Origin of the sequence: Phenylobacterium terrae, from assembly GCF_042681205.1 — a bacterium.
Taxonomy (GTDB): domain Bacteria; phylum Pseudomonadota; class Alphaproteobacteria; order Caulobacterales; family Caulobacteraceae; genus Phenylobacterium; species Phenylobacterium terrae.
Genome location: NZ_JBHUEY010000001.1, coordinates 2,475,526 through 2,828,645, shown reverse-complemented (window position 1 = coordinate 2,828,645; position 353,120 = coordinate 2,475,526). Strand labels below are relative to the sequence as shown.

The window sequence follows — 353,120 nt, the reverse complement described above, 5'->3', positions numbered from 1 at the left end:
CTCCGGCGCGAACTACCTCTACGGCATGATGGGGAACGACACCCTCGACGGCGGCGCCGGGCAGGACAACCTGCACGGCGGCCCGGGCGCCGACCGGTTCGTGTTCAGCAACGCGGCCCACTCCACCGCCGCCGCGCCGGACCGGATCCTGGACTTCAGCGCCGCGAGCGGCGACATCATCGACGTCTCGATGGTCGACGCCAACGTGGGCGTGGCCGGCGACCAGGCCTTCGCCTGGGTGACCAGCTTCACCAACACCGCCGGCCAGGTCCGCGCCGTCTACGACGCCGGCCAGAACCGCACCGTGCTGGAGTTCGACACCGACGGCGACGGACAAGGCGACGACATGGTCATCCACGTCGTCGGCCAGGTCACCTCGTCGGCCGGCTTCGTGCTCTAGCCGCCGATCGGGGCGGTCCGCCAGGGCCGCCCCGCCCCCGGGCTATTTCACCATCTCGACGTAGATGGAGATGTTCGACGCCGTGCTGTCGAAGTAGCGCGTGTCGCGCAGGATCGGGCACCGGCTCTGTCCATAGGCCGACCGGTAGATGTGGCGGAACCCCGCCTTGCGGCCGAACTCCACGATGCGCTGATAGGGCCAGAAGTTCACATGGCCGCCCAGCATGTGCCTGTGGACGTCGAGGCTGACGCGCCGGGTCACCTCGAGCATGGCCCGATCCCGCCCTTCGGCGCGCACCAGGGATTCAAGCTCCGTCCGCTCCACCGGCGTCGGCAGTTGCGCGCCTTCGGCGTTGACGGCGGCCATCGCGGCGGTGCCGCGCCACGCCGGTTCGAACAACGGGGACATCTGCGAGGCCGTCTCTACGAGGAAAGACGCGCTGACCGCTTCGGCCAGGCTGCTGAAGCCTGGCCTGATGGGGAAGGAATAGCGGGCCGCGTCGCAGCTGACGAAGCCCTCGTAATAGTACTCGAACTCCGGGCAGGTGATCCGAAGGACGCCGCCGGGCGCGAGCAGCCGGTAGGCCTCCGAGAAATAGTTCAGCGCGCCCTTGTCCTGCAGGTGTTCGATCGTGTGGCTGCTGAACACCGCGCCGGCGCGGCCGGACGGCGCGTCGATCGGCTCGCCGCTCTCCGCGTCCCAGGCGATGTGATACTGCGATTTGGAGTAGTGCTCGGACGGATAGTCGACGCCGGTCCAGGCCGGATGGCTGAACGAGCCGCAGCCCAGATTGTAGAAGCGCCGCTCGGCCAGCGCCTCGAAGCCGAACCGCTCGAGGTAGAGGTCGTAGATCGGCGTCGAGTAGAGCGTCCCGAGTGCGTTGAAGAACTCGCGGAAGCTCTGCGGCTCCAGGCGCGCGCCGACCAAGGCTTCGCGCATCCGCTTTTGGCTTTCCCGCTCCGCAAACTCCGGCGCGACGCCGGCGCCGATCATGGCGGCCTTCATGCGCGCGCCCGCCGCGGCGATATGGGGAACATTGATCTGCAGCGTCCCCTCGGCGGTCGACACGCGGTGACGGTCCGGGCTGGCCATCCGCATGTAGTCGGCCAGCGCCTGATGCTGCGGATCGGTCCACTGCGGCTCGGGAAGGGCGTAGTCGCCGCGGACGCTTCCCGCCGTGATGCGTTCCTGCACGTCCCCGAAATATGGCTGCTTGTTTTCAAGCACCCACAGCAGCTGCTGCTCGGCCTGTTCGGTCGCGTAGATTTCCGGAAGGTAGCGGTCGACCAGCCGCTTGCGGGTGGCCCGCGCGTCGGCCAGGGCCTGCGCGGCATGGGCCCTGAGCAGACCGCTTGCCGCCAAGGCAGGCCCCTCCTCCAAGGACGCGAGGTGTTGCGCGACCTCGTCGACGGACTTGTCGAGCAGGTAGGACCCGCGCGGAAAGACGTCGGGCTGGGCGCCCGGCAGGGGAAGGGGATCGGCCAGCCGCTCGGCCACGGCGGCGTGCGCCGCGGCGATGATCCTCTCTTCCGCCGCCACGGCCTCGACCCGAAGCACCCCTTCCGTCAGGGCGAGGGCGGTGATCTCCGGAAGAGCCCGGGCGAGCGCTTCGCGGATCGCTGAATCCAGCACGTTGCGCAGCTTCGCCTCGGCCGCCCGCTCGGGCGACGAACGTTCGATGTGGGCGCGGAGCTCGGCCGCCCAGAGCTCGGGATCCGGCCCCAGCACCCGCAACTTCTCCGGACGGGTGAGCACGTCGCGCGCGGCGCGTCTGGCGCGGGCGAGCAGCCGGGCATCTTCAGGCACGCTTGGGCTCCAAGGTTCGAACGAAGGGCACGGTTATCGTCCATCGGGGACGCGTCAATGCGGTATTGCGGCCGCCCCCGGCGACGCCAGAGCTTGGCGCGGGCGCCGATCGCTCAATCCGGATAGAACAGCGCCCGGAACTCGCGCGTGCGGGCGCGGATCAGCTCCCGCTCGCGCTCGCCGATGTGGCTGATGTTCTCACCGCGCGAGGGGTCCACGCCGGCGCCGGTGTATTCGGGCATGTTGTACGAGCGGAACTGTGGGTCGTACGGCCACGGCGGAGCCCCGACGGCCTCGGCCATCCTGGACAGCGTCGCCGCCGGATCGGCCGTGAAGTCCTCGTACCGGATGAAGGTGCAGTCCGCTCCCGACTCCGCCAGGTCCACGATGGCGTCGCAGAACTTGGCGTAATGCCCGAGCGCATGCTCGAGCTCGGGCGAGGGATAGCGCCGGTAGATCGAGGCCAGGTTTGTTTCCGGCCGCCGCACGATGCAGACGAACCGGGCGTGCGGGTGGAAGCGCCGGAGCTCGCGGTGATGGAGGACGTTTGCCGGCGTCTTCTCGCCGAGAACACGCCGCGACGCGAACTGCGCCGGCGTCAGCGAGCCGTAGACGAGCGCCATCACCTGGCGCCAGTCGCAGCCTTCGCGCACGGCCGCCAGGATCTGCTCCACATCCAGAAGGTCGCCGTGCAGCGCGAAGCGGGCCAGGTTCTTGTTCGGCTCGGCCGGGTTCGCCCCCGCCCCGTAGTAGGTCGACACCAGCATGCCCAGGAGCCACTTCACGTGGCTCATCGCGGCCGGCTGATCCGGGTCCTCCGGCAGCGTCGGCACGAAGTCGGCCCGCATCCCGTGTTGCTCGCCGATCCGGCGCGTCTCCGCGATCTGGTGGCGCATCGAGATCCAGCGCAGGAAGACCATCGTGTCGTTCAGCACGAAGACGTCCGGAGAGCTCGACAGGGCCGCGCCGACGATCGTCGTCCCGCTCCGCTCCGGACCGAGGATGAAGAAGTCGGGCGATCTCGCCTGAGTGCGGCCGCCGGGGCCCAGGTGCAGGTCCGCGGACTCGCCGGCCGACGCCGGCCGCGACGGCTTCAGGGCGAGCACGGGCCGCGACAGCACGTCGGACCGCCCCAGCAGCCGCTGCTTGAATGCGCGCCGGGCCGCGGCGTCGCCGGACGGTAGCGCCGCCCATTCGTCCTTGGCCTCGGCGACCAGGGCCTCGACGTTCGGCCGCACCCGCCCCGCCTGTTCGGCGATTCGGAAACGTTCGGGAGACGCCCGCCGGAAGTGCTCGATCAGTTCGCCGGGCCAGGCGCCGGGATCATCGCCCAGAGGCCCTTCGTCCACGGGCGCGGTGACGGGGATGTTCGCCACCAGCGCCTTCAGCTTTGCGGCAAGCTCGGCCGGGTCGAGGGCTGCGCCTTCGGTCCGGCCCCAATCGACCGCCTGGCGAAGGGACGGCTCGAGCGTGCCGGCGGCCTGCGCCGCGGCGAAGCGTTCGGGAGAGCTCGCTTTCAGGTAGGCCCTGAGCACGTCCGCCCAGTCGGCCGGATCGTCGCTGAAAACCGGGTTCGCCGACCCACGATCCTCGACTGAGCCGCTCATGTCGCCCTCATCCCCTTGCGGCAGCGACACGACGGCGCGCTTTTGCGCTGTGCCGCCGCGTTCCTCTACCTCCCGTCGTGTCGAGCCGCTAGCTTGCGATGACTCGCCACTCGGAGGGATGTCCACCATGCCGCCCGCACCGGCGGCGCTGCGACGGCGGCTCTGGCTCCTGACCCTCTGGGTTCAGGCCCGCTTCGCAACGCTGTTCTACATCCTGCGGACCTGCGGCTTGCGGCCCGGCCGCATCCATCGGGCGTGGCGGCGCACCCGTGAGATCCGGCCGCTGCTCGATCCGGGCTTCTACGACCTGGTGCGTCCCCGCCCGGGCGTGGTGTCGCCCTACTGGGACTATGTGCTGTCCGGCGAAGCGTTGCAGACGCCGCTGCGGCCCAGGTCGCTCGGCCACGACCCGCGGCGCGCGCCCGCCCAGGCCCGCGCATTGCTTGGGCTGTCGGCGGGCGCGACCGACTGCCGGTTCTCGGTGATCATCCCCACCCGCGACCGGGCCGCGCTGGTACCGGAAGCGATCGGCTCGGTGCTGCGCCAGACGGTCTCCGACGCCGAGGTGCTTGTCGTCGACGACGCCAGCCGCGACGGCACGGAAGCGGTGCTGCGGGACCGGTTCGCATCCGAGATCGAGACCGGCCGGCTTCGGCTGCTTCGCGGCGAGGGCCGGGGCCCCGCGGCGGCGCGCAACGTCGGTCTCGCCGCGGCCCGGGGCCTCTATGTCGCCTACCTGGACAGCGACAACGTCTGGGCGCCCGAGCATCTGGAGCTGCATGCGGCGGCCCTGGAGCGGGGGCTGGCCTCGTCCTCGCGCGCCGTCGGCCGCGCCCCGCTGACCGCCCAGGAGCTCAGCCGGGCCTGGCAGCTTCAGCGCGGCGTCCTGGACATGAACGGCTTCGCCCACGAGCGCGCCCTCGTCGACCGGCTCGGCGGCTTCGACGAGCGTCTCAACCGGCTGGAGGACTGGGATTTCATCCTCCGCATGACCCGCGCGAGCCCGGCGCAGATCATCGAACGCGAGACCTACCTCTATCGGATCCAGCCGGACAGCGTGAGCATCCGCAACCCGCTGGTCTCCAACCGCGACCGGGTGATGCGCAACCACGCCCTCGAGCGCGGGCTCATCGGGCTCGAGCCGCTGCGGGTGGTCCTCGGAAGCTGCGCCGCCGCCACGCCGGTGGGCCGGCGGCTGGCCGCCTTGCCGGCAGATGGGGCCGAGACGCCCGGCGGCCAGGTGGTGATCGCCGCCCCGGGAGACCTCGCCACGCTGGATCTCGGGCCCGCCGACTCGCTCGTCTACCTCGGCGCCGCGCCGCCCCCCGCGGTGCGCCACCTCGTCGCCGCCACGATCGCCGAGGCCGGCGAGCTGGACCTGCCGCGCCTGGCGCCGGGCGAGCTGGGCCTGTGGGGCGCCGAGCTCGCCGAGGCGAGGCGGGACCACCAGCCCGAGGCCGCGTCAGTCCATTGACCGTCCAGTTCGACCAGGTGCTGCGGGAGTACGAGATCTTCCAGCCGCCGCCGGAGGTTCGCCGCCGTGCGCTTTGGGCGAGGCGGCTGACCGCGCGCGCCGCCGCCGTCGCCTCGGTGGCCAGCAGCGCGCGCCGGTTGGCCTGGCCCTCCGCCCCCGGAGCGTGGCGGCCGGCCGTGGCGGGGGTGGAGGCCTGGGCCTTCACCCCCGTCGAGCGCGAGGTGCTGGCCCCGGTCGCCGAAGCCTCCGCCGGACGGATCGAGCTCATCGATGCGGCCGATCCGCTGGGCCTGTGGCCGCGCCGCGACTTCGCGCGGGCGCGCGTGCGCGCCGGCGCCGGGCTGCTGACGCGGCTTTTCGGCCCGCGCCGCCACGTGATCGCGGACTGGGGCGCGGAGACGCGGGATGCGATCAGCGCGCTGGCGGAGGTCGAACTCCATCGCCGCAGGCTGCGCCAGCGGCCCGCGGCGGTGATCGTCGCCAACCACTACTCGCCGCGCCAGGCGGCGCTGCTGACCGCCGCCCGCGACGCCGGCGTGCGCACCCTCTACGTCCAGCACGCCGCGGTCGGCGGCATCGAGGGCCCGCTGTCGACCGACGTCTCGCTGCTGCACGGCTGGGACGCGGTGCGGAAATATCTGGCGCAGGGCGAGCCGGCCGGCGAGGTGGTCGTCCTGGGGTCGGTGAAGGTCGAGGAGGCGCGGCGGTGCGCCCCCGGCGCATCGACCTCCGTCGGCCTTGCGCCCGGCCTCTTCAGCCAGCCGGAGGCGCTGGAGCGCCTCGCCCGAGCCCTTTGCGCGAGCGGCGGGCCGGGCGTGCTCGAGCTTCGCCCGCATCCGGCCGACCGGCGCGTGTCCGCCTGGCGCGCCGTCGCCGAGCGGATCGGGGCGCGCTACTGCGACAGCCGCTCGGTGCCGACCGCCGAGTTCCTCGCACGCCAGTCGCGCCTGTTCGGCGGCGATTCCAACATCATCCTGGAGTCCCTGGCCCTCGGCATCCCGGCCAGTCTCATCGACGAGGCGGCCGCCGGCCTGGACCAGTACGGAATGGTGCGCGCCGGCCTGGCCGTCCCGCCCGGGGGCGAACGCTCCTCGGCCGCCGCCGTCAGGCTGCGCCGGTACGTCCACCCGGCCCCGGCCGGCGGAGCCGCGGCGGTCGCCGCCGCCATCGCCCTGGACCCTCAGGCTCTGGACTCTGGGCGATTGCCGCTGCGGCGGCGCAGGGTCTGCGGCGATATCTCCGTCTGGGCGCCGTGGGATCGCGTTGGTCTCCCCCCGTCTCCGTTGCTAGAAGCACCACCGCAATCTGGAAGCACTCGGGAGCAGGCATGTCCCATCGACTGATCGCCCGTCTCGACATCAAGGGGCCCAATCTGATCAAGCCGGTCCAGCTCGAGGGCCTGCGGGTGATCGGGGACCCGGAACCGCGCCTGGCCCGCTATTACGCCGAGGGCGCCGACGAGTTCCTGTTCATCGACGCGGTGGCGAGCCTCTATGGCCGCAACAACCTCTCCAGCCTGCTCGAGTACTCGGTCCGCAACATCTTCGTGCCGGTCACCGCCGGCGGCGGCGTCCGCAGCGTCTCGGACGTGGAGCAGATGCTGCGGTCCGGGGCGGACAAGGTGGCGATCAACACCCAGGCGGTGCGGACCCCGGAGCTGATCTCCGATATCGCCCGCCGCTTCGGCTCGCAGTGCATGGTGCTGTCGGTGCAGGCCAAGCGTCGGGTAGGCGGCGGCCCGGGCTGGGAGTGCTACATCGACGGCGGCCGCGAGCACACCGGCCTGGACGTCGTGGACTGGGTCCGCCGGGGGGCCGACCTCGGGGCAGGAGAGATCCTGCTGACCTCGGTGGACCGAGAGGGCACGCGCAAGGGCTTCGACCTGGAGCTCGTCTCGGCCGTCAGCGAGGCGGTGAACGTGCCGGTGATCGCCTCCGGCGGCCTCGGCCGCTTCGAGCACGCCGGCGAAGCCGTGCGCGCCGGCGCCAGCGCCGTGGCCGTGGCGGACATGATCCACTACGACCGGGCGACCCTGAACGAGATCAAGGCGGCCAACCATCCCATGTTCAGCGTGCGAGCGGCGGCATGACCCGCGACGTTGTTGTCGTCGACTATGGGGTCGGCAACCTGCGCAGCGTGGCGCGGGCCCTGGAGGTCGTCGGCGCGAACGCGCGGGTCAGCAGCTGCCCGCGGGAGATCGCCGCCTCGGACCGGCTGGTGCTGCCCGGCGTCGGCGCCTTCCGCGCCTGCGCCGAGGCGCTGCGCGCCGCCGGCCTGTGGGACCCGGTCCGCGAGCGCCTCGGCGACGGCCGACCGGCGCTCGGCATCTGCGTCGGGCTTCAGATCCTGTTCGAGGCCTCGCATGAGTTCGGCCAGACCGAGGGCCTGGGGCTGCTGCCCGGCGCCGTCGAACACATCCCGGTGGAGCGGCCGGACGGCGGGCAGGTGCGCGCGCCCTTCATCGGCTGGAGCCCGATCGCGCCGGGCCGCGGCGGGTCCTGGGACGGCGCCATCCTGCGCAACCTCTCGCCGGGCGAAGAGCTCTACTTCGTCCACTCCTATGCGGTCCGGCCGACCGATCCGGCCATCGAGCTGGCGGTCACCGACTATGGCGCCGGTCCGGTCTGCGCGGCGGTGTTCAAGGACGCGCTCTGCGGCGTGCAGTTCCACCCCGAGCGGAGCGGCCCGGCCGGCCTGCGGATCCTGGATGCCTTTGTCTCGCTCTAGAGCTCCCGCCGGCCGCGGACGCGGTGCGGGCGCGCGGGCCCGGCGCGGTCGCGGCTAGGAGGCGCGGAGGGGGTGGCGAAGAGGATCTGCATCCTGGGGGCGGGCGGGCACGCCAAGGTGTGCTTCGACACCGCCGTGGCGGCCGGCTGGACGGTCGAGGCGGTCATTGCGCCGGCCGGCGACGGCGATCCGGCCGTGTTCGGCCCCTGCCTGTTCACCGGCGACGAGGCGGCCGCCCACCAGCGCTTCGACCGCGACATCCCCTGGCTGATCGGCCTCGGCGACCTGGCGATCCGTCGCCGCCTCGCCGCGCTGGCCGGCACGCTCGGCCGCGGCCTGGCGACGCTCACTCATCCCTCGGCGGTGGTCAGCGCCAGCGCCCGCCTCGGCGACGGGGTGCTGGTCGGGCCGCGGGCGGTCGTCAACGCCTCGGCCGAGGTCGCGGCGAATGCAATCCTCAACAGCGGCTGCATCGTCGAGCACGACGCCAAGGTCGGCGCGAACAGCCACATCGCGCCCGGCGCGGTGATCCTTGGCGGAGCCGAGGTCGGAGACGACGTGCTGATCGGCGGCGGCGCCGTGATCCTGCCCGGCGTCTCCGTCGGACACGGGGCCCTGGTCGCTGCGGGGGCCGTCGTGGCCAGGCCGCTCGATGCGGGCGCGCGGGTCGCCGGAGTCCCGGCGGCGCGGATTACCAGCCGGGGAGCGGGCCGATGAAGGCGGTGATGATCGTCAATGAGCCTGGCGAGTTTCACGAGCTGCTGCAGCTGGCCATGCTGCTGCGGAAAGAGCGTTCGGCCGCCTGCACCTTCGTGTTCATCCGCCCGGACTACGCCGCCGCCGAACGCCACGCCGAGGTCTGCCTCAGCCGCGGCTTCCCCTACATCCACGCGGACCCGGCGTTCTCGCTCGAACGCATCCCCTTCTCGCTCGGCCAGGCCGGCCTGGAGGACTATGTGCCCGCCTCCGTCGCCCATCCGGACTGGGTCCGGGAGGGCCGGGAGTGGGCCGAGCGCACGGCGCGCTCGCCGAAGCTCGCAAATCTGACGCGCCGCGGACTGACGGCCCGGGCGCTGGGCCAGCTCTCCCGGGCCTTCGCGGTCGCCAACCGGGTGCTCGCCCGCTGGCGCGACGAAGAAGAGCCCAGCTTCGTGCGCGACATGGCCTCCTTCCGGCTGCACCTGGCGCGGGTGCGCAGGCTGACCGCCTTCGCCTTCGGGATCCACGACTTCCTGAACCCTGACGTGGTGATCATGGGCCAGGACTTCGCCGGCTCCGAGAACAGCGTGTTCACCCGCGTGTCCAAGAGCTTCGGCGCGCAGATCGTCATCCTGCCGTTCGCGATGGGCACGACGAAGGAGATCAACGAGTCCCTCTACTATTCGCGCGCGCACCACCTGCGCGGCGACCCGCTCTCCCGGCTCGTGGCCCGCCGCTACCCCCAGTGGATCAACGCCTATCGTGGGCGGCTCCTGCTGCGCGCGCCTGCCGCCGAGGTGATCGCCTTCGAACTTTCGGGCGTGACCACCCCGCAGCCCTGGACCCCGCAGTCGGGCGAAGGAACCCTGCTGCTGCCCTCGCAGCAGGCGATGGACTACTACGCCCGGGCGGGCGTGCCCGCCGGCCAGCTGCGGCTGACCGGCTCGCTCAACGACAAGTACTGGTCCGATCCGCCGAGCGCGCGGCCGCTGAACGCCCAGGCCATCCGCAGCTTCGAGCGGCTGCTGGAGCGCAACGCCTTCCGCGGGGGCGTCGTCGCGGCGGTGCGGGGCATGCTGGGCCAGGCCCTGCTGGCCGAAGACGAGGAGGCCGACCAGGCCGAGCGCCTGCAGCGGCTGCGCTTCTTCCTCGGCGCCCGCTTCCGGCCCGAGGGCCTGAACGAGCGGCTATGGGCGATCGGACAGAGCCTGCAGGGCGGCGACCTGGCGCGCACGCTGTCGCCGGCGGTGGCCGAGCGGCTGGGCGCGTCCCCCTCGGGCGTGCGCCAGCGCAAGCTGGTGGTGGTGTCCTGGGTCACCAACCAGTTCGGGCGCAAGGGACCGGCCCTGGAGTACAAGGACTACGAGCAGCTCAGCCGCGCCTGGGCGGCCTCGCTTCAGCAGGCCTCGCAGGAGAGCGACGCCGAGGTGATCGTCTCGCTCCACCCGACGCTCGATCCGGCCGCCATGCACTATCTGGAGAGCGAGTTCGGGCTGGTGATCTGGCCCGGCCGGCTGATCGAGATCATGGCGCAGGCGGACCTGTTCGTGGCCTGCGTCTCCTCGACCCTGCTGTGGGCCTCGAACCTGTGCGTGCCCGCCATCAACTACGACGCCTACCACTACGGCTACCGCGAATTCGGCGAGGCCGGGTCGATCGTCTCGGTCGACAACTCGGCCGACTTCGACCGGGAACTGGGTCGGATGTTGTCGGACGACGAGTACAGGGCCTCCTGGCGATCGCGCGCGGAGGAACGGCGGGGCTACTGGGGCTGTTTCGACGGGCTCAGCGAGTCCCGGATCCTCGCAGCGCTGGACGAGGCCGTCGCCCGCCGTCGCTCGGCGTAGAGCGCGACCGCCTCGGCGATCTCGAAGTCCTCGGGCGTGTCGATGTCGAAGGCCCGCGCGGCCGGAAGCTCCAGCCCCAGCGCCCCCTCGGGCGCGAAGTCGCGCTCGGCGGCGAACCGCTGCGTCCAGACCGCATAACCGGCGCCGTTCGGTCGGACGAGCCGTGCGCCGGCCCCGGGCTGCGGCCAGGCGTCGGCGACAGGCGCGAGCTCCCCGGAAGCGGCCAGCGTCCTGATCCAGGCCAGCGGCTTGTCCACGGCGCTGACGAACAGGGCCGCCGGCGCCCGGCGTTCGACGAGCAGTTGGACGAGGGCGTCGATATCCTCCGCCGTCCTCAGCGGCGACGTGGGCTGAAGCAGCACGACGATGTCGAACGGGCGATCCATCGCCTCCAGGGCGTGGGCGACGACGTCGGCGCTGCCGGTGTCGTCCTGGGCCAGCGCGGACGGGCGGACGAAGGGAGCCTCGGCGCCAGCGGCCACGGCGGCCGAGATCGCCTCGGGGCAGTCGCTGCTGACCACCACGCGGTCCACGAACCGGCTGGCGGCGGCGGCGGCGGCCGTCCACTGGATCAGCGGACGCCCCGCGAAGGGCGCCACGTTCTTGCCCGGCATGCGCTTCGATCCCGCGCGCGCGGGGATCAGGGCGAGGACCGAGAACCCCGCGATCATCCGGCCAGTTGGGCCGGCCGCAGATCGCCCAGGATGAGCCCCGTCTCCGCCGCCGCCGGCTCTTCCTCCAGGCCCCACGGTTCGGGCTCCAGACCGGCCGGCTCGTGCAGCCAGCCGAGCCGGCTCGCCAGCTCCGCCTGCTCGCGGACGCGCCGCAGGTCGTCCGGTCGGCCGACATCGACCCACTCGGCCCGGCTCAGGAAGCTCGCGACCGTCTCGCGCTGCAGGATCAGCTCGGAAATCAGGTCGGTCATCAGCATCGGAACGCCGGGCGCGATGTACCGGCGGGCCGACTGCGAGACGACGTAGACGCCCGAGTTCACCAGGGTCCTGTGCACCGGCTTCTCGACGATCCCGCGGACGATCCCGTCCACCTGGGTGATCACCCCGAACGGCACTTCCATTTCATGGGCCCGGGCGCAGACCGTCAGGGCCGCATCGCGGGCCTTGTGGAAGGCCACCATGCGCGCGCAGTCGAGGGTCGTGAGCAGGTCGCCGTTCATCACCAGCACGTCGCCGGTCACGTGCGGCGGCAGCAGGCCCAGGGCCCCGCCGGTGCCGAGCGGCGCCTCTTCCTCGACGTAGTCGATGGAGCAGCCCCAGCGCGAGCCGTCGCCGAAGTGGTCCTGGATGATGTGACCGAGGTGATGGATCGCCAAGTAGAACTTGGTGAAGCCCTGCAGCACCAGCCTGCGGATGATGATCTCGAGCATCGGCGTGCCGGCGATGTCGAGCATCGGCTTGGGCACCAGATCGGTGAACGGCGCCAGCCGGCTGCCCTTGCCGCCGGCCATGATCAGCACCGGCGCCGGCATCTGGGAGGTGATGATCCGTTCCGGGGCCACATAGACGCCGAGGAGGCGGCGGCCTTCGTCCACGACGGGCACCTGGCGGAGGCTGCGCACCCGCATGGTCAGCAGCACCAGCTCGGGATCCCAGTCGGTCGGCGCGACCACCGGGTCCTCGTTCATCGCCAGCGAGATCGGGGCCGAGATATCCCCGCCCCGCAGCAGGAACCGGCGGATGTCGCCGTCGGTCACGACGCCTTGGAGGCGGCGGTCCTGGTCGACGACGAGCGCGATCTTGGGCTCCTGCCGGTCGATGATGTCCAGCGCGTCCCGGACAGATCCGTTGCGACCCATGGTCAGCCCGATCACGTCGCGCAGCATTCCTGGCCTCACCTGACGCCCTCCTCTGCCGTTGACAGCTCGAAGTCTGTAGCCCGCAACCGCTCGCCCGCGGCGACCGGCCGGACCAGCCGCCGCCCGAGGAGCGACAACAGCTCCCGGCCGGACACGCCGTCGGCGGGACGGCGCATGTCGACGGCGTCCAGGGCCAGCGCCTGCCCGGCGGGCAGATCGCGCAGCGCCACGGCCGAACGGCGGGCCACCGCGCGAACTTCCAGTTCCTGGGGCTGCACCTGCTTCTCGCCGCTGCCCAACGCCGCCTGGGCCTCGCGCAGCGCCAGCACATAGTCCTTGAAGCCGTCCGGCTCCAGCGAGGCCAGGTGGTCCGGCCCCGGCAGGCTGCGGTCCAGGGTGATATGCTTCTCGACGATGCAGGCCCCCAGGGCGACCGCGGCGGCGGCGGCGCCCACGCCCGAGGTGTGATCCGAGAATCCGACGGGAACGCCGAAGCGCTTCGCCAGCGCGGGAATCGATCGCACGTTCTGGGCCTCCGCAGCGGCGGGATAGGCGCTGACGCACTGCAGCAGCGCGAACTCCGTCGCCTTATCGCTCAGGAATGCGACGGTATCTGCAATCTCCTGCAGGTCCGCCATGCCGGTCGACACGATCAGCGGCAGGCCCGACGCCCTCGCCGCCGCCAGCAGCGGGAAGTTGTCGAGATCGCCCGATCCGAGCTTCAGCGCCGGCACGCCGAGCCGCACCAGGAATTCCAGGCTCGGCCGGTCGAACGGCGTCGACAGGAACACCATCCCCAGGGACTCGGCCAGCGACCTGAGCCGCGGATAGCAGCCGAGATCGAGCTCCAGCGCCCGCAGCATCGCCCGCTGGTCCTGGCCGCCCTGGCCGTTGCGCTCCTGATAGGGCGCCAGCGGCGCCTGCGCGTCGGCCAGCAGCTCGGCGCGGAAGGTCTGGAACTTCACCGCATCCGCGCCCGCCGCCGCGGCGGCGCGGATGCAGGCCTCGGCCAGCTCCGGATCGCCGTTGTGGTTCACCCCCACCTCGGCGATCACGAAGCACGGCTCCTGAGATCCGATCTCCCGGCCTGCGATCCGCATCGCGCCTACGCCGCCTGGAGGTTGGAGACCTTGCCCTGCCGCAGGCGCCAGCCGTCCGTGTCGTGCACCCAAAGGTGAGGCGAGCGGAAGCGGTCCGCCAGGTGCATGAAGTAGTCCCGGTCGAGCATCGGCTCTTCAAACATGCGGGAGGCGACGGGGAACTGCTCGCGAGGCAGGGAGAGGTATTCCATCAGCTCGCCCTCGAACCGATCCGGGTACTCGCCGTCGAACTTGTGCACCAGGGCGACGCCCTCCTCGCGGGTGATGTCCCGCGAGCGGATCTCCTGGGCGGCGTCATAGGTCGCGCGGCCGATCCCGAACTTCACATAGGTCGTGTAGTAGTGAAGGTCGTCGATCTTGTCGTCGATGCTGTTGTACTTGGAATAGGTGCCCTGGGTCCGCTCCGGCGCGGCCCGGAAGCCGGCGTTGTCGACGGCGTAGTAGTAGCATCCCTGGGGGTGCCACTTCAGGTAATAGCCGAGGTAGTGGACCTCCACGCCCCGCGTCTCCAGGCGCTGCGGATCGGCCGGCAGGTAGGCGTCGAGATCGCCGTCCGTGAGGCCGTACTCCGACTTCAGCTCGGTGATCGGAACCCCGCCGAGATAGACCTTCGACTGATCGTGGATCGAGAAGTAGCTCAGGTCGCGCGTCGCCTTGTCGGTGTCGGCGATCGGATTGCCGTACTCCGCCTCGTTCTCGCCGTAGATGACCAGCGGGATGTCGAACAGCAGCGCCATCTTCGGGGCCAGGTTCTTCTGGCCCAGCATGAAAGGCTGGAAGGGATGGAACAGGTTCTCGACCGACAGCCGGGTGAGCAGCCTGTGCACCCGCGGGTTGGCCGTCATGAGATAGTTGTCGAACCCGGCGTTCAACCAGGACTGGAAGTTCCTCCACCCCCAATCCGTGTAGATGTGCGGCGCCCAGGTCACGGTGAGCGGGTTCATGCCGTATTTGTATTTCAGCAGGTGGGCCGCGTAGACGCTGTCTTTGCCGCCCGAACCCGGAACGAGTACGTCGTAGCGCCCGTCCGACCGGCGGTGCTTGGCCAGCAGCTCGACCAGTTCGGCCTCGCGACTCGCCCAGTCGATCTTGCCGTGTTTGCGCTCGGCGAAGCGGCAGGCGTCGCAGATTCCGTCCGCGTCGAGGTGGATCGTGCGCTTCTTGCTGTCTTTGGTGTGCAAGAATTCAACAGCAGACGACGGCCGTTGATTGGAAATCACGCACGAACGACAGTATTCAACCGTCTCCGGCAGCCCGTACAAGACATCCGGATCGTTGAGATCTTCGCGGAAGCGCGAGAAGTCAATCTCTTTATTCCTCGGGTGCATTACATTTCCCGCCTGGACACAGCCTACAGCACAACCAAAGGTAAGAAGGGTTATCGGCGGGAGGACGCTGTGTCAAAGCCTCACGACCCAAGCCGGGCGGGCCTTTCGCCGCATCGCCGATCGGCACGTGCGGCGCCTGGCCCGGCTAGCCCCGATGCGATCAGGCCGCTATTCAGGGCCGCAGAGTTCATCGACAGCCGCTAGTTGCGGGACCCGAAATGACGTCCATCTCCCCCACAGCCGCTTACCGTTCCGTGCAGACTCCGGGGGGGCGCTGGTCGAGCGGCTCGCCGATCGGCCTGCGGCTGACCGAAGCGCTGCGCGACCTGCGCGTCGCCTGGTACCTGGCGGGCATGTCCCTGCGCCGGGAGTTCTTCGGCCTGTCGCTCGGGCGGATCTGGCTGGTGCTCGAACCGGCCCTGCAGGCGTGGACCTATTACATACTCCTCAAGTACATCTTCTCGTTGAGCGGCGCGAGCGTCAGCTTTGCGACGTTCTTCTCCGCCGTTACTTTCTGGCGATCGCACGCGTCCATGTGCGCATCGTCTGCAAATCTGATCGTGGAATCCACCCGATACGCCGGTTCGGACATCTCGCTGCGCGTGCCGTACCTGGAGTTCCTGTTCTCGGAGTTGATCTCGTTCGGCTTCCGGTTCGCCGTGCTTATCCTGTTCCTGCGCGTCTCCGGCTACCTGCTCGACGTCTCGCACGTCTACCTGCTCTTCATCGCGATGGTGCAGTTCGCCTTCTCGATGAGCCTTTCGGTCTGGATCTCGGTCCTGGGCGGCTTCTTCCGCGACACCGGCCGCTTCGTCGGTCACATCGTGTGGCTGTGGTGGTTCTTCTCGCCGGGCCTGTACACAATCGGCCAGGTCCCTGAGGACATCCGCTGGGTCTACGACCTCAATCCGTTCGCCTACATCATGCCGGCGATCGTCGATGCGGCGGTCAACGGCAAGGTGAGCCACTTCGGCCCGCTGGTGTGGCTGCTGCTCGGCTCGCTGGTCGCGATCATCCCCGGCGCCTGGCTCGCCGGCCGCACCAAGCACCACATCCTGTTTCGGGTTTAGAGATGCTGACGCTTCAGACCTCCGCCGCGCCGGAACCGGCCGACCTGCTGCCGCCGCCGTTCGCCAGCGGCGTGGCCGAAGACCCGCCCTCCGTCGAGGCCGCCCGCCAGGGCCGCAGCGGCGACTCCTCGGCCTGGCTCCGTGCCGTGGCCGATGCGGCCAAGCGGCTCGGCGCGAAGGGCGTCAGCTCGACCAGCGCGCTGACCGGGGCGCCGGACGTCCTCGGCGGCGGCAAGGGCCAGCTGGCGGGCGGACGGCTGCGGCTGTCGGCCGAACGCGGCGCCCGCGCCTACTGGGCGCTGCCCGCTCCGGCCGGTGAAGGCGGCGCCCTGGTGGTCGCCGGGGTGCTGCGCACGTCCAGCGTCGAGGACGAGAAGCTGCAGGTGCGCCTGGCCCACAAGGCCGGGTTCGAGGAAGAGGTGCTGCGGATCTCGCGCAGCTGGGTCGGCGTGGCGCGGCGGGCGCGGCTGTCGCTGACCGCGCCGCTGGCTTCGATGGCCTTCGCGATGGTGATCGAGGGGCGCAGGCTCGCCGTCTGGCTCGACGGGCGGCTCGTCTACCGCGGCCCGCGCAGCCGCGAGGATGTCCCGACCGCGGTCGTCGTGGACCTCCTGCCGGTCGCGGCGAACGCCGCCGACGTGCTCGTCGACGGCCTGTTCGTGGCCCGCAAGCCCGCCGACGGCGTGCTGTCCCTCTGGCCCGAGGACGACAAGCTGCTCATCGACATCGCGCGGCAGGCGGTCGCCAGCGGCGAGGTCGAACCGTTCACGACGGCGATGTCGCAGATCGATCCCTTCCCGGCGATCGAGGACCCGGAGCTGGCGCAGAGCCTGGCGCGGCTGCTGGTCCAGGCCGGCGTCGACGAGATCAGCTTCGACAAGTACATGGCCCTGTGCTCGAAGGCGGTGCAGGCGCGGGTGCAGACCCTGCGGGCGAACCGGCGCGGCGTCGCGCTCGTGAAGTTCGACGACGTCACCGTCTCGCTGCCCAAAAACCCCAGCGCCGCCTACACCCTCTCCGGCCTGTTCTCCGCCGAGGGCCGGGAGCGGTTCAACGCGCTCGAGCACGTCAGCTTCCAGTTGAACGCCGGCGACATCCTGGGGGTGGTGGGCCGCAACGGCTCGGGCAAGACCACCCTGCTGCGGACCATCATGGGGCTGTTCCCGATCAGCGCCGGCGCGGTGAACGTCAACGGCAAGCCGCTGCTGCTGCGCCCGGGCGCCGGCATGCGCGAGGACCTGTCCGGCCGCGACAACATCGTCATGGCCGCGCTGTTCATGGGCCAGTCCCTGCGCAAGGCGCGGTCCATCGTCGACGAGGTCGTCGACTTCGCCGAGCTCGAGGAGGCGATCGACCGGCCGTACCGCTACTACTCGGACGGCATGCGCGCGCGGCTGATCTTCTCGGTCGCCACCGCGATCACCACCGAAGTGCTGTTGCTGGACGAGCTGCTGTCGGCCGGCGACATCGCCTTCCAGGCCAAGGCCCAGACCCGGCTCAAGGAGTTCATCTCCCGCGCCCAGGCGGTGATCGTCGTCGAACACGGTCTGGCGTTCGTGCAGGCGAGCGCCACCAAGGTCCTGCTGCTCCACAAGGGCTGGCCGGTCTACTACGGCCCGCGCGACCGCGCGCTGGACCGCTATGTCCTGGACGTGATGTCCGAGCTGGAGCAGGTCGCGCCGGGCCGCACGCGTTGAGCCGCCTGCGCTCCCTCGGACTGCTGACCACCGGCCGTGCGGACTACTTCCTGGTCCGGCCGCTTGCGCGCGCCTGCGAGCAGGCGGGCCTGAAGGTCGTCGTCTACGTCTGCGGCGGCCATTTCGGCGGCCTGCGCGGCGACACGGCGGGGCTGGTCCTGTCCGACTTCGGCGCGGACGCGCGGATCGTGGCCAACAACCTGGAAGGCGACCGGCGCGACGCGCTGGCCAAATCCGCGGGCCTGTTGACCGTCAGCCTGGCCCAGGCGCTGGGGCACGAGCCGCCCGAGGCGATGCTGGTGCTCGGCGACCGCTTCGAGACCCTGGCCGCCAGCTACACCGCCGTGCAGATGGGCCTGGCGCTGGTCCACGTCCACGGCGGCGAAGTCAGCGCCGGCGCGCTGGACGACAGCCTGCGCCACGCGATCACCAAGCTCGCGCACATCCACCTGACGGCCGCCGAGCCGTTCGCCGAGCGCGTACGCCAGCTCGGCGAGGAGGACTGGCGTGTCCATGTGATCGGCGCGCCCGGGCTCGACGCCTTCGTCGGGCGCCCGCCGGCCGACCGCGCAGAGCTCGAGGCGGCGATCGATGCGCCGCTCGGCCCCTCCACGGCGCTCTGCACCATCCACTCCGAAACCGTCGGGGACTTCGACGGCGGGGCGGCGGTCGCGCAGGTGGCGCAGGCCCTGGCGGGATCCGGCCTGGACATCGTCGTCACCGCCCCCAATCAGGACGAGGGCCACCAGGCGATCCTGCAGGGGATCGAGCGCTGGGCGGCGGCCGATCCGAAGGTGCGCTTCCGCCCCTGGCTCGGCGACCGCTATCCGGACGTGCTGCGGCACGTGGGCGTGGTGATCGGCAACTCCTCCAGCGGGCTGATCGAGACGGCGGCGGTCCCGGTCCCCACGGTGAACCTCGGCCGACGCCAGGAAGGCCGCCTGCGGCCGGGCAACGTGATCGATGCTCCGTTCGAGGCCGCCGCGATCCGCGGCGCGATCGAGCACGCCCGCTCCGAGGCCTTCCGGGCCGACCTGGAGCGGTTCGAGAATCCCTACGGCGACGGCCGGGCCTGCGCCCGCGCCGCCGACATCCTGAGCCGGGCGGTGATAGACGACCGGCTCATGCGCAAGCGGTTCGTCGACCGTCCCTGACGGTCGGCGCCTCCAAGCCCACGAGAAACGACGAGGTCTGGGTTGAGCTTCTGGAACGGCAAGAAGGTCCTGGTGACGGGCGCAGGCGGCTTCATCGGCAGCCACCTGGCCGAACGGCTGGTGCAGGAAGGCGCCGAGGTGACGGCGTTCGTGCGCTACGGCTCCTCCGGCTCGCGCGGCTGGCTCGAGACCAGCCCGCACGGTCCGGCCATGCGCTTCCACCACGGCGACGTCAGCGACCGGGAGTCCGTCGCGGCGGCGATGAGCGGCCAGGACGCGGTGTTCCACCTCGCCGCGCTGATCGCCATCCCCTACTCCTACCAGGCCCCCCGCGACTACGTGCGGGTCAACGTCGAGGGCACGCTGAACATCCTGCAGGTCGCCCGCGAGATGGGCGGCGTGCCGGTGGTCTGCACATCGACCAGCGAGGTCTACGGCACCGCCCGCCGCGCGCCGATCGACGAGGAGCACCCGCTGCAGGGCCAGTCGCCCTACTCGGCCACCAAGATCGGCGCGGACAAGCTGGCCGAGGCCTTCGCGCTCAGCTTCGCCCAGCCTGTGGTCGTCTGCCGGCCGTTCAACACCTTCGGCCCGCGCCAGTCCGCGCGCGCGGTGATCCCGACGATCATCAGCCAGCTGCTCGCCGGCCCCGTCGTGCGGCTGGGCAGCCTCGATCCGCGCCGCGACCTCAACTACGTCGAGAACACCGTCGAGGGCTTCCTGGCCTGCGGCGCGAGCCCGGACGCCAAGGGCCAGCCCTTCAACTTCGGCTCCGGCCGCGAGGTGACCATCGGCGAACTGGTGGAGATCATCGCCAGGATCATGAAGGTCGAGCCGCAGGTGCAGGTCGAGGACCGCCGCGTGCGGCCGGCCGACTCCGAAGTCATGCGGCTGATCGCCAGCTCCGAGCGGGCCAAGGCCGCGTTCGGATGGACCCCGCGGATCAGCCTCGAGGAGGGCCTGGAGCGCACCATCGCCTGGATGGCCGCCAACCAGGACCGCTTCCGCCCCGCCGAGTACGCCGTATGATCGCTCAGCAGCGGATCCCGCTCTGCGTTCCGAACGTCGGGGAGGCCGAACGCGCCTACCTCAACCGCTGCATCGACGACAATTTCGTCTCGTCGGTCGGCCCGTTCGTGGGCGAGTTCGAGTCCCGCCTGGCCGAGGTCACCGGCGGCAGCGGGGCGGTGACGACCGGCTCGGGCACTCAGGCCCTGCGCCTGTCGCTGCACCTGGTCGGCGTGGGCCCCGGCGACCTGGTGGTCATGCCCGCCTTCACCTTCATCGCCACGGCGAACGCCGCCTGGCAGGCCGGCGCCGGACTGGCCCTGCTGGATGTCGAGCCGGAAGGCTGGACGCTGGATCCCGCCGAACTGGCCGCCTTCCTTGAAGAGGACTGCCGTCCGGGCCCCGCGGGCCCGGAGCACAAGGCCTCCGGCCGCCGCGTCGGCGCGGTCATCCCGGTCTACACCTTCGGGGTCGCGCCGCGGATGCGCGAGATCCAGGCGATCTGCCAGGCGCACGGGGTCCCGCTGGTCGCGGACGCGGCCGCAGCCCTCGGCACCTCGACCGAGCAGGGCGCCCTGGCCGAGCTGGCGGACCTGACCTGCCTGTCCTTCAACGGCAACAAGATCATCACCACCGGCTGCGGCGGCGCCCTGCTCGGCCGCCGCGCCGACCTCCTCCAGCGCGGCCGGCACCTGGCCTCCACCGCCCGCCTCGGGGCGGAGTACGACCACGACGAGCCGGCCTTCAACTACCGCATGTCGAACATGCAGGCCGGGATCGGCCTGGCCCAGCTCGACCGTCTGCCGGAGTTCGTCGCGCGCAAGCGCCAGGTCCGGGCCGCCTACGACGCCGCCGCCGCAGCCAGCGGGCGCGCGTCGGGCTTTCCGGAGCCCTCCTGGAGCCGGTCCAACGCCTGGTTCTCGGGCGTGGTGCTGAGCGGCGCCGACGGCCCGCAGGCCGCTCAGGCCGTCCTGCGGCGGCTGCAGGCGGCCGGCGTCGAGGCCCGCCCGTTCTGGAAGCCGCTGCATCTTCAGCGGCCGTACCTCGAGGCCCAGCGCCGCAGCCTCGCGAACACCGACGACCTGTGGGGCCGGCTGGTCACGCTGCCGTCGTCCACCGGTCTCACCGACGCCCAGCTCGGCGCCTGCGTCGAGGCCCTGTCGCGGACGCTTGCGGAGCTTTAGAGAACAACCTGTGCAGAAGGAGACGAGGGTGCTTGGGGCGCGCAGACCGGCTGGGTCGGAGTTGGTGCAACGGCTCGACACGTTGCTGGAAGTCAGCCGGGGCGTAGCAGAGGCGCCTCTCGAGGGCCTGCCGGCGACCGCGGCCGCCAACCAGATCTACACCGAGATCAATCAGCTGCGCGGCGAGCTTGTCGAACAGCTCCAAGCGCTCTCGAGCGCCCAGGCGCGCCAGGAGAGCCTGGAACGGGCCCTGGCGCTGATCGAGGGGCTGGCTGCGGAGACCGAGGACCCGGCGCTCCAGTCCCTGGAGGCGTTGCCGCCCCATGCCGCCCAACGCCAGCTCTACGACGAGCTCGTCGCCACGCGCGGCCAGCTTGCCCAACGATGGTCCGAGGGCCTGGGCGACATCCGCGAGGCGCTTCGGCGGGAGTCGGGCGACGTTCACGCGGTGCTGCGCGAAACCTTGGCCCTCAGAGGGCTGGTCGAAGGGCTGGGCGCCGGGCTGCGGGCGGCCGTCCCCGCGAGAGAGACCGGCGCCGAGATGCAGGCGATCCAGGGCCTCAGGGCGCGGGTCGACGAACTTGCCGGCGGGCTGGCGGGCGGCCCGGCGAGCGCCGTCCAGCGGGCGGCCCCGGCCGGCGTCGAGCGCCTGCACGGCGCGATGGAGCTGGACCGGCAGGCGCGCGCCCGCCCGGCCCGCTTCGCTGCGGCCGGCCAGCCCTCGCCGTTCGAGACCGGCTCCTGGCGGCGGATCAGCGGCCGCGACGCCGGCGGCTGGGGGAAGGCCTACCGGATCCGCGGGTTCTGCAGCGCGGGCGGGGTTCTCTACGCCAGCATCGTGTGTCCGTCGCGGCCGCACGACACGGGCGTGTGGGCGTGGCGCGACGAGTGCTGGACGCAGGTCATGCGCAACGTCGACCACCCGGAGGCCGAGAATGCGGAGGTGAACGCCCTGCTGGCCGTCGGGGACGAGGTGTACGCGGCCGTCTCCTCGGCGCGCGGCGGGCTCTGGCGTGTGGCGCCGGGCGAGCCCACGCCGTTGGCGCTCGGCATGGCGAACGGCGCCTACAGCCTGGCCGCCTACCGCGGCGGCGTCGCCATCGGCTCAGACCCGGCCGAAGTCTACCTCCACCGCGATGGCGAACTGACCCGGATCGCGGGCGGCGGGGAGATGGACAGCTGGCGCCCGGGCGAGATCGAGGGAACGGCCTACACGCTGCTGGCGCATGGGGACGACCTCTACGCCGGCATCGCCTTGCGCGACTACGGCCCGGCCTGCGCGACCGTCTGGCGCCTGCGCGACGGCCGGTGGAGCGTCGTCGGCGGCGAGGGCGTGGCCGGCAGCTGGACGCATCCGCACATCGCCTACGTCCTCGATCTCGCCGACTATCAGGGCAGCGTCGTCGCCAGCCTGACCCGCCCGCGCACCATGCCCATGGGCGCGGCTTCGGTGCTGGCCTTGCAGGACGACGAGTGGCGGCCGATCGCCCGCAACGGCGCTCCATGGGGCATGCACCGCAGCCACATCTTCAACCACATGGTGGAGTGGCGGGGCCGGCTCTATGTCGCCACCGGCAATCTGCGCGAGACGCTCTCCAGCGGCCCGGCGCCCCGCGCCGAGGCCGCCGTCTGGGAGTACGATCCCGAGACCGACGCCTGGCGCTGCGTCGGGGGCGGCGGCGAACACCCGGCCTGGTCGGCGACGGGGCTCCCGACGCTCGGCCCGCCGTCCGACCGGACCGGCGGGCTTTGGATCTACCGCATGCACGTCCACGAAGATCGGCTGGTCTGCGGCTTCGCGGGACACCCCGCGGCCGGCGAGGTGTGGATGTTTGATCCTCAGGCCGAGAAGGCCCCGGCCGGGAAGCGGCCCAGGCGCCGGCGCAAACAGGCGGACGCCAAGGCCCCGCCTCCGTAAGTCCCCTTAGGGGAACGACACGAAGTTTCCGCCGCGGGTTTCGCAGGTAGGTATCGCTGCAACGAACGCGGCCCCGACGGGGCCCCGCCTTTGGAGCGAGCCATGACCGCCTTCCACCCCGCCCTGATCCAGCTTGGCGTCCACCACCGGCCCGAGGGCCTGTCCGACCGCGTCGCCTACGGCTTCGTCAAGCTGCTCAGGTTCTGCGCCGACACCTTCTTCGCCAAGCGCTACGGCCACCGCGCGGTGGTGCTGGAGACGGTCGCGGCCGTGCCCGGGATGGTGGGCGCGACGCTCAACCACCTGAAGTGCCTGCGCCGGATGGAGGACGACAAGGGCTGGATCAAGACGCTGATGGACGAAGCCGAGAACGAGCGGATGCACCTGATGACCTTCATCGAGGTGGCCAAGCCGACCCTGTTCGAGCGGTTCGTGGTCGTCGCCGCCCAGTGGGTCTTCTACCTGTTCTTCTTCGCCCTTTACCTGGTCAGCTCGAAGACCGCCCACCGCGTCGTCGGCTACTTCGAGGAGGAGGCGGTGATCAGCTACACCCACTACCTCGCCGAGATCGACGAGGGCCGCTCGCCGAACGTCCCGGCGCCGGCGATCGCCAAGGCCTATTGGGACCTGCCCGACGACGCCACCTTGCGCGACGTGGTCCTGGTCGTCCGCGCCGACGAAGCCCACCACCGGGACGTCAATCACGGCTTCGCCAACGAGCTGGCTGGCCTGCCCACCGGCGAGGTGGCCCCCTGCCCGCCCCACGCCGAACTCCAGCCCAACTGGCGCAAGGCGGCGTAGGGCCGGCGCTCATCTCTCCCAGCCTGTACGGCGGCGGCCCTCGCGGTCGCCGCCGCTTTTCTTGGCGCTCAGGAGGCCGGCAGGGCGTAGGCGATCACCTCGTCCCCGACCGGGGTCTCCATGAAGTGGTGGCCCCCGGCCATGATGACCAGGTACTGCCGCCCGTTGTGCTCGTAGGTCATCGGCGTGGCCTGGCCGCCGGCCGGCAGGACGTCCGCCCAGAGCATCTTGCCGGTCCGAAGGTCGATGGCGCGGATCAGGTTGTCGGTGGAGGCGGCGATGAACACCACCCCGCTGGCGGTGACGACCGGGCCGCCGTTGTTCGGCGTGCCGATGGTGACGGGCAGCATCGAGGGGATGCCGAACGGGCCGTTGCGCCGGGCCTGGCCGAACGGGCGGTCCCAGATGGTGGCCCCGGTCCGCAGGTCGATGGCGCGGATCCCGCCGTAGGGCGGCTCCTTGCAGAGCAGCTTGGTGAAGGGCATCCGCCAGCCGGCGTTGACGTGCACGGCGAAGGGCGTGCCGGCCTGCGGGTCGCCCGAGCCCTCGGCGCCGCCGCCCAGGTCGCCGCCGCGGGCCTGGCCGCGCGGCGCCCAGCCCTTGCGGTTGGCTTCCTCGCGCGGGACCAGCCGGTTGTAGTTCGGCATGTCGTTGTAGTTGGCGACGATGACGCCGCGGGCCGGGTCGACGGCGATCCCGCCCCAGTCGCTGCCGCCGTTGTAGCCGGGATACTGGATCCAGCGCTTCTCGGTCGTCGGCGGCGTGTACATGCCGCGGTATTCGGCGAGCCGGAACTGGATGCGGCAGGCCATCTGGTCGATGAGGGACATGCCCCACATGTCGCGCTCGGTCAGGTCGGGTTTGGCCAGGGTGTGGTAGCGCGAGAAGGGCTGGGTCTTGGTCCGCTGCTGGGGCTCGACGCCGCCCTGCGGCACCGGCCGCTCCTCCACCGGGGTCAGCGGCTGCCCCGTCCGCCGGTCGAGGACGTAGATGTCGCCCTGCTTGCTCGGCAGGATGATCGCCGGGACCGGGCCGGCCGGGCCGGGGAAGTCGACGAGCGTGCCCTGCGAGCCCAGGTCGTAGTCCCAGACGTCCATGTGCACCGTCTGGAAGCGCCAGACGGGCTGGCCGGTGGCGACATCCAGGGCGACCAGCGAGGTGGCGTAGAAGTTCTCCTGAGGCGAGCGGTCGCTGCTCCAGTAGTCCACGGCCGAGTTGCCCATCGGCAGATAGACGTGGCCCAGGCTCTCGTCGCCGGAGGCGATGGTCCACATGTTGGGCGTGCCGCGGGTGTACATCTCGTTGGGCGCGGCGGGCGCCGTCGTACCGGGCCGACCGAGGTCCCAGGCCCAGCGCTGCTGCCCCGTCACCGCATCGAAGCCCTGGACCACGCCCGAAGGGGCGTCGTTCTTCTGCCCGTCCAGCACCTGGTGGCCGGTGACGATGACCCCGCGCACGATCACCGGCGGCGAGGTGATCGACACCATGCCGGGCTCCACCGGGCCCATGCCCAGCTTGATGTCCACCTGGCCGTTGCGGCCGAAACCGGCGCAGGGGACGCCGGTGCGCGCGTCGACGGCGATCAGCCGCCCGTCCAGCGTGCCCTCGATGATCCGCGTGGCGCAGGCGCCGGCCGGGTCCGCGCCGGGGGCGGCGTAGTAGACGACGCCCCGGCAGGCGGCGGTATAGGGGATCCAGTCGTCGGAGACCTTCGGGTCGAACCGCCACCGCTCGCGCCCGGTGGCCGGATCGAGGGCGATCAGGATGTTCTTGGCCGAGCAGAGGTAGAGAGTGTCGCCGACCTTCAGGGGCGTGGTCTCCGCCCCATACTTGTTCTTGGCCCGCTCGCTCGGCAGGTCGCGGGTGTGGGCCACCCAGACCCGCTCCAGCCGCCCGACGTTCTGCGGCGTGATCTGGGTGAGCGGCGAGAACCGCCGCGCGCTGTAGGTTCCGCCGTAGGCGGGCCAGTCGGCGCCCACGGGCATCAGCGAAGGCTCGGTCATGGCCAACTGCGGCGCCGGCAGCGGCCGCGGGTCGGGGCCGTCGTTCGACAGGGCGATCCCGATCCCGCCGGCGATGATCAGCGCCACCACCCCGACGAGGCCGCCGAGGGCGAACTGTCGGGCCGTGCGCGAGGCGCTCAGCGCCGGCACGACCGCCAGCACCAGCAGGAACAGGACGATCGGCCCGAACACCCGGGGAACGAGCGGCCAGAGCTGCAACCCGACCTCCCACAGAGCCCACAGGAGGGTCGCGACGAACACCAGGGTGTAGATGAGCGCGCCGAGCAGGCGGCCGCGGAACAGGAACCAGCCTGCGGCGCAGAGGCCCAACCCCGCCAGCAGGTAGTAGGGCGAGCCGCCGATGAAGGCGAGCCAGGCCCCGCCGATGGTCAGCACCAGGCCGATGAGCGCCAGCAGCACGCCGAGGATGCGCGCCGCCGACAGGCCCACGCGCCCTCTCGCACCTGCATGGTCGTGCGCCATCGCGGCCTCCCTCGCGAGTTTCGGGCTTTGCTATGAAAGGCGCCGTCGCGCGCGTCGGTTCCCCGACACAAGGCGCGGCGGAACCCTGTCGGCCGGAACCTGTTGTTGCGCTGAGCAGGGGAGCCGCCTTCGCCATGGCATCGCCGATCGACGCCACCGGACCCGTCGCCGCGGCCTGGACGCCCTATTGCGGCGCAGGGCCCTCGCCCGCCGAGCTGATCGCCCGCTGGAACCTCGACCCTGTGGTGATCGGCCTGCTGGCGCTGGGCGCTGCGGGGTATGCGGTCCATCGCCGCCGCGGCGGCGCCGGCCGCGACCTGCTCGTCGCCGGCGGCCTGGCCGCGCTGGCGGTGTCGTTCGTCAGCCCCCTGTGCGCCCTCAGTTCGGCGCTGTTCTCCGCGCGAGTCGCCCACCACGCGCTGCTGGTCGCGGTCGCCGCGCCGCTGCTGGTGTTCGGCCTGCCGAAGGCGGCGCGCCTGCCGCTCGGCCTGACCACCCTCGTCCACGTCTCGACCGTATGGCTGTGGCACGCGCCGGGCCCCTACGCCTGGGCGCTGTCGCACGATGCGGCCTACTGGCTGATGCAGGCGAGCCTGTTCGGCTCGGCCCTGGCCTTCTGGTCCTCGGTCCGCACGGCGCCGGCCATCGCCGCCGCCGGCGCGCTGGTCGCCACGATGATGCTCACCGGCCTCCTGGGCGCGCTGATCACCTTCGCGGGCCAGCCGCTCTATGCGCCGCACCTGGCGACCACCTACGCCTGGAGCCTGACGCCGCTGGCCGACCAGCAACTCGCCGGCCTGATCATGTGGGCGCCCATGGCGCTGGCCTACCTGATCGCCGCGCTGGTCCTGGTCGGCCGCAGCCTGGCCGACGCCGACACGGCGGCCGCCCGGGCATGATCGTCGACAAGCTTCGCCACTGGGCCCGTGGGCATACGCGAGAGGGCCGCTACTCGCCGGTCGGGGTGGCCTTCCACTGGCTGGTGGCCTCGCTGATCCTCTTTCAGCTGTGGTGGGGCTGGCGGACCAGCCGGCTGCCGGTCGGCTACGAGAAGCTGGAGGCCTACGAGGTCCACAGCCAGGTCGGCCTGGCGATCTTCGTCCTCACGCTGCTGCGGATGGTCTGGCGCGCGATGGTGCCCGGACCGATCAACGACGCGGACAAGCCCGGCTGGCAGAGCCGAGCCGCGCACCTGACCCACTATGCGCTGTACGTCGCCCTCATCGGCCTGCCGCTCAGCGGCTGGGCCATGCTGTCGGCCACCGCCGCCGAGCAGCCGCTGTCGGTGGCGGGCGTCGCGCCCTGGCCCCACCTGCCGTTCTCGGAGCTGTCGCCCGCCCAACGCTGGGCGATCGAGGCCTGGGCCGAGCAGATCCACTTCGGCTTCATCGTCTTCATCCTGGTGCTGCTGCCGCTGCACATCGGGGCCACGCTCAAGCACGAGATCGTCAACCGCGACGACGTGCTCAGCGGGATGCTGCCGGGGATACGCTGGCTGGAGCGGCAGCTGGCGCGGGCGCCGAAGCGTATTGCGCGAGCGCTTCGACCTCGTCGGGCGTCAGACGCCGGCTGATCGCCAGCATCACGTTCAAGGGGTCATTTCGCCGCTCGCTGCTTCGCCAGCGCCGCATCTGCTCGGCCAGGTAGGCGGGCGGCTGCCCGGCCAGCGGCGGGTTCGCCGGCCCGATCCCCTCGCCCGCGGCGCCGTGGCATGAGGCGCAGGCCGGCAGGCCCCGCGCCGGGTCGCCCTCGTGATAGAGCCGCGCCGCCCCGCCCTGGGGCTGCGCCGCCGGGACCAGCCGCGGCGGCAGGACGAGCGCGGCGTAGTAGTCGGACACCGCCCGCCGGTCGTCGGCGTCGAGCGCCTTGGCGATCGGCGCCATCACCTTGTCGGCCCGCCGCCCGTCCGCGTAGTCGATCAGCTGGCGCTGCAGGTAGCCGGCCGGCAGGCCCGCCAGCCTGGGCGTCGAGTGCCCATCCCCCTCCCCGCTCATGCCGTGACAGGTGAAGCATGCGCGGCTGGCGCCGGCGTCTCCGCCGCTCAGGGCGATCACCTCGCCGCTCGCCGTGAACGGATCGCGCCCGCGCTCCGGCGCGCAGGCGGCGACCAGCGCCAGGGCGAGGGCGGCCCAGGCCGGCGGCGCGGCGGGCGGTGTCGGCGGCGAAGGCATGGCGCGGTCGAGCTCGGATCCAGCGTCACGGGAACCGCCCGGGCCGGAATGGGTTGCACGCCAGAAGCTTTGCAAGGGGCCAGGGATGCCGATCCGTCGCGCCGCGGCCGCGGGCGCCATGCTCCTCGTCTGCGGCTGCGCCGACGTGGAAGTGCAACCGCAACCCATGGCGGGCGCCGACGCCGGCCGGGGCCGGCGCGTGATCGAACAGGTGGGCTGCGGGGCCTGTCACCTCATTCCCGGCGTGGCCTGGCCGCAGGGCAAGGTGGGCCCGACGCTGGACGGCTTCGCCGAGCAGGCGCTGATCGCCGGACGCTTTCCCAACCAGCCGGAGATCCTGGCCCGCTGGGTGCGCGACGCGCCGTCCCTTTCGCCGCAGACCGGCATGCCCGCCGTGCCCATGACCGAGCAGGAGGCCCGCGATGTCGCCGCCTACCTCTACACGCTCGACGCTCGCTGAGGCGCTGCGCGGCTGGCCGCCGCCGCCGCTGGACCCCGCCGGGCCGCATTCCGGGGTGGTGGCGACGCTCAGCTGGGTGCTTTTCGGCATGTTCCTGGCCGTGCTGCTGGTGGTCGCGGCCGCCCTTGTCATCGCGCTGTTCGGAAAGCCGGAATGGCGGGCGCGGGTGGCGCGCGAGCGGGTGATCTGGATCGGCGGGCTGGCCTTCCCGATCGTGGTCCTCACGGCGCTGCTCGTCTGGAGCCTGACCATGACCCGCGACCTGACCGCCCCGCCGGCGGCCGGCGAGATGCGGGTGCGGGTGACGGGCGAGATGTGGTGGTGGCGGGTGGCGTACCTGGACGGCGCCGGCCAGGCGGCGATCCTCGACGCCAACGAGCTGCACATCCCGGTCGGCCGGCCGGTGACCCTGGAGCTCGAGGCCGCCGACGTGATCCACAGCTTCTGGGTGCCCCGCCTGGCCGGCAAGCTCGACATGATCCCGGGCCGCCGCAACGTCATGCGCATCCAGGCCGATGCGCCCGGCGTCTACGCCGGCCAGTGCGCGGAATACTGCGGCGGGCCGCACGCCCTGATGGGCTTCGTGGTCGTGGCCCATGCGCCGGCCGACTTCGAGCGCTGGCGGGCCGAGCGCCTGGCCCCGCCGCCCCCGCCGCCCGACGCCTTCGCCGCCCGCGGGGCCGAGGTGTTCGCCGCCAACGGCTGCGGCGCCTGCCACCGGGTCCGCGGAACGACCGCCAACGGACTGGCCGGCCCCGACCTCTCCTACGTCGGAAGCCGACGCAGCCTGGGCGCCGGCATCCTGCCCAACAATCAGGGCACGCTGGCCGGCTGGATCGCCGACAGCCAGGCCATCAAGCCTGGCAACCGCATGCCGCCCTACAAGGTGCTGACCGGCGAAGACCTGCGCGCCGTGGCCGCCTGGCTCGGTAGCCGGAAATGAGCTCCGAAACCGGCTTCGACCCCAAGCTCTTCGACCGGTTCCCGACCAAGGAGCCGCGGCCCAAGGGCGAGCTCGAAGAGCTGGAGAGGGTCTGGTGCGCGCCCAGGGGCTGGGAGCTCTTCACCGTCGTCAACAACAACTACGTCGGCGTCTTCTACGTCGGCGCAGCCTTCCTGTTCTTCGTGCTGGCCGGCGTCCTTGCGCTGCTGATCCGGGCCCAGCTCGCCCTGCCGCTGAACGGCATCCTGCCGCAGGAGACCTACAACCAGGTCTTCACCATGCACGGCACGGTGATGATGTTCCTGTTCGCCGTGCCCGCCGTCGAGGCGCTCGGCGTCATGCTGCTGCCGCAGATGCTGGCGGCGCGCGACCTGCCCTTCCCGCGGCTCTCGGCCTACGCCTTCTGGGCCTACCTGGTCGGCGGCCTGTGCTTCTTCGCCTCGATCTTCTTCGGCCTGGCGCCCGACGGCGGGTGGTTCATGTACCCGCCGCTGACCAGCAAGACCTATTCGCCGGGCATCAACGCCGACTTCTGGCTGCTGGGCATCGGCTTCATCGAGATCAGCGCCATCGCCGGCGCCGTCGAGATCGTGGTCGGCGTCCTGAAGACCCGCGCGCCCGGGATGACGCTCGACAAGCTGCCGATCTTCGGCTGGGCCATGCTGGTGTTCGCCGCGATGATCATCATCGGCTTCCCGGCGGTGATCCTCGGCACCCTGCTGCTGGAGCTGGAGCGGGCGCTGAACTGGCCGTTCTTCGACGCCACCCGCGGCGGCGACCCGGTGCTGTGGCAGCACCTGTTCTGGTTCTTCGGCCACCCGGAGGTCTACATCATCTTCCTGCCGGCGGCGGGGCTGATGTCGATGATCGTGCCGGCCGTGGCCCAGACGCCGCTGGTCGGCTATCGGCTGGTGGTGCTGGCCCTGCTGGCCACCGGCTTCATCAGCTTCGGCGTCTGGTCGCACCACATGTTCGCGACCGGCATGCCGCCGATCTCGGTCAGCTTCTTCTCCGCAGCCAGCATGGCGGTCAGCGTGCCGGCCGGGGTGCAGGTCTTCTCGTGGATCGCCACCCTGGGCGCCGGCAAGGTGCGCTGGAGCACGCCTGCCCTGTTCGCCGTCGGCTCCATCATCACCTTCACCATGGGCGGGCTGACGGGCGTGATGGTCGCGCTGGTGCCCTTCGACTGGCAGGCGCACGACACCTACTTCATCGTCGCCCACCTGCATTACGTGCTGATCGGCGGGATGGTCTTCCCGCTGTTCGCGGCCTTCTACTACTGGACCCCGATGATGAGCCGGCGGCCGCTGTCCGAGCGGGTCGGCAAGTGGGTGTTCGGCCTGACCTTCGTCGGCATGCACGTGGCCTTCCTGCCCATGCACCTGACCGGCCTGATGGGCATGCCCCGCCGGGTCTACACCTACCTCCCGGGCCGCAACTGGGAGCTGACCAACCTGATCTCGACGGTCGGCGCCTTCATGATCGGGCTCGGCGTCCTGCTGTTCATCATCGACCTGATCCGCAATTTCCGCTTCGCGGCCGAGGACAACGCCGGAAACATCTACGGCGGCGGGACGCTCGAGTGGCTGCCGACCGGGCTCTACTCGACCCGCAGCATCCCGGTGGTCCGCAGCCGCTACCCCGTCTGGGACGATCCCAGGCTGTCGGAGGACGTGGCGGCCGGCCGCTATTTCCTGCCCGGGTCGGCGACCGGCGTGCGCGAGACCATCATCACCAGCCCGCTTAGGGCCGAGCCGCAGTACCTGCAGCGGATGCCCGGCCCGTCGGCCTGGCACGTGCTGGCGGCGGTGTTCACGGCGGGCTTCTTCCTGCTGCTGACGGTCCAGGCCTACTGGCCGGGCGTGGTCAGCGGCGTGCTCGCGGTCGCCTGCGTTCTGCGCTGGGTCTGGGAGACCGACCGCCCGATGCGCGACGAGATGGTGGACATCGGCGCCGGCATTCGCGTGCCCACCTACGTCACCGGCCCGATGAGCCATGGCTGGTGGGCGATGATGGTGCTGCTGGTGGTCGCCGGGATGATCTTCCTGATGGCCTGTTTCTCCTATGTCTTCCTGTGGAGCCGCCGGCCGGACCTGTGGATCGCCCCGCCCGAGCAGGTCTGGCTCGCGGTCGTGGTCGGCGGCTACGCGGCGACCGGACTCGTCGCCTGGCTGGGCGCCAGGACGGCGAGCCGGCCGGTCTCGGGCGTCTTCTGGGCGCCCGCCCTGATCGGCCTCGCCGCGCTCGCCCTCCTCGGGACCATCGCCGCCGACATCGGCAGCTGGTGGGCCGCGGGCCTGCGGCCCGACGCCACCGGCCAGGGGGCGACGGTGTTCGCCATCCTGAGCTGGCAAGGGGTGATGGCGGCGGTGGCGGCGCTGATGCCTGGCTACCTGATCGCCCGCGCCGTGGCTGGCCTGCTCTCGCCCCTGCGCACCAGTTCCGTCGACCTTTGCGCCCTCTACCTCGGCTACCTGGCCCTGCAGGGCGGAGTGGGCGCCCTGCTCGTCCGGCTGTTCCCGGGGAGCGGATGAGATGGGGCGCTGGCTGTTCCTGCTGGCCGGAATGATCGTCTGGCTGGTCCACTTCCTCGGCGTCTACGGCATCGCCAGCGTCGCGGACGTGGCGCTGAAGGACGCCGGCGCCCTGCCCGCGCTGTGGACCGTCGCCGGCTTCACCCTTGCCTGCACCGCCGCCGACGTGGGGGTCGTCGCGGCCGCCGTCCCTCGGCTGCGGCGGGCCGCCGACAGCCTGGACCGGTTCATCTACGGCGGCGCGGCCTTCAACGCCGGCCTCTCGCTGGTGGCGGTGATCTGGCAGGGCCTGCCCGTCATCGTGGGCGGCTGAGCCATGACCTCGCTGCTGCAAGGCGGGGACAGCCTGCCGGTCTCCCTGGGGATCTTCCTCGTCGCGGCGGTGATCGTGTGGTGGGCCGGGACCCGGCTCGCCGGCTACGCGGACCGGTTCGCCGAGGCCACCGGCCTCGGCGGCGCGCTGGTGGGCCTGCTGCTGCTCGGCGGGATCACCTCCCTGCCCGAGATCGCCACCTCGGCGACGGCTGCGATCGGCGGCGCCGGCTCGCTGGCGGCCAACAACCTGATCGGCGGCGTCGCCCTGCAGCTGATGGTCCTGGCCGTGGTGGACGCGCTGGTCGGGCGCGATGCGCTGACCTCCACCGTGCCGCGCCCGGACGTGCTGGCCTACGGGGCCATGAACATCGCCCTGCTGGTGCTGGTGGCCGCGTTCGCGGCGGCCGGCGACGTCGAGATCTTCGGCACGGGCGTGGGCGTCGGGAGCGTCGCCGTGGTCGTCGCCTACGGCTTCTGCCTCACGGCGGCGCGGAACATCGGGCGGGCGGCGACGTGGCGTCCCTCGGACGACGAACGGCCGGGCCACGACGAGGACGAGCCGGCCTTGGACGGGCACGAGGGGCGCGAGTCCGTGCCCCGGCTGCTGGCGCTGATCGGCGGCGTGGCGCTGGTCATCTCCGCGGGCGGCTACGCCCTGTCGCGCTCCGGCGAGCAGCTGGCCGAGCAGACCGGGCTCGGCGCCAGCTTCTTCGGGGCGGTGTTCCTGGGCGGGGCGACCTCGTTGCCGGAGCTCTCCAGCGCCATCGCCGCCGTCCGGCTGGGCCGGCCCCAGATGGCGGTCGGCGACGTGCTCGGCGGCAACATGTTCAACCTGTCGCTGCTGCTCCTCGTCGACGCCTTCTACCGCCGCGGGCCGGTGCTCGCCGAGCTCGGCGCCTTCTCGGTGGTCGCCGCCTGTCTCGGCGCCCTGCTCTGCGCGCTGCTGATCGTCGGCCTGGTCGAGCGGCGGGACAGGACGGTGATGCGGATCGGCTACGACAGCGCGGCGATGATCGGCGTCTACCTGTTGGGCCTGGCGGCGCTCTACCAGCTGCGGGACGCCTGACGCGGATCGCCAGGCCCCCGCCGATGGTTCATCAGGCGACTGTCCCCAGAAGGAGGGCGCGCGATGGCCAAGCGCCCAGACACCCGCAACAGCGACGCGGCGAGAGCCGAGGTCGAGAACTTCCGCATCCCGGAGAAGGAGGGCGTCCCGCCGCGGCCCGCCACCGAGCCGCCGGGCTCCGAATGGTCCGAGCGGGCCGCGAAGACGTCCACCGACCCGGGCTCCGGCGAACCGAGGTCCCACCAGACGCGCCGCCACGCCCGCGAGGCCGCCCCCTGCTCAGACCAGCCGCCGGTTCCAACCGCCGTAGCGTCCGACGATCCGGCCCCGCGGCGCGGCAAGGCCGATCAGGGCCAGGCCGCACACGAGGCTGGCGATCATCGCCGCGGCGCCGGCCCCGAAGACGAAGGGCGTCACCAGTAGGGCTGCGCCGAGAGGCGCGATCAGTAAGCGCGCCGGCCGGGCGACCTCGGCGCAGGCGATCGCCACCACCGTCAGCACCAGCGCACCGATCAGGTGGTCCGCGTCCGCCATGCCGCCCTCGGCGCCCAGGGTCAGCCGGGTGAACATCAGCCACACGCCGATCAGGGCGGCGAGCGCCAGGTTCCAGGGCAGGCTGACGCCGCCGCCCACCATGTCGGCCATCACCTGCCGCACGGGCCGCGAGAACTCGTCCGGCCGCGGCGGCTCGGCGCCCTCGTCGGTGTCGCCCACCAGCAGCACCCGCAGCAGGCTGTGGCCCGCCCGCCGGCGCCGCCGCAGGAACTGGATCGTCGCCAGCAGCTCGTCGAGGGAATAGGGGATCTGCACCAGCATGGCCGCGGCGGCGATCAGGCACAGGGTGCACCATGTGCCGATGACGATCGGCTGGATGACGATGAAGGTGATCGACACCACCCCGAGGGGGGCGATCATCAGCCCGAACAGCAGCACCAGCCAGGGCATGGTCCGCCAGCGGCGGCGGGTCCCGATCACCCCGGTGACGATCTCCAGCAGATAGGTCAGGGCGCCGACGCCGGCGTCCGGCACCGGCCAGGCCTCCGAGACGCTGGAGGTGATGATCTCCTCCGTCCCGTTCTGGGGATCGGGCCCGCCGGCGAAGAACGGCTCCCACACGCCTTCGATGTGGCCCAGCTGGTAGGCGGTCAGGTAGCGCGAGATGAGCAGGCCGACGACCGCCAGGGCGATGATCGGCAGGCGCTGGGTCCAGTCGGAGGGGTTGTAGCTCCAGCCGGGCGGGGTGGCGGGCCCTTCAAGCGCGGCGATCGGCGACGGGCCGGGCTCCGGCTTCAGGCAGACGGCGAAGGCGATGATCAGGCCGCCGACCAGGGTGTCGTTCAGGTAGGCAGCCGCCGAGGGGGTCCAGAACAGCAGCGGCGCGAACAGCACCCACAGACCGACCGCGGCGGCGCCCCACCGCGCGATCCAGAGCCCGCGCGCCAGCGCCAGGGCCGAGAGCGCCATCACCAGCAGGCCGCAGACCACCTCGCTGGCCGCCAGCCGGGCGTCCTCCAGCCCGACCAGCGGCGGCGAAGCCGCCAGCCAGGCGCCGAGGGCGATGTTGACGAACTGCGCCCACCGCCCCTCCTCGTGCTCGCGTCCGAACCGGGCCTCATGGCGGCTGCGCAGCGCCTCCGGATCGAGCGCCTCCTGCTTGGCCTCGGCCAGCCAGGGCGGCGGCGGGACCGCGTTGGCCTTGTACCAGCCCGCCGGATCGGCCTTCAGCGCCTCGACCAGCTTCGGCAAGGTGCTGCGCAGATCGTGCCTGGGGCGCCAGCCGAGCAGGGCCTCGGCCCGGCGGACGTCGAGGGCGTAGTGGTCGTCGGCCATCTCGACCATGAAAGGCCGCACGAAGGGCGCGCGCCCCTGGTCGATGGCGTCGGGGATGACCGGCTCGAGCTTCTCCTGGGCCCAGGCCCCGGCCTTGGCCAGCGGCTTGGCCACCTTCAGGGTCGCCCAGTTCTCCTCCCCGTGAATCAGCCGGCCCAGCTCGTCCTGCAGCTCGCCGTAGCCCATCGCGTCCGGCTCGCCGACCAGAATCACCGCCTCCGGCGGCAACTGGCCGCGGCGGTCGACCGTCCGGCGGAAGGCGTCGATCATGTCGGCCCGGTGCAGCATGGATTGGCCGACGCTCGGGTCGCCCGAATAGAGGTAGCTCTGGACGTCGCGCTCGTAGATGCGGGCGATCTGCTGGGAGAGGGTCGGGACGGCGGAGGTCTCGTCGTAGACGCCCGCCAGGTGCAGCAGCACGTACGGGATAGCCCCGTGCTCCTCGCGGATCACCGCCTCGGCCGCGGCCTTGGATTTCGGGTAGGCCCACTTCGGCGCGATCGGCTGGTCCTCGTCGATCCGCTCCCCGGGGCGGCAGGGCGCATGCACCAGGATGGTGCCGGAATAGACGAGCTGCTCGACCTCGAACCCCTGCAGGGCCCGGAGAAGACGGCGCGTGCCCTCGACGTTCAGCTTCTCGTAGAGGGGGTGCGCCTCGCCGGTGAAGTCGAAGTAGGCGGCCAGGTGCAGCACGCTGGCGATCCGGCCGCCGAACCGCTCGCGCACCTGGCCCAGCGCGGCCTCGACCGACTCGTCCGAGGTCATGTCGGCCTCGATCAGGGGAAAGTCGCCCCGGCCGCCCTTCAGGTCGAGGCCCACCACCCGGTAGGCGTCCGACAGGGCTTCGGCCAACGCCTGGCCGAGGTTGCCCGCCGCGCCCGTGATGAGCACGAGCGGTCGATCGCTGGCCATCGTCCCTCTCCGCGGCTTGTCGGAAAGCGCCCCGGCTTACGTCGGGTTCCAGACGGACCGGGCTGAGCGGCGGGGAACGCTGGGTGCGCTGCCGCGCTTTGGCCCCATGCCCAGGAGCAAGATGAACCCGCGGGTCTTCTGGGGCGCGACCGTGATCATCGCGCTGCTGCTCGGCGCCGCGGTCGTGGCGCCCGGCGCGTCGGACCGGATCTTCCAGGCCGCCCAGGCCTGGGTGATCGACAGCTTCGGCTGGTTCTACGTGGCCGTGGTGGCCGGCTTCCTGGTCGTGGTCGTCGCGCTTGCCTTCGGCTCCACCGGGCGGCTGAAGCTGGGGCCGGACGAGTCCGAGCCCGACTTCCCCTACCCGTCCTGGCTGGCGATGCTGTTCGCGGCCGGCATGGGCATCGGCCTGATGTACTTCGCCGTGGCCGAGCCGGTGCAGCACTACGCCGCCCCGCCGGAGGGCGAGCCGCGCACCTTCGCCGCCGCCCGCGAGGCGATGGTCATCACCTTCATCCACTGGGGCGTGCACGCCTGGGCCATCTATGCCGTGGTGGGGCTGAGCCTGGCCTTCTTCGCCCATCGCAAGGGCCTGCCCCTGACCCTGCGGTCCGGGCTCCACCCGCTGCTCGGCCGGCGCATCTACGGACCGATCGGCGATGCGGTCGACATCTTCGCCATCTGGGGCACCCTGTTCGGCATCGCCACCTCGCTGGGCTTCGGCGTCGCCCAGATGAACAGCGGCCTGGCCTACCTGCTGGGCATTCCCTCGAACCCGGTCGTCCAGGTGATCCTCATCGTGGTGGTGATGGGCGCGGCGACGATCTCGGTGCTCACCGGGCTGGACCGCGGCGTGCGGCGGCTGTCCGAGCTCAACCTGGTCATCGCCGTCTGCCTGATGCTGTTCGTCCTGGCGGTCGGCCCCGCCGGCTTCCTGTTCAAGGCGCTGGTGCAGAACTTCGGCCTCTACCTCGACCACTTCTTCATCCGGACCTTCAACCTCTACGCCTACGAGCCGCGCGGCTGGATGGCCAACTGGACGCTGTTCTACTGGGCCTGGTGGATCGCCTGGTCGCCGTTCGTGGGCATGTTCATCGCCCGCATCTCGCGCGGGCGGACGGTGCGGGAGTTCGTGATCGGCGTGCTGCTGGTCCCCACCGGCTTCACCTTCATCTGGATGACCGTGTTCGGGAACACCGCCATCGCCCTGGACATGGGCGCGGCCGCCGGCGCGATCTCGCAGGCCGTGACGGACGACCTGTCGACCGCCCTGTTCCACTTCTTCGAGCAGCTGCCCGGCTCGGCGATCACCTCGACCCTGGCGGTGCTGCTGGTCGCCGTGTTCTTCGTCACCTCCGCCGACTCCGGCTCGCTGGTCATCGACACCATCGCCTCGGGCGGGGCGGACGACACGCCGCGCTGGCAGCGGGTCTACTGGTGCACCCTGGAAGGCGCGGCGGCGGCCCTGCTGCTGCTGGCCGGCGGACTGGGCGCCCTGCAGGCCGCGACCCTGGTCGCCGCCCTGCCCTTCGCGGCGATCATGATCGCCCTGTGCTTCGGGCTGGTCCGGCAGATGAACGCCGACGTGGCCGGGGTGGCGATCGGGCCCGAGACGCCGCCGCTCCGCGCGCGTCTGAAGCAGATCCTCTCTCCCCCGCGCCGCAAGGAGATCGAGCGCCAGATCGCCGAGGAAGGCGTTCCGGCGCTGCGCTCCGTCTCGGAGGCGCTGGAGCGGGAGGGTCTGCCCGATCCCGCCATGAAGCTGTCGGCTGAGGAGGTGCGCCTGGAGGTCGGAGCCGATCCGGAGACCCGTTTCGTCTACCGGCTCACGGCCGAGCCGCGCCCGCTTCCGGCCTTCTCCAACCTGGAGGCGCCCGAAGGCCGCCGCACTCAGGAATGGCGGTTGATCGCCCGCACCGAGCCCCGCGGCCGCCGACGCGACCTGACCGGCCTCAGTCGCGACCAGCTGGTCAACGACGTGCTCGAACAGCTCGCCGAATGGCGGCGCTCCCCGCGGCCGGCCGCGCCCTAGCGCTCCGGCGGGGAACCGCCGCTGCAACCGGGACTTTGGGGGTGAATGCGCGCGCGCATCGACAGCCTGATCGACGCAATCTCCGGCGCCTTCTGGGCCCTGCCGGCGGCCCTGGTCGTCGCGCTGGCGGCGCTAGGCGCCTTCACCGTGCATCTGCAGCAGGTCGGCGCCTTGCCCGACTGGCTGCCGTCGGGGTGGGTCTACGGCGGCGGAGAGACCGGCGCCCGGGGCCTGCTCGGCGCCATCGCATCCTCCACCATCGGCGTCGCCGGGACGATCTTCTCGATCACCATCGCGGCCCTGACGCTGGCCTCCAGCCAGATGGGCCCCAGGCTTCTGCGCAACTTCGTGCGCGACCGCGGCAACCAGTTCACCCTCGGGGTCCTGCTTGGGACCTTCGTCTACGCCCTCGTGGTGCTGCGGTCCGTCCGCAGCGGGGAGGACGAGTTCGTGCCCTCGCTGGGCGTCACCGTCGGGCTTGGCCTCTCGGCCGTCTGCGTGGCGACGTTGATCTACTTCGTCCACCACGTCGCCTCGCGCATCAATGTCGAGACGGTGATCGACCTGGTCCACGACGATATCGAAGATGCGCTTCACCGGCTGGTCGAGCGGGCGCGGTCGAACGGCCAATCCGACGACTTCGACAGGTCGCGCGCCGCCGAGATCCTGGCGCCGTCTTCCGGCTACCTCCAACAGCTGGACACCGCGGCCCTGGCGGAATGGGCGGCCGAGCACCGCACGCGGATCCGGCTGCTCTACCGCATCGGCGACCACGTGATGCCAGGCGCCGTTGTGGCCCTGGCGGCGCCGCCCGTCGACGGCCTCGATGAGACCTTACGGCGGGCGACCGTGTTCAGCCGCACGGCCGCCGGACAGTCCGACCCCACCTTCGCCCTGCGCCAACTGGTGGAGGTCGCCCTCAGGGCGCTCTCGCCTGGGATCAACGACCCGCTGACGGCCGTGGCGGTGCTCGACCGCCTGGGCGCCTGCCTGGCGAGCCTGGCTGGCCGGCCGCTCCCGAACGGCGTGGTCTTGCACGAGGGCTGGCCCGCCCTGGTCACCCGGGCCCTCACCTACGACGAGCTGGTCGAGGCGATGTTCAGGATGATCCGGCAGAGCGCCGGCGGGGCGCCGGCGGTGCTGGTCCGGCTCGTGGAGATCCTGGCGGCTGTCGCAGAGGTCGAGCGCGACGAAGGTCGGCTGGAGTCCCTACGGCGGCAGGTGGACGCCGCCCTTGAGGAAGGCCGCCGCGGCCTCACCCACATGGGCGACCTGGCCGATCTCGAAGCCGCGGTTCGGAACTTCCTCGCCGCCGCGTCCCACCCCGAGCACCATCCGGACCGGCCGCTGCTCGCCAGGGCCGCCGGCTAGTCCCTCCGCTCGGGCCCGGACGACCGCTCCAGCGCCGCTCGCCGCCAGGGCCAGACGCCCTCGATTTCGGTCTCGAGGGAGAAGCTGAGGAAGGTCCGGATCAGGACGATGGCGGCCAGCAGGCCGACGCTCTGCGGGGTCAGCGGGGCGCCCACCGTGGCGATGATGTCGGCGCCCACCAGCAGTTCCAGGCCCAGCAGGATGCCGCGGCCGAGATTGGCGCGGTAGTTGCGGTAGGCCCGCGCCCGCCGCTCGGGCGCCAGGGCGTCCCGGGCGAAGGCGGCGGAGGCCAGGACTACGCCCAGCAGGATGACGCCGACGCCGGCGTACTCCAGGAGCCTGACCGCCAGTTCGAGCGCCCCATGCAAGCCGGTCCCCATCGCGCCTCGCCTCCTTCGTCAGCTCCGGAACGCGCCGCGGCCCGATGCGGCCTGAGAGGATCGTCAGCCTGGGAATCGCCGTCCGCGCGCGCGGCGCCCGCTCAGACCCAGTAGGGGTTCACGCCGTAGCGCATGTAGTGGGCGTAGATGGCGTCGCGGGAATCGCCGTCGTCCCAGCCGCTGAGTTCCTCGGCGTCGAAGCTGGGCGCATTCTCCAGCGCCTCGCGGTCGCAGGGGATGACGTAGCCGCGCTTGTCCACGTCGTAGCGCAGCAGGCTCCAGGGGATCGGGTGGTAGCGCTCGCCGATGCCCAGGAAGCCGCCGAAGCTCATGATCGCGTAGGCGACCTTGCCGCTCACCTTCTCGATCGCGACGTCCTCGACCTTGCCGATCTTCTCGCCGCCGGTGTTGTAGACGTCCGTGCCGTTCACCCGGTCGGCCGGGATCAACGGGTGCTCGGGCCTGCCGCGAGCGCCGCTCGAGCCGGTGGACGTGTCCTGGTGGACCATCGGTTCCTCCTCCTCCTCCTGACGCCAGCGCCGGTGAGGCGCAACGGCCTGTCGTGAGGCCAACTCGCGTTCGCCCACGTCGTTCCGCGCCGGCCGCGAAGGCGGAACCGGGCGCAGGCTGCCGGGTTGCCCGGCCGAGCCGCCATGCATCGAGGAGGTCGCGGTGCCGCCGCAGGGACGCAAGGGGCCGAGCCGCCGGGAGCTCGCCGCCGGCGCGCTGGCGCTGTCCGCCGCCGCCGCAGCGGCCGGGTGCGATCAGCGAGATCCGCCGAGCCCGGCGATCCCCGAGTTCAGGGCGGGATCCGGCGTCTGGGGCCAGGTCCGCCGGCAATTCGCCCTCAGCCGCGACCGGATCCACATGAGCGCGATGCTGATCGCCTCGCACCCGGCGCCGGTGCGCGAGGCGATCGAGCGGCACCGCCGCGCCCTGGACGCCGACCCGGCCGTCTACCTGGAGTCCAACAACACCCGGCTGACCCGTCAGACGCTGTCGGCCGCCGGCCGCTACATGGACGTGGCCCCGGAGCAGGTGGCGCTGACCGACTCCACCACCATGGGCGTGGGCCTGGTGTACGCCAGCCTGGCGCTGCGGGCGGGACAGGAGATCCTGACCACCGAGCACGACTACTTCGTCACCCACGAGTCGGTCCGCCTGGCCTGCCTGCGCACCGGCGCGACCCAGCGGCGAATCCCCCTTTTCGAGGATGTCCGCCAGGCCGCCGCGGGAGAGATCGCCGGCCGCCTGGTCGGAGCGGTGACGCCCGCGACGCGGGTCATCGGCCTGACCTGGGTGCACTCCAGCACCGGCCTGAAGCTGCCCCTGAAGGGGATCGCCGAGGCCATCGAGCCGCTGAACGCGCGGCGCGATCCCGAGGACCAGATCCTGATCGTCGTCGACGGGGTGCACGGGTTCGGGATCGAGGACGCCGGCCTCCCGGACCTCGGCTGCGACTTCCTGGCCGCGGGGTGCCACAAGTGGCTGTTCGGGCCGCGCGGCACCGGGATCGTCGCGGGCTCGCGGCGTGGCTACGAGGCGTTGATCCCCGGCATCCCCAGCTTCCTGGACGAAGGCGTGTGGGCCGCCTGGCTCGGCGAGAACGAGGCGCCGGAGCGGGTCGACGGGCGCACCCTGACCCCCGGCGGCTTCAAGGACTTCGAGCACCGCTGGGCGCTCGCCCAGGCGTTCGAGCTCCACCAGGCGATCGGCCGGCGGCGGGTGGCCGAACGGACCTGGGCGCTGGCCGGCCAGCTGAAGGAGGGCCTGGCCCGCATGCGCGGCGTGACGCTGGTGACGCCCAGGACGCCCGACCTGTCGGCGGGCATCGTCTCCTTCGACGTCGAAGGGATGGATCCGCAGGCGGCGGTGCGGGCGCTGCGCGAACGCGGCGTGGTCGCCTCGGTCGCGCCCTACGCCACCCGGCACGTGCGCCTGACGCCCAGCATCCGCAACACGCCGGCCGAGGTGGACGCCGCGCTCAAGGCGGTCGCCGGGATCGCGGCCTAGATGCGGCCCCGGCGCGTCAGGGGCGATGCTCGGCCGGGCGTTGCCCGAGGCCCCGCGGCTCCCGCCGGCCCGCGGCCTGGGCGAGCAGGTCGACGACCTCCTCGTCGCTGGTCTGGTCGAAGTCCCGGTACCAGAGGCCGACGGCGTAGAACGGTTCGGGGGTGGCCAGGCAGACCACCTGGTCGGCCTCGCTCTTCAGGCTGGCGACCACGTCCGCCGGCCCCACCGGCACGCCGAGCACGAGCCGGCCGACGCCGGCGCTCTCGAGCCCGCGGAGGGCGGCGCGGACCGTCCCCCCGGTGGCCACGCCGTCGTCGATCAGCAGCACCGTGCGCCCGCGCACCGGCAGGGCCTGGCGCCCGCCGAGATAGGCCTGCCGGCGCCGGTCGATCTCCTGCAGCTGCCTGCGGACCTCCTGGTCCACGTAGCCGGGCGGCGGCGAGACCATCTGCATCACCGACTGGGTCAGCACGACCTGCGGATCGGCGCCGTCGACCAGCGCGCCCAGGCCGAGTTCCGGATGGTGCGGCGCGCCGATCTTGCGGACGAACAGCAGGTCGAGCGGGGCGGCGAACTCCTCGGCGACCTCGAAGGCCACCGGCACGCCGCCGCGCGGCAGGGCGAGCACGATGGGGTCGTCGAACACCTCGTCGCGCAGGGCCTGGGCGAGCTTGCGCCCGGCGTCCCGCCGGTCAGCGAAGATCGGGTCGCGGTTGATCATGACGCCTCTCCTTGGGCGCAATGTCCTTGAGATGCCGGAGGAACCAGGCCTTGGCGTGGCCGATCACCTGATCGAGGGCGCCCGGCTCCTCGAAGAGGTGCGTGGCCTCCGGCACGATGACCAGCTCGACCTCGGCGGTCATCCGCGCCCGGGCGGCCCGGTTGAGGTCGATCACCGGCTCGTCCCAGCCGCCGACGATCAGCAGCGTCGGCGCCGCGACCCTGGGCAGAGCGTCCTGCGCCAGGTCCGGGCGGCCGCCGCGCGAGACCACCGCGGCGACCTCGCGCGGCCGCTCGGCGGCGGCGACCAGCGCCGCCCCCGCGCCGGTGCTGGCGCCGAAGTAGCCGACGGCCAGCCCGGCCGTCGCCGGGTTGTCCATCATCCAGTCGGTCGCCGCCTCCAGCCGCGAGGCCAGCAGCCGGATGTCGAACACATTGCCCCGGTCGCGCTCCTCCTCGGGCGTCAGCAGGTCGAGCAGCAGGGTCGCAAAGCCGGCTTCGCGCAGCTTCTCGGCGACATGGTTGTTGCGGGGACTGTTGCGGCCGCTGCCGCTGCCATGGGCGAAGACGACCACGCCTTTCGCGCCTTCCGGCACCCCGAGGAAGGCGGCGAGCGGCGGCAGGCCGACCCTCTGGATGGCGATCTCTTCCTGTCCTCTGTAGGCGGACGCGGCCATGGCGGGCCTCCAGTCGTCTCCGCCCCCGGCGCCTCGGCGCGCGCCCGGCCTGCAGGCCGCAGCGGCGCATCGCGGCCCAGGAGAGCGCCTGGACGGCGCGGCAGGCCGTCCCGCTGACCAGGGCCGCTCGTCTGGTGAACCCGTGAGGCGGCGCCCCGGTTCGCCGACGGAGCCGATATCCGGCCGGGGCCTCGGCGCGGAAGGCCTCCCGCCCCGCTGTTCACCTGGCGACCCCCCATCCGAGGACAGAGGATGGCCGACCTTTCGCAGGTGAGAGAGCTAGCTCCTGGTTCTAGGCCCCGGCCATCCTGGCGTGGGCGTCGCGGACCGCCGGCGGCGGCGCCCGCCGCGCGGCGCGCCCGAGGCCGCCCAGCATCAGTTCGGCGGCGGCGCGCCGGAGCGGTCTGGCCGACAGCCCCAGGGTCCGGCGGATATCCTCGGGAACGAGATCGATCGCCGCCGCGACGACCAGGGGCTGGAGCGCGCGGCCGGCGACGCCGAGCGGCGAGGTCCTGGCCACGATGTCCAGGAACTCGCCGATGATCGGGTGCGGCCTCAGGAGCGGGCGCATGCGCTCGAGCCAGGCCTCGACCTGCGCCGCCGAGCCCGGCGGGTCGGGCGCGCCGAACGCCCGGCCGAGCCGCGCGCCCTCGGCGAAATAGCGGTCCTTCTCTTCGATCGTCAGCCGCGCCACGTGGCGGTCGTAGGCGTTCAGGAAGCCCCAGCCGGCGGTCAGGTGCACCCAGGTCATCAGCTCCGGCTCCAGGGCGGCGAACGCCTGGCCCTCGGGCGTGACGCCTCGGACCCGCTCGTGCATCCGGGTGACCATGGCGATCCGCGCCTCGGCGGCCCGGGTGGGGCCGTAGGTGGTGATCAGCGTCGCCTCGCCGGTCCGCTGCATCCGCGCCAACGGGTCCGTCCGGAAGGTCGAGTGCTCCCACACGCCGGTGCGCACGCGCGGCTCGGCCAACTCCAGGATCACCGCGGCCACCCCGCCCACCGCCAGGGCGACGGGGTTGGCGTGCACCCGCCAGGCCATCGACTGCGGGCCGAAGAACCCCGGGTCCCCCTTGGGCGCCCGATAGTCGACCTTGCCGCCGCCCAGCGGCGAGCCGGGCAGCCGCTCCCAGGCCGCCTGGCCGATGTGCCCGAGCCTGCTCATCGGCCGAGCATCGCGCCCAACACGGCGGAAGGCTATTGTCGAACGGCGTTCAAATCCTGCCAAGTGGGGGGAAACACGTCGCCCCAGGCGACACGGGAGGGATGATGAACATCGCAGTGAAGCCGCAGGCCGCCGTCGAGGACGTCTCCGCCGTTCCTCTCGCCGAACTCAATCCGGGCCGCGCCAAACGCTTCCAGGACGACACCATCTGGCCGGTCTTCGAGCGCCTGCGCCGCGAGGATCCGGTCCACCTGACCGAGGAGAGCGAGTTCGGCCGCTACTGGTCCATCACCAGGTGGGAGGACATCCTGGCGGTGGACACCAACCACGAGGACTTCTCGTCGGCCGAGGGGATCACCCTCATCAACCAGGAAGCGCTCGAAGAGCAGCGGAAGGCGCTGGGCGATCGGCCGCAGCGCCGCGGCGCCGGCTTCATTACCATGGACGAGCCCGAGCACGGGCCGCAGCGCAAGGCCGTCAGCCCGACGATGGCCCCCGCCAACATCGCCAAGATGGCGCCGATCGTGCGCGAGCGTGCGGGGCAGATCCTCGATTCCCTGCCGATCGGCGAGCCGTTCGACTGGGTCGACAAGGTCTCGAAAGAGCTGACGGCGATGACGCTGGCCACCCTCTTCGATTTCCCGTTCGAGGACCGGCGCAAGCTGACCTACTGGTCCGACGTGGTCACCAATCAGCCGGGCCACGGGCCGGTGACCAGCTGGGAACAGAAGTTCAAGGACATGTACGAGTGCTTCGGCACCTTCCAGCAGCTGTGGAACGAGCGGCTGGACGCCGAGCCGGGCATCGACCTGATCTCGATGCTGGCGCACAACCCCTCCACCCGCGACATGCCGCTGGAGGAGTTCCAGGGCAACGTCATCCTGCTGATCGTCGGCGGCAACGACACCACCCGGAACACCATCTCCGGCAGCGTCTTCGAGCTGAACCGGAACCCCGCCGAGTACGACAAGCTGCGGGCCAACCCGGACCTGATCCCCTCGATGGTCTCCGAGACCATCCGCTACCAGACGCCGCTGGCGCACATGGCGCGCGTCGCCAAGCGCGACGTCGAGGTGGGCGGAAAGACCATCTCGGCGGGCGACCGGGTGGCCATGTGGTACATCTCGGGCAATCGCGACGAGACCCGCATCGAGCGGCCGAACGACTACATCATCGACCGCGCCCGCCCGCGTGAGCACCTGTCGTTCGGCTTCGGCGTCCACCGCTGCGTCGGGAACCGGGTGGCCGAAATGCAGCTGACCATCATCTGGGAAGAGATCCTGAAGCGCTTCCCGCGCATCGAGGTGGTGGGCCAGCCGACGCGGACCTTCTCGGCCTTCGTCCATGGCTTCGAGAGCCTGCCGGTCGTCATTCCGGCGCGGAACTAGCCGGGCCGTGCGCTGCGCGGGCCGCTATGCGGCGGCCTGCGCGGCCTCGACCTTGGCGACGATGGATTTGACGTCCCGCAAGGTGTCGTCCCACGCCTCGTCCACCTCGGCGGTCCATTCCGCGCCGAGCAGCTCGCGGAACACGGACCGCACCACGTCGAAGAAGGTGACGAACTGGGCCGGCGGCACGCCGAGGCCCTGGTGGTTGGTCATCTCGGCATAGATCATGTTGGCGCCGTAGGCTTTCGGCCCGGCCAGGTCGATCAGGGTGTCGATCACGTGGCCCAGCATCGCGCCCCGCGCGGCGCCCTGGCGGTCCAGCAGGAACATCCCCTCCAGCTCCGGACTGGCCGCGAACAGCCGCGCGTAGACCTGCGGCGTCGGATCGCCGTGCAGCTCTCCGACCCGCTCCAGGGACCAGACCACCAGACCACGATCAGCCATGTTCCGACGCCTCCGCGCGCTGTCCCAGGGATCTGGCCCGCTTCGAACGCTGTTCAGCAAGCCTCACGTGAACTCGTGCGCCGCCTCGGCCAGCAGCTGGTCGCCCGGCCCGTAGGCCAGCAGGCGCAGCTTGTGGACGCCCTGCTCCGCCCCGGCGGTCAGCCAGACCAGCTCCTGGGCGGCCCGCGACGGCAGCGCCTCGGTCAGGGCCGCTTCGACCGCGCAGAGCAGCGGCATCCCGGCGGTGCTGGCCACCGAGGCCTCGACGCGCTGCGGCCGGTGCGGCGACAGGCTTCGGACGAACCGCTGCGTCGCCGCGGCGATCTCCTTCAGGGGCGGGGATTGAGACATCGATCTTCTCCGTTGGGTTCGGGCCCCGGCCGGAGACGACATCAAAAAACCCCGTCTCCTGGCTGGAGCGGGGTTGAAGTCCTTTAGATCCTTCGGGTTGTCAGCCCGCGCGCGATCGCCCCCGTCCGGTATGGCCGGTGGTAATCATCATCATCGCAGCGGTGTCGCGCAGGCGGCGCATTCGACGAACGTCCCTGAGGGGCTGACCGGGCCTTTGTAATCCAACCGGGTCCGACCGCCAAGCTCGGCGCGGCGGCCTGTGCCCGACAAGTCGCGGCCGCGGCATCAACCTTTCATTAAAACGGCGCGCGGGTGACACGTCCGCGCCCTATCGCCTCCGCCCGTCTGCTGAACGCCACTGCCAAGGGGGACGGGCGAATGTCCAAGACGATGGTTAGCCGTGCGACGCGCCGCACGCGCATGAGACTGGGGCTGCTCGCCTGCGCCGCGGCCGGTCCGCTGCTGCTTGGCGCCGGAGCCGCGCACGCAGACGACGACGACGCCTCCACGGTCGCCGAGCTGGTGGTCACCGCCACGCCGATCCGGGACAGCATCGAGAAGTCGCTGGAGATCCAGCAGCAGTCCGACAACGTCGTGAACGTCATCGCCGCCGACACCATCGGCCGCTTCCCGGACGCCACCGCCGCCGGGGCGCTGGCCCGCCTGCCGGGCGTCGGCGTCCAGCGCGACCAGGGCCAGGAGCGCTACATCCAGATCCGCGGCGCGCCCACCCGCTGGACGACGGTGGCGCTGGACGGGATCAACGTGCTCGGCGCCGAGGACCGGATCTTCCGCTTCGACTCCGTGCCGGCCGCCCAGATCAGCGAGCTGATCCTGAACAAGACGCTGCTGCCCGACATGCCCGCCGAGGCCCTGGCCGGTCGCGTCAACATCCAGACCTATTCGCCGCTCGACAACCCGGGCTTCCACGTCTTCGGCGAGCTCGGCGGCGGGTTCGTCGACATGGGCGAGGGGCCGGTGAAGTCCTACGCCGGGCGCGTCTCCTGGTCGAACGGGACCTGGGGCGTCAGCCTGATCGGCTCGCACTACGAGTTCGAGCAGCACACGGACAACGACGAGCCGAGGTTCGACGACGTCGGCCTGGCTTCGATCCGCTTCACCAAGTACGTCATCGTCCGCGAGACCGAGTCATATTCGGCCAAGGTGGAATACTCGCCTTCCGACCAGCATTACCTCTCCCTGAGCCACCTGCACGCCGACTTCACCGACTTCGAGGAGAGAAACTGGTACCGGTTTCAGTACAACCAGGCGTTCTCGGGCACGAGAAACTTCGAGACGGCCGACCTGATCGGCGTGCCGACCGACGCCTCTTTCGCCAACGGGATCTACTCGAACGGCGTGAGCTTCACCGTGCTCCACGGGGAGCATGAGATCTCCGACTGGGAGGTCGACTGGAACCTCGCCTACACCACCACTGAGTTCAACAACTTCTACCCCTCAGTAACTCAGCAGACGTCGACGGCCCTCGGCCGCCCGACAGCGGAGAATGCGCTGCTCCTGCCGTCGATGCAGATCCGGGTCAACGCGATCAGCGGCGGGGTTCCGGTGCACACCCTCTACGACACCGTCAACGTCGGCGGCGTCCTGACCCGAGGCGCTCCGCGCACCTCCCTCAACCAGCTGAGCTTCACGGAGGAATTCGCCAGCGAATCCACCGCTCGGCTCGAGACCGAAGCCGTCACGGCCACCTTCGACGTGGACCGCGACTGGTTCAGCTTCGGGGCCGACGCGCGGTTCAGCGCCGGGTTCCAGATCGACGACCGCGCCCAGGAGAACGATCTCACCGCCCTCGTCCGTCCGGACGGTACGGTCGTCACCGCCAACCGGAGCGGGTTCAACCTGCGCAACGTCGCCGCGCAGCTCAACCTGCCCTGGAACGCCAACAGCTACGTGACCAGCGTTCCCTTCGATCAGAACGTCAATCGCGGCTTCACGGCGAACTACATCCACAACCCGGCGATGTCCCATCAACTGCTTGTATTGATGGACGCCGCGCGCGCCGCAAATGCGGCTGGGACGGGCAACTTCGCGGTCTACGACGTCGATCCCCGGTCCACCAACACGGTGGATGAGAAGGTCGCCGCCGCCTACGTGATGAACCGCTGGAAGTGGGACCGCCACACCCTCGTCGCCGGCGTTCGGGTCGAGCGCACGGAGATCGAGACCAAGGGCCTGGCGGCCGTGGGAGGCGCCCTCGTCCCGCTGACCTTCTCCAGCGAGGAGACCCACGTCTTCCCGAGCCTGCACTACAACTTCGATTACTCGGACGATCTGAAGTTCAGGGCCGCGCTGATCTCCGGCGCCGCCCGGCCCAGCCTTGAGGACATGCGCGCCACGGTCTCGATCAACGAGACCTCCGAAACCATCTCCGGCGGCAACCCCTTCCTGACCCCGGAGACGGCCTACGGCCTGGATCTGTCGGCCGAATGGTACTTCGCGCCGGCGTCGATCCTCGCGGTGAGCGCCTACCACCGCGAGGTCAAGGACGTGCTGTTCAGCGCCTCCAGCATCGTGGGCGACGACAGCTACGACTTCGACGGCGTGGACCGGAGCCACTACACCCTGTCCTCCACCTTCAACGGCGGCGACGGCCACATCTCCGGCGTCGAGTTCGTCTACACCCAGCCCTGGACCTTCCTGCCGGGCTGGCTCTCCGGTTTCGGTTTCCAGGGCAGCGTCGCCTTCACCAAGGGCGAGTTCGAAACGCCGACCGGGGAGACGGTCGAGTTCCCCGGCACTTCCGACCGCATCCTCGGAGCCACCCTCTTCTACGAGAAGTACGGCCTTTCCGCGCGGCTGAGCTACCAGTACCGGACGGACTGGCTCGACGAGGTCTTCCCGAGCGGAAGTTCGGCCAATTCGAACCTGTATTGGGACGAGACCACGCGCGTGGACCTCTCCGTCCGCTATCAGGTGACCGACGCGGTCTCGCTGTTCCTGGACGCCAACAACCTCACCGACGAACGCGGCGTCCGATACCAGGGACGCGAAGACCGGCCCTACGAGGTGGAAGGCTTCGGCCGCAAATACCTGGCCGGCCTGCGCTTCACCTTCTGATCCCCACCGGCCCGGGCCCCCTCTCCGGGCCGGCTCTCCCCGGCGCCCCTGCCCTGCGGCAGGGGCGCCGTTTCCTTTTCCGGGACGTGCACGGCGAGCCCGGTTGAGCGCCGGCCAGCTGCGCTATAGGTTCGGCCCATGGCTGAGAGCCACTGTACCACCTGCATCGGGTCCCCGCGCTTCTGACGCCAGGGACATCCTGCCGGGCGCACGCCGGCCGACGCCGCGCGCCTCGATCCTCAATCTACTAGGGCGACGCTTTACAGGCGTCGGCCCCGATGCGGTGACGATTGTGACGAACTATTTTGAGAGCCCCTTCAGGGGCATTCCCCTGGACCAGCAGGTCCGGCATCCGAACATCGTGGTCGGGCGATACAGCTATTATTCCGGCTACTACCACGGCCACAGCTTCGACGATTGCGCCCGGTTCCTGCTGCCTCACGAGGACGCGGACAGGCTGATCGTGGGGAGCTTCTGCTCGATCGGATCCGGCGCCGCCTTCATCATGGCGGGCAACCAGGGCCACCGGAACGAGTGGATCAGCACCTTCCCGTTCTTCCACTATCCCTACGAGCCGCGTTTCGAGAATGCGGCCGACGGCTACCTGGCGGCCGGGGACACGGTCATCGGGAACGACGTCTGGATCGGGTCCGAAGCCATCATCATGCCGGGCGTCCAGGTGGGCCACGGGGCGGTGATCGGGACGAGAGCGCTGGTGACCCGGAACGTCGAGCCGTACGAGATCGTCGGCGGCAATCCCGCGCGAGGGATACGCAAGCGGTTCGCGGCTGACGAGATCGCCATGCTCCTCGAGATGGCCTGGTGGGACTGGCCTGACCCGGATCTTCGCGCGGCGGTTCCGCTGATCACCAGCGGGGACGTCGAGGCCCTTTACCGCCACTGGCGCAGCGCCGCCTCCCGCTGACCGCGGCCGGGAAGCCCGCCCTCCGCGCGGGCTTCCTTTCGGCGGGCGTGCGGCCGCGCATCGCCGTCAGGCGACGCGGCGCCCCTTGACCCAGACGCCCCGCACCACCGGCATCCCGTCCACCGGCCGCACCCGCACGAGGTCGGCGCGCCGGCCGGGCGCGATGCGGCCGCGGTCGGTGAGGCCGGCGGCCCGCGCCGGCGCCTCGGTCACCAGGGCGACGGCCCGCGGAAGGCTCCAGCCGAAGGGCTCGGCGGTGATGCGGAAGGCGCACTCGATCAGGCTGCGCGGCACGTAGTCGGAGGCGAAGGCGTCGAGCAGCCCAAGCTCCGCCAGCTCGGCGGCGCGGACGTTGCCGGAGTAGGAGCCGCCGCGGATCAGGTTCGGTCCGCCCATCACGATGACCATGCCGCGCTCGCGCGCCTTCCTGGCCGCCTCGATCGTGACCGGGAATTCCGAGACGGTGGCGCCGAGGTCGGCGGCCTCCTCGACGTGCGCCTCGTCCTCGTCGTCGTGGCTGACCAGGGGGAGGCCGCGCTCCTTGGCCAGCGCGGCGACGTAGACCCGGTTGGGCGCGGCGTTGCGGGACTGGCGCGCGCGCGCCTCGGCGAGCCGCTGCTCGACGGCCAGGTCGGTCATGCCGTTGGCGCGCCAGTTGGCGGTGTGCTTCTCGACATTGCGGTACTGCCGCTGGCCGGGCGTGTGGTCCATCAGCGAGATCATCGCCGTCATCGGATGGTCGGCCAAGTGATCGAGCCGCTCGCGCAGGTGGTCCGAAGTGGTCTCGCAGCGCCAGTGGATGCGGTGGTCGCCCTTCAGCATGCCGGCGCGCCACGCCGTCAGCAGCCCGTCCACCAGCCGGCGCAGGCTTTCCTCGGCCCGGGCGGGACTGGCGTTGTAGGTCCCGACGCTCAGCGAGTCGTAGGTGGTGGTCACCCCCACCGACAGGCCGCAGCCGTCGTGGGTCACCGCCGCTGAGACCGGGTTCCAGTCGATGTTCGGCCGCGGGAAGTAGTGCTTCTCGAGGTTGTCGGTGTGCAGGTCGACGACGCCGGGCATCAGCACGTCGCCCTCGAGATCCTCGCCGACCGTGGAGGCGCCGGACGCCACCTCGGCGATCTCGCCGTCGCGCACCAGCAGCGAGCCGATGAACTCCTCCTCGCCCGCAACGATGCGCGCGTTCCGAAACGCTAGCTCCACGAGATCCCTCCTTGGGGTCAGTCGAATTTCGGTTCGTAGAAGTCGATCTCGACCTCGGCCATGGAGCGGCTCTCGCCGTACTCCAGCGGCCGGCCGAGGCCGTCGACGTTCAGGTAGCGGTGGACCAGCAGCGGCACGTGCTTGGGCACGTGCAGCAGCTCGCACTCGCGGGTGGTGGGCAGCCGCGCCGAGATGGCGGTGCGACGGCGGGTGTAGTCGGGGATGCCGGAATCGATCAGCGTCTGGGTGATCGTGCCGCGCTTCTTGTACATCTCGATGAAGGTCGGGAAGCGCTGGAAGCTGAAGACGTGCTGGCCGATTCCGGTGGGCTCGTCGTTCACGAACCGCATCCGCTCCAAGAAGATCACCGGCTCGCCGACCTTGATCTCCAGGGCCTGGGCCATCCGCGCGTCGGCGGGGCGGACCTCCAGCTTCAGGGTCTGGGTGCGCGGCTGGGCGCCGCGCTTGCGGACGTTCTCGGTGAACCTTGGCCGCTTGTTGAGCCGCACCGGCGTGGTCGCGCGGCGCACGTAGCTGCCCCGCCCCTGGGTGGACTCCACCATCCCCTTGTCCTGCAGGTCCAGCAGCGCCCGGCGGACCGTGTGGCGGTTGACCATGAACTGCCGCGAGAGCTCGTGCTCCGTCGGCAGCTTGTCGCCCGGAGACAATTCACGGGCCCGGATACGCTTCTCCAGGGATTGGGAAATCTCCCGCCACAGGGGCACGCCAACGGCCATTGCAGAGCCTCTTCAGTTATCGCAACGCTGTCTAGACAAGTTTTACTACTGTCACTGAAGTTTCATTCTTGTGTTCTTGCCGCCCAATGTGGCTTACACTACCAATCGCCTCAGACGAATACAACAGTCTGCTTGTTTGTCGGAGGTAATCGAATGAGCCTGGGAACGGTTGTCGGCGAGGCGCCTCCGGAGCGGCGCCGCTGGCTTTCAGTGCTCGCCAAGGCGCTGCCGCGCGAGCTGGTCGAGGCCTGGGAAGAGCTGAAGGACCGCCCCGCCTTCACCGCCCTGCGCAAGGCCGAGACGGGTCTGGTTCTGGTCCGCGGCCGCATGGGCGGCACAGGCAATCCATTCAACGTGGGCGAGATGACGGTGACCCGGGCGGCCGTGCGCCTGCCGGGCGGCGAGACCGGCGTCGGCTACGTCGGCGGCCGCGACAAGCGCCACGCCGAGCTGGCCGCGGCGGTGGACGCGATGATGCAGTCCCCCACCCTGCGCGAGCGCGCCCAGGCCATCGTCGAGCGGCTCGCCGCCCAGCAGCAGGCGCGCCGCGAGACCGCCGCCCGCAAGGCCGCCGCCACCCGCGTCGACTTCTTCACCATGGTCCGCATGCGGAGCCCCGACTGATGTCCGTGACCCTCGACCTCGCCAAGATCCACCCGGGGTTCCTGGACCCGGTGCGGGAGTCCCAGGCGGTGTTCCGCAAGGTGATGGACGCCGTCGCCCGCCCGGGCAGCGTCGCGGACCTGGCCTTCGCCGTCGACGGCCCGCCCGGCCTGGACTGCGCCGCCGCCGCCGTGGCCCTGACCCTGTTCGACTTCGAGACCCCGGTCTGGCTCGACCCGGCGCTGGCCTCCAGCGAGGCCGAGTCCTGGATCCGCTTCCACGCCGGCTGCCCGCTGACCGCTGAGACGGCCGAGGCCGACTTCGCCCTCGTCACGCGCGCCGAGGCCTGCCCGCCGCTCGCGGCCTTCAACCAGGGCGATGCGAAATACCCGGACCGCTCCACGACGGTGATCATCCAGGTCGCGGCCCTGGACGGCGGCGAGCCGGTGGCCCTCACCGGACCGGGGATCAAGACCGAGACCACGATCGCGCCCCGCGGCCTGCCCGACGGCTTCTGGGAGCAGATCCAGACCAACCACGCCCAGTTCCAGTTCGGCGTCGACGTCCTGCTCGTCGCCGGCCCCAAGCTTTTGGCCCTGCCGCGCAGCACGCGCGCCCAGATCAGGAAAGGCTGAACCCCATGGCCTACGTCTCCGTGAAAGGCGGCGAGAAGGCGATCACCAACGCCCATCGCTGGCTGGAAGAGGATCGCCGCGGCGATCGCACCATCCCCGAGCTCACCGTCGACCAGGTCCGCGAGCAGATGTCGCTCGCCGTCGACCGGGTGATGGCCGAGGGCTCCTGCTACGACCGCGACCTCGCGGGCCTGGCGATCAAGCAGGCGCGGGGCGACCTGCCGGAAGCGGTCTTCCTGCTGCGCGCCTACCGCACCACCCTGCCCCGCTTCGGCGCCTCGCTGCCGATCGAGACCGAGGACATGGCGGTCCGCCGCCGCGTCTCGGCCGCGTTCAAGGACATCCCGGGCGGCCAGGTGCTGGGCCCGACGTTCGACTACACCCACCGCCTGCTGGACTTCACCCTGGCGGCGAACGGCGAGACCCCGATCGCGCCGGCCCCCGAGGCCGAGCAGCCGCAGGAATACCCGATGCCGACCATCGCCTCGGTGTTCCGGCACGAGGACCTGCTCGAGCACGAGGAGCCGACCGAAGGCGCCGAGGAGCCCTTCGACCTGACCCGCGAGCCGATGAGCTTCCCTGCCGGCCGCGACCAGCGGCTGCAGGCCCTGGCCCGCGGCGACGAGGGCTTCCTGCTGAGCCTCGCCTACTCCTCCCAGCGCGGCTGGGGCTCCACCCACCCGCTGTGCGGCGAGATCCGCCTGGGCGAGGTGGCCGTCGAGTTCGTGCCCGAGGAGCTCGGCTTTCCGATCGAGATCGGCGAGATCACCGTCACCGAGTGCACCATGCTGTCGGGCTTCTCCGGCTCGGCCAGCCGCGCCCCGCAGTACACCCGCGGCTACGGCCTGACCTTCGGCCACTGCGAGCGCAAGGCGATGAGCGTGGCCATCGTCGACCGCGCCCTGCGCCACCGCGAGGTGGGCGAGCAGGCCGACGCCCCGGTGCAGGACGAGGAGTTCGTCCTCTACCACTCCGACAACGTCGAGGCCTCGGGCTTCGTCCAGCACCTGAAGCTGCCGCACTACGTCGACTTCCAGGCCGACCTGCAGCTCATCCGCCGCCTGCGCCAGGAGTTCTTCGACCGGCAGGCCGCCCTGAAGGAAGCCGCCGAATGACCGCCTCCAACGCGCCCGAGCGCTACTACAATTACGCCTACCTCGACGAGCAGACCAAGCGGATGATCCGCCGCTCGATCCTCAAGGCGCTGGCGATCCCCGGCTACCAGGTGCCGTTCGGCTCGCGGGAGATGCCCGTGCCCTACGGCTGGGGCACCGGCGGCATCCAGCTGACGGCGGCGATCGTCGGCCCGGACGATGTCTACAAGTGCATCGATCAGGGCGCCGACGACACCACCAATGCGGTCTCGATCCGCCGCTTCTTCGCCAAGGTGGCCGACGTCAAGACCACCGAGGACACCGGCGAGGCGACCATCATCCAGACCCGCCACCGGGTCCCGGAAAAGCCGCTGACGTCCAACCAGGTGCTGATCTACCAGGTGCCGCAGCCCGAGCCGCTGCGGGGCCTGGAGCCGCGCGAGACCGAGACCCGGGCCATGCACGCCTATGCGGAGTACGGCCTGCAGTACGTCTCGCTCTACGAGAGCGTCTCGCGCTACGGCCGGATCGCCAACACCGCCAGCTATCCGGTGATGGTGGAGGAGCGCTACCTGATGAGCCCCTCGCCGATCCCCAAGTTCGACAACCCCAAGCTCAACGACAGCGACGCGATCATGCTGTTCGGGGCGGGCCGGGAGAAGCGCATCTACGCGCTCCCGCCGCACACGACCGTCCGCAGCCTCGACTTCGAGGACTACCCCTTCGAGGTCCAGACCTGGGAGCAGAGCTGCGCCCTCTGCGGGTCCGAGGACAGCTACCTGGACGAAGTCATCCTCGATGACGCCGGCCAGAAGATGTTCGTCTGTTCCGACAGCCACCACTGCGCCGAGCGGCGCGAGGCGGGCCACGCCGGCCCCATGGCCGGCCACGCCCTCGACCAGTCCAAGGAGCCGGCCCAGTGAACGCCCCCGCCGGGAAATTCGACGTCGAGCCCCTGCTCCGCGTCAGCGACCTCACCAAGTGGTACGGCCACGTGCTCGGCTGCCGCGACGTCTCCTTTGAACTGCGTCCCGGCGAAGTGCTGGGCGTGGTCGGCGAGAGCGGCTCGGGCAAGACCACCCTGCTCAACTGCATCTCCGGCAAGCTGGAGCCCAGCTCGGGCGCGGTGGAGTTCGACACCTACCGCTTCGGCCTGAAGGACATCTACTCGCTGTCCGAGCCGGACCGGCGGCGGATGCAGCGCGAGGAATGGGGCTTCGTGCACCAGAACCCGCGCGACGGCCTGCGCATGCGCGTCTCCGGCGGCGCCAACGTCGCCGAGCCGCTGATGTACCTGGGCCAGCGTCACTACGGGAAGATGCGCCAGGCGACCATCGACTGGCTCGACCGGGTCGAGCTCGACACCCGGCGCATCGACGATAAGCCGCGCAACTTCTCCGGCGGCATGCAGCAGCGCATCCAGGTGGCCCGCAACCTGATCCACGGACCACGGCTGGTGTTCATGGACGAGCCCACCGGCGGCCTCGACGTCTCGGTGCAGGCCCGCCTGCTCGACCTGCTGCGCGAGCTGGTCCGCGACCTGAACCTGGCGGTGATCATCGTCACGCACGACATGGCCGTCGCCCGCCTGATGGCCGACCGGTTGATGGTCATGAAGGGCGGCCACGTTGTCGAGACCGGCCTCACCGACCAGGTGCTGGACGATCCCCAGCACCCCTACTCCCAGCTCCTCGTCTCCTCCGTCCTGCAGATCTGAGGCCAGTCATGTCCGCCCTTCCGCCGCCCTCGATCGTCGTCGAGGACCTGGCCAAGACCTTCGTGCTGCACAACGCCGACAGCGCGACCATTCCCGTGTTCGAGAACCTGCGCCTGGAGGTCCGCCCCGGCGAGTGCGTCGTGCTGGCCGGCGAGTCCGGCGTCGGCAAGTCCACCCTGATGCGCTCGATCTACGGCAACTACCTGCCGACCGGCGGCGGGGTGAAGGTGATGCACGACGGCGCCTACGTCGACATCACCTCGGCCGCCCCGCACGAGGTGCTTGAGGTGCGCCGCCGCACCCTCGGCTACGTCAGCCAGTTCCTGCGGGTGATCCCCCGCATCCCCACCCTCCAGCTGGTCATGGAGCCGCTGCTGGAGAACGGGGTCGAGGAGGAGGACGCCCGCGCGCGCGCCGTCGAGCTGCTCAAGGCCCTGCGCCTGCCGGAAGCCCACTGGGAGCTGCCGCCGGCGACCTTCTCCGGCGGCGAGCAGCAGCGGGTGAACATCGCCCGCAGCTTCATCCGCAAGTACCCGGTGCTGCTGCTCGACGAGCCCACCGCCTCGCTGGACGCCGAGAACCGGGCCATCGTGGTGGGCCTGATCAAGGCGGCGCTCGCCGAGGGCGCGGCGATGATCGGCATCTTCCACGACGAGGACGTGCGCGACGCCGTCGCCACCCGCCTCTTCCCGGTCTCGCAGTTCAAGGCGGCGGCCTGACCATGGTGCGCATCTTCTCGCAGGCCGTGGTGACGCCGGAAGGCCAGCACGCGGCCGAGGTCGTCGTGGAGGACGGCGTCATCGCGGCGGTGGAGGCGGCGCAGGCCCCCTCGTCCGGCGCCCTCGACTGGAGCGGCGAGGTCCTGATCCCGGGCCTCGTCGACATCCACACCGACAACTACGAGAAGCACTACCAGCCGCGCCCAGGCGCCCTGTGGGACGCCTACGGCGCGGCCCTGGCCCACGACGCCCAGTGCGCCTCGGCGGGCATCACCACGGTGTTCGATTCCCTCAGCCTGCACGGCTCCAAGGACGGGCTGAACCGCAAGGACGCCCTGCCGCCGATGATCGCGGGCATGGACGCCGCCTACGCCGACGGGGCGCTTCGGGCCGACCACCTGCTGCACCTGCGCTGCGAGGTGACCAACCCCGAGCTGCTCGCCCTGCTCGAGCCGCACGTGGACCATCCGCGCCTGAAGCTGCTGTCGGTCATGGACCACACGCCCGGCCAGCGGCAGACCGCCAACACCGAGCGGCTGCAGCAGCGGATGGTCGCCGCCGGCCGTTCGGAAGAGGAGATCGGCGAGATGCTGGCACGCCGCCACGCCGGCCGCGATCCCTCCGTCGCCCCGGACAACCGCCGCAAGGTCGTCGCCTTCGCCCGCGAGTACGGCCTGCCGCTGGCCGCCCACGACGACGCCAGCGTCGAGCATGTGGAGGAGGCCCGCGACGACGGCTGCGCCATCGCCGAGTTCCCGGTGACCCTGGAGGCCGCCCGCTGCGCCCGCAGTTTCGGCATGGCCATCTGCATGGGCGGGCCGAACTTCGTGCGCGGCGCGTCGCATTCGGGCAATCTGTCGGCCCGGGAGGCGGCTGAGGCCGATCTCCTCGACATCCTCGCCTCGGATTACGTGCCGCTTTCGATGCTCCGCTCCGCCTTCATGCTGATCGACCTGTTCGGCTGGGCGCCGGAGAAGGCGATCGCGACGGTGACCTCCGGGCCCGCCCGCGCCTGCGGCCTTGCCGACCGCGGCGAGATCGCGCCGGGCCAGCGCGCCGACCTCGTCCGCGTCTCGCGCCGCGGCGACGGCTGGCCCGTCCCGCTGGAAGTCTGGCGCGAAGGCCGGCGCGTCGCATGAGCCCCAGGTACGCGGTCTACTACGCTCCGCCGGCGGAGAGCGCCCTCTGGCGCAAGGCGTCCGCCTGGCTGGGCCGCGACGCCGACACCGGCGATGCGCTGGAACGGCCCGCCCTCCCCGGCCTGGACGGCCTCGACCTCGAGGCCCTGACCCAGGATCCGCGCGGGTACGGCTTCCACGCGACGCTGAAGGCGCCCTTCGAGCTCGCCGCGGACGCGACCGAGGACGAACTGCTCGCCTTCGCGGGCCGGTTCGCCGCGGACCGCCCCGCCTTCGAGGCCGAGATCGCCCCGGCCGCGCTCGGCGCCTTCCTGGCGTTCCGCCCCATGGGCGCCAGCCTGGCCCTCTCCGAACTCGCCGCCGATTGCGTGCGCGCCTTCGACCCCTTCCGCGCGCCGCTGTCCGAGTTCGACCTCGCCCGCCGCCGGCGCGCCCCGCTCACGCCTGAGCAGGACGCCCAGCTCGTCCAGTGGGGCTACCCCTACGTGTTCGGCGACTTCCGCTTCCACATGACCCTGTCCGGCTCCATCCGCGACGAGGCCGTCCGCGCCCGCGTGCTCGCCGCCCTCCAGGCCCACTTCGCCGAAGAGACCGGCCCCCACCGCTTCGCCGGGATCGCGATCTTCAAGCAGCCCGACCGCAACGCCCCGTTCACCATCCTCGAGCGGTTCGGTTTCAAGGCGAAGGTCGCCGCCTAGTCTCCTCTCCCCCGAGGCGAAGCCCGAGGGGAGAGGATCAAGGAGAGGGGTGGAGCGGCCTATCCGCATCGTGGGCGACGCCTCAAGGGCCAGCCGACATCGATGCCGCGCGACCTGTGCGACCATCTGGTGGGGCCGAAGCGCCGCTTCGCCCCTCACCTCAATCCTCTCCCCTCGCACTTCGTGTCGGGGGAGAGGAGGCTTTCTCAGCGCCTGATCGCCGCCACGAACGACGCGACCGCCTCGTCGAGCGTGCCGTCGTTGCGCACCTCGACCACGTCCTCGCCGGCCACCAGGAAGGCCTCGGCTCTGGCCAGGCGCAGCTCGATCTCCGCGGCGCTCTCGCGGCCGCGGGCGGCGAGGCGGGCGCGGACGACCTCGGGGTCCGCGACGATGGAGATCACCCGCACGCGCGAGAAGGTGCGCTGGGCGAGCGGCACGGCGGCTCTGGAGACGTTGACCACCACGCGCCGGCCGGCGGCCAGATCGTTCCGCAGGCCCGCGGGCACGCCGTAGCAGAGGCCGTGGGCCCGCCAGGAGAGGGCGTACTCGCCGGCCGCCTCCCTGGCCTCGAACTGGGCGACCGTGACGAACCGGTGGTCCTCGCCGCCGGCGTCCTCGGGCCTGGTGATCTCGCGCCTGGGGAAGACCACGCGGTCGTCGCCGGCCAGCGCCGCGCGGGCGCGGTCGATCAGGCTGTCCTTGCCGACACCAGAGGGGCCGACCACCAGAACCAGCAGGCCGAGCTCAGCTGTACTTTTCGACGAAGGCGTCGGCGTCGAGCCGGCGGAAGTCTTCGAGGGCGCCCTTGAGTCGATCATGCTCCCAGTCCCACCAGGCGATGGCCAAGATGCCGTCCTGCACGGCCTTCGGGAACCGCTCCCGGATCGGCCGCGCCGGGACGCCGCCCACGATGGTGAAGGGCGGCACGTCCTTGGACACCACCGCGCCGGCCCCGACAACCGCTCCCGTACCGATCGAGACGCCCGGCAGCACGGTCGCCCCGTGGCCGATCCAGACGTCGTGGCCGAGGCTCACCCGGTGCGAGCGGCGCCAGTCGAAGAACTCCAGGTCGTCCTCCTCGGCCATGTGGTAGGAGCGCGCCCGGTAGCTGAAGTGGTGCTGGGCCGCCTTCCAGGTCGGGTGGTTGCCCGGGTTCAGCCGCGCGTCGCGGGCGATCGAGCAGAACTTGCCGATCTCGGTGTAGGTCGCCGAGGCGTCGTTGACGATGTAGCTGAACGCGCCCATCGCCACTTCCGACAGGCTGGTCCGCGCGCCCACGCGCGTCCAGGGCCCCAGCACGCAGTCGTGCACCTGGGCCTCGGGATGGATGGCCGGATGCGAGGGGTCGACCTGGCCGAGGTCGTCCTGGATCGGGCGGTAGCGGTCGAAATAGACCTCGCCGGCGGCCAGCGGCCGGCTGGTGAGCTGCAGTCCCATCAGGCGGCGGCCACCACCTTGAGCGGCTCGGCCGATGCGGGCGGGCGCGGCGCGCGCACGCCGTAGATCCGGTCGACCACCTCGGCGGTCAGCTGGTCGGGCGCGCCGTCGAACACCACCTGGCCCTTCGCCATGGCGACCACGCGGGTGCAGTAGCGGCGGGCGATGTCCAGGCTGTGCAGGTTGACGATGACCGGGATGCCCCGCTCCTGGGCGGCGCGCTGCAGGGCCTCCATCACCACCTCGGCGTTGACCGGGTCGAGCGAGGCCACCGGCTCGTCGGCCAGCAGCATGTCCGGCTCCTGCATCATCGCCCGGGCGATGGCCACCCGCTGCTGCTGCCCCCCGGAGAGGGTGCTGGCCCGCTGCAGGGCGGCGGGGGCCATGTCGAGGGCGTCGAGCTCGAGGATGGCCCGGGCGCGGTCGGCGGCCGGGAACATCTTCAGAAGGCTGGGGCCCAGCGGCCGCTCGGCGACCACGCCCACCAGCACGTTGGTGATCACGTCCAGCCGCGGACAGAGGTTGAACTGCTGGAAGATCATCGCGCAGCGCCGGCGCCAGCGGCGCAGCTCGCGGCCCTTGAAGCGGGTGACGTCCTGGCCGTCCCACTTAACGCTGCCCTCGGTGGGGTCGGTCAACCGGTTGATCAGCCTAAGCAGGGTCGACTTGCCGGCGCCGGAGCGGCCGATGATCCCGACCACCTCGCCCCGATCGATCCTCAGCGAGACCCCGGCCACCGCCGCCGTCTCGCCGAATTGCTTCCGAAGCCCCTGCAGTTCCAGCATGCGCGTCCCCTTCCGGGTGGGTTTTCAGGACCCTATCGGCGGGCCATGACCGGCCCGTGACGCCGGGCGGGCCGGCGGAAGCGCCAGGCGCGCGATTTGTCGGCTTGGCCGTGCGGGCCCGGCCTGTGCGGATGTCATGGCCGCGTGGGCAAACGGATCGATGAGCCTGGCCTTGAGACTTCTGGTGATCGGCGCCGTCGCCCTCGACCGGCCGGTGCGGCTGGCCGGGCCGCTGAAGCCCGGCGCGCGGCTGGCGGCCGCCTCGCTGGGCGATGCGCTGGAGGGCCGGCTCGGCGGCGGCGGCGCGGCCGCGGCGGTCGCCCTGCGCGCCGCCGGATGCGAGGTCGCGCTGGTCTCGGTCATCGCCGGAGACGCCGACGGCGATCACGCCCTAGAGCTCGTCGCCCGGAGCGGCGCGGACCTGCGGCTCGTCGTCCGTCGGCCGGGCGAGAGCCGAACGACGCTCATCCTCATCGATCCCGACGGCGAGCGGACCATCATCGGCCTCGGCGCCCGGCCCGCCGCCCTGCCGCCGCTGCCGCCGCCCGACGCCGCCTTCGACGGCGTCCTCGTCCGCTCCCCCTACCCCGGCGCCGAGGCCTGGGCCGCCGCCGCCCGCGGCCCGGTCGTGGTCCACTGGCCGGCGCCCACCTACCCTGGCCCCGCCGACGTCGTGGTCGCCTCCGCCGACGATCTTGCGCCCGAGGTCCTCGCCGACCCTTGGCGCGCGGCCGCGGCCCAGGTCGGCGAGCGCCTCGAGTGGATGGTGGTGACCCGCGGCGGGGACGGCGCGATCGCGTTCGGCCGACAGCGCCACGTGCGGGCCCGCGCCCCGGCCGCCGAGGTCGTAGACTCCACCGGCGCCGGCGACGTCTTCGCCGCCGGCCTGCTGGCGGCGCTCGCCGGCGGCGCGCCCATCGAAAAGGCGCTGGCCACCGCCTGCACCTGGGGCGCGGCCACCGTGGCGCTGGACAGCTCCGCCCCCACCGACGCCCCGCCCGAAACCTTCCGCCTTTGACCTCCTACCTCCCCCGCGAAGCGGCGGGAGGGGGACCAGTCGCCGAGCGAACCGAAGAGCGACTGGTGGAGGGGGCGGGCCGCAGGCGCGGCGTTTTGAACTGCCGGCAGGTCGCGGTGGCGAGGCGGTGCAGGTGGCCCGCCCCCTCCACCCCCCGCTCTTCAGCCGGCGTTCGCCGGCCTCGGCGGGCGGTCCCCCTCCCGCCGCTTCGCGGGGGAGGTAGGGGCCCTAAGCCAGCTTCTTGCGCAGTTCGCGCGAGAGGGTGTCGAGGCCGGCGACGGCGAGCATGTAGAGGAGGATGATGAAGGCGGCCTGGTCGAAGGCGAAGATGCGGATCCGCTCCTCCAGCTCGAAACCGATGCCGCCGGCGCCGACGATGCCCAGCACCGCCGCATTGCGGAAGTTGCCCTCCAGGAAGAACAGGCTCTGGCTGGCCATCACCGGCGCGACCTGGGGCGCCAGGCCATAGCGCATCACCTTCAGGGGGCTCGCGCCGGCCGCCCGCACGCCCTCCACCGGCCGCCCGTCGACGTTCTCTATGGCCTCGGAGAACAGCTTGGCGAGGTTGGGGATGTCGGCCAGGGCCAGGGCGATCACGCCGCCGAACGGGCCCAGCCCGAAGGCCGAGACCAGGATCAGCGCCCAGACCAGGGCGGGCACGCCGCGGAACAGGTCCAGGCACCGGCGGAAGGCGAAGTGCAGGGCCGGCTGGGGGACCACCGTCTTGGCGCCGATCACGCCCAGCGGGATGGCCCCCAGCACCGCCAGCACCGTGCCGGCGAAGGCCATGGCGAAGGTCTCGGCGATCGAGCGCAGGATGCGCGGCAGCTGGCCCCCGTCGTCCGGCGGCACGGCCGTGCCGAGCAGCCGCCCGAGCTTGCCGAAGCCGGTGAACAGGGTCTGCGGCGTCAGCTGAAGGTCGATGGCCATCAGCGTCAGGGCGACCAGCCCGCCGGCCACCAGCGCCAGGCGGCCCGCACGGCTTCCCCAGGACGGCTGCATGGCCCGCGGCGCGGCGGCCATGGCGAGGCGATAGGCGTCGTCCTTCATTTCGCCCCCTCCAGGCCGATCAGCCGGTGACGGATCCACTCCGAGGCGACGTCGATCAGGAAGATCATCCCGACGATCAGCAGCAGGATCGCCAGATAGGTGTCGAACTCAGTGTAGGTGATCGCCCGCTGCAGCTCGAGGCCGATGCCGCCCGCGCCGACGATCCCCAGCGCCGCGGCCCCGGCGAGGTTCCCCTCCAGCCGGATCAGCGCATAGGAGGCGTAGGCCGGCAGCACCTGCGGCAGCACGCCGTAGCGGATCTTGCGCACCAGGCCTGCGCCGCTCGCCTCCAGGGCCTCCAGCGGACGGGGGTCGACCTCCTCGTTGATCTCCGAGAACAGCTTGCCGAGCGATCCCATGGTGGAGATCGCCAGGGTGATCACCCCGGCCAGCGGTCCGACCCCGAAGGCGGCCACCAGGATCAGCGCCATGATCAGGTCCGGCAGGGTGCGGATCGCCTCCAGCGTCCGGCGCACCGCGAAGCGGACCGGCGACAGCGGCATCAGGTTGCGCGCGCACAGGAAGCCGGCGAACAGCGCCATCAAGGCGCCGAGGGCGGTGGCCAGGATGGCCATCTCCACCGTCTGCCAGCCGGCCTTCAGCCACAGCGGCAGGTCGTAGAACCACCAGTAGAGGGAGCCGTCGGTCTGCCTGCCCTCGAACAGGACCTCGGCCTTCAGGTCCGGCGCCATCCTGTCCATGAAGTCGGCGATCCGCCCGAGGGGATCGCCCCCGACCTCGGACGTGAAGAACTCGCTGCGGTGGAAGGAGACCGCCAGCAGGGCGGAGAAGAGGCCAAGGCCCACCGCCGCCTCCAGCCGCTGGCGGCCCAGCGCCTTGCGGCGCGTCCGCTCGAACTGCGCGACGACCTCGGCTTCGGGGCGGCTCATTTCATCAGCGCCAGGGTGAGCGCCTGGGCCTCCGCCGGCTCGAAGGACTCAGGGTTGGCGCCCAGCTTCGGCGCCGCCCAGGCGAAGGCCTCCGGCGCCTCCAGGTGCAGGGCGACGTGGACGCCGACCAGTTGGAAGCGCAGCGGGTCCGGCATGTCGTTGCGGACGGCCAGCGCCTGGGCCGCCTGGGGCCTGGCCTTCCAGACCACCGCCAGGTCCGCGCACGGCTGGTCGCTGGGCGAGAGGCCGCGGCACTGCCGACGCCAGGCGCCCGCGTGCAGCACGGCGGCGTCGGCCCGGCCGGCGCGCAGGTCGGCCAGCGCCGCCTCCTCATCGGCGGCGATCGTCTCGGCGCCGAAGAAGCCCTCGCCGGCGCCGTGGTCGGCCAGCGCCTGTTTCGGCAGGTGGAGCGCGGCGGGGATCGCTCCGCCGAACACCACGCGCCGCCCCTTCAGGTCCGCCAGCACCCGGTAGGGCGCGCCCGCCTTCACCGCCACGAGCGACGGGATGCGGTTGAGCGCGCCCTTCTCGCGCACGGTCATGATCGCCCGCGCCTGGCCGGCGACGGCCGCGAACGCGGCCGGGTCGAGCGGCGCGATGTCAACCTCGCCGGCGGCCAGCGCCCGGGCGGCGGCGGCGGCGTCGGGATAGGGGCAGTGGCGCACCTCGCGGCCCAGCCGCGCCTGCAGGTGCTGCGCATAGGCCTGCTCGCCGGCCGGAGCCGAGGCGGTCGGCGCCGCGCACGGCCCTTCGGCGCCGATCACGCCGATGCGGAACGGGGTCTGGGGGTTGGGCCCGGCGGCCATCAGCAGCAGGGCGCCCACGGCGAGAGCGATACGCCTCATGGCCTGCGCCCCCGACGCTGGCTGAGATCCTGGTCGCGCAGCTTGATGATCTGCGCGTAGTGGGAGCGGTTCACGGCCGTGAAGGCCGAGCCGTCGGCCTGGCCGATCTGGCTCCACATCTCCGGATCGTCGTACGGCAGGGCGGCCATCGCGCCCCGCACGGTGTCGATGAACGCCTGCGGCCGGTCGGTGCGGGTGACGATCGCCGAGTTGGGGATCGGCCCCACGGTCCAGATGATGCGGAAGTCCTTCAGGTCCACCACCCCGCGCCGGGCCATGGTGTAGTGGGCGCCGGTGGTGAAGCCGTGCTCGGGCGTGCCGCCGCCGACGTTGATGATGGTGGCGTCGAACTGGCCGTTCTCCAGCGCCATCACCGCCTGGGTGTGGCCGCCGGCGAAGGTCGACTTTCCGAAGAAGGTGTCGGGGTCGATCCCCTGCTCGCGCAGCTGCGAGCGGGGGTAGAGGTAGCCGGAGGTGGAGTTGAAATCGACGTAGCCGAGGGACTTGCCCTTCAGGTCCTGGACGGTGCGGTAAGGGCTCTCCGCCTTCACCAGGATCGCCGAGTAGTAGCCCATGGCCCCTTCGGCGTCGCGGACGGTGAGGATCGGGGCCACCTTGTCCCCCACCTGGGCGTCGACGTTGGCGTAGCCGCCGCCGGCGATGTTGGCCATGTCCACCTGGCCGGTGGAAAGCGCCTGGATGGTCCCGTTGTAGTCGGAGCTCTCGTAGAGCTTCACCGGCAGGCCGGTGGCCGCCTCCAGGTGGCGCTTGTAGACGTCCCAGCGGCGGGCCATCTGCGGGTCGTCCTCGGAGCCGCGGACGGCCATCCGCACCTGCCCCATCTGCGCCCGCCAGTCCCCGCCGGCCGTGGCGCCTTCGCGCTCGCCGCCGCCGCAGGCCGTCACGAGCAGCGCGAGGCCCGCCCAGCCGAGGCTCTTGCCAGCCCCCATCCGACACCCTTTCCGCGGGGCCCTGCTACGCGGCCCGCTCGTTGGCGGCAGGTCTTGCAGCAGGCGTGTGTCGTGCGCGTGAAGCCCGCGTTGCGATCCGACGACGGGCCGAAAGGTTGTCCGCGGCGGCCCAGAGGCGGTACTCTGCGGCCGTCCAGAGGAGAGCCCGGATGCGCGCCAGCCACGCGGCTTCTTAAGTCCGCCGCCGCCCTAGCGGCCGCCGCCTGATCCTCGCGCGCCACCGCGCCGCGAGCGCTGAAACTCGTTCGGGACACACTGAGATGACCAAGCCTACAGAGGGCGCGCCGCCGCTGCGCGCCTGGACCCCGCACGCCGACCTCGACGGCGTGCTTCACCGCTGGCTCGTCGGCCTGCACGCCCTTCTCGGCGACAACCTCGTCGGGGCCTATCTGCACGGCTCCCTGGCGGTGGGAGACTTCGACCAGGCCAGCGACGTCGATTTCCTGGTCGTCCTGCGCGACGACATCCCCGCCACGGACATCGGCCCCGTCCACGAGTTGCATCGGGAGCTCTGCCGCCTGCCTGGGCCCTGGGCGCAGAACCTCGAGGGCTCGTACGCCCCCGCCTTCGCGCTTCGGCGGCTCACCACCGAGCCGCGGGATCCGCCGGGCGAGCCCAGGCCCGACGGCTTGCGCGAGCCGGGGATGTGGCGGCCCGGGCCCTACGCCTATCCCTTCTGGTTCGTCAGCGAAGACGAGGCCCCGGTCCGCCGGGAGTACGACAACTGCCAGATGGTCCGCTGGGTGCTGCGCGAGAAGGGCGTGCGCCTTACGGGCCCGCCGGCCGCGGAACTGGTGGACCCGGTGAGCGGCGAGGATCTGAGGCGCGAGGCCGCCCAGGTGCTGCTCGGCAACCTCGAGCGCCTGACGCCGGAGCTGTCGTGGTTCAGGAGCGCCTACGGCCAGGCGTCGGGCGTGCTGATCTGCGCCCGGGCCCTGGGAACGCTGGAGACCGGCGAGGTCCGCTCCAAGCGCTCGGCGGTCGCCTTCGCCCGGGCCAGGCTCGAGCCCCGCTGGGCCGACCTGGTCGCCGCCGCCTTCGCCGAGCGCGCCAGGAGCGCGGCCGGGCCGGAGGCCGACCGACGCCCCGACCCTCGCGCCGTCGCCGAGACCCTGGCCTTCGGGCGCTGGGCGGCGGAACGGGCGGCGCAGGTTCGATGAGCGACCCGGCCGCCCAACGGGGGCTTATGCGGCGCTCTCGGCGATCCGGGCGCAGGCGTGCAGCACCGCTTCGACGATCTGGGAGCGCTTCGCGGCCGAGATGCGCTCGGCCGGGCCGGAGACGGTGATCGCCGCCGGGGCGCCGGCGGCCGGAATGGCGGCGGCGATGCCGATGACGCCGGCCGAGGCGTCGCCCTCCGAGATCGCGTAGCCCTGGCGGCGGACCTGCGCGAGCTCGGCGAGCATCCCGTCCAGGTCCAGGTCGCGGGCCCAGGGCCACCGCAGGCGGGTGTTCTCCAGGCTGCGCGCAGGATCGTCGAGCTGGGCCAGCATGGCCTTGCCCGACGGGGTCAGCCAGGCCGGGGCCCGGCTTCCCGGGCGGGTGGTGAACCGGAGCGGCCGCGGCGACAGCAGCTTGTCGAGGTAGAGCACCTCCTCCCCGTCGAGCAGCGTGAGGCTGACGGTCTCGCCGGTGGCGCGGTGCAGCTCGCCCATCGCCGGCGCGGCCGCCCGGCGGGCCGGGTGGGCGTGGAGCACCCCCACGCCGAGCTCCCAGAGCTTCAGGGTGGGCATGTAGCGGCCGGTCTCCGCCTCCTGCGTCACGTAGCCGAGCTTGGAGAGGGTCCCGAGCAGCCGGTGGACGTTGCTCTTCTGCAGCTCCAGCCGCTGGGCGATGGCGCTCAGCCGCAGGGGCCCGTCGGCCCGGGCCAGCAGCTCCAGCACCGCCATTCCTTTTGCGACCGTGGTGTCCAAGCCTACTCCTCGTCCCGACTGGTCGGCCCCGGCGGCGCCCCGTTCGGGGGCGAGCGCAGATCCTGGGCCTTACCGAGCGACGGCCTCTCCTGGAAGATCGCCACGGTCCGATCGTTGGCCTCGGTCCGCGCCGGCCAGACGAACCCGCCAGGCCCCTCGATCGCCCGGGCCCCCGCCGGCAGCTTCGCGAAGGCGACCCAGCAGGCGTGGATGTAGTCTGCGACGGACTGGTCCTTATCCGTCGCGCGGCCGCCGATCCGGCGGTCGCGCCTCAGGGTGTCGAAGACGTAGGGGATCTCGGCCGCGTGCGCCGCCCCGTTCGGCTGTTCGGCCCGTCGCCAGTCGGGCACGTAATCGAAGAAGTACTGCCAGACGGGGGCGCCGCTCATGGCGTAGGTCGCCACGCGCTGGGTGCCCGACAGGCGCCCCTCGTCGCTGTTGGTGCCGATGATCATCGGCACGTCGATGGCCTCCCCGGCGGCGAACGCGTCCATGATCGACTGCGTCTTCACCCGGCCGTCGATGACCGTGCGCAGGCCCGCGCCGAGGCGCTCGACGCCGATCACCGCCTCGCCGGGCAGCGCCCGCAACTGCTCGACCGTGGCCTCGGCCCCCGGCAGGCCCAGCGCCGAGGCCAGCCGCGCGCCGAAGGCTTCGGCGGCGGCCAGAGGCGTCCCCGGCGTCGGCAGCGAGCCGGTCGACTGGACGATGGCCTTGTCGAACAGGCCCCTGGCCATCGGCGAGGTGAGCAGGTTGGCGGTGATCGTCGCGCCGGCCGACTCGCCGAAGACCGTGACGTTGCCCGGATCGCCGCCGAAGGCCGCGGCGTTGTCCTTCACCCAGCGCAGCGCCGCCATCGCGTCGAGCAGATGGTAGTTGGCCAGCCCCTCGCCGGCCGGCGTGGCCCGGGTGAGCGCGGGATGGGCGAAGCCGCCGAGCGCGCCCAGCCGATAGTTGATGGTGACCAGGATCACGCCGTCGCGGGCGAAGGCCGACCCGTCGTAGCTGGGGACCGAGCCGGATCCCATTGTCCCGCCGCCGCCGTAGATCCACACCATGACCGGCGCGCCGCGCGCCTCCGCAGGGGCCCAGACGTTGAGGTAGAGGCAATCTTCGGACGAGGCGCCGGAGACCCCGGCGCCGTTCGGCCGCCCGTCGGAGGGCGTCCGCTGCAGGCCGGGCGGCCCGAAGGCGGTCGCCGCCCGCTCGCCGGTCCAGCTCAGCGGCTGCGGCGCACGCCAGCGCAGCTCTCCCACCGGCGGCCTGGCGTAGGGCACGCCGAGGAAGCGGACGAGGCCGCCCTCACGCGCCCCGACCAGCACGCCGGATCGGGTCTCGACCTTCACCGGCCCGGAAACTCCGGCCGCGGGGGCCGTCAGATCGGCGTCGGTCATGTGGCGATCATCCCGGCGAGTTCGCCCGCATTCGGCATCGCCTCGAGCGTCCAGACCCGTTCGACCAGGGCGTCGGTGCGGGCCTTGCCGAGCGCCGGCGTCAGCAGTCCCCTCGCCTTCTCCTCGACCTCGGCCCTGGACATCGGGTGGGAGGGGAAGCCGGTCACGTAGGGCACAAAGGCCTCGCGCCGGCGCCCGCCCGCCTCGGTGACGATCACGCGCGCCGACTCGACCCGCTCCTGGCCGGGGCCGGCCTCCTGCTTGGGATCGTGGACCACGTCCACCCTGCCCATCAGCGCCCCCACCTGCGCATCGCCGTGCATCCGCTCCAGCGACTGGGCGGAGACGAAGTCCAGCCGCCGGTCGATCAGGATGATGGCGGTCAGGTAGCGCAGGTTGAGCGCCGGCATGGCCGCGTCGCGGAACGCCTGCCAGCGGCCCGGCATCTCGATCCGGACGCTCTCGATGCGCTCCCTGTCCAGCTCCGGCAGCAGCTGGAGCAGGCCCTCGACCGCCGGCTGGGTCGGCCCGCCGGTGGGGTATTTCTTGTAGGCCGTCAGCGGCAGCTCCCAGCGCGAGCCCAGCTCCTCGACTAGGTAGGCGCGGTTCAGGTCCCCGCCGGGGGCGGTGAACATGCCCTGGTTCATGAAGCCGCCCGGGTGGTCGAGGTTGTCGCGCACCCCGCGGAAGCCGTGCTCGACGAACAGCGCCGCCTGCAGCCCGGCCCGGGCGCCCATGCCGGCGAAGACGAACGACTTCTCCACGTGCTCGACGTCGAGCAGCCACTGCCAGGAACCGGACGCCTGCTGCGAGCAGTAGGTCAGGACGTCGCTGATGCGGTCCTCCGCCAGGCCCGTCAGCGAGGCTGCGCAGGCGGCCACGCCGAAGGTCGGCGCGATCCCGTGGTTGGCGAGCCCCGAGCGGTTGAGGTTGGCCCGCCCGAGCGCCTTGGGCAGCCGGCCGGCGATCTCGTAGCCGACGATGACGGCCTTCAGCACGGCCGCGCCGGGCAGGCGCCGCTGCTCGGCCAGGGCGATGGCGGCGCTGACGATGGCCGGCCCCGGCTGCACGAGAGCGGAGGGATTGAAGTCGTTGATCTCGGCCCCGTGGGCGGTCATCGCCGAGGCGAACACCGCATCGACGATCGCCGCCTTTTCGTGCGTCGCCAGGATGGTCGCCGCGCTTCTGCGGGCGTCGCCCGAGTGCGCCAGGGCGAACCGGCGGGCCAGGACCGACGGCTCCAGGTCCCGGCAGGCGACGGTCGCGGCCAGGGTGTCGAGGATGTGCCGGCGGCCGAGGTCGAGCGTCTCCTCGTCAATTTTCATCGACTGGGCGCCGGCGATGAACCGGCTGAGGGGACCCGTCACCGCAGGCGTCGGCGCGGCCGGCGACGGGCGGGCGCCCGTGGCGGGGCGGGCGGTGAGCGTCCCCTCGCTGTCAGTGGTCATGCCGGGTATCCGAGTGGAGGGCCCGAACGCCCGCGCCGCGACCGCCGGGGCGTTCTATTTATTGGAACGACGTATCGATATTCTTGAACAGGACGACACCTTCCGCAAGCCCGCCATCCCTCCTGACCGGGACTCAGCCGGAGAGATCCTCCAGCCCGAGGCCGGACTCCGAGACCCGGATGACGAGCTTGTCGATCCGCCGCTCGTCCATATCGACGACTTCGATCTGAACGCCGCCGACGGTCAGGGTCTCACCCTCCGCGGGGAAGCGGCCGAGACGGTCGAGGATCAGGCCTGCGATGGTGTGGTATCCGTGCCCATCGCCGAGGGAGACGCCGAGCACGTCGCTCAGCTCGACGAGATCGGCCCGGCCGTCGACCAGCCAGCTGCCGTCCTCCCGGCGGATGATCGCCTGCCCGGGCTCGTCGTGCGCCTCGTTGAAGTCGCCGGCGATCATCTCCAGCAGGTCGGTGGGCGTGATCACCCCCTCCAGGCCGCCGAACTCGTCGACCACGAAGGCCATGTGGGTGGCGGAGCCCTTGAGCTGCGCAAACGCGCCCAGCAGCGAGGTGGTCTCCGGGATGTAGAGCGGCTCCTGGATCAGCGCACGCAGGTCGAACGGCCGGTCCTCCAGCAGCATGTCGGCCACGTCGCGCTTGTGGACCACGCCGAGGGGGCTGTCGAAGTCCTGGCCGGAGACCACCACCATGCGCGAGTAGGGACAGCTTCGGATATCGTCGCGCAGCGTCTCCTCGGGATCCTCCAGAGAGACCCAGTAGACGTCGCGCCGCGGGGTCATCGCCACGCGGACAGGGCGGTCGCCCAGGCGCATCACCCCCTGGATCATCTCCTGCTCTTCCGGCTCGATCACGCCGGCGCCCGTGCCTTCCGCGAGGACCGTCTCCACCTCCTCCTGGGTGATGGCGCTGCCGTCGGCGTCCTTGATGCGCAGCAGCTTCAGCGCCAAGGCGGTGGATCCGGTCAGCAGGGTGACGAAGGGCGACATGGCGGCCGACAGCAGCTGCAGCGGGCGGGCCACCACCCTGGCGATCGCCTCGGGATGGATGAGCGCGATCCGCTTCGGCACCAGTTCGCCGACGATGAGGGAGAGGTAGGTCAGGACGACCACCACGACCCCGGTCGCGATCGCCTCGGAATAGGGGGCGAGCGCCGGAACGTTCTGCTCCAGGAGGCCGTCGAGCTCGCCGGCGATGGTGGCCTGGCCGAACGCGCCGGCCAGGATGCCGACCAGGGTGATCCCCACCTGGACGGCCGAGAGGAAGCGGTTGGGATCCTGCGCCAGGCTCAGGGCGGCGCGAGCCCCCCGGCTCCCCCGCTCCGCCTGCACCTGAAGCTTCACTTTTCGCGACGAGACGATCGCCAGCTCGGACATGGCGAACAGGCCGTTCAGGACCACCAGGAGGAGGACGACGGCCGAAGCGATGAGCAACATCTGTTGGAGGGTTCCAGGCGCGCCATTCATGCGAGGCGCCCCGCCAGCTTAGCGGAAGACGGGACGATGCACAGGCCGCAAGCTTCATCGTCCGCCCCGCAAGATCGCGGATTGACGTTCCGTCGCCCGCCTCCGATGATTTCGCCACATGAAATTGCGTTCCGTTATTTGGAACGTCTGAGGACGACGCATCGATGGCCGAAGGCGCCGAGAAGGGACCGGGACTGGGGCCGTGGGTCGTCTCCACGCCGGCCGCCCAGGGTCTCGACGCCCAGGCCCTGGCCGAGGCCGCCGAGGCGCTGGGACAGCGGGGCGAGCGCCAGGGGCTGGTGGTCGTGCGCGGCGGCGAGATCGCCTTCGAACGGTACTGGGCCAACCCCTGGCATCGGGCCGAGCCCGGCTGGCGCAACGTCTCCTTCTCCTCGGGCAAGTCGTGGGGCGCGACGATGGTCGGGCGCGCGATCACCGAAGGCCTGATCCAGCTGGACGACCTGGCCAGCCGCTATCATCCCGCCGAGGTCTCGGGTCTGCAGCCGGACGTGACCATCCGCCACCTGCTGACCATGACCAGCGGCGGCACGCTGATGGTCAAGCCCAGCACCCGGCGCCCGCGCCGGCTGGACGCCGCGCCGAAGCCTCCGGGTCCCGGGGACGAGTACGTGAGGCAGCCGGTCGGCGAGAAGGGCTCGCCCGAGGGCTACGGCGTCTCGCTCGCGGCCGGCTCGACCTTCTACTACGACGGCGCGGCGGCCGATCACCTGGCCGACGTGATCGCCGGCGCCAGCGGCGTCAGCAGTCACCGCTACATGATGGAGAGGGTGGTCGCAGCGCTCGGCTGCGAGACCTTCGGCTACCAGCCGGAGGGCGTCGACAAGGCCGGCAACGTGCGCATCGGCGGCTCGATCCTGATGTCCTGCCGCGATCTGGCCAGGCTCGGGCAGCTCTATCTGAACGGCGGCCGCTGGGCCGGACGCCAGCTCGTCGCCCGCGAGTTCATTGAGGAGGCGGTGAGCCCCTCCCCGCGCAACCCCAACTACGGCTTCCTCTGGTGGCTGAACACCAACGGCCGCGTGCCCCTGGCGCCCCAGGAGATGTTCTACGCCGCCGGCGCGCGCGGCCAGTTCTGCTTCGTGCTGCCCCGCCACGACATGGTGATCGCCACCATGGGCTTCGGGGAAGCACAATTGAGCGCCGAAGACGCCTGGCAGGCCCTGGCCAAGGTCCTGCCGCCCAGCGATCCCCTAGGAGGCCCCCATGCCTGAAGACTTCGCCGAAAGCGCCATCGTCCAGACGAGCTGCGGGAAGGTGCGGGGCTACGTGTTCCGCGGCGTCAGCATCTACAAGGGCATGCCCTATGGCGCGCCCACCGGCGGCGAGAACCGCTTCCTGCCGCCGAGGCCGCCGAAGCCGTGGACCGGCGTCCGGGAAGCCGTCGACTACGGCGAGACCGCCCCCCAGGCGCCGGGCGGCCTCTCCGTCGGCGGACCGCCGAACAAGCGCACGGAGATGGGCGAGGACTGCCTGGTCCTCAACGTCTGGACGCCGTCTCCGGACGCGGGCCGCCGGCCCGTGCTCGTCTGGCTGCACGGCGGCGGGTTCGAGGCGGGCTCGGGCTCCAACATGCTCTACGACGGCGCCAACCTGGCGCGTCGAGGCGACGTGGTGGCGGTGACGATCAACCACCGGCTGGGCGTCTTCGGCCACTGCGCCCTGGCCGACGCGATGGGCGATGAGTTCGCCGGCTCGGCCAACACCGGCTTCCTCGACATCGTCGCGGCGCTGGAATGGGTGCGCGACAACATCGAAGCGTTCGGCGGCGACCCGGGCAACGTGACCATCTACGGCCAGTCCGGCGGCGGGCGGAAGGTCAGCATCGCCATGGCCGCCAAGGCCGCCCGGGGGCTGTTCCACAAGGGCATCGTGCAGAGCGGCTCGCACATCCGCCTTTTGACCCGCGACCAGGCCAACGAGCTGACCGACCGGCTGCTCAAGGCGCTGGATATCCGTCGGGGCGACGTCGCGACGCTTCGGGCGCTGTCCTGGCAGGACATCCGGCGGGCCAACCGCGACGTGCAGGGCCAGACCAACCGCCGCTTCTCGCCGACCATCGACGAGACGGTGTTCGACGCCCACCCGTGGGACCCGGCCGCGCCGGCCATCAGCGCCGACATCCCGATGATGATCGGCACCTGCCGGACCGAACTCTCCAACCAGCTGGGCACCGCAGACGAGACCAACTTCAGCCTCACCGAGGCGCAGATGGCCGAGCGGCTGGCCCGCTTCGTGCCCGCCGAGGACGTGCCGGCGCTGGTCAAGACCTTCCGGGCCGAGAACCCGGCGGTCAGCCCGTCCGAGATCTTCTTCAAGATCACCACCGCGCGCGGCTACTGGCTGGACAGCCTCATCCAGACGGAAGCCAAGGCGAGGCAGGGCCGCGCCCCGGTCTGGTCCTACCGGCTGATGTGGAAGACGCCGGTGGAGGGCGGACGGCGGATCACGCCCCACTCCCTCGACCTGCCGTTTGTCCACGACAACGTCTCCAAGGCCCGGCACATGGTGGGCCCGCCGACGGCGGAGACCGAGGCCATGGCGAACGCCATGAGCGAAACCTGGCTGGCCTTCGCCCGGACCGGCGATCCCAACAACCCGGCCATTCCGGAGTGGGCGCCCTACGACCTGGAGCGGCGGCCGGTGATGCTGTTCGACACCCCCTGCGAGGTCCGGGACGACCCGCACCGGGCCGAGCGCATCGCCATCCAGGCCTACCCCACCCAGCAGATCGGCCGCGTGCTGCACCGCCAGACCCTGAACGCCGGCTAGGAGCGGTCCCCATGCCCGAGACCCTCGACACCCGTCCCGCCGACGCCGCCCCGGCGGCCCAAGCCGCGCCCGAAGCCCGCCCCTCGCCGAGCGGCAGCACCTGGCGCCACCGCGGCGCGCTGGCGGCCGCCTACAAGGCGCTCTACGTGGCGACCGGCCGCTTCACGGCGGGCCTCAGCGAGGCGCAGCTGAAGGCCGACATCTTCGAGGGCGCGCCGATGGGCAAGATCGTCGACGGCATGACCGCCCAGATCGACGACGCGGCCAAGACGGTGAGCGTCAGCTACGCCGACGACATGCCGCCCCGCATCGCCGCCTGGCGGCCGGTGCTGGGCGCGACCCAGTTGCCGATCGGGGCGACGGCCGAGGCGGTGAAGCACCTGCCCAACCTGCCGGCCGACGTCCGTCCGCCCTCCATGGACGACCTCGACTGGCCGAACGGCGACCGGAACGCGACCGCGCCCGGCTCGGCGCGGCTCGAGGCCGTCGTCGAGGCGGCCTTCGAGCCCGGAAAGTACGGCGGCGTCACCTGGGGCGTCGCGGTGCTCAAGGGCGGCAAGATCCTCAGCGAGCGCTATGGCCGCGGCTACGACATGCACACGCCGCAGCGGACGAACTCGGCGGCCAAGAGCGTCGCGGCGACGGTGGTCGGGGCGGCGGTGAAGCAGGGGCTGCTCGACATCCACGCCCGCCCGGTCCTGCCCGAGTGGAGCCGGCCGGGAGATCCGCGCGGCCAGATCACGCTCAACGACCTGCTGCACATGGCCAGCGGGCTCTACACCGAGGCGGCGGGCAATCCGCAGCAGGAGCTCTATTTCGGCGGCGCCGCGGCGGCCGAGCGCTCGGCGCTGAACATCATGGACTCGCCGCCCGGCGCGCGCTGGGTCTACTCCGGCTCGGACACCATCCTGGCGATCCGCGCCCTGCGCGCCGCGCTCGGCGACGACGCCCGGCACCTACGCTTCCCGTTCGAGGAGGTGCTCTGGAAGATCGGCATGACCCGCACCGTCCTGGAGGTGGACTGGAACGGCGACTTCCTGATGAGCGGCGACATGTGGTCGACCGTGCGCGACATGGCCAGATTCGCCCTTCTCTACGCGGGCGGCGGGGTCTGGAACGGCGAACGGATCCTGCCCGAAGACTGGCCGGCCTATGTGGCCACCCCCGCCCCGGCGCAGCCGAGCTATCCGGACGGCCGCGGCTATGGCGCGCAGTTCTGGCTGTTCGGCCCCGGCCAGGGCCTCCCCGAGGGCTGCTACACCGCCGCCGGCGCGCGCGGGCAGTATGCGATGATCGTCCCCGAACACGACCTGATCGTCGTCCGCCGCGGTTTCGACCTCGAGCCCGGCTTCAAGCTGGCGAAGTTCGTCGCCGACGTGATCGAAGCCGTGAAGGCGCCGTAGAGCCGCCAACGGCGCGGCTGGTGGGCCCGGCAGGACTCGAACCTGCAACCAGACCGTTATGAGCGGCCGGCTCTAACCATTGAGCTACAGGCCCGTAGCAGCGGCCCCGGTGCGGTAGCACGAAGGGCGCCGGGCGTGGAAGGCGGCTGAACGGCAGGCGCCGGGTGGTCGACAGCCTGCGTTCAGGTCAAGCTTGGCAGGTTAGGGCCCGTGTTCGCCCTCCCCTTGAAGGACCTGACCGCCATGAAGACCCTCGCCCGCGCCGGCGTTCTCGGCCTGGCCATGCTGACCGCCGGGGCCGCCGCCGCGCCCGCCGCCTTCGCCCAGGCGCCGCCGCCGGCCGCGGAGTCGATGTTCCGGGCCACCACCCTCAACCTGTCGGCCTACGGCGAGACCAAGATCGCGCCGGACATGGCCACCATCTCGCTGGGCGTGATGACCGAGGCGGCGACGGCCGCGGCGGCCATGCAGGCCAACGCGAACCAGATGAGCCGGGTGATCGCCGCGCTGAAGCGCGCGGGCCTCGAGGACCGGGACATCCAGACTTCGCAGCTCAACCTCTCGCCCCAGTACCGCTACGAGCAGAACCAGCCGCCCAAGCTGGTCGGTTACCAGGCCTCGAACCAGGTCACCATCACGGTGCGCGAGCTGAACCGGCTGGGCCAGGTGGTGGACGCGACCGTGGCCTCCGGCGCCAACCAGGTGCACGGGATCAGCTTCGGCCTCAACGATCCCACCGAAGCCGAGAACGCCGCCCGGCGCGCGGCCGTGAAGGCGCTGGAGGCCAAGGCCGCCCTCTACGCCGACGCCACCGGCCACCGCATCGTGCGGCTGGTGTCGCTGAGCGAGGCCGGCGGCTACGCCGTGCCCCCGCCCATGCCGATGCTGCAGATGGCCCGGGCCGAGGCCATGGACGCCTCGACCAAGATCGCGCCCGGCGAGCTGAAGGTGCGGATCGACGTCAGCGGCCTCTACGAGGTCGCCCGCTAGCCAAGCGCGATGCGCCGCGGCCCCCGCGCCGCGGCGCATCGGACCCGCTCGTCTTGCAAATAATTCGCAACAGCACCTTGCGCGTTGCGATATATCTGAATACATCGGTACTCACAGTTGATGGAGCGACCGATGGCCGACGCGAGCCTTGCACAGGCGGACCTGCCGCCCCCCTTCCCCCAGATGGACCCGGAGCTGTTCCGCCGGCGGTTCGGCCGGGCCTGGAGCTTCGAGGTGGTGGAGGCCTTCGATGTCGGCCCGCGCCTGCGGCGGGTGGTCTACACCGCGCCCGACCTCGACCAGTTCGAGCACAAGCCCGGCCAGGAGGTGATCCTGATGATCCCGGCCGACGGCGGGCACGAGCGGCGCCACTACACGATCCGCAGCCTGGACAAGGCCGCCGGGCGGCTGGCCATCGACTTCGTGCTGCACGGCGATGCGCCCGGCGCGCGCCACTGCCGCTCGGCCAGGGCGGGCGACCGGCTGACGGTGCTGGGCCCCCGCGGCCGGCACGTGCTGAAGGACGGCGCCGACTGGCGGCTGTTCATCGGCGACGAGACGGCCCAGCCGGCCATCTTCGCGATGCTGGAGACCCTGCTCGCCGGCGCCCGGGCCGACGTGTTCCTGGAGATCGAGAGCGACGCCGACCGCCAGCCGCTGGAGACCAGGGGCGAGGTCAACCTCGTCTGGCTGCCGCGCGATGCGCCGGCCGGACAGAGCCAGGTCCTGCTGCGCGCCGCCGAAGGTTTTGAGCTGCCGCCTGGCGAGGGCCACGCCTACACCCTCGGCGAGACGTCCATCATCCGCCGGGTGCGCCAGCACCTGATCGGCCGCGGCGTGGCCAAGGCGAACGTCCATTCGGAAGGCTACTGGCGCCCGGGCCGCATCGGCGGCCACGAGCACGTGGACGACTAGCGGCGCGCCTTACTTCGCGGGCGCGGCCGGCCCGCTCAGGCCCGCCTTACGGAAGGCGGACTGCAGCTTGTCGTCGACGACGATGCCGGGCGGCGTGTTCGGCCCTTCCATGACCGCGGCGTAGCCGTAAGGGGCGCCGTCGATCGGGCCCCAGGCCCACGCGACACGGCGGCCGGCCGTGAGCGAGGCGCAGCTGGCGGTCTCGACCTTGTCGGCCCGGGCGGCCCGGTCCAGCAGGTCGCCGGCCGTGCGCACCGCCCCGCCGGCGCAGTCCGGCAGCCTGCGGCCGCACACCGCGTGGGTCCCGAAGCGGTAGACCTGGCCGCCGCCCTGCTCGGCGATCAGCACGCAGGTGCCGGGATCGCCAACGGCCTGGTTGACCGCGGTGTCGAGCACGCGCTTGTCGACGCCTTCCGGCGCCTTCGGCCCGCAGCCGGCCAGGGCGAGAGAGATGAGAAGGGGAAGGGAGAGCCGCGCGATCACGCGGCCTTCTTCACCTCGTTGCCGTCGTCGAGCAAGACAACAGTCGGTGCGTAGTTGCGCGCTTCTTCGGACGGCATCTGGCAGTAGGTGACCACGATCACCTTGTCGCCCTTCTGGACCAGCCGGGCGGCCGCACCGTTGACGCCGATCACCTTGGAGCCGCGCGGCGCCTCGATGGCGTAGGTGGTGAACCGGGCGCCGGTGGTGATGTTGAGCACGTCCACCTGCTCGTGCGGGAAGATCCCCGCCTGGTCGAGCAGGTCCTTGTCGATGGCGATCGAGCCTTCGTAATCCAGGTCGGCCTGGGTCACGGTCGCGCGGTGCAACTTGGCCTTCATCATGGTCACCAGCATGGGCGCGAAACTTCCTCTAAGACGCTCATGGAGGTGGAGCCGACACACACGCACGCCCACCCGACAAAATAGGGACCGCGCATATAAGCGCGAAATAGCCTCGGTTCAATTGCCGCGATGCAGCAACCTTACCCTAGGTAAGCATGAGGCGCAGCTGTCGCAAGCGCCGTCCGGGCCGCCGTCGCGCCGGGCCCGCAACATTGGCGGGGGTCTTCCTGTTGTCCCAGCGACAAGGAAGGAGCCAGCCATGACCGAGCACTCGGGCGAAGCCATCACCATCATGAAAGTCGATCCCAGGCTCGACACGGGGGTGACGGTCTATTCCACGGCGCAGGGGCCGGATGGCCGGCTCGCCGACCGGCACTCGGCCTACCATGACAACATCTCCCCGCCGCTGACCTGGACCAACGTGCCGGACGTGGCCGCCTGGGCGGTCATCGTCGAGGATCCGGATGCGCCGCGCGAGCTGCCCTTCGTCCACTGGATGATCTGGAACATCCCCGGCGAGGCCCGCGGCCTGCCGGAGGGGATCGGCAACGCCCCCCTGCCCGTCACGCCGCAGAACGCCGTCCAGGGCCGTAACGACATGGGCGGCTACGGCTGGTTCGGGCCGCGGCCGCCGGCCGGCCACGGCGTGCACCGCTACTACTTCCAGGTCTTCGCCCTGGACGACCAGATCCCGATGGACGCCGACACCCCGCTCAATGAGCTGCTCAACGCGCTGAAGGGCCACACCATCGCCAAGGGCGAGCTGGTCGCGACCTACGAGGCGCCGACGCAGCAGTGATGGGTGACAGGTAGGGCCGGGCCGACCAGTCACCGAGGCGGGCCGGTGACTGTTGGCCGAAGGGCTACCTGTCACCTTTCTCTCAGATCGCCATGGCCTCGAAGGTCAGGCCGCGGTCGGTGCTGCGGGGCGGGCGGGCGCGGTTGTAGTTCCCGAACACCTGCACCTGGCCGAAGCCGCACCGCTCCAGGGCCATGGCGAACTCCTCGCGGCCCCAGAAGCGGCCCTTCATGACCTCCAGCTCGGACTCGATGAGCCGGCCCTCGCGCCAGCGCTCGTAACGCATGTGCGAAAGGCTGGTCTGCGCCAGGGGATCGGTCTCCACCAGCTGGTTCTCGAACCTGAGGAGGTCGCCGTTCGCCGCCGTCCAGGTGCGGATCGCATGGGCGTCGGTCCACATGGCCCCGAGCACGGGCAGGTCGATCATCAGCAGCCCGCCGGGCTCCAGGTGGTCCCGGAAGCGGCGCAGCACGTCGAGCGCCTCGCCGAACTCGAAGACGAAGGTGAAGGTCGAGACCGGGCAGATGACGGCGGCGAACCGCCGCTCATAGGCGAAGTCCTGGAAGCGGGCCTTGCGGACCGGGGCGGGCAGGCCCCGGGCCTGGCAGTTGCGCCGGCAGTTCTCCAGCATGTGGTCGGAGGCGTCGAAGCCCTCGACCTCGCAGCCCGCCTCCAGCAGCGGGATCAGCATTCGCCCGGAGCCGACCGCCGGCTCCAGGATCGGGCCGGCGATCCCCTTCAGCCGCGCCAGGTAGAAGGGCACGTCGGAGAGGGAGCCGGCCGGCTTGTCGATGTCGTAGATCTCCGCACAGAGGCTGCCGTACGGATTGAGCGTCTCTTGAGTAGGCATGGAATCTCGCAGGTTCCGCCGGCCCGGGCGGGGCGCGGCGACGCAAAGGTCGGCCGGGTTACCGGCCGGGCGATCTGCGGATCGGGCCTGGAGCCTGCCTAGGCGGCGTGCGCCCGAGAGGAGGCCTGGGCTGCGATCTGCGGACGTTGCTGGGCCTTCACGCGCGCCTCCCTCTGCCTGCGATGGCCAAGGATGAGCCTGGCCGCACCAAGCGTCAATCTCGACCGGTTGACGCTAGGGCGCCGTAGTCGGGCCGCCCGTCCGACGCTATCCCTTGGGAAAGCCTCAAGAAGGAGACGCGGCATGGACGGCGATGCGCACATCGGCAAGCTGAACCGGCAGGCGCTGGAGCAGATCCCGCCGGCCCTGCAGGCCATCGTCGACGCCGGCGACGTCTCCGGGTTCGTCACCCTCGTCTGGCGCAAGGGCGAGGTCGTCCAGGTCAACACCATCGGCCGGCGAGACATCGCCGCCGGCAAGCCGATGACCCGCGACACGATGTTCCGCATCGCCTCCATGACCAAGCCGATCACCTCGGTCGCGGCGCTGATGCTGATGGAGGAAGGCAAGCTTCGCCTCGACGACCCGATCACCAAATGGGCGCCCGAGTTCGCCGGCATGAAGGTGCTGAAGAACCCCACCGGGGCGGTGGAGGACACCTATCCGGCGCCGCGGGACATCACCGTCGAAGACCTGATGACCCACCGTTCGGGCCTGGCCTACAACTTCACCTCGGTGGGCCCGATCGCCCACGCCTACCAGGCCGCCCTGGGCTCGCCGCTACTGGGGCCCTACGGCGCCGACGAGTGGATGCGCCGGCTGGCCGAGCTGCCGCTGACCTATGCGCCCGGCGAGCGGTTCCACTACGGCCACTCCACCGACGTGCTCGGCTTCATCGTCGGCCGGATCGAGGGCAAGAGCTTCGGCGAGGTGCTGCAGGAGCGGATCTTCGGGCCGCTGGGCATGACCGACACCGGCTTCTGGGCCCGGCCCGAGACGGCCGACCGCCTGGCCCGGCTCTACAAGGCGCCGGCCGAAGGCGGGCCGCTGCAGGACGTCTCCTATCCGCCCGAGCCGCAGCGGCCGGTGTTCGAGGCCGGCGGCGGCGGGCTGATCTCCACCGCCGACGACTACCTGAAGTTCGCCCGCATGCTGCTGGGCCGCGGCGAGGTGGACGGCGTGCGCCTGCTCAAGGCCGGGACGGTCGAGCTGATGACCGCCAACCGGCTGACCGACGAACAGCGCCAGATCCCCTTCATGGGCATCCCGTTCTGGATGGGCCAGGGCTTCGGCCTCGGCCTGTCGGTCATCACCGATCCGGAGAAACAGGCCTGGATGGGCGCCGGCTCCAAGGGCGCCTTCGGATGGCCGGGCGCCTTCGGCACCTGGTGGCAGGCCGACCCGGCCCAGGACCTGGTGCTGATCTACCTGATCCAGAACGCCATGGACCTCGGCCCCGAGGCCGCCTCGCAGCTGGCCACCGGCCAGCGCATGGGCGCGCGCGCCGCCCTGCCGGTGTTCCAGAAGCTGGTCTACGGGGCGCTCGAGGGCTGACCTAGCGGCCCTTGGTGATGTTCACGCACATCCGCTGACCTTCCCAGGTGTCGCCGAACAGCGTGCCGTCGCGGGCCGCATCGCGGCGGGCGTTCTCGAACGCGCGGGACTCGGCCGGCGGCCGCTCGCCCGGACCGCAGACCGGGGCGTCCACCTGCGTGCCCCCCGCCGAGCACAGGCAGATGTCCTCGCGCTGATCGACGCGCGAGGCGGGCCGGTGGCAGACCGGCGGGATGATGGCCCCGCTGACGTCGAGGCACAGGGTCGTCTTGGTCGGCGGGTTCTGGGACATGGTGGGTTGGGCCTGGGCGGCGCCGGCGATCAGCGCCAGAGCGGCCACGAGGGGGAGGTGTTTCATTGAGGCGCTCCTTTTCTCCGATCATATCACGTTCCAGCCTCCATACGCGCCGGGCCGGACTTCGGATGCGCCTCTTTTCATTCGGCTTTCACCACGTTCTGCGGCCGATGGCTTAACCGTAGCGGCCGCACGCTTCGCCCGGGGATGGAAGGGGCGAAGACATGGATCCGATCGCGACCGCTCAGTACGGCATGATGGCCGCCACATTCCGGTTCGACGACGCGGCTCGCCGGACCGTCGGGTCGGCCGGGGGCGAATTCGGCGACCTGGCCCAGGCGAGCGTCGACATGGCCGAGGCCAAGGCGGCGCTGGAGGCCAATGTCCAGGTCGCCCGCACCGCCGACGAGATGCTGGGCGTGCTCGTCAACATCAGCGCCTAGACTTCTCCGCGCCGGGGGCTTAGCGCCCTCGCATGGCGCTGAAGTCCCTGTTCGTCACCCGCGTCTACGAGGCCAGCCTTGCGGAGGAGCGCGGCTTTCCCGGCTTCAACCGCGAGCTGGAAGACGCCTGCCGCATGCTGGCGCTGGAGGATGCCGCCGGCCGGGCCTGGTGCCGCGAGCACGGCTATGCGGGCTACACCTCTTACGCCTCCCTCGACGACCTGCCGCAGCGGGCCAGCGTGTTCGGCCAGCTGAAGACCCGGCTGGACCGGCACGCCCGCGCCTACGCCGAGGCGCTGCAGCTCGATCTCGGCGCCGGGCGCCTGCGGCTCGACAGCCTGTGGGTCAACCTCCTGAAGAGCGGCGGCTCGCACACCGGCCACATCCACCCGCACAGCGTCCTCTCCGGCACCGTCTATGTGGCCGTCCCGCCGGGGGCGAGCGCCCTGAAGCTGGAGGACCCGCGCCTGCCGCTGATGATGGCCGCCCCGCCGCGCCGGGCCGACGCCGACGAGGACCAGAAGGCCTTCGTCTACCTGGCGCCCCAGCCCGGGACGGTGCTGATGTGGGAGAGCTGGCTGCGCCACGAGGTGCCCGCCAACCGCGCCAAGGCCGAGCGGATCAGCATCAGCTTCAACTACGCCTGGCGCTGAGGCGTTGTCCGACAAGGAGCCCGCCATGACCGAAAAGACCGTGCTCGGCGTCCACGCCGCCTACCGCGACGACATCGGCGACCTCGTCACCCGCCGCCCGCTCCCGGGCCCGGGCCTCGACCAGGTCGACCCCTTCCTGTTCCTCAACCACCACGGCCCGCAGGTCTATCCGCCGAACAACCGCGGCCTGCCGTTCGGGCCGCACCCGCACCGGGGCTTCGAGACGGTGACCTTCATCCTGGAGGGCGAACTCGCCCACCGCGACACGGGCGGCCATGAGAGCATCATCCGGGCCGGGGGCGTGCAGTGGATGACGGCGGGCCGCGGCCTCGTCCACGCCGAGGTCTCGCCCGAGGCGTTCAAACGCCAGGGCGGGCCGCTGGAGATCCTGCAGCTGTGGGTCAACCTGCCCTCGCGGCTGAAGATGACCGAGCCCCGCTACACCGGCGTGCAGCAGGACGCGATCCCGGCGATCGAGGAGGACGGCGTCGAGCTGAACCTGATCTCCGGCGCCTACGGCGACCGTACGGGCCCCATCCAATCCCTGACGGGCGTCTTCATGTCGACGCTGCGGCTGCGGGCCGGCGCGGGCTTCCGCACGGAGGGCCTCAAGGGCCGCCACGTCTTCCTCTACCTGGTCTCCGGCGAGGTCCGGGTCGGCGGGCGGACCATCGCCCAGCACCACCTCGTGGCGCTCGACCGCAACGGAGATGCGCTGGCCATCGAGGCGGCGCGCGGCAGCGTGCTGCTGTTCGGCCACGCCGACCCGATCGACGAGCCGGTCGTCGCCCACGGCCCCTTCGTGATGACCACGGTCGAGGAGATCCGGCAGGCCTACGCCGACTATCAGGCCGGCAAGTTCGGGGCGATGGCGGCCTGACGGTTGCGCCCGGCCCGCGGGCGGCCCAAGCTCGCCGGCATGAACATCCAGATCCCGCGCACCCCCTGGGCCGAGGCCGGCGAGGCCCTCCTGCCCGACCTGATCGCCCTGCGCCGCGCGATCCATGAGGAGCCGGAGCTCGGCCTCCACACGCCGAAGACCACGGCCAAGGCCAAGGCCGCCCTCGAAGGGCTGCCGCTGGAGATCCGCGAGGGGCCGTCCACCAGCGGTTTCGTGGCCATCCTGCGCGGGCCGGAGAACGGCCGCACCGTCCTGCTGCGCGGGGACATGGACGCCCTGCCGCTGCACGAGGACACCGGCCTGGAGTTCGCCTCCCGCACCCCGGGCGCCATGCACGCCTGCGGCCACGACACCCATGTGGCCATGCTGGCGGGCGCGGCGCGGGCGCTCTGCGCGCGTCGCGACGCGCTGGCCGGCACGGTGGTGTTCATGTTCCAGCCGGGCGAGGAAGGCTTCCACGGCGCCCGCTACATGCTGGACGACGGCCTCCTCGATCCCCTGCCCGACGCGGCCTTCGCGCTGCACGTCTCGCCCAACGTGCCGTCGGGGATCTTCGCCGGCCGGGCCGGGCCGCTGATGGCCGCCGCCGACGAGTTCGAGATCACCGTCACCGGCAAGGGCGGCCACGCCTCGCAGCCGCACGACGCCATCGACCCCATCCCCATCGCCTGCGAGATCGTCATCGCCCTGCAGACCATGGTCACCCGCCAGGTGCCGGCCTTCGATCCCGTCGTGATCACCGTCGGCAAGATCGCGGCCGGCACGACCGACAACGTGATCCCCGAGCAGGCGACGATCCTGGGCACCATCCGCTCCTTCTCTGAGCGCTCCCGCGCCAAGGCCCACGAAGGCGTGCAGCGCGTGGCGGCGAACATCGCCGCCGCCCACCTTGCGCAGGCCGAGGTGGACCTGACCCACGGCTTTCCGGTCACCGTCAGCGACGGCCGCGCCGTGGCCCTGGCCGAGCAGGTGGCGGCCGACCTCTACGGCGAGCGGGCCTGGCGCACCATGCCCTCGCCGGTGATGGGCGCGGAGGACTTCTCCTACGTGCTGCAGAAGGTCCCCGGGGCCATGGTCTTCCTGGGCGCGACGCCCCAGGGCGGCGACTTCCGCAGCTGCTGCGCGCTGCACTCCAACCGCATGGTCCTGGACGAGACCGTCATGGCCCGGGGGGTGGCCATGCACTGCGCCTTCGCCGAGGCCTTCCTGCGGGACGGCTTCTAGGGCCCTTCCCTCCCTTCAGGCGAGGGCCGGCTCGGCGCCGCCGAGCGGGGCGAGGCGTATCGGCGCCGCGAAGTCGCTGGTCGTCCGGCTCCGCGTCCTGACTCCCCCCACCCGTCCCGTCGCTTCGCTCCGGACCGCCCTCCCCTTCGGGGGAGGGAAGGACCCAACCGCGGGGATCGGCGTTTCCGCACAAGATCCTGGACCGCCGCCATGTCCGACGCCGCCGCCCGTGCGCCCGCCGCCGTCAACCCGCCGAGGAGCGAAATCCTCTACTGGGCGGCGCTGTTCGCCATCCTGGGGCCGCCGATCGGGGCGGTGCTGCCGGTGGGCGCGCTGATCGTCTCGGCGGTCTCCAGCTTCGACGCCGCCTTCCCGCTCGGAATCGCCGCCCTGCTGCTGGTCGCCATCCCGGCCTGTTACCTGTTCGGCCTCGTGCCGGGCGCGGTCGCCGGCGTTGCGGGCAGCTTCCTGGCGACGCGGCTGGGCAAGCGCCTGCCGGTGGTGGGCGCCACCGCCGTCGTCGGCGCGGCCGCCGCCTCCCTCTGGGCCGCGCTCATCTCCGGCTTTTCCGAGCTGGACGCCTGGATCCTGGCCTGGATCGCCGCCGCCGGGGGCATCTCGGCGGCCATCTGCGCCTACATCGCCACCGCGCGGGAAGCCGGCGCGCCGCCGGAGCCCGACGCCGCCGCCTAACCGGCCTTGGGCGGCATCTCGTAGAGGTCCGCGAGGCGCAGGAAAGCGGCCCGGTCGCCGGTCACCGACAACGCGCCCTGTCCCTCCAGCGCCTCGAGCGGCGCCTTGCCGTACACGACCGCGGCCACGGCGGAGGGCGAGCCGGCGAGCTCCACGTCCGGCGCCGGCGCATCGCCGCGTTCGGTGGTCAGCACGCCGTCCTTCACCGCCACGCGGAACGCCTCCTCGCCGAACCGGAAGGCGATCTCCACGGCGAGGCCCCGAGCGCGCGCGGGGTCGAACTTGGCCCGGAAGGACAGCATCAGGGCCACGGGGCTGAACGGCAGCTTCGGGTCGTGCCGGGGCGATCTCACGCCCCAGCGGCCCAGCGCCAGCAGCACCGGCTCAGCCTCCAGTCCCCATTCGGTGAGCTCGTAGACCTGCACCGACGCCGGCGGCGGCAGCCGGCGCCGGCGCACGATCCCGGCCGCCTCCAGCCCTTCCAGGCGCTGGGTCAGGACGTTGGCCGACAGGCCCGTCAGGCTGGCGCGCAGGTCGCTGAACCGGCGGGGCCCCAGCATCAGCTCGCGCATCACCAGCATCGCCCAGCGTTCGCCGATCAGGTCGAGGGCGTGGGCGGTGGCGCAGGCGTCGTCGTAGCGGCGTGTGGACTGCTTGGTTATTTTTTCTAACTCCATACTTGCATAAGATAACTCATTGGCGCATGAGTCTCAACGCGGCCGAGGCCGCCGGTGAATGGAGAGACGCGAGATGAGCTACATCGACGGGATGATCGCGGCGGTGCCGACCGCCAACAAGGACGCCTACCTAGCCCACGCCCGCGCGACCTCGGAGGTCTTCAAGGCCCATGGCGCGGTGAAGTGCGTCGACGCCTGGGGCGACGACGTGCCGGACGGCCAGGTCACCGACTTCCGGCGGGCCGTGCAGGCCACGCCCGACGAGACCATCGTCTTCTCCTGGATCACCTGGCCCGACAAGGCCGCCCGCGACGCCGGCTGGGCGGCGGTGATGCAGGACGAGCGGATGCAGAAGCTTGAGATGCCGTTCGATGGCAAGCGGATGGTCTACGGCGGCTTCGCGCCGCTGTTTGAGGCCTAGGCCCGACGCCCCCTCCACCGCCTTCGGCGGTCCCCCTCCCCCCCCCGCAGTCTGCGCTGCGGGGAAGGAGACAAGCGGCCAAGCTCCGCCCCTGTCGCGAAGACGACGGGGGAGGTGGATCGGCGCAGAGCGACGAGACGGAGGGGGCGCATAGCCCAATGAAGAAGGGGCGGCCCATGGGACCGCCCCTCTTTTTCGTCAGCTGTCGAGGAAGCTGCGGAGCTTGCGGCTCCGGCTCGGGTGCTTGAGCTTGCGCAGCGCCTTGGCCTCGATCTGGCGGATCCGCTCGCGGGTCACGCTGAACTGCTGGCCGACCTCCTCGAGGGTGTGGTCGGTGTTCATGCCGATGCCGAAGCGCATCCGCAGGACCCGCTCCTCGCGGGGCGTCAGCGAGGCCAGCACGCGCGTGGTGGTCTCGCGCAGGTTCGACTGGATGGCCGCGTCGATCGGCAGGACCGCGTTCTTGTCCTCGATGAAGTCGCCCAGGTGGCTGTCCTCCTCGTCCCCGATGGGGGTTTCGAGGGAGATCGGCTCCTTGGCGATCTTCAGCACCTTGCGCACCTTCTCGAGCGGCATGGCGAGCTTCTCGGCCAGCTCCTCGGGGGTCGGCTCGCGGCCGATCTCGTGCAGCATCTGGCGCGAGGTGCGGACGATCTTGTTGATCGTCTCGATCATGTGCACCGGGATGCGGATGGTGCGGGCCTGGTCGGCGATCGAACGGGTGATCGCCTGCCGAATCCACCAGGTGGCGTAGGTCGAGAACTTGTAGCCGCGCCGGTACTCGAACTTGTCCACCGCCTTCATCAGGCCGATGTTGCCCTCCTGGATCAGGTCCAGGAACTGCAGGCCGCGGTTGGTGTACTTCTTGGCGATGGAGATCACGAGGCGCAGGTTGGCCTCGACCATCTCCTTCTTGGCCTGTCGGGCCTCGCGCTCGCCCTTCTGCACCGTCTGGACGATGCGGCGGTAGTCGTCGATCGGCACGCCGGTCTCTTGCGCCAGGGCGGCGATCTCGTTGCGGATCTCGGCGATCTGCGAGGCGTCGTTCTGGGCGAACTTGGACCAGCGGACGCCGAGGCTCTTCACCTTCTCCCCCCAGTCCGGGGTCATCTCCGAGCCGAGGTAGGCCTTCAGGAACTCGCCGCGGCTGATGCCGTAGCTGTCGGCCAGGCGGAACAGCCGGCCTTCCAGGCCGACCAGCCGCTTGTTGATGGCGTAGAGCTGCTCGACCAGCGCCTCGATCCGGGCGTTGTTCAGCTTCAGCGTCTTCAGGTGCTGGACGATGGTCGAGGTGGCCGCGTTGTAGGCCTTGCGGTCGGCCTCGGACAGGTCCTGGCCGGCCAGCCGCTGGGCGACCAGCTTCTCCTGCAGGGCGCGGAAGCTCTCGAACTCGGCGGCGATGGCGTCCAGGGTGGCCATCACCCCTTCGCGCAGCTCCGCCTCCATGGCGCTGATGGTCGGACCGGCGCCGTCGTCGAAGTCGTCGTCGCTGTCGCCGCCGCCTTCGCCTTCCTCGCCTTCGGCCTTGGCCTCTTCCGGCTCCTCTTCGGCGGGGGCCGGCGCGGCCGCGCCGTTCTGGCCGCCGTAGGTCTGCTCCAGGTCGATGACCTCGCGCAGCAGGATGCGGCCGGAGCCGAGCTCCTCGCGCCAGACCATGATGGCTTCGAACGTCAGGGCGCTCTCGCAGAGGCCCCGGATCATCGTGTCGCGGCCGGCCTCGATGCGCTTGGCGATGGCGATCTCGCCCTCGCGCGACAGCAGCTCCACCGAGCCCATTTCGCGGAGGTACATGCGCACGGGATCGTCCGTGCGGTCGTAGGCCGGCTCCTTGGTGGTCTCGACGACCGCGGTCTCCTCGCGGACCGCCACCTCGCCGCCCTCGGCGTCCTCTTCCGCCTCGACGACGTTGACGCCCATCTCGGACAGCATGGCGAGCGTGTCCTCGATCGCTTCCGAAGTGACTTCCTCGGAAGGGAGGACCTTGTTCAGCTCGTCCATCGTGACGTAGCCGCGGGCCTTGGCCTGCTTGATGAACTTCTTGACCGCAGCATCGGTCAGGTCGAGAAGCGGCCCGTCGCCGCCTTGACCTTCGGCTGCGTTCGGAGTGGCTTCAGCTTCGGCCGTCGTGGTGCTCATCGACATCTCCAATCCGGCCTGGTCCCCTGCAAGAACGGGGCCGGACATGCTTAATGGGCCGTACGCAAGGACCTTCGGGCTTTAAGACCCTGGGTCCTTCCAAATCGTTCCCGTCCTTATTGCGCGCGTCAGTGCGTCGCGTTGGGACTTCAGGCGCATGAAGCGGCCAGCGTCGGAACCCCCGGCTTCGAGCGCGCGTTTGGCGCTGGCCAGGTCCTCTTCCAACGCAGACAACCGCGACAGTGCGTCGAAGGCCTGCGACCACTGGGCTCTGGCGGCACTGAGGGAGACATCCTCTTGGAGGAAGGGCGCGCCCGACTTCGCGGCGGCCCGGTCGATGTCTGTCAATAGCTCGCTAAACCCGCACGAGCGCAGATGGCGTGCGAGTGACGCCGTGTCAAGGTGCTCGGCTTCCAGCCTCAGTTGAATGATTTCCCTGACCAATTCGGACAACGCGGCTTCGCCGAAGCCGTCCGCGGTCAGACGATGCTCCAGATGATCGTCCAGGATGGCCGGGTCCTGGATGGCGTAGGAAGCCATCGCCGCGGCCAGGAAGTCCAATCCTTGCGACAGGTTGCGGGCCGCCGCCTTGCCCTCGGGGGTGGAGGGCAGCACCCGCCAGGGCTCCTCCCATTCGCGCCGGTTTCGTCCGCGGCGGCCGCCGGGACCGGGCTGCGGCGCCGGCCGGCCGGGCCGCTCGAACAGCGCGTCGAAGCGCCTCAGGAGCTCGTCGCGATAGGCCTGGGCGAGGTCCGCGTCTTGGATCAGCGCGGCGGCCTTGCGCAGCCGGCCCTTCAGCCCTGCGCGACGCTCGGGCGTGTCGTAGGCCTCCAGGTCGCGCTCGCGGGCGAACAGGGCGTCGACGAAGGCGGTGGTCTGCGAAAGCTGGCTCTTCAGCGCCGCCGGCCCCTGCTCGCGCAGCACGTCGTCGGGGTCCTTGCCGCCCTCGACGATGGAGAACTTCAGGCTGCGGCCCGGCTTCAGCAGCGGCAGGGCGCGGTCGATGGAGCGGGCGGCGGCCTGGCCGCCGGCCCGGTCGCCGTCGAAGCACAGGGTCGGCTCGGGGTGGAGGCGCCAGAGGATCTCCATCTGGTCCTCGGTCAGCGCGGTCCCCAGCGGGGCGACCGCGGCGATCCCGGCCCGCTGGCAGGCGATGGCGTCCATATAGCCTTCCACCACCACCAGCGGCGGCGCCTCGCCGGAGGGGGCCGCGCCCAGGATATTCCGCGCCTCGGGCAGGCCGTAGAGGTTTGCGCCCTTGTGGAAGAGCGGGCTCTCGGGGCCGTTCAGGTATTTGGCCCGCTCCTGCGGGTCCATCGCCCGGCCGCCGAACGAGACCACCCGCCCGCGCCCGTCGGTGATGGGAAAGATGATCCGGTCGCGGAAGCGGTCGTAGGGCGCCCCGCCGCTCTCGGGCGCGATCAGCAGCCCGGATTCCACCAGCTCGGCCGGCCGTGCGCCCTTGGCGACGAGGTAGTCCTTCAGGGCCGTGCGCCCGCCCGGCGCGTAGCCCAGCCGGAACCGCTTCCACTCGGCCTCGGGCAGGCCGCGCTTCTCCAGATAGGCCCGCGCCTGCTGGCCGACGGGGCGGCGCAGCTCGGCCTCGAACCACTGGGCGGCCAGCTCCAGCCAGTCGGCCAGGCCCTGACGCTTCTGCTCCTGGCGGGCGGACTCCGGGTCGGGCGTCGGCAGGGCCAGGCCCGCCTCGGCGGCCAGCCGCTCGACCGCCTCGGCGAAGGTCAGCCTCTCGGTCTCCTGCAGGAAGGTGATGAGGTCGCCGTTCTTGCCGGACGAGAAGTCGAAGAACTGGCCCTTCTCGTCGTTCACGTAGAAGGACGGCGTCTTCTCCTTATTGAAGGGGGAGAGGCCGACGTACTCGCGGCCCTGCTTGCGCAGCTTCACGCTCCGCCCGATCACGTCGGAAGGGCGGAGGCGGGCTTTGATCTCGTCGAGGAATCGCTCGTCGAAGCGCACGGTCGCGCACCATAGATCGCGCCGGGCCGGTGAGTCTCAGGCTCTGGCGCCGCGGGGGGTGACAGGTAGCGCCTGCGGCGCAACCAGTCACCGAAGCGCACCCCTCACGCCGGCAGATGCCCCAGCTTGTCCGGGTTGCGGACCATGTAGATGCCCTTGAGCTTGCCGTCGGGGCCGGGCTCGAAGGCCACCGTGGCCGGGCCGTCCTCGCGCACCAGGATGACGCCGAAGAGGCCGTTGATGCGGACGGGCTTGAGCTCGAGGGCGGCGTAGGGCTCGGCTTCGCGCCAGGCCAGCCCCTGCAGCAGGCGCAGCACGTCCTCGCGGCCGATCAGCGGGCGCAGCGAGGCCTTCCGCTTGCCGCCGCCGTCGGTGATCATCACCGCATCCTCGGCCAGCAGCTCGCCCAGGGCGGCCATGTCCCCCTTCGAGGCCGCGGCCATGAAGGCCATGGCCAGCCGGCTCGCCTCCTCCTGGCTGACCGAGAAGCGCGGGCGGGTGTCCTTGACGTGCGACCTGGCCCGGCTGGCGAGCTGGCGCACCGCCGCCTCGCTGCGGCCCAGGGTCTCGGCGACCGAGGCGTAGTCCTCGTCGAACACGTCGTGCAGCAGGAAGACCGCCCGCTCCAGCGGCGAGAGCCGCTCCAGCGCCAGCAGGAAGGCGATCGAGACGTCCTCGGCCCGCTCGACCGGATCGTCGGTCAGCTCCTCGATGAGAGGTTCGGGGAGCCAGGGACCGCGATAGGCCTCGCGCCGCACCTTGGCCGCCCGCAGCCTGTCGATGCACAGGCGGCTGGTGGCGCGCACCAGCCAGCCCTCGGGGTCGGCGACGTCGTCCCCCGCCCCGCTCCATCGCAGCCAGGCGTCCTGCACCGCATCCTCGGCCTCGGCGACCGAGCCCAGCATCCGGTAGGCCAGCCGCATCAGCCGCGGGCGGTGGGTCTGGAAGCTCTCGGTCTTGTTCATCGGATCACCTTACGCCGCCAGCGCCGGCGCGTGGACCACGGGCGCGGCCTCGCCCGCCACGACGATGCGCGAGCAGGCCTTGCCGTAGCCGAGGGCGTACTTGAGCGTCGGGTACATGCGGGCCGTGGTGATGGCCATGGAGACGGCGACCAGGCCCTTCTCGCCCCAGCGGCGGACGATCTCGTCTCGCAGGGGATCGGCCTCGAGCATGTCGCGGGTCAGGCTCGCCCGGGCGAACCGCCAGGCCAGCGCCGCGGCCTCGCCCATCCCCGCCTCGTCGCCGGCCAGGATGGCGCGCAGCACCTTGGGATCGACGCCGCCGGCGGCGGCCATGTCGACGCTGATCTGGGTGCAGGGGCCGCAGTCCTCGGCCAGGGTCCCGGCGATGCCGGCGGCGGCCAGGGATTCGGCGGGCGCGGCCTTGCGGTCGACGAGGCCGGTCAGCACCGAGAATTTCAGCAGGCTCATCGGCGCGGCCTTCAGCACGAAGCGCATGTAGCTGGCGTCGTAGCGCCAGGTCTTCTCGAGCTTGTCGATCCCGACCTTCAGGAATGCGCGCAACATCAGGCTCTGGCCTCCGCTCTGTGGGTGACGGCGATCAGGAGGGCGAGGGCGGCGGGGAGAAAGACGCCGGCGAAGTCGCGGGCGACCATCCGGAGGGGCTCGGACCCGCAGGCGGCGTCGTAGACGTGGATCGCCGCATGCAGGGTCAGGAACGCCGCGCCGGCCGCCAGCGCCGGCCAGCCCTGGCGTGGACGCCAGGCGAACCAGGCCAGCCCTGCGGCCGCCACCAGGTAGGCCGCGCCGATGTCGCGCACGAAGTGGGGATTGTAGGGGCCCGTCTGCGGGACCCCGTCCACCGCCCCGTACCACCAGAAGCCGGCGAACAGCATCGCAAGGCCGTTGGCCCCCAGAACCGCCGCCAGTATCCCGCTGATCCACCGGGCCATCGCCCTCGCCTCCTGATCTTGAAGGGCAGGACGGATGGGGCGGCGGGGTTGTGACATGGCCGGCCCCGGGGACGGTGACAGGTAGGGCTTTCGCCCAACCAGTCACCGGCGGGCCACGGTGACCGGTTGCGCCGCAGGCGCTACCGGTCACCCCTCACGAGATCCCCTCGATCCACCCCGGCAGCTCGGAAATGTTCGAAAGCTCGGCGAACCTGGGATGGTCGAGGGGCGCGTCGGCCATCTCGTGGGACCAGACCAGCGGATAGGGCACGTGGGCGGCCCAGGCGCCGGCCTCGAGCGCCGGCAGGATGTCGGAGCGCACGGAATTGCCGCACATGACGGCTTCGGCCGGCCCTGTGCCGTGGCGGGCGAACACGCGGCTGTAGGTCGAGGCGTCCTTCTCCGAGACGATCTCCACCGCGACGAACAGATCGCCCAGGCCGGAGGCGGCCAGCTTCTGCTCCTGGTGAAGCAGGTCGCCCTTGGTGATCAGCACGAGCCGGTAGCGCTCGGAGAGCTGCGCCAGCGCCTGATCGACACCGGGCAGCGGCTCCACCGGCTCGCTCAGCATCTCGCGGCCGGCGGCCAGGATCTCGCGGATGATCCGCGGCGGCGCCTCGCCGCCGGTCAGCTCCATGGCCGTCTCGATCATCGAGAGGGTGAAGCCCTTCACCCCGTAGCCGTAGAGCCGCAGGTTCCGCTTCTCGACCTCCGCCAGCCGCTGCTCGAGCATCTCGGGCCCGGCGACGTCTGCCAGCAGGTCGAAGAACCGCTGCTGGGTCAGCCGGAACAGGCTCTCGTTGTGCCAGAGGGTGTCGTCGGCATCGAGCCCGACGGTGGTGATCACTCGCCGAAGCCCTCCCCCGGCGTCAGGGGCGAAAGGCGGATCAGCCGCGAGTCCGCCACCGCCGCGGTGCGGTGCTTGACGTGCTCGCGGTACTCGGGGTCGCGGACCATGTCGATGAAGGCCTGGGCGGTGGGGTATTCGACGATGAAGGCCAGGTGCCAGTCCTCGCTGCGCGGCCCGGTCACCGTCACCTGCGGCCGGCCCGTCCAGACCTGCCGTCCGCCCAGCCGCTTCAGGATGGGCGCCGTCGTACGGCCGTAGGCGCGGTAGGCGTCCAGGCCCGTGTGGCCCTTGCCGTGGTCCGGGTGGTCGGAAGGATAGTCGGCGAGGTCCTTCAGCCGGATCAGGTTCAGCATCTGGATCGGCTGGTCGCGCGGGAGGTCCTTGAACTGCTCCCAGGCCTGGCGATCGGGGTCGATGTGCATGGCGGCCTCCTGTGAACGTGAACCTAACGGCCGCTTGGCCGCGGGTCACCGCATTGACGCGACCCTTGAGTCTCACTAGGTACGCGGCCGTTTGTGCGGCGGGCGGGGTTCACCTCGGCCCGCCTTTTTGCAAGCATCCCTCAACCGCTGGAGCCCACGCCCATGACCTCGCTGCTGCCTGGAGTGACCGGCGTCCTGGTCCTGGCCGACGGGACCGTCCTGCAAGGGGTCGGCGTCGGCGCGGTCGGCGAGGCCGTGGGCGAGGTCTGCTTCAACACCGCCATGACCGGCTACCAGGAGATCCTGACGGACCCCTCCTACATGGCCCAGATCGTCGCCTTCACCTTCCCGCACGTCGGCAACGTCGGGACCAACGTCGAGGACATCGAGCAGATGTCCGGCTCGGCCGAGACCGCGGCCCGGGGCGCCATCTTCCGCGACATCCCCACCGCCCCGGCCAACTGGCGCGCGAACGCCGACCTGCCCACCTGGATGAGCCGCCGCGGCGTCGTCGGCCTGGCCGGCGTCGACACCCGCGCGCTGACCAAGCGCATCCGCGAGACCGGCATGCCGCACGCGGTGATCGCCCACAATCCGGAGGGCCGCTTCGATCTCGAGGCCCTCATCGCCCGGGCCCGCGCGTGGAGCGGCATCGTCGGCCTGGACCTGGCCAAGGACGCCAGCTGCCTGCAGCCCTTCACCTACGAGGAAGGCCTGTGGGCCTGGCCGCGCGGCTACACCAAGCTGGACGCGCCGCGGTACGAGGTCGTGGTCGTGGACTACGGGGTGAAGCGCAACATCCTGCGGGCGCTGACCTCGGTCGGCGCGCGGGCGACCGTGGTGCCGGCCAGCACCTCGGCCGAGGACATCCTGGCCCGCAAGCCGGACGGCGTCCTGCTGTCCAACGGCCCGGGCGATCCGGCCGCCACAGGCGCCTATGCGGTGCCGGAGATCCGCAAGCTGGTCGACAGCGGCACGCCGGTGTTCGGCATCTGCCTGGGCCACCAGATGCTGTCCCTGGCGCTCGGCGCCAGGACGGTGAAGATGGAGCAGGGCCACCACGGGGCCAACCACCCGGTGAAGGACCTGACCACCGGCAAGGTGGAGATCGTCTCCATGAACCACGGCTTCACCGTCGACCGCGACAGCCTGCCCGCGCCGGTCGTGGAGACCCACGTCTCGCTGTTCGACGGCACCAACGCCGGCATCGCCCTGAAGGACCGGCCGGTGTTCTCGGTGCAGCACCACCCGGAGGCCTCTCCCGGCCCGACGGACTCGCTCTACCTCTTCGAGCGGTTCGCCGACCTGATGGACGAGCAGAAGGGCTGATCCGGATGGCGGAGGCGTTCTGGAGCCCCGGATCGCCGCCGCCCGAGCGGATCGTCGACATCCCCACCCTCGCCTCCGAGCGCCTGCTGGTGCGGCGGCTGTGCGCCGACGACCTGGAGGCCTGCCACAGGCTGTGGCTCGACATCGGCTATGCCGACGCGGCCCTCGACGAGACCGCCAATCGCAGCCGCCGGGCCGAGTGGCTGGCCTGGAGCCAGGCCAACTACGATCAGCTCTCGGGCATGATGCAGCCCCCCTACGGCGACCGGGCGGTGGTCAGCCGCAAGGACGGCCGCTTCCTGGGCGTCGTCGGCCTCGTGCCCGCCTACGGGCCCTTCGATCAACTGCAGCACACGGGCCTGGAGGAGCCGACGCGGTTCTCGCCCGAGGTCGGGCTGTTCTGGGCGGTCTCCCCGCCCGAGCGGGGCCTGAACGTCGCCAGCGAGGCGGCGGAGCTGCTGATCGCCTACGCCTTCGAGGCGCTGAACCTCAAACGCATCGTCGCCACCACCGAGCGTGACAACGCCGCCTCCCTCGGCGTCATGCGCCGGCTGGGCATGACGGTGTACGAGAACCCCTACCCGGAGCCCGCGTGGTTCCAGATGGTGGGCGTGCTGGAGGCGTAGCCGCTAAAGCCCGCCGACGGTCGCGGCGGCGTCGGTGGCGGGCAGCTGGTCGATGACGTAGATCTCGACGGGCTCGTCGCCGACGGCCTTGGCCATGTGCCAGTCGCCGGCCGCCTCGGTGGCCATCTCGCCGGCGCCGACGAGCTGTTCCTCGCCGGTGACGAGGTTGGAGACCTTCAGCTGTCCCGAGGCGACGAACAGGTGGCGGATGTAGGGCTGGCGGTGCTCGGCCAGGCTCGCGCCGGCCTCCAGCCGCTGCTGGGTGATGGCGACCTGGACCTTGCCCTCCAGTTCCGGATCGGCGGCCAGGCCGGCGAGCGCAGGCGGGGCGACGGGCCCGGCCGGCGCGGCGGCCAGCGCGAGGCTGGGGGCTGCGACGAGGGCCAGAGCGGCGATGGCGATTGTTCTCATTATGGTACCTCCCTGCCCCGCTCGTGCACGCCGGGCGCCAAGCGTTAGCATATTGTTAAGCTTTGGCGAGGGGGGAGGTTCCACCGCCCCGGACTGGGCGGCGCAACGAAAGAGGGCGGGAGCCGAAGCCCCCGCCCTCCTCATGTGAAGCGGTCTGGCCGCCTTAGAAGCGGGCCTTCAGCCCCATGTAGAAGAAGCGACCCATCGGTCCGACCGGGGTCGGGCCCTGGGTGAAGGCGCCGGCCGAGGTCTGGGCCACGCCCGCCGTGCCGCGGTCCGGCAGCTGGTTGGTGAAGTTGTTCACCCCGGCGTAGGCCTGGTAGCGCCCCTGGAAGGTGCGCTGCACCTGGATGTCGTGCGTCGCGCGTTCGGAGTAGGTCCAGTACGCGTCCGGCACGTAGTTCGGTTCGGCCGCCCGACGCTCGTCGGTGAAGCGCTTGGTCTCGTCGAACCAGTTGAAGCCGTAGTTGACCAGCCAGTCGCCGTAGGTCCAGGTCGCGTCGAAGTTGGCCTGCCACTTGGGCGCGCCGGCGTAGCCCAGCTCGCTCGAGGGCTCGGCGCCTTCGAGCTCGGTGAACTGCAGCTTGGTCAGGCGGTTGGCCAGCAGGGTGAACTGGAAGGTCCCGATGTCCCGCTCCACGCCGAAGTCGGCCGGATCGAGCGCGTACTGGACGGCCAGGTCGAAGCCCGCGGTCTCGTACTCGGAGACGTTGATCGAGTACTCCTGGAAGGAGTCCACGAACTGGGTGCCGGGGTCGCGCGTGAAAAGGCCGCAGAAGTCGTTCGGCTGCGGCAGGTCATAGCAGCTCTCGATGATGGTGTTGGCCGTGAACCGGTTCACCGCGTCCTTCAGGGTGATGCGGTAGTAGTCCAGCGCGATCGAGAGGCCGGGCACGAAGCTCGGCGAGTAGACGAAGCCCAGGGTCTGGGTGTCGCCCGTCTCGGGGCCGAGGTCCGGGTTGCCGCCGACCGTCCCCTCCACCGACGACGAGGTCGTGTTGATGAACTGCGTCGTCGCCGGGTTGAAGCCGAGCGCGGCCGTGCAGTTCGCCACCCGATGTTCGGTACCGGCCAGGACGTTGCGGGTGTCGCAGGGGTCGGTGATCAGCGCGAAGGTCTGGACCTGCGGCAGGTACAGCTCCGAGATGTTCGGCGCCCGGACCGCGCGGGCGCGGCTGGCGCGGATCATCAGGTCGTCGGTCACCTTCCACTGGGCGCCGATGTTCCAGGTGTCCGTCTGGCTGATCGTCGAATAGTCCGAGAACCGGTAGGCGAGGTTCACGTCGAACGACTCCACGAACGGCAGGTCGCGGACGATCGGGACCGCCAGCTCGCCGAACAGCTCGTAGACGTCGAACTCGCCGTTCTCCACCGCGCCCTGGCCGAGCCAGGTGACGTCGAAGCCGTGCTGGGCGCCCAGCAGTTCCTCGGCCGACGGCGTGAACAGGCTCTTCTCGAGGCGGTACTCCGCGCCGAGCACGAAGCCCACCGGGCCGGCGGGAAGCTCGAACGCGCCCGAGCTGTCGCCGGAGACGTAGGCGCTGACCACATGCTGCTCGATCTCGGCGCTCGAGGCGGCCGTGCCGTTGATCCAGGCCCGCGCCTCGGGCGAGATGGTGTTCTCGCCGAAGATGTTGACCGGAACGCAGCCGCCGCCCGTGCCGAGCGCGGCCCAGGCCGCCGGGTCCACCGTGCGCCCGCCGTAGATGTCGCCGACCGGCATCCCCGAGGCATCCAGGCTGGAGCGGCAGACGATCTGGCCCGTCGCCGGGTCGCGGACCGCGTCGATGGCCGCATACCAACGCAGGTTGTTGCGGTTGTTCAGCTCGAGGTTGTTCTCCTTGGTCTTACCGTAGACGTAGGAGACGTTGTAGCCGACGGTGTCGGTCAGATCGCCCTCGACGCCCACCACCGTGCGGAACGTTTCGCGCTCGATCTCGCGGATCACCTGGCCGAGATCGAAGTTGTCGCGCGCCACCAGCACCCCGGGCTGGTCCAGCCAGGTGTCGGCCGCGTTGCCCAGGCCGCCCGCGGCCGTCGCATCGGCCAGGATGGAGGCCGGGATGAACGGGTTGTCGAGCGGAACGAAGATCCCGTAGTCGAAGGTCGGCTGCGAGGTGAAGCTGGTCTTCGAGTTGTTGTACTTGACGTTTGCGAACAGCCGGTGGTTCGGCGCCAGTTCGTACTCGGCGCTGGCGTAGCCGGTCCACCGCTCCAGGCCCGGCGTCAGCTCGGTCTGGAACAGGTCGGTCGGGCTGCCCGAACCGCCCAGCATGCTGAAGCCGCCCACGTAGATCCCGTCGCGCCAGGGCTGGCCGTCGCCCTGGAAGCTCACGCCGGACAGGCTGCCGGCCTCGGCCGCGTCGACGCGGGTGTAGACCCCGCCGCCGAGGGCGGTGTCGATGTAGCGGACGTCCCGGCCGAACACGAGCCGGGTGTCGCCCCAGGCCGCCGGGTCGAGGCCCGGGTTGTCGGCCATGTAGCGGGTGGGGTTGTTGACCAGCACCTCGCGGCTGCCCGCGCGGGTGAAGTCGCGGTCGCGCGGGTCGAGCGCGTCGGTGTTGGAGTATTCGACCAGGCCGGTGAGGTTCAGCCGCCCGTCGAGGAAGTCCTTGCCGCCCAGCACGCTGACGAAGGCGTTCTCGCCGCCGCCCAGGTCCGACCAGCCGTACTGCGTCCGGACGTCCAGGCCCTCGAAGTTCCGCTTGGTGATGAAGTTGACGACCCCCGAGACGCCGTCGGCGCCGTAGACCGCCGAGGCGCCGCCGGTGAGCACCTCCACGCGGTCGATCAGGGCGACCGGAATGGAGTTGGTGTCCACCGACGAGGAGCCCGGCTCGCCCGCCACGTGGCGGCGGCCGTCGACCAGCACCAGTGTGCGCTTCTCGCCGAGATTGCGCAGGTTCAGCAGGTTCAGGCCCACCAGGCCGCGGTTGCCCGCGTCGGCCAGGTCCTGGCTGTCGGTGGAGCCGACCAGCGCCGGATAGCTGGTCATCAGGTCGGTGACGTTGGTGATGCCCGACCGCTCGATGGACTCGGCCGTCACGGTGCTCACCGGATTGGGCGAGGAGAAGTCCTCGAGCCGGATCCGGGAGCCGGTGATGACCAGCTCTTCGACTTCGGTGTCTTGGGCGAGCGCCGTCTGCGGCGCGAAGGAGGAGAAGGCCGCGGCGGTGAGGACCGTCGTGGCGAACAGGCGAGAACTGATGCGCATTTGAACCCCGGTGACTCGTACTGGGGTCGTGCACACCACGCGCATTGGCTGTGCGCATCCCGAGTCTTACGGATCGGCCGGGCTTCGCCGCAAATGCGCGCTCAGGCAGCATTTCCGCCGCAAATTGCGGCATTTAGGTCACATTTAGAGCGAGCCGCGGTCGACGAACTCCGCTGCAACCATGCCGCGTATCGTCGCTCGCCGAACGTCGGGCGGCTAGGGCGCCCGACGCTCCATGTTGGCTTCCCCCGGCGGCGCCTGGTCGATCACCAGCAGGCGCACGTCCTCGGCGCCGAGGGCCTGGCCGGTGTGCCACTGCCCCAGCGCCTCGACCGCGAAGTCGCCCACCTTCAGCTCACGGGTCTCGCCGGTGTCGAGGTTCTTCACGGCGACGCGGCCGGCCAGCACGCGGATGTAGCGGGGATAGGGGTGGCGGTGCTCGGGAAGGCTGGCGCCGGCGGGGATCAGCGTCTCGGAGACGCTCACCCGCACCGGCCCCTGCGGCAGGCGGATCGGCTGGCCCGAGAGGGTGGCCTCGTACTGGCCGACCGGCGTCGTCACCGGTGCGACCGGGGTCTGGGCGACGGCCGGAGCCGCCAGCGCGGCGAGGATCAAGACGGACGCGAGCTTCATGAGGCCTCCTGCCGGCGCAGGATGCCCCGCTTTGCGCGAAGCCGAAAAGATGCTCCCGCCGCGGCGGCCCCCCTAAGCCGCGGCTAGTGGGCGGCTTCCTTCTTCGTGGTCCGCTTGGCGGCGCGTTTGGCGGCGGCGGCCTCGACCTTCTCGGCCTGGCGCTGGGCGGCGGCTTCCTCGAGCGCCGGCAGGAGCTCGGCGGCGGCGGCCTGCTGCTTGGCCGAGCCCTCTTCCGAAAGGCGGCGGGCGTTGGCCAGGAGGTTCTTCAGGCCGTCGTCGTCGAGTTCCGGGATCTTCTCGATCAAGGTCATTCCAGGAAAGTCTCCATCGGCGTCCGCACGGAACGACCGCGCAGGCATATCATGTGATAAGGCCAAGGTCGTCCGATGGTTCCGAATCCGGCCGATCACGAGGTCTGGAACGGCCCCGGGGCGCAACCTTGCAAGCTCTCCCTTGCCCTGTCCCGACTCCGCCTCTAAACGGGCGACTTAACCTGCAATCCGGTCGGTGAAGGCCGCGCGGCGCGCCGCGCGACCCGGCCTTGGCGCGCGAGAAGAGCCCCAGAGAATGCCCAAACGCACCGACCTCAAGTCGATCCTGATCATCGGCGCCGGGCCCATCGTGATCGGCCAGGCCTGCGAGTTCGACTACTCCGGGGTGCAGGCGTGCAAGGCGCTGCGCGCCGAGGGCTACCGGATCATCCTGGTCAATTCGAACCCGGCGACGATCATGACCGATCCGGAGATCGCCGACGCCACCTACATCGAGCCGATCACCCCCGAGATGGTCGCCAAGATCATCGAGAAGGAGCGGCCGGACGCCCTGTTGCCGACCATGGGCGGCCAGACGGCGCTGAACACCGCGCTGGCCCTCGAGCGCGCCGGGGTGCTGGAGAAGTACGGCGTCGAGATGATCGGCGCCCGGGCCGAGGTGATCGACAAGGCCGAGGACCGGCAGAAGTTCCGCGACGCCATGGACGCCATCGGGCTGGAGAGCCCCAAGTCGCACGTCGCCCACACCCTCGAAGAGGCCATGCAGGCGCTCGACTTCGTCGGCCTGCCGGCGATCATCCGGCCGTCCTTCACCCTGGCCGGCACCGGCGGCGGCATCGCCTACAACGTCGAGGAGTTCCGCGAGATCGTCGAGCGGGGCCTGGACCTGTCGCCCACCACCGAGGTGCTGGTCGAGGAGAGCGTGCTCGGCTGGAAGGAGTATGAGATGGAGGTGGTCCGCGACAAGGCGGACAACTGCATCATCGTCTGCTCCATCGAGAACGTGGACCCGATGGGCGTCCACACCGGCGATTCCATCACCGTCGCCCCGGCCCTGACGCTGACCGACAAGGAATACCAGCGCATGCGGGCGGCCTCGATCGCCGTGCTGCGCGAGATCGGCGTCGAGACCGGCGGCTCCAACGTGCAGTTCGCGGTGAACCCGGCGGACGGGCGGATGGTGGTCATCGAGATGAACCCGCGGGTGTCGCGCTCCTCGGCGCTGGCCTCCAAGGCGACGGGCTTTCCCATCGCCAAGGTCGCCGCCCGGCTGGCGGTCGGCTACACGCTCGACGAACTGAAGAACGAGATCACTGGCGGGGCGACCCCGGCCTCCTTCGAGCCGTCCATCGACTACGTCGTCACCAAGATTCCGCGCTTCGCCTTCGAAAAGTATCCGGGCGCCGAGCCCTACCTCACCACCTCGATGAAGTCGGTCGGCGAGGTGATGGCCATCGGCCGCACCTTCGCCGAGAGCCTGCAGAAGGCCCTGCGGGGACTGGAGACGGGCCTGACCGGCCTAGACGAGGTCGCCATCGAGGGCGCCGACGACGCCGAGACCGGCCGCGCCGCCGTGCTGCGGGCGCTGGGCCAGCCGACGCCCGACCGGCTGCGGGTCATCGCCCAGGCCTTCCGCGAGGGCCTCTCGGTCGAGGAGGTGAACGCCGCCTGCGCCTACGAGCCCTGGTTCCTGCGCGCGATCGAGGCCCTGGTCCGCCAGGAGGCCCGCATCCGTGCGGCCGGCCTGCCGACCTCGGCCCCCGAGTTCCGGGCCCTCAAGGCCATGGGCTTCTCCGACGCGCGGCTGGCCCGCCTGACCCACACCACCGAGGCCGAGGTGCGCGAGCAGCGCCGGGCGCTGGGCGTGCGGCCCGTCTTCAAGCGCATCGACACCTGCGCCGGCGAGTTCCGCGCCGAGACGCCCTACATGTACTCGACCTACGAGACCGGGGCCCTGGGCCAGATCCCGGACGACGAGAGCGACCCGTCGGACCGCAGGAAGGCCATCATCCTCGGCGGCGGCCCCAACCGCATCGGCCAGGGGATCGAGTTCGACTACTGCTGCTGCCACGCCGCCTTCGCCCTGGACGACATCGGGGTGGAGTCGATCATGGTCAACTGCAACCCCGAGACGGTCTCCACCGACTACGACACCTCCGACCGGCTCTACTTCGAGCCGCTGACCGCCGAGGACGTGCTGGAGCTGATCGAGACCGAGCGCTCGCGCGGCGAGCTGCTCGGCGTCATCGTCCAGTTCGGCGGCCAGACGCCGCTGAAGCTGGCCGCGGCCCTGGAGCAGGCGGGCATCCCGATCCTCGGCACCAGCCCGGACGCCATCGACCTGGCCGAAGACCGCGAGCGGTTCCAGCAGCTGCTGCACCGGCTGAAGATCGCCCAGCCGGTCAACGCCATCGCCCGCTCCGACGAGGAGGCCTTCGAGGCGGCCCGCCAGGTCGGCTTCCCGGTGGTGATCCGGCCCTCCTACGTGCTGGGCGGCCGGGCCATGGAGATCGTCCGCGACGAGGAGCAGCTGGCCCGCTACGTGCGCGATGCGGTGCAGGTCTCTGGCGACAGTCCGGTGCTGATCGACCAGTACCTCTCGCGCGCCACGGAGGTGGACGTCGACGCCCTGTGCGACGGCGAGCAGGTGTTCGTGGCCGGCGTCATGGAGCACATCGAGGAGGCCGGGGTGCACTCGGGCGACAGCGCCTGCTCCCTGCCCCCCTTCTCGCTGAAGCGCGAGACCATCGAGGAGCTGAAGCGCCAGACCGAGGCGATGGCCAAGGCGCTGAACGTGCGCGGCCTGATGAACGTGCAGTTCGCCATCGAGGAGCCGCAGTCGGAGAACCCCCGTATCTTCGTGCTGGAGGTCAATCCGCGGGCCAGCCGCACGGTGCCCTTCGTCGCCAAGACCATCGGCAAGCCGCTGGCCGGCATCGCCGCCAAGGTGATGGCGGGCCGCAAGCTCTCCGAGTTCGACCTGACCGAGACCCCCTACGACCACATCGCGGTGAAGGAGGCGGTGTTCCCGTTCGCCCGCTTCGCCGGGGTGGACACGGTGCTGGGGCCGGAGATGCGCTCCACCGGCGAGGTGATGGGCCTGGACTGGGTGCGCGAGGGCGAGACCCTGGCGCCGGCCTTCGCCCGCGCCTTCGCCAAGAGCCAGCTGGGCGGCGGCACCATCCTGCCCAAGACCGGCTGCGTGTTCGTCTCCGTGAAGGACGCCGACAAGCCTTGGATCGTCGAGCCCGTGCGGCTGATGGTCGAGCGCGGCTTCAGGATCCTGGCCACCGGCGGCACCTGCGACTACCTCGCCGAAAAGGGGTTGAAGGTCGAGCGGGTGAAGAAGGTGCTGGAGGGCCGCCCGCACATCGTCGACGCCATGAAGAACGGCGAGGTGCAGCTGGTCTTCAACACCACCGAGGGCAAGCAGTCGCTGGCCGACAGCTTCGAGATCCGCCGCTCGGCCCTGATGATGAAGATCCCCTACTTCACCACCGCCGCCGGCGCCCTGGCCGCCGCCCAGGCCATCGCCGCCACCGCCGAGGACACCCTCGAGGTCCGGCCGCTGCAGGCGTATGGGTAAATAGACCTCTCCCCGCTTGCGGGGAGAGGGTTGGGTGAGGGGTCGCCGCCGCAGGCGGCGAGACGGATCGAACAGACGCGGTTCGGGCTTCGGACGGCGTAGCCCTGCGCATCGCGTAGCGGAGCCCCGAGGCCACCCTCACCCTACCCTCTCCCCCCGCTGCGCGGGGGGAGAGGTCTCTGATCGCAGGCGGCGAGGATGATCTCGCAGACATCGCTGCGGTTTCTGAGCACGTGCCGGTTCCAGAACCGCAGAACGCGCAGGCCGTGCGCCTCGAGGCGGAGGGTGCGGGCTGCGTCGTACTCCACCTGGACGTCGTGCTGCCCACCGTCGATCTCCACCACCAGGCGGGCGGCGGGACAGAGGAAGTCGACGATGTACGGGCCGATGGGGACCTGCCGGCGCCACTTCCAGCCGCCGAGACGGTGGGCGCGAAGGGCGGCCCAGAGGTGTTTCTCGGCGTCGGTGGAACTGCGGCGGAGGGCGCGCGCCCTGTGCTTGATGGTTTGCGGCGGCGCCCCCCTCACCCAACCCTCTCCCCCCGCCGCGCGGGCGGCGAGGTCTTGATGCTCAGAGCCTGCCATAGGCCTTCAGCGTCCTCAGCGCCTTGAGGGTCTGGACGCCGCGCCATTCCAGCTCGGAGGCGGGACCGGGCGGGTTCCAGGTGAGGGGCCAGCCGCCGTCGGGCTGCTGCGCGGCCGAAAGGTGGGCGAGGTTGTTCTCGATGGCGGCGTCGGAGAACCAGGGGCGGCAGAAGGCGTCGGGGCTGGGGGCGTACCAGAGGGGCGTCACGCCGTAGCCTTCGGCGGCGGGGTCTTCTTTGAACCAGGCGGCGGCGGGCAGCGCCTTCGCCAGCCGTGCGGCGGCGGCCTCGGCGCGGGGGCGGTCGGGGGCGGCCTCCAGGAACCAGACGGCGTCGAGGATGTCGTGGGCGCCCAGGCCCGCCTCCGCCTCGATCCAGGCCCAGACGCGGCCCGCCGTCGCCTCGCGCCAGGGATGATCGACGCCCAGCTTGTACAGCAGCCCGACCAGCCCGCCGTTGGGCACCAGCTCCGGCGGGCGCGCGTAGCCGGTCCAGTGGGCCGCGTGGGCGTGCGCCGCAAAGCCCGGCAGCAGGATCGGAACGCCCCCCTCGGGCGCGCTGACGCCTTGCAGGAAGTCGCAGGCGCGCCGCGCCATCGCCGCATCGCAGACGCCGGCGTCCGCCATGTACTGCAGGGCGATCTCGACGTTCAGCGGCTGGCTGTGCGGCGTGCGGGTGTCCGGTTCAAGGCCGTGGCCGAAGCCGCCGTCCGGGTTCTGGTAGGCGGCCAGCGCCGTCAGCACCAGCCCCGGGTCCGCCCCCTCGAACTCGGCCGCGAACGCGCGCCGGTCGATCAGCCGCGCCCCGCCGTAGATGAAATCGCGCGCCCGTTCGAAGTCCGCCATCGCCGCCTCCTATGTTCATACTTTGTTCTGACGAACGCCGGTCCGTCAAGTGTTGACCATCGCTCTGAAGAGGCGCACGATTTTGGTCATCGCCTGACCGCGTCAGGCGCAAAAGGGCCAGCTCCGGCGGCCCGCTCTTCGCCTCCGGAGCCGCGCCCCAGCGGCGCCTGGCGCAGTCTGGCAGAGGCTTTGCCTCAGTCATTTTGCGTAGGAGGCCCTTATGCGGCTGAATTTCAAGCACGGCGGCGCCCATGACGCCGACCACCACCCGCACCGCAACAAACATCGGATCGAGAAGTTCGAAGGCTCCATGGACCTGCTGGTCGTCGCGCTGATCGCGATCCTGGCGCTGGCGATGCTGGTGGGCCTGGTCACCGGCGGCGGCGACGCCAACTGGGTGAAGTCGCTCTAAGTCCTCACAGGGGGCGGGCGAGCACGAAGTCGTCGTAGACGCTCGCCCCCACCTGGAACTTCCGCTCGCCGGCCAGCGCGAAGCCCTGCCGGCGGTAGAAGCCGATGGCCGCCTCATTGCGGCCGAAGACGCCCAACAGGGCCCGGCCGAAGCCGGCCTCCCGGGCCCCGTCCAGGCACGCGCGCATCAGACCCGCCCCCAGCCCCTGCCCCTGGAACCGGTGCAGCAGGTAGATGCGCTTGATCTCCACATCCTCGCCGCTCGTCGGCACCGGCAGGTCCGGCGGCCCCAGCACCGCATAACCCACGGGCGCAGCCCCTTCCCGGGCCTCGGCGATCCACAGCCGGTGGCCGGCGCTCGCCAGCCAGGCCGCGTAGAGCTCGGGCGCATGCTGGCGCGCGCAGTGGGCCAGGATGTCGGCGGCCGGCAGCTGGCCGGCGTAGGTCTCCAGGAAGGTGGCGCGGCCGACCAGCGCCAAGGCTTCGGCGTCGGCGGGTTCGGCCCTGCGGATGATGGCGCTCATCGCCCTTCCCTAGTCGCCGACGCGCTCTGCCGCAAAGCCGCGTCATGGTCTAAAGCTTCACCGACTGAACAGCGATAAGAGGAAAGCGCCATGGGACGTGTGGACGGCAAGGTCGCGCTGGTGACCGGCGGAGCGAGCGGCATCGGCAAGGCCTGCGCCGAGCGGCTGGCCGCCGAGGGTGCGGTGGTGGTGATCACCGACGTCCAGGACGAGCTGGGCCAAGCCGCGGTCCAGGCCATCGCCGCCTCGGGCGGGAAGGCCGAATACCTCACCCACGACGTGACCTCCGAGGAGGCCTGGGTCGAGGTGATCGGCCAGGTGGGCCGTCGGCACGGCCGGCTCGACGTGCTGGTCAACAACGCCGGCATCGGCCTCGGCGGCTCGATCCTGGAGTTCAGCCTGGCCGACTTCCGCCGCCAGAGCGCGGTCAACCTCGACGGCGTGTTCCTCGGCATGAAGCATTCCATCCCGCTGATGCGGAAGGGCGGCGGCGGCAGCATCGTCAACATGTCGTCGGTGGCCGGGCTGAAGGGCTCGGCGAACCTGGCCGCCTACTGCGCCACCAAGGGCGGGGTGCGGCTGATGACCAAGGCGGTGGCCATGGAGTGCGCCAACGCCAAGGACGGGATCCGGGTCAACTCGGTCCACCCGGGCATCATCGAGACGCCGATCTGGGACACCATCGTCGGCACCGGCGAGCCGGGCTCGAACGCCCTGCCCCGCTCGGCCACCCTCGACCAGATGTCGTCCATGGCCGTGCCGCTGGGCGTGAAGGGCCTGCCGGAGGACATCGCCAATGGGGTCATCTGGCTGGCCAGCGACGAGAGTCGCTACGTCACCGGCGCCGAACTGGTCATCGACGGCGGGCTCACCGTGCGGTGAGGAGCCTGCCGGTGACGGTTGCGCCGCAGGCGCTACCTGTCGCCCCGCGCAGGCGGCCGCGCCGGGTGCGGGTGACAGGTAGGGCCGCTCCGCGCCCCAACCAGTCACGGGCGAGCTTAGCGCCCGCCCCTCAGCCGGCCTCGAACAGCCACTTGGGCCAGGTGGCGTCGGCGGCCCGCTGGTAGGCTTCGCGGCAGGTCAGGCGGGCGTTGTAGTCGACCAGCACCGGGTCCTCCGGCAGCTCCTTGTCGTACAGCGACATGGAGATCACCGACCCCAGCATGACGTCGGCGGCGCTGAACTCGCCGCCGAGCAGGTAGCGCCGGTTCGAGAGCGTCTCGCGCAGCACCCGCAGCATGTCGTCGAACTCGCCGAAGCCGGAGCCGAACTCGCCACGTTTCGGCGGCGGCAGCCGCACGCCCGCCGAATGGAGCGCCCGCACCGGCTCGACCACCGAGGTCGAATAGACGATCCACTTCAGGTAGGCCCCTCTGCGCGGATCCTCGATCTTCGGGGCCAGCGTCCCGTAGCCGTAGCGGTCGGCCAGGTAGATGCAGATGGCCGGGTTCTCGGCGATCACGGCCTCGCCGTCGACCAGCGTCGGCACCTTCCCGGCGGGATTGAGCTTCAGGTACTCAGGCGCCTTCTGCTCGCCCTTGCGGATGTCGACCGTCTCGACCCGGAAGGGGACGCCCAGCTCCTCGAGCATCCAGTAGGCGGTGAAGGCCCGGCTGGCGGGCGAGTGGTAGAGGGTGATCCCGCGGGCAGCCATGGCCGGTTCCTGGATTGACGTTCCGGCCGTACAGCTAGGTTCGCCCGAGGCCCTTTGAAAGGGCGCGAAGGCGCCAGGCCAGATGCGGTTCGACGGGCGCGTCGTTTTCGAGTTATGATGTCCGCTTCCCGGCCCTGAGGCGGTCAACTCGCCTTGGGGGTGCGACCTCTTGTATTCCCAAGCCCCCGCCTCTATCCTCTTAGCCCCCAGTCGTTCGCGCCCACGACGGGAACCCAGCTCTGCGAAGGGCGAAACCCCGAGTCACCGTCCCTGATGGAAAAAGTCCCGATGACCGCCGAGGGCTATCAGGCCCTCGACGAAGAACTGAAGCGTTTGAAGACCGTGGAACGGCCGGCCGTGATCGCCCAGATCGCGGAAGCCCGCAGCCATGGCGATCTCTCCGAAAACGCCGAGTACCACGCCGCCAAGGAGCGGCAAGGCTGGATCGAGGGGCAGATCGCCGACATCGAGGACAAGCTGGCGCGCGCCCAGGTCATCGACGTGTCCAAGCTTTCGGGCAGCCAGGTGAAGTTCGGCGCCACCGTCTCGGTCGTCGACGAGGACACCGAGGAAGAGGCCCGCTACCAGATCGTCGGCGAGCACGAGGCCGACGTGAAGCAGGGCAAGATCTCCATCGCCTCGCCCATCGCCCGGGCGATGATCGGCAAGGAGATCGGCGATGTCGTCGAGGTGAACACCCCGGGCGGCGTGAAGGCCTACGAAATCCTCAAGGTCGACTGGGTCTGACCCCCTGCTAGGCTCGGCCGCCATGGCCGAGTCGCCGCTGACCATCTGGGCCGTCTCCGACGGACGCGCGGGCATCGAGGCGCAGGCCGTCGGCCTGGCCCAGGCGGTCGCGCGCCGCCGCCCCGCCCAGGTCGAGGTCAAGACGGTCCGCTGGAAGGGCCGCTGGGGGCGGCTGCCCTGGCGGCTGATCCCGCTTTCGGCGCTGGCGCCGGCGAGCGCCATCGCCCCGCCCTGGCCCGACGTCTGGATCGCCGCCGGCCGGGCCACGCTGCCCCTCTCCACGCGCGTGCGCCGCTGGTCGCAGGGGCGCACCTTCGTCGTCCAGGTCCAGCACCCGCGCACGAGCCTTTCCCATTACGACCTGGTGGTGCCGCCCAGGCATGACGGCCTGACCGGTCCCAACGTCTTCCCGATCACCGGCGCGCCCCAGCGGCTGACGGCCGAGCGGCTGGCCCAGGACCTGGCCCGCTTCGCCGACCGCATCCGGCCCCTGCCCGCCCCGCGGGTGGCGGTGCTGATCGGCGGCAAGAGCAAGGCCCACGATCTATCCCCCGCACGGGCCGCGGCCATGGGCGCGGAGATCGCCCAGGCGGTGTCGCGCGCCCACGGGTCGGTGCTGGTCACCTTCTCCCGCCGCACGCCGCAGCCGGCCAGGCGCGCGCTGACCGAGGCGCTGGGCGCCCTGCCTGGGTGGATCTGGGACGAGACCGGCGAGAACCCCTACTTCGCCTTCCTGGCGGCGGCCGACGTGATCCTGGTCACGGAGGACTCCACCAACCTCGCCACCGAGGCCGCCTTCACCGGCAAGCCGGTGCAGCTCCTCTCCATGGACGGGCGCAGCAAGAAGCTGGCGGCCTTCCACGCCGACCTGGCGGAGCGGGGGGCCCTGCGCTCGTTCCGCGGCCGCCTGGAGACCTGGGCCTATCCGCCCCTCGACGAGACAGGCCTGGCGGCCGAGGAGCTGCTGCGCCGGCTGGACGGGCGGCGGACCTGAAGGCGCGGCGAAGCGCCGCTCGCCAACCTTCGCGACGCAGCCTAGCTTCCCCACCCGCGGGGCGTAGGAGTGAGTGATGAGCCGCATCCTGTTCGTCGTCGACGCGGGACCTCTCGTGGGCGGCGGGCACGTCATGCGCAGCCTCTCGCTGGCCCAGGCGCTGGCCGCCCGCGGCGCCACGCCGATCTTCCTCAGCCCGCCCCCCGTCGCCGAGATCCTGCAGGCCTTTGCGCCGGAGACGCCGCGCATCTCGGCGCCTGCGGGCGGCCCAGAGACGCTCATCGCGGCCGCCGCCTTCGCCGACGTCGAGGCGGTGGTGTTCGACCACTACGGCCTCTCGCGCGAGGCGCACGAGGCGATCGGCAAGGGCCGCCCCCGGCTGGTCGTCGACGACCTGGCCGACCGGCCGCTGGGCGCCGATGTGGTGCTCGATCCCGGCCCGCAACGGACGAGCGCCGACTACGCCCAGCTCGCCCCCGGCGCCCGGCTGCTGCTGGGCCCGCAGTACGCGCCCCTTCGGCCGGAGTTCTCGGCCCTTCGCGAGGCGGCCATGGCCCGCCGCGACGGGCCGGTCCGCCGCATCCTGATCTCCATGGGCCTGACCGACGTTGGCGGGATCACCGGCCAGGTGCTGCAGAAGCTGCGCTCGCGGCTCGGGATGCTGGCGATCGACGTGGTGCTGGGCGCTGCGGCCCCCAGCCGGCGGGGCCTCGAGCGGCTGGCCGCGCACGACCCGCGCCTGGAGCTGCACATCGACACGCCCGACATGGCCGTGCTGGCCGCCGAGGCCGACGCCGCGATCGGGGCGGCCGGCTCGTCCACCTGGGAGCGCTGCGCGCTGGCCCTGCCCTCGGTGCTCGTGGTGCTGGCCGAAAATCAGCGCCCGGGCGCGGCGGCCGTCGCCGAGGCCGGCGCGGCGCTGGTGGTGGACCGTGAGGCGGCCGACTTCGAAGCCCAGCTCGACCGGGCGATCGTCCGGCTTCTGGCCGACGCGGGCCTGCGGCGGCGGCTGTCGGAGGCGGCCGCATCGATGTGCGACGGGCTGGGCGCGCCGCGCGTTGCGGAGGCGTTTCTGGGGATAATCGCGGCCCGCGGCAGCCTGCCCCAGTCCCAGACTCAACAGGTTTAACCGATCCTTCGCACTCCACCGGCGACTGTATTCAGTCTCGGCCGGCAGAAAGTTCGCAGGGGTACATGGGCAAGGTTCGGATCGTCGGCGGGGGCCTGACGGGGATCATCGCCGCACTGCAGGCGCATCGGCTCGGCTGCCGCGACATCGAGCTCTTCGAGCAGTACGGCGAACTCGGCGGCTCGCTCCTGCCCCGCACCGACCACGGCCTCGAGCTTCGCCAGACGCGCCACTACTTCGGGACAAGGGGCGATGCGCAGCGCGCCCTGCTGGAGTGGCACGGGGTCGCCTTCGACGATTTCGACAACCGCTGCGGATCCGTCAGCCCGGGGGCCGGCGGCGAGCCGGCGTTCGTCGAGGGCTTCGGCGGCCCGTCCCTGGCCGCGCGCCAGACGGCCCTCGTCGAGCCGGCCGGCGAGAGCCTGGCCGATCGCCTGCGCGCCTACCCGCACGACATCGAGCAGGCGCTTTCGAGATACTGCCAGTGGAGCCTCGGCGTGTGGCTCGACGAGGTGCACGAGAGCGCCGCAGGGCCGCTCGGGATCGGCCGCGTCCATCCCCGCGCCGCCGACACCACGACCCTGGCCGAGCTGAAGCGCGCCGACGATCTCTACGACGCCCTCTACGGCCTGCCCGGCCACATGTGGGGCCGCACGCAGGGCAGCCAGGCCTCGCTGCCCAGGGACGGGTTCGCCGGCCTGTTCGCCGCCGCCGGCCGGGCGCTGGCCGGCCTGGGCGTGAAGATCCACCTGGGTTCGATGATCTCGCCGCGCGAGGCGATCGCCGCCTGCCGGCCGGGCGAGGCCCTGGTCTGGGCCGCCGGCCCCGCTCCGCTCTACAAGGCCGTGGGCGTCACGGCGCCCAAGCCGCTGGTCCGCAGCGGCGCCGCCTACGTCTTCAAGGCCAAGACGGAGCTGAAGCCCTTCTGGCTGCAGAACTTCACCGCCAGCGGCGCGGTGTTCCGCATCTCCACCTACGAGAGCCGGGGCGAGACCCTGCTGACGGCCGAATGCGTGGCCGAGGCCGGCGACGCCGAGCTGCGCCGCGAGATCCGCAGGCTGATGTCCGGCTTCGGCCAGGTCCAGCTCAAGGAACAGCTGCTGGCCGCCGTCGAGCCGCGCCAGGGCCTGACCTCGATGGCCGAGGCCAAGGCGACGAAGGCGCTGCGCGGCAAGCTGGCCCAGAGCCTCGGCCCCGCCTTCGTGTCCGGCTGCTGGAGCGCGGAGCGCCCGGAGGACGCCTTCGCCCGCATCGGCTCGGCGCTGGCCGCGGCCCTGGAGCCGGCGCAGCAGGTCCGGACCGCGACGGCGGCCTGACGTCCGACCCTATTCCATCATGTCCCAGGCCAGCGGCTCGCCGCGCTTCAGGTCGCGCGCGGCCGGGCGGCCGAGGACGTCCGGCAGGCTGGCCGGCGGCAGGCCGTTGCCCGGCCGGATCGAGCGGACGTTGTCGCGGGTCAGCGGCGCCCCGGCCGGTACGTCGGCGGCGACGTAGAGCGAGCGGCGGAACTGCAGGTTGGCCCGCTCGGCCCCGAGCAGGTCGTAGTGGGCGCGGCCGAGCGCGCGCCAGGCGTCCTTGCACTCGCGCACCAGGGTGGTGAACTCCGCCGGCTCGAGGCTGAAGGCGGCGTCGGGCCCGCCGTCGGCGCGGGCCAGGGTGAAGTGCTTCTCGATGACGCAGGCGCCCAGCGCGATGGCCGCCACCGAGGCGGCCGTGCCGTGGGTGTGGTCCGACAGCCCGACGGGGCAGCCGAACCGCCCGGCCATGTCGGCCACGGTGCGGACGTTGGCGTCCTCGAGCCGCGCGGGATAGCTGGAGACGCAGTGCAGCAGCACCACGCCGCTGGCCCCGGCCTCGAGCGCCGCGGCCTTGGCGGCCTCGATCTCGGCCAGGTTGGCCATCCCGGTGGAGATGATCAGCGGCTTGCCCTTGGCGGCGGTGTAGCGGATCAGCGGCAGGTCGATGGCCTCGAAGGAGGCGATCTTGAAGGCCGGCGCGCCGAGCCCGTCCAGCAGGTCGACCGCGCTCTCGTCGAACGGGCTGGAGAACAGGATGACCCCCAGCTCGCGGGCCCGGGCGAACAGCGACTCGTGCCACTCGAAGGGCGTCTGGGCCTCCTGGTAGAGCTCGTAGAGGCTGCGCCCGTCCCACAGCCCGCCGTGGATGCGGAACTCCGGCCGGTCGACGTCCATGGTGATGGTGTCGGCGGTGTAGGTCTGGATCTTGATCGCATCGCAGCCGGTGGCCGCCGCCGCATCCAGCATGGATAGCGCCCGCTCAAGGCTGCCGTTGTGGTTGCCCGACAGCTCGCAGATCACGAACGGCTCGTGCGCGGCCCCGATCCGGCGGCCGGCGATCTCGATTTCGGGCGGGACGGGCTTCATCCCGGACAGACTAGCAAATCGCTCTGAAGCCGGCGTTAACCCTGCGCGGCCCTGCCCCGTCGCAACGCGCCAGAATCCGCACTACATAGGGCCCATGGCCAAGGACGCTTCCCCCCGCACCACCCGCTGCCTGATCATCGGCTCGGGCCCCGCCGGCTACACCGCCGCCATCTACGCCGCCCGGGCGCTGCTGAACCCGGTGATGATCGCCGGCATCCAGCCGGGCGGCCAGCTGACCATCACCACCGACGTGGAGAACTATCCCGGCTTCGCCGACGTCATCCAGGGCCCCTGGCTGATGGAGCAGATGGAGGCCCAGGCCCGCCACGTCGGCACCGAGATCGTCAGCGACATCGTCACCGAGGTCGACCTCTCCAAGCGGCCGTTCCGGGCGGTCTGCGACTCGGGCGAGGTCTGGCTCGCCGAGACCCTGATCATCGCCACCGGCGCCCAAGCCAAGTGGCTGGGCCTGGAGAGCGAGCAGAAGTTCCAGGGCTTCGGCGTCTCGGCCTGCGCCACCTGCGACGGCTTCTTCTACCGCGGCAAGGAGGTCGTGGTGGTCGGCGGCGGCAACACCGCCGTCGAGGAGGCCCTGTTCCTCACCAACTTCGCCTCCAAGGTCACCGTCGTGCACCGCCGGGACGAGTTCCGGGCCGAGAAGATCCTGCAGGAGCGGCTGTTCGCCAATCCCAAGATCGAGGTCGTCTGGAACAGCGCCATCGACGAGGTGCTGGGCGCCTCCGACCCGATGGGCGTGACCGGCGTGCGGCTGAAGAACGTCAAGACCGGCGAGACCCGCGAACTGGCCGCCGACGGCGTGTTCATCGCCATCGGCCATGCGCCGGCCTCGCAGCTCTTCCAGGGCCAGCTGGAGATGGACGGCTCGGGCTATCTGAAGGTGAAGCCCGGCACGGCCTCGACCAACGTGCCGGGCGTGTTCGCCGCCGGCGACGTCACCGACGACGTCTACCGCCAGGCGGTGACGGCCGCGGGCATGGGCTGCATGGCCGCGCTCGAGGCGGTCCGGCTGCTCGCCGAGGAAGACCACGCCCGGGCCCACAAGCCGATCAGCCACGCCGAAGCCGAGAAGATCGGCGTCTGGTAAGCTCGGCCGCACACTGACGGCGCCTGCCCCCTCAAGAGAGGCCCCCGGCCCATGACCAACCTGATCGTGCAAGGCGGCCGGGCGCTGAAGGGCGCCATCACGCCGTCGGCCAACAAGAACGCGGTGCTGCCGATCCTTTGCGGCACCCTCTTGACCCGCGAGCCGGTGACCCTGCACCGGGTCCCGGACATCACCGATGTGCGCAAGATCCTGGCCTTCTTCGACAAGCTGGGCAGCCGCGTCGACATGGACTTCGAGACCGGCACCCTGCGGGTCCACCACGGCGGGCAGCTGAACCGCGAGGCGGCCACGCTACCGGCCGCCGACATGCGCTCGTTCCTGATGCTGGTCCCGGGCCTGATGAAGCTGTTCGGCGAGATGGCCCTGGAGGACGAGATCAAGGGCTGCACCCTGGGCGTGCGCGAGATCGACCCGCACATCGAGGTGTTCGAACAGTTCGGGGCCCAGGTGACCACCCGCGGCGACCGCATCACCATGGCGATCCCCAGGGGCTTCTCGGCCGCCAGCCACTGGCTGGACTACGCCTCGGTGACGACCACTGAGAACTTCATCATGTGCGCGGCGACCGCCAAGGGGACCAGCCGGCTGACCAACGCCGCCTCCGAGCCGCACGTGCAGGAGTTCTGCGCCTTCCTGAACGCCATGGGCGCCAAGGTGCAGGGCGGCTCCTCGCAGGTGGTGGTCGAGGGCGTGGACGAGTTGGGCGGCTGCGAGTTCACGCTCGGCGACGACTTCCACGAGATCGCCACCTTCCTGGCCATGGGCGCAATCACCGGCGGCGAGATCAAGGTCCGCAACGACCATCCCGAGCAGTTCCCGCTGATCGACCGCACCTTCGCCAAGTTCGGCGTCGAGGTGGTGCACGAGAACGGCTGGTCGAAGGTGGCGGCCAACGGCGGCCTGAAGGTGCGCGAGCCCTTCACCAGCCACATCCTGCAGAAGGTGGAGGCCGCGCCCTGGCCCTACCTGCCGGTGGACCTCTTGCCGATCTTCATCGCCCTGGGCGCCCGCGCCGAGGGGCAGATGATGTACTGGAACAAGGTCTACGAGGGCGCCCTCGGCTGGACATCGGAGCTGGCCAAGTTCGGCGCCCATGCGGTGCTTTGCGACCCGCACCGGGTGATCACCTTCGGCGGCAAGCCGCTGACGCCCGCCGAGGTGGAGAGCCCCTACATCATCCGCGTCGCCATCGCCCTCTTCATGGTCGCCGCCTCCATCCCCGGCCGCTCGACCATCCTCAACGCCAGCCCCATCCAGCGCGCCCACCCGAAGTTCGTCGAGAACCTCAACGCCCTGGGCGCCGACGTGGAGTGGGTGGCCGCGGACTAGCCGGCAGGCCTAGAGTGGCCGGATGATCCGTCACGCCCGCCCCGCCGACCATGCCGCCATCCGCGAGATCAACGAGGCGGCCTTCGCCCAGCCGGACGAGGCCCGGCTGATCGAGGCGCTGCGCGCCGCCGGCGACGTGATGTTCGAGCTGGTGGCCGAGGCGGACGGCGCCGTGGTGGGCCACATCCTGTTCAGCCGCCTGTGGGCCGACCGCACCGAGCTGATCGCCGCCCTGGCGCCCATGGCTGTGCATCCGGAGCACCAGCGCAAGGGCCTGGGCGGGCGGCTGATCGAGATGGGCATCGAGACCTGCCGCGAGTTCGGCGCCCATGCGGTGATCGTCCTGGGCCATCCGGACTACTACCCGCGCTTCGGGTTCTCGGCGGATGCGGCCAGCAAGGTCTCCTCGCCCTATTCCGGCTCGCCCGCCTTCATGGCCCTGGAGCTCGAGCGCGGCGCGCTCGCCGAGCCGATGTTTGTCGCCTACCCGGACGCGTTTTCCGAAGTCTGAGAGCGCCTCGGGCGTCGTGGTGACTGGTTGCGGCGCAACGCGCCGCTACCTGTCACCGTCGCACGGGGTGACAGGTAGGCCGCTGCGCGGCCAACCAGTCACTGGAGAGGCACGCCTACGGCGCGGCGGCGGCTGTCTCGGGAGCGGCTGCGGCGGGGGTCGCGTTGTCGGGCGCGGCGGCGGCGGCAGGCTTGGGCGCCTCGAGGGCGGCCAAGGACTCGTTGATCTTCCTGACCTCGTCCGCGGTCGGCTTGCGGCGGGCCGGCGTCAGCGTGCCGATGACCCGGGTGCGCTCGCCGCCGGCGGCGGTGGCGTCGGCGACCTTGTAGGTGCGCACCTCGCCGCCGACCGAGAGGGCGACGGTGCGGCCGGCCGGGATGCCCTGCGCCTCGGGGGCGATCAGGCCCTGGGTCCGGCGGTCGATGCCGCCCAGGATCGCCGGCGTCAGCCGCGCCTCGCCGCCAGCGTAGCGTCCGGTGAAGGCGGCCGGCTGACCGGCCGGGCCCGTCCAGCGGTAGAAGATGTGGGCGCCGATCTTGGTCAGCTTGGCCAGCGTCGGGGCCCAATAGGGGGCGACGTAGTCGGCGTGATAGTGGGTCGCCGGCCCCACCTCCTGGGCCACATAGCCGTTCAGCGCCGCCTCGGCGACCTTGCGGGCCCTGGCCCACAGCGCCGGCTCGGGCGCCCAGCGCAGGGAGCCGTCGCAGGTGAAGCTGAACTGGCAGCCGGTCGTCCGGGCCGAGCCCTGATAGACCACGCCGCAGACGCTCTTGGGGTATTCGGGGTGGCGCAGCCGGTTGATCACCGTCTGGGCGACGGCGCGCTGGCCCTCGATCGGCTCGCGCGCGGCTTCGTAGTAGACCGCCTCGGTCAGGCACTTGAGGGCCCGTTCCCGATCCTGGCCCGACGCCTTGAGCACGAACGGCCGCATCGGATGGATCGGCCCGTCGCTGAACGGCAGCAGGTCGTTGAGCTGTTCGGCCGTCGCGTCCTGGGCGGTGAAGAAGCCGAGATCGGGCGCCTCGGCCAGGTCCAGAGAGGCCCAGCCTTCCGGCCGCCCCCACAGGTCCGGCTTGCTCGCCGGGTCGTGCCGCCGGGCCAGCGTCAGCATGGCCGGGTCCATGCCGGCCGTGTAGCGGGCGAGGCCCTGCTCCGAGAGGTCGGTGATCCGCGGCGGATCGGCTCTGCGGGCTTCCTCACGGCTCGTCATGCAGCCGAGCAGGGCCACGGCCGCCAGGGCCGAGGCGAACACGCTGCGCACGCCGATATGAAGCCTCGGACTGGCCACTCTCGCTCCGCTTCGATGTCGGGACGCCCCCGACGGACGCACCCCTTACCACAGGTCGTAGGGCGAAAGGTGGACATCGGCCGCTCCCGCCGCAAGGCCTTGCGGCCGCTAGGGTATTTCGCCGCGCTCATCTCCGCGGTTGCGCCGCCGCCGCAGCGCCCGCATGGTCGTGGGGCCCAAGCTCGCCGGGTGGGTGAGTAGGGAGCCGGTATGAGCCTTTCCGCCTGGTCGCTTCGTCTGGCGCCCCGCCGCCGGGTCTCCATGCCCCACGGGCTGGCGATCGGCCTCGGCGCACTGGTGCTCGCGGTCGGCGGACGGATCCTGTTTCTGGGCCTGGACAGCGGCTTCGGCATCGCCCCGATCTACTTCCCCGCCCTGCTGATCTCGGCGCTGTACGGCGGCTGGCGCTGGGGGGCGCTGACCCTGGCCGGGGAGCTGCTGCTGGCGATCGTCTCGCCGACGCCGCTCAGGCCGGACATCGGCCCGAGGTTCATCATCCTCTTCGCCCTCTCGGCGACCTTCACCATGATCGTCGCCCTTGCCCTGCGCGAGGCCCTGCTGCGGCTGGCCGAGGCGAACCAGCGACAGGCCGCCATCCAGTCGGCCCTCGACCGCAGCGAGGCCCGGCTGCAGCTGGCCCAGGAGGCCGGCGGCGTCGGGCTGTGGGACTGGGACCTGGTCAGCGGCGAAGGCTACTGGTCGCCGGCCACCTACCGGAACCTGGGGGTCCCGAAGGGCGAGCCGCCGACCTTCGACCGTCTGCTGGCGGCCGCCCACCCCGACGACCGGGCCCAGGTCGCCGAGATCATCCGCCGCGGCCGCGAGGAGGCGAGGTTCGAGCCGTTCGAGTACCGCGTGCTCTGGCCGGACGGCTCCGTCCACTGGCTGCTGTCGCGCGGCGAGCTGATCCTGGACGAGAGCGGCCGGGCGGTGCGCGCCGTCGGCGTCAACATGGACGTCACCGACCGGCGGCAGGCCTACGAGCATGTCCGCCAGAGCGAGGCCCGGTTCCGGGCCCTGGCCGACAGCGCGCCGGTGCTGATGTGGCTCACCCGCAAGGACGGCCGGCGCGAGTTCGCCAACAAGGCCTATGTGGACTTCCTGGGCGAGAGCTACGAAGACGCGCTGGCCTTCGACTGGCGCAAGCGGCTCCATCCGGACGACCTCGACCGCATCCTCGCCGAGCAGCGGGCCGGCGAGGCCTCGCGCCGGCAGTTCGCGCTCGAGGCCAGGTACCGGCGCGCCGACGGGGAGTACCGCTGGATCCGCTCGATCTCCCAGCCGAGGTATGCTCCCTCAGGAGAGTTCGAGGGGTTCATCGGCATCGGGTTCGATCTCAGCGACGCCAAGCGCGCCGAGGCGGACCTGAAGCGGATCAACGAGCTGCTGGCCGACCGGGTGCAGGCCGCCCTCGCCGAGCGCGACCAGGCCGAGGCGGCCCTGCGCCGGGCCCAGAAGCTGGAGGCGGTCGGCCAGCTGACCGGCGGCGTCGCCCACGACTTCAACAACCTGCTGACGGTGATCATCGGCGCCCTGGACCTGATCCAGCGCCATCCGGGCGACGCGGCCCGCCGCGAGCGCATGCTGGAGGCCGCCCTCGGCGCGGCCCGGCGCGGCGAGCGGCTGACCAACCAGCTGCTCTCGTTCGCCCGCCGGCAGGCGCTGAAGCCGCAGCTCATGTGCATCGACGACCTGCTGTCCGAAAGCGAGCCGCTGCTGCGCCGGGCGGTGGGCGAGGCGGTCAGCCTGGTGGTGGAGCCGAACGCCCCGGGCGCGGTGGCGCTGATCGACCCCTCGCAGTTCGAGGCGGCGCTGATGAACCTGGTCGTCAACGCCCGTGACGCGGTGACCAGCGGCGGCGCCATCCGCGTCGAGACCCAGCCCTGCCGGCTGGACCTCTGCCAGGTCGAGGAGGTGGAGGCCGGCGACTACGTCTGCGTCGTCGTCCACGACACCGGCGTGGGCATGTCGCCCGAGGTGCTGGGGCGGGTGTTCGAGCCCTTCTTCACCACCAAGGAGGTGGGCAAGGGCACCGGCCTTGGCCTGTCGCAGGTCTACGGTTTCGCCCGCCAGAGCGGCGGCGGGGTGGCGATCGAGAGCGCCGTGGGCCAGGGCAGCACGGTGCGCCTGTACCTGCCGAGGTCCGCCAACGCTGCGGCGGCCGGCGAAACCGCGGCCCCCGGCAAGGACCGACAGAACGGCCCGCGCCTGCGCGTCCTGCTGGTGGAGGACGATCCGGACGTGGGCGACCTGGTGACCGCCATGCTCGAGGAGCTGGGGCACGAGGTGACCCGGGCGAGCGAGGTCGAGGCCGGGCTGCGTCTGCTGGCCGAGGGCCGCCCCATCGACCTGTTGCTCACCGACGTGGTCATGCCCGGCGGACGCAGCGGGGTGGACCTGGCCCAGGAGGCGGTCCGCCTGCGTCCCGGCCTGCCCGTGATCCTGAGTTCGGGCTACACGGGCGAGGTTCTCAGCCCGGCCGAGCGCGCGCCCTGGCCGCTGCTGCGCAAGCCCTACTCGGCCGAAGCCCTGGCGCGGATGATCGACGAGGCGCTGGAGCGGCGCACACAACCCGCCTGACCCGCGTTCGGCGAATTCAACTTGAGAGGCCTTGGCGCCGCCCGCGTGCGGGTCTATATGTCATACACCGGTTATGCTCGAATTGAGCATATCAGACGCCGACGGGACCCAGGTCCGGGAGCCCCCGAGGCGTTTTCTTAGGCCGGAGAAATGCTCAAATTGAGCATAAGGAGGGACGCGAAATGGCCGACGGTACTCAGTTCGCCTTCACCCCCGAGGTCGAAGCCGCGACCCACACCCTTTGGAACAAGGTCCAGAAGCACGTCACCCCGATGGAGTGGCGGCTGCAGGCCCCGCTGATCGCCGAGATCAACCGCCTGAAGCGGGAGAAGAACGCGGTCATCCTGGCCCACAACTACATGACCCCGGAGATCTTCCACGGCGTCGGCGACTACGTGGGCGACAGCCTGGGCCTGGCCAAGGAAGCGGCCAAGTCGGATGCGGCGGTGATCGTCCAGGCCGGCGTCCACTTCATGGCCGAGACCTCCAAGATCCTCTCGCCCGAGAAGAAGGTGCTGATCCCGGACCTGCTGGCCGGCTGCTCCCTCGCCTCCTCGATCACCGGCGCCGACGTGCGCCTGATCAAGCAGCGCTACCCGGGCCTGCCTGTGGTCACCTACGTGAACACCACCGCCGACGTGAAGGCCGAGACCGACATCTGCTGCACCAGCGCCAATGCGGTGCAGGTGGTCGAGCATGTGGCCCGCGAGTGGGGCGTCGACCGGGTGATCCTGATCCCTGACGAGTTCCTGGCCCGCAACGTGGCCCGGCAGACCAACGTCGGCATCATCGCCTGGCAGGGCCGCTGCGAAGTCCACGAGCGGTTCACCGCCGCCGACATCCTCGAGCTGCGCGAGGCCTATCCCGAGGCCCAGATCCTGGCCCACCCGGAATGCCCGGCCGAGGTGCTGGAGGTCTCCGACTTCGCCGGCTCCACCGCGGCGATGAGCGACTTCGTGCTGAACCGCAAGCCGAAGCAGGTGGTGCTGATCACCGAGTGCTCGATGGCCGACAACGTCGCCTGCGACGCCACCGAGACCGAGTTCGTGCGCCCCTGCAACCTGTGCCCGCACATGAAGCGGATCAGCCTGCAGAACATCTACGAGGCGCTGCTGCACGACCGCTACGAGGTCACCGTCGATCCGGCGATCGCCGACCGCGCCCGGCTGGCCGTCCAGCGGATGGTCGACATGCCGCCGCCGGCCGTCCCGGCCCGCTACGACCTCGTGAAGGCCCGCCACCACGTCGACGTGGAGCTGATCTGATGGAGCGCATCGCGCACGACGGCGTGCTCGTCGTCGGCGCGGGGCTCGCGGGCCTCTCCGCAGCCCTGGCCGCCGCGCCGCGCAAGGCGCTGGTCCTCACCGGCGCGCCGATCAACCACGGCTGCTCGTCGGCCTGGGCCCAGGGCGGCGTCGCCGCGGCCCTGTCGCACGACGACGCCGCCGAGCTGCACGCCAGGGACACCGTCGCCGCCGGCGCCGGGCTGGTGGACCGGGCCATGGCCCGGCTGCTGGCGGAGGAAGGCGCAGACGCCGTCCGCCTGCTCGCCGACCTGGGCGCCCCGTTCGACCGCACGGCCGACGGCGGCTTCGCCCAGAGCCTGGAAGCGGCCCACTCCCGCGCCCGCGTCGCCCGGGTGAAGGGCGACCAGGCGGGCCGGGCGATCATGGAGGCGGTCAGCGCCGCGGCGCTGGCCGCGCGCCACGTCACCGTCCGCCCCGGCTTCAAGCTGCGCGGCCTCTTGCAGGACGCCCAGGGCCGGGTTCGCGGCGTCATCGCCCAGCACAAGAACAAGCTCGTCGAGATCACCGCCCCGGCGGTGGTGCTGGCGACCGGTGGGATCGGCGGCCTCTACGCCGTCACCACCACCCCGGCCGAGCTGCGCGGCGAGGGCCTCGGCCTGGCCGCCCTCGCCGGCGCGGTGATCGGCGATCCCGAGTTCGTGCAGTTCCACCCGACGGCCATCGACATCGGCCGCGACCCCGCCCCGCTGGCCACCGAGGCCCTGCGCGGCGAAGGCGCCAAGCTGATCAACGGCGCCGGCGAGGCCTTCATGTCCAGCTACCACCCCGACGCCGAACTCGCCCCGCGCGACGTGGTGGCCCGCGCCATCCACGCCGAGCTCCAGGCCGGCCGCGGCGCCTTCCTGGACGCGCGCGAGGCGGTGGGCGGCCACTTCCCGCACGAGTTCCCGGCCGTGTTCGCCGCCTGCCTGTCCGGCGGCATCGACCCGCGCAAGCAGCCGATCCCGGTCGCGCCGGCCTGCCACTACCACATGGGCGGGATCGTCACCGACGCGCACGGGCGCACGACGCTGGACGGCCTCTACGCCGCCGGCGAAGCCGCCTCGACGGGCGTCCACGGCGCCAACCGCCTGGCCTCGAACTCGCTGCTGGAAGCGGCGGTGTTCGGCCGCCGGGCCGGCGAAGCGGCCCGCGAGGAGACCGCGCCGGAGGGCCGGCCGCTGAAGGTCGCCCCCGCGCCGGAGCTGCCCCACGCCGCTCTGCAGACCCTGCGCCAGGCGATGAGCCGCGATGCGGGCGTGATCCGCGACGCCGACGGCCTGACCCGGCTGCTCGGCGAGGTGGATGCGCTGGAGGCCCGCTACGGCCGCGCGCCGGAGCTGATCGCCGCCCGCATGGTGGGCGCCTGCGCCCTGGAGCGCCAGGAGAGCCGCGGCGGCCACTTCCGGGCCGACTTCCCGGAACTCGGCCCCGCCAAGCGCACCTTCGTCACCCTGTCCGACATCCCGGCCAGCGCCGCTCTGCGCTTCGCCGCCGAATGATCGAGCAGCTTCCCGACCTGCTGGTCGAGCCCATCGTCCGCGCCGCCCTCGCCGAGGATCTCGGCCGGGCGGGCGACATCACCGCACAGGCCTGCGTGCCGGCCGACGCCGTGCTGGCGGCGACCTTCGGGGTGCGCAAGGCCGGCGTGCTGTCCGGGCTGGACTGCGCGCGCCTGGCGATCCTCGCCCTCGATCCCCACGCCACCTTCGCCGCGGCGGCGGCGGACGGCGACCGGGTGGAGCCCGGCGCAGTCGTCGCCAGGGTCGAGGCCAACGCCCGCGCCCTGCTGGGCGCCGAGCGCACCGCGCTCAACCTGATGGGCCGGATGAGCGGCATCGCCTCGCTGACCCGGCTCTACGTGGACGCGGTCGCCGGCACGCGCGCCCAGATCGTCGACACCCGCAAGACGACGCCCGGCCTGCGGCATCTGGAGAAGTACGCCGTGCGCTGCGGCGGCGGGGTGAACCACCGCTTCGGCCTCGACGACGCCATCCTGATCAAGGACAACCACATCGCCGCCTGCGGCTCGGTGGGCGAGGCGGTCCGCCGGGCGCGCGCCTTCGCCGGCCACCTGGTGAAGGTCGAGGTGGAGGTCGACGCGCTCGACCAGCTCGACGAGGCCCTGAAGCACGGGCCCGACGTGGTCATGCTCGACAACTTCACCCCCGATCAGCTGCGCGAGGCCGTCGCCCGGACCGCCGGCCGCGCCGTGCTCGAAGCCTCCGGCGGCGTCAACCTCGACACTGTCCGCGCCATCGCCGAGACCGGCGTCGACATCATCAGCGTCGGCGCCCTCACCCACTCCGCGCCCGTCCTCGACATCGGGCTGGACGCCTAGGCCGCCGGCAAGGGCCGTGCGGCCCTTCTGAACTTAGGCGACCGCCAAGACCGCCAAGGTTGGCGCCACGGCTGTGGCCTGCGAGCCCGCTCGGCGCCTTGGCGCTCCTGGCGGTCTTGGCGTTCAACAGGCCGGAACATCCCCTGCCCGCCCGTGTTCCCCTAGTCCACACGGAGGAGCACCTCATGGCCAAAGCGCCCCCCATCCCGCCGGATCAGCGCGCTCACCCGGGCGAGAAGCCGCACATCGAGGGCGACACCCAGGGCCGGCGTGACGAGACCACCGGCCTGCAGTCGAGCCAGCCGGGCGACGACGACGTCAACCTGAAGGAGCAGGGCCGGCACGGGAACATCAACCAGAACACCCATCACCAGGGCTACCAGCAGGACCGCTGACATGCCGCACAAGCATCCCAACTCCGACCGCTGGGGCGGCCCGGGCGCCAGCCACGAGGACCGCAAGGAGGAGCGGCCGGACCCGCGCACCATGCCGGGCCCGGACGAGCCCACGAACCTGCGCTTCAGCCATGTCTCCGGCGGCGGCGGCGAGCGCGACAGCCGCCACAGCCACGACCCGCAGCTGAAGAGCGATTTCGAGCAGAACTCGAAGGAACGCCGCACTCCCAACTCCGACCGCGGCCAGGCCCGCCCCAAGCCGACGCCCGAGACCCGGGACCGGACCGAGCACTAGGCCAGGCGGAAGCGCCCCTCGGCCAGGCCGGCGCGCAGGGCCTCCAGGCTCTCCGCCTCGGTCTGGCCGGAGGTGTCGAGGATGTGCCGCTCGTAGCCGGCGCGGTGGGCGTCGAAAGCGGCCCACATCTGCGGGACCACGGCCTCTTCCTGGAGCGGGTGATCCGTGCGGGCGGCGAAGCGCGCCAGGTTCGCGGCCGGGCTCGGAAACAGGATGGCGTAATCCACCGGCACGTCCGCGGCCGCCGCGCGCCATGGCCCGAGGAACCAGGGCCCGATCACCCCGTCCATCACCACCAGATAGCCACCGCGCACGAAGCGGACGGCGCTCGCCGCCAGCGCCTCGATCACCACCGTGTTCTGGTGTTGCGAGGCCGGCAGCCAGGGCTCGACGAAGCCTTTGACGATGTAGCCGTAGACGTCGTCGGAGTGCATGTGCGCGCTGAGCGGCGTCTCGACGCTCTCCGCCAGCGCGCGGGCCAGCGTGCTCTTCCCCGCCGCCGGCGGCCCGCTGACGATGACGATCCCGGGCTCCATGGCGGCATCGGATGCGGTGGCAGGGGAGCGGTCAAGGTCGCGCCGTCTCCTCTCCACCGAGGCGAAGCCCGGGGGAGAGGATCAAGGAGAGGGGTGGAGCGGCCTCTCCACCAGTGACGGGGTGGGTCGAAGTCTCGCCCGCGCCTCTCGCCGAACCATCCGCGCGGGGCCGCAAGACCAGCGCCGCCCCTCTCCTCAATCCTCTCCCCTCGCGATGCCGGTCGGGGGAGAGGAGGCTTAAACCGCCTCCAGCCGCCGCGCGGCCTCCAGCGCCGCGGCGCGGCGGTTGGGCATGAGGCCTTCGAAGACGCGGGCGATGCGCTCGCGGGTCTCCGGGGTGGCGGACTCCGGCCGGCCGGAATCGTAGGGCGGCGCGGGGGCGTACTCGAGCGTCAGCTGGATGGCCCGGGCGGTCTCCTCGCCGGCCAGCTCGGCGGCCAGCACCAGGGCGAAGTCGATCCCCGCTGTGACGCCCCCGCCGGTGATGATGTTCCCATCGCGGGCGACGCGGCTCTCGTCGACGATGGCCCCGAACGGCTCCAGGAGGTCGCGCCACGCCCAGTGGCAGGCGGCGCGCCGGCCGCGCAGCCGGCCGGTGGCGGCCAGGATCAGCGAGCCGGTGCAGACGCTGGTCAGGTACTTCGCGCCGGCGGCGAGGCGGTTCACCTGCGCCATGTAGGCCTGGTCCAGCATGGCCTCGGTCGTGCCGAGGCCGCCGGGCACGCAAAGCACGTCGGCGCGCTCGACCGCTGCCAGGTCGGCCAGGCCCCCGAACGTCAGCCCGTCGGCCTCGATGTCCTGCCCGCCCATCGAGGCGACCACGACCTTCGCGCCCGGCAGCCGGCACAGCACCTGGTGCGGGCCGGTGAAGTCGAGGTGGGTGACGCCCGGATAGAGCGGAATGACGATCTGGGTGGTCTCGGCCATGGCGGGGCTCCTTGTCAGGCGCAGACGGGGTTGGTGGAGAGCACCCGCCTGGTGGAGGCGGGGTTGCTGGCGAGCATGCGGGCCGGCCGGATCGGTCGCGGCGCGAAGTTCCCGCCGCAGTTGGGGCAGACGCCGCCGAGGCGGGTCTCCACGCAGTCGGCGCAGAAGGTGCATTCGAAGGTGCAGATCCGTGCCTCGGGGCTCTCCGGCGGCAGGTCGCGGTCGCAGCACTCGCAGTTCGGTCGAAGCTCGAGCATGGCGGCCCTCCATTTGACGGGGCCATCCTGCTCGGCCTAGCTTGCGGCCGAAATGACATTCTTCCCTCGTTTTTCGCCATGCGCCGCCGCATCGCCGTCCTGATCTTCCCGGAGTTCCAGCTGCTGGACGCGGCCGGGCCGATCGGCGCCTTCGAGATCGCCCACCGCCTGGTCGGCGAGGCCTATGAGATCGTGGTGACGGCGCTGGAGCCGGGGCTGGTGGCGAGCTCCGCCGGCGCGACCATGCAGGCGCAAGCCCTGCCGGAGGGGCCCCTCGACACCCTGCTGGTGGCCGGCGGCAACGGGACGCGCGAACTGGTCCACTGCCCCAAGACCCGCGAGTTGATCCAGGCGGCGGCGCCCCGGGCGCGGCGAGTGGCCAGCGTCTGTTCCGGCGCCTTCCTGCTGGCTGAGGCCGGCCTGCTGGACGGCCGGCGGGCGACCACCCACTGGCACCGCTGCCCCGACTTCGCGCGGCGCTATCCGCAGGTGCGGCTGGAGCCGGACCGGATCTTCGTGCGCGATGACGACGTGTGGACCTCGGCCGGCATCACCGCCGGCATCGACCTGGCCCTGGCGCTGATCGAGGAGGACCTGGGGGCCGAGGTCGCCCGCCAGACGGCCCAGCAGCTGGTGGTCTACCACCGCCGGCCGGGCGGCCAGTCTCAGTTCTCGGCGCTGGTGGAGATGGGCGGGGCCAGCGGCCGCTTCGCCCGCCTGCTCGCCTGGATGCGCGACAACCTCGCCCGCCGGCTGACGGTGGAGGCGATGGCGGAAGCCGCGGCCATGAGCCCGCGCCACTTCGCCCGGGCCTTCCAGGCCGAGACCGGCCTCACGCCGGCCAAGGCGCTGGAGCGGCTTCGCCTGGAGGTGGCGCGCGAACGGGTGGAGGCCTCGGCCGAGCCGATCGAGCAGGTCGCCGCCGCGGCCGGCTTCGGCGATCCCGAACGCATGCGCCGGGCCTTCCTGCGCGCCTTCGGCCAGCCGCCCCAGGCGCTGCGCCGGGCGGCGCGGGCGTGAGCGAGGTGACAGGTAGGGCTTGCCCAACCAGTCACCAACGCCCGCCGGTGACTGGTTGGGCCGGCAGGCCCTACCTGTCACCTCTCCTCGACCCTTTAGGACGCGGTGGCGGTCGCGGTATCCGAGGCCGGCTTGGCGGCGGCGTCGGCGGGCGTGACCTGCGGCGCGGCCTCGGCTGGCTTGGACGTGGCATCGCTCGGCTTGGCGGGAACCAGCTCGAGCGTCTTGACGGCGTCGCCCGTGGCCGGCGCGGACGTCAGCTTGATGTCGGTGCTGGCGGCGTCGGCGGCCGCGTCCTGGGTCCGGTCGAGCCGGGCGTAGACGGTCTCCGTCTCCTCCGGCTGCGGCTTGGCGCGCGAGCCGCCGCGGCCCAGGCGGTAGAAGACGTGCAGCCCCACCTGGGTCACGCGCGACAGCTGCGGGCCCCAGTTGGGCCGCACGTGCGTCGTGTGGAAGTGGGTCGCCGAACCCACCTCGGCCATCACGAAGCCGGACAGGGCCCGGCTGGCGACCTGGCGCGCCTCGCGCCAGGCGGCGCTCTCGCGGCGGGCCTTCATGGCGCCGTTGCAGGCGAAGCTGAACTGGCATCCCTTGCGCCGGTTCGCGCCCTGAAAGACGACGTCGCAGACCGAACGCGGGAAGGCCGGGTGGCGGACCCGGTTCAGGACCACCTGGGCGACGGCGGCCTGTCCGCGCGTTCCCTCGCCGCGGGCCTCGAAATAGACCGCCTGGGTCAGGCACTCCAGGTCGCTCGCCCCGGCGGCGTGGAACGGCTTGGCCGGCGTGACCTTGCGGGCCTCGGCGGCGACAGGGGCCGGCTGCGGCGCCGGCGGCGGCAGCGAGACGGAAACCTTTTCGGTCCCTCCCGCGCTATGGGTAAGGCTGGCGCCCTGGGCGGGCAGCGGGCCACGCAGCGACAGCTGCTCGGCCCCGGAGACGGCCGGCGTCGTCTCCACGTCGCGGATCATGCCTCCGGCCAGGAAGGCGGCGCCCAGGCAGGCGCCCACGCCGGAGCCGACCAATGCGGCGCTGAGAAACGCACGTCCATCGACGCGCGCCTTAATCATAGACAGCAAAACTATTATCCCATGCGGCGAGGGCCAACGCGCCCCCCAACTCTCGTGCCGACGGAGGCCCCTGCCCTTGCTGGCGGCGTCCGCCGACGGGCCCCGTCCCGATGAAATCGAAGGACGAGTATCGTCGCAGTAGTATCGTGCTTATGCGGAAAGACTTACGAAACCGCAACCGAAAAGATCAACGCAGGGTTAACAGGTCGCACCCCTATGCCTGCCGCAATCTGGCCTAAATACCTAGGGAACCTTGGCTTTTTCGAGCCGTTTAGGGGCCGGATTCAACGGAGGCCACTATGCGCATCCCCATGGTCATCGCTGCAGCCGGACTGGCCTTGAGCCTCGCCGCCTGCGGTCACAACACCGAGCAGCGGGCCGCCACGGGCGCTGTCGCCGGCGCCGTGGTCGGCGGACCGGTCGGCGCCGCCGCCGGCGCTGCCGCCGGCACGGCCATTAGCAAGTCGCAGGGCGAATAACGCTGACCGGACAGGCTGAAGACCGCGTTAGGCCTGTCCGATCACGCGGTCTTAGCCATGCCCCTCGTATGGCCGCTCCCGGGAGCTGCTGTTCGGGGGAGCGCCGCTTTGCGGCACGTCATGCTGGCCATCGTCGTGCTGGCCGTCGTCGTGCTGATGGCGGCGAGCGCCGGAGCCTGAGGCCTACAGCGCCGGCGCGCCGAGGCCCGGGCGCCCCTGCGGCCCGAACAGTCGCCGGGCGGCCCATGCGGCCTCCAGTGCATGGACCACGCCGATCCCCGCCAGCAGCCAGAACATGACCGTATTCAGCACCGCTGAACGCCAGGCGACGGCCGCCGTCCCGAGCGTCTCGCTGTCCACCGTCACCCAGGGGCCGGCGCCCAGCAGCACGATGGCGAGCAGCGCGGCGTAGGCCGCCGCCGCCGCTTCCGCTCCGGCCGTGATCCGCGTCCACCCGGGCCGCACGACGACCAGCAGGTTCGCCGCCAGCGAGGCCAGCGGGACCGCCAGCACCGGCCAGTAGAAGCGGTCCCAGACGGGCGCCAGGGCGACCTCCAGCGGCCCCGCCGCCCCCGTCCACGCATAGGGGAAGCTGACCGCGCCGGTCCACCAGGCGATGAAGACGATGTCCACGACCGTGTCGAAGAGGATGTCGAACAGTCCCTTGCTGCGCTTCAGGTAGGGCGGCGGCAGGTCCCGCGGCCGCCAGCGGTCGAACGGCTTGGCGCCCGGCGCATGGTCGATCAGCACGAACACCAGGGTCACTGCGCCGACGATCCAGACCAGCCCGACGAACAGCTGGTCGACGAGGCCTATGACCGCCCGCGCCGGATCCACGCCCCGCGCCAGCCGCACGGCCATGACGATCACGTGCAGGGTGACGCCCAGCATCAGGAAGACCTTCAGCGCCCGCAGGTAGAAGGGGAACACCTCGGGCCCGATCAGCCGCTGGTAGCGCCGGTAGCGGAAGGCGACGGCCAGCGGGTGGCCGAAGGCCTTCAGCAGGCCTTCCGTCTCGTCGCGGCCCAGGGGACGGCCGAGCTCGCCCTCCTTCTCCTCGATCTGCGAGAGCAGCAGGTCGCGCAGCTCGGCCGTGATGTCCGCCCGCTGCGCCTCGGGAAGCTCGCGGGCGATCGCCGCGAGGTAGCGTTCGACGAGCTCCATCACTGAGGCTCCTTCAGTATGCCGTTCAGGGATTGGTTGAGGGCGCGCCACTCCTCTGCCAGCCGGCCGAGGACCGCCTCCCCGTTGGGCGAGAGCCGGTAGAAGCGCTTCTTGCGCTTGTCCTCTTCGCGCCATTCGCTGGTCAGCAGGCCCTGGCTCTCGAGCCGGCGCAGCATCGGGTAGAGCGCGCCTTCGTCGATCTCCACGCCCGCCTCGGCCAGGGCCTTGCGCAGGGTGTAGCCGTAATGCTCGCGCTTCAGGTGGCCCAGCACCGCCAGGATCAGCGACCCGCGGCGCAGCTCCAGCCGCAGCTGTTCGTAGATGTCGGCCTCGGAGCCCATGCTGTGCGTCATACACTGTGCGCCACACAGTGTCCACGGATACTGTGCGGCGCACAGGTCGTCCCTGGCGCCGGCTGGCGCTTCGCGAACCGGCGTGCGGGCGGCTCCGCGAAGTCGGGCGCCGGCCTCACGTAGGCGCCGTTGCGGGGGCGCGGCTGGAGGTCAGATGCCTCGTGGCGTCCCGCCTCAGGAGTCCCTGGCATGAGCCCTTCCCCCTCCAACGCCGCGCGCCGGCCGGTCCTGCCACTGGTCCTCGCCGGCGTGTTCATCGTCGCGCTCGCCGCCGCGACCGCCTACCTCGGCACGAAGCTGGACGTGATCGTCCGCAACGCCCAAGGCGCCCGCGGCCTGCACGCGCCGGACCTGTCGCCGCTCGCCGGCCAGCCGTTCGCCCTGCAGCTGCATGTGGCCGCCTCAGTCGCCGCGATCGCCCTCGGCGTGGTCATGCTCGCCAGCCGCAAGGGCGCCCGCTTCCACCGCGTGGCCGGCTGGACCTGGGCCGCGACCATGGCGACCGCGGCCGGCAGCGCCGCCTTCGTCCGCGGCGAGGACGACGCCTATTCCTTCATCCACCTGACGGTGATCTGGGCCGCGATCCTGCTGCCCCTCGGCCTCCTGGCCGCCCGCCGCCATGCGGTGCAGCTGCACCGGACGCTCATGCTCTGGCTCTACTTCGGCATCCTCGTCGGCGCCGGCGCCCTGGCCTTCATCCCGGGCCGGCTGATGTGGGAGGTGGTGGCGGGCTGATCGCGCGCGCTCCTACCTCCCGCGAAGCGGCGGGAGGTAGGAAGCCGGCTCCGCCCTACGGGGCGAAACTCGACCTGATCTTCACGCCCCAGTGGCCGTCCTCCAGCGTCACCACATAGACGCTGTCGAAGCCGCCGATCACCGTGCCATCCTTGCGGTAGCGGGTGAAGCGGGTGTCGATGTGGACCTTGTCGGCGCCGGCGTGGATCACCTCGCGCCGCTCCCAGGCCGAGTGGTCCCAGTCGGCGAGCGGGCCGCGGTCGAACATCTCCGGCTGGTGATAGCCCGGCTCGATGATCACCAGCCGGCCGGAGGCCAGCCGCACGCTCGGGAAGTTGAAGGTCGCCTCGAAGGCCTTCACGTCGCGCGCGTTGAACGCCCGCATGAATTCGTCGAGGCAGGCCATGGCGGCGGCGGCGGAGGGATGGTTCTGGCTCATGGGCGGCAGTTAAGCCCGGCCGCGACGCGCATGCTATAGCTCCCGCACGGGAGGCGAACATGATCCGAGCACTCGCAGGCCTGGCGCTCGCTGCGGCGCTGCTGGCCGCGCCGGCCGCGGCCGAGCCGGCGTTCCAGGACCGCTATGCGGACAACGCCGGCGTGAAGATCCACTACACGGCGGCCGGCAAGGGGCCGCTGGTGGTGCTGATCCACGGCTTCGGGGACACCTGGCACAGCTGGCGCCCGCTGATGGACGCCCTCGACGAGGACTACCGCGTCGCGGCCATGGATCTGCGCGGCTGGAACCTGTCGGACAAGCCGAAGGGGGTGGAGGCCTACACCTACCCGCACCTGATCGCCGACGTGGCGGCGGTGATCCGGGCCGAGGGGCGGCAGGGCGCGATCATCGTCGGCCACGACTGGGGCGGCGGCGTCGCCTGGCGTCTGGCGGCGGACCGGCCGGAGCTTGTGCAGCGGCTGGTGGTGCTCTCGACGCCGCATCCGGCGGGCCTGAGCCGCGAGCTGGCCACCAACCCGCAGCAGCAGCGCAACGCCGAGTATGCGCGCAACTTCATGAAGCCGGGCTCGGAGGCCGCCCTCACCGCCGAGGGCATGGCCGACTGGGTCAAGGACCCGGCTCAAAAGGCCCGCTACATCGAGGCCTACAAGCGCTCCGACCTCACCGCGATGATGAACCTCTACCGGGCCAACTATCCCAAGGACGAGGCGGCCGCGGCGGAGGCCAACGCCCGCGCCCTGGCGATGCCGAAGGTCAAGGCGCCGACCCTGATCATCCACGGCGTGGACGACACGTCCCTGATGGCGGCCGGCCACAACAGCGCCTGGACCTTCATCGAGGCTGACACGACGCTGGTGATGGTCCCGGGCGCCGGCCACTTCGTGCAGGCCGACGCGCCGGCGCTGGTGAACCGCACCATCAGAGACTGGCTGGCGGCGCGGCCGGTCGAGTGATCGGGCGGGGTGACAGGTAGCGCCTGCGGCGCAACCAGTCACCGGCGGGCTTTTGGTGACTGGTTGGGCGAAGGCCCTACCTGTCACCCCGCCCGCGGATTGTGCCGCGCCACGAACTCAGCGTAGCTGTCGATGTAGAGCTGGGGGATGAAGCCGGCCATCATCGCGGTGAGGTGGCCCTTGCCGGGCAGCACGACATTGGTGAAGTCCTTCACCTCGCGCGAGAGGCGGTGGGTGCGGGCGTTGGGGCGGTCGTACTCGCCGTTGATGGCCATCACCGGGAACTGGATCTTGGTGAGGTCGACGCCGAGCAGCTGGGCCTGAAAGCGGCCGGCCATCTCCTCCATCGCCTTGGCGCCCTTCTCGCCGACCACCTTGGCGACGCTCTCGCGCATCTTCTCGAAGTGGTTGCCGACCTCCTCGCCCTTGGCGGCCCGGCGCGCCTGGACCAGCGCCTCGGCCTTGGCCTGGTCGGGGTCCTGGCCCTCGACGTCGGGCGGGACCTTGTCCTTCCAGGCGGCGGTCTCGGAGACGCCCGAGCCCTGGAAGCAGGCGGTGAGGAACCGCTCGGGCGCGCGGGCCAGCATCTGCAGCATGACCCCGCCGCCCATCGAATAGCCGGCCACGTGGGCCTTCCCGATGCCCATCTGGTCCATGAACTCGAGCACGTCGTGGGCCATGTGCAGGTGCCCATGGCGGCTGCCCTCGGAGAGGCCGTGACCGCGCATGTCGAGGGCGTAGACCTTGTTGGTCTGCGCCAGCCGCGGCGCGATGCCGTTGGAGAACCAGTTGCCGATGGCGCTGCCGCGGGCCCCGTGGATCAGGATCACCGGCACGCCCTCGCCCGCATGCACGTAATGCAGCCGGGTCCCGTCGCGGACCGTGAAATATCCCTCCGGCCACCGAACCGGCGCTGTATCGGCCATCTCGAAATTCTCTCAACAATGCCGTGCGGCCGGGCAATGGATCCGGCGTCGCCCCGCGATTATAAGCCGGCCCCGCCTGCGGGACAGCCGTGTCCCCAAAGGCCGACTCGCTTCAGACATCATTTACCAAGGTTCGATGAAGCTTGGTCCGGGGACGAAGGAACGCTGCCATGCTGATCCTCATCGTCGAAGACGACCCCATCATCGGCTGCGCCTCGGCCGCCGAGCTCGAGGAGGCCGGCCACGAGGTGATGGGACCGGCGATCTCCGCTGCGGAAGCCGACGAGATCGTCGCCCGGCGGCGGCCGGACCTGGCGCTGGTCGACATCAACCTGGAATATGCCGGCGCCGGCGTCGCGCTGGCGTGGCGCCTGAAGGACCTGGGGATCGCCTGCATCTTCGTCAGCGGCCAGGCGCTGGAGGCGCGCCGCAACTGCGAGGCCGCGCTCGGCATGCTGCACAAGCCGTTCGATCCCGCGGTGCTCGGCAAGACCATCCCCATCGCCGACGCGCTGAAGAACGGCCGCGCGCCGAACCGCCCCCTGCCCCCGGGGCTGGAGCTGTTCGCGGCCTAGCAAACGGCGCTGAGCGACGTTCTAGGCGGCCCCGGTGGGATTGCGCGGGTCGAGCGGCAGGCCCTGGGCCTGGCGGGCCTTCAGCAGGCGCAGCCAGCCGTGCAGGCCTTCGCAGTCGAGGCCGTGCATCATCAGCCGGTAGCCGGCCTGCAGGCTGGAGAGCGGCACCAGCGGGTGGCCGTTCTTCATGAAGGCCAGGTGGTAGTCGCTGCCCAGGATCTTGGCGATGTAGATGGCCACCGTCTCGTCGAGCTGCAGGGAGCCGGCGGCGCGAACGAAGTCGCTGCGGGGCAGGCAGAGGGCGTAGAGCGGGGTGTAGACCTCGATCGCCGTCTGCACGTCGACGAAGTTGAGCGGGCCCTTGGGCAGGGGCGCGAGCTCGAAGGGCGCGTCCGAGATCATCGAGAAGTCGGGCGTCTCCACCGGCTCGAGGTCGCGACCCTGGGCGCGAAGCGACGCGTTCAGCTGGATGATGAAGTTGAAGACGTTGAGGTCGTGCTGGAGGAAGACGTTGTCCTCCAGGTCCTTCAGCGTGCGCGGCCGCAAGGGCACGGTCTCCACCTCCACCGGCCCGGCGTTGGCCTTGATGAAGCCCAGCAGTTCGGTGCCGATGTGGAAGTGGCGCAGGATCAGGGTGTTGGCTTCCGGCGTGCAGAAGGTGCGCAGGCCCCAGTGGATGAGCCGGTGCAGGAAGCCGTTGAGGTTCGGATGGTGCGGGCTGATCCCCCGCACGATCTTCACCAGCAGGAAGAAGGCGAACACCGCCGGCCGGATGATGTTGAACATCCACCGGCGCGACCAGGAGCGGTTGCCCATCAGCAGCGCCGTCTTGGCCTCCGGCGCGATCGGCAGGCTCTGGTCGAGGTAGAGGGCGAGCCAGGGATCCGGATCCTTGGGATCGTAGCGGGACAAGTCGAAGGCCGCGCTCATGCGGCGATCTCCTCGATCTGGAGGGCGTAGAGGCGGCCGGTGACGCGGGCGGTCTTCACGATCCGCTCGGCGACGGCGGCGTCGGGCAGCACCAGGCCCAGCATCCGTTCGAACTCGCCGATATGCTCGGCGTCGTTCTCGCCGTGATAGAGCAGGAAGCGGACGGCCTCGTCGGGCAGCGACAGCCGCTGTTGCACCAGCCGGCCCCACTCGGCCGCCTTGATCGAGCCCAGCCCCTCGATGATCCACATGGCGCCCAAAAGGCCGAAGGGGTTGGGCCGGCTGGCCTCGTGGAACATCCAGGCCGACAGCGCCTCCGAGCCGATGTTCTTCTCCGCGCCCTGGATCTCGGAAAGCTCCCCGCCGGCCGCTACGAAGTCGGCCTCCAGCAGGCGGAAGTCGCGGTGCTCGGTGACCGCGTGGCGCATCAGCATCGAGCGGAGCTCCAGGTGCTGCTCGTCGATGTTGGAGGCCGCCCGGCTCATCCATAGCGCCCCGTCCTTCACCTGCTGGCGCAGGTTCACGAGGAACGCGCGGTAGTTCTCCAGCGTGAACCGGCCGCGGGTCAGCTTGCGGATCAGCGGGGTCTGCTCGAGCCGGCCCTCGAACTCGGTGAAGGCGACGGTGAGCCGGCGGAGGACGTCTGCAACACCGCTCATCGGTTTCCCCCCACCGTCATCCGGACCGCAGCGAAGCGGAGAGCCGGGACCCAGACATCCCACGCGCCGCCTCTGGGTCCCGGATCGGCGCTGCGCGCCGTCCGGGATGACAGGGTTCGTGGGCGCGCCACTAGACCGCCTCCAGCAGCATGAAGCCGACGAACGCCCGGCCGCTCTCGGGCACGACGCAGAGGATGGTCTCCCCCGCCTTCAGCCGCCCTGTCCGCAGGAAGGCGTCCAGCATCACCCAGATGGAGGCCGAGCCGATGTTGCCGACGGTGGCGAGGTTCGAGAACCACTTCTCCTCCGGGATCATCCCGGCGGTCTTCTCCAGCAGGGAGACGATCTCCTCGCGCAGCGAGCGGGCGGAGTAGTGGCAGAGCAGGTGGTCGACGGCGGCCGGGTCGATGCGGCCCTCGTCGACTTTCTGCAGGTAGACGCCGACCCAGGCGCGGATCACCCGCTTCAGGAGCTCGAAGTCCTGCAGCAGGGCGACGGCGCCGGCCGCATGAGCCGCCGCCGGGCCGGCGTGGCTCCAGGTGGCGAGCGGGTCGGTGCGGTCCTCGATGCTGGCGCCGGCCCACATGCATGGGTCGAACTGGCCGGCCAGGGAGACGACGTCGATGAACTTCACGCGCAGGGACAGGCCGTCCGGGCGCGGCTGAGGCTCCATCACCACCGCGCCGGCGCCGTCGGAAAGGGTGAAGCGCAGGAAGTCGGCCTCGCTGCGCAGCCGCCCCTTGGCGTCCACCAGGGCGGTGCCTTCGTAGAACTGCGGTCGGAACCAGCGGGAGGAGAACTCGCCGGCGCAGGCGGCCGCGGCGGCGTGCTCGCCGGCCCGCACCGACAGCCAGGCCGACTTGGCGGCCATCAGCGACGAGCCGCAGACCGACTGGAAGCTGGCGATCTCCATCGGCCCGGAGCCGAGCTCGCCGTGCACCGCCGCCGCGTGGCCGGGGACGAGGTAGTCGCCCTGGGTGGTCGCCGCGGCGAGGAACGACAGCTCCTCGATCCCGAGACCCGCATCGTCCGCCGCCGCCCGCACGGCCTTGGCGCACATCCCGGCGTTGGAGTGGGTCGGCGTTCCGTCCGGCGTCAGCGCGTAGTGGCGCGTCTCCACCCCGTTCCACCGCAGCGCCTTGCGCCCGAACAGGCTCTCCCGCCCGCCGATGCGGCCGAGGTAGGCCTCCATCGCCTCGGACGGCACGGGCTCTCCGGGCAGGAAGCTGCCCACCCCCGTGATGAAAGCCTCAGATAACCCCGACATGCGGTGAGGTTTACGCCGGAGCGGGGCGGACCGCTACGCGGCGGATTCTCTCCCACGTCATCCCGGACGGCCGCCAGGCCGATCCGGGACCCAGGATTGCGGCGCTGCCCCTCCTGGGTCCCGGCTCTCGCTGCGCTCGGCCGGGATGACGAAGAAGGGCAGGCCCTGCCCCGCCAATGATCTCACGGCGGAGGCGAGCCTGCCCGGATCGATCAGTCAAGGACGGCGCCTCCGGCGCCGCCGCGGAGCGGCCGGCTTGCGGCCGGTCCTTGAGAGATCGAGCCGGGCAGGCAAACTGGCCGCCATGAGATCCATGCCGAGGTGTCCGCGATGCGGACTGTCTCACCGGATTCACAAACACCGCTCATCCCGGCGGAGGCCGGGACCCAGAATGGCGGGCGCAGAGGCGGGCTCCACGACCGCAGAGGCCATCCATCTATCTCTACGCCTTGGATCCTGGGTCCCGGCCTCCGCCGGGATGAGCGGGGGTGGGGGCCCCGCGCGGACCTCCTGCCACCATGCTGTCAGCAATCGGCGCCCGCCGGCCGCGCGCCCATAGCCATCCGGCCCCTTCACTCCTACCTTTCGCCGATGCCCCGCGTACGCACCCAGGACAAGGCCAAGGCCGCGCCGCCGACCGGCGTGGCCGACATGAGCGCCGCCTTCGACTACGACGAAAACACCATGCCGATGCTGTGGAAGCCGCATCGGCCCGCGCGCCCGGAGAAGTCCGAGGGCGGCATCAGGTTCAAGCTCGTCTCCGACTACCAGCCGGCCGGCGACCAGCCGCAGGCGATCAAGGAGCTGGTCGCGGGCCTGGAGGGCTCGGAGCACGACCAGGTGCTGCTCGGCGTCACCGGGTCGGGCAAGACCTTCACCATGGCCAAGGTCATCGAGGCCACCCAGCGCCCGGCGCTGATCCTGGCCCCCAACAAGACCCTCGCCGCCCAGCTCTATTCCGAGTTCAAGAGCTTCTTCCCGGAGAACGCGGTCGAGTTCTTCGTCTCCTACTACGACTATTACCAGCCCGAGGCCTACGTGCCGCGGACCGACACCTACATCGAGAAGGACTCCTCGATTAACGAGCAGATCGACCGGATGCGCCACTCGGCCACCCGGGCGATCCTGGAGCGCGACGACGTCATCGTCGTGGCCTCGGTCAGCTGCATCTACGGCATCGGCTCGGTCGAGACCTACTCGGCGATGACCTTCTCCATCACGCCCGGCGAGCGGATCGACGAGAAGAAGCTGATGGGGGACCTCGTGGCCCTCCAGTACAAGCGCAACGACCAGGCCTTCGAGCGCGGCACGTTCCGGCGGCGCGGCGACACCATCGAGATCTTCCCGGCCCACTTCGAGGACCGCGCCTGGCGCATCAGCCTGTTCGGCGACGAGGTGGAGGCGATCACCGAGTTCGACCCGCTGACCGGGAAGAAGACGGCCGATCTGAAGGGCGTGAAGGTCTACGCCAACAGCCACTACGTGACGCCCCGCCCGACGCTCCGCCAGGCCATCGACCAGATCAAGGCCGAGCTGAAGGAGCGGCTCGACTGGCTGGTCGCCAACGGCAAGCTCCTGGAGGCCCAGCGGCTGGAGCAGCGCACCACCTTCGACATCGAGATGATCGAGGCCACCGGCTCCTGCGCCGGCATCGAGAACTACTCGCGCTACCTCACCGGCCGCCGGCCGGGGGAGCCGCCGCCCACCTTCTTCGAATACATCCCCGACAACGCCCTCCTGTTCATCGACGAGAGCCACCAGACCATCCCGCAGATCGGGGCGATGTACCGGGGCGACTACCGCCGCAAATGGACGCTGGCGGAGTACGGCTTCCGCCTGCCGAGCTGCATCGACAACCGGCCGCTGAAGTTCGAGGAGTGGGACGCCATGCGCCCGGACTCCGTCCACGTCTCGGCCACCCCCGGCCCGTGGGAGATGGAGCGGGCCGGCGGCGTCTTCGTCGAGCAGGTGATCCGCCCCACCGGCCTGATCGACCCGCCGGTGGAGGTGCGCCCGGTCTCCAAGGACGGCTTCAGCCAGGTCGACGACGTCATCGACCAGGTGCGGCAGACGACCGCCAAGGGCTACCGCAGCCTGATCACCGTCCTCACCAAGAAGATGGCCGAGGACCTCACCGAGTTCATGCACGAGCAGGGCCTGCGCGTGCGCTACATGCACTCCGACGTCGACACCCTGGAGCGGATCGAGATCATCCGCGACTTGCGGCTGGGCGCCTTCGACGTCCTGGTGGGCATCAACCTGCTGCGCGAGGGCCTCGACATCCCCGAGTGCGGCCTGGTCGCCATCCTCGACGCCGACAAGGAGGGCTTCCTGCGCTCCGAGACCTCCCTCATCCAGACCATCGGCCGGGCCGCCCGGAACGTGGAGGGCAAGGTCATCCTCTACGCCGACACCGTCACCGGCTCGATGGAGCGGGCGATGGCCGAGACCGCCCGCCGGCGCGAGAAGCAGGAGGCCTACAACCTCGCCCACGGCATCACGCCCGAGAGCGTGAAGAGCCAGATCAAGGAGATCCTCGCCTCCCCGTACGAGCGCGACCACGTGCTGGTGCCCGCCGGCGTCGCCGAGGACGGCGCCAAGCCCTTCATGGGCGACAACTTCAAGGCCACCCTGCGCGACCTCGAAGCCAAGATGCGCCAGGCCGCCGCCGACCTGGAGTTCGAGACCGCCGCAAGGCTCCGCGACGAGATCAAGCGCCTGAAGCTGATGGACCTGGAGTTCGCGGCCGACGTGCTGACGGCGGAGGGGGAGAGCGCGGACCGCGAAGGCGTGAAGCGCGTGCGCCGCGAGGCGCGGGCGGAGGCGGCGGAGAGGTTCAGGAAGGGGCGGAGGTAGGGGGCGTCACCGAAGAAGCCGCCGGCGCGGCGGCGGTTTTCGCCTCCGCTCCCCGCCCCTCCTGAGTAGCGACATGGGGATCGGTGGGCCGTAGTCCGCTTCCTCCAGCAGTTCGGACGCTGCCGGGCAGGCGCGGAGACGGAGCCAAGCGTCGCTGTCGTGCGGACCGAGCATCGCGTAGCGAGGCGGCTCACAATCAGGCTCGAGGGGCAAAGGACCGAGTGCGTCTTCCACATCCTTGCGGGCTAGGATCATGACCTCGCCGTTGGGCGCGCGCATCACGAATACGTCCACAAGCGGCAGGAGTGTCGGGACGCCCCACTCCCAGGCTGTCCAGGTCACATAGGAGTCTCCGTCGTCTTCGGCACAGACCGCTCCGACGTCGAGTCCGAGCACTTCTGGGTGTCGGTCGAGCAGATGGACCCATTGGTCGTTGTAGGCGAACACCGTCTCGATCGCGTCTAAAGTCGCCGGGTCATCGTCGAGCCGTCCGAACCATCCGCGACGTGCGATCCAGTTCATGCGCCGCCGCGTTTGGCGCTGCTCCGGCGTTTCTCGAGCGAAGAAATTGAAGAGCCTCATGAAAAGCGCTCGCATTGCCCGGTCACCGAAGGGACTAGCGTGCCTTCCGACCGTCGGTGAACTGCGCTTGAAGCGCTTCGAAGCCCTCAGGTATTGCCGCCGCCCGCAACTGGGCCCACTGATCGGCCGAGGGCGCCCGGTCGATGATCAGGCGTTCCGGCCAGCAGTCGGGCTCGCGCGCGAACGGCCCGCAGATGGCCTCGAAGTCGCTTCGCGCCCGGACGAGGGCGCCGCCTGGCTCGCCTGAGCTGAGCAGGTAGGCATCGGCCAGGGGCGCAAGCGCCGTCTTCCCGAACGCGATGGGACTCCAGGTGGCGCCTTCTTCGGCGTCGAGCAGGGTCAGCTCCGCCGCATACGCGTCGCGTCCGGCTTCTGCGAACTCGTGCGCCATGAGCCTGCGCTGTTGTTCGTGATTGAGGTCCGCTCCTAGCATCGCCAAGCGGCCAAGCGCGTGGCTTGCATTCGTCACGCCCAAGCGTCTCCACGCCCCCTCCCGGTGGACCAAAGCCTCCATCGAGATCAGGCGCTTCATCGTCCCAAGAACGGATTCCAGTTGCGCGCCCATGGCCTCCAGTGCGTCCGAGTCTTCGGACCCTGCCACCACGAGGGTGTCGCGCTCGGGCGCGAGGATCACCGGGTCTCCGTTCAGCGGCAGCGTCTGAAGCAAGTCCGGCAGCAGGAGGCGCGAGACGTCGTAGTGGTCGCGGTAGCGCGTCGTGTAGAAGCCGCGCGGATCCTTCTCGAATTTCGCAGGCGAGCTGCGGGCGCGCAGGTTGTCCACCGCGATCGCCAGCACTTCATCGAAGCCAACGCCCCAGCGATCCAGGTCCTCGTCGCCGACACCGCGCAAGCCGAGACCCAGCTCAACTGCGGCCCAGGCGCAGAGGCTGTCGGAGATTGGGGCATGACAGCGCCGTCGGCTCACTTCCTCCCACGCAGGCCGGACCAGCCACATGTCGCCGACGTGCACCCGCGTGCGGATGACCGGAAGCAGCTTGTCTGCGACTTCACCGAGCGTGGCGGGCGGCGGCTCCGCCGACATCAGCGCCAACGTGGCGAGCTCATCGACGGCTTCTGCTCGGCGCGCGCGGCTCATCTTCCCGCGTTCGAGGAACCCGTTGAGCAGGCTGATCGAGTCCGCTCCGAGCGTGATGCTGAAGCTTCCCGGATCGTGGCGTATTTCTCCCGTCCATCCCCGCGCGCGGATCCGCGCCATCACCTCCCTGGCGAAGCGGTCCTGCGGCGAGCCGCTGGTCAGGAAGTCGAGCAGCCCCATGATCGTTCCCCCTTTGTGCTCACGATGACTGCAGCTGAGCTTGCGCGCAAGGGGGCAGGCCGAGGACCGCCCGTGCTATGGTCAAGGCATGTCCGCCCCTGTCACTCTCCGCGAAATCACCGCCGAGACCGTGCTCCCGGTCATCAAGCTCGCCGTCGCCGATGACCAGACGCAGTTCGTGGCGCCGAACGCGGTGTCGCTGGCCCAGGCGCTGTTCGCGCCGGAGGCCTGGTACCGGGCGATCTACGTGGGCGAGGAGCCGGCGGGCTTCGTGATGCTGGAGGACGAGTCGTTGCGCTCGCCGCCGCCGGAGGCGCCGGAGGTCCTGCTCTGGCGGCTGATGGTGGACGCAAGGTTCCAGGGCCAGGGCGTCGGGCGGGCCGCGATGGCGCAGGTGATCGAGCACGTGCGCGGCAAGGGCGTGTTCAAGGCGCTGCTGACCTCCTACGTCCCGGGGCCCGGCTGTCCGGAGCCCTTCTATCTGGGGCTCGGCTTCCGCCACACGGGCCGGATGGACGGGGACGAGGTGGTGCTGGAGCTGCCGCTGTAGGCGGAGCCCTCTGTATTCACCACCAAGACGGCCTTCACCGCCAAGACCGCCAAGACCGCCAAGGGCCGAGAGGACATCTCCTGTTCGAGGAGCCCGGCCCCGATCTCTTGGCGATCTTGGCGGTCTTGGCGGTCGAGAAAGCTCCCGCTGGGACGCTCGGCCGGATGCGCGGCGGACAACGCCCGCAACCGCCGCAAGGTGTGTTAACCTTTTCGCACGAGGCGGAAGGAGGCCCCTTTGGGCGCGGCGCGCGGCCCGGTTCCGGTGTGGCGGTGGATCGCCCTCTTGGCGATGCTGGCCGGGATGCTGTGGCCTGCGCTGGCGGCCCAGGGGCAGACGGCGGCGGCGCCGGCCGCGCGGCCCGGCCCCGTCCTGGTGCTCGACATCGACGGCGCCATCGGCCCGGCGACCACCGAATACCTCCGCGACGGCCTGGAGACCGCGCAGCAGCGCAACGCCCGCCTGCTGGTGATCCGCATGGACACCCCCGGCGGTCTCGACAGCGCCACCCGGGACATCATCGCCGAGATCCTGGCGTCCCCCGTGCCGGTGGCGACCTTCGTCGCGCCGGCGGGGGCCCGGGCGGCGAGCGCGGGGACCTACATCCTCTATGCGAGCCACCTGGCGGCGATGGCGCCGGGGACGCACCTAGGCGCGGCGACGCCGGTCTCCATGGGCGGGGGATCGACGCCCCTGCCCGGCGGCGGCCAGCCGGAGACGGCGGAGGAGAAGGCCAAGGAGACCGCCGAGAAGGCGCCCGCCGACGCCATGACCGCCAAGGTCGTCAACGACGCGGCCGCCTACCTCGCCAGCCTGGCCGCCCTGCACGGGCGCAACGCCGAGTTCGCCGAGGCCGCGGTGCGGCAGGCGGCGACGCTCACCGCCGGCCAGGCGTTGGAGCAGAAGGTCATCGAGGTGCTGGCGGCGGACATGGACGGACTGATCGCGGCGGCGGACGGGCGGACGGTGCGTCTCGCCGGCAAGCCGCACGTGCTGGCCCTCTCCGGCGCCGAGGTCGTCGAGGTCGGGGCCAGCTGGCGCAACAAGGCGCTGGCGGCGATCACCGACCCCAACATCGCCTACCTGCTGCTGCTGATCGGCATCTACGGCCTGATCTTCGAGTTCATGAGCCCCGGGACCTACGGGCCCGGCGTGATCGGGGCGGTGTCGCTGGTGGTGGCGCTGTTCTCTCTGAACCTGCTGCCGGTGAACTACGCCGGCCTGATCCTCATCGCCCTGGGCATCGGGCTGATGACCGCCGAGGCGATGACGCCGTCGGTGGGCGTGCTGGGGATCGGCGGGGCGGCCGCCCTGGCCCTCGGCAGCCTGATCCTCTTCAAGGGGCCGGTCCCGGAGATGCAGCTCTCGCCATGGCTGGTGGTCGCAGTGGTCGCCGGCTCGCTCGCCTTCTTCGTCCTGGCGCTGGGGGCGGCCTGGCGGGCGAGGCGCCGGCCCGCGGCCTTCGGCAACCTGGTGGGCGCGGCCGGGCCGGTGCTGAGCTGGGCCGGCGACGAAGGCTTCGTGCAGCTGGAGGGCGAGAGCTGGCGGGCGCGCTCGGCGCGCCCCCTGGCGCCCGGCCAGACCGCCCGGGTGACGGCGCGGGACGGACTGACGGTGTTGGTGGAGGCGGAAGACTCGGCCGCGAGAGACTGAAAGGCAGGACCGGATGCAGATCTACATCGACTTGGCGACCTGGATCGCCCTGGCCTTCATCGTCCTCTTCGTGCTCGCCCAGGCGATCAAGATCCTGCGCGAGTACGAGCGCGGCGTGATCTTCACGCTGGGGCGGTTCACCGGAGTGAAGGGGCCGGGGCTGATCATCCTGATCCCCCTGGTGCAGCAGATGGTGAAGGTCTCCCTGCGAACCATCGTGCTGGACGTGCCCAGCCAAGACGTCATCTCCCGCGACAACGTCTCGGTGAAGGTCTCGGCGGTGGTCTATTTCCGGGTCGTCGACGCCGACCGGGCGGTGATCGCGGTGGAGGACTTCTTCGCCGCCACCAGCCAGCTGGCTCAGACCACCCTGCGCTCGGTGCTGGGCAAGCACGAGCTCGACGAGATGCTGGCCGAGCGGGACAAGCTCAACAAGGACATCCAGGAGATCCTCGACGCCCAGACCGACGCCTGGGGGGTGAAGGTGGCCAACGTCGAGATCAAGCACGTGGACATCGACGAGAGCATGGTCCGGGCGATCGCCCGCCAGGCCGAGGCCGAGCGCAACCGGCGGGCCCGGGTGATCAACGCCGAGGGCGAGAAGCAGGCCTCCCAGACGCTGGTGGAGGCGGCAGCGACGCTCGCCCAGCAGCCGGAGGCCATGCAGCTGCGCTACCTCAACACCCTCTACGACATCGGCGCGGACAAGAACTCGACCATCGTCTTCCCGATGCCGATGGAGCTGGTCGACGTCCTGCGCAGGGGCCTGCGGGGCGGCGGCGAGACGACGCCGGGCTAGGCGTCCCACGACGGCACGCAGCGTGCCAGATCGGGCCTGGCGGGCGCCCGAAATGGGGCTCCTCGGCGGGTGACGGACCCCTCCAAAGTCAAGCTGGTGAGCGCCGTCTTAACGACGATTTTTCGCGTCGGGCATGCAACCTTTACCATGTATTCGACCCGTCCCCTTTTCGCGCCGCGCGGGAATCCGAGCAGAATCAAGGCGAAGCTTGGCCGAGCTAAAGTCCAGCGTTTTCAGGCCTTAACCACGTGCCGTGGCGCCGGCGCCGCACGCCTTCGCTTGTGGCGCGAATGCTGCAGCTTTGGCGGAACCATGTGCCGATTTGATCGGTATCTTGGGTGGTGTGGACCCGCCGGACGGGGATCGGCCAAGCAAAAGGCCGGCCCCGGAAGGCCCGAATGTAGGATGAGTCATATGTCGCCTTCTTTGAGCGTGGTGGCGGACAACGGTGCGGCCCTGATCAAGGGCGAAGCCAACCTGTCCGAGCGTATCCGTCGTCTCCAGAACGAGGCCAAGAACCTCGCCCGTGAGCACATCCTGTCTCTCGAGGCCGCCCTGGTGGAGGTCGAGCGCCTCGCCGGCGAGATCGCCGACGGCGGCGACGCCTATCCGGTCGGCATCCGCGAGATCGCGCGCCGCCTGGCCGAAGAGTCCGAGACCCGCGTCCAGGCCATGGAAGCCATCCTGCGGCGCAACTGAGATTCCGATAAGTCTGTACGGGTCCCGCTACGCCCTTCCCGGATATCGCCGGGAAGGTGCGGCGGGGGCCGGCGAAGAGCTGTGCTCCGGGCCCTGGCGCCCGTCAGCCTCTGAAGCAGAGGCGTTTTTTCTCCACTACGTATTGAGCCGCTGGGTCGCGCGCGCCGTCGCCAGCGTCCCCTTTGTCCGTCACGGCCGGCTTCATGCCGGGCGCCCATCCTGATGCGCCCTGCCCTGCCGCAACGGGCTGGCTCGCCGGGGCAAGCCCGGCGATGACGAGTTGGGGATGACGAGGCGCGTGGCCCCTCAGTCCTCCTCGCTCGCCGTCTCGCTGATCGCCCCGCCGCCGAGTGGGCCGACGGGCGAGAGGCCGGGATCGTTCTCGATCCGCCGGCGGCGGGCGTCGGCGTCCGAGCCGGGCTCGTTCGGGGCCGAGGCCGGGCCGGGCTTGGTCCCCTCGGGCTCGCGCCCGCCGGGGGTCGGCGAGGTCGTGCTGGGCTGCGGGCTCATTCCAGCAGCTCCCGGTATTCCTTGCTGCGGCGCAGCCAGGCGGCCGCGTAGCCGCAGATCGGGGTGATCTTCAGGCCCCGCTGCTTGGCGTCCTGCGCCAGGGCGGCCATCAGCCGGCCGGCGGCGCCGGAGCCGCGCAGCGGCACGGGGCTCTCCACATGGTCGATGTAGAGCCGCTCGCCCTTCAGCCGGTAGTCGGCCCAGGAGGTCATGCCCTGCTCGTCCATCTCGTAGCGCGAGCGGGCCTCGTTGTTGCGTAAGTCGCTCATGGCCTGAAAACCCTTCTCCTCCCCGGTTCGATCCCGAACTTCCGTCGCCGGGGCCGGTTTGAGCCGGCCGGAGGGGCGCGCCCCTCCCCGGCCCGGGCGAAGCAGCTTAAGCTTGGGTTAACCACAAATGGGAGCCCCAGCATGCGGCGCAGCACTCGCACCCTCGTCCTCCTCGGCTCGGTCGTCTTCCTGTGGTCGTGCCAGCGGGCCGAGGAGAAGGCCGCCGCGCCCGCCGCGGGCGAGGCCGGCGAAGCGGCCACGGCGCAGGCCTCCGCGCCCGCGGGCCGCCCGGCGCGCAAGGCCGGGCTCTGGGAACACTCCATGCAGACCATGGGCGTGACCCAGACGAGCCGGCTGTGCATCGACGCCGAGACGGACAAGAACGTCGCCCTGTGGGGCCAGCAGGCCTCGGCCGAGAGCGGCTGCGAGCAGAACAGCTTCACCCCGATCCCCGGCGGCTATTCCTTCGTCTCGGTCTGCCCGGACGGCCAGGGCGGCAAGGTGACCAGCAAGGGCACGATCACCGGCGACTTCGCCTCGGCCTACAAGATGGAGGCGACGACCACGACGTCGGGCTCGTCGATCCCGCAGGCCAACGGCGAGATGAAGATGGTCATGGACGCCGCCTGGAAGGGCCCCTGCCCCGAAGGCATGAAGCCCGGCGACATCCAGGTCTCCATCCCCGGCGCGGGGACGATCAACCTCAACGACGTGGCCGGCATGGCCGAGCGGATGGCGAAGCAGTAGTAGACCTCTTCCTCCGCAAGCGGAGGGAGAGGTCTTAGACCAGCTCCACCGCCATCGCGGTCGCCTCGCCGCCGCCGATGCAGAGGCTGGCGACGCCGCGTTTGCCGCCGTGCTGCTCGAGGGCGGAGAGCAGGGTCGCCAGGATCCGCGCGCCGCTAGCGCCGATCGGATGGCCGAGGGCGCAGGCGCCGCCGTGGACGTTGAGCTGCTCGCGGTCGATGCCGATCTCCCGCTCGGCGATCATCGCCACGACGGCGAAGGCCTCGTTGATCTCGAAGATGTCGACCTCGCCCGCCGACCAGCCGGCCTTCTTCAGCGCCTTCTGGACGGCCGGCACCGGGGCGGTGGTGAACAGGCCCGGCTCGTGGGCGTGGGCGGCGTGGGAGACGATCCGCGCCACCACGTTGAGGCCCAGCTTCTCGGCGACCGAGGCCCGCGTCAGCACCAGGGCCGCGGCCCCGTCGCTGATGGAAGAGGCGTTGGCGGCGGTGATGGCCCCGTCCTTGGCGAACGCCGGCTTCAGCGTCGGGATCTTGGCGGGGTCGGCCTTCAGCGGCTGCTCGTCGGCCGCGACGGTCTCGGTCCCCTTGCGGCCTGTGACCTCCACCGGGACGATCTCGCGGGCGAAGGCGCCGCTCTCGGTGGCCTTGCGGGCGCGGGTGAGGCTGGCGATGGCGTAGTCGTCCATGGCCTCGCGGGTGAACTGGTAGGCGCGGGCCGTCTCCTCGGCGAAGCTGCCCATGAGCCGGCCGGGCTCGTAGGCGTCCTCCAGGCCGTCCAGGTACATGTGGTCGAACGCCGTGTCGTGGCCGATGCGGGCGCCGGCCCGGTGCTTGGCCATCAGATAGGGCGCGTTGCTCATGCTCTCCATGCCGCCGGCGACGATGACGTCGGCCGACCCGGCGGCCAGCGCGTCGTGCGCCAGGATGGCGGCCTGCATGCCCGAGCCGCACATCTTGTTGACGGTGGTCGCCTCCACCGACTTGGGCAGCCCCGCCCCCAACGCCGCCTGGCGCGCCGGCGCCTGGCCCAGGCCCGCCGGCAGCACGCAGCCCATGACGATCTGCTCTATCCTGTCGGGCGCGACGCCGGCCCGCTCGACGGCGGCCCTGACGGCGGCGGCCCCGAGCTCGGTGGCCTTGACGGGAGCGAGCACGCCCTGGAAGCCGCCCATGGGCGTGCGGGCGTAGGAGGCGATGACGATGGGGTCGGTGGTGCTCATGGGGGAGATATAGGCCTTCCCTCCAGCGTCACCCAACCCTGTCATCCCGGACGGCCGAACGGCCGATCCGGGACCCAGTGCGGCGGCCGGGCGGGTACTGGGTCCCGGCTCTCGCTGCGCTCGGCCGGGATGACGTCAGAGGTGAGCCGCCCGCGTCCCGGCGATGAAGCCGCCGCCGAGCACCCGCGTGGGCGCTTCCGGCGCGTAGAGCACGCAAGCCTGGCCGGGCGCGACGCCTTCCTCGGGCGCGTCGAACATCACGCCGGGGACGCCGCCCACCAGCGCCAACCGCCCGGGCGCCGGCTCGCGGGTCGAGCGCACGCGGGCCAGCACCGGCCGGCCGGCCTCGCAGGCGGCCTCGATGGTCGCCGCCTCGCCGAGCCAGTTGGTCTCCTTCAGCGTCAGGGCGGCGGTGAGCAGCGCCTCGCGCGGGCCGACGATCACCTGCCGCTTGTCCGCATCGATCCGCACCACGAACAGCGGATCGCCGACGGCCACGTTCAGCCCCCGGCGCTGGCCGATGGTGTAGCGGGTCACGCCCTCGTGGCGGCCGAGGACGCGCCCGTCCAGGTGGACGATGTCGCCCGGCTCGGCGCCGTGCGGGCGCAGCCGGTCGATGATGGTCGTGTAGCGGCCTTCCGGCACGAAGCAGATGTCCTGGCTGTCCGGCTTGTCGGCGACCGACAGGCCCAGGCCCGCCGCCACCCGCCTAACCTCGCTCTTCGGCAGGCCGCCGAGCGGGAAGCGCAGGTAGTCGAGCTGCTCGCGCGTGGTGGCGAACAGGAAGTAGCTCTGGTCGCGCGCCGGGTCGGCCGCCCGGTGCAGCTCGGGCCCGGCGGGGCCCTCCCTGCGGGCGACGTAGTGGCCGGTGACCATCGCCGCCGCGCCCAGGTCGCGGGCGACGTCCAGCAGATCGCGGAACTTGACGGTCTGATTGCAGCGCACGCAGGGGATCGGCGTCTCGCCGCGCAGGTAGGCGTCGGCGAAGTCCTCGATCACCTGCTCGCGGAAGCGGCTTTCGTAGTCCAGGACGTAGTGGGGGATGTTCAGCGCATCCGCCGCCATGCGGGCGTCGTGGATATCCTGGCCGGCGCAGCAGGCGCCCTTCTTCTGGATCGCCGCCCCGTGGTCGTAGAGCTGCAGGGTGACGCCCACGACGTCGTAGCCGGCCCGCGCCATTAACGCCGCGGTCACAGTTGAGTCCACGCCGCCCGACATGGCCGCCACAATTCTGGCGCCTTCGGGCAGGCCGACGGCCGCGCGCGCTGCATCCAGCACGGCGTCGGGCACGTCGGTCACGGAGAGGGTGTCGACCATTTCCGCTATGTAGCGGCAGGGACTGAAGATTGCGAGGTTGCGACCGGCGGTCGCAGGCGGCTTCGCCACAATCTGCGCCCTAACTCCGCCTAGAAGCTTGGCCATAAAGGGACCATCGAGACGGGGAACAGTAACCCATGCGGTCCTACCGGCTTTACATCCTCACCCGCCACGAGCGGATCTCGGGCTCGCTGAACGCGGCCCACGCGTCCGACGAGGAGGCCCTGAGCTTCGCCGAGGCCCTGCGGGGCGCGGCCCATGCGGTCGAGGTCTGGCTCGGCGAGCGGCTGATCGGCCGCGTCGGCGCCGAGTTCGAGCTGGCCTGACGACACCCCTTTCGCCCCCGCGGCCCCCGCCGGCCGGGACGAGGCGCGCGCCGGGACCTGCGGTCCAGCCCCCCTGATTACACTGGCTGCCCCCACCGACCCAGGTCCCGGCGCACTACCTTCCTCTCTCCTACCTCCCCCCGCGCAGCGGCGGGAGGTACGAGCGCCGAGACGGTCGCGGCGCTCCAGCGCCTACGCCCGCAGCACGTTCAGCAGCGAGCTTTCCCGCAAGGTGGCGAACACCTGGGCGGCGGCCTGGACCGAGAACTCGGCCTGGCTGAGGTCCGAGGCGGCCTTGGCCATGTCGGCGTCGACGATGTTGCCGATCATGCCGGCGGTCATGTCCCGGCGGCGCGCCAGGTCCAGGCCCACGTCCTCGACCCGCTTCTGGACCATGCCGTTGCGGGCGGTCTGGTCGACCAGGAAGTCGGTGACCTGCTCCCAGACGGCGAGCTGGTTGGTGAGGAAGTTCTCCTGGTCCTGGGTCAGCTGCGGTCCGAAATTGCCCGTGGCGCCTTCCTCGAACGCCTGGAGATCCCGGAAGGCGGTGAGCATCTGGGTGCCGAGATCCTCGGCCAGGAAGCCCGTCGTCACCGTCGTGGACTCATCCAGCCGGGCCTGCACCTTGAAGTCGTCGTTGTGGAAGAAGCCGGGGATGGTGGCCAGCGGGTCGGTGAGGTCGGTCAGGGTCTGGGCCGAGACCGGCGCGATGTTGATCTGGCCGCCCGCGAACAGCGGCTTGCCGGCGAACTGGGCGTTCAGGCCCGAGACGGCGGTGCGGAACTCGGCCTCGATCTCCAGCATCAGCCCCTCGCCGCTCTTGGTCGCCAAAGCGTCGGTGATGCGCTGGCGCACCCGGGTGGCGGCGTCGACGAGCTTGTTCATGGCGCTGTCCTGGGCGATCAGCTTCTCGGTCAGCAGCACGTTCTGAGACAGATACCCCTCGGTCCGGGTGTGGACCGTGCGCATGGCCGTCAGCATCTCGGCGTTCTTGGCGTAGGCCTTCAGGTCGTCGCCGTTCTTCTGGCTGGCCAGCCGGTCGCCGGCGTCCAGCTGGCGCCTCTGGGCGGCCGTCAGGTTGGCGAGAACCGCGCTGTAGCTGGTGTTGGTTGCGATACGAACCATCGTTCAGGCCCTCACACGAATTCCAGCAGTACGTCGAACAGGTCCTTCGCCGCCTGGATCATCCGGGCGGAGGCGTTGAAGGCCTGCTGGTAGGTGGTGAGCATGACCAGCTCCTCGTCCATGTTGACGCCCTCCACCGACTGGCGGCGGGCGTCGGCCTCGATCTTCACCGCATGGGCGCCGGACATCGAGGATTCCGCCGTCGCCGCCTTGCGGCCGATGCCGCCGGCGAACTCCATGGCGTAGCGGGTCAGCGTCATGTTAGCGGCCGGGACGTCGCCCGCCGCGCCGAAGCGGCCGGTCAGTTCGCCGGCCTCGGCGAGCGCCAGGGCGCCCTTGTTGTCGGCGGGCCGCAGGGCCGGCAGGCCGGCCCCGACCGACAGGTCGAGTTGGGCGAAGCCGAGCTTGCGGGGGTCGTTGTAGATGGCCGTGTCGACGTGAAAGCGTTCGGCGCGGGTGGACCGCTGCAGCACGCCCAGCCCGAACAGCTCGCTCATCGAGGGCCCGTCGACGCCGCGCTGCGTGGTGTCGGCGATCACCGAGATGTTGGCGTTGAGCGGTGGCCCGCCGCCGAAGGTCAGGGCGCCGTTCGCGTCAAGGCTGAACTGACCATAGAGACCGACGCCGCTGGCGGGCGAGTTCAGGGCGGTCAGGAGGTCGTTCATCGTCGCCCCGGCCGGCGCCGGCACGGTGATGTCGCGGATGAAGCGGCCGTCGCCCTCGGCCACCCGGAAGGTGATCGCGCCGGTGAAACCGTGGTTGCTGGCGCCCGTCAGCCCGGTGTCCCAGCTGGCCAGGCCGCCCGAGCGCACGAGGTCGTTCAGGCCGAAGTAGTGGGAGAAGCCGCGTCCGGTCTTGGACGAGGTGCCCTCGTCGATGGCGATCCCCACGCCCGCGTTGGCGGCCGAGATGCTGAGGGCGCCGTTCACGTAGGTGGCCGTTCCGTCCGCGCCCAGGGCGGTGTTGAGGGCGGTCACGAAACTGGCCGGCGTGAACGCCGGGCCGGGCGCGCCGTCCACCGTCATGGTCCCGGCGGTGAAGTCGATGTCGATCCGCCGCTGCACCACGCCGGCGGCGTCGACGATGGCGAGCGAACTCGTGCCCGAGAAGCCGGCGGCGGCGGAGGCGATGTCCATCAGCCCGGTGTTGCGGCCGGTGAGGGTCGCCGGGGCCGGCACGGCCGCCGAGTCGTTGTGCACCCGGTTGATCTGCTCGGCCGCCCGGTTGACGAACTCGCCCAGCTGGTCGGTGAGGTCGGGCAGGACGTCGTCGCGCATGTCCAGCAGGCCCCGCAGCTCCCCGCCGGTCACCTCGATCGGCGTGGTGTAGGCGGGGTTGTTCGGGTTCTGGATGGCGATGTAGCCGCGGGTGGCGTCGGTCCGCTCATAGACGAGCTTGGCGGAGTGATCGCCGGCCAGCAGCAGGCCCTCGGCGGAGCGGAGGACGACGCCGCCCATCTCGCGCTTGGCCACCCGCACGTTCATCAGGCCCGCCAGCTCGTCGACGAGGGTGGCCTGGATGTTCTCCGACCCCGAGGCGTCGCCCCCGGCCATCTTGGTCCTGGTGATGTCGACGTTGAGCTTCTGGATCTCGCCGATCAGCTGGTTCGCCCGGTCGACGCCGGCCACCAGCCGGGAGTCCACCGTCTTGGTCAGGTTCTGAAGCGAGCTGTTGATCCGGTCCGCCTCGGTCAGGAACTCCTGCACGCGCGTGAGCGCCTGGCTCCGCAGCAGACTGGACGAGGGATCGTCGGCGGCCTGGGCGAAGGCGTTCCACACTTCGTCGAGGCGCGAGAAGAAGTAGCCCGGGCTCGAGGGGTCGCCGAACAGGCTCTGGGCGCTGTCGAGATACTCTGAGACGACGTTCCATTTGGCCGCGTCCGAGCCGGCGTTCAGGCTGGCCAGCTGCAGGTACTGGTCGGTGACGCGCTTGATGCCGGTGACGGTGACGCCCATGCCGGCGCCGCTGACCACCTGCGACTGCTGCACCATCGCCTTGCGCACGTAACCGGGCGTGTTGACGTTGGCGATGTTGTCCGAGACCGTCCGGATGCCCGTCTGCGCGGCCATCAGGCCGGACGTGGCGGTGTTCAGTGCGACGTGGAGCGACATTCTCTAGGCCTCCCCTCGGCAAAGCCTGACGCCCGACCCGGCGAAAACTGCCGAGGGCGTGGTGAACACCCTCTTTGCTTCCTGCGGAAAATCGAACGTTTTCAAAGCTGTCTTCTGCCGAGGCCGATTGTTGTCCCCCAGTGCGGCGCAAGAGGCGGGCCAACCGGCGCCAAGTCCTCCTGAACCTGCGCGCCTGCGTGGAAGCCGGGCGCCCGCGCCCCGGCAAGGCCGGCCTATCTGACGGCGGCGGCCCGGCAAATTCGGCCCGCAGCACCGTCGCCAGACTGTTAAGAGGCGACAGAAAGCTTTTTCTTTTCTGCAGCTTATGGCTGCGCGCCCAAGTTGGCCCAGGGGTTGCTCAGCAGGTGTCGAATGGCCCCAGCGCAGCAGGCGCTACCCTCGCCAAGGCAAGACCCCCGCTTCATGTTCGCGTTCCCGATGTCCCTCCCGACCGCGCCAGCGACGCCCGGCCAGCCCGGCGCGGCGGCTGCGCCTGGCCAGGCGGTGGACGTCTTCGAGGCGCTGCTGGCCGCCGCGACGGGCGCGATGATGGAGCAGGCGCCGGCCCAGGCGGCGGCCGTCGCCAGCGCGCCGGCAGCGCCGGAGATCGAGGGCGAGGCCGAGCCGGCGCCGCTTGCCGAGCTCCCCGCCGCCGATGCGGCGGCGCCTGCCCTTCCCCAGCCGTGGCCGCCCGTCGCGCCGCCGGCTGCGCCCGCGCAGGCCGCGGCGCCGGAGACGCAGGCGGACGACGCCGCACCGCAACCCTCATCGCCGCCCGGCCTCGCCAACGCCGCGCAACGCATCGAGACGCGGGTCGCCGAGGGCGGCGAGGCCCCGGCTCCGGGGCTGGAGACGGCCGCCGCGCGGCTGGCCGCCACCGGTCGGCCGGCCGCCGACGAGGCCTCGGCGGCGCCCACGACAGCGGTCGAGCCTCCGGCCAAGGCCCCCCTGCCGCAGGGCCGCGCCGCCGCTCCCGCCGAGCCGGCGACCCCGGCGCAACCCGCCGTCCGCGCCGAACCCGGCCTCGCCCCGGCCCGCCCCGCAGTTCCCGTCCAACCGGCCAGCCCGGCCCAGCCGGCCGCGGCGGCCCCGCCGGCGGCCCACGCCGGCGCCGAGCCGACCGCACCGCAGCCGAACTGGGTCCCGGCGCCTGTGACCGACGCCCCGCGCCCGCCGATGCGCGCCGGCGAGGACGCGCGAGCGCATCCCCTTCTGCAAGCCGCCGTGGTGCGCGCGCGGCCGGTCGAGGCCGCCGCCCCGCCGCCTGCCGAACCCGCCGTCGAAGCGCCCGCCGAGGGCGAGACGGCGACCGACGCCGCGCCGGCGCTGTCGCCGCTCCCCGCGTCCCCGGCCCGCCGCCAGCAGGCCGGCGGGGGCGCAGCCGACGGTCAGGCCAGACCGGACGCGCCCGCGCCGACGGCCGCCCCGCCCGCCGGCGCCGAGGACGCCCCGCCGCTATTCGGCCTGCGCCCCACCGCGCCCGCTGAACCCGCCAGGCCCGTCGTCGAAGCGGCCGCCGCCGCGCCCGAACTGCTGGCCGCGGCCGAGACGGCCGACACGCCCAAGCCGCTGCAGACGGCCGCAGGCTCCGGGGCGGCCTCGGCGATCGCCGAAACGCCGGCCCATCGCGACGCCGCCGCCATCGTCCGCGGCGCGCCGGACACCGTCGCGGCCCTAGCCGCCGACATCGCCCGCAAGCTCGAGGGCCGCTCCACCCGCTTCCAGGTCGAGCTGCAACCCGCCGGCCTCGGCCGGGTGGACGTGCAGATCGAGATCGGCGCCGCCGGCAAGCTGACCGCCGCCTTCGCCGTGGACTCCCCGCAGGCCGCCGCCGAGCTGCGCGGCCGCGCGCCGGAGCTGCAGCGGGCGCTGGAGCAGGCCGGCTTCGACGTCTCCGGCGGTCTGTCGTTCGACCTGACGGACAGCTCGCACTCCGGGCGCGATCCGGAGGCGCGCCAGGACGGCGGCGCGTTCCGCGGCCGCGCCTTCGCCCAGGCCCTGGCGAACGGCGAAGCCGCCGACCAGGCCGCCCTGCCCCCCAAACTTTCGAGCCGGCCCAGCGCCGCCCTCGACATCCGCATCTAGAAAGGAGTCGCGCGCCATGCCCGTCGACGCCGTTGCCGCCGGTCAGGCCCCCGTCCAGGAAACCGCCCTGGGCAAGGCCCGCCTGGCCCAGAACTTCGAGACGTTCCTGACGCTGCTGACCACGCAGCTGATGAACCAGGACCCGCTCTCGCCGCTGGATTCCAACCAGTTCACCGAGCAGCTGACCCAGATGACCGGGGTCGAGCAGCAGCTGCTGACCAACGAGCTGCTGAAGAAGCTGGTGGACGGCAACAACTCCGGCGTCGCCGACGCCGTGAGCCTTATCGGCAAGAAGGTGCGCGCCGTCAGCGACGACGCCGCCCTGAAGGACGGCAAGGCGACGTGGATCTACAACCTCGACCGGCCGCCGGAGACCGTGATCCTGGAGGTGCTGGACGCCAACGGTCGCTCGGTCTTCGTGGGCCGGCCGACCGCCAAGGTCGGCGACAACAGCTTCACCTGGGACGGCAAGAACAGCGCGGGCGTGACCCAGCCGAACGGCGTCTACACCCTGAGGGTGACGGCCGTGGACACCGCCAAGCAGCCGATCGAGGCGATCACCTACATCGAAGGCGTGGTGCAGTCCGTCGAACAGGCCGACGGCGCGACGCTGATCAACGTCGGCGGCGCCACCATGCCGTGGACCAACGTCAACTCCATCAGGCTGGCGGACCCCGAGCCGACCACCGCCCAGACCAACCAGACGTCCAACACCGGCCAGACGGCGGAGCAGTCGGACGACTGGCTGGAAGACCTCATCGCACAGGAGGACGGCGAACCGTCCGAACAGCCCGCGGCGGCCTAGAGCGCGCGGGCGGCCGCTGAACGCGGCGCCTCACCAACCCTTTTCATGGACCAAGGCAGACCAAAATGAGCATCAGCAGCGCAATGCGGGCCGGGGTGTCGGGATTGCTGGCCAATTCCTCCGCTCTCGCCGCGCTTTCGGACAACATCGCCAACGTCAACACCGTGGCCTACAAGCGCAGCCAGGTGAACTTCGGCAACATCGTCACCTCGCAGTTCCTGTCGGGCGCCTACAGCGCCGGCGGCGTCAAGGCGATCAACCGCCAGTACGTCAGCGAGCAGGGCTTGATCCAGGCGGCCAACTCCTCGACGGACATGGCCATCTCCGGCGAGGGCTTCTTCGTGGTGACCCAGAAGGGCGCCAACCTCGAACCTTCCGACGCCCGCTTCTTCACCCGCTCGGGCTCGTTCAGCGTCGACAGCGACGGCTATCTGGTCAACGACCAGGGCTATTACCTGCAGGGCTGGCCGATCAACCTCGACGGCACGGTGGACCGCAGCCCGGCCGACGTGACCCGCATGGGCCCCATCAACGTCCGCGACCTCGGCGCCGCGGTGGCGAAGACGACCGACATCATCGTCAAGGCGAACCTGAACAAGGATCAGGAGGCGAGCACCGTCCCCTACGCAGCCGGCTCGATGACGTCGTATGCGGCCGACCCGAACGCCGTCGGCGCCCGCAAGCCTGACTTCGTGATCGAAATGACGGTCACGGACTCCGCCGGCGGCAAGCGCCGGGTCGAGTTGGGCCTGTCGAAAGCCCCTGCGCCGGCGGTCAACACCTGGAACGCGGAAATCTACGCCGTTCCGACCACCGACATTCAGGGTGGCGGCCCGATCCGTCAGGGCCAGGTGGTGTTCAACTCGAACGGCACCATCAACCTCAACGCGACGACCCTGTTCGGGCCGGCCACCGTGCCCCCCGCGCTCCCGTCGCCCCAGACCATCAGCATCGGCGCCTCGGGCGGAGCCGCCCCCGCCTGGTCGACGCTGCTCGGCATCGAAGGCAACGACGTCGAGTTCGACATGAGCGTGCTCACCCAGTACTCCGCGCCTTCGGCGGTCGACTTCGTGACGCCGAACGGCGCCAGCCCCGGCAACATCGTGGGCGTCAACGTCGACGAAAACGGCATCATCTCGGCGACCTTCGACAACACCGAGGTGCGCAAGATCGCCCAGGTCGGCATCGCCACCTTCCCCAACCCCGACGGCCTGCTGGGCGTCAGCGGCGGCGCCTATGTGCCCACCCTGCTGAGCGGCGACTTCACGATCAAGGAGCCGGGCATCGCCGGGGCCGGCAACATCGCGCCCCAGGCGCTGGAGGCCTCGACCGTCGACCTGTCGGCCGAGTTCACCGGCCTGATCACAACCCAGAGGGCCTATTCGGCCTCATCCAAGATCATTACGACCGCTGACCAGATGTTGGAAGAACTGCTAAACATCAAGCGTTAGTAATAGAAGTTAACAGCGTCTAGCAGACGGTGATATCCCAACCTGTACCATTTTCTTACATCGGACGGGGAATGATTAGTCAATTCTTTACCTACGGGATTCACCGACTGTTATGGCCGCGGGCGTATGGTCCCTCCTGAGAAGTGATGGTGGGAGACGCGTAAAACCATGTTGCAACAGCAGCAAACGCGCACGAACAGCCGCGGCGAGGCCTATGTGATCGGGCCGACCGGCGCGCCGCTGACGATCAACGACCTGCCGCCGCCGGACACCGGCCGGTGGGTCATCCGGCGCAAGGCCGAGGTGGTGGCGGCCGTGCGCGGCGGTCTCCTGACCCTCGACGAGGCGCTGGAGCGCTACCGCCTGACCAGCGAGGAGTTCCTCGCCTGGCAGCGGTCCATCGACAAGCACGGCCTGGCCGGACTGCGGACCACCCGCATCCAGCAATACCGCTAGGTCTTCCGAACCTCAGGCGAAGCCTGAACCAGAGCGGCCCCGTCCCCGACGGGGCCGTTTTCGTTTCTTCCCTCCCCGTCATGGGGAGGACGGGTGGGAAGCCAGGGCTCTCGATGGCGCTGGACGCCCGGCGCCGGTCGGCTTCGCCGACCCTCCCCGTGAACGGGAGGCAGAGCGTTCAGTCGCCGATCCGCCGCACGCTGATCAGGATCCGTTCGCGCTCGCCCGGCCGGCGCTCGACGAGCAGGCGGGCGACCTGGGCGTCGTCGTGGAAGACATAGCCCTTGATGGCGTCGAGGATGGCCTTGGCCAGGTTGTCGAGGTCGAGCCAGGGCGGCTCGCCGACGTACTCCATGACGATCTCCACCGAGAACTCGCCCCAGCCGGGCCGCGCGCCGCGCCAGACCTTGCGGAAGAACTCGTAGATCAGCGGCTTGTAGTAGCGGGCCTGGGTGGTCAGCCCCTCGACCACCACTTCGATCGCGCCCTCCGCCTCACGCGCGCGCACCTTGCCGTGCTGGGTCCAGGCGTCGGTCATCCTTCCGCTACCTAGCCGCACGGCGCGTCCACCGCCACCCGCCGCTTGCAACCGGCCGGCTGCGCGTTAAACCCCTGGCGCAGTTTGACCGCCGGAGGCCCTGGATGACCGCGACCCGCACCGAGACCGACACCTTCGGCCCGATCGAGGTGCCCGCCGACCGCTACTGGGGCGCCCAGACCCAGCGCTCACTGGGCAACTTCAAGATCGGCTGGGAGAAGCAGCCGCAGCCGATCATCAAGGCCCTCGGCGTCGTCAAGCGGGCCGCCGCCGAAGCCAACATGGCGCTCGGAAAGCTCGACCCTACGGTCGGCAACGCCATCGTCGCCGCCGCCCAGGAGGTGATCGACGGCAAGCTGGACGACCACTTCCCGCTGGTGGTCTGGCAGACCGGCTCGGGCACCCAGTCGAACATGAACGCCAACGAGGTGATCTCGAACCGGGCGATCGAGATGCTGGGCGGGACGATGGGCTCCAAGAGCCCGGTCCACCCCAACGACCACGTCAACATGAGCCAGTCGTCGAACGACACCTATCCGACGGCCATGCACATCGCCTGCGCCGAAGAGGTGGCCCGGCATGTGATGCCGGCGCTGGAGCACCTGCACGCGGCGCTGAACGACAAGACCAAGGCCTTCGCCCACATCATCAAGATCGGCCGCACCCACACCCAGGACGCCACGCCCCTGACGCTGGGCCAGGAGTTCGGCGGCTACGCCCACCAGGTCGCGATGAGCGTGCGGCGCATCAAGGAGAGCCTCTACGGCCTCTATGAGCTGGCCCAGGGCGGCACCGCCGTCGGCACCGGCCTCAATGCCCCGGTCGGCTTCGCCGAGAAGGTGGCCGAGCGGATCGCGGCGATCACCCACCTGCCGTTCGTCACCGCGCCCAACAAGTTCGAGGCCCTGGCGGCCCACGACGCCATGGTGTTCAGCCACGGGGCGCTGAACTCGGCCGCCGCGGCCCTGTTCAAGATCGCCAACGACATCCGCTTCCTGGGCTCGGGCCCGCGCGCCGGCCTCGGCGAACTCGCCCTGCCGGAAAACGAGCCGGGCTCGTCGATCATGCCCGGCAAGGTGAACCCCACCCAGGCCGAGGCCCTGACCATGGTCTGCGCCCACGTGATGGGCAACCAGACGGCGATCAGCTTCGCCGGCAGCCAGGGCCACTTCGAGCTGAACGTCTTCAACCCGGTGATGGCCTACAACTTCCTGCAGTCCTGCCGGCTGCTGGCCGACGCGGCCATCTCCTTCACGGACAACATGGTCGTCGGCATCGAGCCGCGCGAGGACAACATCAAGGCCAACCTCGAGCGCTCGCTGATGCTGGTCACCGCCCTGGCGCCGAAGATCGGCTACGACAACGCCGCCAAGATCGCCAAGACCGCCCACAAGAACGGCACCACCCTGCGCGAGGAGGCCGTCGGCGGCGGCTACGTGACCAACGAGGAATTCGACGAGATCGTCCGTCCGGAGAAGATGATCTCGCCGGGGTGACTTAGACCTCTCCCCCCCGCGGGGGGGAGAGGGTTGGGTGAGGGGGGCCCCGCCGCATCCCAGACTTCCGTCGCTTCGCGCCGGGGGCGGCCATGCGGCCGCGCGCCCCTCACCCTACCCTCTCCCCGCGTTGCGGGGAGAGGTCACCTACTCCGCCGCGTAGACCACCGGGTGCTCGTGGGCCCAGAGGTGGGCGCGGTAGGCCTCGAAGCATTGCTCGCCCAGGATCAGGCGCATGATCGCGCCCTCGGCGATGTAGCGGGCGCAGGACGGGTCGGCCTCGACCAGAGGGATCAGCACCTCGGCGTTCCAGGCCCTGGAGTGCTCGACGTCGAGCACCGCGTGCAGGCCGAAGTACTTGCGCAGGGCCGGCTCGACGCCCAGGCGCTTGAGGCCGGCGTCGACGCAGGCGACCCGGGTCGGCGCGGTCAGCTCCACCGCCCCGAGGGCGCCGATCGAGTGATAGGCGTAGCGGCGGGTGGTGGCGAAGGCGGTCAGGGTGTTGGCCAGGGCCAGCGACTGCCACAGGGTGCCTTCGATCGAGGGCTTCAGGTCCAACCCCTGGATGGTCCGGTCGAGCATCGGGCCGTGCATGCCCGCCTCGTTCCCCCGTCCCATCTCGTCCCAGTAGTTGCGGGCGAGCTCCAGCTTGGCGCGGGTCGGCATCTTCACCTGGGTCATGGCCACCAGGTCGTCGAACCCCGCCTCGCCGGCCGCCTCCTGGGTCAGGAACCACTTGACGTCCTCGAGGCTGGCCTCGGTCTCCAGCCAGGCGAACAGCTGGTCGTACTGGCCAGGCCCCGTCTCCTTCAGCGCCTCGAACCAGGCGACGAAGCCCTCCGGGTCTGAGGGGACGCCCGCGACCTGCGGCGCCGCCAGGGTGCGGAAGGCCTCGACGAAGGCGCCTTCCAGCCGGCGCATGCGCGCCTCCTCGCCGATCTCCTCACGCCAGGCGGCGTTCGGTTCGCCGACCGCCAGCCGCCGGCGGTTCCAGCGGGCCAGTCCCTGGTGCAGGGCCTCGGCGTCCGGAAACTGCGGCGTGAACTCGCCCAACCGGGCCAAACGGTATCCAGCTCTCAAGACGACAGTCTCCCTCGTGGCCCAAGGGAGTGCGCAAGACCCGGCGGCGGTTCCAAAGGCTAAGCCCTTGGCGAGGCTCTACTTCCGTCGCGCGACGGCGAAATCGGCCAGATCCTCGAGGGCCGGTCGCCAGCTGTTGGAGCCGGAGAAGGCGGCCAGCGCGGCCTTGGCGCTGGCGGCGTAGTCGGCGGCCAGGCCGAGGGTGGCCTCCAGAGCGCCGGTGCGGACCATCAGCTCGCACGCCCGCTCGAAGTCGCCCTCGCCCTGCTCGCGCAGGTCGACGGTGCGGGTCCAGAAGGCCCGCTCCTCGGGGCCGCTGCGGGCCATGGCGTGGATCAGCGGCAGGGTGGCCTTGCCCTCCCGGAAGTCGTCCCCGGGGTTCTTGCCCAGCGCCTCGGAGGAGCCGGAATAGTCGAGGGCGTCGTCGACCAGCTGGAACGCCAGGCCCAGGTCCTGGCCGAACTTGCGCAGCTCGGCCCGGCGGGCCGGCGCCGCCCCGGCGCTGACCGCGCCCGCCTCGGCGGCGGCGGCGAACAGCTCGGCGGTCTTGGCCCGGATGATGTCGAGATAGACCTCTTCCGTCAGGCCCAGGTCGTGGGCCCTCGTCAGCTGCAGCACCTCGCCCTCGGCGATCACCCGGCTGGCCCGGGCCAGGATCTCCAGGGCGGCCATCGAGCCGGCCTCGACCATCAGCTCGAAGGCCCGGGCGAACAGGAAGTCGCCGACCAGCACGCTGGAGGGCGCGCCCCAGATCAGGTGGGCGGCCACCTTGCCGCGGCGCAGCTCGGAGCTGTCCACCACGTCGTCGTGCAGCAGCGTGGCGGTGTGGATGAACTCCACCGCCGCGGCGAGCTTCAGGCAGGCGTCGTCCTCGGCGCCGGCCACGCGGGCCGAGGCGATGGTCAGCAGCGGCCGCAACCGCTTGCCGGAGCCTTCGATGATGTGCTCGGCGAGCGCCGGGATGACCGACACCGGGCTCTGCATCCGCTCGCGGATCAGGGCGTCGACGCCCGCCATGTCCTCCTTGGCGAGACCCAGCAGCCGATCCACCGACGGCGGCTTGTTCCGGACGGCCGCGCTGGCGTCATCCACGGTGAAAAGCGCTCCACTTGCGGCGTGGGCGAAGCGCCCGCCGTTTGGCCGCGACAATGGTCAGCCGATGGGGCAGGGTCAAGCAGCGCAACGGTTTCCGACCCCTTCGGCATGAGCTTGCCCGCCCCGCCCGAGATGCCAGTAGAGACGACCGAAGACCGGCTGCTGGGCGGACGGCTCGTGCTCAGCCAGCCGCGGGAAGGCTATCGGGCCGGGATGGACGCCGCCCTGCTGGCCGCGGCCTGCGACGCCGGGGCCGGCGAGCGGGTGCTGGAGGCGGGCTGCGGGGCCGGCGCGGCGCTGCTGGCGGCGGCGGCCCGGCGGCCGGGCGCGCAGTTCCTCGGGCTGGAGCGCGATGCGGCGGCAGCCGACCTCGGCCGGCGCAACGCCGCCGCCAACCGGCTTTCCGAGCGCGTGGAGGTGCGGGCCTTCAACATCGCCGGAGGGTTTGCGGCGCTGGGCGAGGCGCGGTTCGACGCGGTGATGGCCAACCCGCCCTTCTTCGACGACCCCGGCGCGCTGCGCGCCCCCGCCCCGGCCAAGCGCGGCGCCTGGATGGCGGAGGGCGGCCTTGCGGCCTGGACCGGGTTCCTGCTGGCGGCGGTGCAGGACAGGGGCACGGTCACGCTGATCCACCGGGCCGATCGGCTGGCGGACATCCTGGCCCTGCTCTCGGCCAAGGCGGGCTCGTTCCAGATCCGCCCCATCCATCCCTTCGCCGAAGCTCCAGCCAAGCGGGTGCTGGTGCGGGCGGTGCGCGGCGGCAAGGGCCCGCTTCAGCTCCTGCCGCCGCTCGTGCTGCATCCGCAGGACGGCGCCAAGCACACCGCGCAGGCCGAGGCGATCCTGCGCGGCGACGCCGACCTGCCCTGGCGCTAGTGGGCGCGGGCCTCGCCTGAACCGCCGCCCTTGCCGCGGCTCTTGCCGCCTTCCTCGCCTTCCTGGCCGTCCTCGGCGGCGAGCATCGCCGGGTTCACTTCGGACTCGGCGATCTGGGTCAGCTCCTCGTCGAACCGCTTACCCTCGTCCAGCACCCGCTCCATGGTCTGGATCACCCGGTCCTCGCCCAGCAGCCGGCCCATCGACTTGGCCGTGCCCCAGGCGGCGATGCAGTAGTGTTCGACCTTCTGGATCGAGGCGAGCAGCACCGGGTCGAGGAGCTTGTCGTCCTTGATCTCCTCCAGGTGCTCGTTGATGTCCTCGAGCAGGCCCTCGGCGGCGACATTCTTCGGCCGCGACTTGGTGACCTCCATCTCCTCGAAGGCCGCGTCCAACTCGTTGATCAGCTGCTCGCCCTGCTCACGGCGGCGCTCCAGCATTTCCTTGAGCTTGGGATGGCTGACCCGGCGCGTGAGCTTCGGGATGGCGCGCGTGAGCTGTCGCTCGGCGCTGTAGATCTCTTTGAGTTCGGTGGTGAGGATGTCTTCGGGGCTGCGCGGGGCAGGCATGGGGCGTCTCTCTCGGATTGAGGGGAATGGCTCCTCTCAACCGCCTCTCGGCGAGCGCTGTTCCCACGGCTAAGCCGCGAAATTGCAAAAGAAAAGGGCGGCCGAAGCCGCCCCTGGATCCCGGCGTGCGCCGGGATGACTCGTGCGCCGCGGCCAGGGCCGCCGGCGCACCGGTCAGTTGCGTTCCTGGTCGACCAGCTTGTTCTTGGTGATCCAGGGCATCATGCCCCGCAGGCGCGCGCCCACCTCTTCGATGGGGTGCTCGGCGGCCCGGCGGCGGGTGGCCTTGAAGCTCGGCTGGCCGGCGGCGTTCTCGGTCATCCAGTCGCGGACGAAACGGCCCGACTGGATGTCCTCCAGCACCCGCTTCATCTCGGCCTTGGTCTCCGGCGTCACGATGCGCGGGCCGGTGACGTACTCGCCGTACTCGGCGGTGTTGGAGATCGAGTAGTTCATGTTGGCGATGCCGCCCTCGTAGATGAGGTCGACGATCAGCTTCACCTCGTGCAGGCACTCGAAGTAGGCCATCTCGGGGGCGTACCCCGCCTCGACCAGCGTCTCGAAGCCGGCGCGGATCAGCTCCACGAGGCCGCCGCACAGCACCGACTGCTCGCCGAACAGGTCGGTCTCGCACTCTTCGCGGAAGGTGGTCTCGATGATCCCCGAGCGGCCGCCGCCGATCGCCGAGGCGTAGGCCAGGCCGAAGTCCAGGGCGTTGCCGGTGGCGTTCTGGTGCACCGCGATCAGGCACGGCACGCCGCCGCCCTTCTGGTACTCCCCGCGGACGGTGTGGCCGGGGCCCTTGGGCGCGACCATCAGCACGTCGATGGTCGACTTGGGCTCGATCAGGTTGAAGTGGATGTTGAGGCCGTGGGCGAACAGCAGCGCCGCCCCGTCCTTCAGGTTCGGGCCGATTTCCTGCGCGTAGATGTCGCGCTGAAGCTCGTCCGGCGCCAGCACCATGATGGCGTCGGCCCACTTGGCGGCTTCGGCGACGCTCATCACCTTCAGGCCGTCGGCTTCCACCTTCTTGGCGGTGGCCGAGCCGGGGCGCAGGGCGACGACGACGTTCTTAACGCCGGAATCCACGAGGTTCAGCGCATGCGCGCGGCCCTGGCTGCCGTAGCCCACTACCGCGATCTTCTTGTCCAGGATGCGGGAAATGTCGGCGTCGCGGTCGTAGTAGACGCGCATGATTGTTCTCCTGAACACGTGATGGCCGCGGGCCTCGCGCAACGGCGCCGCAGCAAAGGCGGCGCTATCGACCGTTTTTTTGCGCAAAGGTCAAGGGATGGCCTGCACGGCGGCCGCCATTCAGGCCGCCTCGGAGACGTCGTTCGCCGGGACCTCGGGCCGTTTGGCCGGGATGACCTCGGCCTTTGCGGCGGAGGTGGACGGCGCGCCGTCGCTCCACATCTTCACGGTGAACAGCGTGCCGGCGAGCGAGACGAAGGCGAGGACGACGCCGGCGAGGTAGATGGTTTCGAGGGACATGGCGGGCTCCGATCTCCGGCCCGCAAAATGCCCCCGGCCCGCCGGGGCCGAAATTCGGGAGATGCGCTTAAGGAGTTCTACTTAGCAAAACCGCGCGGCGGGGCGGAAACTGCGCAACGTCCCAATGGGTTGGCTAGGGGCGTTGGGGGAGCCGAACGAAAGGGAGCCTCTCGATGGCCCAGCGCCAACAGGACAAGAACGGCAGGAAGCAGCAGCCGCAGAACCAGAAGGGCATGAAGGACAAGCAAGGCCGGCAGATGCAGCAAGGCGGCGGACGCCAGCAGCAGGACGAGCAGCGCCAGGGCCGCTGAACCTAGCGCCCGACCTGGGAATTTGAGAGCGGGACGCCTCGGACGCGTCCCGCTCCTTTGCTGTTGAGAGATGCCGAGAGACGCCACCCCGCCCAATCCGCCCGCCGCCCTGTTCGCGCCGCAGGTGCGGCTGGACGGGCGCCTCGACGACGACATGTTCCGCACCTTCCGCGACGCCCTGGCCGAGGCGGTGGGCCAGGATGGACCGATCGTCGTCGAGCTGACGACCATGGGCGGCGACGCCGACACCGCCCGGCGGATCGCCACGGACGTGCGGATCGCGCGCGAGCGCGGGGCCGAACTGCTGTTCTTCGGCAAGGCCGTGGTCTACTCGGCCGGCGTCAACGTCATGTCGGCCTTCCCGCGGAAGGACCGGTGGCTGGCGCGCGGGACCTCTCTGCTGATCCACTCGCGCAGCATCGCCCTGACGGTCAACCTGGACGGTCCGCTGGCCGCCGAGCGGCGCAAGCTGGAGGTCGCGTTGGCCCAGGTTGACGAGGGCCTGCGCCTCCAGTCCGAAGGCTTCGCCGACCTGATCGCCGGCAGCGATGTCACGCTCCAGGAACTGGAGGAGCGGGCCGCCGGCAACTGGTATCTCGACGCCGACGCCGCCCTGGCCCGCGGTCTGATCGCCGGCGTGGTGTGACGTCCCTCCCCTTCCGGGAGGGAAGCTACTCCACTTTGAACGTCATGCCCGCGTTGGCCTCCAGCCGCGCGATCAGGGCGTCCTGCATGGCCGCGCCCGGGGTCCAGACGCCGCCCGGCACGTCGGTCGCCTCCTTGACGAGGCAGATCGCCGCCTCGCCGATCATCTTGGAGGTGCAGCCGTAGCCCGGGTCCTTGTCGCCGTGGACCGAGGCCCGCAGCTGGCTCCCGTCGCGATCGATCCCGACGAAGAGGATGTCGAAGAAGCCGGCCTCGCGCTCTTCCTTGCTGGGGCCTTCGCCCGGCTTGGGGCCGCCCTCGCCGCCCAGGCCGCCGCCCATCTGAGCCATCGCCTTGGCCGCCTCCTCGGAGGGGGCGATGATCATCTCGTCGTAGGTGAAGTCGGTCCCGTAGCGATGGCCCATCAACGCGTTGGAGCGATGGACATTCTTGGTGTTGATCGTCGCCATCACGAACGGAGCGACCCAGGCGTCGAGGTCCTGATCGTGCTCCGGCGTCATGCCGGCCGGCTGCGGCGGCCCCTGGAAGCCGGGCGTCAGGCCGAAGGGGCTGGCGAGCACCTGGACCACCGAGGGGTCCTTGGCCACGGCCGCCATCGTGGCCCGCAGACTCGCCGCGGTGCCGCCGGAGAAGCCGCCCTGCATGCCCCTCACCCGGCCCTTCACGCGCGGCAGGGGATGGCCGAGCCGGGCCTGAGCGGTCTTCTGCAGGAAGTAGACGCCGAGCTCGAAGGGGATGGAATCGAACCCGCAGGAGAAGACGATCCGCGCCCCGTTCGCCTTGGCCTCAGCCTCGTGGGCGTCGATCATCCGGCGCATCCAATTGGGCTCGCCGCACAGGTCGAGGTAGTCGGTCCCGGCCGCGGCGCAGGCCGCCAGCAGGCCTGAGCCGTAGAGCTGGTAGGGTCCGACCGTGGTGATCACCGCCTTGGCGCGCTTCACCATCGCCTCCAGCGACGCCGGATCATCCGCGTCGGCGACCACCAGCGGCGTCTGCGCCGGGGCGCCGATCTCGTCGCGCACCTGGGCCAGCTTGTCGGCGCTGCGCCCGGCCATGGCCCAGGTGAGCTCGCCGCCGACGCCGTAGCGGCGGGCCAGGTGCTCGGCGACCAGCCGGCCGGTGAAGCCGCTTGCGCCATAGACGATCACGTCGAACTCGGCCGAAGGGTTCATGGGCGCTCCTGTGCAGGTCCAGGCGGACCATGACGCCGGGCGGGCTGGGAGGCAAACCTTCGCCGCTTGCGCCCCGGCCCCGCATGCGGGACGGTCGAGCTTCGAGACGCGAACGGAAGGGCCGATGGCCGGCTATCGAAACAGGCTGGAGCAGGATCTCGATCGCTGGATCGGCGCAGGCCTGGTGCCGGGCGAGAGCCGCGCGGCGATCCTGGCCAGCGTGGGCGAGGGCCGCAGGCTCGACGCGGCGACCACCCTGGCTGCGGTCGGCGCCGCCTTCCTGGGCATCGCCGTCATCGCCTTCGTGGCGGCCAATTGGGACGTCATCCCGCGCCTGGCGCGCTTCGTCCTGGTGCTGGGCGTCTTCCTGGCCCTCTGCGGCGGGGCGGCCTGGGCGGCGCGGCGGGAACGACCCGGCCTTCGCAACGGGCTCCTGGCCATCGCCGCCCTGGTCTACGCCGCGGCCATCGGGTTGACCGGCCAGATCTTCGACATTGCCGGCAGCCCGCCGGCCGCCCTGCACGGCGCAGGCGTGGCGGCCGGGCTGCTGGCCCTGGCCGGCCGCTCGAGCGGCGCGGGCATGGCGGCCCTGGTGCTGCTGGGCCTGGGCGACCTCTCCGACGGCCCCTTCCGCGACGAGACCGCCCTGCCCTGGCTGGCCCTCGGCGCGCCGCTCGGGGCGGCCCTGGCCTGGGCCTGGCGCTCCTCGCCGCTGGCCCATACCGCCGGGCTCGGCCTGCTGGGCGGGGCGATGCTGCTGCTGATGCGGCTCGGGCCGCCGAACGACGCCGGCCTGCTGCTGGCCGCAGCCGCATTCGCCGCGCTGGCGGGCGGCGCCCGCTGGCGGCGCGAACGCGAGGGGGCGACCGCCGGCGCGCTCTTCGGCTGGTTCGTGCTGGGGGCCCTGAGCTTCTTTGTCATCGCCGGTTTCGAGGGGAAGGACTTCGAGGGCCTGCCGCACCGGATCGTCTGGCTGGCGCTCTCCGCGGCCCTGCTGGCGCTCGGCCGCGCGGACCGGCACGGGGCGGTGACCGGCCTGGCCATCGTTTCGCTGATCGGCGCCGTCTGCACCATCCTGTTCGACCTGGGACTCGGCCTGATGACGGCCGCGGGCGTGTTCCTGCTCAGCGCCCTGGCCGCGCTGATCGCCGGGTGGCTGATGCGCCGGAGGGCGACGGCGTGACCCTCTCCCTGCCGATCCGCATCGTGGGCGCCGGGCTGCTGCTGGTCGCCGCCCTGGTCGCGCTGGTGGTCTACGAGGGCCAGGCGAGGGCCCGCGGGCAGGAGGTTCGCCTGGCCATGGAGGCCTTCGACCCGCGCAGCCTGCTCACCGGCCACTACGCCGCCCTGCAGCTCGTCCACACCCTGCCGCCGGGGATGTCCTGTCCGGACGGCGCTGCGCAGGGCTGGCTGGCCCTGCGGCCGGACGGGGCCGTCCACCGGCTGGCCGGCGTGGCGGCAAGCCGGGAAGCGGCGCTGAAGCTCGGTCCCGTGGCGGTCCGCGGCGAGGCCTCCTGCCTCGGCCGGGGCGGCGACGCCGCCGAGCCGCAGCGGGTGGCACTGGACATCGGCATCGACCGGCTGCATGCGGACCAGCAGGAGGCGCAGGCGCTGGAGGCCGCCCTGCGGGCCGGGCCGGACAGGCCGCAGGCCCTGGCGGTGGTCTCGGTCGGGCGCGACGGTCGGGCCCGGCTGAAGGGGGTCGTCGTCGGCGGCCGGCGCACCGACCTCGACTGGTTCTGAGGGAGAGCGATCGGATGGCGGCGAGCCCGCAGGACATCCTGAGCTTCTGGCGCAGCGCCGGGCCGGCCAAGTGGTTCGCGCGGAACCCAGCGTTCGACCAGGCGATCCAGCTGAGGTTCGAGCCCGTGCATCACGCCGCCGCCCGCGGCGAGTACGACGACTGGGCCAAGACGGCGGACGGCGCGCTGGCCCTGCTGATCCTGCTCGATCAGTTCCCGCGCAATCTCTACCGCGGCTCGGCCCACGCCTTCGCCACCGACCCGAAGGCCCGCGCCATCGCCCGGGCGGCGGTCGAGGCCGGCTTCGACAAGCAGGTGGAGCCGGCGCTTCGCCCGTTCTTCTACCTGCCCTTCGAGCACTCCGAGGACCTGGAGGACCAAGTGCTGAGCTGCCGCCTCTGCAAGGCGCACATGGACGAGACGGGCGACGCCGAGACGCTGAAGTGGGCCGAGCTGCACCGCGAGATCATCGAGAAGTTCGGCCGCTTCCCCCACCGCAACCCCTGCTTCGGGCGCACGACCACGCCGGACGAGCAGGCCTTCCTCGACGCCGGCGGCTTCGCCGGCTGAGCGGGCTCAGTTGGGGTTGATGTTGCCCTGCTGCGACGGGCCCATAGTCGAGCTCGGCCCCCTCACCCCAGCCGCCGCGGCGGCGTCGCGCTCGGGATTGTCGCTGCACACCCGGCGCTTCGAACGCGCCCCGGTCACGCTGACATAGGTGCACTTCGGCTTGGCCTTGTCGGCCGGCTTGGCCGCTTCGACGCCGCCGCCGCCCTGCTCCGGCGTGACGGTCGTCGCCTGGGCGGCATTGGTGGACAGGATCAGGCTGGCGGCCAGGACCGAGAGCAACATCGACAAAACCTTGCATTCGTTGACGAACGCCACCCTAGGCGCCCATCGGGCCGACTGCAACAGACGGCGGCCCGCGGTCTTGACGCGCCTGCGGCGCCCTGGCTGTGGACGACTGGCGCCTTCTGGTGGCGCCGAAGTCCGCTCCAGGCGAATCAGGGAATGATCCGGTCCGCAATGGAGTTCGGCCGCCCGATGAACGCCCCTCTCTTCGCCCGCCCCGCCATTGACGCCTCTCCGCACCCGGAGCGGCAGTACCTGGACCTGCTGGCCGACATCCTGGCCAACGGGGTGCAGCGCGGCGACCGGACGGGCACCGGCACGCTGGGCGTGTTCGGGCGGCAGATGCGTTTCGACCTGGCCCAGGGCTTCCCCCTGCTGACCACCAAGAAGCTGCACAGGAAGTCGATCATCCTGGAGCTGCTGTGGTTCCTGCGCGGCGACACCAACGTGCGCTGGCTGCAGGAGCGGGGCGTCAGCATCTGGGACGAGTGGGCCGACGAGTCAGGCGAACTCGGCCCCGTCTACGGCAAGCAGTGGCGGTCCTGGACGGCGCCGGACGGGCGGGTGATCGACCAGATCGCCGCGGTCGTCGAGAGCCTGAAGACCAATCCCTACAGCCGCCGCCACATCGTCTCGGCCTGGAACCCGGCCGACGTGGACGACATGGCCCTGCCGCCCTGCCACTGCCTGTTCCAGTTCTTCGTGGCCGACGGCAAGCTGTCCTGCCAGCTTTACCAGCGCTCGGCCGACGTCTTCCTCGGCGTGCCGTTCAACATCGCCAGCTACGCCCTGCTGACGCAGATGATGGCCAAGGTGGTGGGCCTGGAGCCCGGCGAATTCGTCCACACCCTGGGCGATGCGCACCTCTACCTGAATCATGTCGACCAGGCCCGCGAGCAGCTGTCGCGCCAGCCCTACCCCTTCCCGACCCTGCAGATCGCCGACAAGCGCGACCTGTTCGCCTTCGAGTACGAAGACTTCAAGCTGGAAGGCTACAAGGCCCACGCCAGGATCGCTGCGCCGATCGCGGTGTGACGGGCGCGGCCCGGCTCAAATCCGATCGAGCGCCGACGCCCAGGCGTGCCCGGGATAGAGGCTGGTGATCGCCTCGCGCAGCCAGGCGCGGCTGCCGGCGCCCAGGTGCGGCGCGCAGGCGGCGAAATCGGCCTCGTCCTTCGGGCGCTGCGCCTTCGCCTTGTACAGCAATGAGCCTTCCGGCCGCAGGTAAGGGACGCCGCCGCTAAAGGCGATCATCTGCGCGCGCGGGGCCGCGATCCTCTGGTCGCGGCGGAACACCCAGGTCTCGTGGTCGCCTGGCTCCTGCATGACGTCCACGCGCCACAGCTGAACCGCCTCCTCCAGGACCCAGGTCTGGTGCTTTTCAGGCGGCGGGGGCTCGCCCGGCGCCAGGGCGCGCACGTCTCCGTCGCCGACGGCGTGGAACCGGTACCCGGCGAGATGGGCGCGCACGGCGGGCAGGTCGGACTTGACGACGGCGATCTCCAGGTCGCCATGAGGCCTGGTCTGCCGTCCCAGGAAGAGGTCGATCGCCCAGCCGCCGACGACGCACCATGGAACCTTGAGCCCCGAGAACTTCTCGGCAGCCTCTGCGGGCGTCCACGCGCCACGCCAGGCCTCGAGGCCAGGTCCATCCCAGCGACCTCCGCCCGCCGTCATGCGGACCGGGGCGATGGTGACGCTGCTGCGGTCATGTCGTTCTCCCGGCGCCCCAGGCGCGAGCATGGCTCAGGCGGCGACGATGGCCAAGGCGGCCAGTCACCACTTGCGAGTCATTCTCATTTGCATCAAGCTGCAGCCACGACACCTGGAGACCGCCATGCAAACCGCGCCCCTCGATCCCGCGGCCCGTTCCGCAGACCGGCTCGAGCCGGGAGAGCGGCTGCTGATCGCGGCCCTGCAGGCCTGGCTGTCGGACGGTTCGGCGACCAGCCTGCGCACGCTGGGCAAGGTGATGGCCTGGCGAACCTCCCCGCGCGTGGCGGCGCTGTTCCTCGGCTGGGTCCACGCGATGGACGCGGCGCGGCTGCGGCCGATCGAGGCGACCTGCCGGCATTGCGGCGGCGCCTCGCAGGACGTCCAGCGGCTGGTGGTCGCCTGTGGGCTGGCGCCGGTCGACCTGGACCTCGGCGAGCGGCTGATCGCGCCGCTGGTCTCGGAGGCGACGTCGGTCATGGTGCTGGCCCGGGCCCTGAACGCCGCGCTCGCCCAGGCGGGCTGGCCGCTTCCGGCCCGGCTGGGCGTCCAAGACCCCAGCCACGAACAGCCGACGATGCATTGAACCGTCCCCCGGCTTGTGCGGCCCGCCGACGGCCCTAGTCTGCGGCTGAACCAAGGGGGGAACTGTCATGCGCAAGCTGCTGCCGGCGCTTCTGATCTCAGGCCTGCTGCTGGGCGCGCCCGCCGCTCAGGCCCAGACACCGGTCAAGGCGGGGACGCCCAGCATCCTCTTCTGGACGCCCGAGCAGCAGAAGGCCTGGTACCCGGCGATCGAGAAGGTCTATCGGGTGAACACCGTCCGCCGCGGCGGCCAGGTGCGCGCCCTGCCCAAGGCGGCGCGGGAGATCGATCCCACCTTCAGCCACGCCGGCAAGACCTACAGCGTCAGCGAATACATGCGCGCCTACAACGTCTCGGGCGTGCTGGTGCTGAAGGACGGCCAGATCATCATGGAGCGGTACGGCCTCGGCCGGCGGCCGCGCGACCGCTGGACGTCGTTCTCGGTGGCCAAGTCGGTCACCTCGACCCTCGTCGGGGCGGCCATCCAGGACGGCCACATCAACAGCCTCGAGGACCCCGTCACCGCCTACATCCCCGAGCTGAAGGGCTCCGCCTACGAGGGCGTCAACGTCCGCCAGCTGCTGATGATGAGCTCGGGCGTGAAGTGGAACGAGGACTACACGGACCCGAAATCGGACGTCGCCCAGGCCGGCGCAGCCATCCTGGAGCCGGGGGTCAATCCGATGGTCAGCTACATGCGCAAGCTGCCGCGGGCCAACCCGCCGGGCGCAAAGTTCACCTACAACACCGGCGAGACCGACCTGGTCGGCGTGCTGGTGTCCAAGGCGACCGGCAAGACGCTCTCCCGGTACGCCTCCGAGAAGCTGTGGAAGCCCATCGGCATGGAGCGGGACGGCATCTGGATGGTGGACCTGGCCGGGCACGAGCGCGGCGGCTGCTGCATGTCGATGACGCTGCGCGACTACGGCCGCATCGGCCAGTTCCTGCTGGAAGGCGGCGTGGCGCGCGGCAAGCGCATCCTGCCGGAGTGGTGGACCGCCCAGGCGACCACGCCGCAGATCACCGAGGGCGCCCCTGCGCCCGGCTACGGCTATTTCTGGTGGATGATCCCGGAGGGCTACGCCGCCCGCGGGATCTTCGGCCAGTCGATCGTCACCATTCCGGAAGAGCGGCTGGTGGTGGTGGTCAACTCGGCCTGGCCGCAGGCGACGGGCCGCGAACTCTCCGCCGCCCAGGCCGCTCTCCTCGCCGCGATCCGGGAGGCGGCCAAAGAGGTCTGAACCTCAGGCGAGCGCCTGACCGAGGACCGCCTCCAGGTCGGCGCTGCGGAACGGCTTCTGAATGATCGGTGCGCCGCGCAGGCTGTCGGGCACGCCGGCCGGACCGTAGCCGCTGGCTATGGCGTAGGGCGCGCCGCGACGGCGCAACGCTTCGGCGACCGGCAGCACGCTCCCGCCGGCGATGTTCACGTCCAACAGCGCGACGTCGTAGCCGCCGGCGTCCACCAGCCTCATCGCCGCCTCCACGCTGGCCGCGCTGCCCACGACCGTGCAGCCGAGGTCCTCCAGCATGTCCTCGATCAGCATGGCGACCGGCCCCTCGTCCTCGACGACCAGCACGCGCAGGCCCTGAAGGCCCTCGCGCGCCGGTCCCCGGCTGGTCACGCGAGCGGGATTCTGAGCGAACATCTCAAACCTGTCGGTTCGAAGCGCAGGTCGACGCGCCCGCCCAGATCCCCGGTGATGTTGCGTTCGATCAACCGCCGGCCGAAGCCGCGGCGGGTCGGCCGCGAGGTGGGCGGGCCGCCGCTCTCCACCCACTCGAGCGCCAGGCCGCGGGCGCCGTCCGTCTCCTCGACGTCCCAGGCGAGATCAACCCGACCGCCCTGGGCCGAGAGGGCGCCGTACTTGGCCGCGTTGGTGGCCAGCTCGTGCACCACCATGCCGAAGGCCAGGCCGACGCGCGCCGGGAGCGTCACGTCCGGCCCCTGCAGCCGCACGGCGGCCTCGGCGCCGCGCGCATAGGGCGCGAACTCCTGCTCGAACAGCTCTCTCAGGCCCACGCCGCTCCACTGCCGCCGGGTCAGCAGGTCGTGCGCCTTGCTCAGCGCGATCAGCCGCTCCTCGAAGCGGGCCGGGAACTCCTCCGGCGTCGAGCGCTGGGTCTGCATGGCGATCGACTGCACCGTGGCCAGGGTGTTCTTCACCCGGTGGTTCAGCTCGTCGATCAGGGTCTTCTGGGCCTCCTCGGCGCGCTTGCGCTCGGAGATGTCCACCAGCACGTTGATCGCCCCGACCACCTCGCCATCCGCATCGCGCAGCAGCGTCGGATAGGGGGTGAAGGTCGCTCGGGCGCCGTCCGGCCGCTCGGCCACCGCCTCGACGCCGCGCAGCTCCTCGCCCGACTTCAGCGCCAGCGCCATCGGGCATTCGGCGTGCGGCAGGGGCGCGCCGTCCGGGCGATAGAGCTTCCAGGTGACGCACCAAAGATCGACGCCCAGCTCGGGCCGGCGGCCGGCGAACTCCGCAGCAGCCTCGTTGTAGTAGGTGATCCGCCCGTCCCGGTCGGTCGTGTAGACGGCCATCGGCAGCGCATCGAGCAGCGCGCGCACGCGGCGCTCGCTCTCCTCAAGCCGCCGCGCCGCCTCGTGCCGCTCGGTGACGTCCTTCACCACCCGCACGCCGTACTGGAAGGCGCCGTCGGCCCCGCGGGCCGAAGAGCTCATCACCTCCACCTGGATGACGCGTCCATCCTTGCGGACGTAGCGCTTGTCCACGGTGTAGCTGTCGATGCGGCCGTCCACCTGCTCACGGTAGCGGTCCTGGTCCCAGGCCCGGTCGTCGGGGTGGGTGAGCTCCTGGAACGACATCTCCAGGAGCTCGTCGCGGGAATAGCCGGTGATCGCCTCGAAGGCGGCGTTCACGCGGATGAACCGGCCGGACTCGTCGGTATCGGCGATGCCGACGGTGACGCTCTCGTAGGTGTTCAGCAGGCGCCGCTCGGCCTCCAGCCGGGCCAGGTCCGCTTCCCGGGAGGCTGTGACGTCAACGGTGAAGCAACGGGAACTGACGAACTCGCCATCCCGGATAAGGGCGCTGGAGCTGATCTGGACGTGCTTGATCGAGCCGTCCCTGGCCCGCAGCCTGGCCGGATATTTGTCGAGCCGCTCGCCGGCCTTCAGCCGCCGCAGCACGTCGGCGATCACGTCGGCGTCGACGTGGAAATCGGCGATCGGCCGGCCGACGTACTCCTCGGCCGGATAGCCCAGGAGCTCGAGCTCGGCCTTGTTGGCGCGGACGATCGTCCCGTTACGGTCGACGATGTGCAGTCCGATGGACCCGTTCTCGAAGAAGTCCTCGAGATCGTGCTCGACCATTGGCGGGGCGGCCCGCGCCGATCCGAGCGTAGATGAACGCATGAACAACCTCCGGGGCGTCCAGGCCCCGTCTACGGCAACGCTGTCGACTTCTCGACGTTCCTTCGACAGCTGGGCGGTCTCGCACGGCTTTGCGGGCCGATTCAACGTCGGAACGGCCAGAAAGACCCACTAGCGCCCTCGTTCTGAACTGAAATTGAACCCTTGTCGCCCCCCGCGACAGATACCCCGCGGCTGGCTAGAAGGCGGGGCATGTCCAAGGTCATCCTCACGGCGGGCCCGATCGCCCGCGACCGCAACGGCGTCATCGGCAAGGGCGGCGGCCTGCCCTGGCGGCTGAAGACCGACATGCAGAGCTTCAAGGCGCTGACCCTCGGCAAGCCGGTGATCATGGGCCGCAAGACCTGGGAGAGCCTGCCGCTGAAGCCGCTGCCAAGGCGGACCAACATCGTCCTCTCCCGCGACGGCTCGTTCCAGCCGAAGGGCGCCATCCCCTGCGAGGACTTCTCCGAAGCCGTGCAGATCGCCCGCGAACAGGCCGAGGAGGACGGCGCCGAGGAAGTCTGCGTGATCGGCGGCGCCTCCCTCTTCGCCCTCGCCCTGCCCCGCGCGCGGCGCATCTACCTGACGGAGGTGCTGGCCGAGGTGGAAGGCGACGTGCACCTGACCCCGTTCGACGAGAGCGCCTGGACGGTGGTCCGCGAGGAGGCCCACCCCGCGGGGCCCGACGACGAGCACCCCTTCGTCCTGAAGGTGCTGGAGCGGCGCTGACTCCGCCTCGGCCCACCTGGTCCGCGCACGTTTCGCGCGAAAGCGCTGGACGTTGCTCGCCGCGGCGATAGCCTCGCGCAGAGCGAGCGTGGGGGCGACGACAGCCCGCGATGAAGGGCCTGCGGTTCAACAACCTCGAGTTCGACGAGGCCTTCCTGACTGCGAGGGCCCCGGACGGCACGTCGATCCGTTTCACCCGCCAGGAGCGCGCCCTGCTGGTGCGGATGGCCGCGCACCCTGGGCGGCTGTTCTCCCGCGACGAACTTCTGACCGCGCTGGGCTCCCGCGGCTCCGACCGCAACGTGGACTTCACCATCAACCGCCTGCGGGCCAAGCTCGGCGACACCGCGGCTCGACGGCGCTTCATCTCCACCCAGTACGGGGAAGGCTACCTCTGGGTGGCCGCCACAGGCGATGCGCCCCGCTGCGACGCGATTCTCGCGATAGCGCCGCTCGCGGACGGCCCGGAACCTGTCGCCCGGCTCCTGGACCGACTTCAGCGGGCCATCGAGGACCGGCTCGGCAGAACCGGTCGGGTGTACGTCTCCAGCGACGGCGGACGGGAGGGCGCCCACCGCTTCGAACTCGAGGTGACCGCACACCGCATCGGAGAGCGCACGCATGTGGCCCTGGTGCTTCGCGACGCCCGCACGGCCGAGGTCCTGTCGCCCCTTCGAACCAGTTTCGAGACCGACAACTCGCCGGCGCCGGATGCTGCCGCCCTGGCCGACACCCTGACCGAGGCGATGTGGCGGCACCTCGTCCTCAGGCCGCATGCGCCGGTCCGCCCGACATCGCCGCCGCTGCACATACGTCTCCATGAGGCGTCGGAGGTCCTGGATCCGCCCGGCCACATCTGGGAGCGCAATGCGGCCATGATCGCAGAGCTCGAGGCGAGGACGCCGCACGACCCGTCCCTGCCCGTGCTGCGGGCGATGCAGCTTCTCGGAACCATGATCGTCAGGCCGAGCGCCAGGCCGCTCAACCGCCGAACGGTGGAGGCCGTCGAATGCGAGATCGAGTCACTGGTGCTGAGCGCCTACGAGCGGGTGGGGCAGGATCCGGTGCTGGCGCTCGCCTGCGCCAAGCTCCTGCTCAACACCAATCGCGGGCATCAGGAACTCGCCGAGCAGCTGGCGACCGCCGCGTTCGCCTCCAGCGCAGCCTTCGCCGCCTCGTTCCCGATGCTGGCCGAGATCAGCGCTTCCCGCGGCGACCTCGCTGAAGCCGTCCGGCTGTACGACGAGGGTCTCCTGCTCTGCGAACGCGGCTCGACCTTCGAGACCTACATCCTGGTGCTGAAGGCGGCGGCGCTCATCGCGGCCGACGACAGGGCGGGCGTGGAGGCGGTGTACCGTCGCCTGCAGGAGATCGCGCCCCCCGACCTGCCCCGGTACGCGCTGGCCTTCCTGCCGGCCGACGACGGTGACGGCCTGGCCCGGAACCTGGCGCCGCTTGTGGACCGTGCGACGCCTGGCGAGGCGCGGCATCTGCTCGCCCTCCTCTGCTTCCGTTTCGCCCGCCGCTTCGTCCGCCCCGAGCACGCGGCGAACCTCATGCGAGGGCCGCTCACCTGGATGATCCGTCGCTTCGGCCCAGGGATCGTTTCCGACGAGCTTTGGTGCGATATCCCGGAGGAACTCGGCTACCTTCGGGCGGGCCGTCGGAGCGTCGCGCCCAGCTGAGGCGGCGGCGGCCACATTTCAAAAACTCCCACAACAATTGGCGACTAGGCGTTCGAGGGCCCGCTGAGAACGAGCGGAGCGGCGCGCTTTGGCGCGGCCGAAACTGGAGGGAGCAAGATGTTGATCGACGCCCTGGCGCATCTGCCGCTGGTGCAGGCGAATGGCGATCCGGCGGATCTGTTCGGGTCCGCAGAGACCGTCGCCTTCCTGATCAATCGGCCCATCGACAGCAGCAGCGGACTGACGTCAGAGGCCCAGGCTGCGATCTTCCAGGCCAACGCCCTGAAGGCCGCGGCCGCTGCGGCGGGCCGGGCGATCGACGTCGTCATCGTCTCCCTCGGCAGTGCGCGCGAGGTCGAGCTGCAAGCCGTCAGCCAGGGCGGCGTCGCCTCCGGCGTCCGCGTTGTCGGCCTGGAGGGTCCCCTCACCGACTGGGACCTACAGCCCACCCCTGCGGGGCTGGCGCTCTGGGAGTTCCGGACGGCCTACCTGCAGCAGACCGGCCAGACGTTCGGCGACTACTGGGGCGGCGACACGCCGGTGGCCTTCTATCGGCCCACCGCCACGGACCTGCAGCTCGTCCCCTACGTGAGCGACCTCACCGGCTTCCAAGCCGTCATCGATCCGGCGTCGCTCGAGGCGGCCCTGGGCGGAGGGATCGACCTTCCTGCGGCGACCGTGCCGCCCTTGAACCTCACGACGGAAGCGGGCGCATACGACGAGGTCGGCGAGTTCGTACCGAACCTGACCTTCGTCGACTCGTTCGGAGCCTCCAAGTCGCTGCTCGGAATGACCGAGGGGCTCCTCGTGCTCTCGCTGGCCGGTGAGTGGTGCCCTCCGTGCTTCCAGTTCGCCGCTCAGCTTCCGGCCATCGCGGCCGAACTCGGCGACGGCTTCACCGTCGTCGAGATGCTGCTGCAGAACAACGAAGTCGGGATGGCCCGCACCTCCGACGCGCACGCCTGGCGTGAGAGGTTCGACCTCACCACCCCGGTGCTGACCGCCAACGGCGATCTCAGCCTCTACATCAACTTGATGACCGGGGCGCGGATCGAGGTCTTCCCCACCTACATCGTCATCGACGGAGTCACCGGAGAGATCCTCGGTCGACTGGAGGGGCACGACGAGAGCTTCGTGCCGACGTTGAAGGCGATCGAAGAGGATTTCCTCTCCGGCCTGGGCGAGAGGATCAGCGGGAGCGCCAAGGCCGAGTCGATCCAGGGCAGCCGGTTTTCCGACACCCTGCACGGGCAGACGGGCGACGACCGCCTCGATGCGGGGGCCGGTCACGACAGCGTCGCAGGCGGCGCGGGCAGCGACAGCCTGCAGGGCGGCTCCGGCGAGGACACTCTCGAGGGGCAGGCGGGGAACGACTCGATCGGCGGGGGAACGGGCGCCGACTCCATCGACGGCGGCGTCGGAAACGACCGCCTCCTCGGCGGCGACGGCGACGACACCCTTCTCGGCCAGCAGGGCGACGACTCGCTGTCGGGCGGGAACGGCGACGACTCTCTCGACGGCGGCCTCGGGCGGGACACGCTTGCGGGCGGCGAGGGCGACGACGTCTATTTCCTCGCCAACGGCAGGATCGACGAGGACTCGATCCTGGAGCAGGCGGACGGCGGTTTCGATGCGCTGCGGCTGGGCGGCCAGCAGGCGCAACTCGTCATCGACGGCGCCCTTCCAAGCCACGTCGAGCGCCTCATCATCGACGCCCGGGCCCGCCCGCTCGACGTCGCCTTCGAAGCCAGAGGGCCAGGCGCCCTGTCGTTCGCCTTCGACATGGACCAGGCGTCGCTCTCCCGTCTGGGCACGATCAGCGGGAGCCGGTTCAACGACAAGCTGATCATCGACCTGCGGCCCATAGGGCCTCCGCCGGCCGCGCCCGTGGCCGTCGATGGGGAGGGCGGAAACGACACCATAACGGCGAGCGGGATGTCGTTCGTCGTGGACGGCGGCGCCGGCGACGACAGCATTGCGTCCGGCGGCGGCGACGATCGCCTGATCGGCGGCGCCGGGGCGGACAGCCTCGACGGGGGCGCCGGCTCGGACGTCTACGTCGTCGACAACGCCGGGGACCGCATCCTGGAAGTGGACCAGGCCGACGGCATGCAGTTCACCTTCATGGACGTCGCCCTGGCCGCCGACTTCTACGGCATGCCGAACGTGAACGGCGAGATCTACCTGGAGATCACCCGGAACCACGATCTCGATCTTCCGGGCGGGTCGGCCTTCAGCGGCCTGAGCGGGCCCGAGATCATCCAGATCCTGACGCTCGCCTGGGAGAACTTCTCAGAGGCTTACGACCCGGCGACCGGGATGATCAGCGCCATGACGGGGGGCGGGCGCGATCGGGTCGAATCCTCGGTCACGTTCGATCTCGCCTCGGCTCCGGACATCGAGGACCTCACGCTGACCGGCGCATCGGCCCTGACCGGGAAGGGCAACGCCAAGGACAACGAGATCGTCGGCAACGGTGGAAACAACCTGCTGGAGGGCCGCGACGGCGATGACACGCTGCGCGGCGGCGCCGGGAAGGACACCCTGGTAGGCGGCGTGGGCTACGACAACCTGGAAGGCGGCGATGGGGCCGACGTGTTCCGCTTCACGCCCGGCCCCGCCTGGGACGAGGACCGGATCCTGGACCTGGGCGCCGGCGACAAGATCAGCCTCGGCGGACAGTCCATCGTCGCCACGGCCGCCGTCCATCTGGCCGGGAACGAGACGGTCTCGGACGTGGAGCTGACCCTCGCCGGCGGCGCAAGGATCGTCCTCGTGGACGTCTCGCTGGCGACCTGGAATCAAGGCTCGGGCTGGCTGCTGCCCTAGCGGCCAGCCCCGCCGCACAAGCCAAAGATTGTCTTCCGCGAAGAGAGGCGGTTAGTCGACTCCCAACGACAAGGGAGGAACGGGCCGATGGAGTTCGAGGTCGTCGCGGAGGGGCTGGAGTTTCCGGAGGGGCCGATCGCCATGGCGGACGGCTCGGTGATCCTCACCGAGATCAAGGGCCGGCGGCTGACGCGCATCTTCTCCGACGGGCGCAGGGAGACCGTCTGCGAGACCGGCGGCGGGCCCAACGGGGCGGCGATCGGCCCGGACGGCGCCATCTACATCACCAACAACGGCGGCTCGTTCGAGTGGCTGGAGAACAACGGGCTGACCATCCCGGGCCCGACGCCGGCCACCCACAAGGGCGGCTCCATCCAGCGCCTCGACCTGGCGAGCGGCAAGCTCGAGACCCTCTACGAGGCCTGCGACGGCAAGCGGCTGGTCGGCCCGAATGACCTGGTCTTCGACAGGACCGGCGGTTTCTGGTTCACCGACCACGGCTGCGGCACGCCGGAGGGGCGCAAGTTCGGCGCGCTCTACTACGCCCGGCCCGACGGCTCGTCGATCAGCCGCCAGCGCGACCACTTCGTCTCGCCCAACGGCGTGGGCCTGTCGCCGGACGAGACCGTGGTCTACATGGCCGACACGACGCTCGGACGGCTCTGGGCCTTCGACATCGCCGAACCCGGAAAGCTGAAGCCGCCCGAAGGGTTCGGCCCCGGCCGGGTGGTCTGCAACCTGCCCGGCTACCAGCTGCTCGACAGCCTGGCCGTGGAGGCCGGCGGCAAGGTCTGCGTCGCCACCATCATCAACGGCGGGATCACCGCCTTCGACCCGGACGGGTCGACCGAGCACGTCGCCTTCCCCGACCTGGTGGTGACCAACATCTGCTTCGGCGGCGCCGACATGCGCGACGCCTGGATCACCCTCTCGGCCACCGGCAAGCTCGTGAAGGCCCGCTGGCCCAGGCCGGGGCTGAAGCTGAATTTCGCGCAATGACCTCTCCCTCCGCCTGTGGAGGGAGAGGGTTGGGTGCGGGAGGCCTCCAGCGGTGGCGCGACACCGCCGCCTGAGGCCTTCCCTACGCGTCGGGCCCCCTCACCCTACCCTCTCCCCGCCTTGCGGGGAGAGGTCTGCAGCCCCCTAATCCACCGTCGTCAGGCGCTCGATCTCCGGCCGGCCGGCGAGCACGGCGCCGAGCTTGGGGCCCGCGGCCTTGAAGTGCTCGGCGTCGCGGTGGGCGGCGGTGGCGGCTTCGTCCTTGTAGATCTCCAGCACCTTGTAGGTGTTCGGATCCGACGTGCGGGTCAGCTGGTAGAGGACGTTGCCGGGCTCGTTGGCCCGCACCTGCTGCGAGAGTTCGCGGAAGACCGCCTCGAACTCGGCGTTCTTGCCCTCTTGGATCTTCAGCGTCGCCACCAGCGCGATCATGCCCGTCTCCTCCTCAAAACCACTGCGGCGCGACCGTAGAGGCGGCGCCCCGGGGCGGCAAGCCGCCAGCGGGCGCTTTGACGCGGAGGAGGAGCCTTAACGCGGGCGTCGCAAACGGCCTCTACCAGCGGGGCTCGCGCCGCGGGGGCGCGGTCGGGAGAGGCTGGGGCCCATGTCCATCAAGTACCATTCGCTGGCGAGCTCGGACTTCGTCGAGGACTGGACCGACACCGGCCGCATCACGGTGAACGACGACTGGTCAGCCGTGGACAGCGTCATGGGCTATCTCGGCGACACCAATCCGCCCGGCTCGACGCCGCGCAACGCCCAGACCCTCACCGGCGAGGCGCTCGGCGCGGTCGACGTGATCGCCAACCAGACCAACACCGCCATCACCAACGGCGGCGTCGCCGAGTTCCACATCGCCAATCCGACCGTGGCCCTGCAGGGCTCCGGCACGGCCGACGTCCCGAGCCTGGTCTTCCACCTCGACGCCACGGGGCGCAAGGACCTGGTGTTCTCGGCGAGCGTTCGCGACATCGACGGGTCGGGCGACAATGCGGTCCAGCAGATCGCGGTCCAGTACCGCGTCGGCGAGACCGGCCCCTGGACCAACCTGCCGGCCGGCTACGTAGCCGACGCCACCAGCGGCCCGTCGGTCGCCGGCGGCGCCATTCCGATCAGCGTCGCCCTGCCGGCGGCGGTGAACGGCCAGGGCCTGGTGCAGATCCGGGTGCTGACCACCGACGCCAGCGGCTCCGACGAATGGGTCGGGATCGACGACATCTCCATCGTCAGCGTCTCCGACGGGACGGGCCCCGACACGGCGGGCCCGCTGCTCGCGCCCGCCGACTTCTCCGACCCGGACGACGGGGCGATCAACGTCGCGCCGACCAGCAACATCGTCGTCCGCTTCACCGAGGTGGTGAAGGCCGGGACCGGCGACATCGTCATCTCCGACGGCATGGGCGACGTGCGCACCATCGCGGTCAACGACGCGACCCAGGTCTCCTTCGTCGGCGGCACGATGACCATCAACCCGACGGCGCCGTTGCTGACGGCGCGGACCTACGAGGTGACCATGGCCCCAGGGGTGGTCACCGACCAGGCCGGCAACGCCTTCGCGGGCCTGACGCCCGGCCAGCTGGATTTCGTCACCGAGGGCCCGGCGATTCCGCTGAAAATCTACGAGATCCAGGGCGCCGGCCACCTGTCGGCCTACGACGGCTTCAAGGTGATCACCGAAGGCGTGGTGACCGCCGTCGACACCAACGGCTTCTACATCCAGGACGCGACGGGCGACGGCGATGCGGCCACCTCGGACGCCGTGTTCGTCTTCACCGGCGGGGCTCCCCCCGCCTCGGCCGTGGTCGGCGCGCTCGTGCGCGTGGAAGGCGTCGTGGACGAGTTCCGGCCCGGCGGCGCGGACGGCGCCGACAACCTGACCATCACCGAGATCATCTCGCCCACTGTGACTGCGATCGGCACGGGCTCGGTGGCCGCCACCGTGATCGGCGCCGGCGGCCGGACGCCGCCGACCGAGGTGATCGACGACGACGGCCTGACCCAATACCAGCCGGCCAGCGACGGCATCGACTTCTACGAGTCGCTGGAAGGCATGGTCGTGCGCATCGAGGGCGCCCAGGCGGTCAGCAACACCAACGACTTCGGCGAGACCTACGTCATCGCCTCCGGCGGCGCCGGGGCGACCGGCGAGAACGCCCGCGGCGGGATCACGCTGTCGGACGGCGACTTCAATCCGGAGAAGATCCAGCTCGACGACGATGCCGGCCTGTTCGCCGGCTACACGCCCGGCCACAGCCAGGGCGACCAGCTGGGCGACGTGACGGGCATCGTCAGCTACGCCTTCGGCTCCTACGAGGTGCTGGTCACCGCCCCGGTGGTCCCCGTAAACGACTTCACCCTGGCCCGGGAGACCACGAGCCTGGCCGGCGACCGCGACCAGCTGTCCATCGCCAGCTACAACCTGGAGAACCTCGACGCCGCCGAGAGCGCCGTGCGCTTCGAACAGTTCGCGGCCGACATCGTCGGGGCCCTCAACGCCCCGGACATCATCGGCGTGCAGGAGGTGCAGGACGCCGACGGCCCGGGCACGGGTCCGGACCTCTCCGGCGCGGCCACGGCCCAGCGCCTGATCGAAGCCATCGTGGCCGCCGGCGGGCCCCGCTACGTCTACGTCGAGGTCGCCCCCTCCGCCCCCGGCCAGACCGGCGGCGAAGGCGGCGGCAACATCCGCAACGGCTTCCTCTACAACCCCGAGCGGGTCGACTACGTGGACGGCTCGGCCCGGCTGGTGGAGGATGCCGCCTACGCCGGCAGCCGCCGCCCGCTGGTGGCGGACTTCGTGTTCAACGACGAGGTGGTGACCGCCGCCAACGTCCACTTCACCTCGCGCGGCGGCAGCGATCCGCTGTTCGGCGCCCAGCAGCCGCCCTCCAACGCCGGCGAGGCGGCCCGCATCGCGCAAGCCGCGGCCCTGCGCAGCTACCTCGAGGCCGTGGCCGCGGCGGACCCGGCGGCCAACATCGTCGCGCTCGGCGACTTCAACGGATACTACTTCGAAGAGAGCCTTGAAACGCTGCAGGCGGGCGGCTTCCTCGCCAACCTCTACGAGACCCTGCCGGAAGCCGAGCGCTACTCCTACCTCTTCGAGGGCAACGCTCAGCCGTTCGACAACATCCTGGTCTCGGCCTCGCTGGCCGACGGCGCCCTGTTCGACGCCGTGCATCGGAACGCCGAGTTCTCGACCGGGCCCACCGACCACGATCCGGTGGTGGCCCTGCTGAGCATCGCGGTCGAGGACCTTCGGCTGGGCGGCGGCGCCGGCGTGGATTCGCTGGCCGGCGGCTGGGGGAACGACAGCCTCTTCGGCGGCTCCGGCGTCGACACCGTCTCCGGCGGCCGCGGCGACGACCAGCTCCTGGGCGAGTCCGGCGACGACAGCCTCGACGGCGGGCGCGGGCGCGACACGCTGGAGGGCGGCTCGGGCGCCGACACCCTGTCAGGCGGCCTGGGCGACGACCGGCTGGTGGGCGACAGCGCCGACGACCGGCTGGTGGGCGGCTCGGGCGCCGACACCCTGCTGGGCGGCGCCGGCGGCGACCGCTTCGTGTTCGAAACCCTGGCCGACTTCGATCCGGCCGGCCGTGACTGGATCGCCGACTTCCGGCAGCCCGACCGCATCGACCTGTCGGCCATCGACGCGCAGACCGACCTTGCCGGCGACCAGGCGTTCGCCTTCATCGGCTCGGACGCCTTCACGGCCGCCGGCCAGCTGCGGGCGGTGCGGGACGGCGCCCTGCAGATCGTCTCCGGCGATGTCGACGGCGACGGCCAGGCCGACTTCAGCTTCCAGGTCTCGGCCGCCCGGCTCGGGGCGGGCGACTTCCTGCTCTAGGGCGCACTACCAGAGCGATAGGCGCTGGACAGCCAAAGCTTGGCCGTGTTTTGAGCTTGCCCATGCGTAAGCTCGCCAGCGCCATCGCCCTGACCGCCGCCTTCTGGGCCAGGAGCGCCTCGGCCGATCCTGTGCCCGCCCGGGAGGAACTGCCGGGCATCCTCGCCTGCACCTTCGAGCAGGGCTACCTGGCGCTCGGGAGCGCCTTGTTCACGGAGGACTGGCCGAAGTACCTGGTCGAGTCCAAGCGGGAAGACCGCCCGCTCGGCTACTACGGCTACGAGCTGGCCGAGCCCGTCGACTTCCACGGTCGGCAGGTGCGCGAGATCGGCCTCGTGCAGGACTGGATCGTGGCGCCGCTGCCGCGCGCGGAGGCGCAGGCGCTGGCGGCCGAGCTCGAGCTGGAGCGGGCGCCGATGCGCGTCGCCGAGCAGCACTTCCTGTTCATGGGCGACGACGGCGCCGGGCCGATGTTCTCGGTGTTCGAACTCGGCTCGGGCCTCGCGGCCCTCCTCCCGGACGAGGCGCCGCCGGACCCGGTGATGTACGCCGGCTGCAACTACCGCGCGACGACGCGCGACGACTTCCTCGCCCAGGCGGCCCAGGCCGACGGCCAGGTCCAGCAGATGCGCCAGGAGATCCTGGAGATGCTGACCAAACCCGACGCGACCGAGAAGGACTAGGCTCCTGCCCCGCGCCGCTCCCCTGGTCCTGCTGGCGGCGCTGGTCCTGGCGGGCCCGGCTCTCGCCCACGGCGTCGGGAGCGGCGATGCGGCCTTCATCGAGGCCAATCCGGGGCCGCAGATCGCCGCTTTCCTCTACCTTGGCGCCAAGCACATGGTGACCGGCTACGACCACCTGGCCTTCCTGGTGGGGGTGGTCTTCTTCCTCTACCGGCTGCGGGACGTGGCGCTGTACGTCACCCTGTTCAGCCTGGGCCACAGCGCGACCCTGCTGGCCGGCGTGCTCGGCGGCGTCCACGCCGACCCGTTCCTGGTGGACGCGGCGATCGGGCTGTCCGTCGTCTACAAGGCGCTCGACAACCTCGGCGCCTTCAAGGCCTGGTTCGGCGCCAGCCCCGACACCCGCGCCATGGTGGCCGCCTTCGGCCTCGCCCACGGCTTCGGCCTGGCCACCAAGCTGCAGGACCTGAAGCTCTCGGACGACGGCCTCGTGGCCAACCTCGCGGCGTTCAACGTGGGCGTGGAGCTGGGGCAGTTCCTGGCGCTCGGCATGATCCTGGCGCTGATGGGCTGGTGGCGCTCCAGCGCGGCCTTCCCCCGCCAGGCCGTCCTCGCCAACGTGCTGCTGATGGCGGCCGGCTTCCTGCTCACCCAGGTGCAGCTCGCCGGCTATGTGCTCGAGAGGAGCGCATGAGCGACGCGCCCTCGCGCAAGCGCCTGCTGGGCTGGACGCTCGCCGCCCTGGCGGGGGCGAGCCTGGTCACGACGTTCGTGGTGCTGCCGGCCGAGTACGGCGTCGATCCGACCGGCTTCGGCCGGCTCACCGGCCTCACCCGCATGGGCGCCAGCCGCGAGGTGGCGGTCGCGCCGCCGAAGCGCGCCGGCGCGGTGACGATCGACGCGGCGAGGCCGTGGCGTTCCGACACCCTCACCATCCGGCTCGAGACCGGCGGCCAGGAGGGCTCGGACACCGAGCGGAAGGTCTGGATGGTCCCGGGTCAGGCCTTCGTCTACGCCTGGACGTCGGACGGCGAGGTCTACTCCGACTTCCACGGCGAGACTCTGCCCAGCCCGCGCATCCAGGTGATGACCTATCGCACCACAGATCCGCTCAAGGGCGAACCGGCGAGAGGCCTGAGCGGCGCGTTCACCGCGCCCATGGAGGGCTTCCACGGCTGGTACTTCCGCAACCTGGAGGGCCGGCCGGTGACCGTCACCGTCCGCCTCGCCGGCTTCTACGAGCTGCGCCCCTACCCGCCCCCAGGCGTGACGCCTAAAGGGCATTGATCCTCCTTTCCCGCGTAGCGGGAGAGGAAAGGGCCTTACGCCCGCTCGTTCCAGCCGTAGGCGACCCAGTGGTGGCCGCCGACGTTGCGGGCTTCGATGACGCCGCCTGCGCCGCTCGCCCGGGCCCGGGCGGTGCGGCGGGCGCGCAGGGCTGCGCCGGCGAACATCAGCAGGAAGCTGGACATCACCGCGATCACCACCACGGTGGCGGCGAAGAACACGGCCAGGACCGCGCCCACCGTCACGGCGGCGGCGGTGGCGAGGGCGCCGCCCACCATCGCCAGGGTGCGCAGGACCGAGCGCGGCTTGCCAGCGGTCAACCTGTCCATCGTCTCCTCACAGCCGGGCTCTTCCGGCTCAACGAAAATGTCGGCCCGGCGATCCCGCCGGTCAACTCACGCTCACGAAATGATGCGATTGCGGCGTCATCAAGCCGCTCCGACGAGCGCAATCTGGCGCCGCTCGCGCATGATGGCGTCGAAAGCGGCGTTGATGGCCGCCGATTTGGCCTCGGCCACCTCGATGAATTCGCTCGGCAGGCCGCGGGCGCGGGCCCGGTCGGGGTGGGCCTCCGACAGCATCTTCTTCCAGACCGCGCGGATCGCCTCGTCGCTGGCGTCGTGCGGCACGTCGAGGACGGTGTAGGGATCGTCCGCGTCGGACCCCAAATGGGTGGCCTTCAGCCGCCGGAACACCAGCGGCGAGAAGCCGAAGATCTCCGCCACCCGGCCGATGTAGGCCAGCTCGTCGTCGGACACGGCGCCGTCCGATGCGGCGATATGGAACAGGCCGTCGACCACGTCCTCCAGCAGTTGCGGACAGCCGCGGTAGCGCTTGGCCAGGCGCCTGGCGTAGCTTTCGAACCCATGGGTGGTCTGGCGGGCGAGTTGAAAGAGCCGGCGCACGTTGCGCTCCGAGCCGGGCTCGGACTGGAAGACCTCCGAGAACCGCTCGAACTCGTCCACGTCGGCGCGGCCGTCGGCCTTGGCGAGCTTGGCGCCGAGCGCGGTGACCGCGGTCGTGAACGCAGGATCCTCGCCGGGCAGGCCCGCCGGACAGTCGGGGCATTCGGCGTCGTCAACGGAACGGCGCACCGCCAGCCCCGCAATGTTGCGCCAAAAGCTCATGCGAGTATGCGAACCCTTAAGGACCTGGCGCGGGCATGACAACGCCATTTGAGCGCCGGAAAGGTTAAGCTTTGGACAGGCGCTGGAACTTCTGGATCGACCGCGGCGGCACCTTCACCGACGTCATCGGCCTCTCCCCCGAGGGCGAGGAAGTCTCGCTGAAGCTCCTGTCGGCCTCCCCGGCCTACGAGGACGCCGCCGTCGAGGCCATGCGGCGGGTGCTGGGCGCCGGGCCCGGCGCGCCCTTCCCGGCTGAAATGGTCGAGGCGATCAAGATGGGCACCACGGTCGCCACCAACGCCCTGCTGGAGCGGCGGGGAGCCAAGACCCTGCTGGTGGCCACCGCAGGCTTCCGCGACGCCCTGCTGATCGGCGACCAGGCCCGCCCGCACCTCTTCGCGCTCGACATCCGCCGGCCCGAGCCGCTGTACGCCGGCGTTGTGGAGGCCGATGAGCGTCTGGCGGCCGACGGAAGCCAGGTCCGCCCGCTGGATCGCGACGCCCTGGCCCGCGACCTGGCCGAGGCCCGCGCCGAGGGGTTCACGTCCGCCGCGATCGCCTTCCTTCATTCCGACCTCGACCCGGACCACGAACGCGCGGCGGGCGAGATCGCTCGCGCCGCGGGGTTCGAATTCGTCGCCCTGAGCCATGAGGTCTCGCCCCTGCCCCGCTATGTGCCGCGGGCCGAGACCACGGTCGCCGACGCCTACCTCACGCCGATCCTGCAGGCCTATGTGCGCAAGGTGGCCGGCGCCGTCGGCGGGGCCCCGCTCTACTTCATGACCTCGGCCGGGGCGCTGGTGAAGGCAGAGGCCTTCCGCGGCCGCGACGCGCTGGTCTCCGGCCCGGCCGGCGGGGTGGTGGGCGTCGCCCGCACCGCAGAGACCGCGGGCGCCGAGGCCGTGCTCGGCTTCGACATGGGCGGCACCAGCACCGATGTCGCCCGCTTCGCCGGCGCGCTGGAGCGCAAGGACCAGGCGCGGATCGCCGGGGTGCGGGTGCGCAGCCCGATGCTGGACGTGGAGACGGTGGCGGCCGGCGGCGGCTCGATTCTGACCCTTGACGGCATGCGCGCCCGGGCCGGCCCGCACTCTGCGGGCGCCGACCCCGGGCCAGCGGCGTACGGGCGCGGCGGCCCGGCCACCGTCACCGACGCCAACCTGGTGCTGGGGCGGCTGGAGCCGGCCTTCTTCCCGAGCGTCTTCGGGCCCAAGGGCGACGCGCCGCTCGATCCCGCCGCAGCCCGCGCCCGGCTCGCAGAACTCGCGCAGGCCATGGGCGCCGACAGCCCCGAGGCGGCGGCGGAGGGCTTCGTCGCCGTGGCCGTGGAGCAGATGGCCCAGGCGGTGCGGCGCATCTCCACCGAGCGCGGCTTCGACCCCCGCGACCACGCCCTCGTGGCCTTCGGCGGCGCGGCCGGCCAGGTGACCTGCGAGGTCGCCGAGGCGCTGGGCATCTCCGAGGTGCTGTGCCCCCGGCACGCCAGCGTGCTCTCCGCCTGGGGCATCGGCCAGGCCCAGGTGGCGGCCCTGCGGCTCGCGGGCCTCGAGGCGCCGCTGGACGCGGCCGGCCTCGCCCGCGCCCGCGAGGGTCTGGACGCTGTCGAGCAGGACGCCCGCGAAGCCCTCGCCGCCCAGGGCGGCCGCCCCGGCGAGGTCCGCCGCATCCTTCGCCTGCGCTACGACGGCGCCGACGCCGAGCTGCCGGTCCCGGAGGGCCCCCTCGCCGGGGTCCGCGCGGCCTTCGAGGCCGCCCACCGGCGCCTGTTCGGCTTCATCGAGCCAGCCCGCACCGTGCTGATCGCCAGTGTGGAAGCGGAGGCCGTCTCCCCCTCCACCGCTCATCCCGACGGAAGTCGGGATCCGAGCGGCGCGTCCGCCAGCTCAGCATGGGCGCCGGCTTTCGCCGGGGTGAGCGGTGGAAAGGTGCGGATGTTCGCGCGCGGCGAATGGCGCGTGGCGCCGGTCGTCGCCGCGAGCGAGCTGACGGAAATCTCAGGTCCCGCCCTCATCGTCCGCCCCGACACCCAGATCGCCGTCCTCCCCGGTTGGCGCGCCCGAGCGAGCGCCGACGGCCTGATCCGCCTTGCCCGTGAAGGCGCCGCGGCGCGCACGCAGGTGGCCCTCGACCGGCCCGACCCGGTGACGCTCGAGCTGTTCAACCGCCGCTTCATGGGCGTGGCCGAGGCCATGGGCGCGGCTCTGGAGCGGACCGCCCACTCGGTGAACATCAAGGAGCGGCTCGACTTCTCCTGCGCCCTGTTCGACGTGGACGGCGGCCTGGTGGCCAACGCGCCGCACATGCCGGTGCACCTGGGCTCCATGGGGGCCAGTGTCCGCGCCGTCCGCGACCGACACCCGGACCTGAAGCCCGGCGAGGCCTTCGCGCTCAACAATCCGTACGCCGGCGGCACCCACCTGCCGGACATCACCGTGGTGATGCCGGTGTTCCTGCAAAGCTCCTCCCCCGTCGCAGAGACGACGGGGGAGGTGGATCGGCGCGCAAGCGCCGAGACGGAGGGGGCGCGCGCCCCCTCCACCGCTTCGCGGTCCCCCGCCCCCGAAGTCTTCGCTTCGGGGGAGGAGACGCCGGCCTTCTACGTCGCCGCCCGCGGCCACCATGCGGACGTGGGCGGGGTGCAGCCCGGTTCGATGCCGCCCTTCTCCAAGGCCATCGACGAGGAGGGCGTGCTGCTGGACGCCCTGCCGATCATGAGGGGCGGCGAGTTCCTGGAGGCCGAGACCCGCGCCGCCCTCGCCTCGGGCCAGTGGCCGGCGAGAGCGCCCGACCGCAACATCGCCGACCTGAAGGCCCAGATCGCCGCCTGCCAGGCCGGCGCGGCGGCCGTCGCCGAGATGATCGCCCTCTACGGCCGCGAGGTCGTCGCCCGCTACATGGTCTTCGTGCAGGAGAACGCCGAGGCCGCGGTGCGCCGGGCCCTGCACCGGCTCTCCGACGGCGCCGCCCGCGCGCCGATGGACGGCGGCGGCGAGGTCGTGGTCCGCACCAGGGTCGACGCCGCGGCGGGCGAGGCCGTGCTCGACTTCACCGAGAGCGCCGGCCAGCTGCCGTCCAACTTCAACGCCCCCTCGGCGATCGTCGACGCGGCGGCCCTCTACGTCTTCCGCACCCTGGTGGACGACGACATCCCGCTGAACTCCGGCTGCCTGAAGCCGCTGAGGATCCTCACCCGCAAGGGCTCGATGCTCGACCCCGACCCTCCGGCCGCGGTGGTGGCCGGCAACGTCGAGACCAGCCAGCACGTGGTGGACGCCCTCTACGCCGCGCTCGGCGTGATGGCGAACGCCCAGGGGACGATGAACAACTTCACCTTCGGCGACGCGGCCCGCCAGTACTACGAGACCATCTGCGGCGGGGCCGGGGCGACCGCGAACGGCCCGGGCGCCAGCGCCGTCCACACCCACATGACCAACTCGCGGCTGACCGACCCCGAGATCCTGGAGCGGCGCTTCCCGGTGCGCGTCGAGGTCTTCGAGGTGCGAAAAGGCTCGGGCGGCGCCGGCGCCCATCCCGGCGGCGACGGCGCCAGGCGGCGGATCCGCTTCCTCGAGCCGATGTCCGCGGCCCTGCTCTCCACCCGGCGCGAGCATCCGCCGCAGGGCGTGGCCGGCGGCGGCCCGGGCCTGGCCGGCGCTCAGCGATTGATCGCCCCGTCAGGCGCGGTAAGACAGCTGCCAGGGTGCTTCTCCATCGAGGTGGCGCCCGGCGAAGCGGTCGAGATCGAAACGCCCGGCGGCGGCGGGTTCGGCCCGCCGCCTTGACGAGATCCCTGGGGGTACCTGCGTGAAGTCTGCACTGTTCCTGGCCCTGGCCCTGTTCCTGGCCGACGATGCGCCCGCCCAGAGCGTGGGCGGCGCCGGCCCCGGCGAGCCCGAGGCGGCCGCCTCCAGGATCCCGCCGGGCGCGCCGCAGGACGACTACGGCCTCGTCGCCTGGTGCTACGGCGCGCTCGGCGGCTACCTCGAACTGCACGATACCGTCATGCCGGAGGTCACCCGCATCGAGAGCAGCTTCCGTGCGCCGGGCCGCACGCTCGAGGAGGACCTCAAGGTCTATTCCGACATGCAGCGCGACGGCCGCCGGCAGATGAAGCTGTTCGCCGCCGCCATGGAAGCGGCCGAGAAGGCCTCCCTGCGCCCGCTCAACGCCGTCGGCGCCGAGGCGGTGAAGAAGGGCCGCGGCGTCTGGGCCGCCGCCCCCAACCTGCCCAAGGCCCGCGTCGCCCAGGAATGGATGAGCTGGGCGCTGCCCGCCCGCTGCGAGAGCACGGCGGTGGAGCTGGAAAAGCGCGCCAAGCTGATGGGCACGGCGTTCCGCGTCGGGGGCGAAGAGGAAGCCGCCGTCGAGGAAGCGCCTGCCGAAGACTCCGCGGCGCAAGACGCCGCGCCGGCCGAAGCTCCCGCCGAGGACGTGGCTGCGCCCGAAGCCCCCGCCGAGCCGGCTGCCGACGAGCAACCGGCGGCCTAGTCTCCTAGACCTCTCCCTCCGCATGCGGAGGGAGAGGGTTGGGTTAGGGAGGCCCGGCCTCTCTGCAGCCCAGACGCCGGAGGCCCGTCGCTCGCGCTCCGGGCCCCCTCACCCTACCCTCTCCCCGCAAGCGGGGAGAGGTTCAGGGCTACGCCGGCTCCTTCACCGCCATCGGGTCGTAGTTGAGGATCGGGGCGAGCCAGCGTTCGGCGGTCTTCACGTCCCAGCCCTTGCGGCGGGCGTAGTCGGAGACCTGGTCGCGTTCGATGCGGCCGACGCCGAAATAGTGGGCCTCGGGGTGGGCGAAGTAGAGGCCGGACACCGAGGCCGGCGGGTTCATGGCCAGGCTCTCGGTGAGCTCGATGCCGGTGTGGGCGGTGGCGTCCAGCAGCCGGAACAGGGTGGACTTCTCGGTGTGGTCGGGCTGGGCCGGGTAGCCGGGGGCCGGGCGGATGCCGCGGTAGGTCTCGGCGATCATGGCCGAGAGGTCGAACGGCTCGTCGGGGGCGTAGGCCCAGAGCTCCGTCCGCACCCGCCGGTGCAGCGCCTCGGCGAAGGCTTCGGCCAGGCGGTCGGCCAGCGCGGTCGACAGGATCGCCGAATAGTCGTCGCCGGCGTCCTTGAACTTCTTGGCGATCTCCAGCTCGCCGTGGCCGGCGGTCACCGCGAAGCCGCCGATCCAGTCGGGCTTGGTCCCGACCGGGCCGATGAAGTCGGCGAGGGCGACGTTGGCTCTCCCGCCCTCGCCCTTGCTCATCTGCTGGCGCAGGGTGTGGAGGCGGGCGAGCTCCTTCGTGCGGCTCTCGTCCGCATAGACGACGATGTCGTCGCCGTCGGCGTTGGCGGGCCAGAAGCCGACGACGCCGCGGGCCTCGAACCACTGCTCGCCGACGATCCGCTGCAGCATCGACTGGGCGTCGGCGAAGAGGCTGCGGGCCGCCTCGCCGACGACGTCGTCGTCAAGGATGTCCGGATAGCGGCCGACCAGCTCCCAGCTGGCGAAGAAGGGCGTCCAGTCGATGTGGCGGACGAGCTCGGCCAGGTCGTAGGGGGCGAAGGCGCGCACGCCGGTGAAGGTGGGCTTGGGCGGATCGTAGGCCGCCCAGTCCGGCGTGAAGGCGTTGTCGCGGGCCTCGGCCAGGCTGGCGCGGACGCGGTTGCCCTGCCCACGGGCGAACTGCTCGCGCACCTTGGCGTAGTCGGCGCGGGTCTCGGCTTCGAGCCGGCCCCGCTCCGGGCCCATCAGGCCGGAGACGACGCCGACGGCGCGGCTGGCGTCCAGCACATAGGTCGTCGAGCCCGACGGGTAGGCCGGGGCGATCTTCACCGCCGTGTGGGTCTTGGAGGTGGTGGCGCCGCCGATCAGCAGCGGGATGTCGAAACCGCGCCGCTCCATCTCGGAAGCCACGAACACCATCTCGTCGAGGGAGGGGGTGATCAGGCCGGAGAGGCCGACCATGTGCACCTTCTCGGCGATCGCGGTGTCGAGGATCCTGTCAGCCGGGACCATGACGCCGAGGTCGATGACCTCGTAGTTGTTACACTGCAGCACGACGCCGACGATGTTCTTGCCGATGTCATGGACGTCGCCCTTCACGGTCGCCATCAGGATCTTGCCGGCGCTCTCGCGGGGCTTGCCCTCCTTCTCGGCCTCCATGAACGGCATCAGGTAGGCGACGGCCTGCTTCATCACCCTGGCGGACTTGACCACCTGGGGCAGGAACATCTTGCCGGAGCCGAACAGGTCGCCGACGACGTTCATGCCGTCCATCAGCGGGCCTTCGATGACGTCCAGCGGGCGGGTCGCCGCCTGGCGCGCCTCCTCGACGTCCTCGTCGATGTAGTCGGTGACGCCGTGCACCAGGGCGTGCTTCAGCCGCTCGGCGACCGAGCCCTGGCGCCAGGTGAGGTCCGGGCCCTTGGCCTGGCCCTTGCCGCCCTTGTACTTCGGGGCCAGCTCCACCAGCCGCTCGGTCGGCGAGATCCCCTCGCGCTTGCGGTTGAGGATGACGTCCTCGACGGCCTCGCGCAGCTCCGGCTCGATGTCGTCGTAGACCGGCAGGTCGCCGGCGTTGACGATGCCCATGTCCATGCCCGCCGCGATGGCGTGGTAGAGGAAGACCGAGTGGATCGCCCGGCGGACCGGCTCGTTGCCGCGGAAGCTGAAGGAGACGTTCGAGACCCCGCCCGAGACGCGGGCGTGCGGCAGCATCTGCTTGATCCGCCGCGTCGCCTCGATGAAGTCGACGGCGTAGTTGTCGTGCTCCTCGATGCCGGTCGCGACCGCAAAGATGTTGGGGTCGAAGATGATGTCTTCCGGCGGGAAGCCCACCTGGTCCACGAGGATCCGGTAGGCGCGCTCGCAGATCTCCACCTTGCGGTCGGCGGTGTCGGCCTGGCCCTGCTCGTCGAAGGCCATCACCACCACGGCCGCGCCGTAGCGCAGGCAGGCCGTCGCCTGCTCGATGAACTTCTCCTCGCCTTCCTTGAGGCTGATCGAGTTGACGATCGCCTTGCCCTGGACGCAGCGCAGGCCCGCCTCGATCACCTCCCACTTGGAAGAGTCGATCATAATCGGCACGCGGGCAATGTCCGGCTCGGCGGCGATCAGGTTGAGGAAGGTCGTCATCGCGTGGACGGAGTCCAGCAGGCCCTCGTCCATGTTGACGTCGATGATCGCCGCGCCCGCCTCCACCTGCTGGCGGGCGACGCTGAGCGCCTCGGGATAGTCGCCCTCGGCCACGAGCTTGCGGAATTTCGCCGAGCCGGTGACGTTGGTCCGCTCGCCGATATTGATGAAGGTGGGTCTCATAAGCTCCGCTCGTCCCCGGATTCGGGGCTGCTTCTATAGCGTCAGATGCGCTCTTTGCCGCCGAGCACGAGCCGGCGGGTGAGGATCGCCTGCATCACGCCGGCGTCGAAATAGGGCCGCCACTTCTCCGGGGAGGCGCTGCGGAAGGCGGCGAGCTGGCCGACCAGCCGGGCCAGGCCCGCCATGTCCGCCTCGGCCGCCGCGGCGATCGCCTCGACCGGAGCCGGCGGCGCGCCGTCCGACGGCGCGGCCGGCAGGCCGACCCGGGCGGCCACGTCGAAGAACCCCTTGCTGAGGGGCCCGACGGACTTGTCGCCCGGCTGGCCCTTCGGCACGCGGTTCAGGCGCGCGCGGATCTCGCGGACCTGCTCGGTCTCCACGGCGCTGAGGGCGCTCATGCCAGCTCGAACGGCTCCAGGCCGGCGAGCCGCATGGCCTTCTCGCGCTCGGCGGGCTGGCGGGGCTTCAGGCCCTTCACCGCCTCGGCGACGTGGCGGATGTGATCGGGGGTCGTGCCGCAGCAGCCGCCGAGGATGTTGACCAGCCCGTGCTCGGCCCACTCGTGCAGCGCGTGCCCGGTCTCGTGCGGCTCCTCGTCGTACTCGCCCATGGCGTTGGGCAGGCCGGCGTTCGGATAGGCGCTGACCAGGGTGTCCGCGATCCGGGCGAGCTCGGCGATGTGCGGCCGCATCAGGTCGGCGCCCAGGGCGCAGTTCAGGCCGATGGCGAAGGGCTTGGCGTGCCGCACGGAATTCCAGAAGGCCTCCACCGTCTGGCCCGACAGCGTCCGGCCCGAGCGGTCGGTGATGGTGCCGGAAATCCAGATCGGCAGCGGCTCCAGCCCCTCGTCCTCCAGGTCGAGGATGGCCTTGATGGCGGCCTTGCAGTTCAGGGTGTCGGTGATGGTCTCGATCAGGAACAGATCGACCCCGCCCTCGTGCAGGGCCAGCACCTGCTCGCGGTAGGCGGCGTAGACCTGGTCGAAGGTCACCTTGCGCGCGCCTGGGTCGTTCACGTCCGAGCTCATCGAGAGCATCACGTTCAGCGGCCCGATGGAGCCGGCGACGAAGCGGGGCTTGTCCGGCTCCTTGGCGGTCCAGCGGTCGGCGACCTCGCGGGCGATCCGCGCGCCGGCCAGGTTGATGTCGCGCACCGCGCCCTGCGTCTCGTAGTCGGCCTGCGCGATCGAGGTCGATGAGAAGGTGTTGGTCTCCGAGATGTCGGCGCCGGCCGCGAAATAGGCGTCGTGCAGCTCGCCCACGATGTCCGGCCGGGTGAGGCAGAGGATGTCGTTGTTGCCCTTCAGGTTCACCGGGTGGTCCTTGAACCGCTCGGCCCGGAAGTCGCCCTCGGTCAGGCCCCGCTTCTGGAACATCACGCCCCAGGCCCCATCGAGGATCAGGATCCGCTCCTTCGCGGCGGCCTTGAGTTTTTCGATGCGTTGGGCGCGGCTCATGCGGCGGCCTCCTGCGGGGACTTGGACCTTTCGCGCACGCCCAGCACGCGGCAGATGGCGTAGACGAGGTCGGCCCGGTTGAGGGTGTAGAAGTGGAAGTCGGAGTAGCCCTCCTCGGCCAGCCGGGTGCACATCTCGGCGGCCACCGAGGCGGCGATCAGGCGGCGGGTCTCCGGGTCCTCGTCGAGGCCGTCGAACAGGCCGGCGATCCAGCCCGGCAGCGGGATGCCGGAGGCGGCCGACATCTTCTTCAGGCCCTCGAAGCTGGTCACCGGCATGATGCCCGGCGAGACCGGCAGCTGCACGCCCGCCTTGCGGACCTTGTCCATGAACCGGAGGAAGGCGTCGATGTCGAAGAAGAACTGGGTGATCGCCCGGGTCGCGCCGGCGTCCACCTTGGCCTTCAGGACGTCGATGTCGTGGTCCATCGACGGGCTCTCGGGGTGGACCTGCGGGTAGAGGCTGACGCTGACCTCGAAGGGCGCGACGGCGCGGATGCCCCGGGTCAGCTCGGTGGCGTTGGCGTAGCCGTTCGGCGGCGGGGTGTAGGCGCCGCCCAGCGAGCCGGGCGGGTCGCCCCGAAGGGCCACGATGTGGCGGATGCCGGCGTCCCAGTACTCCTGGACGATCTCGTCCACCTCCTCGCGGCTGGCCTCGACGCAGGTCAGGTGGGCGGCGGGCTTCAGGCTCGTCTCCTGCAGCATGCGCACCACCGTGCGATGGGTGCGCTCGCGCGTGGAGCCGCCGGCGCCGTAGGTCACCGAGACGAACTCCGGCTCCAGCGGCTCGAGCCGGCGGATGGCCTCCCACAGGCTGGCTTCCGACTTCGGCCCCTTCGGCGGGGAGAATTCGAAGGACACCTTCGGACGCGGCGCGCCCAGGGCGCCCAGGGCGCCGGCGCGGGCCACGGGGCCCAGGGCGGTGGATTGGGGCGTCATGCGGCGCTCCGTTGCGGCTGGCGGACCCGTTCGGCGGTCCAGATCTTGACGGTGAGCCCGCCCTCGCCTTTCGGCGGCAGGGCGCGGGCGCGGATGCGGGAGAGGCCGGCCTCGGCCAGCCAGCGCTCCATCTCCCGGTCGGAGAAGCCCAGGCGGCGGTGCTGGTGGGCCTCGCGCAGGTACTCGAGCTTGTGGGGGGCGAAATCGACGATGACCAGCCGCCCGCCCAGCGCCACCAGCCGGCCCGCCTCGCGGCAGGCCGAGGCGGGGTCCGACAGATAGTGCAGCACCTGGTGGACGACCACGAGGTCGGCGAACTCCGACGGCAGGCGGGTGCCGAAGATGTCGCCGTGGCGCAGTTCGACCTCAAGGCCGGCCCTGGCCGCCTCGGCCCGGGCGATGTTGAGCATCTGCTGGGACAGGTCCAGGCCCAGCGCCTTCTCGGCGTGCGGGGCCAGCAGCTTCAGCATCCGGCCGGTGCCGGAGCCTAAGTCCACCAGCCGCTTGAAGGGTCCGGGGCCGGCGGCCTCCAGGATGGCGGCCTCGACGTCGGTCTCGGCCACGTACAGCGAGCGGATCTCGTCCCAGCGGGCGGCGTTGCGGGCGAAATACTCCAGCGCCTCGCTCTCGCGCTCGGCGAAGACGGCGGTGAGCTGGTCGGCGTCGCGCTTCAGCACGGGGTCGGCCGGATCGATCACGGCCAGGGTCTCGGAAACCAGCTCGCGCGCCTCGCCCTCGGTGGTGAGACGGTAGAAGACCCAGGCGCCGTCCGGAAACCGCTCGACCAGGCCGGCCTCGGCGAGCAGCTTCAAGTGTCTGGAAACCCTCGGCTGCGATTGGTCCAGCACGCGGCACAGCTCGAGCACCGCCAGCTCCTCGCGGGCGAGCAGCGCAAGGATCCGCAGCCGCGTCGGCTCGCCGGCGGCGCGCAAGATCTCCACGGCCTGGTTCGCTGACAGCGCCATGGCGGATATAAAGATATCTTTATGTGATTAAGTCAAGCGTGGTGAACGCGCGGAGCGGATCAAAGCGCCCCCTCCACCGCCTTCGGCGGTCCCCCTCCCCCGCCGTCTGCGCGGCGGGGGAGGAGCGGAACGGCAAAGCTCCTCCCCTGCAGCGAAGACTTCGGGGGAGGTGGCTCGGCGCGTAAGCGTCGAGACGGAGGGGGCGCAGCTCACACCGGGCTCAGCAGCTCCTCGCCCGCCAGGTGTCGCCGGATGTTCTCGATGGCCTGGGCGACCATGGCGGGGAGGGACTCCACGGTGCCGCCGGCGACGTGCGGCGTGAGCACCGTGCCCGGCACGTCGGCCCAGCGCTCAGCCGGCGTCGGCTCCTGTTCGAAGACGTCGAGGCCGGCCCGGCCCAGGCGCTTGTCCTTCAGGGCGGCGATCAGCGCGTCCTCGTCGATGATCGAGCCGCGGCCGACGTTGACGATCATGCCCCGCGGTCCGACCGCCTCGATCACCGCCCGGTCGATCATGTGGCGGTTCTGCGCGTTGGCGGCCGAGGCGATCATCAGGATGTCGCACCATTCGGCGAGCGCCAGCAGGCTCTCGGCGCGGTCCCACTTCGCCTGCGGCTTCGGGTTGGGCCCCCACCAGCGCACCTCCAGGCCGAACGGGGCGCAGCGCTCGGCGATCGCGACGCCGATGTGGCCGAGCCCCACGACGCCCACCTTGCGGCCCTTCAGGCTCGGCCGAGAGCCGACGCCCTCGCGCCACTTGCCGGCCCGCAGGATGCGATCGCCCTGGGCGATGTTGCGCCAGCCGGCGATCATCAGGCCGATGGCGTGGTCGGCCACGTCCTCGGCGTTGACGCCCTTGGCGTGGGTCACCGCGATGCCGCGCCGGCGGCACCAGTCCACGTCCACCCCGTCGTAGCCGGCGCTGATGCAGGCGATCAGGCCGAGGTTCGGCAAGGTGGAGAGGAACTCCGGCTTCATGGCGTGCTCGCCGGCCCCGATGGAGGCGCGCACCGCCTGGCGCTCCTCGTCGGTGAGCTCCCAGGCCTTGGCCGCCCGCCAGCCGTGGTCCTCCAGCCGGCCCACCATCGCCGCCATCCCGGGGCTGGTGATCATCACGGTGGGGCGCGCGTCCTGGCTCATGGGCTTCTCCGTCGACTGCTTCTCCTATAGCCAAGCAGGCGAGGGCCCGTCATGCAGCGCATCGCGATCATCGGCTGCTCGGGTACGGGCAAGTCCACCCTCGCACGCAAGGTCGGGGCGCGGCTCGGCCTGCCGGTCGTCCACCTGGACGCCCTCTACTGGGAGCCGGGCTGGGTGGAGCCGGAGACGGCCGCCTTCCGCGCCCGGGTCGCCGCGGCCCACGCCGGCGAGCGCTGGGTCAGCGAGGGGCTCTACCTCTCCAAAACCTTCGACCTGCGCCTGCCGCGCGCCGAGCTGATCGTCTGGCTGCACCAGCCCCGCTGGCTCTGCATCGCGCGCGTCGTCTGGCGGGCGCTGACCTATCGCAAGGGTACCCGGCCCGACCTCGCGCCCGGCTGCCACGAACAGTTCGACTCCGGCTTCCTGCCGCTGCTGGCCTACATCTGGACCTTCGAGCGGGAAAAGCGGCCGAGGACCGAGGCGGCCATCGCGCAGCTGGCGCCGGGGACGCCCGTCGTGCACCTGAGGGGCGACCGCGAGGCCGCCGCCTTCGTGCAAGGCCTGACGCCATGAGCGAGGCGAGCGCCCTCAACCGGAACCCCGACTTCCTGAAGCTGTGGAGCGCCCAGGCGATCGCCGAGTTCGGGGCGCGGATCACGCGGGAGGGGCTGCCGATCGCGGCCGTACTGACGCTGTCGGCCGGGCCGCAGGCGCTGGGGCTGTTGTCGGCGGTGCGCAGCGCAGCGGGGCTGGCGGTCGGCCTGACGCTGGGCGGATTCGTGGACCGGCGCCCGCGCCGGCGGCTGATGATCGGGATGGACGTGCTGCGGGCGGCGGCGCTGGTCACCATCCCCGCCGCGGCGCTGATGGGCTGGCTGTCGCTCGCGCAGATCTTCGTGGTGGGCGCCATCGTCGCCGCCGCGAGCGCCCTATTCGCCATCGCCGCCCACGCCTACCTGCCCGGGCTGATCGCCAAGGCGCAGCTGACCGAGGGCAACGCCCGGCTGTCGGCCACGGAGTCGGTGGCCGAGGTCGGCGGGCCGGCGCTGGCCGGCGTCCTCTTCCAGTGGCTGACCGCCCCGGCCGCGATTGCGCTGAACGCCGTGACCTACGCGGCCTCGGCGGCGCTGCTGGGGGCCATCCGCAAGCCCGAGCCGGCGCCGGAGCCGGAGCCGCCGGCCACCCTGCTGAAGGACCTGCGCACCGGCGCCGGCGCGGCCTGGTCCGAGCCGCGGGTCCGGGCCCTGCTGCTGATGGGCGCGGTGACGACCCTGTTCGGCAGCTTCTTCGCGGCCACCTACGTCGTCTTCGCCCTGCAGACGCTGGGGCTGACGCCTTCGCTGCTGGGGCTGACCATCGCCGCGGGCGGGGCCGGCGCGCTGGCGGGCTCCGTGGCGGCCGGGCCGCTGTCGCGGGCGCTCGGCGCAGGACCGGCCATCCTGCTGGGTTTCCTCGGCTGGGCGGCGGCGAACGTGCTGATCCCGCTCGCGCCTGCCGACCCGGTGCTGGGCACGGCGGCGCTGGTGACCGCGCAGATCCTCGGCGACGGCCTGGCGGTGGCGTCGCTGGTGCTGGCCGCCAGCCTGCGCCAGAGCCTGGTGCCGCAGAACCTGCTCGGCCGGGTGGGAGCGACCTTCCACGCCGCCGAGGGCGCCGCCGGGATCGCCGGCGCCCTGGCCGGCGGCCTGCTCGCAGAGCAGATCGGCCTGCGCGGGGCGATGTTCGTAGCCGTGGCGGGCATGGCGCTCGCGCCGCTGATCGGGCTGATGAGCCCGCTCCGGCAAGTGCGGGAGATCGGCGACAGGTAGCGCTGCGCGCAACCAGTCACCAAAGCCCGTCGGTGACTGGTTGGCGCAGCAGGCGCCTACCTGTCACCCCTCACATCGACGGGCGCGCCTCTCCGCCGGGCTGGGCCCGTGCGCCACGGTTCGCGTGGCTCCCCTCCGCGAACTCCTCGATCATCTTGGCGCAGAAGGCCGGCAGGTCGTCGGGCTTGCGCGAGGTGACGAGGCCGCGGTCGGTGACCACCTCGCTATCCTCCCACTGGGCGCCGGCGTTGGTCAGGTCGGTCTTCAGAGACGGCCAGGAGGTCATCCGCCGGCCCTGCACGCCGCCCGCGTCGATCAGCGTCCAGGGGCCGTGGCAGATGGCGGCGATCGGCTTGGCCGACTGCACGAAGCTGCGGATGAACTCGATCGCCTCCGGCTCGAGCCGCAGCTGGTCCGGGTTGATCACCCCGCCCGGCAGCACCAGCGCCTGGTAGGCCTCGGGGTCGGCCTCGGAGAGCTGCCGGTCCACGGGGATCATGTCGCCCTTGTCGTGGTGGTTGTAGCCCTGGATCTGGCCGCCCTTGGGCGCGATCACCTCGACCTGCGCGCCGGCCTGCTTCAGGGCCTCGACGGGCTTGGTCAGCTCCACCTGCTCGAAGCCGTCGGTCGCCAGCACCGCCACGCGACAGCCGTCCAGCCGTTCGTTCGCCATCTCTGGCCTCCTTCGTTTGTGGGGTTCGCGCGAGCAACCCGGAGGAAGGAGGCGAGGTTCCGGCCGGCGCGCGAGGCGGCGGCCGGAGGCGACGATTAGACCAGCACGATCCAGCCGGCGGTGAGCGAGCTCTGGCTGACGCCGACCAGGGTGACGACGTCGCCGCCGCCGAAGTCCACCACCACGTCGGCCCCGACTTGGGTCGCCGTGTAGGTCGTGGCGCCGCGGAAGACGAGCTGGTCGCCCTCGGCCCGGTCGAAGTCGACGATGCGGTCGGCGCCTGACGCGGTGAAGGCATGGAAGCTGTCGGCGCCGGCGCCGCCCGTCAGCGTGTCGGAGCCACGATCGCCGCTCAGGTAGTCGTCGCCCGCGTCGCCGGCCAGGACGTCGTCGGACTGGCCGCCGAGGATAGTGTCCCGCCCCTCGCCGCCGTGGGCGGTGTCCGCCGCGAGGTTGGCGACGATGTAGTCGTCGCCCGCGTCGCCAAAGAGCAGGTCGCTGTCCTGGCCGCCGACCACCCAGTCGTTCCCTCCCGCGCCGTGCAGGGTGTCGTTGCCGGTGTTGCCATGCATGTTGTCCCAGGCGTCCCCGCCGTGCAGGGAATCGTCGCCGGCCTCGCCGCGCATGAAATCCTGCTCGGCGCCGCCCAGCAGGGTGTCGCCGCCGTCTCCCCCGTAGAGCGTGCCGGCCCCGGCGCCGCCGTCGATAAGATCGGCTCCGCCGCCGCCGGCGATGTGGTCCTGGCCGCCGTCGCCGCTCAGCGTCTCGCCGGCGAGGCCGCCGAGGACGGAGTCGGCGCCGGCGCCCGCCCGCAGCGGGCCTTCGAGCGTGCCCAGCGCGCCATCGTAGACATCGTCGCCGCCGCCGAGCTCGACCAGGCCTGTGATGCGGCCGGTGTTCACCAGCCGCTCGACCAGGTCGCCGAACAGAACCCGCCCGATCAAGGAGCCGCTGTTCTGGATCGTGGCGATGTCGCCGAAGGTTTGCTGCCCGCTGATGGAGAGCGCGATGTCGGCCTCCACCGTCCCGCTGTTTATGAACGGCGTTTTTCCGCTGTAGTGAACGCCGGTGCTCTCGACGTCGGCCGACGGGTCACGCGCGCGGATCGTGCCGGTGTTGGTGAACGAACCATACTCAGCGTGCCCGGAATACGACACGCCCACGGCTCCCCGGGGTGACGAACCGTCCACCGGCGTCACGCCGAGCACGTCGATCAGTCCGCTGTTCACGAAGTGCGCGCCGCCGTTGGCGTCCACGCCGCGCGCGAACTTGCCGGTGACATGGATCTCGCCCGCGTTCTCCACGCGACGGTCCCAGCTGCCGGCGCTGATGCCGGTCGCCGAGTCCCGGCTGGAGATTTCGATGATCCCGCGGTTCGCGACGTTCACCGGGGTGCGCGCCATGATCCCGACGGCGATCCCAGAAACGTCTGAGTGCACGCGTAGGGCGCCGGTCGGGCCGATCAGAACCTGCGCCGGATTGATGACCGCGGCGTTGTAGTCGATCCCGGCCACGACTGGATAGCTGGTCGCCGAGACCTGAATGGTCCCGTCGATCCAGACGCCAGGAGAGCCGTGGCCGCTGACCTCCAGAGCCAGCTCGTCCGTGGCCGACAGGGTCTCGCCCGCGGCCAGGCGGAAGTCGGTTTCGGTATAGACCTTGGGCATGACGCTCACTGCTCCGGGCGGCATAGGCTTGGGGACTTGGGCGGCGCATGCCGCGGCCCGGCGCGTCCGGCCGGTCGCCGCGCCTCGCCTCGGAGGTGCTACCCCCTCGGCGCCATGCGATCACCTGTGGCCGATGGCCGCCGGCCTTAGCGGGTGAACTTCTGGAACTTGATCCGGTGGGGGATGAGGCTGTCGGCGCCCAGGCGGCGCTTCTTGTCCTCTTCGTAGGCCTCGAAGTTGCCCTCGAACCATTCGACGTGGCTGTCGCCCTCGAAGGCGAGGATGTGGGTGGCCAGCCGGTCCAGGAACCAGCGGTCGTGGCTGATCACCACGGCGCAGCCGGGGAAGTCCTCGAGGGCGCTTTCCAGGGCCTGCAGGGTCTCCACGTCCAGGTCGTTGGTCGGCTCGTCGAGCAGGATGACGTTGCCGCCGCTGGCCAGGGTCTTGGCCAGGTGCACCCGGTTGCGCTCGCCGCCCGAGAGCAGGCCGACCTTCTTCTGCTGGTCGGCGCCCTTGAAGTTGAACGAGCCGACGTAGGCGCGCGAGGGGATCTCCCGCGAGCCCACCTTCATGATGTCCAGGCCCGCCGAGACCTCCTCCCAGACGGTCTTGTTCGGGTCGAGGGCGTCGCGCGACTGGTCGACGTAGGAGAGCCTGACGGTCTCGCCGAGCCGGATCGAGCCCGCGTCGGGCGTCTCCTGGCCGGTGATGATCTTGAACAGCGTCGACTTGCCGGCGCCGTTCGGGCCGATCACCCCGACGATGCCGCCCGGCGGCAGCTTGAAGTCCAGGTCCTTGAACAGCAGCTTGTCGCCGTAGGCCTTCTCCAGGTCCTCGGCCTCGATGACCACATTGCCGAGCCGCGGGCCGGGCGGGATCTGGATCTGGGCGTAGGTCTGCTTCTGCCGCTCGGCCTGATTGACCAGTTCGTCGAAGGCGGCCAGGCGCGCCTTGGACTTGGACCGCCGGGCCGAGGGCGACGAGCGCACCCACTCCAGCTCCCGGTCGATGGTGCGCTTGCGGCTCTCGGCCTCGCGCTCCTCGATGGCCACCCGCTTGGCCTTCTGCTCCAGCCAGGACGAGTAGTTGCCCTCGTAGGGGATGCCCTTCCCACGGTCGAGTTCGAGGGTCCACTTGGTGACCTGGTCGAGGAAGTAGCGGTCGTGGGTCACCAGGATGACGCAGCCGGGGAAGTTCTCCAGGTGGTGCTGCAGCCAGGCGACGGACTCGGCGTCCAGGTGGTTGGTCGGCTCGTCCAGCAGCAGCATGTCGGGCTTGGAGAGCAGCAGGCGGGCCAGCGCGACACGGCGCTTCTCCCCGCCGGAGAGCTTGTCCACCGGCCAGTCGTTCGGCGGGCAGCGCAGGGCGTCCATGGCCATTTCGATCTTGGAGTCGATGTCCCACAGGTCGCCCGCGTCGAGCTTCTCCTGCAGCTTGGTCATCTCCTCCATCAGCTCGTCGGAGTAGTCCTCGCCGAGCTTGTTCGCGACCTCGTTGTACTGGTCGAAGATCTTCTTCTCTTCGCACCAGGCGATGACGTTGCCCCAGACGTCGAGCTTCTCGTCCAGATGCGGCTCCTGCTCCAGGTAGCCCATCTTGGTGCCTTCGGCGGCGCGCGCCTCGCCCGTGAAGTCCTTGTCGATCCCGGCCATGATCTTCAGCAGGGTCGACTTGCCCGAGCCGTTGACGCCGACGACGCCGATCTTGGCGTCGGGGTAGAAGCTCAGCCAGATGTTCTCGAAGACCTTCTTGCCGCCGGGGTAGGCCTTGGTCAGGCCCTGCATCTGGAAAATGTACTGCTGCGCCATGGGGCGTCCGCGCTCTCGATCAAATGGGGGAGGTCGCGGGGGAAATAGCCGCCGCCCGGCGCTGGCGCAACGCCGGGCGGCGCTGTGACGCCGGTTAGCGGCCCGCGCCGGCGAGGTTGTAGCCCGCCGTGCCGGCCAGCCGGTTGCAGGTGGAGACGTCGCGGGCGCTCATCTTTCGGCCGCTGCGCTCGAAGCTGGCGAGCGGGCCGACGGCCGCCGAGACCTTCCGGCACTCCTTCATCATCGAGTCCAGCCGCTTCGGCCCCACACCGACGCACCGGTCGGCGACGCAGGTCCAGGCGACCTCGCCCACCGCCGTCTCCAGCGACGCGGCGACGGCCTCCACGCGCTGCGCTTCCCGGCGGGAGGTTTCCCCGGCCTGGGCGTGCGGAGCGGCGATCACGGCCGCCAGGGCGGCCGCGCCAAGAAATCCAAGCCTTTGCATATTCGTGTCCTTCGACTAAAAAAGGGCACGACCGGTCGCTAAACGCCAAAAGAGCACGATCGGTCACTTCGATCAAGGGAGAAGCGTCAGCGTGCGAAAGGGCGAGGCCACCCGGGCGAGGATCCTGGAGGAGGCCGGGCGGCAGGCGGCCGTCCGCGGCCTGTCGGTCGTCAGCCTGAACGACGTGGCCGAGGCGGTGGGCCTCTCCAAGAGCGGCCTTTTCAAGCACTTCGACTCCAAGGAGGCGATGCAGCTGGCCGTGCTGCAATCCACCCTGGAGCGCTTCGCCGAGTACGTCTGGGTCCCCGCCAGCGAGCTCCCGCCCGGCCGGTCGCGGCTGGAGACGATCTTCGAACGCTGGCTCGCGTGGAGCGAGGTGGAGAACGCCGAAGGCGGCTGCCTGATCATGGCGGCCACCTCCGAACTGGACGACCAGCCCGGGCCCCTGCGCGACCTCCTGCAGACCCAGCAACGCCGCTGGACCCGCACCCTGGTCAAGGAGTTCCGATCCCTCCGCGAGCCGCCGCTTTCCGAGGCCCAGGCCCAGCTCGCCGCCTTCCAGATGAAGAGCTTCTTCCTCGGCCACAACGAGAACAGGCGCCTGCTCGAGGACGCCGACGCCCGCGCCCTGGCCATGGCCGCGTTCAAGGACCTGCTCGACCGGACGATACGGGGCGACTGAGGCGCCGATCAAGCCATTTCAATGGCTTAGCTTCGCGCCGGGGGAACCCCTCGCTTAACCTTTGCGTACCTAAGGCAGGAGGCGGCTCCCGCGCCTCGAGGCTTACAGGTGACACCATGCACAAGGACGAGATGAAGGGCGCCGCGAAGGACGCCAAGGGCTCGATGAAGCAGGCCGCCGGCAAGGCCACGGACAACGAACGCCTCGAAGCCGAAGGCGACATGGATCGGGCCAAGGGCAAGGTCCAGAAGGGCGTCGGCAGCATGAAGGAAGGCCTCCGAAACGCGCTGAAGCACTGATCCGGCGGCACGGCACGGACCTGGGCCGCGCTCGGCGACGGGCGCGGCCTTGTCGTATCGCGCCACATGACCGTTTCGACACTATGTTTCCCTGTTGACATATTTTCGTGCGAGCGCTCACCCTGCGTTCAGCTTGAGCCTGCGAGCTTGAGCATGACGCTAGGGGAGAACCACGGATGGCCAGGCCCATCGCCCAGACGCTTGCGCTGATTTCCGCCTTCACGCTGGCCGGGACGCCCACCGCGCCGGCGAGCCGCACGATCGGTGACGGACAGGTCTCTCCGGAGCGTTGCCGCGAACTCGGGTTCGAGGTCGGCGACGGACCCGGGATGTACCGGCGGGGCGTGGTCGGCGGGCGCACGGCGCAGCCGTCCATGGCCATGCCGCCTCCCCCGCCCCCGCCGCCCGTGATGCAGGCGCCGCCGCCGGCGCCCCAGACCCGGATGGCGGACATCCCGTCCATCCCGCCGCTGCCCGTCCCGCCGGTTCAGAACCGAACCGAAGAGGTGGTCGTCAGCGGCTCGCGGCAGATGGCGCCCCAGGCGTTCGCCGCGCCCATGTTCCCCGGCCCGCCGCCGGGCGCGGTCGAGACGGAGCGCTACCCGAACGCCGTCTCCAACCCGATCAAGCGGGTCGCGGAGGAGCCCGTCTCGACCTTCTCCATCGACGTGGACACCGCCGCCTACGCCAACGTCCGCCGCTTCGTGCAGGACGGCCAGCGCCCGCCGCGGGACGCGGTGCGGGTGGAGGAGCTGGTCAACTACTTCGACTACGGCTACCCGCGGCCGGCCAGCCGCGCCGAGCCGTTCGCCACCTACGTCGCCGTCGCGCCCTCGCCCTGGTCGCGCGACCGGCAGCTGATGCACATCGGCCTGCAGGGCTTCGAGCTGCCGCAGGCCCAGCGGCCGCCGCTGAACCTGGTCTTCCTCATCGACACCTCCGGTTCGATGAGCCCGCAGGACCGGCTGCCTCTGGCGAAGAAGTCGCTGAACCTGCTGATCGACCAGCTGCGGCCGCAGGACCGGGTGGCGATGGTCGCCTACGCCGGCTCGGCCGGGGCGGTTCTGGCCCCCACCGGCGGGCGCGAGAAGCTGAAGATGCGCTGCGCGCTGGAGGCCCTGCACGCCGGCGGCTCCACGGCCGGCGGCCAGGGCCTGGCGCTGGCCTACGCCCTGGCCCGCGAGCGGTTCGACCCCACGGCCGTGAACCGGGTGATCCTGATGACCGACGGCGACTTCAACGTCGGCGTCGCCGATCCCGCCAAGCTGAAGGACTTCGTCGCCGAGCAGCGCAAGACGGGGATCTACCTGTCGGTCTACGGCTTCGGCCGCGGCAACTACCAGGACCTGATGATGCAGACCCTGGCGCAGAACGGGAACGGGACGGCGGCCTATGTCGACAGCCTGATGGAGGCCCGCAAGCTGCTGCGCACCGACTTCTCGCGCGGCCTGTTCCCCATCGCCGACGACGTGAAGATCCAGGTGGAGTTCAACCCGGCCCAGGTCGTGGAGTACCGGCTGATCGGGTACGAGACCCGGCTGCTCAACCGCGAGGACTTCAACAACGACCGGGTGGACGCCGGCGAGGTCGGCTCCGGCGCCTCGGTGACCGCCCTCTACGAGATCACCCCGGCGGGCGCGGCGCCCTCCTCGGACCCGCTGCGCTACTCGGCGCCGCGGCCCAGCGCCTCGGCGACCAGCGAGCTCGCCTTCCTGAAGGTGCGCTACAAGCTGCCCGGCGGGGCGCAATCGAAGCTGATCGCCCGCCCGATCGGCCCGCGCGACCGCTATCCCAGCGTGGAAGCCGCGCCCGAAGCCACCCGCTGGGCGGCGGCCGTCGCCGGCTACGGCCAGCGGCTGCGCGGCGATCCCTGGCTCGAGGACCGCTTCGGCTGGAACGAGATCGCGGGCCTCGCCCAACGCGCCCGCGGCGAGGATCCGATGGGCGAGCGCGCCGAGTTCGTCCAGCTGGTCCGCGCCGCCAGCGAAGCGGCCTCGATCAACGCGGCGGGCGTCGCGGGCGGGCACTGACGGAAACCCTCCTCCCCTTGCGGGAGGAGGCGGCCTGCGTGAGCAAAAGTGATCCGCTCATCCCGGCGCCGGGATGAGCGGTTGTTGGGTTTCCCTGCAACCGCCCAGCCTGCTCGGCTGTTGAGGCTGATGGCGGGGGGCGCATGCGCGCCTGCCCGACCAAGGGAGCGGAACAACCATGAGAGTGAGCGAAGCGATGTCGCGCGACGTGCAGGTCGCGCGGCCCCAGGACAGCATCCAGACCGTCGCGCGCCGCATGGCCGAGATCGACGTGGGCTCGCTGCCGGTCTGCGACGGCGAGAAGCTGCAGGGCATGATCACCGACCGGGACATCGTCGTCCGCGCGCTCGCCGAAGGGCGCAGCTTCGAGACGCCGGTCTCGGAGGTGATGACCGCCGAGGTCGAATACGCCTACGCCGACGACGACCTCGACGAGGCCGCCGACAAGATGGCCGAGGCCCAGATCCGCCGCCTGCCGGTCATTGACCAGGACCGGCGGCTGGTCGGCATCCTGGCGCTGGGCGACCTCACCGGTAAGGTGAAGGACAGGACCGCGGGCCAGACGCTGGAGGAGATCAGCGAGCCGTCGACGCGCATGTGAGCGCCACAATAATGCCGGACGGCGCGTGCGGGATCATTCCGCCGCGCCATCCGTTTTGCGCTCAAGGCAGAGCTCTTAGAAGTCCTCGAAAAGAGAAAGGACGCGGGATTGTTCGAACACGTCGCGCCCGACACCGCCGATTCCGACAACCTCATCCGCCTGGACCCTGCCGACGCCCCCGAGCTGGGCGGACATGGCCAGGGCCTTCACCTCATCGACGCCACCATGATGTTCGCCCCCCGCTCCGGCGGGGTTAAGCGCTACCTCATGGCCAAGCGGGCCTGGCTGGAGCGCCGGCGGCCGGACATCGTCCATACGCTGGTCGTCCCGGGCCGCCAGACGGGCCTGGAGGCCCCCGGCCTCGTCACCGTCGCCGCGGCCAAGCTGCCGTTCGGCGACGGCTACCGGATGCCGGCCAGCCTGACCAAGTGGGAGACGGTGATCCGGATGCTGGAGCCGGACATCATCGAGGCCGGCGACATCTTCGTGCCCGGCCATGCGGCGCTGGAGGCCGGCGAGGCGGTCGGCGCGCCGGTGGTGGGCTTCTGCCATACGGATGCGGCCGCGCTGGCCGCCCTTCACTTCGGCGAGTGGGCCGAGGGCGTGGCGATGAAGCGCTGGGCCAGCATCTACCAGCGGTTCGACCGGGTGGTGGCCCCCAGCGCCCACATGGCCCAGCGCCTGGCCGACGCCGGCGTGGAGGACGTGGCCGTCCAGCCGCTGGGCGTGGACCTGGAGAACTTCCACCCCAGCCGGGCCGACCCGCAGCGGTTGCGCCGCCGCCTCGGCGTGCCCGCCGACACCCGGCTGCTGGTGTTCGCCGGCCGGCCGGCGCGGGAGAAGAACATCGAATCCATGGTCTGCGCCGTGGAGCGGCTGGGCGATCCCTACCGGCTGGTGCTGATCGGGGCGGGCAAGGACGTCCGCTACTCGCCGCACGTCATTTGCCTGGACTACGAGCGCGACCCGGCCAGGCTGGCCGGCCTGATCGCCAGCTGCGACGCCTTCCTGCACGCCAACGAGAACGAGCCGTTCGGGCTGGTGGTGCTGGAGGCCCTGGCCGCCGGCCTGCCGGTGGTCGGCCCCTCGCGCGGCGGCGCCTCGGAGCTGTTCGACGACGGCGTCGGGCAGCGGGCCCGCACCTGCGATCCGGAAGGCCTGGCCGAGGCGATCGAGGCCCTGTTCGAACGCGATCTGTGGGCCCTCTCCGCCGCCGCCCGCCGCCGCGCCGAACAGCGCCACGGCTGGGACACCACCTTCGAAGGCCTGACTCGCATTTACGCCGAGCTGCTCTCCGGTTCGCGCCGCTCGCCGCTGGCGATGAGCGCCTAGGGCGCCAAGATGCTCCCCCCTCGGGGGAGCTGTCCCGAAGGGACTGAGGGGGTTCAAGCCCGCCGCGTCGGTCTGCGTGAACCCCCTCCACCGCTTCGCGGTCCCCCTCCCCCGGCGGGGGAGGATTTTGGTGTCTTCAGCCCGGTCCGGAGCTTGTTCCCGACCTCGCGGCGCACGCGGGCGGCGAGGCTTTCGGCGTGGGCGTCCAGGAAGGCTTCGACGGCGGCGCGATCGCGCATGGCCAGCGCCCGCAGCGCCCAGGAGAGCGCCTTCTCGACCATGGCGTCGCGATCCGCCGCGAGCGCTTGGCACAGGGCGAGGGCCCGTTCGGCATCGGCCCGGCCGAGGGCGGTGGTGCAGACCAGGGCCGTGCGCCTGAGCCACCGGTCCGGCGAGCGCGCCCAGCCCCAGATCACATCATCCGAGACCTGCCCCGCCGCCCAGGCGGGACCGGCCAGGATCGTCCCGAAGGCGTCGACGGCCCCCCAGCTGTCCAGCCCCTGCGCCATCGCCTCGACTTCGGCGTCGCCGATGCGGGCGAAGGCGGCGGGGTGATGGCGGATCAGCTCCTCGGCGATCCAACGCGGCCCCGTCCGATGCAGCGCCAACGCGGTCTCCAGCATCTCTGAGCCGCTCGCCGCCTTCAGGGTCCGCGACCAGCGCCGGCGGACGGCCCGCATCGACGAGGTGTCGCGCACCGGCAGAGCGGCGAGTTCGGCGCGGATTGCGGCGGCTGTGTCCATGCCCACCTCCCGGGATTGACAGCCCAGCAACGTTTTTCGGCTTTCCTCCCCGCCCGAGCAACACCTCGACAGGGGGCGGACATGGCCAAGGCGGTCTTCCAGCGGAACCAGAAGGTCTGGGTCGAGAGCGTCGGCGCCTGGGCGGTGATCGAGAAGATCGTGCCCGTGTGGGCCCGCGGGTTCGAGGAGCCGGTGAAGGTCACCTACGACGTCGGGCTGGGCCGCGAGTTCCAGGCCCACGAGCTGCGGGGCGAGGACGACGGCGGCCGCGACCTGGCCGCCGAGGGCCCCGGCTGGCGCCTCCTGCGCGCCCGCAACAAGTGGCAGACGCCCGAGGACTGCGCCCATCACCCCTTCCCCGGCACCTATCCCGTCGTGGTCACCGACCCGCAGGACTGGGGCGGCTGGCGCGTGCCCGGCGCCGAATACGACCGCGACCCGCGCAAGATCGAGTTCCAGGCCCGGCTGATCGCCTCGGCCCCGCGCCTGCTGCAGTTGGCCCGCGCGCTGACCGCCATCGTCGCCGACGAGCCGGAGGACGCCCCGCCGGTGGTCCGCCACCTGGCCGAGGAAGCCGCCGCCATCGACCGCTACCTGGGCGAAGTCCCCGCCGGCCCCGAGACCCCGCCGCCGGCCAGCGAGGGCGTGCGGCACGCAGCGGAGTAGCTGTAAAGGGTGACAGGTAGGCTGCGTCGCAGCCGACCAGTCACCGGCGTCGATCGGTGGCTGGTTGCGCCCGCCCGGGCGCTACCTGTCACCTGCCCCCTGGCGAGCGAGGTGACGGGCCGTTACATCGGTGGGATGCGCACCGAGACCCCTCAGGCCATTCGCCTGTCCGACTATCGCCCGCCCGCCTACCTCATCGACGAGGTGGAGCTGCACTTCGACCTTTCGCCGAACGCCACGCGGGTGAAGGCCAGGCTCGACATACGGCGCAATGGCGACCACGCCGAGCCGCTGGTGCTGAACGGCGAGCGGCTGAAGCCCGTATCGGTCGCCCTGAACGGCCGGGCCCTCGGCGAGGGCGAGCGGACCGTGGACGACGAGTTCCTGACCATCCCGAACGTGCCCGACGTCTTCACCCTTGAGACCGAGGTGGAGATCGACCCGCAGGCCAACACCCACCTGGAAGGCCTCTACATGTCGGGCGGGCGGTTCTGCACCCAGTGCGAGGCCGAGGGCTTCCGCAAGATCACCTGGTTCCCGGACCGGCCGGACGTGCTCACCCGTTTCACCGTCCGCATCGAGGCGGACAGGAAGTTCCAGCACCTGCTCTCCAACGGCAACCTGCTGGAGGCCGGGGAGCTGCCCGGCGGGCGCCATTACGCCGTCTGGAACGATCCCTTCCCCAAGCCCTGCTACCTGTTCGCCCTGGTGGCCGGCGAGCTCGACGTGCTCGAGGATTCGATCACCACCATGAGCGGCCGCAAGGTCGAGCTGAAGATCTACGTCGACCCCGGCATGGCGCCGCGCGCCGCCTATGCGATGGACGCCCTCAAGCGCTCGATGAAATGGGACGAGGAGGCCTTCGGGCGCGAATACGACCTCGACCTCTTCATGATCGTCGCCGTCCGCGACTTCAACTTCGGGGCGATGGAGAACAAGGGGCTGAACATCTTCAACTCCAGCTTGCTCCTCGCCGACCCGGCCACCGCCACCGACCTCGACTACGAACGGATCGAGAGCGTGGTGGCCCACGAGTACTTCCACAACTGGACGGGCGACAGGATCACCTGCCGCGACTGGTTCCAGCTGTGCCTGAAGGAAGGGCTGACCGTCTTCCGCGACCAGAGCTTCTCGGCCGACATGCGCGGCGAGGCGGTGCAGCGGATCAAGGACGTCAAGCAGCTGCGCGCCCGCCAGTTCCCCGAGGACCAGGGCCCCCTCGCCCACCCGGTTCGACCGTCGAGCTACCTGAAGATCGACAACTTCTACACCGCGACCATCTACGAGAAGGGCGCGGAGGTGATCCGGATGCTGAAGACCCTGATCGGGGCGCAGGCGTTCCGGGCCGGCATGGACCTCTACTTCGAGCGCTGGGACGGCCACGCCACCACGGTCGAGGAGTTCATCCGCTGCTTCGAGGAGAGCTCGGGCCAGGACCTCTCCGACTTCTTCGCCTGGTACGAGCAGGCCGGCACGCCGAAGGTGACCGTCAAGCGCCGCTACGATGAGGCCGCGCGCACCCTGGAGCTCGAACTCTCGCAGGAGACGCCGCCGACGCCCGGCCAGCCGAACAAGCGCCCCCTGCCCCTCCCCGTGGCGGTCGGGCTGCTGGACGCCGAGGGCCGCACGCTCGCCTTCGAGCGCGACGGCCAGGCGATGGACGAGACCGTCATCGTGCTGAAGGACGGGGCGGCCAAGGTGACCCTGCACGGCGTCGACCGCCCGCCGGTCGTCTCCGCCCTGCGCGGCTTTTCGGCGCCCGTCACCCTGATCACCGACGCCGAGCCCAAGGACCGCTACGTCCTGCTGGCCTCGGACCCGGACCTGTTCAACCGCTGGGAGGCCGGCCAGGGGCTGGCCCGCGACCTGATGCTGGCCCGGGCCGGCGGCGCGCCGAACGAGGTGGGCGAGGAGCGGTTCGCCGAGGCCGTCGGCCGCGCGCTGACCGACCAGGCGGCCGAGCCGGCCTTCAAGGCCCTGCTGCTGGCGCTGCCCAGCGAGCAGGAGCTGGCGCTGGCCCGCCAACCGGCCGACCCGGCCGCCATCCACGAGGCCCGCGAGACGCTTCGCACCCGCCTGGCCCTTCACCTCGACGAGGAACTGAGGCGGCTGCACACCGGCCTGCAGCAGCTCGGGGAGTTCTCCCCCGATGCGGTCAGCGCCGGGCGCCGGGCCCTGCGCAACGCCGCCCTCGACCTGATGGCGGCCAACCCGCGCTCGGAGGTCGTCGAGCTGGCCCGGGGCCACTACGAGGCCGCCTCCAACATGACCGACGCCATCGGCGGGCTCTCGGCCCTGATGCTGATCGGCGGCCAGGCCTTCGAGGACGCGCTGGCCCACTTCTACGACCGCTGGAAGGACGAGCCGCTGGTGGTCGACAAGTGGTTCGCCCTGCAGGCCCGCGATCCGGGCGACGGCGCCCTGGGCCGCGTGCTGGGCCTGACCGCCCACCCGGCGTTCGATCCGAAGAACCCCAACCGGCTGCGGGCCCTGGTCTCGACCTTCGCCTCGATGAACCCCTCGCGGTTCCACGACCCGAGCGGGGCCGGCTACCGCTTCCTCGCCGACCAGATCCTGGCTGTCGACGCCATCAACCCCTCGGTCGCCGCCCGGCTCGTCGAGCCGCTGGGCGGCTGGCGCCGCTACCGGCCCGAGTACGGCGAGCTGATGAAGGCCGAGCTGCAGCGGATCGTCGGGACCGAGGGCCTGTCGAAGAACGTCTACGAGCTGGCCAGCAAGGCCCTGGCGGACTGAGCATCCAAAGAGCCACTGAGTCCGCGCCGCCACAGTGAAGCCGCCCGCGGCGAAAGGCGCAGCCGTCGGGCGTGACCGAGTCGGGCGGTCCGCGTAGACTCCGTGGTCAGGGGTGACTCGGGGCTTGCTCGGGGGCTTGAAGGAGCGGCGGCTTTTGGCCAGGCGCGGGGGCGTGGATTCGGCTGAGAGGGAACTCGGCCGACCGGCGGGCGGGGGCGCGTTGGCGGGCGCGCCGATCGCCTCGCAGAGCTTCGTGCGGCTGCTCATCCTCTCGGCCCTGCTGCTGCTGAGCGTCTACACCGTCTTCGCCCTCTGGCGGCTGTCCAGCTCGCCGCCCGCCAGCCCCACGGCCGCCGCCCTCTCGCAGCGCGCCGGCGTGCTCGCCGCCCGGGCGGACGTGGAGGCCGCGGCCCTGCAGGGCGGCGCGCTGGCCGCCGTCGAGGTGCTGCAGCGCGCCCCGCGCGATCCCCTGGACGCGGCCGAGACGGCGCTGCGGGCCGCGTCCGGCGCCGCCTCCGGCGCGGTGGTGGTCAGCGAGGGCCAGCTGGCCGCGGCCGCCGGCAAGACCTCCGGCGTGCGCTGGGTGGACCTGGTCCGCGCAGCCGAGGCCGGCGGGCAGGAGATCGCCTTCACCGTGGCCGGCAGCCGCCCGACGCTGATCGCCGTGGTCTCCGCGCCGACCCCGCAGGGCCGCCGCTGGATCGGCCTGGCCGGCGATCCGAACCGGCTCCTGGGCCTGCTGGCGCGCGGGTCCGGCGAGGCCTTCGTCGGCCGAACCGGCCAGATCCTCGCCGCGGCGGGCGAGACCGCCGCCGCCGCGGATGTCGCCGCCGCCTTCGGCCGTCCGGTCAAGGACCTGAGCGCCGACCACCCGATCCGCGGCGCGCGCCCCGACGGCGCGCCCCTGGACCTGGCCGGCAAGCCCGCGGCGGGCGGCGCGCTGATCGCCGTCGCCGCGGCGCCGGCCGCCCCGGGCGGCGACGCCATGATGCGCGAGCAGATCGCCTGGCTGCTGCTGCCGCTGGGCGCCGCCTTCGGCCTGGGCCTGATGCTGCTGCGCCAGAGCCGCCGGGCCGAGGCCGCCCAGAGAGCCTTCGTCGAGAACGAGCAGCGTTTCCGCCTCGCCGTGGAGGCCGCCCGCTGCGGGATCTGGGAGTGGGACATCGCCTCGGACAAGATGTTCATGTCCGACGTCACCGGGGCCATCTTCGGCTGGGGCGGCGGCGGGGTGGTGGACGGCGCCGACGTCATCGAGCGGGTCAGCCCCGAGCACCGCGACCGGCTGCGCAACGCCCTGACCACCGCGGCGGTCTATGGCGCCTTCGACGTCTCCTTCCGCGTGCCCGGTCCGCACGGCGGCCGGCCGATCTGGATCGACGCCCGCGGCCAGGCTTTCGGCCAGACCGACACCGACAGCTTCGCCCGGATCATCGGCGTGGCCCTGGACGTCACCGAGGAGCGGATGGCCCAGGCCCGGGCCCAGGCCGCCGAGAACCGCCTGCGCGACGCCATCGAGAGCGTCTCGGAGGCCTTCGTGCTGTGGGACCGGCACGGGCGGCTGCTGCTCTGCAACCGCAACTACCGGGCCTTCTTCAACATCGAGCCCCGCGTCCTGAAGCCGGGCGCCATGCGCGACGAGGTCAACCGCTTCGCCGCCCTGGCCATCAAGCAGCAGCAGCCGGCTCCCGACGGGCGGCGCGGCGTGCGCGAGGCCGAGCTCAACGACGGCCGCTGGATCCAGATCTCCGAGCGGCGCACGGCCGAGGGCGGTCTGGTCATGACCGCCGCCGACATCACCGCCATCAAGACGCAGGAAACCGCCCGCCGGCTCAACGAGGAGCAGCTGCAGGCCGCGGTCGTGAAGCTGGAGCGCAGCCAGGAGCAGCTCTCCGAACTCGCCCGCAAGTACGAGGCCGAGAAGCTGCGGGCCGAGGCGGCCAACAAGTCCAAGAGCGAGTTCCTGGCCAACATGAGCCACGAGCTGCGCACGCCGCTGAACGCCATCAACGGCTTCTCCGAGATCATGGTCGGGGAGATGTTCGGCCCCCTCGGCGACGCCCGCTACAAGGAGTACGCCCAGGACATCCTGGCCTCGGGCCAGCACCTGCTGGCGCTGATCAACGACATCCTCGACATGTCCAAGATCGAGGCCGGCAAGATGAACCTGAAGTTCGAGCCGATCGCCCTGGAGGAGGTCGTCGAGGACGCCGCCCGGCTGGTGCGCAACCGCGCCGACGCCGCCGGCCTGTCGCTGGCGCTCAACCTGCCCGAACTGCCGGAGATCGAGGCCGACTACCGGGCCGTCAAGCAGGTGCTGCTCAACCTGCTGTCCAACGCCGTCAAGTTCACCCCCCGCGGCGGCAAGATCATCGTCACGGCCGAGATCCGGCGCGACCACTTCGGCGAGCGGGTGAAGGTCAGCGTCACCGACACCGGCATCGGCATCGAGCCCCACGACCTGGCCCGCCTGGCCACGCCCTTCGAGCAGATCGAAAGCCAGCACGCCAAGACCCAGCAGGGCACGGGCCTGGGCCTGGCCCTCACCAAGTCGCTGGTGGAGATGCACAGCGGCGTGCTCGACATCCAGAGCTCGCCCGGCGAAGGCACCAAGGTCAGCTTCACCCTGCCGGTGGTCCAGAGCGTTCCGGCCGCCGCGACGCACGAGGCGGTGGCCTGAAGGCTTTAGACCTCCCCGCTTGCGGGAGAGGTCTTAAGCCACCACCGCCGCGTAGGCCTTGCGCGCCGCGGCGCGCACCGCCGCCAGCCGCGTCTTGAGCTGGCGCCAGTCGCGGGCGCCGCCGGCGCGGGCGAGGAGCGCCTTGAACGCCTTAGGCTCGCCCTCGGGGTCGGCGTTCTCTTCGAGCGCGACCTTGAGGAGCTGAGTGAGGTTCTGCTGCAGGCGCCAGGCGTCCTCGAGGGCGGTGAGCGCCCCGGCAGGCCCGAGGCCGGCCTCGCGGAAAGCCGCCAGCGCCTCGGCTGTGTTCTGGCGCAACGGGCCGCCGTCGGCCGCATGGACCAGCTGCAGGTGCTGGGCGGCGAACTCCACGTCCACGAGGCCGCCGGGGGCGAGCTTCAGGTCCCAGTCGTGCTTGGGCGGCCGCTCACGCTCCAGAAGGTCGCGCATCTCGCGCACGTCGCGGGCGATGCGCCCGGCTTCGCGCGGCCGGCGCAGGGCCTGCGCGATGGCCGCCGCGGCGTCCCTGGCGAAGGCCTCGGAGCTGGCCCACACCACCCGGCCGCGGGTCAGGGCCAGCAGCTCCCAGGTCTCGGCCCCGCCGCCCTCGTAATAGTTCTCGAAGGCGCGGAAGCTGACCGCCACCGGCCCCTTGGTGCCGGACGGCCGAAGCTGCATGTCCACTTCGTAGAGCGGCCCCTCGGTGGTCGGCGTAGACAGGGCCGCGATCAGCCGCTGCGTGAAGCGGGAGAAGAAGACGTCGGCGCTCCACTCCTTGATCGACGAGGCCGCGTCCGGCGCGCCGGCCCGGTAGAGGGTCATCATGTCGATGTCGGAGGTGGCGCTCATCTCCCGGGAGCCGCACTTGCCCAGCGCCACCACGGCCACCTCGCCGTCGAAGTCGCCGCCGATGCGGCGCACCTCGTCCAGGGCCACAGGAGCCAGCGCGGCGATGCAGCTGTCCGCGAGGTCGGCGAAGGCGCGGCCGGCGACCTCCGCGCTGGCCGCCCCGCTCATCACCTGCAGGCCGATCCGGAACGCCTGCTCGCGATGGGCCCGGCGCACCGCGTCCATCGCCGCCTCGAACCCGTCCGCCCGCTCGGCCGCCCCGGTCATCAGCTGCCGGTCCTCCTTGGGATCGATGCTATCGAAGAAGCCGGGATCGAGCATCGCATCCAGCGCCGCCGGCCGGCGGGCCAGGGTGGCCGCCAGGCGCGGGGCGAAGGCCATCACCTGCACCACCAGCTCGAACAGCTTGGGTTGGGCCAGGAACAGCGACTGCAGCTGCACGCCGGACGACAGCTTGGCGAAGAAGTCGGCGAAGCGGTTGAAGGCCGCATCCGGCGCGCCGGTGGCGTTGGCCGCCTCCAGCAGGCGCGGGGCGAGCCGGGTGAACAGCTCCCGCCCCCGTTCCGTGCGCGTCGCCGGGATGTGGCCGTGGTGCCAGTTGCGGATGGTGCGCGAGACCTGCGGCGGGTTGGAGAAGCCCATCCGCGCCAGGGTCCGCAGGGTCTCGGGATCGTCGTCGACGCCGGTGAAGACCAAGCTGCCGAACCGGGAGGCCAGCTCCTCCTCGCCGGCGAACAGCTCGCCGTAGCGGGCGTTGACGGTCTTCAGCACCTTGATCACCGCCGCATCGAAGCTGCGCAGCTGGTCGTAGCCGGCGAGCGCCGCGACCCGCCGGCGCTCGGCGTCGCCCTCGGGCAGGCGGTGGGTCTGCTCGTCGGCGAGCATCTGGATGCGGTGCTCCAGGGCGCGCAGCGTGCGGTAGGCCTCGGTCAGCTCGGCGCAGGCCTCAGGCGTGACGTGGCCGGCGTCGCGCAGGGCGGCCAGGGTGTCGAGGGTGCGCCGGCCGCGCAGTTCCGGCTGGCGGCCGCCCAGGATCAGCTGCTGGGTCTGGACGTAGAACTCGATCTCGCGGATGCCGCCGCGGCCGAGCTTGAGGTCCTGGCCCTTGGCGACCACCCGCTCGTCCACCTTGTGCACGTGGATCTGCCGCTTGATCGAGTGGATGTCGGCGATGGCCGCGAAGTCGAGGTTCTTGCGCCAGATGAAGGGCTGCAGCTCGGCCAGGAAGGCTTCGGCGCGGGGCAGGTCCCCGGCGCAGGGCCGGGCCTTGATGAAGGCCGCCCGCTCCCAGTTCTGGCCGACGCTCTCGTAGTATTCGAGCGCCGCCGGCACAGGCACGGCCGGCTGGGTGGACGACGGGTCGGGCCGCAGCCGAAGGTCCACCCGGAAGACGTAGCCGTCGCCGGTGCGCTCCTGCATCAGCTCCGACAGCCGGTGGGTCAGGCGCACCGCGAACGCCTGCGGCTCCACGCCGTCGGCCAGCGGCAGGGCCTCCGGCTCGAAGAAGACCGAGACGTCCACGTCACTGGAGTAGTTGAGCTCGAAGGCGCCCTGCTTGCCCATGGCGATGCAGAACCACCCCGGGACGGGGCCTTCGGCGCCCCGGCCCAGGCGCGTCAGCCGGCCGGCCGCCAGCTCGCCCCGCGCGGCGACCGCCAGGGCGGCGGCCAGGCTGGCGTCGGCGAAGCGGGTGATCGCGCCGGTGACCTGGTCGAGGTCCCACACGCCGCCGAGGTCGCACAGGGCCGTCAGCAGGTGGGCCTCGGCCTTCAGCTTGCGCAGCGCGGCCTTGGCCTCGGCGGTGTCCAGCGCCGCCGCCTCGGCCGTGCGGGCGAGCAGGTCCTCGAACCGCGCGTCGGGGTCCGCCTCCAGGAGCGCGGCCACCCGCGGCTCGTCGCGGCGGGCCAGGCTGGTCAGGTAGGGCGAGGCGCCGAACACCGGCGCCAGCGCCGGCCAGGCCGCCTCCACCACCGGCCAGCGCTCGCCCAGCGCCTCGGCGAGCCGTTCGCGCAGGCTCTCGGCGGCCTTGGGGTCGGCGACGGGCCCGCAGGGCTTGAGGCGTGGGCTGAGGGGCGGCATGCGGCTGGCGATATTTAACTGCGCCGCGGCGCGAACCAACCCACTATCGGGCGGCGCGAACGAGGGGGCGAACGATGGCGAAGGGCGGGATCACGCTTTCGGGGCTCAGCCGCTGGTCGGACGCCAGCGCGCTGCTGATGCGGCTGGTGGTCGGCGGCTTCCTCATCTGGGGGGTGTGGGACAACATCACCAGCGACGCACACATGGCCGAGTTCGTCCGCTTCCTGGCCAAGTGGAAGTTCCCCTTCCCCGAGATCATGGCGCCGCTGTCGGTGTGGACCCAGTTCGCCTGCGGCGCGGCCTTCGTCGCCGGCGCCCTGACCCGCTGGGCGGGCCTGCTCTGCGCCGTCCATTTCCTCATCGCCATCGCGATGGTCGACCGGTTCGCCGGCATCCGCGGCTCGTTTCCGGCGGCGGCCCTGGTGGTGATCGGCCTGCACCTGGCGACCGCGGGGCCGGGCAGGTTCGCGGTGGACGCGCTGTTCGGCGGGCGGCGGCGGTAAACCAAGCCCGCTCATCCCGGCCTCCGGGATGAGCGGTGGGGGTTACCCCGCCCGCGGCAGGATGAACGCCACGCGCAGGCCCGGGCCGCTGTCGCCGACGACGCCGGGACCTTCCGACAACTCCAGCCGCCCGCCGTGGGCTTCGGCGACGGCGGCGACGAGGGAGAGCCCCAGCCCCGCGCCGGGCTCGTTGCGGCTGTTCTCCAGGCGCACGAAGCGCTGCACGACCCGGGCGCGGTCCGCCTCGGGGACGCCGGGGCCGGTGTCGGTGACCGAGAACTCCACCTCGCCGGAGGAGCGGCGGCGCACCCGCAGCATGATCGCCCCGCCGCTGGGGGTGTACTTGACCGCATTGTCGAGCAGGTTGGCGAGCGCCTGGGCGAGGAACTCCTTGTTGCCGCGCACGCGCAGGTCGCTCGCGAGCTCGGCGGCGAAGTCGATGCCCTTGTCCTCGCACAGCGGCTCGTAGAGCTCGGCGATGTCGGCGGCGAGCTCCTTGGGGTCGAACAGCACCTGGTTGGGGGCCGAGCCGGCCGCCTGCAGCCGCGCGATCGACAGCACCGCGCCGAACGTCTTCAGCACCCCGTCGGTGTCCTCGATGGCTGTGGCCAGGGCATGCTCGGCGTCGCCCTTGCCGGCCTCGACGTCGATGTAGGCCGCCTCCAGCCGGGCCCGCAGTCGCGTGAGCGGCGAGCGCAGGTCGTGGGCGATGGCGTCGCCGGCGTGGCGCAGGCCGGCCATCGAGCGCTCCAGCCGGTCGAGCATCTCGTTCAGGCCTTCGGCCAGCTCGTCCATCTCGTCGCGGGCCCCGCGCACGTGGGCGCGGGCGGCCAGGTCGCCGTTGCGGACCCGGGTGACCACGTCGATCAGACCGCCCATCGAGCGGCTGACATTGCGGCTGACGATCACCCCGCCGGCCAGGCCCAGGATGATGACCAGCACCACCGCGCCCCAGAGGGCGACGACGATGGAGTCGATGTAGGCCTCGTCCTCGCCCACGTCGGCGCCGACGAACAGGATCTCGCCGTAGCCGAGCCGCTGCTGGAGGCCGCGCGCCGGCCTGCGGACCCGGCGGCCCTGGGCGTCGACCTCGGTGATCCGGAAGCTGGTCCAGGTCGGCTCGCCGTTGAACTCTTCGAGGGGCGACTCCTGGATCGAGCCGGAGATCACGGTCCCGTCCGGGCGCATCAGCAGGTAGAGGAAGGGCCGCTCGCTGGCCGCCCGTTCGATCAGCGCCTGGTTGAGGGCGTCGACCCCGGCCCGCTCGTAGGCGCCGGTCAGCGAGCGCATCTCGCGCAGGATGGCCTGGTCGGTGCGCCGGGCCGCCTCGCCCGCCGTCGCCACGTAGATGTAGGCCAGGAAGGCCGAAGCCGCCGCCGCGAACAGCGCCAGGAACAGCAGCGTCAGCCGGAACGGCGTCGTCCGGAAGATGCGCGGCAGGCGCACCGGATCAGGCGTCCAGCCGGTACCCCGCCCCGCGGACGGTCTGCAGCATCGGCCGGTCGAAGCCCTTGTCGATCTTCGAGCGCAGGCGGGAGATGTGGACGTCGATGACGTTGGTCTGGGGGTCGAAATGGTACTCCCAGACCTTCTCCAGCAGCATGGTGCGGGTCACCGACTGGCCGGCGTGGCGCATCATGAATTCCAGCAGCTGGAACTCGCGCGGCTGCAGGTCGATCTCCTTGCCCTGGCGGTGCACGGTGCGGGCGATGAGGTCCATCTCCAGGTCGCCGACCCGCAGCACCGTGGCCACCGAGCCGGTCTCGCGCCGCCGGGCCAGGGCCTCCACCCGGGCGATCAGCTCGGCGAAGGCGTAGGGCTTGACCAGGTAGTCGTCGCCGCCCGCCTTGAGGCCCGCGACCCGATCGTTGATCTCGCCGAGGGCCGAGAGGAACAGCACCGGCGTCTGGTCGTTCTCGCGCCGCAGGGTCTGGATCAGGGTCACCCCGTCCATCTTCGGCATCATCCGGTCGACGATCAGCACGTCGAAGCCGCCCTTGCGGGCCTCTTCCAGGCCCGCCTCGCCGTCCGGCGCCTTGACGCACTCGTAGCCGGCCTCGGTGAGGCCGCGGGCCATGGCCTCGGCGGCCTCGAGGTCGTCCTCGACGATCAGAATGCGCATGGCCGATTCCCCCTGACAGCCAGGGAGATTAGCCGGTCACCTTGAGCGGAAGGAAGAGTGTCCGTCCGTCGCGGTTGACGCCGATCAGGACGCTGGAGCGCCCGGCCTTCTTGGCGGACTCCACCTCGCCGGCCAGGTCGGCGGCGCTGGCGATCTGCTTGTTGCCGGCCCGGACGATGACGTCGCCGCGGCGCAGGCCGCGCTCGGCCGCGTCGGAGGCCTGGTCGATCGCTTCGATGACCACGCCGCGGACGTCGGCCGGGATGCTGTGGCGCTGGCGGGCGGCGGCGTCGAGCGGGCCGATGGCCATGCCCAGCACCTCCGGCCGCTGAGCCTGCGGCGGGATCGCGTTGCCCTGGCGGTTCGGCTGGTTCGGCGCGCCTTCGTTGTTGGCCGCCAGCTCGCTCTCGGTCGGGCGGACGCCGGAGCGCACCTCGACCACCCGGCGGCGGCCGTCCCGGATGACGTCGAGGCGCAGCGTGTCGCCGGCGTTGGCCTTGGCGACTTCGCGGGTGAGCTCGGAGGAGGTCTTCACCGGCCGGCCGTTGACGGAGGTGACCACGTCGCCCGGCTGCAGCCCGGCGCGCTCGGACGGGCCGCCCGGCACCAGGTCGGAGACGATGGCCCCGCGCTGATCGCCCAGGCCCTGGGCCTCGGCCATCTCGGTGGTGAAGTTCTGGATCGTCGCGCCGATGTAGCCACGGGTGATCTTGCCGCCCGAGATCAGCTGGCGGGTGATGTTGTCGGCGATCTCCGAGGGGATGGCGAAGCCGATGCCCACCGAGCCGCCGGTCGGCGAGAAGATCGCCGTGTTCACGCCGATGACCCGTCCGTAGATGTCGAAGGTCGGCCCGCCCGAGTTGCCGCGGTTGATGGGCGCGTCGATCTGGATGTAGTCGACGAACACCTCGTTCAGGTCGCGCCCGTAGGCCGAGATGATGCCGGCGGTGGCGGTGCCGCCCAGGCCGAACGGGTTGCCGACGGTGATCACCCAGTCGCCGACGCGCGGCTTGGCGGCGTTCTCGAAATTCACATAGGGGAAGTTGTTCCCCTCGACCTTGAGCACCGCCAGGTCGGTGCCCTCGTCGCGCCCGACGACAGTCGCCTTCAGCTCACGCTCGTCCTTGAGGACGACGGTGATCTCCTCGGCGTTCTCCACCACGTGGTTGTTGGTGACGATGTAACCGTCGGGACGGATGAAGAAGCCCGAGCCGGAGGATTGCTGGCGCGGCAGGCGCGGCTGGCCCTCGGGCGTGGTCCGGCCGCCGCCTTCCTCGTCCTCCTCGCCGCGCGGGACGATGTCGAAGGGGAAGTTCTCGAAGCCGGGGATGCGGCGCAGGGCGCGCGCGTCGGCGCGCGAGGTCACGTTGATCGAGACCACGGCCGGGGAGACCTTCTCGAAGATGTCGGCGAACGACATCGGCGCGCCGGGCGGCGGGGCGAAGACGTTGGATGCGGCGGACGTGCGCACCACGGAGGCCGGATTGTCGTTCGCCGCGCCCTCCGGGAGCTGTGCGCCGGCCCCCGCCACCATGGCGGCCGCCGCAATGCCGACGCCGAAGGCGGCGCCCAGGAGATAACCGGTCTTCTTCGAGGTCATAGGCCTTCCAACTTCCCTAAGGGGCGGCCGAATTTACACGCCACTCCCGTACATTACCTAGGATCGATGCATCAGGACGCAACGCCCCTTCAAGTTACGTTTAGGTCACTCTCTGCGCCGCATCGCGCCCATTCTGCGGCGCAATGGTGTCACTCGTCCGAGAGCGCCTTCAGGCGACGGGTCTCGGCTGCTGTAAGCTCCGCTTCCTGCGCCCGGTTCCGCAGGCGTGCAAGAAGCAGGCCCAGGCCGGCGATCAGCACCAGCAGAGGCGCCAGCCAGAGCGCCAGGTTGCCCATCGAAAAGGCCGGCCGCAGCAGCACGAACTCGCCGTAACGGTCGGTCAGGAAGCGCTTGATGGCCGCATCGTCCTCGCCGGCCGCGACCCGCTCGCGCACGATGCGGCGAAGGTCGGCCGCCAGCGGGGCGTCGGAGTCGTCGATGGACTCGTTCTGGCAGACCAGGCAGCGGACCTCGCGGAACAGCTCGCGGGCCCGGGCCTCCTGGGCGGGGTCGGGCAGGCGCTCGGCGGGGTCCGAGGCGGCGGCCATGCAGAGGACGGCGGCGACGATGGCCAGCAGCTTCCTCATGCCGCCGCCTCCGCCCTGCGGCCCACGCCGATCCGCAGGCGACGGTCCGACAGCGAGACGGCGCCGCCGAGCGCCATGATCGCGGGGCCGAGGAAGATCAGCAGGGCCAGCGGGTTCCAGTAGGCCCGCACCAGCCAGGTCGGCGCCCCGGCCGCCTCGCGCCGCTCGCCCAGCACCACATAGAGATGGCTCAGCCCCTCGTGGCAGATGGCCACCTCGGACGTCGTCTGGCCGCCGGGCAGGTAGAGGCGCCGCTCGGGCGTCGGACGGCAGACCTCGCGGCCGTCCTTCGTCGCCGCCAGGCGGCCGCGCTCGGCCTCGTAGTTGGGGCCCTCCACGGCCTCCACGCCCTCCAGCACGAGTTCGTAGCCGGCGACGGCGATGCGGCCGCCCGGCGAGAGGGCCTGGGCGCTCTCCGCCTTCCAGCCGGTCTCGAAGCAGGCCCCGAGCACGAAGACGCCGAGGCCGATGTGGGCCAGCGTCATGCCCCAGGCGCCCCGCGGCAGGCGCGTCAGCCGCCGCAGGGTCTCGGCGGCGGGAACCCGGAAGGCCCGCCCCCGCTCGGCGAGTTCGGCCAGCGCGCCGACGATCAGCCAGGCGCCGAGCGCCATCCCGGCCGCGCCGAACGCCTTCTTCGGCGAGGCCACGGCGAAGACGGCCAGCCCGACCAGCAGCGCCAGCCCGGCGGCGGCCCATAGCCGCTGGGCCGCGCCCAGGGCGTCGCCGCGCTTCCAGGCGAGCAGGGGACCGGCCGGCAGCAGGACGAGCAGCACCGCCATCAGCGGCGTGAAGGTCAGGTTGAAGTAGGGCGGCCCCACCGAAATGGCCTCTCCCGTCACGGCCTCCCGCATCAGCGGATAGAGGGTGCCGAGCAGGACGGTGGCCGTGGCCGCCGCCAGCAGGATGTTGTTCAGCACCAGGGCGCTCTCGCGGCTGATCGGGGCGAACACCCCGCCCGGCGTCAGGCTCGGCGCGCGCCAGGCGAAGAGGGCGAAGCCCGCGCCGGCGGTGACGCCGAGGATCAGCAGCAGCAGCACCCCGCGTTCCGGGTCCACCGCGAACGCGTGAACCGAGGTCAGCACGCCCGAGCGCACCAGGAAGGCCCCCAGCATGGAGAAGCTGTAGGCGGCCAGCGCCAGGAAGACGGTCCAGCCAGGGAGCGCGCCCCGCTTTTCGGTGACGATGGCCGAGTGCAGCAGGGCCGTGGCCACCAGCCAGGGCATGAAGGAGGCGTTCTCCACCGGATCCCAGAACCACCAGCCGCCCCAGCCGAGCTCGTAGTAGGCCCAGAAGGCGCCCAGGGTGATGCCGAGGGTCAGCAGGCTCCAGGCGGCCAGCGTCCAGGGCCGCACCCAGCGCGCCCAGGCCGCATCGACCCGGCCCTCGATCAGCGCCGCGACGGCGAAGGAGAAGACCACCGACAGGCCGACGTAGCCGGCGTAGAGGAACGGCGGGTGAAGCGCGAGCGCCGGATCCTGCAGCAGCGGGTTCAGCGAGCGGCCTTCCACCGGCGGGGCGTCCAGCCGCATGAACGGGTTGGAGGCGAAGGCGGTGTAGGCCAGGAACACCGCGCCCAGCGCCCCCTGCACCGCCAGCGCGCTCGCCTTCAGGTCGGCCGGCAGGCCGCGGCCCAGCCCCGCCACGGCCGCGCCGTAGCCGGTCAGCGCCAGGCACCACAGCAGGATCGAGCCCTCGTGGCTGCCCCAGGCGCCGGCCACCCGGTAGAGCAGCGGCTTGGCGGTGTGCGAGTTCTCCGCGACGTTGGCCACCGAGAAGTCCGAGACGACGAAGGCCCAGACCAGGGCGGCGAAGGCCACGGCGATGGACAGGAAGGCGCCCAGCGCCATCCCCTCGCCCGCCCCGCCGAGCGCCGGCGAGCGGCGCAGGCGCGCGAAGGCCAGCACGCCCGCCTGGGCTATGGACAGCGCAAGCCCGAGAGCCAGGGCGAAGGCGCCCAGTTCAACGATCATTTGGCCTCGGTCTTCTGATAGTCGGCGACGCCGCCCTCGCCGCGCCACTCGCCCTGTTCCTTCAGCGCCTTCTCGACTTCGCGGGGCATGTAGCGCTCGTCGTGCTTGGCGAGCACTTCCTTGGCCTGGAAGACGCCGGCCTGGTCGAAGGCGCCGGTGGCGACGATGCCCTGGCCCTCGCGGAACAGGTCCGGCAGGTCGCCCTGGAAGCTCACCTTGGCGCTGGCCTGCTGGTCGGCGACGACGAACTCCACCCGACCGTCCGGGTACTTCGCCACGCTGCCGGCCTGCACCAGGCCGCCGAGCTGGATCGACTGGCCGGGCTCCGGGTCGGCCGCCTCGGCCTGGGAGGGGGTGTAGAAGTAGGAGATGGAGTCGCTGAGGCCCCAGAGCGTCAGGCCGACGGCCAGCGCCAGCACCGGAGCGATGGCCGCCAGGACCGTCAGGCGGCGGCGCGCCGTCCGGGATTTGGGCAGCCAGCTCATCGCATCGCCTCCGCCGCGGCGGCCTCGTCCAGCGCCTTGAGGATCTCGGGGCGGTCGCGGAAGCGGGCCTTGGCCGAGGCCAGCGCCCGGTCGCGGGCCACCGCATCGCCGAGCACGGCGTAGGAGCGGACCAGCCGCACCCAGCCTTGCGGATCGTCGGGCGCCTGTTCGAGCCGGGCGGCCAGGCTCTCGACCATGCCGCGGATCATCGCCTGCTGGTCGGAGTCGGCGGGCGCGCCTTCAGCCTCGGCGATGATGCGGGCCAGCGCCTCGCGGCGCGGATCGGTCGCCGGCAGCTCGGCGTGGATGGCGCGCCACTGGGCCAGGCCCAGGGCCCGGTCGCCCGCATCGACCTGGCGCTTGGCCAGGAACAGTCGCGCGGTCACCGACTTGGGGTCGCGACGCAGGGCTTCCTTGAAGGCGCTTTCGGCCGGCGTGCTGACCTCGCCCCCGGCCTGCATCACCAGGGCCTCGCCGAGCGATTCCCACAGCACGGCCCGATCGGGCGCCAGCTCGATCGCCCGGCGCAGGGCCCGGGCGGCGCTGGCCGGATCGCCGGAGGCGGCCTCGGCCATAGCCAGGTACTGCAGCGCCTGGGGATCCTTCGGCCGCTCGGCGACCATGCCGCGCAGGACGGCGGCCATCTCGTCCGGCTGCAGGGTCTCGGGGCCGGCGGCGCGCCAGGCGGCGATGCGGGCGGCGATGGGTTGGTCGGGGAAGCCCGGCGCGCCCACAGCCAGGTAGATCCCCAGCGCGAGCAGCGGGCCGAGCGCGGCCGCGGCCAGCAGCACGCCCTGGCGCGGCGGCCCGGCGGTCCAGGTCCGCGCGCCCTTGTCGGCGGCGGCGAGCAGCCGGCGGCCGGCCTCGGCGTAGGCGCTCTTGCGCTCCGGCTCGGCCAGCACGCCGCGGGCCGCCAGATCGTCGATCTCGGCCAGCTGGCGGCGATAGACGGCCAGCGTCGGATCCTGCGGCGTCGCAACGGCCGCCGCCTTCGCCCGATGGAGGATGAGCACCGCCGCAGCCGCGGCCAGGAGGCCGGCTGCGAACCAAAACCCGATCATGCGGGCGCGTTTAGCCGAAAGCCGCCCCGCGCGCGAGGACGAGATGGCCGCATTTGATGCAGGTCAAATCGCGCCGGCGCGGCGGCGGACGACCTGGGCGGCCTTGGGATCGTGGATCAGCCCGGCGAAGTCGGCGGCGACCTCGAGGTAGGCGCGGGCGGCCGGCTCGCTCTCCACCTCGCCGTGGCGGAGGCGGTCCAGCAGGTCCTCGACGTAGTTGTCCACCGTCTCGCCCAGCGCCTCCAGCATCTTGGTCCGGCTGGAGGCGAAGCCGCCGGCTCCGGCGCAGCCGCGGATGTCGCTGGCGAACTGCAGCAAGGTCATCGCCTGGGCGACGGCCGCCGCTTCCGGCGGCTGGGCCACCTTGGGGACGGCCCTCAGTCGCCGGGCGACGCGTTCCTGGCGGGTCGGCAGGGCGGCGCCGACGGCCCGCTCCAGTTCGCGCAGCCGCCCCTCGACGGCGGCGGCCAGGGCGGCCCTCTGCTGGGCCACGCGGCGGCCCCAGCCCCCCTCGCGATCCAGGCGCATGGCCGCCTCGATCTCGCCGATCTGCTCGGTGATCCGTTCCACGACCTGGGCCGCGGCGCGGCCGGCCTCGCGGCCCCCGTCGCGGTCCAGGGCGCACACGCGCCCAAGCTCGGCCTCGACGAGGTCCATCAGCCGAAGGGCGAAGACCGCCGACTCCGAGGCGGCGAAGTAGTGCTCGTCGGGCTTGTCCATGACCGCCGAGATGATCCGCAGCACCTGCCAGGGATGGGCCAGCTGGGCGGCGAGCATCTCGAAGAACAGCGGCCCGGCGTCGGTGCGGATGGCCGCGGCGTCCTTGAAGGCCACGCGCGCCTGGGCGGTCTCGTCGCGGCCCATCCGGGTGATCCAGTCCGGCAGCCGCTGGCAGGCGAGCCGGACGACCGGGGCGATGTCGAGGCAGCCGGCCAGCAGCTCGGCGCCGTTCTCACGCGACTTGGCCGCGGCCTCGGCGGCGGCGGCGAACTCTCGGCCCTCGCGCTCGCGCACCCCGGCGGCGGCGACGCGGGTCAGCCGGTCGAAGGCCTCGCGGGATTCCTCGCAGCCGGCCAGCTCGCGCAGGATTCCGCGGGCGTCGGCGACCTCCTCCGGGGCGGCGCGCTTGAGGCCCCGCCAGATGAGGCCGAGCACGGGCTTGGGGAACTGGATGCGGTCGGCGGCGGCGCCGTCGCCGACGCACATGGGCGCGATCGGGGCCAGCACGCTGTTGCGCACCCGACGGTCGTCGGCCTCGAGATCCACCAGCTGGCGGACGCTGGCCAGGGCATCGTCGCCGCCGGCCTGGGCGAGTGCGGCCTGCAGCCGGCCCACGACCGGGTCCGGCGCCTGCTCCACCAGGGCGCGGACGATCTGGATCTTGTCCTCTGAAAGGGCGGCCATCGATGCTCCACACGCGAGGATCGCGCGGCGCGGCCAATCTGCCGCCTGGCCGGTTAAGGGTTTCCAAACCCTAAGTTTTCACGCTTCCGCCCGGGGCAGGACCAGCTCCACCTTCAGCCCGCCGAGGGCGGCGTCGGACAGGGTCAGCGAGCCGCCGTAGGCGCGCGCCAGCTCCTCCATGATCGACAGGCCGAGGCCGGAGCCGGGCGCGCTCTCGTCGAGGCGGGTCCCCCGACGCGTGACCTGTTCGCGCCGGTCCGGCGGCAGGCCGGGGCCATCGTCCTCGACAGTCAGCCGCAGCCGCTCGGCCGTGGTCGGTTCGGCCCGCACACGCACCCGCGATCGGCCCCATTTGCAGGCGTTCTCCATGGCGTTGCCGGCCAGCTCCAGAAGGTCCTGCCGCTCGCCGAGGAAGAACAGGTCCTCGTCGGCGTCCCAGTCGATGTCGATGCCCTTGTCCTCGTGGATGCGGCCGAGCGTGCGGGCCAGCTCGTCGAGGACGCTGGCGACCGACGTGCGCTCGCCGGAGCCCTGGGTGCGGGCCGCGGCCCGGGCCCGGCGCAGGTGGTGGTCGACCTGCTGGCGCATGGCCTCGGCCTGGCGCGAGACGACCTCGGCCAGCGGCCCTGGGCGCTGGGCGGACTCGGTCAGCATCACCGACAGCGGCGTCTTCAGGGCGTGGGCCAGGTTGCCGACGTGGGTGCGCTGGCGCTCCACGACCTCCTGGTTGTGGGCCATCAGGGCGTTGAGCTCGTCGGCGAGCGGCTTCAGCTCCACCGGGTAGGTCCCCGCCAGCCGCTCGGCCTTGCCGCGGCGCACGGCGGCGATCTCGCGGCGCAGGGTGAAGAGCGGGCGAAGGCCGACCCGCACCTGCACCACCACCGCCACCGCCATGGTCAGGGCCAGCAGCAGGAAGAAGCCCGCCGTCGCGACCGCGAAGCTGCGCACCTCCCGGTCGATCGGGCTGCGGTCCTCGGCGGTCATGAAGATGACCGGCAGTTCCCGTCCGGGCAGAGTCGCCTGCGAGGCCATGGCCCGCAGGGGCACCCCGAGCGGATCGCGGGTGTCGTAGGACACCGGCTCGCCGGGTTTCGCCTGCAGGCGCGCGACGAGATCGGCCGGGGCGCGCAGCTCGGAGTCCCACAGCGAGCGCGAGCGGACGAGCGTGCTCCAGCGCCCTTCGGGCGTGGGCTCGGCGAGCTGCCAGTAGCGGCCGGAATAGGCCCGCAGCGCCCGCTCGTCGGTGAGGGCCGGGGCTAGCACCTCGCCCTGCGGGCCGATGGTGGTGCCGGAGACGAGATTGTCGATCCGCTCCAGCAGGCCCGCGTCGAGGGTGCGCAGCGCCGCCTGCTGGAACAGCATGGCCAGGACCAGCGCCGAGACCAGCAACCCCGCCAGGCTCCAGCCGGCGGCCAGCAGGACCAGCCGGCGGGCCAGCGAGGGGCGGCGCAGGGCCTCCAGCCTCACGTGCTTGCGGCCTCGCTCCCCAGCTCGCTCTCGGGGGCGGTCAGGCGGTAGCCGAGGCCGCGGACCGTCTCGATCCGTTCAGGGCCGATCTTCTTGCGGACCCGGCCGATGAACACCTCGATGGTGTTGGAGTCGCGGTCGAAGTCCTGGTCGTAGAGGTGCTCGACGAGTTCGGAGCGGCTGATCACCCGGCCCTGGTGCATCATCAGGTAGTGCAGCAGGCGGTATTCCAGCGAGGTGAGCCGCAGCGGCTCGCCGTTCACCGAGGCCCTCGCCGCGCGCGGGTCGAGCCGCAGGCCGCCGCAGGAGAGGCTCGGCGCGGCGTGGCCGGCCGAGCGGCGCAGCAGCGCGCGCAACCGGGCCAGCAGCTCCTCGGTGTGGAAGGGCTTGGTCAGGTAGTCGTCGGCGCCGGCGTCGAAGCCGGCCACCTTCTCGCTCCAGGCCCCGCGGGCGGTGAGGATCAGCACCGGCGCGCCCATGTTCTCGCGCCGCCAGCGCTCGAGCACCGAGACCCCGTCCACCTTGGGCAGGCCCAGGTCGAGGATGATGGCGTCGTACGGCTCGGTCTCGCCGAGGAACTGGGCCTCCTCCCCGTCCGGAGCGTGGTCGACCGCATAGCCGGCGTCCGCCAGCGCCAGCTTCAGCTGACGCGACAGGTCCGGATCGTCTTCGACAAGCAGGATACGCATGGAGATAGCCCGTCCTTATCGCCCGCCCAAACTCACTCTTAGCCGCCCTGGCGCGCCAGCATGGCGCCGCTTTCGGCGTCGACAATGAAGATCACCACCCGTCCGTCAGGCATCTGCCACTGGACGAAGTAGGCGGGCCGCCCGCCGTAGTCGCCCTGGGTGGTGTTGAGGTGCCGCCCGGGCGTGCGCTGGGCGATCATGGCCAGAACGCGCGACAGCGGCGCCTGGCGACCCTGGCGCACGGCGTCGCGGGCATGGTCCTGGTCGCGGCCGCCGGCGCCCAGCGCGGGCCGGTCGTCATCGCGCCACGGCTGGGCGTGGACCGCCGGGGCGGCCGCCAGCAGGATCGCGGCGATGGCGAGGAAGCGTTTCATGGGTGCGAGATGTAGCCCTCCCGGACTGAACCCAGTCTGAATACCGGGTTTAGGGAATGGCTACGCCGGCCGGTCACGTGCGCCGCTTGGGCGTATAGGGCCGCTCCTTGCGCCAGGCGGCCGCGAACTTCTCCAGCTGACTGTCCGGCCGCTCCGGCAGGGTCACCACCAGCCGCGCCAGCAGGTCCCCGCGCCGGCCGCGCACGTCCGGCATGCCGCGGCCCTTCAGGCGCAGCACCTGGCCGGTGTTGGCGGCCTTCGGGATCGTCAGGGTGACCGCCCCGTCCGGCGTCGGCGCCTGCACCTTTCCGCCCAGCACCGCATCGTAGACGGTGACCGGCAGGTCCATGAGAAGGTTGTCGCCCTCGCGCCGGTAGGTCGGGTGCGGCCGCACCACGAGCTCGATGAAGGCGTCCCCCGGGCCGCCCTTGCCGGGGGCGCCCTGGTCCTTCAGCCGCAGGGTCTGGCCGTCGCTCGCCCCCTTGGGGATGGCGACCTCGATGGTGCGCCCGTCGGTGAAGGCGATGCGCTTCTTGGCGCCCTGGATGGCCTCCTCCAGATCGATCTCCAGCCGGGCGCGCACGTCGGCGCCGCGCTGCGGGCCGAAGCCGCCGAACCCTCCGAAGCCGCCGCCGGGGCCCGCGCCGCCGCGCGCCCCGCCGCCGCCGCGGCCGAACACCTCGCCCAGGATGTCGGAGAGGTCGATGTTCTCGAACTCGGTGCGGAAGCCGCCGGGACCGCCCCCGCCGTACCCGCCGCCGCCGAAGGGGCCGCCGCCGCCGCCGAAGCCGCGCATCGTCTCGCGCCCGTCGGCGTCGATCTCGCCGGCGTCGAACTTGCGCCGCTTCTCGGGATCGCCCAGCACGTCGAAGGCCGCGCTCACCCGCTTGAACTTCTCCTCCGAGGCCTTGTCGCCCGGGTTGGCGTCGGGGTGGTGCTTCTTGGCCAGCGTGCGGAACGCCTTGCGGATCTCCTCGGCGCTCGCGCCGCGGGAGACGCCCAGCTCCTGATAGGGATCACGCGCCAAAGAAGTCCTCATTCGGAAAATCCACTCTCGGCTCGCGCCGAGAGATTGGATTTACCGCACCGCCGCGCAAGGGCGACTGTTGCAAATCCGCCACATTCCATCTGTTCTTGCATTGTTCCCGACGCGCCAGCAAGATGCACGCAGGGGGTGCGCAATGGACCTGAAACAGCTGCTGCTTTCGCCGTCGGGCCGGATCGGGCGAAAGCGCTTTTGGATCGGCCTCGTCGCCGTATTCGTCATCAGCTTCGTGGCGTCCTTCGTGCTGACGATCGGCGTCAGCATCGTTCGAGGCGAGAAGTCTTCGGCCCTCGTCACACCGCTCGTCCAACTGGCGCTGATCTATCCGTCGGTTTGCATCACGGCCAAGCGCCTGCACGACCTGGGCCGCAGCGGCTGGTGGCAGGCGCCGGTGTACGCCCTCTGGATCGGAGGCGTCGGCCTCTCGACCGTCGGCGTCCCCGGTCTCGGCGGGCTCGCGATGATCGTCGCCCTGCTCGGGGGCCTGGCGCTGTCGATCTTCACCGGGTTCGTGGCCGGAAGCGCCCAGCCGAACCGCTTCGGCCCACCCGAGGGCGCGACGAGCGGCGCAGCCGATGTCTTCGCCTAAGGGCGCGGCCTTGTCCGCATTGCGCGTCGCGGCCGCGGCGGAGCACCGATGTGGCGGCCATGACGCCTTTCGTTAGAGCCTACTTCCGGATCGATGGCCGAATAGGCCGCGGCCACTACTGGCTTGGCTGGCTTCTCGTGCTCGGCCTGAGTTGGACGGCCGAGCTCTTGCCCGCCGACTGGGGCGACGTGGCGCGGACTGTGCTGAACCTCCTGCTTCTCTTCCCGCAGGTCTGCATGCTGGCGCAGCGCCTGCACGACGTCGGGCGCAGCGGGTGGTGGCAGCTTGCGCCGATGGGCGGAGCCCTTGGCCTGGCGATCCTCTGGATGATCGGCGCCGCAGCCCTGGGCGTGGACGGAGAGGCCAGGAACGCGTGGGGCGCCGCGCTGGCGATCCTCCTGGTCGTCGGCGTGATCGGCTTCTACATCTGGCTCGGCCTGGCCAAGGGCGAGCCCGAGGCCAACGCCTGGGGACCGCCGCCCGGCGCCCGCAGCCCGGCCGAGGACGCCGACGTCTTCGCCTAGTCCTCGCCCCGCTCGGCCACCAGATCCCAGGCGGCGAAGTCCAGCGCGTCTTCCGGATCGTCCAGGCTGTCCTCGCTGATCGTCTGGCCGCGCACGGAGACGCCGGCCGCGTGCACGCTCTCCGGATCGCCGCTGACCAGCGGGTGCCAATCGGCCAGGCCCCGGCCCTCGTGGATGCGGCGGTAGGCGCAGCTCTTGGGCATCCACTCCAGGGCGTCGATGTTGTGCGGCGTCAGCTTGATGCAGTCGGGCACGTGCTTCTTGCGATTGCCGTAGTCCTTGCAGGCGCAGCGGTCGGGATCGAACAGCCGGCAATGGACGCGGGTGGGGATGACCTCGCCCGTGTCCTCGTCCTCGAACCTGACCAGGCAGCACAGCCCGCAGCCGTCGCACAGGCTCTCCCACTCGGCCACGGTCATCTCGGCGAGGCGTTTTGTCTCCCAGAAAGGTCTCGTCGGCATGCTGCGGGCGTCCTAAACCGAATGTGGGGCTCCCGCCATCGGATCGGAACGTGACCGACGAAACGCCACACACGGCCGAAACGCCTGAGGACGCGCCGCTGGAAGCGGGCGAGACCTATCGGGCCGACCTGAAGGCCAGGGCCAGGAAGCCGCGCCGCTGGCTCAAGTGGGTGTGGCTGTCGCTGCTGGCCGTCTGCATCGTGACCGCGGTGGCGGCGACCAGCGGCTGGATCTACGTCAAGCAGACCTACCTGGCCGGCCTGCCCGAGATCCCGGACAAGGAAGAGCTCTACAAGTCCAAGCGCGCACCCGGCATCCGCTTCCTGGACCGCCGCGGCCAGCTGATCGCCGAGCGGGGGCCCAGATTCGGCGACCGCGTGGCCCTGAACCAGCTGCCCGACCACGTGGTGAAGGCCTTCCTCGCCGCCGAGGACGAGCGGTTCTACGAGCACGGCGCGCTGGACTACCAGGGCCTGGCGCGGGCGGCCTGGGTGAACTGGCGCGCGGGCCGCGTCGTGCAGGGCGGCTCGACGCTCACCCAGCAGCTGGTCAAGGACCTGTTCCTGACCCCCGAGCGCAGCCTGAAGCGGAAGATCCAGGAGGCGGCGATCGCCTACCGGCTCGAGGAGAAGCTGACCAAGAACGAGATCCTCGAGCTCTACCTCAACCGGCTGTTCTTCGGCGCCAACACCTACGGCGTCGACGGCGCAGCCCGGACCTATTTCGGCAAACCCGCCAGCCAGTTGACCCTCGGCGAGGCGGCGCTGCTGGCCTCGCTGCCCAAGGCGCCGTCGCGGCTCGCGCTCAACAAGGACATGAGCGGGGCGATGGCCCGCGGGCGGCTGATCCTGGCCTCCATGGCCAGGTCCGGCTGGATCACCCCGGAGCAGGCCCGCGAGGCCCTGGCCGAGCCGCCGAAGCTGGCCGACCGGTCCGGCGGCGAGGGCGATTTCGGCTATGTCCTGGACTACGCGACCGCCGAGGCCGTGCGGCTGGTCGGCGACGACGCCCCCAGCCTGATCGTGCGCCTGTCCATCGACCCGGACATGCAGAAGACCGCCGCCGAGACCCTGCGTGAGGTCGTCGAGGCGCAGGGCCGCGGGCGCGGGGCCACGCAGGGCGCGCTGGTGGCGCTGGCCAACGACGGCGCGATCCGCGCCATGGTCGGCGGCCTCGACTACGGCGACAGCTCGTTCAACCGGGCGCTCCAGGCCAAGCGGCAGCCGGGCTCGACCTTCAAGGCCTTCGTCTTCGCCGCGGCGCTGGAAGCCGGCGCCATGCCGACCGACGTCAAGCTCGACGAGGCGATCAAGATCGGCGACTGGAACCCCGGCAACTACGGCGGCGGCTACGCCGGTCCGGTGACGCTGGAGACCGCCCTCGCCAAGTCGATCAACACCGTTGCGGTGCAGCTGGCCCAGGAGACCGGGCCGGACTCGGTGGCCGTGCTCTCCCGCCGCTTCGGCCTGAACAGCATTCCGGACCATCCGAACCTGTCGGTCGCCCTGGGCGCCTACGAAGTCACCCTGCTGGAGCTGACCAGCGGCTTTTCGGTGTTCGCCAAGGGCGGCTACCGCACCCAACCCTACCTGATCGAGGAGATCACCTCGCCGCTCGGCCAGCAGCTCTACATGCGCGCGCCGAGCGCCCCAGCCTACGCCTACGACTCCGCCCGCGCCGGCCAGATGGTGCGGATGCTGAAAAAGGTGGTGACCGGCGGCACCGGCACGCGGGCCGGCTTCGACTGGCCGGCGGCGGGCAAGACGGGCACCAGCCAGGACTGGCGCGACGCCTGGTTCATCGGCTTCACCCCCGAACTGACCGCCGGCGTCTGGCTGGGCGACGACGGCGGCAAGCCGATGCGGCAGGTCACCGGCGGCGAGCTGCCGGCCGAGATCTGGCGCCGCTTCATGATCGCCGCCCACCAGGGCATGTCCCCGCGCGACTTCGACTGGCTGGGCGCCGAGCCCCTGCCCGAGGTCGTCACGGCCGAGCGCAACGCGTTCTACGAGATGCTGTCCGCCGAGTTCAGCCGGGCCGCCGCCGTCGCCGAGCCGGAGGCGGCGCTGGCCGAGGACGAGGCGCTGAGGGTCGATCCGGTCTCCGTCGAGGCCTTCCCTTCCTCCCAGGGGAGGGTGGACGCGAGCGAAGCGAAGCGGGCGGGTGGGGGAGTCTCGAGCCGTGCGCCCGCGGGTCGGCCGGCGCCCCGCCCGTCCGACACTCCCCCACCCGGTCCCTTCGGGACCCCGCTCCCCTGACGGAGGAGGGAAGGCGCGCCGGGCTGAAGCCTTCCCCTTTGCCGCCGCCCCCTCTATGTCCACGCCCCGATGCGCGCGCCCCCGCCCCTGTTGGCCCTGAAGGACGTCCGCCTGGCCGACGGCCCGGTGATGCTGTTCGACGGCGTCGACCTGGCGCTCGAGCCGCGGGTGCGCGCCTGCCTGGTGGGGCGCAACGGGGCGGGCAAGTCGACGCTTCTGCGGATCATCGCCGGCCAGGCCGAGGCCGACGACGGCGAGCGGACCATCACGCCCGGCACGCGCATCGCCTTCGTGCCGCAGGAGCCGCAGATCGCCGGCCCCACCCTGCTCGACCACGCGGTCTCGGGCGGCGCCCAATCCTACGAGGCCGAAGCGGCGCTGCAGGCTTTCGGCGCCGATCCGGCCAAGCTCGCACAGGGCCTCTCGGGCGGCGAGATCCGCCGCGCGGCGCTGGCCAAGGCGTTCGCCGAGGACCCGGACGTCCTGCTGCTGGACGAGCCCACCAACCACCTCGACATCCTGGCCATCACCACCCTGGAGGAGATGATCGCCGCCAGCCGGGCCGCGATCCTGATCGTCAGCCACGACCGCGCCTTCCTGGAGCGGGTGACCGGCCGCTGCTTCTGGCTCGCCCACCGCAAGGTCCGGCGGCTCGACGCGGGGTTCTCCAAGTTCGATGACTGGCAGGACCGCATCCTGGCCGCCGAGGCCGAGGAGGCCCGCCGCCTCGACAAGATGCTGGAGCGCGAGCAGCACTGGCTGGAGCGGGGCGTCACCGCCCGCCGGGCCCGCAACGAAGGCCGCCGACGCCGCCTGATGGCGCTGCGCCAGACCAAGGCCGAGCGGCTGCGCGAGATGGGCGGTCAGCTGTCCATGGGTCTGGCCTCGTCCGGGGTCGCCGGCCAGCGTGTGGTCGAGGCCAAGAACATCGCCAAGGCCTTCGGCGCGCGGACGATCCTGAAGAACTTCTCGACCCGCATCATCCGCGGCGACCGGGTGGCGATCGTGGGACCCAACGGGGTCGGCAAGACCACCCTTCTGAAGATCCTGCTGGGCGAGCTTGCGCCCGACGCCGGCGAGGTGACCCTCGGGACCAACCTGGAGGTCGCCTACATCGACCAGGCCCGCGCCGACCTGAAGCCGGACATGAGCCTGAAGGACGCCCTGGCCCCGGAAGGGGGCGATCAGGTGATGGTCCGCGGCCGGCCCAAGCACGTCGCCGCCTACGCCAAGGAGTTCCTGTTCACCGACGCCCAGATGCGCCAGCCGGTGCGCAGCCTGTCCGGCGGGGAACGCAACCGCCTGCTGCTGGCCCGGGCGCTGGCCAAGCCCGCCAACCTGATGGTGCTGGACGAGCCGACCAACGACCTCGACATGGACACCCTCGAGCTGCTCGAGGATCTCCTGGCCGACTACGAGGGCACCCTGATCCTGGTCAGCCACGACCGCGACTTCATCGACCGGCTGGCCACCTCCACCATCGGCCTCGACGGCAGGGGCCGCGCGGTGGAGACGCCCGGCGGCTGGACCGACTTCATCTCCCAGAACCCCGGCTTCTTCGAAGCCGCCGCCCAGCGGCCGGCGGCGGCCAGGGCCGCGCCCGCGCCGAAGCGGGCCGCCCCGCCCCCGTCGCGGCCGGCCAAGCTGTCCTACAAGGAGCAGCGGCGGCTGGCGGAGCTGGACGCCCTGGTCCACGAGCTGCCCGGCAAGATCGCCCTGCTGGAAGGCCAGCTCGCCGATCCGGAGCTCTACGCCCGCGACCCGGCCGCCTTCGAGCGGTTCGGCAAGGCGCTGGAGGCCGCCCGCGCCCAACTGGCCGCCGCCGAGGAGGAATGGCTGGTCCTGGAAGAGCGCCGCGAAGCCCTGGAAACCGGCGGCTGAGCAAATCTGTGGATAACGCGGGTCGCTGAATCCGTTAAACTTTTTTGACGGAATTAACCAAGTATCCACAATTGGTTAACCGCCCGGCGGCGACCTGCTCACACAGAGGTGATTCGGGCCTATTGCGGAGAACAGCGTTCGAGCGCAAGCTCCATCTTGCCAGAAGGAACTGCGCCCCAGGCAGACCGGAAAACCCGAGACAGGCGACTGTCGAAGGAGTGCCGGAAACCCGAAGACGCAGGACCGAGCCGAGGCGAAGCGGGAGGCCCGTCCGGGGTGAAAGCCCCTTAAGGACAAACCGCAGAACCAAAGGCTTCGGAACGATCTGACGAAGCTCAGGGACCAGGGCGACCCGGGACCTGAAGGACGAAAAGATCGGCGGCGGCGACGGAAACCTGCGGGGAAGCCCGCCAATCGAAGTCGCAGCTGTTTCTTCCGGCGCAGATCCCCTCAAAAGGATCTGGAGGAGGGCGACGCACCGGGTGACCGGGGCGCCGCCCTCTTGCTCTTTGGGGCCCCTCTTGCGCTTTGAGGCGACGCCCTTAAGGCTCCGCCGGGTGCAAAGTCCCGGGGGCCGCATGAAGATCATCCGCAATCTCGCTCTCGCCCTGGCGGCGCTGGTCTGCGCCTGCTCGCCGGCCCAGCAGGAGGCCGAGGCGCCCAAGGCCGCCGAGGGCCAGACCCCGATCCGCTTCGCCACCGACTGGCGGGCCCAGGCCGAGCACGGCGGCTTCTACCAGGCGGTGGCGACCGGCGAGTACGCCAAGCGGGGCCTGGACGTGCGCATCGTCCAGGGCGGCCCGGGCGTGAACGTGCCCCAGCTGCTGGCCGCCGGTCAGGTCGACCTGGGCATGGGCTCCAACAGCTTCATCGTCCTCAACCTGGCCAAGGAGGACGTGCCGGTGAAGGCCGTCGCCGCCTTCATGCAGAAGGACCCGCAGGTGCTGATCGCCCACGAGGGCACGGGCGTGAACAGCATCGCCGACCTGAAGGGCCGGCCGATCCTTCTCTCAGACGCCTCGATCAACGCCTTCTGGGTGTGGCTCAAGGCCAAGTACGGCTTCACCGACGACCAGGTGCGCAAGTACGCCTTCAGCCCCGCCCCCTTCCTGGCCGACAAGCGGGTGGCCCAGCAGGGCTACGTCACCTCCGAGCCCTACACCCTGCAGAAGGAAGGCGGGATCAACCCCAAGGTCATGCTCCTCGCCGACGAGGGCTACCCCAGCTACGCGACCATGGTGCTGGCCACCGACAAGCTGATCGCCGACAACCCGCAGGCCGTGAAGGCCTTCGTCGAGGCCAGCGCGGCCGGCTGGCGCTCCTACCTCTACGGCGATCCGGCGCCCGGGAACGCCCTGATCCTGAAGGACAATCCGGAGATGACCCAGGACATCCTGGACCAGGCCCGCGAGAAGCTGAAGAGCTACGGCATCGTCGACGGCGGCGACCAGGCCGCCATCGGCCGGATGAGCGACGAGCGCTGGGCCGAGTTCTTCAACATGGCCGCCAAGGAAGGCGTCTATCCGCCCGACTTGGACTACAGGAAGGCCTACACGCTGCAGTTCGCGCCGTAGGTTACTGTGCGAAAGTCCGCTCCCCTCTTTCCTCTCCCGTTCATGGGAGAGGGGGACCATGCGCCGAGCGCAGCGAAGAGCGTATGGTGGAGAGGGCAAGCCCCACGCGCGGCGCTGTGGACCGCTCCAACCTGCACCTTCCGATCCGCTCGCGCAGGCGGCTGGCCCTCTCCACCCTCCGCTCTTCAGCCGGCCTGCGCCGGCTTCGGCGGGCGGTCCCCCTCTCCCATGAATGGGAGAGGAAGGGGACGGAGTAGTCGCTCCCCCTCCCCCGCCCCTCGAGGGAGGAAAGGATGATCGCAGAGCTCGACGAGGTGGAGGTCTCTTACGGCGGGCGCGCCGCGCTCGGACCGTTCAGCCTGTCGCTGGCGGCGGGCGAGATCGTCGCGCTGGTGGGTCCCTCCGGCTGCGGCAAGTCCACGGCGCTGAGGCTGCTGGCCGGGCTCGAGGCGCCGCAGCGGGGCGAAGTCCGCCGCGACGCGGCGCCGGGCGAGACGGCGGTGGTGTTCCAGGCGCCCACCCTCGCCCCCTGGCTGAGCGCCGCGGCCAACGTCGCCCTGCCGCTGGAACTGTCCGGCCTTACCCGGCGCGAGGCGCGGGAGCGGGCCGCCAGCGCCCTGGCGCGGGTGGGGCTCGCCGGCCGTGAGGCGGCCCGGCCGGCCCAGCTCTCCGGCGGGATGGCGATGCGGGTCTCGCTGGCCCGGGCGCTGGTCACCTCGCCCCGGCTGCTGCTGCTCGACGAGCCCTTCGCGGCTCTCGACGAGATCACCCGCCGGGCGCTGGCCGACGACGTCCTGGCCCTCTGGCGCGAAGCCGGTCCGGCCACCGTCTTCGTGACCCACAATGTCGAGGAGGCGGTCTACATGGCCTCGCGCGTGGTGGTGATGAGCCCCGGCCCCGGCCGCACGCTGGCCGACGTGGCCAGCCCCGCCGCCCTGCCCCGCCCGCCGGGATTCCGCACCACCCCGGAGTTCCGCGAGAGCGTCGAGCAGGTCTCAGCCGCCCTTGCGCAAGGGATGGCCGCGGCATGAGACGCCTGGCCGCCGCCCTCGCGCCCATCGTGCTGATCGCCGCCCTGCTGGGCGCCTGGGAGATCGCCTGCCGCGCCCTCTCCGTGCCCTCCTATGTGCTGCCGCCGCCCAGCGCCGTGGGCGAGGCCCTCGCGGCCGACTGGAAGGGCCTCTTGGCCTCGGCCTGGAACACCCTGGCCATGGCGCTGCAGGCGCTGGTGGTCGCCAGCCTGGCCGCCCAGCTCGCCGCGCTCGGGGCCGCCCTCAGCCCGACGGTGCACCGCGCCCTGCGGCCGCTGGCGGTGGCGCTGCAGGTGACGCCGGTCATCGCCATCGCCCCGCTGGTCAACATCTGGGCCGGCATCGACCATCCCGAGCGGGCCATCGTGGCGCTGGCGGCTGTGGTGGCCTTCTTCCCGATCTTCTCCGGCGCGGTGACGGGCCTGCGGTCGGCCGACCCGGACCTGGAGCGGCTGTTCGACCTCTATGGCGCCGGCCGCGGCGCGCGACTCCTGCGGCTTCGGCTGCCGTCGGCCCTGCCCTTCCTGCTGGAGGGCCACAAGGTGGCCGCGGGCCTGGCGATCGTGGGCGCGGTGGTGGCCGAGTTCGTCGCCGGCTCCGGCTCGGCCCAGGGGCTGGCCTGGCGGATCCTCGACGCCAGCCACCGGCTGCAGACCGCGCGGATGCTGGCGGCGCTGTTGGCCCTCGGCCTGCTCGGCGCGGCGCTCTACGCCCTCTTCGAGGCGCTGGAGCGGGCCGGCCTGAAGTGGTGGCGCGGGCGTTAGGTCAAGGTTAAGTCGGGTGCGGCACAGTCGCGGCCATGCGACTTGCCCTCGCCTTCGTCGTGCTCGCCTGCGCGGGTTCCGCGGCCGCCGAACCGGTGCAGGACCGCTATGGGCCGCCGCGCAAGGCGACCGCCCCGCAGGCGCGCCCCTACGAGGGCCGGCTGCTCGGCTGGGCCGGCAAGGCCGCCCCGCAGGCGCCCCAGCCCGCCCCCGCCCAGCTCGCCGCCCGTCCCGAGCCTCAACGGCTCGCCCGTGAGTTCCGCGCCGCCGCGCCGGCGCCGGCCCCCGTCGCGGCGGCCGCGCCGCAACCGCCCCCCGTGCCCGCCGGCGCCATGGCCGACTGGTCCGCCGACCCGCTGCCGCAGAGCCTCTACGACACGCCCGCGACGGCTCCGCCGCCGCCCGCCCCGCGCCTGGCCCAGGCCCCGCCCCCGCCGGAACCCCGCCAGCAGGGCGCCGCGCCCAGCCGGCTCTATTCGCTCCACCGGGAATACGGCATGGCGCCCGACGTCGTGCCGGCCACCCCGTCGCGGACCAGCTACGTGCTGATCGGCCCGCCCGACGCGCCCGCCGAGGCCGAGACGGACGAGGCCCCGGCCCGCAAGCCCGCCGTCGACGCCCGCCTGTTCTGAGACGACCCGCATGCAACGCACCAAGCTGCACGACCTGATCGACCTGGCGAAGGAAGAGTCCAGCGAGCGCCGGCGCGAACTGCTGCGCAACGTGACGGACCTGTTCTTCACCACCGAGGCCGAGCGCAACGGCCAGGAGATGGACCTGTTCGATGACATCCTCTCGCAGCTGTCGAGCGAGATGGAGGAGGCCGTCCGCGTCGAGCTGGCCGGGCGCATGGCCCAGGCCGAGGCCCCGCCGCTGGGCCTGCTGCGCGACCTGGCCCGCGACCAGTCGATCGCCGTCGCCCAGCCGGTGCTGGCCGGCTCCAACGCCCTGACCGAGGACGACCTGCTGGCCGTGGCCCGCACCCGCGGCCAGGAGCACCTGCGGGCCATCTCCCAGCGCGAGACCGTCTCCCAGGCGGTGACCGAAGCCATCGTCGAGCGCGGCGACGACCAGACCCTGGGCGTGCTGCTGCGCAACGAGGGAGCCGAACTGTCCCGCGAGGCGCACGAGATCGTCGTCGACCGGGCCGCCGAGAACCCCGACCTGCACGAGGCCGTGGTCGGCCGCCAGAGCCTGCCGCCCGACCTGCTGAACGAGATGTACTTCGTCGTCGAGGCGCGGCTGCGGGACAAGATCCTGGAGCGCAACGCCGAGATGGACCCGGCCGCGCTGGAGGCCGCCCTGGCCGCCGGCCGAAAGGCGGTCGCCACCCGTCACGGCTCGCTGCCGCCCGATTACGCCGAGGCCGAGAAGGCGATCCGCTCGCTGCGCGTCCGCGGCGCAGTCACCCCGCCGGTGCTGGCCGGCTTCCTGCGCAACCGCGAAACCACCAAGTTCCTGGTGGCCCTCTCCGACATGGCCGGCATCGACTTCCAGACCGCCCGCCGGATCCTGGAGAAGCGTGAGCTGGACGCCCTGTCGATCGTCTGCAAGGCGGCCGGCTTCGACCGCTCGCTGTTCCTCACCTTCGCGGTGCTGATCCTCGACCGCGACGCCAACGCCATGGGCCGGGCGCGCGAGTACGGCGAACTCTACGAGACGCTGCCGGTGGAGGCCGCCCAGCGGACCATCCGCTTTTGGCGCATGCGCCGCACCACGGGCGACGTCGCGGCCGCTTAGGGCGTCCCGGCGGTCGCTTGCAGTTGAGCAGTCGCGCTTGCGCTAGTGCGCGGGACGCGTGGTCGCGGCCCCGGCGCGGAGCCGCTCCAGCGCCTCGAGCGCGAGCACGCTCAGGGAGCGCAGCCCCTCTTCGGTGAACACGTCGAACGCGGCGTTCAGCGCCACCGCGGCGGCGGCGCGCTCGCCACGGTCCTTGCGGGTGATCTCGGTGCGGGCCTCGTAGATGCGGGCCAGGTTCAGCTGCACGAGGGCCCAGCCCACCGGGTCCTTTCGGGCCTGCAGGCGGGACAGCTCGATCTTGAAGGCGCTCTCGGCGGCGTCGAGCACGGCCATGTCGCCGGTCAGTTCGGCCAGACGCGCCAGGCACAGGGCGCGGTTGCTGGCGGCGGCCGCGCGCACGGCGAGCGAAGGCGCGCGCTTCAGGGCGACCAGCGCCCGGTCGTAGCCGGTGATCGCCTGTTCGTAGGCGCGATCGCTGGCGCTCTCTTCGGCCAGGGCCTGCAGCGCCTGGGCGAGAGCCACCTGGGTCCGGGCCCAGTCCAGCGGGCTGTGGTCGCGGGGCAGCTGGTCGAGCACGTCGGCCAGCTCGCTGACGCTGGCGGCGAACAGGTCGGGCGCGCCGGTGATCTCGCCGAGCAGGGTGGCGGCCTGGGCGTGGGCCAGCGTGGCGCGGGCCCAGGTGAGCGGCTCGTACGCCAGGTCCATGGTCTCGGCCACGTCGGCGGCCTCGTCGCGGGCGGCCTGGACGAGGTCCTCGTCCTTCAGGCGAGCGCCCCAGGCCGAGAGCAGGTCGGCGCGGGCCAGGCGGGCCTCGGCGGCCAGCAGCCGCGCGGGCGGGCAGCGGCGGACCAGCGCCTGCAGCGCGTCGATCGGCTGGGCGAGGCGGGCGGCGAACTGACGGGCGGCGTCGGCGTCGCCCGTGGCGAGGCGGCGGCGACCCTCGATCAGCCCCAGGGCGGCGTCGGCGAGCGGGGCGGCCAGGCCCCCGCGGCTGGCCTTGCGGGCCTCGCGGAAGGCGACTTCGGCGGCGGCGTTCAGCCCCTCGTCGCCGAACAGCTCGGCGCCCAGCAGCGCACAGTAGCCCTGCTCGCAGCGGGCCCGGGCCCAGCCGTCCGGCCGGCGGGACTTGTCGAAGGCTTCGGCGGCGGCCTCGGCGGTGGCGGCGGCCTTGCGCAGGGCCACGGCCTCGCCCGAGCGGCGGGCGATCTCGCGCCAGACGATCGCCGCCTCGAGGAGACGCTGGGCGCGGTCGCGGGCCCCCACCCGGCCGGCGGCCACGTCGGCGGCCTTGCCCTCGTTGCGCAGCAGGGAAAGCTCGAGCAGCTCCAGAAGGGCCTGGTCGCCGCCGGTCAGGCCGTCCCGCACGGGCCTGATCCCCTCGGCTCCGAACAGCCGCTTCAGCTCACGCCCGAACTCGAACATGCCCCAACTCCGGTAACCCTGCGCCGTCCCACCGCGGGACGTCCTCAGGAAGCTCAGCCCTCGATGAGCAAAGCCGGAGCCGCTGGCCTTTAACAAGTCGTTAACCATAAAGTCGTGGTTAACGAAGGATAAAGAATTGTTGATGGTTTCGTGACCGGGACTGGCCGGAGTCTTGCAGGGTTAACGGCCCCCGCAAGCAACGTCACCTCGGACGGCCTGAAGGGCCGATCCGGGACCCAGCAAACGGCGCGCGGACTCTGGGTCCCGGCTCTCCAGCCCGCTGCGCGGGCTTCCCGCCGGGATGACGGTCTGAGGTCTTACGCCCGCTCTTTCGTGCGCTCGAAGCGGACCTTGGGATAGCGTTCGGAGACGTAGCCGATCTCCCAGGCGGACTTGGCGAGGAACACCGGCTGTTCGTCGATGTCGGTCGCCATGGCGCTGCGGTGCTTGCCCATGAAGTCCTCGAGGTCGGCCTTCTCGCCGCCCAGCCAGCGGGCCTCGGCGTAGGGGGACGGCTCGAAGATCACCTCCAGGGCGTATTCGTTGGCCAGGCGGTCGGCCATGACCTCGAACTGCAGCTGGCCGACGGCGCCGACGATGAAGTCGGCTCCCATCTGCGGGCGGAACAGCTGGGTGACGCCCTCCTCGGCCAGCCCCTCAAGCGCCTTCTTCAGGTGCTTGGCCTTGAGCGGGTCCTTCACCCGCACCCGCTGCAGGATCTCGGGCGCGAAGTTCGGCAGGCCCGCGAACCGCACGGTCCCGGTCTCCGACAGGCTGTCGCCGACCCGCAGCACGCCGTGGTTGGGGATGCCGATCACGTCGCCCGCGAAGGCGTCCTCGGCCAGCTCGCGATCGGAGGCGAAGAACATCACCGGAGCGTTCACCGACAGCTGCCGGCCGGTGTTCTGCACCTTCAGCTTCATGCCCCGGGTGAACCGGCCCGAGCACAGCTTCAGGAAGGCGATCCGGTCGCGGTGGTTGGGGTCCATGTTCGCCTGGACCTTGAACACGAAGCCGGTGACCTCCTTCTCGCCTGGGGCGATGTGGGTCCCCTCCCCGCCGCGGGCCGCCGCAACGGCCTTCGGGGGCGGCGCGTAGGCGCCCAGGCCCTCCAGCAGCTGGTCGACGCCGAAGTGGCGCAGGGCCGAGCCGAAGAAGACCGGGGTCATGTGGCCTTCCAGGAAGGACTGCGGATCGAACGGCTTGGCCGCCTCCTGCACCAGCATCGCCCCCTCCTCCAGCTCGCCCTGCTCGTCGGGGTCCAGGTGGGTGACGATGGCGTTGCTCTGGAAGGCGACCGGACCCGGATGGCCGTGGCCGTCGGCCGACGGCTTGGCGAACGGCAGGAAGCGGTTGCGCCGAAGGTCCAGCATGCCCTTGAATCGCCCGCCCGAGCCGGCCGGCCAGTAGAGCGGCGCCGGATCCAGCGCCAGCTTGGAGGCGATCTCGTCCAGCAGGGCGAAGGGGTCCTGGGCCTCCCGGTCCATCTTGTTGATGAAGGTGACGATCGGGATGTCGCGCAGGCGGCAAACCTCGAACAGCTTCAGGGTCTGGGGCTCGATGCCCTTGGCCGCGTCCAGCACCATCACCGCCGCGTCGGCGGCCGTCAGGGTGCGGTAGGTGTCTTCCGAGAAGTCCTCGTGGCCCGGGGTGTCCAGCAGGTTGAACATCAGCCCGTCGTGGTCGAACGTCATCACGCTCGCCGAGACGGAGATGCCCCGCTCGCGCTCGATCTTCATCCAGTCGGACCGGGTGCGGCGGTTCTCGCCGCGCGCCCGCACCTGACCGGCCGCGCGGATGGCCCCGCCGGCCAGCAGCAGGTTCTCGGTCAGGGTGGTCTTGCCGGCGTCGGGGTGGGAGATGATCGCGAAGGTGCGCCGGCGCGCGGCCTCGGCGGCCGGGGAGTTGGAGCTCATGGGGTGCGCGCTTAGCCCGCCCCGCCCCCTTAAGCAAACCCGCCGGTGGCCGCATGCTCTCCTCTCCCCCCGCGGCGAGGCTCCGCGGAGACGAGGTCGTCACGCCGCCGACAGCTGCTTCACCAGTTCCTCGGCGCTCGCCGGCGGCGTCAGCTGGTCGAAGGTGCATTGGCGCGGCGCCTTGTCGGGGCGCCAGCGGAGCAGCTTGGTCCCGTGGCGGAAGCGCTCGCCGGTGACGTGGTCGTAGCGGACCTCCACGACCAGCTCGGGCTTCAGCGGCGTCCACTCGGTGGAGCGCTCGTTGCTCCAGCGGCTCGGCCCGCCGGGGGCGGAGCCGGTGAAGCCGGGCGGCTCGGCGAGCGCCTCCAGCCGCCTCGTCAGCGCCGGCCGCTCCGCCCGCGGGATGGTCGAGGTGAAGCCCACGTGGTGCAGCAGGCCCTTCTCGTCATAGAGGCCGAGCAGCAGCGAGCCCACCTGCCGGGAGGCCTGCTCGTAGCGGAAGCCGCCCACCACGCAGTCGGCGCTGCGCAGCCGCTTGATCTTCAGCATCGCCCGCTCGCCGGGCTCGTAGGGCCCCTCCAGCCGCTTGGCGATCACCCCGTCAAGGGCGGCGCCCACCTGGTCGAGCCAGGCGCAGGCGGTTCGGGGATCCTCCGTGCCCGGCGAGAGCCGCACGTCGGCGTCCCCGCCGAACCGGGCGATCAGGGCCTCCAGCGCCGCCCGGCGCTCGTGCAGCGGCGCCTTCAGCAGCGAGCGGCCCTTCCCGTCCACCAGGCAGTCGAACAGCACCAGGCCCGCCGGCGTCTCGCCGGCCAGCTTGCGGATGCGGCTTTCGGCCGGGTGCAGCCGCATCTGCAGGGCGTCGAACGACATCTCGCCGCCGACCGCGATGGTCAGCTCGCCGTCGACGACGAAGCGCGTCACCGGCAGGGCGGCGAGCGCGGCGGCCACCTCGGGGAAATAGCGGGTCAGCGGCTTGCCGGACTTGGATTTCAGCTCCACCTCGCCGCCGTCGCGGAAGGCCAGGCATCGGAAGCCGTCCCACTTGGGCTCGAACCACCAGCCTGGGCCCTCGGGCACGTCGTCGACCAGCTTGGCCTCCATGGGCGGCAGGTCGAGGGGGATCGGCAGGTCGGCGAGCGCCATGCCCGGGAGAACACCCCCTGGCGCGGGGCGTTCCGGGCGCGCCTCAGGCGGCGACGCGGCGCCAGATGGCGCGCTCCACCGCGTCGGCATCCAGCTCCCCGTCGCGCTGGCGGCGGTAGAGGTCGGCCATCACGTCGACGGCCAGGCTGGCGAACTTGGTCTTCACCTCCGCCGGCGCGCAGCCGGGGCGGGGCGCGCTGAACCAGGCCGCGTTCACGTCCGGCGCCTTGAGATGGATCAGGGCGGCCAGCCGCTGGGCCTTGTCGGGCCGGACGCGGTGCAGGGTCGGATTGGCGGCGAACATCTCCCGCCCCAGCCGCACGACCGCGTCGATCGACAGCCCGGCGACCTGCGCGCCCATGCCGTCCTTGGCCAGATTGACCGTCGCCGTGCTGATCACCGCGTCGTTGAGGAGGAAGAGCATGGCCCTTTGTTACCCAGTTGGGTTTCCGAGCCGCTTCCAAGGGCGGTTTCCGGCCCGCTAACCCTGCTCCACCGGCTCGGTCAGGAAGTGGCGGCCCTGCTTGTCCTCGATCTCCACCACCCACAGGTCCGGGTCGATGCGGATGGCCCGCTCCAGGTAACGGTCGAGGTCCGGCTCATCTTCTGAGGCGGCCGGGCGCATCCACACGCGCTCGCCGTCGCCGCGGGTGGCCTCGGCGTAGAGCCGGGCGGTGTTGTCGGAGCGGTTGAGCACCTTGACGATCACCGCGCCGGCCCGCGGGTCGCCCTTGCGCGCGACCACGGCGAAGGCGCCGCCCAGCTCGGCCCGGCGGATCAGGGCCGCCACCCAGACGTCGGTCGAAAGCAGCATCGCCGTCCTTTGGCTGGAACATCGTCAACCGAACGGAAACGCCGGGCCGGTAAGGCTGTCCGTGACGGTCGAGAACGACCATAGGGGAAATGATCGGCCGATGACGAGCCCGCGCCAAGCGCGCGCCGCAGCCCTGGCGGGCGCGATGGCGTTGACGACGGCCGTGGCCGGCGCCGCGTCCGCAGCTCCCCTCGACATCTTGTCCGAACGCGCCCTGATGAGCGCGGCGAACGCGCGCTGCGGCCTCTTCGAGCCGCAGGTCGCCGCAACGCTCGAAGCCGGTCAGGCCCAGGCCCGGGGCGACGCGCTGCGCGCCGGCGCCTCGGCCGCCCAGGTCGCCGCCGCCCAGGCCGACGCCCGGCGCCGCGCCGCCGCCCTTCCCTGCGACGCCCCGCAGATCCGCGCCGCCGCCGCGCGCGTACGCAGCGCCTACGAGGCCTATGCCCGCATCGAGCGGATGACCTATCGCGGCGAGGTGGGCGACTGGCGCGCCGACCGGGGCCTCAGCGCCCGGCCCCGCTGGCGCCTGGCCCAGACGACGGCGATCGGCGGGCGACCGGCGGTGTTCGGCCTGGCCGGGCGTGAGGGCGCCGAGGCGCTGCTCGCCGTCGCCGAGTTCCCGAACGGGCGCCGGCCCTACGCCGCCCGGCTGGTGATGCGGGACGTGCGCCGCACCTCCGGCCCTGTGCTCGACCGCCGCGGGACCCGCGCCGGCGCCACCGTGCCCCTGTCCCGTCGGATGCCGTCGGGCCACGCCCTCAAGAGCTTCCCCGCCGAGGCCCGCGAGGCCGCGCCCGAGGCGCTGGCGCCCGCCGGCATGAAGCGCGGCTGGGCCTTCCGCTTCCCGGCCGAGGCCGCCGGCGCGCTGGCCGGCCTGGATCCGCGCGAGGCGGTGGCCGTGGAGTTCCTGTTCTCCGGATCGCCCGAGACCCTGCGCGCCTACATCGAAGTCGGCGACTTCGCCGCCGGCCGCCAGTTCCTCACCCTCGCCCAGCGCTGACGCCGCGCCCGCCGCGAAGCGGCGAACATCCTGCATGTGCCTAAGCAGATAATTCGACACGAAGACCACGAAGGACACGAAGAGCACGAAGACGCCCCGGCGCGCGTCGGCGCCGCGACCAGTCGACGGCGCGATGAGGCCAGATGGAACACGAAGATTCCTTCGTGTCCTTCGTATCCTTCGTGGTCTTCGTGTTCGAATTGCCGCCTGTCGGGCGGAGCGCCGCCGCGGGGCGGAGTTCCCTAGTGGATCGTCGCCTGGCTTTCGACGGGGGCGACGGGGGCCGGGACGGGGGTCTCGCGCAGGAGGACCGGCAGGCTGACGGTCACCTGGGTGCCCTCGCCGACTCGGCTCTCGATGATCATCTCGCCGCCGTGCAGTTCGGCGAAGGCGCGGACCAGCGACAGGCCAAGGCCGGTGCCGCCGGCCCGGGCGTTGGCGTCGCCGGCCTGTTCGTAGGGCCGACCGATCCGCTTCAGGTCTTCCGGACCGATGCCGGCGCCGGTGTCGCTGACCACCAGCTCCATGGCCTCGCCGACCTCGTGCAGGGCGACGGTGACCTGGCCCTCGGCCGGAGTGAACCGCAGGGCGTTGGAGATCAGGTTGAGGGTGATCTGCTTCAGGGCGCGCCGGTCGGCGTCGACCATCAGCGGCTCCTTCGGCAGCACCCCGCGCAGCTGGATCCGCGCCCGGTCGGCCTGGCCGCGCATCAGCCGCAGCACGGCGCTCACCGCCTCGCGGGCGTCGAACTCCTCGCGGGCCAGCTCGAACCGCTCGGCCTCGATCTTAGACATGTCGAGGACGTCGTTGATGAGGTCCAGGAGGTGGCCGCCGGACTCGTGGATCAGCTCGGCGTACTCGGCGTACTTGTCGCTCATCGGGCCGAACAGCCGGGCGCGCATGATGTCCGAGAAGCCCATGATGGCGTTCAGCGGCGTGCGCAGCTCGTGGCTCATGTTGGCCAGGAAGCGGGACTTGCCCGCGTTGCGGGCCTCGGCCTGGGCGCGGGCCTCCTCGAGCTCGGCCTCGCGGCCGATCTGCCAGGCGGCGGAGCGCAGGGCGCCCACCAGCCGCCGCGCCGCGGCCCGGCGCAGCACCAGGGCCACCGGCTGGTCGGCGCCAGCGGGCGTGAACCGCGCCTCGGCCTCCCCGTCGGCCAGCGCCTTGCGGATCGCCGCCTCGATGACCGCCGCCTGCTCCGTGTCGGTGGTTTCGGCCAGCCGCCGGCCCGGCAGATGCTCGGGATCGAGCCCCGGCGCCGTCGGGCCGTAGGCCGACTGGACGCGGCCCTCGGCGTCCAGGGTGACCAGCACGAACGGCTGCTCGGCCAGGAGCCGCTCCATCCGCACCTCGGCGGCCCGGCCGCGGCGGACATCGTGCGTCTGGCGCCGCTGCAGCAGCACCACGCCGGCCGCCAGGCCGCCCGCCAGGCTGGCGATGGACAGCAGCCGCAGCCAGTAGTCGGTCCAGTTGGCGATCGGCGTCGGCGGCAGGGAGATGGCGGCCATCGCCGCCAGACCCGCGGCGATCAGCGCCGCCGCCCCGCCCAGCGCGGCCAGCCGCACCTCGCCGGTGGCCGCCGCCGCGGCCAGAGGGGCCAGGCACCAGAAGGCGAGCGGACCGGTAAGGCCGCCGGTCAGCAGGCTGGAGCCCACCGCGCAGGCCGCCCAGGCCAGCACCAGCGCCACGCCCGCCCCCGGCCGGCGCGCGACCAGCAGGCCGACCAGGGCCGGCGCCGCGCCCACCGCCAGCGCCAGCCAGCTCAGCGGCGTCACCTCGGCCCGCCCGATCCACAGCCCCGCCGCGGCCGCGGCCACCGCCGCCAGCCAGCCCGCCGACCAGCCCGTGACGGCGCGCGCACGCCGCGCGTCCTGCGCGGGCGGTCGGGCCGGCTGGGAGGTGGCAGGGGTCTGGATCGACAAGGGCCCTATTCGCAGATTCGCATCTGATGGAAGTCGCCTGAGCTTAGCCGCCCGGGGCCGCCCGTGCGAGTGCGCTCGCGTCTCGCGCGACGGGCGGGTCAAACCCCAGCGAAACCAAATCGTAAGCGCCACACGCCATGCTGCGCCGGCTCGTTCAGGGGCAGAAGGTCCTTCCCTCATGGCCGATCCGGCCCGGCCCTTGGCCGAACTGCGGATGCTCCAGGCCGCCCCGGCGGCGGCGGCCACCGAAGATCAGAAGCGCGCCTTCCTGCGCCTGATGAGCCATGAGCTGCGGACCCCGCTCAACTCGATCCTGGGCTTCTCGGAGATCCTGGCCGGAGAGCTCTACGGCCCGCTGGGCGCGCCGCAGTACAAGGAATACGCCGAGATCGTCCGCGACAGCGGCCACAAGCTGCTGCAACTGATCAACCAGCTGCTGGAACTGGCCAGGCTCGAGGGCGGCCTCAGCGATCTGGAGCCGCGGCCCGAGCCGCTCGGCCCGGCGCTCGAGGAGGTGGTCGAGCAGCTCCGCGCCGAGGGACGGGTGCGCATCGACCGCGAGGGCGACGCGGCCGCCGCCTTCGCCGACCCGCGCGGCCTGCGCAGCGTGCTGGAGTCCCTGGTCGGCAACGCCCTGGCCGCCTCGCCCGCCGAGGCCGAGGTCCAGGTCGTGATCCGGACCGTCGGCGGCGAGGCCGAGATCGTGGTCCGCGACGCCGGCCTGCCGGTGCACCCGGACGACCTGCCCCGCCTGCTTCGGCCGTTCGAGAAGCCCGAGGCGGGAGACGGCGGCGCCGGACGGGGCGCGCTGAGCCTGGCCCTGCCGACCGCGGCCCTGCTCTGCCGGGCGATGGGCGGGGCGCTGAGCCTGTCCAGCGGTCCGGACGAGGGCCTGACCGCGAGCGTGCGGCTGCCCGCCGCCTGAAGTCCAGGTTGCGCCAGGCCCTGCGGCCCCCTAAGTCGCGACTGACCGATGAGCGCCATTCAAGACCAGCTGAACGACCTGGCCGCCGAGTTCGACCTGTTGGGCGACTGGGAGGAGCGCTACCGCTATGTCATCGAGCTCGGCCGCGAGCTCGCCCCGCTCACCGACGCCGAGCGCAACGAGGCCAACAAGGTGCGCGGCTGCGCCAGCCAGGTGTGGCTGGTCACCGAGCCGAAGAGCGACGGCACCGTCGGCTTCCGCGGCGATTCGGACGCCCACATCGTGCGCGGGCTGATCGCCATCCTGCTCCGGCTGTTCTCGGGCCGGAGGCCCGACGAGATCGTGGCCTTCGATCCGAAGGCGGCGTTCGACGCCCTGGGGCTGTCGGGCGCCCTTTCCTCGCAGCGGTCGAACGGGTTGGCGGCGATGGCCGCGCGGATCCGCCGGGACGCCGAGGCCCTGGCCGCCGCCTAGGCCGCCCGGATGCCGGTCGCGCCGGCCTCGCTCTGCATGCCGACGACGGCGTCGTAGCCGAGGATCATGTCCACGTCCCGGCCGTTGGACGCCAGCGGCAGGCGCAGCCACAGGATCGACAGGTGGCCGGCCCCGCGCCAGGCGAGGCTGTGCACGCCGACGGCCGGACGGCGCTCGGCGACGACCTTGGAGAGCTCGCCCCGCCAGTATTCGGCGGCGGCGGTATTGTAGATGTCCTCCAACCGCCGGCCGGTGATCTCGCGGCCGTAGACGCTGTAGAGGCCGGTGCCCGCCAGGCGCAGGCGGAACTCGGGCGGGTCGCCCACCACGTCGGTCAGCGTCACCGTCGGGAGCAGGCGCTTGAAGTCCTTGGGATGGATGTCGTCGCGTCCGGGCAACCGTCCAGCGCTCCGCAGGCCCGCCCAATAGGCGAACAGCTCTTCGTGAGCTCGGGCTGCAGCTGCTGGGGCTCCGATGTGGGCCGCCATCTTCAGATTCCTTAACAACAGATTGGAATCAACGACGAATCACATATCGCCTCATGCGCGAATCGGCGGCAAGTCGAAAGTCCGCCTTTGCGGCGAAGATTTGGCTGGGCGTGCGAAAATGAGACAGGGGCGGCGCCCCTGGGGGTGACAGGTAGCCCGTCGGGCGACCAGTCACCAAGGCCCTTCGGTGACGGGTTGGCGCGCAGCGCCTACCTGTCACCTTGTCCGGAGCCGGCGCCCGCGAATTGTCCGGAGCCGGCGCCCGCGAACGGGCGAAGTCGTCGTCTGCTAGCGCTTCTTGCGGGCCGCCTGGCGGCCGCCTTGGCCGAGGCCCATCTGCTTGGCCAGGTCCGAGCGGGCCTTGGCGTAGTTGGGGGCGACCATCGGATAGTCCTTCGGCAGGCCCCACTTGGCCCGGTATTCCTCGGGGCTCATGTTGTACTTGGTGCGCAGGTGGCGCTTCAGCGACTTGAACTTGCGGCCGTCCTCGAGGCAGACGAGGTAATCGGGCGTGATCGAGCGGCGGATCGGCACGGCCGGTTCTTTCGGCGCCGTCTCCACCACTTCACCGCCGGTCGAGATGCCCGCCAGCGCCCGGTGCACGCTCTGGATCAGGTTGGGCAGCTCGGCGGCGGAAACAGAATTGTTGCCCACGTAGGCGGAAACGATATCCGCCGTCATCTCGATGACTTCCGACTTCTGGTCCATTCTTCTTGTCCTTATGCGCGCCGGCGCGCCCAATGGGGGTGAACTGATTCACCGAGTAGGTTCCAGGTCATTATAGGCGTGATTGCCCAAGCACAAGGCCGAATAACAACTCGGCTCTATTGAGCGCCGACCAATTGAACAAAAGCTCTGGAAAACTTGGCTGATTCCGCGGGCTGACAGCACTAGCTCGCCTCGCGGCTGCATTGAAGCGGCGTCGGTTAGCGCCCGAACTCCTTGGACAAGGCCAACATCGCCGTGCGTTGCGGCACCGAGTACTCGTCCAGGGCCGCCTCGTCCCCTTCCTCGATCGCCTTGAGCAGGGCCGGCGTCAGGGCCGAGGACAGCGACCAGTTCCAGTAACGGAGCACGGTCTGGGCCCGATCGACGGCGATCATGTCGTAGGTGATCAGCACCCGCTCCAGCGCCGGGACGAGGGCGCCGGAGGCGTCCGTCTCGGGCCGGCGCAGCCCCCGCCAAAGGGCGCGCACGGCCGCCTTGGGCAGGCCGGTGGCCTTGCACAGGATGGCCAGCGGCTCGCCGCCGGAGTCGGACATGATCTTCAGGCCGGTCATCGGCTTCAGGCCGGCCAGGTAGGAGATCTCCTCGGCCACGTCCCGGGTCAGGCCCGCCTGGCCGGCGGCGATCGCCGCCTCCAGGCTCTCGAAGGGGCTCTTCTCGATGGCCGCGCGGTTGCGCTGGCGCCGCTCGATGAACTGCAGCGCCTTGCGGGAGAGCGGGTCCTGCCAGCCCTCCTCCGCGGCCATGGAGAAGATGTCGCCGACCGCGTCCTGCAGCACCTCGCGGGACACGGCGAAGCGCTGGAGGATGGTGCGCCGGGCCTCGGAATCCGCCCACCAGAACAGCACATAGGCGTGGGCGGGCCGCAGCTCCGGCCGCTTCAGCAGATAGGGGAGAAGCCGCGGGTCGTTGCGGGTCAGGGCGACGATGCCCTCGATCCCCGCGTAGGACAGCCGGGCGGTGTCGTTCTTCAGCAGGCTCTCGAGCACCGGCGGCTCGCCGTGCTCGATGAGGGCGTCGGCGACCAGCTCGCCCAGGCCGCGGCGGGCGGCGATCAGCCGGCGGTGGTCCAGGCCGGCGTTGCGCGCGCAGTCGACGAGGTCGCTCTCGTTCAGGTGGGGGCACTCGCGCAGCAGCGGCTCGGCGACCTCGAACTCGGCCTTCAGCAGCAGCCTGACGAGGGTGGTCGGCGGCTCGGTGAGGCTGGCGAGGCGCCGCGACACCCGCAGCTTCTCGTGGGTCTGGGCCTCGCGCAGCATGTCGACCAGCAGGTCCGCGGTCATCGCCCGCTCGAAGGCGTTCACCCGCGAGCTCGGCAGGCAGACCACGTCGGCCAGGCGGCGCAGCAGGGCGTGCCGGGCGCGGAAGGCCGGCGTGGCGGCGCCCGCCTCGCCGAGGCTGTCGTCGAATTCCGGTGCGGCGGCGGCCTGGGTCATCGTCCCGCAGGATCAGACCACGGCCTCGTTAACCGGTCGTTGAGGCTGGTGACCCTGCGGCGCCCTTGACGGCGCGGCCCCGCGGCCCCGCAATGGCTGCCTTAACAACGATAACTCTACCCTGGAAACGCCATGCACCCGAAGGTCCACGCTGCGACCGCGCCCGACCGCCCCGCCTACATCATGGCCGCCACCGGCGAGACGGTGACCTACGGCGAGCTGGAGGCGCGCTCGAACCAGGGCGCGCAGCTCTTCCGGTCCATGGGCCTGAAGCCCGGCGACGTGATCGCCATCCTGATGGACAACAACCCGCGCTTCTACGAGGTCGCCTGGGCGGCCCAGAGGTCGGGGCTCTACTACGCCTGCATCTCGTCAAAGCTCACGGCCGGCGAGATCGAGTACATCATGGGCGACTGCGGGGCGAAGGCGCTGATCGCCTCGCCGGGCGTCGGGCCGGTGCTGGACGAGCTGCCGCCCCTGCTGCCGGGCGTGCGGCTGTTCATGGTCGGCGAGGCGCGGGCCCCCTACGAGAGCTTCGAGACGGCCCGGGCGGCGATGCCGGCGACGCCGATCGACGACGAGGTGGCCGGCTCGGACATGCTCTACTCCTCGGGCACCACAGGCCGGCCCAAGGGCGTCAAGCCGCCGCTGACCGGCCAGCCGATCGACGCCCCCAACGGCATCTCGACCATGGCCCGGGCGATGTTCCAGTTCCCGGAGGTCCCGACCTACATCTCGCCGGCGCCGCTCTACCACGCCGCCCCGCTGCGCTGGTCGATGAGCATCCACCGGATGGGCGGCACGGTCGTGGTGCTGGAGAAGTTCGATCCCGAGGGCGTGCTGGCGGCGATCGAGAAGTACCGCTGCGACTGCGGCCAGTTCGTGCCGACCCACTTCGTGCGGATGCTCAAGCTGCCGGAGGACGTCCGCAACAAGTACGACGTCTCCTCGATGGTCTCGGCGGTGCACGCCGCCGCCCCCTGCCCGATCCCGGTGAAGGAGCAGATGATCGCCTGGTGGGGCCCGATCATCCACGAGTACTACGCCGGCACCGAGGGCAACGGCTTCTGCTACATCTCCTCGCAGGAATGGCTGGCCCACAAGGGCTCCGTCGGCCGGGCGGTGATCGCCGAGGTGCGCATCTGCGGCGAGGACGGCGAGCCCCTGCCCCCGCGCACCGAGGGCGTCGTCTACTTCGCCAACGGCCCGGCGCTGAGCTACCACAACGCTCCGGAGAAGGTGAAAGAGGGCACCAACAAGTACGGCTGGACCACCCTGGGCGACGTCGGCTGGGTCGACGAGGAGGGCTACCTCTACCTGACCGACCGCAAGAGCTTCATGATCATCTCCGGCGGGGTGAACATCTATCCGCAGGAGATCGAGAACCTGCTGGTCACCCACCCCAAGGTCGCCGACGCCGCCGTGGTCGGCGCCCCCGACGAGGAGATGGGCGAGAAGGTCGTGGCCGTCGTCCAGCCCCTGGAGCCCAAGGCCGCCGGCCCCGAGCTCGCCGCCGAACTCACCGCCTTCCTGCGCAGCCAGCTTTCCCACGTGAAGACGCCGCGGGTGATCGACTTCATGGAGGAGCTGCCGAGGCATCCGACCGGCAAGCTCTACAAGCGCCTCATCCGCGACGCCTACTGGGGCAACAAGGACAGCCGGATCGTGTGAAAATTGACCTCTCCCTCCGTTGCTCCTACCTCCCCCGCGCAGCGGCGGGAGGGGGACCAGTCGCCGAGCGCAGCGAAGAGCGACTGGTGGAGGGGGCAGGCCGCAGGCGCGAGCGTTCGAACAGCCGGCGCGGCGCGATGCCAGGGCGGGGCTGAGAGGTGGAGTGTGGGGCTCGCCCCCTCCACCCCCCCGCTCTTCAGCCGGCCTTCGCCGGCTTCGGCGGGCGGTCCCCCTCCCGCCGCTTCGCGGGGGAGGTAGACTCCGGCGACGGAGGTCTTCAGTAAGCCCGCCCGATCAGGATCTCCTCCACGCCGGGCTTGCCGGTGAAGAGGCAGGTCCCGCAGGTCTGCGGCTGGTCCATGGGGGCGTTGCGCAGGGTGAGCTTCAGCGCCTTGAGACGCTCTTCCACCGCGTCGAGCTCCGCGCCCGTCGGCCGCGACCAGGCCGCGCGGACCCAGCCTTTGAAGGCGCCGCCTTCGTCCTCGTCCACCGGCGCGCCGAAGTACTCGGCGAGCTCGTCGAAGGTGACGATGTCCGAGCGGATGTTCCCGTCCAGGCGCGCCTTGGCCTCGTCGTAGAGGGCCTGCTGGATCTCGGCGAGCAGGGCCGGCGCCGCCTCAAGGAAGGCCTCGCGCGTCATCGCCTGGCTCTGCACCTTGTCGCCGTCCCGCAGGCGGTCGCGGCGCATGAAGGTGACCTGGCCGCCGGCGGCGTCGCGGGGGCCGAGCTCGACGATGATCGGGGCGCCCCGGCGCACCCAGTTCCACCGCTTGTCGGCCGAGCGCTGGGCCTTGGTGTCGAGCAGGGCGCGGATCGGCTCGCCGAGCGCGAACCGCTCCTGCAGGGCCTTCACCAGCGCCTGGCCGTACTCCAGCACCTGGGCGTCCTCGGGCTTGTCGCGCAGCATCGGCACGATGACGATCTGGCGCGGGGCGATGGCCGGCGGCAGGCGCAGGCCGTCGTCGTCGCCGTGGGTCATGATCACCCCGCCGATCAGCCGGGTGGACACGCCCCAGCTGGTGGTGTGGCAGTAGGAGAGCTGGCCCGCATCGTCCTGGAAGCGGATGTTCTGGGCCTGGGCGAAGCTGGTGCCGAGGTAGTGGCTGGTGCCGGCCTGCAGGGCCTTGCCGTCCTGCATCATCGCTTCGATGGAGAAGGTGTTGTCGGCCCCGGGGAACCGCTCGTTCTCCGGCTTCTCGCCGGCGATCACCGGCATGGCGAGCACGGTCTCGGCGAACTCGCGGTACATCTCCAGGATCTTCAGCGTCTCGGCCCGGGCGTCCTCCGCGTCGGCGTGGGCGGTATGGCCCTCCTGCCACAGGAACTCGGAGGTGCGCAGGAAGAGGCGCGTGCGCATCTCCCAGCGGACCACGTTGGCCCACTGGTTGACCAGCAGCGGCAGGTCCCGGTGGCTGCGGATCCAGCGGCTGAAGGCGTCGCCGATGATGGTCTCGGAGGTGGGCCTGACGATCAGCGGCTCCTCCAGCTTGGCCTCGGGATCTGGCTGCAGCTTGCCGTCAATCAGCTTCAGCCGGTGGTGGGTGACCACCGCCATTTCCTTGGCGAAGCCCTCCACGTGCTCGGCCTCCTTGGCGAAGAAGCCCAAGGGGATGAACAGCGGGAAGTAGCAGTTGTCGTGGCCGGTCTCGCGAATGCGCCGGTCCAGGGTCTGCTGGATGCGCTCCCAGACGCCGTAGCCCCACGGCTTGATGATCATCGCCCCGCGGGTGGGCGAAACCTCGGCCATGTCGGCCTCGCGCACGACGGCCTGGTACCAGTCGGGGAAGGTTCCGCGGTTGCCGGTGACCCGGGATACGCTCAGGGCTCGCTGCATGGGCTCCTCATTGGCGAGGCGCCTTCTTAAGGGCGCCGGCCCCGCAGGCAAAGCCGGCTTGCTCGGCCCCGGCGCCATGCTAGAGCGTCAGCCCTCAATTCTCAGAGGAGCCAAGCGGATGCAACCGGTGGAATTCAAAGACGTGCCCGGCCTGGTGGGCCAGGAGGTCGGCGTCTCCGACTGGCTTGAGATCACCCAGGAGCGGGTCAACCAGTTCGCCGAGGCCACCGGCGACCATCAGTGGATCCACGTCGACGTGGAGCGGGCCAACCGCGAGATGGGCGGACCCATCGCCCACGGCTACCTGACCCTGTCGCTGATCCCCTTCCTCGGCCAGGGCATGCTGCCCATCAAGGGCGTCACCCGGGGCATCAACTACGGCTCGGACAAGGTCCGCTTCATCAACATGGTCCGGATCGGCAAGCGCGTGCGGCTGCGCCAGAAGCTGATCGGCGCCGAGCCCAAGGCCGGCGGCCTGCAGCTCAAGAACGAGTGCACCATCGAGATCGAGGGCGAGGAAAAGCCCGCCTGCATCGCCGAGACGATCAGCATCGTCTACGGCGCCTGACGCCCGTGCGCGGTTCGATCCATCACCTGGATCTGACCGTGAAGGACCCCTGGGCCTCGCGCGGCTTCTACGCCGAGGTCCTGGGGTTCATGGGCTACCGGCAGATCGCCGAGGACCACAGCGGCTTCGACTTCGCCCTGCCGGGGCAGGTTCCCTCGATCGGGCTGAAGGTGGCCGAGGGCCCGAACCGCGACCGGCCGCACGACCGCTATTCGCCGGGCCTGCACCACGTCGCCTTTCGGGCGCAGAGCCGCGAGGACGTCGACGGCCTCCATGCGATCCTGCAGCGGATGGGCGCGCGCATCCTCGACGCCCCGGCCGACTATCCGCAGTACGGCGCGGGCTACTACGCGGTGTTCTTCGCCGACCCGGACGGGCTCAAGCTGGAGTTCGTGTTCGAGCCCTGAGCCTCATCGAGGCACGCCTCGATCGCCCGCAGCAGGGCCGCCGCGTCGATCGGCTTGGGCACCACGCGGGTCATGCCGGCGTCCAGGTACTCGGCCACTTGATGGGCCATCACGTTGGCGGTGAGGGCGATGATCGGCGTGGGCGTGCGGCCCGTCTCCGCCTCGGCGCGCCGGATCTGCGATGTGGCGGTCAGGCCGTCCATCACCGGCATCTGCACGTCCATCAGGATCAGGTCCCACTGGCCGGAGCGCCAGGCCTGGACCGCCGCCTGGCCGTCGCCGACGACGGTGGGGTCCACCCCCACCTGGTGCAGCAGCGTCCTGAGCACCAGCTGGTTGACCGGATTGTCCTCGGCCGCCAGCACGCGCAGCGGCGGCAGCGTCTCGTCCTGGGCGGCGGGACCTGCGGCGCGCTCCGACGCCGTCGGTCGAAGGAAGGGCAGCGGCAGCCTTACGACGAAGGTCGAGCCCGATCCGACCACGCTGTCCACGTCGACCCGGCCGCCCATCTTGCGCGCCAGTTCCTGGACGATGGCCAGCCCCAGCCCGGAGCCGCCGTACTGGCGGGTGGTCGAGGCGTCGGCCTGGACGAAGGCGTCGAACAGCCTGGCCCGTTGCTCCGGCGAGATGCCGATGCCGGTGTCCGAGACCTTCAGGACCAGTTCGTCGCCCGGCCGCTCGATCCGCACGGCCACCGCCCCGTGGCTGGTGAACTTCACGGCGTTGGACACCAGGTTGCGGAGGATCTGGCTCACCCGCGTCGGGTCGCCCTTGAACACGCCCTCGGCTTCAGGCGCCAGGTCCACCGACAGCATCAGGTCCTTCTCGCTGGCCTGGGCCATGAAGGATTCCAGCGCCACCCGGGCGACCTGGGCGATGTCCACCTCGCCGTCCTCGAGCTCCAGCCGTCCAGCTTCGATCTTGGCCAGATCCAGGATGTCGTTGAGCAGCACCATCAGGGTCTCGCCGGACTTGGCGATCACCTCCAGGCGCCTGCGCTGCATCGGCGAGAGCTCGTCGCGGGCCATCGCCTGGGCCATGCCCAGCACCCCGTTCATCGGCGTGCGGATCTCGTGGCTCATGGTGGCCAGGAATTCGCTCTTGGCCCGGCTGGCGGCCTCGGCCAGGTCCCGCGCCTCCACCAGCGCCAGCTCGTTCTTCTTGCGCTCGGTGATGTTCTGCAGCGCCCCGACCAGGCTCTGCGGCCGCCCGCCCGGCTCCCAGTACATCTCCGCCACGGCGTAGGCCCAGACCTCGCGGCCGTCGGAGCGCTTGATCTTGTATTCCGCGCGGTAGGGCTCGCCTCCGGCTTCGTAGCGCATCCAGGCGGCCTTCACGGCCTCGCGCTGGGCGTCGTCGACCATGAAATAGGGGTCCTTGCGCATCTTCTCGAAGGTCAGCGGCTCTTCGTAGAAGTCGGACTCGGCCCCCTGGCTCGACAGCGTGCGGTGGGCGTAGTCCACCTCGTAGACGTGCAGGCCGGTGATCTGCATGGCGATGCCGAGCCGCCGCTCGGCCGCCTCGGAACGCTCGAGCGCCTGCTTGAGGGCGGCCGTGGCGCTGCGGCGCTCCTCTTCCGCCGTGTTCCATTCGGTGACGACCCTCTCCGTGCCGACCTGGATCAGCAGCAGCGTGAGCGCCAGCATGGCGAGGCCGAGCAGCACCCCGGCAAGCTGCAGCCCCGGAACGTTGACGGCCGCCAGGACCGCCAGCGCGATCACCGCAGGGCCGGTCATGGCGTAGAAGACCGACTTCGAGACCCAGCCCATCGAGACGCCCAGCGCGATCAGGCTGACCGCGGTGATAGCGCCGTAGGCGAGCCCGCCAGGGCTGCCGGTGACGATGGCGTAGCCGACCGGTCCGGCGACCCAGAAGGTCGAATGGCTGCCCACCGCCAGGCCGAGGCGGCGCAGGCCCTTGTCGGAGTCGACGCCTTCGGATGTCTCGAGCCACGCTTCGAAGAGCCGCTTGGCCGAAAGGCTCCAGCACAGGCTGAGGGCGGTGAAGATCGCGCCGAACAGGGGCGAGCCCAGCAGCGCCAGGCACACGCCGGCGACCACGTCGGCGACGAAATAGGCCTTTCTCGAGGAGAGCAGAGTGGCGAGCGTCAGCTGGTACGGCGTCCGCGTCGGCTCGAAGCTGTCCTTCAGATGGCTCGTCGAATCCATGCGCCGCCTGCGACTCCGGGCCCACAAGAAAATGGCCCGAACTCAACGACCTAACGGCGAGGCGTTAAAGTTTTGACGCTGCGGCAGGAACAGGTTGTCGCAGGCTAGTCCGCAGCGACGAACCCGGCCCAGGTGCGCATGTAGCCGACGAACGCCTCGCCCAGCCCCTCCTTGCGCAGGTGGTCGGCGCTGACCGGCAGGCTCGCCGGATGGAAGGACGCGTTGGCCCGCAGCTGGCGCGGGTAGTCGTGGTGCAGGATGGCCGCCCGGCCCACGAAGACGAAGTCGCAGCCGGCCTGCAGGCAGTGCAGGGCGTCGGCCGGGCGCATGATCTTGCCGGCCACGCCGAGCCGGGTCGCCCCGCGCTCCAGGTCGGTGAACCAGGACATCAGGCTGCGGCCCTTGAACTCGTCCTCGTTGGGCTCCTTCATCACGTCCCAGAGCGACATGTCGAGATAGTCGAGCTGGCCGCCCGCCAGCAGCTGGGCGGCGACCTGGCGGATCTCCGCCAGCTTCAGCCCGAATCGTTCCGGCGACAGTCGCAGCCCCAGGGAGAAGTCGGGGCGGCAGCGGGCCCGCACCCCCTCGATGATCCGGAAGACGACGCTGGCGCGGTTCTCGAGCGAGCCGCCGAACCGGTCCGTGCGCCGGTTGATCTCCGGCGAGAGGAACTGGGCGAGGATGTAGCCGTGGGCGCCGTGGAGCTCGACGCCGTCGAAGCCGGCCTTCTCCGCCCGCACCGCCGCGGCGACGAAGTCCTCGATCAGCTGTTCGACCTCGGCCTCGGTCAGCGCCCGCGCCTCGGTCTTCTCGTCGTCGGAGGGGCAGACCGGCGCCTGACCGATCAGCGCCTTGGGCGAGCGCATGCCCGCGTGGTGCAGCTGGACGACCGCCAGGCTGCCCTCGGCCCGGATCGCCGCAGCCAGGCGCGACAGTCCCTCCAGGTGGTCGTCCGACCAGACCCCGAGCTGGCCGGGGAAGCCCTGGCCCTGGCGCTGAACGTGGGCGGCGCAGGTCATGGTCATGCCGAAGCCGCCCTTGGCCCGCAGCGTCAGCCAGCGGAACTCGTCCTCCGACAGCCGCCCGTCGGGATGGCTCTGCAGGTTGGTGAGCGGCGCCAGCGCGAAGCGGTTCTGCATCGCCGGCCCGCGCGCGAAGGTCAGCGGCTGGAACAGCGGATCGTAGGGCGAGGTCATGGAACGGGCTTATCCCGCCCCGGAACGGCGCCGCAAGCCTTGGCGCCTGGTTTGCGACGCGGCCGCCAGGAACGCCGTCCCCGTCCCGGGGCGGCACAGCTCCTGGGGAACAGCGCCATGGCCATCGCCGTCCGCTACGCCGAGACCGAACCGCAGCCGCCGCCGCGCCGCGAAAGCCGCGTCGGCCTGGTCGGCGGGCTGTTCTTCGCCGTCGCCGTCTTCGGCCTGACGCTGGCCCTGCTGACGATCCTCTAGGCCTTCAGCCGGTAGCCCGTGCGGAAGATCCACCAGATCGCCGCCAGGCACAGGCCCATGAACATCACGGTCATGCCCAGGCTGAGGCCCACATCCACGTCCGAGACGCCGTAGAAGGCCCAGCGGAAGGCCGAGACCAGATAGACCACCGGGTTGAACAGGGTCACCTGCCGCCAGAACTCCGGCAACATGTCGATGGAATAGAAGCTGCCGCCCAGGAACGTCAGCGGCGTGACGATCAGCATCGGCACGATCTGCAGCCTCTCGAAGCCGTCGGCCCAGATCCCGATCACGAACCCGAACAGGCTGAAGGTCACCGAGATCAGCACCAGGATCAGCGCCATCAGCAGCGGGTGCTCGATCTCGAACGGCACGAAGAGGCGGGCCGTCGCCAGCATGATGGTCCCCAGGATCACCGACTTGGTCGCCGCGGCCCCGACGTAGCCGGCCACGATCTCGACGAACGAGATGGGCGCCGACAGCACCTCGTAGATGGTCCCCGAGAACCTCGGCATGTAGATGCCGAACGAGGCGTTGGAGATGCTCTCCGTCAGGATGGAGAGCATGATCAGGCCCGGCACGATGAAGGCGCCGTAGCTGATGCCGTCGATCTGCGTCATCCGCGAGCCGATCGCCGAGCCGAACACGATGAAGTAGAGCGAGGTGGCGATCACCGGCGAGGCGATGGACTGCATCACCGTGCGGAAGGTGCGGCTCATCTCGAAGACGTAGATGGCCTTGATGGCGTGGACGTTCATCGGCCGCTCCTCACCAGGTTGACGAAGATCTCCTCCAGCGAGCTCTCCTTGGTCTGCAGGTCCTTGAAGTCGATGCCGCGGTCGGTGAGCCGGCGCAGCAGCTCGGCGATGCCGGTGTCCTGGCTCTGGACGTCGAAGGTGAAGGTGAGCTCCGTCCCGTCCTCCGACAGCTCCAGCGGCGCGTCGGACAGTTCGGCCGGCACGGTGTTCAGGGGGCTCTGCAGGTGCAGGATGAGCTGGCGCTTGCCGAGCTTGCGCATCAGCTCGGTCTTCTCCTCCACCACGATCAGCTCGCCGTTGTTGATGACCCCGATCCGGTCGGCCATCTCCTCGGCTTCCTCGATGTAGTGGGTGGTCAGGATGATGGTCACCCCGCCTTCGCGCAGGCCGCGGACCATCTCCCACATCTCGCGCCGCAGCTCGACGTCCACCCCCGCGGTGGGCTCGTCGAGGAACAGGATCTTGGGCTCGTGCGACAGCGCCTTGGCGATCAGCACCCGGCGCTTCATGCCCCCGGAGAGGGCCATGATCTTGGTGTCCTTCTTGTCCCACAGGGACAGGTCGCGGAGCACCTTTTCCACATAGGCGTCGTTCCGCGCCTTGCCGAACAGGCCGCGGCTGAAGCGGACGGTGTCCCACACCGTCTCGAACATGTCGGTGGAGAGTTCCTGCGGCACGAGGCCGATGGCGGCCCGGGCGGCGCGGAACGCCTTCTGGATGTCGTGGCCGTCGGCCAGCACCTGCCCGCCGCTGGGGGTCACGATCCCGCAGACGATGCTGATCAGCGTCGTCTTTCCCGCCCCGTTCGGCCCCAGCAGCGCGAAGATCTCGCCGCGGCGGATGTCCAGGTCGACGCCCTTCAGCGCCTGGAACCCGCCTGCGTAGGTCTTGGTCAGGCCCTTGATGGAGATGATCGGATCCACGCGGCGCGTCCCTCCATGGCGACCGAGCCGAGATGGGGGGCCAAGCTCGACCGTCAAGGGGGCGGCCGGCGCTCTAGAGGTCGATGCGGAACTTCAGCGCCTCGCCGCCGTGGAGGGCCGCGGCCTTCTGATAGGGACCGACGAGGACGCCGCCGTTGTTGAGGATCACCTGCTGCGAGGGGATGCTGTCCATCTCGGTGGTGAGTTCGACGTAGGCCAGGCCCACGGCCCGGCACATGGGCAGCAGCAGCGCCAGCCCTTTCGTGGCGTAGCCGCGCCCGGCCTTCCAGGACGGGATGGAATAGCCGATGTGACCGGGCACGTGGTCCGGCAGGTCGCTGGTCCCCGGCCGCCAGCGGAAGCCGAACGAGCCCGCGAACGCCCCGTCCCACAGCCAGCGTCGGAAGCCCGGCAACTTCGGGACCTCCGAGCCGTCCGGCAGGCGGATGGGCGCACCCTTCCCCTCCGGATCGTCGAGGCTGGCGACGAAGGCCGCCGGATCCTCGGCGATGCGTGCGAGCTCCCGCTTGGCTGCGGCCGCGCCCATGAGGTTGTCCGGCGACCAGCCGCGCTCGAGCGCGTCGCGATAGCTGTCCAGCATCGACAGGTCGGGTTTGAGCAGCTGCAGCTCGGCCATGGCCAAGGCTAGCCCAACCCGCCGCGGCGGCAAGGCGCAGCCCCCGCCAGGAGATCAGTAGAGGTTCTCCCGCGCGTCCTTCTCGACCGCCTCGTCGATGATCCTCGCCTCCATGTCGAGGTTCAACTGATCGCGCAGAACCTCGCCCGTGTTCGGGAAGGTCGAGGCCCGGTCCAGCTGCGCCGCAGGATCCCACAGGCCGGCCCGCCGCACGGCCTTGCCGCAGTGGAGCTGCGCCTCGCGCACTTCGACGACCAGCACGGTCCTCGGCGGCTTTCCGTCCGCCGTGAACCGGGCCATCAACTCTGGGTCGGTGGTGACTCGGCCAAGCCCGTTCACCCGCAGCACGTCCTCGAAGCCCGGCACCAGGAAGAGCAGCGCCACGCCAGGGTCGTGGAGGAGGTTGGTGAAGCTGTCGAGGCGGTTGTTCCCGGGCCGGTCCGGAATGGCGATGTGCGTCTCGTCGATCACGTGGACGAAGCCGGGTTCGCCGCCCCTGGGCGAGACGTCGGCGCGGCTGTCCGGCCCCATGGTGCCGAGGCACAGGAAGGGAGAGAGCTCGATGAAGCGCCGGCAGTGCCGGTCGAGCCGCGGGATCTCCTTGGCGACCGCCCCGCGCGAGGGCGGCTTGTAGATCCCTCTGAGATCCGCCCCGCTGGCGACGGTTTCGCTCGGCGATCGAGTGTTGGCCATCGGCCCCTCCAGGTGCTGGAGGACACCCTAGGCGGGTGCTGCTGACACCTTGTGTCAGCAGCCTGAGGTGGAGCGGCTGCACCGAATCTGCACCGCAACGGCTCGGCCTCTGTGACGCGCGCATGGCGCCGCCTCGACGCCCGCCCTGCAGGGTCGGCTGGATCGAGGAGAGCCGAATGCCCCGTCCTGCGCCGTACAGCTTCCTGTTCAAGCCCGCCGCCGCCGCGGGCCTGGTGGGCCTCGCGGACCTCATGCTCTTCGACCACGAGATCGGCTGGACCCTGGGCCTGGCGGCCCTCGCCTTTCCGCTCACCGCCCTGGCGCTGCAGCCGGCGCTGGGGCGGAACCGACTGGCGCTCGCAGCGCTCCTGGCCGCCTGCGCATTCGCCCTGGTTCAGGTGGAGCGCCCGACCTTGGTCGGCCTTCTCCTCTTCTGGACCTGCCTCTGCGTCGCCGTGCTCGCGCCCCGGGCCGGCCGCGCGGACGATGTCTGGCGCTGGGCCCAGCGGCTGGCCTTCCTGGGGATCTGCAGCCCGCTCGCCCCCTGGCTCGACCTCGTGCGGCTGGAGAAGGCGCGGAAGCGGGCCGGGCCACGCCGGCGCATCCGCGACGTGCTGCTTGTGCTGATCCTGCCGATCGTCGGCGGAGCGATGTTCCTGAGCCTGTTCGCAGCGGCGAACCCGCTGATCGAGAGCGCCGTCGAGAACCTGCGCCTGCCCGAGATCGACGCGCCCCGCGCGCTGTTCTGGATCCTCGGCCTGATCGCGGCCTGGGCGATCCTGCGGCCGCGGACCCGGCGCAAGTGGCTGCCGCTGCCGGAAGGCCTCGGGACCCTGCCCGGCGTCAGCGCCGCCTCGGTCACCCTCTCGCTGCTCGTCTTCAACGCCCTCTTCGCCCTGCAGAACGGCCTGGATCTGGCCTTCCTCTGGAGCGGCGCCCCGCTGCCGGCGGGCGTCACGCTGGCGGAATACGCCCACCGCGGCGCCTATCCGCTGATCGCCACCGCCCTGCTCGCCGGCCTGTTCGTGCTGGTGGCGCTGCAGCCCGGCTCGCCCACCGCCGAGGCGCCGCTTATCCGGCGGCTGGTGGTGCTCTGGATCGTCCAGAACATCTTCCTGGTGGCCTCCACGGCCCTGCGCACCCTCGACTACATCGAGGCCTACTCCCTCACGCGCCTGCGAATCGCGGCCCTGATCTGGATGGGGCTGGTGGCGCTCGGCCTGGCGCTGATCTGCTGGCGGCTGATGCGGGGCAAGAGCGCGGCCTGGCTGATCGGGACCAACGCCGCGGCGCTGGGCGCCGTGCTCGCGGCCTGCAGCCTGGTGGACCTGGGCGCCGTCGCCGCCCACTGGAACGTGCGCCATGCCCGCGAGGTCGGCGGCCGGGGGACCGCGCTCGACGTCTGCTACCTGCGCGGCCTCGGCCCGGCGGCGCTGGTCTCGCTCGCCGAGCTCGAGCGGCGGCCGCTGCCGGCCGGGCTCGCCGACCGCATCGCCTGGGCCCGCGACGAGGCGTTCGAAGCGCTGGCCCGCGACCAGTCGAGCTGGCGCGCCTGGACCTTCCGCGGGGCGCGTCGCCTCACCCGGACCGAGGCGCTGGTCGCCCAGACCTCGCCGCGCAGCCCCCTCCCCGGCCCCCGCGACTGCGACGGGCGCCTTCTGCCGGACCGCGTCCCGGCCGCGCCTGCGGCGCCCCAGCCGTTGACCTCGCAGCCGCGCCCCTGAACATGGCCCCGATGCCCGCTTCGATCCTGATCGTCGACGACGATCCCCACATCCGCCAGCTGCTGGCCTTCGCCCTGGGCAAGGCCGGCCACGCCACCCGCGAAGCCGAGGACGGCGAGCAGGCGCTCGCCTCCGTCGCCACCGAGCCGCCGGACCTGGTGGTGCTGGACATCAACATGCCGCGGATGGACGGGCTGGAGGTCTGCCGGCGCATCCGGGCCCAGGGCGAGCTGCCGATCCTGTTCCTCTCCTCCCGCGACGACGAGATCGACCGGGTGCTGGGCATCGAGCTCGGGGCCGACGACTACGTGGTGAAGCCGTTCAGCCCGCGGGAGGTGGTGGCGAGGGTCGGCGCGATCCTGCGCCGCTCGGCGGCCAGGCCGGGTTCCGAGGCCGAAGGGGCGGCCCTGACGCGCGGCCGGCTCACCCTGGACACCGACGGCTGGCGCGCCCGGTGGGACGGCGCGGACGTGCCCCTGACCGTCACCGAGTTCGAGATCCTCAAGGTGCTGGCCGCCACCCCCGCCAAGGTGTTCAGCCGCGACGCCATCATCGACCGGCTGCACGGCCCCGGGTTCGCGATCACCGACCGCACCGTCGACAGCCACGTGCGCAACCTGCGCGGCAAGTTCGCCGGCGTGGGCGGGCACGACGTCATCGAGACGAGGGCCGGCGTCGGCTACCAGCTCGGGGCGTGCAGCGGCGCCAAGGGATGATCCGGCGGCTGAAGGCCTTCGCCAAGCGGCACTGGCCCGCCCTGCGGCTGCGGACCATCCTGTTCCTGGTGCTGTTCTTCGTGGCCGCCCTGCCCGGCCTCTCGGCCATCTTCCTGAGGGTCTACGAGAACACCCTGGTGCGCCAGACCGAGGCCGAGCTGGTGGCCCAGGGCGCCGCCCTGGCCGCCGCCGCCGAGGCGCTGTGGCCCGGGGCCGACCCGGCGCCGCTGCCGCCCCTGCGGCCCGAGGAGTACCGCCCCGAGCCTTCGGCCATCGATCTGTCCATCAGCCCGATCCTGCCGGAGCGGCCGCCGGCCGCGCCGTCCGCTGCGCCCGACCCGGCGGCGCTGTCCGCGGCGCGGGCCGTGTGGCCCATCGCGCGGGAGACGGGCCGCACCACGCTGGCGGCCATCGTCCTGCTCGACGGCGAAGGCCGCGTGGCGCTGGGGCGCGAGCGCGGAAGCTACGCCGCCCTGCCGGAGGTGCGGGCGGCGCTGGGCGGCCGGCCGGCGACGGTGCTGCGCAGGCGGGGGGACTATGAGCCCCGCTACCGCTTCGAGTGGCTGAGCAGAGCCTCGGCGCTGCGGATCCACCACGCCCGGCCGGTGGTCGTGAACGGCCAGGTCGCCGGCGTGGTGCTGCTCTCGCGCTCGCCGCGGGCGCTGTTCCGCGGCATCTACCAGGACCGCATCAAGATCGGGCTCGGGATCGGGTTGATCTTCGCCGCCCTGGTGGTGCTGTCGGGCCTGGTCTCGCGAGGCGTCACCCGCCCCATCGAGGCGCTGAGCGCGGCCTCGCGAAAGGTCGCCGCCGGCCAGGGCGAGATCCCGGAGACGCCGCCCACCGCCGCCATCGAGATCCGCGCCCTCTACGAGGACTTCGGGGCGATGAGCGAGGCCATCGCCCGCCGCTCGCGCTACCTGCGCGACTTCGCCGCCGCCGTCAGCCACGAGTTCAAGACGCCGCTGGCCGGAATCGCCGGCGCCGTCGAGCTGCTGGAGGACCACGGCGAGAGCATGAGCCCGGCCGAGCGCCGCCGCTTCCTGGACAACATCTCCCAGGACGTCGCCCGGCTCTCGCAGCTCGTCACCCGGCTGCTGGACCTGGCCCGCGCCGACATGGCCCGCCCGGAGGCGGGAGTGGCCGTCGATCCCGGGCCCACCCTGCGCCGGGTGGCCGACGCCGGTTCCGGGCCCGAATTCAAGGTCGTCCTCGACCTTCCGCCCGCCCTGCCCCGCGTCGCCGCGCCCGAGGCGGCGCTGGAGACCGCGCTGACCACGCTGGTGGAGAACAGCCGCCAGGCCGGCGCGTCGCGTCTGACGATCACCGCCCGGGCCGAGGGCGAGGCCCTGGTCCTCTGCGCCCGCGACGACGGGCCCGGCGTCCCGACGGCCGACCGGACCCGCCTCTTCGAGCCGTTCTTCACCAGCCGCCGCTCGCAGGGCGGCACCGGCCTGGGCCTCTCCATCGCCCGCTCCCTGCTCTCCGCCAGCCACGCGAGCATCGACTACGTGGAAAGCGAGACCGGCGCGCGGTTCGACGTGACGCTGCCGCTGGCGCGAGACTAGGGCCCCCCTCCACCTACGCCGCCTCCAGTTCCCGGCAGGCCCGGCTGATGCACGCCACGTGCCGCTCGTCGGTGCCGCAGCAGCCGCCGAACACGCGGATCTGCGGGTGCTTGGCCAGCAGCTCGGCGTGCTCGCGGCCCAGCTCTTCGGGATCGCCGTCGTCGAGGTCGGGCGAGTCGTTGAGCTCCTGGTGGCTTCGCCTGGAGGCGTTGGCGCGCAGGCCGCCGATCCGCGAGAGCCAGGCCCCGCCCTCGGCCAGGGCGCCCTCGAAGTGGGACGGGTGGGCGCAGTTGATCATGTAGTAGGCCGGCCAGCCGCCGGTGGCCGCGTCCACCGCCGCGATCGCTTCGCCAAGGCCCTGGCCGGTCGGCAGCCGGCCGTCCGTCTCCAGGGTGAAGGAGATCACGCAGGCGACGCCTTGGGCCTTGGCGGCCCGGGCGATGCCCACGGCCTCCGGGACGTTGGTCATGGTGATGGCGCTCACCACGTCCGCGCCGGCCTCGGCGAAGGCCCGCACCTGGCCGGCGTGATAGGCCTGGGCCTCGGCGTCGGTCATCACCTGGCCGGGATCGTAGCCGTCGCCGCGGGGACCGAGGCATCCGCTGACGACGATCGGCGAGACCTTGTCGGCGTAGCGGTCCTTCAGCGCGTGCATCATCGCGATGGACCGCCGGTTGAGCGCCTCCAGCTCATCCAGCGGGATCTCCAGCCGCTCGGCCCAGTCGGGGTTGGCCCGCCAGGTCGGGGTCTCCAGGACGAAGCCGGCCCGGTCGCGGGCGGCGATGTCGAGGTAGCGCGCGTAGTACTCCTCGAGCCGGCGCCGCCCCTCGGGCGTACGCAAGAGGACGAAGGCCGCGAAGTGGGGCAGGTCCACGCCGTCCTGGAAGATCAGCGTGGTCTCCAGGCCGCCGTCGGTGAGCAACAGCGGGCCGGACGTCTTGGGCAGGGTCATGGCGGGTCTCCCTGGGTATCGATGTTACGCGGGAATGGCGAGGGTCTGAAGGAAGGCGTTGAGCTCCCAGGCGAAGCGGGCCGGGTCCTCCCAGTGCAGGGCGTGGTCGTAGCCCTCGAAGGTCACCAGCTCGGACCCGCGGACGGAGGCCAGAAGCAGATCCTGGGCCTGCCGCGTCGCGTACTTGTCGAGGTCGCCCCAGAAGAGGCGCGTCGGCGCCGTGATGGTGGAGAGCCCGGCGGCGAGATCGGCCTCGATCAGGCCCTTGAAGGCCTCGCGCCAGACGCGGGCCGGGACCTTCAGGCTCTCGCCCACCACCATTTCGAAGAAGGCCGGCGGAACGGGGTGGGTCAGGGTGCTCTGCTGGAACTCCACGGCCAGTTCGCGCGGGACCGGGTCGGTGAGCGGGGCGATGGCCTCGCGGTAGAAGGCCTCGACCTCCTCCAGGCCCTTCAGCACCGACAGGGCGCCGGCCAGCGCCAGGCCACGGACGCGGCCGGGGTGGTCGATGGCGAACCGTTGGGCGACCATGCTGCCCATGGAGTGGCCGAGGATCACCGCCGACGGCAGCTGAAGCGCGTCGAGGGCCGCGGCCACGTCGGCGGCGAACAGGTCGAGCCCGTAGCGGCCCTCCGGCTTGTCGGAATCGCCGTGGCCGCGGGCGGTGAGGGCGATCGCCCGGATGCTGTCCGGCAGCTCGGCCATCAGCGGCGCGAAGCTCCTGTGGGAGTCGGTGATCCCGTGCAGCAGCACGAGCGGCAGGCCTTTCGGATCGCCCTTGGCGGCGTAGGCGAGGGTGACGCCGGTCGAGAGCGCCAGGCGGTCTTGCAGGATGCGGGACATGTCAGTTCTCCGATTTGCGGGGGATGAGGGGGCGGCCGGCCGCAGCCGGCCGCCGTAAGCGTCAGGCGCGCGCGGGCTGGGGTCCGCCCGCCACGTCGCGGCCGATCAGCAGGCGCCCGAGCTCTTCCGAGGCGCCGTCGTAGAAGCCGTTGGCGGCGGGGAAGTCCTTGGGGTTGCGGAACGTGCCGAACACCAGGTCCCAGACGGGGATGTCGGCGTAGTTGAAGCGGTGCACGCCGCGGCCGTGGTGCAGGGCGTGGCTCTCCGGCCGGGCGACGAAGTAGCCGAGCCAGCGCGGGGTCCTGATATTGCAGTGCTGGAAGAGCGCGCAGACCGTCGAGACGCCGAACGCGAACAGCGTCGCCTCGGGCGAGACGCCCAGCACCACCGTCAGCATGAACGAGCCGACGAAGGTGAAGGCCAAGGCGTCCAGCGGATGGAAGTACAGCGCCCCCCAGATGTCGATCCGCTCGGCGCTGTGGTGGGTCTGGTGCAGATGCCGCCACAGGAAATCCGAGCCGTGCAGGGTGCGGTGCCAGGTGTAGATCCCCAGCTGGTAGGCCAGCAGGGCGACCGGCGCGGCGATCCAGAACGGCCAGGTGGAGCCGTCGACCAGGCGCGCCTGGCTCATCAGATCGGCCCAGAGGAACGGCGAGTAGAAGGCGACGGCCCAGTAGGCGCCCGCGGCCAGCACGCCCTTGATCCGCCACAGCCGAACAGCGGTGAGCGGTCGGGCCGGGGCCAGGAAGTCGATGGCGGCGAACAGCGCGAACGCGCCGAACAGGATGTAGTCGGTGACGCCGAGCATGGCGCGGGCTCCTTCTCGATGACTTTGCGAGAAGGGCGTGAGAGCGCGCCTCACATTGTGAGGCGGGCGCGAGAGAGGGTGTGAGGTCCCAAAACGCCGCTCATCCCGGCGAAGGCCGGGACCCAGATCCAGTTCGCAGGATCAGATGGATGAGCTCAGCGCCCGACGGAGCCCGCCTCTGCGCCCGCCATTCTGGGTCCCGGCCTCCGCCGGGATGAGCGGGTCGAGAATGGCCTCAGTCCGGAGAGACCGCTTCCTCGGCCGAGGCGGCGCGCGCGCCGGTGCTGTTGTCGGCGTGTGCGACGGTCACCGGGGCCAGGGGATCGTCCAGCCGGGCGATGGTCTCGCGGATGTACTTGGCGTGGGTGACGATGCCGATCTCGAGCCGCTCGTTGTTGAGCTCGACCTGCTGGGTCAGCAGACCGGCGACGAACTGCACCTCCTGGGCCTCGACCGACCCCGGCCGGCGGCGCGCGCCCTCGCTCATGAACACCGGCCCGCCGGAGTTGCCGGGGAAGACGGTGAAGTCGAGCAGGAAGGTCGGGAACACGTTGGCCGGCGCCACCGGATAGGAGGCGACCTTGCCCGAGCGCAGGATCGGGAAGCCGGCCTGGTTGGCGGCCAGGCCGCGCGGGAAGCCCAGGGCCATCATCTGGTCGCCGGCCGCCACGCCGTTCTTCGAGAAGGTGTCGTCCTTGGCCAGCCAGTCCACCGGGATGGCCGCCTTGGCGAACTCCGGCGGGGCGGTGATCTCGATGGCGGCGACGTCCCGCGCCGGGTGCTTGGTCCACAGTTCCTCGCCGCCGCGCTCGCGGATCTTCAGCGTCTGGGGCGAGTAGCTCCAGCTGCCGTCGGAATTGGAGAAGCGGTAGCCGATGCGGGCGTTGGCGCCCGGCATCTTGGCGAAGACGTGGTTGGCGGTGACGAGGATGGTGCGAGGGCGGCCGTCCGGGGTCGGCGCCTTGACGAGGAAGCCCGTGCCGACCGTGCGCGTGCCATCGCCCAACGGCTGTTCAAGCTGAACGGTCGCATGGATCAGCTCCACCGAGAGATCCCAGACCATCTACAACGCCCCCCTACTTCGGAACCTGTCCCCGCACTGGCAATCTAGGAATCACAACCGCCGAGTCCCGGCAACAAGCGGAGGCGGTGAGCGCCCATTTGCCGCGCAAAGCTGCTAACCGTTAGTAAATCGCGGAGACGCCGGTGATCGAGATCAGACCCGCCACAGTCGAAGACGCTCACGAAATCGCGAGCGTACACGTCGCCGTCTGGCGCGAGGCCTATCAGGGGGTGATGCCGCAGGCCTATCTCCACAGCCTGACCCCCGAGGCGCGGACCGGCGCCTGGGCCGAGCGGCTCGGCGATCCCGAAGATCCCACCCGCACGCTCGTCGCGGTCCGCGACGGCCACGTGGTCGGCTTCTGCACGGTGGGGCCCTCGCGGCTGGAGGCGCCGGAAGGCTATGGCGAACTGCACACCATCAACATCCTGGTCACCGCCCAGCACCAGGGCCTGGGCCGCAGGCTGATGGCCGAGGCCGCCCGCGCCCTGCAGGCCATGGGCTACACGGGCCTGACCCTCTCGGTGCTGCGCGACAGCCCGGCCGGACGGATGTTCTACGAGAGCCTGGGCGGAACGCTGACCGGGCGGCACACCGACGATTTCGGCGACTTCCAGCTGCCGGCGGTGGAGTACCGCTGGGCCGACCTGACCGCTCTGCTGGCTTGATGCGGCGGGGCCGCCCGGCGCAGATAGCGGCCATGCCCCTCCCCACGCCTCCCACCGCCCGCAAGGAGCCCCGCCGCATCGAGCAGCTGGGCCGCACCCGCATCGACGACTACGCCTGGCTGCGCGACGACAACTGGCAGCAGGTGCTGCGCGACCCCTCGGCCCTGCGTCCCGACATCCGCGCCCACCTGGAGGCGGAGAACGCCTACACGGCCGCCATGCTGGCGAAGACCGAAGCCCTGCAGGCCCAGATCTTCGAGGAGATGAAGGGCCGCATCAAACAGGACGACGCCACCGTCCCGGCCCCGGACGGCCCGTTCGACTACTACATCCGCTACGAGGTCGGCGCCGAACATCCGATCCACGCCCGCCGGCCGCGGGGGCGCGACGACGGCGAGCAGATCCTGCTGAACGAGGAAGAGGCCGCCAAGGGCAAGGCCTACTTCCATGTGGGCGCCGCCCACCACAGCCGCGACCACGCCCTCTACGCCTGGGCGGCCGACGAGCAGGGCTCGGAGTACTACACCATCCGCCTGACCGACACGGCCACCGGCCAGGTGCTGCCGGCGGCCATCGAGAGCGCCTACGGCGACTTCACCTTCTCGCCGGACAGCCAGTGGCTGTTCTGGATCTGGCGGGACGAGAACGCCCGGCCCTCCAAGGTCTTCCGCCGGCCGGCCCGCGGCGGCGAGGACGTGCTGGTCTACGAGGAGCTGGACGAGGGCATGTTCCTGGGCGTCGGGACGAGCGCCGACGACAGCCACATCCTCATCCACGTGGGCAACCAGGAAACCACCGAGCTGTGGCTGATCCCGGCCGCCGACCCCTGCGCCGCCCCGATCTGCGCCGAGCCGCGTCGGGTGGGCGTCAAGTACGAGCTCGACCACTGGTCCGACCGCTGGGTGATCCGCACCAACGACGACGGGGCGGTGGACTTCAAGCTCTGCGTCTCGACGGCGGAGGTGCCCGCCAAGTCCACCTGGACCGACTGGATCGCCCACGAGCCTGGCCGCTACATCACCGGCTTTGCGGCCTATGCGAACCATCTGGTGCGGCTGGAGCGGCGCAACGCCGTCGACCGGATCGTGGTCATGGACCGGGCCGGCGGCGCGCACGAGATCGCCTTCGACGAGGAGGCCTACGCCCTCGGGATCGAGACCGGCTACGAGTACGAGACCACCCTCACCCGCTTCGTCTACCAGTCGCCGACCACGCCCAGGCAGTGGTTCGACTACGACATGGCCACCCGCGAGCGGACCCTGCGCAAGACCCAGGAGATCCCCTCCGGCCACGATCCCGCGCAGTACGTGGCCCGGCGCCTGTACGCCCGCGCCGCGGACGGCGAGGAGGTGCCGATCACCCTGCTGATGCGGAAGGACACCCCGACCGACGGCTCGGCGCCCGTGCTGCTCTACGGCTACGGCTCCTACGGCCATGCGATGGAGCCGAGCTTCTCGATCCGCAACCTCTCCTTGGTGGACCGCGGCTGGATCTGGGCGACAGCCCACATCCGCGGCGGCTCCGACAAGGGCTGGGGCTGGTTCCTGGCCGGCCGGCGGGAGAAGAAGCCCAACACCTTCACCGACTTCATCGCCTGCGCCGAGCACCTGATCGGCGAGGGCCTGGCGACCAAGGGCAGGATCGTCGCCTACGGCGGCTCGGCCGGCGGGATGCTGATGGGCGCGGTGGTCAACATGCGGCCGGACCTGTGGGGCGGGATCATCGCCGCGGTGCCCTTCGTGGACGTGCTGAACACCATCAGCGACGCCTCCCTGCCGCTCACCCCGCCGGAGTGGCCCGAGTGGGGCGATCCGATCACCGATGCGGCCGCCTACGACCTGATCGAAAGCTACAGCCCCTACGACCAGGTGAAGGCGCAGGCCTATCCGCCGATCCTGGCCACCGGCGGCCTGTCGGACCCGCGCGTCACCTACTGGGAGCCGGCCAAGTGGGTCGCCAAGCTGCGCGAGCACGCCGCCGGCGAGGCCCCGATCCTGCTCAAGATCAACATGGAGGCCGGCCACGGCGGCGCCTCGGGCCGGTTCGACTTCCTGAAGGAGATCGCCCTCGACTACGCTTTCGCCATCTGGGCGGTGGAGCGGGGGTGGGAGAAGCCATGATCGTTCGCGCCGCGGGGCCGGCGGACGCCGAGGCCCTGGCCGCCATCTACGGCCATCACGCGCTGACCGGCTTCGGCACCTTCGAGGAGGTCCCGCCCTCCCCTGAGGAGATGGAGCGGCGGCGGCTCGCCGTGGTCGAGCGCGGCCTGCCCTACCTGGTCGCCGAAGACGCCGGCCAGGTGCTGGGCTTCGCCTACGCCGCCCCGTTCCGGGCCCGCGCGGCCTACCGCTACACGGTGGAGGACAGCGTCTACGTCGCCCCCGAGGCGATCGGCCGGGGGGTCGGCAAGGCCGTGCTGGGCGCTGTCCTCGCCGCCTGCGAGGCCGCCGGCATGCGACAGGTGGTGGCGGTGATCGGCGATTCGCAGAACGCCGGCTCCATCGGCCTGCACCGCTCCCTGGGCTTCCAGGACGCCGGCGTCGGCCGGAGCTTCGGCTATAAGCTGGGCCGCTGGGTCGACATCGTCTGGATGCAGAAGGCGCTGAACGGCGGCGATTCGCGAGCGCCCGACGCGCCGGGGCTCGAGCTGTCGGGGCACTAGGCTCCCGTCCCCCGTTGCGGCTGCCTGCTCCTCACGGGATGGGTGGCCGGCATGAAGCCGTCCATGACGGATGGCGGGAAGCGGAACCGACGGCCGCCCCTCCAGTTGCCGCGCCATGGACGCCCTCACCGACATCTTCGGCCGCAGCGGCGAGGAGCTGACCTGGCTGCAGATGTCGGCCCGCGCAGTGGTGGTCTTCGCCTTCGGGGTCGCCCTGGTGCGGATCGCCTCCAAGCGCGCGTTCGGCAAGTGGGACGCGCTGGACATCATCGTCTCGATCATGATCGGCTCGAACCTGTCGCGCGCCCTGACCGGCAACGCGCCGCTGCTGCCGACGATGGCGGCCAGCCTGACGCTGATCCTGCTGCACGCGGCGCTGGCTCACCTGGCGGTCCGCATCCGCCCCCTGGGGCCGTTCCTGAAGGGCAGCGCCGCGCGGCTGGTGACCGACGGCGAGGTCGACGAGAAGGCCCTGCGCCGCCACGGCATCGGCCGCCGCGACCTTGAGGAGGCCCTGCGCTGCTCCGGCGTCGAGGACCTTGCCGAGGTCCGCTCGGTGTGGATCGAGCGGAACGGCTCGATCAGCGTGGTGAAAGACTAGGGCGCGCCGTCAGGCGGCGCTGCGGGCCGAGGGCTCGGCTTGCGCTCCCGCGGCCAGGCGGAAGGTGGTGACGACCTCGTGCAGCTCCGAAGCCACGGCGCGAAGCTGGTCGGCCGAGGCGGCGACCGCCGCCAGGGAGCCGGCGTTCTGGTGGATGGTGCCGTCCATCTCATTGACGGCGCGGCTGATCTGGTCGAGCCCGCTGGACTGCTCGCGCGTGGCCCCGGCGATCTCCGTCAGCAGGCCATCGATCCGCGAGACCTCGCCGACGATGGCTCCCAGCGCCTCGCCCGTGCGCTCCACCTGCGCGACGCCGCCGGCGACCTGGGCGCCGCTGCGGCCGATGAGCTCCTTGATCTCCTTGGCCGCGCTGGCCGATCGCTGTGCCAGGGCCCGGACCTCCGAGGCGACGACGGCGAAGCCCTTCCCGGCCTCGCCCGCCCGGGCCGCCTCCACCCCGGCGTTCAGCGCCAGGAGGTTAGTCTGGAACGCGATCTCGTCGATGACCCCGGAGATGGCGCCGATCTGATCGGTGGAGGCCTGGATCTCGCCCATGGCCCCGACCGCCTCGGTCACGACCTGGCCTGACCGTTCCGCCTTGCCGGCGGCGGCGGCGGCCGTCCCGGCGGCCTCGTGCGCCCCGTCCGCCGTCCGCTTCACGGCCGCGGCGATGTGGCCGAGCGCTGCGGCCGTCTTCTCCAGGTTCGCCGCCTGCTCCTTGGTGCCCCCGGCGACGGCCGACGAGGCCTGGGCCACCGCGTCGGCCCCCGCCAGCAGCTTGGAGGCGGCGCCGAGTATGGTCGAAAGGGTGTGCTGCAGCCGGTCGACCGCCTGGTTGAAATCGAGGCGCAGCGGCTCGTACTCGTCGGCGAACGGCTGCGAGATTCGCTGGCGAAGGTCGCCCTGGGCCAGGTTGCGAAGGCCCTGGCGCATGGCGGCCAGCACGTCGGCGTGCGCCTCCGCGGCCGCGCGCTGGCGCCGCTCGGTCTCCTCGCGGAGGTCCGCCTCGGCCTTGCCGGCGGCCAGCGCCTGCTCCTGCGCCTGGCGGAGCTGTTCGGCGGCGTCGGCCTCGTCCACGAGGGCGCTGACCCGTGAGGTCATCACGGCGTTGTTGGCCGTCGACCAGATGAGCGCAGCGGCTTCGACGATGAGTATCACCGCATGCAGCAGGACGCGGGACAGATCGCCCGACCCGTAGAACACCAGCGAGGGCAGGACGAAGCTCAGCGTCAGGTGGTGCAGGGCGACGGCGGCCGCCGCCAGCAGGATCACCGTCCAGTCGGCGAAGATGGCCAGCAGGCCCAGCGCCGCGAAATAGGTCATGTGCAGGTCGATCTGCCAGGGATCGCCGCTCCAGGCGCCGACGAGCAGCGAGACCTGGACCATCAGGCCCACGCCGCAGAGGCGCCGGGTCATGGCGCTTTCGGAGGTCCGGCGGGCCAGCAGCAGCATGCCTGCGCAGACGCCCAGCGAGGCCAGCCCCGCCTCCAGCGGAGTCGACGCGACCACGGCGCTCGCCAGAGCGGCCAGAGCCAGCAGCGCGCCGGCGGCGCCGACCACCACGCCGGCGGCGCGGCGCTGGGCGGCGATGTCCTCGAAGAAGAAGGTCATGTTCGGCCCCCGGTGCAGAGCGGCGAATCGGCGTTCAGGAAGAAGATCGCGCCAGTTGGTCGCAGGCGCTCGGCGGCGGCCGGCGCAGGCCCATAGACCCGCACGGCGAAGGGGGCCGGTCCGGGCTCGGCCGGTCCGGCCGCCGCGGCGGCGGACAGCGTGCGACCAGCGGCCCACCAGGGGGGATAGACGGCGACGACCGCAGCGGCGTCCGCCCGCGGCGCGGCGGCCGGCACGACGGCGGCGCAGGAGACGAGCAGCAAGCCCAGCCCCGCAAACGCCTCGAGCACGGCCTTGCCCCTTGGCCTCATTGCGCCCCCTGCAGACCCGCGCCAGCCGCGTTCGAGACGATGCGCGGAGAGGGATTAATCGGCAGTTACACGCAAAGCGCGCAGTCGGCAGCTAATGCGTGTTTCGCCTGCGGGTGTGCTGCTGGCGGCGGAGGCGCGCTGACGATGCGGGACCGAGGCGCTCGGCGCCGCTCGGGATGCCTCGGACGAGAGTGGCTGGGGAACTAGGACTCGAACCTAGAATAACGGTACCAAAAACCGCTGTGTTACCATTACACCATTCCCCAGCAGGAACGGCGGCGGAGGGTCCCCCCGCGGCGAGGCGTCGAGATAGCGCAAGGCCTGCGCCGATGCAACGCCCCGAGGCTGCTTGCGAGCCCTGAGTCGCTCCTCTATAAGGCGCCCTCCCAAGTCGGAGTGTAGCTCAGTCTGGTAGAGCACCGTGTTCGGGACGCGGGGGTCGCAGGTTCGAATCCTGCCACTCCGACCAATTGTTTGATCCGGATCCCGACCGGATCGGTCCGCCGGCTGGCGGGCCCCATAGTACCTCGACCGGCGTCCTCGCCCTCTTCGAGGTGAGCCGAACAGCGGCCCTTCCCTTGCTCCCGCCGACGGCCGATATACGAAACTGCGATCCTTTGCCCCGGGGCGGCCCAGTACACCCATGAAGCAGTTCCTCATCACCATGGCCGGCGTGTTCGCGGGCCTGGTCATCTTTGTCATCGGCGTGCCCGTGCTGCTGGTGATGATGGCCGCCTCGGCGGCGCGGCCCGAGCCGCTGCCGGCTCAGGCGGTGCTGGAGCTGGACCTGCGCAACGGGCTCACCGACCAGGACGCGCAGAACCCGCTGATCTCCCTCGGCCGCCGGTCGATGTCGGTGATGAGCGTGATCGAGAGTCTGCGCCGGGCCGAGACCGACGGGCGTGTGAAGGGCGTGCTGGTGCGGCTGCCGGAGACCGGCATCGCGCCGGCGTCGGCCGACGAGCTGCGCCTGGCCCTGAAGCGCTTCCGCGCCGCCGGTAAGCCGGTGATCGCCCACAGCCAGGGCATCTACCCGGCGGGCGTCGTCACCTCGACCTACATGCTCGGCTCCGCGGCCGACGAGTTCTGGATGCAGCCGGCCGCCTCGCTGCAGGTCACGGGCCTGGCCACCGAGGACGTCTTCCTGAAGCGGGCGTTCGACAAGTACGGCATCGAGGCCGACTTCGAGCAGCGCCAGGAGTACAAGAACGCGGTCAACCAGTACCTCTACAGCGACTACACCCCCGAGCATCGCGAGGCGCAGCTGTCGTGGATGGGCTCCATCTACCGCAGCGCCGTGGTCACCGCCGCGCTCGACCGCAAGAAGGACCCGGCGGCGCTGCAGAAGGCGCTGGAGGCCGGCCCCTATCTCGCCGAGGAGGCTCAGCGGCAGGGGCTGATCGACAAGGTCGGACAGGTGCGCGAGGCCGAGAAGGCGCTGCTCGCCAAGGCCGGCGATGCGGCCAAGCTGGTCGACTTCGAGGACTATCTGCACCAGGGCCGGCGGCGCAACGAGACCGGCCAGGCCATCGCCGTGGTCGAGGGCGAAGGGCCGATCGTCACCGGCGAGAACGGCGTCGGCAATCCGCTCACCGGCGGCTCCACCATCTACGCCGACGAGATCGCCGACGCGATCTATGAGGCGGTGGAGGATGACGACGTGAAGGCGATCGTCCTGCGCGTGAACTCGCCGGGCGGCTCCGACACGGCCTCCGAGCAGATCGCCGCCGCGGTCCGCGCCGCCAAGGCGGCCAAGAAGCCGGTGGTGGTGAGCATGGGGACCTACGCAGCCTCCGGCGGCTATTGGATCGCCACCGAGGCCTCCTCGATCATCGCCCAGCCGACCACGCTGACCGGCTCCATCGGCGTCTACGGCGGCAAGCTGGCGCTCGGACCGGCGCTGGAGCGGTTCGGGATCGACCTTCGGCAGACCAGCGTCGGCGGCGCCTACGCCGACGCCTACAGCCTCGGCCAGGGCTTCGGCCCCGAGGACGAGGCCGCCTTCGGCCGCTGGATGGACCAGATCTACGAGAACTTCGTCGCCCGCGTCGCCACGGGGCGGAAGCTGCCGGTGGAGCGGGTCCGCGAGATCGCCCGCGGCCGCGTCTGGACCGGCGCCCAGGCCCGCGAGCTGGGCCTGGTGGACGAGGTCGGAGGCTTCTACCAGGCGGTGGAGAAGGCCAAGGCCCTGGCCGGCCTGGAGGGCGACGTGCGGCTGAAGCGGATGAGCCCGCAGGCTTCTCCGTTCGAGGCCCTGGAGCAGCTTCTGGGCGTCAGCGCCGCCTCCGCCCGGACGCTGGCCGCCGCCGCCTGGCTGATGGGCGATCCCCGCGCCGAGGCGGTGCTGGACGAAATCGCCCGCGCCCGCATGGCCCAGGGCCGCGCGCTGGTGCTGTCCCCGACGCCGGTGCGGTAGGCCCGGTCAGCGCACGCGGCGCGACATGTACTCGGCCGGCGGGCGGAAGGTGACCAGCCGCCGGCCGTAGTCGATCTCGACGCTGTTGAACTGGCGCAGCACGTCGGCCCCGACCAGCAGCGCCGGCCGGTCGGTCAGCTCCCACAGGTCGAAGATGTGCAGGTCGGCGAAGGCGATGCTCATGTTGCCGACCAGCAGCCCGCCCAGCCGCAGCGGCGGCATGGAGGCGATCTCGCCGATCGCCGTCTGGCCCGTGGCGCTGATCAGCGGCGCCTTGAACAGCCGCTCGGCGAAGCCGGTGTGGCGGCTCGCCACCGCAGACTTCAGGGCCCCGTTGCCGACGGTGTTCTGGGAGCCGGAGTCCAGGAAGGCGACGACCTTCACCCCAGCGATCTCCGCATCGACGATGATCAGCTGACCGAAGCGGATGCGGGCCGGCACCACGAACACCGGATCGCGCCCCTGCCGCACGCCCGACAGGCTGAACACCGGCATGGCGCCCGTCCGGGGCGCCGAACGGGAGATGTCCAGCTGCCGGCGCTTGTAGTCCATGATCAGCCTGCGGCCGCGCAGCACGTCCATGCCGAGCAGGCCGTCGGCGCCCAGCCGGCCGCGCGGCATCATCGGCATTCTCGGTATGTCCTCGGACACCGCGCCGACGCTCAGCCTCTTCACGCGCGTGAGGTCGGTGAGCTGTGAGCCGGCGATGCCGTGCACCAGGGCCTGGCCGATGTTCGGCAGGCCCAGCTGCTGGGCCACTTCGATGGCCACGACCGAGACGTTCGCGCCGGTGTCGACGACGAACTCGAGCGGACCGTGGCCGTCCAGCCGGACCGGCACGGTCATGCGCGTGGTGGCGTCGAAGGCCGTCTCGAGAATCTGGCCCTCGGCCGACGGCGCGGGCGGTTGCTCCGACGGCGGCGCCTGGACGAGGTTGACCATCGCCTCCGGCTGGATGGCGCAGCCGCCGACGGCCAGGAGTCCCGAAACGGTGGCCCGCCGGGACCAGGCGCCGCCCTTGGAGGAGTTTTCGCTCACTTCGGCAAACTAGAGGCGTTCGCGCGCATACGAAAAGAGCGGCGGATTGCTCCGCCGCTCTTCGTAGTTGGCTGTAGGCCGGGTCCTAGAAGCGGACCTTGACCCCGACGAAGGCCGAACGGCCCATGACGTCGTAGTAGGCCGGGATGGTGTCCAGAGCCTGGGTGCCCGACTGGCTGGTCGGGAAGAACGGCGGCTCCTGGTCGAACAGGTTGGTGATGCCGCCGTAGGCCTCGACCTGGTCGGTGACCGCAACCCGCAGGCTGATGTCGTGGTACCAGTGATCGTCGATGTCCACGACGTTGTTGAACAGGTCCTCCGGGGCGCTCTTGGCTTCGCCGATGTAGCGGGCGACCCACGAGGTCTTCCAGTTGCCCATCTGCCAGGTGAAGGTGGTGTTGCCCTGGGTTTCGAGCCAGCCCTGGTCCGAGGTCGAGCCGCCGGCGGCGCCGAGGAAGTCGATCGGATCCTGACCGGGCAGCGGAACCTGCTTGACCTTGTCGTAGAAGGTCCACACCGAGTTGATGCTGAACCGGCCCCAGTTGTCGGCGCCGGAGAACATCTGGCCCCAGTCGAAGCCCCAGTTCACTTCCAGGTCGACACCCGAGAGCTCGAGCGAGGCGATGTTCTGCAGCTGGTCGTCGACCGCCGTCAGGACATAGTTCGCGCCCGGAACGGCCGGGTCGGTGCCGCGGGTGATGGCGTTACAGAAGATTTCGCGCTGACCGGTCGGGGTCGTGTAGCAGAGCTGCGCGATGTTCTGGCGGCCGATCGTGTTGATCAGGCCTTCCATCTCGATCTCGAAGCGGTCGACGGTGATCGTCAGGTCACCGAAGATTTCCGGCACGAAGTCGAACTGGCCGGCCTGCAGCACGAAGCCGTAGGTCAGGGTGTCGGCCACTTCCGGCATCAGGTCCGGGTTGCCGCCGACGAAGCCGGTGACGCCCTGGATGACGGTCAGCGGCGGATCGTAGTTGGCGGGCACGCCCGCGGCCTGGCAGTTGGCGCGCAGGGTCGCGTCGCTTTCCTGGCCCCACAGGATGCAGGGGTCGTCGACGACGCCGAAGGTCTGGCTGATGCCGGTCACTTCGCCGAGCACCGGGGCGCGGACGGCCCGGTTCTGCATCGCGCGGAAGCGCAGGCCTTCGATCGGGGCCCACTGCAGGCCGTACTTCCAGGTCTCGTACTTGCCGCCGATGTTGGCGTCCGACCAGCGGTAGGCGCCTTCGAAGGTCAGCTCGTTCGCGAACGGCATGTCGCGCAGGATCGGCACGACGACTTCGGTGAAGATTTCGTCCGTGGTGAACGTGGTCTCGTCCGAGTCGCTGATCTGGTTGCCGGTGGTCAGGCCCAGGTTGATGTCGGTCGAGTAGTCCTCGTAGGCCGTGATGCGGCGGGACTCGACGCCGAGGGTGGCCTGGAACGGACCGGCGGGCAGTTCGAAGAGCGAGCCCGACAGGAAGGCCAGGGCGTTCTCGATCTGCGAGGCCGAGCGGATGCCGCCGCTGCGCACCAGGTAGGCGCGCTCGGCGTCATTGTAGCCGTCGAACGGATTGATCGGGATACAGCCTTGAGCCCGGGCCACCGCATCGACGCACTGATAAGTGGTGGCGCCCGGAGCCGTCGGTTCGACCCGCAGGCCGTGATAGAGCGCGTCACGGGCGACAAGGCCCTCGGTCACGGCGTCGAGGGTCGTACGGCCCCAGACGTAGGACGCTTCGTAGCGCCAGTCGCTGCCGAAGCCGAACAGGGTGTCGAAGTCGCCTTCGACGCCGGCCACGAGGCGGGTCGTCTGACGCAGGTTGTGCGAACCGCGGGCGCCGAGGCCCTCGAAACGCTGCCACCAGGTGATTTCGTCGTCGCCGGCGGCGGCCACCAGGGCGGCGAGCTCAGCCGGGAAGAACGGATAGTTGGAGGGGATCGAGGGCTCGAGCACGCCCGACACTAGGTCGGTGTCCGACGAGAACGGGTGGGCCTCGAAGGGGCCATCGGTTTCCGACGAGCCGTAGTTGATCTCGACGAAGGCGTTCAGGCCTTCGGTGAGCTCGAAGTCGGCGTCGGCCGCGACCATGATCCGCTCGGTGGGGATGGCCAGGGTGCGGGTGGCGTTACGGTTGTAGCCGTGCGCAGCGACGGTGAACGGCACCACGGCGCCGCCGACGTAGGTGTAGCTGGACGCCGGAGCGCCTTCGACGAAGTAGCGGCCCGTGAGCGGCACGCCCGAGCGGACGCCGGGATCGCGGCGCGGAGCGGCCGGCGGCGACCAGGCGAAGTCCTCGGCGCAGAGGAAGCGGTCGCGGCAGCTGACCAGCCCTTGGTAGTCGTACTGGACCGTCACGCCGGCGTGGCCGCGGTCGAAGTTGGCCCCGAAGCGGGCGAAGGCCGTCGGGTTGATGTTGTCGTGGTGCTCGAGCGCGGCGCCGTAGGAGAAGCCGGCCTCGAAGCCCTCGAATTCCTTGTCGGTGATGATGTTCACCACGCCCGACACGGCGTCGGCGCCGTACACGGCCGAGGCGCCGCCCGTCATGATGTCGATGCGCGAGATGTTCGCCGACGGGATGGTGTTCAGGTCGACGGCGTTCGAGAAGATGGTGCCCGACGGCGCGCGGCGGCCGTTGATCAGCACCAGCGAACGGGACGAGCCCAGGTTACGCAGGTTGACGACGTTCAGGCCCGAGGAGGCGGTGCCCGAGAAGGTCGACTGGGTCCGCGCGCCGCCGAACGAGGGGGCGAACTGCGGCAGGGTCACCAGGGCGTCGGAGATGTTCTCCATGCCTTGGTTTTCCAGGCGCTCGGTCGTGGCGACGGTCACCGGGGTCGGCGAGTCCAGGTTCGGACGGACGATGCGCGAACCGGTGACGACGAGTTCGCCGACTTCGGTGGCGGTGTCCTGGGCCGACGCCGGCGCGGCCGCGAGCGCCGCAGCCATCGCGCCCATCAGCATCGACGACGCCAGCAGGCGCCCGCGATTGGATGTCGTTCTCAAGGTCGTGATCCTCCAGCGGTCCGCCAGGCCCAGAAGGCGGCGATGCCCGCTCCCCACAGTAAAAAGGTCGAACCCGGGCCGAGATTGGCCGCGGTTACGGCGGAGTTACGGAGGTTACCCCCGAGGGGTCAACGAGGATTACGGCCGCGTAATGCTCTTGGCGCCAAGCTGTCGCTTTCTGGTCACAGATTGCCGCCCCAGAGCTTGCCCGCGCACGATTGTTGCCCGCTAGCGGCCCTTTTCGCCCTTAACGCACAGGTAACGTGTCGGATGGCGGTCGACGATGTTGTCCACCCAGCCGGTGATCTTGGGGTTCACCAGGTTGCGGCTCACGCCGAAGGTGGTGGGCACCACGTTGTCGTCGGCGAGCAGGATGGTTTCGGCCTGGCGCAGGTATTCCGCCCGCCTGGCGATGTCGGGCTCGCGGTCGGCCTTGTTGAGCAGCTCGTCGTACACCGGGTTGCTGTAGTCGCCGTAGTTCTGCGGCCCGGTGTCCGACCGCATCAGGTATAGGAAGCTCATCGGGTCGTTGTAGTCGGCCACCCAGCCGGCGTCGGCCACGTCGAAGTCCCGCGCCCGGTAGGCGGCGTAGGCGATCTGGGTCTCGTTCTGCACCAGCTTGGCGTCGACGCCGATCGCCTTCCAGTCGGCCTGGATGGCGGCCATCTGCAGCGGGATCTCGGTGCTGCCGCGGTGCTTGATCTCGAAGGTCAGCTCGCGCCCGCCGGGGCCGTAGCCGGCCTCGGCCAGCAGGCGCCGCGCCTCGGCCTGGCGCTTTTCGAGCGGCCAGGAGGCCCACTCGGGCGGGGTCGCGGGCGAGTAGTTGGCCACGCCCGGCGGCACGAAGGTGTAGGCCGGCTTCTGGCCCGCGCGCAGGATCTTCTCGGCGATGAACTCGCGGTCGATCGACATGTTCAGGGCCCGCCGCACGCGCGGGTCCTTGAAGGCCGGGAAATCGGAGTTGAACGCCAGGTAGGCCACCGTCAGGTAGGTCTCGGTGTGCACCCACTCCGGGATTTCCTGCCGCAGGAAGGCGGTCCGATTCGACTGGATGGTGGTGTTGAGGTCGAGCTCGCCTCGCCGCACCCGCCGCTCGGCGGCCACCGCATCGGTGGTCGGGAAGTAGTAGACCTGGTCCACGCAGACGCTGTCGGCGTCGAAGAACCGGGGGTTCTTCACCGACCGCACGTAGTCGCCCAGCCGCCACTCCTTGATCACGTAGGGGCCGTTGGAGACGTAGCGGTCCGGCCGGGTCCACTGGTCGCCGTACTTCTCGACCATGTGCTTGGGCACCGGCTGCATGGTCTGGTGCTTGGCGATCTCCGGCAGGTAGGGGGCCGGACGCTCCAGGGAGATCTCGAGGATCTTGGGGGTCACGGCCCGGACGCCAAGCGTGTCGGGCGCGGCCTTGCCCTCGTTCACCGGCTGCGCGCCTTTGATGAAGTAGAGCAGGCTCGCGTACTCCGACGCCGTCTTCGGATCGAGGATCCGCCGCAGCGAGAAGACGAAGTCGTCGGCGGTCACCGGCACGCCGTCGGACCAGGTGGCGTCGCGCAGGTAGAATCGCCAGGTCAGGCCGTCGGCGGACGTCTCCCAGCGCTCGGCCATGCCGGGCACCGGCGACCCGTCCGGAGCGTCCTCGGTGAGACCGACGAGCGTGTCCGACAGCAGGCGCGATTCCCAGATGCCGTTGATCTTGTGCGGGTCGAGCGAGATCGGCTCGGGGCCGTTGCCGATCACCAGGCAGACCTCGCCTGCGGGGCACGGCGGGCGAGAGACCTCTTGCGAACAGGCGCTCAAAGCTGCCACTGCAAGGCCTGTTGCGGCCAGTTTGCCGACGGCGCGGCCGAGGTCTTTGATGCGCAACGCGAACTTCATGGGGGGCACCGATGCCACACTTTCGAAGCGGCTTGAAGCTGGCGGCGGTTCTGGCGCTGGCGGCCCCGGCCGTCGCCGCGGCGCAAGCGCGCACTGACGAGGCCCCCCGGGCGGCGCAGCTCGAGGCCGTGGCGGCCTGCCGGACGATCGCCGATTCGACCCAGCGGCTGGCCTGCTTCGACGCCGCCGCGGCCCAGCTCATGGAGGCCGAGCAGAGCGGCGAGGTGGTGGTGGTCAGCCGCGCCCAGGCGCAGGCGGCCCGCCGCCAGGCCTTCGGCTTCAGCCTGCCGTCGCTGTCGATCTTCGACCGCACCGGCCGCCCCGAAGAGGCCGACCGAATCACAGCCGAGGTGGACCGCGCCTACCAGAACGCCAACGCCAAGTGGGTCGTCGTGCTGACCGACGGCGCGGTGTGGGAGCAGATCGACAACGAATCGCTGCTGAAGAAGCCGAAGGCCGGCTCCAAGGCGGAGATCCGCAAGGCCGCCCTCGGCAGCTTCTTCATGAACCTCGACGGTCAGCGGGCGGTCCGCGCACGACGAGTGAAGTAAGGCCTCAGCGGTCCTTCGGGTCGATCGCGTCCCGAAGGCCGTCGCCGATGAAGTTGAAGCACAGCAGCGTCAGCACCATCGTCAGCGACGGGAAGATCAACAGCCAGGGCGCCAGCTCCATCTCCAGGGCGCCCTGCGAGATCAGCGTGCCGAGCGAGGCCATCGGCGGCTGCACGCCCAGCCCGAGGAAGCTCAGGAAGCTCTCGGCCAGGATCACCGCCGGGATGGTCAGCGTCACATAGACCACCACGGGGCCCAGCAGGTTGGGCACGACGTGGCGGCGGATGATCGCCCCTTGCGACAGGCCGGCGGCCCGCGCGGCCTCGATGAACTCCTTCTGCTTCAGCGACAGCGTCTGGCCGCGCACGATCCGGCTCATGGTCAGCCACTCGACGGCGCCGATGGCCACGAAGATCAGGATGAAGTTCCGGCCGAAGGTGACCATCAGCAGGATGACGAAGAAGATGAAGGGCAGCGAGTAGAGCACGTCGACGATGCGCATCATCGCCTCGTCCAGCCGGCCGCCGACATAGCCGGCGATCGCGCCCCAGGCCACGCCGATGATCAGCGAGACGAAGGTGGCCACGAAGCCGATGGCCAGCGAGACGCGCAGACCGATCAGCAGCCGGGCCAGGACGTCGCGGCCGAGCGCGTCGGCGCCCATCAGGTGGCCGTTGGTCAGCGGCGGCGACCAGACGTCCGGCTTGTTCACCTGGTCGTAGGTGAAGGGCACGAACAGCGGGCCGAAGGCGGCGGCCAGGACCAGCAGCCCCAGCACCACCATGCCGGTGACCGCGGCCTTGTTGCGCATCAGCCGGCGGCGGGCGTCGTCCCACAGGCTGCGGCCCTTGACGGCGCGTTCCATGAGCTCGGCGCCGGCGCGCGAGCCGGGGGTGAAGACGGTGCTGGTCATGCGAGCTTCACCCGCGGGTCGAGGGCCGCATAGAGCAGGTCGGCGATCAGGTTCAGGACGAGGATCAGGGCGGCGTAGAAGATCACCATGCCCATCACCACCGTGTAGTCGCGCTGCATGGCCGAGATGACGAAGAACTTGCCCAGGCCCGGCAGGTTGAAGATCTGCTCCACCACCAGCGAACCGGTCAGCAGGCCGGCGCAGGCCGGGCCGAGGTAGCTCACCAGCGGCAGCAGGGCCGCGCGCAGGGCGTGCTTGGTGACGATCCGGTGCTCCGGCAGGCCCTTGGCCCGGGCGGTGCGGACGTAGTTGGAATGCAGCACCTCGACCATGCCGGCCCGGGTCAGGCGCGAGATGATGGCGATCTGCGGCAGCGCCAGCACGATCACCGGCAGGATCAGGTTCTGGATGGCCCCGTTGTTCCAGCCCCCGTTCGGCAGCAGCTGCAGCTTGGAGGCGAAGAACAGGATCAGCACCGGGGCGGTGACGAAGGTGGGGATGCAGACCCCCAGTATGGCCACCGTCATCACCCCGTAGTCCGCCGGGCGGTTTTGCCGCAGCGCCGCCAGCACGCCCAGCGCCACCCCGATGATCGAGGCCAGGATGATGGCGTAGCCGCCGATCCTCAGGCTGACCGGGTAGTTCTCCTTCAGGATCTGCAGCACCGTCTTGTCGCGGTACTTCAGCGACGGGCCGAAATCGCCGCGGACCGCGTCCGCGAGATAGTTCACGTACTGCTCGTGCAGCGGCTTATCGAGGCCGTACTTGGCCTTCACGTTCTGCTCGATCTCCGGCGACAGCTTCCGGTCGAGGTCGAACGGCGAGCCGGGCGCCGCGCGCATCATGAAGAAGGCGACGGTGACGACCAGGAAGAGGGTCGGTATGGCCACCAGCAGGCGGCGGCCGATGAAACGCAACATCTAGGGCTCGCGGCGAAGGGCCTTTCCGGGGCCCGGGCGTTGCGAAACTTTCATCCGCCCCCGATGATGTCAACGAACCCTCCCGTTTCCTCCGGCGAACCAGCGACATGGCCCAGTTCCGACGCGTGACCGATCAGCTTTCCGTCAGTCCTCAGATAACCGTGGACGACGTCGAGGAGGCTGCGCGGCAGGGCTTCCGAACCATCGTCAACAACCGCCCCGACGGCGAGGAGCCGGGCCAGCCGACCAGCCGCGAGATCGAGGCCGCCGCCGCCGCCGCGGGTCTGGCCTATGTCCACATCCCCGTGCGCGGCATGCCGACCCCCGAGCAGATCGAGGGCGAGCGCCGCCTGCTGGAGACCGCCGATGGGCCGGTGCTGGCCTACTGCCGCTCGGGCACCCGCTCGATCGTCACCTGGGCGGTGGGCCAGGCGCAGGCGGGCGCGCGCGACCGCGACGAGCTGCGGCGGCTCGGCGCCGAAGCCGGCTACGACCTCTCCAACGTGCTGTAGGCGCGAATCGGACGCGCCGGCGGCCGCCTGCCGTAAGGCGGCTCGCCGACGCGCCGACGGCAGGCGCGATCAACCGCGCCACGCCAGCGCCCTCCTCCCCCCGAAGGAGAGCGCGAACGGATGCCTAGCCGGGCGGGAGCGCGATGCGCTGGGCGCTCGCCGCCGGCGGCTCGCACGCGGCCAGGGCGAGCTGGAGCCAAACGAGACAGATCAGCGCGAAACAGGCCCTCTGGAGCCGTTTCGAGACAAATATCGCCGCATCGGCCAGCAAGAGCGCCTCCCGAGAGGGTGTTGCACAGGTGCTAGGCAAGACCCGGGCCGCGTCCTAGGGTCCGCGCCATGATCCCCTACGTGCGCGACATCCAGTTCGAATACGGCCGCTGCGACCAGGTCTCCCCGCTCATCCGGCGGGTGGTCGCCAACAACCCCGGCCCGTTCACCTTCACCGGCACCGGCACCTACATCGTCGGCCGCGACGAGGTCGCCGTGATCGACCCGGGCCCCGACCAGCCCGAGCACCTGGAGGCGATCCTTGCGGCCGTCGAGGGCGAGCGGGTGACCCACATCCTGATCACCCACCACCACTCCGACCACTCCCCGCTCGCCGGGCCGCTGAAGGAGAAGACCGGCGCGCCGATCTACGGCTGCGCGGTGGAGGACAAGGTCGTCGCCGACGATTCCAAGGTGCGGACGGAGGCCGGCCACGACCTCGGCTTCGCGCCCGACATCAGTCTTTGCGGCGGCGGCCAGGTGATCGAGGGCAAGGGCTGGACGATGGAGGCCATCGCCACCCCGGGCCACACCTCCAACCACATCTGCTACGCGCTGAAGGAAGAGAACGCCTGCTTCACCGGCGACCACATCATGGGCTGGTCGACGACGGTGATCACCCCGCCGGACGGGGACATGAGCGACTACTTCCGCAGCCTGGACCTGATCCGGTCGCGCAATTTCGCCACCCTGTGGCCGACCCATGGCCCGCCGGTCCGGGACGTCACCCCCTTCATCGACGCCTACATCGCCCACCGCCGGGCGCGCGAGGCCCAGGTCGAGAAGGCGGTGCGCGACGGCTACGCCCGCATCAAGGACATGGTCCCGGTGCTCTACGCCGACGTCGACCCGCGCCTGCACCCGGCCGCCGCCCGCTCGGTCTTCGGCCACATGATCGACCTGGTCCGCCAGGGCAAGCTGGTCACCGACGGCGAACCGGCCATCGACGGCGAGTACCGGCCGGCCTAGCGACCTCCCTGCCCGCCCCCTCCCCGCTCATCTCGGCGAAGGCCGGGACGAGCGGCTTATTTCTCAGCCGCCAGCCCAGGTCTCTCAACGGCCCCCGCCTCAGGTGGCGGCGCGGCCTGGCTCCAGACGTAGCCGGCGATGGTCGTGGCGCTGATGCTCAGCGCCATCAGCGCCCGCAGCCACAGGCGGTCGAAGTCGGCGACGATGGCCGCCATCAGGGCGAGCACGCCGACCCCGACCGTGGCCAGCGCCAGCCGCGGTGACGCCCAGGCGGCGAAGGCCGCAAAGCCCTCGGTCCAGTCCATCAGCCCGGCCCAGACGCCGGCGCCGGCGACCGCCATCAGGATGGAGGGCCCGAGCGCCAGCACGATGGCCAGGTTCAGGCCGCGCCGGACGAGCTTCAGGTTCGGCCGCCGGCCCCGGTTGCGCGGGCGGGCCTCGGGAACCTGACGCAGGACGGTCTGGACGTCGGAGGCCATGGCGCCGCTCCCCTAGGCTTTCACCGGCTGGGCGGTGGGCAGGACGTAGTCCTCGAACTTCTGACGGATCACCTTCTTGTCGATCTTGCCCGTGGCGCCCAGCGGGATCTCGTCGACGAACACCACGTCGTCGGGCATCCACCACTTGGCGATCTTGCCCTCCAGGTAGTCGAGGAACTCCTGCTTGGTGGCGCTCTCGCCGTCCTTCAGCTTGACCAGCAGCAGGGGCCGCTCGTCCCATTTGGGATGGGCGACGCCGATCACCGCGGCGAGGATCGCCTTGGGGTGGCCGGCCGCCAGGTTCTCGATCTCGATGGAGCTGATCCACTCGCCGCCCGACTTGATCACGTCCTTGGCCCGGTCGGTGATCTGCATGAAGCCGTGCTCGTCGATGGTCGAGACGTCGCCGGTGTCGAAGAAGCCCTCCGGGTCGAGGATCTCGCCGCCGTCGCCGCGGAAGTACTCGCGCACCACGAACGGGCCCTTCACCTTCAGCTTGCCGAAGGTCGTCCCGTCATGCGGCAGCCGCTTGTTCTCGTCGTCCACCAGCTTGAGTTCGACGGTGACCGGCGGGCGGCCCTGCTTGAGCCGGTAGCGCAGCTGCTCCTCGGGCGGCATGGCGGCGATGGCGGCGTTGGGGGTCGACTGGGTGCCGAGCGGGCTGGTCTCGGTCATGCCCCAGGCGTGGGTCACCTCGACGCCGAACTCGTCGCGGAAGCCGCGGACGATCGCCTCCGGCACCGCCGAGCCGCCGATCACCACCCGCTTCAGCGTCGTCAGCTTGCCGTTGGTCTCGCGCAGGTGGGCGAGCAGCATCTGCCAGACGGTCGGGACCGCGGCCGAGAAGGTCACGCCCTCGCTCTCCAGCAGCTCGTGCACCGAAGCGCCGTCCAGCTTCTGGCCCGGCATCACCAGCTTGGCGCCCGCGGCCGGCGCGGAGAAGGCGATCCCCCAGGCGTTGGCGTGGAACATCGGCACCACCGGCAGCACCACGTCCTTGGCCGAGATGGCCAGCACGTCGACGCCCATGGTCACCAGGGTGTGCAGGAAATTGGAGCGGTGGGAGTAGAGCACCCCCTTGGGGTTGCCCGTCGTGCCGGAGGTGTAGCAGAGGCCCGCGGCGGTGTTCTCGTCGAAGCCGCCCCAGACGCAGTCGGCGCTGTTCTGCTCGATCAGGTCCTCGAAGCAGAGGGCGCCCGGGAAGTCGACGCCCTTCATCCCCTCGCGGTCGGTCATCACCACCCAGTGCTTCACGCTCGGCAGCTGGTCGCGGTGCTGCGCAAGGATCGGCAGGAAGGTCAGGTCGGTGAAGAGGACCTTATCCTCGGCGTGGTTGATGATGTAGCAGAGCTGCTCGGCGAACAGGCGCGGGTTGAGCGTATGGCAGACCGCGCCGATGCCCATGATCCCGTACCAGGTCTCCAGGTGCCGGGCGGTGTTCCAGGCCAGGGTCGCGACCCGGTCGCCGACGCCTACCCCCATGCCTTTGAGGGCGTTCGACAGCCGCTTGGCCCGCACGTGCGCCTCGGCGTAGGTGGTCCGGACGATCGGCCCCTCGGCGGAGCGGCTGACGATCTCGCGCCCCCCGTGCCAGGCCTTGGCGTGGTCGAGGATCTTGTCGACCGTCAGCGGCCAGTCCTGCATCAGCCCAAGCATCTCTTCCTCCCGGTGGCCGGCGTCGCGTTTCCCGCAGTCCGTCCGGCGCTTAGTTGTCTAATCAGCGCTCACTTAGCCTCGCCGAGGCCCCGGCGGGAAGCCCATGACTGCGCCGCGGGCGCCGCGCCGTCGGTCACGTCCATAACCAACCACTCAATACGGCCGAGGTTTCGGGCCTGCTGCATGGCGATGGTCTCAACGGTGGCGTCCGAGGCGTCGGCCGTCCGCCCGCGCACCCGCTGCTCGAGCACGGCCGTGGGCGCCTCCAGCCAGACGCCGTCGAAGGGGACCGCCAGCTCGCCGGCCAGCGCCTCCGCCCGCCGGCGGGCGACGTCGTCGACGAAGCTGGCGTCCAGCACCACCGACCAGCCGGCCCTCAGCATCCGGGCGGCGGCGTCGAACACCGCATCGTAGACCGCCGCATAGAACGCGGGCTCGTAGGCCGAGGCCGGCAGCCGCTCCAGCGGATCGACGCCCGCCAGCCGCTTGCGCACCTCGTCCGTGCGCAACACCACGGCCCCGGGCGGCGCGCCGAGCGCCGGGGCGGCGGCGCGGGCGAAGGTGCTCTTGCCGGCGCCCGAGAGGCCGCCCACCGCCGCCAGCCGCGGCGGGGGCGGCGACAGGTGGCGCCGCGCCGCGGCGAGATAGTCCCGGCCCCGCTCCACATCGCCGCTGTGCACCGCCACGTGCGCCCGCACAGCCGCCCGGACGGACAGCATCAGCGGCAGGGCGGCGAGGCCGTCGTAGACGGCGGGGCCGAAGGTGCGCGCCGATTGGTCCAGCCAGGTGGCGAGCACCCGCGCGCCGGCCTCTCCCCGGCCGCGGAAGGCCAGGTCCATCAGCAGGAAGGCCACGTCGTACTGGACATCGATATCCGACAGCTGGTCGTTGAACTCGATGCAGTCGAACAGCACCGGCCGGCCGTTCTCCAGCAGGATGTTGCCCAGGTGCAGGTCGGCGTGGCACCGCCGGCCGAAGCCCGCCGCCTTGCGGGCTTCCAGAAGCGGCGTCGCGGCCCGGAGCGCGGCGTAGGTGCGGGCGACGAGGTCGGCGACCTCCCCCTCCCCCAGCTCGCCGGTCAGCGCGCCCAGCACCTCGGCGTTGGAATCGATGGTGTACTTCAAAGCCTTCAGGCCGCCGGCGTCGGGACGCACCGGAGCGGCGGCGTGGGCGCGGGCGATCAGCCGCCCGAGCGCCTCGGCGAGGTCGCCGTCGACGGCTTCGGGCCGCTCGGAAAGCACCGCCGTCTCGTCGAAGCGGCGCATCTCCAGGGCGTAGTCGACGACCTCCCCCGCCCCGTCCACCGCCAACCGGCCGTCGGCCTCGCGGGTGATCCGGCGCACCGCGCGATAGATGTCCGGCGCGGTCGCCTGGTTGAACGCCAGCTCCCGCTCGACGGCCCAGCGGCGTTTCTCCAGCGTGGTGAAGTCCAGGAAGCCGAGGTCGAGGCGGCGCTTCACCTTCAGCGCCTGCGGGCCGTTCAGGAACACCCGCGCGCAGGAAGTCTCGATGACGGACTCGGATCGGCCCCCCAGGAAGCCGGCGACCTCCGCCTCCTCGCTCAAGGATAGAGCCGCTGGGTGGTCCAGCCCGCCCCGCTCTTCTCGAACACCAGCCGGTCGTGCAGGCGGAACGGCCGGTCGCGCCAGAACTCGAAGCTGGCCGGCGCCACGCGGAAGCCGGACCAGTTGGGCGGCCGGGGCACCTTCCCGAGGCCGAACTTCAGGCCCATCTGGGCGATCCGCTTCTCGAACGCGCCGCGCTCGGGCAGCGGCCGGGACTGGTCGGACGCCCAGGCGCCCAGCTGGGCCGGGCGGGCGCGCGTGGCCCAATATTCGTCCGCCTCCTGCGGCGTGACCGAGGACACCGTCCCCCTCACCCGCACCTGGCGGCGCAACGACTTCCAGTGGAACAGCAGCGCCGCCTTCGGATGGCCGGCCAGCTGGCGGCCCTTGGCGCTCTCCAGGTTGGTGTAGAAGACGAAGCCGGCCGGATCGACGTCCTTCAGCAGCACCATGCGCACGTCCGGCATGCCGCCCTCGTCGACGGTGGCCAGGGCCATGGCGTTGGCGTCGTTGGGCTCGCGCTCGACCGCCTCGCGCAGCCAGCTCGCGAACAGCGCGAAGGGGTCGTCCTCGGCCATCGGCGGCGGCGGCTCGGCCGAGGCGACCTGGCGCACATACTCGTCCTCGGACGGGGACGGCGGGATCAGGGGCTCGCTCATGGCCCCCGCTATAGCGCGCGGCGGCCAAGAGCGGCAGGGCTTAACCCACCATTGACCGGCCGGCCTCTAGCTTGGCCGTCCGATGAGCGGCCAAGACCCCACCATGAGCCTCGAACGCGCCCGCCAACTGATGGGCGTGTCCGAAACCGCCACCACCGCCGAGATCCGGCGCGCGTTCCGGCTGCAGGCCAAGCAGGCCCACCCGGACCGCGGCGGCGACGCCGAGCGGTTCCGCGAGGTGGTCGAGGCCTACCACCTGCTGCTGCGGATGCCCGCCAAGGCCCGCGCGCCGCGCGCGCACGAGCGCAGCTGGAAGCCGAAGACCTCCAGCGTCGAGCTGGAGATCACCCCCGAGGTCGCGATGCTGGGCGGAGAGGTGGAGCACGCCCTCTCCGACGGCCGCCGCCTGCGCCTGACGCTGCCGGCCGGCCTGCGGGCCGGCGACAAGGTCCGGGCCGACGGCGTCGAGCTGCCGGTGGTCATCCGCGGCGACGGCGAGACCCTGGTCCGCGGCGACGACCTGTGGATCACCGCCAAGGTCCCGCCCCGGCTGATGGAGCAGGGCGGCAAGCTGACGGTCGAGACGCCGCTCGGCCGGCGCATCGTCTGGATCACCGAGAAGTCCGGCGCCCAGGCGCTCATCCGGCTGCAGGGCCAGGGCCTGCCCGCCCGCGGCCGCCACCGCCAGGGCCACCTGTTCGTCCGCCTCTCCCCCGGCGAGGCCGAACCGGCGTCCGAAGCCCGCAAACGCTTCACCGCCGCCTGGGCGGCCTGAGAGCCCTCCTCTCCCTCGACTCGAAGAGCGGGGGGAGAGGTCGGGAGAGGGGCGAAGCGGTCTCCGTCCCGCGCCGGATGCTCGCCCAAGGCGCGCCCCCTCCTTGCTATATCGAGCAACCGCCTCGAAGGCGCTTCCTCAGCTCCACCCCTCTCCTCAATCCTCTCCCCTCGGGCTGCGCCTCGGGGGAGAGGAGGTAGTCGGCGCAGCGGGAAATGGTCTAAAGGCGCAGCCATGTCGCACAACACCTTCGGCCACCTGTTCCGCGTGACGACCTGGGGCGAGAGCCATGGGCCGGCCCTGGGCTGCGTCGTCGACGGCTGCCCGCCGGGGATTCCGCTGACCGAGGCCGACGTGCAGGCCTTCCTGGACAAGCGCCGCCCGGGCCAGGGCAAGTTCGTCACCCAGCGGCAGGAGCCGGACGCGGTGAAGATCCTGTCCGGCATCTTCTCCGACGAGCGGACCGGAGGCCAGGTCACCACCGGCACGCCGATCTCCATGCTGATCGAGAACGTCGACCAGCGCAGCCGCGACTATTCCGAGATCGCCCAGGCGTTCCGGCCGGGCCATGCCGACTACACCTATTTCGCCAAGTACGGCGTGCGCGACTACCGCGGCGGCGGCCGGGCCTCGGCGCGCGAGACGGCCGCGCGGGTCGCGGCCGGCGCGGTGGCCCGCAAGATCCTGCAAGGCGTCACCATTCGCGGCGCCGTCGTGCAGATCGGCCCCCACGCGGTGAACCGCGAGCGCTGGGACTGGGACCAGACCCACGAGAACCCCTTCTGGTGCCCGGACGCGGAGATGGTCTCCGTCTGGGAAGAGCACCTGGAGAAGACCCGAAAGGCCGGCTCCTCCACCGGCGCGATCGTCGAGGTGGAGGCCAGCGGCGTCCCCGCCGGCTGGGGCGCGCCGATCTATGGCAAGCTGGACGCCGAGCTCGCCGGCGCGCTGATGAGCATCAACGCCACCAAGGGCGTGGAGATCGGCTCCGGCTTCGCCGCCGCCGCCCTCTCGGGCGAGGAGAACGCCGACGAGATGCGGATGGGCAACGAGGGGCCGATCTTCCTGACCAACAAGGCCGGCGGGATCCTGGGCGGCATCTCCACCGGCGCGCCGGTGCTGGCGCGCGTGGCCTTCAAGCCCACCTCCTCCATCCTGACGCCGCGCCAGAGCATCAATGAGGCCGGCGAGCAGATCGAGGTCCGCACCAAGGGCCGCCACGATCCCTGCGTCGGCATCCGCGGCACCCCGGTGGCCGAGGCGATGATGGCCTGCGTCCTCGCCGACGCCTTCCTCCGCCACCGCGCCCAGACCGGCGGCGGCGCGCACGCGCCCGGCCGGTAAGGCGCCGCCGGCTCATGCCGGCCACCCATCCTGACGAGCCTGCCGCAACGGGCTGGGTCGCCGGGACAAGCCCGGCGACGACGGAGCGTTGGGGAACTGGGAGCGACGGCGCTATCCTGGCCTCACCCTGCGATGGAGCCCCGTCCCATGCGCGCCCTCCTCTCCGCCGTCGCCCTCCTCGCCGCCAGCCTGCCCGCGGCCGCCTGCGCGCAAGCGGCCCCTGCCGTCGAGGACGGCCGCGTCGCCGCCGTCATGGCCGAGCTGGAGGCCAACCGCGGCATGGGCGTGCCGCGCCCCGACGGTCAGGCGCTGAAGGAGCTGGTGGAGGAGATCGGCGCCAGGCGGGCGGTCGAGATCGGGACCTTCCGCGGCTACTCGGGCCTGTGGCTGGCGCTGGGGCTGCGCAAGACCGGAGGGACGCTCACCACCTACGAGATCGACCCCGAGACCGCTGAGGTCGCCCGCCGCAACTTCGAACGCGCGGGCGTGTCGGACCTCGTGACAATCGTCGTCGGCGACGCCCACCAGGAGGTGACGAAGCTCTCGGGGCCCATCGACCTCGTCTTCATCGACGCCGACAAGGAGGGCTACCTCGACTACCTGGAAAAGCTGCTGCCCAAGGTGCGCAAGGGCGGCGCGATCGTCGCCCACAACGTCCGCTACCCCACGCCCGACCCAGGCTTCATCCGCGCCATCGAGACCGACCCGCGGCTCTCCACGACCTACATCAACATGGACGGGCCCGGCCTGAGCGTCTCGCGGGTGCGCTGAGTCGGGCAATAGACTGTTTCCGCATTGGAAGCGGCAAGGCCGTTGTTCCCGCGATTACTTCGCCTATCTCAACGCCATGATCGAAAAGCGCCCCTTCTCCGAGCTCGGCCGGTTCCAGAACGACTGGCTGAACGCCCATTACCACTTCAGCTTCAGCAATTGGTACGACCCCAATCGCATGGGCTGGGGGTCCCTCAGGGTCTGGAACGACGACGAGATCGCGCCCCAGACCGGCTTTCCGCCGCACCCGCACCGGGACATGGAGATCATCACCTATGTCCGCAAAGGCGCGGTGACCCACCAGGACAGCCTGGGCAACCAGGGCCGTACCGAGGCCGGCGACGTGCAGGTGATGAGCGCCGGCTCGGGCATCCGCCACGCCGAGTACAACGTCGAGCCCGAGACCACGACGCTGTTCCAGATCTGGATCGAGCCGCGCAGCTCCGGCGGCGAGCCCGGCTGGGGCGCCAAGCCCTTCCCGAAGGACGATCGGGCCAACGCCTTCTCGGTGCTGGCCTCCGGCCTCGGCGACGAGGGCGCCCTGCCGATCCGCGCCGACGCCCGGGTGCTGGGCGCGACGCTGCAGGCCGGCCACGAGCTGACCTACGAGGCCGAGCCGGGCCGCCACCTCTACCTGGTGGCCGCCACCGGCGAGGTCGAGGTCGGCGAGGTCACCCTCGGCCCGCGCGACGGCGCCGCGATCAAGGACGAGGCCCGGTTGTCGATCCGCGCCCGCAAGGACGCCGAGATCGTCATGGTGGATTGCGCCTGAGGCCTTTGGCCGCGCCGAATTGAGTAGGCGCGGCCACTTCCACTTCTCGTTGACCGTGGTCTAAGAGGCCCTAATGCGCGGTGGTTCGCCGCCGCGCCTCCCTCTAGCTGGGCCTGCCTCGCCGCCGTGCGCTACGACACGCTCAAGATCCTGCTGGTCGACGACAACCAGCACGCCCGGATCCTCGTCACCGAGATCCTGCGCTCCATCGGCGTGCAGCACGTGTTCGAGGCCGCCGACGGCTCAGCCGGACTGCAGCAGCTGCGCGAGCACCAGATCGACATCATCTTCACCGACCTGTCGATGCAGCCGATGGACGGCATCGAGTTCGTCAGGCGGCTGCGCAACGCCCCCGACAGCCCCAACCAGATGGCCCCGGTGATCATGGTCACCGGCCACTTCACCCTGGCCCGGGTGTCGGCGGCCCGCGACGCCGGCGTGAACGAGTTCCTGGCCAAGCCGCTCACCGCCCGCGGCGTCATCGAGCGGCTTCAGCGGGTGATCGAACATCCCCGCCCGTTCGTCCGCACCGCCGGATATTTCGGCCCCGACCGGCGCCGCCGCGACGATCCGGAATACCGAGGCCCGATGCGCCGCAAGACCGACGCCGCGGGCCGGCCGGCGCCGACTCAAGAGATCTAGGACAGCGCCATCATTCGGCGCGGATTGCGGCGTCCCCTTCGCGGCGGGGCGTCCAGGAGTTCTCCAGTGACCTCAGTGCGTATTCTCGTCCTCATCGCCGCGGGGCTGGCCCTGTCCGGCTGCATCTCGACGGTCGTCGGCGCCACCGCCGGGGCGGCGGTGGGCGTGGCGGGCGCAACGGTCGGCGTCGCCGCCAAGGGCGTCGGCGTCGCCGCCAAGGGCGCCGGCAAGGTGGTCGGCGCGGCGATCCCCGACCGCAAGGAGCGGCCGCCGGAGGAGCACGGCGCGTACTAGCCGACCTCCATCGCGCAGCGCTCGCCGATGCTCGGCCGCGAGACGACGATGCGCGACAGGCCGGGGAACCGGGGCTTCAGCCGGGCGGCGAAGTAGCGGCAGAGGTTCTCGAGCGTGGGGCTGGCCAGCCCCTCCTTCTCGTTCAGCACCCCGTGGTCCAGCTCGCCGGCCACTTCCCGCAGCGCCTGGTCGAGGTCGGCGAGGTCGGCGACCCAGCCGACCGGCCCGCTCGCCTCCCCGCGGACGGACGCCTCCACCTGGAACGAGTGGCCGTGCATCCGCGTGTAGCCGCGCTCGGGCGAGCCGTCGGGCAGGTAGTGGGCCGCGTCGAAGGTCGCGGCCTTGGTGATCTCGAAGATGGGTGAGGTCATCTAGTCTGGAGGTGCGGCGGGCGGGCTGAGCCGCCTCTAGGGAATGCCCAGGTATTTGTGGGTCTGGACGCTTAAACGCCAGCGGGGGTGGGCGAGGCAATAGGCGATCGCCGCCTGGGTGTTCGCCGCCCGGTCCGGCCCGTCCATCGGCTGGAGGAAGAAGCGCTCGAAATCCAGCCCCTCGAACCTGGCCGGATCGACGCCCGGCTGGGGGAAGACCAGCTTCAGCTCCTGTCCGCGGGTCTGGGCGAGCGGGGCGTCGGCCTTGGGGCTGACGCAGATCCAGTCGATCCCCGCCGGCGCCGGCAGCGTGCCGTTGGTCTCCACGGCGATCTCGAAGCCGCGGGCGTGCAGGGCCGCGATCAGCGAAGGGTCGAGCTGCAGCAGGGGTTCTCCGCCCGTGCAGACCACCAGCCGGCCGGCCGGGCCGCCTTCCCAGGCCGCCTCGACGGCGCCGGCCAGCTCGTCCGGCGTGGCGAAACGCCCGCCGCCCGGCCCGTCCATGCCGACGAAGTCCGTGTCGCAGAAGTTGCACACGGCGCTGGCCCGGTCCTGCTCGCGCCCGGACCACAGGTTGCAGCCGGAGAAGCGGCAGAACACCGCCGGCCGCCCGGCCTGGCCGCCCTCCCCTTGCAGGGTGAGGAAGATCTCCTTGACCGCGTAGCTCATGACGCCAGCGCCGGCCGGCCCGCCTCGACCCAGCCGTCCCATCCCTTGGCCCGCAGCTCGCAGGCCGGGCAGTCGCCGCAGCCGTAGCCCCAGGCGTGACGGGCGCCCCGCTCGCCGCGGTAGCAGGTGTGGCTCTCCTCGAGGATCAGGCTGACCAGCGCCTCGCCGCCCAGGCCCTTGGCCAGCGCCCAGGTCTGGGCCTTGGTCAGCCGCATCAGCGGCGTCTCGATCCGGAAGTCCTGGGCCATGCCGAGGTTCAGCGCCCGCTCCAGCGCATCCAGCGACTCCCGCCGGCAGTCGGGATAGCCGGAGAAGTCGGTCTCGCACATCCCGCCCACCAGCGCCTCGGCGCCCCGCCGGTCGGCCAGCGCCGCGGCGTAGGTGAGGAACACCAGGTTGCGGCCCGGCACGTAGGTCGAGGGCAAGCCCTTGTCGGTCAGCTCGAAGGCCCGCTCTGCGGTCATGGCGGTGTCGGCGATGGCCCCGAAGCCGCGGATCTCCAGGATGTGGTCGGCGCCCAGCCGGCCGGCCCACTGCGGAAAGCGCTCGGCCATCGCCCGGCGCACCACCTTGCGCGCCTGCATCTCCACGGAATGGCGCTGGCCGTAGTCGAAGCCGACCGTCTCCACGCGTCCATACCGCTCCAGCGCCCAGGCCAGGCAGACGCTGGAATCCTGGCCGCCCGAGAAGAGGACGATCGCCTCGCAGGCGGGCTGGGAACTGTTCATCGGCCCCCATATGCGCCCGCTGCGCGCCTGCGCAAGCGCCTGCCGCGAAGAGGCATTTTTGGATTTCTGGTCAGGAGCGACCGCAGCCGGTTGAATTTAACGTCTCTGCAAGCGCTCGGAGTCAATTGTGCCGGAAGACAAAAAACCTGGCGGTCCATGTCCCTGCCCGAGTTCTTCTTCGAGCGTATCACCGACGAGGTCCGTCAGCAGATGGACGGCGTCCTGGCGCTCGCCCAGAGACTTGCGCGTCAGCCCCTGGGGAATGACGCCCAGACCTGCATCGCCGGCATCACCGAGGCGGCCGAAACCGTGCGCCGGGTGCTGGAGAGCAGCGTCGAGCTGAAGGCGGCGGCCACCCAGGACCTGACCTACACGCCCGAGCCGACCCTGCTGCGCGAGATCATGGACAAGGTCCAGCAGCGCTGGGAGACCCGCGCGGCCGAGAACGGCGTCACCCTCTCGGTCTCCTACCACGGCCATCCCGAGGCGCTGGCCGAGCTCGACGCCGGCCGGCTGATGCAGGTGTTCGACGGCTTCATCGCCCAGGCGGTGGCCGGGACCCGCCGCGGCGGCATCGAGGCCAGCCTGAAGGCCGTCGCCGACGGCGAGGGATTGCGCCTGGAGGGCCGCGTGCGCGACAGCGGCGACCGCTCCAGCATCGAGGACAAGTACGACATCCGCGAGATCGAGGCCCGCTTCGGCCTGGAGACCGCCCTGGGCGTGGCGCTCGGCCACCGCATCGTCAAGTCGCTGGGCGGCAAGATCCAGGTGGAGCCGAACGCCGGGGCCGGCGAGACCGTGGTCTTCGAACTGACCGCCGCCACCGCGCAGGCGCCGCAGGAGACGCGCGAGGAGACGCCCAACGCCCGGGCCGCCCACGTGCTGATCGTCGACGACAACGCCACCAACCGGATGGTCGCCGAGACCCTGTGCGAGATGTTCGACTGCACCTCCGAGATGGCCGAGGACGGCGTCGAGGCGGTGGAGGCGGCGCGCACCGGCCGGTTCGACCTGATCCTGATGGACATCAAGATGCCGCGGATGGACGGCGTGGCCGCCTCCAAGGCGATCCGCGCCCTGCCGGGGCGCCTCGGCCGGGTGCCGATCATCGCGCTCACCGCCAACGCCGACCCCGAGGACGCCGCCGGCTACCTGAAGGCCGGAATGAACGGCGTGGTCGAAAAGCCGATGAAGCCCGACAACCTGCTGCAGGCGCTGCAGGCCGCGCTCGGCGGAGACCCGGCCGCCGCGGCCTGACCGGCGTTTCCCCACTCCGCAAGGCGGCGGACAAGGCTAAGATGGTCCCAAACCCCACAAGGGAGGGGACCGATGGACCAGCTGTTCGCCAAGCTCTCCGACATCCTGGGCCCCGGCGGCCTGCTGACCGGCGATGACGCCGCCGACGCGGCCAAGAGCGTCTGGACGCGTCTTGGCCAGCCGCTGGCGGTCGCGAGGCCGCGCTCGACCGAGGAGGTTTCGGCGCTGCTCAAGGCCTGCCACGCCGCGGGCGTTCCGGTCACCCCCTGGGGCGGGCGCACGGGTCTGGTGGACGGCGCCTTCGCCACCGGCGCGGTGGCGATCCTCACCGACCGCATGAACCGCATCGAGGAAATCGACAAACAGGGCTCGACCATGACGGTCCAGGCCGGCTGCGTGCTGCAGACCGCCTGCGAGGCGGCCGAGGCGCAGGGGCTGTTCCTGCCGCTGGACCTCGGCGCGCGGGGCTCGGCGACGATCGGCGGCGTGGTCTCCACCAACGCCGGCGGCAACCGGGTGCTGCGCTACGGCATGACCCGCGACATGGTGCTGGGCCTGGAGGGGGTGCTGGCCGACGGGACGATCGTCTCGGCGCTCAACCCCTTGATCAAGAACAACACCGGCTTCGACCTCAAGCAGCTGTTCATCGGCTCGGAGGGGTGCCTCGGGATTGTCACCCGCGTCGTCCTGCGCCTTCGGCCCCAGCCGACGAGCCAGGACGCCGCCTTCCTGGCGGTGGAGACCTTCGAGAACCTGCCCAGGCTGCTGCGCCTGTTCGAGCGCGAGCTGTCGGGCACGCTCTCGGCCTTCGAGGTGATGTGGCGCGAGTTCTACGAGCTGGTCACCACCGAGCCGGCCAAGGGCCGCCCGATCCTGCCGCACGGCGCGCCCTTCTACGTCCTCGTCGAGACGCTGGGCGCCGACCAGGCCGGCGACTCCGAGCGCATGGAGCGGGCCCTGGAGAAGGCGCTCGAGGCCGGCCTCGTCGCCGACGCGGTGGTCGCCAAGTCCAAGGCCGAGCGCGACCGGATGTGGGCCCTTCGCGACGACGTCGCCCAGGTGGCGCGCAACGGCCCGGTGTTCACCTTCGACGTGTCGCTGAAGATCTCGGCGATGGAGGCCTACCTGGCCGGGTTGAAGGCCGCGCTGCTGGAGCGCTGGCCGAACGCGACCATGGTGGTCTTCGGCCACCTCGGCGACGGCAACCTGCACATCATCGCCGGCGTCGGCGAGCGCAGCGCCCGCAAGGCCGTCGAGGACCTGGTCTACGGCCACCTGCAGAAGGTCGGCGGCTCGATCAGCGCCGAGCACGGCGTCGGCCTGCAGAAGCGCGACTACCTGGCCTGCTCCCGCAGCCCCGAGGAGATAGCCCTGATGGGCCGCCTGAAGGCGATGTTCGACCCGAGGAACATCCTCAACCCGGGCAAGGTGTTGGAGCCGGCGGAGGCGCCCGCCGCCGGGCCGGAGCTGGCGAGCGCCGAGACGGGCCTCCTGGGTTGAACGACCTGGAGCTGCTCGCTCTCGACGCCGAGGCGACCTTCCTCACCCGAGCCGACGGGCGCATCACGGCCGAGAACGAGCCGACTCCCGGCCCCGCGCCGCGGATGTTCCTGGCCGGGTGCGCCGAAGGCAACCTCCTGCGCCTGCGCCACGACCTGGAGCCGGACGTGGCCCAGGAGCTCGGCCGCCTCGCGGCCGCCGAGCCGCCGTTCGCGAGCCCCGAGGGCGAACCCCGCTTCCTCGCCCGCTACCGCGCGCTGCTGGCGGGCGCGGCGCCGCAATTCGACCTCTCCTTCGACCTGCCGAACGGCCTCGCGCCCGCCCTCGACGCCGAGTTCGTCTACTCGGACGGCCCGGCCGGCCAGGCCCTGATGGCCCGCTTCGCCGCCGAGGGCATGCCGCCCCACCTCGCCGCGAACGGCTTTGGAGACGTCAGCGAGTTCTGGCCGCCGTGGTGCGTGGCGTTGATCGGCGGCGAGGTCGGCGCCGTCGCCTTCGCCGCCCGGCTGGGCCCCCGCAGCGCCGCCCTGGGCCTGGTCACCTTTCCGGGGTTCCGGAGCCGCGGGCTCGGCGCGGCGGTCACCGCCGCCTGGACCCGGCACCCGGCCCTGGCGGACCGGCGCCTGTTCTACGGCTGCGCGCGGGACAACCTGTCCTCGCGCCGCGTCGTCCAGCGCCTGGGCCTGCGCTTCATCGGCCCGACGCTGCGGCTGGCCTGAAGACGGCCAAGGGGGGGACGGCTTGGCCGCCCCCTCTCCTCACGCGAACTCCAGCGCAATGGCCGCGACCTCGGTTCGCCGTTCGGCGTCGAGCCGGCCCAGGCTCTCCAGGAACTTCGGATGGCTCATGCCGCTGCCGATATAGGTCCAGCGGTTGGCCTGGAGCTGGATCTCGAACGCCTGCTCCCGCTCGGACTTGCTCAGCCGGCGGCCCGTCTTCCTCGTGAAGGCGTCCAGGTCGAGCCCGACCTGGGCCTTCAGGCCATCGTCGAAGAACGCGCCCAGGGCCAGGAAGCCGTCGATGGCCGCCTCGATCTCGGCGTGGGTCATCTGCTCGGCGATGAGCGACACCAGCTGGGCGTCGAGCTGGGCGTGCTGATGCTCCTCCATCCAGTGGTGCAGCAGCAGGCTCTTGAACTGCGGATCCAGCCCCTCGTCCTGGGCCACGCTCTCGGTGTAGTGGCGCTGGGTCATCCATTCGATCATCAGCGTCAGCAACGCCACCGACAGCGGCGGATGCGACAGGACGTGCGCCTTGATCGCCTCGGGCGGGCCGATGACTTCGCAGGGGCTGCCGAAGCCCTCCGCGAACGCTTCACGGAAGCAGCGGAACAGGTGGATGTGCTTGGCCTCCTCGCTGATGAACTCGAGGAAGGCCCGGGCCCGATAGTCGTCGCCGCTCAGCCAGGGCCGCGCGTGGTCCAGCATGAACGGCAGGATGTACTCCTCGATCAGCCCGAACATGGCCAGGTAGGTGTGGCCGCGGATCTGGTTGAGGGCCAGCGTCTCGCCCGGCGAGAGGAAGGCGAGCCCGCCCGTCCGGGCGAGGCTCTCGGGCATGAACGGGCGGGCGAAGTCCAGCGGCTTGTCGGGCCCGATCAGGTCCTCGACCCGCCAGGTGATGCGCTCGGAACGCTGCAGGCAGTCCTTGAACGAGTAGGGGTAGGTCATGGCGTTTCTCTGCTTTTCTCGATGGCCGCCCTTGGCGCGCGGCCGGCGGGGGAGCGCCGGCCGCGCGGCGGACGGTCAGTAGGTCTCGACGCTGACGTCGATGGGAACGGAGCGGCCGACCACGTCCTTCACCGGGCTCATGTCCGTGATCGCCTTGATGGTCTCGGCGGGGGCCTCGGTCTGCACCCGCATGCGCACCCGGATCTGGCTGTAGCCCTTGCGGACCTTGTCCGAGAGGCCGAGGAAGCCGCGCAGGTCGAGGTCGCCGTCGACCTCGGAGTCGATCGCCCCCACCTCGATGCCGCGGGCGGCGCAGTGGTAGGCCGTGGTGGTGGTCATGCAGCCGATCAGGGCGTGCAGCACCCACTCCACCGGGTTCGGGGCCTCGTCGCGGCCCAGCAGCACCTGATGCTCGCCGTTCTCGAACACGAAGGCCTTGCCGTCCGCGCGATGGGTCGTCAGCGCGCCGGTGAAGTCCTTGATGGTCGAACGGTTGCGGTCGCCCTCGATCCAGCTGTTCTTCAGGCGGAAGTTGAACTTGCCGATCTCCGGGTTGGCCTGGACGGCGGAGATGACCTCCTTCATGGCGGTGACGTTGACGCCGTTGGTGACGGTGGGCGGGGTGAGGACTTCGGTCGACATATCTCGGCTCCTTGATCGTTGTTCGGCGAATGCCGGGAGCCGGGGATTTACGGGCGCGGGGCGGCGCCTTGAATGACCGCGCCGCCGGACATCATGACCGGGACGCCGGGCGAGGACGGGGGCGGCGGGGGCGAGCAAGGGCGAGGTCCTTTCCTGGATCACTCCCCAGGGCGTGAGCTTCGGCCTCACATCGTGAGGCGGGCGCTGCGGATTGACTGACCGAGGCGCGCGTGGCTCGTTCGCGCCCTCACCCGGACGGAGAGAGCAGCTGATGGCGTCGGTGGTCTTGAGCGTGATCGGCAGCGACCGGCCGGGCCTTACGGAGGCGCTGGCGGGCGCCGTCCTGTCGGCCGGCGGCAACTGGCTGGAGAGCCATCTGAGCCGGCTCGGCGGCCTCTACGTCGGATCGGTGCTGGTCGCCCTAGATCCGGACAAGGTCGCCGCCCTGGAGGCGGCCGTCCGCGCGGTGGACGCCCAGGGCCTGGAGGTGCGCGTCGCGCCCGCAGGCGAGGAGGCCGCCGCCGCCCAGGGCGAGGCCCTGCAGTTCAGCCTCGTCGGCCAGGACCGTCCTGGGATCGTCCGCCAGGTGACCGCCGTGCTGGCCGGCCTGGAGGTCAACATCGAGACCTTCGAGACCCGCATCAGCGCCGAGCCCCACTCCGGCGGCGCCCTCTTCCACATGGACGCCCGCCTGCGCCTGCCGCCCGGCCTGCGCGCCGCCGAGGTCGAGACGGCCCTGGAGGCCATCTCCGCCGAGATCATGGTCGACAGCTCGCTGACGCCGGCGCAGGGGCGTTGAACCGCGCCGCGCTCGACGACGCGGAGGGGGCCGCTCACCAGCTGTACTTCAGGCCGATGTTCACGCCGTGGCCCTCGAGAGGGGCGCCTTCGACATCCGCGCTCCAGAAGCCTTCGGCGAAGACGGCCAGGCCCGACGAGAACTCCAGCGTCGCGCCGCCGCCGGCCTTGACCCACGTCCGTTCCGACCGCCAGGCGATCGGCTCGTCCTCGAAACGGATATCGCTCTCGTCGCCGAAGTCGCGCCAGAGGTCGACCCGGGCGAAGGGCCTCAGCTGCGCCCCGCCGACCTGGAACTCGCTGGTCGCCCGAAGGCCCAGCCGGCCGGTGACGGTGTCGAACGAGTCGTAGTCGATGCGCGAGTAGAGGTCGCTGGTCGAATCCAGCTCGACCCTCTGCGCGATCAGCTGGGCCTGGGGCTCGATCACCCAGGAGGTCCCGCCGAGGGGGAACGGATAGCCGACCTCGATCGAGCCGGTCAGGCTGTCGCCCGAGGTGTGCGCGTGCACGCCGTAGATCGACTGCGAGCTCGCCTTGAGGCGCCGGTAGAGCACGACCAGGTCGAGGTACAATCCCCGCTCGCCGACGAAGGTCCCGGTCAGGCCCACGCCGTCGCTCTTCAGCCTCAGCGTCCCCACCCGCCGGCCGGTGTCGCCGCCCAGCACGGCGCCGGAGACGTCGCCCCTGGCCTCGGCGTAGCTGTAGAAGGCGCCGAGGCGGCTCTGGCCGGTCTCGCTGGCCCAGAGGTCCAGGCCAGCCTGCACGCCCCAGGCCGCGCCGTCGAAGCTCGGCGCCATTGCAAAGCCGTTGGCCGCCAGCCGCTGGTCGGCGCCCTGCCTGGCCGTGTGGCGCCAGTAGCGGGCCCAGGCGCCGGGAACCGCGCCCTGGCCAGTGAGGAAGCTCTGGTCCCCGCGGCGTTCGTGGAAGGTCCCGACCTCGTCGATCCCCATCTGGTGCGCCATCACCGGAGCCAGCGTCTCGCCCGGCAGTTCCGGCCGCAGCAAGGGGACCTCCGGAAGCTCCGGAATGGCCGCGCCGCCGCCGCCGGACTCCGGCGGCTCGACGATCGGCGGCGGCGGGGCCGGCGCCGGCGGCGGGTCGACCGGCTCGGGGGCCTGAGGGGCCGGCTCCGGCTCGGTCGGCGGCTGTGTCGGCGGTTCGGTCGGCGGCTCCGTGGGCGGGACAAGCGGCGGCAGCGTCGGCACGTCGACCGGCGGGACGGTGGGAGGCTCCGGCGGCGGCTCAGTCGGCTGCACCGGGGGGGCCGGCGGGGGCTCGGGCGGCGGCGCCACGGGCGGCTCCGTCGGCGGTTCGGTGGGGGGCTCCGTCGGCGGCTCCGGGGGGGGTTCCGTCGGAGGCTCGGTCGGAGGTTCGGTTGGAGGCTCCGTGGGCGGCTCCGTAGGCGGCTCGGTCGGAGGCTCGGTGGGCGGCTCGGTTGGCGGCTCCGTAGGTGGCTCGGTCGGCGGGTCCGGCGGCGTTTGGAGGTGCGAGCGCAGGAACCAGCTCTCGGCCGCACCGGCGCCCGTTCCGCCACGCGCCAGCGTGTATTCGAAGGCGCCCGCGGCCAGGCGGTTGCCGAGCGTGAACGCGTCGACCGCGCTGGCGGCGCCGCCCGCCACGTCGACCACGCGGATGCCGTCGCCGGTGGTCAGCGCCCCGGCGCCGTCCAGGTTGGTGATCAGCAGCGTGGTGGAGCCGGAGGCCGTGGCGCCGGCGCCCTGAACGACGAGCCGGTCCGACGGCGAGGCGTCGTCCGCCGAGCACCGTCTGCAGCGAGACGCGGCCGCTGGAGCCGAAATAGTTTCCCATGACCACGAACCGGTCGCTCGTGCTGGAGCCGCCGTTCGTCAGGTCGATCAGACCGGCGTTGTTGAGGGCGACCAGCCCTCCGGACGCAAAGGGCGCGACCGTGTGCACGCCCTGGCCCGCCCTCACGCTGCTGGAGCCGTCGATCTCGAGGCGCCCGGTTCCCGAGCCGGAGTCGCCCAGCCTCAGGGTCTGGAAGTTGGAGAAGGTCAGCTGCGAGCCGCTGGCCAGTTCGAAGCGCTCCCAGTTGACGTAGCGGCCCACGTCGTCGCCGGTCGTGCCGTTCCAGTACAGGAAGTCCGCGCCGGTCCCGCCGTCGTACATCTGGCCCGGCGGCAGGTTGCTCGGGCCGAGGTTGAAGAAGGTCGCCCGGTCGTCGTCGGCGCCCAGGTTCAGGCCCCCGATCGTGCCGCCGCTCCAGGTGAAGTTGTCGGAGCCGGCGCCGCCGAGCACGGCCTGCGAGGCCCGGCCGTCGGAGAAAACGCCGACGTCGTCGCCATCGCCGAGGATGATCTGGCCGTTCGCCACCCCGCCCCGCATGTAGAAGACGTCGTTCCCCGGTCCCAGATCGATGGTCCCGTGGGCCGTGTCGATCTGCGTGCGCCCCGCTCCGCCGTCGGTCTCGGCCCGGTTGACGAAGATGTCGTCGCCGGCGCCCAGGCTGACCGAGTTGTTGATCACCCCGTGGTTGTCGATCGTGTCGCGTGCCGACCCGGTCGAGATGATGTTGCCGTTGATGGTCGCGGGGTTGCGGTTGACCACGTGGTTCTCGCCGTCCCCGGACAGCATGAGGCCGTTGTTGATCATCCCCCAGTTGTCGAGGCTGTTGGACGGCCCGCTCATGCTGAAGGCGTTGCTGACGGCTGCGCCGAGGTGCAGGACCACGGAGTTGCTGGTCGAGCCGTTCAGGGTCAGCCCGTTGTTGAACACGCCCTCGGCATTCACGGTGTTGACCGCGCCGGTGACGTTGACGGGCCCTGCGAACCCCCGGGACGCGGGCAGGCTGATGAAGTTGGTCCCGGCGCCGGTGATCGTCAGGCTGCCGTTGAAGTTGCCGTTCTGGATGATGTTGATCGCGCCGTCGCCCGAGCCGACGACGTTGTTGTTGATCGAGCCGGCCGGCATGTTGTTCAGGTTCTTCACCCCGCTCGGGGCGGTGTTGTTCAGAACCACCGAAGGGCCGCCGTTGCTCTGGATCACGCCGGCGTTGTTGATGGTGCTCGTGCCCGCGTCCGACAGGCTGATCCCGCCGCCCACCGTGGCGCCGCTCAGGACGTTGACCGTGACCGGGCTGTCCGTCTCGCTGTAGCCCTGGCCGATGAAGCCGCCCTGGCAGGTCACCTCGCCCGGTCCGCTGGGCGCGCACTGCTGGGCTTGCGCCAGGTCCGGCAGCGTCGCCATCATCGCCGCCCCGGCGCCCGCGGCCAGCAACCTGGCCCGCAGGCTTGCGCCGCAACGGCCGGCGGAACGCACCAAGCATGACGAACGGCGCATCTGCACTCGGGTTGTCACCCAGGACTACTCTCGCGAGGGTAGTGGCCGCAGGGAGCCGATTGCAAGCCAATCCGCCCGCCCGCGCGCCCGCGGGCCGCGGCGCGTACCCAAGGTGGGCGGGCGGCGCAGAGGGCCGTCCGACGAGGCCCGGGCCGCGGGCGAACTGACGGGCCGGGCCGCTTTCCGTGAGCCAGAACGATCGCGGCTTCAGGCCCGTGATGGTTGCGGCTAGGGTTGCAACGGCGAGGATGCGGCCGGCGACAGGCCGCCCCGTCAGGGAGCGAGACATGATCCAAGGACCCGTCACGGGAGGGAAGCACGGCTGGCCCTTCAACCGCCCGCTCATCGACCTGGCCGAGAAGGGCTACGTCGAGGCGGAGTACTTCCTGTCGGGCGAGGCTGCGACCTACGCCCCCGCGCCCGGCGCCGAGCTCGGCCGCGACGGCAAGTGGCGCGTCCAGCCCAAGGGCAAGGTCCCGTTCAAGACCCGGTTCCTGGTCTACCGCCCCGCCGATCCGGCCAAGTTCAACGGCACGGTGGTGGTGTGCTGGAACAACGTCACCGCCGGCTACGAGCTGTTCCTCGGCGAAGGCCCGGAGGTGCTGGAGGGCGGCTACGCCTACGTCTGCGCCAGCGTCCAGAGGGTGGGCGTCCACGGCTTTCCGGAGAACCCGCAGGGCCTCGTGGCCTGGGACGGCGAACGCTATGGCGATCTCAGCATCCCCACCGACGACGCCTCGTACGACATCTTCAGCCAGGTCGCCCGCGCCGTCGGGCCGGACCGCGACCGCACGGTCGATCCCCTGGGCGGTCTGGAGGTGCGCAAGGTCATCGGCCTGGGCGCCTCGCAGTCGGCCGGCCGGCTGTCGACCTACATCAACGCCGTCCATCCGCTGCCGCCCGAGCAGGGCGGCCACGCCTTCAACGGCTACATGCTGCAGATCTATTTCGGCAGCGGCACGCCCATCGAGGCCAGCGACCGTCCGGTCAATCCGGCAAACGCCAACGCCCGTCCCCTGCCGCGGGGCCAGAACCTGATCCGCGAGGATCTCGACGTGCCGGTGATGATCGTCAACACCGAGCTCGAGGCGATCGCCTGCCAGAGCGTGCGCCAGCCGGACACCGACCGTTTCCGCACCTGGGAGGCCGCGGCCCTCACCCACGTCTCCTACCAGGCCCAGCTGATCCGTAACGAGAAGTACCGGCGCGACTTCGGCGTGGCGCCGCCGCCGCCCTCGGAGCAGATGAACCGGATCTACCTGCAGCCCTTCTACGACGCCGCGCTGCATCACCTGAACCGCTGGGTGAACGGCGGCGCCGCCCCGCCCAGCCAGCCGCTGATCGACTTCACCAGCGACGGCAAGGTGGTCCGCGACCGGCACGGCATCGCCACGGGCGGCGCCCGCCTGCCCCAGGCGGACGCTCCCGTGGCCATGAACAGCTCGACCCCCGTCACCGACGACTTCTCCGGCCGCCTGCGCGGCTCCAGCAAGCCCTTCGACGCGGCCACCCTCGAGGCGCTGTATGGCGACGAGGCCGGATATCTGGCCAGGTTCCGGCAGGCGGCCTCGGCGGCTGTCGCGGCCGGCGTGCTGTTGCCGCGCGACGTCGAGCCCGCCGTGGAGGAGGCCGCCCGCGAATACCGGAGGGCGATGGAGATGTCGGCGCGTCAGCCCGTGAACGCGGCGGGCTGATCGCCAGCCCCACTTTTCGGACGCCGAGCCCCCCTCAGCGGTCGCATGAGAGGCGACCCGGCCGCACGGCCTGACGGCGTGCGGCCCCGGCTGCGCACCTGGGGTTTGCGTCCGAGGCCGTCAGGTCTTCACCCGATACCTTCGCCGCGGGCCGGCATGGACCCTTGCGGGACATAGCAGTCGCTCGCCGGCATCCACCGCCCGCCGTCTCCCAGGCTCGGCGGTGAGTTCCTCGCGTCGCGCAGAGTTCCTCCTATCCTCGGAGAGAGACGATGAGCAAAACGCCCTATCCAGTTCTTCCGCCGCAGGAGGTCCTGCCCTTTGCGCCGACGCCTTCGGGCAGCATCGCGGGCCGAACGATGCAGGAGTCGGTCTACAGCCCGAAAGCCAAGCCCAGCCGCCTGCCGCCGGGCACGCCGAACATCCTGATCATCCTGGTCGACGACGCCGGCCCCGGCCTGCCCTCGACGCTGGGCGGCGAGGTCGCCACGCCGAACCTCGAGCGGGTGATGAAGGCCGGCGTCGGCTACAACCGCTTCCACACCACGGCCATGTGCTCGCCCACGCGCGGCGCGCTGCTGACCGGGCGCAACCACCACCACATCGGCAACGGCCAGATCGCCGAGCTGGCCAACGACTGGGACGGCTACTCGGGCACCATCCCGATGAGCTGCGCCACCGTCGCCGAGGTGCTGAAGAACTACGGCTACTCCACCTCCGCCTTCGGCAAGTGGCACAACACCCCGGCCCTGGAGACCACGGCGGCCGGGCCGTTCAACAACTGGCCCACGGGCCTCGGCTTCGAGTACTTCTACGGCTTCCTCGCCGGCGAGGCCTCGCAGTACGAGCCGAACCTGGTGCGCAACACGACCATCGTGCCGCCGCCGCGCACGCCCGAGGAAGGCTATCACCTCAGCGAGGACCTGGCCGAAGACGCCATCGACTGGCTGCAGAAGCACAAGGCCTTCCAGCCCGAGAAGCCCTTCTTCATGTACTGGGCGAGCGGCGCGATCCACGGGCCGCACCACATCATGAAGGAGTGGGCCGACAAGTATAAGGGCAAGTTCGACGACGGGTGGGACGCCTATCGCGAGCGCGTCTTCGAGCGGGCGAAGGCCTGCGGCTGGATCCCGGCCGACGCCGAGCTCACCGCGCGGCCCGAGACCCTGGCCTCGTGGGAGAGCATCCCGGAAGAGGAAAAGCCCTTCCAGCGGCGGCTTATGGAAGTGGCCGCAGGCTACGCCGAGCACGTCGACCACCAGATCGGCCGGCTGCTCGACGAGGTGGAGAACCTCGGCTACGGCGACGACACCCTGGTGTTCTACATCTGGGGGGACAACGGCTCCTCGGGCGAAGGCCAGCTCGGCACCATCAGCGAGCTGCTGGCGCAGAACATGATCCCGACCACGGTGGCCCAGCACATCGCCGCCCTGGAGGAGATGGGCGGCCTGGACGTGCTGGGCTCGCCCAAGACCGACAACCAGTATCACGCGGCCTGGGCCTGGGCCGGCAGCACCCCCTACAAGGGCATGAAGCTGCTGGCGTCGCACCTGGGCGGCACGCGCAACCCGATGGCCATCCGCTGGCCCGGAAAGATCAAGCCGGACGCGACCCCGCGGAGCCAGTTCCACCACGTGAACGACATCGTGCCCACGATCTACGAGGTCGTCGGCATCACGCCCCCGCGCGTCGTCAACGGCATCCCCCAGGACCCCATCGACGGCGTCAGCTTCGCCTATTCGTTCAACGACGGCGCGGCGCCTGGGCGGCTGCTGACCCAGTACTTCGAGATCATGGGCAGCCGGGCCATCTACCACGACGGCTGGATGGCCTCGGCGTTCGGCCCGCGCGAGCCGTGGTCGCCCGGCGCGCCCAAGGGCGGCCACGACTGGACGCCCGACAAGGACGAGTGGGAGCTCTACAACCTCAACGAGGACTGGACCCAGGCCCGGGACCTCGCAGCGGCCATGCCCGAGAAGCTGCAGCAGATGAAAGAGCTGTTCGCCATGGAGGCCGCCAAGAACAAGGTCTATCCGGTCGGCGGCGGCCTCTGGGTGCCCTTCCTCCATCCCGAGTTGCGCATCGCGCCGCCCAGCACCGAGTGGAACTTCGCCGGGACGATGCAGCGGATGCCGGAGTTCTGCGCGCCCGCCCTGGGCAACAAGCCGAACCTGGTCACCATCGACGCCGAGGTCCCGCCGGACGCCAGCGGCGTGCTCTACAAGCTGGGCGGCGCCGGCGGGGGCCTGACCTGCTACGTCGACGGCGGCCAGATCGTCTACGAGTACAACCTCTTCATCGTCCAGCGGACCAAGATCAGGTCGGCGGGCAAGCTGCCCACCGGCCGGGTGAAGATCGAGGTGGAAACGGTCTACGAGACGCCGCGGGCCGGCGGCCCGCTGCTGGTCACGATCCGCGCCAACGGCGCTGTCGTGGCCGAGGGCCGGGTGCCGGTGAGTGCGGCGCTGCTGTTCAGCGCCAACGACTGCCTCGACATCGGCAAGGCGCTCGGATCCCCGGTGTCGCTCGACTACTACGACCGCGCGCCGTTCCCGTTCAGCGGCAAGATCCACCACGTGAACGTCCGCTACATCGCCCAGCCGGCGTCGGCTCCGGCCGCCGCCGAAGCAAGGAAGGCCGAGCCGGCCGAATAGCCGGCGCGGTCAGGACGCGCCGCCGCTCCGACACCGGCGGCGCGTCCTCTGAGGCCGCGGACGGTGTCGTGACGGTCCTGCGCGAGTGCAGCAGCGAGGCTTCGATGGGAGAGGTCGTGGACTTCACGAGCCGGGCCAGGTCCACACGCGCGCCTGCCGGGATGACCTGGATCGAGGGCGGCCGCTTCCTGATGGGCTCGGACACCGGCTATCCGGAGGAAGCGCCCGCACGGGTCGTCGAGGTCGACGGCTTCTGGATCGACACCACGCCGGTCACCAACGCGATGTTCGCGCGATTTGTGCAGGAGACCGGCTGGCTCACCTTGGCCGAGATCTCGCCCGACCCATGGGACTATCCGGGCGCGGCGCCCGAACTCATGGTCGCCGGCTCGCTGGTCTTCTTCCCCACCGACCGGCCGGCGCCGATGCACGACATCACCGCATGGTGGCGCTGGACCTCGGGAGCCGACTGGCGACACCCCACTGGGCCCGGAAGCGACCTGAACGGCCTGTGGGACCATCCGGTCGTCCACATCGCCTGGCAGGATGCTCAGGCCTACGCCAGCTGGGCCGGCAAGGAGCTGCCGACCGAGGCGGAATGGGAGTTCGCCGCCCGCGGCGGACTGGAGGGCGCCGAGTTCGCCTGGGGCGACGAGTTCGAGCCCGGGGGCCGGGTGATGGCCAACATCTGGCAAGGCGGCTTCCCGCACGAGAGCCGCAAGCCCCACGGCAGGTTTCGAACCACGCCGGTCGGCGCGTTCCCGGCCAGCGCCTACGGTCTCTTCGACATGATCGGCAATGTCTGGGAGTGGACCTCCGATTGGTGGTCGACCTCGTCCGGCGCGGCGCCGAAGAGCTGCTGCGCCCCGCGCAACCCGGCCGGCGGATCTCGCGAAGGCAGCCTCGATCCCCAGCAGCCGGATCTGCAGATACCGCGCAAGGTGATCAAGGGCGGCTCGCACCTGTGCGCCCCCTCCTACTGCCGGCGCTATCGTCCGGCCGCGCGCCATCCGCAGCCGATCGACACCTCGACGTCGCACGTCGGCTTTCGCTGCCTCGTCCGGCCGCGCGCCGCCTAGAACGCACCGAACGCTGCTCAGCGGCCAATTTTGTGCAAGGCATGGCCATGCCCAGTTTGGTACGCTCGGCTCAACCCGTCATGGTTGCGACAACTTGGCCATGATAGTCAGCTGACATTGTTCGTCGGGAGCGGCGGCTTCGGCCGTGGTGTCATGTCAGTAGATCAAACGTCGGGCGAGCCCGCGCCGCGAGCGGCGGGCGCCGCCGTGCGCAAACGCCGATCGGCCCCCCGCGTGGCCGTCGTGCGCCGGTCCAACCGGTCGTACGAGTTCCTGTCGGCCAGCGACGGCTTCCTCAACGCTCTGGGCCGCAACGCCCAGGAAGTGATCGGGCGGCCGCTCGCGGAGGTGTTCGCGCCCGCCGCTGCGGTCGCCGTGGAGGACCTGGTCCGGCGATGCTTCGCCGAGCGGCGAAAGCAGCGCGCACGCGACCTGGAGTGCGTCGCGCCGGCCGTCGTGATCATGGACGTGGAGGTCCGACCATCGCCCTCGGGATGCGATCAGGAGGTCCAGCTCAGGCTCGAGAGCGCCGCCGCGACGCAGGTTGCGCTGGCGCAGCTTGTCGGCTCGCTCTTTGAGCCGACCAGCTCGACCGCGGGGTCGTTGCTGTACATCAACGACCTGAACGCCGGAGTCACGCGCGCCTTCCACAACAACCTGACCCACAAGGTCGGTCTGAGCAATGCGTTCACCAATCCCGAGTGGGAGGCGCTCAGCCCGCCGGAAGACAACATCCGCGTGGCCGAATTTGCGCGGCGTCGCGGGCAAACGGCCGATGGCGACTACTTCACCTTCGACAAGCGGGTTCGTGACGTCGAGGGCGGCTGGCGGGTGTTCAGCGCGCGCGCTCGCGTCTTCAGCCGCAACCCCGACGGATCGCCGGCCAAGATCCTCGGCGTCGCCTACGACAGCTCCGGCTTTCACGTGGTCAACGACGCGCTGCTGAGGGCGACCGGGGACGTCGTCCGCGCCGAGGCGCGCGAGCGCGAACACCTCGGCCGCGAGCTCCATGACTCGACCAGCCAGTTGCTGGTCGGCGCCCAGCTCATGCTGGGCTCGCTGTTGCGGTCGGACCGGACCGATCCGGCCGACAAGGTCAAGCTGGAGGAGACCAGCGCCGCCATCGCGGCGGCCCTCGCCGAGGTCCGGGCCTTCTCGTTCCTGCTGCACCCGCCGGACCTCAAGGCGCTCGGCCTTGCCCAGGCGCTGCAGGACCTGTGCACCGGCTTCGGGCGACGGGTCGAGTTGCCCATCACCTTCCGTGCGGAAGGCGCGATCGGCCGGCAGCAGGACATGGTGGAGATGGCCCTGTTCCGGGTGGCGCAGGAAGCGCTGATGAACGTTCACCGGCACGCGCAGGCCAAGCATGCCGAGGTGCGACTGCGCCAGCTGCGCAATCAGTTGCAGCTCGATGTCGTCGACGACGGGATCGGCATGCCGGCCCTGGCCGGAAGCGCGCCTTCGATGGAGGCGCCCGGCGTCGGCATCGCCGGGATGCGCGCGCGCATGGCGAACCTTGGCGGCGAGGTGCTGCTGGAGAACCGGAACCCGGGCCTCGCGGTGCTCGCCAGGCTCAAGCCGGTGGCCTAGCGCCGCGCCGCCGGCGCACGGCCCCGCCGCAGAAGCAGCCCGTTAATCGCGGTCGACGCCTCGGGTATTCACCCGATGTTCGATGAACCGCGCCGACCGACTCTAGCGCCTGAACAGCCAGGAGGGCGCCGTGTCGTTGCATTCACGAATTGGACTTTCTTCCGCCGCGCTGTGGGCCGCGTTCGCCCTGTCGGCCTGCGAGACGCCCGCCGGCGACGTCTCGGTCCTGCAGTCCGACAGCCGCGCGCTGACGCCCGGCTCAACCTACGCCTGGGCCCAGGCCTCGACGCCCGCCCCCAACGCCGACCCGCGCATCGCCAACGACATCATCCAGGAGCGGCTTCACCGGGCGGTCGACACCGCCCTCGCCGCCAAGGGCTACCGGCTGACGGCCGACCCCCAGCAGGCCGAGCTTCTGGTCTCCTATCACGTGAGCCTCGAAGACCGCACCGAGGCCTCCGTCACCACCCTCGGCGCCGCAGGCCCGACCTATTGCGGCATCCGCGGGTGCATCGGCGGCTGGGGCGCCTACGGGCCGCCGATGACGACCGTGGACACGTTCGACTACACGCAGGGCACCCTGGTGCTCGACATCGTGGACCGCGCATCGGGCAAGCTCGCCTGGCGCGCCACCTCGCGCAAGCAGGTCAACGAGGGCGACGGAGCCCAGGCGCCGCTGAACGCCATGCTGGCCGACATGACCAAGACCCTGCCGGGGACCGCGCCTTAGGCGGGTTTCGCCGGATGTCGCCGCACCTTTCGAGCCCGCATCCTGAGCGGGTGCTGGGGAGCGCGCCCATGGCCCACTCGACTATGCCCGTTCTGACCGAAACGACGGCTCGCGAGATCGCCGGCGAACTGGTGGTCCTAGGCTTCGCCTTGCTGCTGATGGACACGGTTCGGCGGGCCCACCCCATCGCCGGCAGCCGGTTCCTGGGGCTGCCGACGCATGCCGACGCGCCGAGCCGCAGCTTCGGCTTCGAGGACCCGCACACCGTCGTTTCGAGCGCCATCGCCGACCTCACCCGGGGCCCGGTGGTCCTGTGCCTGCCCGACAGCAAGGGGCGGCACCTCTCGGTGACGCTGATCGACTCGGCCGGGGAGGCGTTTGCGAGCATCGGTTCGCGCACTCACGAGGCCGGCGGCTGCGACATCACCCTGGTGGGGCCGGGCTTCAAAGGGGAGGTCGCCGGGGGCTTCCGCGCCTGCCGGGCGCACAGCGACACCGTATGGCTGGTCAGCCGGATCCAGGCGCATGGCCTGGCCGACATGGCCGCAGCCCGCGGACTCGCCGCGCGCCAGGCGCTGGTCCACGCCGGCGTCCACACCTTTCCCGAAGGCGAGCCCGCGTTCGGCCAGCTGGAGGCGCCCGATCTGCTGCTCGAGAAGCGGCTCGCGGGCACCCCTGCGAAGTCCCTGCTGCACCGCCTGGGGCCGCTGGTCGCCCAGGCTCCGCGCGCGCAGCGGGCCCGGCTGGAGACGGAGATCCTCCCCCGGCTCGCCCGCCTCGGCCCCCCGGACGCCTGGTCCGGCCCGGTGCAGGAGGCGGTGGCCCAGGGCGTCCGCGACAGCCTCGGCGGCATCGCGGCGGCGGCTGACGGCCAGGCGGCGCAGGCTGGATGGCGGCGCCTGTCCCCGCCGGCGTCCTCGCCGCCGCAATCGGCGGCCTCGGCGGCCGAGCTGCTGAGCGGCCTGGGGGCCGCCCGAGAGCCCGACATCCTGGCCCTGCTGTGCGCCACGGACGAGTCCGGTCGGCCGCTCCGCGGGGACGAGCACTACCGGCTCGGCTTCGAGGCGGCCGGGCCCCCGCCGGCGCAATATGGCTGGCGCCTGTCGGCCCAGCCTTCGCCGGGCGCCCGCCCCCCCGACGAAGGGGTGATCGGCAGGGTCGGATTCGGCGCGGACGCGGCCGCGACGACCGAGATCCTCATTGGATCCGCCCGGCAGGAGCCGGCGGTCTCATCGTCGGTGATCGCCCCGCCCGGCGGCCGCTTCGCCCTGTCGCTGCGGCTCTACGGTCCCCATGCCGCGGCGCTGCGGAACGACTGGCGGCCGCCGCCGGTGGAGCGGCTGGGCTCGCGGCCCGGCGCCCCGTCCTAGCCGGCCGCGGCTGCGTGCTCTTTTCGCCCCGGGTCAGGTATCCGCCCGATGCGACGGGATATCGCCTCCGCCGAAGCTGAGGCCAGCCGCAGCCCGACGGAGAGAGCGATGAATGATCGGCCCCTGGCGCAGATTGACCTGATCGACAACAGCACGAGCGTCGAGCTCTCCTCGAACCGCACCAGCCTGTCGTTCGAGCGCACCCGCATGAGCGCCGACCGGACGCTCATGTCCACGGTCCGCACCAGCCTCTCGCTGATCGGGTTCGGCTTCACCATCCACAGCGTGTTCGGCAAGGCCTCGGCCCTGATTCCCAACATCGACCAGACCGGCACGCGACTTGGCCTGGCGCTGCTCACCCTCGGCATCCTGATGCTGGTGATGGGCATCTACGGCCACGCCACGTTCGGGCGCGCGCTGACGCGCCGCCGCGAACGGCTGCACGAACTGGCGCTGATCCACCATGCGGTCGAGTATCGGGCGACGCCGACGCTGGTGATCGCCGTGCTGCTGCTCGCCGCCGCCCTGCTGGCGCTCGGGTCGGTGATCTTTCGGATGAACAGCTGACGCCATGGAGCTCCTTGCGAGCCTCGTGCCGCTGGCGCTCAGCCTCAGCCTGGCCTGCCTGGTCGCCACGATCGGCATGCAGGCCTCATGGGAAGACCTGGTCAGCGTGTTCCGGCAGCCGCGCCGGCTGGGCGCGGCGGTGCTGGCGGTGAACGTTGCGGTCCCGGCCGCCGCCGTCCTGCTGCTCGCCGCCGTCCCGGTCGCTCCCGCCGCCAAGGCCGGCGTGTTGTTGATGGCCGCAGCCCCGGCGCCGCCGCTGACCGCGTTCCGGCCGCTGCACATCGAGAACCATCGCGCCTACGCCTTCGGCCTCTATTTCGCGCTGATCGCCCTGGCGGTCGTGGCCGTACCCCTGACGGTAAGCCTGCTGGCCCGGTTCTACGGCGTCGATGTCGATCTGTCGGTGGGCGCGCTGGCGGGCAACGTGGCGCTCACGGTGATGCTGCCCCTGGGTGTCGGGATGCTGGTCAGGCGCCTGGCGCCGGGCCTGGTCGGCCGGATCGACGAGTGGGTCGGCAACATCGCCGTACTGCTGCTGGTGATCGCCTTCTTCCCGGTCCCGGTGATGTTGCTGCCCGCCATCGAGTCGCTCGCCGGCGACGGGACGCTCCTGGTGATGGGCCTGGTGGCGGCGGCCGGGCTCGCGGCGGGCCACCTGCTCGGCGGTGCGGACCCCACCGAGCGAAGGGTGCTGGCGGTGACCGCCGCCAACCGGCACCCGGGCATCGCCCTGATCATCGCCACGGCCAACGGCGCGGACCCCGACGTCTTCGCCGCCATCCTCGGCGTGTTCCTCATCGGGGCGGTCACCAGCGGCGTCTACGAACGATGGGTCTCGCGCCGGCCCGTCCCGGTCCACGGAGGCCCCGGCTAGCCCCGCCATTCGCCGCCTGGCGATGGGGGATCGACCCGATGTCCGGCCATCCCCGCGCTCTGCAGAATGATCTCGTCGCGCCGGGACCCCCTCCCGGTCCGGCCCGCCCCGGCCAAGACCGGGCGCTCCACCCAGCTGGCCCTGCACGTTTCCCCCGTGCAGGGCCTTTTGCGGACGACGGACCCGGCCCATCGGGCGGCGCCCTGCGGGCCCTGCGGGTTTCGCCGGATCGTTCGCACCGCTCCCCGCGGCGAGGCTGCTCACGTCGGCAGGCCGACGCGCCCATCACCCCGGCGCGCCGCGACAGCACCTCGGCCCTGCCGGCGCTCGATTCCTCGACCGCGGAGACGGCGCCTCATGGAACTGCTTCAGAGCCTCATTCCGGTGATCATCGCCGCCAGCCTCGCCGGATTTGTCGCCAGGGTGGGGCTGGAGTCCACGCTGGACGACGTCCTCTACCTCGTGCGCCGCCCGCCGATGCTGCTGAAGGCCGTCGTGGCGGTGAACATGGTCGTGCCCCTCGCCGCCGTGGCGCTGATCGCCTTGTTCCCGCTGCCGGCGGTGGCCAAGGCGGGGATCCTGCTGATGGCCGTCTCCCCGGTGCCGCCGCTGGTTCCCGGCAAGGAGATGAAGCTGGGCGGCGCCAAGAACTACGCCTACAGCCTGTACGTCACCCTCATCCTGCTGGCGGTGGTGCTGGTGCCGGCGACGGTCGCCGCGCTCAGCGCCTTCTACGGCGTCCACGTGGCCCTCAGCCCGGCCGTGCTGGGCCGCAACGTGCTGCTCACCGTGCTGGTCCCATTGGTCCTGGGGATGCTCGTGCGCCATGGCGCGCCGGTTCTGGCCGAGCGGCTTGCGCCCTGGTTCGCGCGAATCTCCAGCCTGCTGCTGCTGGTGGCGCTGGTCCCGATCCTGATCAAGCTCTGGCCGGCGATGCTGGACCTGGTGGGCGACGGGGTGGTGCTGGCGATGGCGCTGGTCTCGCTTGTCGCCCTGGCCGGGGGCCACATCCTCGGCGGACCCGACCCGCACCATCGCTCGGCCCTGGCCGTGACGGCGGCGACGCGCCACCCCGGCATCGCCCTCATGATCGCCACCGCCAACTCGGCCGATCCGAAGGTGCCGGCGGCGATCATCGGCTTCGTGCTGGTGGGCCTGCTGGTCTCTCTGCCCTACCAGCGTTGGGTGAAGGGCCAGGCCGCGCCGGCCGCCGCCGTCTAGCCCGCCCGCGGCTGCGCCGCCTGCTCCGTCCGAGCGGCCTCCAGGTCGCGTTCTAGGAAGAAGTTCAGCGCCGTGCGGATGGCCGCGATGGCCGCCAGCCTGCCGATGTCTTCCCAGTTCGGCTCGATCGCCGTACGGGCGATGTCGGCGGCGAGGGCGAACTCCAGGGCCAGCAGGATGTTCGCGGCGAATCCCAGCCAGACCTCCTTCTTGACCTTCAGGTCGCCGAGCTCCCGCCAGTTCCACGCCAGCCTTGCCAGTGCGGCGATCGAGCCGAGCGCCACGATCAGCAGGCTGGCGAACTCGCAGCCGATGGCGACCGCCTCGGCGACGTCGTTGAGGATTGTCGGCAAGTCGGCCTCCCCGGGGTGGTCAGCGGTCGGCGGTCGTGATGGGCTCCGGCAGCGGCGGGCGCGCCTTCAGCTCGTTCAATCCCGCGACGCTTGACTCGGCCCAGCGCTTGAACAGCTGGCCGAAGTCGTGGCGATTGCTGAACTTCGTGCGCAACAGGGCGCCGCCGTCTCCGGCCGTCCGTCGGTCGACCGCCCGTCCGAGCAGCGCGCCGCTCTGCGAGTCCCTCGCCTCGAGCACCACCGTCGCAGCCCCCGCGTCCCGCGCGTAGACTCGCATCCCGGCGGTGTTGTTGACGTCCGGCGCGGTGACTCGCAGGTCGATCACCGCGGTGCGCACGCGCAGCACGTCCGGTCCGGGGCTCGTGACGACCTCGAAGCCCCCGTCGCTATAAGCCTTGCGGAAGGTTTCCTCGAACCCGGTGCGCGCTGCGGCGAGGAGCTTTTCGGCCTCGGCCTCGCTGATCCGGTTGGTGGGGTCGACGAGGTCGCGGTTGTAGTCCCGCAGCCAGTTCTTCTGGAACGCCACCTCGGTCGGGTCCAGCATCACCTTGGTGTAGGCGCTGAAGTCGGCGCCCGGCAGCAGGTACAACGCCGCGGCGCGCTTGGACTCCACGTGCGCCAGGCCGTCCCAACTGGCCGGCGCTTCGGCGGCGGGCGCCGGTGTGCTGAACGACATCGCCAGTGCAAGAGCCGAGGCCGTCGCGAGAGCCGTGGGGCGCATGGAATCACCTCCATTGATCTTCCAGGCGTGCGACGGTGGCGCCCGGGCGGTCGCCCGCACATCGGTAGAAACCCTCGCAAGCGGCGCCGGAGCGCTGGACCGCCCCGGCCCGTGCCGCCGCGCGACCGGCCGCGCGCCCGTTCGATGAGGGGCGCCTCTCAGGTGTTCACCTGATGTCACCTGAGCGCGCCGGCTCGATGCTGGCCGGCATGACCCTGCCCCGCGCCGGCCGAACGGTCCTCAATCTGAGAATGCGCTCGCCGGCGCTGCAACCAACAGAGGTTGGCGATCCCGCGCGCAGCGCGCACAGTGAAGCTGCCGCAGGGGCTCCCCCCCACAGGAGGCGAAATGCTCCGCGTTCTGATCGCTGATGATCACGAGATCGTTCGCAAGGGCGTGCGCGAAGTCATCGAGGCCCACCCCGGCTGGGAGGTCTGCGGCGAGGCCTCCGACGGCCAGGAGGCCCTCGACATGGCCCTGCGCGAAAAGCCCAACGTGATCGTGCTGGACGTCTCGCTGCCGACCCTGAACGGCGTGGCCCTCACCCGGCGGCTGAAGCGCGAGCTCCCTACCGCCAACGTGCTGCTCTTCACCATGCACGACGACGACGAGACGGTGAGCGGCGGCCTGGCGGCCGGCGCGCGCGGCTACATCCTGAAGACCGACAGCGGCCGACAGCTGGAGGCGGCGATCTCGGCGCTGGGCGCCAATCGGCCCTACTTCTCGGCCTTCGTCTCGGAGCTGTTGCTCGACGCGGCGCTGAACGAGCGCAAGCGCTCGCGGCTGGAGAGCTTCACCGTGCGCGAGCTCGAGGTCGCCCAGCTGATCTCCGAGGGCAAGTCGAACAAGCAGATCGCCCGGCTGCTCGGCATCAGCATCAAGACGGTCGAGAGCCATCGGGCCGGGGCGATGCGCAAGGCGGGCGTTCGCAGCGCCGCCGAGTTCGTGCGGTTCGCGATCAAGCACAACCTGATCCAGCCGTAGGCGCCGCCCCCGCCGCCCCCCGGTCGTTGGGGCGCAGTCCCGGCCGGGCCTGGGGTTTCTACCCATAGGAGCGATCCGACCCTGGTGAGAGGCTGCGGGCCTCGATCCAGCGAAGGACCTAGACACATGCGCCCCGTAAGCCTGGCCCTCATTGCGTGCCTGGGAGCGGGTCTGGCCGGCGATCTCGCCGCGCAGACCCGACCCGACAGCACCCGCGCCGAAGTCGCGCCCGCCGTCGAACCCGAAGCCCTTCAGGCCCTGCAGCGGATGAGCGCCTACCTCGGCACGTTCTCGAACTTCACGGTCGAGATCGACGCCGACATCGACGTGGTCATGGACGACGGCGAGCGCGTGCAGCTCGACGAGCAGGTGGTCTACAAGGTGCGCCGGCCGACCGGCATGGTGGTCCAGACCTCCAGCCCCAGGCGCGAGCGCCACGTCATCTATGACGGCAAGCAGCTGACGGTCTACGCGCCGCGGCAGGGCTACTACGCCACCGTCGATGCGCCGCCGACGATCCGCGAGACCCTCGACGCGGTCGCCGACCAGTACGGCATCACCCTGCCGCTCGTGGACCTGCTGCGCTGGAGCGAGCCGGACAGCTACCGGCCGTCGATGCTGAAGGCCGGCTATCATGTGGGCCCGGCGATCGTCGAAGGCGTGGAGACCGACCACTACGCCTTCCGGGAAGGCGATCTCGACTGGCAGATCTGGATCGAGAAGGGCGACAAGCCTGTGCCCCGCAAGGTGGTCATCGTCGACAACATCGACGAGGCGCGCCCGGCCTACGTGGGTCGGCTGACCTGGAACGCCGCCCCTCAGTTCACCGCCCAGGACTTCGCCTTCAAGCCCGGCAAGGACGCCAAGGCGATCGTGCTGGTCACCTTCGAGCCCTGAGGAGGACGCCCGATGTCCAAGACTTCCCTGCTCCTGGCCCGCGCGGCCGTCCTGTCCCTCGGCGTCGCCGCGATGAGCGTGCCGGCCCTCGCCGAGGCCCGCGGCGGCGGCGGGATGCGCGCCTCGGCGCCCACCAGCATCAGCGGCGCCGGCCGAGCGAATGCGGGCGCCGTCAACCGCGGAAACGTCAACCGAGGCGCCGTGAACACCGGCAACGTCAACCGCGGGAACGTGAACACCGGCAACGTCAACCGCGGCAACGTGAACACGGGCAACATCAACCGCGGCAACATCAACGTCGGCAACGACGTGAACATCAACGTCGACCGCAGCTACAACAACGGCTGGCACGACTGGGACGACCGCTACTACCCGGTCGCCCGAGGCGTCGCCTTCGGAACGGCCGCCGCGGTCAGCGCCGCCGCCGTCGGATCGATGATCTACAGCCTGCCGCCGGCGTGTGTCGCCACGCCCTACCGCGGCTATACCTACTACAGCTGCAACGGGGTCTGGTATCAGCCCAGGTATCAGGGAACGACCGTCACCTACGTCGTCGTGACCAAGCCGTACTGACACGCCGATCGGCCAGATCCAGGCGCTCCCGTCCGATGGCGGGAGCGCCTTTGTCTTTGCGCCGGCCTCAGCCGCCCTGGTTCATGATGGTGATCATCGGCAGGGTGAACACCCGGATCGCGCCCAGGGCGCAGGCCAGTATGGCCATGAACAACAGCGTCACCCGCACCCTGCGCCGGCGGAACACCTGGGCGATGCCGGCGAAGAACAGCGACAGGGACAGGATCGTGCCGCCCTGGGCGAAGGCGTCGGAAACGTGGTTGGCCCGCTGCCCCTCCTCGAAGACCTCGGCGGCCTTCCTGTCCAGTTCGGCGGCGAGGGCCGGACCGGCAGGACGGTAGCTGGGCGTCAGGAACGGCGTCAGCGGGGCGGCCGGGTTGGTCAGCGGCTCCTGGTTGATCCAGTCGTTGAACGCGTGCTGGAGGTCGGGCGGGAACCGCCGGGCATAGAAGTCGGCGAGCCGGGTGTCGCCGGTCGCGCGGGCGTTGAGCCAGGCGCTGAACACCGCGGCTTCGGCCGCCTTCATGGTGTCGGCGTGATCGGCCGCCCGGTTGCTCTCCGTGCGCAGGCTGTTCGATCGGCTGTAGGCCGTCGCCTGCTGGCCCTCCCACAGGGATCCCTGGTAGCTGCCGATCGCCGCGATCACGCCGGTGATGGCGATCACCACCGCGTTGGCGATCTCGGTGGCGTCGTTGTTCCGGACCGGCTCGTCGGCCATCTCGCCAGCTCCTCTGGATTTGGGCCGCTGCAGGCGCAGAGGCAGGTGTCCCGAGGAGGCTAGCGGCTCAACATCGCAGCTTGGCCTAGGGCATACCCTGAAGAGCGGCCGCCGCCAGCCCCTAGAGCGCGGACAGGCCTAGGCCTTCTCGAGCGGGGGCTGCGGGCCGATCATCGGGCGCACGCCCGCGCCCGATCCGCGGCGGGCGAGCGGAACGCGGCGCGGCGCCCGCTCCGGCCATGCCGGGCGTAGCGGGATGCGGGCCTCCAGGCGGGTGCCCGCGCTGTCGCCGACAATGGTCAGCGCGCCGCCCAGTTGCTCCACGCGGGCCTTCATGCCGGGGATCCCCACGCCCAGCCGCACGTCGCCGTTCGCCCCGAGGTCCAGCCGTCCGATGCCGCACCCGTCGTCGGCGACCGAGAGGGAGAGCATGAACGCCCGGCGCGAGAGCTCGATCTGCACCCCCTGCGCCTTGGCGTGCCGGTGGACGTTGGACAGGGACTCCTGGACCACGCGGTAGATCGTCCGCTGAACGTCGGCGGCCAGGTCGTCGAGCCGCCCTTCGAGGCGGACGACCGTGTGCAGCCCGCTGCGGCGCCCGACGCCCTCGACGAAGGCGCGGATGGCCGGCCCCAGCCCGTCTCGATTGAGGTTCGGCGGGTTCAGCAGATAGGAGAGCAGGCGGACTTCCTTGAGCGCCTCGTCGACCGAGCCCTCCATGTCCTCCAGCACCAGGTCGAAGCCTCGCGCGCTGACGAAGGAGCGCCGCAGCCGGGCGACGCCGAGGCTGAGCGCCACGAGGTGCTGACTGGTCGAGTCATGCAGCTCCACCGCGATGCGCTGCCTCTCGTCCTCCTGCGCCGACAGCAGCCGTCGCGTCGCCTCGCGCAGCGCCGCCTGCGCTTCGCAGATTTCGGTGAGGTCTTCGCGCGCGGCCACCAGGTAGACGTCGGCGCCCCGCACGAACCGATGCATCCGCAGCTGACGCCAGCGCATCCCGCCGGCGACCGTCGGCGGCATCGACAGCAGGAAGGTGTCGTCCTTGCCGGTGGCCAGGTTCTGAAGGGCCCGCGAAACCGCCGCCTCGTCGAACTCGATCATCGCCTCGCGGCAGACGTCGACGTAGCGCTGGCCGACGCCGTCGGCGGGCCAGCGGCCGCCCCGGTCGGCGATCATCCGGCGCCAGGCGGTGTTCACCTCGACGATGCGGCCGCTCTGGTCGAGGAGTGCGATCTCGGCCGGCATCGCATCGAGCGAGCCCTGAAGGAGCCCCCTCGCCTCCTCCACCCGCGCCTGGGTCTCACGCCGTTCGGTGATGTCGCGGAAGAACACGCTGGCGCCGCCATCCGACGGGTAGACATGCAGCTCGATCCATCGGCCGGGACGGAAGGCGGATGAGCACTCGACGTGCGAGGCGACCCGTTCGTTCAGCGCCAGCTCGATGGCCCTGGCCAGCTCCTGCCGCGGCCGGATCCAGGTGCGCACATCGACGCCGACGAGCTGTTCGGCCCGGCGGTTCATCCACGCCAGCGCCGCCGTGTTGACGCCGGTCATCCGCCAGTCGTTGTCGACCGTGTAGTAGCCGTCGCTGATGCTCGAAAGGACCTGGGTCAGACGGGCGTTCAGGGCGCTGACCTCTTCGGCGGCCTGCTTGACCGCCTGGATGTCCGTCGCAACGCCGAACCAGCGCCGCCCGCCGAGGGTTTGAACCATCTCGGCGCGGACCAGGAACCACCGGTAGCCGCCGTCCCGCGCCCGGACGCGGACCTCGGCCTGCAGCAGCTCTCCGCCCGCGTCGCGGACCAGGGCCTTGAACCGGCCAAGGTCGTCGGGGTGAACCGTTGCCAGGCACTCCGCCGGGGAGGTGGATTCGGGCAGGCCCGAATACTCGAAGAACCTCGAGTTCAGGTAGTCAGGCCCAGAGTACGGCGGGGCGCTGAACAGGATGTCGGGCACCATGTCGGTGATGGCCCGAAGCCGCGCCTCGCTCTCGGCGAGGGCCGCCTGCGCCTCGTGGCGCTCGGTGACGTCGCGGGCGCTGCCCAGCAGGAGATGGACGACCCCGTTGTCGTCGCGCAACGGGGCCAGGCTCGTCTCGAAGCGCCTGCGCCCTGCCGGCAGATCGAGCGTTTCCTCGTAAGAGATCGGATGGCCCAGGGCGACGCAGGTCCGGTAGCGCGCGGTGACCTCATCGGCGCGATCCTGCGGCAGCACCTCGTGAGGGGTGCGTCCGGCGATCTCCAGATTTTTCAATCCGGTGCGCCGCTCGTCCGCCGGATTGACGCTATCGAATACGAACCCACCCTCGGACGTCACTCGAACCGTGAACAGACATTCCTGCGCATCCCGCCAATAGGCGCCGTACATCCGCCCCACCGATACTTCGCTGCTGCCAGACCCGTCCATCTGCAGCCCTTCACCTCAACGCCCCCACCCACGGGATTACCTCCCGAATATTTTCTCAAATGAGATACCCGGGCGCCCGGCATTGCAACTCAGGTGAATACCTGATGCTCGCCCTCAGGGTGTGGCAAGGAAACACTCCCGCGTCGCGCTAGCGACGGCCTGTCGGAGGGCCCGCAGTCTTGTGGGATTCCGCCTCGCTCCCCATTCGCCGGGAGATCAGGGCCGCCGTTGCGCGGCGGGATCGGGAACGGGGCGACAGGTCCCTTCGGTCTGCCGGAAGCCCGTGGCGCCGATCACGCGCCAGTAGCCGGCGCCGCTCACCGCATCGACGCCGATGGTGTAGGCCACGCTGGCCGTGCTGATGGTCCCTTCCGTCTTGCCGGGTTCGGTGACGCAGGCGGCGACGTCGCACAGGTTCGGGCCGAAATCCCCGTAGATCCCGGACCATTCTTCGAGCCGTCCCGGACCGATGCGGAACACCCGCTGCTTTGTGGCGAGGGGCCCGGCGGCGCCGGGCGCGGACGTGATGGTGTCGGGCACATCGCAGGCCAGCACCCTCGGCTGCGGGGCCGTGGCGGCGCCCGCCTGCAGGGCCGCTAGGGCGATGAGAAAGGCGACAGAGGCCATCGGCGCAGATCCTCCACAATCCTGGCGAGGCTGGTCCTGCGACGCGCCCGCCTCCATCAGGTGAAACCCGGCCCGGGAAAACCTCGACTCCCGGATCGGGGCGGCGGCGGCCTACTTCGCCGCGGCCGGCAGCGGCTTCAGCGCCCCGCCCACCGCCTTGTCGATGAGCCTGCGGTCGGCGCCCGAGGGGGGCAGCTCCTCCACGGCCGTGCTCCGCCAGACCGGCTGCTTGGTGGCGGCGTCGAACAGGTCGATGGCCAGCGTGCCGTCGGTCACCGCACGTCCCTGATCAGGCCCCGTGGCCGGCGTCACCCCCAGGCGGGTGTAGATGTCGCCGCCATAGGCGCCCCAGTCGGTCTTCTCGATCCGATCGCGGCGGCCGAGCCAGAACGCCACGGCCATGTCGCCGCTCGCGGACTCGACGTAGCCCTTCTTCGCCAGCGCCCGCCCGATGCTCGCCTTCACCGCCTCGTACACTCCGGGCTGCAGGCCGGCGGGCGGCTCCTGGAACACCCACGAATAGGTCCTGTAGCCCTTGAAGTCCGGGCTCTTCTCGGCGGTGACGGCCGGAGCGGCGGACGCGTGGCCGAACGGCGCGGTTGCGGCGATCGCCAGCGCCGCCAGGCAGGACAGGACGGGTCTCATCTTGAAGGCTCCCACGGGACGATCAGGCAGGGAGGCTGGCGCCGACGGGCCGCGGGAGGCATCAGGGAAAACGCTGACGTCGGGGGCGCGATAGGCCCCAGGGCCGGTCAGCAGCGTCCGGTCACGACATCCCGGCGGGTCGCCATCACCCAGCGCCAGCCGTTCCAGACCCACCGGCCCCTCGTGACGGCGTAGGTCGCCTGGCAAGCGTAGTAGTCGTAGCCGGGCCTCGCGACAGGCGCGATGGGCTGCACCGGATAGACCGGCCGCGCCGGAACGGCGGCGTAGTCGGCGTTGGAGCCGTAATAGCCCGCCGCCGGCGGGTAGTAGTAACCCGGCCTCGGTGGGTAGTAGCCGGGGCGGTAGTCGAGGCCATAGCCGGGTTGGTAGTTGGCGCCGTAGCCGGTCAGGTCGCGCCGGTCCCACCGGTTCTCCCGCCGGTCCCAGCGGTCCTCGTAGCGGTCGGCCGGGCCGAGATCGGTCTGGCGGTCGAGGTACCCCTCGCGCCGGTCCCAGCGGTTCTCGTAGCGGTCCAACGGCTGGCCCAGCGCAGTCTGAGGCGCCAGCAGCGCGCCGGCCAAGAGCGCGGTCCGGATGATCTTCATCGCGACGGCCTCCACAGTCCTGGCCGCCACCCTACGCCCGCGCAGAGAGGCCCCGATATCGGGTGATCGCCGGAGGCCGCCCCCGCCGCCCGCGCCTCCCCCGAAAGACCGGAGCGACGAACCAGGGTTTGCCCCGATGCCGGCCGCGCGCCGCCCCCCCTAGCCTTTCGTCGACCTCAACGGAGACCTGCAGATGGGAATGCGCATCCAGGCGGCGGCGGCCGCGATTCTGACCGCGGTGCTGGCTTCGCCCGCCCTGGCCCAGGACGACGGAGGCTGGGACGTCAGCGTCACGCCCTATCTCTGGCTTCCGACGATCAGCGGCAGCGGCCAGACCGGCCGCGGCACGCCGATCGACGTCAAAACCGACTTCGAGGACGTGTTCGACAGCCTGTCGGGCGCCTTCGTCGGCAAGGCCGAGGCGCGTTACGACCGGATCGGCGGCCTGGTCGATCTCCAGTACGTGAAGGTCTCCGGCGACAACCAACTGGTGATCAACAACGTGCCGCGGCTCTCCTCCGAGGTGGAAGTCGAGACCATGGGCGCCACCGCGGCCCTCTACTACCGCGCCTACGCCAGCGAGACGGTCACCTTCGACGTGCTCGCGGGGGTCCGGTACAATTCCGTGGACGTCGAGTTCGACATCGCCCGCATCGGCTTCCCGGGCGTCTCCCGGGACATCTCGGTGGACCTCTGGGATCCGATCATCGGGGCGCGGGCGACGGCGCACGTGGCCGAGCGGTGGTCGCTGACCGGCTATGGCGACGTCGGCGGCGGCGGCGACTCCGACGCGGTCTGGCAGGTCCTCGGCACAGTGAACTACCACGCCTCGGAGAACTGGCTCCTGCACGGCGGCTATCGCTACTACGCCGTCGACGTCAGCGAGCGGGGCCACGAACTCGAGCTGCGCATGCACGGCCCCATCTTCGCGGCCACCTACCGCTTCTGAGGCAGCGATGTCGGCCGTGTACTGGTTGCAGAGCGCGCCGCTCCTGCTGGTCGGGGCGGCCTTCCTCGGCCTGCTGCTGCTCGCGCAGCAGGCCGGCTTCGCCGCGCGGAGGCTGCGCAGCCGCGGGCAGGAGCAGGGCCAGCCCGACGGCATCGGCTATCTGATCTCCGCCGCCCTGGCGCTGCTTGGCCTGCTGATGGCCTTCACCTTCGCCGCCTCGAACGACCGCTACAACACGCGGCGGCGGTTGGTGGGCGAAGAGGCCAATGCGATCATGACCGCCTATCAACGAGCCCAGTTGCTGGACCCGGCGGTCAGCCGGCCCATCAACCAGGCGATGCTCGGCTACCTCGACGCCCGGCAGATCTACGACGGCGCCGGCGATATTCCCGAGCGCCTCGCGCTGGCCGACAGGCAGACCCACGAGGCGCAGGTCCAGGTCTGGTCGCAGGTCTCGAATGCGGTGCGGACCACCCAGAGCCCGGTGCACAATTCGCTCATCGCGGCGACCAACACGATGTTCGAGAAGGCGGCCGAGCGCCGGGCGGCGCACGATGCGCGGGTGCCGATTTCGGTGCTCCGCTCGCTGGTCCTCTACAGCCTGGTGGTGTCTGCGATCATCGGCTACGCGCTGGGCGCCGGCGTGCGCCACACGGTCGTCTCGGTGACCCTCTTCAGCCTGCTGGCCATTTCGTTGACGCTGGTCCTGGATCTGGATCGTCCCGGCGGCGGCCGCGTGACGGTCAGCCAGACGCCGATGGAGCGGACCATCACACGGATCCGCACGCTGGAGGCGGCGCGCCCGCCGCCATCCGCCGAGGCGCCCCCGGCGCCGTAGCGGCCGGACGGCCGACGCTCACCGGGCCTGCAGCCGTTCGGCGACCGGCGGGGCGGCGACGTCTCGCCCGTAGCCCGGCGGGACCTTCTCCCAGGGGTACCCGGCGCGGGCGAGCTGGCGTCCGCGCTCGAACAGCGGCCTCATGTAGGCGCTGTCGAAGTCCGACGTCTTGGGAACCGAGAAATCGCTCGGGATGTAGGCCAGGTTGTAGTCGAGGCCGTCGCGGATCGAGGTCAGGTAGATGCGGTCGAGATCGCCGAAGCCCTGGTTCTGGATCAGCGCCGAGACCGAGCGGTTGACGATGCTCAGGGTGCGCCGGTCGACGCTGGCCCAGTCGGCGTCGAGCCGCGAGTTGCGGATGATGTAGACGCTGCGCGCCCGCTCCGCGCCGAACCGCCTGGTCATCTCGCCCAGGTGGACGCGCTGCGGATACATGAAGACCTGACGGGTCGCGCCGCCGTCGACGTGCATCTCCTGGTGGGGGACTCCGTCGATCGTCACGTCGATCATCACCGGCGGGAAGGCGCCGGGGATGGCCGCCGAGGCCAGCGTCACCTTTCGGAACAGCTCCAGCGCGCGCGGATCCTTGCTGGCGGCGATGGCGCCCATGTTCCAGTAGATCGCCTCGCGGGCGTCCAGGTTGGTGGTGCCGACGAACAGCAGCCGGCCCTTGGCGTACTCGGCGGCGATCTCGTCCAGCAGCTCCCGGGTGACGAAACTGTCGATCAGCCTGGCCATCGGCGCGGTGTCGGCCATGGCGTCGCTGAACAGCGCCGCGGTGAAGTGGCGGCGCTTGAAGATGTCGGCGTCGGAGGTCTCGGTGTAGGCCTGCTTGAGCACGTGGTCGTACCTGGGGCCCAGGAAGGCGAACGGGGCGATCAGGGCGCCGGTGCTGACGCCGGTCACCATCTTGAACTCCGGCCGGGTCCCCGCCTCGCTCCAACCGAACAGCAGGCCGGCCCCGAACGCCCCGTCGCCGCCGCCGCCGGAAATGCTGAGCGCCGCGATCGGCGGCAGCGGGCCGGACTGGGCGGTGCTCGCTCGCCAGGCCTTCTCCCGCTCGAAGGAGGCGAGGAACTCCTGCTCGTATGGGTGCGGATCGCGATCCGGGAAATAGCGGGCGTTCGCCACCGGAAGCTCGGCGCGCACCGTCAGGGCGCTGGGCACCGCCGCCAGGCGCTTGGGCGTCGCGCAGGCCGTCACGTGCAGCTGCGCCCCGGCCGCCAGGATCGCCAGCCCGAGCCGGACCGTGCGACGCACCCCCTGGTTCGATCCTCGCCGTGACATGGGTCCTACTCGCATCCGCCGTGAAGTCATGACCCGAGCAGACTTACGGGGCCGTCGCGGCCTTCCCATCAGGGAGAACCCCGAGGCGGGCCCTGGGCCATTCTTCACCCCGGCGTGGACGTGGGCGTCACGCCGCAGCACGGGCGCGGACTTCCGCGCAGCCTGAGCTGATGGCTCAGCGCGGCGCCTCGGCGCTCGCATTCCGGGACGCCGAGCGCCCTTCCAACACGCCGAACGGCCTGGGGTCCTCACCCGATGGTCGGTCCGCCTGGCCCGTGCTCGTCTGATGAGGCCAAACAAGCGAGACGCCGATGGGACAGCTCCTGCGGACACGCGAACGTTCGAAGGCGAAGAGCGACCCGAAGGGTATGGTCTGGATCCCCGGGGGCCGGTTCCGCATGGGGTCGGACGTCGGATACCCGGAGGAAGCCCCCTCGCGTCCGGTGGAGGTTGCGGGCTTCTGGATCGACGCCACGCCGGTGACCAACCGCCAGTTCGCCCGTTTCGTGCGGGAGACGGGCTGGGTGACCTGGGCCGAACTGGCGCCGCTGGCGGAAGACTACCCCGGGGCGGCGCCGGAGATGCTGCAGCCGGGCTCGCTGGTCTTCTTCCCGACCGAGGGTCCCGTGCCGCTGCAGGACATCACCGCCTGGTGGCGCTGGACGCCCGGCGCGGACTGGCGCCATCCCACCGGTCCAGGCAGCGACCTGGCCGGCCTCGACCACCACCCTGTCGTGCACCTGGCCTGGCAGGACGTGGAAGCCTACGCGGCCTGGGCCGGCAAGGATCTCCCCACCGAGGCGGAGTGGGAGTTCGCCGCCCGCGGGGGCCTCGACGGCGCCGAGTTCGCCTGGGGAGACGAACTCGAACCCCACGGCCGGCCGATGGCCAACACCTGGCAGGGCGCCTTTCCCTACCAGAGCCGCAAGCCCGGCGGCGCCTTCCGGACGACCCCGGTCCGGAGCTTCCCGCCCAACGGCTATGGCCTGTCGGACATGATCGGCAACGTCTGGGAATGGACCCGCGACTGGTGGGCGGCGCATCCCGCGGCGACGAGCGGCTGCTGCGCGCCGCAGAACCCGGTCGGCGGGCCCCGGGAAGGCAGCATCGACCCCTGTCAGCCCGACCTGGCGATCGCCCGCAAGGTGCTGAAGGGCGGATCGCACCTTTGCGCCCCGTCCTATTGCCGACGGTACCGTCCCGCGGCGCGCCACGCACAGCCCATCGACACCTCGACCTCCCACGTGGGGTTCCGGTGCGTGGTTCGTAGCTAGGCGACAGGGGCTCCGAGCGGGCGCTTGCCCGGCGGCCCCCACGAGCGATCGCCGCCCCGCAGCGATGGTGGCTGAGGTCGATGGGCGCCCGCGCCTCGGGTTTTGCCCGAATGCCCGCCTCATGCGCCGTCGCGACACTTCGCGAACCACAACCGGGAGGTGCGAACGTGACCCTGTCCAACATCGTCCGGCGGGCCGCCGCCGTTGCGCTCGGCCTCGCGACGCCGCTTGGCGCGCAGGCGCAGGAGAGCGATGCGGCGCTGGCCAGCAAGCTTTCCAACCCGGTCGCCAGCCTCACAAGCGTGCCGTTCCAGCTGAACCATGACTGCTGCTTCGGCCCTGACGAGGGGGCCCGCCAGACGCTCAACATCCAGCCGGTCATCCCGTTCGCCGTCTCCGACGACTGGAACCTGATCGTCCGCACCATCATCCCGGTGATCCACCAGGAGCGGACCTCGGCGAACAACGGCGAGGCCACCGGCCTCGGCGACGTGACCCAGAGCTTCTTCTTCTCACCCAGCAGCTCGGGAGGCCTGACCTGGGCCGTCGGCCCCGTGCTGCTCTACCCGACCGGTTCGTCTGACTTCAGCGCGCGGAAGTGGGGCGCCGGCCCGTCCGCACTGGTGCTGAAGCAGAACAAGGGCTGGACCTATGGCGTGCTCGCCAATCACATCTGGTCCGTGGCCGGCGACGAGGACCGCAACGACGTCGACCTCACCTTTGTCCAGCCCTTCATGAGCTGGACCAGCCCCCGGGCGACCACCGTGGGGATCAACACCGAGGCGACCTACAACTGGCGCACCCGCTCCTGGACAGCCCCGGTGAACCTGACCGTCAGCCAGCTCTACAAGTTCGGCTCGCAGCGGGTCTCGCTTGGCGGCGGGGTCAAGATCTACGCGGCGCGCGACGGCTCCGGCCCGGCGTGGGGCGCCCGGGTGACGACGACTCTTCTGTTCCCGCGGTGACGTCCAGCGTCCCCGGACGGCCGTTCAGCCGCCGCCCGCCGGCGGCGTCAGCCCTCTGAAGCCGCACGCTGCGGGTTTCGCCCGATGACCCCAGCTTCGGGTTTCGGCGAGGTTCACTGAGCCGGCGGGCTGACGCGCCCAACTTCCAGTAACTATGGGCTCGGCCACGACCCAACCTGGCCCGCCGGCGCTCCGTTCTGCGGCCGCGACGCAGACAAGGGCGCCTGCCGCCGTGTCGAAGGCGCGGATCGCCGCTCCCGAACATCCCGAGGCGCTGTCACGGGGAGACTAGGGAAATCACCCCCCGCAAGTGGGGTGTCGGCCCGAACGACGGGCGGGGGCTTTCCTTCCAGCTTGAGCGGACACGGTCTGCGGGGCCGCCCCGGCTCACGCGCCCTGAACTGGAGACGCCTCATGAAGGCCGCCCTCGCCCTGTGCACCTTGGCTCTCGCGGCGTCGGCGCCGGCGGTCCGTGCGCAGGAGGCGCCGACCGAGCTGCAGTCGGCCTCGAAGCTCACCGAGGACGCGGAGCCGGACTCCTGGTCCTACCGCAACGCCGACGTCGATCTTTCGAAGTACAAGGCCTTCCTGATCGAGCCCACGCTGGTCCACTCGGACCCGACGGCCAGCTGGGGCGGAACGACGCCGCAGCAGCGGGCGGCCTTCGCCGAGATGCTGACGCAGGATCTGCGCAACGAGATCGGCCAGTCCTACCCGTTGGCGAGCAAGCCCGGCCCCGGCGTGGCCACCATGCGCCTCACCCTGCTGGGCGTTACGACCACCCAGCCCGCCGCGGCGGTGGCCTCCCGGGTGACGACCATCGGCATCGCCATGAACGGCGTGAAGAGCCTGCGCGGCAAGCCCGGCAGCTTCACCGGCTCGGCTCACCTCGCATTCGAGCTCACCGACTCCCGCTCGGGCGAGCTTCTGGCGGCCGCCGTGCGCCGCCGCTCGCCCAATGCGCTGAACATCAGCGCCGCCCTCTCGACCGAGAAGACGGTCGCCGCCGTCTCCAAGGATGTCGCCAAATCCGTCCGAGAGGGAATCGACGCGGTTCACGGGCGGTAGGGGATCCGTGGTAGCTGGGGGCGGGATCGAACCGCCGACCTGTGGGTTATGAATCCACCGCTCTAACCATCTGAGCTACCCAGCCACGGGGCCATCCAGGCGAGGGGCGTGTATAGGGATTTCGCCTCCGCGCATCAAGCGCCTCGCGCGCGACGCAAAGCCCGGCTAGGTTCCCGCCTTCATGAGCGTGCTGCACCTGTTGGGAACGGCCGGCGACGGCGGGGCCGAGACCTATTTCGTGGACCTGGTCCGGGCCCTGGCGCGGGGCGGCGTGCCGCAGGCGGCGGCCATCCGCAAGCATCCCGGGCGCCAGGCGGCCCTGGCCGAGGCGGGCGCGCCCTCCACGACCCTGGCGTTCGGCGGCCCCTTCGACCTCTTCACCAAGGGCAAGGTCGCCAAGTTCGCACGGGCCAGGCGGGCGAAGATCGCGCTGGCCTGGATGAACCGCGCCGCGCGGCACACGCCGGCCGGGCCGTGGAAGCGGGTCGGGCGCCTCGGCGGCTACTACAAGCTCAAATACTACAAGGGCTTCGACTTCCTGGTCGCCAACACCGAGGACATCGCCGATTGGATCGTCCGCCAGGGCTGGCCGGCCGGGAAGGTGCGGGTGATCCCCAACTTCGCCGCCGAGCCGCCGGAGGGCCCGCCCGCCGACCGGGCGGCGCTGAAGACGCCGGAAGACGCGCCGCTGCTGCTGGCCCTCGGCCGGCTGCACGAGAACAAGGCGCACGACGTCTCGCTGCGCGCGCTCAGGGCCCTGCCCGGCGCCTACCTGTGGATCGCCGGCGCCGGCCCACTGGAGGCCAAGCTGAAGGCCATGGCCGCGGCGCTGGGCGTCGCCGACCGGGTGCGGTTCCTGGGCTGGCGGGACGATCCGGCCGGGCTCTACCGGGCCGCCGACGTCTGCGTCTTTCCCTCGCGGCACGAACCGCTCGGCAACGTCGTGATCCAGAGCTGGGCCCACGGCCTGCCGGTGGTGGCCGCCGCCAGCCAGGGCCCGGCCGCCCTGATCCGCGACGGCGACGACGGCCTGCTGGTCCCGGTGGACGACGCCGAGGCGCTGGCCGACGCGGTGCGCCGGCTGCTCGACGATCCGCTGCTCAAGATCCGGCTGATCCAGAACGGCCACGAACGGGTGGCGAGCGAGTTCTCCGAGGCCGCCGTCGTGGCCCAGTGGCGGGACCTGTTCGCCGACCTGGGCGGACCCTGATGTGCGGCATCGCCGGCGTCCTCGGCGCCGAGGGGCCGGTCCGGCCGATGATCGAGGCCCTCGCCCACCGCGGGCCCGACGGGGTGCGCTGGGAGCCGGTGGCGAACGGGGTGCTGGCCCACGCGCGCCTCTCCATCATCGACCTGGAGTGCGGCTGGCAGCCGCTGTCCGCGGCCGGCTCGACGGTCATCGGCAACGGCGAGATCTACAACTACCTCGAGCTGGCCGAGGAATTCGGCCTGAAGGGCGAGCTCGCCACCGGCTCGGACTTCGAGCCCCTGCTGCACCTCTACGCCAGGGAGGGCCCGGCGGCCTTTGCGAGGCTGCGCGGCATGTACGCCTTCTGCCTGGTGGGGAACGACGGCCGCACCTGGCTGGTGCGCGACCCGTTCGGCATCAAGCCGCTCTACATGATGGAGAAGGACGGCGCCCTGGCCTTCGCCTCCGAGCCGCGGGCCTTCGTCGCCGCCGGCTGGATCGCGCCGCAGGCCGACCTGGAAGCCGCCGAGGAGCTGGTCGGGCTCAACTACGTCCTGGGGGAGAAGACGCTGCTGTCCGGGGTCAGGCGGCTGCCGCCCGGCGCGATCGTCGAGGTGACCTCGGCGGGGCCCCGGGCGCATGAGCGCCGCCCCCTGCCCGCCTGGGCGCCCGCGCCGGCCGGCGACGAGGCGGGGCTGGTGAAGGCGCTCGATGCGGTGCTGGAGGACTCGGTCAAGGTCCACCAGCGCTCGGACGTGCCCTACGGCCTGTTCCTGTCCGGCGGCGTCGACTCGGCGGCGGTGGCGACGCTGATGGCCAGGCTCAACCAGCGGCCGGTCACCGCCTTCACCTGCGGGTTCGACGCCCCCGGCGCGCGGGACGAACGGGCCCAGGCCGAGAAGGTCGCGCGGGCGCTGGACCTCGACTGGCGCGAGACCCGGTTCGGGGAAGAGGACTTCTGGCGGATCCTGCCGCAGGTCGCCTGGGCGCTGGACGATCCCACCGCCGACTACGCCACCCTGCCCACCTACAAGCTGGCCGAGGCGGCCCGCGGGACGCTCACCGTGGTGCTGACCGGCGAGGGCGGCGACGAGCTGTTCGGCGGCTACGGCCGCTATCGGCGCGCCCTGCGGCCCGGCTGGCTGGGCGGGCGGCCCGCCGAGCCGCGGGAGGCGCGACCGCAGGTGCTGGCGCGCTGGCGGGCGGAGGCCAAGGCGCCGGCGGGGCTTTCCCGCCTGCAGGCCGCGCAGTCCGCCGACATCGCCACCTGGCTGCCCAACGACCTCTTGCTGAAGCTCGACCGCTGCCTGATGGCCCACGGACTGGAGGGGCGCACGCCCTTCCTGGACCCGCAGGTCGCCGCCTTCGCCCTGCCCCTGCCCGACCGCTTCAAGGTGCGCGGCCGCTACGGGAAGTGGCTGCTGCGAAAGTGGCTGGAGCGGGCCTGCCCGGCCGCCGAGCCCTGGGCGCGCAAGCAGGGCTTCACCGTGCCGGTGGACGCCTGGATCGCGCCCAGGGCCGGCGACATCGCCGGCCGGATCGCGGGCGTGAAGGCGGTGCGCGCGCTGCGCAGCGAGGCCGAGGTGAAGGCCGCCTTCGAGGGCTCGGCCGAGCGCTGGCCGCTGTTGTTCTACGCCGTCTGGTCGCTGATCCACCTGGAGGGCGCCGACCCCGCCGAGGCCCTGCGGGCCTGCTGCGGAACCGTCTGACCGGGCGGCCGATATGGAGAGTACGAGAGGGGAGCCATGGAGACTTCGATGCGCCGCCTGATCTTCGCCGGCCTGGCCGCCGGCCTCGCCGCCGCCTGCGGGCCGGGTGACGCCCAGACGCCGGCGACGCCCAAGGCCGCCCAGACGGGCGGTCCGCTGGAGACCCGGCCCGCCAACGCCGACTTCCTCAAGCCGGCCTTCGCCGGGCAGACCCGCGCGCCGGAGATGAAGGCGAACGTCGCCTACGATGTGGTCACCGTCGCCGAGGGGCTGGAGAAGCCCTGGGGCGTCGCCTTCCTGCCGGACGGGCGCATGCTGGTGACCGAAAAGCCCGGCCGCCTGCGGATCGTCGCCGCCGACGGCCAGCTCTCGCCCCCCGTCGCGGGCCTGCCGGCGGTGGACGCCCGCGGCCAGGGCGGCCTGCTGGGCCTGGCGCTGGACCCCGACTTCCGGAACAACGGCCTGATCTACTGGGCCTACGCCGAGGGCCACGAGGGCGGGATGACCAACACCGCGGTGGCGCGCGGGCGGCTGACGGACGGCGCTCAGCCGAGGGTCGAGAACGTCCAGGTCATCTACCGCCAGGCGCCGCAGCTGGCCTCCACCATGCACTACGGCGGCCGGCTGGTGTTCGCCCGCGACGGGACGCTGTTCGTCACCCTCGGCGAGCGGTCGATCCTGCCCGGCCGTCGTCAGGCCCAGCAGATGGACAGCGCGCTGGGCAAGATCGTGCGGATCAATCCAGACGGATCGATCCCGCGCGACAACCCCTTCGTCGACCGCCAGGGCGCCCGTCCGGAGATCTACGCCATCGGGAACCGCAACGTGCAGGCCGCGGCCCTGCACCCTCAGACCGGCAAGCTGTGGGTGGTCGACCACGGGCCGAAGGGCGGCGACGAGATCAACATCATCGAGGCCGGCAAGGACTACGGCTGGCCGACCATCACCTACGGCGTCGAGTACAGCGGCCCGAAGATCGGCGAAGGGATCGCCCAGAAGGAAGGCATGGAGCAGCCCATCTACTACTGGGACCCGGTGATCGCCCCGTCCGGCATGGCCTTCTACCAGGCCGGCCTCTTCCCGGAATGGCGGGGAAGCCTGCTGGTGGGCGGCCTGGGCGGCAAGCACGTGGCGCGCCTGGCCCTCGACGGAGAGCGGGTGATCGGCGAGGAGCGGCTGCTCACCGACCTCGAGGAGCGGATCCGCGACGTGGTCGTGGGGCCGGACGGGGCCGTCTACGTCGCCACCGACAACGCCAAGGGCCGGGTGCTGAAGCTGGTCCCGCGCCGGTAGGCTCAGTTCGGCTCGCGCTCCGGCAACCTCAGCATCGGCAGCTCGCTGGGCTGGGAGAGCGGAACCTGGAGGATGCAGCGCACGCCCTCGGGGCGGAAGTCCACCTCCGCCCGCCCGCCGCTTTCGGCCGCGAAGCTGCGCGCGATGAGGCGTGAGCCGAACCCCTGCCGCGTCGGCCGGCTCACCGGGGGGCCGCCGGATTCTTCCCACAGCACCGTCAGGTGCCGCCCGCCCTCGCTGTCCAGGGCGAAGTTCCAGGTCAGGGTCACCCGCCCTTCCGGCGCGCTGAGGGCGCCGTGCTTGACCGCGTTGGTGGCGAGTTCGTGGAGCACGAGCGACATGGCGACCGCCTGCTGAGGGCTCAGGCGGACGGGCGGCCCGTCGACGGTCAGGGCGGGGCGGTCAGGGCGGACATGGGCCGCCAGGGCCTGGTCCACGATGGCCTGAAGGTCGGCGCCGGCCCAGCTCTCCTCGACCAGCACGTCGTGGGCCTTGGAGAGGGCGATCAGCCGCTGGGTGAAGTCGTCCCGCACCGCCGGGTCCAGGCCCGAGGCGCGCAGGGTCTGCTCGGCGATGGACTGGACGGTCACCAGGGTGTTCCGGATGCGGTGGTTCAGCTCGTGCAGCAACAGCACCCGCTGCTCTTCGGCCAGCCGCGAGCCGGTCTCGTCGCGCAGGATCTTGACCACGCCGGTGAGGTCGCCGGCCTCCAGCCGCATGGCCACGCCGTTGCCCCAGAACCGTTCCCCGTTCTTGCGGATGTGCCACCGGCTGTCCTCGGCCCGACCGTCCGCCAGCGCCTTCTCCATCTCCTGCCGGTGGGCCCCGGCCGCCGCGTCCGGGTGGGTGAAGAGGGTGGCGACGTCCATGCCCGCCGCCTCCTCGGGCGTGTAGCCGAAGATCCGCTCGGCGCCCGGGCTCCAGCTCGTGATCCGCCCGTCCAGGTCGATGGTGCAGATGGCGTAGTCCAAGGCGTTGTCGATGATCTGCGCCGCCAGGCGCGGGTCATAGAGCGACGGACTAGGTCCTTGGTCGTCGGCCATCATTGCGACAACGCCGTTCGGATCGCTTGGTATCCTCGGCCTGGCTCGCGTTAGTCTCGGGTCGAGAATAAGGAGCGGCGCGATGGCCCAGCTGGACCCCTTCGAACACGACTGGCGGCTGATCCGGGTCACACGCCGCGAGGCGGTCGCCGAGGTCGCCCTCGCCCGGCCCGAGGCCCGCAACGCGCTCAGCGTAGAGCTGATCGAGGAACTGACCGAGGTCGCACGGATGCTGCGGCTGCGGACCGACGTGCACGCGGTGATCCTGACCGGGGCGGAGAGCTTCTTCTCGGCCGGCGCGGACCTGCGCGAGCGCACGCGACGGCTGGACGCCGACGGCCTGCTGGAGGGCCGGCGCCTGGTGATGGGCGGGCCGGACATGTGCAAGGCCTGGGACGAGATCGAGGCGGTGACGATCGTCGCCATCGAGGGCTTCTGCATCGGCGGAGCGGCGGCCCTGGCGGTCAGCTGCGACTTCCGCGTGATGGGCCGCTCGGCCAGCCTGCGCCTGCCGGAGGTGCCGCTGGGCATGAACATGAGCTGGCGGGTGTTGCCCCGCATCGTCTCGCTGATGGGCCCGGCCAAGGCCAAGCGGTTCGTGATGTTCGGCGAGGCGCTGGACGGGCCGGCCTGCCTGGATCAGGGCCTGGCCGACGAGGTGGTGGAGGACGGGGCCGCCCTCTCCGCCGCCCGCGCCCTCGCCGACCGCGTCGTCGCTCTGCCGCCGGTGTCGGTGCGGATGACCAAGGAGGCGATCAACGCCATCGCCGGCGCCACCGCCTGGTCGTCCATCTACATGGACCGCGACCAGTACCTGCTGACCAGCCGCTCCGAGGATTACCGCGAGGGGATCCTGGCCTTCCGCGAGAAGCGCAAGCCGAAGTTCACGGGGAACTAGACCTCTCCCCCCGCCCGGCGGGGGGAGAGGGTTGGGTGAGGGGGGCCTCTGCGCCCGCACGTGGTTCCGTCGCTTCGCGCCGGGCGCGGCCGTATGGCCGCGCGCCCCTCACCCTACCCTCTCCCCGCCGTGCGGGGAGAGGTCTAGGAAAGCCCCAGCCGTCCCGCCGCCTCCTCGCCGATCGCCAGCGAGGAGGTCAGCCCGGGGCTCTCGATGCCGAACAGGGTCACGAGCCCTGCGATCCCATGGACGTCCGCGCCGTCGATGCGGAAGTCGGGCTGGGGCTCGCCGGGGCCGTGCAGCTTGGGGCGGATGCCGGCGTAGTCGGGAGCCAGCGCCCCGTCCGGCAGGCCCGGCCAGAACTTGCGGATGTAGGCGTAGAAGCCCTCCGCCGCCTCCGGCTCGACGGCGTAGTCCTCCTCCTCGACATAGACGAGGTCGGGGCCGAACACCGCCTGGCCGCCGAGGTCGCGACGGTAGTGGGTGCCGAGCGCGCCGGGGATCGGCGGCGGATAGATCAGCCGGGCGAACGGCGCCTTGCCCTGCAGGCGGAAGTAGCGGCCTTTGCCGAGGCGGCGGGGCGGGATCCGGTCGGCGGGAAAGCCCTCGATCTGGGCGGCCACGCCCTGCGCCGCCAGCCCCGGCGCGGTGACCAGGTAGCGGACCTTGAGCGTGGTGGGCTCGGCGCCGCCCGCGCGGACCGAAAAGCCGCCGCCCTCCAGCGGCGTCGCGGCCTCGAAGGGCGTCGAGAGCACCACCGCGCCGCCGGCCGCCTCGATCTCCCCCTGCAGGGCCAGCATGTAGCCGTGGCTGTCGAACACCCCGCTCTCGGGCGAGAGCAGGGCCATCTCGCAGTGGAGCTGCGGCTCCAGCGCCAGCGCCTCGGCCCGGGTGAGCTCGACCATCCCCTCCACGTCGTTGACGCGGGCCTGCTCGAGCACCGTCGCGACCCGCTCGACCTCGTCCGGCGTGGTCGCCACCACCAGCTTGCCGCAGCGGTCGAAGGCGACGTTGTGGGCCTCCAGGAAGGCGTAGAGCCGCCGCCGGCCGGCCACGCACAGCCGCGCCTTCAGCGAACCGGTGGCATAGTAGAGCCCGCCGTGGATCACCTCGGAATTGCGCGAGGAGACCCCCTGGCCGATGGCGGCGTCCTGCTCAAGGACGACGACGGTGAGGCCCCTCTGGCTCAGCGCATAGCCGCAGGCGAGGCCGACCGCCCCGGCCCCAACCACCAGGGCGTCGAAATCGAAATCGTTCATCGGTCCTGGGCTTAGACCAGCTTGGCCGAGCCGCCTAGCCGGCGAAGATCAGCCGCACCGACTCCCGATACAGGAGCATCTGGCGGGCGATGCAATCGGCGTCGCGCAGCGCCTTGGCGAAGGTGACGCCGCCGGACGACAGGGTGAGCACCGCGTCGGCCATCGCCAGCAGGTCGACCTCGCGCCGGGGCGGATAGGCCTTGGCGATCTCCTCCAGCCAGCCATGGAAGCGCTGCCGCCAGGCCAGGATCCCCTCGGCGTTCATGCGGACCACCTCGCGATCGAAGGACTGGTCCTGGGCCGTGACCGCGGCGATGAAGCAGCCGGGCATGTTGGTCAGGTGGTCGCGCATGTCGTCGGCGTACAGCTTCAGGAAGATGAGGAAGCTGTGCAGCGGGTCGTCCGACAACTCACGGGCGCGCTCGGAGAGCTCGTCGAGGTAGACGTAGTTGTTCGCCTGGTAGCGCTCCAGCAGCTGGCGGGCGAGGTCGTTCTTGTCCTTGAAGTGGTAGAAGAAGCCGGACTTGGTGATCCCCGCCGCCTCCACCAGCTCCTCGATGGAGGTGGCCGCGAACCCCTTCCGGATGACGGCCTCGTAGGCCAGGTCGAGGATGCGGTCGCGCGTGCGCTCGCCCTTGGAGCGCGGCTCGGACTGCACCGTCGGTACAGTTTTGGTCGCCACGTCGGTCGGCATTGGCCCCGTCCCGGTTGTTTGATGAGCCGCAAGTATCTCAGATAACGGTGAAATCGGGAACCGGCGAAAAGAGACCGCGCGATCACTAGAGGCTGATGCGGCACGGACGTACCCCTCTGTCCCCCAACAGAGGAGAATAACCATGCATCGGAGAGACATTTCCGGGCTGATCGTTTCGGGCGCCAGCGCAGCCGCGGTGGACGCCTACAATGAAGCGGTGGACTGCTTCCACTGCTACGCCGGCCCCGCGCCGGAGCTGATCGAGCAGGCCATCGCCGACAGCCCCGGCTTCACCATGGCCCATGTGCTGAAGGCCTGGATGAACCTGGTGGGGGCGCCGCCGGAAGCGCAGGCGGACGGCTTCGCCGCCTACGAGGCCGCCGTCGCGCTCGGCGGCGACGACCGCGAGAAGGGCCACATCGCCGCCCTGACCGCGCTCGTCGGCGGAGAGATCCAGTGCGCCAGCCGCATCCTGGAGGACGTCGCCATCGAGCATCCGCGCGATGCGCTGGCCCTGCACTTCGGCCAGCTCTGCGACTACTTCACGGGCGATGCGCGGATGATGCGCGACCGGATCGCCCGGGCCCTGCCCTTCTGGTCGGAGAGCCAGCCCGACTACCACGCCGTGCTCGGCTTCGCCGCGTTCGGCCTGGAGGAGGCCGGCTACTACGGCCGCGCCGAGGCCCTCGGCCGCAAGGCCGTGGAGCTGCAGCCCCGCAACGGCTGGGCCCGCCACGCGGTCGCCCACGTGCTGGAGATGCAGGACCGCCGCGCCGACGGGATCGCCTTCATGCGCGAGGACATCCCGAGCTGGACCGAGGAGAGCTTCTTCCAGGTCCACAACTGGTGGCACCTGGGGCTCTTCCACCTGGGCCTCGGCGACGTCCAGGAGGTGCTGAACCTCTGGGACGGCCCGATCTACGGCGAGCCCTCGCAGGTGCTGATGGACATGGTGGACGCCGCCGCCATGCTCTGGCGGCTGCAGCTGGCCGGCGTCGACGTGGGCGCCCGCTGGGGCAAGATCGCCGACGTCTACGAGACCAAGGCCGCGTTCGGCCGCTCGGCCTTCGACGACGCCCACGCCACGATGGCCTTCGTCGGCGCCGGCCGGCGCGAGGGGATCGAGGCGGTGCTGGCGGCCCAGAAGGCGGCCTTGGAAGGCCCGGGCGACAACGCCGAGGCGGTCCGGGTCGTCGGCCTGCCGCTCATCCAGGGCATCCAGGCCTATGGCGAGGGCGACTGGGGCGGCTGTGTCGAGCGGCTTCGCGAGGTGCGCAACCGGGCCTACCGGTTCGGCGGCAGCAACGCCCAGCGTGACCTGATCGACATCACCCTGATCGAGGCCGCCCGCCGGGCCGGCGAGCTCAGCCTGGAACGGGCCCTGCTGGCCGAACGGGCCGCCGCCAAGCCGGACATCCCCGGCGAAGGCCGCGTGCTCAGCCGTGCGGCTTGACGCCAGCCTCCTCCCCGAGCGTCAGCCCAGGCCGGGGGGACAGGTGATCGCCGCCTTGATGGCGGCGGGGCTGATGGCGTCGGCCGTCCTGGTGGGCGGCCCCGCCCCCGCGGGGCCTCAGCCCGGGCCGGGCCCTTACAGCGATCCCCACTGCCGGTCCGGCGCGTGATGCGCCGGGCCGGCTTCCACTTAGGCGCCCATGCGGTTCTCATTTTCGCGCTTGATTGTTCGATATTTCTGGAATATTCGATCTTCAACACGAAAGGAGCTGCCCCATGAAACGCCTGCACCTGCATGTCGCCGTCGAGGACCTCGGCCAGTCGATCCGCTTCTACGAGACCCTGTTCGGCGCCCCGCCCAGCGTGCTCAAGCCCGACTACGCCAAGTGGATGCTCGAAGACCCGCGCGTGAACCTGGCCATCTCGCAGCGGGGCGGCGCCTCGTTCGGGGTGGACCACGTCGGCGTCCAGACCGACACGTCCGAGGAGCTGGCCGAGCTGTCGGCGCGGCTGAAGGCGGCCGGCGAGACGACCTTCGACGAGGCCGGCGCCAACTGCTGCTACGCCAAGAGCGACAAGACCTGGGTGGCGGACCCCTCCGGCCTGAAGTGGGAGACCTTCCACACCTTCGGCGAGATCACGACCTACGGCGAGGACGTGGGGCCGACCCTGAAGGCCGAGGCCGCCGCGTCCGCCTGCTGCGGCGCCCCGGCGGGCGAGCCCGCTCCGGCCAGGTCGTGCGGCTGCGCGGCGGCCTGAAATGCGCGGTTGGCGGCGCCCGGATGATCTCCTAAGTTCCGGAACCATGGA

At 71.2% G+C, this 353,120-nt stretch carries 334 protein-coding genes, 4 tRNA genes and 1 pseudogene (1 of these 339 running past the window's edge); 179 read left to right on the top strand and 160 right to left on the bottom strand.

Translation table 11 applies throughout. The features are described from left to right. A partial coding sequence (locus tag ACFSC0_RS14110) for a M10 family metallopeptidase C-terminal domain-containing protein (protein WP_377355169.1) occupies nt 1-400 on the top strand: 400 nt, incomplete at its 5' end. A 42-nt stretch (nt 401-442) separates the two neighbouring features. Here the strand turns inward: ACFSC0_RS14110 and ACFSC0_RS14105 are convergent. Continuing rightward, on the bottom strand, nt 443-2,206 hold the full coding sequence (locus tag ACFSC0_RS14105) for a class I SAM-dependent methyltransferase (RefSeq protein WP_377283518.1): 1,764 nt from the start codon (nt 2,204-2,206) through the stop codon (nt 443-445). 113 nt (nt 2,207-2,319) lie between these two features. Further along, a complete protein-coding gene (locus ACFSC0_RS14100; RefSeq protein ID WP_377283519.1) occupies nt 2,320-3,813 on the bottom strand; it encodes a sulfotransferase in 1,494 nt (497 codons plus the stop codon). A 127-nt stretch (nt 3,814-3,940) separates the two neighbouring features. Between ACFSC0_RS14100 and ACFSC0_RS14095 the strand changes: the two genes are divergently transcribed. The 6 genes from ACFSC0_RS14095 to ACFSC0_RS14070 all read left to right on the top strand — a co-directional run bounded on the left by ACFSC0_RS14095 (nt 3,941) and on the right by ACFSC0_RS14070 (nt 10,560). Beyond that, entirely contained in the window at nt 3,941-5,287 is a 1,347-nt protein-coding gene (locus ACFSC0_RS14095) for a glycosyltransferase family 2 protein (protein ID WP_377283520.1), read from the top strand. Further along, nucleotides 5,284-6,630 (top strand): hypothetical protein, encoded by a 1,347-nt coding sequence (locus tag ACFSC0_RS14090; protein WP_377283521.1) that lies wholly within the window; start codon nt 5,284-5,286, stop codon nt 6,628-6,630. The genes ACFSC0_RS14095 and ACFSC0_RS14090 overlap by 4 nt, the downstream gene beginning before the upstream one ends. Beyond that, nucleotides 6,615-7,376 carry an imidazole glycerol phosphate synthase subunit HisF gene (hisF, locus tag ACFSC0_RS14085; protein ID WP_377283522.1) on the top strand — a complete coding sequence of 254 codons (762 nt, stop codon included), beginning with the start codon at nt 6,615-6,617 and terminating at the stop codon, nt 7,374-7,376. The genes ACFSC0_RS14090 and hisF overlap by 16 nt, the downstream gene beginning before the upstream one ends. After that, nucleotides 7,373-8,014 carry an imidazole glycerol phosphate synthase subunit HisH gene (hisH, locus tag ACFSC0_RS14080; protein ID WP_377283523.1) on the top strand — a complete coding sequence of 214 codons (642 nt, stop codon included), beginning with the start codon at nt 7,373-7,375 and terminating at the stop codon, nt 8,012-8,014. Before hisF ends, hisH begins: the two co-directional genes overlap by 4 nt. 72 nt (nt 8,015-8,086) lie before the next feature. Next, nucleotides 8,087-8,731 (top strand): NeuD/PglB/VioB family sugar acetyltransferase, encoded by a 645-nt coding sequence (locus ACFSC0_RS14075; protein WP_377283524.1) that lies wholly within the window; start codon nt 8,087-8,089, stop codon nt 8,729-8,731. After that, entirely contained in the window at nt 8,728-10,560 is a 1,833-nt protein-coding gene (locus tag ACFSC0_RS14070; protein ID WP_377283525.1) for a glycosyltransferase family protein, read from the top strand. The genes ACFSC0_RS14075 and ACFSC0_RS14070 overlap by 4 nt, the downstream gene beginning before the upstream one ends. Here the strand turns inward: ACFSC0_RS14070 and ACFSC0_RS14065 are convergent. Genes ACFSC0_RS14065 through ACFSC0_RS14050 form a run of 4 tightly spaced genes read right to left on the bottom strand, consistent with a single transcriptional unit; the run spans nt 10,476 to nt 14,801 of the window. Beyond that, nucleotides 10,476-11,231, bottom strand: coding sequence for an acylneuraminate cytidylyltransferase family protein (locus ACFSC0_RS14065; protein ID WP_377283526.1), 756 nt, complete (start codon nt 11,229-11,231; stop codon nt 10,476-10,478). The genes ACFSC0_RS14070 and ACFSC0_RS14065 overlap by 85 nt on opposite strands. Beyond that, nucleotides 11,228-12,412: a sugar phosphate nucleotidyltransferase gene (locus ACFSC0_RS14060; protein WP_377283527.1), complete on the bottom strand. Its 1,185-nt coding sequence runs from the start codon at nt 12,410-12,412 to the stop codon at nt 11,228-11,230. Before ACFSC0_RS14060 ends, ACFSC0_RS14065 begins: the two co-directional genes overlap by 4 nt. Further along, nucleotides 12,409-13,428, bottom strand: coding sequence for an N-acetylneuraminate synthase family protein (locus ACFSC0_RS14055; RefSeq protein WP_377283528.1), 1,020 nt, complete (start codon nt 13,426-13,428; stop codon nt 12,409-12,411). The genes ACFSC0_RS14060 and ACFSC0_RS14055 overlap by 4 nt, the downstream gene beginning before the upstream one ends. Nucleotides 13,429-13,478: 50 nt before the next feature. Then, nucleotides 13,479-14,801, bottom strand: coding sequence for an N-acetyl sugar amidotransferase (locus tag ACFSC0_RS14050; RefSeq protein WP_377283529.1), 1,323 nt, complete (start codon nt 14,799-14,801; stop codon nt 13,479-13,481). Between the two features lie 254 nt (nt 14,802-15,055). On the opposite strand from ACFSC0_RS14050, the gene ACFSC0_RS14045 reads away from it, so the two are divergent. From ACFSC0_RS14045 to ACFSC0_RS14015, 7 genes are all read left to right on the top strand, one after another. After that, on the top strand, nt 15,056-15,871 hold the full coding sequence (locus ACFSC0_RS14045; RefSeq protein ID WP_377283530.1) for an ABC transporter permease: 816 nt from the start codon (nt 15,056-15,058) through the stop codon (nt 15,869-15,871). A 2-nt stretch (nt 15,872-15,873) separates the two neighbouring features. Then, nucleotides 15,874-17,568 (top strand): ABC transporter ATP-binding protein, encoded by a 1,695-nt coding sequence (locus ACFSC0_RS14040; protein ID WP_377283531.1) that lies wholly within the window; start codon nt 15,874-15,876, stop codon nt 17,566-17,568. Next, the gene (gene neuC, locus ACFSC0_RS14035) at nt 17,565-18,722 is read left to right on the top strand and encodes a UDP-N-acetylglucosamine 2-epimerase (RefSeq protein ID WP_377283532.1); all 1,158 of its coding nucleotides are present in this window, start codon (nt 17,565-17,567) and stop codon (nt 18,720-18,722) included. The genes ACFSC0_RS14040 and neuC overlap by 4 nt, the downstream gene beginning before the upstream one ends. A gap of 42 nt (nt 18,723-18,764) precedes the next feature. Beyond that, nucleotides 18,765-19,751 (top strand): SDR family NAD(P)-dependent oxidoreductase, encoded by a 987-nt coding sequence (locus ACFSC0_RS14030; protein ID WP_377283533.1) that lies wholly within the window; start codon nt 18,765-18,767, stop codon nt 19,749-19,751. Next, the gene (locus tag ACFSC0_RS14025; protein ID WP_377283534.1) at nt 19,748-20,914 is read left to right on the top strand and encodes an aminotransferase class I/II-fold pyridoxal phosphate-dependent enzyme; all 1,167 of its coding nucleotides are present in this window, start codon (nt 19,748-19,750) and stop codon (nt 20,912-20,914) included. Before ACFSC0_RS14030 ends, ACFSC0_RS14025 begins: the two co-directional genes overlap by 4 nt. Nucleotides 20,915-20,978: 64 nt before the next feature. Continuing rightward, a complete protein-coding gene (locus tag ACFSC0_RS14020) occupies nt 20,979-22,832 on the top strand; it encodes a hypothetical protein (RefSeq protein ID WP_377283535.1) in 1,854 nt (617 codons plus the stop codon). 102 nt (nt 22,833-22,934) lie between these two features. Further along, nucleotides 22,935-23,633 carry an alternative oxidase gene (locus tag ACFSC0_RS14015; RefSeq protein WP_377283536.1) on the top strand — a complete coding sequence of 233 codons (699 nt, stop codon included), beginning with the start codon at nt 22,935-22,937 and terminating at the stop codon, nt 23,631-23,633. 68 nt (nt 23,634-23,701) lie between these two features. Here ACFSC0_RS14015 and ACFSC0_RS14010 read toward each other — a convergent pair whose 3' ends face one another. Continuing rightward, entirely contained in the window at nt 23,702-26,119 is a 2,418-nt protein-coding gene (locus tag ACFSC0_RS14010) for a membrane-bound PQQ-dependent dehydrogenase, glucose/quinate/shikimate family (protein WP_377283537.1), read from the bottom strand. A 134-nt stretch (nt 26,120-26,253) separates the two neighbouring features. Here ACFSC0_RS14010 and ACFSC0_RS14005 point away from each other — a divergent pair, with 134 nt between their 5' ends. Together ACFSC0_RS14005 and ACFSC0_RS14000 are read left to right on the top strand one after the other, a co-directional pair. Beyond that, nucleotides 26,254-27,018 (top strand): cytochrome c oxidase assembly protein, encoded by a 765-nt coding sequence (locus ACFSC0_RS14005; RefSeq protein WP_377283538.1) that lies wholly within the window; start codon nt 26,254-26,256, stop codon nt 27,016-27,018. Continuing rightward, nucleotides 27,015-27,692: a cytochrome b gene (locus ACFSC0_RS14000; RefSeq protein WP_377283539.1), complete on the top strand. Its 678-nt coding sequence runs from the start codon at nt 27,015-27,017 to the stop codon at nt 27,690-27,692. Before ACFSC0_RS14005 ends, ACFSC0_RS14000 begins: the two co-directional genes overlap by 4 nt. Here the strand turns inward: ACFSC0_RS14000 and ACFSC0_RS13995 are convergent. After that, nucleotides 27,586-28,290, bottom strand: a complete 705-nt coding sequence (locus tag ACFSC0_RS13995; protein WP_377283540.1) for a c-type cytochrome — start codon at nt 28,288-28,290, stop codon at nt 27,586-27,588. The two genes, ACFSC0_RS14000 and ACFSC0_RS13995, sit on opposite strands and share 107 nt — an antisense overlap. Nucleotides 28,291-28,375: 85 nt before the next feature. Between ACFSC0_RS13995 and ACFSC0_RS13990 the strand changes: the two genes are divergently transcribed. The 5 genes from ACFSC0_RS13990 to ACFSC0_RS13970 are packed head-to-tail and all read left to right on the top strand — an operon-like array spanning nt 28,376 to nt 33,608. Beyond that, nucleotides 28,376-28,750, top strand: a complete 375-nt coding sequence (locus tag ACFSC0_RS13990; protein ID WP_377283541.1) for a c-type cytochrome — start codon at nt 28,376-28,378, stop codon at nt 28,748-28,750. Next, on the top strand, nt 28,713-29,693 hold the full coding sequence (gene coxB, locus ACFSC0_RS13985) for a cytochrome c oxidase subunit II (RefSeq protein ID WP_377283542.1): 981 nt from the start codon (nt 28,713-28,715) through the stop codon (nt 29,691-29,693). The genes ACFSC0_RS13990 and coxB overlap by 38 nt, the downstream gene beginning before the upstream one ends. Further along, nucleotides 29,690-32,227, top strand: a complete 2,538-nt coding sequence (locus ACFSC0_RS13980; protein WP_377283543.1) for a cbb3-type cytochrome c oxidase subunit I — start codon at nt 29,690-29,692, stop codon at nt 32,225-32,227. The genes coxB and ACFSC0_RS13980 overlap by 4 nt, the downstream gene beginning before the upstream one ends. Before the next feature lies 1 nt (nt 32,228). Further along, the gene (locus tag ACFSC0_RS13975; RefSeq protein ID WP_377283544.1) at nt 32,229-32,540 is read left to right on the top strand and encodes a hypothetical protein; all 312 of its coding nucleotides are present in this window, start codon (nt 32,229-32,231) and stop codon (nt 32,538-32,540) included. A 3-nt stretch (nt 32,541-32,543) separates the two neighbouring features. Next, nucleotides 32,544-33,608: a hypothetical protein gene (locus ACFSC0_RS13970; protein WP_377283545.1), complete on the top strand. Its 1,065-nt coding sequence runs from the start codon at nt 32,544-32,546 to the stop codon at nt 33,606-33,608. 279 nt (nt 33,609-33,887) lie between these two features. Here the strand turns inward: ACFSC0_RS13970 and ACFSC0_RS13965 are convergent, their stop codons facing one another. Beyond that, complete coding sequence (locus ACFSC0_RS13965) at nt 33,888-36,350, bottom strand: vitamin K epoxide reductase family protein (RefSeq protein ID WP_377283546.1); 2,463 nt, start codon at nt 36,348-36,350, stop codon at nt 33,888-33,890. A gap of 121 nt (nt 36,351-36,471) precedes the next feature. Here ACFSC0_RS13965 and ACFSC0_RS13960 point away from each other — a divergent pair, with 121 nt between their 5' ends. After that, complete coding sequence (locus ACFSC0_RS13960; RefSeq protein ID WP_377283547.1) at nt 36,472-38,382, top strand: BCCT family transporter; 1,911 nt, start codon at nt 36,472-36,474, stop codon at nt 38,380-38,382. Between the two features lie 45 nt (nt 38,383-38,427). Next, a complete protein-coding gene (locus ACFSC0_RS13955; RefSeq protein ID WP_377283548.1) occupies nt 38,428-39,753 on the top strand; it encodes a DUF2254 domain-containing protein in 1,326 nt (441 codons plus the stop codon). On the opposite strand, the gene ACFSC0_RS13950 is transcribed toward ACFSC0_RS13955, so the two are convergent. Both ACFSC0_RS13950 and ACFSC0_RS13945 read right to left on the bottom strand, forming a co-directional pair. After that, complete coding sequence (locus tag ACFSC0_RS13950) at nt 39,750-40,133, bottom strand: DUF1622 domain-containing protein (RefSeq protein WP_377283549.1); 384 nt, start codon at nt 40,131-40,133, stop codon at nt 39,750-39,752. The two genes, ACFSC0_RS13955 and ACFSC0_RS13950, sit on opposite strands and share 4 nt — an antisense overlap. Nucleotides 40,134-40,234: 101 nt before the next feature. After that, a complete protein-coding gene (locus ACFSC0_RS13945; RefSeq protein ID WP_377283550.1) occupies nt 40,235-40,642 on the bottom strand; it encodes a PRC-barrel domain-containing protein in 408 nt (135 codons plus the stop codon). A 163-nt stretch (nt 40,643-40,805) separates the two neighbouring features. Here ACFSC0_RS13945 and ACFSC0_RS13940 point away from each other — a divergent pair, with 163 nt between their 5' ends. Beyond that, complete coding sequence (locus tag ACFSC0_RS13940; RefSeq protein ID WP_377283551.1) at nt 40,806-42,146, top strand: aminotransferase class V-fold PLP-dependent enzyme; 1,341 nt, start codon at nt 40,806-40,808, stop codon at nt 42,144-42,146. A 16-nt stretch (nt 42,147-42,162) separates the two neighbouring features. Here the strand turns inward: ACFSC0_RS13940 and ACFSC0_RS13935 are convergent, their stop codons facing one another. The 3 genes from ACFSC0_RS13935 to ACFSC0_RS13925 form a co-directional block, all read right to left on the bottom strand. Beyond that, nucleotides 42,163-42,867: a phosphoribosyltransferase gene (locus ACFSC0_RS13935; RefSeq protein WP_377283552.1), complete on the bottom strand. Its 705-nt coding sequence runs from the start codon at nt 42,865-42,867 to the stop codon at nt 42,163-42,165. Then, nucleotides 42,839-43,543, bottom strand: a complete 705-nt coding sequence (locus ACFSC0_RS13930; protein ID WP_377283553.1) for a dienelactone hydrolase family protein — start codon at nt 43,541-43,543, stop codon at nt 42,839-42,841. Before ACFSC0_RS13930 ends, ACFSC0_RS13935 begins: the two co-directional genes overlap by 29 nt. Nucleotides 43,544-43,835: 292 nt before the next feature. Then, nucleotides 43,836-44,705: an oxygenase MpaB family protein gene (locus ACFSC0_RS13925; protein WP_377283554.1), complete on the bottom strand. Its 870-nt coding sequence runs from the start codon at nt 44,703-44,705 to the stop codon at nt 43,836-43,838. A 101-nt stretch (nt 44,706-44,806) separates the two neighbouring features. Between ACFSC0_RS13925 and ACFSC0_RS13920 the strand changes: the two genes are divergently transcribed. Further along, nucleotides 44,807-46,093, top strand: a complete 1,287-nt coding sequence (locus ACFSC0_RS13920; protein ID WP_377355168.1) for a cytochrome P450 — start codon at nt 44,807-44,809, stop codon at nt 46,091-46,093. Between the two features lie 24 nt (nt 46,094-46,117). Here the strand turns inward: ACFSC0_RS13920 and ACFSC0_RS13915 are convergent, their stop codons facing one another. Both ACFSC0_RS13915 and ACFSC0_RS13910 read right to left on the bottom strand, forming a co-directional pair. Next, a complete protein-coding gene (locus ACFSC0_RS13915) occupies nt 46,118-46,537 on the bottom strand; it encodes a globin domain-containing protein (RefSeq protein ID WP_377283556.1) in 420 nt (139 codons plus the stop codon). A 63-nt stretch (nt 46,538-46,600) separates the two neighbouring features. Then, the gene (locus ACFSC0_RS13910; RefSeq protein WP_377283557.1) at nt 46,601-46,888 is read right to left on the bottom strand and encodes a hypothetical protein; all 288 of its coding nucleotides are present in this window, start codon (nt 46,886-46,888) and stop codon (nt 46,601-46,603) included. Between the two features lie 420 nt (nt 46,889-47,308). Between ACFSC0_RS13910 and ACFSC0_RS13905 the strand changes: the two genes are divergently transcribed. Both ACFSC0_RS13905 and catB read left to right on the top strand, forming a co-directional pair. After that, nucleotides 47,309-49,966: a TonB-dependent receptor gene (locus ACFSC0_RS13905; RefSeq protein WP_377283558.1), complete on the top strand. Its 2,658-nt coding sequence runs from the start codon at nt 47,309-47,311 to the stop codon at nt 49,964-49,966. Between the two features lie 292 nt (nt 49,967-50,258). Further along, nucleotides 50,259-50,891, top strand: a complete 633-nt coding sequence (gene catB, locus ACFSC0_RS13900; RefSeq protein WP_377283559.1) for a type B chloramphenicol O-acetyltransferase — start codon at nt 50,259-50,261, stop codon at nt 50,889-50,891. Between the two features lie 66 nt (nt 50,892-50,957). Here catB and ACFSC0_RS13895 read toward each other — a convergent pair whose 3' ends face one another. Continuing rightward, nucleotides 50,958-52,091 (bottom strand): alpha-D-ribose 1-methylphosphonate 5-triphosphate diphosphatase, encoded by a 1,134-nt coding sequence (locus tag ACFSC0_RS13895; RefSeq protein ID WP_377283560.1) that lies wholly within the window; start codon nt 52,089-52,091, stop codon nt 50,958-50,960. Nucleotides 52,092-52,108: 17 nt separating this feature from the next. After that, nucleotides 52,109-52,828, bottom strand: coding sequence for a phosphonate metabolism transcriptional regulator PhnF (phnF, locus tag ACFSC0_RS13890; RefSeq protein ID WP_377283561.1), 720 nt, complete (start codon nt 52,826-52,828; stop codon nt 52,109-52,111). Nucleotides 52,829-52,981: 153 nt separating this feature from the next. Here phnF and phnG point away from each other — a divergent pair, with 153 nt between their 5' ends. The 8 genes from phnG to ACFSC0_RS13850 are packed head-to-tail and all read left to right on the top strand — an operon-like array spanning nt 52,982 to nt 59,433. Next, on the top strand, nt 52,982-53,452 hold the full coding sequence (gene phnG / locus ACFSC0_RS13885; RefSeq protein ID WP_377283562.1) for a phosphonate C-P lyase system protein PhnG: 471 nt from the start codon (nt 52,982-52,984) through the stop codon (nt 53,450-53,452). After that, nucleotides 53,452-54,066, top strand: coding sequence for a phosphonate C-P lyase system protein PhnH (phnH, locus tag ACFSC0_RS13880; protein ID WP_377283563.1), 615 nt, complete (start codon nt 53,452-53,454; stop codon nt 54,064-54,066). The genes phnG and phnH overlap by 1 nt, the downstream gene beginning before the upstream one ends. Before the next feature lie 5 nt (nt 54,067-54,071). Further along, entirely contained in the window at nt 54,072-55,181 is a 1,110-nt protein-coding gene (locus ACFSC0_RS13875; RefSeq protein WP_377283564.1) for a carbon-phosphorus lyase complex subunit, read from the top strand. Then, a complete protein-coding gene (locus ACFSC0_RS13870; RefSeq protein WP_377283565.1) occupies nt 55,178-56,083 on the top strand; it encodes an alpha-D-ribose 1-methylphosphonate 5-phosphate C-P-lyase PhnJ in 906 nt (301 codons plus the stop codon). Before ACFSC0_RS13875 ends, ACFSC0_RS13870 begins: the two co-directional genes overlap by 4 nt. Further along, the gene (phnK, locus tag ACFSC0_RS13865; RefSeq protein WP_377283566.1) at nt 56,080-56,877 is read left to right on the top strand and encodes a phosphonate C-P lyase system protein PhnK; all 798 of its coding nucleotides are present in this window, start codon (nt 56,080-56,082) and stop codon (nt 56,875-56,877) included. Before ACFSC0_RS13870 ends, phnK begins: the two co-directional genes overlap by 4 nt. Nucleotides 56,878-56,885: 8 nt before the next feature. Beyond that, on the top strand, nt 56,886-57,596 hold the full coding sequence (phnL, locus tag ACFSC0_RS13860) for a phosphonate C-P lyase system protein PhnL (RefSeq protein ID WP_377283567.1): 711 nt from the start codon (nt 56,886-56,888) through the stop codon (nt 57,594-57,596). 2 nt (nt 57,597-57,598) lie between these two features. Further along, nucleotides 57,599-58,735, top strand: coding sequence for an alpha-D-ribose 1-methylphosphonate 5-triphosphate diphosphatase (locus ACFSC0_RS13855; RefSeq protein ID WP_377283568.1), 1,137 nt, complete (start codon nt 57,599-57,601; stop codon nt 58,733-58,735). Next, nucleotides 58,732-59,433: a DUF1045 domain-containing protein gene (locus ACFSC0_RS13850; RefSeq protein ID WP_377283569.1), complete on the top strand. Its 702-nt coding sequence runs from the start codon at nt 58,732-58,734 to the stop codon at nt 59,431-59,433. Before ACFSC0_RS13855 ends, ACFSC0_RS13850 begins: the two co-directional genes overlap by 4 nt. A gap of 206 nt (nt 59,434-59,639) precedes the next feature. Here ACFSC0_RS13850 and phnN read toward each other — a convergent pair whose 3' ends face one another. Genes phnN through phnC form a run of 3 tightly spaced genes read right to left on the bottom strand, consistent with a single transcriptional unit; the run spans nt 59,640 to nt 61,658 of the window. Next, complete coding sequence (gene phnN / locus ACFSC0_RS13845; protein ID WP_377283570.1) at nt 59,640-60,254, bottom strand: phosphonate metabolism protein/1,5-bisphosphokinase (PRPP-forming) PhnN; 615 nt, start codon at nt 60,252-60,254, stop codon at nt 59,640-59,642. Further along, nucleotides 60,181-60,873 carry a DapH/DapD/GlmU-related protein gene (locus ACFSC0_RS13840; RefSeq protein ID WP_377283571.1) on the bottom strand — a complete coding sequence of 231 codons (693 nt, stop codon included), beginning with the start codon at nt 60,871-60,873 and terminating at the stop codon, nt 60,181-60,183. The genes phnN and ACFSC0_RS13840 overlap by 74 nt, the downstream gene beginning before the upstream one ends. Continuing rightward, nucleotides 60,873-61,658 (bottom strand): phosphonate ABC transporter ATP-binding protein, encoded by a 786-nt coding sequence (phnC, locus tag ACFSC0_RS13835; protein WP_377283572.1) that lies wholly within the window; start codon nt 61,656-61,658, stop codon nt 60,873-60,875. The genes ACFSC0_RS13840 and phnC overlap by 1 nt, the downstream gene beginning before the upstream one ends. 160 nt (nt 61,659-61,818) lie before the next feature. Here phnC and ACFSC0_RS13830 point away from each other — a divergent pair, with 160 nt between their 5' ends. Beyond that, nucleotides 61,819-62,676 carry a PfkB family carbohydrate kinase gene (locus ACFSC0_RS13830; protein ID WP_377355167.1) on the top strand — a complete coding sequence of 286 codons (858 nt, stop codon included), beginning with the start codon at nt 61,819-61,821 and terminating at the stop codon, nt 62,674-62,676. Between the two features lie 228 nt (nt 62,677-62,904). Here ACFSC0_RS13830 and phnE (ACFSC0_RS13825) read toward each other — a convergent pair whose 3' ends face one another. Genes phnE (ACFSC0_RS13825) through phnD form a run of 4 tightly spaced genes read right to left on the bottom strand, consistent with a single transcriptional unit; the run spans nt 62,905 to nt 66,411 of the window. Beyond that, nucleotides 62,905-63,726: a phosphonate ABC transporter, permease protein PhnE gene (phnE, locus tag ACFSC0_RS13825; protein WP_377283575.1), complete on the bottom strand. Its 822-nt coding sequence runs from the start codon at nt 63,724-63,726 to the stop codon at nt 62,905-62,907. Then, nucleotides 63,723-64,616 carry a phosphonate ABC transporter, permease protein PhnE gene (gene phnE / locus ACFSC0_RS13820; RefSeq protein ID WP_377283576.1) on the bottom strand — a complete coding sequence of 298 codons (894 nt, stop codon included), beginning with the start codon at nt 64,614-64,616 and terminating at the stop codon, nt 63,723-63,725. The genes phnE (ACFSC0_RS13825) and phnE (ACFSC0_RS13820) overlap by 4 nt, the downstream gene beginning before the upstream one ends. Next, nucleotides 64,613-65,461, bottom strand: a complete 849-nt coding sequence (locus ACFSC0_RS13815; protein ID WP_377283577.1) for a PhnD/SsuA/transferrin family substrate-binding protein — start codon at nt 65,459-65,461, stop codon at nt 64,613-64,615. The genes phnE (ACFSC0_RS13820) and ACFSC0_RS13815 overlap by 4 nt, the downstream gene beginning before the upstream one ends. After that, complete coding sequence (gene phnD, locus ACFSC0_RS13810; protein WP_377283578.1) at nt 65,458-66,411, bottom strand: phosphate/phosphite/phosphonate ABC transporter substrate-binding protein; 954 nt, start codon at nt 66,409-66,411, stop codon at nt 65,458-65,460. Before phnD ends, ACFSC0_RS13815 begins: the two co-directional genes overlap by 4 nt. 281 nt (nt 66,412-66,692) lie before the next feature. Here phnD and ACFSC0_RS13805 point away from each other — a divergent pair, with 281 nt between their 5' ends. Continuing rightward, complete coding sequence (locus ACFSC0_RS13805) at nt 66,693-67,592, top strand: aminoglycoside adenylyltransferase domain-containing protein (protein WP_377283579.1); 900 nt, start codon at nt 66,693-66,695, stop codon at nt 67,590-67,592. A gap of 24 nt (nt 67,593-67,616) precedes the next feature. On the opposite strand, the gene ACFSC0_RS13800 is transcribed toward ACFSC0_RS13805, so the two are convergent. The 4 genes from ACFSC0_RS13800 to ACFSC0_RS13785 all read right to left on the bottom strand — a co-directional run bounded on the left by ACFSC0_RS13800 (nt 67,617) and on the right by ACFSC0_RS13785 (nt 72,640). Beyond that, nucleotides 67,617-68,345 carry an IclR family transcriptional regulator gene (locus ACFSC0_RS13800; protein ID WP_377283580.1) on the bottom strand — a complete coding sequence of 243 codons (729 nt, stop codon included), beginning with the start codon at nt 68,343-68,345 and terminating at the stop codon, nt 67,617-67,619. A gap of 2 nt (nt 68,346-68,347) precedes the next feature. Then, nucleotides 68,348-69,739 carry a carboxylesterase/lipase family protein gene (locus ACFSC0_RS13795; protein ID WP_377283581.1) on the bottom strand — a complete coding sequence of 464 codons (1,392 nt, stop codon included), beginning with the start codon at nt 69,737-69,739 and terminating at the stop codon, nt 68,348-68,350. Next, nucleotides 69,736-71,187, bottom strand: a complete 1,452-nt coding sequence (locus tag ACFSC0_RS13790) for an MmgE/PrpD family protein (RefSeq protein WP_377283582.1) — start codon at nt 71,185-71,187, stop codon at nt 69,736-69,738. The genes ACFSC0_RS13795 and ACFSC0_RS13790 overlap by 4 nt, the downstream gene beginning before the upstream one ends. Nucleotides 71,188-71,320: 133 nt before the next feature. Beyond that, a complete protein-coding gene (locus tag ACFSC0_RS13785) occupies nt 71,321-72,640 on the bottom strand; it encodes a hemolysin family protein (RefSeq protein ID WP_377283583.1) in 1,320 nt (439 codons plus the stop codon). Nucleotides 72,641-72,834: 194 nt separating this feature from the next. Between ACFSC0_RS13785 and ACFSC0_RS13780 the strand changes: the two genes are divergently transcribed. From ACFSC0_RS13780 to ACFSC0_RS13770, 3 genes are read left to right on the top strand one after another with little or no spacing between them, the layout of a single operon-like run. Then, entirely contained in the window at nt 72,835-73,902 is a 1,068-nt protein-coding gene (locus ACFSC0_RS13780) for a serine hydrolase domain-containing protein (RefSeq protein ID WP_377283584.1), read from the top strand. Then, nucleotides 73,895-75,460, top strand: coding sequence for a carboxylesterase/lipase family protein (locus ACFSC0_RS13775; RefSeq protein ID WP_377283585.1), 1,566 nt, complete (start codon nt 73,895-73,897; stop codon nt 75,458-75,460). Before ACFSC0_RS13780 ends, ACFSC0_RS13775 begins: the two co-directional genes overlap by 8 nt. Nucleotides 75,461-75,471: 11 nt before the next feature. Beyond that, nucleotides 75,472-76,863 (top strand): serine hydrolase domain-containing protein, encoded by a 1,392-nt coding sequence (locus ACFSC0_RS13770; protein ID WP_377283586.1) that lies wholly within the window; start codon nt 75,472-75,474, stop codon nt 76,861-76,863. 18 nt (nt 76,864-76,881) lie between these two features. Here ACFSC0_RS13770 and ACFSC0_RS13765 read toward each other — a convergent pair. Next, a tRNA-Ile gene (locus ACFSC0_RS13765) sits at nt 76,882-76,957 on the bottom strand. Nucleotides 76,958-77,106: 149 nt separating this feature from the next. Here ACFSC0_RS13765 and ACFSC0_RS13760 point away from each other — a divergent pair. Both ACFSC0_RS13760 and ACFSC0_RS13755 read left to right on the top strand, forming a co-directional pair. Next, nucleotides 77,107-77,853, top strand: coding sequence for an SIMPL domain-containing protein (locus ACFSC0_RS13760; RefSeq protein WP_377355165.1), 747 nt, complete (start codon nt 77,107-77,109; stop codon nt 77,851-77,853). Nucleotides 77,854-77,985: 132 nt separating this feature from the next. After that, on the top strand, nt 77,986-78,768 hold the full coding sequence (locus tag ACFSC0_RS13755; protein WP_377283588.1) for a siderophore-interacting protein: 783 nt from the start codon (nt 77,986-77,988) through the stop codon (nt 78,766-78,768). A gap of 9 nt (nt 78,769-78,777) precedes the next feature. Here the strand turns inward: ACFSC0_RS13755 and ACFSC0_RS13750 are convergent, their stop codons facing one another. Both ACFSC0_RS13750 and panD read right to left on the bottom strand, forming a co-directional pair. Beyond that, nucleotides 78,778-79,251 (bottom strand): hypothetical protein, encoded by a 474-nt coding sequence (locus tag ACFSC0_RS13750; protein ID WP_377283589.1) that lies wholly within the window; start codon nt 79,249-79,251, stop codon nt 78,778-78,780. Continuing rightward, a complete protein-coding gene (gene panD / locus ACFSC0_RS13745; protein WP_377283590.1) occupies nt 79,248-79,604 on the bottom strand; it encodes an aspartate 1-decarboxylase in 357 nt (118 codons plus the stop codon). Before panD ends, ACFSC0_RS13750 begins: the two co-directional genes overlap by 4 nt. A 247-nt stretch (nt 79,605-79,851) precedes the next feature. On the opposite strand from panD, the gene ACFSC0_RS13740 reads away from it, so the two are divergent. Continuing rightward, nucleotides 79,852-80,391: a YbhB/YbcL family Raf kinase inhibitor-like protein gene (locus ACFSC0_RS13740; protein WP_377283591.1), complete on the top strand. Its 540-nt coding sequence runs from the start codon at nt 79,852-79,854 to the stop codon at nt 80,389-80,391. A gap of 82 nt (nt 80,392-80,473) precedes the next feature. Here ACFSC0_RS13740 and ACFSC0_RS13735 read toward each other — a convergent pair whose 3' ends face one another. Beyond that, the gene (locus tag ACFSC0_RS13735; protein ID WP_377283592.1) at nt 80,474-81,241 is read right to left on the bottom strand and encodes a class I SAM-dependent methyltransferase; all 768 of its coding nucleotides are present in this window, start codon (nt 81,239-81,241) and stop codon (nt 80,474-80,476) included. A gap of 303 nt (nt 81,242-81,544) precedes the next feature. On the opposite strand from ACFSC0_RS13735, the gene ACFSC0_RS13730 reads away from it, so the two are divergent. Further along, a complete protein-coding gene (locus ACFSC0_RS13730; protein WP_377283593.1) occupies nt 81,545-82,795 on the top strand; it encodes a serine hydrolase domain-containing protein in 1,251 nt (416 codons plus the stop codon). A gap of 1 nt (nt 82,796) precedes the next feature. On the opposite strand, the gene ACFSC0_RS13725 is transcribed toward ACFSC0_RS13730, so the two are convergent. Beyond that, a complete protein-coding gene (locus tag ACFSC0_RS13725; protein WP_377283594.1) occupies nt 82,797-83,153 on the bottom strand; it encodes a hypothetical protein in 357 nt (118 codons plus the stop codon). A 161-nt stretch (nt 83,154-83,314) separates the two neighbouring features. Between ACFSC0_RS13725 and ACFSC0_RS13720 the strand changes: the two genes are divergently transcribed. The 5 genes from ACFSC0_RS13720 (at nt 83,315) to ACFSC0_RS13700 (ending at nt 87,004) form a co-directional block, all read left to right on the top strand. Further along, nucleotides 83,315-83,533 (top strand): hypothetical protein, encoded by a 219-nt coding sequence (locus tag ACFSC0_RS13720; protein WP_377283595.1) that lies wholly within the window; start codon nt 83,315-83,317, stop codon nt 83,531-83,533. A 32-nt stretch (nt 83,534-83,565) separates the two neighbouring features. Then, nucleotides 83,566-84,186 (top strand): TIGR02466 family protein, encoded by a 621-nt coding sequence (locus ACFSC0_RS13715; RefSeq protein ID WP_377283596.1) that lies wholly within the window; start codon nt 83,566-83,568, stop codon nt 84,184-84,186. A gap of 25 nt (nt 84,187-84,211) precedes the next feature. Next, on the top strand, nt 84,212-85,066 hold the full coding sequence (locus ACFSC0_RS13710; RefSeq protein ID WP_377283597.1) for a pirin family protein: 855 nt from the start codon (nt 84,212-84,214) through the stop codon (nt 85,064-85,066). A gap of 39 nt (nt 85,067-85,105) precedes the next feature. Next, nucleotides 85,106-86,311 carry a M20 metallopeptidase family protein gene (locus ACFSC0_RS13705; RefSeq protein WP_377283598.1) on the top strand — a complete coding sequence of 402 codons (1,206 nt, stop codon included), beginning with the start codon at nt 85,106-85,108 and terminating at the stop codon, nt 86,309-86,311. A 210-nt stretch (nt 86,312-86,521) separates the two neighbouring features. After that, complete coding sequence (locus ACFSC0_RS13700) at nt 86,522-87,004, top strand: hypothetical protein (protein ID WP_377283599.1); 483 nt, start codon at nt 86,522-86,524, stop codon at nt 87,002-87,004. On the opposite strand, the gene ACFSC0_RS13695 is transcribed toward ACFSC0_RS13700, so the two are convergent. Then, entirely contained in the window at nt 87,001-87,681 is a 681-nt protein-coding gene (locus tag ACFSC0_RS13695) for a winged helix-turn-helix transcriptional regulator (protein ID WP_377283600.1), read from the bottom strand. The two genes, ACFSC0_RS13700 and ACFSC0_RS13695, sit on opposite strands and share 4 nt — an antisense overlap. A gap of 73 nt (nt 87,682-87,754) precedes the next feature. Here ACFSC0_RS13695 and ACFSC0_RS13690 point away from each other — a divergent pair, with 73 nt between their 5' ends. Continuing rightward, nucleotides 87,755-88,102: a DUF1428 domain-containing protein gene (locus ACFSC0_RS13690; protein WP_377283601.1), complete on the top strand. Its 348-nt coding sequence runs from the start codon at nt 87,755-87,757 to the stop codon at nt 88,100-88,102. 198 nt (nt 88,103-88,300) lie between these two features. Here the strand turns inward: ACFSC0_RS13690 and rpoD are convergent, their stop codons facing one another. From rpoD to ACFSC0_RS13655, 7 genes are all read right to left on the bottom strand, one after another. Further along, nucleotides 88,301-90,238: an RNA polymerase sigma factor RpoD gene (gene rpoD / locus ACFSC0_RS13685; protein WP_377283602.1), complete on the bottom strand. Its 1,938-nt coding sequence runs from the start codon at nt 90,236-90,238 to the stop codon at nt 88,301-88,303. Between the two features lie 81 nt (nt 90,239-90,319). Next, nucleotides 90,320-92,212, bottom strand: a complete 1,893-nt coding sequence (dnaG, locus tag ACFSC0_RS13680) for a DNA primase (RefSeq protein ID WP_377283603.1) — start codon at nt 92,210-92,212, stop codon at nt 90,320-90,322. A gap of 104 nt (nt 92,213-92,316) precedes the next feature. Next, a complete protein-coding gene (locus ACFSC0_RS13675) occupies nt 92,317-93,177 on the bottom strand; it encodes a sigma-70 family RNA polymerase sigma factor (protein WP_377283604.1) in 861 nt (286 codons plus the stop codon). Between the two features lie 9 nt (nt 93,178-93,186). Beyond that, nucleotides 93,187-93,741: a hypothetical protein gene (locus tag ACFSC0_RS13670; protein ID WP_377283605.1), complete on the bottom strand. Its 555-nt coding sequence runs from the start codon at nt 93,739-93,741 to the stop codon at nt 93,187-93,189. After that, entirely contained in the window at nt 93,741-94,127 is a 387-nt protein-coding gene (locus ACFSC0_RS13665; protein WP_377283606.1) for a hypothetical protein, read from the bottom strand. The genes ACFSC0_RS13670 and ACFSC0_RS13665 overlap by 1 nt, the downstream gene beginning before the upstream one ends. Nucleotides 94,128-94,281: 154 nt before the next feature. After that, a complete protein-coding gene (locus tag ACFSC0_RS13660) occupies nt 94,282-94,974 on the bottom strand; it encodes an HAD family hydrolase (RefSeq protein WP_377283607.1) in 693 nt (230 codons plus the stop codon). Further along, nucleotides 94,971-95,399: a DUF1330 domain-containing protein gene (locus ACFSC0_RS13655; RefSeq protein ID WP_377283608.1), complete on the bottom strand. Its 429-nt coding sequence runs from the start codon at nt 95,397-95,399 to the stop codon at nt 94,971-94,973. The genes ACFSC0_RS13660 and ACFSC0_RS13655 overlap by 4 nt, the downstream gene beginning before the upstream one ends. A gap of 162 nt (nt 95,400-95,561) precedes the next feature. On the opposite strand from ACFSC0_RS13655, the gene carA reads away from it, so the two are divergent. Together carA and ACFSC0_RS13645 are read left to right on the top strand one after the other, a co-directional pair. After that, on the top strand, nt 95,562-96,728 hold the full coding sequence (carA, locus tag ACFSC0_RS13650; RefSeq protein WP_377283609.1) for a glutamine-hydrolyzing carbamoyl-phosphate synthase small subunit: 1,167 nt from the start codon (nt 95,562-95,564) through the stop codon (nt 96,726-96,728). A gap of 5 nt (nt 96,729-96,733) precedes the next feature. After that, entirely contained in the window at nt 96,734-97,354 is a 621-nt protein-coding gene (locus tag ACFSC0_RS13645) for a GNAT family N-acetyltransferase (RefSeq protein ID WP_377283610.1), read from the top strand. A gap of 3 nt (nt 97,355-97,357) precedes the next feature. Here the strand turns inward: ACFSC0_RS13645 and ACFSC0_RS13640 are convergent, their stop codons facing one another. The 4 genes from ACFSC0_RS13640 to ACFSC0_RS13625 all read right to left on the bottom strand — a co-directional run bounded on the left by ACFSC0_RS13640 (nt 97,358) and on the right by ACFSC0_RS13625 (nt 101,923). After that, nucleotides 97,358-97,765: a cupin domain-containing protein gene (locus tag ACFSC0_RS13640; RefSeq protein WP_377283611.1), complete on the bottom strand. Its 408-nt coding sequence runs from the start codon at nt 97,763-97,765 to the stop codon at nt 97,358-97,360. A gap of 163 nt (nt 97,766-97,928) precedes the next feature. Beyond that, nucleotides 97,929-100,979 (bottom strand): TonB-dependent receptor domain-containing protein, encoded by a 3,051-nt coding sequence (locus tag ACFSC0_RS13635; protein ID WP_377283612.1) that lies wholly within the window; start codon nt 100,977-100,979, stop codon nt 97,929-97,931. 216 nt (nt 100,980-101,195) lie between these two features. Next, nucleotides 101,196-101,612, bottom strand: coding sequence for a cupin domain-containing protein (locus ACFSC0_RS13630; RefSeq protein WP_377283613.1), 417 nt, complete (start codon nt 101,610-101,612; stop codon nt 101,196-101,198). An 83-nt stretch (nt 101,613-101,695) separates the two neighbouring features. Continuing rightward, nucleotides 101,696-101,923, bottom strand: coding sequence for a hypothetical protein (locus ACFSC0_RS13625; RefSeq protein WP_377283614.1), 228 nt, complete (start codon nt 101,921-101,923; stop codon nt 101,696-101,698). A 256-nt stretch (nt 101,924-102,179) separates the two neighbouring features. On the opposite strand from ACFSC0_RS13625, the gene carB reads away from it, so the two are divergent. Then, nucleotides 102,180-105,470, top strand: coding sequence for a carbamoyl-phosphate synthase large subunit (gene carB, locus ACFSC0_RS13620; RefSeq protein WP_377283615.1), 3,291 nt, complete (start codon nt 102,180-102,182; stop codon nt 105,468-105,470). A 143-nt stretch (nt 105,471-105,613) separates the two neighbouring features. Here the strand turns inward: carB and ACFSC0_RS13615 are convergent, their stop codons facing one another. Together ACFSC0_RS13615 and ACFSC0_RS13610 are read right to left on the bottom strand one after the other, a co-directional pair. Next, on the bottom strand, nt 105,614-105,997 hold the full coding sequence (locus ACFSC0_RS13615) for an endonuclease domain-containing protein (RefSeq protein ID WP_377283616.1): 384 nt from the start codon (nt 105,995-105,997) through the stop codon (nt 105,614-105,616). Between the two features lie 43 nt (nt 105,998-106,040). Further along, a complete protein-coding gene (locus tag ACFSC0_RS13610; protein ID WP_377283617.1) occupies nt 106,041-106,898 on the bottom strand; it encodes a hypothetical protein in 858 nt (285 codons plus the stop codon). Between the two features lie 220 nt (nt 106,899-107,118). Here ACFSC0_RS13610 and ACFSC0_RS13605 point away from each other — a divergent pair, with 220 nt between their 5' ends. After that, nucleotides 107,119-107,310, top strand: a complete 192-nt coding sequence (locus tag ACFSC0_RS13605; protein ID WP_377283618.1) for a hypothetical protein — start codon at nt 107,119-107,121, stop codon at nt 107,308-107,310. Nucleotides 107,311-107,314: 4 nt separating this feature from the next. Here the strand turns inward: ACFSC0_RS13605 and ACFSC0_RS13600 are convergent, their stop codons facing one another. Beyond that, the gene (locus tag ACFSC0_RS13600) at nt 107,315-107,833 is read right to left on the bottom strand and encodes a GNAT family N-acetyltransferase (protein ID WP_377283619.1); all 519 of its coding nucleotides are present in this window, start codon (nt 107,831-107,833) and stop codon (nt 107,315-107,317) included. A 90-nt stretch (nt 107,834-107,923) separates the two neighbouring features. Between ACFSC0_RS13600 and ACFSC0_RS13595 the strand changes: the two genes are divergently transcribed. Next, nucleotides 107,924-108,715, top strand: a complete 792-nt coding sequence (locus ACFSC0_RS13595) for an SDR family NAD(P)-dependent oxidoreductase (RefSeq protein ID WP_377283620.1) — start codon at nt 107,924-107,926, stop codon at nt 108,713-108,715. A gap of 130 nt (nt 108,716-108,845) precedes the next feature. Here the strand turns inward: ACFSC0_RS13595 and ACFSC0_RS13590 are convergent, their stop codons facing one another. After that, nucleotides 108,846-109,487, bottom strand: a complete 642-nt coding sequence (locus ACFSC0_RS13590) for a glutathione S-transferase family protein (RefSeq protein ID WP_377283621.1) — start codon at nt 109,485-109,487, stop codon at nt 108,846-108,848. Between the two features lie 273 nt (nt 109,488-109,760). On the opposite strand from ACFSC0_RS13590, the gene greA reads away from it, so the two are divergent. From greA to ACFSC0_RS13570, 4 genes are all read left to right on the top strand, one after another. Continuing rightward, nucleotides 109,761-110,234, top strand: a complete 474-nt coding sequence (gene greA, locus ACFSC0_RS13585; protein ID WP_377283622.1) for a transcription elongation factor GreA — start codon at nt 109,761-109,763, stop codon at nt 110,232-110,234. Nucleotides 110,235-110,256: 22 nt separating this feature from the next. Next, nucleotides 110,257-111,228: a mitochondrial fission ELM1 family protein gene (locus ACFSC0_RS13580; RefSeq protein WP_377283623.1), complete on the top strand. Its 972-nt coding sequence runs from the start codon at nt 110,257-110,259 to the stop codon at nt 111,226-111,228. Nucleotides 111,229-111,304: 76 nt separating this feature from the next. Next, complete coding sequence (gene pseG / locus ACFSC0_RS13575; RefSeq protein WP_377283624.1) at nt 111,305-112,357, top strand: UDP-2,4-diacetamido-2,4,6-trideoxy-beta-L-altropyranose hydrolase; 1,053 nt, start codon at nt 111,305-111,307, stop codon at nt 112,355-112,357. A 65-nt stretch (nt 112,358-112,422) separates the two neighbouring features. Beyond that, complete coding sequence (locus ACFSC0_RS13570) at nt 112,423-113,673, top strand: NAD(P)-binding protein (RefSeq protein WP_377283625.1); 1,251 nt, start codon at nt 112,423-112,425, stop codon at nt 113,671-113,673. Between the two features lie 9 nt (nt 113,674-113,682). On the opposite strand, the gene pseI is transcribed toward ACFSC0_RS13570, so the two are convergent. Beyond that, on the bottom strand, nt 113,683-114,741 hold the full coding sequence (pseI, locus tag ACFSC0_RS13565) for a pseudaminic acid synthase (RefSeq protein ID WP_377283626.1): 1,059 nt from the start codon (nt 114,739-114,741) through the stop codon (nt 113,683-113,685). A gap of 94 nt (nt 114,742-114,835) precedes the next feature. Between pseI and trxB the strand changes: the two genes are divergently transcribed. Genes trxB through ACFSC0_RS13550 form a run of 3 tightly spaced genes read left to right on the top strand, consistent with a single transcriptional unit; the run spans nt 114,836 to nt 117,707 of the window. Then, nucleotides 114,836-115,846, top strand: a complete 1,011-nt coding sequence (gene trxB / locus ACFSC0_RS13560; RefSeq protein ID WP_377283627.1) for a thioredoxin-disulfide reductase — start codon at nt 114,836-114,838, stop codon at nt 115,844-115,846. Between the two features lie 51 nt (nt 115,847-115,897). Beyond that, nucleotides 115,898-117,196 (top strand): UDP-N-acetylglucosamine 1-carboxyvinyltransferase, encoded by a 1,299-nt coding sequence (locus ACFSC0_RS13555; RefSeq protein ID WP_377283628.1) that lies wholly within the window; start codon nt 115,898-115,900, stop codon nt 117,194-117,196. 22 nt (nt 117,197-117,218) lie between these two features. Further along, nucleotides 117,219-117,707: a GNAT family N-acetyltransferase gene (locus ACFSC0_RS13550; RefSeq protein ID WP_377283629.1), complete on the top strand. Its 489-nt coding sequence runs from the start codon at nt 117,219-117,221 to the stop codon at nt 117,705-117,707. A gap of 115 nt (nt 117,708-117,822) precedes the next feature. On the opposite strand, the gene ACFSC0_RS13545 is transcribed toward ACFSC0_RS13550, so the two are convergent. Beyond that, nucleotides 117,823-118,995: a cell wall hydrolase gene (locus tag ACFSC0_RS13545; RefSeq protein ID WP_377283630.1), complete on the bottom strand. Its 1,173-nt coding sequence runs from the start codon at nt 118,993-118,995 to the stop codon at nt 117,823-117,825. A gap of 210 nt (nt 118,996-119,205) precedes the next feature. Between ACFSC0_RS13545 and ACFSC0_RS13540 the strand changes: the two genes are divergently transcribed. The 6 genes from ACFSC0_RS13540 (at nt 119,206) to ACFSC0_RS13515 (ending at nt 125,892) form a co-directional block, all read left to right on the top strand. After that, nucleotides 119,206-121,575 (top strand): PAS domain-containing protein, encoded by a 2,370-nt coding sequence (locus ACFSC0_RS13540; RefSeq protein WP_377283631.1) that lies wholly within the window; start codon nt 119,206-119,208, stop codon nt 121,573-121,575. Between the two features lie 182 nt (nt 121,576-121,757). After that, complete coding sequence (gene nadA / locus ACFSC0_RS13535) at nt 121,758-122,840, top strand: quinolinate synthase NadA (RefSeq protein ID WP_377283632.1); 1,083 nt, start codon at nt 121,758-121,760, stop codon at nt 122,838-122,840. Beyond that, complete coding sequence (locus ACFSC0_RS13530; RefSeq protein ID WP_377283633.1) at nt 122,840-124,363, top strand: L-aspartate oxidase; 1,524 nt, start codon at nt 122,840-122,842, stop codon at nt 124,361-124,363. The genes nadA and ACFSC0_RS13530 overlap by 1 nt, the downstream gene beginning before the upstream one ends. After that, on the top strand, nt 124,360-125,202 hold the full coding sequence (gene nadC / locus ACFSC0_RS13525; RefSeq protein WP_377283634.1) for a carboxylating nicotinate-nucleotide diphosphorylase: 843 nt from the start codon (nt 124,360-124,362) through the stop codon (nt 125,200-125,202). The genes ACFSC0_RS13530 and nadC overlap by 4 nt, the downstream gene beginning before the upstream one ends. Nucleotides 125,203-125,387: 185 nt before the next feature. After that, the gene (locus ACFSC0_RS13520) at nt 125,388-125,597 is read left to right on the top strand and encodes a hypothetical protein (protein WP_377283635.1); all 210 of its coding nucleotides are present in this window, start codon (nt 125,388-125,390) and stop codon (nt 125,595-125,597) included. Between the two features lies 1 nt (nt 125,598). Further along, a complete protein-coding gene (locus ACFSC0_RS13515) occupies nt 125,599-125,892 on the top strand; it encodes a hypothetical protein (RefSeq protein WP_377283636.1) in 294 nt (97 codons plus the stop codon). On the opposite strand, the gene ACFSC0_RS13510 is transcribed toward ACFSC0_RS13515, so the two are convergent. The 3 genes from ACFSC0_RS13510 to ACFSC0_RS13500 form a co-directional block, all read right to left on the bottom strand. Next, nucleotides 125,889-126,428 carry an AAA family ATPase gene (locus ACFSC0_RS13510; RefSeq protein ID WP_377283637.1) on the bottom strand — a complete coding sequence of 180 codons (540 nt, stop codon included), beginning with the start codon at nt 126,426-126,428 and terminating at the stop codon, nt 125,889-125,891. The two genes, ACFSC0_RS13515 and ACFSC0_RS13510, sit on opposite strands and share 4 nt — an antisense overlap. A 237-nt stretch (nt 126,429-126,665) precedes the next feature. Next, a complete protein-coding gene (locus ACFSC0_RS13505) occupies nt 126,666-127,355 on the bottom strand; it encodes a DJ-1/PfpI family protein (RefSeq protein WP_377283638.1) in 690 nt (229 codons plus the stop codon). Between the two features lie 14 nt (nt 127,356-127,369). Next, nucleotides 127,370-127,612 (bottom strand): DUF1272 domain-containing protein, encoded by a 243-nt coding sequence (locus tag ACFSC0_RS13500; protein WP_377283639.1) that lies wholly within the window; start codon nt 127,610-127,612, stop codon nt 127,370-127,372. Nucleotides 127,613-127,690: 78 nt separating this feature from the next. Here ACFSC0_RS13500 and ACFSC0_RS13495 point away from each other — a divergent pair, with 78 nt between their 5' ends. Beyond that, entirely contained in the window at nt 127,691-128,632 is a 942-nt protein-coding gene (locus ACFSC0_RS13495; protein WP_377283640.1) for a GlxA family transcriptional regulator, read from the top strand. Nucleotides 128,633-128,727: 95 nt separating this feature from the next. Here ACFSC0_RS13495 and ACFSC0_RS13490 read toward each other — a convergent pair whose 3' ends face one another. Continuing rightward, complete coding sequence (locus tag ACFSC0_RS13490) at nt 128,728-129,699, bottom strand: cell wall hydrolase (RefSeq protein WP_377283960.1); 972 nt, start codon at nt 129,697-129,699, stop codon at nt 128,728-128,730. Between the two features lie 299 nt (nt 129,700-129,998). Between ACFSC0_RS13490 and ACFSC0_RS13485 the strand changes: the two genes are divergently transcribed. Together ACFSC0_RS13485 and ACFSC0_RS13480 are read left to right on the top strand one after the other, a co-directional pair. Continuing rightward, a complete protein-coding gene (locus tag ACFSC0_RS13485) occupies nt 129,999-130,178 on the top strand; it encodes a hypothetical protein (protein WP_377355163.1) in 180 nt (59 codons plus the stop codon). A gap of 57 nt (nt 130,179-130,235) precedes the next feature. Further along, nucleotides 130,236-130,358: a hypothetical protein gene (locus ACFSC0_RS13480; protein WP_377355161.1), complete on the top strand. Its 123-nt coding sequence runs from the start codon at nt 130,236-130,238 to the stop codon at nt 130,356-130,358. Nucleotides 130,359-130,361: 3 nt separating this feature from the next. Here ACFSC0_RS13480 and ACFSC0_RS13475 read toward each other — a convergent pair whose 3' ends face one another. Together ACFSC0_RS13475 and ACFSC0_RS13470 are read right to left on the bottom strand one after the other, a co-directional pair. Next, entirely contained in the window at nt 130,362-131,342 is a 981-nt protein-coding gene (locus tag ACFSC0_RS13475) for a hypothetical protein (protein ID WP_377283642.1), read from the bottom strand. Beyond that, nucleotides 131,342-131,683 (bottom strand): PadR family transcriptional regulator, encoded by a 342-nt coding sequence (locus ACFSC0_RS13470; RefSeq protein WP_377283961.1) that lies wholly within the window; start codon nt 131,681-131,683, stop codon nt 131,342-131,344. Before ACFSC0_RS13470 ends, ACFSC0_RS13475 begins: the two co-directional genes overlap by 1 nt. 201 nt (nt 131,684-131,884) lie before the next feature. On the opposite strand from ACFSC0_RS13470, the gene ACFSC0_RS13465 reads away from it, so the two are divergent. Further along, nucleotides 131,885-132,430 (top strand): DUF2306 domain-containing protein, encoded by a 546-nt coding sequence (locus ACFSC0_RS13465; protein WP_377283643.1) that lies wholly within the window; start codon nt 131,885-131,887, stop codon nt 132,428-132,430. A gap of 55 nt (nt 132,431-132,485) precedes the next feature. Here ACFSC0_RS13465 and ACFSC0_RS13460 read toward each other — a convergent pair whose 3' ends face one another. Further along, nucleotides 132,486-132,869 (bottom strand): hypothetical protein, encoded by a 384-nt coding sequence (locus ACFSC0_RS13460; RefSeq protein ID WP_377283644.1) that lies wholly within the window; start codon nt 132,867-132,869, stop codon nt 132,486-132,488. Nucleotides 132,870-132,928: 59 nt separating this feature from the next. Here ACFSC0_RS13460 and ACFSC0_RS13455 point away from each other — a divergent pair, with 59 nt between their 5' ends. Continuing rightward, nucleotides 132,929-133,843: an alpha/beta fold hydrolase gene (locus ACFSC0_RS13455; RefSeq protein WP_377283645.1), complete on the top strand. Its 915-nt coding sequence runs from the start codon at nt 132,929-132,931 to the stop codon at nt 133,841-133,843. Nucleotides 133,844-133,926: 83 nt separating this feature from the next. Here the strand turns inward: ACFSC0_RS13455 and ACFSC0_RS13450 are convergent, their stop codons facing one another. Next, on the bottom strand, nt 133,927-134,769 hold the full coding sequence (locus ACFSC0_RS13450; RefSeq protein ID WP_377283646.1) for an alpha/beta fold hydrolase: 843 nt from the start codon (nt 134,767-134,769) through the stop codon (nt 133,927-133,929). Nucleotides 134,770-134,939: 170 nt separating this feature from the next. Here ACFSC0_RS13450 and ACFSC0_RS13445 point away from each other — a divergent pair, with 170 nt between their 5' ends. Further along, nucleotides 134,940-135,344, top strand: a complete 405-nt coding sequence (locus ACFSC0_RS13445) for a response regulator (RefSeq protein WP_377283647.1) — start codon at nt 134,940-134,942, stop codon at nt 135,342-135,344. Nucleotides 135,345-135,365: 21 nt separating this feature from the next. Here the strand turns inward: ACFSC0_RS13445 and ACFSC0_RS13440 are convergent, their stop codons facing one another. Together ACFSC0_RS13440 and ACFSC0_RS13435 are read right to left on the bottom strand one after the other, a co-directional pair. After that, complete coding sequence (locus ACFSC0_RS13440; RefSeq protein WP_377283648.1) at nt 135,366-136,274, bottom strand: DUF6999 family protein; 909 nt, start codon at nt 136,272-136,274, stop codon at nt 135,366-135,368. Further along, complete coding sequence (locus ACFSC0_RS13435; protein ID WP_377283649.1) at nt 136,271-136,933, bottom strand: iron-containing redox enzyme family protein; 663 nt, start codon at nt 136,931-136,933, stop codon at nt 136,271-136,273. Before ACFSC0_RS13435 ends, ACFSC0_RS13440 begins: the two co-directional genes overlap by 4 nt. 17 nt (nt 136,934-136,950) lie before the next feature. On the opposite strand from ACFSC0_RS13435, the pseudogene ACFSC0_RS13430 reads away from it, so the two are divergent. After that, a pseudogene (locus ACFSC0_RS13430) lies at nt 136,951-137,086 on the top strand (hypothetical protein); the annotation flags it as partial. Here ACFSC0_RS13430 and ACFSC0_RS13425 read toward each other — a convergent pair. Continuing rightward, the gene (locus ACFSC0_RS13425; protein WP_377283650.1) at nt 137,064-138,200 is read right to left on the bottom strand and encodes a beta-ketoacyl-ACP synthase III; all 1,137 of its coding nucleotides are present in this window, start codon (nt 138,198-138,200) and stop codon (nt 137,064-137,066) included. The pseudogene ACFSC0_RS13430 and the gene ACFSC0_RS13425 sit on opposite strands and share 23 nt — an antisense overlap. A gap of 591 nt (nt 138,201-138,791) precedes the next feature. Between ACFSC0_RS13425 and uvrB the strand changes: the two genes are divergently transcribed. Then, nucleotides 138,792-141,056, top strand: a complete 2,265-nt coding sequence (uvrB, locus tag ACFSC0_RS13420) for an excinuclease ABC subunit UvrB (protein WP_377283651.1) — start codon at nt 138,792-138,794, stop codon at nt 141,054-141,056. A 6-nt stretch (nt 141,057-141,062) separates the two neighbouring features. Here uvrB and ACFSC0_RS13415 read toward each other — a convergent pair whose 3' ends face one another. Further along, entirely contained in the window at nt 141,063-141,638 is a 576-nt protein-coding gene (locus tag ACFSC0_RS13415) for a hypothetical protein (RefSeq protein ID WP_377283652.1), read from the bottom strand. 34 nt (nt 141,639-141,672) lie between these two features. Then, nucleotides 141,673-142,914 carry a DUF1444 domain-containing protein gene (locus tag ACFSC0_RS13410; protein ID WP_377283653.1) on the bottom strand — a complete coding sequence of 414 codons (1,242 nt, stop codon included), beginning with the start codon at nt 142,912-142,914 and terminating at the stop codon, nt 141,673-141,675. An 88-nt stretch (nt 142,915-143,002) separates the two neighbouring features. Between ACFSC0_RS13410 and ACFSC0_RS13405 the strand changes: the two genes are divergently transcribed. From ACFSC0_RS13405 to ACFSC0_RS13390, 4 genes are all read left to right on the top strand, one after another. After that, nucleotides 143,003-143,464, top strand: coding sequence for a GNAT family N-acetyltransferase (locus ACFSC0_RS13405; RefSeq protein ID WP_377283654.1), 462 nt, complete (start codon nt 143,003-143,005; stop codon nt 143,462-143,464). A 237-nt stretch (nt 143,465-143,701) separates the two neighbouring features. After that, nucleotides 143,702-145,117, top strand: coding sequence for an NfeD family protein (locus ACFSC0_RS13400; RefSeq protein ID WP_377283655.1), 1,416 nt, complete (start codon nt 143,702-143,704; stop codon nt 145,115-145,117). Nucleotides 145,118-145,130: 13 nt separating this feature from the next. Beyond that, nucleotides 145,131-145,916 (top strand): slipin family protein, encoded by a 786-nt coding sequence (locus ACFSC0_RS13395; protein ID WP_377283656.1) that lies wholly within the window; start codon nt 145,131-145,133, stop codon nt 145,914-145,916. Nucleotides 145,917-146,330: 414 nt separating this feature from the next. Continuing rightward, complete coding sequence (locus tag ACFSC0_RS13390; protein ID WP_377283657.1) at nt 146,331-146,615, top strand: hypothetical protein; 285 nt, start codon at nt 146,331-146,333, stop codon at nt 146,613-146,615. A 306-nt stretch (nt 146,616-146,921) separates the two neighbouring features. Here ACFSC0_RS13390 and ACFSC0_RS13385 read toward each other — a convergent pair whose 3' ends face one another. Continuing rightward, on the bottom strand, nt 146,922-147,125 hold the full coding sequence (locus tag ACFSC0_RS13385; protein WP_377283658.1) for a hypothetical protein: 204 nt from the start codon (nt 147,123-147,125) through the stop codon (nt 146,922-146,924). Next, complete coding sequence (locus tag ACFSC0_RS13380; RefSeq protein WP_377283659.1) at nt 147,122-147,394, bottom strand: GNAT family N-acetyltransferase; 273 nt, start codon at nt 147,392-147,394, stop codon at nt 147,122-147,124. The genes ACFSC0_RS13385 and ACFSC0_RS13380 overlap by 4 nt, the downstream gene beginning before the upstream one ends. A 141-nt stretch (nt 147,395-147,535) precedes the next feature. On the opposite strand from ACFSC0_RS13380, the gene ACFSC0_RS13375 reads away from it, so the two are divergent. Next, entirely contained in the window at nt 147,536-148,141 is a 606-nt protein-coding gene (locus ACFSC0_RS13375; protein ID WP_377283660.1) for a DUF3617 domain-containing protein, read from the top strand. A 34-nt stretch (nt 148,142-148,175) separates the two neighbouring features. On the opposite strand, the gene ACFSC0_RS13370 is transcribed toward ACFSC0_RS13375, so the two are convergent. Further along, the gene (locus ACFSC0_RS13370) at nt 148,176-149,363 is read right to left on the bottom strand and encodes an acetyl-CoA C-acyltransferase (RefSeq protein ID WP_377283661.1); all 1,188 of its coding nucleotides are present in this window, start codon (nt 149,361-149,363) and stop codon (nt 148,176-148,178) included. Between the two features lie 135 nt (nt 149,364-149,498). Next, on the bottom strand, nt 149,499-150,680 hold the full coding sequence (gene mnmA, locus ACFSC0_RS13365; protein ID WP_377283662.1) for a tRNA 2-thiouridine(34) synthase MnmA: 1,182 nt from the start codon (nt 150,678-150,680) through the stop codon (nt 149,499-149,501). Between the two features lie 137 nt (nt 150,681-150,817). On the opposite strand from mnmA, the gene ACFSC0_RS13360 reads away from it, so the two are divergent. After that, nucleotides 150,818-151,006 (top strand): hypothetical protein, encoded by a 189-nt coding sequence (locus tag ACFSC0_RS13360; protein ID WP_377283663.1) that lies wholly within the window; start codon nt 150,818-150,820, stop codon nt 151,004-151,006. A 192-nt stretch (nt 151,007-151,198) separates the two neighbouring features. Here the strand turns inward: ACFSC0_RS13360 and ACFSC0_RS13355 are convergent, their stop codons facing one another. Next, nucleotides 151,199-152,131: a flagellin gene (locus tag ACFSC0_RS13355; RefSeq protein ID WP_377283664.1), complete on the bottom strand. Its 933-nt coding sequence runs from the start codon at nt 152,129-152,131 to the stop codon at nt 151,199-151,201. A gap of 11 nt (nt 152,132-152,142) precedes the next feature. Next, nucleotides 152,143-154,242: a flagellar hook-associated protein FlgK gene (gene flgK, locus ACFSC0_RS13350; RefSeq protein ID WP_377283665.1), complete on the bottom strand. Its 2,100-nt coding sequence runs from the start codon at nt 154,240-154,242 to the stop codon at nt 152,143-152,145. Nucleotides 154,243-154,680: 438 nt separating this feature from the next. Between flgK and ACFSC0_RS13345 the strand changes: the two genes are divergently transcribed. The 4 genes from ACFSC0_RS13345 to sciP all read left to right on the top strand — a co-directional run bounded on the left by ACFSC0_RS13345 (nt 154,681) and on the right by sciP (nt 159,039). After that, the gene (locus tag ACFSC0_RS13345; RefSeq protein ID WP_377355160.1) at nt 154,681-156,327 is read left to right on the top strand and encodes a flagellar hook-length control protein FliK; all 1,647 of its coding nucleotides are present in this window, start codon (nt 154,681-154,683) and stop codon (nt 156,325-156,327) included. A gap of 16 nt (nt 156,328-156,343) precedes the next feature. Continuing rightward, nucleotides 156,344-157,132, top strand: coding sequence for a flagellar hook assembly protein FlgD (locus ACFSC0_RS13340; protein WP_377283667.1), 789 nt, complete (start codon nt 156,344-156,346; stop codon nt 157,130-157,132). Nucleotides 157,133-157,197: 65 nt separating this feature from the next. Beyond that, nucleotides 157,198-158,583, top strand: coding sequence for a flagellar hook protein FlgE (locus ACFSC0_RS13335; RefSeq protein WP_377283668.1), 1,386 nt, complete (start codon nt 157,198-157,200; stop codon nt 158,581-158,583). Nucleotides 158,584-158,751: 168 nt separating this feature from the next. Next, entirely contained in the window at nt 158,752-159,039 is a 288-nt protein-coding gene (sciP, locus tag ACFSC0_RS13330; RefSeq protein WP_377283669.1) for a CtrA inhibitor SciP, read from the top strand. A gap of 178 nt (nt 159,040-159,217) precedes the next feature. Here sciP and ACFSC0_RS13325 read toward each other — a convergent pair whose 3' ends face one another. Next, entirely contained in the window at nt 159,218-159,577 is a 360-nt protein-coding gene (locus ACFSC0_RS13325) for a RusA family crossover junction endodeoxyribonuclease (protein WP_377283670.1), read from the bottom strand. A gap of 104 nt (nt 159,578-159,681) precedes the next feature. Here ACFSC0_RS13325 and fumC point away from each other — a divergent pair, with 104 nt between their 5' ends. After that, nucleotides 159,682-161,073 (top strand): class II fumarate hydratase, encoded by a 1,392-nt coding sequence (gene fumC / locus ACFSC0_RS13320; RefSeq protein WP_377283671.1) that lies wholly within the window; start codon nt 159,682-159,684, stop codon nt 161,071-161,073. 147 nt (nt 161,074-161,220) lie between these two features. On the opposite strand, the gene ACFSC0_RS13315 is transcribed toward fumC, so the two are convergent. Both ACFSC0_RS13315 and ACFSC0_RS13310 read right to left on the bottom strand, forming a co-directional pair. Next, on the bottom strand, nt 161,221-162,153 hold the full coding sequence (locus tag ACFSC0_RS13315) for an iron-containing redox enzyme family protein (RefSeq protein ID WP_377355159.1): 933 nt from the start codon (nt 162,151-162,153) through the stop codon (nt 161,221-161,223). Between the two features lie 78 nt (nt 162,154-162,231). Further along, on the bottom strand, nt 162,232-163,245 hold the full coding sequence (locus ACFSC0_RS13310) for a polyprenyl synthetase family protein (RefSeq protein WP_377283673.1): 1,014 nt from the start codon (nt 163,243-163,245) through the stop codon (nt 162,232-162,234). Nucleotides 163,246-163,356: 111 nt separating this feature from the next. Between ACFSC0_RS13310 and ACFSC0_RS13305 the strand changes: the two genes are divergently transcribed. Further along, entirely contained in the window at nt 163,357-164,124 is a 768-nt protein-coding gene (locus ACFSC0_RS13305) for a methyltransferase (RefSeq protein ID WP_377283674.1), read from the top strand. Here ACFSC0_RS13305 and ACFSC0_RS13300 read toward each other — a convergent pair. The 3 genes from ACFSC0_RS13300 to ACFSC0_RS13290 all read right to left on the bottom strand — a co-directional run bounded on the left by ACFSC0_RS13300 (nt 164,121) and on the right by ACFSC0_RS13290 (nt 166,187). After that, nucleotides 164,121-164,693, bottom strand: a complete 573-nt coding sequence (locus ACFSC0_RS13300) for a YciE/YciF ferroxidase family protein (RefSeq protein ID WP_377283675.1) — start codon at nt 164,691-164,693, stop codon at nt 164,121-164,123. The genes ACFSC0_RS13305 and ACFSC0_RS13300 overlap by 4 nt on opposite strands. Nucleotides 164,694-164,867: 174 nt before the next feature. Continuing rightward, nucleotides 164,868-165,905, bottom strand: coding sequence for a ketol-acid reductoisomerase (gene ilvC, locus ACFSC0_RS13295; RefSeq protein ID WP_377283676.1), 1,038 nt, complete (start codon nt 165,903-165,905; stop codon nt 164,868-164,870). A 102-nt stretch (nt 165,906-166,007) separates the two neighbouring features. Then, nucleotides 166,008-166,187, bottom strand: a complete 180-nt coding sequence (locus tag ACFSC0_RS13290) for a hypothetical protein (RefSeq protein ID WP_377283677.1) — start codon at nt 166,185-166,187, stop codon at nt 166,008-166,010. A gap of 173 nt (nt 166,188-166,360) precedes the next feature. Here ACFSC0_RS13290 and ACFSC0_RS13285 point away from each other — a divergent pair, with 173 nt between their 5' ends. Next, nucleotides 166,361-166,498 (top strand): hypothetical protein, encoded by a 138-nt coding sequence (locus ACFSC0_RS13285; RefSeq protein WP_377283678.1) that lies wholly within the window; start codon nt 166,361-166,363, stop codon nt 166,496-166,498. A 70-nt stretch (nt 166,499-166,568) separates the two neighbouring features. Then, entirely contained in the window at nt 166,569-167,144 is a 576-nt protein-coding gene (locus ACFSC0_RS13280; protein WP_377283679.1) for a Clp protease/crotonase-like domain-containing protein, read from the top strand. Between the two features lie 25 nt (nt 167,145-167,169). Here the strand turns inward: ACFSC0_RS13280 and ACFSC0_RS13275 are convergent, their stop codons facing one another. Beyond that, nucleotides 167,170-168,336 carry a saccharopine dehydrogenase family protein gene (locus ACFSC0_RS13275; protein WP_377283680.1) on the bottom strand — a complete coding sequence of 389 codons (1,167 nt, stop codon included), beginning with the start codon at nt 168,334-168,336 and terminating at the stop codon, nt 167,170-167,172. 124 nt (nt 168,337-168,460) lie between these two features. Between ACFSC0_RS13275 and ACFSC0_RS13270 the strand changes: the two genes are divergently transcribed. From ACFSC0_RS13270 to ACFSC0_RS13260, 3 genes are read left to right on the top strand one after another with little or no spacing between them, the layout of a single operon-like run. Next, nucleotides 168,461-169,519 (top strand): DUF2157 domain-containing protein, encoded by a 1,059-nt coding sequence (locus ACFSC0_RS13270; protein WP_377283681.1) that lies wholly within the window; start codon nt 168,461-168,463, stop codon nt 169,517-169,519. Then, entirely contained in the window at nt 169,489-170,079 is a 591-nt protein-coding gene (locus ACFSC0_RS13265; protein ID WP_377283682.1) for a GDYXXLXY domain-containing protein, read from the top strand. The genes ACFSC0_RS13270 and ACFSC0_RS13265 overlap by 31 nt, the downstream gene beginning before the upstream one ends. 14 nt (nt 170,080-170,093) lie before the next feature. Then, a complete protein-coding gene (locus ACFSC0_RS13260; RefSeq protein WP_377283683.1) occupies nt 170,094-170,648 on the top strand; it encodes a DUF924 family protein in 555 nt (184 codons plus the stop codon). Nucleotides 170,649-170,654: 6 nt separating this feature from the next. On the opposite strand, the gene ACFSC0_RS13255 is transcribed toward ACFSC0_RS13260, so the two are convergent. Further along, nucleotides 170,655-170,930 (bottom strand): hypothetical protein, encoded by a 276-nt coding sequence (locus ACFSC0_RS13255; protein ID WP_377283684.1) that lies wholly within the window; start codon nt 170,928-170,930, stop codon nt 170,655-170,657. A gap of 192 nt (nt 170,931-171,122) precedes the next feature. On the opposite strand from ACFSC0_RS13255, the gene ACFSC0_RS13250 reads away from it, so the two are divergent. Continuing rightward, nucleotides 171,123-171,965, top strand: a complete 843-nt coding sequence (locus ACFSC0_RS13250) for a thymidylate synthase (RefSeq protein ID WP_377283962.1) — start codon at nt 171,123-171,125, stop codon at nt 171,963-171,965. A 15-nt stretch (nt 171,966-171,980) separates the two neighbouring features. Here ACFSC0_RS13250 and ACFSC0_RS13245 read toward each other — a convergent pair whose 3' ends face one another. Next, on the bottom strand, nt 171,981-172,673 hold the full coding sequence (locus ACFSC0_RS13245; RefSeq protein WP_377283685.1) for a nucleotidyltransferase domain-containing protein: 693 nt from the start codon (nt 172,671-172,673) through the stop codon (nt 171,981-171,983). A gap of 94 nt (nt 172,674-172,767) precedes the next feature. On the opposite strand from ACFSC0_RS13245, the gene ACFSC0_RS13240 reads away from it, so the two are divergent. Further along, nucleotides 172,768-173,229, top strand: a complete 462-nt coding sequence (locus ACFSC0_RS13240) for a hypothetical protein (protein ID WP_377283686.1) — start codon at nt 172,768-172,770, stop codon at nt 173,227-173,229. A 67-nt stretch (nt 173,230-173,296) separates the two neighbouring features. Further along, complete coding sequence (locus ACFSC0_RS13235) at nt 173,297-174,469, top strand: serine hydrolase domain-containing protein (RefSeq protein ID WP_377283687.1); 1,173 nt, start codon at nt 173,297-173,299, stop codon at nt 174,467-174,469. A gap of 3 nt (nt 174,470-174,472) precedes the next feature. Here the strand turns inward: ACFSC0_RS13235 and ACFSC0_RS13230 are convergent, their stop codons facing one another. Then, nucleotides 174,473-174,853 (bottom strand): response regulator, encoded by a 381-nt coding sequence (locus ACFSC0_RS13230; protein ID WP_377283688.1) that lies wholly within the window; start codon nt 174,851-174,853, stop codon nt 174,473-174,475. After that, on the bottom strand, nt 174,850-176,607 hold the full coding sequence (locus ACFSC0_RS13225; RefSeq protein ID WP_377283689.1) for a PAS domain S-box protein: 1,758 nt from the start codon (nt 176,605-176,607) through the stop codon (nt 174,850-174,852). The genes ACFSC0_RS13230 and ACFSC0_RS13225 overlap by 4 nt, the downstream gene beginning before the upstream one ends. A gap of 210 nt (nt 176,608-176,817) precedes the next feature. Between ACFSC0_RS13225 and ACFSC0_RS13220 the strand changes: the two genes are divergently transcribed. The 4 genes from ACFSC0_RS13220 (at nt 176,818) to ACFSC0_RS13205 (ending at nt 182,849) form a co-directional block, all read left to right on the top strand. Then, on the top strand, nt 176,818-177,336 hold the full coding sequence (locus ACFSC0_RS13220; RefSeq protein ID WP_377283690.1) for a dihydrofolate reductase: 519 nt from the start codon (nt 176,818-176,820) through the stop codon (nt 177,334-177,336). A 110-nt stretch (nt 177,337-177,446) separates the two neighbouring features. Then, a complete protein-coding gene (locus tag ACFSC0_RS13215) occupies nt 177,447-179,021 on the top strand; it encodes a winged helix-turn-helix domain-containing protein (RefSeq protein WP_377283691.1) in 1,575 nt (524 codons plus the stop codon). Nucleotides 179,022-179,138: 117 nt separating this feature from the next. After that, entirely contained in the window at nt 179,139-181,850 is a 2,712-nt protein-coding gene (locus ACFSC0_RS13210) for a hypothetical protein (protein ID WP_377283692.1), read from the top strand. A gap of 87 nt (nt 181,851-181,937) precedes the next feature. Then, on the top strand, nt 181,938-182,849 hold the full coding sequence (locus tag ACFSC0_RS13205) for an SMP-30/gluconolactonase/LRE family protein (RefSeq protein WP_377283693.1): 912 nt from the start codon (nt 181,938-181,940) through the stop codon (nt 182,847-182,849). Nucleotides 182,850-182,993: 144 nt separating this feature from the next. Here the strand turns inward: ACFSC0_RS13205 and ACFSC0_RS13200 are convergent, their stop codons facing one another. Further along, the gene (locus tag ACFSC0_RS13200) at nt 182,994-183,281 is read right to left on the bottom strand and encodes a putative quinol monooxygenase (protein ID WP_377283694.1); all 288 of its coding nucleotides are present in this window, start codon (nt 183,279-183,281) and stop codon (nt 182,994-182,996) included. A 172-nt stretch (nt 183,282-183,453) separates the two neighbouring features. Here ACFSC0_RS13200 and ACFSC0_RS13195 point away from each other — a divergent pair, with 172 nt between their 5' ends. From ACFSC0_RS13195 to ACFSC0_RS13180, 4 genes are all read left to right on the top strand, one after another. Next, nucleotides 183,454-186,699 carry an Ig-like domain-containing protein gene (locus tag ACFSC0_RS13195; RefSeq protein ID WP_377283695.1) on the top strand — a complete coding sequence of 1,082 codons (3,246 nt, stop codon included), beginning with the start codon at nt 183,454-183,456 and terminating at the stop codon, nt 186,697-186,699. A gap of 62 nt (nt 186,700-186,761) precedes the next feature. Then, complete coding sequence (locus ACFSC0_RS13190) at nt 186,762-187,382, top strand: hypothetical protein (protein WP_377283696.1); 621 nt, start codon at nt 186,762-186,764, stop codon at nt 187,380-187,382. 4 nt (nt 187,383-187,386) lie between these two features. Next, nucleotides 187,387-188,076, top strand: a complete 690-nt coding sequence (locus ACFSC0_RS13185) for a HupE/UreJ family protein (RefSeq protein ID WP_377283963.1) — start codon at nt 187,387-187,389, stop codon at nt 188,074-188,076. After that, nucleotides 188,073-188,669: a hypothetical protein gene (locus tag ACFSC0_RS13180; protein WP_377283697.1), complete on the top strand. Its 597-nt coding sequence runs from the start codon at nt 188,073-188,075 to the stop codon at nt 188,667-188,669. The genes ACFSC0_RS13185 and ACFSC0_RS13180 overlap by 4 nt, the downstream gene beginning before the upstream one ends. Nucleotides 188,670-188,704: 35 nt before the next feature. Here the strand turns inward: ACFSC0_RS13180 and ACFSC0_RS13175 are convergent, their stop codons facing one another. Continuing rightward, complete coding sequence (locus tag ACFSC0_RS13175; protein WP_377283698.1) at nt 188,705-188,998, bottom strand: hypothetical protein; 294 nt, start codon at nt 188,996-188,998, stop codon at nt 188,705-188,707. A gap of 99 nt (nt 188,999-189,097) precedes the next feature. Next, nucleotides 189,098-189,796 (bottom strand): TerB family tellurite resistance protein, encoded by a 699-nt coding sequence (locus ACFSC0_RS13170; RefSeq protein WP_377283699.1) that lies wholly within the window; start codon nt 189,794-189,796, stop codon nt 189,098-189,100. Between the two features lie 71 nt (nt 189,797-189,867). On the opposite strand from ACFSC0_RS13170, the gene ACFSC0_RS13165 reads away from it, so the two are divergent. Together ACFSC0_RS13165 and ACFSC0_RS13160 are read left to right on the top strand one after the other, a co-directional pair. After that, nucleotides 189,868-193,578, top strand: coding sequence for a hydantoinase B/oxoprolinase family protein (locus tag ACFSC0_RS13165; RefSeq protein ID WP_377283700.1), 3,711 nt, complete (start codon nt 189,868-189,870; stop codon nt 193,576-193,578). A 22-nt stretch (nt 193,579-193,600) separates the two neighbouring features. Further along, nucleotides 193,601-194,284 (top strand): hypothetical protein, encoded by a 684-nt coding sequence (locus ACFSC0_RS13160; protein WP_377283701.1) that lies wholly within the window; start codon nt 193,601-193,603, stop codon nt 194,282-194,284. 148 nt (nt 194,285-194,432) lie between these two features. On the opposite strand, the gene metH is transcribed toward ACFSC0_RS13160, so the two are convergent. The 6 genes from metH to ACFSC0_RS13130 all read right to left on the bottom strand — a co-directional run bounded on the left by metH (nt 194,433) and on the right by ACFSC0_RS13130 (nt 201,594). Further along, entirely contained in the window at nt 194,433-197,096 is a 2,664-nt protein-coding gene (gene metH, locus ACFSC0_RS13155; RefSeq protein ID WP_377283702.1) for a methionine synthase, read from the bottom strand. Between the two features lie 41 nt (nt 197,097-197,137). Next, nucleotides 197,138-197,494: a hypothetical protein gene (locus ACFSC0_RS13150; RefSeq protein WP_377283703.1), complete on the bottom strand. Its 357-nt coding sequence runs from the start codon at nt 197,492-197,494 to the stop codon at nt 197,138-197,140. Next, nucleotides 197,491-198,552 (bottom strand): homocysteine S-methyltransferase family protein, encoded by a 1,062-nt coding sequence (locus tag ACFSC0_RS13145; RefSeq protein ID WP_377283704.1) that lies wholly within the window; start codon nt 198,550-198,552, stop codon nt 197,491-197,493. Before ACFSC0_RS13145 ends, ACFSC0_RS13150 begins: the two co-directional genes overlap by 4 nt. Beyond that, nucleotides 198,549-199,490 (bottom strand): methylenetetrahydrofolate reductase [NAD(P)H], encoded by a 942-nt coding sequence (metF, locus tag ACFSC0_RS13140; RefSeq protein WP_377283705.1) that lies wholly within the window; start codon nt 199,488-199,490, stop codon nt 198,549-198,551. The genes ACFSC0_RS13145 and metF overlap by 4 nt, the downstream gene beginning before the upstream one ends. Next, nucleotides 199,487-200,455, bottom strand: coding sequence for an ArsR/SmtB family transcription factor (locus tag ACFSC0_RS13135; protein WP_377283706.1), 969 nt, complete (start codon nt 200,453-200,455; stop codon nt 199,487-199,489). Before ACFSC0_RS13135 ends, metF begins: the two co-directional genes overlap by 4 nt. 209 nt (nt 200,456-200,664) lie before the next feature. Further along, nucleotides 200,665-201,594 carry a 2-hydroxyacid dehydrogenase gene (locus ACFSC0_RS13130; protein ID WP_377283707.1) on the bottom strand — a complete coding sequence of 310 codons (930 nt, stop codon included), beginning with the start codon at nt 201,592-201,594 and terminating at the stop codon, nt 200,665-200,667. 51 nt (nt 201,595-201,645) lie between these two features. Between ACFSC0_RS13130 and ACFSC0_RS13125 the strand changes: the two genes are divergently transcribed. Both ACFSC0_RS13125 and ACFSC0_RS13120 read left to right on the top strand, forming a co-directional pair. Continuing rightward, entirely contained in the window at nt 201,646-202,167 is a 522-nt protein-coding gene (locus ACFSC0_RS13125) for a P-loop NTPase family protein (protein ID WP_377283708.1), read from the top strand. Continuing rightward, the gene (locus ACFSC0_RS13120; protein ID WP_377283709.1) at nt 202,164-203,402 is read left to right on the top strand and encodes an MFS transporter; all 1,239 of its coding nucleotides are present in this window, start codon (nt 202,164-202,166) and stop codon (nt 203,400-203,402) included. Before ACFSC0_RS13125 ends, ACFSC0_RS13120 begins: the two co-directional genes overlap by 4 nt. A 70-nt stretch (nt 203,403-203,472) precedes the next feature. Here ACFSC0_RS13120 and ACFSC0_RS13115 read toward each other — a convergent pair whose 3' ends face one another. The 4 genes from ACFSC0_RS13115 to ACFSC0_RS13100 all read right to left on the bottom strand — a co-directional run bounded on the left by ACFSC0_RS13115 (nt 203,473) and on the right by ACFSC0_RS13100 (nt 207,995). Then, complete coding sequence (locus ACFSC0_RS13115; RefSeq protein WP_377283710.1) at nt 203,473-204,075, bottom strand: type 1 glutamine amidotransferase domain-containing protein; 603 nt, start codon at nt 204,073-204,075, stop codon at nt 203,473-203,475. Between the two features lie 95 nt (nt 204,076-204,170). Further along, nucleotides 204,171-205,742 carry a calcium-binding protein gene (locus tag ACFSC0_RS13110; RefSeq protein ID WP_377283711.1) on the bottom strand — a complete coding sequence of 524 codons (1,572 nt, stop codon included), beginning with the start codon at nt 205,740-205,742 and terminating at the stop codon, nt 204,171-204,173. A 146-nt stretch (nt 205,743-205,888) separates the two neighbouring features. Beyond that, nucleotides 205,889-207,550: an energy-dependent translational throttle protein EttA gene (gene ettA, locus ACFSC0_RS13105; protein WP_377283712.1), complete on the bottom strand. Its 1,662-nt coding sequence runs from the start codon at nt 207,548-207,550 to the stop codon at nt 205,889-205,891. 94 nt (nt 207,551-207,644) lie between these two features. Further along, nucleotides 207,645-207,995 carry a CC_3452 family protein gene (locus tag ACFSC0_RS13100; protein ID WP_377283713.1) on the bottom strand — a complete coding sequence of 117 codons (351 nt, stop codon included), beginning with the start codon at nt 207,993-207,995 and terminating at the stop codon, nt 207,645-207,647. A gap of 91 nt (nt 207,996-208,086) precedes the next feature. Here ACFSC0_RS13100 and ACFSC0_RS13095 point away from each other — a divergent pair, with 91 nt between their 5' ends. The 5 genes from ACFSC0_RS13095 (at nt 208,087) to ACFSC0_RS13075 (ending at nt 212,939) form a co-directional block, all read left to right on the top strand. Continuing rightward, a complete protein-coding gene (locus tag ACFSC0_RS13095) occupies nt 208,087-208,677 on the top strand; it encodes a TetR/AcrR family transcriptional regulator (RefSeq protein ID WP_377283714.1) in 591 nt (196 codons plus the stop codon). A 116-nt stretch (nt 208,678-208,793) separates the two neighbouring features. Beyond that, on the top strand, nt 208,794-208,976 hold the full coding sequence (locus ACFSC0_RS13090; RefSeq protein WP_377283715.1) for a CsbD family protein: 183 nt from the start codon (nt 208,794-208,796) through the stop codon (nt 208,974-208,976). A gap of 176 nt (nt 208,977-209,152) precedes the next feature. Further along, complete coding sequence (locus tag ACFSC0_RS13085) at nt 209,153-211,006, top strand: vWA domain-containing protein (protein ID WP_377283716.1); 1,854 nt, start codon at nt 209,153-209,155, stop codon at nt 211,004-211,006. 178 nt (nt 211,007-211,184) lie between these two features. After that, complete coding sequence (locus ACFSC0_RS13080) at nt 211,185-211,607, top strand: CBS domain-containing protein (RefSeq protein WP_377283717.1); 423 nt, start codon at nt 211,185-211,187, stop codon at nt 211,605-211,607. A 108-nt stretch (nt 211,608-211,715) separates the two neighbouring features. Next, the gene (locus tag ACFSC0_RS13075) at nt 211,716-212,939 is read left to right on the top strand and encodes a glycosyltransferase (RefSeq protein ID WP_377283718.1); all 1,224 of its coding nucleotides are present in this window, start codon (nt 211,716-211,718) and stop codon (nt 212,937-212,939) included. A 53-nt stretch (nt 212,940-212,992) separates the two neighbouring features. Here ACFSC0_RS13075 and ACFSC0_RS13070 read toward each other — a convergent pair whose 3' ends face one another. Beyond that, nucleotides 212,993-213,682 (bottom strand): DNA alkylation repair protein, encoded by a 690-nt coding sequence (locus tag ACFSC0_RS13070; RefSeq protein ID WP_377283719.1) that lies wholly within the window; start codon nt 213,680-213,682, stop codon nt 212,993-212,995. A gap of 81 nt (nt 213,683-213,763) precedes the next feature. Between ACFSC0_RS13070 and ACFSC0_RS13065 the strand changes: the two genes are divergently transcribed. From ACFSC0_RS13065 to ACFSC0_RS13055, 3 genes are all read left to right on the top strand, one after another. Further along, on the top strand, nt 213,764-214,348 hold the full coding sequence (locus ACFSC0_RS13065) for a hypothetical protein (protein WP_377283720.1): 585 nt from the start codon (nt 213,764-213,766) through the stop codon (nt 214,346-214,348). A 135-nt stretch (nt 214,349-214,483) separates the two neighbouring features. Next, on the top strand, nt 214,484-217,102 hold the full coding sequence (gene pepN / locus ACFSC0_RS13060; RefSeq protein ID WP_377283964.1) for an aminopeptidase N: 2,619 nt from the start codon (nt 214,484-214,486) through the stop codon (nt 217,100-217,102). Between the two features lie 172 nt (nt 217,103-217,274). Further along, nucleotides 217,275-219,779: a sensor histidine kinase gene (locus ACFSC0_RS13055; RefSeq protein WP_377283721.1), complete on the top strand. Its 2,505-nt coding sequence runs from the start codon at nt 217,275-217,277 to the stop codon at nt 219,777-219,779. A gap of 33 nt (nt 219,780-219,812) precedes the next feature. Here ACFSC0_RS13055 and ACFSC0_RS13050 read toward each other — a convergent pair whose 3' ends face one another. Further along, nucleotides 219,813-222,704 (bottom strand): bifunctional [glutamine synthetase] adenylyltransferase/[glutamine synthetase]-adenylyl-L-tyrosine phosphorylase, encoded by a 2,892-nt coding sequence (locus tag ACFSC0_RS13050; protein ID WP_377283722.1) that lies wholly within the window; start codon nt 222,702-222,704, stop codon nt 219,813-219,815. 74 nt (nt 222,705-222,778) lie between these two features. Between ACFSC0_RS13050 and ACFSC0_RS13045 the strand changes: the two genes are divergently transcribed. Beyond that, the gene (locus ACFSC0_RS13045; protein WP_377283723.1) at nt 222,779-223,207 is read left to right on the top strand and encodes a DoxX family protein; all 429 of its coding nucleotides are present in this window, start codon (nt 222,779-222,781) and stop codon (nt 223,205-223,207) included. Nucleotides 223,208-223,249: 42 nt separating this feature from the next. Here the strand turns inward: ACFSC0_RS13045 and ACFSC0_RS13040 are convergent, their stop codons facing one another. The 12 genes from ACFSC0_RS13040 to ACFSC0_RS12985 form a co-directional block, all read right to left on the bottom strand. Beyond that, nucleotides 223,250-224,653, bottom strand: coding sequence for a sensor histidine kinase (locus ACFSC0_RS13040; RefSeq protein ID WP_377283724.1), 1,404 nt, complete (start codon nt 224,651-224,653; stop codon nt 223,250-223,252). Between the two features lie 4 nt (nt 224,654-224,657). After that, the gene (locus ACFSC0_RS13035) at nt 224,658-225,329 is read right to left on the bottom strand and encodes a response regulator transcription factor (RefSeq protein ID WP_377283725.1); all 672 of its coding nucleotides are present in this window, start codon (nt 225,327-225,329) and stop codon (nt 224,658-224,660) included. Nucleotides 225,330-225,357: 28 nt separating this feature from the next. Further along, a complete protein-coding gene (locus tag ACFSC0_RS13030; protein WP_377283726.1) occupies nt 225,358-226,929 on the bottom strand; it encodes a Do family serine endopeptidase in 1,572 nt (523 codons plus the stop codon). A 149-nt stretch (nt 226,930-227,078) separates the two neighbouring features. Then, nucleotides 227,079-227,516 carry a cytochrome c-type biogenesis protein gene (locus ACFSC0_RS13025; RefSeq protein WP_377283727.1) on the bottom strand — a complete coding sequence of 146 codons (438 nt, stop codon included), beginning with the start codon at nt 227,514-227,516 and terminating at the stop codon, nt 227,079-227,081. Next, nucleotides 227,513-229,486: a heme lyase CcmF/NrfE family subunit gene (locus tag ACFSC0_RS13020; RefSeq protein WP_377283728.1), complete on the bottom strand. Its 1,974-nt coding sequence runs from the start codon at nt 229,484-229,486 to the stop codon at nt 227,513-227,515. The genes ACFSC0_RS13025 and ACFSC0_RS13020 overlap by 4 nt, the downstream gene beginning before the upstream one ends. Further along, entirely contained in the window at nt 229,483-229,971 is a 489-nt protein-coding gene (gene ccmE / locus ACFSC0_RS13015; protein WP_377283729.1) for a cytochrome c maturation protein CcmE, read from the bottom strand. The genes ACFSC0_RS13020 and ccmE overlap by 4 nt, the downstream gene beginning before the upstream one ends. Then, a complete protein-coding gene (ccmI, locus tag ACFSC0_RS13010) occupies nt 229,968-231,032 on the bottom strand; it encodes a c-type cytochrome biogenesis protein CcmI (RefSeq protein ID WP_377283730.1) in 1,065 nt (354 codons plus the stop codon). The genes ccmE and ccmI overlap by 4 nt, the downstream gene beginning before the upstream one ends. Before the next feature lie 63 nt (nt 231,033-231,095). Then, nucleotides 231,096-232,436: a hypothetical protein gene (locus ACFSC0_RS13005; RefSeq protein ID WP_377283731.1), complete on the bottom strand. Its 1,341-nt coding sequence runs from the start codon at nt 232,434-232,436 to the stop codon at nt 231,096-231,098. A 78-nt stretch (nt 232,437-232,514) separates the two neighbouring features. Further along, on the bottom strand, nt 232,515-233,903 hold the full coding sequence (locus ACFSC0_RS13000) for an ATP-binding protein (RefSeq protein ID WP_377283732.1): 1,389 nt from the start codon (nt 233,901-233,903) through the stop codon (nt 232,515-232,517). Beyond that, nucleotides 233,900-234,592, bottom strand: a complete 693-nt coding sequence (locus tag ACFSC0_RS12995; RefSeq protein WP_377283733.1) for a response regulator transcription factor — start codon at nt 234,590-234,592, stop codon at nt 233,900-233,902. Before ACFSC0_RS12995 ends, ACFSC0_RS13000 begins: the two co-directional genes overlap by 4 nt. Nucleotides 234,593-234,630: 38 nt before the next feature. After that, on the bottom strand, nt 234,631-234,966 hold the full coding sequence (locus ACFSC0_RS12990; RefSeq protein WP_377283734.1) for a PepSY domain-containing protein: 336 nt from the start codon (nt 234,964-234,966) through the stop codon (nt 234,631-234,633). Nucleotides 234,967-235,039: 73 nt separating this feature from the next. Continuing rightward, entirely contained in the window at nt 235,040-235,993 is a 954-nt protein-coding gene (locus tag ACFSC0_RS12985; RefSeq protein WP_377283735.1) for a DnaJ C-terminal domain-containing protein, read from the bottom strand. 154 nt (nt 235,994-236,147) lie between these two features. On the opposite strand from ACFSC0_RS12985, the gene ACFSC0_RS12980 reads away from it, so the two are divergent. Together ACFSC0_RS12980 and ACFSC0_RS12975 are read left to right on the top strand one after the other, a co-directional pair. Continuing rightward, a complete protein-coding gene (locus tag ACFSC0_RS12980) occupies nt 236,148-236,600 on the top strand; it encodes a DUF805 domain-containing protein (protein ID WP_377283736.1) in 453 nt (150 codons plus the stop codon). Between the two features lie 59 nt (nt 236,601-236,659). Then, nucleotides 236,660-237,124, top strand: coding sequence for a DUF805 domain-containing protein (locus ACFSC0_RS12975; protein ID WP_377283737.1), 465 nt, complete (start codon nt 236,660-236,662; stop codon nt 237,122-237,124). Here the strand turns inward: ACFSC0_RS12975 and ACFSC0_RS12970 are convergent. Then, nucleotides 237,121-237,585 carry a YcgN family cysteine cluster protein gene (locus ACFSC0_RS12970; RefSeq protein WP_377283738.1) on the bottom strand — a complete coding sequence of 155 codons (465 nt, stop codon included), beginning with the start codon at nt 237,583-237,585 and terminating at the stop codon, nt 237,121-237,123. The two genes, ACFSC0_RS12975 and ACFSC0_RS12970, sit on opposite strands and share 4 nt — an antisense overlap. A gap of 50 nt (nt 237,586-237,635) precedes the next feature. Between ACFSC0_RS12970 and pbpC the strand changes: the two genes are divergently transcribed. The 7 genes from pbpC to ACFSC0_RS12935 all read left to right on the top strand — a co-directional run bounded on the left by pbpC (nt 237,636) and on the right by ACFSC0_RS12935 (nt 246,833). After that, nucleotides 237,636-239,843: a multimodular transpeptidase-transglycosylase PbpC gene (gene pbpC / locus ACFSC0_RS12965; protein ID WP_377283739.1), complete on the top strand. Its 2,208-nt coding sequence runs from the start codon at nt 237,636-237,638 to the stop codon at nt 239,841-239,843. Nucleotides 239,844-239,912: 69 nt separating this feature from the next. Further along, on the top strand, nt 239,913-241,724 hold the full coding sequence (locus tag ACFSC0_RS12960; RefSeq protein WP_377283740.1) for an ABC-F family ATP-binding cassette domain-containing protein: 1,812 nt from the start codon (nt 239,913-239,915) through the stop codon (nt 241,722-241,724). Between the two features lie 578 nt (nt 241,725-242,302). Further along, complete coding sequence (locus ACFSC0_RS12955; RefSeq protein WP_377283741.1) at nt 242,303-243,298, top strand: ABC transporter substrate-binding protein; 996 nt, start codon at nt 242,303-242,305, stop codon at nt 243,296-243,298. A gap of 293 nt (nt 243,299-243,591) precedes the next feature. After that, nucleotides 243,592-244,329 carry an ABC transporter ATP-binding protein gene (locus ACFSC0_RS12950; RefSeq protein WP_377283742.1) on the top strand — a complete coding sequence of 246 codons (738 nt, stop codon included), beginning with the start codon at nt 243,592-243,594 and terminating at the stop codon, nt 244,327-244,329. 5 nt (nt 244,330-244,334) lie between these two features. Beyond that, nucleotides 244,335-245,093 (top strand): ABC transporter permease, encoded by a 759-nt coding sequence (locus tag ACFSC0_RS12945; protein ID WP_377283965.1) that lies wholly within the window; start codon nt 244,335-244,337, stop codon nt 245,091-245,093. 35 nt (nt 245,094-245,128) lie between these two features. Continuing rightward, nucleotides 245,129-245,725 (top strand): hypothetical protein, encoded by a 597-nt coding sequence (locus tag ACFSC0_RS12940; RefSeq protein ID WP_377355158.1) that lies wholly within the window; start codon nt 245,129-245,131, stop codon nt 245,723-245,725. Between the two features lie 10 nt (nt 245,726-245,735). Beyond that, a complete protein-coding gene (locus ACFSC0_RS12935; RefSeq protein WP_377283744.1) occupies nt 245,736-246,833 on the top strand; it encodes a DUF2336 domain-containing protein in 1,098 nt (365 codons plus the stop codon). Nucleotides 246,834-246,875: 42 nt separating this feature from the next. Here the strand turns inward: ACFSC0_RS12935 and ACFSC0_RS12930 are convergent, their stop codons facing one another. From ACFSC0_RS12930 to ACFSC0_RS12910, 5 genes are all read right to left on the bottom strand, one after another. Further along, nucleotides 246,876-248,255 carry a hypothetical protein gene (locus tag ACFSC0_RS12930; RefSeq protein ID WP_377283745.1) on the bottom strand — a complete coding sequence of 460 codons (1,380 nt, stop codon included), beginning with the start codon at nt 248,253-248,255 and terminating at the stop codon, nt 246,876-246,878. Nucleotides 248,256-248,572: 317 nt separating this feature from the next. Next, nucleotides 248,573-250,171, bottom strand: a complete 1,599-nt coding sequence (locus ACFSC0_RS12925; protein ID WP_377283746.1) for a peptide chain release factor 3 — start codon at nt 250,169-250,171, stop codon at nt 248,573-248,575. Between the two features lie 99 nt (nt 250,172-250,270). Continuing rightward, nucleotides 250,271-251,317 (bottom strand): ATP-dependent DNA ligase, encoded by a 1,047-nt coding sequence (locus ACFSC0_RS12920; RefSeq protein WP_377283747.1) that lies wholly within the window; start codon nt 251,315-251,317, stop codon nt 250,271-250,273. Between the two features lie 43 nt (nt 251,318-251,360). Next, a complete protein-coding gene (locus ACFSC0_RS12915) occupies nt 251,361-251,741 on the bottom strand; it encodes a hypothetical protein (RefSeq protein ID WP_377283748.1) in 381 nt (126 codons plus the stop codon). A gap of 57 nt (nt 251,742-251,798) precedes the next feature. Continuing rightward, on the bottom strand, nt 251,799-252,131 hold the full coding sequence (locus ACFSC0_RS12910) for a DUF1491 family protein (RefSeq protein WP_377283749.1): 333 nt from the start codon (nt 252,129-252,131) through the stop codon (nt 251,799-251,801). Between the two features lie 145 nt (nt 252,132-252,276). Between ACFSC0_RS12910 and ACFSC0_RS12905 the strand changes: the two genes are divergently transcribed. Continuing rightward, nucleotides 252,277-253,131 carry a hypothetical protein gene (locus tag ACFSC0_RS12905; RefSeq protein WP_377283750.1) on the top strand — a complete coding sequence of 285 codons (855 nt, stop codon included), beginning with the start codon at nt 252,277-252,279 and terminating at the stop codon, nt 253,129-253,131. 242 nt (nt 253,132-253,373) lie between these two features. Here ACFSC0_RS12905 and ACFSC0_RS12900 read toward each other — a convergent pair whose 3' ends face one another. Further along, nucleotides 253,374-255,053, bottom strand: a complete 1,680-nt coding sequence (locus ACFSC0_RS12900) for a sensor histidine kinase (RefSeq protein WP_377283751.1) — start codon at nt 255,051-255,053, stop codon at nt 253,374-253,376. A 178-nt stretch (nt 255,054-255,231) separates the two neighbouring features. Here ACFSC0_RS12900 and ACFSC0_RS12895 point away from each other — a divergent pair, with 178 nt between their 5' ends. Next, complete coding sequence (locus ACFSC0_RS12895) at nt 255,232-255,978, top strand: sensor histidine kinase (RefSeq protein ID WP_377283752.1); 747 nt, start codon at nt 255,232-255,234, stop codon at nt 255,976-255,978. A 48-nt stretch (nt 255,979-256,026) separates the two neighbouring features. Further along, the gene (locus ACFSC0_RS12890) at nt 256,027-256,452 is read left to right on the top strand and encodes a SufE family protein (protein ID WP_377283753.1); all 426 of its coding nucleotides are present in this window, start codon (nt 256,027-256,029) and stop codon (nt 256,450-256,452) included. Here the strand turns inward: ACFSC0_RS12890 and mopJ are convergent. The 3 genes from mopJ to ACFSC0_RS12875 form a co-directional block, all read right to left on the bottom strand. Beyond that, complete coding sequence (gene mopJ / locus ACFSC0_RS12885) at nt 256,449-256,940, bottom strand: motility/cell cycle regulatory protein MopJ (RefSeq protein WP_377283754.1); 492 nt, start codon at nt 256,938-256,940, stop codon at nt 256,449-256,451. The genes ACFSC0_RS12890 and mopJ overlap by 4 nt on opposite strands. A 288-nt stretch (nt 256,941-257,228) precedes the next feature. Continuing rightward, complete coding sequence (locus ACFSC0_RS12880; protein ID WP_377283755.1) at nt 257,229-257,648, bottom strand: Ros/MucR family transcriptional regulator; 420 nt, start codon at nt 257,646-257,648, stop codon at nt 257,229-257,231. Between the two features lie 218 nt (nt 257,649-257,866). Next, nucleotides 257,867-259,102 carry a DUF2336 domain-containing protein gene (locus ACFSC0_RS12875; RefSeq protein ID WP_377283756.1) on the bottom strand — a complete coding sequence of 412 codons (1,236 nt, stop codon included), beginning with the start codon at nt 259,100-259,102 and terminating at the stop codon, nt 257,867-257,869. Between the two features lie 132 nt (nt 259,103-259,234). Here ACFSC0_RS12875 and ACFSC0_RS12870 point away from each other — a divergent pair, with 132 nt between their 5' ends. After that, complete coding sequence (locus ACFSC0_RS12870) at nt 259,235-260,773, top strand: acyl-CoA synthetase (protein ID WP_377283757.1); 1,539 nt, start codon at nt 259,235-259,237, stop codon at nt 260,771-260,773. A gap of 277 nt (nt 260,774-261,050) precedes the next feature. Here the strand turns inward: ACFSC0_RS12870 and ACFSC0_RS12865 are convergent, their stop codons facing one another. Continuing rightward, entirely contained in the window at nt 261,051-262,607 is a 1,557-nt protein-coding gene (locus ACFSC0_RS12865; RefSeq protein WP_377283758.1) for an aminoacyl--tRNA ligase-related protein, read from the bottom strand. A 118-nt stretch (nt 262,608-262,725) separates the two neighbouring features. On the opposite strand from ACFSC0_RS12865, the gene ACFSC0_RS12860 reads away from it, so the two are divergent. Together ACFSC0_RS12860 and ACFSC0_RS12855 are read left to right on the top strand one after the other, a co-directional pair. Next, nucleotides 262,726-263,175: a MaoC family dehydratase gene (locus ACFSC0_RS12860; RefSeq protein ID WP_377283759.1), complete on the top strand. Its 450-nt coding sequence runs from the start codon at nt 262,726-262,728 to the stop codon at nt 263,173-263,175. 5 nt (nt 263,176-263,180) lie between these two features. Further along, on the top strand, nt 263,181-263,582 hold the full coding sequence (locus ACFSC0_RS12855; RefSeq protein WP_377355157.1) for a VOC family protein: 402 nt from the start codon (nt 263,181-263,183) through the stop codon (nt 263,580-263,582). Here ACFSC0_RS12855 and ACFSC0_RS12850 read toward each other — a convergent pair. Beyond that, nucleotides 263,522-265,750 carry an ATP-binding protein gene (locus tag ACFSC0_RS12850; RefSeq protein ID WP_377283761.1) on the bottom strand — a complete coding sequence of 743 codons (2,229 nt, stop codon included), beginning with the start codon at nt 265,748-265,750 and terminating at the stop codon, nt 263,522-263,524. The genes ACFSC0_RS12855 and ACFSC0_RS12850 overlap by 61 nt on opposite strands. Before the next feature lie 104 nt (nt 265,751-265,854). Next, complete coding sequence (locus ACFSC0_RS12845; protein ID WP_377283762.1) at nt 265,855-266,946, bottom strand: NADH:flavin oxidoreductase; 1,092 nt, start codon at nt 266,944-266,946, stop codon at nt 265,855-265,857. Nucleotides 266,947-267,063: 117 nt separating this feature from the next. On the opposite strand from ACFSC0_RS12845, the gene ACFSC0_RS12840 reads away from it, so the two are divergent. Beyond that, nucleotides 267,064-267,201 carry a hypothetical protein gene (locus tag ACFSC0_RS12840; protein WP_377283763.1) on the top strand — a complete coding sequence of 46 codons (138 nt, stop codon included), beginning with the start codon at nt 267,064-267,066 and terminating at the stop codon, nt 267,199-267,201. Here ACFSC0_RS12840 and ACFSC0_RS12835 read toward each other — a convergent pair. The 4 genes from ACFSC0_RS12835 to ACFSC0_RS12820 form a co-directional block, all read right to left on the bottom strand. Next, a complete protein-coding gene (locus ACFSC0_RS12835; RefSeq protein WP_377283764.1) occupies nt 267,198-267,959 on the bottom strand; it encodes an ABC transporter permease in 762 nt (253 codons plus the stop codon). The two genes, ACFSC0_RS12840 and ACFSC0_RS12835, sit on opposite strands and share 4 nt — an antisense overlap. Then, nucleotides 267,956-268,882, bottom strand: a complete 927-nt coding sequence (locus ACFSC0_RS12830) for an ABC transporter ATP-binding protein (protein WP_377283765.1) — start codon at nt 268,880-268,882, stop codon at nt 267,956-267,958. Before ACFSC0_RS12830 ends, ACFSC0_RS12835 begins: the two co-directional genes overlap by 4 nt. Nucleotides 268,883-268,955: 73 nt before the next feature. Beyond that, complete coding sequence (locus ACFSC0_RS12825) at nt 268,956-269,519, bottom strand: GNAT family N-acetyltransferase (RefSeq protein ID WP_377283766.1); 564 nt, start codon at nt 269,517-269,519, stop codon at nt 268,956-268,958. A 54-nt stretch (nt 269,520-269,573) separates the two neighbouring features. Further along, entirely contained in the window at nt 269,574-270,212 is a 639-nt protein-coding gene (locus tag ACFSC0_RS12820) for a pyridoxamine 5'-phosphate oxidase family protein (protein WP_377283767.1), read from the bottom strand. Nucleotides 270,213-270,388: 176 nt separating this feature from the next. On the opposite strand from ACFSC0_RS12820, the gene ACFSC0_RS12815 reads away from it, so the two are divergent. Genes ACFSC0_RS12815 through ACFSC0_RS12805 form a run of 3 tightly spaced genes read left to right on the top strand, consistent with a single transcriptional unit; the run spans nt 270,389 to nt 274,220 of the window. Beyond that, nucleotides 270,389-271,936: a DUF4153 domain-containing protein gene (locus ACFSC0_RS12815; protein ID WP_377283768.1), complete on the top strand. Its 1,548-nt coding sequence runs from the start codon at nt 270,389-270,391 to the stop codon at nt 271,934-271,936. Nucleotides 271,937-271,947: 11 nt separating this feature from the next. Beyond that, nucleotides 271,948-272,652, top strand: coding sequence for a response regulator transcription factor (locus ACFSC0_RS12810; protein WP_377283769.1), 705 nt, complete (start codon nt 271,948-271,950; stop codon nt 272,650-272,652). Further along, complete coding sequence (locus ACFSC0_RS12805; protein WP_377355156.1) at nt 272,631-274,220, top strand: sensor histidine kinase; 1,590 nt, start codon at nt 272,631-272,633, stop codon at nt 274,218-274,220. The genes ACFSC0_RS12810 and ACFSC0_RS12805 overlap by 22 nt, the downstream gene beginning before the upstream one ends. 13 nt (nt 274,221-274,233) lie before the next feature. Here the strand turns inward: ACFSC0_RS12805 and ACFSC0_RS12800 are convergent, their stop codons facing one another. From ACFSC0_RS12800 to ACFSC0_RS12785, 4 genes are all read right to left on the bottom strand, one after another. Beyond that, nucleotides 274,234-275,172, bottom strand: a complete 939-nt coding sequence (locus ACFSC0_RS12800; protein ID WP_377283771.1) for a homocysteine S-methyltransferase family protein — start codon at nt 275,170-275,172, stop codon at nt 274,234-274,236. A 24-nt stretch (nt 275,173-275,196) separates the two neighbouring features. Next, nucleotides 275,197-276,015 (bottom strand): alpha/beta fold hydrolase, encoded by an 819-nt coding sequence (locus tag ACFSC0_RS12795; RefSeq protein WP_377283772.1) that lies wholly within the window; start codon nt 276,013-276,015, stop codon nt 275,197-275,199. 61 nt (nt 276,016-276,076) lie between these two features. After that, a complete protein-coding gene (locus ACFSC0_RS12790; RefSeq protein WP_377283773.1) occupies nt 276,077-276,823 on the bottom strand; it encodes a sterol desaturase family protein in 747 nt (248 codons plus the stop codon). A gap of 235 nt (nt 276,824-277,058) precedes the next feature. Continuing rightward, entirely contained in the window at nt 277,059-277,886 is an 828-nt protein-coding gene (locus ACFSC0_RS12785; RefSeq protein WP_377283774.1) for a S1 family peptidase, read from the bottom strand. A 143-nt stretch (nt 277,887-278,029) separates the two neighbouring features. On the opposite strand from ACFSC0_RS12785, the gene ACFSC0_RS12780 reads away from it, so the two are divergent. From ACFSC0_RS12780 to ACFSC0_RS12765, 4 genes are all read left to right on the top strand, one after another. After that, nucleotides 278,030-278,554, top strand: a complete 525-nt coding sequence (locus tag ACFSC0_RS12780; protein ID WP_377283775.1) for a GNAT family N-acetyltransferase — start codon at nt 278,030-278,032, stop codon at nt 278,552-278,554. 32 nt (nt 278,555-278,586) lie between these two features. Beyond that, nucleotides 278,587-280,674 (top strand): S9 family peptidase, encoded by a 2,088-nt coding sequence (locus tag ACFSC0_RS12775; protein ID WP_377283776.1) that lies wholly within the window; start codon nt 278,587-278,589, stop codon nt 280,672-280,674. Next, the gene (locus tag ACFSC0_RS12770; protein ID WP_377283777.1) at nt 280,671-281,216 is read left to right on the top strand and encodes a GNAT family N-acetyltransferase; all 546 of its coding nucleotides are present in this window, start codon (nt 280,671-280,673) and stop codon (nt 281,214-281,216) included. Before ACFSC0_RS12775 ends, ACFSC0_RS12770 begins: the two co-directional genes overlap by 4 nt. A gap of 115 nt (nt 281,217-281,331) precedes the next feature. Then, a complete protein-coding gene (locus ACFSC0_RS12765; protein WP_377283778.1) occupies nt 281,332-281,817 on the top strand; it encodes a DUF421 domain-containing protein in 486 nt (161 codons plus the stop codon). Nucleotides 281,818-281,826: 9 nt separating this feature from the next. Here the strand turns inward: ACFSC0_RS12765 and ACFSC0_RS12760 are convergent, their stop codons facing one another. The 3 genes from ACFSC0_RS12760 to ACFSC0_RS12750 all read right to left on the bottom strand — a co-directional run bounded on the left by ACFSC0_RS12760 (nt 281,827) and on the right by ACFSC0_RS12750 (nt 284,005). Next, nucleotides 281,827-283,428 carry a methyl-accepting chemotaxis protein gene (locus ACFSC0_RS12760; RefSeq protein ID WP_377283779.1) on the bottom strand — a complete coding sequence of 534 codons (1,602 nt, stop codon included), beginning with the start codon at nt 283,426-283,428 and terminating at the stop codon, nt 281,827-281,829. Continuing rightward, complete coding sequence (locus ACFSC0_RS12755; protein ID WP_377355155.1) at nt 283,425-283,718, bottom strand: hypothetical protein; 294 nt, start codon at nt 283,716-283,718, stop codon at nt 283,425-283,427. The genes ACFSC0_RS12760 and ACFSC0_RS12755 overlap by 4 nt, the downstream gene beginning before the upstream one ends. Before the next feature lie 213 nt (nt 283,719-283,931). Next, nucleotides 283,932-284,005: transfer RNA gene (locus ACFSC0_RS12750), tRNA-Gln, on the bottom strand. Nucleotides 284,006-284,131: 126 nt separating this feature from the next. Between ACFSC0_RS12750 and ACFSC0_RS12745 the strand changes: the two genes are divergently transcribed. Next, nucleotides 284,132-284,208, top strand: a tRNA-Pro gene (locus ACFSC0_RS12745). A 174-nt stretch (nt 284,209-284,382) separates the two neighbouring features. Beyond that, a complete protein-coding gene (gene sppA, locus ACFSC0_RS12740; RefSeq protein ID WP_377283781.1) occupies nt 284,383-286,155 on the top strand; it encodes a signal peptide peptidase SppA in 1,773 nt (590 codons plus the stop codon). 6 nt (nt 286,156-286,161) lie between these two features. On the opposite strand, the gene ACFSC0_RS12735 is transcribed toward sppA, so the two are convergent. From ACFSC0_RS12735 to ACFSC0_RS12725, 3 genes are all read right to left on the bottom strand, one after another. Then, nucleotides 286,162-287,193, bottom strand: coding sequence for an aspartyl protease family protein (locus tag ACFSC0_RS12735; RefSeq protein ID WP_377283782.1), 1,032 nt, complete (start codon nt 287,191-287,193; stop codon nt 286,162-286,164). A gap of 85 nt (nt 287,194-287,278) precedes the next feature. Continuing rightward, nucleotides 287,279-290,179, bottom strand: a complete 2,901-nt coding sequence (locus tag ACFSC0_RS12730; RefSeq protein WP_377283783.1) for a TonB-dependent receptor domain-containing protein — start codon at nt 290,177-290,179, stop codon at nt 287,279-287,281. Between the two features lie 228 nt (nt 290,180-290,407). Then, complete coding sequence (locus ACFSC0_RS12725; protein ID WP_377283784.1) at nt 290,408-291,919, bottom strand: peptide ABC transporter substrate-binding protein; 1,512 nt, start codon at nt 291,917-291,919, stop codon at nt 290,408-290,410. Nucleotides 291,920-292,089: 170 nt separating this feature from the next. Here ACFSC0_RS12725 and ACFSC0_RS12720 point away from each other — a divergent pair, with 170 nt between their 5' ends. Continuing rightward, nucleotides 292,090-292,608, top strand: coding sequence for a hypothetical protein (locus tag ACFSC0_RS12720; protein ID WP_377355154.1), 519 nt, complete (start codon nt 292,090-292,092; stop codon nt 292,606-292,608). A 4-nt stretch (nt 292,609-292,612) separates the two neighbouring features. Here ACFSC0_RS12720 and ACFSC0_RS12715 read toward each other — a convergent pair whose 3' ends face one another. Then, nucleotides 292,613-293,521: an ABC transporter permease gene (locus ACFSC0_RS12715; protein WP_377283786.1), complete on the bottom strand. Its 909-nt coding sequence runs from the start codon at nt 293,519-293,521 to the stop codon at nt 292,613-292,615. Then, nucleotides 293,518-294,441 carry an oligopeptide ABC transporter permease OppB gene (gene oppB, locus ACFSC0_RS12710; protein ID WP_377283787.1) on the bottom strand — a complete coding sequence of 308 codons (924 nt, stop codon included), beginning with the start codon at nt 294,439-294,441 and terminating at the stop codon, nt 293,518-293,520. The genes ACFSC0_RS12715 and oppB overlap by 4 nt, the downstream gene beginning before the upstream one ends. A gap of 107 nt (nt 294,442-294,548) precedes the next feature. On the opposite strand from oppB, the gene ACFSC0_RS12705 reads away from it, so the two are divergent. Then, nucleotides 294,549-294,953 (top strand): TIGR01244 family sulfur transferase, encoded by a 405-nt coding sequence (locus tag ACFSC0_RS12705; RefSeq protein WP_377283788.1) that lies wholly within the window; start codon nt 294,549-294,551, stop codon nt 294,951-294,953. A gap of 339 nt (nt 294,954-295,292) precedes the next feature. Then, nucleotides 295,293-296,192, top strand: a complete 900-nt coding sequence (locus ACFSC0_RS12700) for an MBL fold metallo-hydrolase (RefSeq protein WP_377283789.1) — start codon at nt 295,293-295,295, stop codon at nt 296,190-296,192. 56 nt (nt 296,193-296,248) lie between these two features. On the opposite strand, the gene ACFSC0_RS12695 is transcribed toward ACFSC0_RS12700, so the two are convergent. The 4 genes from ACFSC0_RS12695 to pdxH form a co-directional block, all read right to left on the bottom strand. Beyond that, entirely contained in the window at nt 296,249-296,671 is a 423-nt protein-coding gene (locus tag ACFSC0_RS12695; RefSeq protein ID WP_377283790.1) for a hypothetical protein, read from the bottom strand. Nucleotides 296,672-296,683: 12 nt separating this feature from the next. Then, nucleotides 296,684-298,327, bottom strand: a complete 1,644-nt coding sequence (locus tag ACFSC0_RS12690) for a long-chain-fatty-acid--CoA ligase (protein WP_377283791.1) — start codon at nt 298,325-298,327, stop codon at nt 296,684-296,686. 68 nt (nt 298,328-298,395) lie between these two features. Next, nucleotides 298,396-299,892 (bottom strand): bifunctional aminoglycoside phosphotransferase/ATP-binding protein, encoded by a 1,497-nt coding sequence (locus ACFSC0_RS12685; protein ID WP_377283792.1) that lies wholly within the window; start codon nt 299,890-299,892, stop codon nt 298,396-298,398. Continuing rightward, entirely contained in the window at nt 299,889-300,551 is a 663-nt protein-coding gene (gene pdxH, locus ACFSC0_RS12680; RefSeq protein WP_377283793.1) for a pyridoxamine 5'-phosphate oxidase, read from the bottom strand. The genes ACFSC0_RS12685 and pdxH overlap by 4 nt, the downstream gene beginning before the upstream one ends. Nucleotides 300,552-300,633: 82 nt before the next feature. On the opposite strand from pdxH, the gene ACFSC0_RS12675 reads away from it, so the two are divergent. From ACFSC0_RS12675 to ACFSC0_RS12650, 6 genes are all read left to right on the top strand, one after another. Next, on the top strand, nt 300,634-301,326 hold the full coding sequence (locus tag ACFSC0_RS12675) for a DnaJ domain-containing protein (protein WP_377355153.1): 693 nt from the start codon (nt 300,634-300,636) through the stop codon (nt 301,324-301,326). A gap of 234 nt (nt 301,327-301,560) precedes the next feature. Continuing rightward, nucleotides 301,561-302,670 carry a chorismate synthase gene (gene aroC, locus ACFSC0_RS12670; protein WP_377283795.1) on the top strand — a complete coding sequence of 370 codons (1,110 nt, stop codon included), beginning with the start codon at nt 301,561-301,563 and terminating at the stop codon, nt 302,668-302,670. 147 nt (nt 302,671-302,817) lie between these two features. After that, nucleotides 302,818-303,441, top strand: a complete 624-nt coding sequence (locus ACFSC0_RS12665; protein ID WP_377283796.1) for an O-methyltransferase — start codon at nt 302,818-302,820, stop codon at nt 303,439-303,441. Nucleotides 303,442-303,517: 76 nt separating this feature from the next. Further along, on the top strand, nt 303,518-304,213 hold the full coding sequence (locus ACFSC0_RS12660) for a pirin family protein (protein ID WP_377283797.1): 696 nt from the start codon (nt 303,518-303,520) through the stop codon (nt 304,211-304,213). Between the two features lie 126 nt (nt 304,214-304,339). Further along, entirely contained in the window at nt 304,340-304,855 is a 516-nt protein-coding gene (locus ACFSC0_RS12655) for a response regulator (RefSeq protein ID WP_377283798.1), read from the top strand. A 66-nt stretch (nt 304,856-304,921) separates the two neighbouring features. After that, nucleotides 304,922-305,149: a hypothetical protein gene (locus tag ACFSC0_RS12650; RefSeq protein WP_377283799.1), complete on the top strand. Its 228-nt coding sequence runs from the start codon at nt 304,922-304,924 to the stop codon at nt 305,147-305,149. Here the strand turns inward: ACFSC0_RS12650 and ACFSC0_RS12645 are convergent. The 3 genes from ACFSC0_RS12645 to queC are packed head-to-tail and all read right to left on the bottom strand — an operon-like array spanning nt 305,146 to nt 306,917. Continuing rightward, on the bottom strand, nt 305,146-305,520 hold the full coding sequence (locus tag ACFSC0_RS12645) for a 6-pyruvoyl trahydropterin synthase family protein (protein WP_377283800.1): 375 nt from the start codon (nt 305,518-305,520) through the stop codon (nt 305,146-305,148). The two genes, ACFSC0_RS12650 and ACFSC0_RS12645, sit on opposite strands and share 4 nt — an antisense overlap. A gap of 36 nt (nt 305,521-305,556) precedes the next feature. After that, complete coding sequence (queE, locus tag ACFSC0_RS12640; RefSeq protein WP_377283801.1) at nt 305,557-306,189, bottom strand: 7-carboxy-7-deazaguanine synthase; 633 nt, start codon at nt 306,187-306,189, stop codon at nt 305,557-305,559. Further along, nucleotides 306,186-306,917 carry a 7-cyano-7-deazaguanine synthase QueC gene (gene queC / locus ACFSC0_RS12635; protein WP_377283802.1) on the bottom strand — a complete coding sequence of 244 codons (732 nt, stop codon included), beginning with the start codon at nt 306,915-306,917 and terminating at the stop codon, nt 306,186-306,188. Before queC ends, queE begins: the two co-directional genes overlap by 4 nt. A 156-nt stretch (nt 306,918-307,073) precedes the next feature. Between queC and ACFSC0_RS12630 the strand changes: the two genes are divergently transcribed. The 3 genes from ACFSC0_RS12630 (at nt 307,074) to ACFSC0_RS12620 (ending at nt 310,393) form a co-directional block, all read left to right on the top strand. Further along, nucleotides 307,074-308,174: a response regulator gene (locus ACFSC0_RS12630; protein ID WP_377283803.1), complete on the top strand. Its 1,101-nt coding sequence runs from the start codon at nt 307,074-307,076 to the stop codon at nt 308,172-308,174. Between the two features lie 72 nt (nt 308,175-308,246). Further along, nucleotides 308,247-309,674: an FAD-binding oxidoreductase gene (locus tag ACFSC0_RS12625; RefSeq protein ID WP_377283804.1), complete on the top strand. Its 1,428-nt coding sequence runs from the start codon at nt 308,247-308,249 to the stop codon at nt 309,672-309,674. Beyond that, complete coding sequence (locus ACFSC0_RS12620) at nt 309,671-310,393, top strand: GNAT family N-acetyltransferase (protein WP_377283805.1); 723 nt, start codon at nt 309,671-309,673, stop codon at nt 310,391-310,393. The genes ACFSC0_RS12625 and ACFSC0_RS12620 overlap by 4 nt, the downstream gene beginning before the upstream one ends. 39 nt (nt 310,394-310,432) lie before the next feature. Here the strand turns inward: ACFSC0_RS12620 and ACFSC0_RS12615 are convergent, their stop codons facing one another. Further along, entirely contained in the window at nt 310,433-311,344 is a 912-nt protein-coding gene (locus tag ACFSC0_RS12615; protein ID WP_377283806.1) for a hypothetical protein, read from the bottom strand. 75 nt (nt 311,345-311,419) lie between these two features. Continuing rightward, a complete protein-coding gene (locus ACFSC0_RS12610; protein ID WP_377283807.1) occupies nt 311,420-311,986 on the bottom strand; it encodes an OsmC family protein in 567 nt (188 codons plus the stop codon). A 271-nt stretch (nt 311,987-312,257) separates the two neighbouring features. Here ACFSC0_RS12610 and ACFSC0_RS12605 point away from each other — a divergent pair, with 271 nt between their 5' ends. Continuing rightward, nucleotides 312,258-312,785 carry a glycine cleavage system transcriptional repressor gene (locus ACFSC0_RS12605; protein ID WP_377283808.1) on the top strand — a complete coding sequence of 176 codons (528 nt, stop codon included), beginning with the start codon at nt 312,258-312,260 and terminating at the stop codon, nt 312,783-312,785. A 34-nt stretch (nt 312,786-312,819) separates the two neighbouring features. On the opposite strand, the gene ACFSC0_RS12600 is transcribed toward ACFSC0_RS12605, so the two are convergent. Beyond that, nucleotides 312,820-314,583, bottom strand: a complete 1,764-nt coding sequence (locus ACFSC0_RS12600) for an autotransporter family protein (protein WP_377283966.1) — start codon at nt 314,581-314,583, stop codon at nt 312,820-312,822. A 1,788-nt stretch (nt 314,584-316,371) separates the two neighbouring features. Here ACFSC0_RS12600 and ACFSC0_RS12595 point away from each other — a divergent pair. The 9 genes from ACFSC0_RS12595 (at nt 316,372) to ACFSC0_RS12555 (ending at nt 327,863) form a co-directional block, all read left to right on the top strand. Beyond that, complete coding sequence (locus ACFSC0_RS12595; protein ID WP_377283809.1) at nt 316,372-317,778, top strand: alpha/beta hydrolase domain-containing protein; 1,407 nt, start codon at nt 316,372-316,374, stop codon at nt 317,776-317,778. A gap of 272 nt (nt 317,779-318,050) precedes the next feature. After that, nucleotides 318,051-320,432, top strand: a complete 2,382-nt coding sequence (locus tag ACFSC0_RS12590; protein ID WP_377283810.1) for an arylsulfatase — start codon at nt 318,051-318,053, stop codon at nt 320,430-320,432. A gap of 104 nt (nt 320,433-320,536) precedes the next feature. Further along, nucleotides 320,537-321,511 carry a formylglycine-generating enzyme family protein gene (locus tag ACFSC0_RS12585; RefSeq protein ID WP_377283811.1) on the top strand — a complete coding sequence of 325 codons (975 nt, stop codon included), beginning with the start codon at nt 320,537-320,539 and terminating at the stop codon, nt 321,509-321,511. A gap of 234 nt (nt 321,512-321,745) precedes the next feature. Beyond that, nucleotides 321,746-323,101 carry a PAS domain-containing sensor histidine kinase gene (locus ACFSC0_RS12580; RefSeq protein WP_377283812.1) on the top strand — a complete coding sequence of 452 codons (1,356 nt, stop codon included), beginning with the start codon at nt 321,746-321,748 and terminating at the stop codon, nt 323,099-323,101. 130 nt (nt 323,102-323,231) lie between these two features. Next, nucleotides 323,232-323,831, top strand: a complete 600-nt coding sequence (locus tag ACFSC0_RS12575; RefSeq protein WP_377283813.1) for a DUF4136 domain-containing protein — start codon at nt 323,232-323,234, stop codon at nt 323,829-323,831. A gap of 68 nt (nt 323,832-323,899) precedes the next feature. Then, entirely contained in the window at nt 323,900-325,201 is a 1,302-nt protein-coding gene (locus ACFSC0_RS12570; protein WP_377283814.1) for a DUF1254 domain-containing protein, read from the top strand. A gap of 108 nt (nt 325,202-325,309) precedes the next feature. Then, nucleotides 325,310-325,768, top strand: coding sequence for a YidH family protein (locus tag ACFSC0_RS12565; protein ID WP_377283815.1), 459 nt, complete (start codon nt 325,310-325,312; stop codon nt 325,766-325,768). A 4-nt stretch (nt 325,769-325,772) separates the two neighbouring features. Beyond that, nucleotides 325,773-326,642 (top strand): hypothetical protein, encoded by an 870-nt coding sequence (locus tag ACFSC0_RS12560; protein ID WP_377283816.1) that lies wholly within the window; start codon nt 325,773-325,775, stop codon nt 326,640-326,642. Nucleotides 326,643-326,999: 357 nt separating this feature from the next. Beyond that, nucleotides 327,000-327,863 (top strand): hypothetical protein, encoded by an 864-nt coding sequence (locus ACFSC0_RS12555; protein ID WP_377283817.1) that lies wholly within the window; start codon nt 327,000-327,002, stop codon nt 327,861-327,863. Here the strand turns inward: ACFSC0_RS12555 and ACFSC0_RS12550 are convergent. Then, complete coding sequence (locus tag ACFSC0_RS12550) at nt 327,860-328,216, bottom strand: DUF1622 domain-containing protein (protein WP_377283818.1); 357 nt, start codon at nt 328,214-328,216, stop codon at nt 327,860-327,862. The two genes, ACFSC0_RS12555 and ACFSC0_RS12550, sit on opposite strands and share 4 nt — an antisense overlap. A 19-nt stretch (nt 328,217-328,235) precedes the next feature. Further along, nucleotides 328,236-328,937, bottom strand: coding sequence for a DUF3313 family protein (locus ACFSC0_RS12545; RefSeq protein ID WP_377283819.1), 702 nt, complete (start codon nt 328,935-328,937; stop codon nt 328,236-328,238). Nucleotides 328,938-329,285: 348 nt separating this feature from the next. On the opposite strand from ACFSC0_RS12545, the gene ACFSC0_RS12540 reads away from it, so the two are divergent. From ACFSC0_RS12540 to ACFSC0_RS12530, 3 genes are all read left to right on the top strand, one after another. Beyond that, nucleotides 329,286-329,921, top strand: coding sequence for a response regulator (locus ACFSC0_RS12540; RefSeq protein WP_377283820.1), 636 nt, complete (start codon nt 329,286-329,288; stop codon nt 329,919-329,921). Between the two features lie 126 nt (nt 329,922-330,047). Next, nucleotides 330,048-330,818: a DUF2092 domain-containing protein gene (locus tag ACFSC0_RS12535; RefSeq protein ID WP_377283821.1), complete on the top strand. Its 771-nt coding sequence runs from the start codon at nt 330,048-330,050 to the stop codon at nt 330,816-330,818. 12 nt (nt 330,819-330,830) lie between these two features. Beyond that, complete coding sequence (locus ACFSC0_RS12530; protein ID WP_377283822.1) at nt 330,831-331,391, top strand: pentapeptide repeat-containing protein; 561 nt, start codon at nt 330,831-330,833, stop codon at nt 331,389-331,391. Between the two features lie 67 nt (nt 331,392-331,458). Here ACFSC0_RS12530 and ACFSC0_RS12525 read toward each other — a convergent pair whose 3' ends face one another. From ACFSC0_RS12525 to ACFSC0_RS12505, 5 genes are all read right to left on the bottom strand, one after another. Further along, entirely contained in the window at nt 331,459-332,109 is a 651-nt protein-coding gene (locus ACFSC0_RS12525; RefSeq protein ID WP_377283823.1) for a hypothetical protein, read from the bottom strand. A gap of 138 nt (nt 332,110-332,247) precedes the next feature. After that, complete coding sequence (locus ACFSC0_RS12520; protein ID WP_377283824.1) at nt 332,248-334,515, bottom strand: PAS domain-containing sensor histidine kinase; 2,268 nt, start codon at nt 334,513-334,515, stop codon at nt 332,248-332,250. 216 nt (nt 334,516-334,731) lie between these two features. Next, on the bottom strand, nt 334,732-335,142 hold the full coding sequence (locus tag ACFSC0_RS12515) for a hypothetical protein (RefSeq protein ID WP_377283825.1): 411 nt from the start codon (nt 335,140-335,142) through the stop codon (nt 334,732-334,734). A gap of 111 nt (nt 335,143-335,253) precedes the next feature. Continuing rightward, entirely contained in the window at nt 335,254-335,787 is a 534-nt protein-coding gene (locus ACFSC0_RS12510; protein WP_377283826.1) for a DUF4136 domain-containing protein, read from the bottom strand. A gap of 107 nt (nt 335,788-335,894) precedes the next feature. Further along, the gene (locus tag ACFSC0_RS12505; RefSeq protein ID WP_377283827.1) at nt 335,895-336,392 is read right to left on the bottom strand and encodes a hypothetical protein; all 498 of its coding nucleotides are present in this window, start codon (nt 336,390-336,392) and stop codon (nt 335,895-335,897) included. Between the two features lie 193 nt (nt 336,393-336,585). Here ACFSC0_RS12505 and ACFSC0_RS12500 point away from each other — a divergent pair, with 193 nt between their 5' ends. Together ACFSC0_RS12500 and ACFSC0_RS12495 are read left to right on the top strand one after the other, a co-directional pair. Then, entirely contained in the window at nt 336,586-337,341 is a 756-nt protein-coding gene (locus ACFSC0_RS12500; protein WP_377283828.1) for a hypothetical protein, read from the top strand. A gap of 7 nt (nt 337,342-337,348) precedes the next feature. After that, nucleotides 337,349-338,179 carry a bestrophin-like domain gene (locus tag ACFSC0_RS12495; protein ID WP_377283829.1) on the top strand — a complete coding sequence of 277 codons (831 nt, stop codon included), beginning with the start codon at nt 337,349-337,351 and terminating at the stop codon, nt 338,177-338,179. Nucleotides 338,180-338,197: 18 nt separating this feature from the next. On the opposite strand, the gene ACFSC0_RS12490 is transcribed toward ACFSC0_RS12495, so the two are convergent. Beyond that, a complete protein-coding gene (locus ACFSC0_RS12490) occupies nt 338,198-339,439 on the bottom strand; it encodes a patatin-like phospholipase family protein (RefSeq protein WP_377283830.1) in 1,242 nt (413 codons plus the stop codon). 395 nt (nt 339,440-339,834) lie between these two features. Between ACFSC0_RS12490 and ACFSC0_RS12485 the strand changes: the two genes are divergently transcribed. The 3 genes from ACFSC0_RS12485 to ACFSC0_RS12475 all read left to right on the top strand — a co-directional run bounded on the left by ACFSC0_RS12485 (nt 339,835) and on the right by ACFSC0_RS12475 (nt 342,773). Further along, the gene (locus tag ACFSC0_RS12485; RefSeq protein ID WP_377283831.1) at nt 339,835-340,740 is read left to right on the top strand and encodes a formylglycine-generating enzyme family protein; all 906 of its coding nucleotides are present in this window, start codon (nt 339,835-339,837) and stop codon (nt 340,738-340,740) included. Nucleotides 340,741-340,907: 167 nt separating this feature from the next. Next, entirely contained in the window at nt 340,908-341,705 is a 798-nt protein-coding gene (locus tag ACFSC0_RS12480; protein WP_377283832.1) for a hypothetical protein, read from the top strand. A gap of 414 nt (nt 341,706-342,119) precedes the next feature. Then, nucleotides 342,120-342,773 carry a DUF3313 domain-containing protein gene (locus ACFSC0_RS12475; protein ID WP_377283833.1) on the top strand — a complete coding sequence of 218 codons (654 nt, stop codon included), beginning with the start codon at nt 342,120-342,122 and terminating at the stop codon, nt 342,771-342,773. 8 nt (nt 342,774-342,781) lie between these two features. Here ACFSC0_RS12475 and ACFSC0_RS12470 read toward each other — a convergent pair. After that, nucleotides 342,782-342,858 (bottom strand) — tRNA-Met (locus tag ACFSC0_RS12470). Between the two features lie 96 nt (nt 342,859-342,954). Here ACFSC0_RS12470 and ACFSC0_RS12465 point away from each other — a divergent pair. The 3 genes from ACFSC0_RS12465 to ACFSC0_RS12455 are packed head-to-tail and all read left to right on the top strand — an operon-like array spanning nt 342,955 to nt 346,964. After that, on the top strand, nt 342,955-343,983 hold the full coding sequence (locus ACFSC0_RS12465; RefSeq protein ID WP_377283834.1) for a glycosyltransferase: 1,029 nt from the start codon (nt 342,955-342,957) through the stop codon (nt 343,981-343,983). After that, complete coding sequence (asnB, locus tag ACFSC0_RS12460; protein WP_377283835.1) at nt 343,983-345,671, top strand: asparagine synthase (glutamine-hydrolyzing); 1,689 nt, start codon at nt 343,983-343,985, stop codon at nt 345,669-345,671. Before ACFSC0_RS12465 ends, asnB begins: the two co-directional genes overlap by 1 nt. Nucleotides 345,672-345,719: 48 nt before the next feature. Beyond that, nucleotides 345,720-346,964, top strand: a complete 1,245-nt coding sequence (locus ACFSC0_RS12455; protein WP_377283836.1) for a PQQ-dependent sugar dehydrogenase — start codon at nt 345,720-345,722, stop codon at nt 346,962-346,964. Between the two features lie 2 nt (nt 346,965-346,966). On the opposite strand, the gene ACFSC0_RS12450 is transcribed toward ACFSC0_RS12455, so the two are convergent. Continuing rightward, nucleotides 346,967-348,007 (bottom strand): sensor histidine kinase, encoded by a 1,041-nt coding sequence (locus ACFSC0_RS12450; RefSeq protein WP_377283837.1) that lies wholly within the window; start codon nt 348,005-348,007, stop codon nt 346,967-346,969. Between the two features lie 82 nt (nt 348,008-348,089). On the opposite strand from ACFSC0_RS12450, the gene ACFSC0_RS12445 reads away from it, so the two are divergent. Next, complete coding sequence (locus ACFSC0_RS12445) at nt 348,090-348,905, top strand: enoyl-CoA hydratase/isomerase family protein (RefSeq protein ID WP_377283838.1); 816 nt, start codon at nt 348,090-348,092, stop codon at nt 348,903-348,905. Between the two features lie 143 nt (nt 348,906-349,048). On the opposite strand, the gene ACFSC0_RS12440 is transcribed toward ACFSC0_RS12445, so the two are convergent. Both ACFSC0_RS12440 and ACFSC0_RS12435 read right to left on the bottom strand, forming a co-directional pair. After that, nucleotides 349,049-350,164, bottom strand: a complete 1,116-nt coding sequence (locus ACFSC0_RS12440; RefSeq protein ID WP_377283839.1) for an NAD(P)/FAD-dependent oxidoreductase — start codon at nt 350,162-350,164, stop codon at nt 349,049-349,051. A gap of 34 nt (nt 350,165-350,198) precedes the next feature. Then, nucleotides 350,199-350,858: a TetR/AcrR family transcriptional regulator gene (locus tag ACFSC0_RS12435; RefSeq protein WP_377283840.1), complete on the bottom strand. Its 660-nt coding sequence runs from the start codon at nt 350,856-350,858 to the stop codon at nt 350,199-350,201. A 142-nt stretch (nt 350,859-351,000) separates the two neighbouring features. Between ACFSC0_RS12435 and ACFSC0_RS12430 the strand changes: the two genes are divergently transcribed. The 3 genes from ACFSC0_RS12430 to ACFSC0_RS12420 all read left to right on the top strand — a co-directional run. Continuing rightward, the gene (locus ACFSC0_RS12430) at nt 351,001-352,311 is read left to right on the top strand and encodes a tetratricopeptide repeat protein (RefSeq protein ID WP_377283841.1); all 1,311 of its coding nucleotides are present in this window, start codon (nt 351,001-351,003) and stop codon (nt 352,309-352,311) included. Nucleotides 352,312-352,586: 275 nt separating this feature from the next. Beyond that, nucleotides 352,587-353,069 carry an ArsI/CadI family heavy metal resistance metalloenzyme gene (locus ACFSC0_RS12425; protein WP_377283842.1) on the top strand — a complete coding sequence of 161 codons (483 nt, stop codon included), beginning with the start codon at nt 352,587-352,589 and terminating at the stop codon, nt 353,067-353,069. Nucleotides 353,070-353,115: 46 nt separating this feature from the next. Next, nucleotides 353,116-353,120, top strand: partial view of an ArsR/SmtB family transcription factor gene (locus tag ACFSC0_RS12420; RefSeq protein ID WP_377283843.1) — the beginning only. Its footprint extends 337 nt past the window's final position; 5 of the gene's 342 nt are visible here — the first part of the coding sequence; it begins with the start codon at nt 353,116-353,118; the stop codon falls past the right edge of the window.

Excerpts from the sequence above, each read along its gene's own strand:
- ACFSC0_RS14100 (WP_377283519.1), bottom strand. The coding sequence starts at position 3,813 with ATGAGCGGCTCAGTCGAGGATCGTGGGTCGGCGAACCCGGTTTTCAGC.
- ACFSC0_RS14095 (WP_377283520.1), top strand. The coding sequence starts at position 3,941 with ATGCCGCCCGCACCGGCGGCGCTGCGACGGCGGCTCTGGCTCCTGACC.
- hisF (WP_377283522.1), top strand. The coding sequence starts at position 6,615 with ATGTCCCATCGACTGATCGCCCGTCTCGACATCAAGGGGCCCAATCTG.
- hisH (WP_377283523.1), top strand. The coding sequence starts at position 7,373 with ATGACCCGCGACGTTGTTGTCGTCGACTATGGGGTCGGCAACCTGCGC.
- ACFSC0_RS14070 (WP_377283525.1), top strand. The coding sequence starts at position 8,728 with ATGAAGGCGGTGATGATCGTCAATGAGCCTGGCGAGTTTCACGAGCTG.
- ACFSC0_RS14065 (WP_377283526.1), bottom strand. The coding sequence starts at position 11,231 with ATGATCGCGGGGTTCTCGGTCCTCGCCCTGATCCCCGCGCGCGCGGGA.
- ACFSC0_RS14050 (WP_377283529.1), bottom strand. The coding sequence starts at position 14,801 with ATGCACCCGAGGAATAAAGAGATTGACTTCTCGCGCTTCCGCGAAGAT.
- ACFSC0_RS14040 (WP_377283531.1), top strand. The coding sequence starts at position 15,874 with ATGCTGACGCTTCAGACCTCCGCCGCGCCGGAACCGGCCGACCTGCTG.
- ACFSC0_RS14025 (WP_377283534.1), top strand. The coding sequence starts at position 19,748 with ATGATCGCTCAGCAGCGGATCCCGCTCTGCGTTCCGAACGTCGGGGAG.
- ACFSC0_RS14015 (WP_377283536.1), top strand. The coding sequence starts at position 22,935 with ATGACCGCCTTCCACCCCGCCCTGATCCAGCTTGGCGTCCACCACCGG.
- ACFSC0_RS14010 (WP_377283537.1), bottom strand. The coding sequence starts at position 26,119 with ATGGCGCACGACCATGCAGGTGCGAGAGGGCGCGTGGGCCTGTCGGCG.
- ACFSC0_RS14005 (WP_377283538.1), top strand. The coding sequence starts at position 26,254 with ATGGCATCGCCGATCGACGCCACCGGACCCGTCGCCGCGGCCTGGACG.
- ACFSC0_RS14000 (WP_377283539.1), top strand. The coding sequence starts at position 27,015 with ATGATCGTCGACAAGCTTCGCCACTGGGCCCGTGGGCATACGCGAGAG.
- ACFSC0_RS13995 (WP_377283540.1), bottom strand. The coding sequence starts at position 28,290 with ATGCCTTCGCCGCCGACACCGCCCGCCGCGCCGCCGGCCTGGGCCGCC.
- ACFSC0_RS13990 (WP_377283541.1), top strand. The coding sequence starts at position 28,376 with ATGCCGATCCGTCGCGCCGCGGCCGCGGGCGCCATGCTCCTCGTCTGC.
- coxB (WP_377283542.1), top strand. The coding sequence starts at position 28,713 with ATGTCGCCGCCTACCTCTACACGCTCGACGCTCGCTGAGGCGCTGCGC.
- ACFSC0_RS13980 (WP_377283543.1), top strand. The coding sequence starts at position 29,690 with ATGAGCTCCGAAACCGGCTTCGACCCCAAGCTCTTCGACCGGTTCCCG.
- ACFSC0_RS13975 (WP_377283544.1), top strand. The coding sequence starts at position 32,229 with ATGGGGCGCTGGCTGTTCCTGCTGGCCGGAATGATCGTCTGGCTGGTC.
- ACFSC0_RS13970 (WP_377283545.1), top strand. The coding sequence starts at position 32,544 with ATGACCTCGCTGCTGCAAGGCGGGGACAGCCTGCCGGTCTCCCTGGGG.
- ACFSC0_RS13965 (WP_377283546.1), bottom strand. The coding sequence starts at position 36,350 with ATGGCCAGCGATCGACCGCTCGTGCTCATCACGGGCGCGGCGGGCAAC.
- ACFSC0_RS13960 (WP_377283547.1), top strand. The coding sequence starts at position 36,472 with ATGAACCCGCGGGTCTTCTGGGGCGCGACCGTGATCATCGCGCTGCTG.
- ACFSC0_RS13955 (WP_377283548.1), top strand. The coding sequence starts at position 38,428 with ATGCGCGCGCGCATCGACAGCCTGATCGACGCAATCTCCGGCGCCTTC.
- ACFSC0_RS13950 (WP_377283549.1), bottom strand. The coding sequence starts at position 40,133 with ATGGGGACCGGCTTGCATGGGGCGCTCGAACTGGCGGTCAGGCTCCTG.
- ACFSC0_RS13945 (WP_377283550.1), bottom strand. The coding sequence starts at position 40,642 with ATGGTCCACCAGGACACGTCCACCGGCTCGAGCGGCGCTCGCGGCAGG.
- ACFSC0_RS13935 (WP_377283552.1), bottom strand. The coding sequence starts at position 42,867 with ATGATCAACCGCGACCCGATCTTCGCTGACCGGCGGGACGCCGGGCGC.
- ACFSC0_RS13930 (WP_377283553.1), bottom strand. The coding sequence starts at position 43,543 with ATGGCCGCGTCCGCCTACAGAGGACAGGAAGAGATCGCCATCCAGAGG.
- ACFSC0_RS13925 (WP_377283554.1), bottom strand. The coding sequence starts at position 44,705 with ATGAGCAGGCTCGGGCACATCGGCCAGGCGGCCTGGGAGCGGCTGCCC.
- ACFSC0_RS13920 (WP_377355168.1), top strand. The coding sequence starts at position 44,807 with ATGATGAACATCGCAGTGAAGCCGCAGGCCGCCGTCGAGGACGTCTCC.
- ACFSC0_RS13915 (WP_377283556.1), bottom strand. The coding sequence starts at position 46,537 with ATGGCTGATCGTGGTCTGGTGGTCTGGTCCCTGGAGCGGGTCGGAGAG.
- ACFSC0_RS13910 (WP_377283557.1), bottom strand. The coding sequence starts at position 46,888 with ATGTCTCAATCCCCGCCCCTGAAGGAGATCGCCGCGGCGACGCAGCGG.
- ACFSC0_RS13905 (WP_377283558.1), top strand. The coding sequence starts at position 47,309 with ATGAGACTGGGGCTGCTCGCCTGCGCCGCGGCCGGTCCGCTGCTGCTT.
- phnF (WP_377283561.1), bottom strand. The coding sequence starts at position 52,828 with ATGGCCGTTGGCGTGCCCCTGTGGCGGGAGATTTCCCAATCCCTGGAG.
- phnG (WP_377283562.1), top strand. The coding sequence starts at position 52,982 with ATGAGCCTGGGAACGGTTGTCGGCGAGGCGCCTCCGGAGCGGCGCCGC.
- phnH (WP_377283563.1), top strand. The coding sequence starts at position 53,452 with ATGTCCGTGACCCTCGACCTCGCCAAGATCCACCCGGGGTTCCTGGAC.
- ACFSC0_RS13875 (WP_377283564.1), top strand. The coding sequence starts at position 54,072 with ATGGCCTACGTCTCCGTGAAAGGCGGCGAGAAGGCGATCACCAACGCC.
- ACFSC0_RS13870 (WP_377283565.1), top strand. The coding sequence starts at position 55,178 with ATGACCGCCTCCAACGCGCCCGAGCGCTACTACAATTACGCCTACCTC.
- phnL (WP_377283567.1), top strand. The coding sequence starts at position 56,886 with ATGTCCGCCCTTCCGCCGCCCTCGATCGTCGTCGAGGACCTGGCCAAG.
- ACFSC0_RS13855 (WP_377283568.1), top strand. The coding sequence starts at position 57,599 with ATGGTGCGCATCTTCTCGCAGGCCGTGGTGACGCCGGAAGGCCAGCAC.
- ACFSC0_RS13850 (WP_377283569.1), top strand. The coding sequence starts at position 58,732 with ATGAGCCCCAGGTACGCGGTCTACTACGCTCCGCCGGCGGAGAGCGCC.
- phnN (WP_377283570.1), bottom strand. The coding sequence starts at position 60,254 with ATGATCGACTCAAGGGCGCCCTCGAAGACTTCCGCCGGCTCGACGCCG.
- ACFSC0_RS13840 (WP_377283571.1), bottom strand. The coding sequence starts at position 60,873 with ATGGGACTGCAGCTCACCAGCCGGCCGCTGGCCGCCGGCGAGGTCTAT.
- phnC (WP_377283572.1), bottom strand. The coding sequence starts at position 61,658 with ATGCTGGAACTGCAGGGGCTTCGGAAGCAATTCGGCGAGACGGCGGCG.
- ACFSC0_RS13830 (WP_377355167.1), top strand. The coding sequence starts at position 61,819 with ATGAGCCTGGCCTTGAGACTTCTGGTGATCGGCGCCGTCGCCCTCGAC.
- phnE (WP_377283575.1), bottom strand. The coding sequence starts at position 63,726 with ATGAAGGACGACGCCTATCGCCTCGCCATGGCCGCCGCGCCGCGGGCC.
- phnE (WP_377283576.1), bottom strand. The coding sequence starts at position 64,616 with ATGAGCCGCCCCGAAGCCGAGGTCGTCGCGCAGTTCGAGCGGACGCGC.
- ACFSC0_RS13815 (WP_377283577.1), bottom strand. The coding sequence starts at position 65,461 with ATGAGGCGTATCGCTCTCGCCGTGGGCGCCCTGCTGCTGATGGCCGCC.
- phnD (WP_377283578.1), bottom strand. The coding sequence starts at position 66,411 with ATGGGGGCTGGCAAGAGCCTCGGCTGGGCGGGCCTCGCGCTGCTCGTG.
- ACFSC0_RS13805 (WP_377283579.1), top strand. The coding sequence starts at position 66,693 with ATGACCAAGCCTACAGAGGGCGCGCCGCCGCTGCGCGCCTGGACCCCG.
- ACFSC0_RS13795 (WP_377283581.1), bottom strand. The coding sequence starts at position 69,739 with ATGACCGACGCCGATCTGACGGCCCCCGCGGCCGGAGTTTCCGGGCCG.
- ACFSC0_RS13790 (WP_377283582.1), bottom strand. The coding sequence starts at position 71,187 with ATGACCACTGACAGCGAGGGGACGCTCACCGCCCGCCCCGCCACGGGC.
- ACFSC0_RS13785 (WP_377283583.1), bottom strand. The coding sequence starts at position 72,640 with ATGTTGCTCATCGCTTCGGCCGTCGTCCTCCTCCTGGTGGTCCTGAAC.
- ACFSC0_RS13780 (WP_377283584.1), top strand. The coding sequence starts at position 72,835 with ATGGCCGAAGGCGCCGAGAAGGGACCGGGACTGGGGCCGTGGGTCGTC.
- ACFSC0_RS13775 (WP_377283585.1), top strand. The coding sequence starts at position 73,895 with ATGCCTGAAGACTTCGCCGAAAGCGCCATCGTCCAGACGAGCTGCGGG.
- ACFSC0_RS13770 (WP_377283586.1), top strand. The coding sequence starts at position 75,472 with ATGCCCGAGACCCTCGACACCCGTCCCGCCGACGCCGCCCCGGCGGCC.
- ACFSC0_RS13760 (WP_377355165.1), top strand. The coding sequence starts at position 77,107 with ATGAAGACCCTCGCCCGCGCCGGCGTTCTCGGCCTGGCCATGCTGACC.
- ACFSC0_RS13755 (WP_377283588.1), top strand. The coding sequence starts at position 77,986 with ATGGCCGACGCGAGCCTTGCACAGGCGGACCTGCCGCCCCCCTTCCCC.
- panD (WP_377283590.1), bottom strand. The coding sequence starts at position 79,604 with ATGCTGGTGACCATGATGAAGGCCAAGTTGCACCGCGCGACCGTGACC.
- ACFSC0_RS13740 (WP_377283591.1), top strand. The coding sequence starts at position 79,852 with ATGACCGAGCACTCGGGCGAAGCCATCACCATCATGAAAGTCGATCCC.
- ACFSC0_RS13735 (WP_377283592.1), bottom strand. The coding sequence starts at position 81,241 with ATGCCTACTCAAGAGACGCTCAATCCGTACGGCAGCCTCTGTGCGGAG.
- ACFSC0_RS13730 (WP_377283593.1), top strand. The coding sequence starts at position 81,545 with ATGGACGGCGATGCGCACATCGGCAAGCTGAACCGGCAGGCGCTGGAG.
- ACFSC0_RS13725 (WP_377283594.1), bottom strand. The coding sequence starts at position 83,153 with ATGAAACACCTCCCCCTCGTGGCCGCTCTGGCGCTGATCGCCGGCGCC.
- ACFSC0_RS13720 (WP_377283595.1), top strand. The coding sequence starts at position 83,315 with ATGGATCCGATCGCGACCGCTCAGTACGGCATGATGGCCGCCACATTC.
- ACFSC0_RS13715 (WP_377283596.1), top strand. The coding sequence starts at position 83,566 with ATGGCGCTGAAGTCCCTGTTCGTCACCCGCGTCTACGAGGCCAGCCTT.
- ACFSC0_RS13710 (WP_377283597.1), top strand. The coding sequence starts at position 84,212 with ATGACCGAAAAGACCGTGCTCGGCGTCCACGCCGCCTACCGCGACGAC.
- ACFSC0_RS13705 (WP_377283598.1), top strand. The coding sequence starts at position 85,106 with ATGAACATCCAGATCCCGCGCACCCCCTGGGCCGAGGCCGGCGAGGCC.
- ACFSC0_RS13700 (WP_377283599.1), top strand. The coding sequence starts at position 86,522 with ATGTCCGACGCCGCCGCCCGTGCGCCCGCCGCCGTCAACCCGCCGAGG.
- ACFSC0_RS13695 (WP_377283600.1), bottom strand. The coding sequence starts at position 87,681 with ATGGAGTTAGAAAAAATAACCAAGCAGTCCACACGCCGCTACGACGAC.
- ACFSC0_RS13690 (WP_377283601.1), top strand. The coding sequence starts at position 87,755 with ATGAGCTACATCGACGGGATGATCGCGGCGGTGCCGACCGCCAACAAG.
- rpoD (WP_377283602.1), bottom strand. The coding sequence starts at position 90,238 with ATGAGCACCACGACGGCCGAAGCTGAAGCCACTCCGAACGCAGCCGAA.
- ACFSC0_RS13675 (WP_377283604.1), bottom strand. The coding sequence starts at position 93,177 with ATGAACAAGACCGAGAGCTTCCAGACCCACCGCCCGCGGCTGATGCGG.
- ACFSC0_RS13670 (WP_377283605.1), bottom strand. The coding sequence starts at position 93,741 with ATGTTGCGCGCATTCCTGAAGGTCGGGATCGACAAGCTCGAGAAGACC.
- ACFSC0_RS13665 (WP_377283606.1), bottom strand. The coding sequence starts at position 94,127 with ATGGCCCGGTGGATCAGCGGGATACTGGCGGCGGTTCTGGGGGCCAAC.
- ACFSC0_RS13655 (WP_377283608.1), bottom strand. The coding sequence starts at position 95,399 with ATGCACATCGACCCCGATCGCCAGGCCTGGGAGCAGTTCAAGGACCTC.
- carA (WP_377283609.1), top strand. The coding sequence starts at position 95,562 with ATGACCTCGCTGCTGCCTGGAGTGACCGGCGTCCTGGTCCTGGCCGAC.
- ACFSC0_RS13645 (WP_377283610.1), top strand. The coding sequence starts at position 96,734 with ATGGCGGAGGCGTTCTGGAGCCCCGGATCGCCGCCGCCCGAGCGGATC.
- ACFSC0_RS13640 (WP_377283611.1), bottom strand. The coding sequence starts at position 97,765 with ATGAGAACAATCGCCATCGCCGCTCTGGCCCTCGTCGCAGCCCCCAGC.
- ACFSC0_RS13635 (WP_377283612.1), bottom strand. The coding sequence starts at position 100,979 with ATGCGCATCAGTTCTCGCCTGTTCGCCACGACGGTCCTCACCGCCGCG.
- ACFSC0_RS13630 (WP_377283613.1), bottom strand. The coding sequence starts at position 101,612 with ATGAAGCTCGCGTCCGTCTTGATCCTCGCCGCGCTGGCGGCTCCGGCC.
- ACFSC0_RS13625 (WP_377283614.1), bottom strand. The coding sequence starts at position 101,923 with ATGACCTTGATCGAGAAGATCCCGGAACTCGACGACGACGGCCTGAAG.
- carB (WP_377283615.1), top strand. The coding sequence starts at position 102,180 with ATGCCCAAACGCACCGACCTCAAGTCGATCCTGATCATCGGCGCCGGG.
- ACFSC0_RS13610 (WP_377283617.1), bottom strand. The coding sequence starts at position 106,898 with ATGGCGGACTTCGAACGGGCGCGCGATTTCATCTACGGCGGGGCGCGG.
- ACFSC0_RS13605 (WP_377283618.1), top strand. The coding sequence starts at position 107,119 with ATGCGGCTGAATTTCAAGCACGGCGGCGCCCATGACGCCGACCACCAC.
- ACFSC0_RS13600 (WP_377283619.1), bottom strand. The coding sequence starts at position 107,833 with ATGAGCGCCATCATCCGCAGGGCCGAACCCGCCGACGCCGAAGCCTTG.
- ACFSC0_RS13595 (WP_377283620.1), top strand. The coding sequence starts at position 107,924 with ATGGGACGTGTGGACGGCAAGGTCGCGCTGGTGACCGGCGGAGCGAGC.
- ACFSC0_RS13590 (WP_377283621.1), bottom strand. The coding sequence starts at position 109,487 with ATGGCTGCCCGCGGGATCACCCTCTACCACTCGCCCGCCAGCCGGGCC.
- greA (WP_377283622.1), top strand. The coding sequence starts at position 109,761 with ATGGAAAAAGTCCCGATGACCGCCGAGGGCTATCAGGCCCTCGACGAA.
- ACFSC0_RS13580 (WP_377283623.1), top strand. The coding sequence starts at position 110,257 with ATGGCCGAGTCGCCGCTGACCATCTGGGCCGTCTCCGACGGACGCGCG.
- pseG (WP_377283624.1), top strand. The coding sequence starts at position 111,305 with ATGAGCCGCATCCTGTTCGTCGTCGACGCGGGACCTCTCGTGGGCGGC.
- ACFSC0_RS13570 (WP_377283625.1), top strand. The coding sequence starts at position 112,423 with ATGGGCAAGGTTCGGATCGTCGGCGGGGGCCTGACGGGGATCATCGCC.
- pseI (WP_377283626.1), bottom strand. The coding sequence starts at position 114,741 with ATGAAGCCCGTCCCGCCCGAAATCGAGATCGCCGGCCGCCGGATCGGG.
- trxB (WP_377283627.1), top strand. The coding sequence starts at position 114,836 with ATGGCCAAGGACGCTTCCCCCCGCACCACCCGCTGCCTGATCATCGGC.
- ACFSC0_RS13555 (WP_377283628.1), top strand. The coding sequence starts at position 115,898 with ATGACCAACCTGATCGTGCAAGGCGGCCGGGCGCTGAAGGGCGCCATC.
- ACFSC0_RS13550 (WP_377283629.1), top strand. The coding sequence starts at position 117,219 with ATGATCCGTCACGCCCGCCCCGCCGACCATGCCGCCATCCGCGAGATC.
- ACFSC0_RS13540 (WP_377283631.1), top strand. The coding sequence starts at position 119,206 with ATGAGCCTTTCCGCCTGGTCGCTTCGTCTGGCGCCCCGCCGCCGGGTC.
- nadA (WP_377283632.1), top strand. The coding sequence starts at position 121,758 with ATGGCCGACGGTACTCAGTTCGCCTTCACCCCCGAGGTCGAAGCCGCG.
- ACFSC0_RS13530 (WP_377283633.1), top strand. The coding sequence starts at position 122,840 with ATGGAGCGCATCGCGCACGACGGCGTGCTCGTCGTCGGCGCGGGGCTC.
- nadC (WP_377283634.1), top strand. The coding sequence starts at position 124,360 with ATGATCGAGCAGCTTCCCGACCTGCTGGTCGAGCCCATCGTCCGCGCC.
- ACFSC0_RS13520 (WP_377283635.1), top strand. The coding sequence starts at position 125,388 with ATGGCCAAAGCGCCCCCCATCCCGCCGGATCAGCGCGCTCACCCGGGC.
- ACFSC0_RS13515 (WP_377283636.1), top strand. The coding sequence starts at position 125,599 with ATGCCGCACAAGCATCCCAACTCCGACCGCTGGGGCGGCCCGGGCGCC.
- ACFSC0_RS13510 (WP_377283637.1), bottom strand. The coding sequence starts at position 126,428 with ATGGAGCCCGGGATCGTCATCGTCAGCGGGCCGCCGGCGGCGGGGAAG.
- ACFSC0_RS13505 (WP_377283638.1), bottom strand. The coding sequence starts at position 127,355 with ATGGCCGAGACCACCCAGATCGTCATTCCGCTCTATCCGGGCGTCACC.
- ACFSC0_RS13500 (WP_377283639.1), bottom strand. The coding sequence starts at position 127,612 with ATGCTCGAGCTTCGACCGAACTGCGAGTGCTGCGACCGCGACCTGCCG.
- ACFSC0_RS13495 (WP_377283640.1), top strand. The coding sequence starts at position 127,691 with ATGCGCCGCCGCATCGCCGTCCTGATCTTCCCGGAGTTCCAGCTGCTG.
- ACFSC0_RS13490 (WP_377283960.1), bottom strand. The coding sequence starts at position 129,699 with ATGATTAAGGCGCGCGTCGATGGACGTGCGTTTCTCAGCGCCGCATTG.
- ACFSC0_RS13485 (WP_377355163.1), top strand. The coding sequence starts at position 129,999 with ATGCGCATCCCCATGGTCATCGCTGCAGCCGGACTGGCCTTGAGCCTC.
- ACFSC0_RS13480 (WP_377355161.1), top strand. The coding sequence starts at position 130,236 with ATGCCCCTCGTATGGCCGCTCCCGGGAGCTGCTGTTCGGGGGAGCGCC.
- ACFSC0_RS13475 (WP_377283642.1), bottom strand. The coding sequence starts at position 131,342 with ATGGAGCTCGTCGAACGCTACCTCGCGGCGATCGCCCGCGAGCTTCCC.
- ACFSC0_RS13470 (WP_377283961.1), bottom strand. The coding sequence starts at position 131,683 with ATGGGCTCCGAGGCCGACATCTACGAACAGCTGCGGCTGGAGCTGCGC.
- ACFSC0_RS13465 (WP_377283643.1), top strand. The coding sequence starts at position 131,885 with ATGAGCCCTTCCCCCTCCAACGCCGCGCGCCGGCCGGTCCTGCCACTG.
- ACFSC0_RS13460 (WP_377283644.1), bottom strand. The coding sequence starts at position 132,869 with ATGAGCCAGAACCATCCCTCCGCCGCCGCCGCCATGGCCTGCCTCGAC.
- ACFSC0_RS13455 (WP_377283645.1), top strand. The coding sequence starts at position 132,929 with ATGATCCGAGCACTCGCAGGCCTGGCGCTCGCTGCGGCGCTGCTGGCC.
- ACFSC0_RS13450 (WP_377283646.1), bottom strand. The coding sequence starts at position 134,769 with ATGGCCGATACAGCGCCGGTTCGGTGGCCGGAGGGATATTTCACGGTC.
- ACFSC0_RS13445 (WP_377283647.1), top strand. The coding sequence starts at position 134,940 with ATGCTGATCCTCATCGTCGAAGACGACCCCATCATCGGCTGCGCCTCG.
- ACFSC0_RS13440 (WP_377283648.1), bottom strand. The coding sequence starts at position 136,274 with ATGAGCGCGGCCTTCGACTTGTCCCGCTACGATCCCAAGGATCCGGAT.
- ACFSC0_RS13435 (WP_377283649.1), bottom strand. The coding sequence starts at position 136,933 with ATGAGCGGTGTTGCAGACGTCCTCCGCCGGCTCACCGTCGCCTTCACC.
- ACFSC0_RS13425 (WP_377283650.1), bottom strand. The coding sequence starts at position 138,200 with ATGTCGGGGTTATCTGAGGCTTTCATCACGGGGGTGGGCAGCTTCCTG.
- uvrB (WP_377283651.1), top strand. The coding sequence starts at position 138,792 with ATGCCCCGCGTACGCACCCAGGACAAGGCCAAGGCCGCGCCGCCGACC.
- ACFSC0_RS13415 (WP_377283652.1), bottom strand. The coding sequence starts at position 141,638 with ATGAGGCTCTTCAATTTCTTCGCTCGAGAAACGCCGGAGCAGCGCCAA.
- ACFSC0_RS13410 (WP_377283653.1), bottom strand. The coding sequence starts at position 142,914 with ATGGGGCTGCTCGACTTCCTGACCAGCGGCTCGCCGCAGGACCGCTTC.
- ACFSC0_RS13405 (WP_377283654.1), top strand. The coding sequence starts at position 143,003 with ATGTCCGCCCCTGTCACTCTCCGCGAAATCACCGCCGAGACCGTGCTC.
- ACFSC0_RS13395 (WP_377283656.1), top strand. The coding sequence starts at position 145,131 with ATGCAGATCTACATCGACTTGGCGACCTGGATCGCCCTGGCCTTCATC.
- ACFSC0_RS13390 (WP_377283657.1), top strand. The coding sequence starts at position 146,331 with ATGTCGCCTTCTTTGAGCGTGGTGGCGGACAACGGTGCGGCCCTGATC.
- ACFSC0_RS13385 (WP_377283658.1), bottom strand. The coding sequence starts at position 147,125 with ATGAGCCCGCAGCCCAGCACGACCTCGCCGACCCCCGGCGGGCGCGAG.
- ACFSC0_RS13380 (WP_377283659.1), bottom strand. The coding sequence starts at position 147,394 with ATGAGCGACTTACGCAACAACGAGGCCCGCTCGCGCTACGAGATGGAC.
- ACFSC0_RS13375 (WP_377283660.1), top strand. The coding sequence starts at position 147,536 with ATGCGGCGCAGCACTCGCACCCTCGTCCTCCTCGGCTCGGTCGTCTTC.
- ACFSC0_RS13370 (WP_377283661.1), bottom strand. The coding sequence starts at position 149,363 with ATGAGCACCACCGACCCCATCGTCATCGCCTCCTACGCCCGCACGCCC.
- mnmA (WP_377283662.1), bottom strand. The coding sequence starts at position 150,680 with ATGGTCGACACCCTCTCCGTGACCGACGTGCCCGACGCCGTGCTGGAT.
- ACFSC0_RS13360 (WP_377283663.1), top strand. The coding sequence starts at position 150,818 with ATGCGGTCCTACCGGCTTTACATCCTCACCCGCCACGAGCGGATCTCG.
- ACFSC0_RS13355 (WP_377283664.1), bottom strand. The coding sequence starts at position 152,131 with ATGGTTCGTATCGCAACCAACACCAGCTACAGCGCGGTTCTCGCCAAC.
- flgK (WP_377283665.1), bottom strand. The coding sequence starts at position 154,242 with ATGTCGCTCCACGTCGCACTGAACACCGCCACGTCCGGCCTGATGGCC.
- ACFSC0_RS13345 (WP_377355160.1), top strand. The coding sequence starts at position 154,681 with ATGTCCCTCCCGACCGCGCCAGCGACGCCCGGCCAGCCCGGCGCGGCG.
- ACFSC0_RS13340 (WP_377283667.1), top strand. The coding sequence starts at position 156,344 with ATGCCCGTCGACGCCGTTGCCGCCGGTCAGGCCCCCGTCCAGGAAACC.
- ACFSC0_RS13335 (WP_377283668.1), top strand. The coding sequence starts at position 157,198 with ATGAGCATCAGCAGCGCAATGCGGGCCGGGGTGTCGGGATTGCTGGCC.
- sciP (WP_377283669.1), top strand. The coding sequence starts at position 158,752 with ATGTTGCAACAGCAGCAAACGCGCACGAACAGCCGCGGCGAGGCCTAT.
- ACFSC0_RS13325 (WP_377283670.1), bottom strand. The coding sequence starts at position 159,577 with ATGACCGACGCCTGGACCCAGCACGGCAAGGTGCGCGCGCGTGAGGCG.
- fumC (WP_377283671.1), top strand. The coding sequence starts at position 159,682 with ATGACCGCGACCCGCACCGAGACCGACACCTTCGGCCCGATCGAGGTG.
- ACFSC0_RS13305 (WP_377283674.1), top strand. The coding sequence starts at position 163,357 with ATGAGCTTGCCCGCCCCGCCCGAGATGCCAGTAGAGACGACCGAAGAC.
- ACFSC0_RS13300 (WP_377283675.1), bottom strand. The coding sequence starts at position 164,693 with ATGCCTGCCCCGCGCAGCCCCGAAGACATCCTCACCACCGAACTCAAA.
- ACFSC0_RS13290 (WP_377283677.1), bottom strand. The coding sequence starts at position 166,187 with ATGTCCCTCGAAACCATCTACCTCGCCGGCGTCGTCCTCGCCTTCGTC.
- ACFSC0_RS13285 (WP_377283678.1), top strand. The coding sequence starts at position 166,361 with ATGGCCCAGCGCCAACAGGACAAGAACGGCAGGAAGCAGCAGCCGCAG.
- ACFSC0_RS13280 (WP_377283679.1), top strand. The coding sequence starts at position 166,569 with ATGCCGAGAGACGCCACCCCGCCCAATCCGCCCGCCGCCCTGTTCGCG.
- ACFSC0_RS13275 (WP_377283680.1), bottom strand. The coding sequence starts at position 168,336 with ATGAACCCTTCGGCCGAGTTCGACGTGATCGTCTATGGCGCAAGCGGC.
- ACFSC0_RS13270 (WP_377283681.1), top strand. The coding sequence starts at position 168,461 with ATGGCCGGCTATCGAAACAGGCTGGAGCAGGATCTCGATCGCTGGATC.
- ACFSC0_RS13260 (WP_377283683.1), top strand. The coding sequence starts at position 170,094 with ATGGCGGCGAGCCCGCAGGACATCCTGAGCTTCTGGCGCAGCGCCGGG.
- ACFSC0_RS13255 (WP_377283684.1), bottom strand. The coding sequence starts at position 170,930 with ATGTTGCTCTCGGTCCTGGCCGCCAGCCTGATCCTGTCCACCAATGCC.
- ACFSC0_RS13250 (WP_377283962.1), top strand. The coding sequence starts at position 171,123 with ATGAACGCCCCTCTCTTCGCCCGCCCCGCCATTGACGCCTCTCCGCAC.
- ACFSC0_RS13245 (WP_377283685.1), bottom strand. The coding sequence starts at position 172,673 with ATGCTCGCGCCTGGGGCGCCGGGAGAACGACATGACCGCAGCAGCGTC.
- ACFSC0_RS13240 (WP_377283686.1), top strand. The coding sequence starts at position 172,768 with ATGCAAACCGCGCCCCTCGATCCCGCGGCCCGTTCCGCAGACCGGCTC.
- ACFSC0_RS13235 (WP_377283687.1), top strand. The coding sequence starts at position 173,297 with ATGCGCAAGCTGCTGCCGGCGCTTCTGATCTCAGGCCTGCTGCTGGGC.
- ACFSC0_RS13225 (WP_377283689.1), bottom strand. The coding sequence starts at position 176,607 with ATGCGTTCATCTACGCTCGGATCGGCGCGGGCCGCCCCGCCAATGGTC.
- ACFSC0_RS13220 (WP_377283690.1), top strand. The coding sequence starts at position 176,818 with ATGTCCAAGGTCATCCTCACGGCGGGCCCGATCGCCCGCGACCGCAAC.
- ACFSC0_RS13215 (WP_377283691.1), top strand. The coding sequence starts at position 177,447 with ATGAAGGGCCTGCGGTTCAACAACCTCGAGTTCGACGAGGCCTTCCTG.
- ACFSC0_RS13210 (WP_377283692.1), top strand. The coding sequence starts at position 179,139 with ATGTTGATCGACGCCCTGGCGCATCTGCCGCTGGTGCAGGCGAATGGC.
- ACFSC0_RS13205 (WP_377283693.1), top strand. The coding sequence starts at position 181,938 with ATGGAGTTCGAGGTCGTCGCGGAGGGGCTGGAGTTTCCGGAGGGGCCG.
- ACFSC0_RS13200 (WP_377283694.1), bottom strand. The coding sequence starts at position 183,281 with ATGATCGCGCTGGTGGCGACGCTGAAGATCCAAGAGGGCAAGAACGCC.
- ACFSC0_RS13195 (WP_377283695.1), top strand. The coding sequence starts at position 183,454 with ATGTCCATCAAGTACCATTCGCTGGCGAGCTCGGACTTCGTCGAGGAC.
- ACFSC0_RS13190 (WP_377283696.1), top strand. The coding sequence starts at position 186,762 with ATGCGTAAGCTCGCCAGCGCCATCGCCCTGACCGCCGCCTTCTGGGCC.
- ACFSC0_RS13180 (WP_377283697.1), top strand. The coding sequence starts at position 188,073 with ATGAGCGACGCGCCCTCGCGCAAGCGCCTGCTGGGCTGGACGCTCGCC.
- ACFSC0_RS13175 (WP_377283698.1), bottom strand. The coding sequence starts at position 188,998 with ATGGACAGGTTGACCGCTGGCAAGCCGCGCTCGGTCCTGCGCACCCTG.
- ACFSC0_RS13170 (WP_377283699.1), bottom strand. The coding sequence starts at position 189,796 with ATGAGCTTTTGGCGCAACATTGCGGGGCTGGCGGTGCGCCGTTCCGTT.
- metH (WP_377283702.1), bottom strand. The coding sequence starts at position 197,096 with ATGAGACCCACCTTCATCAATATCGGCGAGCGGACCAACGTCACCGGC.
- ACFSC0_RS13150 (WP_377283703.1), bottom strand. The coding sequence starts at position 197,494 with ATGAGCGCCCTCAGCGCCGTGGAGACCGAGCAGGTCCGCGAGATCCGC.
- ACFSC0_RS13145 (WP_377283704.1), bottom strand. The coding sequence starts at position 198,552 with ATGAGCCGCGCCCAACGCATCGAAAAACTCAAGGCCGCCGCGAAGGAG.
- metF (WP_377283705.1), bottom strand. The coding sequence starts at position 199,490 with ATGACGCCCCAATCCACCGCCCTGGGCCCCGTGGCCCGCGCCGGCGCC.
- ACFSC0_RS13135 (WP_377283706.1), bottom strand. The coding sequence starts at position 200,455 with ATGGCGCTGTCAGCGAACCAGGCCGTGGAGATCTTGCGCGCCGCCGGC.
- ACFSC0_RS13130 (WP_377283707.1), bottom strand. The coding sequence starts at position 201,594 with ATGAGCCAGGACGCGCGCCCCACCGTGATGATCACCAGCCCCGGGATG.
- ACFSC0_RS13125 (WP_377283708.1), top strand. The coding sequence starts at position 201,646 with ATGCAGCGCATCGCGATCATCGGCTGCTCGGGTACGGGCAAGTCCACC.
- ACFSC0_RS13120 (WP_377283709.1), top strand. The coding sequence starts at position 202,164 with ATGAGCGAGGCGAGCGCCCTCAACCGGAACCCCGACTTCCTGAAGCTG.
- ACFSC0_RS13115 (WP_377283710.1), bottom strand. The coding sequence starts at position 204,075 with ATGGCGAACGAACGGCTGGACGGCTGTCGCGTGGCGGTGCTGGCGACC.
- ACFSC0_RS13110 (WP_377283711.1), bottom strand. The coding sequence starts at position 205,742 with ATGCCCAAGGTCTATACCGAAACCGACTTCCGCCTGGCCGCGGGCGAG.
- ettA (WP_377283712.1), bottom strand. The coding sequence starts at position 207,550 with ATGGCGCAGCAGTACATTTTCCAGATGCAGGGCCTGACCAAGGCCTAC.
- ACFSC0_RS13100 (WP_377283713.1), bottom strand. The coding sequence starts at position 207,995 with ATGCAAAGGCTTGGATTTCTTGGCGCGGCCGCCCTGGCGGCCGTGATC.
- ACFSC0_RS13090 (WP_377283715.1), top strand. The coding sequence starts at position 208,794 with ATGCACAAGGACGAGATGAAGGGCGCCGCGAAGGACGCCAAGGGCTCG.
- ACFSC0_RS13085 (WP_377283716.1), top strand. The coding sequence starts at position 209,153 with ATGGCCAGGCCCATCGCCCAGACGCTTGCGCTGATTTCCGCCTTCACG.
- ACFSC0_RS13080 (WP_377283717.1), top strand. The coding sequence starts at position 211,185 with ATGAGAGTGAGCGAAGCGATGTCGCGCGACGTGCAGGTCGCGCGGCCC.
- ACFSC0_RS13070 (WP_377283719.1), bottom strand. The coding sequence starts at position 213,682 with ATGGACACAGCCGCCGCAATCCGCGCCGAACTCGCCGCTCTGCCGGTG.
- ACFSC0_RS13065 (WP_377283720.1), top strand. The coding sequence starts at position 213,764 with ATGGCCAAGGCGGTCTTCCAGCGGAACCAGAAGGTCTGGGTCGAGAGC.
- pepN (WP_377283964.1), top strand. The coding sequence starts at position 214,484 with ATGCGCACCGAGACCCCTCAGGCCATTCGCCTGTCCGACTATCGCCCG.
- ACFSC0_RS13050 (WP_377283722.1), bottom strand. The coding sequence starts at position 222,704 with ATGCCGCCCCTCAGCCCACGCCTCAAGCCCTGCGGGCCCGTCGCCGAC.
- ACFSC0_RS13045 (WP_377283723.1), top strand. The coding sequence starts at position 222,779 with ATGGCGAAGGGCGGGATCACGCTTTCGGGGCTCAGCCGCTGGTCGGAC.
- ACFSC0_RS13035 (WP_377283725.1), bottom strand. The coding sequence starts at position 225,329 with ATGCGCATTCTGATCGTCGAGGACGACCTCGAGGCCGCCGAGGCCATG.
- ACFSC0_RS13030 (WP_377283726.1), bottom strand. The coding sequence starts at position 226,929 with ATGACCTCGAAGAAGACCGGTTATCTCCTGGGCGCCGCCTTCGGCGTC.
- ACFSC0_RS13025 (WP_377283727.1), bottom strand. The coding sequence starts at position 227,516 with ATGAGGAAGCTGCTGGCCATCGTCGCCGCCGTCCTCTGCATGGCCGCC.
- ACFSC0_RS13020 (WP_377283728.1), bottom strand. The coding sequence starts at position 229,486 with ATGATCGTTGAACTGGGCGCCTTCGCCCTGGCTCTCGGGCTTGCGCTG.
- ccmE (WP_377283729.1), bottom strand. The coding sequence starts at position 229,971 with ATGAGCTGGCTGCCCAAATCCCGGACGGCGCGCCGCCGCCTGACGGTC.
- ccmI (WP_377283730.1), bottom strand. The coding sequence starts at position 231,032 with ATGATCGGGTTTTGGTTCGCAGCCGGCCTCCTGGCCGCGGCTGCGGCG.
- ACFSC0_RS13005 (WP_377283731.1), bottom strand. The coding sequence starts at position 232,436 with ATGGCCGCCCTTTCAGAGGACAAGATCCAGATCGTCCGCGCCCTGGTG.
- ACFSC0_RS12995 (WP_377283733.1), bottom strand. The coding sequence starts at position 234,592 with ATGCGTATCCTGCTTGTCGAAGACGATCCGGACCTGTCGCGTCAGCTG.
- ACFSC0_RS12990 (WP_377283734.1), bottom strand. The coding sequence starts at position 234,966 with ATGAAACGCTTCCTCGCCATCGCCGCGATCCTGCTGGCGGCCGCCCCG.
- ACFSC0_RS12980 (WP_377283736.1), top strand. The coding sequence starts at position 236,148 with ATGGACCTGAAACAGCTGCTGCTTTCGCCGTCGGGCCGGATCGGGCGA.
- ACFSC0_RS12975 (WP_377283737.1), top strand. The coding sequence starts at position 236,660 with ATGACGCCTTTCGTTAGAGCCTACTTCCGGATCGATGGCCGAATAGGC.
- ACFSC0_RS12970 (WP_377283738.1), bottom strand. The coding sequence starts at position 237,585 with ATGCCGACGAGACCTTTCTGGGAGACAAAACGCCTCGCCGAGATGACC.
- ACFSC0_RS12960 (WP_377283740.1), top strand. The coding sequence starts at position 239,913 with ATGCGCGCGCCCCCGCCCCTGTTGGCCCTGAAGGACGTCCGCCTGGCC.
- ACFSC0_RS12955 (WP_377283741.1), top strand. The coding sequence starts at position 242,303 with ATGAAGATCATCCGCAATCTCGCTCTCGCCCTGGCGGCGCTGGTCTGC.
- ACFSC0_RS12950 (WP_377283742.1), top strand. The coding sequence starts at position 243,592 with ATGATCGCAGAGCTCGACGAGGTGGAGGTCTCTTACGGCGGGCGCGCC.
- ACFSC0_RS12940 (WP_377355158.1), top strand. The coding sequence starts at position 245,129 with ATGCGACTTGCCCTCGCCTTCGTCGTGCTCGCCTGCGCGGGTTCCGCG.
- ACFSC0_RS12935 (WP_377283744.1), top strand. The coding sequence starts at position 245,736 with ATGCAACGCACCAAGCTGCACGACCTGATCGACCTGGCGAAGGAAGAG.
- ACFSC0_RS12930 (WP_377283745.1), bottom strand. The coding sequence starts at position 248,255 with ATGTTCGAGTTCGGGCGTGAGCTGAAGCGGCTGTTCGGAGCCGAGGGG.
- ACFSC0_RS12925 (WP_377283746.1), bottom strand. The coding sequence starts at position 250,171 with ATGAGCTCCAACTCCCCGGCCGCCGAGGCCGCGCGCCGGCGCACCTTC.
- ACFSC0_RS12920 (WP_377283747.1), bottom strand. The coding sequence starts at position 251,317 with ATGGCGCTCGCCGACCTGCCGATCCCCCTCGACCTGCCGCCCATGGAG.
- ACFSC0_RS12915 (WP_377283748.1), bottom strand. The coding sequence starts at position 251,741 with ATGCTCTTCCTCCTCAACGACGCGGTGATCAGCACGGCGACGGTCAAT.
- ACFSC0_RS12910 (WP_377283749.1), bottom strand. The coding sequence starts at position 252,131 with ATGCTGCTTTCGACCGACGTCTGGGTGGCGGCCCTGATCCGCCGGGCC.
- ACFSC0_RS12905 (WP_377283750.1), top strand. The coding sequence starts at position 252,277 with ATGGCGTTGACGACGGCCGTGGCCGGCGCCGCGTCCGCAGCTCCCCTC.
- ACFSC0_RS12895 (WP_377283752.1), top strand. The coding sequence starts at position 255,232 with ATGGCCGATCCGGCCCGGCCCTTGGCCGAACTGCGGATGCTCCAGGCC.
- ACFSC0_RS12890 (WP_377283753.1), top strand. The coding sequence starts at position 256,027 with ATGAGCGCCATTCAAGACCAGCTGAACGACCTGGCCGCCGAGTTCGAC.
- mopJ (WP_377283754.1), bottom strand. The coding sequence starts at position 256,940 with ATGGCGGCCCACATCGGAGCCCCAGCAGCTGCAGCCCGAGCTCACGAA.
- ACFSC0_RS12880 (WP_377283755.1), bottom strand. The coding sequence starts at position 257,648 with ATGGACCAGAAGTCGGAAGTCATCGAGATGACGGCGGATATCGTTTCC.
- ACFSC0_RS12875 (WP_377283756.1), bottom strand. The coding sequence starts at position 259,102 with ATGACCCAGGCCGCCGCCGCACCGGAATTCGACGACAGCCTCGGCGAG.
- ACFSC0_RS12870 (WP_377283757.1), top strand. The coding sequence starts at position 259,235 with ATGCACCCGAAGGTCCACGCTGCGACCGCGCCCGACCGCCCCGCCTAC.
- ACFSC0_RS12865 (WP_377283758.1), bottom strand. The coding sequence starts at position 262,607 with ATGCAGCGAGCCCTGAGCGTATCCCGGGTCACCGGCAACCGCGGAACC.
- ACFSC0_RS12860 (WP_377283759.1), top strand. The coding sequence starts at position 262,726 with ATGCAACCGGTGGAATTCAAAGACGTGCCCGGCCTGGTGGGCCAGGAG.
- ACFSC0_RS12850 (WP_377283761.1), bottom strand. The coding sequence starts at position 265,750 with ATGGATTCGACGAGCCATCTGAAGGACAGCTTCGAGCCGACGCGGACG.
- ACFSC0_RS12845 (WP_377283762.1), bottom strand. The coding sequence starts at position 266,946 with ATGACCTCGCCCTACGATCCGCTGTTCCAGCCGCTGACCTTCGCGCGC.
- ACFSC0_RS12840 (WP_377283763.1), top strand. The coding sequence starts at position 267,064 with ATGGCCATCGCCGTCCGCTACGCCGAGACCGAACCGCAGCCGCCGCCG.
- ACFSC0_RS12835 (WP_377283764.1), bottom strand. The coding sequence starts at position 267,959 with ATGAACGTCCACGCCATCAAGGCCATCTACGTCTTCGAGATGAGCCGC.
- ACFSC0_RS12825 (WP_377283766.1), bottom strand. The coding sequence starts at position 269,519 with ATGGCCGAGCTGCAGCTGCTCAAACCCGACCTGTCGATGCTGGACAGC.
- ACFSC0_RS12820 (WP_377283767.1), bottom strand. The coding sequence starts at position 270,212 with ATGGCCAACACTCGATCGCCGAGCGAAACCGTCGCCAGCGGGGCGGAT.
- ACFSC0_RS12815 (WP_377283768.1), top strand. The coding sequence starts at position 270,389 with ATGCCCCGTCCTGCGCCGTACAGCTTCCTGTTCAAGCCCGCCGCCGCC.
- ACFSC0_RS12810 (WP_377283769.1), top strand. The coding sequence starts at position 271,948 with ATGCCCGCTTCGATCCTGATCGTCGACGACGATCCCCACATCCGCCAG.
- ACFSC0_RS12800 (WP_377283771.1), bottom strand. The coding sequence starts at position 275,172 with ATGACCCTGCCCAAGACGTCCGGCCCGCTGTTGCTCACCGACGGCGGC.
- ACFSC0_RS12795 (WP_377283772.1), bottom strand. The coding sequence starts at position 276,015 with ATGTCCCGCATCCTGCAAGACCGCCTGGCGCTCTCGACCGGCGTCACC.
- ACFSC0_RS12790 (WP_377283773.1), bottom strand. The coding sequence starts at position 276,823 with ATGCTCGGCGTCACCGACTACATCCTGTTCGGCGCGTTCGCGCTGTTC.
- ACFSC0_RS12785 (WP_377283774.1), bottom strand. The coding sequence starts at position 277,886 with ATGGTCTGGGATCTCTCGGTGGAGCTGATCCATGCGACCGTTCAGCTT.
- ACFSC0_RS12775 (WP_377283776.1), top strand. The coding sequence starts at position 278,587 with ATGCCCCTCCCCACGCCTCCCACCGCCCGCAAGGAGCCCCGCCGCATC.
- ACFSC0_RS12770 (WP_377283777.1), top strand. The coding sequence starts at position 280,671 with ATGATCGTTCGCGCCGCGGGGCCGGCGGACGCCGAGGCCCTGGCCGCC.
- ACFSC0_RS12765 (WP_377283778.1), top strand. The coding sequence starts at position 281,332 with ATGGACGCCCTCACCGACATCTTCGGCCGCAGCGGCGAGGAGCTGACC.
- ACFSC0_RS12760 (WP_377283779.1), bottom strand. The coding sequence starts at position 283,428 with ATGACCTTCTTCTTCGAGGACATCGCCGCCCAGCGCCGCGCCGCCGGC.
- sppA (WP_377283781.1), top strand. The coding sequence starts at position 284,383 with ATGAAGCAGTTCCTCATCACCATGGCCGGCGTGTTCGCGGGCCTGGTC.
- ACFSC0_RS12715 (WP_377283786.1), bottom strand. The coding sequence starts at position 293,521 with ATGACCAGCACCGTCTTCACCCCCGGCTCGCGCGCCGGCGCCGAGCTC.
- oppB (WP_377283787.1), bottom strand. The coding sequence starts at position 294,441 with ATGTTGCGTTTCATCGGCCGCCGCCTGCTGGTGGCCATACCGACCCTC.
- ACFSC0_RS12705 (WP_377283788.1), top strand. The coding sequence starts at position 294,549 with ATGGCCCAGTTCCGACGCGTGACCGATCAGCTTTCCGTCAGTCCTCAG.
- ACFSC0_RS12700 (WP_377283789.1), top strand. The coding sequence starts at position 295,293 with ATGATCCCCTACGTGCGCGACATCCAGTTCGAATACGGCCGCTGCGAC.
- ACFSC0_RS12695 (WP_377283790.1), bottom strand. The coding sequence starts at position 296,671 with ATGGCCTCCGACGTCCAGACCGTCCTGCGTCAGGTTCCCGAGGCCCGC.
- ACFSC0_RS12690 (WP_377283791.1), bottom strand. The coding sequence starts at position 298,327 with ATGCTTGGGCTGATGCAGGACTGGCCGCTGACGGTCGACAAGATCCTC.
- pdxH (WP_377283793.1), bottom strand. The coding sequence starts at position 300,551 with ATGAGCGAGCCCCTGATCCCGCCGTCCCCGTCCGAGGACGAGTATGTG.
- ACFSC0_RS12675 (WP_377355153.1), top strand. The coding sequence starts at position 300,634 with ATGAGCGGCCAAGACCCCACCATGAGCCTCGAACGCGCCCGCCAACTG.
- aroC (WP_377283795.1), top strand. The coding sequence starts at position 301,561 with ATGTCGCACAACACCTTCGGCCACCTGTTCCGCGTGACGACCTGGGGC.
- ACFSC0_RS12665 (WP_377283796.1), top strand. The coding sequence starts at position 302,818 with ATGCGCGCCCTCCTCTCCGCCGTCGCCCTCCTCGCCGCCAGCCTGCCC.
- ACFSC0_RS12660 (WP_377283797.1), top strand. The coding sequence starts at position 303,518 with ATGATCGAAAAGCGCCCCTTCTCCGAGCTCGGCCGGTTCCAGAACGAC.
- ACFSC0_RS12645 (WP_377283800.1), bottom strand. The coding sequence starts at position 305,520 with ATGACCTCACCCATCTTCGAGATCACCAAGGCCGCGACCTTCGACGCG.
- queE (WP_377283801.1), bottom strand. The coding sequence starts at position 306,189 with ATGAGCTACGCGGTCAAGGAGATCTTCCTCACCCTGCAAGGGGAGGGC.
- queC (WP_377283802.1), bottom strand. The coding sequence starts at position 306,917 with ATGAACAGTTCCCAGCCCGCCTGCGAGGCGATCGTCCTCTTCTCGGGC.
- ACFSC0_RS12630 (WP_377283803.1), top strand. The coding sequence starts at position 307,074 with ATGTCCCTGCCCGAGTTCTTCTTCGAGCGTATCACCGACGAGGTCCGT.
- ACFSC0_RS12625 (WP_377283804.1), top strand. The coding sequence starts at position 308,247 with ATGGACCAGCTGTTCGCCAAGCTCTCCGACATCCTGGGCCCCGGCGGC.
- ACFSC0_RS12615 (WP_377283806.1), bottom strand. The coding sequence starts at position 311,344 with ATGACCTACCCCTACTCGTTCAAGGACTGCCTGCAGCGTTCCGAGCGC.
- ACFSC0_RS12610 (WP_377283807.1), bottom strand. The coding sequence starts at position 311,986 with ATGTCGACCGAAGTCCTCACCCCGCCCACCGTCACCAACGGCGTCAAC.
- ACFSC0_RS12605 (WP_377283808.1), top strand. The coding sequence starts at position 312,258 with ATGGCGTCGGTGGTCTTGAGCGTGATCGGCAGCGACCGGCCGGGCCTT.
- ACFSC0_RS12595 (WP_377283809.1), top strand. The coding sequence starts at position 316,372 with ATGATCCAAGGACCCGTCACGGGAGGGAAGCACGGCTGGCCCTTCAAC.
- ACFSC0_RS12590 (WP_377283810.1), top strand. The coding sequence starts at position 318,051 with ATGAGCAAAACGCCCTATCCAGTTCTTCCGCCGCAGGAGGTCCTGCCC.
- ACFSC0_RS12585 (WP_377283811.1), top strand. The coding sequence starts at position 320,537 with ATGGGAGAGGTCGTGGACTTCACGAGCCGGGCCAGGTCCACACGCGCG.
- ACFSC0_RS12570 (WP_377283814.1), top strand. The coding sequence starts at position 323,900 with ATGGCCCACTCGACTATGCCCGTTCTGACCGAAACGACGGCTCGCGAG.
- ACFSC0_RS12565 (WP_377283815.1), top strand. The coding sequence starts at position 325,310 with ATGAATGATCGGCCCCTGGCGCAGATTGACCTGATCGACAACAGCACG.
- ACFSC0_RS12560 (WP_377283816.1), top strand. The coding sequence starts at position 325,773 with ATGGAGCTCCTTGCGAGCCTCGTGCCGCTGGCGCTCAGCCTCAGCCTG.
- ACFSC0_RS12555 (WP_377283817.1), top strand. The coding sequence starts at position 327,000 with ATGGAACTGCTTCAGAGCCTCATTCCGGTGATCATCGCCGCCAGCCTC.
- ACFSC0_RS12545 (WP_377283819.1), bottom strand. The coding sequence starts at position 328,937 with ATGCGCCCCACGGCTCTCGCGACGGCCTCGGCTCTTGCACTGGCGATG.
- ACFSC0_RS12540 (WP_377283820.1), top strand. The coding sequence starts at position 329,286 with ATGCTCCGCGTTCTGATCGCTGATGATCACGAGATCGTTCGCAAGGGC.
- ACFSC0_RS12535 (WP_377283821.1), top strand. The coding sequence starts at position 330,048 with ATGCGCCCCGTAAGCCTGGCCCTCATTGCGTGCCTGGGAGCGGGTCTG.
- ACFSC0_RS12530 (WP_377283822.1), top strand. The coding sequence starts at position 330,831 with ATGTCCAAGACTTCCCTGCTCCTGGCCCGCGCGGCCGTCCTGTCCCTC.
- ACFSC0_RS12525 (WP_377283823.1), bottom strand. The coding sequence starts at position 332,109 with ATGGCCGACGAGCCGGTCCGGAACAACGACGCCACCGAGATCGCCAAC.
- ACFSC0_RS12520 (WP_377283824.1), bottom strand. The coding sequence starts at position 334,515 with ATGGACGGGTCTGGCAGCAGCGAAGTATCGGTGGGGCGGATGTACGGC.
- ACFSC0_RS12515 (WP_377283825.1), bottom strand. The coding sequence starts at position 335,142 with ATGGCCTCTGTCGCCTTTCTCATCGCCCTAGCGGCCCTGCAGGCGGGC.
- ACFSC0_RS12510 (WP_377283826.1), bottom strand. The coding sequence starts at position 335,787 with ATGAGACCCGTCCTGTCCTGCCTGGCGGCGCTGGCGATCGCCGCAACC.
- ACFSC0_RS12505 (WP_377283827.1), bottom strand. The coding sequence starts at position 336,392 with ATGAAGATCATCCGGACCGCGCTCTTGGCCGGCGCGCTGCTGGCGCCT.
- ACFSC0_RS12500 (WP_377283828.1), top strand. The coding sequence starts at position 336,586 with ATGGGAATGCGCATCCAGGCGGCGGCGGCCGCGATTCTGACCGCGGTG.
- ACFSC0_RS12495 (WP_377283829.1), top strand. The coding sequence starts at position 337,349 with ATGTCGGCCGTGTACTGGTTGCAGAGCGCGCCGCTCCTGCTGGTCGGG.
- ACFSC0_RS12485 (WP_377283831.1), top strand. The coding sequence starts at position 339,835 with ATGGTCTGGATCCCCGGGGGCCGGTTCCGCATGGGGTCGGACGTCGGA.
- ACFSC0_RS12475 (WP_377283833.1), top strand. The coding sequence starts at position 342,120 with ATGAAGGCCGCCCTCGCCCTGTGCACCTTGGCTCTCGCGGCGTCGGCG.
- ACFSC0_RS12465 (WP_377283834.1), top strand. The coding sequence starts at position 342,955 with ATGAGCGTGCTGCACCTGTTGGGAACGGCCGGCGACGGCGGGGCCGAG.
- asnB (WP_377283835.1), top strand. The coding sequence starts at position 343,983 with ATGTGCGGCATCGCCGGCGTCCTCGGCGCCGAGGGGCCGGTCCGGCCG.
- ACFSC0_RS12455 (WP_377283836.1), top strand. The coding sequence starts at position 345,720 with ATGCGCCGCCTGATCTTCGCCGGCCTGGCCGCCGGCCTCGCCGCCGCC.
- ACFSC0_RS12450 (WP_377283837.1), bottom strand. The coding sequence starts at position 348,007 with ATGGCCGACGACCAAGGACCTAGTCCGTCGCTCTATGACCCGCGCCTG.
- ACFSC0_RS12445 (WP_377283838.1), top strand. The coding sequence starts at position 348,090 with ATGGCCCAGCTGGACCCCTTCGAACACGACTGGCGGCTGATCCGGGTC.
- ACFSC0_RS12440 (WP_377283839.1), bottom strand. The coding sequence starts at position 350,164 with ATGAACGATTTCGATTTCGACGCCCTGGTGGTTGGGGCCGGGGCGGTC.
- ACFSC0_RS12435 (WP_377283840.1), bottom strand. The coding sequence starts at position 350,858 with ATGCCGACCGACGTGGCGACCAAAACTGTACCGACGGTGCAGTCCGAG.
- ACFSC0_RS12430 (WP_377283841.1), top strand. The coding sequence starts at position 351,001 with ATGCATCGGAGAGACATTTCCGGGCTGATCGTTTCGGGCGCCAGCGCA.
- ACFSC0_RS12425 (WP_377283842.1), top strand. The coding sequence starts at position 352,587 with ATGAAACGCCTGCACCTGCATGTCGCCGTCGAGGACCTCGGCCAGTCG.